This is a genomic window from Paraburkholderia sp. WC7.3g (genome assembly GCF_050436345.1).
Taxonomy (GTDB): domain Bacteria; phylum Pseudomonadota; class Gammaproteobacteria; order Burkholderiales; family Burkholderiaceae; genus Paraburkholderia; species Paraburkholderia podalyriae.
Map to the genome: position 1 here is coordinate 1 of NZ_JBNDMA010000002.1, position 453,510 is coordinate 453,510.

Below are 453,510 nucleotides of genomic sequence, written 5' to 3' on the forward strand. Positions count from 1 at the left end.
GGATTGGAAAGTGATGAAACGCGCGATATCGGCCGCGTAAACGCAAAAACCCCACCGCGAGGGGTGGGGTTTCTGACGGGGTAAGGAGCCTGACGATTACCTACTTTCACACGGGCAATCCGCACTATCATTGGCGTGGAGTCGTTTCACGGTCCTGTTCGGGATGGGAAGGGGTGGGACCGACTCGCTATGGTCATCAGGCATGACGGGTTGTTGCGTCGCGGGGTGCGCGCCACAGCCAATCTGGAAGAAGTAGTTTCTGGTGATGCTCACCAGGGTAAGGCAGGTTGTGTTGTTTCTGGCACAACACTGATCTCAACCGTGTGTGGTCTGCATAAGACCCTGCGCTTTGCGCAGGGTGGGGCATCCATAAGCGCTGAAGCGCTAACGGCTGCCGACACACACCGGTTATAGGATCAAGCCTTACGGGCAATTAGTATCAGTTAGCTCAGTACATTACTGTACGTGCACACCTGACCTATCAACGTCCTGGTCTTGAACGACCCTTCAAGGGGCTCGAAGCCCCGGGGATATCTCATCTTAAGGCGAGTTTCCCGCTTAGATGCTTTCAGCGGTTATCTCTTCCGAACATAGCTACCCGGCGATGCCACTGGCGTGACAACCGGTACACCAGAGGTTCGTCCACTCCGGTCCTCTCGTACTAGGAGCAGCCCCCTTCAAATATCCAGCGCCCACGGCAGATAGGGACCAAACTGTCTCACGACGTTTTAAACCCAGCTCACGTACCTCTTTAAATGGCGAACAGCCATACCCTTGGGACCGGCTACAGCCCCAGGATGAGATGAGCCGACATCGAGGTGCCAAACACCGCCGTCGATATGAACTCTTGGGCGGTATCAGCCTGTTATCCCCAGAGTACCTTTTATCCGTTGAGCGATGGCCCTTCCATACAGAACCACCGGATCACTATGACCTGCTTTCGCACCTGTTCGACTTGTCAGTCTCACAGTCAAGCACGCTTATGCCATTGCACTATCAGCACGATTTCCGACCGTACCTAGCGTACCTTCGTACTCCTCCGTTACACTTTGGGAGGAGACCGCCCCAGTCAAACTGCCTACCATGCACTGTCCCCGATCCGGATCACGGACCAGGGTTAGAACCTCAAACAGATCAGGGTGGTATTTCAAGGTCGGCTCCACGCAAACTGGCGTTCACGCTTCACAGCCTCCCACCTATCCTACACAGACCGGTTCAAAGTCCAATGCAAAGCTACAGTAAAGGTTCATGGGGTCTTTCCGTCTAGCCGCGGGGAGATTGCATCATCACAAACACTTCAACTTCGCTGAGTCTCGGGAGGAGACAGTGTGGCCATCGTTACGCCATTCGTGCAGGTCGGAACTTACCCGACAAGGAATTTCGCTACCTTAGGACCGTTATAGTTACGGCCGCCGTTTACCGGGACTTCAATCAGGAGCTTGCACCCCATCATTTAATCTTCCGGCACCGGGCAGGCGTCACACCCTATACGTCCACTTTCGTGTTTGCAGAGTGCTGTGTTTTTATTAAACAGTCGCAGCCACCAGTTTATTGCAACCCTTTCACCCTTCTGGCGCAGGCCAGTCAGGCTATGAGGGCGTACCTTATCCCGAAGTTACGGTACCAATTTGCCGAGTTCCTTCTCCCGAGTTCTCTCAAGCGCCTTAGAATACTCATCTCGCCCACCTGTGTCGGTTTGCGGTACGGTCACTGTGAAACTGAAGCTTAGAGGCTTTTCCTGGAACCCCTTCCAGTTGCTTCGTCGCCTAAGCGACTCGCCTCGCACCCTTGAATCCCGCGCCCGGATTTGCCAAAGCGCCTTCTCCAATGCAAGGACCGGGACTTCCAACACCCGGACAACCTTCCGCGATCCGTCCCCCCATCGCATTTCACAATGGTGCAGAAATATTAATCTGCTTCCCATCAGCTACGCATTTCTGCCTCGCCTTAGGGGCCGACTCACCCTACGCCGATGAACGTTGCGTAGGAAACCTTGGGCTTACGGCGAGGGGGCCTTTCACCCCCTTTATCGCTACTCATGTCAGCATTCGCACTTCCGATACCTCCAGCACACTTTCCAGTGCACCTTCGCAGGCTTACGGAACGCTCTCCTACCATGCACATTACTGTGCATCCGCAGCTTCGGTATATGGCTTAGCCCCGTTACATCTTCCGCGCAGGACGACTCGATCAGTGAGCTATTACGCTTTCTTTAAAGGGTGGCTGCTTCTAAGCCAACCTCCTGACTGTTTTAGCCTTCCCACTTCGTTTCCCACTTAGCCATATTTGGGGACCTTAGCTGGCGGTCTGGGTTGTTTCCCTCTTGACACCGGACGTTAGCACCCGATGTCTGTCTCCCGTGATTGCACTCTTCGGTATTCGGAGTTTGCTATGGCGTAGTAATCCGCAATGGACCCCACAACCATGACAGTGCTCTACCCCCGAAGGTGATACACGAGGCACTACCTAAATAGTTTTCGGAGAGAACCAGCTATTTCCAGGTTTGTTTAGCCTTTCACCCCTATCCACAGCTCATCCCCTAACTTTTCAACGTTAGTGGGTTCGGTCCTCCAGCACGTGTTACCGTGCCTTCAACCTGGCCATGGATAGATCACCTGGTTTCGGGTCTACACCCAGCGACTGGACGCCCTGTTCGGACTCGCTTTCGCTACGCCTGCCCTAATCGGTTAAGCTCGCCACTGAATGTAAGTCGCTGACCCATTATACAAAAGGTACGCCGTCACCCCTTCGCAGAGGCTCCGACTGTTTGTATGCATGCGGTTTCAGGATCTGTTTCACTCCCCTCCCGGGGTTCTTTTCGCCTTTCCCTCACGGTACTGGTTCACTATCGGTCGATCACGAGTATTTAGCCTTGGAGGATGGTCCCCCCATCTTCAGACAGGATTTCACGTGTCCCGCCCTACTTCTCGTACACCCAGTCCTTCCATGCTGTTTTCGTCTACAGGGCTATCACCTGCTATGGCCGCACTTTCCAGAGCGTTCGACTAACAATACAGATAACGTGTACAGGCTGCTCCCATTTCGCTCGCCACTACTCTGGGAATCTCGGTTGATTTCTTTTCCTGCGGTTACTTAGATGTTTCAGTTCACCGCGTTCGCTTCGCGTAGCCTATGGATTCAGCTACGGATACCTCAGAAGAGGTGGGTTTCCCCATTCGGACATCTCCGGATCAAGGCTCGTTTGCCAGCTCCCCGGAGCTTTTCGCAGGCTACCGCGTCCTTCATCGCCTGTGATCGCCAAGGCATCCACCACATGCACTTGTTCGCTTGACCCTATAACGGGTGTGTCTCTGTCGACCAGTGTTAGCGCTTTAGCGCTTACTCTGGTCCCATCCCCGGAGGGGACAGGTTCCCGAAGGAGTCGACCATTCACGTTCCGCTACAGGTTGAGTATTCGTGTTGCGCCGTATTCCAAAGCGATCTCTCGATCACCTTTAAAATACATCGATACAATCACAACCCTGATTCACCTACTCACACACCCATCTCCAGGCACGCTTTCGTGAATCTCCTTACTACTTCTTCCTGATTGTTAAAGAACGACAGCCGGTATCAGGCTTGTGCCTCATACCGCCCTGACTGGCTCAATCGCCAATGCGCAACGCTCTGCCTTCATGCAGAGCCCTGCGCATTGAGGATTGGTGGAGGATGACGGGATCGAACCGACGACCCCCTGCTTGCAAAGCAGGTGCTCTCCCAGCTGAGCTAATCCCCCAGTCCCACAGCTATTCCAGAGGCCCCAGCCCTTCAGCTCACCAGACAAGACACTGGTGGGTCTGGATGGATTCGAACCATCGACCCCCGCCTTATCAAGACGGTGCTCTAACCGGCTGAGCTACAGACCCCTGAGCCTGTCTGCGTTTTCTTTCATCACCACAGCCGATAAGCGTGAGCACTTGACGCGAGCAATGCATAGCTCTGGAAAGGAGGTGATCCAGCCGCACCTTCCGATACGGCTACCTTGTTACGACTTCACCCCAGTCATGAATCCTACCGTGGTGACCGTCCTCCTTGCGGTTAGACTAGCCACTTCTGGTAAAACCCACTCCCATGGTGTGACGGGCGGTGTGTACAAGACCCGGGAACGTATTCACCGCGGCATGCTGATCCGCGATTACTAGCGATTCCAGCTTCACGCACTCGAGTTGCAGAGTGCGATCCGGACTACGATCGGTTTTCCGGGATTGGCTCCACCTCGCGGCTTGGCAACCCTCTGTTCCGACCATTGTATGACGTGTGAAGCCCTACCCATAAGGGCCATGAGGACTTGACGTCATCCCCACCTTCCTCCGGTTTGTCACCGGCAGTCTCCCTGGAGTGCTCTTGCGTAGCAACTAGGGACAAGGGTTGCGCTCGTTGCGGGACTTAACCCAACATCTCACGACACGAGCTGACGACAGCCATGCAGCACCTGTGTTATGGCTCCCTTTCGGGCACCCCCGGCTCTCGCCAGGATTCCATACATGTCAAGGGTAGGTAAGGTTTTTCGCGTTGCATCGAATTAATCCACATCATCCACCGCTTGTGCGGGTCCCCGTCAATTCCTTTGAGTTTTAATCTTGCGACCGTACTCCCCAGGCGGTCAACTTCACGCGTTAGCTTCGTTACCAAGCCAATGAAGGCCCGACAACCAGTTGACATCGTTTAGGGCGTGGACTACCAGGGTATCTAATCCTGTTTGCTCCCCACGCTTTCGTGCATGAGCGTCAGTATTGGCCCAGGGGGCTGCCTTCGCCATCGGTGTTCCTCCACATCTCTACGCATTTCACTGCTACACGTGGAATTCCACCCCCCTCTGCCATACTCCAGCGCTGCAGTCACCAATGCAGTTCCCAGGTTAAGCCCGGGGATTTCACATCGGTCTTACAGCACCGCCTGCGCACGCTTTACGCCCAGTAATTCCGATTAACGCTCGCACCCTACGTATTACCGCGGCTGCTGGCACGTAGTTAGCCGGTGCTTATTCTTCCGGTACCGTCATCCCCCAGGGGTATTAGCCCCGGAGCTTTCTTTCCGGACAAAAGTGCTTTACAACCCGAAGGCCTTCTTCACACACGCGGCATTGCTGGATCAGGGTTGCCCCCATTGTCCAAAATTCCCCACTGCTGCCTCCCGTAGGAGTCTGGGCCGTGTCTCAGTCCCAGTGTGGCTGGTCGTCCTCTCAGACCAGCTACAGATCGTCGGCTTGGTAGGCCTTTACCCCACCAACTACCTAATCTGCCATCGGCCGCCCCTTGAGCGCGAGGTCCCGAAAGATCCCCCGCTTTCCTCCTCAGAGCGTATGCGGTATTAATCCGGCTTTCGCCGGGCTATCCCCCACTCCAGGACACGTTCCGATGTATTACTCACCCGTTCGCCACTCGCCACCAGACCGAAGTCCGTGCTGCCGTCCGACTTGCATGTGTAAGGCATGCCGCCAGCGTTCAATCTGAGCCAGGATCAAACTCTTCAGTTCAAACCTGTTACTGTTTTCGGTCCATCTCTGAACCGGTCGCTCACTCAACGTACTGACGATGATCAATCCGTCTTCCGACAGATCAACCTTCCTCTGATACTGTGTGAGGCTTCCTGATACTGTTGCCTGACAGCAGGTTCCGCAGAACCCGCCGCCGCACCGCGCATCAAGCGCCCACACTTATCGGCTGTTAGTTTTTAAAGATCGTTCCGCCCAACCCGCAGCACCTGCACCACAACCACCGGCACCGCTTCGTTTGCGTCGCTGCATCTGCAGCAGAGAAGCGAGATTATGGAGAACTTCCTTCGGATCGTCAACAGGTTTTTATCACTCGCCTGACCTGCCCACGCCGCTGAAACCCCCGCCATCCAAGGCTTCCCGCTTCTCCGTGCCCCGGCGTCCGGAGCACGAAAGAGCGGAATTCTAGTCGCCGCCATCGGGACTTGCAAGCCATATTTTGACAAGCGTATTAACGGTGCTTGAAAACCGGTTTGCGCTTCTCCACGAACGCGGCCATGCCCTCTTTCTGGTCTTCGGTGGCGAAGAGCGAATGAAACAGGCGGCGCTCGAAATGCACGCCCTCCGCGAGCGTCGTTTCATAGGCACGGTTGACCGACTCCTTGATCATCATCACAGCCGGCAGCGGGAACTCCCCAATGGTGGCGGCCGCGCTGACTGCTTCGTCAAGCAGCGATGCCGCCGCGATCACCCGCGAAACCAGTCCGGCGCGCTCCGCTTCGGCGGCATCCATGAAGCGGGCGGTCAAACAGAGGTCCATTGCCTTCGCTTTCGACACCGCGCGCGGCAAGCGCTGCGTGCCGCCCGCGCCCGGCATGATGCCGAGCTTGATTTCCGGCTGACCGAACTTCGCCGTATCAGCGGCGAAAATGATGTCGCACATCATCGCCAATTCGCAGCCGCCGCCGAGCGCGAAGCCCGCCACCGCGGCAATGATCGGCTTACGGATCGAGCGAACCGTTTCCCAGTTGCGCGTGATGTAGTCGCCCTTGTAGACATCCATATAAGTGTAGGACGCCATCATGCCGATGTCCGCGCCGGCAGCGAACGCTTTCTCGCTGCCCGTCACGACGATCGCGCCAATCGCCTCGTCGCCGTCAAACTCCCGCAGCGCGGCGCCCAGTTCGTCCATCAGCGCGTCGTTGAGCGCATTCAAAGCCTTCGGACGATTGAGCGTAATCAATCCGACCCGCCCCCGTGTCTCAACCAAAATGTTTTCGTAAGCCATGCCGCCTCCGCAAGAGTTAATTGCACGCGAAAACGCTTCGCGCATCGTTCATAGTGATGCTACTATTCACCAACCAACCGGTCGGTCAATTATTCGACAGGTTCTTCCCAACGCACAGCCGAGTCCTCTTTGCCATGACACATCCGCTATTCACCAAGCACAAGGACACGCTGCACAAAGCGCTCGCCGCGCTCGAAGCGCGCGGCTACTGGAGCCCGTTCGTCGAGATGCCCAGTCCGAAAGTGTACGGGGAAGCAGCCAACGCGGACGGCGAAGCCGCGTTCAAGGACCTTCTCGACAAGACGTTCGACCTGGACCAACCGTCGACCGGCGAAACCGTCGGCACGGAAGTCTCGCCGTTCGGCTTTCCACTCGGCGTGCGTTACCCGAAAGCCGACCCCAGCGCGCTCATCACCGTGTCCGCCGCGGCGCAACGCGATTGGCGCGCGGCCGGCCCGCAGGCATGGATCGGCGTGAGCCTCGAAATCCTCGCGCACCTGAATCACGCCAGCTTCGAGCTCGGCTACAGCGTGATGCACACGACCGGTCAGGCGTTCATGATGGCCTTCCAGGCAGGGGGCCCGCACGCGCAGGATCGCGCGCTCGAAGCGGTCGCGTACGCCTGGGATCAGCTGCGCCGTATTCCCGCCGAAGCGCACTGGGAAAAACCGCAAGGCAAAAACCCGCCGCTCGCGATGCACAAGCGCTACACCGTCGTGCCGCGCGGCATCGGCCTCGTGCTCGGCTGCTGCACATTTCCGACGTGGAACGGCTATCCGGGTCTGTTCGCCGATCTGGCCACCGGCAACACGGTGATCGTCAAGCCGCATCCAGGCGCGATTCTGCCGCTCGCGCTGACCGCGCGCATCGCGCGTGACGTGTTGCGCGAAGCGGGCTTCGATCCGAACGTCGTCACGCTGCTGGCCACCGACCCGAACGACGGCGCCCTCGTCCAGCAACTGGCCCAGCGGCCCGAGATCAAACTGATCGATTTCACGGGCAGCACCCAGAACGGCACCTGGCTCGAGCGCAACGCGCATCAGGCGCAGGTCTACACCGAAAAAGCCGGCGTCAACCAGATCGTGATCGACTCGGTCGACGATATCAAAGCGGCCGCGCGCAATATCGCGTTCTCGCTGGCGCTGTACTCGGGCCAGATGTGCACCGCGCCGCAAAACATCTACGTGCCACGAGACGGCATTCGCACCGCGGACGGCACGCTCGGCTTTGACGATGTCGCCCAGACGCTTGCCGGCGCTGTGAAAAAGCTCGTCGCCGATCCGGCCCGCGCGGTTGAACTGCTCGGCGCGATTCAGAACGAAGGTGTCGTGCAGCGCATCGACGAAGCAGCCAGGCTCGGCCGCGTTCTCGTCGCGAGCCAGACGCTCGAGCATCCGTCCTTTCCGGGCGCTCGCGTGCGCACACCGCTCGTATTGCAACTCGACGCCGCGACCGACCGCACCCAGTTCGCGAGAGAATGGTTCGGGCCGATCTCGTTCGTCATCGCGACGGACTCGACCGCGCAGTCGCTCGATCTCGCGGGCAACATCGCCGCCGAGCACGGCGCGCTGACGCTATCGGTCTACAGCACGGACGACGCGGTGCTCGACGCCGCGCACGAAGCTTCGATTCGCGGCGGCGTCGCGCTGTCGATCAACCTGACCGGCGGCGTGTTCGTCAACCAGTCCGCGGCTTTTTCGGACTTTCACGGCACCGGTGCCAACCCGGCCGCCAATGCCGCGCTGGCCGATGCCGCTTTCGTCGCCAACCGCTTCCGTGTCGTGCAAAGCCGCGTTCATGTTGAACCGAAAACGCCTCCGGTGGTAGCCGGCTGAAAGGCATAGAAAGCAGCGTCCGCAGACAGCACGACTTCGTCCTATGCCTTTCGGCGGATGGACCGGGTCGTGCGATGTCACTAACATCAAAGCATCGGACCGGCATCACACGTCGACGCTAGCCGAGCCGCCGTGCCCGTCGGTCAACGAGACTTTGAGGAGACACCCCATGTCATATGAAGCGATCCGGCTGGACATCGACTCATCGAGCCACGTCGCCACCATCACACTGAACCGCCCGGACAAGCTCAACAGCTTCACGCGCGCGATGCATCAGGAACTCGGCGCGGCGCTCGAACAGGTCGAAACGTCCAGCGCCCGTGCGCTCGTGCTCACCGGCGCGGGCCGCGGCTTCTGCGCCGGTCAGGATCTCGCTGACCTCGATTTCACGCCCGGCGCCATGACCGACCTCGGCGCGGTGATCCATGAATACTTCAATCCGTTGATCCGCCGTCTGCAGGCGCTGCCGCTTCCAGTGATCGCGGCGGTCAATGGCACGGCCGCCGGCGCGGGCGCCAATCTCGCGTTGGCCTGCGACCTGGTGCTCGCGGCGCGCTCAGCGAGCTTCATCCAGGCGTTCGTGAAGATTGGGCTCGTGCCGGATTCGGGCGGCACGTGGTTTCTGCCGCAGCGTGTGGGCATGGCACGCGCGCTCGGGCTCGCGATCACCGGCGACAAGCTCAGCGCCGACAAAGCCGAAAGCTGGGGTTTGATCTGGCAAGTGCTCGACGACGGCGAAGTCGCTCCGGCCGCAGCGAAACTTGCGGCGCGGCTCGCGCAGCAACCAACCCGCGCGATCGCCGCGATCAAGCAGGCGATGCGTGCCAGCGCGACGCAAACGCTCGCCCAGCAACTCGATCTCGAGCGTGATCTGCAGCGCGAACTCGGCACCTCGCACGATTACGCGGAAGGCGTTCAGGCATTTATCGAAAAGCGCGCACCTCGCTTCGAGGGGCGTTGAGATGTCGACGCAAACCACCCGTCCCGACCAGATGACACCCGACGAACTCGCCCGCGCAACGGCCGCCGCGATGTACGAAAACGATGCCTGCAGCCGCGCGCTCGGGCTCGAAATTCTCGAAGTGCGTCCCGGCTATGCGCGGCTGCGCATGGCGGTGCGCGACGACTTCCTTAACGGCCATCAGATCTGCCACGGTGGCTTGATCTTCACGCTCGCCGATTCGACCTTCGCGTTCGCCTGCAATACCTACAACATCAATACGGTCGCGGCCGGCTGCTCGATCGAGTATCTCCGGCCGGTCTACGGCGCCGACGTGCTGAGCGCCGAGGCGGTCGAACAGACATTGAGCGGGCGCACAGGCATCTACGATATCCGCGTGACGAATCGGGCCGGCGAGACTGTCGCGATGTTTCGCGGCAAGTCGGCGCAAACCAAGGGCAACCTGATTCCCCCCGGCGACTAACAGCTAGCGGCGGCAAACCAGTGCCGCCCACGCGGACAACCGGCCGCGTGGTTTTCTGGCATCAACGCGTCACATATCAGACTCAGATACTGAGGCAGCAAGGAGACATTCGATGAGCACCGTCCTTCCGCTCGATCCGATCGAGACCGCCAGCCGCGACGAGCTCGCCACGCTCCAACTTGAACGGCTCAAATGGTCGCTGAACCATGCGTATGAAAATTCGCCGGTGTATCGGCGCAAGTTCGACGAAGCCGGCGTTCATCCGGGCGATGTCAAGTCGCTCGCGGACCTCGCGCGATTTCCGTTCACGACGAAGAAGGATTTGCGCGACAACTATCCGTTCGGGATGTTCGCCGTACCGCAGGAGCAGATTTCGCGAATCCACGCGTCGTCCGGGACGACCGGCAAGCCGACCGTCGTCGGCTATACGGCGCGCGACATCGACACGTGGGCGAATCTCGTCGCGCGTTCGGTGCGCGCCGCCGGCGCGAAGCGCGGCGACAAGGTGCACGTGAGCTACGGCTACGGCCTCTTCACGGGCGGCCTAGGCGCGCACTACGGCGCCGAGCGCGCGGGACTCACCGTCATTCCGTTCGGCGGTGGCCAGACCGAGAAGCAGGTGCAACTGATCCAGGACTTCCGGCCGGATATCATCATGGTGACGCCGAGCTATATGCTGTCGATCGCCGACGAACTCGAACGCCAGGGTATCGACCCGGCGAGCTGCTCATTGCGCATCGGCATCTTCGGCGCTGAGCCGTGGACCAACGACATGCGCGAGGCAATCGAAAAACGCATGGGCATCGATGCGGTCGACATCTACGGTCTCTCTGAAGTGATGGGCCCGGGCGTCGCCTCGGAGTTCGTCGAGACCAAAGACGGCCCGACGATCTGGGAAGACCATTTCTATCCCGAGATCATCGACCCTGAAACGGGCGAGGTGCTGCCCGATGGCGAACTCGGCGAACTCGTGTTCACGTCTCTGACGAAAGAAGCGCTACCGATCATCCGCTACCGCACGCGCGATCTCACGCGCCTGCTGCCGGGCAGCGCCCGCACGATGCGGCGGATGGAAAAAATCACCGGCCGCTCGGACGACATGATGATCGTACGCGGCGTCAACGTGTTCCCGACGCAGATCGAAGAACTGCTGCTCAAGCAGCACGCGCTCGCGCCGCACTATCAGATCGTGCTGACGAAGGAAGGGCCGCTCGACGTGTTGACGCTGAACGTCGAACCGTGCCCCGAAAGCGCGCCGGATACTTCCGCGCTAACCACCGCGAAAAACGCGTTGGCTTACGACATCAAGGCGCTGATTGGCGTGAGCGCGGTGGTGAACGTGCTGGCGGTGAATGGAATCGAGCGCTCGGTGGGCAAGGCGCGGCGCGTGGTGGACAAGCGCGGGTCGGGGCTCTGACCCGGGCGACGGCCAACCCGCAACGCTCAGCGTAAGCGCGGCAGAGTCAAACGCGTCTCGCGAAAGTCGCTGTACTCGAAACGGCTGTCACGCTCCCGTCTGCGCCCCACCGCCTCAGGAATTCGGCAGCAGCAACCACATCCGGCCGCCCTGCTTCATCTTGCCAGCCAGGTCGCCGGCATCGTCGCCGAGACCCCAGAAGTAGTCGGCGCGCACACCGCCCTTGATGGCGGTGCCTGTGTCCTGTGCGAACACGAGGCGGTTCATCGGCGAGTTCGTCAGCGGCCGTGTAGTCTGCAGGAATACCGGCGTCCCGAGCGGAATCGCGCTCGGGTCGACCGCAATCGAGCGCTCTGGCGTCAGCGGCACGCCGAGCGCGCCGATCGGACCGTCCGCACCGCCGCTCGGCATACTTTCGGCCGACGGCATCTCGCGGAAAAACACGAAGCGAGGATTGGTGTCGAGCAGACCATCGACGCGCGTCGGATTCGCGCGTGCCCATGCCTTGATACCCTGCATCGTCGCCTGCGCGGGTGTGATCTCGCCATGATCGAGCAGCCAGCGCCCGATCGACTTGTACGGCTGATTGTTGGTGCCGCCAAAGCCGACCCGCATCACGCTGCCGTCTTCCATCACGATGCGCCCGGAACCCTGCACCTGCAGGAAGAACGCTTCGATCGGATCGTCGACCCAGACGAGTTCGTTGCCGCTGAGCGCGCCCGAGCGTTCGAGCTGGCCGCGCGCCGGCATCGGCGCCCCCGCGCGATAGCCGGCGGGCCAACGGTACAGCGCGGTCTGATACACCCCATGCCGCGTGCGCGAACCCCGCAGCAGGGGCTCGTAGTAACCGGTGACCAGACCGTCGAGTGTGCCATCGCTATTCGCGAGCTGGAACGGCGTGAAGTAGGCTTCGAAGAAGGCCCGCGCGCTGGTGACGTCGAGATCGTCGATTTGCGCGGCCGCCGCGCATGCACGCGACCAGTTTGGCTGACGCGCGAGCCTCGCGCAGTTTTGCCGCAACGCGGCCGTCGCGCCGATCAGGGAGTCGTCCTGCCAGCCCGGCACCTGCTGCCACGCCACCGCGGTCAAGCGCGTCGAGGCGATCTGGCCGGGGATGATCGCCGCGCCGCTCGGCGGTGAAGGCCAGATCGCGCCGCCGCCACCGCAGGACGCAAGCAACACCGCAACCGACAATGCACCGAGCCAGGCGCCGGCCCGGCCGACAAAACGCATACAATGTTCTTTATTGATGGAAACCGCCATGTCCGATCTGTTCGACGAATACCCGATGCTCATCTTCGCGCTGGAATCGCTGCTCGCGCTGTTCCTGCTCGTCTTTATCGTTGTGTGGACGTCGTCTGGCAAGAAAAAAGCCTCGCGTGCCAAGTCGGCGGAACGCTCCCAACAGCAAAAGCCGCAGTGACCCTGGTCTGCGAGCAGTCCACAACCGCACCCTTCACCGCGTCAAGCGCTCGCCCGAGCGCCCATCCCTCCACTCAACTGCCCGCTGCGCCGCGCGCCCATGCGAACTCATTAAAGACCGCGTAGCACCGCGCCGGTTCAATGCAACGTTCGCGGCATGCGCAACACGAACTCCGGCACCGGCGCCTCGAAGCGCTCGCCGTCCTCCGCCACGCAGAAGTAATCGCCGCGCATCGTGCCGACTGGCGTCGCGATCACTGCCCAACTCGTGTATTCGAAATGCTCGCCCGGTTTGAGCAGCGGCTGATGACCGACCACGCCGAGGCCTTTGACTTCCTGCACCGTGTTTTCGCTGTCGGCGATGATCCAGTGACGCGCGATCAACTGTGCAGGCACCTGGCCGGTGTTACGGATGGTCAGCGTGTAGGCAAACGCGTACTGGCGGCGCTCCGGGTCCGATTCTTCGGGCAAGTATTGCACCTGCGCCGAGACGCTGAATTCGTACTGGCTCATCCTGATTCCGGTCTGATCAAACTGGCTGTGAATAATCGTGGAAGGCCCGAACGCCAATGATCTGCTGGTGCAGCGGCGATGCGGCGCTCATGAAATGGCATTCTGCTTGATGCGCGGCATGGCCGCAACCGGACACGCCTTTCGGCCAGGAACGCCTAAGAAGTTCGGACACGACTGCGTTGCCGCGCCGTTTCTCTCAGCTGTTTTTGCGCGGGCACTTTGCGACTTTCATCGCGCGATTCGGCCACGCCAACCGCGGCCCGAACCCCGGTCAGCACGCGCAAAAACGGTAAAATGGCGCTTTCCCGCTTGCATTTTCCCCGCCATGACGCAATTTCGCATCGCCCCCAGCATTCTTTCCGCCGATTTCGCCCGTCTGGGCGAAGAGGTCCGCAACGTCGTCGCCGCCGGCGCCGACTGGATCCATTTCGACGTGATGGACAACCACTACGTGCCGAACCTGACCATCGGCCCACTCGTTTGCGAAGCGATCCGCCCGCACGTGGATGTCCCGATCGACGTGCACCTGATGGTGCGCCCCGTCGACCGCATCGTGCCGGACTTCGCGAAAGCCGGCGCGAACCTGATCAGCTTTCACCCGGAGGCGTCGGATCACATCGACCGCACGCTGTCGCTGATCCGCGACCACGGCTGCAAGGCCGGCCTCGTGTTCAATCCGGCGACGTCGCTGAACTATCTCGATCACGTGATGGACAAGGTCGACCTCGTGCTGATCATGTCGGTGAACCCGGGCTTCGGCGGCCAGTCGTTCATCCCCGAGGCGCTCAACAAGCTGCGCGAAGCGCGCAAGCGCATCGATGCGTACAACGAGCGCACCGGCCGCGACATCCACCTCGAAGTGGACGGCGGCGTGAAGGTCGACAACATTGCGGAAATCGCGGCAGCCGGCGCGGACACGTTCGTGGCCGGCTCGGCGATTTTCGGCCAGCCCGATCACAAGGTCGTGATCGACAAGATGCGCGCCGCCCTCGCCACCGTCCAGCGCTAATCCTACGATGACGGCTCCATACCCTGCCCCGAACTTCACCGGCCCGCGCGTCGAAGCCGCGATCATCGACCTCGACGGCACGATGATCGACACCGCCGACGACTTCACCGCCGGCCTGAACGGCATGCTCGCTCAGCTCGACGCGGAAGAAACGACGCGCGAGGAAGTGGTCGGCTACGTCGGCAAGGGTTCGGAGCATCTGATCCGCAGCGTGCTCGCGCCGCGCTTCGAAGCCGAGCACGCGCAACAGCGCTTCGACGAAGCGCTCGCGATCTATCAGGCCGAGTACGCGAAGATCAACGGCGTGCACACGCGGCTTTATCCGGACGTCGAAGCCGGTCTGCGCGCGCTGCGCGACGCGGGCCTGAAGCTCGCCTGCGTGACCAACAAGCCGCACCGCTTCGCGCTCGAATTGCTGCAGCAGTACCGGCTTGCCCCGTATTTCAGTGTCGTGCTCGGCGGCGACAGTCTCGCGAAGAAGAAGCCGGACCCGCTGCCGATGCTGACCGCCGCCGCGCAACTCAGTGTCGAGCCGCGTGCCACGGTCGCGATCGGCGACTCGGAAAACGACGCGTTGGCGGGCCGCGCGGCCGGCATGGCGACGCTTACTGTGCCCTACGGATACAACCATGGCCAAGCTATACAAACAATAAAATCCGATGGTATAGTTGCCTCGCTGCTCGACGCCGCCAAGGCGATTGCGGCGCACCAATCCACGATTTAACAGTCCTTCATCCTCATGTTTCTGAATAAAAAACGGAGTCTGATTAGCATCGACCGGGGAGCCTGGCCCTGGCGTCGCTGGTCGCGCTAACCTCGCCTGAGGTACGCTGGAGCTCGTCTTCGGCAACCGTTTTTTACTTCGCTGCGCTTACGCGCTTTTTCCATCGTTCTGTTTTTGCGCTGCTGCATCGGCTGGTTGGACCTGCGCGTACCCGCAAAGGTACCGTTGCTCTCCCGCACCGCTTGCACGCGCCGATGGGAGACCCGCGCCGGTCGGTATCATCGTGTCGAGAACGTCGACCCACGCCCTGACTGGAGGCGCTTAGCCCGCTTTGCCCGACGCTTGCCGCCGCCGGGCCACCGTACAGGATCGGAACATGACCGAACTCGAATTCCAGTCCCTCGCCAACGAGGGTTTCAACCGCATCCCGTTGATCGCCGAAGCGCTCGCCGACCTCGAGACGCCGCTGTCGCTATACCTGAAGCTCGCGCAGACCGAGCGCAACGGCGCGAACTCGTTCCTGCTGGAGTCGGTGGTGGGCGGCGAACGCTTCGGGCGTTATTCGTTCATCGGCTTGCCGGCGCGGACTCTGATGCGCACGCGCAACGGCGTGTCGGAAGTGGTGCGCGACGGCAAGGTCGTCGAGACGCACGACGGCGATCCACTCGCGTTCATCCAGCAATTCCAGGCGCGCTTCAAGGTCGCGCAACGCCCGGGGCTGCCGCGCTTCACGGGCGGTCTCGCCGGCTACTTTGGCTATGACGCGGTGCGCTACATCGAGAAGAAGCTCGCGCACAGCGCGCCGAAAGACGACCTCAATCTGCCCGACATCCAGCTGCTGCTGACCGAGGAAGTCGCCGTCATCGACAACCTCGCCGGCAAGCTCTATCTGGTGGTCTACGCCGACCCGACCCAGGCTGAGGCCTACACGAAAGCGAAGCACCGTCTGCGCGAACTGCGCCAGCGGCTGCGCGTCACCGTCGAGCCGCCCGTCGTGTCGGCCAGCGTGCGCACCGAGATCTACCGCGAATTCGCGAAAGACGATTACCTGGCCGCCGTGCGCAAGGCGAAGGAATACATCGCCGCCGGCGAACTGATGCAGGTGCAAGTCGGCCAGCGCCTGATCAAGCCGTACCGCGACAATCCGCTGTCGCTGTATCGCGCGCTGCGCTCGCTGAATCCGTCGCCGTACATGTACTACTACAACTTCGGCGACTTCCACGTGGTCGGCGCGTCGCCGGAGATTCTGGTACGCCAGGAAAAGCGCGGCGAGGACCGTATCGTCACAATCCGCCCGCTCGCCGGCACCCGTCCGCGCGGCAACACGCCCGAGCGCGATACCGCGCTCGCGACCGAACTGCTGAACGATCCGAAGGAAATCGCCGAGCATGTGATGCTGATCGACCTCGCGCGCAACGACGTCGGCCGCATCGCGCAGATCGGCTCGGTGGTCGTCACCGACAAGATGGTGATCGAGAAGTACTCGCACGTGCAGCACATCGTCAGTTCGGTCGAAGGCAAGCTCAAAAACGACATGACCAATTTCGACGTGCTGCGCGCCACCTTTCCGGCCGGCACGCTGTCGGGTGCGCCGAAGGTCCGCGCGATGGAGCTGATCGACGAGCTCGAACCCGTCAAGCGCGGCCTGTACGGCGGGGCGGTCGGCTACCTGTCGTTCACCGGCGAGATGGATCTGGCCATCACGATCCGCACCGGCGTGATCGCCAACGGCAATCTGTATGTGCAGGCGGCTGCGGGCGTGGTCGCCGATTCGGTGCCCGAATCCGAATGGCAGGAGACCGAGAACAAGGCACGCGCCGTAATGCGCGCCGCCGAGCAGGTCCAGGACGGCCTCGATAGCGACTTCTGACCGGAGACACACCATGCTGCTCATGATCGACAACTACGACTCGTTCACCTACAACCTGGTGCAGTACTTCGGCGAACTCGGCGAAGACGTGCGCACCTACCGCAACGACGAAATCACGCTCGATGAAATCGCGAAGCTGAACCCCGAGCGCATCTGCCTGTCGCCGGGCCCGAGCAATCCGCAGCACGCGGGCATCACGCTCGACGTGCTGCGCGAATTCGCCGGCAAGACGCCGATTCTCGGCGTCTGCCTCGGCCATCAGGCGATCGGCGAGGCGTTCGGCGGCCGCGTCGTGCGCGCGCAGACCATCATGCACGGCAAGGTCAGCACGATCGAAACCGACTGCAAAGGCGTATTCGCGGACCTGCCGAAGCATTTCACCGTAACGCGCTACCACTCGCTCGCGATCGAACGCGAATCGCTGCCCGACTGCCTCGAAGTATCGGCATGGACCGATGACGGCGAAATCATGGGCGTGCGCCACAAGGAACTCGCGGTCGAAGGCGTGCAGTTCCATCCGGAATCGATCCTGTCCGAACACGGCCACGCGCTGCTCGAAAACTTCGTCAAGCAGTCGAAGCTCGCCGTCGCCGGCAAGGCCTCGCATCACGCGGCGTCCCGCAATGTCTGACACAAAGAGAGACGAGATCATGTCGATTACGCCCCAGGAAGCCTTGCAGCGGACCATCGAGCACCGCGAGATTTTCCACGACGAAATGCTGCACCTGATGCGCCTCATCATGCGCGGCGAGCTTTCGCCCGTGATGTCGGCGGCGATCATCACCGGCCTGCGCGTCAAAAAAGAGACCATCGGCGAAATCACCGCGGCCGCCACGGTGATGCGTGAATTTGCCCGGCACGTCGAGGTGCAGGACAACTCGAACTTCGTCGACATCGTCGGCACCGGCGGCGACGGCGCGCACACGTTCAACATTTCCACCGCGACGATGTTCGTGTCGGCCGCGGCGGGCGCGAAGGTCGCGAAGCACGGCAATCGCGGCGTGTCGAGCAAGTCGGGCAGCGCGGACGTGCTCGAAGCGCTCGGCGTCAACATCGATCTGCAACCAGAGCAGGTCGCGGCATCGATTGCGGAAACGGGCATGGGCTTCATGTTCGCACCGAACCATCATCCGGCGATGAAAAACGTCGCGCCGGTACGCCGGGAACTCGGCATCCGCACGATCTTCAATATCCTCGGCCCGCTCACCAATCCGGCCGGCGCGCCGAATCAGCTGATGGGCGTGTTCCACCCCGACCTCGTCGGCATTCAGGTACGCGTGATGCAGCGCCTCGGCGCCAGGCACGTGCTCGTCGTGTACGGCATGGACGGCATGGACGAAGTGTCGCTCGGCGGTGCCACGCTCGTCGGCGAGTTGCGCGACGGCGAGATCCGCGAGTACGAGATCCATCCGGAAGACTTCGGCATGCAGATGGTGTCGAACCGTACGCTCAAAGTCGCCGACGCGGGCGAGTCGAAGGTCATGCTGCTCGACGCGCTCAGCAACAAGCCCGGCGTCGCGCGCGAAATCGTCACGCTGAACGCCGGCACGGCACTCTATTCGGCGAACGTCGCGGCCACGATCGCGGACGGCATCGAGCTCGCGCGCGAAGCGATCGCGAGCGGCAAGGCGCGCGCGAAGGTCGACGAACTGGTGCGCTTCACCCAGCAATTCAAGCAGTAATCACGTAGCGAGACATTTATGAGCGACATCCTCGACCGCATCATCGCGGTCAAACGCGAAGAAGTCCGGGCGGCCGAACAAAGCGTGCCGCTCGAAGAACTGCGGCTCGAAGCGTCGTCGCGCGATATCCGCGACTTCGTCGGCGCGTTGCGCGCCAAGCATACTGCGGGTCTCGCCGCGGTGATCTCCGAAGTGAAGAAGGCGAGCCCGTCGAAGGGCGTGCTGCGCGAGCACTTCGTGCCGGCCGACATCGCGCGTTCGTACGAAAAGCACGGCGCGGCGTGTCTGTCCGTGCTGACCGACGTGCAGTTCTTCCAGGGCAGTGTCGCGTATCTGCAGCAAGCACGCGCCGCGTGCCAGCTGCCGGTGCTGCGCAAGGACTTCATCGTCGATCCGTATCAGGTCGTCGAAGCACGCGCGATGGGCGCCGACGCAATCCTGCTGATTGCCGCCGCGCTCGCAACCGCCGAGATGCAGGACCTCGAAGCGCTCGCGCATTCGCTGGGTCTCGCGGTGCTCGTCGAAGTGCACGACAGCGATGAACTCAAGGAAGCGCTGACGCTGAAGACGCCGCTGATCGGCATCAACAACCGCAATCTGCGCACGTTCGAAACCTCGCTCGACACGACGCTCGGCATGCTCGACGCGATTCCCGATGATCGCATCGTCGTGACCGAGTCCGGCATCCTGTCGCGCGACGACGTCGAGCGCATGCGCGCGCGCGACGTGCATACGTTCCTCGTCGGCGAGGCCTTCATGCGCGCGGACGAGCCGGGCGTGGAACTCGCGCGGATGTTTTTCTGAGCGCCGTATCGAAGCAACGACGCAACGACGCACCGGCGCAGACAAACACTCGCAACAAGGAATCACGTCATGGGCATGGAACGCGAAATCAAGCTCGCGCTGCCGGCTTCGCAGGTGCAGGCGGCGACGCGGTGGTTCGTCGCACGCGCCGGCAACGACGGGCATGCGATCAAGCTCGTGAACATTTACTTCGACACGCCGCAGTTGACGCTGGCGTCATCGAGGAGCGCGCTGCGTCTGCGGCAGACGCCGGACGGCTGGCTGCAGACCTTCAAGACGGTTGGTCACGCGACGAACGGTTTGCATAGCCGGCACGAATGGGAATTACCGGTCGCGGACGCGAAGCTCGACATCGACGGGTTGCTGAGCGCTTGCGACGAACCCGCCGCCGCGGACGCTTTGAAACAGGCCGCGCCGGCGCTGATCGCGCTGTTCCGCACGAATTTCACGCGCACGCTATGGCTGCTCGACCTCGACGGCGCGCAGATCGAAGCGGCGATCGACCAGGGCGACGTGCTTGCGGAAGTCGACGGTGAAGCGCGCCGCGCGCCGGTCTCGGAGATCGAACTCGAGCTGAAGTCGGGCGACGAAGCGGCGCTTCACACGCTCGCCGCCGAACTCGGCAAACGGATTGCCGGCCTCGCGCCGGACGACATCAGCAAGGCGCAGCGCGGGTATCGGTTGCGCGCGGGTTGAGTGCCGGTTGGGCGCGGATTGCGCGAAACCCTCGGCGCCTCATGCGCTCGCTCCGCGCAACTTGAGCTAGCCGGCGTTTGCTGCGACACTTCCCCGCCATGACCTCCGCTTCCCGTACCCGCTCCAGTTCGCCGCAGGCATCGTTGTTCGACGATGCCGCGCCAGTCTCCGCCGAAGCCTCGGCCGACACGACCGCCGCCGCCCCCACGCTCGAAGCCCAATTCGCCGGGCTGTCGGCGGCCTGGCGCGCGCACCTGAAACCCTTCATCGAAAGTGACACCTACGCACCGCTGTGCCGCTTCGTCGACGGCGAGCGCGCCGCCGGCAAGTCCATCTACCCGGCCGACGTGTTCCGCGCGTTGCGCCTGACGAGCCCCGACGAAGTGAAAGTCGTGATCCTCGGCCAGGACCCGTACCACGGCGAAGACCGCGGCACGCCGCAGGCGCACGGTCTCGCGTTTTCGGTCGCGCCACACGTGCGGCCGCCGCCTTCGCTGCGCAACATCTTCAAGGAAATCACCGCGAGTCTCGGTCACGAAACGCCGCAGCACGGCTGTCTGGACAGCTGGGCCAAACAGGGCGTGCTGCTGCTGAACACGGTGCTGACCGTCGAGCGCGGCAGCGCCGCGAGCCACGCAAAACGCGGCTGGGAGAAATGCACGGACACGCTGATCCACGAACTCGCGACGCGGCATCGGAACCTGGTGTTCATGCTGTGGGGCGCGCATGCGCAGGCAAAGCGCGCGCTGCTCGACGGCAAGTCGCACTATGTGCTGGAGGCGCCGCATCCGTCGCCGCTGTCCGCGCATCGCGGCTTTCTCGGTTGCGGGCATTTCGCGAAGGCGAACGAATATCTGTTGCAGCACGGCCGGGAACCGATCGACTGGCGTCTACCGGACGACGCGCAAATGCTTGCGTGAGAGCGTCGTCGTCAGAAGATTGCGATACACAACGAAAACGCCACGGAGGGTGAATCCGTGGCGTTTTTCTTTCACCGCTTGGGCCGCATCGAAGCGGCGCAATGCGGCACAACGAACCCGCTTAAACCGCGGCGATCGCTTCGCGCGCCGAGCTCAGCGCGGCGTTCGCGGCGTCCGGGCCCAGGTTCAGGCCTTCGGCGTAGATGAAGTTCACGTCGGTCATGCCGAGGAAGCCGAGGAAGCTCTTCAGATACGGCGTCTGGCTATCGTTCGGCGTGCCGAGATACTTGCCGCCGCGCGCCGACACGACGTGGACCTTTTTGCCGGTCACGAGGCCTTCGGGACCGTTCGCGGTGTAACGGAACGTGATGCCCGCACGCGCGATGAAGTCGAAGTACGTCTTCAGTTGCGACGAAATGCCGAAGTTATACATCGGCGCGCCGATGACGACGACGTCGGCGGCTTGCAGTTCGGCGATCAGCGCTTCGCTGCGCGCGGCGATCGCGGCCTGTTCCGGCGTGCGCTGGTCGGCCGGCGTGAAGAACGCGCCGAGCACGGCGTCGTCGAGGTGCGGCAGCGGCTCGGCTTGCAGGTTGCGGACGACGACTTGCGCGCCCGGATTCGATTGTTGCAGCTTTGCGGTCAGCTCGTTGACGAGAAGCGTCGAGTTCGCGCCTTGCGAACGGGCTGCCGAGTTGATTTGCAGGATCGTGGTCATCGTTGACTCCAGTAGGGGCGCGCAGTGTTGCGCGAGTGGAGTCATTGTGTTTTTTTACCGGCCGGCGAAAAAGCCATCCAGCGGCGACGGATTGTTGCAGGGGTAGAACAATCCACCGACCTCCTTCGCCGATTGATGATGCGACGGGCGACGATCACTTCGCCAGCCAGCGCTCGCGGGCTTTGCGAGCGGCGGGACGGCGATCGCTGACCGCGAGCTTGTAGCGCGCCACTTCGGGACCGTCGAGCTTCACCTGCGTGACGCGCAGCTCGTCGCGGCGGAACGCGTGCACCTCGACTTTCGCGCCCGGCTGATAGCGCGACAGCAGAGCATCGATATTCCCGCCGGTCACGCGCAGGCCATCGAGCGCGATCAGCACGTCGCCGGCGGAAAGGGCCGCCTTCTGCGCGGCGCTGCCCTCGTGCACCGTCGCGAGCGTGCAATCCGCGCCGCCGCGAAGCCGCACGCCGAGCGACGGCTTGCCGTTCTTGTCGAGGTCCGGGGCGAGAGAGACGCCGAACGGCGCGAGCAGCGCGTCGAGCGGCAGATCGTGCGTACCGCGTACGCCCTCGGCGAACAGTTCGGCCAGTTGCGCGCCGCTCGCTTCCGCGAAAATCGCCTCGATCTCGCTTTCGTCGACGCCGACCGGCTGGCCTCGATAAAAGTCACGGCCAAAGCGCTGCCACAGCAGACGCATCACGTCGTCGAGCGATTTCTGGTTGCCGGTCTGCGCGCGGATCGTCAGATCGAAGGCGAGCGCGAGCAGCGAGCCCTTCGTGTAATAGCTGACGATCGCGTTCGGCGCGTTCTCGTCCTGCCGGTAGTACTTGACCCATGCATCGAACGAACTCTCGGCGACGCTCTGCTTCAGACGCCCGCTGCCGCGCTGCACGCCGCCGATCACTTTGCCGAGCAGGCCGAAATAGTCGTCGGACGAGATCACGCCGCTGCGCACGAGGATCAGGTCGTCGTAATACGACGTGAAGCCCTCGAACAGCCACAGCATCGACGTGTAGTTTTCGACGCCGAGGTCATACGGCGCGAACACGGCCGGCTTGATCCGTTTCACATTCCACGTGTGGAAATACTCGTGGCTGCACAGACCGAGATAGGTCCGGTAGCCCTCGCTCATCGCCTCGCGGCCCTGCACCGGCAGATCGGTGCGATTGCAGATCAGCGCGGTCGACGCGCGATGCTCGAGCCCGCCGTAACCGTCGGTGACCGCCTGCGTCATGAACACGTAGCGCTCGGCCGGCGCCTTCTTCGACTTTGGTTCGAACAACGCGATCTGCGCTTCGCAGATGCGCTTCAGGTCCTTGCAAAGACGCTCGATGTCGAGCCCGATCACGCGACCGCCGATCACGACGTCGTGCGGCACGCCGTGCGCCTTGAACGTCGCGAGCGCGAATTCCCCGAGCGTCACAGGATGGTCGATCAATTCGTCGTAGTTCTGCGCGCGGTATTCGCCGAAGCCGTAGCGCTTGGTGCCGCGCGCTTCCGGCAGCGCGGTCGCGACGCGCCAGCCGCGATACGCGGCGCCCTGCGGCTTCTGGATATCGACCACGCACTGCGCGTCCTCATGGCCGAGCGGCGACAGGAACACGCTGGTGCCGTTGAAAAAACCGATCGTGTCGTCCAGATGCGCGGCGCGCACCGACAGGTCCCATGCGTACACCTCGTAGCGCAGCGTCAAGGCTCCCTTGACCGGCGCGGCCTGCCACGTGTGCTTGTCGATTTTCTCGACGCGCACCTTGCGGCCCGCGTCGTTCACCGCGCGCAATGTGACGATGTTGCGCGCAAACTCGCGCACCATGTAGCTGCCCGGAATCCACACCGGCAGCTTGAAACGCTGGCCGGCCGGATCGGGATCGGCGACGGTCACGGTGACTTCGAACAGGTGGGCGGCGGGGTTACCCGGAACGATGGTGTAGCGGATCGGCTTCATCGGCGGCGCTTGGGAGTGTCAGGAGAGTGAGGCGGGGAAGTTCGGGCTCGATGCGAAAGGAGGCGCCGCGTGCGCCTCCTTTCTTTTGAACGTTGCATCGGTTGCGCCCGCGGCGGGCGTGGCGCTGCTTGCGGCGCGCTGTTCAGTGCACCGCCGACAATTCCGTGTCGAGCCGATCGGCCGGCACCGCGCCGGGCAGGCGGCGACCGTCGGCGAGGAACACCGTCGGCGTGCCTTCGACGTTCATCGAACGGCCGAGCGCGAGGTTTTTGTCGATCGCGGCGGTGTCGCAGGTGGCGGCGGCGGTCGGCGCCTGACGGTCCTGCATCCACGATTCCCACGCTTTCGCGCGATCGGCCGAGCACCAGATCGACTTCGACTTGGCCGTCGAATCCGGCGACAGCACCGGGTATAGGAACGTGTAGACCGTCACGTTGTCGATCGACAGCAGCGTCTTTTCGAGCTGCTTGCAGTACGGGCAGTTCGGGTCGGAGAACACGGCGATCTTGCGCGCGCCGTTGCCGCGCACGACCTTCACCGCGTTGCCCAAAGGCAGGCTCGCGAAGTCGATGCGGTTGGTTTCCGACAGGCGTGCTTCGGTCAGGTTCTTGCGTGTCTTCGAGTCCACCAGATCGCCGAGCACCAGGTAGTCGCCGCTCGCATCGCTGTAGACGATCTGCGTGCCGAGATTCACTTCATACAGGCCCGCGATCGGCGTCTTCGACACGCTCTTGATCGTCACGTCGGAAAGACGTGTTTGCAGCGTGGCTTTGAGTTTGTCGGTGGCCTGATCGGCCTGCGCCGAGCAGCCGAGTGTAGCGGCAGCGATCGCGAGCGCGGCGGCGGCGATGCGGAAGGTCTTTTTCATGCTGGAGTCCTGGGTTCAGTCGCGCACTGTGCGCGTTTTTTACGTTCAGGCCGCGCGTTTCGGCCGCCGATCGGTTGAATCAGGTTCGATCAGGTTCGATCAGGTTCGATCAGGTTCGATCGGGATCGGATAGGGGCCGGATCGCAGCGCGTCGATGCGGTCATGATACCTGTCCCGGGCGCCCGTGACCGGCCACCGGCTATCCGCGCGACGCCTCGTTGCGGTTCACCCCAGCGCGGCCGACACCAGCCAGCGCTTGATGAATGGCTGCGCGCCGACGAACGCCATGCCGGTATTGCGCACGGCGCGTGCGAGCGGACCGGGCACCGAGAACAGTTTCTGCAGCCCGTCGGTGGCGATCATCAGCGCTCGGATGTCTTCGCGGCGCGCGCGTTCATAGCGACGCAGCAGCACCATGTCGCCGAGATCGCGGAATGACTCCTTGCCGCCGATCGTGCTCGCGAGCGCGGCGACGTCGCGCAGGCCGAGGTTCATGCCCTGCCCTGCCAGCGGATGGATCAGATGGGCGGCATCGCCCACCAGCGCGACACGCGGCGCGACGAGCCGGTCCACGGTCTGCAGCGCGAGCGGAAAGCCCTGTGCGGGCGTCACGCAGTCGAGCGCGCCGAATTGCTCACCGCTCACATGCTCGACTTCGGCGGCGAGCCGCTCGGGATCGAGCGCGAGCAACTGCTCGGCGTGTTCGGTGCGGGCCGACCAGACCAGCGACACGTGGCCGTCCGACATCGGCAGCAACGCGATGATCTCGCCGTCGCGGAACCACTGATACGCGGATTCACCGTGCGGCTTCGCGGCCTTGAAATTGGCGACCACGCCAACCTGCCTGTAGTCGCGGCGCACCATCTTCGAGCCGATCTGCGCGCGCACCCACGAGTACGCGCCGTCCGCGCCGACTACCAGGTCCGCTTCGAGCACGCTGCCGTTCGCGAGGCCAACGCTCGCGCTGTCGACGGAGAAGTCGAGCGCCTGCGCGCGCGTGTCGATCCACGTGAGATTCGGCTGGAAGCGCAGCGCGGCATCGAGCGCGCGCTCGATCACCGACGACTCGACGATCCATGCAAGCTGCGGCACCGATGCCTGAAACGCGGAGAAATGCAGCTCGGCATGCGCGTCGCCGTAGACGCGCATGTCGTAGACGGGACCGAGCCGCGTCTGATCCAGCGCCTGCCAGACCCGCAGCCGTTCGAGCAAGGCCTGCGAACTCGACGACAACGCATAGACGCGCGAGTCGAAGACAGCACCGGCGGCCAGCGCCGCGCAAGGCTGCGCGAGCAGTGCGACACGCAGTCCCGCTTGCGTGAGCGCGAGCGCCGCGGTCTTGCCGACGAGCCCGCCGCCGATCACGGCGGCATCAAAGGTCTGGTGGTGTGCGTTCATGCGCGCATTATAGCCGCGGGGGGTGCGGGGGACGGATCGATCGGCGGGGCATTTGGGCTCGGTGCACGGGGCCTCGCGGGCTCGTGCCGGACGCGGTGTGATGGGGTCGCGGCCCGGGGTTGTCTGCGGGCGAAGCGCGTTGCCGCGCGTCCTCGATGCGTGCTGCTAATGCGTCGCGGCGCTTGCCGCGAGCGCCGCATTCGCCTCGCGCGTGCGCATGAAATCGGGATCGGACGAGAGGATGCGCCACGCGGCTGCCTCGAGCTCCGCCTTGCGATCGCGCTGATCGCCGCGCACCGCGCAGTCGGGGAATACGCGGTCGTACGCGTGCCACAGCGAGTCGTAGTCGTTCTTGTCAGCGAACTGCGCGATATTGGCACGGTCTTCGCGCGCGAGGTGGGCCGTCAGGCAATCGATCGTCTGACGGTCCGTGGTGGCCTGCGCCTCGTCGAAATTCGGCGCGACCCACGTCGCGACTACGCTCACCACGATCGCGCCAACGATGCCGATCCCGACCCATCTGATGATTCGCACGCTGCTCCCCCGGATATTGAGCTCTGCCGGCTCTGAACTGACGATTCTACAGTGGCTTCGCGCAAATGCGCCGGCCGGTCCGCTCGGGCGAACGGGTTACAATTGCGCTTTCCGTGAAAACTCGCACTCAATCGTCGAGCCAACGCCCCGATTCGGTGACTTGTCCGCTCCGCTGAGCCTGCCCCGCCCTATGCGAAGGCTTGCCGAATCCGCGCACAGCGTCGAGCGCATCACACAACCTACTGATTGACTGAAGGATTTCCATGAGCCTCAAATGCGGCATCGTCGGCCTGCCCAACGTCGGCAAGTCCACCCTGTTCAACGCGCTGACCAAGGCGGGCATCGCGGCGGAAAACTATCCGTTCTGCACGATCGAGCCGAACGTCGGCATCGTCGAGGTGCCGGACGCGCGTCTGAAGGCGCTCGCCGAAATCGTCAAGCCGGAGCGCATCCTGCCGGCCGTGGTCGAGTTCGTCGACATCGCTGGTCTGGTGGCCGGTGCGAGCAAGGGCGAAGGCCTCGGCAACCAGTTCCTCGCGAATATCCGCGAAACCGACGCGATCACGCACGTCGTGCGCTGCTTCGAAGACGACAACGTGATTCACGTCGCGAACAAGATCGATCCGCTGTCGGACATCGAGGTGATCAACACCGAGCTCGCGCTTGCCGATCTCGCCACCGTCGAGAAGGCGCTCGCGCGCTATTCCAAGGCGGCCAAGTCGGGCAACGACAAGGAAGCCGCGAAGAACGCGGCGGTGCTGGAGAAGGTCCGCGCGCAGCTCGACCAGGCGAAGCCGGTCCGCGCGCTCGACCTGACCGATGAAGAAAAGGCCACGCTCAAGCCGTTCTGCCTGATCACCGCCAAGCCGACGATGTACGTCGCCAACGTGAAGGAACACGGCTTCGAGAACAACCCGCACCTCGACGCGATCACGAAGTTCGCGGCCGCTGAAGGCGCGCCGGTGGTGGCCGTGTGCGCGGCCGTCGAAGCGGACATCGCCGACCTCGACGAAGCCGACATGGAAGTCTTCCTCGCCGACATGGGCATGCATGAGCCGGGCTTGAACCGCGTGATCCGCGCGGGCTTCAAGCTGCTCGGCCTGCAGACCTACTTCACGGCCGGCGTGAAGGAAGTGCGCGCATGGACGATCCACGTCGGCGATACGGCGCCGAAGGCAGCCGGCGCGATCCACACCGACTTCGAGCGCGGCTTCATCCGGGCGCAGACGATCAGCTTCGACGACTACATCACCTACAAGGGCGAGCAAGGCGCGAAAGAAGCCGGCAAGATGCGCGCCGAAGGCAAGGAGTACGTCGTGCACGATGGCGACGTGATGAACTTCCTGTTCAACGTGTAAGCATGAACTGTTGTTCTCGGGTGTTCGCCGACATTCTCGAATTCAGTTGCGTGGCAAAGAAAACCGCTACGCCATTGGCAGCTACCCGCAAACTGAAAAAGCGCCGCGAGCCCGTGACTCCATTGGCAACACACGCCGAGACCTCGGAAAGCTGCACCGATCGCCAACGAAGGCGTCGACTACCTGCAGGCCTATAAATAAGTGGGAATCTTTGCTTTACAGGCTTCTAATATCTCCGTACCCGGATCTGTTATGCCGAAGCGATACTTGCAATAGTCGGCAAAGCGTGATCGGTCCAACGGTGGCAGACGGTCGACGGGCGCGTCATCGCCTTCATTGGCGTACGGGTCGTAGAATTGAAGTTGCAAAGTCGGATATCGCTTTAAAAAGAACGTCGTTTGGACCTCGTGATCGAGGTAAGAATGGACGTATCCCGTATAGGCGATTGCCAACATGACGCAGGCTGCGCAGGCAACTGCTGCCAAGCATTTGCCCGCTTTCATGGTGCGCCTAGCCCCATCGATTTCCTCAATTCCCTGACGATCTCAAGTCCAAAGTTGCCGGGACAAATCTTCCCCTCACCAAGTTGCCCGGGAAACTCGCGGTGTCCGCCGAGAGTGTCAACGTGAAAAAATTCTCGGAGGATTCCGACGAATGCCGTCAACGATTGAACCTGGCGTTCGTCGACCTTTGGTGGACGGGCGAAGCCCACCGCGCCCAAGAATTTTTGAAGCTTGGCGACGCCGTCGTGCCCCTCACCAGGCTCGGTCAAGTTTTCCAGCAATACGATGCCAATAACACCCGTATTGTAGTTGTGCACGTTTTCACCCTTGAAGCGGATATCTCGCCCTTCGAAGACGTTTCCGAAGCAGTCAAGCGCGTAGTGATAGCCAATGTCATCGCTGGGTGCAATGCTCTTGTCCATCTGCATTTCTTGAATGTCTTGCAACTGAAGCGCGGCAGGGCCGCACGAAAAGCTACGTCCTGCATGATGAATGGCGATCCTTTTGTAGTTCCAATCGTCATGCATACGCTCTGAGCGATTCTTGTGTGCAGCCCAATCCGACCGCTCGACAAAGTTCATGCCGCCTTGGCGCACCCGATTGATGATCGCCTGCCGCGTCGCGGCTCGGTCATTGACGGAAACCGATATGACGTCGCCAGCATTCCCATCCGCGGTGGTATGGCTGGACGTCCAGTGTTGATTTTTATAGTCAGCCATGCTCACGACCCTTAACTGTATGTGAGGTTCCGCTTCGGGGACGCAAAAATCACGTGGATGCGAAACGACCTGGATCCATCGGTCTCGATCGTCGCATACCCATTGTCGTCAGTGCGACCGGACTGCTCGCGCCCTTCTACGTCAGCTATGAATGGTCGATTCGTCAGCGGCTCACCTGTCGAGCTGTCGGACACATAAATGCGTTTCAGGTGCCGCCGTGCCGTTTGGGCGTTCTTGCTCCTCTGTGCGCCTTGACGCATATGTCCCGTGCCGGCCAGCTCGCGAGACTCGAACGACATCGACGCATTGTTCTGAGACGCAATCAGGCGTGGCGGTGGGTCGCACTTGCAGATGCAGATATCGTTCTCCAGCGCGATCTGCTTTCCGTGGAGCGTCATCGGTCGATACGGAGGCACGTTACAAATATGACCGGTCGACTTGCACGCATGACAATATATCTGCGCACCGTGATAGGCCAAGGGCTTACCGTGATTTGTGAACCTTTCTTCCGCCTGAATCACGACACCACCGGCCGTTGTCTTGTCGCCGAGTACTATGAAATACCGCCTCATGCATACTCCTTCAGTCACAATTCACAAACAGCCGATCGCCCGACTCCGGGTCGTACACCGCGCCTTGATCGCCGATTCCTTTGCCAGCCGGTCAACAGGTGTCCTCGACGGCATCCACATAAGCGCCAGCTCGCGCGTTTCAGCATGTGCGCTCTCGACCAATGGTCCATCGCTTCGAGGTATGTCCACGTCATTGTTGACACCTTCGTATCAAGTCGAGAGACTGAGCTTACGGCATTAGCACATGGGCGAATGTCAAAAGTGGTGAAGGTCCGACGAGCGCATCCACGCGGCACCGCACCACGACCTGCATCGCCCGAGCCCACCCGAGTCCCCTCCCGTTTATTTCCTTTCCCCGACAGCCAATGCTAAATTTCGGCTTCCGGCGCGCCGCCGCCGGAATGTCATCGAACACAAATAGAATCGCGCGATTCGCGTCCGCGCCCTTCCGAACAGGAGACAAATCGATGAATTACAAGCCGCTGTTCCGTTCACTTTCCCTCGCCGCCGTATTAAGCATCGGCGTCGGCCAGGCGGCTCACGCCGCGACAGAAATCCAGTTCTGGCATGCAATGGAAGCCGCACTGGGCGAACGTCTGAACGACATCGCGAACGACTTCAACAAATCGCAGAGCGACTATGAGATCGTGCCCGTGTTCAAGGGCACCTACGACCAGACCCTCGCCGCCGGCATCGCCGCCTATCGCAGCGGCAACGCGCCGGCCATCCTGCAGGTCTACGAAGTCGGCACCGCGACGATGATGCAGGCGAAGAAAGCCATCGTCCCGGTGACGCAGGTGTTCAAGAACGCGGGCGTGCCGCTCGATCAGAAAGCCTTCGTGCCGACCATCGCGAGCTATTACAGCGACTCGAAAACCGGCGAGCTGATCTCGATGCCGTTCAACAGCTCGACGCCGGTGCTGTACTACAACAAGGATGCGTTCAAGAAGGCCGGACTCGATCCGAACCAGCCGCCGAAGACCTGGGCCGAGCTGCGCGCCGACGCGCAAAAGCTGAAGGCGTCGGGCATGTCCTGCGGCTACTCGTCGGGCTGGCAGAGCTGGATTCAGCTCGAGAACTACAGCGCGTGGCATGCGGCGCCGTTTGCGTCGCGTAACAACGGCTTCGATGGCATGGACGCGCAGCTCGAATTCAACAAGCCGCTGCAGGTCGCGCACATCCAGTTCCTGCAGAACATGGCGAAGGACGGCACGTTCACCTATGTCGGCCGCAAGGACGAACCGGTGTCGAAGTTCTATAGCGGCGACTGCGGCATCATCACGAACTCGTCGGGCTCGCTCGCGACGATCAAGAAATACGCGAAGTTCAGCTTCGGCACCGGCATGATGCCGTACGACGACAGCGTGAAGGGCGCGCCGCAGAACGCGATCATCGGCGGGGCAAGTCTGTGGGTGCTGTCGGGCAAGGACCCGGCCGTCTACAAGGGCGTCGCGAAGTTCCTCGCGTACCTGGCCACGGCACCGGTCGCCGCGAAGTGGCATCAGGACACGGGCTATCTGCCGGTCACGACCGCCGCGTACGATCTGACGCGCCAGCAGGGCTTCTACGACAAGAACCCCGGCAGCGACACCGCGATCCGCCAGATGCTGAACAAGCCGCCGCTGCCGTTCACGAAGGGCCTGCGTCTAGGCAACATGCCGCAGATCCGCACCGTGATCGACGAAGAACTCGAGCAGGTGTGGGCGGACAAGAAGACGCCGCAGCAGGCGCTCGACTCCTCCGTCGCGCGCGGCGACGACCTGCTGCGCCGCTTCGAAAAGGCCGGTAACTAAGCATCGTCTGCTGGCAGGGTTCCGGCGCTCCCGCGCGGGAACCCGTCGTTACAGCACACTCTGGAAATCCCGATGGAAAAGCGCCCCTACTTCGGCACCAGCGTGCTGCCCTACCTGCTCGTCGCGCCGCAGTTGCTCATCACGCTGGTGTTCTTCGTGTGGCCGGCAGGCGTGGCGCTCTGGCAATCGACGCAGACTCAGGACGCGTTCGGTACGTCGAGCGAGTTCGTCGGACTCGCGAACTTCAAACAGTTGTTCGCCGACCCGCTGTATCTGGCGTCGTTCAACACGACGATCGTGTTCTGCACGCTCGTCACCGTGTCGGGCCTCGTGATCTCGCTGCTGCTCGCGGTCTGCGCCGATCGCGTGACGCGCGGCGCGAAGGCCTATCAAACGCTGCTGATCTGGCCATACGCGGTCGCGCCCGCGATCGTCGCGGTGCTGTGGTCGTTCCTGTTCAACCCGAGCATCGGCCTCGTCACCTATGCGCTCGCAAGATACGGCATCGTGTGGAATCACGCGCTGAACCCCGCTCAGGCGATGTTCCTCGTCGTGCTCGCGTCGGTCTGGCAGCAGGTCAGCTATAACTTCCTGTTCTTCTATGCGGGCCTGCAGGCAATTCCGCGCTCGCTGATCGAAGCGGCCGCGATCGACGGCGCGGGTCCGGTGCGCCGCTTCTTCGGCATCGCGTTGCCGCTGCTGTCGCCGACCACGTTCTTTCTGCTGGTGATCAACATCACCTACGCGTTCTTCGACACCTTCCCCGTGATCGACGCGGCGACCGGCGGCGGTCCCGGCCAGGCCACCCGCACGCTGATCTACAAGATCTTCGCCGAAGGCTTCCAGGGGCTCGACATCGGCAGCTCGGGCGCGCAGTCGGTCGTGCTGATGATCATCGTCGTGGCGCTGACCGTCGTGCAATTCCGCTTCATCGAACGCAGGGTTCAATACTCATGATCGAGAACCGACGCGGTTTTGACCTGTTCTGTCACGCGGTGCTGATCGCGGGCGTCGCGCTGGTGGTGTTTCCCGTGTACGTCGCGTTCTGCGCGGCGACGATGAGCGAGCACGAAGTGTTCACGGTGCCGCTGTCGCTCGTGCCGAGCACGCATCTGTTGGAGAACATCGCCACGATCTGGACGCACGGCACCGGCAATGCGGCGGCGCCGTTCAATCGCATGCTGTTCAACAGCCTCGTGATGGCGCTCGTGATCGCGATCGGCAAGATCGCCGTGTCGATGATCTCCGCGTACGCGATCGTCTACTTCCGCTTTCCGTTTCGCACGCTCGCGTTCTGGCTGATTTTCATCACGCTGATGCTGCCGGTCGAAGTGCGGATTTTCCCGACCGTGCAGGTGGTGTCGTCGATGCATCTGAGCAATACGTACACCGGTCTGACGTTGCCGCTGATCGCGTCGGCGACCGCGACGTTCCTGTTCCGTCAGTTCTTCAAGACGCTGCCGGACGAGCTGATGGAAGCCGCGCGCATCGACGGTGCGGGCGCGCTGCGCTTCTTCTGGGACGTCGTGTTGCCGCTGTCACGGACCACGATGGCGGCGCTCTTCGTGATCACGTTCATCTACGGCTGGAATCAGTATCTGTGGCCGATCCTGATCACGAGCCAGCAGTCGCTGAGCACCGCGGTGATCGGCATCAAGGGGATGATCGCGTCGGGCGATACCGCGACCGAATGGCATCTGGTGATGACGGCCACGCTGCTCGCGATGCTGCCGCCGCTCGTCGTCGTGCTGACGATGCAGCGCTGGTTCGTGCGCGGCCTCGTGGATTCGGAAAAATGATCCGCTGTGGCGGACGGCGACAAGCACTCAAAAGACAAGGCTAGAACGGCATGGCTACACTGACCCTGCAAAGCGTTAAGAAAACCTACGACAGCAAACAGTTCGTGTTGCACGGCATCGACGTGGACGTCGCCGACGGCGAATTCGTCGTGATGGTCGGGCCGTCCGGCTGCGGCAAATCGACGTTGCTGCGGATGGTCGCCGGGCTCGAGCGCATCTCCGACGGCAGCATCTCGATCGCCGGCAAAGTCGTCAACGAGTTGGAGCCGAAGGACCGCAACATCGCGATGGTGTTCCAGAACTACGCGCTGTATCCGCATATGAGCGTGGCCGAAAACATGGGCTACGCGTTGAAGATCGCGGGCGTCGATCGCGCGCAGATCGCGAAGCGCGTCGAAGCCGCCGCGCAGATTCTCGAACTCGGCGCACTGTTGCAGCGCAAGCCGCGCGAGCTGTCGGGCGGGCAGCGGCAGCGCGTCGCGATGGGACGCGCGATCGTGCGCGAGCCGGCGGTGTTTCTGTTCGACGAACCACTGTCGAATCTCGATGCGCGTCTGCGTGTGCAAATGCGCCTCGAAATCCAGCGCCTGCATGCGCGACTCAAGACCACGAGTCTGTACGTCACGCACGATCAGATCGAAGCGATGACGCTGGCGCAGCGCGTGATCGTGATGCACAAGGGCAACGCCGAACAGATCGGCGCGCCGACCGAAGTCTATGAGCGGCCGGCCACGGTGTTCGTCGCGAGCTTCATCGGCTCGCCGGGGATGAACCTGCTCGAAGGCCGTGTTTCGGACGACGGCTCGACGTTCGACGTCGCCGGCAACGGCCCGAAGCTGCCGCTCGCGGGCGTGCCGTCGATCGGCCGCGACGTCGCGACAGGCCGCGAATGGACGCTCGGCATCCGCCCCGAGCACTTGAGCCCGGGCACGGCCAACGCACCGCACGCGACGCTGAGCGTCGACTCGTGCGAACTGCTCGGCGCGGACAATCTCGCGCACGGCCGCTGGGGCAAGCACGACGTGACCGTGCGGCTGCCGCATGCGCATCGTCCGGCGGCGGGCGAAGCGCTGCAGGTCGCGCTGCCCGCGCAGCATCTGCACTTCTTCGATCCGGCGACGGGACAGCGCGCGAACTGAGACGCCCCCCGGAGTGCCGCGACGGCGGCCCGCCGCCGGAACTCCCCTGCCGCCCGGCCTCCGCCCCGAAGTACAATGCCACCTGAACCATATGCCGGGCGCGGCAGCGTCGTCGAATCCGACGCCGCGCCAGCCGGCGCCGGGTGTTCCGTCCGGCCCTCACACCGATTACCCATTCACCCCCGACTGCCCGCCCGCACGCGGCCGGCGTCGTCAACGTCTACTGCAAGCAAATGGCCCAATACGTTTTCACCATGAACCGGGTCGGCAAGATCGTGCCGCCCAAGCGCCAGATCCTGAAAGACATTTCGCTATCGTTCTTCCCCGGCGCGAAGATCGGCCTGCTCGGCCTGAACGGCTCGGGCAAATCGACACTGATCCGCATCATGGCCGGTGTGGACACCGAGATCGAAGGCGAGGCGACGCCGATGCCGAACCTGAACATCGGCTATCTGCCGCAGGAGCCGCAACTCGATCCGCAGAAAACCGTGCGTGAAGCGGTCGAGGAAGGCCTCGGCGACGTGTTCAACGCGCAGAAGAAGCTCGACGAAATCTACGCGGCCTACGCCGAGCCGGACGCCGACTTCGACGCACTGGCCGCCGAGCAGGCGAAGTACGAAGCGATTCTCGCAACGACCGACGGCAGCGCCGAGCAGCAGATCGAAATCGCCGCCGACGCGCTGCGCCTGCCGGCGTGGGACGCGAAGATCGAGCATCTGTCGGGGGGCGAAAAGCGCCGCGTGGCGCTGTGCAAACTGCTGCTGCAAAAGCCGGACATGCTGCTGCTCGACGAGCCGACCAACCACCTCGACGCGGAATCGGTCGAATGGCTCGAGCAGTTCCTGACACGCTTCCCGGGTACCGTGGTCGCCGTCACGCACGATCGCTACTTCCTCGATAACGCCGCCGAGTGGATTCTCGAACTCGACCGCGGCCACGGCATCCCGTGGAAGGGCAACTACAGCAGCTGGCTCGATCAGAAGGAAGAGCGCCTGAAGCAGGAAGAAGCGTCGGAGTCGGCGCGCCAGAAGGCGATCAAGAAGGAGCTGGAGTGGGTGCGCCAGAATCCGAAGGGACGCCAGGCGAAGTCGAAGGCGCGTATTGCCCGCTTCGAGGAACTGAACAGCCAGGACTACCAGAAGCGCAACGAAACGCAGGAAATCTTCATTCCGGTCGGCGACCGCCTCGGCAACGAAGTGATCGAGTTCAAGAACGTCAGCAAGTCGTACGGCGATCGTCTGCTGCTCGATAACGTCAGCTTCAAGATTCCGGCCGGTGCGATCGTCGGCATCATCGGTCCGAACGGCGCCGGCAAGTCGACGCTGTTCCGGATGCTGACCGGTCGCGAACAACCCGATTCGGGCGAAATCGTGCAGGGCCCGACCGTCAAACTCGCTTACGTGGACCAGAGCCGTGAGGCGCTCGCAGGCACCAAGACCGTGTTCGAGGAAATCTCGGGCGGCGCGGACGTGCTGACGGTCGGCAGGTACGAAACGCCGTCGCGCACGTATATCGGCCGCTTCAACTTCAAGGGCGGCGACCAGCAGAAGATCGTCGGTAATCTGTCCGGCGGCGAGCGCGGTCGTCTGCATCTGGCGAAGACCCTGATCGCGGGCGGCAACGTGCTGCTGCTCGACGAACCGTCGAACGACCTCGACGTCGAAACGCTGCGCGCGCTCGAAGACGCGCTGCTCGAATTCGCGGGTTCCGTGCTCGTGATCTCGCATGATCGCTGGTTCCTCGATCGCATCGCCACGCATATCCTCGCGTTCGAGGGCGACTCGCAAGTCACGTTCTTCGACGGCAACTACCAGGAATACGAAGCGGACAAGCGCGCGCGTCTCGGCGAGGAAGGCGCGCGGCCGAAGCGCCTGCGCTACAAGCCGATCTCGCGCTGACAGGCAGCGGACGACGGCCCGTCTGTCGCAATGCCGGACGGGTCGCGGGGCATGCGCGTTGCTATCCGCCGCATGGTGGAGGCGCATGAAAGTCTCGCGCACGCGACAGACGGTCAACACCACGCCGCGCGATGCGGTGACGGCCTTGCATGGGACCCGAGTAAGCGCTGAAGCGCTAACTCGGGTCGACAGGAGACAGACATGGCGATGTCGAGGGGCAAGCGCTGGATCGTCGTCGTGGGTGCAACGTTATTGGCGTTGATTCTGATCGCGATCGGCGCGATGCAATTCGCGCAACAGGAAGTCAAGAATCGCGTCAGCGCGGCGCTCGGGCCGCTCGGCAGCGCCGAGCGCATCGATGTCGGTCTCACCTCGGTTCACCTCACCCACGTTCTGCTGAATGCGCCGCCCGGCTGGCCGGCGGGCGAACCGCTACGCGCCGACGAAATCACGATCACCCCCGATGTGCCCGATCTGATCGCGCGGCGTATGCATATCCGTGAGGTCGTCGTGCGTGGCTTCGACATGGCCGTGCTACGCACGAAGGACGGCGCGCTCAATTTGCTGCCGAACCTGCGCGAATCGCTGAACCGCGGCGATCAGCCGGGCGGCACCGGCACCGCTCCGCCGATCTCGCGCGAAAAGCGGGTCGACCATATCCGCTTCGAGCAGGGTAACTTCCATTTCTACGACATGACTGTCGGGCCGCCGCCGTTCAAGGTCACGGTCAGCAACGCGAACGCGACCGTCGACAATCTGCGTCTGCCGTCGCTCGCCGAGCCGACCAACGTCAGCGTTCGCGGCTCGCTGAAGGGTCCGGCGCATACGGGCACCGTGACGTTCGACGGCTGGATCAAGGTTGCCACCCGCGATTCGCAGACGACGAGCACGCTGCGCGGCGTCGACATCGCGATGCTCGATCCGTATCTTCTGAAGAAGGCCGGCACGCGCGCACAGGTGACGGGCGGCACGGTCGATCTGACAATCGAATCGACGGTGCGCAACTATCACCTGCGCGCGCCTGGCACGGTGACCGTCCACAATCTGCAGCTCGCTGAAACCGACAATCCGCTGGAGACGTTCATGTCGATTCCGACCCGCGCCGCCGTTGCGGCGCTGCGTACGCACAACGGCGACATCACGCTGCATTTCGTGCTCGACGGCGATCTGCGCGATCCGAAGTTCTCGGTGCGCGAAGGACTCTTCAAGCGCATCGGCGCCGGGTTTGCGCAGGCGCTGGGGGTCAGTGTCGAAGGCGTCGCGAAGGGCGCGGGCGAGACCGTCAAGGGTCTCGGCAATGCGTTGAAGAATCTGTTGGGACAGTAGCGGTCAGCTCAAACCGGCAAGCCCAGCCCGCGCAGCTTTGCTTCCGTTTGCGCGGCGCTCGTGTGATGCACACCGTGCCAGCCGAGCGCCGTCGCGGCTTCGGCGTTCTTCGCGTTGTCGTCGATGAAGACGAGTTCGGCCGACTCGATGCCGGGCATCTGCAACTCGATACGCCGATGCATTTCCGCGAAGATCGCCGGGTCGGGCTTCACGAGCTTCACGCGCCCCGACACGACGATGTCCCGAAACCGCTGCAGCACCGGATAGTGCTGCCACGCATACGGGAAAGTCTCGTCCGACCAGTTGGTGAGTCCGAAAAGCGGCACCTCGGCCGCTTCGAGCTTTTCCATCAGCGCGATGCCGTCGTCGAGCACGCCCGCCACCATCTCGTGCCAACGCTCATAGAACGCGCGGATCAGCGGCTCGTGGCCGGGAAACTGTGCGATTAACTCGTCGGTGGCTTCGACAATCGGCTGGCCGCCGTCCTGGCGAATCACCCAGTCCATCGAGCAGACGTGCGTGAGGAACCAGCGGCGCTCGAACTCGTCGGGAATCAGCTCGCGGTACAGGTACTCGGGACTCCAATCGATCAGCACGCCGCCGAAATCGAACACCACTGCCTTGATCGCCATGTACCACGCTCCGTTTCGCAGGTCGTCGCTATGCTCAGATGGGTTGCGTGCGCAGTTCGAGCCATGCCTTCGCGTCGCCAGACACATGCGGCGCGAGGCGCGCGCGCACCGTTTCGTGATAGGCGTTGAGCCATGCGCGCTCGTCGTCGCGCAGCAGCGACAACTCGATGCAGCGCGTGTCGATCGGGCACAGCGTCAGCGTTTCGAACTTCAGGAAATCGCCGAATTCGGTTTTTTCGGCGGCCACGTTCAGCACGAGGTTTTCGATGCGCACGCCCCACTTGCCCGGCCGATACAGACCCGGCTCGTTCGACGTGATCATGCCCTCCTCCATCGCGGTCCACGGTTCGGCCGGCGCGTAGTGCGAGATCACCTGCGGGCCCTCGTGCACGTTCAGGAAGTAGCCGACCCCGTGACCGGTGCCGTGGCCATAGTCGGCGCCGGCCTGCCAGATCGGCGCGCGCGCGATCGCGTCGAGCATCGGCGAGCGGATGCCGCGCGGAAATTGCGCGCATGACAGCGCGATCATGCCCTTCAGCACGACGGTGAAATCGCGGCGCTGTTCGTTGCTCGGCGTGCCGACCGGCACGACGCGCGTGATGTCGGTCGTGCCGCTCAGGTACTGGCCGCCCGAATCGATCAGCAGCAGGCCGTTGCCTTCGATCACCGCATGCGACTCGTCGGTCGCGCGATAGTGCGGCATTGCGCCGTTCGCGTTGAAGCCCGCAATCGTCGCGAAGCTCAGCGACACGAAGCCGGGACGGCGCGCGCGGGCGGCCGTCAAACGTTCGTCGATCGTCAGCTCGGTGATGCGCTCGCGGCCCAGCGCGCTTTCGAACCACGCGAAGAATTCGGCGAGCGCCGCGCCGTCCTGCTCCATCGTCCCGCGCACGTGCGCGACGTCGGCGGCGGTCTTGCACGACTTGAGGAAGGTGGACGGATTGACCGCCTCGACCACCTTGACCGCCGACGGCACCGCCTCCAGCAAGCCGTACGTGATGCGACGCGGATCGATCAGCAACGTGCTGCCGGCCGGCAGCGCGGCGAGCGCCTCGGCGGCTTTCGCGTACGGCTCGACGCTGATGCCGTCGCGTGCGAGCACTTCGGCGAGCGCCGCCGACACCTTGCCGTCCGCGATAAAGAGCGACACGCTCTCCACGCCGATCAGCGCGTGCGCGACGAACACCGGGTTGTAGCTGACGTCGGCGCCGCGCAGGTTCAGCAGCCAGGCGAGGTCGTCGAGCGTCGAGATGAAGTGCCATTGCGCGCCTTTGTCGGCCATCGCGCGACGCACCTGCGCGAGCTTGTCCGCGCGCGCGACGCCCGCTTGCGGCGCGATGTGCTCGAAGACGGGGTCGGCGGGGAGCGCGGGACGCTGCGCCCAGATCGCGTCGAACAGGTCGACGTCGGTACGCAGCTGCACGCCGCGCGCGTTCAGTGCGGCGCTCAACACGCGCGCGGCCGCAACGCCTAGCACCGCGCCGTCCACACCGACGATGCCGCCGCTCGCGACGTGCTGCGCGAGCCATTCGAAATGCGGTGTGGTCTGCTGGCCGCCCATCATCTTCATCAGCTGGACACCGCTGCCGGTGAGCTGCGCGCTCGCCTGCTCCCAGTAGCGGCTGTCGGTCCAGACGCCGGCGAAATCGGCGGTCACGATCAGCGTGCCGGCCGAGCCGGTGAAGCCTGACAGCCACTGGCGGCCTTGCCAGCGCCCGGGCAGATACTCGGACAGATGCGGATCCGCCGACGGCACGAGGTAAGCGGCGATGCCTTCGCGCGCCATCGCGGCGCGCAGGCTCGCGAGGCGCTCGGGAATGGAGGAGGTTTCGGGAAGTCGGGCGTTCATGGGATTACCTGCGAGGATTCATCGACGGATCGACCGGCGCGTTGATTGACGCGAAAAGAGGCCGACCGTCACGGCGACGGCGATGAGCGCGACGGCGGTGCATACCGGCCATTCGAGCATGTCACCGTCATGGAAAAGACCTGTCACATTGCCGGCCATCCGCGCGACGCTCGCGCCGAACACGCCGGCCAACAGCGCCGCCCACCAGCGGGCGCAGCTCGCCCGCCGCTGCGGATGCAGCCACCAGCCCGCGAGGCCGATCACCGCGCCGAGTACGAGAATGCCTGGCCAACCCATCAGGCGTGGACTCCAGACTGGGCGCTCAAACACGGCAAAATCAATTTCGGATTCGTCTCATAGGCGAAAGGAGCCGCCAACGCTAGCATTTTTGCCTCCTCAACTATACAAGTTCAGCACGGCGCTTTCCGCATAGCGGTTGAGTTTAGGGGTCGGGGTGTGCTTAGGCAAGTTGCAAGTCTGACGAAAACGCCTCACGCTCCGCCCGTTGCCAGGCTGACGCCGCGCCCATGCGCATCGCCCTTATCGAACCCGACGTGCACCACGCCAAACTGGTTGACCGGCTGATTTTCGCCGGCGGCCACGTGTGCCAGCACTTCACCACCAGCGCCACCTTCCTGCAGCGCGCCACCGACGAATTCTTCGACCTGCTGATCACCGAAAGCTGGGCCGGCGACCATTGCGCCGAAGACGTGATCCCACGCGCGCGCTCCATTTTGCCGGGCCTGCCTGTCATGATGCTGATTGCGGCGCCGCGTGAATGCCAGATCGTCGCCGCGCTGCACGCCGGCGCCGACGACTGCCTGAGCAAGCCAGTGCGCGGCCCCGAAATGCTCGCACGCGTCGAGGCGCTGCAGCGCCGCGCGGGCCTGCGGCGGCCGCCTAACCGGCGGCGCGACGTGATCGGCGGCTATACGTTCGATGCGGCGCATTTCGCCGTAACCTTCCGCGACCTGACCGTGATCCTGACGCCGAAGGAATTCCGCCTCGCGCTGGTGCTGTTCAACAATCTCGCGCGGCCGGTGTCGCGCGCGCATATTCTCGAAACCGTGTGGGCGTGCCGTCGCGACGTAAAGTCGCGCACCATCGACACCCACGCGTCGCGCGTGCGCAGCAAGCTGCAACTGCGCCCGGAGCTTGGCTACACGCTGACGCCGGTCTATGGTTACGGTTACCAGCTCGACGCGATTCCGCCGGAGACCCTGACAGGCGCGATCTGACGCATGCGGGATATATGGCGGGCAGGATGTGATAATCGTGGAAACGCTATAATATAGAACTGAACGATAGCCCCCCAAATGCAGCTTCTAACGATCGGAATCAACCATCACACTGCGCCTGTCGCCCTGCGCGAACGCGTGGCGTTTCCGCTCGAACAAATCAAGCCCGCGCTGGGATACGTTCAAAGGCATCTGGCTGGGCCGTGTGGCCCCCAATGCACCGGAAGCGGCAATTCTGTCCACCTGCAACCGCACTGAACTCTACTGCGCGACCGACGACCTCGCCGCACGAGAAGCTTCGGTCCAGTGGCTGTCGAAGTACCATAATCTGCCCATCGACGAACTCGCACCGCATGTCTACGCGCTGCCGCAGTCCGAAGCGGTGCGGCATGCGTTCCGCGTCGCGTCGGGGCTCGATTCGATGGTGCTCGGCGAAACGCAGATCGTCGGACAAATGAAGGACGCGGTGCGCACTGCTTCCGAAGCCGGCGCCCTCGGCACCTATCTGAACCAGCTATTCCAGCGCACCTTCGCCGTCGCGAAAGAAGTGCGCAGCACGACCGAAATCGGCGCGCAGTCGGTGTCGATGGCCGCTGCTGCGGTACGCCTCGCCCAACGCATTTTCGACAAGATCGCGAATCAGCGGGTGCTGTTCATCGGTGCTGGCGAAATGATCGAGCTTTGCGCGACGCATTTCGCCGCGCAGTTCCCGCGTGAACTCATCGTCGCGAACCGCACCGCCGAACGCGGCACGCGGCTCGCCGAGCGCTTCAACGGCCGCGCCATTCCGCTCTCCGAGCTACCCGCTCGAATGCACGAATTCGACATCATCGTGTCGTGCACGGCGTCCACATTGCCGATCATCGGTCTTGGCGCGGTCGAGCGCGCGGTCAAGGCGCGCCGTCACCGGCCGATTTTCATGGTCGACCTCGCGGTGCCGCGCGACATCGAGCCCGAAGCCGGCCAGCTCGAAGACGTATTCCTGTACACCGTCGACGACCTCGGCGCAATCGTCCGCGAAGGCAATGCGTCGCGCCAGGCCGCGGTCGCGCAGGCCGAAGCAATCATCGAAACGCGGGTGCAGAACTTCATGCAGTGGCTCGACGCGCGCAGCATCGTGCCGGTGATCCGCCACATGCACACGCAGGCTGATACGCTGCGCCGCGCAGAGGTCGAACGTGCGCAGAAAATGCTCGCGCGCGGCGACGATCCGGCCGCGGTGCTCGAAGCACTGTCGCAATCGCTCACCAACAAGCTGATCCATGGTCCCACGCACGCGTTGAATCGCGCGAGCAGCGACAACCGCGACAAGCTGATCGAGCTGATGAGCGGCTTCTACAAACACCCCGGCTCCTCCGAGCGTTAGCGGCGTTGTGCTCGCCGCACCCCGCGCGCCACCACCGTGGCTCGCGACGTTCTTCCGCCCCGGGCATTCGCCCGTTCCCCTGGCCGCATCCTTCCGGAGTCCGCTCCGCTACCCGCCCGATGAAAACGAGCATGCAACGCAAGCTCGACCAGTTGACCACCCGGCTGGCCGAACTGAACGACCTGTTGAGCCGCGAGGACATCACCGCCAACCTCGACCAGTACCGCAAGCTCACGCGCGAACACGCGGAGCTCGGCCCCGTCGTCGAGCAGTACGGGCTTTGGCGCCAGGCGCGGAACGACGCGGCCACCGCGCAGGAACTGCTCGCCGACGCGTCGATGCGTGATTTCGCCGAAGAGGAGATCCGCGCGGCGCGGGATCGCATGGAGACGCTCGGCGTCGATCTGCAGAAAATGCTGCTGCCGAAAGACCCGAACGACGACCGCAACATCTTCCTCGAAATCCGCGCGGGCACCGGCGGCGACGAATCCGCGCTGTTCGCGGGCGATCTGCTGCGCATGTATCTGCGCTATGCCGAACGCAATCGCTGGCAGGTCGAGATGATGTCGGCGAGCGAATCGGATCTTGGCGGCTATCGCGAAGTCATCGTGCGGATCGCCGGCGACGCGGCGTATTCGAAGCTGAAATTCGAGTCGGGCGGCCATCGCGTGCAGCGCGTGCCGGCCACCGAAACGCAGGGCCGCATCCATACATCGGCGTGCACGGTCGCGGTGATGCCGGAAGCGGACGACATCGGCGAAGTCGAGATCAATCCGGCCGATCTGCGTATCGACACGTTCCGCGCGTCGGGCGCGGGCGGTCAGCACATCAACAAGACCGACTCGGCGGTGCGCGTCACACACTTGTCGACGGGCATCGTCGTCGAATGTCAGGACGACCGCTCGCAGCACAAGAACAAGGATCGCGCACTGAAGGTGCTCGCCGCGCGCATCAAGGACAAGCAGGCGCACGAGCAGCAGGCGAAGGAAGCGGCGACGCGCAAGAATCTGATCGGCTCGGGCGATCGCTCCGAGCGCATCCGCACCTACAACTTCCCGCAGGGGCGGCTCACCGATCACCGCATCAACCTGACGCTGTATCGCCTCGACGCGATCATGGACGGCGATCTCGAAGAACTGATCGCGGCGCTCGTCAGCGAGCATCAGGCCGAGTTGCTGGCCTCCCTCGGCGACGCGGACTGACGCCCGACAATGATCGACACCTCCCCGGCTCCGCTCGATCCCACCGCTTTGCCCGCCACGGCCGACGCGCTGTTGCGCGCATCGCCGCTGCCGCCGCTCGAAGTGCGGATTCTGCTCACGCATGTGCTCGGCTGGCGGCGCACGCAGCTGATCACGCGCGGCGAGGAGCCGCTCGAGCGGGCGAGCGTCGAGCGTTATCGCGCGCTCGAGGCGCGGCGCGTGGTCGGGGAGCCGGTCGCGCAGCTCGTCGGTGCGCGCGAATTTTTCGGGCTCGAGTTCGAGGTCACGCCGCAGGTGCTGATCCCGCGCCCCGAAACGGAGTTGCTGGTGGAGACCGTGCTCGCGGCGATCGAACACCGGCCGCGTCCGCGTGTGCTCGATCTCGGCACCGGAACCGGCGCAATCGCGGTGGCGATTGCGTCGATGCGGCCCGACGCGCAAGTCTGGGCGCTCGACCGATCGACGGACGCGCTTGCGGTCGCCGCGCGCAACGGCGCGCGCCTTCTCAGCGCGAAGCGCCCGGGCGGCGCCGTCGCTTTCCTGCATAGCGACTGGTACGGCTCACTCGACGCCGCGCTGCGCTTCGATGCGATCGTCAGCAATCCGCCCTATATTGCGAGCGGCGACCCGCATCTGGGCGAAGGCGATCTGCGCTTCGAGCCGCGCGGCGCGCTCACCGACGAAGCCGACGGCCTCAGCGCGATCCGCGCGATCGTTGCCGGTGCGCCCGAGCGTCTCGCCGACGACGGCGCGCTATGGATCGAACATGGCTACGACCAGGCTGAAGCCGTGCGCGTGTTGCTGGGCGCGCGCGGTTTTGCCGGGGTCCGCTCCGAGCGCGATCTCGCCGGCATCGTGCGGATCAGCGGTGGCGTGCTGCGCGGCGCCGGGGCCTGAGCGCGGTCGTCGCGGCTAAAACCCCAGGCGCGACGCGGCTGCGGCCGCCCGTAGCGAAATCCGCTATCATTTCAGCCTATTCCCTTCCTTTATCGGAACCGCAAGGTCAGTCATGGATACGCAACAACGCATCAAGCAAATCGTCGACGGCAACCACGTCGTTCTCTTCATGAAGGGCACGGCTCAGTTCCCGATGTGCGGTTTTTCCGGCCGCGCCATCCAGATTCTGAAGGCGTGCGGCGTCGGTGAAATCAAGACCGTCAACGTGCTCGAAGACGACGAAATCCGTCAGGGCATCAAGGAGTTCTCGAACTGGCCGACCATTCCGCAACTGTACGTGAAGGGCGAATTCGTCGGCGGCTCGGACATCATGATGGAGATGTACGAATCGGGCGAGTTGCAGCAGCTGTTCGCCGCGGCCTGAGCGTTCTCCGCTCCGTTCGCTTCATCAGGCGCCGCAAGCCATGCAGCAAGCACGCACCGCGGCGCCCCGCCGGCTGATCATCGCGATCACCGGCGCCACCGGCGCCATCTACGGCATCCGGCTACTCGAGACGCTGCGCCGGCTGGGCGGCGTCGAGAGTCACCTGCTGATCTCGAGCGCGGGTTGGCTCAACATCCAGCACGAACTCCAGTTGGGCAAGGAAGACGTGCATCCGCTTGCGGATGTCGTCCATTCACTGCGCGACGTCGGCGCGAGCATCGCGTCGGGCTCGTTCGCGACCGACGGCATGATCGTCGCGCCCTGCTCGATGAAAACGCTCGCGAGCATCGCGCACGGTTTCGCCGACAACCTGATCACCCGGGCCGCCGACGTCACACTGAAGGAGCGCCGCCGCCTCGTGCTGCTGGTGCGCGAAACGCCGTTCAACCTCGCGCATCTGCGCAATATGACGGCCGTCACGGAAATGGGCGGTGTGATTTTCCCGCCACTGCCCGCGTTCTACAACCAGCCTGCTTCGATCGACGAGATGGTCGATCACACGGTCGCGCGCGTTCTCGATCTTTTTGCGCTGGGGCCGGCCCTGTCGCCCGCGTGGCAAGGATTACGAGGCGCGCAGGAGTGAACCCGATCGCGCGTATTAACAACATCCGCGACACAATCAATTCCGCTCCAACCCATTTATCAAGCGAGCGTGCGGACCTATATTGGTAGCAACCCAATTTTTCGTGCCGTGTCTCCACGGCCGCGTCGCCGTCATGAACCGCCTACCTTCGCTTTTTCTGTCCCACGGCGCACCTACGCTGCCGATCGATCCATCGATGCCGTCCGCCGAGTTCGGCGCGCTCGGCAAGCAATTTCCGCGTCCCGAAGCCATCCTGATGTTGTCGGCGCACTGGGGCACCGCGCGGCCGCTCGCGAGCATCGCGACGGCGCCTGAAACCATCCACGATTTTTACGGTTTTCCGCGCCAGCTGTATGAAATCCAATACCCTGCGCCGGGCGCGCCCGACGTCGCGCGCCGCGCCGCCGCGCTGCTCGGCGCGAGCGGCATCGCCGCGGACGTGCAGCCGCACGGACTCGACCACGGCGCATGGGTGCCGATGCTGCTGATGTTCCCGCAAGCGGACGTGCCGATCGCGCAACTGTCGATCCAGCCGCACCAGGACGCCGCGCATCATTTCCGCCTCGGCCGGGCACTGCGCGCGTTGAAAGACGAAGGCGTGATGGTGATCGGCTCCGGCCAGATCACGCACAATCTGCGCGTCGCCGATTTCTCCGCGCGCCCGGAAGACGCCGATCCGCGCGTGAGCGAATTCACCGACTGGTTCGAGGACAAGCTCGTCGCGCGCGATATCGACGCGCTGCTCGACTATCGCCGGCAGGCGCCGCATGCGGTGCTGATGCACCCGACCGACGAGCATCTGTTGCCGGTGTTCGCCGCACTCGGCGCCGCCGACGACGACTATTCGCTCGCGATCCAGTCGCTGGGCACCTACCAGCGTTCGCTCGCGATGACGAACTACGTGTTCGGCACGGCCTGATCCGGCGCAGGGTCGCGCACAAAGGCCAACAAAAAGCCCCCCTGATCATCGATCAGGCGGGCTTTTGTCTAACGCGAAAGACCCGCGTCGAGCGGATCCGTCGGTTTCGGCGCTCAGTGCGCGCCGATGCCTTCGAGCACTTCGTCGTGCACGATCCGCTCATCCAGATACTCCGATCGATAGCCGCTGTTCACGCCCCAGAAGTAGAACACCAGCGAGAAGGCGATTACGACGAGCATGTCCCAGCCGTACGGCAGGATGCCGACGCCGCCGAATTCCTTGCTGCCGATCAGCGAAAGGAGCGCCATGATCGGCAGATACGCGACCAGCCACCACGCGGCCTTCAGGTCACGGCCCCAACCCTCGAAGCCCGACTTCGCCTGGAAGTAGAAGTACACCGGCAGCGCGACGATCATCAGCAGAATGATTTCGCCGGTCAGCGGCCACTTCGCCCAGTACAGGATCAGCGACGCGCAGACGAACGCGAACGGCGCGATCACCTTCATACCAGCAATGTGCAGCGGGCGCTCGAGATCGGTTGCCGCGCGGCGCAGTGCCATCAGGCTGATAGGACCGGTCAGGTACGAAATCACGGTTGCGACCGAGATCACCGCCGCGAGCGAACTCCAGCCGCGGAAGAAGAACAGGAAGATGAACGACACGATCAGGTTGAACCACATTGCCGGACGCGGCACGCCGTAGAACGGATGCACCTGGCCGAAAATCTTCGGCATCGTGTTGTTGCGCTCCATCGCGTAAATCATCCGCGTCGTGGTCGCCATATAGGTCGTACTGGTGCCGCTCGGGCTCACGAACGCATCCACGTACAGTAGGATCGCCAGCCAGTTCAGGTTCAGCGCGATCGCCAGTTCCGCGAACGGCGAAGCGAAGCTGAAGTGGCCCCAGCCCTGCATCACTTCGGCCGGGTTCACGGCGCCGATATATGCGATCTGCAGCAGCACATAGATCACGAGCGCGAGCAGGATCGAGCCGATCACCGCGAACGGCACGCTCTTGGCCGGATTGCGCGCTTCACCAGCAAGGTTGATCGGGCTCTGGAAGCCGTTGAACGCGAACACGATGCCGCTCGTCGCCACCGCCGTGAGCACCGACGACCAGCCATAGGGCGCGAACGTATTCACCTGGCCGAAGTTTTCCTTGTGAAAGCCCGTCAGCATCAGACCGAGAATTGTTGCGCCGGGAATCAGGAACTTGAAGATCGTGATCGCCGAGTTGGCGCGCGCGAACAACTTCACTCCCCAATAGTTGAGCAGGAAGTAGATGATTACGAGCCCTGCGGACAACAGCAGGCCGTTCGTGGTCAATGAGCCGCCGACAAAGAGCGCATGCGCCCAGGGATAGGGCCACGTACTCATGTATTGAATCGATGCTTCGGCCTCGATCGGGATCACCGACACGATCGCGATCTAGTTGGCCCATGCGCTGATGAAGCCGACCAGCGCGCCGTGCGAGTAGCGCGCATAGCGCACCATCCCGCCAGATTCCGGAAACATCGCGCCGAGCTCCGCGTAGGTCAGCGCGATCGCGAGAATCACGACCGCCCCGATGATCCATGCACAAATCGCGGCGGGACCGGCAATTTTTGCAGCCTTCCACGCGCCGAACAGCCAACCCGATCCGATAATCGAACCCAGACCGGTCAGCATCAGCGCGAATGGCCCGATGTCCCGTTGTATAGAACTTTTCACGTCTTCTCCTAAATCAGAACCATGTCGGCACCGCGTGACATCGCTCGTGGCGGTGGGGACGGTGACGTGCATGTGAGCGCGTCCAGATGCGCAATAGGTGCAACCGACGCGCGGCGCGTAGTTTAACGGTTGCACCACGTTGCTGCAGCGGAACTGCGGCCCGACTAAGGGTTCTCCCTAGCAAAAGGTTAGACTGGTGCGCAAGCTTTGTAAGGAATCTTTGCATCCGTCTGGCAAAGTTTCGGCAGACAGTTGACCTTTGTCTCAATTCGCCGTATAACGTTCGGGCAGGATTTCAAGCGGCGAGTGAAGTGGTTCTTTCGTAGTTCGCCCATCAACGGTACTCCGGTTGGTCCCATTACCCCCTTCCTTGATTTTCATGCACCCCCGGGCTTCGGCCTTATTCACCATCTTTAGGAAAAAGTAATATGGAAACCGGTACCGTCAAGTGGTTCAACGACGCTAAGGGCTTTGGCTTCATCACTCCTGACGGCGGCGGTGAAGATCTGTTCGCGCATTTCTCGGAAATTCGCACGGAAGGCTTCAAGACGCTGCAAGAAAACCAGAAGGTCACGTTTGAAGTGAAGACGGGCCCGAAGGGCAAGCAAGCGGCTAACATCAAGCCGGTGTAAGCTCCGCGCTTCCTTCTGGACGCAAAAAAAACCCCGCCTCGGCGGGGTTTTTTATTTCCGGCGTCCAATTCAAATCGGCCGATTAAAATCGCGTGTTCGCAATTCGCGGCGGATTATCTGCTGAATATTCGCGATTATCGGAACACGCGCCGCGCATGAATACCCAGGCCGGTCGCCACGCTCGCGAGACGATCGCCGAATACCGCTTTCGCGTCCGGAAACGCCGCGGCCAGCGCGCCCGACAGAAACGCGAGGCCGGTCGAGCCGCCGGTGAAATAGATGGCGTCGACGTCGCGCGGCGCGACACCCGCCGCCTGCACCGTGTCGCGCGCAGCCTGCACGATACGTCGCGTTTCTTCCTCGCCGGCCTTGACGAGTTGCGCTTCGTCGAACGCGAGACGCAGATCCTCTTCCACCTCCTCGAGATCGATCACGGTCTCGCCGCCCGCCGCCACCCCGATCTTCGCCTCTTCCGCATGCGCGGCGAGCGCGTGCCCGAAACGCTGCTCCACTACGCGCATCAGCCGGTCGTGGTGCTTCGTTTCCGTGAAAAGGTGCCGCATTAGCGCGAGTTCGCTGACGCGCTTCGGCGTGTAGACGGTGTTGATCAGGTGCCAGGTTGCGAGATCGAAATAGATCCGGTTCGGGATTTCGCGCCCTTGCGGATCGAGCGACTGGTAGCCGAGCTCGCGCAGAATCGTCACGAGTTCGACGCGGCGGTCGAAGTCCGTGCCCGCGACGTGCACACCGTGGTGCGCGAGCACGTCGTCCTTGCGCTCGACGCGCTTCGTCCGGTCGGGCCCCACACGTACGAGCGAAAAGTCCGACGTACCGCCGCCAATGTCCGCGACGAGCACCAGCCCCTCGGCGCTCAGATGTGATTCGTAGTCGAACGCTGCCGCGATCGGCTCATACTGAAAGTGGATGTCGCGCAAGCCGACCGTGCGCGCAGCGGCTTCGAGCTGATGCTGCGCCATCTGGTCGGCGCGCGGGTCGTCGTCGACGAAGAAGACCGGTCGGCCGAGCACCGCGCGGTCGATCGCGCCACCGACGCTCGCCTCGGCCGCGCGCTTCAGGTGAGCCAGGAAAGTCGCGATCACATCGGTGTACTTGATCGCACTGCCGTCGCCGAGATCGGTTGTATTCTCGGCGAGCGGCGAGCCGAGAATGCTTTTCATCGAGCGCATCAGCCGGCCGTCGAAGCCGTCGATGTAGGCGGCGAGCGCCGCGCGGCCGAATTCGCTGGTGTTTTCGTCGGTATTGAAGAAGACCGCGGTGGGCAGCGTCGTGTACGCGCCCTCGACCGGCGCCAGCTTCAGCTGCGGGCCGGTCGGAACAGCGACGGCCGAATTGGAAGTACCGAAGTCAATCGCGCAATAGTTCATGGCAGGAATGGCCGCTCACGGCTGGCGCGCACAGAAGGGGAGCGGCTTTGTATCACGAAAACTCCGACAGCATCAACTGAAGCTGGCGGAATGGCCGTCAGATCGTTTGAAATGATGCCGCGGAATGGATCTTGCTGCGTCCGACCGAATATGCCGCCCCATTTCGCCATCGAGGAGAGTTCGCGCCATGAGCGTGCCGCCCACTGCCGCCGTCGATGACCGCCACGCCACGCTGATCGAAACCGATCTGCCGTCGCGATTAGACCGCCTGCCGTGGGGCCGCTTTCATACGCTGATCGTCGTCGCGCTCGGCGTGACGTGGCTGCTCGACGGGCTCGAAGTGACGCTCGCGGGCGCGGTCGCGAGCGCGCTCAAAACGAGCCCGGCGCTGCGCTTTTCAAATGCCGACGTCGGCCTCGCGGGCAGCGCATACATTGCCGGCGCGGTGCTCGGAGCGCTCGGTTTCGGTTGGTTGACCGATCGGCTTGGCCGCCGCAAGCTGTTTTTCATCACGCTGACGCTCTATCTGGCCGCGACCGCAGCGACCGCGTTGTCGTGGAATCTGATGAGCTTCATGCTGTTTCGCTTTCTGACCGGCGCGGGTATCGGCGGCGAATACACGGCGATCAACTCGACGATCCAGGAATTTACGCCGGCGCGCGTGCGCGGCTGGACCGACCTCGGCATCAACGGCACCTTCTGGGTCGGCGCGGGGATCGGCGCGGCGGGCTCTCTGGTGCTGCTCGATCCGCATCTGCTGCCGGCCGACTGGGGCTGGCGCGCGTGCTTTTTCATCGGCGCCGTGCTCGCGCTAGCAATTCTGCCGATGCGCATCTGGTTACCCGAAAGCCCGCGCTGGCTGCTCACGCATGGCGACGAGCGCGACGCGCGCACGATCGTCGAGGGGATCGAGACGCGTTTTCGCGACGCCGGCCACGCGCTCGCCGACCACGCCCTCACACGGCTGCGCCTGCGGGCACGCAACCATACGCCGTTGCGCGAGGTATTCCACGCGCTATTCAACCTGCACCGACGCCGCGCGCTGGTCGGTCTGACGTTGATGACCGCGCAGGCATTCTTTTACAACGCGATCTTTTTCACCTACGCGCTCGTCCTCACGGACTTTTATCACGTGCCCGGTGGTGACATCGGATGGTATCTGCTGCCCTTCGCGCTCGGCAATTTCCTGGGACCGCTGGTGCTCGGGCGGCTATTCGATGTGATCGGCCGACGCAAGATGATCGCCGCGACGTACGCGATGTCGGCGATCCTGCTGACGCTGTCCGGCTATCTGTTCGAGCAGCAATTGCTCACCGTCGTCACGCAGACGGTCGCCTGGATGGTGATTTTCTTCTTCGCGTCGGCGGCCGCGAGTTCCGCCTATCTGACCGTGAGCGAATCGTTTCCGCTCGAAATCCGCGCGCTCGCGATCGCGGTTTTCTATGCGTTCGGCACCGCGCTCGGCGGCATCATCGGGCCGGCGTTTTTCGGTCGGCTGATCGATACGCATCAGCGCAGCGCGGTGTTTTCGGGCTATCTGGTCGGGTCGGCGTTGATGCTCGCGGCGGCGCTCGTCGCGGCGATCTGGGGTGTCGACGCGGAGCGCAGGCCGCTCGAACACGTGGCGGCGCCGCTGTCGAGCGTGGCGGACGATGAGAACGGCGCAGACCGCGCCGAATGAAAAACGCGCGGACCATGCCGCGTGCTTGACTGCTTCGTCGCTCGTCGAGTGCTTTTTCGCTGCGCGGAACTCAGGCGGCGAGCGACGCGAAGCCGTCGTTCAGAACGCTTTCTTCCAGCCGCCGCCGTACGCGATATCCGCGAACGCCGCGCGTTGACGCGGCGCCTTCTCGCGTTCGCGCAGAACCGGGTCCAGTTTGTCGACGTCGCCGTAATGGCCGAGCGAGATCATCGCGATCGGTTCGACGTCCTTCGGCAACTCGAACGTGGTGCGGAACGCGTTGACGTCGAAGCCACTCATCTGATGCGCGGCGAGACCCAGCGCGTGCGCCTGCAGCACCAGTGACATCGCCGCCGCGCCCGCGTCGTAGAACGCGCAGCGGTTCACGTCGCCCTTGTTGGTCAGCGTGTGCGCGGTCACCGCGATCAGCACCGGCGCGGGCGCGTTCCAGCCCTGGTTGAACGGCACCAGCGTGGCAAAAGCCTTCTTGAACGCGATTTCGTCGACGCTGCGATCGAAGACGACAAAACGCCAGGGCTGCGCGTTATACGAAGACGGTGCCCAGCGCGCCGCTTCGAGCACGACGCGCAACTGATCGCGGCTCACCGGCTCGCTCGAATACGCACGTGGGCTCCAGCGACCTGCAATCAGCTCGTGAATGGCAACTTCGGTTGAGGCGGGTTTGTTGGCCATGCGCTTCTCTCGGTAGAAATTCATCATCGCTGGGCGGCTGCCCAAGGCCACATAGGATAACGGGCTTTCGGTGCGCGCTCCAAGTTGCCGCGCGACGCTATGCGCGCTGGCAGCAAAACGCGCACGGTCCGCTTCGGGGCCGTGCGTCGTCGCTTCGGGGACGGTGAATCCGCGCGGCTCGCGAAGGCCCGTCAGATTGCCTGTGGCGTCGGCACTTTGGCCGGGCGGTTGATGCGCAGCACGATCACCGCGGCGAGGAGACACAAGCCGCCGGAAATCATCGACGCAACCGTGTAAGTGCCAAGGCTTGCGCGCAGCATGCCCGCGCCGAGCGCCGCGAATGCCGCGCCGAGCTGGTGTCCCGCCACCACCCAGCCGAACACGATCGGGGCCGACTCCTTGCCGTAGACGTCGGTGGCGAGACGCACGGTCGGCGGCACGGTGGCGATCCAGTCGAGGCCGTAGAACACCGCGAATAGCGGCAGCCCGAAAAAGTCGATGCCGAACGCATGCGGCAGATACATCAACGACAGGCCGCGCAGCCCGTAGTACCAGAACAGCAGCACGCGGCTATTGAAGCGGTCCGACAGCCAGCCCGACATCGTCGTGCCGAACAGGTCGAATACGCCCATCGCCGCGAGCAGCGACGCGCCCTGCACTTCCGTCATCCCGTAGTCGCCGCACATCGCGATCAGATGGGTGCCGACATAGCCATTGGTGCTCGCGCCGCAGATGAAGAAGCTGAAGAACAGCAGCCAGAAGTCGCGCGTTTTGCTCGCCGACGCGAGCGTGCCGAACGCGATTGCAAGCGGGTTCTGCTTCGTGACGGTCGTGGTGATGGGCGCGTCGTGGGGTTCACCGTACGGGCGCAGTTGCATGCTGGCCGGATGCTCGGGCAGCAGGAACGCGACGAGCGGAATCACGACGCCCGCCGCGAGCGCCACGACCCACACAACCTGGCGCCAGCCGTAATGCTCGGCGATGGCCGCGAGCAGCGGCAGGAACACCAGTTGGCCGGTCGCCGAGCTGGCAGTCAGGATACCCATTACGAGACCCCGGCGGGTGGTGAACCAGCGCGTCACGACGGTCGCCGACAGCGACAGCGCCGCCACCCCGGTCGAGCCGCCGACCATCACGCCCCAGATCGTCACCATCTGCCACGGATGCGTCATCAGCGATGACAGCGCGACGCCCGCGGCCATCGTGCCGAGCGCGGCGAGCAGCGTCGGACGCACGCCGAAGCGCTGCATCGCGGCGGCCGCGAACGGCCCCATCAACCCGTACAGTGCGATGTTCACGGAGATCGCGAGCGAGATCGTCGCGCGGCTCCAGCCGAATTGGTGCTCGAGCGGCACCATCATCACGCTCGGTGTCGCGCGCGTACCCGCCGCCGCGAGCAAAACCAGGAACACCACGGCGACGGTCAACCAGCCGTAGTGGAATCGTCCGCCTATCAGTCGCGCAGCCCAGTTCATCGGTTCTCCCATCGACGCGCCCGGATGGCGGCGTCGTTCGTGTGATTACGGCGTCGGTGAATGACTTGTGACAGATCGGTCACAATGGTGTTGCGATGTTAGTTACTGGTCGGTAACATGTCAAGGTAGCAATCAAGGTAGCAATTTCATTCGGGTGACTTGCCATGTCCGACAGCGAAACTCTCAAGCCCGCGCCTACTCGCGCCCGGCGCGCGCGCGGCGCGCAGACCGCCGGGCCGCAGGCGCAGCAGCATCTGCTGCGCGCGGCCAGCGAGTTGTTCTATCGCGAGGGCGTGCGTACGGTCGGCGTCGATGCGGTGGTCGAACGCGCGGGCGTGAACAAAATGAGCCTGTACCGGCAGTTTTCGTCGAAGGACGAGCTCGTGATGGCGTATCTGGAGCAGAAGGACGAGCAGTTCTTCCGCTACGTCGAGAAGAGTTTCGCGAAGCATCCGGGCGAGCCGGCGAAGCAGCTTCAGCAGTACTTCGACGATCTCGCGGTGCGTGCCTCGGTCGACGATTACCGCGGTTGCCCGTTCGTGAACGTGTCGGTGGAGTTTTCCGATACCGCGCATCCGGCGCGGCAATTCGTGTTCCGCAACAAGCAGCGCTTGATGGCGCGCCTGCTCGAACTGTCGACGGCGGCCGGCGCCGGTGATCCGCAAGCGCTCGCCGATGCGCTCGGGCTGCTGATCGAGGGCGTGTACGCGGCGAGCCAGACTTATGGGCCGGGCTGCGGGCCGATCCTCGCCGCGCCGAAAGTCGCCGCGCAGTTGATCGCGGCCGCTTGCGGGCAGACGCGGGCACGCTGAGCCAATCCGTCAGCCGGGTCCATTAAAATTGCCCTTTTCCCCGCCGCGTCCGTCCGCCATGCCGTTACCCGCCGAATCCCATGATGCCGTGATCGCCGCGACCCGTCATTGGCTGACCGAGGCCGTAATCGGCCTGAACCTGTGTCCGTTCGCGAAGGCCGTGCATGTGAAGGGGCAGATCCGCTACGCGGTCACCGAAGCTGACACACTCGAAGCGGTGCTGACCGATCTGGAAGGCGAACTGCAGACGCTCGCCGCTGCCGACCCCGCCGCCATCGACACGACGCTGCTGATCCTGCCGCGCGCGTTCGGCGAATTTCTCGACTTCAACGATTGCCTGTTCTTTGCCGACCGGCTGATCCAGCAGCTGCGGCTCGAAGGCGTCATCCAGATCGCGAGCTTTCATCCGCATTACCAGTTCGAAGACAGCGAGCCCGACGATATCGAAAACTACACGAATCGGGCGCCCTATCCGATCCTGCATCTGCTGCGCGAGGACAGCATCGCGCGGGCGGTGCAGGCCTTTCCCGACGCGCAGCAGATTTACGAGCGCAATCAGGAAACGCTGCGGCGCATTGGCGTCGCCGGCTGGGATGCGTTGATGAAGCGCTGAGTCGCGCCTCAGCCCAGCACGAAGAACCGCTCCTTCAGCGCATCGAGTCCGAGGGTGTCCAGCACTTCGCCGAGCCGCTCGGCCGGCCGGCGCCGCGGCAAATCCTTGTACTGCGCGATGATCAGCTCGTTTTTCATCGAGTGTTCCCAGCCGACCAGTTCGGTCACACTGACCTGATAGCCATGCGCTTCGAGCTGCAGGCAGCGCAGCACGTTCGTGATCTGGCTGCCGAATTCGCGCGTGTGCAGCGGGTGACGCCAGATTTCCGTCAGCGCGCTCTTCAGCGCCCGGCCTTTGTTCTGGCGCAGCACGCCGGCCACCTCGGCCTGGCAGCAAGGCACGACGACGATGTACTTCGCGTGCTTTTCGAGCGCGAAGCGAATCGCGTCGTCGGTGGCGGTATTGCACGCGTGCAGCGCGGTCACGATGTCGATTTCGGCGGGCAGGCGCGTCGACGTGATCGACTCCGCCACCGACAGATTCAGAAACGACATCCCGCTGAAGCCGAGCCGCGCCGCCAGCTCTTCGGACTTCGTCACCAGCTCTTCGCGCGTTTCAATGCCGTAAATGTGCGAAGGCCCACCTGCGGTGTCCTGAAACTCCTTGAAAAACAGGTCGTACAGGATAAAACCGAGGTATGACTTGCCCGCGCCGTGATCGACGAGCGTCAGCGACCCCTGCTGTGCCTTCAGGTCCTCGAGCAGCGGCTCGATGAACTGGAACAGATGGTAGACCTGCTTCAGCTTGCGACGGCTGTCCTGATTCATCTTGCCGTCGCGCGTGAGGATGTGGAGCTCTTTGAGCAGTTCGACGGACTGGTTGGGACGGATTTCGTGGGTTTTGCCGGACATCGTGTGGGCCGCCATCAATTGCCGTGCGAACGTGCGACAGATGACGGAAAAAGAGAAGAGTTGCTGCCAGTTTACCCAAAGTGCCGCACTCCCAGCGAGCACGCCGCGCGGAACACGCGGGACGGGCAGTCCGCTGGGAACATTTCCTGCTCGAAAGGCGGTGCGCGAAAGTGTCTCGATAATGGCTGAAAAGAGCTTACGCGCCGGCTGAGCCTGCAGATGCAAGCCGTGTTGCCGAAAACAGGACGCTGTCCGGCCGTGCGATTCGGACACGCGGGCCGGAGGATGTGGGGAGAGCGGTCCCGGGAGCGGGCCGAACGTTACGGAACCAGCAGCGAGCCGGCGTAGCCACCGCTCGCGCGCTCGGATGATCACAGAAGAGGCGGCAATGGATACGGTACCCAACGGAAATGTCGAGCAGAAGTTTCAGGAAATGCTGGCGAAGCTCACCGCCGCGTCGGCATGGTCGGAGAAGCAGCAACTCGAACTCGAGATGGCACGCGATATCTCCACGGAAATGCTGCGGCTCGCCGAAGTCATGCGCGACGGCAACGTCGATCTCGAAACCTGCCTGACGATGCTCAAATACGCCAAGGTGCTCGACTTCGTGATGACGACACTCGCGTCGCGACGCGACATCAAGCCGCAGACGCTACGGGTGATCTTCAAGCTCGCCGGGCTGAAGGTCGACGAAGCCTATCCGGGTTAGCGCGCGACGCGGGCTTCCGCACTCCCCCTCCACGCTCGTCTCAAGCGCGCGGCGCCTCGACGGGCGGTGTTCCTTCGTGAAATAGCGTCTTGAGCTGCGCGCGCAGCTCCGGCGAATCCGCGTGCTGGTGAACGCTGACGGCATGCTGGACCGCGGCTTCGAGCAGTTCGCTGTCGCTGTCGGCGGACAGCGCGACAGTGCAGTTCGTTTCGCTCGGAAACTCGCGACAGTCGATATATTTGCGGGTCATGGCAACCTCCTTGAACCAGACAAGATGGACCCTTCCACCGATTCAACACGCGAGGTGCGTCGGCTGTCGGCGCGCGGCAGTGAAGCGCGCCGCAGCGGCTGCGTCGGAAATGACGTGATCGGGGATTGACGCGAGCAACGACGCGAACGGCGCCCGATGGAAGGGGTTTGAAAAGTATAGGTCGCGTGCCGCGCGAGCCAAGCGGTGAACGCGATGCGCAACGGCCGGGGGAAAGACTGAATCCAGTGTTTCCGGCCCGGGGCGGCCGAGCGTCGCTGCCTGGCTGAATAGCCGCCTGCTTGCCTGCACCGGGCAGTGTTCTGCAATGTTCGGTAGCCTGCGACGGCGTTTGCCGCGCACCGCGCGCGGTGTGACAATAGCGCCCTTCGCGTCGCCCGTCCGCTCGCTGGCCGCGGCGCACCGCCAATTTCCCCCCCTGATCCGCTGAACCGCATGCCATCCTCGCTCGATTCCGCTCGCGTCGCCGTGATCGGCGGCGGCCCCGCCGGCCTGATGGCCGCCGAAACGCTTGCCCGGCGCGGCGTGCGGGTCCACGTGTATGACGCGATGCCGTCGGTTGGTCGCAAATTCCTGATGGCGGGCAAAGGCGGCATGAACATCACGCATTCGGAACCCCTCGAGCCGTTTCTCGCACGCTACGGCGCGCGCCGCGCGCACATCGCGCCATGGCTCGACGCGTTCGGTCCCGACGCACTGCGCGCATGGCTGCATGAGTTGGGCGTCGAGACATTCGTTGGCAGTTCGGGGCGCGTGTTCCCGTCCGACATGAAGGCCGCGCCGATGCTGCGTGCGTGGCTGCATCGGCTGCGCGAAACGGGCGTGCAATTCCATATGCGTCACAAGTGGAGCGGCTGGGCGTCAATGCCCGGAGACGACGCCGCGCAGGTGCTGCGCTTCGACACGCCCGCCGGTGAACAAACGGTGAGCTGCGACGCGGTCGTGTTCGCACTCGGCGGCGCCAGCTGGCCGCGTCTCGGCTCCGACGCCGCGTGGGTGTCGCTGATGATGTCGCGCGACGTCCCGGTGGTGCCGCTGCGTCCCGCGAACTGCGGCTTCGACGCGGACTGGAGCCCATATCTGCGCGAGCGTTTCGCCGGTCAGCCGATCAAGCCCGTCGCGATTTCGCTGACCGGTGTAGACGAAAAAGTCCACGATCGACAAGGTGAAATACTTTTGACCGAAACGGGCCTCGAAGGGAGCCTGATTTACGCGTTGTCGGCGCTTATCCGCGAGCGCATTCTCGCCGAGGGCGAGGTCACGATCGCGCTGGATCTCGCGCCGGGCTTGACGCTCGAGCGGGTCGTCGAGGAAGTGACGCGGCCGCGCGGCTCGCGCTCGATCGCGAGTCATCTGCATGGGCGAATCGGGATCGGCGGGGTCAAGCTTGCGCTATTGCACGAGATTCTGTCGAAGGAAGCATTCGCTGATGCGCGCGGCCTCGCTCACGCGATCAAAGCGCTGCCGGTGCGGCTCCTGCGCACGCGACCGATCGACGAAGCGATCAGCACGGCGGGCGGGATCCCGTTCGAGGCACTGGACGCGCATCTGATGATCGACCGGATGCCGGGCGTATTCTGCGCGGGCGAAATGCTGGACTGGGAAGCGCCGACCGGCGGTTATCTGCTGACTGCCTGTTTTGCCAGCGGGCTGGTGGCTGGCCAGGGCGCATGCACGTATCTGGAAGCGCGCGGCGCGTCGGCGTGACGCGCGCAATCGCCGTCATCGAACCTTGAGCCGCCACAACGACGTGACCTCGGCCGCTCGCGCAACGTACAGCGGATCGTTCTGATCGCTGGCCTTCGGATGCCGTGGGCGAATGTCCTCACGTCCCACGACACTCAGCCCCGCGTGCTCGATCGCCGCCAGCAGCCACTCGCGCGTGCGCAGGCCGAGGTGCTCGGCGAAATCCGAAATGATCAGCCAGCCCTCGCCGCCCGGCGTCAGATGAGCCGCAAGCCCGTTCAGGAAGCCGAGCAGCATACGGCTGTCCGGATCGTAGACCGCGTATTCGAGCGGCGACGCAGGCCGCGCCGGCACCCACGGCGGATTGCAGACGACGAGCGGCGCGCGTCCGTCCGGAAACAGATCGGCTTGCACGATCTCGACCTGCTCGCCGTAGCCGAGGCGCACCAGATTTTCACGAGCACATGCAAGCGCGCGCGAATCCTGATCCGTCGCGACGATCTTGCGCACGCCACGTTTGGCCAGCAGAGCGGCCAGCACGCCGGTGCCGGTGCCGATATCGAACGCGAGGTCGAGCGACGGCAGCGCCGTGCGCGCGACGAGATCGACATACTCACCGCGTACCGGTGAGAACACGCCATAGTGCGGATGGACGCGCTCGCCGAGCGCGGCAATCTCAACACCTTTCTTGCGCCATTCGTGCGCGCCGATCAAGCCCAGCAATTCGCGCAACGACACGACCGACGCCTCACCGGTCGCCGGGCCATACGCTTCGATACAGGCCTGCCGCACGTCGGGCGCGCGGCGCAGCGGAATGCCGTAGTCGGCATCGAGCGGAATCAGGATCATGCCGAGCGTGCGCGCGCGCTGCGACTGCGCCTGCCGATGCAGGTTGAACGCGTCGAGCGGTGTCGCGCCCTGCTTGCGGGGCTTGCGTTCGAGCCGGCGCGTGACCGCCTGCAGCAGTTGGCGCGCATTCTGGAAATCGCCGTGCCACAGCAGCGCGATGCCCTCGCAGGCGAGGCGGTAGGCCGAATCGGCGGTGGTGCGGTCGTCGGCGACGACGACGCGCTTAGGCGGCGGCACGGCCGCTTCGGAACGCCAGCGTGCGGTGCGCGGGCCGTCGGCTTCGGGCCAGGTGAGAGTTGTGGGGCTGGTCATGGCGCAATGGAGTCGATGTGACGTCGCCGGCGACGAGGACCGCGGCAGCGGACCAGCATACTCGGTGGCTGCCGGTCATTCCGGGCGACGCCCGAATAGTACCGTACCGCCATCGTGCGGATTCGCGGCGCGGTATGCGTCGGTGAAGGTGATCAAGGGAGTTTAGACGCACCGAATGTAGACAAACAAGTCCACGATCGACAAGGTGAAAGAGATATCGTGATTTTTGAGCCATCGAGCGGCTCACCTCACGCTGCCTTCGCACGCTTTGACGTGCGTGAAATCCGCGCAATAAGCCTGACCGAGGCTTCCGTCATCGGCTTCCGCAACGATTCGGGCGTCTTCCACCGGAAAAGAAAAACCCCGCCGAAGCGTGCGCTTCGACGGGGTTTTCCAATCTGGTGCCGGCTGCAGGACTCGAACCCGCCACCTCATGATTACAAGTCAAGCGCTCTACCTGATGAGCTAAGCCGGCATGAGGCGGTGATTCTACTTCATTTCACGATCTTAAGGCGAGCCCTGCCGCCGCCTTTCGAGCCATCGTCGTCGGGCTGCGGTTTGTCGCTGGCTTCCGTCGCTGCGGCCGGGTCGGCCGGTGCGGTTTCGACCGCGTGCGGAGTCGTCGGCGTATCGGCTTCGTCCGCGGCATCCGCGCCCGAATCCTGAGCCTCGCCGCCCGCCGATTCGACCGGGAACGCCATGCCCTGGCCGTTTTCGCGCGCGTAGATCGCGAGAATATTGGCGACCGGCACCTCGATTTTGTGCGACTTGCCGGAAAAGCGCGCGTTGAACTCGATCCACTCGTTGCCCATCTGCAGCTGGCTGGTCGCCTCGAAGCTGATGTTCAACACGATTTCGTTGTCACGCACGAACTGACGCGGCACACGCGTCTGATTGTCGACCCGGACCGCGATGTGCGGCGTGTAGCCGTTATCCGTGCACCACTCGTAAAGCGCGCGCAGCAGATAAGGCTTGGTGGAAATCTCTTGCATCAACAGTCCTCTTGCGGGCGCGGGCGCGCCTCAAAGCGATGCTGCGCCCGCGCTCCAAAGCCAAACTCAACGACGCATCACCTTCTCCGACGGCGTCAGCGCTTCGATATAGGCCGGGCGGCTGAAAATGCGCTCAGCGTACTTCATCAGCGGCGCGGCGTTCTTCGACAGCTCGATACCGTAATGGTCGAGGCGCCACAAGAGCGGCGCAATCGCGACGTCGAGCATCGAGAACTCTTCGCCGAGCATGTACTTGTTCTTCAGGAAGATCGGCGCGAGCTGCGTGAGGCGATCGCGGATCGCGAGGCGCGCTTTCTCGTGATTCTTCTCCGCAGCCTTGCCCTTCTCGTTTTCGAGCGTGCCGACGTGGACGAACAGCTCTTTCTCGAAGTTGAGCAGGAACAGGCGGGCGCGCGCACGCTGCACCGGATCGGCCGGCATCAGCTGCGGGTGCGGGAAGCGCTCGTCGATGTACTCGTTGATGATGTTCGATTCGTACAGAATCAGGTCCCGTTCGACGAGAATCGGTACCTGACCGTACGGATTCATCACGGCGATGTCTTCCGGCTTGTTGAACAGGTCGACGTCGCGGATTTCGAAGTCCATGCCCTTTTCGAACAACACCAGCCGGCAACGCTGGGAGAACGGGCAAGTAGTGCCGGAATACAGAACCATCATGTTTACGTTTCCTCAAAAAGCTGAAGGGCCAGCGCGCGGAAAAACCGTTCAGCAGTCTTTCCTGGCGCCGGCCCCACGCCGTGTAACGACGTGATTATTTGATATGTTTCCAGTACGCGGCGTTCAGTCGCCAGGCGAAAAAGCTCAGGATACCGAGGAACAACAGCACCCACACGCCAAGTTGCCTGCGAGTTTGCTGAGTCGGTTCGGACATCCATGACAGGTACGACACGAGGTCGGCCACAGCAGAATCATAATCTACCGGCGACATCGTCCCCGGAGTCAGTTGCTGGAAGCCGAGGAATTTGTGTACCGTTTCGCCGGTTCTTTCGTCGGTTTCGTCGCCGAATTTCGCCGCGCGCTGCCCCTGAAGCTGCCACAGCACGTGAGGCATGCTCACGTTTTGGTACGCCAGATTGTTCCAGCCAGTCGGGCGCGTATCGTCGCGGTAAAAACTGCGCAGATACGTGTACAGCCAGTCCGTGCCGCGCGCCCGCGCCTCCACCGACAGATCCGGCGGCGTCGCTCCGAACCACGCTTTCGCATCCTCCGGGCGCATCGCCACGGTCATCGTGTTGCCGACCTTGTCGGTGGTGAACAGCAGGTTCGCCTGGATTTCGTTCGGCGTAATGCCGAGATCGGTCAGGCGGTTGTAGCGCATCAGGTTCGCGCTGTGGCAATTCAGGCAGTAGTTTACAAACAATTGCGCGCCGCGCTGCAAGGAAGCGAAATTGTTCGTGTTGTCCGGCGCGCGGTCGAGCGGGAAATTCTCGTCCGCGTGGACCGGAGCGGCCAACAGGGCGAGCACGGTCACGCCGAGCAGCGCGCACAACGAAAGCAGTTTTTTCATCTTCGTGTTCTCCTGGCTCGCGATTAGTGAGGCTTGAACCGCACCCGTTCCGGCGGCTGCTTGAACTTGCCAAGCCGCGTCCAGAAAGGCATGCCGAGGAAAAACGCGAAGTAGATCAGCGCGCAAATCTGCGCGATCAGCGTCGCCGCCGGCGATGGCGGCCGCGTGCCGAGGAAGCCGAGCGTCAGAAACGCGATCACGAAGATCCCGAAGAAAACCTTGTGGAAGAACGGCCGGTAGCGGATCGACTTGACCGGCGACCGGTCCAGCCACGGCAGGAAGAACAGCGAAATCACCGCGCTGCCCATCACCACGACGCCCCAGAACTTCGATTCGGTGAACACCATCGCGACGATCACCAGCACGGCGAGCACCGGCAGACCGATCCGCCACTTGCCGCGCGCTCGCACGAGCGCGAGCAGCCCGAGCAGCGCGATGACGATCATCAGCACGATCTTGAATGGATCGGTGGTGGCGCGCAGCATCGCGTAGAACGCGGTGAAGTACCACACCGGCGCAATTTCCGACGGCGTCTGCAGCGGATTCGCGGGAATGAAGTTGTTCGCTTCGAGAAAGTACCCGCCCATTTCCGGCCCGAAGAAGATGATCGCCGCGAAGATCAGCAGGAAGATGCACACGCCCATGAAGTCGTGCACGGAGTAATACGGGTGGAACGGAATGCCGTCGAGCGGCACGCCATCCGGCCCCTTCCTCGCCTTGATCTCGATGCCGTCCGGGTTGTTCGAGCCGACTTCGTGCAGCGCGACCACGTGCGCGATCACGAGGCCGACCAGCACGAGCGGAATCGCGATCACGTGGAATGCGAAGAAGCGGTTCAGCGTGACGTCGGACACGACGTAGTCACCGCGAATCCACAGCGACAGATCCGGCCCGATGAACGGAATCGCCGAGAACAGGTTCACGATCACCTGCGCGCCCCAGAACGACATCTGGCCCCACGGCAGCAGGTAGCCGAAGAACGCCTCGGCCATCAGGCTCAGGAAGATCAGGCAGCCGAAAATCCACACGAGCTCGCGTGGCTTGCGGTACGAGCCGTACATGAGCCCGCGGAACATGTGGAGATACACGACCACGAAAAACATCGACGCGCCCGTGGAGTGCATGTAGCGGATCAGCCAGCCCCACGGCACCTCGCGCATGATGTACTCGACCGACGAAAACGCGAGCGTCGCATCGGGCTTGTAGTTCATCGTCAGGAAAATGCCGGTGACGATCTGATTGACCAGCATCAGCAACGCAAGCGAACCGAAGAAGTACCAGAAGTTGAAGTTCTTCGGCGCGTAGTACTCGGAAACGTGCTTCTTCCACGTGGCAGTCATTGGGAAGCGCTGGTCGATCCAACCCGCCAGCCCGGTCGTCTCTACTTCGTGTTCGCTCGCCATTACGCTTCTCCTTTTTCGTCCTTCCCGATCACGAGGGCCGTCGCCGACGTGAACATGAAGCGCGGGATGTCGAGGTTCTGCGGAGCGGGCTTGTTCTTGAAGACGCGGCCGGCCATGTCGTAGGTCGAGCCGTGGCAAGGACACAGGAAACCGCCGGGCCAGTCGTCTGGCAGGTTGGGCTGCGGGCCTTCCTGGAAGCGCGGCGTCGGCGTGCAGCCCAGATGCGTGCAAACGGCGACAGCGACGAGCAGACGCTTATTCTCGGCGCGTGAACGGAATTCGTTGTTGCAGTACTCCGGCAGCGGCATCGAGAATGGATTCAGCGAGTGGGGGTCCGCTACCTGGCTGTCGGCTTTTTGAACATCGGCGAGCATGCGGTCCGTGCGGTTGATGATCCACACCGGCTTGCCACGCCAGGCGACCGTCATCATGTCGCCGGGCTTCAGACTGCTGATATCGACTTCGACCGGCGCACCTGCGGCCTTGGCCTTTTCGGATGGTGCAAACGAACTAACAAAGGGTACGACAACGGCAACACCTCCTATGCCGCCTGCTACGGTCGTCGCTACCAGCCAGTTACGGCGGCTGCCATCGACGCGTTCCTCTTCTTTGTCTCGCATTACACGCCCCACTTCTGAGTTGGATTTTTCCTTCACGTCGCTTCTACCGCTGCTAGTTTGCTCGAATGGAGTCGTCATTTACAAGGGCCGATTGCCAAAAACCGTGCGAAGTCCTTGATAACTCAGGGTTTGTCCGTACCGATCGCAAACTTTTTCGTGCCCCCTTTTAAGTGCCTTCTACGGTATTCCTACCTTTTTCTTCGTTAATGCAATTCGCAATTCAAACGGGATTGGGGATGTCGATAAACAGGTGTTCGATATCGAACGATTCGGACAGATGCTTGCCCACTGCCTGCACGCCGAAGCGTTCGGTCGCGTGGTGGCCGGCGGCCAGAAACGCGACGCCGCTTTCCGCCGCCGTATGCATGACCGACTCCGAAACCTCGCCGGTCACGTAGACGTCGACGCCCGCGTTGATCGCCGCGTCGAACATGCCTTGCGCGGCGCCCGTGCACCAGCCGACGCGGCGCAGTTCAAGATCCGGATCACCGAACACGAGCGGCGTGCGGCCCAGCGTCTGCGCGATTTCCGCGGTCAGGTGCGACAACGTGATCCGCATCGGCAAGGTGGCGAGCCAGCCAAGATCGTTGTCGCCAAAACGCGCGTCGCTGATCCAGCCCATCTTCTCGCCGATCTGCGCGTTGTTGCCGAATTCGGGGTGATCGTCGAGTGGCAGATGATAGGCGAACAGGTTCAGGTCGTTGGCGAGCAGCAGCTTCAAACGAGCATGTTTGCGGCCGGTGATCTGCGGTGCCTCGTTGCGCCAGAAGTAGCCGTGATGGACCAGAACGGCGTCCGCGCCCCAGTCCAGCGCGGCCTCCAGAAAGGCCACCGACGCGGTCACGCCGGTCGCGAGTTTGTTGATCCGGCGGCGCCCCTCGACCTGCAATCCGTTCGGGCAATAGTCCTTGAAGCGCGCGGTTTCAAGGAGATTGTTCAAGTACAATTCAAGTTCGATCCGATCCATATAGACCCCTAGTCTTCAGATGCTTAGACGCTTCTGGCTGTTATTTGCCCAAGCGGTGACGGTGCTGTTGGCGCTGATGTTCATCATTGCGACCCTCAAACCGCAGTGGCTGCAGCGTCAAGGACAGTTCGGCAGACAACTCGTCGAACCGATCGTCGCGCTGCGGGAAGTGGCGCCGGGCATCGGCACTGGCCACGCCGAAACGTCCTATGCCGAAGCGGCGCAAAAGGCCATGCCCGCGGTCGTCAACGTGTTCTCCAGTAAGGATGGCTCACTGCCTCCCGACCCGCGCGCCAAAGATCCGCTGTTCCGCTACTTCTTCGGCGACAGGAACAATCGCAAGCAGCAGGAGCAGCCTGCCTCGAATCTCGGCTCAGGCGTGATAGTGAGTTCGGAAGGTTACATTCTAACGAACCAGCACGTCGTCGACGGCGCCGATCAGATCGAAGTCGCGCTCGCCGACGGCCGCACCGCCAGCGCGAAGGTCATCGGTATCGACCCCGAAACCGATCTGGCCGTGCTCAAGGTCAACATGACCAATCTGCCCACCATCACGCTCGGCCGGATGGACCAGACCCGCGTCGGCGACGTCGTGCTCGCGATCGGCAATCCGTTCGGCGTCGGACAGACCGTGACGATGGGCATCGTCAGCGCGCTGGGCCGCAACCACCTCGGCATCAACACGTTCGAAAACTTCATCCAGACCGACGCACCGATCAACCCCGGCAACTCGGGCGGTGCGCTCGTCGACGTGAACGGCAACCTGCTCGGCATCAACACAGCCATCTACTCGCGCTCTGGCGGCTCGCTCGGTATCGGCTTCGCGATTCCGGTGTCGACCGCGCGCAGCGTGCTCGAAAGCATCATCACGACCGGCACGGTCACGCGCGGTTGGATCGGCGTCGAACCGCAGGATGTGACGCCGGAAATCGCAGAGTCGTTCGGACTCGACCAGAAGTCGGGCGCGATCGTCGCGGGCGTGCTGAAGAGCGGTCCGGCCGACCGCGCGGGCATCAAGCCCGGCGACATCCTGACCAGCGTGAACGGCCAGCAGATCACCGATACCACGCGTCTATTGAACGTGATCGCGCAGATCAAGCCGGGCACGGCGGCCAAGGTGCACCTGGTGCGCAAGGGTCATCAGATCGATCTCGATGTGATGATCGGCAAACGCCCACCGCCGCCGAAACAGGCGGAAGACGAAAACGGCGGCGATCACCCGGACGACGAGGGCGGCTGAGGTTAAGGCTTACGGCTTCCGCGCAACGAAAAAGGGCAGTCCGCGATGAACTGCCCTTTTTATTTGACGCACGACACCGGCTCGCGATACCTCAACTCGACGGCGGACTCGCATCCTCCACGATCACCGGCTGCTTGCCGACGATCAGCCGCGCCGCGATGATGCCCGCTTCGTACAGCACGATCAGCGGAACCGCGAGGATCAACTGCGAAAACACGTCCGGCGGCGTGACGACGGCCGATACCACGAACGCGCCGACGATCACGTACGGCCGGATTTCCTTCAGCTTCTTCAGCGTCACCACGTTCATCCGCACCAGCAGCACGACGACGATCGGCACCTCGAACGTGACGCCGAACGCGATGAACATCGTCAGCACGAAGCTCAGGTAATTGTTGATATCGGTTGTCATCTCCGCGCCTAGCGGCGCGTTGTAGTGCGCCATCACGCGGAAAATGGTCGGAAACACGACGAAGTACGCGAACGCCATGCCGCACAGGAACAGCGTGTAACTGCTCGCAACCAGCGGCGCGACCAGCTTCTTCTCGTGCTGATAGAGCCCAGGCGCGACGAACGCCCAGATCTGGTACAGCACGACCGGCAGCGCGAGCACGAAGGCGACCAGCATCGTCACCTTCATCGGCACGAAGAACGAGCCGGTGACGTCGGTGACGATCATCTTGCCGTCCTTCGGCAGATTCATCATCAGCGGACGCGCGAGCAGTTTGAAGATGTCCGGCGCCCAGTACACGAGCCCGATGAACACGACGATGACGGCAAGCCCCGCACGGATGATGCGGTCACGCAGTTCGACGAGGTGGGAAATGAAGGTCTCTTCAGTGCCTTCGTTCTGGGATTGCTGGGGGTCGCTCACACCGGCCCTCGGTTAGGGATTGTCGATCTGAACATCAGAAAAACCGCGTCGGACGACGCAGGTTGGCAGGTGTGTGCCGCGCAACGCGCGCGGCGCCCGACTGCACGCGCGTGCGGCGCAGACTCGCACGTTTATACCAGGTGGGCATGGCGCTCTGCTGGACGCGCCAGTTCTTGCGTTTGGGCGCGGCGGCCGGCGTACTGACTGGCCACGAGGTGGCACCACCGGTGCTGCCGCTGCCCCCGCTGCCAGCGTCTTCGAGCGCGCCGCCGGCGATGCTCGGCGACACCGACGTACCGCTATTCCATGCTTCGTTCAGTTCATTCTCATGCTTGCGCAGATTGTCCTGAACCGCCGTTTCGACATTGCTCGCGGCCTTCTCGAACTCGGTCTTCATGCGCCGCAATTCGTCGAGCTCGATTTCGCGCGTGACCTCGGCCTTCACGTCATTGATGTACCGCTGTGCGCGGCCGAACAGCGCGCCGGCCGTGCGAGCCACACGTGGAAGGCGCTCAGGCCCGAGGACGACCAGCGCGACGACGCCGATCAGCGCCATCTTGGTTAGACCGAGGTCCAGCATGAAATGGGGTGTCCGTCAGAAACGCGGGAACGGCGCGAACGCCGCGGCTTAGCGGTAGTCGCTCGATTGCTGCGTCTTTTCCTTCGCGTCCACGTCCACCGCGCCGTTGCGCGGCAACTCGCGCTGCTGCTGTTGCGCGTCGGCGGACGGCGAATCGGCATCCTTCATGCCTTCCTTGAAGCCCTTTACCGCGCCGCCCAGATCGCCACCGATGTTGCGCAGCTTCTTCGTGCCGAACACGAGCGCGACGATCAACAGAACGATCAACCAATGCCAAATACTCAACGAACCCATGACTACTCTCCTTAACCCCGGCGCCGCATCTCGATGCGGCAAATTTGCATAACCTGAAGCGCGTGCGCTTCGTCTCCATCTCACTCTACGTTACCGCACGTCGCCACGCCTCGCTGGCGATACGCCCGTGGTCTCCACCGATGTCATTGTGGCGAGACGATCGCGTCGACGTTATTACAGCGGTAAAAACAACGGTGGCGCTATTGTCCTCGACCAAAACTCGCGCCGGTTTGCGCATTTCACGCAGCGCGCATGACACGCGAGCCGGCACTCAGCCCATGCGTTGCCAGGGGCGCGGTCCCGCGAGAATGTGCAGGTGCAGGTGATACACCTCCTGACCACCGCCCGGACCGGTATTGATGACCGTGCGAAAGCCCGTTTCTCCGCCGCTGTATGCGACCCCCAATTGCTCGGCCAGTCGCGCGGCCAGCACAAGCATTCTACCAAGCAGAGGCGCGTCGCTTTCGACGCAGTTCGACAGCGTCGCGATGTGCTGGCGAGGAATCACCAGCACATGCGTTTCGGCCGCCGGCCGGATGTCGCGGAAGGCGACGAACTCGTCGTCTGCGTGGACTCGGGTCGACGGGATTTCGCCAGCGGCGATCTTGCAGAAAAGACAGTTCGGATCGTGACTCATCGTATTCCTGACGCGGTATGACTTAGGCGAGCGAAGCCGCGCGCGACGAGGTTCGACCCGAAAGCCGGCCCACCCATGCGGACCGGCGAGCGTTCAGACCCAGCCGGCCGGATTCGCGAACGGCTTGTTATCGTACAGATACAGCCAGCCTTTGATAATACGGTACAACATCCATATGCTGACGGCCCACAGCAATGGAATGCCGATCACGACGAGCAACAGCAACGCACCGATCGCGTAACCGACGAGGCCCAGCCAGAACGTGCGGATTTGCCATTCGAAGTGCGCTTCGTACGGCGTGCCGGCCACGTCCGGCCGTTTGACGTAGTTGATGATGATCGCGATCAGAATGGTGAGCCCGCCGGTCAGCCAGTGAACCGCATACAGCGCATACAGCACGTGTGTCAGCGTTCGCAGGCTGCGCTCGCGTTCGGGCTCCATCGCGTGGCGGTAGACCGGCGGCGGATAGCTTTCTTGCGGCTGTTCCATGCTTGCGTCCTCCCGAAGGTGCGGTTACCGCTATATAGGTGCCGGCGCACGCGACTTCAAGCGGAAGCGCCAGATTTCCGCTCCGCTTGCTCAGTCGCCGTTCTCGTCGCGCTCGCGGCTCTTGCGCAGCGCCTTTTCCTCGATGCCCGACAGGCCTTCGCGTCGCTCGAGCTCGGCGACCACGTCAGCGGGACTTAGATCGAAATGCGACAGCATCACGAGGCAGTGGAACCACAGATCCGCGACCTCGCCGACCAGCGCCTTAGGCGCGCCGCCGTGGCGCGCGTCTTTCGCGGCCAGCACGACTTCCGTGGCCTCTTCGCCGATCTTCTTCAGCACCGCGTCGTCGCCCTTGTGGAACAGGCGCGATACGTACGAGATGTCCGGATCGCCGCCCTTGCGGCTGTCGATCACCGCCGCGAGGCGCAGCAGCGTGTCGAGCGTGGAAGCCGTGGCGGGCGACGGGTTTTGCGTGGATTGCGTCATTTGTAGATGTGTTCGGGGTCTTTCAGCACGGGATCGACGGCCTGCCAGTCGCCGTCGTCCACCGAGCCTTCGAATTTCTGGAAAAAGCACGAGTGGCGGCCGGTATGGCAGGCGATGCCCGATACCTGCTCGACTTTCAGCAGCACGACGTCTTCGTCGCAATCGAGTCGCACTTCATGCACATGCTGCACGTGGCCCGACTCCTCGCCCTTGAACCACAGGCGCTGGCGCGAGCGTGAGAAATACACCGCGCGGCCGGTCTCGACGGTCTTCGCGAGAGCCTCGCGGTTCATCCACGCGAACATCAACACGTCGTTCGTCGACGCTTCCTGCGCGATCACCGGCACGAGGCCGTTCGCGTCCCACTTGACCTTGTCGAGCCAGTTCACTGCCGAGGAATTCGTCACGTCACAACCTCACCGAAATGCCCTGGTCGGCCATGAAGCGCTTGGCCTCGCCGACCGTGTGTTCGCCATAGTGGAAGATGCTCGCGGCGAGCACCGCGTCCGCGTGACCGCTCGTGATGCCGTCGGCGAGATGCTGCAGATTGCCGACGCCGCCCGAAGCGATCACGGACACCGGCACTGCGTCCGACACCGCGCGCGTGAGGGCGAGGTCGAAGCCGCTCCTGGTGCCGTCGCGATCCATGCTGGTCAACAGGATTTCGCCGGCGCCGAGCTCGGCCATCTTGCGCGCCCATTGAACCGCGTCGAGGCCGGTGGCCTTGCGCCCGCCGTGCGTGAACACTTCCCAGCGCGGCGTTTCGCCGTCGGCCGAGACGCGCTTCGCATCGATCGCCACGACGATGCACTGCGAGCCGTATTTGTCGGTCGCGTCCTTCACGAGTTGCGGATTCGCAATCGCCGACGAGTTCATGCTGATCTTGTCGGCGCCCGCGTTCAGCAGGCGCCGCACGTCTTCGACCGCGCGCACGCCGCCGCCGACCGTCAGCGGAATGAACACCTGCGAGGCGACCGCCTCGATGATCGGCAGAATCAGATCGCGCTGATCCGAGGTCGCGGTGATGTCGAGGAACGTGAGTTCGTCGGCGCCCTGATCGTCGTAACGGCGAGCGATTTCGACCGGGTCGCCCGCGTCGCGCAGTTCGACGAAGTTGACGCCCTTGACCACGCGGCCCGCGGTGACGTCGAGACAGGGGATGATGCGTTTAGCTAGAGCCATGATCGTGCAATTTTGCCAATACCGCTGATGAGGCCGCTCGCTTGCGGGCAAGCGGCACGGTGCCGGCGCGAGCGGTTGCGTCGCGCCGCGAGTGAGGTGCCGGCCGCAAGCTGGCGAGATTCCGGGCGCGTGATCGTGCGACGCGCGTTACAGGCAAGCCATCGTTCGAACGAGCGCCGCAAGCCGACACGAGCGCAACGCCGGCGGCCCCGCGCAACCTGCCCAGCACGCGCAGCCGACGCCGTGCTTAAGCGTCGTCCGCTTCGCGCAGCTTGTCCGCGAGCGTCTGCGCGGCCGCGAAGTCGAGGTCGCCCGAATAGATCGCGCGGCCGCAGATTACGCCCTCGATGCCCTCGCCTTCGACTTCGCACAGCGATTCGATGTCCGCGAGGTTCGACAGACCGCCGCTCGCGATCACCGGAATCTTGACCGCGCGCGCAAGGCGCACCGTCGCTTCGATGTTGATGCCTTGCAGCATGCCGTCACGGCCGATGTCGGTATAGATGATCGACTCGCAGCCGTAGTCCTCGAACTTGCGCGCGAGGTCGGCCACTTCGTGACCGGTCAGCTTGCTCCAGCCGTCGGTGGCGACCTTGCCGTCTTTCGCGTCGAGACCGACGATGATGTGACCGCCGAACGCGGTGCACGCGTCCTGCAGAAAGCCGGGGTTCTTCACCGCCGCGGTGCCGATGATCACGTACGATAAACCGTCGTCCAGATAGCGCTCGATCGTGTTCAGGTCGCGGATGCCGCCGCCCAGCTGAACCGGAATCTGGCCGCCCACTTCATCGATGATCGCGCGGATTGCATCGCCGTTTTTCGGCTTGCCGGCAAACGCGCCGTTCAGGTCGACCAGATGCAGTCGACGCGCGCCGCGGTCGACCCAATGTCGGGCCATTGCCGCCGGTTCCTCGGAGAAAATCGTCGCCTGGTCCATATCGCCCTGTTTGAGGCGTACACACTGACCGTCTTTCAGGTCGATGGCGGGAATCAGCAGCATAGCAATCGGGTGTTATCTGGGAGTGGATTGAAGGTCGGCGGCAGCGGCTGGCGAGTCAGCCCGCCGCAATACCGTCTCGCTAGTTTAGTACAACTCGTTCGGCGCTCCAGTGGGGCGCCGGTCGGATGCGGGACCGGGACACCGCGCGACGCGCGCGCGGCAACGGGATGAAAAAAGGCGTTCACGGGTTCCAGTGCACGAAGTTGCGATACACGCGCAAACCCGCGTCGGCGCTCTTTTCAGGGTGGAATTGGGTGGCAAAGATGTTATCCCGCGCTACCGCCGAGGTAAAGGGCACGCCGTAGACCGTTTCGCCCGACGTATGCGCCGGGTCGTCCGGCACCACGTAGTAGCTGTGCACGAAGTAGAAGAACGCGTTGTCGGCGACGCCGTCCCAAAGCGGATGCGGCTGCGCCTGACGCACGCGGTTCCAGCCCATCTGCGGGACCTTGAAGCGCGAGCCGTCGTCCTGCACCTGGCCTTCTAGCTCGAAACGCACGACCTTGCCGGGCAACAGACCCAGACCCGGCGTGTCGCCCTCGGCGCTCCAGTCGAACAGCATCTGCTCGCCGACGCACACGCCCATCAGCGGCTTGCTGCGGGACGCCTCGACGACCGCTTGCTGCAAACCGGACGCACCGAGACTGCGCATGCAGTCAGGCATCGCGCCTTGGCCCGGCAGCACCACGCGGTCGGCCGCGCGGATCGCTTCCGGACGATCGACGATCGCCACGTCCGCTTCCGGCGCGGCTTTGCGCAGTGCCTGGGCAACCGAGCGCAGGTTGCCCATTCCGTAATCCACAATCGCTATCGAAGTTTTCATTTCAAGTTTGGCCGCTCTGCCCCCGATCCATCGATACCGCCGCGCCGCGTCGAACGACGTGCCGGCATGGACGGTCATGTCCGATGGGTCGCCTGAAGGCGGGTGGCTGAAGACGTTGGAGGCGTTGAAACCCGTGTTAAAGCCTGTTACGGCCGTTGCGTTAGAGGCTGCCCTTGGTCGACGGAATCTGCCCGGCTGCGCGCTCGTCGAGTTCGACGGCCATGCGGAGCGCGCGCCCGAACGCCTTGAATACCGTTTCCATCTGATGGTGAGCGTTGATGCCGCGCAGGTTGTCGATGTGCAGCGTCACGCCGGCATGGTTCACGAAGCCGCGGAAGAATTCGATCGACAGGTCGACGTCGAACGTGCCGATGCGCGCGCGCGTGAACGGCACGTGGAATTCGAGGCCCGGACGGCCGGAGAAATCGATCACGACGCGCGACAGCGCTTCGTCGAGCGGCACGTAGGAATGACCGTAGCGGCGGATGCCCTTGCGATCGCCGATCGCCTTCGCGACGGCCTGGCCGAGCGTGATGCCGGTGTCTTCGACCGTGTGGTGGTCGTCGATGTGCAGGTCGCCATGCGCTTCGATCTCGAGGTCGAACAACCCGTGGCGGGCGATCTGGTCGAGCATGTGGTCCAGGAAAGGCACACCGGTGGCCAGCTTCTGCTGGCCGGTGCCATCCAGGTTGATCTTCACACGGATCTGCGTTTCGCTAGTGTTGCGAACGACTTCCGCAAGGCGCATGGCAATTCCTCGAATCTGGCTTGAAAGCGCTAGTAATGTGGGGTGGAAAAATGGCGGGCTACACAGTGCAGCCGCTTTTATGCCGCCGCTCGGCGCGGCGGATTACCGCAACACGAGTTTCAGCCCGGCGAGCAAGTGGGCGTTTTCGTTCGGCGAACCGACGGTCAAACGCACGCAATTGACCAGCAATGGATGCATTTTACTCACGTTTTTGATCAGAATCCGCGCCGTTAGCAGAGTTTCGAACAGCACCGACGCATCGGGCACGCGCACGAGCAGGAAGTTACCCGCGCTCGGGAACACTTCGGCGCCCGGTAGCGCCGCCACCGCCCGCGCGAGCTTCGTGCGCTCGTCGCGCAATTGCGCGGCCTGCGCGTCGAGCACGCCGATGTGGTCGAGCAGGAAATCGGCGGCGGCCTGAGTCAGCACGTTGGTGTTGTACGGCGGGCGCACCTTGTCGAACTCGGTCAGCCACGCGGGCCTGCCGACCAGGTAACCGAGGCGGATGCCGGCGAGGCCCAGCTTCGACACCGTGCGCATCACGACGACGTTGTCGAACTGATCGGCGCGAGGCAGCCAGCTCTTCTGCGCGAACGGCTGATACGCCTCGTCGATGACGATCAGGCTCTTGCTCGCCGCGGCGATGATGCGCTCGATTTCGGCGTCATCGAACAGCGTGCCGGTCGGGTTGTTCGGATACGCGAGATAGACGATCGCCGGTTCGTGCTCGGCGATCGCCGCGAGCATCGCGTCGGTGTCGAGCGTGAAGTCGGGTTTCAACGGCACGCCGACGAATTCCAGATTCGCCAGCTTCGCCGACATCTGATACATGACGAAGCCCGGCACCGGCGCGAGCACCTTCGCGCCCGGCTTCGCGCACGCGACCGACATGATGCTGATGATTTCATCCGAGCCGTTGCCGAGCAACACGTCGCAACCCGCCGGCACGCCCATCACGTGACGGATGCGCTCGATCAGCTGCTCGGGACGCGGCGCCGGATAACGGTTCAGCGCGACGCCGGCCAGGCGCTCGCCGAGATGCGCGGCAAGTTCCGGCGGCAGCGGAAACGGGTTTTCCATCGCGTCGAGCTTGATGAAGCCGGTGGCGTCCGGAACCGGGTAGCTCGTCATTGCGAGCACGTCGCTGCGGATGATGTCTTGAGGTGTCGTCATAGCTTCGGGGGCCAGGCCGTGCGAAGAACGCCGGGACGGCGTCGTCGGCGCAGGGCCGCTCGGGGTTGGTCTCTGTCGTCGTTATTGAACGGGCGTTAGGCTCCGCCGCGCGCCAGCGTTATCGCGCGATCCGCCTCAGCCGCGTTCGTGGTTGTTCTGCCGCATCCGGTATTCGGCGCTGCGTGCGTGCGCTTGCAGACCTTCGCCGTATGCGAGTTCCGCGGCGATCTCGCCGAGCGTCTGCGCACCGTCCGCGCTAACCTCGATCAGGCTCGAACGCTTGAAGAAATCATAGACGCCGAGCGGTGACGAAAACCGTGCGGTACGCGACGTCGGCAGCACGTGGTTCGGGCCCGCGCAGTAGTCGCCGAGGCTCTCGCTCGTGTAACGGCCAAGGAAGATCGCGCCTGCGTGACGGATCTGCTGCGCCCACTGATGCGGCTCCAGCGCCGAGATTTCGACGTGCTCCGGCGCGATGTCGTTGGCGATCGCGCAGGCCTCGGCCATGTCGCGCACCTTGATCAGCGCGCCGCGGTTTTCGAGCGATGTGCGGATCACTTCGTGGCGCGGCATGGCGGGCAGCAGTTCGTCGATCGCTTCGCGCACGCGCGCGATGAACGCGTCGTCCGGGCACAGCAGGATCGACTGCGCGAGCTCGTCGTGCTCGGCTTGCGAGAACAGGTCCATCGCGACCCAGCGCGGATCGGTCGTGCCGTCGCACAGCACGAGGATTTCCGACGGCCCGGCGATCATGTCGATGCCGACCGTGCCGAACACGCGCCGCTTCGCCGACGCGACATACGCGTTGCCAGGGCCGCAGATCTTGTCGACCGCGGGGATGGTCTGCGTGCCGTACGCGAGCGCGCCCACCGCCTGCGCGCCGCCGATCGTGAATACACGATCGACGCCGCCCAGCAGAGCCGCCGCGAGCACGAGCGGATTCTTCACGCCGTCCGGCGTCGGCACCACCATCACGATTTCGCGCACGCCGGCCACGCGTGCCGGAATCGCGTTCATCAGCACCGACGATGGATACGCGGCCTTGCCACCCGGCACATAGATCCCCGCGCGATCGAGCGGCGTGACCTTCTGGCCGAGCACGGTGCCATCGGCCTCGGTGTACTGCCAGCTATGGCTGCCGCACTCGATCTTCTGCTTCTCGTGATAGCCGCGCACACGCGCCGCCGCCGCTTCGAGCGCCGCACGCCGCTTCGGCTCGAGACTTTCGAGCGCAGCCTCGAGCTCCGACATCGGCAGCTCGAGTTCGGCCACGCTTTTCGCATCGATGCGATCGAAGCGATTCGTGTACTCGAGCACGGCGTCGTCGCCGCGCGCCTTCACGTCGTTCAGAATCTGCGCGACCGCGCGCTCGATGGCTTCATCTTCGCTCGCCTCGAACGCGAGCACCGCGTGCAGCGACTTGTGGAAGTCGCGAGCGGTGGAATCGAGTTTGCGAATCTTGGTAGACATACGGGTATCCGTTTCGGTAAGGCGCGCTATCAGGGCGACGTCACGTTGCCATCGTCAGTCAGGCCGCCGGGGCGCCGGCATTCGACGACGCATTGGCAAACGCGTCGAGAATCGGCCGCAACGCGGCGCGTTTGAGCTTCAGCGCTGCCTGGTTCACCACGAGGCGCGACGAAATCTGCATGATCTCCTCCACCTCGACGAGATTGTTCGCGCGCAGCGTATTGCCCGAGCTGACCAGGTCGACGATCGCGTCGGCGAGGCCGACCAGCGGCGCGAGTTCCATCGAACCGTACAGCTTGATCAGATCGACGTGAACGCCCTTGGCGGCAAAATGCTCACGTGCGGTTTCAACGTACTTGGTCGCGACGCGCAGACGCGCGCCCTGGCGCACCGCGTTCGCATAATCGAAACCCGCCGCGACCGCGACCGACATCCGGCAACGGGCGATGTCGAGGTCGACCGGCTGATACAGGCCGCCGCCGCCATGCTCGAGCAGCACGTCTTTGCCGGCTACACCGAAGTCGGCCGCGCCGTACTCCACATAGGTCGGCACGTCGGTCGCGCGCACGATGATCACGCGCAGGTTCGGGTCGGTGGTCGGCAGGATCAGCTTGCGCGAGCTCTCCGGATCTTCCGCGACTTCGATGCCGGCCGCCGCGAGCAGCGGCAGCGTTTCCTCGAAGATACGCCCTTTCGACAACGCGAGCGTGAGCGGCGCGCTCACCGCCGGCGACGACGACGTTTGCGGCATCGAACTCATGCGTCGCTCCCGGAAACGCGACGCACCTTCGCGCCGATCGCGTTTAGCTTCGCTTCCATGCGATCGTAGCCACGATCGAGGTGATAGATGCGGTCGATCAGCGTCTCGCCCTCGGCGCGCAGCGCGGCAATCACGAGACTTGCGGACGCGCGCAGATCGGTGGCCATCACCTTCGCGCCGGACAGCTTTTCGACGCCGGTTACGAGCGCCGTGTTGCCGTCGATCGTGATGCTCGCGCCGAGACGGTTCAGCTCCTGGACGTGCATGAAACGGTTTTCGAAGATCGTCTCCACGACTTGCGACGTACCGTCCGCGATCGTGTTGAGCGCCATGAACTGCGCCTGCATGTCGGTCGGAAACGCCGGGTATTCGGAGGTGCGGAACGTGACCGCGCTCGGGCGCTTGTCCATGCGCACGCGCATCCAGTCGTCGCCTTCCTCGACCGTGACGCCCGCTTCGCGCAACTTTTCGGTGACGGCTTCGAGCAGCAGCGGACGCATCTTGCGCAGCGTGACGTCGCCACCGGCTGCCGCGACCGCGCACAGGAAAGTGCCCGCTTCGATGCGGTCCGGAATCACCGTGTGCTTCGCACCGTGCAGCTTGTCGACGCCATGGATCACCAGACGGTCGGTGCCGATGCCTTCGATCTTCGCGCCCATCGCGACGAGCAGATGCGCGAGGTCGACCACTTCGGGTTCGCGCGCGGCGTTCTCGATGACCGTTTCGCCATCGGCGAGCACCGCCGCCATCAGCAGGTTCTCGGTGCCGGTCACGGTGATCATGTCGGTGACGATGCGCGCGCCCTTCAGACGCTTCGCGCGCGCTTCGATGAAGCCGTGCTCGATCGTGATCTCGGCGCCCATCGCCTGCAGACCCTTGATGTGCTGATCGACCGGACGCGCGCCGATCGCGCAGCCGCCCGGCAGCGACACGCGCGCATGACCGAAGCGCGCGACGAGCGGACCGAGCACGAGGATCGACGCGCGCATCGTCTTCACCATTTCGTACGGCGCGACGAGGTTGTCGACCTTGGACGCGTCGAGCGCCACGCGCCCTTCGCCGGCTTCGATACGCACGCCCATCTGGCCGAGCAGCTTGAGCATCGTGCGCACGTCCTGCAGATCGGGCACGTTCTCCAGATGCACCGGATCGGCGCTCAGCAGACCCGCGCACAGGATCGGCAATGCCGCGTTTTTCGCACCCGAGACGACAACTTCACCGGAGAGCGGGTAGCCACCTTCAATGATGAGTTTATCCATGCCTGTCGGTTCCTGATCGGCCCGGTTCGCGTCCGGACCTGCCTTGTCTGTGTTCGGCGCGCCGCTAGCGGTGTCGCGCCCTTCCTGAGTAATTCGCACTAAATTTCCAGATTACGCGTTCTGCCATTCGGCGGGCGTCAGCGTCTTCATGCTGAGCGCGTGGATTTCTTCGCGCATGCGGTCGCCGAGCGCCGCATACACGAGTTGGTGACGCTGGATCAGGCGCTTGCCTTCGAAGTTCGGCGAGACGATCGTCGCAAAGAAATGCTGACCGTCGCCTTCGACTTCAAGATGCTCGCACGCGAGTCCAGCTGAAATGTACTGTTTGACCTGTTCGGGAGTCGGCAACATGTTAGAAGCTCCTCGTCAGTGGCGCAGCTTGTAGCCGGTAGCGAGCATGCGCATCGCCACGACGGCCAGCACCACGAAGAAACCGGCGACGATCGCGAGGCTCACCAGCGGGTCGATATCCGACACGCCGAAAAAGCCATAGCGAAAGCCGTCGATCATGTAGAAAAACGGATTGAGCCGCGATACTTCTCGCCACACCGGCGGCAGCGTATGCGTCGAGTAGAACACGCCCGACAGGAACGTGAGCGGCATGATCAGAAAGTTCTGGAACGCGGCTAGCTGGTCGAACTTCTCGGCCCAGATGCCGGCGATCAGACCCAGCGTGCCGAGGATCGCCGCGCCGAACATCGCGAAGACGATGATGTAGAGCGGCGCGGTGAACGCGAGCGGCACGAACCAGATGGTCACGATGAACACGCCGAAGCCGACACAAAGGCCGCGCGCCACGGCCGCGAGGACGTAGGCCGCGAACATCTCGTAGTGCGACAGCGGCGGCAGCAGCACGAACACGAGGTTGCCGGTGATCTTCGATTGAATCAGCGAAGAAGAACTATTCGCGAACGCGTTCTGCAGCACGCTCATCATCACGAGGCCCGGAATCAGGAAACTCGTGTATTCGACGCCCGGATAGACCTGCACGTGGCCGCGCAGCGCGTGGCCGAAAATGGTCAGGTAAAGCAGCGCGGTGATGACCGGCGCGAGTACGGTCTGGAACGACACCTTCCAGAAGCGCAGCAGTTCTTTATAGAACAGCGTGCCAAATCCACTGTAGCCGCTCATGCAAGCCCCTCGATCACTTCCGGACCGTTCATCACCTGAACGAATACGTCTTCGAGGTCGGCCTTGCGGACCTCGATTTCTTCGAATGTACAACCGGCCGCGCGGCATTGCGCGAGGATGCGCTCGACGTCGTCGTAGCTCGTCAGGCGCAGCAGATGCTGTCGGCCATTGCCGTTGCTCGCGCCGCTTTCCGCCTCGAGCGGACGCAGCTCGGCAGGTAGCACACCCTGCGCGAACCGCACGAACAGCTGCATGCCGGCGAAACGCTGCAGCAGCGTGCTGGTGCGATCGAGCGCAACGACCTCGCCACGGCGCAGCATCGCGATGCGGTCGCACAGCGATTCGGCCTCTTCCAGGTAGTGCGTCGTCAGCACGATCGTGTGGCCTTCGCGATTCAGGCGCGAGATGAACTTCCACAGCGTCTGGCGCAGTTCGACGTCGACACCGGCGGTCGGTTCGTCGAGCACGATCACCGGGGGACGGTGCACGAGCGCCTGCGCGACCAGCACGCGACGCTTCATGCCGCCCGACAGCGCTCGCATGTTGGCATCCGCTTTTTCGGTGAGATCGAGATTGGCCATGATCTCGTCGATCCACGCGTCGTTGTTGCGCAGCCCGTAGTAGCCCGACTGGATGCGCAAGGTTTCGCGCACAGTGAAGAACGGATCGAACACCAGCTCCTGCGGCACCACGCCGAGCGCGCGGCGCGCGTTGCGGAAATCGTCGACGACGTCATGACCGCGCACCGCGATGCTGCCTTCGTCGGCGCGCGCGAGACCCGCGAGAATGCTGATGAGCGTCGTCTTGCCCGCGCCGTTCGGACCAAGCAGTCCGAAGAACTCGCCTTCTTCGACCGTGAGGCTGACGCCCTTGAGCGCCTGCAAATCCTTGTAGCGCTTCTTGACGTTACGAATTTCTATGGCTGACATGATTATGGGCCGCGTGCGTCGCGGCGCCTCAAGTAGCCCCGATGGAGCCTGGGGACGAGCAAATGCTGGAAGAAACGGAACCGGGGCCGATTAGGGGGCCAGTTCAACGCCCCAAAAAAACGTTTGATTATAGGGCAAAAACTGGCACCCCCGGCTTGGCCGAAAGGAGGGAGACGACGCTAGAGGAGCGTCAATGTCGTGCTGACGCAACCATGCCGGAGGCGACTGCAGAGAGAAGTGTATCGACGCCGTAGGCCTGCGCGAGACTGGCGAGACCAGCCGGAAGATTGACGATTTCGAACTTGCCGCCACGCGCCGCCGCGGCCCGCACCCACGCGAGCAGTACGGCGAGCGCCGACGAATCGAATTGCGTGAGCGGCGCACAGTCGACGCCGCCCGCGCCCGCCGCGATGCGTTGCAGACCCGCCGCGAGCGTGGCCTTCGCGCTCTCGTGGGTCAGCGTCGCGCCGCTGTCGAAGCGGTTCGCGACCGCGTTCAGCACGTCGTTCACGACTGTTTGCCCGCGGCGAGCTGCTGATTGCGCTGCGTGAGGAACTGGATAAGTCCGTCCACGCCCTTCTGCTGGATCTGCTCGTTGAACTGCTGCTGATACGCCTGGATCAGCCACGCGCCGAGGACGTTGATGTCATACACGCGCCAGCCTTGCGGCGTCTTGTACAGGCGGTAGTCGAGTTCGATCGGCTGGCCGTTGTTCATCACGACCGAGCGCACCACCGTGTCGGTGTCGTCCGAGTTCATGCGGAACGGCTTGTACTGGATCTGCTGGTCGCGCACCTGCGCGAGCGCGCCCGAGTACGTGCGGATCAGCAGCATCTTGAACTGTTCGACCACCTGGTTCTGCTGCTCGGGCGTCGCGGTGCGCCAGTTGCGGCCCATCGCGAGCTGCGTGGTGCGGCGGAAATCGGTGTACGGCAGGATCTTTTCATTGACGAGCGCCGTGATGTGCGTGATGTCGCCCTGCTGGATCGACTTGTCGCCGCGAATCGCGTCGATTACCTGCTGGGTGACGGTCTTGATCAGCGCGTCGGGCGAGTTGGTGTCGACGGTTTGCGCCGAAGCACCGGCGCTGACGAACGAAAACAACGCGGCAAACAACGGAATCAGGAAGAATTTTTTCATATCGAGCTTTGCCTCAAAAATAGTGCAACGGTTTAAACCGACCTTATCACGCGAGTTCGACGGCGATCCATGCGCAAACTGCGAGAGTCGTATCGATCTGTTACGGCTGCACGTTCAATGCAATCTTAAGGACGGAAAGTTGAAGCGCGTGGGCGGCACAAACTGACCGGCCGGAATCTGGGTTTCGGGGCTGCCGTTCAGGTCGAGCGGCGGTGCTGCGGTGCCCGACGCGGCCTCGGGTGCCGACGCGCCCTGTGGCGTGGCCACGGCCGCGCCGGATGCAGGAACCGCCTTGGCCGCAGCACCCTGCGTACCCGCGGCGGCGCCTGCCGCGCCGGTTACGGCGCCGGCCGGCGCGCCTGCCGCCCCCGTAGCCGCGCCCGTCGCGGCACCCGTGTCGCCTTCCTCGTACTTCGGCAGCGGCGCTTCCTCGTCATAGCTCGGAAGTTCCTGCGGACGCCGGCGGTTATCCGACAACAGATACTGACGGCGCTGCAGATACGCATTCCGCACGAACGAGTATTTGTCGAGCGCCGCGGCTTCCAGCAGGTTGCTCGCGCCGAGCAGATTCGCGCGCGTGTTGACGATGTTCAGGCCATACAGCGCCCAGCTCAGGCCCGACGGACTGATGTAGCTGACCGGGTTCACGTAGTAATTGCCGATCGAGCCGACCGCGTCGCGCACCGTACTCGGCCCGAAAAGCGGCAGCACCAGGTAGGGTCCTGCCGGCACGCCGTAGTGACCGAGCGTCAGGCCGAGGTCGTTGTCGTGCTTCGGCAGCTTCGCGAGCGTCGCGACGTCGAACAGACCGCCGACGCCGAACAGCGTGTTGATCACGATCCGCATGACGTCGGACACGCCGTCCGCGATGCGCAGTTGCAGCAGGTTGTTCGCCGCGATGTAGACGTCGCCGATGTTCGAGAAGAAGTTCGTCACGCTGTCCCGAACCGGCTGCGGCGTGACCCGAACATAGCCCTGCGCAACCGGCTTCAGTGCGTACTGGTCGATCTTGTCGTTGACGGTGAAGATCGTGCGGTTCAGCCCTTCGAACGGGTCGCCCTTGGTAGGCGTCTGCACGGTCGTGCAACCGGCGAGCAGCGCAGCCGCCACGGCGACCTTGCCGAACTGTAGGACGCGCGCGCCGCTGCGCGGGGTCTGCAGTGTCGTCTGCATCTAGTTCTCCTTGTTGGCCTTACTGGGCGGCAGAGCCGGAAGCCGGCGCGCCCGGCGCCGGTGCGGGGGCCGAGGCAGCGGGCTTTGCCGCGCCGGAATCCGCGGCCTTGCTGTACAGGAACTGGCCGATCAGATTTTCCAGCACGATCGCCGATTGCGTCATCGAGATCGTATCGCCCGCCTTGAGCATTTCCGAGTCGCCGCCCGGCTCGAGTCCGACGTACTGCTCGCCGAGCAGACCCGAGGTCAGGATCTTCGCCGAGGTGTCTCTCGGAAACTGGTATTGCTTGTCGATGTCGATCGTGACGAGCGCCTGGTAGGCGTTGCTATCGAAGCCGATCGACGCGACCCGCCCGACCGTCACGCCGGCGCTCTTCACCGGCGCGCGGGGCTTCAGCCCGCCGATGTTGTCGAACTTCAGCTTGACCGGGTAGGTTGCCTGGAACGACAACGAGCTCATGTTGCCGGCCTTCAGCGCAAGAAACAGCAACGCCACGAAACCCAGCACCACGAACAGGCCGACCCAGAAGTCGAGAGCATTCTTTTTCATCGTCATCCCAAAGTGAATCCGCCGCGCCGTCGCCTCCAGCCGTGCGCGGCGCATCATGCGCCTCCGACAGCCGGCGCGCTGCGCGGTCTTAGCTGAACATCAGTGCGGTCAGCAGGAAATCGAGCCCGAGCACCGCGAGCGACGCGTACACGACCGTGCGGGTCGTCGCGCGCGACACGCCTTCCGGCGTCGGCTTCGCCTCGTAGCCCTGAAACAGCGCGATGAAGGTCACCGCGAGGCCGAACACCACGCTCTTGACGACCCCGGCGCCGACATCGCGCCACACGTCGACGCCGCTTTGCATCTGCGACCAGAACGCGCCGGCATCGACGCCGATCAGCAGCACGCCCACCACATAACCACCGAGGACACCGACCGCGCTGAAGATCGCCGCGAGGATCGGCATCGACACAATGCCCGCCCACAGGCGCGGCGCGATCACGACCTTGACCGGATCGACGGCCATCATTTCCATCGCGGTGAGCTGCTCGCCCGCCTTCATCAGGCCGATTTCGGCGGTGAGGGACGTGCCCGCGCGCCCGGCGAACAGCAGCGCGGTCACGACGGGCCCGAGCTCACGCACGAGCGACAGCGCGACCAGCAGCCCAAGCGCCTGCTCGGAGCCGTAGCGGTTCAGCGTGTAATAGCCCTGCAGCCCGAGCACGAAACCGACGAACAGCCCCGACACCGCGATGATCACCAGCGAATAATTACCGACGAAGTGGATCTGCTTGGTGACAAGACGCGGGCGGCGCAGCAGCGGAAAAAATTCGAGCACGAGGCGCAGGAAGAAGCGCGTCGCGTAGCCGGCGTTGCCGAGCCCGGTGATGACCGAGCGACCGATCGGACTGATCACGACTGGCCTCCGCCGATGCCAAAGTCCGCCGCGAGCGGCGTCTTGGCCGGATAGTGGAATCTGAACGGGCCGTCCGGCGCGCCGTCGATGAACTGCCGCACGGTCGGATCGGTCGACGCGCGCAGTTCGTCCGGCGTGCCCTCGGCGAGCACACCGCCGTTTGACAGGAAGTACACGTAGTCGGCGATTGCGAATGATTCCGGCACGTCGTGCGTGACGAGAATCGACGTGGCGCCGAGCGCCCGGTTCAGCGTGCGGATCAGGTTCGCGGTGATGCCGAGCGAGATCGGGTCGAGACCGGCGAACGGCTCGTCGTACATCATCAGTTCGGGGTCGAGCGCGATTGCGCGCGCAAGCGCCACGCGCCGCGCCATGCCGCCCGAAATTTCCGACGGCGGCAGGTCGCGCGCACCGCGCAGCCCGACCGCGTTGAGCTTCATCAGCACTAGGTCGCGTAGCAGTTCTTCGGGGAGATCGGTGTGCTCGCGCAGCGAGAAGGCGACGTTTTCGAACACCGACATGTCGGTGAACAGCGCGCCGAACTGGAACAGCATGCCCATCTTGCGGCGCAGCGCGTAAAGGCCTTCGCGCGTCTGCTCGCCGATGTCCTGGCCGTGGAACAGCACCTGGCCGCGCTGCGCACGCACGAGGCCGCCGATCAGCCGCAGCACCGTGGTCTTGCCGCAACCCGAGCCGCCCATGACCGCGACGACCTGACCGCGACGAAAGCGCAGATTCAGATTCGACAGGACGAGCCGGTCGCCGTAACCGAAGTCGACGTCGCGCAGCTCGAGTAAGGTCTCGGGATAGGAAGGCACCAAACTGACGATCCTTTTACAGGGAAGGCCGAATTATAGGGCCATCGTGCAAAAGCTGCCGTGAGGTGCCCCGTTCCTTGACTATGCCTGACGATTATTGCGTAAACATGTGTTGCAACGCGGAGACGGCGGCGGCCGGATCGGCCGCTTCGGTGACCGCGCGCACCACGGCCGCGCAGCCGACGCCCGTCGCGAGCACGTCCGGCAGCACCTGCAGATCGATCCCGCCGATCGCGACGAGCGGCACCACACCGTCGAGCAGCCGCACGTAGCGTGCGAGGCGCCGCAAGCCCTGCGGCGCGGTCGGCATCACTTTGGTGGTGGTCGGGAACACGGCGCCCAACGCAATATAGCTCGGACGGAAATGCAGCGCCTTCAGCATCTCGTAGAAGCCGTGAGTCGACAGACCGAGCCGGATGCCCGCCTCGGCCAGCGCGGACAGATCCGCCATATGCACGTCTTCCTGGCCGAGGTGTACGCCGTACGCGCCCGCCTCGAGCGCCGCCTGCCAGTGGTCGTTGATGAACACCTGCGCGTCGTGCGCGCGGCCGGCCGCCACGCAGCGGGCGATTTCGCGCTTCAGCGCGTCGGCGGGTTCGGCCGACTTGCGGCGCAACTGCACCGTCTTCACGCCGAAGCCGACCACCCGTTCGACCCAGTCCGCGGTCGGCAGCACCGGATACAGGCCGAGCTTTTCCGGGCAGCGCGGGAACACCTGGACGGGCGCCTCCGGCAGGCCGGTAACGCGTGGAAAGCGCGCGAGGTCGGCAGGGAACGCGTCGTCGGCGCGGGTTTCGTCGCCGTCGCGCCACGCGAGCGCGAGCACCAGCGCGTCGTGCGGATCGAAACCGCAGTCGAGGAACGCGGCCAGCGCAGGGATCCAGTCTTCCGCCAGATGCCCTTCGAGGCCGTATTTCTCGCCGCCCAGATGCAGCGTCGCGCGGTTTTCCGCGGCGACGATCACGCCCGCGCCACGCGTCAGCCAGCGCGCGATCTGCTCGCCGTGCTGCTGCGCGTCGGCGATGACGATCAGGTCGCCACCGTTCGGTTCATCGGGCGCGGTCAGGCAGATGCGCCACGGCGCGTGCATCGGCGGCCAGTCGCCGAGTCGCGCGCGGATGCGCTCGGCGGCCTCGATGAGTTCGTCGGCCGTCGGCCAAAATAGATCGCGATTCTTCAGCGTCAACGATTGAGTCATGCGGCACCTCCATCCTGATGCCAGAACGGCATGCCGACCACCGGCGTGCTCGCGTGCGCGCTCTCGCGCTCGGCCATCGGGCCCGCGAGGTACGCTTGCCGGCCCGCCTCGACCCCAAGCGCGAACGCCCGGGCCATTGCGTCGGGATGCGTTGCCTGCGATACGGCCGTGTTCAGCAGCACGCCGTCGAAGCCCCACTCCATCACCTGGGCCGCGTGCGACGGCACGCCGAGACCGGCGTCGACGATCAGCGGCACATCCGGCAGCCGCTCGCGCAGGACGCGCAGCCCGTACGGATTGATCACGCCCTTGCCAGTGCCGATCGGCGCGCCCCACGGCATCAGCGCCTCGCAGCCGGCATCGAGCAGACGGCGGCCGATCACCAGGTCTTCGGTGCAGTACGGCAGCACCTTGAAGCCATCCTTGACGAGCCGCGCGGCGGCCTCGATCAGGCCGACCGGGTCGGGCTGCAGCGTGTAGTCGTCGCCGATCAGTTCGAGCTTGATCCACTCGGTCTCGAAGATTTCACGCGCCATGTGCGCGGTCGTCACCGCTTCGCCGACGCTCAGGCAGCCCGCCGTGTTTGGCAGCAGCGGCACGCCGTGGCGCTTGAGCAGATCGAAGAAGCCGGCTTCGGCGTGGCCCTCGTTCATCTGACGGCGCAGTGCGACGGTCACCATGCCGGGACGCGCGGCGTCGATCGAATCGGACAGCGACTGCAGCGACGGGTAGCGCGACGTGCCGAGCAGCACGCGGCTCGCGAAAGTTTGACCGTATAGCGTCAGCGCGTCGGCGGTTTCGTGAGAAGTCATTTGCATCATCCTGGTTTGCCGCCGCGGCCTTGCGCCGACAGTGTTGCGGCAACGGGTTTTCGGCGACGGTTTTTTGGCGTCCGGTGGGCGACAGGCTGGCGCGAGCGCGCTCAGCCGCCCGCGACTGGCTGCACGACGTCGAGCCGGTCGCCCGTTTGCAACGCGCGCGCCGCATGCTGCGTACGCGCGACGAAATCACCGTTCAGCGCGACCGCGAACGGCGGACGCGCGCCAAAGGCGGCGAGCGCATCGGCGACAGTCGCGCCCTCGGGCAGCGACAACGGCTTCTGATTGATATGAATGTCCATGGTGTTCGAATACGGTTCAATCGATGGCGAAAGCGGCATCGTGTGCGGCACGAAGGCCGCCACGCTCAGGCCGGCTCCCGCGCGAATTCCTGCTGGAACAGCTCGCTCCAGCACGCGTCGCGCCGCCAGCCGGCGAATGCGTCGGCGTCACCGACGCGGCCGTCGAGCAGCGCGCTGGCGAAGCGCACGGCTTCGTCGGCGACTTCGGGCGCGATCATATAGCCATGACGGTACAGGCCGTTCACACGCAGCGTGCGCGCGCCGTCCCACAGCAGCGCGGGACGGTGATCGGGCAAAGTCGGCCGGCATTGCGAATTCAGCTCGAGGATGCGCGCCTCGCCGAAGCCCGGATGCACCGAAAACGCCGCGCTCAGCAACTCGAGCGCCGAGCGCACGCTGACGGGCGACATGTCCTCGCCCTCTATCTCCGTCGCGCCGATCACGTAAAGACCGTTCTGCTTCGGCGCGATATACAGCGGGTAGCGCGGATGCAGCAGCCGCACCGGGCGCGTCAGCTGCAGGTGAGGCGCATGCACGCGCGCAACTTCGCCGCGGATGCCGCGCAGCGTCGGCAGCACCGGCTTCGCGCCGAGCCCGCGGCAATCGATGGTGATGCCGGCCTCGGGCAGCGACGCGCCGTCGATCGGCGTGTTCCAGTGCGTGTCGACGCCGCGCTCGGCAAGCCCCGCCGCGAGCGCGGACAGCACCTGGCGGTTGTCGAGCTGGCCTTCGCGCGGCAGCAGCCACCCCTGGTTGAAGCGGCCGGCCAACGCGGGTTCGGCGGCGCCGAGCTGCGCACCCGCGAGCGCGATGAAGCCGCCGTCGAGCAACTCGGCCGGCGCGTTCGCGCGCACGCGGCGCTCAAACAGCGGCGCCTCGGTGCGGTCCGCGTGATGCCAGACGACCAGCGTGCCGTTGCGCTGGAAAAACACCGGCTCCGGCAGTTCGGCAAGCACACGCGGCCAGCTTTCGAGCGAACTCGCGCCGAGCCGCGTAATCAACGGTTCGGCGCTTGCAGCTTCGGCCAGCGGCGCGAGCATCGCCGCGGCGACCCACGCCGCAGCCTGCGAACCGGTGGCATCGCCGCGCTCGTAGAGCGCCACGCGATGCCCGTCGCCCGCGAGGCGCCACGCGACCAGCCGGCCGCACAGGCCGCCGCCGAGCACGGCGAAATCGGGTCGGGGGGAACGGTTCATCGCGTGCGCTCCATTCGATTACGGCGGGCAAGCCGGGAGCGGCACGGCACGCACGAGGCGGCGTGACGAAGAGAAGAATGCATGTCTGAAGAATAGGCGGTCATCGAGTCCTTTCCGTACGGCCAAAAAACGCACGTACCCAGGACGAAACCGGCGGGTGAAGCCGGCCGGTCACGGCGCGCGTATGTCAGATGCGCTCGCCGCCCGGCGGGGAATGGAAGACGGTTGCTTCCGGAAACTTCCCGCGCCGGTATTACCCGGATCGGGTGCAAAGGGTGTCTCTCAGCCTCGCCGCCCCGGCATGAAAGTCATGCCGCCTGTGGGCGAAGCACCCCTGTTTCGTCGCAGGTCATTAGACCATAAAAGGCGCGGCGCCCGCAAACCAGCGGTCCGCCGTCGCTGGCGCGATTTCGACCTGGCACCGTCCACCGTGATGCCGATGCGAAGCGGGCCGGCGCTCTGGCACAATGCCGTGATCGGTGCCGCGAAAACGCGGCGCGCGCGGCGCTGGTGGCCGCATGCGTGGCGGCGGCACCCGGGCGGGCACCGGCCCCGAAAATTAATTTTCGCTTAAGGGCGTCACGCCAGAATCGGGCGCCCGTCCGGACTCGCGTTCATCGAGCGCGATGGCGCGATGCCCGGCCAGGCATCGCAGACCCGCCGCAGCGGTGGCCCCGCAAAAGGGGCGGCTGTTCGCGGGATCGCCCGACATGGGTCAACCAGATCGGACCCGCACGCCGGATCGGCACTTCGGGTCAGCACTTCATCAGGACGCTCATGACACCACATACTTCCGCCAGCCCCGCGCTGCCGCCCGACGAAAGGGTCTCCGCCTGGAGCCTGATCAAGCCTTACTGGGTTTCCGAGGAACGAGGCATCGCGTGGGGGCTGCTCGTCACGATCATCGTGATGAACCTGCTCGTCGTCTGGATCAACGTGCGCCTGAATAGCTGGAGCAGGGACTTCTACAACGCGCTGCAGGCGAAGAACGTCCACGACTTCCCGCACCTGCTGATGATTTTTACCGGGCTCGCGTTCGGTTTCATCATCCTCGCGGTATATGGGCGCTATCTGCGCCAGATGCTCGGCTTTCGCTGGCGCCAGTGGCTGACCACCCGCTACCTGAACGAGTGGCTCGACGACAGCGCGTTCTACCGCATCGAGCGCGACCGTCTCGCCGACAACCCCGACCAGCGGATCAGCGACGACCTGCAGTCGTTCGCGACCACCACGCTGTCGCTGACGCTCGATCTGCTGTCGACCGTCGTCACGCTCGTGTCGTTCATCACGATCCTGTGGTCGCTCGCGGGCGCGTTGAGCATCTCGCTCGGCGGCATGCCGCTGCAAATCCCCGGCTACATGGTGTGGGCCGCCGCGCTGTACGCGGTGGTCGGCTCGCTCATCACGCAGAAGGTCGGCCATCCGCTCGTGTCGATCAACTATCAGGCGCAGAAAGTCGAGGCCGATTTCCGTTTCGGTCTGATCCGGCTGCGTGAGAACGCCGAGCAGATCGCGTTCTACGACGGCATGGAAACCGAGAAGACGAATGCGCGCACGCTGTTCGGCCGCATCCGCGATAACTGGTGGCAGGTGATGAAGTACACGAAGCGCCTGACCTTCGTGCTGAGCTTCTACGGCCAGATCGCGATCATTTTCCCGATCGTCGTCGCGTCGCCGCGCTACTTCGCGGGCGCGTTCACGTTCGGCGTGCTGATGCAGATCTCGAGCGCGTTCGGCACCGTCAGCGATTCGTTCTCGTGGTTCATCAACAGTTATACGAGCCTCGTCGAATGGCGCGCGACCGTGAACCGGTTGCGCGAATTCAAGCGCGTCGTGCATTCGCCGCGTCTGAAAGAGTCGGTGTCGCCGGCCACCGAGCATGGCGGCATCAACCTGCATTTCGTCGACAGCAATACGCTGACTACCGACAGCCTCAAGCTCGCGCTGCCGAATGGCAACCCGCTGTCGCGCATCCGCGATATCGCGATCCGGCCGGGCTCGCGCTGGCTCGTGCGCGGTCCGTCGGGCGCGGGTAAGAGCACGCTGATGCGCGCGCTGGCGGGCTTGTGGCCGTTCGGCGACGGCTCGATCGACGCGCCGGTCAACGCGCGCATGATGTTCATTCCGCAGGTCAGCTACATGCCGATCGGCACGCTGAAGGCGGCGCTCGCATATCCGTCGGCGGCGAAGGCCTATGGCGACGACGAATGCCGCGACGCACTGGTCACCTGCCATCTGTCGGAATACGCGGACCGTCTGCAGGAATCGGGGCACTGGACCCGCGTGCTGTCGCCGGGCGAGCAGCAGCGCTTCGCCGCCGCGCGCGTGCTGCTGCACAAGCCCGACTACCTGTTCCTCGACGAAGCGACCAGCGCGCTCGACGCGGAAAACGAGGCGCGGCTCTATCGGCTGTTCACGGAGCGACTGCCGAAGGCTGCGATCGTCAGCGTTGCGCATCGCGAATCGCTTGCGGCGTTCCATGACGAAACGCTCGACGTCGAGCGTTCGTCCGAAGCGGTAGCGGCGTGAGCGACGCGAGCGGCGCCCACGTCAGCGCGGCGCACGGCGCCGCTCCGCGCGCCGCGCTGATCACCGGCGAGGGTTCCGGCATCGGCGCGGCGCTCGCGCGGCCGCGTACGTCGAAGGCGCGCCACGTCACCGGCCAGGTGATTCACGTCGATGGCCGCTTGACGCCCGGTTAAGCATCGCCTTCGCGCCGGGGACCAGCCGGGGCAACATCCGGAAAGACATGAGAAGAGTTCGAAAGCATTTGCGAAGCGTGCAAGCTGTTCCGCGCTTTGAAAATGCCCGCGAGCGGCGACGATAGCCGTACGGGCCGCGCGATGCGCCGGCCTTCGTTGATGTCAGTCACGTCTTTCATCGCAACCGCTCTCCGGACTCCACGCCCATGCCACTCGCTCGCCGTGTTTCACCTTTGCTCCCGTCTTTGCTCCCGCGCATCGCGCTCGCCTGCGGCGCGGCGTTGCTGTTCACGAATGCCGTCGATGCCGCGCAAACGACCGAGCAGAGCCAGCCCGCCGACATCTGCGCCGCGCTCACGCACATCGTCGATGCGAGCGATTTCCGGCAACTGCCGCGCGAGAGCGCCGCGCAATTGCCGGGCGTCTCCAATACCGACGATTGCCGCGCCAGCCCGCACGCGTACGACTGCCACTGGCGCGCGCACTGGCAAGCCGACGGCGTGATCAACGATCCGCTCGAAGAACTCGGCGCCGACATCGCCGCCTGCTTTCCGCACGTCGTGCACGACGTCAACACACCGGTGCGCCAGCATTTCGTCGTGACCACCGACGCGCGCCGCGTGAACGTCACTGCGAGCGTGCAAAGGCAGAACGAACTGCGACTGCGCGTGACGCGCTAAGCGCGCGGCCGTCGCTGCCCTTGATGACCCATCGCTTTTTGTGACCGGGATCGGGCGCTGCCTCATGACCTCGTCGCCGACCGTGCGCGCGCCAGCGGCAACCAGGCGTTCGCGCCTGTGCCCGATTGCGGCGGCGATATGCCGGCGCCGTTGCGCGCGAGCCGCCGTCGCCGCCTTCGCCGCGACGCTGACGCTCGCGCTCGATGGCTGCGCCTGGACGCTGATCCAGGCCGCCGACGCCACCGGCTCCGTGATCCAGGCCGGCTACGCGATCGCGTCGAACTACTCGTCGCCGACCTTCGTCAACGGCCGGCCCGTGGATGTGCAGCACGTATGCATCGAAGTGAACCCGACGGTGTCGGTCGGCGATTTCGTGCCAGCGCTGCAGCTCGCGCTCGAGCGGCGCGGCATTCGTTCGGACGTCTACAATCCGGGCACCTCACCGGCTGGCTGCGAAGCGCGGCTCGTCTACAACGCAGCGATCGACTATGGCCGCCGCTCGTTCAGCGACGAATCGATCCAGTATCTGTCGATCATCGATCTGACACTGATCCAGAGTGGCCGCATTCTGGTCACCGCGCGCTATCAGACCGGCGGCCTGAACACCGACCGTTTTTCGTCGGCCTCGGTGAAGCTCGGCGGACTGATCGAGCGGATGGTCGTCGACCGTACCGTTTTTGCGCGGCCACAGCAGCAACAGCAGACGCTGCAAACCTCGCAGGCCTTCCCGCCAACCAACTGATACCCACGGCCTTGTTTTCGCTTGCACCGCCTTTCACCGGAAAGGATTGGAAAGCGGTATGCGCTTTGCGCGGCCCGCGCGCATCACTAAGATGACCTGAATGAACCAGACCATCCTGATCGTCGATGACGATCCCGTCGTACGCGAACTCGTCAGTGAATATCTGCACGGTCGCGGCTTCAAGGTCGCCACGCTCGAAAATGGCCTGGCGTTGCAGCGCAGATTGCAGCAGCAGCGTCCCGCGCTCGTCGTGCTCGACATCATGATGCCGGAACTCGACGGCATCAGCGCGCTGCGCGCCTTGCGTGTCGCCGGCGACGACATTCCCGTGATCCTGCTGACCGCGCGCGCCGATCCGATCGATCGCGTGATCGGCCTCGAACTCGGCGCCGATGACTATCTCGGCAAGCCTTTCGAACCGAGTGAACTCGTCGCGCGGATTCGCACCGTGCTGCGGCGTCGCGGCTCGATCGCGCCGGGCGCGCCAGAACAGCGCGCGCCCTACCATTTCGGCCGCTTCGAAGTGAACTTCCCCGCGCGCGAGCTGCGTCGCGACGGCGAACGCATCACGCTGCGTTCGAGCGAATTCGCGATGCTGAAGGTGTTCGTCACGCACGCGATGACCGTGCTCACGCGCGCGCAACTGCTCGAAAAACTGCACGGCAATAGCGAAGCGCATCGCAATCGCAGCCTCGACGTGTCGATCTGGCGTTTGCGCCGATTGATCGAAGTGGACCCGTCGGAACCGCGCTACGTGCAGACCGTGTGGGGACGCGGCTACGTGTTCGTGCCGGACGGCGAGATCGGCGCGGCCGAACGCGGGCTTGCGCCGCCGCTCGGTTAGCGGCGCCTGATGGTCGAAGCCGGTTGATGCGGCCCACGCGTCGCACGCGACCCGCGCGACCCGCGCGACCCGTGCGTCGCACGGAACGGGCAACGCGGCGCCGCGCGCACCGCACTGACGCGGCTGACGCTCAAAACGTCAGCGCGCTAAGAAACATCCTCTGCAGCCAGCCCATCGTCGTCGCATCGTTCACCATGCCGAGGCCCGCCTGTTCGATGCGCGCGTTCGCGACCTTGCTCGACGCGACGTAATTGCCTGCTTCGATATCCTTGGGATTGACGATGCCCGACAGCCGCAACCGGTCGCGGGTCCCGCTCATCGCGATCAGCTTCTCGCCCGATACGACGAGATTGCCGCCCGATACCGTGCCGATCACGGTCACGGCGAGCGTGCCCGTCATGCCGCTGATGTCGCTCAGGCTGCCCTGCCCTTTGTAGTCGGTGCTGGCCGAGCCGATGTTGAACAGTTTGGCGAGCCGCGCGGCGGCATTCGTCGACTGGTCCGCCGCGGTCGCGGTTATGCTGCTCGCGCGGTTCGCCGATGCGCTCGCGCTGTTGTTGCCGCTATACGATTCCGAGAGCCGAATCGTCAGTACGTCGCCGATGTGCTGCGCGCGCGGCGCCTCATACAACAGCAGCGGCGCGCCCGCCTGATAGATCGCGCCTTGCGTGTTGACGTTCAACGGCGCGGACGCCAACGGCGGCGCCATCGGCGTTTCGACGATCGACCTGGTCTGCGTGCTCGAACAGGCCGCGAGACAACTCGCGGCGCCGAGCACGAGGATGAGACGTAGCGCGGTCATGCGGGCTCCGTGGCGATAAGGATGAAATGGAATTGAAGCAAGGCGGCGCCAGCCGGACACCACCCGGTTTCGGCGTTGGAATCGCACCGATGATCAGACCTGCCAGGCAATCGTCAGCCCGCGCCAACCCGCGCCAACCCGCGTCAGCCCGCGTCGGCGCCGCTCGCCTGCCACTGCCGCACGACCGCCTTCATCCACGCATCCGAGCCCTTCAGCAGATACGTGAGCGTGCCGTTGCGGCTGCCCGGCAGGAAGCACAGCGTGATCGAACTCACCGCGTTCTCCCATTCGTACATCGGCATCGCGCCCGGCGCCGCCGCGTTGCGCGTCGCGAAACGCGGCGGCCCGTAACGGTCCTCGAGCGCGTCACGCAGATCCTCGGCGGTCGGCTCGTCGATCACGAACGACATCTCGTAGAGACGCAGCGCGCCCTGGCCGTCGATGCGCGTGAAGCGCATTACATGTTCGAGCGCCGGCGCGCCATCGACCACCGCCTGCGACACCGCCCAGCGCTCATCGTCGCGATGCGCCCAGCGGCACGCGACGCTCAGGCTATCGTGCGACTTCAGCCGCATGCCGAGCGCATCGGCCTGCACGTCCGTCTCGCAGATCGGCACGCTGCCGACCGGCGTCGCGCGCACGCGCGAGCCCGCGCGGAATTCGTCGATCGTGATGCCGAGCGCGACGCCGCGAAAGGAAAACGGTGCGTCCCGCGAGCGCCGGCGCGTGTCGGTGGCAACGCTATTCGATGCCGCGCTAGCCGCCTTCGCACTGCGCGCGACGGGCTGCGCGTGCGCGGCGCACGACAGCACACCGCTTAGCAGCACCAGTGCACAAACCATCCGGGTGAGCCTCATGATTCAATCGATCGCGGAAGCGCACATGTCGAAAGGCGTCGCCGCGGCATGGCCGACGACCGGCAGCACTTTCAGGGTCGCTGCTGTGACCCGGCACGGCAGCGCCGCGGCGCCGCAGCCACCGAGCGGCAATAGCAGCGCGCCGACAACGAGCCATGCCACGACACGCCACCGATGCTCAGGGGTTCTTGATAACGGCACGCGAACCTCGTCAGCTCACGCGGTCGTGTTGACCAGATGGCCGACCAGCCCCGTCCCCGCTGCGGGTTGCGCGGGTTGCGCAAGCGCGGCGTTCTTCTGCGATTTCGGCGCGGCGCCGGTGGAACTGGAGCCAGAGCTGGCGGGCTTCTCGGTGGCCGGCGTATTCGCCAACGTGGAGAAAGGCGTGGAACTGAGCGTATTGTGGATCGTCATGATGGGCCTCGCGAAGGCGCGCACTGCGCACCGGTGTCGGTTGAACGCCGCGCGCCGTCGCCCGAGGCTGCGGGCCTCGTTCGGCGTGCGGCGCGACGTGCTGCGGAACGCATCATCGCGCCGCGCAAGGGCCGACGATGGGCGAAGCAAAGCACGCTTTCGCGCGGTTGTTACGAACCATTCCGCGCGCTTGCGAGTGCTTTCGAGTGCTTGCCAACTGTTGTCATCGCGTGCCGGTCGATGCGGATCGCCGGATCAGGCAGTGCTAAAGTAGCCGCTAAACCTTTGTCGATCTGCCTCCGGCGCGAGCCCGCCAGCGCCATGCGGCACACAGTAAGCGTTGGTAAGGAAATCCGCGGTCGCGCGTCGGGCCCGCCAGTCTAGAATTTCGCCATGAATCCACAGGTCCTTATCGTCGACGACGATCCGGTCGTACGCGATCTGCTTTGCAAGTTCCTGCAGTCGAACGGCTTCGATGCGTCCGTGCTGCATGACGGCACTCATTTGCAGCGCCGTCTCGAGCGTGAGCGGCCGTCGGTCGTCGTACTCGACATCATGATGCCGAACACCGACGGCCTGCGCGCGCTCACCGCGTTGCGCGCCGCCGGCGACGACATCCCGGTGATCTTCGTGACCGCGCGCGGCACGGTGGCCGACCGCATCGTCGGTCTGTCGCTCGGCGCGGATGACTACCTGACCAAGCCGTTCGATCCGCGCGAGTTGCTCGTGCGCATCCAGACCGTGCTGCGCCGGCGCGGGCCGTCCACCACGAGCGCGCCCGAAGCACGCAAGCGCTATCGCTTCGGTCCGTTCGAACTGGACTTCGCCACGCGCTCGCTGAGCCGCGACGACGCCAAGCTGCCGCTGCGCGACAGCGAATTCGCGCTGCTGAAGATCTTCGTCAACAATCCGTACAAGGTGCTGTCGCGCGTGCTGATTCACGATCTCGTGCATCGCGACAACCTCGCGTTCCGCGACCGCAGCCTCGACGTGCCGATCTGGCGCCTGCGCCGCGTGATCGAGGACGACCCGTCGAACCCGTGCTACGTGCAAACGGTGCGCGGCAAGGGCTACGTGTTCGTGCCCGACGCCAACGGCACGCCCTTCGAGGACGAGGCCGCACCCAGCGCATGAAGAATCCGCTGAACACACTGTTCGGCAGAATGGCGTTGCTGTCGGCGGCGGTGCTGTTCGCGATTCAGGCGAGCTGGTTCGTGCTGGTGACGATGCAGCCGCCGCGTCATGAAATCGACGGCTTCGCGCGCGGCATTCTGCTCGTGCTGCAGGCGATCAACGGCGAACCGATGAAGGGTGCCGCGCTCGCGCCCGCGATGCGCGTGCATCTGGTGCCCACGTGGAACATGCCGACCAGCGTGCATCTGCGCGAGCCGCGCGAGCATATGCTGCTCGAGCTGAGCCGGCATCTGCGCCAGAACCTGCCGGCCGGCACGCAGATCGCCGTCGACGATCTGCGTCCGACGCAACTGTGGGTGCTGTTTCCGGGCAAATCGAATTGGGTCGTCGTGCCGGTCGACCTACCGCCGCCGCCGCGCTTTCTGGTCGAATCGGTATCGATGCTGATTGCGGGGCTGATCCTGTCGCTGTTCGCGGTGTGGCAGATGCAGCGGCCGCTGTCGCGCGTCGCCGATGCGTCGCGCGCGTTCGGCTCGGGCGGGCGGCCCGAACCGGTGCCGGTGCAGGGCCCGCGCGAGCTGCGCGATCTGATCGGCTCGTTCAACGACATGATGCGGCGACTGAACGAAGCCGGCGACGACCAGGCGGTGATGCTGGCCGGCGTCGCGCACGATCTGAAGGCGCCGCTCACGCGCCTGAAGCTGCGCGCGAGCGTGCTGATCGATGAAAACGAGCGCGCGGGCCTGATCCGCGACGTCGATTCGCTGACCAACATCGTCCAGCAGTTCCTCGAATTTGCTGGCCAATCGGCGGACGCCGGACCGCCTGTCGAAGTCGACGAGTTTCTACGCGAGCAGTTTTCCTCCGGCGATGACGCGCAGGCCGCTGAAACCACTGAAACCGCGGACCCCGCCGACACCCCGCTGTTCGCGCTCGACCTGCGCGCCGGACCTTCGTTCACGCTGCCGCGCACGCTGCTCGACCGGCTCGTGACGAACCTCGTCGACAATGCGCTCGAACACGGCATGCCGCCGGTGGAAATCTCAACCGCATGCAACGACCGTCATTGGACGATCAGCGTGCGCGACCACGGCCCCGGCATTCCCGACGATCGGATCGCCGCGGCGATGAAGCCGTTCGTGCGGCTCGACGCCGCGCGCGGCGGGGAGGGCCATTGCGGGCTCGGTTTGGCGATCGTCGCGCGGCTCGCGCACGATCGCGGCGGACGCTGCCTCGTGCGCAATCATGCGCGGGGCGGGCTCGAAGTACGCATCGAATTGCCGGTGGACCCGGCGCTGACGTGAGGATGCGTGCAGGCAACGGTGCGCGGACCGGGCCACTTACCCGCCCTTACCGCACCCTCTATCGCGCGGGCAGCGGCCTTATAGTCGCGCCTGGCATTTCTCGATGCCGCCCTTCTCGGTCCGCCAGCCCCTGGGGCGGACTTTTTTTTTGCTGTCGCAAGGCGAGCGAAGCGGCAGTGAAGCGCGGCAGTGAAGCGCGACAGCAAAGCGCGTCAATGCACGAGCCGATTGCGCAGCGCGTCGACCGTCGCGGTAGAAAGGCCGAGGCCTTGCGTCAGGTAGCTCGCCATCGTGCCGTAGCTCGCCTGCACCTGGTCGAAGCCCGCCTGCAGATAATTGTCGTCGACGTCGAACAACGGCGCTCTCGCCGTCGCGATGGCAGCGCCTTCCTGTGCGCGCAAGCTGGTGGTTTGCGCGGCAATCGATGGCGCGAGGTAGACGTTGCTCAGCAGATAGTCCTGCATGATCACGTCGAGCGGCACATTGGCGATGCTGAGCAAAAGCGCCGCGACCCAGCCCGCTCGATCCTTGCCCGCGCTCGAATGGAATAGCTGCGCGCCCGTGCCATTGGCGAGCGCGCCGAGCAAGCCGCCATACGCGGCTCGCTGCGGGCCGCCCGTCACATACGCGCGCGCCTCGGCCTGCATGAACGCGACGGCGTCGGCGGCCGCATCGAACGGGGGTGCGACGAAGTCGTTCGTGCCGAGCACGTTCAGCGTGGAGGATGTCGCGCCGCCCGGCAGCGCGTCGGCGGTGCGCGCGATTTCGGCGGGCGTGCGCAGGTCGTAGACCGACACGATGCCGAGCTTGTCGAGCGTCGCCGCGTCCGTGCCGCTCAGCGTCAGCGCGTTCGCGCGATAGAACACGCCGCGCCGCATCTGCTTGCCGTCGACGGTCAGATAGCCGGCGCCCGCGCCGCCGACATCGCGGAAATTGCTGACCGACACGAGGCGCGGCGTGTTCGGCTGATCGGCTTCGAGACTGCCGCCACACGCGGACAGCAGCGAGCTGCCGAAACCCGCGGCCAGCATTGCACCCGCCGAGTTCCTCAGAAAGCGTCGCCGCGCCGCCGACGGTTCGCCCGGCATGCCGCGTTCCACGGGCACGGTCGTGCTCGCAAGGGCGCGGAAAGGCGAACGGTTTTTCGCGGTAACGGACATCGGGGCGACGGGTGCATAGGAGGAATGGTTGGGCAGCCGGGCTGCAGACGCAGTTTAACGTTGACCGGATAAGTTTTGCATTACATCGTAGGGGTTAGTAAGAAAAAAGAGGGACGGTTTGCCCGCCAATGAATGCCGAATGGATCGGGCCGCGGCGCCGCGAGCACGCGCGGCACCCGATTCGTCGCGCCGCGCGCCTGCGTCACCGATTTCCATCCGGCGACGAGGCAAAAGAAAACCGGGCTCCCCTGACAGGCGAGCCCGGCTTCTCGTTTTACCGCATCGCTTTACCGCTACAGGCGCCCTTCATGGGGCGCCTTGTCGTCTCCACGTCTTCCTGCAAATCGTGGCCGGAGCGCGCGACCTGGAACACGCTGCGCACGCACCCGCTGAAGACGCTTAACGCGGCAGTTCCGAATGACCCATCAGGAACGCATCGACCGAACGCGCGCACTGACGGCCTTCGCGGATCGCCCACACCACCAGCGACTGGCCGCGGCGCATGTCGCCCGCCGTGAACACCTTGTCCACCGATGTGCAGTACGCCTTGTCGCCCTCGGTTGCGGCGCGCACGTTGCCGCGCGCATCCTTGTCGACGCCGAACGCTTCGAGCACCGGCGAAACCGGCTGCGTGAAGCCCATCGCGAGCAGCACGAGGTCGGCCTTCATTTCGAATTCGGAGTTCGGCACTTCGACCATCTTGCCGTCCTTCCATTCGACACGCGCGGCGATCAGCTTCTCGATCTTACCGTTCTTGCCTTCGAGGCGCTTGGTCGCAACCGCCCAATCGCGCTCGCAGCCTTCCTCATGCGACGATGACGTGCGCAGCTTGATCGGCCAGTACGGCCACACGAGCGGCTTGTTCTCTTCTTCCGGCGGCTGCGGCAGCAATTCGAACTGCGTGACGCTCTTCGCGCCGTGACGGTTCGACGTGCCCACGCAGTCCGAACCGGTATCGCCGCCGCCGATCACGACGACGTGCTTGCCCTTCGCGACCAGCTGGTTCGGCACCTTGTCGCCGGCGTTGACCTTGTTCTGCTGCGGCAGGAATTCCATCGCGTAGTACACGCCTTCGAGTTCGCGGCCGGGCACCGGCAGATCACGCGGCGTTTCCGAACCACCGGCGATCACGACCGCGTCGAACTGCTCGTTCAGCTCCACCGGCGTGATGGTTTCCTTCGCGGTGTTGCCGATGTGCGCCGGCAGAGAGTCCGGCTTGCCGATGAACACGTTGGTGCGGAACGCCACGCCTTCGGCCTCCATCTGCCGCATGCGGCGATCGATCTGCCACTTCTCCAGCTTGAAGTCGGGGATGCCATAACGCAGCAGGCCGCCGATGCGGTCGTTCTTTTCGAACACGGTCACGTCATGGCCGGCGCGCGCGAGCTGCTGCGCGGCCGCGAGACCCGCCGGGCCCGAGCCGACCACGGCGACCTTCTTGCCGGTCTTGTGCTTCGGCGTCTGCGGCGCGACCCAGCCTTCGGCCCAGGCTTTGTCGATGATCGCATGCTCGATCGACTTGATGCCGACCGGGTCGTCATTGATGCCGAGCGTGCATGCCGCTTCGCACGGTGCCGGGCAGATGCGGCCCGTGAACTCGGGGAAGTTGTTGGTCGAATGCAGCACTTCGATCGCGTTCTTCCAGTCCTGACGGAACACCAGGTCGTTGAAGTCGGGGATGATGTTGTTGACCGGGCAGCCGTTGTTGCAGAACGGAATGCCGCAGTCCATGCAACGCGCGCCTTGAATCTTCGCTTCGTCATCGGTCAGTGCCGCGACGAATTCCTTGTAGTGCTTCACACGCGTGAGCGGAGCCTCGTACGTCTCGTGGCGACGTTCGAACTCGAGAAAACCGGTTGCCTTGCCCATGTGGTTCTCTTCTCTATCTGTATCTAGGGGTAATCTGGACCCGCCGCGCGTCGATTGGTCGGAACGCGGCGGGTACGTCGTCTAAAGGTGACTTCCGTGAAAGCAGCTCAGGCGGCGAGCACTTCGCTGTTCGCCTTCTTCGCGGCGAGTTCGCCGAGCGCGCGCTTGTATTCGGTCGGGAACACCTTCACGAACTGACGGCGCGCCGCGTCCCAGTTTTCGAGCAGCGCCTTCGCACGCGTCGAGCCCGTGAACTGGAAGTGACGCTCGATGATCCCCTTGAGCAGCGCTTCGTCGGTCGTGCCGTGATGCCATACTCCCTGGTCGATCGTGCGCTCCTGTTCGGCCTGTTGCAGCACTGGTTCGAGCGCGACCATCGACTTGTTGCACTTGCTCGCGAACATGCCGTCCGGATCGAACACGTACGCGATGCCGCCTGACATACCGGCCGCGAAGTTACGGCCCGTCTCGCCGAGCACGACGACCGTGCCGCCCGTCATGTATTCGCAACCGTGGTCGCCCGTGCCTTCGACGACCGCCATCGCGCCAGAGTTACGCACGCAGAACCGCTCGCCGGCCACGCCGCGGAAGAAGGCTTCGCCTTCGATCGCGCCGTACATCACCGTGTTGCCGCAGATGATGTTCTCTTCCGACTTGCCGCGGAAATCGTTGGTCGGACGGATGATGATGCGACCGCCCGACAGGCCCTTGCCCACATAGTCGTTGCCGTCGCCGACCAGATCCAGCGTGATGCCCTTCGCGAGGAACGCGCCGAAGCTCTGACCCGCGGTGCCCTTCAGCTGGATGTGGATCGCGTCGTCCGCGAGACCTTCGTGGCCGTACTTCTTCGCGATCGTGCCCGACAGCATCGCGCCGACCGTGCGGTTCACGTTGCGCACCGGCTGGATGAACGACACGTGCTCGCCTTTCTCGATCGCGGCCTTCGCCTTCTCGATCAGCGTGTGGTCGAGCGCGCGGTCGAGGCCGTGATCCTGCACGTCGACGTGCTTGCGCGCGACTTCCGCCGGCACTTGCGGCTGGTAGAACACACGCGAGAAGTCGAGGCCCTTCGCCTTCCAGTGCTCGATGCCCTTCTTCGTGTCGAGCAGTTCCGCGCGGCCGATCAGGTCGTCGAACTTGCGGATACCGAGTTGCGCCATAATTTCGCGCGCCTCTTCGGCAACGAAGAAGAAGAAGTTCACGACGTGCTCGGGCTGGCCCTGGAACTTCGCGCGCAGCACCGGATCTTGCGTCGCGACGCCGACCGGGCACGTGTTCAGGTGGCACTTGCGCATCATGATGCAGCCTTCGACGACGAGCGGCGCCGTCGCAAAGCCGAACTCGTCCGCGCCGAGCAGCGCGCCGATCACGACGTCGCGGCCGGTCTTCATCTGACCGTCGGCCTGCACGCGGATACGGCCGCGCAGCTGGTTCAGCACCAGGGTCTGCTGCGTTTCGGCGAGACCCAGTTCCCACGGCGTGCCCGCATGCTTGATCGACGACAGCGGCGACGCACCGGTGCCGCCGTCATGACCGGCGATCACGACGTGATCGGCCTTCGCCTTCGCGACACCGGCGGCAACCGTACCGACGCCCGACTCCGACACGAGTTTCACCGAGATGCTCGACGACGCGTTCACGTTCTTCAGGTCGTGAATCAGCTGCGCCAGGTCTTCGATCGAGTAGATATCGTGGTGCGGCGGCGGCGAGATCAGGCCGACGCCCGGCACCGAGTAACGCAGCTTGCCGATGTAGTCCGACACCTTGTGGCCCGGCAGCTGACCGCCTTCGCCCGGCTTCGCGCCTTGCGCCATCTTGATCTGGATCTGATCGGCCGACGCGAGGTACTCCGCGGTCACGCCGAAGCGGCCCGACGCGACCTGCTTGATGCGCGAGCGCAGTGAATCGCCTTCCTTGAGCGGAATGTCGACGACCACTTCGTCGCCGATCACGGACTTCATCGTGTCGCCGTTCCTGATCGGAATGCCGCGCAGTTCGTTGCGGTAACGGTTCGCATCTTCGCCGCCTTCACCGGTGTTCGACTTGCCGCCGATCCGGTTCATCGCGACGGCGAGCGTGGCGTGCGCTTCGGTGCTGATCGAACCCATCGACATTGCGCCGGTCGCGAAACGCTTGACGATTTCCTTCGCCGGCTCGACTTCGTCGAGCGGGATCGCCTTGGTCGGATCGAACTTGAACTCGAACAGGCCGCGGAAGGTCATGTAACGCTTGGTCTGATCGTTGATCAGATGCGCGTATTCCTTGTACGTCTGGTACGAGTTGCTGCGCGCCGAGTGCTGCAGCTTGGCGATCGCATCCGGCGTCCACATATGTTCTTCGCCGCGCACGCGGTAGGCGTACTCGCCGCCCGCGTCGAGCATATTGGCGAGGACCGGGTTGTCGCCGAACGCATCGCGGTGCAGACGGATCGCTTCTTCCGCGACGTCGAACAGACCGATGCCACCGACCTTCGACGACGTGCCGTGGAAGTACTTCGACACGAGATCCGCGGCGAGACCGACCGCTTCGAAAATCTGCGCGCCGGTGTACGACATGTAGGTCGAAATGCCCATCTTCGACATGACCTTCTGCAGGCCCTTGCCGACTGCCTTCGTGAAGTTGTAGACCGCCTTCTCCGCCGACAGGTCGCCCTTCAGCCCTGCCGCGAGCTGGCTCAGCGTTTCCATCGCGAGGTACGGGTGCACGGCTTCCGCGCCATAGCCCGCGAGCAGCGCGAAGTGGTGCGTTTCACGCGCCGAACCGGTTTCGACGACGAGACCCGTGCTCGTGCGCAGACCCTGCTGCACGAGGTGCGTGTGGATCGCGGCGGTAGCGAGCAGCGCTGGAATCGCGACATTGTCGCGATCGGTCTTGCGGTCCGACACGATCAGCATGTTGTAGCCGGACTTGACCGCATCCACGGCTTCTGCGCACAGCGACGCGAGGCGTGCCTCGATGCCTTCCTTGCCCCAAGCGACCGGATAGCAGATGTTCAGCTCGTACGAACTGAACTTGCCGCCGGTGTACTGATCGATCGCGCGGATCTTCGCGATGTCCTTGAAGTCGAGCACCGGCTGCGACACTTCGAGACGCATCGGCGGGTTGATGTTGTTCGTGTCGAGCAGATTCGGCTTCGGGCCGATGAACGACACGAGCGACATCACCATGTTTTCACGGATCGGGTCGATCGGCGGGTTCGTGACCTGCGCGAACAGCTGCTTGAAGTAGTGATAGAGCGTCTTGTTCTTGTTGGACATGACCGCGAGCGGCGAGTCGTTGCCCATCGAACCGACGGCTTCCTCGCCTGCTTGCGCCATCGGCGCCATCAGGAACTTCAGGTCTTCCTGGGTGTAGCCGAACGCCTGCTGGCGATCCAGCAAAGCAGCCGCTTCGCGGCGTTCCGTCACGACGTCTTCGGCCTTCGCCTCGATCTCGTCCAGCTTGATGCGCACCGCGTCGATCCAGCTCTTGTACGGCTTGGCGTTCGCGAGGTTGTCCTTCAGTTCCTTGTCGTCGATGATGCGGCCGTGCTCCATGTCGATCAGGAACATCTTGCCCGGCTGCAAACGCCACTTCTTGACGATCTTCGATTCGGGGATCGCCAGTGTGCCGGCCTCCGACGCCATGATGACGAGGTCGTCGTCGGTGACGATGTAGCGCGCCGGACGCAGGCCGTTACGATCGAGCGTTGCGCCGATCTGGCGGCCGTCGGTGAACGCGATCGCGGCCGGGCCGTCCCACGGCTCCATCATGGCGGCGTGGTATTCATAGAATGCGCGGCGGTTATCGTCCATCAGCGTGTGCTGTTCCCAGGCTTCCGGGATCATCATCATCATTGCGTGGACGAGCGGGTAGCCGGCCATCACGAGCAGTTCGAGACAGTTGTCGAACGAGGCCGTATCCGACTGGCCCGGATAGATCAGCGGCCACAGCTTCGGCAGGTCGTCGCCGAGCACGTGCGAGGCGATCGCGCCGGTACGCGCGTTCAGCCAGTTGACGTTGCCCTTCACCGTGTTGATTTCGCCGTTGTGGGCGATCATACGGTACGGGTGAGCCAGTTCCCACGCCGGGAACGTGTTGGTCGAGAAGCGCTGGTGCACAAGCGCGAGCGCCGAGACAGTGCGGTCGTCCTGCAGGTCGCGGTAGTACACGCCGACCTGGCCCGCGAGCAGCAGACCCTTGTAGACGACGGTGCGCGCCGACATCGACGGCACGAAGTATTCCTTGCCGTGCTTGAGCTTCAGCGCCTGGATGCGATGGCTCGCGGTCTTGCGGATCACATACAGCTTCCGCTCGAGCGCGTCGGTCACCATGATGTCCTTGCCGCGGCCGATGAAGATCTGGCGGATCAGCGGCTCGCTCGCCTTCACGGTCGGCGAGATCGGCATGGCGTGGTCGACCGGCACATCGCGCCAGCCGAGCACGACCTGGCCCTCGGCCTTCACCGTTCGCTCGAGCTCCTGTTCGCAGGCGATGCGCGACGCGTGCTCCTTCGGCAGGAAAATCATGCCGACGCCGTATTCGCCAGCCGGCGGCAGCGTCACGCCCTGCCTGGCCATCTCTTCGCGATAGAAGCCGTCCGGAATCTGGATCAGGATGCCCGCGCCGTCGCCCATCAGCGGATCAGCGCCGACGGCGCCCCGGTGGTCGAGGTTCTCGAGAATCTTCAGGCCCTGCTGGATGATTTCATGACTCTTGTGTCCCTTGATATGGGCGACGAAGCCGACGCCGCAGGCGTCATGCTCGTTTTGCGGGTCGTACAGACCTTGGGCGGCGGGAACCGGGTGAATCGGTTGCTGGTGGTCGTTCATAGGGACACCGTCTGTGAGGAGGCCGGACAGGCCGTTAAACCATTGTTTTTTTGCCGCAGTGCGCTTCGCAACCACGACGACGCTCTTCTTGCAGCGCAGGGCGAAATGCGTCGGAAATCGGAATATACGCGACGAATCAATGAAATAGCAAATAAAACGTGATGATCTGACACCGATTATCAAATTGGTGCATTGCGGCTAATTTTTATTGGTGTCATATCGATTTTGGGGCAAAGAAAACGGCATTTCAGATGCCGTCTTCATACAGTCCCTTGATGTAAAACTCTTTCTTCCGATCTGAAGCAGCGCTAATGCGGGGCAGGTGTCACCTCGCGTCGCCTCACTGCGTATGCGGCGTCTCGCGCACCTTGCGAGGCCGGCCACGCGGCAGCGGCGACACACGCCGGTTCGCGGCTCGCGCCGCCCATTCGCGGTAGGTGTCGCTGCCCAGCACCCATCCTTTCAACGTAGCTTGCTGGAGCTGACTCGCCTCGCGCTCGTCGAGTGGCTGCTCGCACAGTTCGCGATAAGCGCGCTGTCGCTCGAACGGCGTGTTGCCGAGCGACCAATACAGAGGATGATCCGTGATCAAGCTGTCAAGAGTAAGGCCGATGTGATGACGATAGCTCGACCAGCGATAATCCTCGGCCGCATTCACCAGTTGCAAACGCACCGGACACATTTCGACGACCCGGCTCGCAAGCAGAAAGTAGCGCTCACCTTCGATCACCGTCGCCCGGTAACGGCCTTCCCACAAGGTGCCGCGACGCGCATAGCGCCGGTTGAAGTGCGCGACGTAGCGCCGCCCGACAGCCTGCATCGCCTTGGGCAGGCTCGACTCCTCGGTGGGCGTGACGAGCAGTTGCACGGCGCCCGGCATCAGGGCATAAGCGTGGATGGAGAGGTGATGGTCCCGGGAAGCCGCCTTCAGACAGTCGATGAAAAGCTCGTAGTCCTGGTCGTCGACGAAGGCGGGCTGCTGGTCGAGCCCGCGGAGGATGACGTGCTGCGGCTGGTCGGGGACATAAAGACGTGCAAGCCGTGCCATGCTGGAGTGTCCAATAGTCGCGTTGGTATATACCCGAAGGTCCGAAGAGCCGCATGGGCGCAAGGTTCGGCGCCATGCGGCCAAGCCAGAAACCACGCGGCGCTTAGGGAGAAAACTCTAACCGCCGCGTCTGGTTTGTTTCAAACGTTGTAGTCATAATGAGCGGGCCTTTTTTGGAGAGCACATATGAAATTAAAACAGGCCGTAACGGGGATGGCGGTGCTAGCCTGCATGAGTACGGCAGCGCACGCCCAATCGGCCGGCACCATTTACTTCACGACCGGCTGGTTCCATCTTGCGCCCCAATCGAGCAGCGACCCGCTGAGAGTGACCAGCATTGGCGGTAGCCCAACCAACATCACCGAACCCAACACCGGCGCCTCGCTGAGTTCGGCCGATACCATCGGTTTTACCGCCGGCTATTTTGTCACCGACCACATCGCAGCCGAGTTCGTCATTGGCGTCCCCCCTACTTTCGACCTGTACGGCACGGGCAGCTTCGAGCAGTTCGGCAAGCTCGGGCAGGCCAAACAGTGGAGCCCGACGCTGCTCTTCAAGTACTACTTCAACGCGCCGACCGCTTCGTTCCGCCCGTATCTCGGTGTCGGTGTGAGCCGCATCTGGTTCACCGACGAACACATTTCCAACAGCGCATTCGAAGCCAACGTTCTGCATGGTCCGACCAGTGTGTCGACGGATAGTTCGTGGGAACCCGTGTTTAATGCGGGCTTCACGTACGCCTTCAATCAACACTGGTTCGCCGGCGTGTCGATCTCATACCTGCCGCTCAGCACGACCGCAAAGCTCAGTTCGGCGTCGACGACGCCGGTCGGCACGCTGACCGTGCAATCGCAGACCAAGATCAAGCTGAACCCGATCGTCACTTACGTCAACGTCGGTTACCGTTTCTAACGCCTCGCGAGAGGGGTGGCTTGAATTAGGGTAGTCGAATTTCGCGCCTTGGGGAACGCCGTCATCGAGTCGATGACGGCGTTTTGATTTGGCGTCTCTGTTGCATCGGGATGGCCGCGCCATGCGACGTGAGCGTTTGTAAATTTGACGCGGATTCGGCTCGCCTGTGTGCAAAATCTGGCGACGATATGCGTCCACCCGTGCTGGCGCAAGCCGCGCGCGCGCAACGTTGCGGGCGATGCAGCGCTTGGCATCGAAGTTGCGTTTAGATGGCGTTTCCTGTGCTGCAGCGTAATACTGCGTCTGCGCATAGCGTGTCCGCGCGACGATGCGCGGGGCCTTTCAACTCATCGACGGAGCGACCATGACAGCACTTCCAAATACGCGAGACGCCCTCGGCGAATCCTGGACCAGCGCGAGTCGCCGCGCGCGGCGCATCGCTCGCCATAGCCGCCATGCGGCAGAAGATATCGCGGTCGAGTTGCGCACCCTGCTGTCGGAACTCGAATCGACGTTGACCGACGGCACGCAGGCCGATGCCGTGGCGCTGCGCGGCAAGCTGCGTAAACAGCTGGACGCCGCGCGCGAGCGGCTGAACGACACGCGTGACGCAATGCGCGACCGTGCGGGCGTCGCGATCTCGGACGCCGACCACTACGTGCATGAAAATCCTTGGCAGACGATTGCGATCGTCGGCGGACTTGCGCTGGTGGTGGGGGCGCTGCTGGCGTCCCGCTCGCGGTGACACGGGCCGGCGCGGCTTGACGGTGCTGGCAGGGGGGCTCGACGGCCGCATTCGATGCCGCGCGGCCGAACGTCACTCCTTGCCGCGCCTCGCACGCGGCTAACCGCTAGCGCCTAGTTTTCGTCGATTACGAACAGCCGCCGATACTCCTTCAGCGCGTAGCGATCGGTCATCCCCGCAATGTAATGCGCGATCAGACGCGGCTGGCGCGCCGCATCCGCGGACTGATAGTCCGGCGGCAGCAGCCTCGGGTCGTCGGTGAACGCGTCGAACAGGCCGACCACGACGCGGCGCGCCTTGTTGGCCATGCGCATCACGCGATAGTGCCGGTACATGTTCCTGAACAGAAAGCGCTTGAGCGCCGCGGCCTGCGCGGCGATCGCATCGCTGTGCGCGACGAGCGGGGGCGCCGCGCGCACATCGTCGAGTGACGCCGGCGCGTAGCGCGCGAGATTGGTCCGCGTCGTCTCGATCAGATCGACGATCAGCGTATTGATCACGCGCCGCACCGTCTCGTGAATCAGCCGACGCCCTTCGATCCGCGGATAGTCGCCACGCGCCGCCTCACAGTGCGTCTGCCAGAGTTCTACTTCGGCGAGTTGCTCGAGCGACAACAGGCCGGAGCGCAAACCGTCGTCGACGTCGTGATTGTTGTACGCGATTTCGTCGGCGACGTTGGCGATCTGCGCTTCGAGCGACGGCTGCCGTCCTTCGAGAAAACGCTCGCCCAACGCGCCGAGCCGGCGCGCGTTATCACGCGAGCAATGCTTGAGAATGCCCTCGCGCGTTTCGAAGCACAGGTTCAGGCCATTGAAAGCTCCGTAGTGCTCTTCCAGTTCGTCGACGACCGCAAGACTCTGCAGGTTGTGCTCAAAGCCGCCATGCTCGCGCATGCATTCGTTCAACGCATCCTGGCCGGCATGGCCGAACGGCGTATGGCCGAGATCGTGCGCGAGCGAAATCGCTTCGACGAGATCTTCGTTGACGCGCAGATTACGCGCGACCGAGCGCGCAATCTGCGCAACTTCGAGGCTATGAGTGAGGCGCGTGCGAAACAGGTCGCCCTCGTGATTGACGAATACCTGAGTCTTGTATTCGAGCCGCCGGAATGCGGTCGAGTGGACGATGCGGTCGCGGTCGCGCTGAAACTCGGTGCGCGCGCTCGGCGCGGATTCCGCATAGCGACGCCCGCGTGACTGGCTCGAATGCGCGGCGTACGGCGCGAGATGCACTTCGAGCGCCTGCTGGGTCGGCACGGCGACCGCGGGCGCGGCGACGGCGGGTGCGGCGGCAGCGGCATCCGGGGCGATGGCACCATTCCCGGCGGCTGCGCGCAAGCTCGGGTCATGCTGGATATCGTCGCTGCGCCTGTCAGTCACCGGGTTCTCCGAAACATGGGCGGCGCCGCGTGACGCAGGTGCGTGAAGCGTGGCTGCAGGGCCGTCGAGGATCTAGACGGCGGCGGCCAGCGTCGCATGCACGTCGGCGTCGGGCGCCCGGGTGATCAGTGTCTCACCGAAACGCTTCAGCAGAATGAACTTGATCGCGCCGGCTTCCGCTTTCTTGTCGATCTGCATCAGCTCGACGTAGCGGTCCGCGCCGAGCGCAGGTGCACGAGTTGGCAGACGCGCGGCAAGCACCACATCGACGAGCCGCTTGCGCGACGCTTCGTCGAGATGGCCGAGGCGCACGGACAGATCCGCGGCCATCACCATCCCACAGCCGACCGCCTCGCCGTGCAGCCACTCGCCGTAGCCGAGCCCAGCCTCGATCGCGTGGCCGAACGTGTGACCGAAGTTGAGGATCGCGCGCAGACCACCTTCGCGCTCGTCCTGCGCCACCACCGACGCCTTGATCTCGCATGAGCGCTTGACCGCCTCGGCCAACACCTTCGATTCACAGCGGTTCAAAGCCTCGATGTTGGCCTCGATCCAGGTGAAGAAACCGGCGTCGGCAATCGCGCCGGTCTTGATGACCTCGGCGTTGCCCGCCGCGAGTTCGCGTCCGGGCAACGTACGCAACGCGCCGATGTCAGCGATCACCGCCTGCGGCTGGTAGAACGCGCCGATCATGTTTTTGCCCAACGGATGATTGATGCCGGTCTTGCCGCCGACCGACGAATCCACCTGCGACAGCAACGTGGTCGGCACCTGGATGAACGGCACACCGCGCATGTAGCAGGCGGCGGCAAACCCGGTCATGTCGCCGATCACGCCTCCGCCGAGCGCGATCAGCGTAGTCTTGCGGTCGGCGCGCGAGCCGAGCAGCGCGTCGAAGATCAGGTTCAGCGTATGCAGATTCTTGTGCGCTTCGCCGTCCGGCAAAACGACCGTGGAGACCTGCTTGTTCAGCGGCGCGAGCGCCGCGCGCAGCTTGTCGCCGTAGAGGGGATCGACGGTGGTATTGGTGACGATCGTGACCGAGTTGCCGCCGATATGCGGCGCGAACAACTCGGTCTGGCCAATCAGGTCGGCACCGATATGGATGGGATAGGCGCGCTCGCCCAGTTCGACGTTGACGGTAATCATACGGTCCATTATGACGCAGGATGTTTGGCGACGCCGGCCATCTCGAGCTGCATGAGAACCATGTTGACGAGCCCGTTGACCGAGGGCCGGCCGGTTTCGATCACGAAGTGCGCGCATTCGCGGTACAGCGGGTCGCGCACTTCATAGAGCGCTTCGAGACGCGCCTTGGGGTCTTCCGTTTGCAGCAGCGGGCGATTCTTGTCCCGCCTCGTGCGCAGCCACAAGTCATGCGGGTTGGCGCGCAGATAGATCACGAGGCCGCGGCTTTTCAGCGCTTCGCGGTTTTCCGGCCGCAGCACGGCACCGCCGCCCGTCGCGAGCACGATATTGTCGCGCCCGGTCAGCTCGGAGATCACGCTCGCTTCGCGATCGCGAAAGCCCGCTTCGCCCTCCAGCTCGAAGATCACGGGAATGCGCGCGCCCGTGCGCGCCTCGATTTCATGATCGGAATCGAAGAACGGGCGCTCGAGACGGCGCGCAACCGCCCGACCCACAGTGGTTTTTCCTGCCCCCATGAGCCCTACGAAAAAAACATTGGCGTGTGCGTCCCGCGCTTGCAACGGTGTCCTCTGGCTAATCTGGTGTAGTTCGTGCCGCAGCTTACTGGCAAAGCGGCTGCCTTGTCGAGCCTGCGCGCCGCCGGGGAAGGGCGGCGCCATCTCGGCCCTATGCGCCCTAATTCTCTCGCACCACGCGCGGTGTGATGAAAACAGCCAGTTCGCTGCGCGTGTCGCGATGAGTCCGATGGCGGAACAACGCGCCCAGAACCGGTATTTTGCCGAGGATAGGCACGCGCTCGACGTCGTCCCGGTCGTCGGTCTCGTAAATTCCGCCGATCGACACCGTACCGCCATCCTCGACCTCGACGCGCGTTTGCACGTGCTTGGTGTTGATCGCGGGCCCGGCGTCGGTCTGCTCGCCGACGCTGTCCTTCGCGACGTCGAGGTCGAGCACCACGCGGCCATCTGGCATGATCTGCGGCTCGACCTCCAGTTTGAGCGTCGCGCGGCGAAACTGCACGCCCGATACGCCCTGCCCGACCTTCGCCTGATACGGCAGCTCGGTGCCCTGCTCGACGATCGCCTTCATCCGGTCCGCAGTGACGACTCGCGGGCTCGACACGATTTTCCCATGTCCCTCGGACTCGAGCGCCGACAGCTCGAGATTCAGCAGCCGCGTCGCGCGCGCCGCGAACAGCGTGAGGCCGGCGGTCGCGGCATCGAACCCGGAGATCGGACGGGCCGACAGATCGTACACGGAGCCGTCCACTCCTCCCGTCAGCCCCCTCGCCGTACCGTCCGCGCTCGTGCCAGCGAGCGACAGCCGTACGCCGAGATTGCGTGAAAAGCCCTGGTCGCCTTCGACGATCTGAGCCTCGATCAGCACCTGGCGGGTCGGACGATCGACGGAAGCGATCAGCGCCGCGATCTGCTCGAGCCGCCCCGCGAGATCGGTGACGAACAGCAGGTTGGTGCGCGGATCCGCAGTGACTGCGCCGCGTTTGGACAGCACGCGCTGGGTGCCGGAACCGGTCAGCAGACGCCGCACGTCCTCGGCGTGCGCGTAGTGCAGCTCGAACGTGCGACTCGCGAGCGGCTCGAGGTCCGCGGCGCGGGCGTGGGCTTCGAAGCGCTGACGTTCGCGCGCGGTGAGTTCGGCGGCAGGCGCAACCCAGATCACGTTGCCGTGGCGCTCCATCGCCAGATTGTTGACGTCGAGCAAGGTGTCGAACGCGGTGCGCCACGGCACCTTGTCGAGACGTATCGACACGGCGCCGCGCACTTTGTCGCTGGCGACGATGTTTAGGCCGGTGAACTCGGCGAAGGCTTTCAGGACCGCGCCGAGTTGCGCGCGCTGGAAGTTCAACGAGATCGGCTTGTTGCCCGCGGGAAGGCCCGAGTCGGCACTGGCCGACGCGTCGGCGAGGCGCCGCTGCGGCGGCAGCGGGACCGGCGGGCCTTCGAGACTGGGCGTGCCGGCGCTGTCGTCGCGAGCCGTGGCGCCGGGTTGCTTAGGCGACGGCGGCGGGATCGGGTCGCTCGCGACGTCGTCCGCGGAAGCGTCGGGCGCTGTCGCGGAATGCGGGGTCCCGGGCAGGGCGTCCGAATCCTGGGCCGCGTTTTGCGCAGAAACGTCGCCGAACGGATTCGCCGCTTGCCCGACGCTGCCGCCCGGCAGCGGCGCGATCTCGTGGGCGGGATTGGCCGAAGCGGGAAGGTCGTCGAGCGCCGCGTAAGTCGGCAACGGCGGCAGCAGCGGTGGCGTCGCTGCCTGCGCGAGCCCGGCGCCCAGCGTCGCAGCGACGTAGAGCCCGACACACAGCCCGAAGCCGACGCGGATCTCACGTCCGACACCCGACGTTGCCGTGCTCCATCGCTCGAGCGGGCGCATCATGACGCCTCCGTCAGCGTCAGCAGGCGCGTCGCGCCGCCATTCGCGAGCGTAATGCCGAGCGCGTCGAGCTGCGTAACCCGCTCGACGCCCAGTTGCTGCCCGGCCGCGACCGTCGTTGCGCCATCCGGCGTATCGATCAATGCGAGCCCGCGGGTGCGATCGCGCAGCAAGCCGACAAGCCGCAACTGCGACCCATCGCCCGGCTCGCCGCTCGTGGAGATTCGCGGTTTCGCAAACGGATCGAAGAATACGACATCTTCGTCGTCATCGTTGGCGGCCTCGTCGGCGTCAGGGCTCGCGTGGGCGCTCGTCAGCGCGATCTCGGGCGCCGGCCGCAGCGCGTCGTACACCTGCAGCGTCGCGGCCACCGCCAGCCCTTTGCCATCCTGCTTGACGGTCACGTCGCCGGGAACGATCAGCACCGGCAGTTGCGCGAGCCCATGGAAAAATGCCATCAGGTGAACGAAGTCCGTGCGCGCGGTGAGTTGCAGCGCGCGCATCCGCTCGACGCCCTCGCCGCTCGCCGTGCCCGGTTCCACCGCGAGCAACGCGACGCCGCTCTGCGTGGCCAGCTCGGAGACGATGCGTACGTCGTCGGCGGAATTCCACGGCACAGCGCTCGACGCCGTGGCCGGCATCGCCTCGGTTGCGCGGCGCAGCGACGGCAGCTGCGCGAGCGCGTGCCGCGCATCGGCGAGACGCTGCGTGCTCACGGCGAGCGCCGCGCGGCTCGCTACCAGTCCGGCGAGATCGGCCGCGGTCCAGCCGTACGCGCCGAGGCCGAACACGAGCACGGCAAGCGTCACCGCGACGAGCCAGCGACGGCGCCGGCTCCAGGCCTCGAACGGCGTACGCGCGCACTTGACCCAGCGCGAAAAACCGGCGGACACGTGCGCCGCGCCGCGCGGCTCGAAAAAAGTCGTGCTCATCGTGCTCCTCCCGGTCTTGCGGCCTTCAAGGCGCGCGTCGCTTGGGGCGGAGGATCGCCCCAGCGCAGGCGCGCATCGAATTCCACCGGTCCGCCAATCGCTGGTTCCGTCGACGGGCCGCCCTTCTGCTGCGGTCGATGCAGATCGCGCATCTCCGCGCCCTGCATCCCGTGAATCGCGCCGAGCCGCTTGAGCCATTCAGCCGACGCGAGATGGCCGCTCGAAGTCGCCAGCAGTTCGGTCTCGTACTCACGCTGGCGCAACTGCCGCAACACGACGCGATCGCCCGGCTCGAAGCTCAGCGCTTCGAGCAGATCGCGCAGATGCGCGAGCGGCGTCGCGAGGTCCGCTGCGCGCGCCGCGGCTTCGCGCTGCTCCTGCTCGGCCCGCGACAGCTTCGCGTGCTCCGCGAGCGGCGCGGCAAGCCGCGTCAGCGCCTGCCCGGCCGCCGCGCGCCGCGCATCGAGCCGCGCTGCGGCGAAGGTCTGCCAGCCCGCGACGAGCAACACCCCCGCGGCGCCGACGCAAGTCGCCACAGCCCAGTCGCGCATACAGCGGCGTCGCGCGAGTCGCGCATTGCGTTGCCGATACGGCAGCAGATTGAAGCCGCCGAGCCACCCCACAGTGGCTCGCAGATCACACCGATCCAGACTCGCGGCCGCGCCCGGGGAAAACGACAGACCGCGCATCATTCCAGCACCCCGCGTAACGCTAGCCCGAAAGCGACCGCGCCAGCCGGCTCGTGCAGCAACGCGTCGTCGAGCGGCCGCGCGTGGCTGCCCAGCAGCGTGCACTCGAACGGCAGCACCGAGCAGCCAAGCACGTCGCCCATATCGGCGAGCGAAAAGCCGACGCCGTCGAGCAGCCCGATTTCGCCGCCGATCAGCGCGCAGTCGAACTCCGGACCCCGCACGAGATCGCGCAACGCGTCGCCGAGATCGGCATGCTCGGGCGCCGGATAGCGCACCTCGCCGACGCTCGCGCCATCGACGACGCTCCAGCCGTACACGCCGTCCGTACCGACCCACACCGCCGCGTACGGCTCGTTCGGGTCGAGCTCGCGGCTGGCTGCGAAGCGCAGCGCGCGTAATGCCGCATGAGGCTCGCCATCGATCGCGGACAGCGAAATACCGGCGGTCGCCGCGCATTCGATCCGAGCTTCGAGATGCTGACGCGCGGTCGCGGCGATCTTCACCGAGCGCACCGGCGACGGTGTCTCGTCGACATACCAGTCGACCGCGAGCGCATGACGCTCGAGCCCGGCGATGCGCTCCGCCTCTCCCATCACCGCGGGTGCGAGTCCGGCGAGCGCGACGCCGCCGTCCTCTTCGTCGCAGTCGCTCTGCGCGGCGAGCCGCGCGAGCGGTACAGTGGTCGTCAGCGTGGCCGACGCGGGCACGGCCATCGCGCAGCGCAGCGCGTGCGTCGCGCATACCCGCGGCAAATCGGCGAACGCATCGCGCAACGCACGCCCGACGGCTTGCCGGTCGACGATCTCGGTGCCCGCCATTGCGCCGGCCGCGAGCGCCACCGTGCTCACATATTCGAGATGCAGCGCGCCCCGTGCGCGTTGACTCAGTACCACCAGACGCACGTTTTGCGAACCGACGTCGATGCCGGCGGCAAAACGCTGCCGGCCCTCCCGCACCGCCTGAAGCCATGAATTTTTATTGGCCATTACTCCCTCCCTCAGACTCACGCGACGAACCATTCGAACGCGAGTAACGAGGGATCATTGTCGGCAGACGCACGTCCTAGCGACATTCAGCCGAATGGCTAGCGCAGTTGCGAAGCCGCCCCGAGCGATATCAAAGCGACTACAGTTGGGACTACAGCGAAGTCGTTTCCGCGCCGCCCGGCGTGCGCTGATTGCACGTCATTCGTAAGCTTGTCGAAAGCAGGAAAACCCTGGCGGCTATAATCGCGGGACTGTTTTTCCGGTACTCCTATGCAAGCCACGTCTGCTACGTCCCCGCCGCCCGCGCCGAAAAAGCGCAAACGCCCGTTGTGGCTGAAGCTCATCCTCGGCTTTGTCGGGTTGATCGTCGCGGGCATCGTTTGCGTGGCGCTGCTGCTCGGCTATGCGCTCGTCGTCGCGACGCCGAACCTGCCGTCGCTCGACGCATTGACCGACTATCAGCCCAAGGTGCCGCTGCGAATCTACACGGCCGACCATGTGCTGATCGGCGAATTCGGCGAGGAGCGGCGCGACATCGTGCACATCCAGGACGTGCCCGACAGCCTGAAGAAAGCGATCCTCGCGATCGAGGACGCGCGCTTCTATGAGCACGGTGGCGTCGATCTCACCGGCATCGCGCGAGCCGGCTTCGTCGCGCTGACGAACGGGCATGCGACGCAAGGCGCGAGCACGATCACGATGCAGGTCGCGCGCAACTTCTTTCTGTCCAGCGAGAAGACCTACACGCGCAAGATCTACGAGATGCTGCTCGCGTACAAGATCGAATCGAAGCTGAGCAAAGATCAGATTCTCGAGGTGTACATGAATCAGATCTATCTCGGTCAGCGCGCGTACGGTTTCGCGAGCGCGGCGCGCGTGTACTTCGGCAAGGATCTGAAGGACCTGACGCTCGCCGAATCGGCGATGCTCGCCGGTCTGCCGAAGGCGCCATCCGCGTATAACCCGGTCGTCAATCCAAGGCGCGCGAAGGTGCGTCAGGAGTACATCCTGCAGCGCATGTACGAGTTGCACTACATCACCCAGGAGCAGTACGACGACGCGAGCCGGCAGCGACTCGTCGTGAAAGGCATGGGCAAGGAATACAGCGTGCACGCCGAATACGTCGCGGAAATGGTGCGGCAGATGATGTACGCACAGTATCGCGAAGAGGCGTACACGCGAGGACTGAACGTCGTGACCACCATCGATTCGGCCGATCAGGACGTCGCGTATCACGCGGTACGCAAAGGCCTGATGGACTACGAGCGCCGCCGCGGCTATCGCGGCCCGGAGGCGTTCATCGATCTGCCGGCCGACGCGGACGAGCGAGAACAGGCCATCGACGACGCGCTGCTCGAGCATCCCGATAACGGCGAAATCATCGCGGCCGTCGTCACGGCGGCGAGCCCGAAGCAGGTGCAAGCGGCGTTCATCGACGGCAATGTCGCGACGATCGACGGCGACGGCCTGCGCTATGCGCAGTTCGCGCTCGGCCCGCGCGCTCAGCCGAATCAGCGCATCCGGCCCGGCGCAATCGTCCGGCTCGTAAAGAACGACGACGGCGACTGGTCGATCACGCAATTGCCGCAGGTGGAAGGCGCATTCATCTCGGTGGTGCCGCAGGACGGCGCGATCCGCTCGCTGGTCGGCGGCTTCGACTTCAACAAGAACAAGTTCAATCATGTGACGCAGGCTTGGCGTCAGCCGGGCTCGAGCTTCAAGCCGTTCATCTATTCGGCGTCGCTCGAAAAGGGCCTCGGGCCCGCCACGATCATCAACGACGCGCCGCTCTTTTTCAGCGCGGCGGAAACCGGCGGCCAGGCATGGGAGCCGAAAAACTACGGCGGCGGTTTCGACGGTCCGATGACGATGCGCACCGCGCTGCAGAAATCGAAGAATCTCGTGTCGATCCGCATCCTGAACCAGATCGGCCCGAAGTACGCGCAGCAATACATCACGCGCTTCGGCTTCGACGCGGACCGCCACCCCGCCTATCTGCCGATGGCGCTCGGCGCGGGCCTCGTGACGCCGCTGCAAATGGCCGGCGCGTTCTCGGTGTTCGCCAACGGCGGCTACCGGATCAATCCGTATCTGATCGCCGAAGTCACCGATCAGCGCGGCATCGTCGTCGCGCACGCGCAGCCGCTCGTGGCCGGGCAAAGCGCGCCGTTCGCGATCCAACCGCGCAATGCCTACGTGATGAACAGCTTGCTTCAAAGCGTCGCGCAGCACGGCACCGGGGCGAAGAGCAACGTGCTCAAGCGCACCGATCTCGCGGGCAAGACCGGCACGACCAACGATTCCCGCGACGCGTGGTTCGCCGGCTATCAGCACACGCTCACCGCGATCGCGTGGATCGGCTACGACAACCCGCGCAGCCTCGGCGACAAGGAAACCGGCGGAGGCCTGGCGCTGCCGATATGGATCGAGTACATGGGACGCGCGCTGAAGGGTGTGCCCGAGTACAAGATGGCACGCCCCGACGACGTCAGCGAAATCGGCTCGGAGCTTTATTTCGACGACTTCACGCCGGGCCACGGTTTCATCGCGACGGTCGGCGTCAATCAGGCGACACTCGACGCCGAGGCGAGCGCCGCAGCCGCGGCGCCGGAGCAGGTCGGCGAGCAGGAAAAGCAGGACATCATGAATCTGTTCCGCGGGCACTGAGGCCGCGTCGACGTCCCGTAGAAAGAAAAAACCGCCGCGTTCGATACGCGGCGGTTCTGTTTTGACAGCGCTTCGCGCTTATTGCGCGGCGATCCGCACCGGCTCGCCCGCCTGCTCCGTCGCATACTGCGACAGCGCCGCGAAAAACTCTGAGCCGCTGCGCGTGTCGCGCCATTCTCCGTCGACGAAACGGAAGTGGAAGCCACCGGCTTTGGCGGCGATCCAGATCTCGCTCATCGGCGGCTGAAGGTTGACAATGATCTTCGTGCGGTTCTCGAATTCGAGCGTCAGAACGTTGCCGCTGCGCTCGAGTTCGATGTCGGCGTCGGTGTCGTCGAGCGCGCTCTCGATGGCGGCCAGCACGGCTTCCGCACGGGTCAGGTAATCACTATCGGACATGCTAAACTCCATCGATTATTCATTCAGGGACAGTCATGCGAGTCGTAACTCGGATGCGCGCGGCAGCGTCCGGCCGCGCGATTGTAGCGGTTTTAACCATTCTCGCAGGTTGCGCGCTCACCGGCTGCGGCCAACGCGGCTCGCTCTATCTGCCGACCGTACCGCCGATGCCTGCCCCGCCGGCTCATCGCACGCAAACGCCGTCGACCGATCAAACGCAACCGGCTAGCGGTAACGCGGCCGACATGGGTTCGATCCCCGACACCTCGGGCACGCCGCTGACGCTCGCTCCCGAAAGCCAGCTCACCACGCCGCCCGCTTCGGCGGCATCGGCTCCCGCAGTGCCGCTGCCCGCCTCCGCCGTCCCTTCTGATCAATAAGACTTTCGCATGACTCGATCCGCATTTGACTACGTCGACGGCGTATTGCACGCCGAAGGCGTGTCCGCCGTTTCCCTCGCCGAGCAGTTCGGCACGCCGCTCTACGTCTATTCGCGCGCCGCGCTGAGCGCTGCGTGGAACGCCTATGCGGGCGCCTGCGCCGGGCGTCGCGCGAGCGTGCACGTGGCCGTCAAGGCCAACAGCAATCTCGCGGTGCTGAACGTGTTCGCGCGCCTCGGCGCGGGCTTCGACATCGTGTCGGGCGGCGAGCTCGCGCGCGTGCTCGCGGCTGGCGGCAAAGCGGAAAACACCGTGTTCTCGGGCGTCGGCAAGCAGGCGAGCGAAATGCGCGACGCGCTCGCGGCCGGCGTCAAATGCTTCAACGTCGAATCGATTCCCGAGCTCGACCGGCTCAACGCGGTGGCGGGCGAGATGGGCAAGAAGGCGCCGGTGTCGCTTCGGGTGAATCCCGACGTCGACGCGAAAACGCATCCGTACATTTCCACCGGCCTGAAGACGAACAAGTTCGGCGTCGCGTTCGAAGATGCGCGCGCCACCTACCGGGCGGCCGCGGCGATGACGCATCTCGAGGTGGTTGGCATCGACTGCCATATCGGCTCGCAGATCACCGAAGTCGCGCCCTATCTCGACGCGATCGACAAGATGCTGGAACTCGTCGAGCAGATCGAGCGGGACGGGGTGACGATTCGCCATATCGATGTCGGCGGCGGTCTCGGCATCACCTACGACGACGAAACGCCGCCGGAAATCGGCGAGTTCGTGCGCACGGTGCTCGATCGCATCGAAGCGCGCGGCCACGGTCACCGCGAAGTCTATTTCGAGCCGGGCCGCTCGCTGGTCGGCAATGCGGGCGTGCTGCTCACACGTGTCGAGTTTCTGAAGCCCGGCGAGGACAAGAACTTCGCGATCGTCGACGCGGCGATGACCGAACTCGCGCGCCCCGCGATGTACGACGCGTATCACGCGATCGAGCCGGTCGTGAAGCGCGATGTACCCGCGCACGTGTATGACGTGGTCGGCCCAGTCTGCGAAAGCGGTGACTGGCTAGGCCGCGAACGGCTGCTCGCAGTCGAACCCGGTGATCTGCTCGCGATCCGCTCGGCCGGCGCGTACGGCTTCGTGATGAGCTCGAACTACAACACGCGTGCGCGCGCCGCCGAGGTGATGGTGGATGCTACACAGGCGCATGTGGTTCGCGCGCGCGAAGAGGTCAAGCAGCTGTTTGCGGGTGAGACGATTCTGCCGGCGTAAGCGTCGGAACCGGTGGCAGAACCAACGGTATAAAGCGCAGCAGCGAAAATGGCGATGCCAGGGTGGCATCGCCATTTTTCCTTGATGCGGCGTGCGCGACGCGAAAGCCTTTCGCCATCACCGTCCGCGCGTTCTGATACTTCGCTCAAGTATCCGCACCACCACGCGCCACCCCAGCAAAGCGATCATCACTGCACCGTAAATCTTCGGCAGCAGCAAATCGTGCTTGCCCGCCTTCATCCACCAGAAATGCAGGATCGCCAGCGCGCCGATCACATAGATCGCGCGATGCAGCGTCTGCCAGCGACGCCCGAGCCGACGCACCATCGCGCGCGGCGAAGTGACGGCAAGCGCGATCAGCAGCACGAACGCGGCGAAACCCACCGTGATGAACGGCCGCTTGCCGATATCCTTCAGAATCTCCGCGACATCGAACCACTTGTCGAACCACAGGTAGGTGGTGAAATGCAGCGTCGCATAGAAGAATGTGTAGAGCCCGAGCATGCGCCGGAAACGCATGAACGCGGCGACGCCGGTCAGACGGCGCAACGGCGTCACGGCTAATGTGAAGCACAGGAACACGAGCGTCCACAGGCCCGTCGAGCGTGTGATGAATTCGATCGGATTCGCGCCGAGCCGGTCGGTCACGCCGAACAGCACGAGGCGCGCGAGCGGATACAGCGCCGCGATGAACACCACGACTTTCGCCGGTACGACCCAGCGCGCGCCGGCCGCGGCACGTCGCTTCGCCGGCGACATCGGCGCCGTGGGCCGCGTCACAGGCTGGTTGCGGGTCACAGTTTGCGTATCGGATGCCATCGCGCCCGCCTCAGAAGTTCTTCTTCAGGTCCATGCCCTGATAGAGCGACGCGACCTGATCGCCGTAACCGTTGAACATCAGGGTCTTACGTTTCGGCGTGAAAAAACCGTCTTCGCCGATGCGCCGTTCAGTGGCCTGACTCCAGCGCGGATGATCGACATTCGGATTCACGTTGGAATAGAAGCCATATTCGTTCGAAGCGTACGTGTTCCAGCTCGTCGGCGGCTGCTTCTCGACGAAGCGGATTTTCACCAGCGACTTCGCGCTCTTGAAGCCGTACTTCCACGGCACCACGACGCGCACCGGCGCGCCGTTCTGATTCGGCAGCACCTGGCCGTAGAGACCCATCGTCAGCAGCGTCAGCGGATGCATCGCTTCGTCCATCCGCAGTCCTTCGGAGTAGGGCCACTCGAGTATCGGCGCCGACAGTCCCGGCATCTGCGACGGATCGGCGAGCGTGAGGAACTGCACGTACTTCGCATTGCCGGTCGGCTCGACGCGTTTGATCAGTTCCGACAGCGAGACGCCGATCCACGGAACCACGATCGACCAACCTTCGACGCAGCGATGCCGGTACACACGCTCCTCGAGCGGCGCGAGCTTCAGCAGATCGTCGATGTCGTAGACCTTCGGATTCTTGATCTCGCCCTCGACGCTCACCTTCCACGGATGCGGCCGCAACGTGCCCGCGTGCTGCGCGGGATCGGATTTGTCGGTGCCGAACTCGTAGAAATTGTTGTAAGTGGTGATGTCCTTGTACGGCGTGATCTTGTCGAGCGCGACGAACCTGGTGTTGGTTTTCGCCGCGAGCTTCTGCGCCTTCGGATCGGGCGACGAATATGTCGCGAGCGCCTCGCCGCTCACCCCGATCAGGCCGCCGAGCGCCATCGCGCCCGCTGCCTGCAGGATGCGTCGCCGGTTCTCGAACACGTGCCGTGGCGTGATCTCGCTACGCGCGATGTCATCGCCGGTCAGTTCAATTCTGTCGCTTCTCTTGATCCACATCATGCTGCTCCTTGCCGGCCCGCCGCGTCGCGCGCGTTGCGAAGCCATATTGATGATCGCCCGTTTGGGGGCGTCTGTCATCCATGGGTCCTTGCTCGGGTGCTTGACTAGCGAACACCGGAGCGCAACGAATATTCCGTCAGCCATAAAAAAACCGCCGGTGCGAAAGCACGCGGCGGTTCTTAGTCGGTTCAGCGCGGCGGATCTTACAGCTTGCCGTAGCTATGCAAGCCCGACAGGAACATGTTGACGCCGAGGAATGCAAAAGTCGTGACCAGCAGGCCGGTCAAGGCCCACCATGCGGCGAGTTCGCCGCGCAGGCCCTTCATCAGACGCATGTGCAGCCAGGCCGCGTAATTCAGCCACACGATCAGCGCCCACGTCTCCTTCGGATCCCAGCTCCAGTAGCCGCCCCACGCTTCGGCGGCCCACAGCGCGCCGAGAATTGTCGCGATCGTGAAGAACGCGAAGCCGACCGCGATCGACTTGTACATCACGTCGTCCAGCACCTCGAGCGCCGGCAGACGATCCGCGAGCACGCCGCGCTCCTTCGCCAGGTACGCGACGCCGACCATCGCGGACAGCGCGAAGCTGCCATAGCCGATGAAGTTCGCCGGCACGTGGATCTTCATCCACCAGCTTTGCAAAGCCGGCACGAGCGGCTGGATCTGCTGCGCGTCGCGCGCGACCGAGTACCACATCAGGAAGCCGACGGCCGCGCTGATCACGAGCAGCACGAAGGCGCCGAGCGCGCGCGTGTTGTAGTGCTGCTCGTAGTACAGATAGAACAGCGCGGTGATCAGGCTGAACAGCACGAACACTTCATACAGATTCGAAATCGGAATATGGCCGACATCGGCGCCGATCAGGTACGACTCGTACCAGCGCACCATCATGCCGACGAAGCCCAGCAGCACCGCCGCCCACGCCATCTTCGAGCCGATCGCGGCGCCGGTCGGCGAGCGCGACAGCAGCGCGATCCAGTAGAACACGGTCGCGAATACGAACAGCGCGCTCATCCACAGGATTGCAGACTGGCTCGACAGGAAATACTTGAGGAAAAACGCGTTGTCGGCGCGGCTCAGATCGCCGTGGTAGATCTGGATCGCAAGCAGCGACAGCGCGGCAATGCCCACCATCAGGGGACGCACCGGCTTCCAGCGCCAACCGAGCACCACGAAAACCGGCACCGAGCACACCAGCACCAGTTTGTCGTAGTAGTTCATGAACGGGTAATAGCGCGACAGCGCGAACCCTGCGCCCCCGACGAGCGCGAGCGCGAACAACCAGTCGGCGATACCCAGCCGTTTCAGGAACGGCCGTTCGTCGTAGTGCGGGAGTTCGGGCGTGCTGCTCGCAAACGCCTTGTCGGCGCGCGAAGCAGACGAAGAAGAGGAGGAGGAAACCTGAGTCAAGTCCATGATCTTACCGGGTCGAATCCTGTGAGCTTGCCGACGGTGCGGCGGCCTGAGCGGCCGGGCCCTGATCGGCTGCTTCGATGAGTTTCGCGCCCAGTGCGGCGCTCACGGCGTCGCGCGTCTGGACGAACTCCTTCTCGAAGTCTAGCGTCTTGCGTGCGCTCGACATCGCCATCACGACACGCGTGCCGTGGTCCGTATCCTTGAGCCAGAACCACAGACGCCGTTCGCGAACGTAGAACATCGAAAAGATGCCCAATACGAGAAGCAGGCTGCCAAGATACACGACTTTTTTGCCCGGCGCGCGCGTCAACTGAAATACCGAAGCTTGCACCTGCTTGAATGAGTCAAGCTGCAAATAGACCGGTGATCCATACAGAAAGCTGTCGGAAATCGCATTAAGCGAACTCTGGATGAAGCGGCTCGTGTTCGCGTCGGCCGGCGCGGCGGGCTCGCCTTGCTGCTGGCGCGACAGCTGCAACAAGTCCCACGTCACGCCTTCGAGCATACGCAGCAGCAGGCCCGCGGCCTTTTCCTGCTCACCCTTCGGCACCGACCGGTCGATAAAACCAGCGATCGCCTGGAAACCGCCGAGCCTTTCGCCGTTCTGCAGCTTCATGCCGCTGTCAGCGCCCGCAAAAAGGGTCAACACGCGCAACGCGCTTTCCTCCAGATGCTGCTGCAACTCCGCATTCGAGCCCGGCACCGAGCGCTGAGCGAACTGACGCGCGGCGATCGCGCGTTGGTTCGGGTCTTCGAGCGTGGCGCGCAGGTTCATCCATTCCTTGAGCGTGCCGGCGTTGTCGGCGGGAATGCGGAGGTAGCGGAACGGGTCGTCGGGATTCACGCGCATGCCGGCCAGGAACATCTTCTCGCCGTTCACGTCGACCGGCAGCATGTAGTTGTTGTACTCGCGCGCCTGGCCATCCTTGCCGCGAATCTTGTACTGCACCGACGGGCCGACGTTGTGCAGGTCGAGCGGCTTCGAGCTCTTCGCGCCGGAGCCGAGGCGCTCGTCGAACGCTTCCTTCAGCGAGTGTTGCGCGGTGACCCCGCGCGCATCGTTCTGGCCATTGCCGTTCGAGATGTTTTCGACGTTGATCGCGCGGAAGTCGGTGAATTCGACGCTCTGGCCATCGGCGAGCGGCGTGGCGGAGCTCAGCGGCGCGCCGCCGCCGATCGTACCGCCAAACGGTGCGGGCTTCGCGCTCGGGCCGGACATCGGGTAGGCGGTCATCTGCATTTGCGAGCCGCCGTCCTGGAAGCTCGATTGATAGATCGACACGCCGTCGTATTCGAACGGCTTGTTGACCTCGACGCGAGCCGGCACACGCGCGCCGGTCTTGTGATCGACCACGACGATGTCGCTCGCGAACAGCTTCGGCATACCGGTCGAGTAGTAATCGACGATGAACTTGTCGAGTTCGATCGAAAACGGCAGGTCCTGGATCAGCGAACCGCCGGGCTGATTCAGGATCGCGGTCGACACGTGCTGTCCTTCGGGCACCCACGCGTAGCCGCGGAAAGTCGGGTTCGATTTCGAAAACCGATGCTCGGGCGGAATTTCGTTGATCACTGTGTTCGAGTTGATCGGCGACTTGTCGAACAGCCACATTTGCAGCTTGATCGGCAGATTGCTGTCGAGCAGGCCGCCGAGGCAGATCACGACGATCGCGAGGTGCGCGGAGATGTAGCCGAGCTTCGTTAGCGCGCCACGCTTCGCGGCGATCAGCGTCGCGCCGTCCGAATCGCGCGTGACGAACTTGTAGCCGAACTTTGCCGATAATTTGGCGAGCACCGCCGCGGTCTGCGCGCGCGTGCCGTGCACCGCGAACTCGCCCTTGTGATGGAACGCGCGCAGGCTGCCTTCGCGGACCTTGTCTTTCCAGCTCTTCGCGTCGGCGACCATCTTCGGCGCGTTGCGGATCACGCACAGTGACACCGACACCATCAGAAAGCCGAGAATCAGTATGAACCACCACGAGCTGTACACCGTGTAGAGACTCAGCGCGCGGAAGATGTCCGCCCAGAACGGACCGAACTGGTTGACGTAGTTGGGATACGGATCGTCCTGCGTGAGGACGGTACCGATAATGCTGGCGATCGACAGAATCACGAGCAGCGCAATGGCAAAACGCATCGAGCTCATGAGCTCGATGGTGTTGCGCATGACGCGGTTGCCCGACTTCGACTGCAGACCCGACGTGGTAACGCTCATTCAAACTCCGACTGAACAGCAAAAAAGGGTGAAGGGCTGTCGTAGCTACGACACCCTCACCCTTTTCTTGTTTTTCACCGGCCTCGCTGGGCCGGTTGGATTCGCGCGTGCAAACCGCTTAACGCAGGCCCGCGATGTAGTCGGCAACCGCCTTGATCTCGTTGTCCGACAGACGCGATGCTATCGCATGCATCGCGTCGTTGTTATTGCGAGCGCCCGGACCCTGTGTAAACGCGGTCAACTGCGTCACCAGGTACTCGCCCCACTGCCCCGACAGCCGTGGATACTGAATCGGAATGCCCTGCCCCGTGGGCCCGTGGCAGGCCGCGCAGGCAGGCACCCCGCGGTCTACAATCCCACCGCGATAGATTTGCTGACCCAGCGCGACGGTGTTCTTGTTGTGCGCATAACCTGGCTTGGGCGTCTGCGTCGAGAAGTAAGCCGCGACGTTGATCATGTCCTGATCGGAAAGCGCGGCGGCCATGCCCGCCATGATCGCATTGTTGCGCGCGGCCTGTTTGGCGGCGGGCTGCGTCTTGAAATCTCTGAGCTGCTTGACGAGATACTCGGGATGCTGGCCCGCCAGCTTCGGGTATGCGCCGCCTGCGCTGTTGCCATCCGCGCCATGACATGACGCGCATACCTGTACAGCGATTGCCTGCCCCCGATTGATGTCCGGCTTTGCCGGATCTGCTGCTCGTGCCTGAATTGCCAAACCTGAAAGACCTGCCGTTACATGAAGCACCATCAGAGTCTTGCACAGTCGATTCATTCGCACACCCTGTCTCGTCTTGTGGGATTTTAGAGGTTCTGCAAAGTACGACGACGGCGACCGAGTGACCGCCAGGAGCCGCCAAGGCACGTGGGGCGGCCTCCTAAGGTTTTCAGTAAACCATCGTATTGTACAATAACTCGCTAATCGATTAGACGCCAGTCGGGCTTGACCCCGTTCCCGCCGCGGGCTCCGCGGCTTCTCCAATCTGGCTTCCACCATGCCCTTCCTGCTCCACGAATCCCGCTTCTATACCACCGTCAATCATCTGCGCGACCTGCCGGCCACCGCGCAGCCCGAGATCGCTTTCGCGGGACGCTCGAACGCAGGCAAGTCGACTGCGATCAACGTGCTCTGCAATCAGAAGCGACTTGCGTTCGCGAGCAAGACGCCTGGCCGCACGCAGCACATCAATTATTTTTCAGTCGGCAAGGCAGACGAGCCGGCCGCCTATCTGGTCGACCTGCCGGGCTACGGTTATGCGGAAGTGCCAGGAGCGGCGAAGGCGCACTGGGAAGCGCTGCTGTCCACGTATCTTCAATCGCGCTCGCAACTGCGCGGCATGATCTTGATGATGGATTCGCGCCGCCCGCTGACGGACCTCGATCGACGCATGATCGAGTGGTTCGCGCCGACCGGGAAGCCGATCCACACGCTGCTCACGAAATGCGACAAATTGACGCGTCAGGAAAGCACGAACGCGTTGCGCACCGCGCAGAAGGGACTAGCCGAATATCGGGCTGCGGGCTATCGCGGCGAGCTGACCGCGCAGCTGTTTTCGGCGCTCAAGCGAACGGGGCTCGATGAGGCGCACGAGTTGATCGAGAGCTGGCTGATCCCGGGCGAAGCCGGCGAAACACCGGCCGCCGGTTAAACGCTTACCGGTGCCGGAATCTGGCAGCGCGCGTGAAACGCCTGTAAAAACCGCATCAAGGCACGTTTCCGGCCGCCCATAAAAAAACCCGCCGCTTGAACGGCGGGTCAAACAGCCTAATCGAAAAACGACAGGCACCCGCTCAGGGAGGAGAAGCGGGGAGGTCAGCGCTAGGCGCCTTGCTCGATCGGTATGATATACCATTGTCTCGAAAAGTTTCCGGGAGCGGGGGCAGGCCCATGTGTCCACTCCACCTATCCACGATCTTCGATTCGATATGAGCTTCTACCCGCACTACCGTCCGCGCCGCATGCGCCGTGACGACTTCTCGCGTCGATTGATGCGAGAGAACATTCTCACCACTAGTGATCTGATTTACCCCGTCTTCATCGTCGAGGGGACCAACGAGCGGCAGGCCCTGCCGTCGATGCCGGGCGTTGAGCGCGTGTCGGTCGATCTGCTGATGGGCGTTGCCGAGCAGTGCGTCGAACTCGGTGTGCCGGTTTTGTCGCTGTTTCCCGCAATCGAGTCCTCGCTGAAAACGCCCGAAGGCCGAGAAGCGGCCAATCCGGCGGGCCTGATCCCGCGCGCGGTGCGTGAGCTGAAGAAGAATTTCCCAGAGCTCGGCGTGCTCACCGACGTCGCGCTCGATCCCTACACGAGCCACGGTCAGGACGGCGTGCTCGACGAAGCCGGCTACGTGATCAACGACGAAACCGTCGAGATACTCGTCGAGCAGGCGCGTGCGCAGGCGGAAGCCGGCGTCGACATCGTCGCGCCGTCGGACATGATGGACGGCCGCATCGGCGCGATCCGCGAAATGCTCGAGAGCGAGGATCACATCCACACGCGCATCATGGCGTACGCGGCAAAGTACGCTTCAGCGTTTTACGGCCCGTTCCGCGATGCCGTCGGTTCCGCGACGAACCTCGGCAAGAGCAACAAGATGACCTACCAGATGGACCCAGCCAATTCGAACGAGGCGCTGCGCGAAGTGCAGGCCGACATCAACGAAGGCGCGGACATGGTGATGGTCAAGCCGGGCATGCCGTATCTGGACATCGTGCGTCGCGTGAAGGACGAGTTCCAGTTCCCCACCTACGTTTACCAGGTAAGCGGCGAATACGCGATGCTGAAGGCCGCCGCGCAGAACGGCTGGCTGGATCACGATAAGGTCATGATGGAATCGCTGCTCGCGTTCAAGCGTGCCGGCGCGGACGGCGTGCTGACGTATTTCGCGCTGGATGCCGCGAAGATCCTGCGTTCGCAGAAGTGAGCCAGGCGCGGTTTGGCGCCCGGCTGTGAGATAAAAAAAACGGAGGCGAACCTCAGGGTTCCGCCTCCGTTTTTTATGCTGCTCCTTTGCACCGCGGCGGCCCTGCAAGGCCCTGCGGCGTTCGATTACACGCCGGACGCGCTCGCCCGATCCAAGGTACGCAGAAATTTATTCGCCGATTCGTAGCCGACAACTCGCAACACTTCCTTACCGCCCTGATCGAAGAAAATAATTCCAGGTGGCCCGAACAGGTTGAAGCGCTTGAGCAGCGCCTGGTCGTCGGTATTGTTCGCCGTGACGTCGGCGCGCAGCAGCTTCATCTGCTTCAGCTTCGCCCGAACGCGCGGGTCGCTGAACGTGAATTTTTCCATCTCCTTGCAGCTCACGCACCAGTCCGCGTAAAAATCGAGCATGGCAGGCTGGGTAGCCGTTTTGACGACCTGATCGAGTTGATCCGCTGAACGTACCGGCGCGAACGTCAAATCGCTTTGCGACGCCGTTGCGGCCGCGCTGGAGTCATTCTTCGCGATGCTCGCCTGGTTGCCGGCACGAGCCGCGAGCACCGCCAGCGGTCGCAGCGGATCTGACGATCCCGCCGCGAGGCCAACGAGAAGCGCGACCGCCCAGACCGCCATCACGACGCCGACCGCCCGCCCGAGCCGGTGCCATATCGAGCCGCCCGCAACCGACCTGGAAAACAGGCCGAGCGCAACCGCGGCGATGAGCAGCCAGAGGGCGCTCAACACCATCGACGCCGCCCCGCCGAGCACCGGCCAAACGATCCACAGCGCCGCAGCGAGCAGAACGACGCCAAAGAATACTTTTACGCTGTCCATCCACTTGCCCGCGCGCGGCAGCAGCGTACCTGCGCCGAGGCCAATGACCAACAGCGGCACCCCGAGCCCGATGCCCATCGAGAACAGCGCCGCGCCGCCGAGCACTGTATTGCCGGTATGCGCGATGAACGCGAGCACCGCAAACAGCGGCGCGGTCATGCAGGCGCCGACCACCAGCGCCGACAGCGCACCCATCGCGGCGACCGCGGTAAATTTGCCACCCGAGCGTCCCGCTGACGCGCTCGACATGCGATCGCGCCAGCGCGGCGGCAGTTCCATATCCACGCCAGCGATCAGGAGCAGCGCGAAAATCGTCAGAAGCCCGCCGAACGAACCGAGCACCCACGGGTTTTGCAGCCATGCGCCCAGACTCTGCCCGACGAGTGCGGCCACGACACCCAGCACCGTGTATACGAGCGCCATCCCGATTACATACGCGAGCGACAGCGCGAAACCCCGCCCACGCGTGACGCGCGCCCCCTCACCGATGATGATCGCCGACAGGATCGGAATCATCGGATACGAGCACGGCAGCAGACTCAGGATCGCGCCCGCTACGAAATAAAGCCCAACGATCGCAAAGAAGCCGCCGCGCTGCAGCAGCGACTGCGCATAGTCGGCGCTGGTCGCGCGTTCGTACCAGAGTTCGTATTCAGTGGGGGCGGACTGTTGCGCGGTTGGGGCAGTTGGGGCCGCTGCCGCGCTGCCAGCCGGCTGCAGCGCGTCGCCGCTCACGCGGTACACGCGCTCCATCGGGGGATAGCAGATGCCGGCGTCGGCGCAGCCCTGCGACGTCACCGCAAGATCGAACGGTCCGGCAGCCTGCTTGACCGGAATACGAATCGTCAGCTCGTTGCGATAGGTCTCGACATTCTTGTTGAATGTCTGATCGAACTTCACGTGACCGCCTGGCAGTTGAGGCTCGCCAAGTGTCGCCGTGCCGTTGCGGGCCGCGAACGCGAAGCGCTCGCGGTACATGTAGTAGCCTTCCGAAATCTTATAGGTGACGACGACTTCGCCGGGCCGCTCGGTCGCGCTGAACCGAAACGCGACGTCTGGGTCGAGGAAGTCGTCCGCGGCGCGCGCGAGCGTTGCGACTTGGGCGAGGACCACGCAGCCGAGCAGAAAGAACGCGGTGCGCAGCGCAGCGCGCGCGCGCTGGTCGAGACCGTTAAACATGAAGAGGGCGTTGGGTTTCCGCAGTGATCCGTTGGCCGTAGGCGGCGGAGGCCGTCGCTTGCCATGAGAGGATTTCCGGCGTGTCGTAGGGATGGTGAGCCTGAATGAATCGCTCCAGTTCGAGCGCGCGAGCGGCGCTGGTCTTGAACAGGAGCTGAATTTCCTGCGCGATTTCGATTGCGCCCCGCCAGTGGTAGCTCGACTGCACGTTGCCCAACTGCGTGACGCACGCGCAAAGGCGCGCGGCGAGCGCGTCAGCGGCGAGCTTTTGAGCGACGGCCGCATCCGGCACAGTCGTCAGCACCAAGGTCACAGTCACAGTCACACCAAGCTCCGGCGGCGCAGGGTTTCGATCCTGATATCGTATCACCTGGCCCTGCTGCCTAGCAGAGCGCCACGCGGTGCGACCGCGGCATTTGGCCACCGAGACGGCGCTTTCGACACCGACACAATCTGTCACCGAAAACACAAAAGCCAGGCGATGCGCCTGGCTCTTTGTCGAAGCTAAAAAAGCTTACTCAGCTTCTTGCACTTCCGTTTCTTCAACTTCCGGACGGTCGAGCAGTTCGACCAGTGCCATCGGCGCGTTGTCACCAACGCGGAAGCCGAACTTCAGCACGCGCAGGTAACCGCCCGGACGGTTTGCGTAGCGCGGGCCGAGCACGTCGAAGAGCTTCGTGACCGAGTCGCGATCGCGCAGGCGGTTGAACGCCAGACGACGGTTTGCGAGCGAGGGCTTCTTGCCAAGCGTGATCAGCGGCTCGACGACTTTACGGAGTTCCTTCGCCTTCGGCAACGTGGTCTTGATGACTTCGTGCTCGATCAGCGAGTTGGACATGTTACGGAGCATTGCCAGACGGTGGCTGCTCGTGCGGTTCAGTTTCCGCAGACCATGACGGTGACGCATGTTGATTCCTTCAGTTCAAAGTTTTTGCCCAGCTCTTCTATCGCACTCGCTTGCCGCATCGACAGCAGACAGTGAGCGCACGGGCCGGTAGTGAAAAAGACAAGACGCGGATTTTAAAGGAAAATCCGCGTCTTTGCCAGAGAGCACAGCAGCACAACTCGCAGGTTACTCCCAAACGACTTGTCGGCTTACTTGTCGAGACCAGCCGGCGGCCAGTTTTCGAGTTTCATGCCGAGCGTCAGACCACGCGACGCCAGAACTTCCTTGATTTCATTCAACGACTTGCGGCCCAAGTTCGGCGTCTTGAGCAGCTCGTTCTCGGTGCGTTGGATCAGGTCGCCGATGTAGTAGATGTTCTCGGCCTTCAGGCAGTTCGCGGAGCGAACGGTCAGTTCGAGATCGTCGACCGGGCGCAGCAGGATCGGATCGATCTGCGGTGCGCGCGACGGCGCTTCCGCCGCTGCTTCGGTACCTTCCAGCGCCGCGAACACCGACAGCTGATCGACCAGAATGCGCGCCGATTGACGGATCGCTTCTTCCGGCGAGATCACACCGTTGGTTTCGATGTTCATCACGAGCTTGTCAAGGTCGGTGCGCTGCTCAACGCGAGCGCTTTCGACCGCGTAGCTCACGCGACGAACCGGCGAAAACGACGCGTCCAGCACGATCCGGCCGATGATCTTGGCCGAGTCTTCACCGTAACGACGCACATTGCCCGGCACATAGCCGCGGCCCTTTTCGACCTTGATCTGCACGTCGAGCTTGCCGCCCTTCGACAGATGCGCAATCACGTGATCCGGGTTGATGACTTCGCAATCGTGTGCGAGTTCGATATCACCGGCGGTGACCACGCCTTCGCCTTCCTTGCGCAGCGTAACCGTCACTTCGTCACGGTTATGCAGCTTGAAGACGACGCCCTTCAGGTTCAACAACAGGTTGACCACATCCTCTTGCACACCGTCGAGCGTCGAATACTCATGCACGACGCCTGCGATCGTCACTTCGGTCGGCGCATAACCGACCATCGATGACAACAGCACGCGCCGAAGCGCGTTACCCAAGGTGTGGCCATAACCGCGTTCAAACGGTTCCATGACCACTTTCGCGTGGCTTTCGCCAAGCGATTCAACTGCGATGATCTTGGGCTTCAACAAACTGGTTTGCATAGGTTTTCCTTTTCAATACCCTCGGCTCGTTACACCGATAAGGCTGACCGGTCACAACCTGAAAATAAACAGCCGAGACGCCCCCTTGCGTAACGCAATCGGGGTGCCCCGGCCGTCAATCCGATTACCGCGAATACAATTCGACGATCAGGCTTTCGTTGATGTCGCCAGCGATGTCGCTGCGTTCCGGCTTCTGCTTGAAGGTACCTTCGAACTTCTTCGCGTCGACCGCAACCCAGCTCGGCATGCCGCCTTGTTCGGCGAGCGACAGGGCTTCGACGATACGAGCCTGCTTGCGCTTCTGTTCGCGCACGGCGACGACGTCGCCGGCCTTCACTTGCATTGACGGGATGTTCGTCACAACGCCGTTCACCGTGATCGCCTTGTGGCCCACAAGCTGACGTGCTTCCGCGCGCGTCGAGCCGAAGCCCATGCGATACACGACGTTGTCCAGACGTGACTCCAGCAGCTGCAGCAGGTTTTCGCCCGTGTTGCCCTTCAGACGGTCCGCTTCAGCGAAGTAGCGACGGAACTGGCGCTCGAGGACACCGTAGATACGCTTCACCTTTTGTTTCTCGCGCAGCTGCGTACCATAGTCGGACGTACGTGCACCCGAGATGCGGCCGTGCTGGCCCGGCTTGCTGTCAAGCTTGCACTTGTCAGCGAGCGAGCGGCGGGCGCTTTTCAGGAAGAGGTCAGTGCCTTCACGGCGGGACAGCTTGGCCTTGGGGCCGATATAACGTGCCACGTTGATTCCTTCTGTGATTTGTCACGCGAATGCTTCCACTCGCGCTAGTCCGAACCCTTTGGGTCGAACGGTGGGCTTAGTCAATTCAATAACGCGCGCAGCCCGCCGCCGCGCAAGGCGGCAACAGGCGCGCTCGCGAAACCAGCGTCTTAGATACGACGACGCTTCGGCGGACGGCAGCCGTTGTGCGGGACCGGCGTCACGTCAGAGATCGCGGTGATCTTGATACCCAGACCATGCAACGCGCGCACCGCCGATTCACGGCCAGGACCGGGGCCCTTGATCCGCACTTCGAGGTTCTTTACGCCGTATTCCATCGCCACGCGGCCAGCCGATTCGGCTGCAACCTGAGCTGCAAACGGGGTCGACTTACGCGAACCCTTGAAGCCCTGGCCACCCGACGTTGCCCAAGCAAGCGCGTTGCCTTGACGGTCGGTGATCGTGATGATGGTGTTGTTGAACGACGCGTGAACGTGAACCACGCCCTCGGCGACGTTCTTCTTGACCTTCTTGCGAACGCGTTGCGCCGCGGAGTTGTTCGAAGCCTTAGCCATTACGTTTTCCTGTAACTGTCAGTTCCGCTTACTTCTTCAGCGATTGCGCTGCACGACGCGGACCCTTGCGCGTACGGGCATTCGTACGCGTACGCTGGCCGCGCAGAGGGAGCCCCTTACGATGCCGCACGCCACGATAGCAGCCGAGATCCATCAGGCGCTTGATGTTCATCGTCGTTTCACGGCGCAGATCGCCTTCAACGATGAACTTGCCGACTTCTTCACGCAGCTTTTCGAGGTCTGCGTCAGTCAGGTCTTTGACCTTCTTCGAAAATGCCACACCAGCAGCGACGCAAATGTCGCGAGAGCGCGTGCGACCGACACCGTAAATAGCCGTCAAGCCGATTTCAGTGTGCTGGTGATTCGGGATGTTAACCCCTGCGATACGAGCCATTGTTTTTCCTCAAACAAAAAGCGCAAGCAAAAGCGCGGCGTTCAGCCTTGACGCTGTTTGTGGCGCGGATCAGAGCTGCAAATCACGCGCACAACGCCTTTGCGCTTGATGATCTTGCAATTGCGGCAAATGCGCTTAACCGATGCCATCACTTTCATGATATTACCCTTTTTTTCAAATCACTTCGCCCGGAAGACGATCCGCGCACGCGACAGATCGTAAGGCGTCAATTCAACCGTCACCTTGTCGCCCGGCAGAATCCGGATGTAGTGCATCCGCATCTTGCCGGATATGTGTCCCAACACGACATGGCCGTTTTCCAGCTTCACCCTGAAGGTAGCATTAGGCAGGTTCTCGATTACTTCACCCTGCATCTGGATAACATCGTCTTTGGCCATAAGTCCTTTCAACGCATCGGGACGCCGCCGCCTTTGAAATTAGCTTTCTTCAGCAGCGATTCATACTGTTGCGACATAACGTACGACTGCACCTGCGCCATGAAATCCATTGTGACGACAACAATGATCAGCAGCGACGTTCCACCAAAATAAAACGGCACGTTCCAGCGCAGCACCAGAAATTCGGGCAGCAGACAAACGAACACGATGTAGATCGCACCGGCGAGCGTCAGACGCGTGAGGATACGGTCGATATATCGCGCCGTCTGATCGCCCGGGCGGATGCCAGGGACGAAAGCGCCACTCTTTTTCAGGTTGTCGGCCGTTTCCCTGCTGTTGAACACCAGTGCGGTGTAGAAGAAGCAGAAGAAGACGATCGCCAATGCGTACAGCAACACGTACACGGGTTGACCGGGCTTCAGGGCTTCGGCCACGTTGTGCAACGCGTCTGCGAACCAGCTGGTACGCGAACCCGAACTGAACCAGTTCAGGATAGTTGCCGGGAAGAGAATGATCGACGATGCGAAGATCGGCGGAATCACACCCGACATGTTCAGCTTCAGCGGCAAATGCGAAGACTGGCCGCCGTAAATCTTGTTGCCAACCTGCCGTTTTGCGTAATTCACAAGAATCTTGCGCTGGCCGCGTTCGATGAACACCACCAGATACGTCACAGCAGCAATCAGCGCGACGACGATAATCGCCGAGATGATGCTCATCGAGCCGGTTCGCACCAGTTCAAAGAGACCACCAATTGCGTTCGGGAAACCCGCCGCAATACCGCCGAAAATGATAATCGAGATACCGTTGCCAAGCCCGCGTTCCGTGATCTGCTCACCCAGCCACATCAGGAACATCGTGCCGGTCACCAGCGTCACGACCGTCGTCAACCGGAACACCATCCCCGGATCAATCACGAGGCCCGGCTGATTTTCCAGCGCGACGGCAATACCGAACGCCTGGAAGGTCGCCAGCACAACCGTGAAGACGCGCGTGTACTGCGTAATCTTCCGCTGACCTGCCTGCCCTTCCTTTTTCAGCGCTTCGAGCTGCGGCGACACAATCGCCAGCAACTGCATGATGATCGAAGCCGAAATGTAGGGCATGATCCCTAGCGCGAAAATCGTGAACCGCGAAAGTGCGCCGCCCGAGAACATGTTGAACATGCCAAGGATGCCGCCCGACTGGCTTTGGAACAACTTCGCCAGTTGGTCCGGGTCGATACCCGGCACCGGAATATGCGCGCCGATACGGTAGACGACCAGCGCCAGCAGCAGAAACACTGCTCGCCGACGCAGATCGCCGAACTTCGCCGCGCTGCGACCGGGTTTTGCGAGACTCGGGCTGTTAGCCAAGTACGTTCTCCGATGCAAATGCTAGTGACGGCAAATAACTTGCGCGTTACTCGGCAAAAGAGCCACCGGTTGCTTCGATGGCAGCGCGTGCGTTCTTCGTCGCACCCAGACCCTTTACAACGACCTTGCGTTTCAGCTCGCCCGTCGCGATGATCTTGGCGCTACGGATCAGCTCGCCGACCAAGCCGGCTTGCTTGAGAGCCAGCAGATCGATTTCGTCGACCGGCAGCTTCTCGAGATCCGAGAGACGCACTTCACCGACGAATTCCTTCGTCAGCGAGGTGAAGCCGCGCTTCGGCAGGCGGCGTTGCAGTGGCATTTGACCGCCTTCGAAGCCAACCTTGTGAAAGCCGCCCGACCGCGACTTCTGACCCTTGTGACCACGGCCAGCAGTCTTGCCGAGGCCGGAGCCGATGCCGCGACCAACGCGACGCTTTGCGTGCTTCGCGCCTTCAGCCGGCTTCAGGTTATTCAATTCCATTATCAACTCCTTGAGTCCCGGTCAGCCGCTTAGCTGATGACCTTAACGAGGTACGAAACCTTGTTGATCATGCCGCGCACAGCCGGCGTGTCCTCCAACTCGCTAACCGAGTTGAGTCGGCGCAGACCCAGACCACGCACCGTTGCGCGGTGCGATTCACGGGTGCCGATCAGGCTCTTGACGAGCTGGACCTTGACAGTTTTATCAGACATGGTGTCCACCTTTAGCCCAGAATTTCTTCGACGGACTTGCCACGCTTCCCAGCGATATCGGCCGGCGTGGACTGCTTGCGCAGACCGTCGAGCGTCGCACGAACAAGGTTGTACGGGTTCGTCGAACCGTGGCTCTTGGCCACGACGTTCTGCACGCCCATCACGTCGAACACAGCGCGCATCGGGCCGCCAGCGATCACGCCGGTACCGTCCTTCGCCGGAGCAAGGAGAACCGTCGATGCGCCGTGCTTACCGTGCACTTCGTGTTGCAGGGTACCGTTCTTCAGCGGCACCTTGAACATGTTGCGGCGAGCCTGTTCCATCGCCTTTTGGACAGCGACAGGCACTTCCTTCGCCTTGCCCTTGCCCATACCGACGCGGCCATCACCGTCGCCAACCACGGTCAGTGCGGCGAAGCCGAGGATACGGCCACCCTTCACGACCTTGGTCACGCGGTTGACCGAGATCATCTTTTCACGAAGGCCGTCGTCGCGTTCGTCAGCCTGAACTTTAGCTTGCATCTTTGCCATGACGAATTCTCCCCTTAGAACTTGAGTCCGGCTTCGCGCGCCGCATCAGCCAGCGCTTTCACGCGGCCGTGGTAACGAAAACCCGAACGATCGAAGGCGACGGATTCGATGCCGGCTGCCTTTGCCTTTTCTGCAATGCGCTTGCCGATCAGAGTCGCAGCGGCAACATTGCCGCCCTTGCCTGACTGATCGGCCAGTTGCGCACGCACTTCGGCTTCGAGCGTCGACGCACTGGCAAGCACCTTGGTGCCGCACGGCGAGAACACTTGCGCATAGATGTGCGTGTTCGTGCGGTGCACGGCGAGACGCGCGACCTGCAGTTCAGAGATCTTGATACGCGTCTGACGAGCGCGGCGCAGGCGAGATTGAGTCTTATCCATGATTGCGCACCCTTACTTCTTCTTCGTTTCTTTGAGGATCACAACCTCATCGGCGTAACGCACGCCCTTGCCCTTATAGGGCTCCGGCGGACGGTAGCCGCGCACTTCTGCAGCGACTTGACCGACTTGTTGCTTGTTGATCCCCTTGATCACGATTTCGGTTTGCGACGGAGTTTCTGCCTTGACGCCAGCCGGCATCTGGTGCACCACCGGGTGCGAGAAACCCAGCGACAGGTTCAGCTTGTCGCCTTGCGCCTGTGCGCGATAACCGACGCCAACAAGCGTCAGCCTGCGCTCGAAACCCTTCGTCACGCCATGCACCATGTTCGCAACCAGTGCGCGCATCGTGCCCGACATCGCATTCGCCTCGCGGCTTTCATCGACCGGCTCGAACTTCAGCGTGCCGTTGTCGTTTACCACCTTCACGAGGCTGTTGGCAACCTGCGAAATCGTACCCAGCGGACCCTTGACAGTAATACTGTCGGCGCTCAGGGCCACTTCCGCGCCTTGCAGCGCGATCGGGCTCTTACCTACTCGAGACATGTTTCTCTCCTTTCGGCCTTAAGCGACGTAGCAGATGACTTCGCCGCCAACGCCCGTTGCACGTGCCTTGCGGTCCGTCATCACACCCTTCGGCGTCGACACGATCGCCACGCCCAAGCCATTCATGACCACGGGGATGTCGTTACGGCCGCGGTACACACGCAGGCCGGGTTTCGACACGCGTTCGATGCGCTCGATGACCGGGCGGCCAGCGTAATACTTCAACACGATATTCAATTCCGACTTCGCACCTTCGGACTTCACTGCGAAATCGTCGATATAGCCTTCGTCCTTCAGGACCTGCGCAATCGCAATCTTGACTTTTGACGAGGGCATAGTCACCGAAACCTTCTCGACCATCTGCGCATTGCGGATGCGAGTCAGCATATCGGCGATAGGATCACTCATGCTCATTTATGTTTCTCCTATTACCAGCTCGCCTTGGTCAGGCCAGGAATCTCGCCGCGGAACGCGATTTCACGAATCTTGTTACGCGCCAGACCGAATTTACGGAACGTGCCGCGCGGACGACCGGTAATTGCGCAACGATTGCGCTTACGGGTCGGGTTAGAGTTACGCGGCAGTTGCTGCAGTTCCAGACGTGCTGCGTAATGCTCTTCTTCCGACTTGCTCGTGTCGCCTATGATTGCCTTAAGTGCAGCACGCTTGGGAGCGTACTTGGCGGCGAGGCGAGCACGCTTCTTTTCACGTTCGATCAGTGCCAGTTTAGCCACGGTAACCTCAGTTTCTGAACGGGAACTTGAAGCCGGCGAGCAGAGCCTTTGCTTCGTCGTCAGTCTTCGCAGTCGTCGTGATGCTGATGTTCAGCCCACGCAGTGCGTCGATCTTGTCGTAGTCGATTTCGGGGAAAATGATCTGCTCTTTCACACCGATGTTGTAGTTGCCGCGACCGTCGAACGCCCTGCCCGACACGCCACGGAAGTCGCGTACACGAGGGAGCGCAACCGTCACGAAACGGTCGAGGAATTCGTACATTGCCTGACCACGCAGCGTGACCATTGCACCGATCGGATAGCCCTGACGGATCTTGAAGCCAGCGATTGCCTTGCGTGCCTTCGTGATCACCGGCTTTTGACCTGCAATCTTCGTCAGATCGCCAACGGCGTTTTCGATGATCTTCTTGTCGGCGACGGCTTCGCCAAGGCCCATGTTCAGGGTGATCTTGGTGATGCGCGGCACTTCCATAACGGACTTGTAACCGAACTTCTCGATGAGGCCGGGTACAACCTTCTCTTTGTAAAACTCTTGCAAACGAGCCATTTTTTACTCCGCAGCGTCAGGCGCTTAGCACGGCACCGGTCGTCTTCAGGAAACGGACCTTCTTGTCTCCTTCGACCTTGATGCCTACACGCGATGGCTTGCCATTCGCGTCGACCAATGCGACGTTCGAAATTTGCAACGGCATCGTCTTGGCTTCCACGCCGCCCGTCGTTCCCTTCATCGGGTTCGGCTTGACGTGTTTCTTGACGAGATTGATGCCCTCGACAGTCACGGTCTCGCCGTGAACAGCCAGCACAACGCCACGCTTGCCCTTATCTTTGCCGGTGATGACGATAACTTCGTCACCCTTGCGCATCTTGTTCATCGCGACTCCTTACAGCACTTCAGGCGCCAGCGAAACGATCTTCATAAATCGTTCGCTACGCAACTCGCGCGTGACAGGCCCAAAAATACGGGTACCGATCGGTTCGAGCTTGGTATTGAGCAACACCGCTGCGTTACCGTCGAACTTGATCAGCGAGCCGTCCTGACGGCGCACGCCCTTGGCGGTGCGAACCACCACGGCGTTGTAAATTTCGCCTTTCTTCACGCGCCCGCGCGGCGTTGCCTCTTTGACAGTCACCTTGATGATGTCGCCAATGCTGGCATAACGACGCTTCGAGCCGCCGAGCACCTTGATGCACATGACTTCACGTGCACCTGTGTTATCGGCCACTTCAAGCCGAGTTTCGGTCTGGATCATGGTTTATCTTTCCCAACTTAATCCGGTCACACCACCATGGTGCCTCCCGGTCAGTCTTGGTCCCGTCAGCCGATCGGCTGCTTGGGTTAGAACAGCAGCGACGGCAAACGAAACCCGCCATCGCAATCCGGTGAATCCTTCGGCACAGGCTGGTGCCCGAACCGCTTCCCCCACCAACTTCGCCCGCGACGGGGCTCCCATAAAGAGGGAAGACCGAGATTATATCAAATAATCCCGGCCTTGCAAGCGAAACTTACTGCGACTTCAACTACTTCTACAGCCTTGCGACATTAGATGACGCGAGCCGCCTCGACTAGGCGAGCCACAACCCAAGCCTTCGTCTTCGAAATTGGACGAGTTTCCTGGATTTCAACGAGGTCACCTTCGTTGTACGTGTTCGCGTCGTCATGCGCGTGATACTTCTTGGAACGCACGACGTACTTGCCGTAGATCGGGTGTTTCACGCGGTGCTCGACCAGCACGGTAACCGTCTTGTCCATCTTGTTGCTGACGACCTTGCCGACCAGCGTCCGCTTGAGCGAGGTTTTTACGCTATCGTTCATTTCTGGTTCGCCTTCTCAGTCAGGACGGTCCGCACACGTGCGATGTCGCGACGGACCTTCTTCAGCTGACTCGTGTTCGTGAGCTGCTGGGTCGCAAGTTGCATGCGCAGGCCGAATTGCGCCTTCAACAGGTCCGACAGCTCCTTGTTGAGCGCGGCCTGATCTTTCTGGTGAAGTTCGGAAGCCTTCATCATTTGCTCCTTAGGCGCCGAGCTGACGCACGATAAACGTCGTCTTCAGCGGCAGCTTCGCTGCAGCCAGACGGAACGCTTGGCGCGCCAGTTCTTCGGTTACGCCGTCCATTTCGTACAGCATCTTGCCCGGTTGAATCTCAGCGACGTAGTACTCCGGGTTACCCTTACCGTTACCCATACGCACTTCAGCTGGCTTGGTCGAGATCGGCTTGTCCGGGAAGATTCGGATCCAGATGCGGCCACCGCGCTTGATGTGACGCGTCATTGCACGACGCGCCGCCTCAATCTGGCGCGCGGTCAGACGACCGCGACCGACAGCCTTCAGGCCGAACTCACCAAACGACACCGCGTTGCCGCGGGTAGCAACGCCGGTGTTACGACCTTTCTGCTCTTTGCGATATTTTCTGCGTTTCGGTTGCAGCATCGTTATTCTCCAGTCTTCCCGTCGCCGCCGGCACGACGAGGAGCGCCACGGCGTGCACCTGCCGGGCCACCACCTTCACCATCACGACGCGGACGGCGATCGCCACCCGGACGTGCGTTGCGGCGCGGACGCTTTTCTTCGGCGACTTCTTCGACCACCGGTGCGTCATTACGGCCGAGCGTGTCGCCCTTGTAGACCCACACCTTTACGCCGATGATGCCGTACGTCGTCTTTGCTTCCGACGTTGCGTAGTCGATATCTGCACGCAGCGTATGAAGCGGCACGCGACCTTCGCGATACCATTCCGTACGGGCGATTTCGATACCGTTCAGACGGCCAGCGCTCATGATCTTGATGCCTTGAGCACCCAGACGCATCGCGTTCTGCATCGCGCGCTTCATCGCGCGACGGAACATGATCCGGCGCTCGAGCTGTTGCGTGATCGAATCAGCGATCAGTTGCGCGTCGGTTTCCGGCTTGCGGATTTCTTCAATGTTGACGTGAACCGGGACGCCCATGCGCTTTTGCAGCTCGGACTTCAGCAGTTCGATGTCTTCACCCTTCTTGCCGATCACGACACCCGGGCGCGAGCTGAAAATCGTGATTCGTGCGTTCTTTGCAGGACGCTCGATCACCACGCGGCCGACGGACGCGTTCTTCAGCTTCTTCTTCAGGTATTCACGAACACCGATGTCTTCCTGCAACATCGCCGCGAAATTGTTGTTGTTCGCGTACCAACGCGAAGCCCAATTGCGGCTGACGGCCAAACGGAAGCCAGTCGGATGAATTTTCTGTCCCATCGTATGACCCCTTAATTCCCGACCGTCACAGTGATGTGACAGGATTGCTTCTCGATGCGGTTACCGCGGCCTTTAGCGCGCGCGGTAAAACGCTTCAGCGACGCTGCCTTGTCGACGTAGATGCTCTTGATCTTGAGCTCGTCGATATCGGCGCCTTCGTTGTGCTCCGCATTCGCGATCGCCGACAGCACGACCTTTTTCACGATTCCCGCAGCCTTCTTCGGCGAAAACGTCAGAACGTTCAACGCCTTGTCGACCGGCAAACCGCGGATCTGGTCAGCCACAAGGCGCGTTTTCTGCGCCGAGATGCGGGCACCGCGATGAATTGCTTTCACTTCCATCTTGATTGCCCCTTATTTCCTGGCCTTCTTGTCGGCCGCGTGACCCTTGAACGTCCGGGTCAGTGCGAACTCGCCAAGCTTGTGGCCGACCATGTTTTCCGTGACATACACCGGAACGTGTTGACGGCCGTTGTGAACCGCGATTGTCAGACCGATGAAGTCCGGCAAGATCGTCGAGCGACGCGACCAGGTCTTGATCGGTTTCTTGTCACGCGATGCTGCAGCCGCCTCAACCTTCTTCAGCAAATGGGCGTCGCAGAACGGACCTTTCTTAATAGAACGTGCCATTGCCTACTCCTTAACGCTTGTGACGGCGCTGGACGATCATACTCGTCGTGCGCTTGTTGCTGCGGGTGCGATAGCCCTTCGTCGGCGTGCCCCACGGGCTCACCGGATCGCGGCCAGCCGCAGTCTTGCCTTCGCCACCACCGTGCGGGTGATCGACAGGGTTCATTGCAACGCCGCGCACCGTCGGGCGGATACCGCGCCAGCGGTTCGCGCCAGCCTTACCGATTTGACGGAGGCTGTGCTCTTCGTTGCCCACTTCACCGATCGTCGCACGACATTCAACGTGCACGCGGCGGATTTCGCCAGAACGCAGGCGAACCTGCGCGTAGACGCCCTCGCGAGCCAGCAGCATCGCAGACGTACCAGCCGAACGCGCCATTTGCGCGCCCTTGCCCGGCAGCATCTCGATGCAGTGAATCGTCGTACCGACCGGAATGTTGCGGATCGGCAGCGTGTTACCTGCGCGGATCGGCGCTTCGGAACCCGACATCAGTTGCTGACCGACTGCTACACCCTTCGGAGCGATGATGTAGCTGCGTTCGCCGTCTGCGTACAGAACCAGCGCGATGTTCGCGCTCCGGTTCGGGTCGTACTCGAGACGCTCGACCTTTGCCGGAATCCCATCCTTCGTGCGACGGAAGTCAACGACACGATAATGATGCTTGTGACCACCACCCTTGTGACGCGTGGTGATGTGACCGTTGTTGTTACGGCCGGCGGTCGACGATTGCGTGTCGAGCAGTGCCGCGAACGGCTTGCCCTTGTGCAGTTCTTTGTTGACCACCTTGACCATCGCGCGGCGACCCGGCGAAGTCGGCTTAACTTTCACGATTGCCATGATTACTTGGCCTCCGCTTCAAAGTTGATTTCTTGGCCGGGCTTCAGGCAGACGTACGCCTTCTTCACGTCCTTGCGCTTGCCCATGAAGCGGCCAAAGCGCTTGGCTTTGCCCTTCGCGACCAGCACGTTGACGGAATCGACTTCCACCTTGAACAGCAGCTCGACTGCAGCTTTCACTTCCTGCTTCGTGGCATCCGGCGCGACTTCGAACACGACCTGCTCGTTCTTGTCGGCAACCAGTGTCGCCTTTTCGGAGACCACCGGCGCGAGCAGGACCTGCATCAAACGATGATCGTTCTTGCGAATCTCGCTCATGACAGCAACTCCTCGATCTGGGCGACCGCAGCCTTCGTGATCAGGATCTTCTTGAAGTAGATCAGCGACAGCGGGTCGGCGTAACGCGGCTCGACAACCGCCACGTGGGCGAGGTTGCGCGACGCGAGGTACAGGTTTTCGTCAACCGTGTCGGTAATCACCAGCACGGAGTCGAGACCCATCGCCTTGAATTTTTCGGCCAGCAGCTTCGTCTTCGGCGCTTCGAGCGTCAGCTCGTCGACCACCGAGATGCGGCCTTCGCGGGCCAGCTGCGAGAAGATCGAGCAGAGACCTGCGCGATGCATCTTCTTATTGACCTTGTGCGAAAAGTTTTCTTCCGGCGAATTCGGGAAGATGCGGCCACCGCCGCGCCACAGCGGGCTCGATGACATACCGGCACGGGCGCGGCCCGTACCCTTCTGGCGCCACGGCTTCTTGGTCGTGTGCTTGACCTGCTCACGATCCTTCTGCGCTCGGTTGCCGCTACGGGCATTCGCCTGGTACGCAACCACGACCTGGTGAATCAGGGCTTCGTTGTAATCGCGGCCGAACACGACGTCCGACGCGCTAACGCCTGCACTTTCCTGACCATTGGCATTCAGGAGCTTAAGTTCCATTATTTCGCTCCTTTCACGGCACGCGTCTTCACGGCCGGCGTAACGAATACCTTGCCACCCTTCGCACCCGGAACAGCGCCCTTGACAAGCAGCAGCTTGCGGTCAGCGTCGATGCGAGCGATCTCGAGGTTTTGCACCGTTACCTTCTCGTCACCTAGGTGACCGGTCATGCGCTTGCCCGGGAAAACGCGACCCGGATCCTGCGCCATACCGATCGAGCCCGGCACATTGTGCGAGCGCGAGTTACCGTGCGATGCACGGCCAGACGAGAAGTTGTAACGTTTGATGGTACCGGCGTAGCCCTTACCGATCGACACGCCTTGCACGTCGACCTTCTGGCCCACTTCGAACAGCTCGGGACCAACCACCGTGCCGCTCGACAGCTCGGCAGCCTTAGCGGCATCGATCTGGAATTCTTTGAGGATTTCACCGGCTTGAACGCCGGCTTTGGCGAGATGACCTGCCAACGGCTTCGTCACGCGCGATGCGCGGCGCGTACCGAACGTAACCTGCACGGCCGTGTAGCCGTCGGTTTCAACAGTCTTGATCTGCGTCACACGGTTGTCGGACACGTCCAGCACGGTGACGGGAATCGAATCCCCTTCAGCCGTGAAGATACGGGTCATGCCAACCTTGCGACCTACGAGTCCAAGGCTCATCGTTTTCTCCATTCCCGACTGCGATTGGTCGGGGCTAATTTACAAAATGCCGGCGCCGCTTCGGGCACTAATCGATGTTGCAGCACGCCGGCTTTTTTGCGCAAATGCGCGAAAAGCTCAACATTATAGCGAGACTTTCCGTTTTCCGCAAGCAATCAAAGACTTAGCGTTGTCCGAGTTGCCGCATAAAGGCCGGAAGCCTTACTGCAGCTTGATTTCAACGTCAACGCCAGCCGGCAGATCCAACTTCATCAGCGCGTCCACGGTCTTGTCCGTCGGGTCAACGATGTCCATCAGCCGCTGGTGCGTGCGGATTTCAAGCTGATCGCGCGAGGTCTTGTTGACGTGCGGCGAACGCAGGATGTCAAAGCGTTGAATGCGGGTCGGCAGGGGCACCGGACCACGAACGATTGCGCCAGTCCGCTTGGCCGTATCGACGATTTCAGCTGCCGATTGGTCGATCAGGCGATAGTCAAAAGCCTTCAGGCGAATGCGGATTTTCTGATTCTGCATGACGAATTCCTTAAAAAGAGCAAGGCGATATTGCACCGCCGATTAGAAAAAGAACGTAGGCACGGGCGCTCGCGGAGAGCGGGTGCCCGTGCCCGGGCACTGCGTACTGCTACACCGATCTTCGATCTTACTCGATGATCTTGGCGACGACACCAGCGCCGACCGTACGGCCACCTTCGCGAATTGCAAAACGCAGGCCTTCTTCCATCGCGATCGGGTTGATCAGCTTCACCGTGATCGACACGTTGTCGCCCGGCATCACCATTTCCTTGTCCTTCGGCAGCTCGATGGAGCCGGTCACGTCCGTCGTACGGAAGTAGAACTGCGGACGGTAGTTGTTGAAGAACGGCGTATGACGGCCGCCTTCGTCCTTGCTCAGCACGTACACTTCAGCCGTGAAGTGCGTATGCGGGTTGATCGAACCCGGCTTGGCCAGAACCTGACCACGCTCCACGTCTTCACGCTTCGTGCCGCGCAGCAGGATACCAACGTTGTCGCCTGCCTGACCCTGATCGAGCAGCTTGCGGAACATTTCCACGCCCGTGCAGGTCGTCTTCACCGTCGGCTTGATACCGACGATTTCGATTTCTTCGCCGACCTTGACCACGCCACGCTCAACGCGGCCCGTCACCACCGTGCCACGACCCGAGATCGAAAACACGTCTTCCACCGGCATCAGGAACGAACCGTCAATCGCACGCTCCGGCGTCGGGATGTACGTGTCCAGTGCATCGGCCAGGTTCATGATCGCCACTTCGCCCAGCTCGCCCTTGTCGCCTTCCAGCGCCAGCTTGGCCGAACCCTTGATGATCGGCGTGTCGTCGCCCGGGAAGTCATACTTCGACAGAAGCTCGCGAACTTCCATCTCGACCAGCTCCAGCAGCTCAGCGTCGTCCACCATGTCGCACTTGTTCAGGAACACGATGATGTACGGAACGCCAACCTGGCGCGCCAGCAGGATGTGCTCACGCGTTTGCGGCATCGGGCCGTCAGCAGCCGAGCACACCAGAATTGCGCCGTCCATCTGTGCCGCGCCCGTGATCATGTTCTTCACATAATCAGCGTGGCCCGGGCAGTCGACGTGTGCGTAGTGGCGGTTAGCCGTCTCGTACTCGACGTGCGCGGTGTTGATGGTAATGCCGCGCGCCTTTTCTTCCGGCGCCGCGTCGATCTGGTCGTACGCCTTCGCTTCGCCGCCGAACTTCTGCGTCAGAACCGTCGTGATCGCCGCCGTCAGCGTGGTCTTGCCGTGGTCAACGTGACCGATCGTGCCCACGTTCACGTGCGGCTTGGTCCGTTCGAATTTACCTTTAGCCATGTTTCTCTTCTTTCAGAAAGTTAATCGTTGAATGACTTTGCCGCGCGATTACTTCGACTTGGCGTTGATGATCGCTTCCGACACGTTACGCGGAGCTTCAGCGTAGTGCTTGAACTCCATCGTGTACGTCGCACGACCCTGCGTCAGCGAACGCAGCGACGTCGAGTAGCCAAACATTTCCGACAGCGGCACTTCGGCGCGAACGATCTTGCCGCCGCCAACCATGTCTTCCATGCCCTGGACGATACCGCGACGGCCCGACAGGTCGCCCATCACGTTGCCCATGTAGTCTTCCGGCGTTTCGACTTCCACGGCCATCATCGGCTCGAGGATGACCGGGCTTGCCTTGCGCATTGCTTCCTTGAACGCCATCGAACCAGCCATGCGGAACGCGTTTTCGTTCGAGTCGACGTCGTGATACGAACCGAAGGTCAGGTGAACCTTCACGTCAACGACCGGGAAGCCCGCCAGAACGCCAGCCTTCAGCGTTTCCTGGATACCCTTGTCGACCGCCGGGATGTATTCACGCGGAATCACGCCGCCCTTGATTTCGTCGAGGAACTCGTAACCCTTGCCTTGTTGGTTCGGCTCGAGTGTGATGACTGCGTGACCATACTGACCGCGACCGCCCGACTGCTTGACGAATTTGCCGTCAACGTCAGCCGCCGTGCTGCGAATCGTTTCGCGGTAAGCAACTTGCGGCTTGCCGACAGTCGCTTCCACGCCGAATTCACGCTTCATCCGGTCGACCAGAATTTCGAGGTGCAGTTCGCCCATACCGGAAATGATCGTTTGACCCGATTCTTCGTCCGTCTGAACGCGGAACGACGGATCTTCCTGAGCCAGACGGTTCAGTGCCAGACCCATCTTTTCCTGGTCAGCCTTGGTCTTCGGCTCGACAGCCTGCGAAATCACCGGCTCCGGGAAAATCATGCGTTCGAGCACGATCGGGTTTTGCGGATCGCACAGCGTGTCGCCCGTGGTCGCTTCCTTCAGGCCGACCGCAGCAGCGATGTCACCTGCGCGCACTTCCTTGATTTCTTCGCGCTGGTTCGCGTGCATCTGCAAAATACGGCCCAGACGTTCCTTCTTGTCCTTGGTCGCGTTCAGCACCGTGTCGCCCGAATTGATGACGCCCGAGTACACACGGAAGAAGATCAACTGACCGACGAACGGGTCGGTCATGATCTTGAATGCCAGTGCCGAGAACTTTTCGTCGTCAGCAGCGCGGCGCTCAGCCTTTTGACCATTTTCCAGCTCGCCGGTGACCGGCGGGATGTCGATCGGCGACGGCAGGAAATCGAGCACGGCGTCCAGCATGCGCTGCACACCCTTGTTCTTGAACGCAGTGCCGCACAGCATCGGCTGGATTTCGCAAGCGATCGTACGGTCGCGCAGACCCTTGATGATTTCCTCTTCAGTCAGTTCGCCCGACTCGAGGTACTTGTTCATCATTTCTTCGTTCGCTTCAGCCGCGGCCTCGACCATCTTTTCACGCCATTCATTGCACGTGTCGACGAGTTCTGCCGGGATGTCTTCGTACGAGAACTTGGTGCCTTGAGACGCGTCGTCCCAAATGATCGCCTTCATCTTCATCAGATCGACGACGCCCGTGAAGTTCTCTTCCGCGCCAATAGGCACGACGACCGGAACCGGGTTCGCCTTCAGACGCAGCTTGAGCTGGTCGTAGACCTTGAAGAAGTTTGCGCCGGTACGGTCCATCTTGTTGATGAACGCGAGACGGGGAACCTTGTACTTGTTAGCCTGACGCCACACGGTTTCCGACTGGGGCTGCACGCCGCCCACAGCGCAGTACACCATGCACGCGCCGTCGAGCACGCGCATCGAGCGCTCAACTTCGATCGTGAAGTCGACGTGACCCGGGGTGTCGATGATGTTGATGCGGTGTTCGGCGCGGTCGCCCGCCATGCCCTTCCAGAATGCCGTGGTAGCAGCGGAAGTAATCGTGATGCCGCGCTCCTGTTCCTGCTCCATCCAGTCCATGGTAGCAGCGCCGTCGTGAACTTCACCTATTTTGTGGTTCACGCCCGTGTAGAACAGAATCCGCTCGGTCGTCGTCGTTTTGCCGGCGTCGATGTGAGCGCTAATACCGATGTTACGGTAGCGCTCGATAGGAGTCTTGCGAGCCACTTTGATCCTCTATTGGGATGACGCGATGCGAGAGATGCCCATCGCGCTGTAACACAAACGGGCGAGGCGCCTTGGAAGCGCACCCGCCCGGAATTTCTTTCCGCTTTTCCGCTAAACCCGGGGTCGGGAGCTTAGAAACGGAAGTGCGAGAACGCCTTGTTGGCTTCTGCCATCCGGTGAACTTCGTCGCGCTTCTTCATTGCGCCGCCACGGCCTTCGGCCGCTTCGGAGAGTTCACCTGCCAGACGCAGGGCCATCGACTTCTCGCTGCGCTTCTTCGCGGCTTCACGCAGCCAACGCATCGCCAATGCCATACGACGCGACGGGCGCACTTCGACCGGAACCTGATAGTTGGCACCACCAACGCGGCGGCTCTTCACCTCGACCACCGGCTTGACGTTGTTGAGCGCTACCGTGAACACTTCCAGCGGGTCTTTGCCACCCTTGGTCTGAATCTGTTCGAAAGCGCCGTACACGATACGCTCGGCAACCGACTTCTTGCCGGAGAGCATCAGCACGTTCATGAATTTTGCTACATCAACATTGCCGAACTTCGGATCCGGCAACACTTCCCGCTTGGGGACTTCGCGACGACGCGGCATGTTTCTTCCTTTACCTTTTCAGTTGGAGCTGTTTGCAGCCCCGCGGCCACCAACTAACCCGATTCATCCGAAAGACTAACCAGCCCGGTCGGGTGACCACTTACTCGATAGTACCGGCGATTCCGGCACCATCGCTATTACCGCCTTTGCAGGCGACCTGAAACTACCTGGCTAATTACTTGCCAGCCTTGGCACGCTTCGCACCGTACTTCGAGCGAGCCTGCTTACGATCCTTGACGCCTTGGGTATCCAGCGAGCCGCGAACCATGTGGTAACGCACACCCGGCAAGTCCTTCACACGGCCGCCGCGAATCAGCACGACCGAGTGTTCCTGCAGGTTGTGGCCTTCACCACCGATGTACGAAATGACTTCGAAGCCGTTCGTCAGACGAACCTTGGCGACCTTACGGAGTGCCGAGTTCGGCTTCTTCGGAGTCGTGGTGTACACACGGGTGCACACGCCGCGACGCTGGGGACAGTCCTGCAAAGCCGGGCTCTTGCTCTTCGTCGTTTCCGACGTGCGGCCTTTGCGAACCAGTTGATTGATGGTTGGCATTGTTTATTCCTGAAATTGAACAAAATCGACGCATCGGTTTCCGGGCAAAGCGGAAACGCCTGCGCATCGAACTTCCGGCTGGCCCGCTCACGCACGAACTGAAGCTGCGCGCAGGCATCCCAAGAACCGGAACCTAACATAATATTCCGAAATTACTAAGGGAGTCAACCGGTTGCGACGTGTCGCACCCCTGTCAATCCGGCGAAACAACCAGACGAGGTCAGTCTGCCGCTACGACCTGCAGCAATTCGTAGCCGAAACGGTCCAGTTTGCGCGCACCCATCCCCGGAATACCGCGCAGATCGTCGATCGAATCGGGACCGAGACGGGCGATTTCCGCGAGCGTCGCGTCATGAAAAATCACGTAAGCCGGCACCCCGTCGCTCTTCGCGGTTTCGGTGCGCCACATGCGTAGACGCTCCCAACGCGCGCGCTCGCGAGGGCCCATGCCGATCGTCGGATCGGCGCGCTCACTCGTGCGCCCCGACGATTGACGCGTGCGTGTCGGCTTTACGTAGCGACGCATCGTCACCTTCTGCTCACCCTTGAGCACCGGTTTGCTCGCCTCGGTCAGCACGAGCGACCCGAACCCTTCGTGGTCGACTGTCAGATAGCCAAACGCGACGAGCTGGCGGAACACCGCGCGCCATTCCGGTTCGCCGAGCGCCGCGCCGATCCCGAACGTAGTTAGCTTCTCGTGGCCGCGCTGCAGGATCTTCTCGCTGCGGTTGCCACGCAAAATATCGATCAGATGCCCGGCGCCGAAATGGAAGCCGCTCGCCCGCTGCGCGCGAAACACGCACGACAGCGCCATCCGAGCCTCGCGCGTCGCATCCCAGGTCGGCGGCGGCTCGAGACAGTTATCGCAGTTGCCGCACGGCTGGCTGGTCTCGCCGAAGTAGGCGAGCAGGCGCACGCGCCGGCAGGTCGCCGTTTCGCACAAACCGAGCAGCGCGTCGAGCTTGCCAGTCTGCACGCGCTTGTGCGCGTCGTCGGCTTCAGATTCGTCGATCATCTTGCGCTGTTGCACGACGTCGCCGAGCCCGTAGGCCATCCACGCGTTCGACGGTAATCCGTCGCGGCCCGCGCGGCCGGTCTCCTGGTAGTAGCCTTCGACGCTCTTTGGCAAATCCAGATGCGCGACGAACCGCACGTCGGGTTTGTCGATGCCCATGCCGAACGCAATAGTCGCGCACATCACGATCCCTTCCTCGCGCTGGAACATCTCCTGATGTTTCTGGCGCACCTCGAACTCCATGCCGGCGTGGTACGGCAGCGCGCGCATACCCTTTTCCTTCAGCCACACCGCGGTTTCCTCAACCTTTCGGCGCGACAGGCAATAGACGACGCCCGCGTCGGTTGCGCCGTCCGGTTTCGTATGCTCGGCGCGAATGAAGTCGAGCAGCTGCGTGCGCGCATTGTCCTTTTCGGCGATGCGATAGCGGATGTTCGGCCGATCGAAACTCGACACGAACACGCGCGCATCCTCGAGCGCGAGACGATGAATGATTTCGTCGCGCGTGATTGCGTCGGCGGTCGCCGTCAGCGCGATGCGCGGCACATTCGGAAAGCGCTCGTGCAGCACCGACAGCTGGATATATTCGGGCCGGAAATCATGTCCCCATTGCGACACGCAGTGCGCTTCGTCGATCGCGAAAAGACCGATGCGCGTGCGCTCGAGCAGTTCCTGGAAGCGCGGCGTCATCAACCGCTCCGGCGCAACGTAGAGCAGATCGATGTCGCCGTCGCGCAGCGCCCGCTCGGTGGCCATCGCCTCCGCGCTCGACAGCGTCGAGTTCAGGTACGCGGCCCGCACGCCGACTTCGGTCAGCGCGGCCACCTGATCCTGCATCAGTGCGATCAGCGGCGACACCACGATACCGCTGCCGAAGCCGCGTTCGCGCCGCACCAGCGACGGAATCTGATAACACAGCGATTTGCCGCCGCCCGTCGGCATCAGCACGAGGCAATCGCCGCCGTCGGCGACGTGCTCGACAATTTCGCCCTGCCGTCCTCTAAACGCGGGATAACCAAAGACTTCGTTGAGGATTTCGAGCGGACGGGACATGTATTTGAGAGAGACGGCGAAGGGGAACGGCACGCAGGCGGTGACACGAATTTTACCAACGCATTCGTGCCGCGGCCGCGCTTTACGACGACGTTATCCATCCGGCTTAGGACTGCGTCGGCGCATGGCATCGATGCACGTGCAAAAAAGCGCAAAAAAAAGCCGCTCAGTCGAAACTGAGCGGCTTTCGTGGCTCGTCAGGCAAGGCGGCTTGCGCCGCCCGTGCTTACTCGCCTGAGTGCTGCTGTTCGGCAGCCGGGGTTTCCGGCGCACCGAATTCGAACGACTCTTCCGCTGCGATCTGATCGAAACGCTCGCGGTCCGCCAGTTCCTTGCTCTTGCGCGCCTTGTGGAATGCGAGACCCGTACCGGCCGGAATCAGACGGCCCACGATCACGTTTTCCTTCAGGCCACGCAGATCGTCGCGCTTGCCCATGATCGCCGCTTCGGTCAGCACGCGGGTCGTTTCCTGGAACGACGCCGCGGAGATGAACGAATCGGTCGACAGCGACGCCTTCGTGATACCGAGCAGCACGTTTTCGTACGTTGCAGGACGCTTGTCTTCCGCGATCATCCGGTCGTTTTCGTCGAGCATGTCCGACCGCTCGACCTGTTCGCCCGGGATGAAACGGGTATCGCCGTTGTCCGAAATCTGCACACGGCGCAGCATCTGACGCACGATCACTTCAATGTGCTTGTCGTTGATCTTCACGCCTTGCAGACGGTACACGTCCTGCACCTCGTCCACGATGTAACGCGACAGCGCCTCGACGCCCTGCAGACGCAGGATGTCGTGCGGATCCGCCGGTCCGTCGACGATCATTTCGCCCTTGTTGACGACCTGACCATCGTGCACCAGAACCTGCTTTTCCTTCGCGATCAGGAACTCGTGCTGGTTGCCCTCGAGGTCCGTGATAACGAGACGCTGCTTGCCCTTCGTGTCCTTACCAAACGACGTCGTACCCGTGACTTCCGCCAGGATACCCGCGTCCTTCGGCGAACGTGCTTCGAACAGTTCCGCCACACGCGGCAGACCACCGGTAATGTCACGCGTCTTCTGCGATTCGGTCGGGATTCGTGCGAGCACTTCACCGACCTGCACCTGCTGACCGTCCTTCACGGTGATCAGCGCGCCGACCTGGAAGCCGATCTGCACCGAGTGCTCGGTGTTCGGGATCTTCACTTCCTCGCCATTCGCATCGAGCAGCTTGACCTGCGGACGCACCGTCTTCGCCGCCTGCGAACCACGACGCTTCACGTCGATCACGACGAGCGTGGACAGACCCGTCACGTCATCGATCTGCTTCGCGACGGTCACGCCTTCCTCGACGTTTTCGAACTTCACCGTACCACCGTACTCGGTGATGATCGGACGCGTCATCGGATCCCACGTGGCCAGTTGCGTACCGGCCTTGATCTGCGCACCGTCGAGCTGCAGCAGCGTGGCGCCGTACGGCACCTTGTGGCGCTCGCGCTCGCGGCCGTGATCGTCGGTGATCATCGCTTCGCCCGAACGCGAGATGACGATCTGCTCGCCCTTCGCATTCGTGACGTAACGCATCGTCGACGTGAAACGCACCGTACCGTTCGACTTCGCTTCCACCGACGAAGCGACCGCCGCGCGCGACGCCGCGCCACCGATGTGGAACGTACGCATCGTGAGCTGCGTGCCCGGTTCACCGATCGACTGCGCCGCGATCACGCCGACCGCTTCGCCGACGTTCACCATCGAACCGCGACCGAGGTCGCGACCGTAGCAGGCTGCGCACAGGCCGTAGCGAGTTTCGCAGGTGAGCGGCGTGCGCACGCGCACTTCGTCGATGCCGAGGCGTTCGATTTCTTCGACCGCGTCTTCATCGAGCAGCGTGCCCGCTTCGAACAGCGTTTCCTGCGATTCCGGATTGACGATGTCAGCCACGGCCACACGACCCAGAATACGGTCACGTAGCGCTTCGACCACTTCACCGCCTTCCACGAGCGCCTTCATCGCCACGCCGTTCGACGTGCCGCAATCTTCCTCGACGACGACCAGATCCTGCGTCACGTCGACGAGACGACGCGTCAGGTAACCCGAGTTCGCGGTCTTCAGTGCCGTATCAGCCAGACCCTTCCGTGCGCCGTGGGTCGAGATGAAGTACTGCAACACGTTCAAACCTTCGCGGAAGTTCGCCGTAATCGGCGTCTCGATGATCGAGCCGTCCGGCTTCGCCATCAGGCCGCGCATACCCGCCAGCTGACGAATCTGAACCGCGGAACCACGAGCGCCCGAGTCCGCCATCATGTAGATGGAGTTGAACGACTCCTGACGCGTCTGGTTGCCATCGCGGTCCGTGACCGGTTCCGTCGACAGCTGCTCCATCATCGCCTTGCCGACTGCTTCCGACGTCGCCGACCAGATGTCGACCACGTTGTTGTAACGCTCCTGCGCGGTGACGAGACCCGACATGTACTGACGGTCGTATTCCTTCACCTTCTTCGCGGCATCGCCAACGATGGTTTCTTTCTGCGGCGGCACGAGCATGTCGTCGACGCAGATCGAAATACCAGCGCGCGTTGCGAGACGAAAGCCCGACTGCATCAGTTGGTCGGCGAAAATCACCGTCTCACGCAGACCGCACTTACGGAACGCAGTGTTGATCAGACGCGAGATTTCCTTCTTCTTCAGCGGCTTGTTCAGCACCGAGAACGGCAGACCCGGCGGCAGGATTTCCGACAGGATCGAGCGTCCAACCGTGGTCGCATACAGCGTGATCTTCGGCACGAACGCCGGCGCGCCTTCCGACTTGTCTTCGTTGTGGACCATTTCAGTGATCCGCACGTTGACGCGCGAGGCCAGCTCGACTTCCTTGTTCTCGTACGCTCGCAGCACTTCCGACACGCCCGTGAACGTCAGGCCTTCGCCCTTGCCGTTCACCGCTTCACGAGTCGCGTAGTACAAACCCAGCACGATATCCTGCGACGGCACGATCGACGGATCGCCGTTAGCCGGGAACAGCACGTTGTTCGACGCGAGCATCAGCGTGCGCGCTTCCATCTGTGCTTCGAGCGAAAGCGGCACGTGAACGGCCATCTGGTCACCGTCGAAGTCGGCGTTGAACGCCGCGCAAACGAGCGGATGCAGCTGGATTGCCTTACCTTCGATCAGCACCGGCTCGAAAGCCTGGATGCCGAGACGGTGCAGCGTCGGCGCACGGTTCAGCATGACCGGATGTTCGCGGATCACCTCTTCAAGGATGTCCCACACGACCGGCGTCTGGTTCTCGACCTCTTTCTTCGCAGCCTTGATGGTGGTAGCGACACCCATCACTTCGAGCTTGTTGAAGATGAACGGCTTGAACAGTTCGAGCGCCATCAGCTTCGGCAGACCGCACTGATGCAGCTTCAGCGTCGGGCCGACCACGATCACCGAACGGCCCGAGTAGTCGACACGCTTACCGAGCAGGTTCTGACGGAAGCGACCGCCCTTACCCTTGATCATGTCGGCGAGCGACTTCAGCGGACGCTTGTTCGCGCCGGTCATCGCCTTGCCGCGACGGCCGTTGTCGAGCAGCGAGTCGACGGCTTCCTGCAGCATCCGCTTTTCGTTGCGGACGATGATTTCAGGCGCCTTCAGCTCGAGCAGACGCTTCAACCGGTTGTTACGGTTGATCACTCGGCGATACAGGTCGTTCAGGTCCGACGTCGCGAAACGGCCGCCGTCGAGCGGAACGAGCGGACGCAGTTCCGGCGGCAGCACCGGCAGCACTTCGAGGACCATCCAGTCCGGCTTGATGCCCGAACGCTGGAACGCCTCGAGCACCTTCAGGCGCTTCGCGTATTTCTTGATCTTCGCTTCCGAGCCGGTGTTCTTGAGCTCCGTGCGCAGCAACTCGACCTGTTCGTCGATGTTGATAGCGCGCAGCAGTTCGCGAATACCTTCCGCGCCCATTTCGGCGCGGAATTCGTCGCCGTATTCCTCGACCTTGTTGTAGTAATCCTCCTCGGTCATGATCTGCCGCGCTTTGAGCGGCGTCATGCCCGGATCGATCACCACGTATGCTTCGAAGTACAGCACGCGCTCGATGTCGCGCAGCGTCATATCGAGCACCATGCCCAGACGCGACGGCAGCGACTTCAGGAACCAGATGTGCGCGACCGGCGAGGCCAGCTCAATGTGGCCCATCCGCTCACGACGCACCTTGGCGAGCGTCACTTCGACGCCGCACTTCTCGCAGATCACGCCGCGGTGCTTCAGGCGCTTGTATTTGCCGCAAAGGCATTCGTAGTCCTTGATCGGACCGAAAATCTTCGCGCAGAACAGACCATCGCGCTCCGGCTTGAACGTGCGGTAGTTGATGGTTTCCGGCTTCTTGACTTCACCGAACGACCACGAACGGATCTTGTCCGGCGAGGCCAGACCGATCTTAATCGCGTCGAAAACTTCAGGTTGTTGGACTTGCTTGAATAGATCGAGCAAAGCTTTCATCGCTTCTCTCCAGTAGTCCGATTAGTTCCGGTCCAGGTCGATGTCGATACCCAGCGACCGGATTTCCTTCACCAACACGTTGAACGACTCAGGCATGCCGGCATCGATCACGTGATCGCCCTTGACCAGGTTCTCGTAAACCTTGGTCCGGCCCGTCACGTCGTCCGACTTCACCGTCAGCATTTCCTGCAGCACGTACGATGCGCCGTACGCTTCGAGCGCCCACACTTCCATTTCACCGAAACGCTGGCCACCGAACTGCGCCTTACCGCCCAACGGCTGCTGCGTCACGAGCGAGTACGGACCCGTGGAACGCGCGTGCATCTTGTCGTCGACCAGGTGGTGCAACTTCAGGTAGTGCATGTAGCCGACCGTCACCGTACGTTCGAACATCTCGCCCGTACGGCCGTCGAACAGACGCACCTGGTTCTTGGACGGCGTCATGCCGAGGTTTTCAGCGATGTCGTCCGGGAAAGCCAGATCCAGCGCGCGCGACATTTCTTCCTCCGTCGCCCCATCGAACACGGGCGTTGCGAACGGCACGCCTTCGCGCAGGTTCTTCGCCAGCTCGATGATTTCATCGTCGCTAAAGCTGTCCAGCTCTTCGGCGCGGCCCGATTCGTTGTAGATCTTGATCAGGAATTCGCGCAGTTCAGCGATCTTCGCCTGACGCTGCAGCATTTCGCCGATACGCCAGCCGAGACCCTTCGCGGCCCAACCCAGATGCACTTCGAGAACCTGACCCACGTTCATCCGCGACGGCACGCCGAGCGGGTTCAGAACGACGTCAGCCGGACGGCCATCGGCCATGTACGGCATGTCTTCGATCGGCACGATTTTCGACACGACACCCTTGTTACCGTGACGGCCAGCCATCTTGTCGCCAGGCTGCAGACGGCGCTTCACCGCCAGATACACCTTGACCATCTTCAGCACGCCCGGCGGCAGTTCGTCGCCCTGCGTCAGCTTCTTGCGCTTCTCTTCGAAGGCGAGGTCGAACTGGTGACGCTTCTCTTCGATCGAGTTCTTGATCGCTTCGAGCTGGGCCGCTGCTTCTTCATCCGCGAGGCGGATGTCGAACCAGTGATAGTGGTCCAGATCTTCGAGGTAAGCGCGGTCGATCTTGGTGCCCTTCGCGAGCTTCTTCGGACCGCCGTTCACCACCTTGCCTTCGAGCATACGTGCGAGACGCTGGAACGCATCGCCTTCCACGATACGCAGCTGGTCGTTCAGGTCGAGACGATAGCGCTTCAGTTCATCATCGATGATCTGTTGCGCGCGCTTGTCGCGCTGGATGCCTTCACGCGTGAATACCTGCACGTCGATCACGGTACCGCTCATGCCCGACGGGACGCGCAGCGACGTGTCCTTTACGTCAGATGCCTTCTCCCCGAAGATCGCGCGCAGCAGCTTTTCTTCCGGCGTCAGCTGGGTTTCGCCCTTCGGCGTGACCTTGCCGACCAGCACGTCGCCCGCTTCGACTTCCGCGCCGATGTACACGATGCCCGACTCGTCGAGGCGGCCAAGCTGCACTTCCGCGAGATTCGAGATGTCGCGCGTAATTTCTTCCGGTCCGAGCTTCGTGTCGCGTGCAACGACGTTCAGCTCTTCGATGTGGATCGACGTGTAACGGTCGTCCGCAACGACCTTCTCGGAGATCAGGATCGAGTCTTCGAAGTTGTAGCCGTTCCACGGCATGAACGCGATCAGCATGTTCTGGCCGAGCGCGAGCTCGCCCAGATCGGTCGATGCCCCGTCAGCCAACACGTCGCCGCGCGCAACCTTGTCGCCCATCTTCACGATCGGACGCTGATTGATGTTGGTGTTCTGGTTCGAACGCGTGTACTTGATCAGGTTGTAAATGTCGACACCGACTTCACCCGCGACCGCTTCGTCGTCGTTCACGCGAATCACGATACGGCCCGCGTCGACATAATCGACCACACCGCCACGCAGTGCCTGAACCGTCGTGCCCGAGTCGACCGCGACGGTACGCTCGATGCCCGTACCGACGACCGGCTTTTCCGGACGCAGACACGGCACAGCCTGACGCTGCATGTTCGAGCCCATCAATGCGCGGTTCGCGTCGTCGTGCTCGAGGAACGGGATTAGCGAAGCTGCGACCGACACGATTTGCGACGGAGCCACGTCCATGTACTGGATGCGGTCCGGCGTGACCATCAGCGTTTCGCCCGCTTCACGCGACGACACGAGTTCGTCGGTCAGCGTGCCGGCGTCGCCCACCGCCGCGTTCGCCTGAGCGATCACGTAACGGCCTTCTTCGATCGCCGACAGGTAGTCGATCTGGTCGGTCACCTTGCCGTCCGCGACCTTGCGATACGGCGTTTCGAGGAAGCCGTATTCGTTCAGGTGCGCGTACAGAGCGAGCGAGTTGATCAGACCGATGTTCGGACCTTCCGGCGTTTCGATTGGGCACACGCGGCCATAATGGGTCGGATGCACGTCGCGGACTTCGAAGCCTGCGCGTTCGCGCGTCAGACCACCCGGGCCCAGCGCAGAAACACGACGCTTGTGCGTGATTTCCGACAGCGGGTTGGTCTGGTCCATGAACTGCGATAGCTGCGACGAACCGAAGAACTCGCGAATCGCCGACGAAATCGGCTTCGAGTTGATTAGGTCGTGCGGCATCAGGTTTTCGCTTTCGGCCTGGCCGAGGCGTTCCTTGACAGCACGTTCGACACGCACGAGGCCCGCGCGGAACTGGTTCTCCGCGAGTTCGCCGACGCAACGCACGCGACGGTTGCCGAGGTGGTCGATGTCGTCCACTTCGCCCTTGCCGTTGCGCAACTCGACCAAGATCTTGATCGTCGCGAGGATGTCGTCGTCCTGCAGCGTCATCGGGCCGACGATTTCGTCACGTCCGACGCGGCGGTTGAACTTCATACGACCCACCTTCGACAGATCGTACGCTTCTTCGCTGTAGAACAGACGGTTGAACAGTGCCTCGACCGCTTCTTCGGTCGGCGGCTCGCCCGGACGCATCATGCGGTAGATCGCGATGCGCGCGGCCATCCTGTCGGCCGTTTCGTCGATACGCAGCGTCGACGAGATGTACGGACCCTGGTCCAGATCGTTCGTGTAGAGCGTCTGAATGTCCTTGATCTTCGCTTCGCGCAGCTTCTCGAGCACGGATTCAGTGATTTCGTCGTTCGCGTTCGCGATGACTTCGCCCGTATCGCCGTCGATTACGTTCTTCGCGAGCACGCGGCCGAGCAGATAGTCTTCCGGCACCGAGATGAACTTGGTCTTCGCGTTATCGAGGTCGCGAATGTGCTTGGCATTGATCCGCTTGTCCTTCTGGACGATCACGTTGCCGTCGCGGTCCGTGATATCGAAGCGCGCGACTTCACCGCGCAGACGCTCCGGCACGAATTCCATCTGCGCGCCTTCCGGCATCAGCGTGAAATTGTCGAACACAAAGAAGTTTGCGAGGATCTGTTCCGGCGTCAGGCCGATTGCCTTCAACAGGATGGTGACCGGCATCTTACGGCGACGGTCGACGCGGAAGTACAGCACGTCCTTCGGGTCGAATTCGAAGTCGAGCCAGGAGCCGCGGTAAGGAATGATACGTGCCGAAAACAACAGCTTGCCCGAACTGTGCGTCTTGCCCTTGTCGTGTTCGAAGAACACGCCCGGCGAACGGTGCAGCTGCGAAACGATCACACGTTCCGTGCCGTTGATGACGAACGAACCGGTCGGCGTCATGAGCGGAATTTCGCCCATGTACACTTCCTGTTCCTTCACTTCCTTAACGACCGGCTTGCTCGGCGATTCCTTGTCGAGCAAGACCAGACGCACCTTGGCGCGCAGCGCCGAGCAGTACGTCAGACCGCGCTGCTGGCATTCCTTGATGTTGAATGCCGGCGGCGACAGCATGTAGCTGACGAACTCCAGACGCGCGAAGCCGTTGTGTGAAACGATCGGGAAAACGGAAGTAAACGCTGCCTGCAGGCCTTCCGGCTTGCGTTGCGTAGACGACGTATCTGCTTGCAGAAACGTGCTGAATGATTCAAGCTGGGTAGCCAGCAGGAAAGGTACTTGGTGAACGATGGGGCGCTTCGCAAAACTCTTGCGAATGCGCTTCTTCTCGGTGAAGGAATATTGCATACGATCTCCGAATCACGGCGGGCATAGTTGTCGAGGCAGGATACCTTGATGAGACAACCCGAGTGTTCACCGACTGAGACCCGATGGCCGTCCGATGGCTTGAACGAGCCTAGAAGCTTGGTGGTTGGCCGCTACCAACCGCTGGCTGACGGCAGCGGATGCCTGTGTTGCCCGCTACCCGACCAAACTTGCCTTCTGCAGTCGCTTCAGAAGACAAAAAGAAACGCCGGTCATTTTTACCGAATGCGTTTTTCTTTGGCTTCTCGGAATCACATTTCTGCAGGCATAGACCCGCAAAAACGCGTCCTCCACAAAGCACAAAAAGGCCGGCGGTGAAAAACCGCCAGCCTTCGCACAGCGCGTTGAAGCTTACTTGATCTCAACCTTCGCGCCGGCTTCTTCCAGCTTCTTCTTGGCTTCTTCAGCAGCAGCCTTGGGCACCGCTTCCTTAACGGGCTTCGGGGCGCCGTCGACCAGATCCTTCGCTTCCTTCAGGCCGAGACCCGTCAGTTCGCGAACGGCCTTAATGACCGAAACCTTGTTTGCACCGGTTTCAGCCAGGATGACCGTGAATTCGGTCTGCTCTTCAGCAGCAGCCGCGCCGCCGGCTGCGCCTGCCGGGCCAGCCACTGCAACAGCAGCTGCCGACACGCCAAACTTTTCTTCGAACGCCTTGACCAGCTCGTTCAGTTCCAGGACCGACATCGAGCCTACGGCTTCGAGGATGTCTTCTTTTGCGATTGCCATTTGAAATACTCCTAAATTGAATTCGGATACAGCCAGCGATCAATCACGCTCGACTGAAGTGCATTACGCAGCGGTTTCTTCGCCCTGTTTCTTTTCTGCCAGCGCGGCCAGAGCGCGCGCGAAGCCCGAAACAGGTGCCTGCATAACGTACAACAGCTTGGAGAGCAGTTCTTCGCGGCTCGGGATGTTTGCCAGCGCTTGCACGCCAGCCTTATCCATCACCTTGCCTTCGTAGGAACCGGCCTTGATGACCAACTTGTCATTGCCCTTGCTAAAATCATTGACGACCTTAGCAGCAGCAATTGCATCTTCCGAGATGCCGTAGATCAGGGGGCCAGTCATCTGCTCTGCCAACGGAGCAAACGGGGTACCCTCGACGGCGCGACGCGCCAGCGTGTTCTTCAACACGCGAAGGTAAACCTGTTGCTCACGCGCTTTCGCGCGCAGCTTGGTCAGATCGCCAACCGCGATTCCACGATACTCAGCCAGAACCACGGTCTGAGCTTTCGCGACTTGCGCGGCAACCTCAGCGACGACGGCCTGCTTGCTTTCTTTGTTGAGTGGCACGGTTAACCTCCAGATTCGATACACGCAGCGTGCGCCTTGTGTACCGCATTCAATAACGGCGTCCGACCAGTCAGGAGTATTTCGACCGCCCAAAATCCGTATTGCTACGGACATCCAACGGCTTCATCACTACAAAACCTTTTCGGGTTCGCCATCTGCGTTGGCTTTACATTAAGGACCCGCTTACCTGCTGCGTGCCCACCAACGGTCTTTGACAACCGGTCGCGCGATGCAGACTGCCACCTCGCAACCGCCCAAAGCCCTTAAAAGCCGCCCCGACTCGCACCGGGGCGGCCAAACTCATTACTGTGCAGCGATCGACGTCTGATCGACACGAACGCCAACACCCATCGTGCTCGACAGAGCAACCTTGCGCAGATACACGCCCTTGCTCGTTGCCGGCTTCGCCTTCTGCAGCGCCTCGATGAGCGCGTTCAGATTGTTACGCAGAGCCGCCGGTTCGAACGAAGCACGGCCGATCGTTGCGTGGATGATACCTGCCTTGTCCACACGGAATTGCACCTGACCAGCCTTGGCATTCTTGACCGCAGTCGCGACGTCCGGCGTGACCGTTCCGACCTTCGGGTTCGGCATCAGGCCGCGCGGACCGAGGATCTGACCGAGTGTACCGACGATACGCATCGTGTCCGGCGAAGCGATCACGATGTCGAAGTTCAGGTTGCCAGCCTTGACCTGTTCAGCCAAGTCTTCCATACCAACGACGTCAGCACCAGCGGCACGAGCTTGGTCCGCCTTTTCGCCCTGTGCGAACACAGCAACGCGGACCGACTTGCCGGTACCAGCCGGCAGCACGACGGAGCCGCGAACCACCTGATCCGACTTCTTCGCGTCGATGCCGAGTTGCACGGCCACGTCGATCGATTCGTCGAACTTCGCGCTTGCGCATTCCTTCACGAGCGACAGAGCATCTTCGATCGGGTACAGCTTCTGACTGTCGACCTTGGCTGCAAATGCTTGCAGACGCTTCGAAAGCTTAGCCATTTACACGCCCTCCACGGTGATGCCCATCGAGCGGGCGCTACCAGCGATAGTACGAACCGCTGCGTCCAGATCAGCGGCCGTCAGATCGGGCATCTTGGTCTTAGCAATATCTTCAGCTTGAGCGCGGGTGATCTTGCCAACCTTGTCGGTATGAGGCTTGCTCGAACCCTTGTCCAGCTTCGCTGCCTTCTTGATGAGAACTGTAGCCGGCGGCGTCTTCAGAACGAATGTGAAGCTCTTGTCCGCGAATGCCGTGATCACGACAGGAATGGGAAGACCCGGTTCCATTGCCTGGGTCTGCGCGTTGAACGCCTTGCAGAACTCCATGATGTTCAGGCCGCGCTGGCCCAGTGCAGGACCAACCGGCGGCGACGGATTGGCTTTACCTGCAGGAATCTGCAGCTTGATAAAGCCGATTATTTTCTTTGCCATTTCGAGAACCTCTTTGGAACGCCGGCTTGCGTGCGGACGCTCAGTGAGTAGTAGCGCGTGCTCGCCGACAAAGCCGGCTAGTGACGCTCCTCAACGGTCGTTACGCGGACCGTAAGCGCGAAATACGGAACGCGCCTAGCGGTGCGTTCCGTAAAATCTGGATTACAACTTTTCGACCTGGCCGAATTCCAGTTCGACCGGCGTTGCGCGGCCGAAGATCGTAACGGAAACACGGACTCGCGATTTCTCGTAGTTCACTTCTTCTACGCTGCCGTTGAAATCTGTGAACGGGCCTTCCTTTACCCGCACCATCTCGCCTACTTCGAACAGGGTCTTCGGACGGGGCTTCTCCACGCCTTCCTGCATCTGCGACATGATTTTTTCAACTTCCCGAGGCGAAATCGGGCTCGGCCGATTGCGCGCCCCGCCGACAAAACCGGTCACCTTCGCCGTATTCTTCACGAGGTGCCACGTTTCGTCCGTCATTTCCATTTCAACTAACACGTAGCCGGGAAAGAAACGACGTTCCGTCACTGATTTGTGACCGCCCTTCACCTCAACAACTTCTTCTGTCGGAACGAGGATCTGGCCAAACTGATCCTGCATGCCAGCACGCTCGATGCGCTCCTGAAGCGCTCGCTGCACGCTCTTCTCCATCCCGGAATAGGCGTGCACTACGTACCAACGTTTGCCGCTCGGGGATGCCGGAGTATCACTCATATCATTTCCAACCCAGAATCGCCGAGAAAATCGCCCACTCGATGGATTTATCACAAACCCAGAGAAAGATTGCCATCACGACTACGAAGCCGAACACTACGAGTGTCGTTTGCGTCGCCTCTTTGCGAGTCGGCCACACAACCTTACGGACTTCTTTGTATGAGTCTTTGGCGAAAGCAATGAAACCCTTGCCAGGTGCTGAGAGAAGACCGACGGCGACACCCGCGATCGCACCAACAGTCAAGGCGGCTCCGCGGATGTACCATTCCCGGCCATTCAGCCAGAAGAACCCCACAAACCCGGCCAAGACCAGCAACACACCTGCGATCAATGCCAACTTGTCGCCGGATGTATTTACAGTTTCGACGGAAGGATTCGCCATAACACCTTAACGAAGCGCCACTACGACGCAATAGTTGGCAGGGGCAGAGGGAATCGAACCCCCAACCTTCGGTTTTGGAGACCGACGCTCTGCCAGTTGAGCTATACCCCTAAACCATTTGGGGTTGACAACACCGTCAACCCCGATACAACCAATTATCGAGAACTGTCTGGCATTACTCGATGATCTTGGCGACGACACCAGCGCCGACCGTACGGCCACCTTCGCGAATTGCAAAACGCAGGCCTTCTTCCATCGCGATCGGGTTGATCAGCTTCACCGTGATCGACACGTTGTCGCCCGGCATCACCATTTCCTTGTCCTTCGGCAGCTCGATGGAGCCGGTCACGTCCGTCGTACGGAAGTAGAACTGCGGACGGTAGTTGTTAAAGAACGGCGTATGACGGCCGCCTTCGTCCTTGCTCAGCACGTACACTTCAGCCGTGAAGTGCGTGTGCGGGTTGATCGAACCCGGCTTGGCCAGAACCTGACCACGCTCCACGTCTTCACGCTTCGTGCCGCGCAGCAGGATACCAACGTTGTCGCCTGCCTGACCCTGATCGAGCAGCTTGCGGAACATTTCCACGCCCGTGCAGGTCGTCTTCACCGTCGGCTTGATACCGACGATTTCGATTTCTTCGCCGACCTTGACCACGCCACGCTCAACGCGGCCCGTCACCACCGTGCCACGACCCGAGATCGAAAACACGTCTTCCACCGGCATCAGGAACGAACCGTCAATCGCACGCTCCGGCGTCGGGATGTACGTGTCCAGTGCATCGGCCAGGTTCATGATCGCCACTTCGCCCAGCTCGCCCTTGTCGCCTTCCAGCGCCAGCTTGGCCGAACCCTTGATGATCGGCGTGTCGTCGCCCGGGAAGTCATACTTCGACAGAAGCTCGCGAACTTCCATCTCGACCAGCTCCAGCAGCTCAGCGTCGTCCACCATGTCGCACTTGTTCAGGAACACGATGATGTACGGAACGCCAACCTGGCGCGCCAGCAGGATGTGCTCACGCGTTTGCGGCATCGGGCCGTCAGCAGCCGAGCACACCAGAATTGCGCCGTCCATCTGTGCCGCGCCCGTGATCATGTTCTTCACATAGTCAGCGTGGCCCGGGCAGTCGACGTGTGCGTAGTGGCGGTTAGCCGTCTCGTACTCGACGTGCGCGGTGTTGATGGTAATGCCGCGCGCCTTTTCTTCCGGCGCCGCGTCGATCTGGTCGTACGCCTTCGCTTCGCCGCCGAACTTCTGCGTCAGAACCGTCGTGATCGCCGCCGTCAGCGTGGTCTTGCCGTGGTCAACGTGACCGATCGTGCCCACGTTCACGTGCGGCTTGGTCCGCTCAAACTTACCCTTGGCCATTTTCGACTCCTAAGAGGATTTTCCGTACGTTGCGCCGGACGCAAACAATCACCGGGTACTTCTGGTGCCCATGGGCAGGATCGAACTGCCGACCTCTCCCTTACCAAGGGAGTGCTCTACCACTGAGCCACATGGGCGCTGCTTCTGTGTTGCTGGAGCGGGTGAAGGGAATCGAACCCTCGTCGTAAGCTTGGAAGGCTTCTGCTCTACCATTGAGCTACACCCGCAAAGGATCATGGATTCCCAACAACCGTTACAACCTGCATTCTGGTGGAGGAGGTTGGATTCGAACCAACGTAGGCGTAAGCCAACAGATTTACAGTCTGCCCCCTTTAGCCACTCGGGCACCCCTCCGCAGAGAACTGATGATTGTGGTGGAACGACATCCTTTTGTCAAGGCCAGTTTGGCCGCTCCAAACCGAACGTTCTCACTTATAAGCTCCAGCCATCGGTAAACGCAAAAACCCCACCGCGAGGGGTGGGGTTTCTGACGGGGTAAGGAGCCTGACGATTACCTACTTTCACACGGGCAATCCGCACTATCATTGGCGTGGAGTCGTTTCACGGTCCTGTTCGGGATGGGAAGGGGTGGGACCGACTCGCTATGGTCATCAGGCATGACGGGTTGCTGCGTCGCGGGGTGCGCGCCACAGCCAATCTGGAAGAAGTAGTTTCTGGTGATGCTCACCAGGGTAAGGCAGGTTGTGTTGTTTCTGGCACAACACTGATCTCAACCGTGTGTGGTCTGCATAAGACCCTGCGCTTTGCGCAGGGTGGGGCATCCATAAGCGCTGAAGCGCTAACGGCTGCCGACACACACCGGTTATAGGATCAAGCCTTACGGGCAATTAGTATCAGTTAGCTCAGTACATTACTGTACGTGCACACCTGACCTATCAACGTCCTGGTCTTGAACGACCCTTCAAGGGGCTCGAAGCCCCGGGGATATCTCATCTTAAGGCGAGTTTCCCGCTTAGATGCTTTCAGCGGTTATCTCTTCCGAACATAGCTACCCGGCGATGCCACTGGCGTGACAACCGGTACACCAGAGGTTCGTCCACTCCGGTCCTCTCGTACTAGGAGCAGCCCCCTTCAAATATCCAGCGCCCACGGCAGATAGGGACCAAACTGTCTCACGACGTTTTAAACCCAGCTCACGTACCTCTTTAAATGGCGAACAGCCATACCCTTGGGACCGGCTACAGCCCCAGGATGAGATGAGCCGACATCGAGGTGCCAAACACCGCCGTCGATATGAACTCTTGGGCGGTATCAGCCTGTTATCCCCAGAGTACCTTTTATCCGTTGAGCGATGGCCCTTCCATACAGAACCACCGGATCACTATGACCTGCTTTCGCACCTGTTCGACTTGTCAGTCTCACAGTCAAGCACGCTTATGCCATTGCACTATCAGCACGATTTCCGACCGTACCTAGCGTACCTTCGTACTCCTCCGTTACACTTTGGGAGGAGACCGCCCCAGTCAAACTGCCTACCATGCACTGTCCCCGATCCGGATCACGGACCAGGGTTAGAACCTCAAACAGATCAGGGTGGTATTTCAAGGTCGGCTCCACGCAAACTGGCGTTCACGCTTCACAGCCTCCCACCTATCCTACACAGACCGGTTCAAAGTCCAATGCAAAGCTACAGTAAAGGTTCATGGGGTCTTTCCGTCTAGCCGCGGGGAGATTGCATCATCACAAACACTTCAACTTCGCTGAGTCTCGGGAGGAGACAGTGTGGCCATCGTTACGCCATTCGTGCAGGTCGGAACTTACCCGACAAGGAATTTCGCTACCTTAGGACCGTTATAGTTACGGCCGCCGTTTACCGGGACTTCAATCAGGAGCTTGCACCCCATCATTTAATCTTCCGGCACCGGGCAGGCGTCACACCCTATACGTCCACTTTCGTGTTTGCAGAGTGCTGTGTTTTTATTAAACAGTCGCAGCCACCAGTTTATTGCAACCCTTTCACCCTTCTGGCGCAGGCCAGTCAGGCTATGAGGGCGTACCTTATCCCGAAGTTACGGTACCAATTTGCCGAGTTCCTTCTCCCGAGTTCTCTCAAGCGCCTTAGAATACTCATCTCGCCCACCTGTGTCGGTTTGCGGTACGGTCACTGTGAAACTGAAGCTTAGAGGCTTTTCCTGGAACCCCTTCCAGTTGCTTCGTCGCCTAAGCGACTCGCCTCGCACCCTTGAATCCCGCGCCCGGATTTGCCAAAGCGCCTTCTCCAATGCAAGGACCGGGACTTCCAACACCCGGACAACCTTCCGCGATCCGTCCCCCCATCGCATTTCACAATGGTGCAGAAATATTAATCTGCTTCCCATCAGCTACGCATTTCTGCCTCGCCTTAGGGGCCGACTCACCCTACGCCGATGAACGTTGCGTAGGAAACCTTGGGCTTACGGCGAGGGGGCCTTTCACCCCCTTTATCGCTACTCATGTCAGCATTCGCACTTCCGATACCTCCAGCACACTTTCCAGTGCACCTTCGCAGGCTTACGGAACGCTCTCCTACCATGCACATTACTGTGCATCCGCAGCTTCGGTATATGGCTTAGCCCCGTTACATCTTCCGCGCAGGACGACTCGATCAGTGAGCTATTACGCTTTCTTTAAAGGGTGGCTGCTTCTAAGCCAACCTCCTGACTGTTTTAGCCTTCCCACTTCGTTTCCCACTTAGCCATATTTGGGGACCTTAGCTGGCGGTCTGGGTTGTTTCCCTCTTGACACCGGACGTTAGCACCCGATGTCTGTCTCCCGTGATTGCACTCTTCGGTATTCGGAGTTTGCTATGGCGTAGTAATCCGCAATGGACCCCACAACCATGACAGTGCTCTACCCCCGAAGGTGATACACGAGGCACTACCTAAATAGTTTTCGGAGAGAACCAGCTATTTCCAGGTTTGTTTAGCCTTTCACCCCTATCCACAGCTCATCCCCTAACTTTTCAACGTTAGTGGGTTCGGTCCTCCAGCACGTGTTACCGTGCCTTCAACCTGGCCATGGATAGATCACCTGGTTTCGGGTCTACACCCAGCGACTGGACGCCCTGTTCGGACTCGCTTTCGCTACGCCTGCCCTAATCGGTTAAGCTCGCCACTGAATGTAAGTCGCTGACCCATTATACAAAAGGTACGCCGTCACCCCTTCGCAGAGGCTCCGACTGTTTGTATGCATGCGGTTTCAGGATCTGTTTCACTCCCCTCCCGGGGTTCTTTTCGCCTTTCCCTCACGGTACTGGTTCACTATCGGTCGATCACGAGTATTTAGCCTTGGAGGATGGTCCCCCCATCTTCAGACAGGATTTCACGTGTCCCGCCCTACTTCTCGTACACCCAGTCCTTCCATGCTGTTTTCGTCTACAGGGCTATCACCTGCTATGGCCGCACTTTCCAGAGCGTTCGACTAACAATACAGATAACGTGTACAGGCTGCTCCCATTTCGCTCGCCACTACTCTGGGAATCTCGGTTGATTTCTTTTCCTGCGGTTACTTAGATGTTTCAGTTCACCGCGTTCGCTTCGCGTAGCCTATGGATTCAGCTACGGATACCTCAGAAGAGGTGGGTTTCCCCATTCGGACATCTCCGGATCAAGGCTCGTTTGCCAGCTCCCCGGAGCTTTTCGCAGGCTACCGCGTCCTTCATCGCCTGTGATCGCCAAGGCATCCACCACATGCACTTGTTCGCTTGACCCTATAACGGGTGTGTCTCTGTCGACCAGTGTTAGCGCTTTAGCGCTTACTCTGGTCCCATCCCCGGAGGGGACAGGTTCCCGAAGGAGTCGACCATTCACGTTCCGCTACAGGTTGAGTATTCGTGTTGCGCCGTATTCCAAAGCGATCTCTCGATCACCTTTAAAATACATCGATACAATCACAACCCTGATTCACCTACTCACACACCCATCTCCAGGCACGCTTTCGTGAATCTCCTTACTACTTCTTCCTGATTGTTAAAGAACGACAGCCGATATAAAGCTCGTGCCTCATACCGCCCTGACTGGCTCAATCGCCAATGCGCAACGCTCTGCCTTCATGCAGAGCCCTGCGCATTGAGGATTGGTGGAGGATGACGGGATCGAACCGACGACCCCCTGCTTGCAAAGCAGGTGCTCTCCCAGCTGAGCTAATCCCCCAGTCCCACAGCTATTCCAGAGGCCCCAGCCCTTCAGCTCACCAGACAAGACACTGGTGGGTCTGGATGGATTCGAACCATCGACCCCCGCCTTATCAAGACGGTGCTCTAACCGGCTGAGCTACAGACCCCTGAGCCTGTCTGCGTTTCTTTCATCACCACAGCCGATAAGCGTGAGCACTTGACGCGAGCAATGCATAGCTCTGGAAAGGAGGTGATCCAGCCGCACCTTCCGATACGGCTACCTTGTTACGACTTCACCCCAGTCATGAATCCTACCGTGGTGACCGTCCTCCTTGCGGTTAGACTAGCCACTTCTGGTAAAACCCACTCCCATGGTGTGACGGGCGGTGTGTACAAGACCCGGGAACGTATTCACCGCGGCATGCTGATCCGCGATTACTAGCGATTCCAGCTTCACGCACTCGAGTTGCAGAGTGCGATCCGGACTACGATCGGTTTTCCGGGATTGGCTCCACCTCGCGGCTTGGCAACCCTCTGTTCCGACCATTGTATGACGTGTGAAGCCCTACCCATAAGGGCCATGAGGACTTGACGTCATCCCCACCTTCCTCCGGTTTGTCACCGGCAGTCTCCCTGGAGTGCTCTTGCGTAGCAACTAGGGACAAGGGTTGCGCTCGTTGCGGGACTTAACCCAACATCTCACGACACGAGCTGACGACAGCCATGCAGCACCTGTGTTATGGCTCCCTTTCGGGCACCCCCGGCTCTCGCCAGGATTCCATACATGTCAAGGGTAGGTAAGGTTTTTCGCGTTGCATCGAATTAATCCACATCATCCACCGCTTGTGCGGGTCCCCGTCAATTCCTTTGAGTTTTAATCTTGCGACCGTACTCCCCAGGCGGTCAACTTCACGCGTTAGCTTCGTTACCAAGCCAATGAAGGCCCGACAACCAGTTGACATCGTTTAGGGCGTGGACTACCAGGGTATCTAATCCTGTTTGCTCCCCACGCTTTCGTGCATGAGCGTCAGTATTGGCCCAGGGGGCTGCCTTCGCCATCGGTGTTCCTCCACATCTCTACGCATTTCACTGCTACACGTGGAATTCCACCCCCCTCTGCCATACTCCAGCGCTGCAGTCACCAATGCAGTTCCCAGGTTAAGCCCGGGGATTTCACATCGGTCTTACAGCACCGCCTGCGCACGCTTTACGCCCAGTAATTCCGATTAACGCTCGCACCCTACGTATTACCGCGGCTGCTGGCACGTAGTTAGCCGGTGCTTATTCTTCCGGTACCGTCATCCCCCAGGGGTATTAGCCCCGGAACTTTCTTTCCGGACAAAAGTGCTTTACAACCCGAAGGCCTTCTTCACACACGCGGCATTGCTGGATCAGGGTTGCCCCCATTGTCCAAAATTCCCCACTGCTGCCTCCCGTAGGAGTCTGGGCCGTGTCTCAGTCCCAGTGTGGCTGGTCGTCCTCTCAGACCAGCTACAGATCGTCGGCTTGGTAGGCCTTTACCCCACCAACTACCTAATCTGCCATCGGCCGCCCCTTGAGCGCGAGGTCCCGAAAGATCCCCCGCTTTCCTCCTCAGAGCGTATGCGGTATTAATCCGGCTTTCGCCGGGCTATCCCCCACTCCAGGACACGTTCCGATGTATTACTCACCCGTTCGCCACTCGCCACCAGACCGAAGTCCGTGCTGCCGTCCGACTTGCATGTGTAAGGCATGCCGCCAGCGTTCAATCTGAGCCAGGATCAAACTCTTCAGTTCAAACCTGTTACTGTTTTCGGTCCATCTCTGAACCGGTCGCTCACTCAACGTACTGACGATGATCAATCCGTCTTCCGACAGATCAACCTTCCTCTGTTACTGTGTGAGGCTTCCTGATACTGTTGCCTGACAGCAGGTTCCGCAGAACCCGCCGCCGCACCGCGCATCAAGCGCCCACACTTATCGGCTGTTAGTTTTTAAAGATCGTTCCGCCCAACCCGCAGCACCTGCACCACAACCACCGGCACCGCTTCGTTTGCGTCGCTGCATCTGCAGCAGAAAGATGAAATTATGGAGACTCTTTGACGCCCCGTCAATACCCGTTTTCGCTTTCGCTTAAAAAATTGTGCCTCACTTCAAGGCCGCACTCACCACGGCCTCAACAAGGACAGCGTCGGCCATAGCCGCGTAGCCCGCGTCGCTCGGATGGATGTGATCGCCGCTATCGAAAGCACGCTGCAGACGGTCCGGCTGCGCCCGGTCACGCAGCGCCGCGTCGAAGTCGACAACGCCATCGAAAGCATGACCGGTCCGAATCCACCGATTAACAGCGAGCCGGATGTTTTCCCGCTCTGGCGGCAGCGACGCCGGCGTCAGCGTCGCGCCGAAGACCTTGACGCCATTGCGCCGCGCGGCGGCGATCACTCGCTGGTAACCGGCGATCAGATCGGCGGCCGTGACCGACGTATGCGGAAAGTCGCAGTCGAGGCCGCCATGAGGCGGCATTGCCGCAAAGTTGATGTCGTTGATGCCAATCAGCAGAATCGCCGCCTTGACGCCTGGACGTCGCAAAACGTCATGGTCGAAGCGGCTCGCGAGCGCGTCGCCATAGCAAGGCGAGTCGCTCAAAAGCCGGTTGCCGCTGATGCCGAGATTCACGATCGCAGTCGACTGCGCGCCGCTTGCCGCCAGCCGCCGAGCCAGCAGATCCGGCCAGCGACGGTTCAGGTTCAGGCTGGAGCGCATGCCGTCGGTGATCGAGTCGCCGATCGCGGCCACGGCAGCCGACGGCACCGCCGCCTCCACCGACAACTCAGTGACCCATACATATTGCGTGAAGCGGCCGCGAAACGGTGCGGCGGACGCGTCGGCCGTGTGATTGCCGGGACCCGATACATAATTGACCTGATTCGACACGCGGTGCCACGCGACGATCCGCTGCTCGGGCCCCATAAACGCGCTGATCGCATAGGGCGAGCCTTCGACGACGTCAATCACGATCGGATCGCTGTCCAGCTCTCCGCCAGGCGGAATCCTGACCGCGCCCCTACCGCCAAACGTCACACGGCTACCGCCGCCCTCGACCGCCGCCGCGCCGCCGACCGAGCGCGCGATGCGCAGTTCATCGATGACGAGGGGCGTCTTGCCATATGCATTGCTCAGATGGATTCGCGCCGTTTTCCCCGATAAGGTCGGATAAACGATTTGCCGAACTGTGCGCCCGGCGACTTCTGGCGCGCGATATAGCGACGGCAACTCTGCGTGCTGCGGAATCGGCTGGAGCGCGGTCGCCCACACGGCGACCCAATGCTCGGGCGTTCCGGCAGCGAATGCGCTCGAGGAAACGACAAACGGAGCAAATTGGGCAAGCAGCGCCGCGCCGCATGCGGCAGCCAAGGTGCGAATGGTCATTCGGAGGATCGTTTCGAGGCGAAACGCGCATTGTGCCCGAACGCCGAGGCAATCGTCGGCAATCGCAGGCAGGCCCGCTTCATTCCGACGGTCGGCTGCTGCGCCCGCTGAACGTCACACCGTCTGCTGACACATGATCTTCAGCGCGACCGCTTCGGCGACCTCGATTCCGTCGATCGCCGCCGAGTAGATCCCGCCCGCGTACCCCGCGCCCTCACCCGCCGGATACAGCCCCTTGACGTTGATGCTCTGGTAGTCGTCGCCGCGACGCACGCGCACCGGCGACGACGTGCGCGTTTCAACGCCGGTCAGCACGGCGTCATGCATTGCGAAACCGGCGATTTTCTTCTCCATCTGAGGCAGCGCTTCGCGAATCGCCTCGATTGCGTAGTCGGGCAGCGCGGTGCTGAGATCGGTTGGGCGCACGCCGGGCTTGTACGACGGCACGACCGAACCGAGCGACGTGGACGGCCGCCCGGCGATGAAGTCGCCGACCAACTGCCCCGGCGCCATGTAGTTACCACCGCCGAGTTCGAACGCCCGCTCCTCCCACTTGCGCTGGAAAGCGATGCCGGCGAGAGGCCCGCCCGGGTAGTCGTCCGGCGTGATTCCGACCACGATGCCCGCGTTCGCGTTGCGCTCCGCGCGCGAGTACTGGCTCATGCCGTTCGTGACGACGCGTCCCGGCTCCGACGTGGCCGCGACCACGGTGCCGCCCGGACACATGCAGAAGCTATAGACCGCGCGCCCGTTGCTGCAGTGGTGCACCACCTTATAGTCGGCTGCGCCGAGCTCTTTGTGACCGGCAAATTTCCCAAAACGGCTGCGATCGATTACCCCCTGCGGATGTTCGATCCGGAAGCCGAGGGAAAACGGCTTCGCCTCGACGTGCACGCCGCGGTCGTACAGCATCTGGAAGGTATCGCGCGCGCTATGGCCGACCGCCAGCACCACGTGGTCGCAGAGCAGCGTCTCGCCGGTCGACAGCGTCAACCCGCGCACCTGGCCGTGGTCGATGTCGATGTCCTCGACACGCGTCTCGAAGCGCACCTCGCCGCCCAGTTCGTGGATCATTGCGCGCATCTTCTCGACCATGCTGACGAGGCGGAACGTGCCGATATGCGGCCGGCTCAGGTACAGGATGTCATCCGGCGCACCGGCCCGCACGAATTCGTCGAGCACCTTGCGGCCGTAATGCTTCGGGTCCTTGATCTGGCTGTACAGCTTGCCGTCCGAAAACGTGCCTGCGCCGCCCTCGCCGAACTGCACGTTCGACTCGGGATTCAGCACTGATTTGCGCCACAGGCCAAAGGTATCCTTGGTGCGCTCGCGCACGGCCTTGCCGCGCTCGAGGATGATCGGCCGGAAGCCCATCTGCGCGAGGATCAGGCCCGCAAACAGCCCGCACGGCCCCATGCCGATCACGACCGGACGCGGCGTGTTCAGCTGCGCGGGCGCTTTCGCGACGAACTTGTAGCTCATGTCGGGCGTCACGCCGCAATGCGGCACGTCGGCGAGCCGCTTCAGCGCGGCCGCTTCATCCTTGACCTCGACATCGACGAGGTAGGTGAGTTTGATGTCGGCGCGCTTACGCGCGTCGTGCGCACGGCGAAACACGGTGTATCGGATGAGCCCGTCCCCCGCCACGCCGAGTTCCGCGAGGCGCGCACGGATGGCGGCTTCGAGGACGCTCTCGGGGTGATCGAGCGGGAGTTTGATTTCGCTTAGACGTAACATGAGTACCGGAGATGCAAGTGGGCCGCAAACCGCGGCCAATTCGCGATTTTACCGGTAAGAGTCGGAGCGGGGTGACGGCCGCTCATGAACCGCCGACGCATCGAAATCACGACAAGCCAGCAAGCATGCTTCGACGCCGTAAATGACGCTATCGACTCCGACCTCTGCCGGCAAAAAATTTATTAACCGACCGGTCGGTTGGTTTATACTACGCCCACACAGACCACTCCCCCAGAGAGCGTCCCCCCATGTACACGCAATCCCTCGATATCCCCGGCCATGTCGCCCCGCTCGACGCGGACGCGAATTCGCCCGAACAGGCGCGCTTCGACACGGTCATGGCCGCCGACGGCAAGATCGAGCCGCAGGACTGGATGCCCGAGGCGTACCGCAAAACGCTGGTGCGACAGATCTCGCAGCATGCGCACTCGGAGATCGTCGGCATGCTGCCCGAGGGCAACTGGATCACGCGCGCGCCGAGCCTCAAGCGCAAGGCGATCCTGCTCGCCAAGGTGCAGGACGAAGCCGGCCACGGCCTCTATCTGTATAGCGCCGCCGAGACGCTCGGCGTCTCGCGCGACCAGCTGATCGACGCGCTGCATGCGGGCAAGGCCAAGTATTCGAGCATCTTCAACTATCCGACGCCCACCTGGGCCGACGTGGGCGTGATCGGCTGGCTCGTCGACGGCGCGGCGATCATGAACCAGATCCCGCTGTGCCGCTGCACGTACGGCCCGTACGCCCGCGCGATGATCCGCATCTGCAAGGAAGAGTCGTTCCATCAGCGCCAGGGCTTCGACGCGCTGCTCGCGATGATGGCCGGCACCGACGCGCAGCGCGCGCTGGTGCAGCAGGCGGTGACCCGCTGGTGGTGGCCGGTGCTGATGATGTTCGGCCCGAGCGACAAGGACTCGGTCCACAGCAACCAGTCGGCCAGATGGGGCATCAAGCGCATCACCAACGACGACCTGCGCCAGAAATTCGTCGACGCGACCGTCGAGCAGGCGAAGGTGCTCGGCGTCACGCTGCCCGATGCGGACTTGAAATGGAACGAGGCGCGCGGCCATTACGACTACGGCAACATCGACTGGGAAGAGTTCTGGCGCGTCGTGAACGGCGACGGCCCGTGCAACCGCGAGCGCCTCGCGACCCGCGTGAAGGCCCACGAAGACGGCGCCTGGGTGCGCGAAGCCGCGCTCGCCCATGCCGGCAAACAGCGCCAGCGCGCGCAACAGCACGCCGCCTGAGCGGCACAGCACATCAGAGGAATAGGAGATCAGCAATGAATAGGGAATGGCCGATTTGGGAAGTGTTCGTGCGCAGCAGGCAGGGACTCGACCATAAGCACTGCGGCAGTCTGCACGCCGCGGACGCGCCGATGGCGCTGCGCATGGCGCGCGACGTCTACACGCGCCGCCAGGAAGGCATCAGCATCTGGGTGGTGCCGTCCTCGGCGATCACGGCCTCCGCGCCGGACCAGAAGGCCGAGCTGTTCGAACCGGCGGGCGACAAGATCTATCGCCACCCGACGTTCTACACGCTCCCCGACGAAGTCAACCACATGTAAGCGAAGCCATGACCACTACGTCCACTACGCCCGAACATCTGAAGTACGTGCTGCGCCTCGCCGATACCGCGCTGATCCTCGGTCAGCGCAACGCCGAGTGGTGCGGTCACGGCCCGATCCTCGAAGAGGACATCGCGCTGTCGAACATGAGCCTCGACCTGATCGGCCAGGCGCGTCTGCTGTACACGCACGCGGCCGCGCTCGAAGCGCAGCTCACCGGCCGTCAGCGCAACGAAGACGACTACGCGTACTTTCGCGCCGAGCTCGAATTCGCCAACTACACGCTCGCCGAGCTGCCGCATTACGGGCCGCTGGCCGGCACCGCCCAGGCACAGAAGGACTACGCGGTCACGATCGTGCGCAACTTCCTGTACGCGACGCTGATGATGCATCTGTGGCGCGCGCTGACCGAGTCCGCCGACGCGCAGCTCGCCGCGATCGCCGCGAAATCGATCAAGGAAACGCAGTACCACGCGCATCACGCGAGCGAGTGGCTGATCCGTTTCGGCGACGGCACCGACGAATCGCACCGTCGCGCGCAGGCCGCGCTCGACTACCTGATGCCGTACACGTACGAGTTCTTCAGCGCGGACGCGGTGGAAGACGCGGTCGCTGCGGCCGGCATCGGCCCGCGCACCGCGGCGCTGGAGGCCGCGTGGCTCGACGACGTGCGCGCCACGCTCGGCGAAGCCACGCTGACGCTGCCCGCGGCGCTCAGGCACGTGACGACGGGCAAGCACGGCGAGCATTCCGAGCACATGGGTTTCGTGCTCGCCGAAATGCAGAGCCTCGCGCGCCAGCATCCGGGCGCGAGCTGGTGAGCCCGCGATGACGACGACCTCGAGCGCCCCGCAGCCCGCGAACCTGTCCGACGCCACGCTCGCACGCGCCTGGAGCGTGCTCGAAGCGGTCCCGGACCCGGAAATCCCGGTGGTATCGATCCGCGAGCTCGGCATCCTGCGCGACGTGCGACGCGCCGCGGACGGCGCGCTCGAAGTCCTGATCACGCCGACCTACTCGGGCTGCCCGGCGATGTCGCAGATTGCCGAAGACATCAGCCTCGCGCTGGAGGCCGCGCAGCTCACGCCCTACCGCATCGCCACCGTGCTGGCGCCGGCGTGGACCACCGACTGGATCACCGCCGGCGCCCGCGACAAACTGCGCGCGTACGGCATCGCGCCGCCGACGGGCAACTGCGGCTCGGCCGCCCACGCGCCCGCGGCGCCGCAGGAAAAAGTCCTGCGCTTCGTCCCGCGCGCGCTACCCGCGCCGGGCTGCCCGCGCTGCGGCTCCGCGCACACCGAGCGGCTCGCGCAATTCGGCTCGACCGCCTGCAAGGCCCTGTATCGCTGCCTCGACTGCCGCGAACCCTTCGACTACTTCAAACCGTACTGATATGGCCACCCCGCAATTCCATCCGCTGCGTATCCGCGAAGTGCGCCCCGAAACCGCCGATGCGGTCTCGGTCGCCTTCGAAGTCCCGCTCGAACTGCGCGACCAATATCGCTTCACGCAGGGCCAGTTCGTCACGCTGAAGACGCACATCGACGGTGAGGAAACGCGCCGCTCGTATTCGATCTGCGTGGGTGTCACCGACTACGATCGCGACGGCGAGTTGCGCATCGGCATCAAGCGCGTGCGCGGCGGGCGCTTCTCGAACTTCGCGTTCGACACACTGCAGCCGGGCCACACGATCGACGTGATGACCCCGGACGGCCGTTTCTTCACGCACCTGAACGCCGGACAGGGCAAGCAGTACCTCGCGTTCTCGGGCGGCTCGGGCATCACGCCGGTGCTCGCGATCATCAGGACCACACTCGAAGTCGAGCCGCGCAGCATGTTCACGCTGGTGTACGGCAACCGCAGCGTCGAGCAGATCATGTTCGCCGAAGAGCTCGAGGATCTGAAGAACCGCTTCATGAACCGCTTCGTGCTGTATCACGTGCTGTCGGACGATCTGCAGGACGTCGAGCTGTTCAACGGCGTGCTCGACCAGCCGAAATGCGCGGCGTTTATCGAACAGCTGCTGCCGGCCGACGCGATCGACGAAGCGTTCATCTGCGGCCCCGCGCCGATGATGGACGCCGCCGAGGCCGCGCTGAAAGCGGCCGGCGTGGAGCAGGCGAAGGTCCACGTCGAGCGCTTCGGCACGCCGCTGCCGCAGGCGGGCGTGCCGCCCGTCGAGATCACCGCGGACACGCCCGCGGCGGACCTCGAAATCGTGATCGACGGCAAGCGACGCAAGCTGCGGCTGCCCTATCAGGGCGTGAGCGTGCTCGACGTCGGACTGCGCGCGGGCCTCTCGCTGCCGTATGCGTGCAAGGGCGGCGTCTGCTGCACCTGTCGCGCGAAGGTGCTCGAGGGCGAAGTGAAGATGGAAAAGAACTACACGCTCGAAGAACACGAGGTCCGCGACGGGTTCGTGCTGACGTGTCAGTGTCATCCGGTTAGCGACAGGGTCGTCGTGAGCTACGACGAACGTTGAGTCGAGCACTTCTGCGGCCCGGGTGCGGACTGGCTTCGCGTGGCGGCCGCCGCCGCTTTCGGACGTTTCGCGATCCGCTTACACTAGGGGCCGCTCGTCGATCGGGACATCGGTTTCCCGCCGGCGAGCGGCCTCTTTTTGTTACAGCTGCTGGCGTCACAGCAAGCCCTTGCCCATGAGCACGATTCACCTCACCAACGGCGACGTCGCCGCCGAGTCGCTTCGTACCGCGCTGGCCCAAGCGGGCCGCGACGATCGCGTAGAGCCGTTGCGGGACGATCTGGCGGTCGGCCCGTTATGCGGCGTCGACGACGCTCCGCACGTGCGCGCCGACTTCTGGGCGCGCGTCAGCGCCGACAGGCAACGCGACTTCGTGCGCGAGTTCCGCGAACAGGCAGGGGTGCTCGACGGCCTGGCAGGCAGCACCGCGAATCTCGTGGTGTGGCACGGCGAAAGCGCGTCCGATCAGCTGATGCTGCGCCGCGTCTGCTATCTGATGCGCAACGATCCGCAGCGTTTGAACGAAGTGCGCCTGTCGATTGCAGACCTGACCGATCCGCAAGCGTGGGCGCATACCCGCTCGGATCGCGCGACATCGGTCGGCATGTTTGCGCCGGACGTGCTGCAGACTCATCTGCCGGACGCCGCGCCGATTTCCGTACTGCGCATCAGCCGGCTCGCGCTCGAATGGCAGGAGGTCAAGCAGGCGAACGGCGAGACGCGGCGCTGGCGCGACAACACCTTCACGAACAGCAGCTTTGCCGAACTCGACGCGCTGATCGTCGAATGCGCGACCGACGACTGGCAGCCCGCCGCGCGCGTCGCCGCCTATGTGATGGCCGCCGAGCAGTGGCTCCTCGTCAGCGACAGCATCGTGCTGTGGCGCATGCGCGAACTCGCGGCGCTGCGGCGCATCCTTTTGCGCGGCGACGCGACCGAATGGCGCTCGCTCGAACTGCGCGGGGCGCCCGCCCCCTGCTCACCCCAATAAGACAAGAACAGACGAATATGGCCCGCACCCGAGCCCCCGACCACGAAACCCAACGCGAGCAGATTCTCGAACTGGCCGCGGCGAAATTCGCGCAGACCAGCTATCCGAGCACGTCGATGTCTGATCTCGCCGCGGCGAGCGGCACCTCGAAGGCGCGCCTCTATCACTATTACGAGAGCAAGGAAGCGATCCTGTTCGACCTGCTCGATCGCTACACGAAGCGACTGATGCTGATCATCGCCGAGGTGGAAGGCTCGAGCCAGCGGCGCGAACTGAGTGAGCGCGAAACCTTCGCGGAGTTGATCCGCGCGTTTCTGTCCGAGTATGAGACGTCGCACAGTCGGCACGTCGCACTGCTGAACGACGTCAAGTATCTGGTCGATTCGCAGCGCGAGATCATCCTGAACCGCCAGCGCGACGTGGTCGCCGCGTTCGCGCGGCAACTTGCGCGCGCATACCCCGAACGCGCGACTCGCGACAACCAGACCGCGCTGACGATGATGGTGTTCGGCATGATCAACTGGACCTTCACGTGGCTCAAGCCGGACGGCCGCATGGGCTACCGCGAGTTCGCCGAGCAGGTGATCGGCATGGTCGAGCATGGCCTTGGGACGGCGCCGGTCGAGTGACGCGACGGTTCGAACCGATCGCCACCTGCGCCCGCAATGACGCAAAGCAACAACATGCGGACGTGATAAATCCGCGGACGGAATGCATGCGGCATCAGGTCACGAACGTGCGTTCACTTTTATTTCCTGTTTAAAATCAATCAATTATATTTATGGCCCCAGCATTCTAGGTATTCGCTTCAGTTTTAATACGGGTTTTCCCTAGTGAATGGCCCGGGTTTCCGCTAAAATCGGTTTTGCGGTGCACAACGCCGCCTGACTAAAAGGAGAACCCACCATGAACACGCTTAACCATCGCACCACCGAACCGATTGCACCGAGCGATCGTGCGTCGCTGCCTGCCGGACGCGCGCACGTTCTGGTCCGGGAACTCACCGCAGTCGATCGCGACCGCCTCCTCACGCACTTCCTCGCGCTCGACAAAAACGACCGTTTGCTGCGCTTCGGCCAGGTTGTGCCGAACCACGTGATCGAGAACTACGTGCGCGCGATCGACTTCACGCGCGACACCGTGTTCGGCGTGTTCAACAGCAAGCTGGAACTGAGCGGCGTCGGCCATCTCGCCTATCTGCCGGCCGAAGGCGACAAGCGCACCGCCGAATTCGGCGTCTCGGTGCTCGAAAGCGTGCGCGGCCAGGGCATCGGCTCGAAGCTGTTCGAGCGCGCCGCGATCCGTAGCCGCAACGCGCATGTGACGATGCTGTACATCCACTGCCTGTCGCACAATTCGACCATGATGCACATCGCCAAAAAGGCCGGCATGAAGATCGAGTACGCGTACGGCGAAGCCGACGCCTATCTGACGCTGTCGCCGGCCGATCATTCGAGCATCCTCGCGGAAATGCTGCAGGAGCAGGCCGCCGTGTTCGACTACGCGCTCAAGCGCCACGCGCGCCAGGCATCGCGACTGTTCGAGTCGTTCATGCCGGTGGCTGTCGCTGCCTGAATAATCGCTACGGGGAAATGAGAATGGGGCGGCCGCAAGGCCGCCCTTTTTCTGTCTGGAACCAAACGATCGCGACGCGCAGGACCATGCGCCCCGGGCCTACAAAATGGGCAACGCAGTCGTTTCCTTGATCTTTTCCAGCGAAAAGCTTGATTTCACGTCGATTACCGACGGATGCCGCAGCAACTGATCCTGCACAAAGCGCGAAAAGTGCGCCATGTCCTCCACCTGGACGCGCAGCAGGTAATCCATCTCACCAGTCATCGCGTGACACGCGACCACTTCGGGCCACGTCTGCACGGCCGCCCCGAACAGATCGGCGTGCGTGGCCTCGCCATGCGGACTGAACGCGCGACCGCCGCCTTTCTCCAGTCGCACGCTGACATACGCAAGCAGGTCGAGCCCGAGCCGTTGCGCGTCGAGCAGCGCGACGTAGCCGCGAATGACGCCGCTTTCCTCGAGCCGGCGAATCCGACGCAGGCACGGACTCGGCGACAGATTGATCCGCTCCGCTATCTCCTGATTCGAGAGCCGGCCGTTCTGCTGAAGGATCGCCAGAATGCGCCGATCGATTGCGTCTATTTCGCTGTTAGCCATGTTCTGCCGCGCATCCTCCAAACGGAGCTATAAACTGGCTCAAGCGTAGCGACGCGCGATTAACTTCGCAAGTTTTTGCCCCCGCCGCAGTTCTACACTTGCTCTATCCGGTCGCGTTCAGGCGATCGTCCCGCGCTCACCGCCAGCGCACCTCGGCAACCCGCTTGCATAGGATTGGAGACAGACAATGCAGGTTTCAACTTGGGAAAATCCGGTCGGCACCGACGGCTTCGAATTTATCGAATACACGGCGCCCGACCCGAAAGCGCTCGGCAAGCTGTTCGAGCGGATGGGCTTCACAGCCGTCGCGCGGCATCGTCACAAGGACGTGACGCTGTATCGTCAGGGCGACATCAACTTCATCGTCAACGCGGAAAAGCATTCGTTCGCGCAGCGCTTCGCGCGCTTGCATGGCCCGTCGATCTGCGCGATCGCGTTTCGCGTGCAGGACGCCGCGAAGGCCTACAGCCAGGCGCTCGAAAAAGGCGCATGGGGCTTCGACAACAAGACCGGCCCGATGGAGCTGAACATTCCGGCGATCAAGGGCATCGGCGATTCGCTGATCTACTTCGTCGACCGCTGGCGCGGCAAAAACGGCGCGACGCCGAACAGCATCGGCGACATCGACATTTACGACGTCGACTTCGAGCCGATTCCGGGCGCAAACCCCAATCCGGTTGGGCACGGCCTGACTTATATCGATCACCTGACGCACAACGTGCATCGCGGCCGTATGCAGGAATGGGCCGAGTTCTACGAGCGTCTGTTCAACTTCCGCGAGGTGCGCTACTTCGACATCGAGGGTAAGGTGACCGGCGTGAAGTCGAAGGCGATGACCTCGCCGTGCGGCAAGATCCGCATTCCGATCAACGAGGAAGGCTCGGACACCGCCGGCCAGATCCAGGAATATCTCGATGCCTACCACGGCGAAGGCATCCAGCACATCGCGCTCGGCACCAGCGACATTTACCGCACCGTCGACGGCGTGCGCGCGTCGAAGATTTCGCTGCTCGACACGATCGATACCTACTACGAACTCGTCGACCGGCGCGTGCCGAATCATGGCGAGCCGCTCGACGAGTTGCGCAAGCGCAAGATCCTGATCGACGGCGCACCGGACGATTTGCTGCTGCAGATCTTCACCGAAAACCAGATCGGCCCGATCTTCTTCGAGATCATCCAGCGCAAGGGCAACCAGGGCTTCGGCGAAGGCAACTTCAAGGCGCTGTTTGAATCGATCGAACTCGACCAGATTCGCCGCGGCGTTGTGCAAGACAAGACCTGATCACGGTGAGTCGCGAGTAACCGGCGTGCACAGAAAAAAGGGCGAGGATCGCAGATCCTCGCCCTTTTACCTTGCTACGCCGCCGCTCTCGTCGGAACGGAGGCCGGTCGAAATAAGACGCGCGCGATACGGCGCGTCACGAATTCTGCCTGTACTGGTCGCTGCCGACCGCACTGTCGATCCGCTTCATTTCCAGACGCGCTGGGGCTACCTGCGCCGTGCGGATGATCGCGTTCGACAGTGCTCCCATGCTGCCCGGATTCGAGCGGACCGGCGCGCTCATCGCGAAGAAAGCGGCGGAAACCATCAGGAAGGTCTGGATGTTTCTTGCGTTCATGCGTACTCCTTTTCTAGCTAGCTACCTGCTGCCCTGAGGCTGCGCAGAATGCGCAGCGTTCGGCATCGCTCGCAGGTCGGGGGTTAGACAGTGGTTTTCACTGCGGTTCCGCAAATTTGTAGGTTTTACAGCTTGTTACACGCGCAAGCGCAACTAAGCCGATTCCGCCAAAAATCCTAGCCAATTTCCGTCAACCTGCGGGTAACTAGACGCGAAACCGGTTGAAGTCAGATCGTGCGCTGGCAATTTTTGATCGGCTGCGGCGGGTTTCCACCAGTGCTACCATCACTTAAAACCCGTCAATATGACGACCCCGGCCCCAGCATTCACGAGATGCCGGGGGCCAGAAAAGTTTTGGTGATCCCAAGCTGAAGTGGAGGAGTACACATAATGAATGCCCCGCTAGACGCAGGCCAGCGAGCCTCGCTCGAAGCCGCGTTGTCTTCCGTCACGCTCGACGACAAATACACCCTCGATCGCGGCCGCGCGTACATGAGCGGCATCCAGGCGCTGGTGCGTCTGCCGATGCTGCAGCAGGAGCGCGACCGCGCCGCCGGCCTCAACACCGCCGGCTTCATCTCCGGCTACCGCGGATCGCCGCTCGGCGGACTCGACCAGTCGCTGTGGAAAGCACAAAAACATCTGTCCGCGCATCAGGTCGTGTTTCAACCCGGCGTCAACGAAGACCTCGCGGCCACCGCCGTATGGGGCTCGCAGCAGGTCAATCTGTACCCGAGCGCCAAATACGACGGCGTGTTCTCGATGTGGTACGGCAAGGGGCCCGGCGTCGACCGTTCCAGCGACGTCTTCAAGCACGGCAACTCGGCCGGCTCGTCGCGCCACGGCGGCGTCCTCGTGCTCGCCGGCGACGATCACGCGGCCAAATCCTCGACGCTCGCACACCAGTCCGAACACATCTTCAAGGCGTGCGGGCTGCCGGTGCTGTTTCCGTCGAACGTGCAGGAATATCTGGACTTCGGCCTGCACGGCTGGGCGATGAGCCGCTATTCGGGCCTGTGGGTCGCGATGAAGTGCGTGACCGACGTGGTCGAATCGTCCGCGTCGGTCGATATCGACCCACACCGCACCAGCATCATCCTGCCGGAAGACTTCTTGATGCCCGACGGCGGGCCGAACATCCGCTGGCCCGATCCACCACTGGTGCAGGAAGCGCGTCTGCTCGACTACAAGTGGTACGCGGGCCTCGCCTACGTGCGCGCGAACAAACTCGACCGCGTCGAAATCGATTCGCCGCATGCGCGCTTCGGCATCATGACCGGCGGCAAGGCCTATCTCGACGTGCGTCAGGCGCTGACCGACCTCGGTCTCGACGACGAAACCTGCTCGCGCATCGGCATCCGGCTGTACAAGGTCGGCTGCGTCTGGCCGCTCGAGGCGCAAGGCGCGCAGGCCTTCGCCCGCGGTCTCGACGAAATTCTCGTGGTCGAGGAAAAGCGTCAGATCCTCGAATACGCGATCAAGGAAGAGCTGTACAACTGGCCCGACGCGCAGCGTCCGCGCGTGTTCGGCAAGTTCGACGAAAAAGACGGCGCCGGCGGCGAATGGTCTGTGCCGATGGGCAACTGGCTTCTGCCGGCCCACTACGAGCTGTCGCCCGCGATCATCGCGAAGGCAATCGCCACGCGGCTCGACAAGTTCGATCTGCCATCGGACGTACGCGCGCGCATCGCCGCGCGCATCGCGGTGATCGAAGCGAAGGAAAAGGCGCTCGCGCGGCCGCGCGTCGAAGTCGAGCGCAAGCCGTGGTTCTGCTCGGGCTGTCCGCACAACACCTCGACCAACGTGCCGGAAGGCTCGCGCGCGATGGCCGGCATCGGCTGTCATTACATGACTGTGTGGATGGACCGCAGCACCAGCACGTTCAGCCAGATGGGCGGCGAAGGCGTCGCGTGGATCGGCCAGGCACCATTCACGAACGACAAGCACGTGTTCGCCAATCTCGGCGACGGTACCTACTTCCACTCGGGGCTGCTCGCGATTCGCGCGGCGATCGCGTCGAAGGCGAACATCACGTACAAGCTGCTGTACAACGACGCGGTCGCAATGACGGGCGGCCAGCCGGTCGACGGCGTGCTGACCGTGCCGCAGATCACGCACCAGCTCGCCGCCGAAGGCGCGGCGAAAATCATCATCGTCACCGATCAGCCGGAGAAATACGCGGCGAACGTCGGCCTCGCGCCCGGCGTCGACATTCATCACCGCGACCAGCTCGACGACGTGCAGCGCCAGTTGCGCGAGATTCCCGGCACGACGATCCTGATCTACGACCAGACCTGCGCGACCGAGAAGCGCCGTCGCAGGAAGCGCGGCGCGTATCCTGATCCGGCGCGGCGCGTCGTGATCAACGAAGCGGTGTGCGAAGGCTGCGGCGATTGCTCGGTGAAGTCGAACTGCCTGTCGGTCGAACCGCTCGACACCGAGTACGGCACCAAGCGCCAGATCAACCAGTCGACCTGCAACAAGGACTTCTCGTGCGTGAACGGTTTCTGCCCGAGTTTCGTCTCCGTTGAAGGCGGCCAGTTGCGCAAGCCGAAGGCCGCGTCGGGCGTCGGCGCCGACATGCCGCCGGTGCCGACGCCCGAGTTGCCGTCCACCGACCATCCGTACGGCGTGCTGGTGACGGGCGTCGGCGGCACCGGCGTCGTCACGATCGGCGCGCTGCTCGGTATGGCCGCTCATCTCGAGAACAAGGGCGTCACCGTGCTCGACGTCACCGGCCTCGCGCAGAAAGGCGGCGCCGTGATGAGCCATGTGCAGATCGCGAACCAGCCGGCCGACATTCACGCGACCCGCATCGCGATGGGCGAGGCGAGCCTCGTGATCGGCTGCGACGCGATCGTGACCGCCAGCGACGAATGCGTGTCGCGCATGCAAGCCGATCGCACGCGCGTCGTGCTGAACAGCGCGCATACGCCGACGGCCGAGTTGATCAAGAACCCGAACTGGCGCTTCCCCGGCAGCAGCACCGAAGCCGACGTGCGTGCCGCAGCCGGTGACGACAACGTCTCGACAATCGACGCGAATCACTTCGCGCTCGCGCTGCTCGGCGACGCGATCTACACGAACCCATTCGTGCTCGGCTACGCGTGGCAGCGCGGCTGGGTGCCGCTCACGCACGAGTCGCTGATTCGCGCGATCGAGCTGAACAATGTGCAGGTGGAGAAAAACCGCGCGGCGTTCGAATGGGGCCGGCGTGCCGCGCACGATCTGACCGCAGTGCGCAAGCTCGCGCAAACGCAGGGACGCGGCGTCCCGGCGGACAGCGCGAGCGGCAAGATCATCGCGCTGCATACGCCGAAGGCGCTCGACACGCTGATCGACAAGCGCGTCGACTATCTGACCGCGTGGCAGAACCGTGCGTATGCGGAGCGTTATCGCGCGCTGGTGTCGCAGGTGCGGGCCGCGGAAGAAGGGCTCGATTCCGCCGACGGTCAGATGCCGCTCACCGAAGCGGTCGCGAAGAACCTGCACAAGCTGATGGCGTACAAGGACGAATACGAAGTCGCGCGTCTGTACAGCGACCCTGCCTTCATCGAAAAACTGAACGCGACGTTCGAAGGTGACTGGAAGCTGCATCTGCATCTCGCGCCGCCGACGCTATCGAAGAAGGACGCGCACGGCCATCTGGTGAAGAAGAAGTACGGTCCGTGGATGTTCCGTGCGATGCACGTGCTAGCGAAGCTCAAGTTCCTGCGCGGCACCGCGTTCGACGTGTTCGGCAGCACCGACGAGCGTCGCACCGAGCGCGCGCTGATCGGCGAATACGAGGCATTGGTGCGCGAGCTGATCGGCGGCCTGACTACACAGAAGCGCGATCTCGCGGTGGAGCTCGCGAATCTGCCCGACGGCATTCGCGGTTATGGGCACGTGAAGGAAAACAACCTGAAAGGCGTGCGCATCAAGTGGAACGAGCTGCTCGCGCGTTGGCGCTCGACGGATGCGGGCAAGACGACGCAGCACGCGGCTTGATCGACTCTCGCGGCTGAACTGAAAGGGCGGCGGTCTTCACGGACCGCCGCTTTTTTTGGCACGAAAAAAACGCTACGGAGCCGGAGTTCCGTAGCGCTTTTGACGGCGTGGTCGCGAGCGCGTGACTGCCGCGCCCGCTTCGACCTCGAGCGAAATACGTTACTTCGCGTTCACCGACTTGCGCGCGTTCGCCGAAGCGACCGCCGTCATATTGATGATCCGGCGCACGGTCGCGGCCGGCGTCAGGATATGCACCGGCTTTTCCGCGCCGAGCAGGAACGGGCCGACCGTCACGCCCTCGCCGCCCACGACCTTCAGCAGGTTGTACGCGATGTTCGCCGCTTCGACGTTCGGCATGATCAGCAGGTTCGCTTCGCCGCCAAGCGTCGTGCCCGGGAACGCGGCCTTGCGGATCGTCTCCGACAGCGCCGCGTCGCCGTGCATTTCACCGTCGATTTCGAGCGACGGCGCGCGTTCCGTGATCAGCTTGCGTGCCGCGGTCATGCGCTGCGACGACGACGACGGCGCGCTGCCGAAGTTTGAGTTCGACAGCAGCGCGACCTTCGGCGTGATGCCGAACTTCTCGATTTCGCGCGCGGCGAGCATCGTCATGTCGGCGAGCTGCTCGGCGGTCGGCAGTTCGTTCACGTACGTGTCGCAGATGAAGAGGTTGCGGCCCGGCAGCATCAGCAGGTTCATCGCTGCGAAGTTCTCGACGTCGTCGGCCTTGCCGAGCACCTGCTCGATGAAGTTCAGGTGCGTGTGGTACTGGCCGATCATGCCGCAGATCATGCCGTCCGCTTCGCCGAGGCGCACGAGGATCGCGCCGATCAGTGTGTTGAACTTGCGCATCGCGGCCTTCGCGACGTCCGGCGTCACGCCTTCGCGCGCGCCGAGTTCGTGATACGCCTGCCAGCATTGGTGATAACGCGGATCGTCTTCCGGATCGACGATCTCGAAGTCTTCACCGCACCTTAGCTTCGAGCCCATTTTCTTCAGACGCATCTCGATCACCGACGGACGGCCGACCAGAATCGGCTTGGCGATCTTTTCGAGCAGCACGAACTGCGCGGCGCGCAGCACGCGCTCGTCTTCACCTTCCGCGAACACGATGCGCGCCGGTGACGACTTCGCCGCCGCGAACACCGGACGCATCACCATGCCTGAGCGGTAGACCGTCGCGCCGAGTTGTTCGCGGTATGCGTCCATGTCCTGGATCGGGCGGGTCGCGACGCCCGAATCCATCGCGGCCTGCGCGACGGCCGGCGCGATCTTGATGATCAGGCGCGGATCGAACGGCTTCGGAATCAGGTATTCAGGACCGAATTCGAGCGAGTGTCCTTCGTATGCCTTCGCGACTTCGTCGCCCTGGTCGGTTTCCTCGGCCAGCTCGGCGATCGCGCGCACGCACGCGAGCTTCATTTCTTCGGTGATCGTCGTGGCGCCGACGTCGAGCGCGCCGCGGAAGATGAACGGGAAGCACAGCACGTTGTTGACCTGGTTCGGATAGTCCGAACGGCCAGTCGCGATGATGCAGTCCGGGCGCACCTTGCGCGCTTCCTCCGGGCGGATTTCCGGCTCGGGGTTCGCGAGCGCGAGAATCAGCGGCTGCGAGCCCATTTCGGCGACCATTTCCGGCTTCAGCACGCCGGCGCTCGAGCAGCCGAGGAACACGTCGGCGCCGCGGATCGCATCGGCGAGCGAGCGCGCGTCGGTATTGACCGCGTAGCGTTCCTTCGACGCATCGAGGTTACCGCGCCCTTCGTAGATCACGCCCTTCGAGTCGGCGACGAGAATGTTCTTCTTCGACAGGCCGAGATTGACGAGCAGGTCCAGACACGCAATGGCCGCCGCGCCCGCGCCGGAACAGACCAGCTTCACTTCGCCGAGCTTCTTGCCGACCACTTTGAGGCCGTTCAGGATCGCCGCCGACGCGATGATCGCGGTGCCGTGCTGGTCGTCGTGAAAGACCGGAATCTTCATACGCTCGCGCAGCTTCTTCTCGATGTAGAAGCACTCGGGCGCCTTGATGTCTTCGAGGTTGATGCCGCCCAACGTCGGCTCTAGCATCGCGATCGCTTCGACGAGCTTGTCCGGGTCAGATTCGCTGAGCTCGATGTCGAACACGTCGATGTCCGCGAACTTCTTGAACAGACAGCCCTTGCCTTCCATCACCGGCTTGGCGGCGAGCGGGCCGATATTGCCGAGGCCGAGCACCGCGGTGCCGTTCGTGATCACGCCGACGAGGTTGCCGCGCGACGTGTACTTCTGCGCGTCGAGCGGTTCTTCGTGAATCGCCATACAGGCTGCGGCCACACCCGGCGAATACGCGAGCGACAGATCCAGCTGGTTCGACAGCGGCTTGGTGGGCGTCACCGAAATCTTGCCAGGTTTCGGATTCTGGTGATATGCGAGAGCGCTTTGCTTGAGTTGTTCGTCCATTTCTAGGCCTGCGAGACGTAAGTGATTGGGCCCGGCGACCCACACCGTTGCAGTGCTTTCATCTGTCGGACGGATAGCCGACCGAGGCGGTTTCCGCACGCGCCCGGTCAGGCGCGATGGCTCACCTCGACGAAGACCGGACGATGTGGAGTGCTTCGCGGGTCGATCAGTGTACACCCCGGACGTGTCGATGCACTGAGTGGTTAACAGGACTCGCCATTAGCGAAACAGTCGCCGCGGATGCTGCGGATTCGATGCGATTGAACGCGAACTCAGATGCAGGTCGGCAGCGATCACGGGCAGCATGAAGCCGAGGATCAGCAGATCGAAGCCGTCCATCGCGTAGCCTAGGCACCGAGGCGAGCAGCGCGTGGCCCGCATAGCCCTGTTTGACGGCGGGGCGGGTATCGATGGCGGAGTCGGAGACGGGTGGAGCGGCGTTCATTGAAAGCATTCCGTAGGTCTGAAGGCGGCCTCACCCGGTCACAAGACGATGCGCGCGCCGAGGCACCCGCCGGCCGCGCCGCCGCGCACGACGCTCCCTCGGTGGGACCCATTTCAGGTAAAATAGCGGCCCACGCGCGCAGCAAAAGCCGGTCTGTGCTCTTCTCCCGGCCGCGTATTCCGCCCAGCATGGCGCGGCATACCCCGCTTGCTGCGCCACCGGGCCCAGCGCCCGCTTCTCCCCCGCTCACTCCGAAGGATCCGCCCCATGACAGGCTTCGATCGCCAGACGATCTCCGACACCACCGCCAAGATGCTGCTCGAAGTACAAGCAGTGCATTTCAATGCGGAGAAACCGTATATTTTCACGTCCGGCTGGGCAAGCCCGGTGTATATCGATTGCCGCAAGCTGATCTCGTATCCGCGCGTGCGCCGCGGCCTGATGGAAATGGCCGAAGCGACGATCCTGCGCGATGTCGGCTATGAACAGATCGACGCGGTCGCCGGTGGCGAAACCGCGGGCATCCCGTTCGCGGCGTGGCTGTCCGACCGCCTGATGGTGCCGATGCAGTATGTGCGCAAGAAGCCGAAGGGTTTCGGCCGCAACGCGCAGATCGAAGGTCTACTGACCGAAGGCCAGCGCGTGCTGCTCGTCGAAGACCTGACGACCGACAGCCGCAGCAAGATCAACTTCATCAACGCGCTGCGCACCGCGGGCGCGACGGTGAACCACTGCTTCGTGCTGTTCCACTACAACATCTTCAAGGAAAGCGTGTCGGTGCTGAAAGACATCGACGTCGATCTGCACGCGCTCGCCACGTGGTGGGACGTACTGCGCGTCGCGAAGCAAAACAACTACTTCGACACGAAGACGATCGACGAAGTGGAGAAGTTCCTGCACGCGCCGGCCGAGTGGTCCGCTGCGCATGGCGGTGCAACGTCGACGCCGCAATAAAGCCATCGCGCTATAGCAGTGACAATAAAACGATCGCAATAGAACAATAAAACGCAGCCGCTTTGATGCGGAGCGAATGAAAAAGCCGCCTGTTGCGAAACTGGCGGCTTTTTTATCGCCGACTACCCGGCAAAGGAACCGCGCGCGATATCAGGACTCGTTGGCGATGTCTTTACGCGAGTCCGACGTCAGATTCAGCAATCCATTGCTCTGCGCATACTGGAATAGTTGGGAGTCGCGATCGATTCCGAGCTTGCGCATGGCCGCGTTTTTCTGCGTGCTGATCGTCTTGATGCTGCGATTCAAGCGCTGCGAGATTTCCTTGATCGTCATGCCCGACACGAACAGGCGCACGACTTCGAGTTCGCGCCGCGACAGCTTCGAGTCGTCGCGCCTGCCGGCCAGATTGACCCGCAACCCATCGAGCACCGCCTTCACCGACGGACTCATATACGTCATGCGACGGCCGACGTGCTGTACCGCAAGCGCAATATGGCTGAGATCGTCCGATTTGTTCACGACCGACGTCACGCCAAGCTCCCTGAGCCGTTTAAGCAATGCGGCGTTCTCAAGCATGGTGAGCACGACGATCGGCAGGTCCGGGAAATTGCGGCGCAAATAGTCGATGAGCTGCAAGCCATCGCCGTACTGACCGCCCGGCATGGCCAGGTCGGTGACGAGTACGTCGCACTCGGTGGATTGCAATATTTTGATGAGTTCAGTCGACTGCCTTGCACGCCCAACGACTTGCATACCGGGAAACTTGACCAGCGCATGTTCAGCGCCAAACAGAATGACCGGATGATCGTCTGCCACCACGACCCTGAGTGAAACTTGCATCGTCCTCCTCTGGACGGATAAACCGGTCTCCACAACTTCTAACACTTATTTCGACGCTCGCAATTTAGACGGGTCAAATACAGCCAGGGTCGCGCGATAAGGCCTTCCACTATAGCTGATTTCCTATCTGCGAATTCCGCGGGACGCGAACTTATTGCGTCGCAGAGCTAATCAGCGCTGATGTTAGACTTGATTCGACCTTGGGGCACAATTCAAGACAACGACCATCGCGAGGACCCGCGCCTCGCGCCCTGACAGGAGAACCGGCATATGCGCGAACGTTGCCTGGTTGTTTCGATGGCTTCCTGCTGGCGGCATCGATCGCTCGCCGTCGGCGCGATGCTCGCGCTATTCGCGGCACACGGCACCGGTGCGCGGGCCGACGAGCCGTTCACGCTGACGAGCGCGAACGTGCGCGCGGGCGGCGCCGTGCCCAATGCGCAGGTGTTCGATCAGAACGACTGCCAAGGCGGCAACCGTTCACCGCAACTGTCATGGCGCGACGCGCCGGCCGGCACCCGCGGCTTCGCGATCACGATGTTCGACGAGGACGCGCCCGGGCGCGGCTGGTGGCACTGGGCGGTCGCCGGCATCCCGGCCACGGTCGACAGCCTGCCGGAGAATGCGAGTTCATCCGGTTTCCTGCACAAGCTCGGCGCGGTCGAAGCGCGCAACGACTTCGATACCGACGGCTATGGCGGCCCCTGCCCGCCGCCCGGCAAACCGCATCGCTATATCATCACCGTGTACGCGCTGAGCACGGCCGATCTGCATCTCGCGCAAGGACGCCCCGCGTTGATGTTCGATCACCAGATCGGCACGGCCGCGATCGGCAGCGCGCGGCTGGTGGTCAATTTCGGGCGCTAGCGGCGACCATCGCGGTCGTCATCGCGAGCCCAGCGCCGCAGCGCGTTGCTTCTCCCGTTCACGTTGCGGATCGCCTTGCTGGAGCATTTCATGTCGAAGATCGTCATCGTTTATCACAGCGGCTACGGCCATACGAAGAAAGTCGCCGAAGCCGTGCTCGCGGGCGCGCTCGAAGCCGGTGCGCAGGCGAAGCTGATGCCGGTCGGCGACCTCGACGACGCGTCGTGGGACGAACTCGCCGCCGCCGATGCGCTGATCTTCGGCGCGCCGACCTACATGGGCGGTCCGTCGGCCGACTTCAAGAAGTTCGCCGACGCGAGTTCGAAGCCGTGGTTCGGCCAGGCGTGGAAGGACAAGATCGCGGCCGGTTTCACGAACTCGGCGACGATGAACGGCGACAAGTTCTCGACGATCCAGTACTTCGTCACGCTGGCGATGCAGCACAGCATGATCTGGGCGGGCACCGGCATGATGCCGTCGAACACCAAGGCCGCGACGCGCAACGACCTGAACTTCGTCGGTGGCTTTACCGGGCTGCTCACGCAATCGGCGGCCGATGCGTCGCCCGACGAAGCACCGCCCCCCGGCGATCTCGAAACCGCGCGCCTCTTCGGCGCACGCATTGCGGGCGTCACCGCGCGCTGGATCGCGCCGCGCGGGTAATGGCTGAACGGCGCCGCGATGGCGGCGCGGCTCATCCGCGGTTCATCCGCGGTTCATCCGCGGTTCATCCGCGGTTCATCCGCAGTTCATCTTCGGTCATCAGCACGCATTCGCCGTGCAACAGGTCACGCCGATGTCACGTTGCGCGCGCATCGTCGTTTTTTCGCGCTGCACCGCACATGCGCAGCGATGACGTCATAAAATGACGTTCCGGCGCGGCCTCGCGCCCCGTTTTCCAGCGAGTGAGATCGAGATGAGCACGAAAGTTTTTGTCGACGGACAGGAAGGCACGACCGGCCTGAAGATTTTTGAATATCTGTCGCAGCGCGCCGACGTCGAAATCCTGCGTATCGAAGAAGCGAAGCGCAAGGACCTGGACGAGCGCCGTCGTCTCATCAACGCGTCGGACGTCACGTTCCTGTGCCTGCCCGACGTCGCTTCGCGCGAATCCGCTTCGCTTGTCGATAACGACCGTACCGTGCTGATCGACGCGAGCACCGCGTTCCGCACCTCGCCCGACTGGGCCTATGGCCTGCCCGAGCTGGCCCGCTCGCAACGCGAGCGCCTGCGCACCGCCAAACGCATCGCCGTGCCGGGCTGCCACGCCTCGGCGTTCGTGCTGGCGATGCGCCCGCTCGTCGAAGGCGGCGTCGTCGCACCCGAGTTCGCCGCGCACGCCTACTCGATCACGGGCTACAGCGGCGGCGGCAAGAAGATGATTGCCGACTACGAAGCCGGCGGCAACGACAGGCTGAAGAGCCCGCGCCCGTACGCGCTCAGCCTTACGCACAAGCACCTGCCGGAAATGGCCGCGCATACCGGCCTGAAGTCGGCGCCGATCTTCACGCCGATCGTCGGCGACTTCTACAAGGGCCTCGCCGTCACCACGTACTTCTCGCCGGGCCAACTCGCGAAGAAGACGACGCCGCAGGACGTGCAGGCTCTGTTCGCCGAGTACTACGCGGGTGAAGCGTTCGTGCACGTCGCACCGTTCGACGCCGACGGGAATCTCGACAACGGCTTCTTCGACGTGCAGGCGAACAACGACACCAATCGCGTCGACCTGTTCGTGTTCGGCAACGAGGAGCACTTCGTGACCGTTGCGCGTCTGGACAATCTCGGCAAGGGCGCATCGGGTGCGGCGATCCAGTGCATGAATCTCGCCATCAGCACGGACGAAGAGACCGGTTTGAAACGCTAGGCGAGTCGAACCGCGAACGTCGACACCAGGTCAAGCGTCCGCAGTCCCACGGCGAATTCGGGGCAAAAAAAAGCCCGCCTAGGTTGGCGGGCTGAATCCATATCAGTGGAGACATGGAGGAGACAAGGCCTACTATAGCAAACCGCTTGGTGCATTGCAACATGCAAATTAGGGTTCACCCTCGATGTTGCAAACATACCACGGTCACATTCGTACGGCTCCATTTCCTCTTGTCTGCTGTGGAGCGCGGTGCTTAGTGCCGCGCCAGCGCCATCATCGCGCCGAAGCCGACGAACACACCGCCCGTCAGCCGGTTGAACATTCGCGCAACGCCGCGGCTTTTCAGCTTCGCGCCGATGCGCGTGCCGAAACCCGCGTACACCAGATACCAACTGACCTCGATCGACGCAAACGTGGCGAGCAGTACGCCGAATTGCGGCAACGTCGGCTGGGTGGCATCGATGAATTGCGGCAGCAGCGCGGCCGCGAACAGGATCGCCTTCGGATTGCTGCTCGCGACCAGAAAGCCGTTGCGAAATAGCGCGAAGCGCGAGCGCGCGGGCCTCGCCGTTAGTTCGTCGACGTTTCGCGCAGTCGCTTCGTCGGCCGGCGCGCGCCATGCCTTGATGCCCAGATACACGAGATAGGCCGCGCCGATCATGCGCAGTGCGTTGAACATGGTCGGCCATGCCGCCAGAAACACGCCGAGCCCCGCCGCCGATACCGCCAGCATCAGCACCAGCGCCGAAAGACAGCCGACCATCGTCGCGCTCGCACGGCGCAGGCCGTGCTGGGCGCCGTGCGTCATCACGAGCAGCATGTTGGGACCGGGAATCGCGGAAACGACGAAAACGGTCACGGCGAACGGCCACCAGGTATGCAGAGTCATCGAAGTCGGGAGAAGGGGGAATCGGACGGCTATTATGCCTTGCCGCCCGGCGTGACTCCATCCGGCCACGTTGCGTCGATCGCTCGCGCCCGGCGCTCGACAGCCACCGTCAACGACCGGCCCGCCGCGTCGCCACCTGACCCAGCACCGCGAAATCCTTGTCGCCATCGCCGTGCGCGATCGCCTCGATCAGGCTGTCGCGCACCACGCTCGCGACCGGCATCGGCGTCGTCACCGCATCGGCGGCGGCAAGCGCGAGGCGCACGTCCTTCAGCCCCAGACGCGCCTTGAACAGCGCCGGTTCGAAGCGCTGCTCGGCGATCAACTTGCCGTAGCCCGAGTACACCGGTCCCGGGAACAGGCCGTTGGTGATCACGTCGAGGAAGTCCTGCATCGCGAGGCCGTGCCCCGTCACGAGCGCGGCCGCTTCGCCGAGCGTCTCGATCGCGGCGCCGAGCATGAAGTTCGCAGCCAGCTTCATCACGTTCGCCTGCTGCGGCAGCGAGCCGATGCGCCAGGTCTTCTGGCCGAGCGCGTCGAAAATCGGCTGGACCCGGTCGATCGATTCCGCCGGGCCGCCCGCGACGATCGTCAGCTTGCCCGCGGCCGCGACGTCAGGCCGGCCGAGCACCGGTGCGGCCACATAGTGCACGCCGCGCGACGCGTGCGCGGTCGCCAGTTCCTCGGCCAGTGCAACGGAAATCGTCGCCATGTTCGCGTGGATCAGCCCGCGCGGCGCATGCTCGAGCAGCGACGCGGTGATGACTTCGCGCAACGCGGCATCGTCGGCGAGCATCGAGAACACCGCGTCGCCCGCAAACGCTTCTGCCGGCGTCGCGACGATCTGCGCGCCCAGCCCGGCCAGCGGCTGCGCCTTGTCCGGCGAGCGGTTCCACACGCGCACCGGGTGCCCGGCTTTCAGAATGTTTGCAACCATCGCGGCGCCCATCTCGCCGAGACCGATAAAACCGATGTCCATCTATCGCTCCGTCTTCTAAAGAACCCGAAGTAAAGCACACTCATGCGACACGCGCAGGACAACGCGCAACGCCAGCGGTGCGATACTGCCGAGATGGTCACCGCGACATTCCGCTTCTACGAGGAGCTGAACGACTTCATCGCCCGGCCGCTGCGTCGGCGCGCGTTCCCCTGCGTCTGTGCGCGCGGGGCGACGACCAAGCACATGATCGAGGTGCTCGGCGTGCCGCATACCGAAGTCGAACTGATATTGGTGAACGGCGACTCGGTCGGTTTCGATCATCCGCTCGCCGACGGAGACCGCGTCGCCGTGTATCCGAAATTCGAGGCGCTCGACATCCAGCCGTTGCTGCGCGTGCGCGAGCGACCTTTGCGAGTGATGCGCTTCATCGCCGATGCCCATTTAGGAGGCCTCGCGCCGCTTCTACGGCTCGCAGGCTTCGATACGCTGTACGACAACCACTTTCCCGACGCCGATATCGAGGCGCTCGCCGCCGCGCAGCAGCGTATCGTGCTGACGCGCGACCGCGAGTTGCTCAAACGCCGCAACATCACGCATGGCTGCTACGTGCGCGCGCTGCGGCCGCGTGAGCAGTTGCGCGAAGTGTTCGAACGGCTCGATCTCGCGCGCAGCGCGCAACCGTTCCGGCTGTGTCTGATATGCAATGCGCCGCTGCGGCGCATCGCGCGCGAGGAAGCCGGCCCGCGCGTGCCGCACGGCGTGCTGCAGCGGCACAGCCGCTTCGTGACCTGCGACGTGTGCGGACGCGTGTTCTGGGAAGGCACGCATTGGCAGAGGATGCGCGCGTTGATGGACAGCGTCTCCGCCGGCGCGCCGGAGCGCGTCGGCTGACGCGCCGCGCGCTTGCGTACAATGCGGGTTGATCTATTTGGCAGAGGCCTTTCCGATGGCGATGAAAAAAACCGACCTTGAAAAGAACAAGGCGTTGAAACTGGGCAACGCGATGAAGCGGGCGACCGCGAGCCTTGGCGGCAAGGGCGTGGCGACCGAACCGAAGGTCGACCGGCGTGAGCAGCGCAAGCTCGATCAGGCGCAAGGCCTTGTGCCGTTTGCGTGCAAGCTCAACAGCGGGCTGGTGGATGAACTGAAAACGCGCGCCGCCACGCATCCCGACGGCCTGAACGGGCTGCTGGACGAAGTGATCCGGCGCGGGCTCGCGGGCTGATCTTCCCGCGCGCAACATCCGCCGCAAAAGCAAAAAGGCCAGAGCGCGAGCTCTGGCCTTTTTGCTGGCAACGCATCTGCCTTCACCGGCTGCGTCGACGGGCAAGTGGCGCGGCGCAGCGGTACGGCGCGCCCGACGAGCGGGCGTTGGCTTAGTTCTGCGTGCCCTTGTCGTTCGTGCCTGCTGCCGAAGCTGCGGCGGATACGTGTGCTTTCTTGCCGTGGGTCTTCAGCTGCTTGACGTGGTGCTTCTTCGGTGCGCTTGCTGCTTCCATAGCAGCGGCATCCGACGCCTGTGCGAAAGCCTGAACGGAAACCAGCGCGATCGAGGCGGCTGCGAGCGAGACGATAACTTTTTTCATGTGTTGATCCCCAAACCAGACGACTGAGTCAATGTGAATGAATACAGCTGCGCGGTGGAGCGGGCTGGACTGCGAGGCGCCTTGTGCTCCCCGCGGGAGAGTATTACCCAAGCGTCGGCGGTTTGTCATGCGCAAAACTCGATCTGTATTTTCCGGGAGACAGCCTGCTTTCAGAGTGCTTTCATTTGTCCGGCAAGCGATACCGGGGACACTACAGGGCCGTATCAAGCTGCCAGCCGCGTGCTTCGTCGACTGTTTCGCCGCACTCAGACCAGATTCCGCAGCAGGCTCGCGGTCTCCTGCAGTGCCGGCAAAACGCGGTGCAACGCGGCGTTCGCCGACTCCTCGCCGATCGGCATGCTAACGCTGATCGCCGCGACCACCGTACCGTGCCGGTCGCGCAACGGCACTGCGACGCCGCGCACCCCGATCTCCAGCTGCTGGTCGGTGACCACGTAGCCATTGCGGCGGATTTCACCAAGCACTTCTCTGAGCCGGTCGACTGTTGAATAGGTGTACGGCGTGAAAATCTTGATCGGATACGATGCGAGCCAAGGATCTATGCTATCGGGCGGCTGGAACGCGAGCAGCACGAGCCCCGCCGACGACAACGGCGCCGGCGCCCGCGAGCCGGTCACGAAGCCGACCGCCATCGCCCGATTCACGCCATTGCGCGCAACGTAGACGACATCGTGTTCGTCGAGGATCGCGACCAGCGCGGTTTCCTGCACAGTCGCGGTGATCCGCTGCAGGAACGGCTGCACCGTGCGCGGCAGGCGCGCCGAATCGAGGTAAGACTGGCCGAGCCGCAGCACGCGCGGCGCGAGCCAGAAGAGCTTGCCGTCTGTGTCGACGTAGCCGAGTTCGCACAGCGTCAGCAGATAGCGGCGCGCGGCCGTGCGCGACAGGCCGGCGCGCGAGGCGACCATCGTTGGCGTCATGCGCGCGTGCTCTTCGTCGAATGCTTCGATGATCGCGAGCGCCTTCGCGGCGCCCGCAATCCAGTCCCTGTCGTCCATTTCGTTTGCTCGTGCAAGAGCCGGGGATCGCGGTCCGTTCGGCAATTTGCTTGACGACGGTGATCGACGTGAGCGGCGAACCCGCGGCGGTTGCGCGATTATCGCGCGTCTCGCGGGCTTTGCCAGTCGCGCAGCGCTACGCGGCACCCTCGCACGCGGCGGTGATTTTTAGCATGGAAGGCGTGTTCGCGGCGTTCGCGGGCTGGCTCGTGCTCGGCGAAACGCTGACGGCTCGCGCATTGTTCGGCTGCGCGCTGATGCTGTCGGGATTGATCGTGTGCCAGGTACTGCCAGGCTGGAAACGCGCGCGGCAGCGTGCGCCGCAGGCGTCGTAATCAGGTTTCGTTGCACGGCTGACGCGTCGAGTGAGTGCGGTGCGCACCACAGGCGTCTCACCCATTCGCTAACTATGCCGCGCGCGGATGAACAAACAGGCTCGGGGTATCGGCGGTCGGCGGAAACACGCACCAGCAGCCGTCGTCGTGACGAAAGAAGAACAGACCGCGCCCGCCCTCTTCCGACGACGTCTCGACCCGCACATAACGCCGCCCGCCCGTGCGCGTGCGGCTGAACTCCGTCACGTGAACCGGATCGGCGCGGCGATGGCGCAAGCCACTTCTCGACCAGAAACCGCAACGACTGTTCGCTCGCGGCTCTCATGATCTGCCCCGAAACAGCTTGTCCCGCTGTGCGTCGCGCGCGGACTCGGGGCTGTCGTCGTCGCGAGTCGGATCGACGTCCTCGGCAGCCTCGGCGGCTGCCAGCGCCATCACCCGATTGGTCGCGGCCGCGCGTAGTGAACTGCAATGAGCCGCATGTCGAAGGTCCGAGAGAATACGGACTAACTGTCGTGCTGATCTGCGTTTCATACGTCCCCCGCACTGCACCAGAAACCTCACAAAGCACTTTAACTCTATGCCGGATTGTTCGCTGGCCCAATGGTTTTTGCGAAATAGCAACAGTTGCGCTTGCAATAAGAAGACATGCAATCCCCGTACCGCGCTATCAATGTGCGCGTTCGATGGGCGGAAATCTGTGCGTTGGCGAGCGCTTCGCATCGCGCGAAGCGTTGTTGCGAGAGCAACGGGAAACGCCATCGGAAGCGGCGGTTATCCACAGCGGCCTCTGAATAACGTCGGGATAGCGCGACGAACAGCCTGTGCGCGAAATCTTGATAAAGGCGAGCGTCGGCTAACGGTGTTCGAACTTATCCCACTTATGTAGTTTTCTACCGACGTGTTCCGCGGGGTTATCGATTCCGCATGATATTGAAGCGGCGTGACATTTGCGACTTATCCACAGATTCGGTGAGCCCTTGTTAACTACTACTACGTATGTATACGTATTAAGTAAACACCATAAGGCAATACCACTTCGCGCCTGAATCACAGCCTGATCGGAACTTGCTCAGCCTCGATGCGAAAGCCGCCGCGACGCTATCACGGCATCAGCTTGGTGCCGCTCGCGGGTTCGATCGCTGCGGCCTGGCCGATCGGATCGGCGAGCTGGACGACCGGTGAGGGTGTCGCAAACGAAGCAGTCGCGGGCGAGGCCGACGTCGGTTGGACCGGCACGGTCGGCTGCGTTTGAATGGCGGCGGGCGACGTCGCGGGCACCGGTTCGGGCACCGGCTCAGGCGTGGTCACCCGGAGCGGCGCGGCGACCGGCAGCGTCCGCGTTTCGATCGGGCTGCTCGTCACCGGCTGCGTGCGAACGACGGTCTCCAAATAATGATCGACGAGGCTGAAAAAGCGGTCGTAGAACTTGCCCGACGGAATCGTCTCGCTCGAGATCTTCACCATCGCGTCAATATCGAGCGGATCGGCAGCGACAGCGAACCTAGCACGCTGAGTCCGACGCTCGCCGACGTATCGCTTTTCTTCAACGCGAAGCCGTTCTGCACCGCGTTCACATAAACGATGCTGGTATCGGCCGCCTCTTCGCCGGGCGTGCACACGACGTGAAATTCGACGACCACATGGGTATCGCCGGTCGGCTGAAAATTCTTGGTGCCGTCGACGGTATCGGGACGCGACATCGTCGTCAGATAGCCCTGGCTCAGCAGTGCTCGGCGCGCGGCCTCGCAGCTATCGCCCGTGCTCGAATTGAAATTGCGGGCGTAAGGGCTTGCGCCGGTTTCGAACAGTTCCTGGGTGAATTTGGGCTGCGGCGTGCTGCTGCATGCCGTGAGCGCGAGCAGCCCAAACAGGGCCGCGGCGGTGGTGCGGGAAAAGGGGATCTGCATGATCAGGTGCGAGAAGCGCCTCATGGGCGCGAATGGGAATGCATTGTAGAGCGCGCAGCGCTATGTGCGTAAAAAGTGTGCAACCCGAAACCTATTACGTCGCGTGATAGTAACGAGATGCACGCCAATGACCGTCGAAGCGCGTACGGACCGGAAGGAGACGGGGAACTGCGCGAGCGCGCCTATTTCGATGCCGTGCGCGTCGAGCCCGCTGTCGCCGCGGAAGTCGAGCCCGAGGCCGGGGCCGACGATGCCGCGGCCGCCCCGCTCGCCGCGGGTGTCGCGGGTATCGTAAGCGCCGCCGGCACGCTGAACGCGTTGGCCCACTGGTTTGCGCCGGCACAAAGATCGACTTCGCACGCGGCGGGCCGCCCGGCGGCCCCTGAAGCGCCATCTGCGGGTGTCGCGACCGCCGCGAAATCCTCGACGCGCAGATTCACCTTTTGCGCATAGGCCTTCGAGCCGCCATAGCTCTTGAGCGCGCTATCCAGATCGCCGTTCGCCGAGCGCATGTAGCCGTACAGGATCGCCGAGCCGGCTTCGATGTTCGCATTCGGCTCGGTCAGGTCCTTCACATTGCGCAGCAGCCCGCGGTGCGCTTGTGGCACGACCTGCATCAGCCCCGTCGCGCCGTTGGCGCCGCGGGCTTTTTCCTTGAAGCGGGATTCGATCGAGATGATGGCGAGCAGCAGGGCCGGAGGGAGGGAGTATTTGGAGGCGGCGGATTGCACCGCGTCGGAAATCTTTTGAGCTTTTTCTCTGCCGACACCGAACTTCCGCGTCAGATACGCCGAGATTCGGTCGCTGTTTTCGTCGGCCGCCGCGGTTTGCGCGAGGCCGAGCGAAAGCACGATCAGGCAAAGTAACCGGCTCATGGCGGACGATGGAGGTGAAAAAGATGCGCGCATTATAGCGCCGCCGTGCCGGGCGGCACCTTTCTTCGACGATTTTTGTCTTTTAAATCAAGGGCGACCGGAACTGTCGCTGCTTTTCGATCCGCTTACTTCGCCGCTTTTTCCTTTCAGCTCATAGCCGTCGGTCAGCGTCGCGAGGAACGCGGCGACATCGTCGATATCGCGTTCGGACCAGACCGGGCGCTCGCCCGCTTTGCGCGTCAGCGGCTCATCGGTCGTGTCGACGTTCACGCGCAGCGCGACCGGCAGGTCGTTGAATTTGTCGACTTTTCCTTGCGCATCCTTTGGATACCACTTGTCCGGGTTCGTATCGCGTTGCATGTAAAAGCGCAGCGCATCCTTCAGCGTGTGAAAACGGCCGTTGTGAAAAAACACGTGACGCGTCGCGGTATTGCGCAGCGACACCGATTTGAACAGCCCGCAATTGAGCTTGTCGCTCTGATCCTTTCGCAAAGGTCCGCACAGGCCCAGATCGAAATACTCCGGGTCGGCGTTGACCTTCAGCTCCGGGTTGCGCGGCACGCCGAGGGCCTGAAAGTTGAAGTCGGTAAAGAGCGGATGAGCGCCGTTCACGCCTGGCTGGTCGATGTGACAGGATGCGCAATTGCCGCCAGCGGGGTCGTCGAACAGCTTTTTGCCATGCAACTCCCGCGCAGTTAGTTTCACTTTTCCGTCGAGGTAGTAATCGAACTTGCTCGTGTACGGATGAAAACTCGAGTCTTCGAGCTCGAAGCGCTCGATCGAGTACATCGCCTGCGTGAACGCTTTCGACGGATCGGCAAAGATGTTCTGGCCGAACACGTCCTTGAAACGCGCCGCGTACGGCGCGCGCTGCATCTTCGCGAGCAACGCGGCCGGATCCTTGTTGGCCATCTCGTTCGGATTGAACAGCGGGAAGCTTGCCTGTTCGTGCAGATAGTTGAAGCGCCCGTCCCAGCCGAAGCCGCCGACCGGCGCGTTATCGGTTTCGCTGAGCCGCTCGGACCGGCTCGCCGCCTGCGCATGCGTCCAGATCGGCGTGCGATTCAGCACGTAGCGCAGGCTCGGCACCGCGCGCGTGCCCTGCCGATGCAGGTCCGCGCCGCCCAGTTGCGCGGCGAGGCCGTTGGGCGGCCCGTAAGCGTGCTCGGGACTGTGACAGCTCGCGCACGACATCTTGCCCGAGCCCGACAGCGCCGGATCGAAGAAGATGAGCTTGCCGAGCGCGGCGGCATCGCTATAGACGGGCCTCGCATCGGCTGATGCCGGTGTCGGCGTCGGCGCAGCAGCGCGCGCCGCCCCGGCTCCGGCCAGCAACGCGCCGCCCATCAGGGCGGCGAGCGCTAGCCGATGCGCGCTCGCGCGCTCCGTGAATCGCATGACAGAAGACAGCATCGAATCTTTTACAGGTTCGTGAAGATGTCGCTGCCGAACCCGACCAGACCGGCCTGTCCCGCGTAACCGAGGTGGTCGAGCTGAAAGATGTCCTCGATGCTCTTCAACATCGAATAGTGGTTGTACGGCACCGTGGACACCGTGCCCGGCTTGATGAACTTCGAGATCATCACCGCGCCGGTCTGGTCGCCGCCGAAGCTCGTCTTGGTCAGGTTGATCGTGATGCCCTTATACGCGAGCGACGAAGTCTGCGGAAACGACGGCAGGTTCGGGCCCGGTTGCTGGCTACAGCAGGTCGTGCCGGCAAACGTCAGATCCTGGCCCGACGCGGACTGCGTGACGGTCGCGTAGCTGCTTTCGTCGAAGTTGATGATCAGCAGACCATCCTTCTGGAACGCCGGCGACGCGGTGATAATCGGCACCCACTTCTGCAGGAACGCGTTCGCGCTCGTCAGGCCGCCCGGTTGGCCGTTCACGCAAGGCGCGTCGTGGCCGTCGTCGCACAGGTTCGGCGTGATCAGGTTGAAGTTCGCCGTGGTCGACACCGATTGCAGATCGTTCTGCAGGTTATTCAGATTGACGACGTGCGTGCCGCAGTCCGGCGAATCGATGATCGAGTGGAAGTACATGAACGGGTTGTGGCGCGTCGCGTACTGGTCGCCGAGCGGCACGGCCGCGCTCGGTGCTTCGGCCGACTGCGTCAGGTCCGTCGTGTTCAGTGTCGGGTGGCCGCAAGTGGCGGCTTCGCGCGACGGGTCGTTGCCCATGTCGCCTTCGTAGCCCTTCCACGTATAGCCCGCTGCCGTCAGCTGGTCCGGCAGCGTCTTCACGCTCGCCGGATACACGCAGCCCGAGCCGATCGCCTGGCCATCGGACGTCATGCCGGTGAGCTTGAAGTCCTGGTAGGTGATGCAGTCGTTCTCGGTCTCATTGGTCGGCGACTGGCCGCTGATCATCGCGATGTAGTTATCGAGACTCACGTGGCCCGTGCCGTAGTACTGCTGCACGAGCGCGCCTTGCGATGCCAGAGTTTGCGCGAGATACGGCGCTTTGGTGTTGGCGCCGAACGTGGTCGAGTAGTTTTCGTTTTCGAGCGTGATCACGAAGACGTGGCGAATCTGCTGCTGTCCGGTCAGTTGCAGCCCGCCGGACGAAGAAGACGAGCCGCAGGCGGCCACGATCAAAGCGATGAAAGCCGTGCACGCGGCCATGATGAATGCGCGTAACCCGATGCGGTGTGACATGTTGGTTGCCCTTTGTTGTTACCTCTTTGTTGCCCTGTCGGGAGTGCTGTCTGATTCGCGGGCAGACTTTAGGTAGCACCCGTGACATTGCGGTGAAAGTTGACGTTAGTTCACCAACAAGTCCATTGGCGAACCAGCGAACCTGTCGGCATCGCGCATCGGCTCATAGGGCGAAGGGTTACCCGCTCGCTTCGCGCTTCGCGCGGATTTGAGACAATGCATGTCGACCGCGCATATCGTTGCGCGTCGCTTCGATGAACAACCGATGTTTCCGCTATGAGCAAGACCGCGTTTATTCCCAGCGTCCCGGGCACCTCGGAGGACGACTTCGATATTTCGGCGAGCGCGAAGATGGCCGGCTACCGGCGCTTCCTCGGCGTATTGAAGGTGGTGCGCACGACCGACGGCCGCGTGCTGTTTCCATTCGATGGCGCGCCCGAACTGGGCCCGCATTCGAGCCGCCTCGAAGCGCTCGCGGCCGCGCAGGTGTATGGCGAACATATCGTTGCGAGCGATCTGGCGCGGCCGGAGTTATAGACGGTAGCTTCTTTCGACGGCCCGCGTCCCGACGAGCGCGACGTGTCCGTCAGCGAACACGCACCCGGCTTGCCGCACCGGCCCCCGAGCGCGCGGCGAGCACTCCGCCAAGCACACCGCCGATATGGCTCTGCCACGACACATCCGGATAGATCGGCAGCACACCGAACAGCAGGCTCAGACCGTAGCTGCTGACGACGATCAAGGCCACGAGGATCGACACGATATTGCGCGTGTAGTAACCGCGTGCAACGAGGTAACCGGCATAGCCGAACACCAGCCCGCTCGCGCCGATGTGCACCGAATACGGCGCGCCGAATAGCCACGCGCAAAGACCGGCGCCGAGCATCGCGCCGATGGTCGCGCGCCAGAAGCCGGCGATGTTGGGCCACGTACACAGCCAGCCGAGTACGACGAGCCCGCTCGTGTTGGCGGCGATGTGCCCGACGCTCGCATGCAGCCACGGCGCGAACAGGATGCCCTGCAAACCGCCGAGCGAACGCGGCACGACGCCGTGTTCGTTCAGACGCAGGAACGGCAACGCGACCGACAGAAAGAACACCGCCCACATCGAACCGACGAACAGCGCGATTAGCGCAACGCGTGACTTCAGCTTTTCGGTCAGCGTGTTGGGAGATGAGGTCTTCATGATGACGAGGCCACGTGGGATGTCGACAGAGGGTAGTCGATGTGGCGTCGTCACGTCGAGGCATCGTGGAAAGACAGATGCCGATTGGAGCGATGGATATTTCGTCAGCCGGACCGCATCGCGGTGCGGCTGATCGCGTGAGCTTGCGGCCCGGTTTGCCGCTGCGTCTTCGTCACTCCACCGTCACCGACTTCGCCAGGTTCCGGGGCTTGTCCACATCCGTGCCACGCGCACAGGCGGTGTGATACGCGAGCAACTGCAGCGGCACGACGTGCAGAATCGGCGACAGCAAGCCATAGTGCTCCGGCATCCGGATCACATGCAGCCCTTCGCCGTTGACGATCTTCGTATCCGCATCGGCGAACACATAAAGCTCGCCGCCGCGCGCGCGCACTTCCTGGATGTTCGACTTCAGCTTTTCGAGCAGCGCGTCGTTCGGCGCGACCGTCACTACCGGCATCGCCTCGGTCACGAGTGCCAACGGCCCATGCTTGAGTTCGCCAGCCGGATACGCCTCGGCGTGGATGTACGAAATCTCCTTGAGCTTCAGCGCGCCTTCGAGCGCGATCGGATAGTGCATGCCGCGTCCGAGGAACAACGCATGTTCCTTGCGCGAAAACTCTTCCGACCACGCGATGATCTGCGGCTCCAGCGCGAGCACGCTGTTGAGCGCGGCCGGCAGGTGGCGCAACTGCCTCAGATAACCGACTTCCTGCTCATCGCTCAGGCGCCCGCGCAGCTTCGCGAGCGTTGCCGCCAGCGTAAACAGCGCGACCAGCTGCGTCGTGAATGCTTTGGTCGACGCGACACCGATCTCGCGGCCCGCGTGCGTCAGGAACGACAACCCGGTCTGCCGCACCATCGCGCTTGTGCCGACGTTGCAGATCGCGAGCGTGTGCCGGTGGCCGAGTTCCTGCGCGTGCCTGAGCGCCGCGAGCGTGTCCGCGGTTTCGCCCGACTGCGAAATCACCACCACCAGCGACTTCGGATTCGGCACCGACTCGCGATAACGATACTCGCTCGCGATCTCGACCTGAGTCGGAATCTTCGCGAGCGACTCGAGCCAGTACTTCGCGGTGAGCCCCGAGTAATAGCTCGTGCCGCACGCGAGAATCAGCAGGCTGTCGATGTCGGCGAACACCTGGCGCGCGCCTTCGCCGAAGATCGACGCATCGAACGCGTCGGCTTGCGGAATCGTGTCGGTGATCGCGCGCGGCTGCTCGAAGATTTCCTTCTGCATGAAGTGGCGATATGGGCCGAGTTCGACCGCGCCGCCATAGGCGGCGACCTGGCGCACCTCGCGTTGCGCGGCCTCGCCCTGGCGATCGGCGATGCGCACGCCATCGAGCGACAGTTCGCACACGTCGCCTTCCTCGAGGAAGATAAAGCGCTCGGTGCTGCCCGCGAGCGCAAGCGCGTCGGACGCGAGGAAGTTCTCGCCATCGCCGAGTCCGACCACGAGCGGCGAGCCCTGGCGCGCGCCGACCACCGTATGCGGCTGGTCCTTGTGCAGCACCGCGATCGCGTACGCGCCATGCAGTTGCGCGATGGCTTCGCGCACCGCCGCGAACAGGTCCCCGCGATACAGGCTATGCACCAGATGCGCGATAACCTCGGTGTCGGTCTGCGAGACGAACTCGTAGCCCTTGCCCCGCAGCATTTCGCGCAACACCTCGTAGTTCTCGATGATGCCGTTGTGTACCAACGCGAGCGCATCGCACGAGAAAATCGGGTGAGCGTTGTCGGTGACCGGCGCGCCATGTGTGGCCCAGCGCGTATGCGCGATTCCCGTCACGCCTTCGAGGTGACTGTCGCGCACCTGGCCATCGAGGTCGGCGACGCGCGCGACGCTGCGCGCGCGGCTCGGCCCGCGAGCGCCGAGCACGGCGACGCCGCACGAATCGTAGCCGCGATATTCGAGGCGTCGCAGTCCTTCGATCAGGACGGGAACGATATTACGTTGCGCAACCGCGCCGACAATGCCGCACATGGTGTATTCCTTTTCAGTGCCGGATTCAGTGAGCGCGCCTCGTGGGCACGCCGTATCGATCAGCTTTTCTTTTTGACCGGGCGCACGTAGCCCGTTTTGCTCGTTTGGGTCTTGTCGTTCAGCACCAGCGCGTCGGCGGCGACGTCTTTCCAAACCGTGGTGCCGGCCGCGATCGTCGCGCCGCGCTGCACGCGCACCGGCGCGACCAGTTGCGTGTCCGAGCCGACGAACACGTCGTCCTCGATCACGGTGCGGAATTTGTTCGCGCCGTCGTAGTTGCAGGTGATCGTGCCCGCGCCGATATTCACGCGCGCGCCGACATCTGCATCGCCGAGGTAGGTGAGGTGGTTGGCTTTCGAGCCGTGACCAAGCACCGCATTCTTGATCTCGACGAAGTTCCCTACATGAGACTCGTCCTGCAGCGCGGCGCCTGTGCGCAAGCGCGCATACGGACCAACGACGGCCTTCGCGCCGACTTGCGCACCTTCGATGTGCGTGAACGCGTCGACGCGCGTGCCCGCGCCGATGCTCGCATTGCGGATCACGCAGTTCGGCCCGATGCTGACATTATCGGCCAGCGTGACGCGGCCTTCGAACACACAGTTCACGTCGATCGACACGTCGCGACCGCATTCGAGCGTGCCGCGCACGTCGACACGCGCCGGGTCGGCGAGCGTCACGCCGGCGACCAGCAGCGCGTCGGCGACATCGCGCTGGTGAATCCGCTCGAGTTCGGCGAGTTGCTGCTTGCTGTTGACGCCGAGCGTTTCCCACTCGTCGTCGGGCTGCGTGGTGACGACTTCGATGCCGGCTTCGATCGCCATCTCGACCGCGTCGGTCAGATAGAACTCGCCTTGCACGTTGTCGTTTTTGAGCGCCGCGAGCCAGCCGGCGAGGCGCGCGGTCGGGGCGACGATGATGCCGGTGTTGATCTCGGCGATCTTCAGTTGCTCGGGACTCGCGTCCTTCTGCTCGACGATGCGCCGCACCTTGCCCTGCGGATCGCGCACGATGCGGCCATAGCCGGTCGGGTCGTCGAGCGTGACGGTCAGCACGCCGTAGCCGTCCCGGCCCGCGCGTTCGGTCAGCGCGCGCAGCGTTTGCGCGCGCGTGAGCGGCACGTCGCCATAGAGCACCAGCGTGGGCAACGAAGGATCGAGCAGCGGCAGCGCCTGCTGCACCGCGTGGCCGGTGCCGAGCTGCTGCTCCTGCACCGCGAATTGAATATCGGGCGCCGCGACGGCTTCACGCACGGCTTCGGCACCGTGGCCGATCACGACGATCAGCCGCGCGGGCTTCAGCGCGCGGGCGGTGTCGATGACATGAGCGAGGAGCGGCCGGCCGGCCAGAGGATGGAGCACCTTGGGAAGCGCGGACCGCATGCGCTTGCCGGTGCCTGCCGCCAAAATAACGATGTTCATGGCGTCGGCAAATAGACGAGTTTGGAGCGCACGATTCTATCATGCTGCACCTGCAAAAAAGGCCGCTGACGCGGCCTCTGCAGCACTTGCATTCCAGCGGAAAACCGCCGGAATGCCGCCAAAACCGGCACGTTTCGCCAGTTACAGGTCGTCGAACTGGACCAACGGGATCGTCTTCCCGCTGAGCGGCGCACCGTCGTCGCCGGTCGAGCACGGTTCTTCGTCGAACGCGATATCGCCTTGCGGATCGGCCTCGCCGGTCGCGCGCAGCCCCGCGAACGGAAACAGCTGGTGATCCATCAAATGCGACGGCACCACGTTCGACAACGCGTTGAACATGTTCTCGATGCGGCCCGGGAAACGCTTTTCCCAGTCGCGGACCAGAGCCTTCATTTCCGCACGCTTCAGGTTCGGTTGGCTACCGCACAGATTGCACGGAATGATCGGGAATTTACGCAGCTCCGCGTACTTCTCCAGATCGGTTTCCTTCACGTAGGCGAGCGGCCGGATCACGATGTTCTTGCCGTCGTCCGATTGCAGCTTGGGCGGCATGCCTTTCAGTTTGCCGCCGTAGAACAGGTTCAGCAGCAGCGTCTGCAGGATGTCGTCGCGATGATGGCCGAGCGCGATCCTGGTCGCGCCGAGCTCGCCCGCGACGCGGTACAGGATGCCGCGCCGCAGCCGCGAGCACAGCGAGCAGGTGGTCTTGCCCTCCGGCACCAGCCGCTTGACGATGCTGTAGGTGTCCTGGTTCTCGATGTGAAACGGGATGTCGAGCTGCGTCAGATATTCGGGCAGCACGTGCTCGGGGAAGCCCGGCTGCTTCTGGTCGAGGTTCACCGCGACGAGGTCGAAATTGATCGGCGCGCGCTCGCGCAGCCGCATCAGAATGTCGAGCATCGCGTAACTGTCTTTGCCACCCGACAGGCACACCATCACCTTGTCGCCGTCCTCGATCATGTTGTAATCGCCGATTGCCTGGCCGACCTGGCGCGCGAGCCGCTTGAACAGCTTGTTGTTCTCGTACGCTTCCTTCTGCTCGCGGCGCGTGAGCGGCGATTTCGGGGCGCGGGCGGCGCTGGTCGCCGCGGTGGCCTCGGCGGCCTGGTTGCCTGCGTTCAGGATTTCCGGTGCGTTCATCGTTCAGTCCTCCTTGATGCGGAAGACTTCGACGCCGACCGCATCGCAGTCCGGATACACGTCCGGCTTTTCGGTCGACACGCGCGCGCCGCGCACCTGCGGATGTTCGAGCATCGCGCGCACGAGGTCGTCGCACAGCGTTTCCTGCAGATGGATATGGCCTTGCGAGACGCGCTTGGCGATCGTCGAGCGCATGAAGTCGTAGTCGACGACTTCGTTGAGCTTGTCTTGCACCGGCGTGGACATCGCGAGCGGCACGAACAGTTCGACGTTGATCACGACGCGCTGCTCGCCGCGCTTTTCGAAGTCGTGCACGCCGATATTGATGTGCACTTCGTAATTGCGCAGAAAAAGCCGGCGGCAATCGGCGAGCCGGGGGTGCGAAAGAGCGGCAAACATGTTCGTTCCAGTCAAAAAAGCGTGCGGGGCACGCAAGGGGGCGCTTCACCACACGCAACGGCCGCCTCGGCGAGGCAAGCCGCGCCCGCGTGTCAGGCGCCCGTCAAAAACATCACGTCGCGCGGCAGCGGCACCAGATGCTGCCCGCCGTCGACCACCAGCGTCGTTCCGGTGACGCCGGCTGCATCCGCGAGATACAGCGCGGCGGCGACGATATCCTCGGGCCGCGACGCACGGCCAAGAGGCGTCATACGGTGAGCGGCCTCGAACCCGTCGTGGGTCTGGTCGCCCGATTGCATGGTCAGGCCGGGCGCGAGCCCGACCACCCGGAGCTTCGGCGCGAGCGCCTGAGCGAGCGCGACCGTCGCGGTCTGCAGCGCCGCCTTCGACAGCGTGTACGACAGATAGTCCGGGTTCATGTTGTACAGCTTCTGGTCCAGCACATTGATGACGACACCGCGCTGGCTCTCGTCGCGCAACGCCGCATCGGGCGTCGCGTCGTAAAGCATGCGCGCGAGCACGAGCGGCGCGCCGAGGTTCATCGCGGTCAGCTTCAGCAGCAGCTCGTAGCCGATGTCGCGCGCCGTGTCTTCCTCGAAGCGCGACGCGTTATTGACGACGCAGGATGGGCGCCCTAGCGCGGCGGTACAGTCCGGCAGCAGCCGCACGACCTGCGCCTCGTCGCCGAGTTCGGCGTGCAGCGCGACCGCGCGGCGGCCCAGCGCGACGATCTGCGCGACCACTTCGTCGGCGTCCTCACGCGAGGCGCCGTAGTGCACGGCCACGTCCCAGCCGCGCGCGGCAAAGCCGAGCGCGAGCGCGCGCCCGATGCGGCGCGCGGCGCCGGTGATCAGCGCGACGCGGGGCGTTTGGGGCGGCACTTCGGCCGCGCGGGCAGCGTTGTCCGGAGAAACGGTCATTTACAATGCGGGGATGAATCCGAAAGCTCACCAGCCCGATAGTTTACCTGCTCCCGGCCCGAGCGCGCTCGCGCAGTCCGACGCGCTCGTCGCCGAGATCCGCAAGCAGCTCGACACCGCCGACGGCTGGCTGCCGTTCGACCGCTACATGGAGCGCGCGTTGTACGCGCCGGGGCTCGGCTACTACAGCGGCGGTGCGCGCAAATTTGGCCTGCGCGCTGACGACGGCAGCGACTTCGTCACCGCGCCGGAATTGTCGCCCCTGTTCGCCGCGACGCTCGCGCGCCCGGTCGCCGAAGCGTTGCAGGCGAGTGGCACGCGCAACGTGATGGAGTTCGGCGCCGGCACCGGCAAGCTCGCCGCAGGGCTGCTCAATGCGCTCGACACGCTCGGCGCCGAATTCGACAGCTATTCGATCGTCGATCTGTCGGGTGAGCTGCGCGAGCGGCAGCGCGAAACGATCGCGGCGGCCGCGCCCGCGCTGGTCGGGAAAGTACGTTGGCTCGACGCATTGCCGGAGCGCTTCGAAGGCGTGGTGATCGGCAACGAGGTGCTCGACGCAATGCCGGTGCGGCTCTTCGCGCAACGCGGCGGCGTCTGGCACGAGCGCGGCGTGGTGTGGCGCGACGGCGCATTGGCGTTCGACGACCGCCCTGCCGCGGCCGCCGCGGATCTCGCGCTGCTCACGGAAATCGATGCAACCCGCGACCACGCTGGCGACGACTACGTGACCGAAACGCACGAGGCCGCGCGCGCTTTCACGCGCACGATCTGCACGATGCTCGCGCGCGGCGCGATTCTGCTGATCGACTACGGCTTTCCGCGCCACGAGTACTATCACGGCCAGCGCGCGCAGGGCACGCTGATGTGCCACTACCGGCACCGCGCGCACGGCGACCCGTTCCTGTATCCCGGTTTGCAGGACATCACCGCGCACGTCGAATTCACCGGCATCGCCGAAGCGGGCGTCGAGACCGGCGCGGACCTGCTCGGCTTCACGTCGCAAGCGCGCTTCCTGCTGAACGCGGGCGTCACGGAGGCGCTCGGCGAAATCGATCCCGCCGACCCCGCGCGCTTTCTGCCCGCCGCCAACGCGGTACAGAAGCTGCTGTCCGAGGCGGAGATGGGCGAACTCTTCAAGGTGATCGCGTTTTCGCGCGGACTCGACGACACGCTGCGCGCCTTTTCGAGCGGCGACCGCTCGCACACGCTGTGATTCCGAATTCGCCCCGGTTCGAGGAGTCGCGATGATCCGCTGGCTTTTGACTACCTTCATTGCCGTCGCGGTGCTGTCGTCGTGCTGGCCGTGGCTGAGGAAGCTCGGCATCGGCCGGATGCCCGGCGACGTGACCTTGCGGCTGTTCGGCCGCGAGTATCCGTTTCCGTTCATGTCGACGCTCGTGCTGTCGATGCTGTTGTCGCTACTCGCGCGGGCGTTGTAGGCGCCGCGCGCCACATCAGGCCACCGCCACCTCAGGCAAGCGCCGCTTCCACCGCGCGAACCCGCTCCTGATGGACGGCGTCCTTGATGCCGGCCGGCGCATCGGCGAGCCGCTTCGCGACCGCCCCCGCGTCCACGCCTCGCGCGGCCACCAGCGCAACCCTCAGTCGCTCCGCCTGCGCGTACTCGCTCATCTCGAAGCCGAGCCGCCCGCGTGCATCGGACTCGCAGGCCTGCAATGCCTCGGCAAAGCGCGTCGGCTTCCTGATAGCGTCGCTACGCTCGAGCAGCCGCACCAGAGCCGCCGCCCCCATCTCCATCACGCGATGTATATTGCCGTGCTCGCGCGCGACCAGCACCGCGAGATCGCGGCACTCGTTCGGTACGCGCAGCCGCTCACACAGCGGCTTCAGCAGATCGACGCTGCGGCCCTCGTGGCCAACGTGCCGCGGCAGCAGGTTCTCCGGCGTGGTCGCCTTGCCGAGGTCGTGCGTCAGCGCCGCGAAGCGCACCGGCAGCGAGTAACCCTGCTGTGCGGCATGGTCGAGCACCATCATCACGTGAACGCCGGTATCCACCTCGGGATGATAGTCAGCGCGCTGCGGCACGCCGAACAGCGCGTCGATCTCCGGCAGAATCCGCGCGAGCGCGCCGCAGTCGCGCAGCACGTCGAACATCCGCGACGGCTGCTTCTCCATCAATCCGCGCGACACCTCCTGCCACACGCGCTCGGCCACCAGCGCATCGGCTTCGCCCTCGGCGATCATCTCGCGCATCAGCGCCAGCGTCTCCGGCGCGACCGTGAAATCGACGAAACGCGCCGCGAACCGCGCGATGCGCAGAATCCGCACCGGATCTTCGAGGAACGCGGCGCTGACGTGGCGAAAAAGCCGCGCCTGCAGATCGGCCTGGCCATTGAACGGATCGATGACCGGGCCGGTCAGCTCGCCGTCCGGGCGCACCTCGCGCGCCATCGCGTTGATCGTCAGATCGCGGCGCGCGAGATCCTCCTCGAGCGTCACCTCGGGCGCGTAGAAAAACTGGAAACCGTGATAGCCGGCCGCCGTCTTGCGCTCGGTGCGCGCGAGCGCGTACTCCTCATGCGTCTGCGGATGCAGAAATACCGGAAAGTCCTTGCCCACCGGCCGATAGCCCTGCGCGACCATCTGCTCGGGTGTCGCTCCCACCACCACGTAGTCGCGGTCCTGCACCGGCACGCCGAGCAGCTCGTCGCGGATCGCGCCGCCCACTGCGTAGATATTCATGGGCATTCGTCTTGATAGGCGATCGCGTGCGTTTCGCGGCGCGCGGCGTCGATCCATTCATTGACCGCGGGCAGCGCGGTGAGCCGCTCGACATAGGCGGCCGCGGTCTCCGACAACGCCGGCTTCCACGTGTTGAAGCGCATCGCGACCGGCGCGTACATCGCGTCGGCAATGCAGAATTCACCGAACAGGAACGGGCCGCCGTAGGTTTCGAGGCAGTCGCGCCAGATCGCCTCGATCCGCGCGATATCGGCAAGTGCGCCCGGCGTCGCGTTCCTGCCCGGGAACGACGCGCGGATGTTCATCCACATCTTCGAGCGCAATTCGCCGAAGCTCGCATGCATCTCGGCACTGATGCTGCGCGCGTGTGCGCGCGCAGCCGCGTCGCGCGGCCACAGCGCATGTTGCGGGTAGCGTTCGGCCAGCGTTTCGGCAATTGCGAGCGACTCCCACACGGCCCGCCCCGCGTCGTCGATCAGGCACGGCACCTTGCCCGGTCCGCGCGGTGCCTGAGCGCGGATCTTTACATTCGTGTCCGGCTCGTACAGCCAGATCAGCTGCTCGTCGAACGGAATGCCGAAGTGCTTGAGCAGCAGCCACGGACGCATCGACCACGACGAATAGTTCTTGTCACCAATCAGCAATTTCATGCTTTTTGTCAGGAAGTGAGGAATGGGTCTCAGCGCCCAGCGCTGGCGCGGAACGTGTCGAGTCGCGACCCTTTGGCCGCGCCGGTCAGATACGTCGGTACGATCGCTTCGATGCTGACCGGTTCGAGTCCGAGTTCGGGCGCGAGCGGGCCGCTCAGAATATTGGCGACCTTCATCGAATCGAGATTGTCGCGCGAAATCACCGGTTCGCCCGGCGCCATTTCGAAGCTCAGCGCCTGTAGGCGCGCGAGCGGCTCGGGCAGACGGATGATGCGCGCATGCTTGCCGATCACGTCGCCGCAGTACGAAACCAGGTCTTCGAGTGTATAGACGGTCGGGCCGCCGAGCTCATAAGTGCGCCCGCTCGCGCCATCGAAATCGAGCACGTTGACGATCGCCTTCGCGACGTCGCCGACATAGACCGGCTGGAACTGCGCGTCCGGCATCGCGAGCGGGATCGCCGGAAACACGCGCTGCAGGAACGCGAACTTGTTCAGAAACGCATCCTCGGGGCCGAACACGACGGACGGCCGGAAGATCGTCCACGCGACGCTCGCGGCATGCACGGCTTTCTCGCCGTCGCCTTTCGAGCGCGAGTACATGCTCGGGCCGCTCGGATTGGCGCCGAGCGCGCTCAGATGAATCAGCCGATGCACGCCCTTGCCTTCGCAGGCGGCGACGATGCGTGTCGGCAGCTCGACGTGCGCATGCGCGAATTCCCGCCCATAGGGCTTGCCGCGTTTGCCGTTCAGGATGCCGACGAGGTTGATCACGCAATCCGCGCCTTCGACGAAGCGCGCGAGCTGCACCGGGTCGAACACGTCGGTTTCGAGCACGTCGATCGGCAGCATGGTCAGATGGCGCGCGTTGTAGCGTCGCCGCGTGGCAACGCGCACGTCCTTGCCCATCTCGACGAGCGCGTTGACGACGTAGCTGCCGATAAACCCTGAGCCGCCGATGATCGCGATGGCTTGATGTCGCATTTTCGACTCCCTGATGGAAGCCGCGGCAACGGCTGGCGAGGCGCGCCGCAACCTCGAAGCGAGATTGCGGCGGCAAGGCGCTTACGGTGCGATGTAACCCAGGCGCGCCTTCAGCGATTGCGGACGGCCTTCGAACAATGCCGCGTAGTAGACCGTGTTGGACAGCACATTCTTTACGTAGTCGCGAGTTTCCTGGAACGGGATCGCCTCGGCGAAGATTGCGCCTTCGACCGGGCGCTGCAACGACTGCCGCCAGTTGCGCGGACGGCCCGGACCTGCGTTGTAGCCAGCGGTGGCCAGCACGGCGGACCCGTCGAACTGATTGTAGATCATCGCCAGGTAGTTCGTGCCGAGCAGGATGTTGGTGTTGATGTCGTTCATCTGCTCGCGCGACACCGGTCCCAGACCGATCTTCTTCGCGACCAGTTGCGCAGTGGCGGGCATCAGCTGCATCAGTCCGCCGGCGCCGACGTCAGAGCGCGCGTTGATGATGAAGCGCGACTCCTGGCGGATCAGCCCGTACGCCCACTCGACGTCGAGCCCGCTCGACTGCGCGTCCTGCTCGACGATGTTGCGGAACGGCGACAGATAGCGCAGCGAAAAATCGTGCTCGCTCTTCGTGCGGTCCGCGGTGTTGACGGTGCGATCGTACAGCTCGATGCGGCGCGCGTACTCGGCGGCCGCGAGCAGTTGCCGGTCGGACATGTTGCGCAACGGCCAGTTCCACTCGCGATTGCCTTCGAGCCGCAGGTTCAGCGCATAGAAGCGCTGCGCGAGATCGAAGCCCGGCGTGGTGCCGGCCTGCTGCACTTCAGCGTCGGTCACGGTGGTTTTCGGCGGCACGGTGATCTTCTGACCGAGCTCTTCGAGCGCGAGCTGGCCGTAGAAGTTGAAGTTCGACGCGATCGACTGGAATTCCTCGCTGGCCGTGGCCGTGTCGCCGGCCTGCTTCAGCGCGCGCGCGTGCCAGTACACCCACGACGATTGCTTGCGCAGCGACTCGGGCATCTGCTCGATCGACCAGCGCACCATGTTCCAGTCGCCGGCGAGCAGCGCGCTGCGCGTGCGCCATTCGTATGCGGGATTGGACAGCGGCGCGTTCGCCGACAGCCGGAACCAGTCGACCGCGCCAGGCGTCCCCTTGAGCGCGCCTTGATAGCCGATCGTGCCCCAGCCGATCGCGCGCTCCGGCGAATTCAGCGACGGCGCGACCGCCGCGAACGTGGCCGCGGCCATCGCCGGATCGTTGCGCGCCATGCGCGTGATGGCGAGCAGCGCCAGCTGATGCGACGGCGCATCCGGCCCGACGCCGCGCGCGAGCAACAGCGGCGGCGTACTGGTCGCCTGGCCGAACAGCACCGGGTCGGGCGGCTGGTCGCCGAGCGCGTCGACGAGCTTGCTGCCGGTGCTCGTGTAGTTCTGCTCGTACGCGAGACGGATCTGCTGCCAGATGTCGTCGGCGCTGAATTGGCGGTTCACGCCGAGCACCGTGATCAGATCGACGCAGCCGTCGCCGTACCATTTCGGATCGACGAGCAGCGCTCGCGCCGCCTCCGCAACGTTCTCACCGCGCGACGCGCGCGATTCGAGCGCATAGCACTTCACCTGAGTGTCGTCGTCGAGCACGAACTTCGCGTACTGCTGGTCGAAGTTGCGCCAGTCGTGGCGCGTGCCGAGCACGGTCAGGTAGTCGTTGCGCATGCGATCGGCGATCGCCTGGCCGTCGTACTTCTGCAGGAACGCGAGCACCGGCGCGTCCGGCGCGTCGATGCGCGCATGGCCGGTCGAATCGAACAGCTGCGGCTTGATCTGGAAATACTCCAGATACGAGGGCGCCGGATAATTCGGGATCATGCTCGCAAGCTGGGCTGCGCGCGGCGCGTCGTTATTGCGCGCGGCTTCGCGTAGCTGGACGAAAATCTGGTCGTCGTTCGTGGGTTGCGAGAGCGGAAGGGGCTTGACGGCCGAGGCAGTGCTGCAGGCCACGAGTGCCGCTGCGGCCAGCGCGATACCGGCCGCGCGATATACTCGAAAAAGGCGTTTTGACATCGTTGTTTCTGGAGCGCGAATTGGACCAAAGCATAGCATGCAACCCTGTCCCGGCAGCGAAAAAGGCGCTGCGCCGGATGTTGCTGGAAAGCCGTCTGCAAGCGGCTTCCGAGCCAGCGAAGAATGCCGCGCTCGGGCGTCGAATGCTCGACGCGCTGACGCACTACGCGGTATGCAGCGTGGGATTCTACTGGCCCCTCGTCGGCGAGTTCGACGCGCGCGGCGCGATCGGGATCTGGCTCGCGGCCAATCCGCATCACGAAGCCAGTCTGCCAATCATTAAAGAACGTGGCATGGCGCTCGAATTCCATGCGTGGACCCCCGTGACGCTGATGAAAATCGGCCATCACAAGATTGCCGAGCCCACCTCGGGGCGCGTCGTGCTGCCCGAACTGCTGTTCGTGCCCTGCGTGGGTTTCGACTCGGACGGCTACCGCCTCGGTTACGGCGGCGGCTATTACGACCGCACGCTAGCCGGCTGGCCGGCCGCGCACAAGCCGATCACGGTCGGCATCGCGTACGAAGCGTGCCGCACCGACACGCTGGGCCGCGAGGCGCATGACATTCCGCTCGATCTGATCGTGACCGAAGCGGGGTTTCATCCGGCGCTGCCGACCTGAACGCGCCATAGAACGCGCGCAATGCGCGACGCCTGGGCCGCTACAGCGAAGCCGCCGCGCGCGCGGCCGTATCGTACAAGCCCGACGCATTGCGCATCAGCTGCGCGGCCTCGCCGATCTGCTGGTTGGAGAGGCCACTTTCCTTGAGCGTCGAGATCAGGCAGTTTTCGCGCACCTCGCGATATTTCAGGCATAGTTCGCGGCCCGCGTCGGTGGCGGAAAAGAACACTTCCTTGCCGGTCTTTTCGCTTTTTACATACCCTCTAGCTACGAGCTTTTTCAACGCGTAAGTCGCCACGTGCGTGTCCTCGATGTTCAGCACGAAACAGATGTCCGCGAGCTTCTTGCGGCGTTCGCGATGGCTCACGTGGTGCAGCAGCGACACCTCGATCGCGGTCATGTCCTTGTCACCGGCCGCCGACATGCAGCGCACCATCCAGCGGTTGAACGCATTGCCCGCCATGATCAACGCGTATTCGAGCTCGGACAGTTCCGCGCTGCTGTCGGAGACGAGGTGTTCCGACGAAACGATCTTGGTGGGATGACGCGTCATACGAGGTTCCCGGGACGGAAATGGGCTGGAAAAGTGTCGCAAGTGTACGACGATGCCCCGTCGCCGACGAGTCTGGCAAAAACGCTTATTGGTAAATCGTCGATATTTTATTGATAATGTACGCTCCAAACGCCGCTGACTTCGTGCCGGGCATGCGCCAACGCGCCGCGCCGTCCGCCTCATTTTCCGACTCGACCCGGGCCGCCCAGTCATGAGCCAACCACGAATCATTCCCCTCGGCGACGCCGCGCTCGTCTGCGAAGCGCCGCCGCCCGCCACGCTCGAGTGCCAGCAGCGCGTCTGGGCCGCAGCCATGGCCGCACGCGACTGGCCGCAGGTGCTCGAAGTCGTGCCCGGCATGAACAATCTGACGCTCGTGTTCGACCCGCTCGAGACCGACGCCGACGCGCTCGGCAAGCAGTTGCTCACGGCCTGGAACGCGGTGGCCAAAGCCGCCGCGCCGGGGCGCAACGTCGAGATTCCGGTGCAGTACGGCGGCGCCTTCGGTCCCGATCTGCAGGCTGTCGCCGAACACACGGGCTTGCGCGCGCGCGAGGTCGTCGAGCGGCATGCGAGCGGCGCCTACGTGGTGTTCTTTCTCGGCTTTCAGCCCGGCTTCGCCTATATGGGTGGGCTCGACGCCGCGCTGCACACGCCGCGTCGCGCGTCGCCGCGGCTCGAGGTGCCGGCGGGCTCGGTCGGCATCGGCGGCGAGCAGACCGGGATTTATCCCGCGGAGTCGCCGGGCGGCTGGCAGCTGATCGGCCGCACCGAGGTGCCGCTGTTCGATCCGGCGAGCCGCCCGCCCACACTGCTGCAGCCCGGCGACCGGGTGCGCTTCACGATCGCGGGGATCCACGCATGATCGACGTGATCCGCGCGGGTCTGCAGACCACGATCCAGGACCTCGGCCGCCACGGCTACCGGCATCTCGGCGTCGCGATGGCTGGCGCGCTCGATCGTCTGTCGCTCGAAGTCGGCAACCGGCTGGTGGGCAACCGCCCCGACGCGGCCGGCCTCGAAATCACCTTCGGCCCGACTGTGCTGCGCTTCCTGCGCGCCACGCGCGTCGCGATCACCGGCGCTGAGTTCGGCGCAACGCTCGACGGCAAACCGGTCTATTCGTGGTGGAGCTTGCCCGTGCAGGCCGGCCAGGAGCTCGTGCTGAACGCGGCGAAGCGCGGCATGCGCGGCTATATATGCGTGGCGGGCGGCATCGACGTGCTGCCGATGCTCGGCTCGCGCAGCACCGACCTCGCCGGCCATTTCGGCGGACTCGGCGGCCGCGCGCTGAATGACGGAGACCGTCTGCCGGTCGGCGCGCCGCCGCAGCGCGGCCAGTTCGGCTTCACGCCCGAGGCGCCCGAGTTCGGCGTGAAGGCGCCCGCCTGGTGCAAGTTCGTGCTGGTCCACGAGCCGCTGCGGCGCGGCCGGCATCCGTCGGGCGTGCCGTGGGCGATACCGGTTCGCGTGCTGCGCGGCCCCGAATACGACAGCTTCACCCCGGACGCGCAGCAGTCATTCTGGTCCGACGAGTGGCTCGTCACGCCGAACAGCAATCGCATGGGCTACCGTCTCGCCGGCACCGGGCTGAAACGCACGCACAACACCGATCTGCTGTCGCACGCAGTGCTGCCCGGCACGATCCAGGTGCCGCCGAACGGCCAGCCGATCGTGCTGATGAGCGACGCACAGACCACTGGCGGCTATCCGAAGATCGGTGCGGTAATCCAGGCCGATTTGTGGAAGCTCGCGCAGGTGCGCCTGAACGCGGCGGTCCGTTTCATCCCGGCGACGCACTACGAGGCACGCCAGGCTTTGCTTGAAGAACGCGCGTACCTGCGGCAGATCGATGCCGCGATCGCGATGCATGAAGAGCGTTGCGCACGCCAGGCCGCGCTCGCGGCGCTGTAACAGTGACTAAAGGACTCCCCATGGAAATCGATCTGAACGCCGATCTCGGCGAGGGCTGCGGCTCCGACGAGGCGCTGCTCGACCTCGTGAGCTCGGCCAACATCGCGTGCGGCTGGCATGCGGGCGGCCCCAATGCGATGCGCGACTGCGTGCGTTGGGCCGTGCAGAAAGGCGTGTCGATCGGCGCGCATCCGAGCTTCAACGATCCCGAGAATTTCGGCCGCAAGGAAATGGATCTGCCGGCGGGCGAGATCTACGCGGGCGTGCTGTATCAGCTCGGCGCGCTGTCGGCGATCGCGCAGGCCGAGGGCGGGCGCATCGCGCACGTGAAGCCGCACGGCGCGCTGTACAACCAGGCCGCGCGCGACGCGAAGATCGCCGACGCGATCGTCTCCGCGGTACATGACTTCGATCCGTCGGTCGCGGTGTTCGCGCTCGCCAACAGCGGGCTCGTGAGCGCAGCGCGCAACGCGGGCCTGACCGCGATCGAGGAAGTGTTCGCCGACCGCGGCTATCGAGCCGACGGCTCGCTCGTGCCGCGAAACGAGCCGGGCGCGTTGCTCGCCGACGAGAACGAAGTGCTCGCGCGCACGCTCGCGATGATCCGCGAGCAACGCGTGAAAGCCGTCGACGGACAATGGGTGGCGCTGAACGCGCAGACCATCTGCCTGCATGGCGACGGCCCGCATGCGCTCGCCTTTGCGCGACGCATCCGCGGCGCGCTCAACGACGCCGGCATCGAAGTGCACGCAGCGGGCGCCGCGCGCGTTTGAGGGTTGGCATCTCCGTCGTTTGTACCGCGCGCGCGCCGCTGTCACGCGGGGCGTTAGCCAGCCGGAGCATCTATCGTGATGCCCGCTCTCAACGGCGGTGCGTACGACGCAAATGACTAACCATCGCTAAAGAAACAACGGCTAACATCAGCGAAACCAAAAAACTGACAACGAACAACGTTGCGACGATGATGTCCGTGTTGTTTTCTCCGCCGACCGAATCTAGCCCTTTGAAGAGCGGGGCAAAAAACTCATAGCCCGCACCGCTCGCAAACCAAGTATCAATACCCGGCATGCGGGCAATTCCCACTGCAATGGGAAGCGTCAGCGCCAGTGCGAGCGCAACACAAATCAGCACCTTTTTCATTTTACGTTGATGGTGCCGTAGTAGCGGGTCATCGTTCCGGGAATGAACGCGGAAGGCTGTGCTTTCAGGTATGACCGCAGCGCCTTGAACTGCTCGCGGGACGAAAGCGTAATGCAACCGTCGCTTTCTCCGGATCGTCCTACCGGGTGCAATCGAAAGTTACCGCGTCGCACACCGTCTACGAAGGTCCAATCATCAATATGTTGATCATTGTGGTACAAAGCAAACCATTCCGCGCGGTGCGTGTCCGCCCATAAGTCTTTGGCGGCATCCCAGAGCCAACCGAAATGCCCCCGCTTTCCCTATCGACGATGTAATACTCGCCTACGGGAATAGCGCCAGCGCTTACCACTTTTGTGGAATCCGGGTCATCGATATATCGCCCATTACCCGAAAATGCAGGAACACCACCAAAACCGGGACAAAGCAAAATCGACAGGGGGCGTCGATTCAATGTAAATGTGCAGGACACAGGCATTTGATTAACCCTGCCTGTTTGCCCGGATGTCTATGAGGGCGGTCACCGTGCCCCCACTTCCACCTTGATTGTTCTGCAATATGTACTCGTGCTTCATTCTTGCAAATGACAGACGCACCTGTTCGTGGCAGCAATGACCGCCTCCAATAGGTTCAACATAAGAGACGATCACGTCGTACATCGTGATTCTTGCGTACTCGTGAGGAACACCGCCGGCTCTTCGCACCGTGAGTTTCGCTTCGGAGATATGCTCTCCGGAGAAGTAGTATTTCGCCAGATTCGGACTGGCACGGTCCATCAGATGAGTAAATTCAAGGTCGGAAACCGTGGCTGTCGGAACATGTCGGCTTGAACCGGCGAGCATCCTCGCCGGCTGTGCATCTTGCCAGCGCCACCCGATTACATCGATCTCGTTGAGATGAGCCGCGTCCTGCGATTCGCCATCGATACCATCGATCTTGATAAAGATGTCCTGTGCCATCTTTGGATCTCCTTCCTGTTAGCCGTTTGCGGAAAATTTTGACGAAGCTAACAGGCGCAGGATGCGGCAGGACTCGGACTCCTCCGAGAAATGTGCGAGAGAGGTTCACGGCGCTGATCGCGATGGCCTGCTCAGCACGGCGATCGCGCTATACGGCGGCCTGCAGTTGCCTACTGATCGATCCCGCCGCTACGGCTGCAGCCTCGATCCGACTCACCCCGCCTCGACCACGAAGCCGTGCTGCCGCAACAGCTGCAGCACGCCCTTCGGTCCACCCAGATGCAGCGCGCCGATCGCGACGAACAGCGGCCTGTTCGGCGCGGCGAGTTGCAGAATCTTCGCGACGAAGCGGCGATTGCGCTCGTAGACGATCCGCTTGTCGATCGAATTGGAGATGCGCGGATCGCGCGCGAGCTTCTCCGATTTGGCAGCCTGCCACGCGGCGATCGCATCGGCATCGCCGACCCGCCATAGCCGATGCAGCGTGCGCACGTCCTCGACGTTCTGCGCGGGCGTCTGCACCAGATCCTGCGCGAGCATCTCGCGCTGCTGCGCGGCCGCCAGTCCGGTGAACGAGCGCATCTGCTGCGCGAGCGTTTCGAGTCCGACGATCTTGCCGCGCGTCTTCAGATACACGTTCTGCAATTGCGCTTCGGTTCCGTACTCGGTTTGCAGACCCGCGGACAGCGAGTCGTAGGTCTCGACCACGAGTGACGCGAGCCACGGCCGCATGTTCTTGATCGCATCGAGCGCGGCCGGGTTGCCGCGCAGCCGCAACGCGAGCTTGTGCCACAGCGGCTCGGGCAGCAGGCCCGGCAGGCAGTCGTGCTTGCACACGCCGTATTTCGAAACGTCGTCCTGCGACACCAGCAGCTCGTCGGGCGACAGTTCGAGCGCGAGCGTCGGCGACGCGGCTAGCGCCGCGAGGATCGGCGCGCGGAACGGCTGCCCCGCCGGATAGTCGGCGGGATCGCCGACGTGCAGCGTGCCGAGCACGTAGATCGTCGTATTGCCGCGGGTCGCGACGTAGAACGGCATGCGCGCCGGTTGCTGGCGCACCGGGCCGCTCGCCGTGGTGCCCGGTGCCGGTGGCGGCGCAATGGAAGGCGGTGGCGCGGCTGGCACCGTGACCGCCGGACGAGCCGCCGGGCCTGGCGCGTTGGCCGCCGCACCGGCGGCGTCAGCGATGCCGGGTTGCGCCACGCCAACCGACAGCGCGCAGGCGGCCACCCAGCCGCCCCGACACAAGCGGCGCGCAAGACGACGCGCCGCCACCGCATCAGGCATCCACGTCCCCCACCTCTTCGGCGCGGTGACACGAGACGAGGCGGCCATCCACTTCTCGCAGCTTCGGCACCTCGCCGCGGCAGCGGTCGATCACGTACGGGCAGCGCTGATGGAACGTGCAGCCCGACGGCGGATTCAGCGGCGACGGCATTTCGCCTTGCAGCTTGATCTTGATCGTGCGGTCCGCCTCGAAGATCGACGGCGTCGCCGACATCAGCGCCCGCGTGTAGGGGTGGCGCGGCTTCGAGAAGATGCGCTGCTTGTCGCCGAGTTCGGCGACGCCGCCGAAGTACATGACCATCACGTCGTCGGCGATATGCTCGACCACCGACAGGTTGTGCGAGATGAACACGTAGCTCGTCTTGAACTGATCCTGCAGATCCATGAACAGGTTCAGGATCTGCGCCTGGATCGACACGTCGAGCGCGGACACCGGTTCGTCGGCGACGACGATCTGCGGATCGAGGATCATCGCGCGAGCGATCGCGACACGCTGACGCTGGCCGCCGGAGAACATGTGCGGATAGCGCTTCGCGTGCTCGGGGCGCAGGCCGACCGTGCGCATCATCTGCGCGATGCGTTCGGCGCGCTCGGTCGCGCTCATCTGCGTGTTGATCGCAAGCGGTTCGCCGAGCGTCTGCTCGACCGTCTTGCGCGGATTGAGCGACGCAAACGGGTTCTGGAACACCATCTGCACGCGCCGCCTGAGCGCCGCGATCTTCTCGTGATTCGCGCCGGCCACGTCCTCGCCGTCGATCAGCAAGCGGCCCGCGCTCGGCGTTTCGATCATCGTCAACTGACGCGCGAGCGTCGACTTGCCGCAGCCGGACTCGCCGACTACCGCCAGCGTCTTACCGCGGTCGAGCGCGAACGACACGCCGTTCAGCGCCTTCACCGTGCCGTGCGCGAACATGCCGCGCTTGACCGTGTAGTAGCGCGCGAGCTGGTCGGCGACGAGCACGTGATCGCCAGTACGGTCCGACTGGCGACGGGTTTCGGGTACTGCGCTCATCGGGCGCCTCCTTGCGTGTAAACGTTGGCGTCCTTCTCGAGGTTCAGCGGCTTGATGCAGCGCACGCGCGTGAAGTCGGCGTGAGCGGGCAGCGGCGCGAGCGCGGGGCGGGCCTTCATGCAGTCGTCGATCACGTACTTGCAGCGCGGTGCGAACAGGCACCCCTTGGGCCGGTCGTCGCGGCCCGGCACCATGCCCGGCAACGCCGCGAGCCGCACCGCGCCCACGTTGTGCTCGGGAATCGCGGCCAGCAGCGCTTCCGTGTACGGATGATGAGGCGCGGCGAAGATGTCCGGCACCTTGTTTGTCTCGATCACCTCGCCCGCGTACATCACGGCAACGCGCTGCGCGACTTCGGAGACCACGGCCAGATCGTGCGAAATCAGCACGAGCGCCATGCCGCGTTCCTTCTGCAGGCGCATCAACAGTTCCATGATCTGCGCCTGGATCGTCACGTCGAGCGCGGTGGTCGGCTCGTCGGCGATCAGCAGCTTCGGGTTGCAGGCGATCGCCATCGCGATCATCACGCGCTGGTTCATGCCGCCCGACATCTGATGCGGAAATGAGCCAATGCGGCTTTTCGCATCGGGAATGCCGACCTGGTCGAGCAGTTCGAGCGCGCGTTTGTCCAGCGCGCCACCGCGCAAGCCTTCGTGCAGCTTCAGCACTTCCTTGATCTGATAGCCGACCGTGTAGCTCGGGTTCAGGCTCGTCAGCGCGTCCTGGAACACCATCGCGATGTCCTTGCCGATGATCTTGCGGCGTTGTCTGGCGGAGGCGTTCAGCAGGTTCTTGCCGTCGAACGTGATTTCGTCGGCGGTGACCTTGCCGGGCGCGTCGATCAGGCCCATCAGCGCCATCATCGTCACGCTCTTGCCCGAGCCCGATTCGCCAACCACGCCGACCACTTCACCGGGCGCGACGTCGAGATTGATGCGGTCGACCGCGGGCAGGCCGCCGAAGCTGACCGCGAGATTGCGGATGGTCAATAGATTGCTCATGGTCACGCCATCCGTTTCAGTTTGGGATCGAGCGCGTCGCGCAGCCCGTCGCCGAGCAGGTTGATCGAAAGCACCGAGATCAGGATGGACAAGCCAGGCATCGTAACGATCCACCACGCGCTGTCGATGTAATCGCGCGCCGACGCGAGCATCGCGCCCCACTCCGCCGACGGCGGCTGCACGCCGAGGCCGAGGAAGCCGAGCGCGGCGGCATCGAGAATCGCCGACGAAAAGCCGAGCGTTGCCTGCACGATCAGCGGCGCGGTGCAGTTAGGCAGCACCTGCGAGAACATCAGCCGCAATGTGCTCGCACCCGCGACGCGCGACGCCGTCACATACTCCTTCTGCAACTCGCCCTGCGCCGACGCGCGCGTCAGACGCACGTAGCCCGGCAGCGCGACGATCGCGATCGCGAGCATCGTGTTGACCAGACCCGGACCGATGATCGCGACCACGGCGACCGCGAGCAACAGCGACGGCAGCGCGAGCAGCACGTCCATGATGCGCATGATCGGCGTGTCGGCCCATTTCTCGAAGAACGCGGCGACGAGGCCGAGCACGACGCCCGGAATCAACGCGAGCACCACCGACACGAAGCCGATCCAGAACGACAGCCGCGCGCCATACATCAGACGCGACAGAATGTCGCGGCCCGCTTCGTCGGTACCGAGAATGAACTTCCAGTTGCCGCCGTCGAGCCACGCGGGCGGGATCTTCACGAAGTCGCGGTACTGCTCGATCGGGCTATGCGGCGCGATCAGCGGCGCGAAGATCGCGATGAAGATCAGCACCAGCACGATGATGCCCGCGCCGACCGCGCCGCGGTTGCGCGAGAAGTTGGCCCAGAATTCGCGAGCCGCGATGGCGCGGCCGCTCGGTGGTGTGACCGCTTGGGGGACGGTGTTTTGAATGTCAGCCACGGTGATTTACCTCGTATGGCGAATGCGCGGGTTGAGCACGCCGTACAACAGATCGACGACGAGGTTCACGACGATCACCAGCGTCGCGATCAGCAGGATACCGCCCTGCACGACTGGATAATCGCGCCGGCCGATCGCGTCGATCAGCCACTTGCCGATGCCCGGCCATGAAAACAGCGTTTCGGTCAGCACCGCGCCCGCAAGCAATGTGCCGACCTGCAGGCCGATCACGGTGACGACCGGAATCAGCGCATTGCGCAGCGCATGCACGACGATCACGCGTCCCGGCGACAAACCCTTCGCGCGCGCGGTGCGGATGTAATCTTCGCGCAGCACTTCGAGCATCGACGAGCGCGTCATACGCGCGACGACCGCGAGCGGGATCGTGCCGAGCACGATCGCGGGCAGGATCAGGTGACTGAGCGCGGACTTGAACGCGCCTTCGTCGGTGGACATCAGCGAGTCGATCAGCATGAAGCCGGTCACGTGCGGAATGTCGTATTCGACCGCGATGCGGCCCGACACCGGCGTCAAGCCGAACTTGACCGAGAACACCATGATGAGGATCAAGCCCCACCAGAAGATCGGCATCGAGTAGCCGGTCAGCGCGGTGCCCATCACGCCGTGATCGAGCACCGTGCCGCGCCTCAACGCCGCGAACACGCCCGCCGGCAGGCCGACGATCAGCGCGAACAGCATCGCGCAGAGCGACAGTTCGACGGTGGCGGGAAAGCGCGCGAGGAATTCGCCCATCACGCTCGTGTTGGTGATGATCGAAGTGCCGAGGTTGCCGTGCACGGCGCGGACGATGTAGTGGAAGTACTGCAGTGGCAAGGGCTCGTCGAGCCCCAGGCGGTGCATCGCGGCCGCATGCATGGCCGGATCGACGCCGCGCTCGCCCATCATCACTTCGATGGGGTCGCCCGGGATCAGGTGAATCAGCGCGAACGCGAGGATCGTGATGCCGATGAACGTCGGTATCACCATGCCGATGCGGCGCAAAACGAAGCGGAACATGGTTCGCTCCCATGGTACTGGTGATGAATAAACGCAACCGGCGACGAGGGCTCGTGACCCCGGTCGCCGGACCATTTCGACCAGTTTTCTAACCGTGCGAAAAGTGTACTGTGTTGCGGCGTACTGTATTGCGGCCTACTGTGCGAACTTTACGGATTACTTGACGCTGACACCGTCGAAGCGCGCGTAGCCGAGCGGTTCGATGCGCATGTCGATCACCTTCTTGCTGACCGGCTGATAGACGGTCGAGTGCGCGATCGGCGAGAACGGCAGTTGCTGCGCGAAAATATGCTGCGCGTCGCCGTAGATCTTCGTGCGCGTCGCCACGTCCGACGTCGTGCGGCCCTTCTGGATCAGATCGTCGAACGGCTTGTAGCACCACTTCGAGAAGTTGTTGCCGTTGATCGCCTCGCAGCCGAGGAGCGTGCCGAGCCAGTTGTCCGGATCGCCGTTGTCGCCGGTCCAGCCGATCAGCATCGAGTCGTCTTCGCCCGCGTGCGCGCGCTTGATGTACTCACCCCATTCGTACGTGACGATCTTCGCCTTCACGCCGATCTTCGCCCAGTCCGCCTGGATCATTTCCGCCATCAGACGCGCGTTCGGGTTGTACGCGCGCTGCACCGGCATCGCCCACAGCGTGATGTCGAAGCCGTTCGGGTAGCCGGCCTTCGCGAGCAGATCCTTCGCCTTGGCCGCGTCGTACGAGGCGGCCGGCAGGTTCTTGACGAACGACCATTGCGTCGGCGGCATCGGGTTCGTCGCGAGCTGGCCCGCGCCCTGGTAGACCGAGTCGATGATCGCCTTCTTGTTGATCGCCATGTCGAGCGCCTGGCGCACTTCGAGCTTGTCGACCGGTTTGTGCGTCACGTTGTACGCGAGGTAGCCGAGGTTGAAGCCCGGCTGCGACGGCATGTCGATGTTCGGCTCGGCCTTCAGCGGCGCGATGTCGGCCGGGCGCGGATAGCTCATCACCTGGCATTCGTCGCGCTTGATCTTCTGCACGCGCACGCCGGCGTCCGGCGTGATCGAGAAGATCAGCTTCGAGATCTTCACCGCGCCCGCCTTCCAGTAGTCCGGGTTGCCGTCAAAGCGGATCGTCGCGTCCTTCGTGTAGCTGCGGAAGATGAACGGGCCGGTGCCGACCGGGAACTGATTGATGTCGGCGGCCTTGCCGGCCTTCAGCAGCTGATCCGCATATTCAGCCGACAGGATCGATGCGTATTCCATCGCCAGATTCTGGATGAACGGCGCGTTGACTTCCTTCAGCGTGAACTTGACCGTGTACGGATCGACTTTCTCGACGCTCGTGATCAGCTTGTCGAGGCCCATGTCGGTGAAGTACGGAAACTGCACCGGATACGCCTTGCGGAACGGCTGGTTCGGGTCGAGCATGCGCTGGAACGAGAAGACCACGTCGTCCGCATTGAATTCGCGCGTCGGCTTGAAGAACGAAGTCGTCTGGAACTTCACGCCATGACGCAGATGGAACGTATAGGTCTTGCCATCGGGCGACACGTCCCACTTCTCCGCGAGGCCCGGCTCGACCTTGGTGCCGCCGCGCTCGAATTCGACGAGGCGGTTATAGACGGTGAACGTGTTGGCCGTGAAGTCGACGCCCGTCGTGTATTGGGCCGGATCGAAGCCCGCGGGACTGCCTTCCGAGCAGTAAACGAGGGTCTTGTTCGGGATCCCAGCGGCCTGCGCGCTCGTGACGCCAAGCAGGGATGCCGCTGCGGCAGCGACGAGCGTAGTCACACGCGCGGCGCGCAACAGATTGTTTTGCTTCATGTTTCCTCCAGGTTCAGGGCCGGCTTGCGCCGGCGTAGCGGGATATTACTTGAGCTTGGCCCGGCCACCAAGCGGAGCAAAATCCCTCTGGTGACGATAGGAAACACTTCGTGCAAACGTTTTGCCGCGGTTTTGGCGCGAGCTGGGCCGGCCCATTCGGGCCGCCCGGCGACGAAAGCGGCGCAAAAAACGCGCCGCGTCCGCTTACTTCAGTCCGACCTCCAGGAATTGAGTCGGCCCGAACGGATCGATCTTGAAGCCCGTCACGTTCTTGCTGATCGGCTGATAGACGGTCGAATGCGCGATCGGCGTGAACGGCACCTGGTCCTTGAAGATTTCCTGAGCCTGCGTATAGGCCTTGGTGCGATCGGCCATGTTGGTGGTGCTGCGGCCCTGCTTGATCAGATCGTCATAGGGCTTGTAGCACCACTTGGAGAAGTTACTGCCGTTGACCGCGTCGCAGCCGAGCAACACGCCGAGCCAGTTGTCGGGGTCGCCGTAGTCACCCGTCCAGCCGATCAGCATCGCCTGATGTTCGCCGGCGTGCCCGCGGCGAATGTACTCGCCCCATTCGTAGGTGACGATATTCACCTTGACGCCGATCTTCGCCCAGTCCGACTGCAGCATTTCGGCCATCAGGCGCGCGTTAGGGTTATACGGCCGCTGCACCGGCATCGCCCACAGCGTCAGCTCGAAGCCGTCGGGGTAGCCCGCCTGCTTCAGCAGCGCCTTCGCCTTGTCGACGTCGTACGGCGCGTCCTTCAGGTTCTTGTCGTAGCCCCATTGCGTCGGCGGCATCGGATTAGTCGCGGCCTGGCCCGCGCCCTGATAGACCGCGTCGATGATCGCCTTCTTGTTGACCGACATGTCGAGCGCGCGGCGCACTAGCGCGTTGTCGAGCGGCTTTTTGGTCGTGTTGTATGCGATATAGCCGAGGTTGAAGCCCACTTCGCTCGGCATCGCGAGCGACGCATCGGCCTTCACGGTGGGGATGTCGGCCGGGCGCGGATAGCTCATCACCTGGCATTCGCCGCGCTTCAACTTTTGCAGGCGCACGGCCGGATCGACGGTGATCGCGAAGATCAGCTTGCCAACTTTCGCGACGCCCGGCTTCCAGTAGTCGGGATTGCCGTCGAAGCGGATCGTGTCGTCCTTCGTGTAACTGCGGAAGATGAACGGGCCGGTGCCGACCGGGTACTGGTTGATGTCGGACGCCTTGCCCGCCTTGAGCAGCTGATCCGTGTATTCAGCCGACAGGATCGACGCGAACGGCATCGCAATCTGCTGCAGGAACGGCGCGTCGACTTCCTTCAGCGTGAAGCGCACCGTGTACGGATCGACCTTCTCGATTTTGGCGATGTTCTTCGCGAGACCGAGGTCGTTGAAGTACGGGAAATTGACCGGATACGCCTTGCGGAACGGGTTCTCGGCATCGAGCATGCGCTCGTAGGTGAACACCGCGTCGTCCGCGTTGAATTCGCGGGTCGGCTTGAAGTACGACGTGGTCTGGAATTTGACGCCGCGGCGCAGATGGAACGTGTAGGTGAGGCCGTCGGGCGACACGTCCCATTTTTCGGCGAGGCCCGGCTCGATGTCGGTGCTGCCATGCGCAAATTCGACGAGCCGGTTATAGACCGTGTACGAGCCGGCGCTGAATTCGACGCTGGTCGTGTATTGCGCGGTATCGAAGCCCGCCGGGCTGCCTTCGGAGCAGAAGATCAGCGTCTTGTCGGGCAGCGTGGCCGCCTGCGACGCGGTGGGCGCGAGGCCGCTCGTGGCGACCGCGAGCGCGGCGAGAGCCGGCAGGCAGAACTGGTGAAGCGCGAACCGTCGGTGTGCCGCAGTCATTCTTGTCACTGTCATATCGTCCTCCGCACAGCAGCCGGGGTAGCTGCATTTCGATGATAGACAGCCAAAAAATGAGCTTCAACAGGGACTTACCACGCTATTTGGGACAAATTTCGCACGCACGCGAGACTGGCGGAGACCGCGCGGCCGTTGCGGCCGCGCGGGGCATGGCAGTTACACGCCAAGCCGTTCGCAGATCGCCTTGGTCGATGCGGCAGCGTTCAGCGTATAGAAGTGCAGGCCGGGCACCTTCGCGTCGACGAGCCGTTGACACAGATCCGTCACCACGTCGAGGCCGAACGCGCGGATCGACTCGCGATCGTCGCCGAAGCTCTCGAGCCGGCGCGCGATCCAGCGCGGCACTTCGGCGCCGCACATTTCGGAGAAGCGCATCAGCTGCGAAAAGTTCGTGATCGGCATGATGCCGGGCACGATCGGCACGTCGACGCCGAGTTGGCGCGCATCGTCGACGAAACGGAAGTACGCGTCCGCGTTGAAAAAGTACTGCGTGATCGCCGAGTTCGCGCCGGCTTTCACCTTGCGCGCGAAGTTTTCGAGATCGTGACGCGGCGAGCGCGCCTGCGGATGGTATTCCGGGTAGCCCGCCACGTCGATCCAGAACCAGTCGCCGAACTCGGCACGGATGAAGCTGACCAGCTCCGACGCATAGCGCAGCTCGCCGAACGCGCCCATGCCCGAGGGCAGATCGCCGCGCAGCGCGACGATATGGCGGATGCCATGCGCGCGGTACTCGCCCAGGATCGCGCGCAGGCTTTCCCTCGACGAGCCGATGCACGACAGATGCGGCGCCGCCTCGAGCCCTTCCTTCGCCATGTCGATGACGGTATCGAGCGTGCCTTGCTGGGTCGAGCCGCCGGCGCCGAACGTGACGGACACGAACTTGGGCTTGAGCGACACGAGTTGCGCGCGCGTCGCGCGCAGTTTGTCGATGCCTTCCTGCGTTTTCGGCGGGAAGAATTCGAATGAGAGTTCGATCGGATTCATAGTCAAAGAGGTCAACCTAGACTGCGGTTGCCGAAAATGAGCGCGGACAGCAGCCACGACACGATGCTGTATAGGATCGAGCCGAAGAACGCCGACCAGAAGCCCGCCACCTCGAAGCCCTTCAGCAGCGACGCGCACAGCCAGAAGCACAGCGCATTGACGACCAGAATGAAGAGTCCGAGCGTGAGGATCGTGACGGGCAGCGTCAGCAGGATCAGCAGCGGCCGCAGAACCGCATTGATGAGACCGAGCACGATCGCGACGATCAGCGCGGTGCCGAAGCTACGGATATGGATCGACGGAACGATGTAGGTGATGATCAGCAGCGCGAGCGCGTTGATGAGCCAGGTCAGCAGCACGGTCATGTAGAACTCCTTGTAAGCACCTGTGCGGAGAAGATGTCCAGCAAACGGAAAGCGGCGCTGGCGAACAAAGCGGCGCATTGCGCGCCGCCCCGGGATCAGACCGTCAAGCTTGCAGCGCCGCCCGCGTGGCCCGGCACGCCGAAGCGCGCATCGAACCCGCGGGCGGGCGCGTGCTTAGTAGCGGTAGTGGTTCGGCTTGAACGGACCGTTCTTGTCGACGCCGATGTAGCCGGCCTGCGCGTCGGACAGCACGGTCAGGTTCGCGCCGATGCGCGCCAGATGCAGACGCGCGACCTTCTCGTCCAGATGCTTCGGCAGCACGTACACCTTGTTCTCGTACTTCGCGCCCTGCGTGAACAGTTCGATCTGCGCAAGCGTCTGGTTCGTGAACGAGTTCGACATCACGAACGACGGATGGCCCGTCGCGCAGCCCAGGTTCACGAGACGACCTTCGGCCAGCAGGATCACGCGCTTGCCGTCCGGGAAAATGATGTGGTCGACTTGCGGCTTGATGTTTTCCCACTGGTACTGACGGGTCGACGCGACGTCGATTTCGGAGTCGAAATGGCCGATGTTGCAGACGATCGCGTTATGACGCATCGCCTTCATGTGATCGTGGTTGATCACATGGTAGTTGCCGGTCGCGGTCACGAAGATGTCGGCCTTGTCGGCCGCGTATTCCATCGTCACGACGCGGTAGCCTTCCATGGCCGCCTGCAGCGCGCAGATCGGATCGATTTCGGTGACCCACACGGTCGCGCCCAGACCGCGCAGCGATTGCGCGCAGCCCTTGCCCACATCGCCGTAACCGGCCACGACCGCGATCTTGCCCGCGATCATCACGTCGGTCGCGCGCTTGATGCCGTCTACGAGCGACTCGCGGCAGCCATACAGGTTGTCGAACTTCGACTTCGTGACCGAGTCGTTGACGTTGATAGCCGGGAACGGCAGGCGGCCTTCCTTTTCCATCTGGTACAGACGGTGCACGCCCGTCGTGGTTTCTTCAGTGACGCCCTTGATTGCGGCGAGGCGCTTCGAGTACCACGTCGGGTCGATCTCGAGGTGCGCGGCGATTGACTTGTACAGCGCGACTTCTTCCTCGTTGGTCGGCTTGGCGATCACCGAGCGGTCTTTCTCGGCCTTCGAGCCGAGGATCAGCAGCAGCGTCGCGTCGCCGCCGTCGTCGAGAATCATGTTGGCGAACTCGCCGTTCGGCCATTCGAAGATGCGGTGCGAGAACTCCCAGTATTCGTCGAGCGATTCGCCCTTGAACGCGAACACCGGCGTGCCGGCCTGCGCGATCGCGGCGGCGGCATGGTCCTGGGTCGAGAAGATGTTGCACGAGGCCCAGCGCACGTCCGCGCCGAGCGCGGTCAGCGTCTCGATCAGCACGCCGGTCTGGATCGTCATGTGCAGCGAGCCGGCGACGCGCGCGCCCTTCAGCGGCTGCCGCGCCTGGTACTCTTCGCGCGTCTGCATGAGGCCGGGCATTTCGGTCTCGGCGATCGTGAGTTCCTTGCGGCCCCAGCCGGCGAGCGACATGTCGGCAACAACGTAATCCTGGTTCTGGGAATCGATGACTGCGGCGTTCATCACGCCCTCCTTTCTAAGAAAATGACTAGAAATGTGACGTGAGCGCGGTTTGAGGCAGCGTTCGGAATCGCGCGAGGCGTGTTCCATGCTGCCAATTGAAGCCTTCGAGCCTGGCGGGCGGCCGGCGAATGCGGATTCGCGGTACCCGTCGCAACGCTCCTCGAAGACGAACGGCGATTGTAGCAAATCGAGATGACTTCGGCGCGCGCCAGATGGCGCTGCGCGCGCGAGCCGCGTGCGCCGCGGCACGAACGCGAGCACGATTTCGCCGACCAGAATGCCCTCTATCGCGCCGACCGACAGCGAGATCCAGTGGCGCTTCGACAGTGCCTGGCTGACATCGGATGCGACGGAGTATCGGGTGCGCGGCCGCATAAACAGAATGACTTACAATCATCGAAGTCATTCCAAACTGGAATTCGAGGGGCGATCATGGAACTCCGTGCGCTGCGCTATTTCGTCGAAGTGGTCCGTCAACAGAGCTTCACCGTCGCCGCCGAGCAGATGTTCGTCACGCAGCCGACCATCAGCAAGATGGTCAAGTCGCTTGAGGACGAGATCGGCTCGCCGCTGCTGCTGCGCGACGGCCGCCAGATGGTGCTGACCGACGTCGGCCGGATCGTCTATCAGCGCGGCCAGGATGTGCTGGCCGCGCACGCGCAACTGCAGGCCGAGCTGAACGATCTCGACACGCTCGGGCGCGGCGAACTGGCAATCGGCATCCCGCCGATGGGCGGTGCGCTGTTCACGCCCGCAATCGCCGCATTCCGCCAGCGCTATCCGAAGATCGAGCTGAAGCTGTTCGAGCAGGGCTCGCGCGCGATCGAGGCAGCGCTGATCAACGGCGAACTGGAACTGGGCGGCGTGCTGCAGCCGGTCGACCCCGACAGCATCGACGTGCTGCCGATGTCGCGCCAGCTGCTGTGGCTCGTCGCGCGCACCGGCTCGCGTTGGGACGGATTGAACGAAGTGCCGCTCGCGCAACTCGCGAACGAGCCGTTCGTGTTTTACGGCGAGAGCCTCGCGTTAAACGACGTCGTGCTGAACGCGTGCCGCGCGGCGGGCTTTGCGCCCGCGATCGTCGGACGCAGCGGGCATTGGGACTTCATGGCGGCGCTGGTGCTGGCCGGCGTCGGCATCGCGCTGCTGCCGGCGCCCTATTGCCGGCGGCTCGATGCCGTGCAGTTCACCTGCCGCCCGGTCGTCGAACCGGAGATTCCGTGGGAAATGGCGATCGGCTGGCGTCGCAACGGCTATCTGTCGCACGCGGCGCGCGCATGGCTCGACGTCGCGCGCGAAACGCTGCCCACGCAAGTCAGCGACGATTTCATGCTCGGACCAGGGATCGGCTTCAACGGCATCGCGGTGCCGGATGGAACGCCGACGTCAGCAGACGAGTGACGCGCGGCGGGCGGCTGCATGGCGCAGCCCGCGTTTCCCGAACTTCACGCCAACGTCGATCAAGCCGCCCGCGCCGCCACGTCACCTGGGTGCCGGGGCGCCACCGTCGCCGACGTCCCCGCTTGCTGGCGGCGTCAAACATGGCGCGAACCGCGCCCTCTTCACCGCATGCGGCGTCACGCGCGGCGCTCAACCAGGCGCTTCGAAGCGCATCGTGGATCGCCGTCGGCAAAGCGGCGCACAATAGGCAAAGCACGGAGACAGCAGATGGAACGGCACGGCTTCGGCCAGACTCACGAGGTGACGAATCAGGCACCGCCACTCGCGAACTACAACCTGTTCGCGAGCGACGCCGCTTTGAGCGCGGCCGTCTATCGCGACGGCGCGAGCTGGCATCGCGAGGCGCTGCTGCGGCACGGCGCGGCGCTGACGACGCCCGACACGCTCGCGCTCGCCGAGCTCGCCAATCGCCACTCGCCAGAGCTGGTCACGCATAGTCCGCGCGGCGAGCGCATCGACGCGCTGGAGTTTCATCCCGCGTGGCACGAACTGCTCGCGCTGCTGCGCCGCGAAGGGCTGCACGCGTTGCCGTTTTCCGATCCGCGAAGCGGCGCGATGGCCGCGCGCTGCGCCGGCTACTTCATGCATGCGCAGATCGAATCGGGCTCGCTGTGTCCGCTGACGATGACTTTCGCGAGCATCCCGGTGTTGCAGCGCGAACCCGCGTTGTTCGACACGCTGCGCGAGCCGCTTTATACGCGCGAGCACGATCCGCGCGACGTGCCGCTCACGCAGAAGCGCTCGGCGATGATCGGCATGGGCATGACCGAGAAACAGGGCGGCTCGGACGTGCGCAGCAACCAGACCCGCGCGCATGCGCTCGATGGTGCCGGCGGACGCGGCGCCGCCTACTGGCTCATCGGTCATAAGTGGTTTTTCTCGGCGCCGCAGTGCGACGCGCATCTGGTGCTCGCGCGCACCGACACGCACGAGGGGCTGTCGTGCTTTTTCGTGCCGCGCTTCGCGCCCGACGGCAGCAAGAACGCGGTGCAAATCCAGCGGCTGAAGGACAAGCTCGGCAATCGCTCCAACGCAAGCAGCGAAGTCGAGTTTCTCGACGCATACGGCGTGATGATCGGCGACGAAGGACGCGGCGTGCCGACCATCATCGAAATGGCGAGCTACACGCGGCTCGATTGCGTGATCGGCAGCGCCGCGCTGATGCGCGCCGCGCTAGTACAGGCGATCCATCATGCGCGGCATCGCAGTGCGTTCGGCCGGCATCTCGCCGAACAGCCGCTGATGCGTAACGTGCTCGCCGATCTCTCGCTCGAATCCGAGGCGGCGACGGTGCTGTTCATGCGTCTCGCGCGCGCGTTCGAGGAATCCGCCGACGCGTTCCCGGCTTCATCGGCCGAACGCGCGTGGCGGCGCATCGTTACGCCGGCCGCGAAGTACTGGGTCTGCAAGCGCGCGCTCGAATTCACCGGCGAGGCGATGGAAGTCTGGGGTGGCAACGGCTACGTCGAAACCGGACCGATGGCGCGCTTCTATCGCGAGGCTCCCGTCAACTCGATCTGGGAAGGCTCGGGCAACGTGATGTGTCTCGACGTGCTGCGCGCGATGGAGCGCGAGCCGCAAGCCGCGCAGGCACTGTTCGCCGCGTGGCAGGACATCGCGCGCGCGCATCCGGCGTTGGGCGCGGCACTGACGCGTCTCGCCGCGACGCTGAACGGACCGGCCGCACAGCGCGAGGCGTCGGCACGACGTATCGCGCAGCAGATCGTGCTGATCGCGCAGGCGACGCTGCTCGCGCAACACGCGCCCGCCGATGTCGCCGACGCGTTCATCGCGACGCGTCTCGCCGACGGCTGCGGCGAAAGCGGTCGCGTGTACGGCACGTTGCCGGCCACGTTCGATCACGCCGCGATCGTCGAGCGCGCGTTTCCCGCCTAAGCGCGGCGACCCCGCAAACCCCGAACGCATCGCTCGCAATTCCGACGCAAGCTCGAACCAATAAGCGCGCTCGACGCGCATCGTCATCCATCAGGGAGTGGACTACATGAAGAACGATCTGCCGGAGGTCGCGGCGCTCGAAGCGCTGCTACGCGATCAACGTCACGCGTATCTGCGCGCGCCGTATCCGACGTGGGACACGCGCGCGACGCATCTGCGCACGCTGCGCAAGCTGATGCTCGACAATCGCGACGCGCTTGCCGACGCGATGCACGCGGACTTCGGCAATCGCGCGAAGGAAGAGGTGCTGCTCGCCGAATTCCTGCTCGTGAAGGAAGAGATCGACGCCGCGCTGCGTCACGGCAAGCGCTGGATGAAAGCGCAGCGCCGCAGCACCAACAAGTGGCTGCTGCCGGCGCGCGCGAAGGTCGTGCCGCAGCCGCTCGGCGTGGTCGGCATCATCGTGCCGTGGAATTATCCCGTGCTGCTCGCGGTTGGGCCGTTGATCAGCGCGCTGACGGCCGGCAACCGCGCGATCATCAAGATGTCCGAGCTGACGCCGCGCACCTCGGCGCTCTTCGAGCAGCTGGTCGGCCAGACGTTCGCACGCAATCACGTCGCGGTCGTCAACGGCGATGCGGCGCTGGCCGCCGCGTTCAGCGCGCAGCCGTTCGATCATCTGCTGTTTACCGGCTCGACCAGGGTCGGTCACGAAGTGATGCGCGCGGCGGCCGAGCATCTGACGCCGGTCACGCTCGAACTCGGCGGCAAGTCGCCGGCGCTGATCGGCGCGCATGCGCGTTTCGACAATGCGGTCGACAACGTGGTCGCCGGCAAGACGCTGAACGCGGGGCAGACCTGCGTCGCGCCGGACTACGTGCTGGTGCCGCGCGGCAAGGAGCAGGCGTTCATCGAACGGGCGCGCGCGCGGATGATGAAGATGTATCCGGACTTCGCGCAGAACCTGGACTACACGTCGATCATTTCGGCGCGGCACTTCGAGCGGCTTGAACGTCTCGCCGACGAAGCGCGCGGCGCCGGTGCACAGGTGCATGCGCTGACCGACGCGACGCCCGATGCCGCGAGCCGGCGCTTTCCGCTTGTCGCTGTGACCGGCGCGCCGGACCACTGCGCGCTGATGCAGGAGGAGATTTTTGGGCCGCTACTGCCGCTCGTGCCGTACGACACGCTCGACGATGCGATCGCGTGGATCAATGCGCGGCCGCGGCCGCTGGCGCTCTATCTGTATGCCGACGATGCGCGGACGGTCGAGCGTGTCACGCATGAAACTATTGCCGGCGGCATGGCGGTTAACGAGACGCTGATGCATCTTGCGTGTGAGAGTTTGCCGTTCGGCGGAGTTGGGGCGAGTGGGATGGGGGCGTACCACGGGTATGAGGGGTTCGTTACTTTTTCCAAGATGAAGCCGGTGCTCATGCAATCGCGCTTGAATGCGAGGGGGTTGATTTCGCCGCCGTATGGTTGGCGTGTGAATGCGGTGTTGAGATTGATGATGAGGGTTTGATTTTTGCTCTTTGGGCGTGCTTTTTTCGTTGTTCTGGACTTGTTGGCCTTTCCTTGATTTGTTATCGGTCTATTAGCGTTGCCCCTGTGCGGGGCGGCACCTACTTTCTTTGCTGCTGCAAAGAAAGTAGGCAAAGAAGACAGCTCAAACCGCCAGCTCATAAGCGGGTCCCCTGGCTTGGAGGGGGTAGTGGTGCATCTGGAATCCGTGCTCCCGCACATTCTGCGGTAGTGACAACGCAGTCATTCTTCCGGCGGCGCTGCGCGCGCCGAAACCCCGTTCCAAAACCATCGGTCGGTTCTCCTGGCAGACCCGTCCGCGACGCACGCAGTGCGGAGTGGGAGCGGATGACGGCTTTGTCACCGAGGTGGAACGTGCGGGGGCACCGACTCCAGATGCACCACTACCTCACGCAGACCGAGGGACCCGCTTATGAGCTGGCGGTTTGAGCTGTCTTCTTTGCCTACTTTCTTTGCAGCAGCAAAGAAAGTAGGTGCCGCCCCGCACAGGGGCAACGCTAATAGACCGATAACAAATCAAGGAAAGGCCAACAAGTCCAGAACAACGAAAAAAGCACCGCGCTAATCCCCTTCCTGCACGTCAGTGGCAACAACATCAACCACATCCCCCGCGCCAGCGCCATGCTCCGGCTCGGCGTCAGCGCCGCTCTCGAGCCGATGCAACCAAGCCAGCAACTCAGCGACAGCCTGATACAACTGCGGTGGAATCCGCGCATCGAGATCGACCTGCATCAGCAGCGACACCATCTCGGGCGCCTCGTGCACATACAACCCCGCTTCCCTGGCACGCTGCACGATCATCTCGGCGAGCAGCCCATATCCCTTCGCGACTACCCGCGGGGCCGGCTCGCCGCCTTGAGCGTCGTACATCAGCGCAGCCGCGCCGCGGCGATGGGTGCGGCTCATCAGATCTCCCAATCGAAGTCGTCGCGCGACGCGCTGCTCGACCCCGTCGACGCCGTCACAGCCGCGGCCGACGAACGCGCATACGCGGATGCCGCCTGCGCGCCCGCCGCCGATGTGCCCGTAGTCATACCCGGTGCGCCGCCGCCGATCTCGCGAATCGTCAATCCTTGTAGCTCGATCCCCGCCGCCGCGAGACGCTGACGAAAACCGTCACCCTGCTTCGCCAGCCGCGCGGCGCCCCGCGGGCTCGCCTGCACGCGCGCTGTAAGCCGCATGCCGGTCAGCGTCAATTCGGCGTCGACGGTGCCGAGCGTCGGCAGCGACAGCGTCAGGCGCGTGCGCCACGGCTGGTCGTCCTCGCTCGCGAGGCCGCCGCCGCTGCGGTCCCATTCGTCGCCGTCCTGCTCGATCGTCCAGTCGAAACGCGCGCCGGGCCACGCCTCGCCAGTCCAGCGAAACTGCCCGGTCGCGAGCAGATCGAGCTGCTGACGCACCAGCGGTACGGTCGCCGGATGCACCGCGGCCGCCATCGCCTGCGCGGTTTGCGATGAACCGGCATCCGCCGCGTGCGGCGCCGCGCTGTGCAACCCCGAATGCGTGGACTGCCCGTTCAGGTCGGAGACCGAGCTGGCCAGCAGTTCGCCGGCGACCAGACGCGCGGCCTGCGCGTTCAGGATCGATGGCATCGCGTGCGCGGCGGGGTTGTTGTCAGCGGCGTTCGGCGTGCCGGCCGGCGGGCCGCTCGGCGCGCCGCGTGGCGTGGCCTGCGCTGCTCCGTTCGCCGAAGCGGACCACGCGTTCTCGTCGCCATCGTCGGCGCGCCAGTCGGGGGGCAATTGCGACTGCGCGACAAGCTGGTTCTGCGCCTCGTTCGACAGCTCGGCCGGCGAGCGCTGGCCGATCAGCCACGCCGCGAGATGCGCCTCGTAGAAAAGGCCGCTGTCGGCGACCGTTTGTTCCAGCGCGGCCGCGAGCGCCGCGACGGGCACTTCGGTCGCCGCTACGCTCGCGGTGGCCGCTGCGCTTGCGTTGGTAGCAGGATCGGGATGGATATTGGAAGTAGCGGCGGAACTGGCGACAGCAGCGCCGCCCGCCGCATCGGTCAGCGGCAAGCCCTGGATGGCGACGTCGAGCGCCGGCGCGGCCGCCCAGATCGGCGCGCGACCGAGCACGGCGGGTGTCGCCTCGCCGCCCGAATGCGCGATCGCATTCAACGTCAGCGCGACTGCCGACAGCGCGGTTTGCACCGACGGCTGCGGCGCGGCCGTCGTGTTCACGGGCGCCGTGGTCGGTAACGTGTCGACGCCGGCCGCGCCAGTCTGCGAGGTGGTCGCGGTTCCAGGCGCGATGCTGAGCAGACTGTCGATCCGGCTCGACAGCACCGAAGCGAGGGCCGAATCGATTCCGTTCATGCCGGTTCCTTGGTCGCATCGGCGGCCATGCGCGCGATGCTCTGATTGCTTCGATCCTGCAGACGCGGGCGGCGCGCCGCCCGCTCACGCGCGCACCCGCCCACGCTCAGCGCGCCCCGTACAGCTCCTTCAGCACGCGCGTCGGGCGGCCGGCGAACAGCGCCGACAGATGCGCCATGCGCGGGTTCGCGAGGTCGCGGATCGCGGCGTCGTCGGCGAGGATCTGGCGGATCAGCGCGTACTTGCGCAGGCGCTCGTCCTCGTCGAGCTTGACGCCCACGTCGGCTTCGCGCAGCGCTTCGACCAGATGCCGGTACTCCTCCTGCAAGTGGACCAGGTCGTTCCACAGCGCACGGCGGGCGGCCACCAGCATGCGACAGGACAGCGCGGCAACCGCTTCATAGCGGGCAAAATATTCTGCGTTCGATGTCATCTCAGGCTTTCCGCGGCTGGCTGGGCTGCCATCCGCGCGACCTCCGGGGCTATCCCGATCCATGCTTCTTCGAGCGTCGCGAGCAGACCGTCCACTTCCACGAGCATCGCCTCGCTCTGATTGATATTGGCTTCCAGCAGCCGACGCGTCATATAGCTGTACAACGCATTCAGCCGTGCGGCGACCTGGCCGCCCACTTCGAGGTTGAGCGACTGTTGCAGCCCGCTTTCGATGATCCGCATCGCCTTGCTGATCGCCATGCCACGCTCGGCCACGTTGCCCTGCTGCAAATGCATGCGGCTTTGCGCGATCGCCTGCCGTGCGCCCTGGTACAACAACACAGTCAACCGATGCGGACTCGCGCCCATCACGGATGTCTCGATGCCGACGCGCGCATACGCGTTGGCTCCAGCGTGTCCCGGGGAAAACATCGGCGCTCCTCCTCTGATACTGACTGCGGTTAAGTCGTGGCGTGGCCGCGCGGCGGCGCGTCGCCGCGCCGCTCGCTGACATGTACTTTGGTTATCGGATGCGCGACGACAAAGCTTTAGGCCGGTGTAAGGGAGATCGAAGGCGCCGCTGGGCGCGGACAGCAAACGCGGCACGAAGCCGCCGGCGCATGCGTCGGCAGCGGCTTGCCGGATCGTCGGACGGGGCTCGTGCAGACCCGCGCAAGCCCGCTCAGATCGACATCTGCGCGATGTCGTTGTACGCGGAGACCAGCTTGTTGCGCACCTGCAGGCCGAACTGGAAGCCGATGTTGGCCTTCTGCATGTCGACCATCACGTCGTTCAGCGACACGTTCGACGCACCGAGTTCGAACGCCTTCGACTCGCCGATCGCCGTCTGCTGGTCGCTGCTGATCTTGTCGAGCGAGGCCTTCAGCGCCGTCGCGAAGCTGGTGGGCGTTGCCGCGCCGGACTGCTCCGCCGCCGGGGCCGCGTCGCCGGCCGCCTGCGCCGCCATCGCCTGCATCTGTTGCAGCGCCGACGATAGCGCGTTCACTGGCATGGTCATGTTTTCTCCGTTGGATGGATGATCGGACCGCCGGAAGGTGTACCGATCTGGACGAAAGCATAGCAGCGGCCCCTCGCGGAAAGTCCCGAAACTAGGGGGGAAACCCGGCTCTATTCAAGCAATCGGCTTGAGCGGCGCTGCGGATAATTTCAATCGTGAAAGTCTCTGTCCGTCCGCCGAGTCACGGCGCGGCAACACGGCAGAACGCCAAGGCATCCCCCGGAGAAACCCGACGCATGGATTCGTCAGCCAACTCTTTGATCAACCCCGACGCCCGCATGGGGCTCGCCGGCGCGCAGTCCGCGGCCGGTCAGGCCGCTAGCGGCCCGGCCGGCGGTGCGGCCGACCTCGGCGGCCTCGGCGGCCTCGGAGGTATCGGCGGCAATTTTGGCCAGCGTCTGTCAGGACTCGCGCAGATGCGCGGCAACCCGCGCGCGCCGCTCGTGTTCGCGGTCGCATTGCTGATCGCGGTCATCGCCGGCCTGTTTCTGTGGTCGCGCGCGCCCGACTACAAGGTGCTCTACAGCAATCTGTCCGACCGTGACGGCGGCTCGATCATCGCCGCTTTGCAGCAGGCCAATATTCCGTACAAGCTGTCCGAAAGCGGCAGCGCGATCCTCGTGCCGGCCGAGCAGGTCCACGAAATGCGCCTGCGCCTCGCGTCGCAGGGGTTGCCGAAGAGCGGCTCGGTCGGCTTCGAGTTGATGGACAACCAGAAATTCGGCATCAGCCAGTTCGACGAGCAGATCAACTATCAGCGCGCGCTCGAAGGCGAACTCGAACGCACGATCGAAGCGATCTCGAGCGTCAAATCCGCGCGCGTGCACCTCGCGATTCCGAAGCCGAGCGTGTTCGTGCGCGACAAGGAAGCGCCATCGGCGGCGGTGCTCGTGAACCTGTACCCGGGCCGCGTGCTCGACGAAGGCCAGGTCGTTGCGATCACGCACATGGTGGCGTCGGCGGTGCCGCAAATGCCGGTGCGCGGCGTGACGATCCTCGACCAGGACGGCAACCTGCTCACGCAGCAGACCAACGGCAGCGGCCTCGATGCGACCCAGCTGAAGTTCCGCCAGCAGATCGAGCGCAACACGCAGCAGCGCATCGACGCGATTCTCGCGCCGCTGTTCGGCGCCGGCAACGCGCGCTCGCAGGTCAGCGCCGACGTCGACTTCTCGCACAGCGAGCAGACCTCGGAGAACTACGGTCCGAACGGCAATCCGCAGCAGGCCGCGATCCGCAGCCAGCAGAGCAGCAGCGCGACGGAAATGTCGCAGGGCGGCGCATCGGGCGTGCCGGGCGCGCTGTCGAACCAGCCGCCGCAGCCGGCCTCCGCGCCGATCGTCGCCGGCAATGGCGCGAGCTCGGTCACCACGACGCCGGTCAGCGACCGCAAGGATTCGACCACCAACTATGAGCTCGACAAGACCGTGCGCCACGTGGACCAGCCGATGGGCGGCATCCGCCGGCTGTCGGTCGCGGTGGTCGTCAATTATCTGCGGGTCGTCGACCCGAAGGGCCATGTGACGATGCAGCCGGTCAGCGCCGACAAGCTCGCGCAGATCACGCAGCTCGTGAAGGACGCGATGGGCTTCGACGCGGCGCGCGGCGACTCGGTCAACGTGGTCAACAGCGCATTCACCACCGAGCTCGACCCGAACGCCGACCTGCCGTGGTGGCGCACGCCGGACATGCTCGCGCTCTACAAGCAGATCGCGACGTACCTCGGCATCGGCGCGGTCGCCCTGTTCCTGTACTTCGTGATGGTGAAGCCGGCGTTGCGCCGCGCCTTCCCGCCGCCGCCCGAGCCGGTTGCCGCGCTGATGGCGCCCGACGAACCGGTGCTGCTCGATGGCATCCCGGCCGAGGAGCGCGATGGCGCGATCGTCGAAATCGAAGCGGACAGCGAGAAGCTCGCGCTCGAAAACGCGAAGCACAAATACGAGCGGAACCTGGAGTTCGCGCGCAGCATCGCGCGTCAGGATCCGAAGATCGTAGCAACCGTCGTCAAGAACTGGGTGTCCGATGAGCGCTGAAGGCGTAGTGAAGAGCGCGCTGCTGCTGATGTCGATCGGCGAGGAAGAGGCGGCGCAGGTATTCAAGTTCCTGGGCCCCCGTGAGGTCCAGAAAATCGGCGTCGCGATGGCCGCGCTGAAGAACGTGACGCGCGAACAGGTCGACGAAGTGCTGCAGGAATTCGTGCGCGAGGCCGAGCAGCACACCGGCATGTCGCTCGATTCGAACGACTACATCCGCTCGGTGCTGACCAAGGCGCTCGGCGACGACAAGGCCGGCGTGATCATCGACCGGATCCTGCAGGGCAGCGACACGAGCGGCATCGAAGGCCTGAAGTGGATGGACTCGGCGGCGGTCGCGGAACTCATCAAGAACGAGCATCCGCAGATCATCGCGACGATCCTCGTGCATCTGGACCGCGATCAGGCTTCGGAGATCGTCGCGTGCTTCACGGACCGCCTGCGCAACGACGTGCTGCTGCGGATCGCGACGCTGGACGGCATCCAGCCGGCCGCGCTGCGCGAGCTCGACGACGTGCTGACCGGCTTGCTCTCCGGCAGCGACAATCTGAAGCGCAGCCCGATGGGCGGCATCCGCACGGCGGCCGAGATTCTCAACTTCATGTCGAGCAACCACGAGGAAGGCGTGCTCGAAAACGTGCGCCAGTACGACGCCGAACTCGCGCAGAAGATCGTCGACCAGATGTTCGTGTTCGAGAACCTGCTCGACCTCGAAGACCGCGCGATCCAGTTGCTGCTGAAGGAAGTGGAATCCGAGGCGCTGATCATCTCGCTGAAGGGCGCGCCGCCCGCGCTGCGTCAGAAGTTCCTGTCGAACATGTCGCAGCGCGCGGCCGAGTTGCTCGCGGAAGACCTCGACGCCCGCGGCCCGGTGCGTGTGTCCGAAGTCGAGACGCAGCAGCGCCGCATCCTGCAGATCGTGCGCAACCTGGCCGAGAGCGGGCAGATCGCGCTAGGCGGCAAGGCGGAAGATGCCTATGTCTGATCCGAACGCCACGGCAAAGGAAAGCCTCTCGGCCTACCAGCGCTGGGAGATGGCGTCGTTCGACCCGGCCCCGCCGGCGCCGCCGCCGGCCGAACCCGAATTCGACGAGCGCGCGTTCGAGGCCGATCTCGAGCGGCGCCGCGAAGCCGCGCACGCGCAGGGCGTCGCGTCCGGTCATGTGGCCGGCCAGGCGCTGGGCTATCAGGCCGGCTACGACCAGGGGCGCGCGCAGGGTTTCGCGCAGGGTCAAACCGAGGCGCGCGAGGAAGCGATGCGGCTCGCCGCGCTCGCCGAAACTTTCAAGACCGCGCTCGATGGCGCGCAGCACGCGATCTCCGAAACCCTGGTCGCACTCGCGCTCGACATCGCGCAGCAGGTCGTGCGCCAGCACGTGCAGCACGACCCGACCGCGCTGATCGCGGCCGCGCGCGAGGTGCTCGCGGCCGAGCCCGCGCTCGCCGGCGCGCCAGCGCTGATCGTCAGTCCCGCCGACCTGCCGGTCGTCGAGGCGTATCTGCTCGAAGAATTGCAAACGCGTGGCTGGACCGTGCGCACCGATGCGTCGGTCGAACGTGGCGGATGCCGCGCGCAGGCCGGCACCGGTGAGGTCGACGCGGGCATCGACACGCGCTGGCAGCGCGTCGCCGCCGCGCTCGGCCAGGTGAGCACGTGGTGAAGCCGACGCTCGAAGAGATCCGCGCGAGCGATCTGACGCCGCTCGAACGCGAGCTCGCGTTAGCGTCGTTCGGCGCCGAAGCACTGGCTGATGCCGAGTCGGCCAGTCCCGCCGAGTCCGCGGATTCCACACCGCAAGCTTCGGCGGCTGCGCATCCCTCGACAGGCGCGGCGGCAAGCCGCGAGTCCGCCGCGCCGGACCACGCCGCGCGCGCCGCTCACGCCGCTCACGCTCCGGGCGAGCCGTCCTACGATCCCGCGCTCGACCTCAATCCACACATGCAGGCGTGGCGCGGCCGGCTCGACGCGCTGCGCGCGCGCAACGCGATCGCAAAGCCGCTGCGCGCGTGCGGGCGTCTGACACGCGCGGCCGGTCTCGTGCTCGAAGCGGTCGGGCTGCGTCTGTCGGTCGGCGCCGAAGTGAAGATCGAACTGCCGCCCGGCAGTTCGCTGCCGATGGCCGAAGCCGAAGTGGTTGGCTTCTCCGGCGACAAGCTGTTCCTGATGCCGACCACCGAAGTGATCGGCCTGTTGCCCGGCGCGCGCGTCTTTCCGCTCGAAAGCGCGCCGATCGCCGACCCGCTCGCCGGCGCGAAGCGTCTGCCGGTCGGCTGGGAACTGCTCGGCCGCGTGCTCGACGCATCGGGCCGTCCGCTCGACGGACTCGGCCCGCTCGGCACGCAAACGGACGCGCCGCTGTCCGCGCCGGTCATCAATCCGCTCAATCGCGAGCCGATTCACAAGGTGCTCGATGTCGGCGTGCGCGCGATCAACTCGCTGCTGACCGTCGGCCGTGGTCAACGCATGGGGCTGTTCGCGGGTTCGGGCGTCGGTAAATCGGTGTTGCTCGGCACGATGGCGCGCTACACCAGCGCCGAGGTGATCGTGATCGGCCTGATCGGCGAACGCGGCCGCGAAGTGAAGGAGTTCATCGAACAGATTCTCGGCGAGGAAGGTCTGGCGCGCTCGGTCGTGATCGCCGCGCCGGCCGACGTGTCGCCGCTGCTGCGGATGCAGGCCGCCGCGTATTCGACGTCGCTCGCCGAATACTTCCGCGACCAGGGCAAGCACGTGCTGCTTCTGATGGACTCGCTGACCCGCTACGCGATGGCGCAGCGCGAAATCGCGCTGGCCGTGGGTGAGCCGCCCGCGACCAAGGGCTATCCGCCGTCGGTGTTCGCGAAGCTGCCGGCGCTCGTCGAGCGCACCGGCAACGGGCCGGCGGGCGGCGGCTCGATCACCGCGTTCTACACGGTGCTCACCGAAGGCGACGATCAGCAGGACCCGATCGCCGACTCGGCGCGCGCGATTCTCGACGGCCACATCGTGCTGTCGCGCTCGCTCGCCGAAGCCGGCCACTACCCGGCGATCGATATCGAAGCGTCGATTAGCCGGGCAATGACCGCGCTGATCGACGAAAATCACCTGAATAAAACGCGTATGTTCAAGCAGATGCTGTCGCGCTATCAGCGCAACCGCGATCTGATCAACGTCGGCGCGTATTCGAGCGGGCGCGACGCGGTGCTCGATCGCGCGATCGCGCTGTATCCGCGGATGGAAGCGTTCCTGCAGCAAGGATTTCGCGAGTGCGCGAACTTCCAGCCGAGCATCGACATGCTGAACGCGCTGTTTGCCTAGGGCCGAGGAGGCTGACGATGTCGAAACATTTTCCGATCAAGACGCTGATCGGTCTCGCGCAGGACGACGTGGACGCCGCCGCGCAGCGGCTCGGCCGCGCGCAGCGCGAGCGCCACGACGTGCAGGCGCAACTCGATTCGCTCGTGCAGTACCGCAATGAGTACTACGCGCGTTTCACCGAGAGCGCGCAGTCGGGCATGCCGGCCGGCAACATGCGCAACTTCCAGGCGTTCATCGACACGCTCGACACCGCGATCGAGCAGCAGCGCAACCTCTTCGCGGCGGCGAACGCGCGCGTCGAGGCGGCGAAGCCCGACTGGCAGCGCCACAAGCAGAAGCTCGGCTCGTACGAAGTGCTGCAGGCACGCGGCGAGGCGGCCGAGGCGAAGGTTGCCGCGCGGCGCGAGCAGCGCGACGCCGACGAACATGCGGCGCGGATTCTGCGCATGCGTGCCGAGGGCGCGTGAGGCGTTGCCTCGCGGCTAAAGCCTGACGGCACACCCGTTTGACGGATTCACAGGATTCCTTATGTCGCTCCTTTCACAGATCGGCTCACAACTGAGCTCGCTGCTCGACACGAGCGGCAATGCGTCGAGCAGCGCGGCCGCAAGCGCCGCGGTCAACTCGAGCCCGTTCGCGCAGACCTTGCGGCAAAGCATCGACCAGCAGAACAGCGCGAATCAACAGCAGACCAGTTCAGCGACGCCGTCGCAATCGTCGGCGTCGAGCGCGCCCAGTGCGCCGCCGCCCTCGCCCGCTCCGGCTCCCGCGCAGCACAGCGCGAGCAGCAGTCAGAGCGGCAGCGGTACGGCGAGCAACGGCGCGTCGTCCACGACGTCGACAACTTCGACGACACAAACGCAGCAGGCATCGAACAGCCAGTCGGGCACGACGCAAGTGAGGCAGAAGGACACCAGGGCGCAGACCGACGCTGGCGCGCTCGCCGCCGCGGCGGCTGCCGCCCAGGCTCAGGCGCAAGCGCAGGCACAGGGCGCCGCGAACAACAACGCCGACGCGAGCGCGAGCACCACGACCGATGCCGCAAGCTCCGTCGCCGATGCGGTCAGCGCGCTGGCCGGCACGGCCGCGAGCGCGCTCACCGGCACCGTCGCAAGCAGGAAAGGCGCGGTCGATCCGACGTCGCTGCAGGATGCGTTGCAGAGTGCGCTGTCCGCGCTATCGAGCGGCCAGGGCGCGGTGCCCGCGCAGGCGCTCGCAAGCGGCGCCGCCGCGAAGGCGGCGAGCGTGTCGAGCGCGGCGGGCGGTCTGGGCAACGCGAAGAGCGGTCTGAACGGCACAACGGGTGACAAGACACTCGCGAACGGCCTGTCCGGCGACGGCAAGAGCGCCTCGACGAGCCACACGACGGTGACGACGGCGACGGCCGCCGCAACCGCGCTGGCCGACCCATCGGCAGCGAAGTCGGCCGCCGATGCGTTGAGCGCCGCGGCCGCGACCGGCGGCCAGGCGGACAACCTCGCGTCGGCGCGCAGCGCGTCCGATGCGGCGAACGCCGCGCTGGCCGCGACGCAAGCTGCAGCCAACGCCGCGAGCACGACGTCGGCGGCGCAGAGCACTGGCAACGCGAGCGCGGCCGCCGCCGCGAACGCGCTGACGCCGCAGGTCGGCACGAGCGACTGGGAAGACGCGTTGAGCCAGAAGGTGGTGTTTTTGTCGAATGCGCATTCGCAGAGTGCCGAGCTGACGCTCAACCCGAAGGATCTCGGGCCGTTGCAGGTGGTGCTGCAAGTTGCGGATAGCCACGCGCATGCGCTGTTTGTTTCGCAGCATCAGTCGGTGCGGGAAGCGGTTGAAGCGGCGTTGCCGAAGCTTCGTGAGGCTATGGAGTCCAATGGGATTGGGCTTGGGAGTGCGAGTGTGAGTGATGGGTTTGCCCGGCAGAGTGGGCAGCAGCAGAAGAGCGCTGGCGCGGGTGGGTCAGGTGGGGGTGCCGGCCGTGGTGGCGGCTCGCTCGGCGGTGATGGTTCGGTGGACTCCGGCGAGGCCGTTTCTGGTGTTGCCGTGCGGCGGCAGGTTGGGTTGGTTGATACGTTTGCCTGAATAGGCTTGGCTTTTTTCGTTGTTCTGGAGTTGTTGGCCTTTCCTTGCTTTGTTGTCGGTCTATTAGCGTTGCCCCTGTGCGGGGCGGCACCTACTTTCTTTGCTGCTGCAAAGAAAGTAGGCAAAGAAGACAGCTTTAAACCGCCAGCTCATAAGCGGGTCCCCCGGTCCGCAGGCGGCAGTGGTGCATCTGGAATCCGTGCTCCCGCACATTCGGCGCTAGTGACAACGCAGTCATCCTTCCGGCGGCGCTGCGCGCGCCGAAACCCCGTTCCAAAACCATCGGTTGGTTCTCCTGGCAGACCCGTCCGCGACGCACGCAGTGCGGAGTGGGAGCGGATGACGGCTTTGTCACCGAGGTGGAATGTGCGGGGACACCGACTCCAGATGCACCACTGCCTCACGCAGACCGAGGGACCCGCTTATGAGCTGGCGGTTTGAGCTGTCTTCTTTGCCTACTTTCTTTGCAGCAGCAAAGAAAGTAGGTGCCGCCCCGCACAGGGGCAACGCTAATAGACCGATAACAAAGCAAGGAAAGTCCAACAAGGCCAGACCAACAACCAGAACAAAGATAAAAAAAACAGCCAAAAACCTGAGATAACCAGAAATAGCCCTTCTTTTCGACCCATAGCGCCGCAGGCAAATCAACAACAATCACCCTAACCCTTACTAGGCTGGCAAAAAGCCAGCAACCCAAATGGCAACCACGACCGCCCCGCAACAAGCCGCGCCCGCTTCGCCGGGCCCCCTGAAGCGCATCATCCTGATCGTCCTCATTGCGCTGATCGCCGCGGGCGCCGCCGGTGCGGGCATGTGGTTCTTCATGTCGAAGCGCGCACCCGTCGCCGTATCCGCCGAAGCCGCGCCGGCGCCGGCCGTCGTGCCGCTCTTCTTCCCGCTCGAATCGATGACCGTCAACCTGCAATCGGACGACGGCCAGCAGCACTTCCTGCGCATCGGCCTCACGCTGAAGCTCGGCGACGCCGCCACTCAGCAGGCGCTCACCGATCACATGCCGGAAGTGCGCAGCCGCATCCTGCTCGCGCTGTCGAACAAGCACCCCGACGAGCTCGCGCCGCTCGAAGGCAAGCGCGCGCTCGCCAACGAACTGAAGACGCTGATCACCGAGCCGATCGACAAGAGCGCCGCACCGATCCGCGTGCAGGACGTCCTGTTCACCGAGTTCGTCGTGCAGTGACGTGACGTTGTCTAGCGCTGCCATCATCAATCGCCAAGGGACTCACGAGGAATAAGCAATGGGCCACGAAGAGTTCATGTCCCAGGAGGAGGTCGATGCCCTCCTGAAGGGCGTCACCGGCGAATCCGACACGGAATCCGAGCAAAGCGACCGCACGGGCGTGCGCCCGTACAACATCGCGACGCAGGAGCGCATCGTCCGTGGCCGGATGCCGGGCCTCGAAATCATCAACGACCGCTTCGCGCGCCTGTTGCGCGTCGGCATTTTCAACTTCATGCGGCGCTCGGCGGAAATCTCCGTCGGCCCGGTGAAGGTGCAGAAGTACAGCGAATTCACGCGCAATCTGCCGATCCCGACCAACCTGAACCTGGTCCACGTGAAGCCGCTGCGCGGCACGTCGCTGTTCGTGTTCGACCCGAACCTCGTGTTCTTCGTGGTCGACAATCTGTTCGGCGGCGACGGCCGCTTCCATACGCGCGTCGAAGGACGCGATTTCACGCAGACCGAGCAGCGCATCATCACGAAGCTACTCAATCTGACGTTCGAGCATTACGCGGCGTCGTGGAAGAGCGTGCGCCCGCTGCAGTTCGAATACGTGCGCTCGGAAATGCACACGCAGTTCGCCAACGTCGCGACACCGAACGAGATCGTCATCGTCACGCAGTTCTCGATCGAGTTCGGCTCGACGGGCGGCACGCTGCACATCTGCATGCCGTACTCGATGATCGAGCCGATCCGCGACGTGCTGTCCTCGCCGATCCAGGGCGAGGCGATCGACGTCGATCGCCGCTGGGTGCGCGTGCTGTCGCAGCAGGTGCAGGCTGCCGAAGTGCAGTTGACCGCCGACCTCGCGCAGGTGCCGGTCACGTTCGAACAGATCCTGAACATGCGCAAAGGCGATGTTCTGCCGATCAACATCCCCGAGCACATCACCGCGAAAGTCGACGGCGTGCCGGTGATGGAATGCGGCTACGGAATTTTCAATGGTCAGTACGCGTTGCGGGTCCAGAAGATGATCAGCGCAGCCGACACGATGAAGGAAGGTGGATATGAGTGACCTGAACGCAAAGCCCGAGAGCGATCTCGCGGCAGCCGAGCAACTCGCCGCCGGCGCGCTGTCCGCCGCGGACGAAGACGCGGCGATGGCCGACTGGGCCAGCGCGCTCGCCGAACAGAACGGCAACGACGAAATCAACCCGGCTGCGGGCGCCGTGTTCCAGCCGCTGTCGAAGGTCGCGCCGACCTCGACGCACAACGACATCGACATGATCCTGGACATTCCCGTCCAGATGACGGTCGAGCTCGGCCGCACCAAGATCGCGATCCGTAATCTGCTGCAGCTCGCGCAGGGCTCGGTCGTCGAACTCGACGGTCTCGCCGGCGAGCCGATGGACGTGCTCGTCAACGGCTGCCTGATCGCCCAGGGCGAGGTGGTGGTCGTCAACGACAAGTTCGGTATCCGGCTGACCGACATCATCACGCCGTCCGAACGCATCCGGAAACTCAATCGATGATACGTTTGGCCGGTCGCGGCGTCCTGTTTGCGTTCAAGGCGCTCGCCGCGAGCGCCACGGTGCTCGGCGCGTCCACCGTCGCGCGCACGCCGCCGACATGAACGCGGTCAACAACGCCGCGAAGTTCGCCTCGGGCGTCGGCGCGGGGAGCGCGGTGCCGGCGCTCGGCGTCGGTGCGGTGCTGCAAACCTTTGTCGGGCTCGCGGTCGTCATCGGCCTCGTGTTCGGCTGCGCGTGGCTCGCGCGACGTTTCGGCCTGCAACCGGGGCAGCGCGGCGGCCTCGTGAAGACGGTCGGCGGCGCTTCGCTCGGCGGCAAGGAGCGCGTCGCGGTCGTCGAGATCGGCGATACATGGCTGGTGCTTGGCGCTGCGCCCGGCAACGTGCGGCTGCTGCATACGATGCCGGCGGGTTCCGTCGCGGCCGATACGGTTGCCGCTTCGCCCGCACCGCTTTCCGGCACCTTTGGCCAACGCTTTCGCGACGCCCTGAAAGGCGAAGTGGGCAAACGTTTCAACGCGCACGGCGGCGGGGATCGGTAATGCAGGTCAGTTTCAGGCAGTCAGGTGCTTTCCTCACGCTAGCGCGCCGTGTCGCGCGGGCGCTTCCCGCAGTGCTGCAACTCGCGCTGCCGGCATTGCTGTTCGCGCTGCCGACGCTATCGTTCGCGCAAACCGCCGGCCTGCCGGCCTTCACGACGAGCCCCGGCCCGAACGGCGGCACGACCTACTCGCTGAGCGTGCAGACGATGCTGCTGCTCACGATGCTGTCGTTCCTGCCCGCGATGGTGCTGATGATGACGAGCTTCACGCGCATCGTGATCGTGTTGTCGCTGCTGCGCCAGGCGCTCGGCACGACCACGACGCCGCCGAATCAGGTGCTCGTCGGTCTCGCGCTGTTCCTCACGCTGTTTGTGATGTCGCCGGTGCTCGACAAGGCCTATAACGAAGGCTATAAGCCGTTCTCCGAAGGCACGATCTCGATGGACCAGGCGGTGTCGCGCGGCGTCGCGCCGTTCAAGACCTTCATGCTTCGTCAGACTCGCGAAAGCGACCTTGCCCTGTTCGCGCGCATCTCGCATGCGGCGCCGATGCAGGGGCCCGAAGACGTGCCGCTGTCGCTGCTGGTGCCGTCGTTCGTGACGAGCGAGCTGAAGACCGGGTTCACGATCGGCTTCACGATTTTCATTCCGTTCCTGATCATCGACATGGTTGTCGCGAGCGTGCTGATGTCGATGGGGATGATGATGGTGTCGCCGGCGACGATTTCGCTGCCGTTCAAGCTGATGCTGTTCGTGCTCGTCGACGGCTGGCAGTTGCTGCTCGGCTCGCTCGCGCAGAGCTTCGTCTGATCGTTTTCCGACTTCTCGTTCGCAGGCACTCACGATGACACCCGAAGCAGTCATGACGCTGGCCCACGAGGCCATGTACATCGGCCTCATGCTGGCCTCCCCGCTGCTGCTCGTCGCGCTCGTCGTCGGTCTGCTCGTGAGCCTGTTCCAGGCCGCCACGCAGATCAATGAAACCACGCTGTCGTTCATTCCGAAGCTGCTCGCGATCGCGCTCACGCTGGTGATCGCCGGGCCGTGGATGCTGACCACGATGCTCGACTATCTGCGCCACACGATCACCAGCATTCCGACGCTCGTCAATTGAGCGCCGCTGGCACGTCGACGCACGCCCACCCTGCCCTGTTCGCCTCATGTTCACGGTCACCTACGCGCAACTGAACGTCTGGCTGACCGCGTTCCTGTGGCCGTTCGCGCGTATCGCCGCGCTGATCGCGACCGCGCCGGTGTTCGGCAATATGTCGCTGCCCTCGCGCGTGAAGATCGGCCTTGCCGCATTCACGACGATCATCGTCGCGCCGACGATCGGCGCGCTGCCGCAGGTCACTGTCTTTTCGGCGGCCGGCGTGTGGATTCTCGTCAATCAGTTCCTGATCGGCATCGCGCTCGGCGTGACGATGCAGATCGTGTTCCAGGCGATCGACGCGACCGGCTACTTCATCGGCCTCGGCATGGGGCTCGGCTTCGCGACCTTCTTCGATCAACAGGCGACTGGCTCGGGCGTCGTGATCTCGCGCTACATGACGACGATCGCGACGCTGGTGTTTCTCGCCATCGACGGTCATCTGCAGATGATCGCCGCGCTCGTGACGACTTTCCAGTCCGTGCCGGTGTCGGCGAACCTGCTCGCGCCGCATGGCTGGCAGACGCTCGCGAACTGGGGCGGCTCGATTTTTTCCGCGGGGCTGTTGCTCGCGTTGCCGGTCGTCGTCGCGCTGCTGATCGCGAACCTCGCGCTCGGCATTCTCAATCGCGCGGCGCCGCAGATCGGCGTGTTCCAGATCGGCTTTCCGCTGACGATGCTGGTCGGTCTGCTGCTCGTGCAGCTGATGCTGCCGAACATGATCCCGTTCTTCGTGCGGCTGTTCGATAGCGGCATCGATCAAATGGGGCGGGTCGCGGCGGCGCTGGGGTAACGCCGCGCAAATCCCGAACCGTGGACGAAAAAAAACCGGCTCGCGCCGGTTTTTTTACTGCTGCGCCGAAGCGGCATCAGTTGCCGATGTACTGGAACAGCGACATGCTCTGGATCTTCACGAACGCTTGCTGCGACGCCTGCAAGGCCGCCTGCTGCAGCGTGTACTTGCTGATTGTCTTGACCATGTCGGTCGAGGTGAGGTTCGCGAGATCGCTTGCCGTTTGAGTGGTGTTGGTCTGAGTGACCGTTTGCAGCGCCTCGACTTCCTGCTCGCGGCCGCCCACCGACGCCTGCACCGCGGTGATGTTGTTCAACGTGTTGGCAAGCTGCGACAGACCCGTGTTCATCGCGTTCTGCAGCGTCGCCGACGCCACGTCGTTGCCGCTCACCGGCTGCTGAAGCGCGGCGATCATCGCGTTCAGGTTCGCGAACACGTTGGTGCCTGCCTGGTTGGCCGGCTGCACGGTGAAGGTGTCGTTGGCGGCCGGCGTGCCGGTGATGTCGACGGTCTGGCCGCCGATCGTGATGTTCGAACCCGACGTGTAGGGCTGCGCCGTACCCGCGGTGTTGGTCGTCGTGTCGGTGACCGTGTAGGTCAACGAACTGCCGCTGCCGCTGAACTGGATCTGGTACGAGTCCGCGTTCGCCGCGTTGGTCGGATCGGTGATCGTCACCGGGCCGATCACGCCGGTGCCGGTGTTGGCCGAACTGCCCGAGGCGATCGGCTGCGCATTGGTCGCGCCGACGCTCATGAATACCGACAGGCCGTTGTCGCCGGTCGCGACCGCATTGCTATCGGTGACCTGCACGGTGCGCGAGCCGGTGTCGCCCGTATAGACGACGGTGCCGGCCGAATCGGTCGTGAAGGCCTTGGTCCCATTCTGGAAGCCGGCGAACAGCGCGTTGCCGGAGCCGTCGGTCGCGTTCGCATAGGTCAGCAGCTGGTCGCGCAGGCTCGTCAACTGCGCGGCGATCGCCTCGCGGTTGGTGTCGTTCAGCACGCCGCTGCCGACGCTCAGACCCAGCGTGTTCGCGCTTTGCAGCGTCGTGATGACGCTGGAGAGCGTCGAGTCCTCGGCCTGCAGCGACGACAGCGCGGTGTTCTGGTTCGTCGTGTACTGCGACAGCGCGGCCGCCGTCGAACTGAGCTGCACCGCCTGCGCGGCGCCGAGCGGATTGTCGGCGGCCGTGGTCAGGCTTTGGCCGCTCGAGATTTCCTGATAGATCTGCGACAACTGAGCCTGTTGGTCGCTCATCGTCGACACGTTCATGCTGAAGTACTGCTGGGTCGAAATTCGCATGGTTCAACGCCTTACGAGAAGATGCCAAGCAGAGTCTGGAACAACGTCTGCGCGGTCTGGATGACCTTGCTGTTGGCCTGATAGAGCTGCTGGTATTGAAGCAGGTTGGCCGCTTCTTCATTGATATTGACGCCCGACACCGACTGCTGCGCCGACGTGATCTGCGTGACGAGCGTGCTTTGCGCGGTCGCCGACGTCTGGATCTGCGTAGTCTGGTTGCCGATCGTGTTCACGTAGCTCGCATACGCGCCGGTCAGCGTCGAGGTGCCGCCGTTGAGCGCCTGCGCCGAAGTCAGGTTCGACAGCAGTTGCGCGTTGCGGCCGTCGTTGGTCGCGCCGGTGTTCGGACCGATCGTGAACGAGTCGCCATTGGCGGGCGTGCCGCTGAGCGTAACCGTCACGTTGTTCATCACGCCCGCGCTCGTCGCGTTGGTCGGGTTGGTGATCGTCAGCGTCGCGCCCGCGCTCGCCGTGTACGGCACCGCGGTCGTCGCCGCGCTGATCGTGTACGACGTGGACGGCGAACCGGCAACCGTCACCACCGAGCCGACCGGGAAGCCGGTGAGGCCGGTGCCGGCGGTGTAGGTGATCGTCGACTTGCTGGTCGGCGCGCTGTAGCCGGCCGATACCGTGCCCTGCGTGATCGTCGCGCTGCCCGTGTTCGACGTCGAGGCCGACGCGAGCACCGGCGCCGCCGCCGCGATCGCCGAAGCGGACGTGGTGGTCAGCGCGAAGCCGTCCAGCGCGCCCCGGGTCGGCTCGACCGAGAACGAGTCGCCGGCCTTCATCGTGCCGCTCGCGACCGAGAACTGCAGGCCGCCGATCGGGTTGTTCAGGTTCGCCGCCGACCCGACGATGCCGCCGGTCTCGTTGTCGGTCAGCGTGTAGGCGCTGCCGTTGTACGACAGCGTGTAATCGCTCGTAGTCGGCTGGGCCGCGTTGGCGAACGACGCGCCGAGCGTCGCATTGCCGGTGTTCTGCGGGTTCGCGTACACAGTCGGCGAGCCGACGGTGAACAACGCGCCGCCCGCGGTGCCGTTCAGCGTGAGGCCGAGCTCGTTCTGCGCGTTGACCTGCGCGGCGAAGCTGGTCGCGATGGCGCCGAGTTGCGCCTCGGCCGGATCGAGCGTTTGCGAGCGGAATTGCAGCAGGCCGCCGAGCGTGCCGCCAGACACGCTCGTGTCGGACAGCGTCTGCGGGGTCGGCGCGGGCTTCGCGCCGGCCTGGCCGAGATACTGGACCGACAGCTCGCTCGGATCGCTCGTCGACGTCGCCGTGCCGAGGTTGAAGCTGTTGCCGGCCAGCACGAGCGGCTGTCCGTTCGACATGAACAGGCTATAGCTGCCCTTGTCCTGCACGACCGACACGCCGACCAGTTGCGACAGGTTCGACACCGCCTGGTCGCGCTCGTCGAGCAGCTGGTTCGGCGGCTGGCCCTGGTTGCTAGCCTGCGTGATCTGCGTATTTAGCGACGCGATCTGCGCGGTGTAGGTGTTGATCTGCTTGACCGCGTCGCCCAGCTGCGTGTTGACGCTCGAGCGCAACTGGTCGTACTGCTGGCCCGCCGCGTTGATCTGGTTCGCGAGCGTCTGCGCGTCGCTGATCGCGGTCTGCCGCGTCGACACGCTCGATGCGCTGTTGGCGACGTTCTGCAGGCCCGTGAAGTAGCCGCTGATCGCGCTCGCAATCCCCGAGGTCGGACTGCCGACGAGGTTGTTGAGCTCGGTGATCATCGTGTTGTACGCGGTGAGCGAGCTGCTCGACGACTGCGCGTTGTTCAGCTCGGTCGTCAGGTACTGGCTATACGAGCGCTGCACGGTGTCGGTGGAGACACCCATCGGCAGGTAGCCGGAGCCGGTATACGTTCCGCTCGTCTCCGAATACACCGGAGTCTCCACCGTATAGCCGGGTGTCGACGCGTTGCTGATGTTCTCACCAGTGGTCGTCAAACCCCATTGGGCCGCGTTGAGTCCGCTAAGGCCGATAGTCAACAGATTGCTGGACATGCGTCATCCTGAAGGGCGGCATCGCAGACATGCCACCGCGTTAGTGGAACATCCTCTTTAACGGCCCGCCGCGCAAAAAATTGAGGGCCATTCCACTTCGTTTGCGGTCGCCGCGCGTTGCCTCGCCGCTCAGCGCGCCAGCGAGCGGCGCTTCATTTCGAGCTGCGTAATCAGCCGTTGCAGCGTGTTTTCCGCGCTGCCCGGCAGCGTCAGGAAACGAAAGCCGAGCTGATAGCGCTGCGTGCCATTCGGCAGCGCGAGCGAGCGATGCGACACGAGCTGCAGATCCAGCGACAAACGGCCTAGCGCGCCGAGTGTGAGCTCGCAGTCCCTCAGGCGTGCGCCCATCGGCAGTTCGCCGACGCGCTGGTCGGTCGTGCGCATGCCGACGCCGCCGAGCGACAGATCGTGCACCTCGAAGCGGAACGTGTCGCCCTCGGGCAGGCGGCCGGTACACAAGAACGGATCGAGAATCGGCGCGGCGACGCGGAAGTACTCGCGGCGCTGCACGTGGAACAGCACCTCGGGGAAGTCGGCCTCGAACGCCGGCAGTCCTTCGAAGCGGGTTTCGCGCGGCGTCGGGGTCGTGAACTCGACGCGCACGCCGTCGGGCGACGCGTGGAACTGGCAGCGCGGCGCGCCGAGCAGCTCCGCGTTCTGATCGGAGAGCGCGCCCCAATCGAAGGTGAAAGTGCGTTCGCGCACGTCGACGTCGAGCAGGCGCGTAACGAGCTGCCCACCCGCGTATTCGACGGTGAGGAAGTCGCCGCGATTGACGAGATTGCGCAGTTGCACGCCGATTTCCAGCGGATTGCGGCGGCCGAAATCGGGAACGCTCTCGTCTTCCGGGAGGTGCGGCTGACCGTTCGTGTCAGTCTGGCCGTTCGACTGGTTCATATCCATGGGCTTGCCGGTAAGCATGTTCTTGCGGGCATGTGCCACGGCCTGGCCGTCGACTCTGAGGGTCTTCATGCAAGCCGCACCACACGCGTTCGACCGGACCTTACAGCGCTATTCCGGTATCGGGTCTAACTCGTTAGCGGCAGCATCCAGCCAAAATTTAGGGGCTTCTATTAAATATTTGCCGGAAATCTCGCGCAAACGTTAAAACCGTATCCGCCCCATTTTCCGTGATTTTGTTCGTTTTATGCACGCGGCCTCGTCGCGTGCATTGTTTTTAATCAGCCCATTTTCTGCATGATCGACATCAGCTTTTTCGCGTAATGCGGATCGGTCGCATAACCGGCGCGCTGCATGCCGTTCGCAAAGCCGTTGACGTCGCGCGACGAATTGATCACCTGCGCGTAACGCGGGTTGTTTTTCAACATGCTCGCGTAATCGGTCATCGCTTCATCGTACGAGTCGTACGCGCGGAATTTCTCGACCGTGCGATGCGGCTTGCCGTTCACGTATTCGGTCGTGACTGTCGACACGGTCTTGCCGGTCCAGTCGTTGCCCGCCTTGATGCCGAACACGTTATGGCTGGTCGTGCCGTCGGCCTTCTTGATCTCGCTCTTGCCCCAGCCCGATTCGAGCGCGGCCTGACCGATGATGAAGCGCGCCGGAATGCCCGTCGCCGCGCTCGCGGCCTGCGCCGGCGCGGCGAGCTTGTCGACGAACGCGTCGACCTTCGGCGAACTGCCGTCGCCGCGCACCGGCGGCGTCAGCGCGCTATTGGCCGAGTAGGCGCGGCCGAGCGCGAGCTGGCCGTTTGTGTGGGCGTTGCCGTAGGCGCGCGCGAGCGCGTTCAGCGCCGCGCTCTGGCCTTGGTCGCCGCCGCTACCGCCACCGAGCGCGTTGGTCATGCCGGCGAGACCGCCCGCCGCGCCCGCGCCGTTCGCGCCATCCACCTGCATGCCCTGGTTGCGCATCAGCTGTTTGAGCATCGCGTCGGCGACGCCGATGCCCTTCTTCGACAGCTGCTGCGCCATCTGCTGATCCATCATCGACGTGAAGGTCGCGGTGTCGTGCGAATCGAACGGACCGTCATGCGGCGTCGCATCGCGCATGCTCTTGAGCATCATCTGCGTGAACACGGCGTCGAACTGCTGCGCGGCCATCTTCATGCCGGCTTGCGGCGACGCTTTTGCCTGCGCGCTCAGTGCGCCGAAGCCCTGCACGTCTAGCGCGAACCGGCTGGTCAGATCGTTGGCGGAGTTCACGCTATTGGTCGTATCGGAATTCATCTGGCGTGCTCCTTAGATGATTTCAAGGTCGGCGCGCAACGCGCCGGCTGCTTTCATGGCCTGCAGAATCGACATCAGATCCGCGGGCGTCGCACCGAGCGCGTTGAGCGCCTTCACCACGTCGGCGAGATTCGCACCGGCGTTCACGAGTTTGAGCGCGCCGTTGTCCTGCTTCATCTGGATCTGCGACTGCTGCGCGACCACCGTGCGGCCGTTCGAGAACGCGCCCGGCTGGCTCACCACCGGCTGTGTATTGATCACGACCGACAGATTGCCGTGCGCGACCGCGCAGTTCTGCAGGCTCACCATCTGGTTCATCACGATCGAGCCGGTGCGGGCGTTCAGGATGACCTTCGCGGCCGCCTGCGCGGGCCGCACTTCGAGGTTCTGCAATTGCGCCATGAACGAGACCTGCTGCTGCGGATCGGCCGGCGCGCGCAGCTGGATCGTGCGGCCGTCGAGCGCGGTCGCGGTACCGCCGCCGAACGCATTGTCGATCGCCGCGACGACGCGCTGCGTGGTGTCGTAGTCCATGTCGTTCAGGTCGAGCTGCATCGTGCCCGCCTGCGACACCGCGGTCGGCACTGAGCGCTCGACGATCGCGCCGCTGGTGATGCGCCCCGCGGCCAGCTGGTTGACCTGCACCTTGCTGCCGTTCGCGCTCGCGCCCGCGCCGCCGACTGCGACGTTGCCCTGGCCGAGTGCATACACCTGGCCGTCGGCGCCCTTTAGCGGCGTCAGCAGCAGCGTGCCGCCGCGCAGGCTCTTCGCATTGCCCAGCGACGATACCGTGATGTCGATCGCTTCGCCGGGCCGCGCGAACGGCGGCAACACCGCGGTCACCATCACGGCGGCGACGTTCTTCAGCTGGATATTCGACAGCGACGACTGCGAGTTGCTCGAGCCCGCCGCCTGGTTGTTGATCGAGATGCCGAGGTTCGCGAGCATGTTCGCGAGCGTCTGCGTGGTGAACGGCGTCTGCGTGGTCTGGTCGCCGGTGCCGTCGAGGCCGACCACGAGGCCGTAGCCGATCAGCGGGTTGTCGCGCACGCCCTGGATCTGCGCGAGGTCCTTCAGGCGCTCCGCGTACGCGGGCGTGGCGGCCTGCAGCGCCGCGCAGGCGAGCGCGACGAACATCAGTGCGCGGCCCGCGCGCGACAGCGTGTGGAAGACGATACCCATGATCACCACGGCGCCACGTTGAGGAAGAACCGCTGCAGCCAGCCCATGTTCTCCGCTTCGTTTATGTAACCCTTCGCGGAGTATTCGATTTTCGCGTCGGCGACCTGGGTCGAGTACACGGCGTTCAGACTCGAAATCGTGTTGGGATTCACGACACCGGAAAAGCGCACGAACTCGTTGCCCTGATTGATCAGCATCTGTTTCTCACCGCTGACGATCAGGTTGCCGTTCGCCTGCACGCCGGTCACGGTCACGGTGATCGTGCCGTTGAACGTATTCGACGCGTTCGCGCCGCCGGTGCCGGCAAAACCGTTGGCGCCGGTCGCGCTCAGGTTGGTCTTGGCGAACAGGCCGCCGAGAAAGCCCGCGGTCGGTACGTTGAAGCTCGTGCTGCCGTTGCGGTTCGCATTCGCGCCGGACGACTTCGTCGCGTTGATGTTCTCGGCGATCACGATCGTGATGATGTCGCCCACGTTGCGCGGCCGCTGGTCTTCGAACAACGGACGGCCCGCGTAGCCCGGGTTGTAGATCGAGCCCGGCGCCTGCGCCTGCGGCGGCAGCGGCGGCAGCGCGGTCATCGGTTGCTGCGTGATCGGTTGCTTCGGCACGAGTGCGCAGCCGCCGAGCGCGGCGAGCAGCGCGAGCTGCACGAGCGCCTCGGCCGTGCGCGAATGAACCGGAGTGCGAGTGGAATGCGACATCATCGTTAACCGCCTTAAATTTCCAGTCCTCAAACCTGCATCTGGCTCAAGGTCTGCAGCATCTGGTCGGAGGTCGTCACGGCCTTGCTGTTGATTTCGTACGCGCGCTGCGTCTGGATCATGTTCACCAGCTCCTGCACGACGTTCACGTTCGACGCTTCCACGTAACCCTGGTTGAGCGTGCCCGAGCCGTTCAGGCCCGGCTGCGCCACGTTCGGCGCACCCGACGACGCGGTCTCAGAGAACAGGTTCTCGCCCTTCGCGTCGAGGCCGGCCGGGTTGATGAAGGTCGCGACCTGCATCGAGCCGAGCTGCTGCGTGTTGCTCGATCCCGACACGGTGATCGACACCACACCATCGCTGCCGATCGTCAGCGAGGTCGCATTGGTCGGGATCGTGATTGCCGGAATCACCTGGTAGCCGCTCGACGTGACGAGCTGACCTTGCGCGTTGGTCTGGAACGAGCCGTCGCGCGTGTAGGCGGTCGTGCCGTCGGGCATTTGCACCTGGAAGAAGCCGGCGCCGTTGATCGCGACGTCCTTGGAGTTGCCGGTCTGCTGCAGGTTGCCCTGCGTGTACAGGCGCTCGGTCGCGACCTGCTGCACGCCGGTGCCGAGCTGGATGCCGGACGGCAGCTCGGTTTGCTGCGTCGAGTTCGCGCCCGGCTGGCGGATGGTCTGGTACAGCAGATCTTCGAACACCGCGCGCGAGCCCTTGAAGCCGTTGGTGCTGACGTTCGCGAGGTTGTTCGAGATCACGTCCATCTGCGCCTGTTGCGCATTCATGCCGGTAGCGGCGATGTAGAGTGAGCGGTTCACTTATGGTTCTCCAAAGTCCGGGGCGCGCCTCGTAGCGCACTCCGTGGCAAGCCGTTAGCTGAAGCTGAGCAGCTGGTTGGCGGACTGATCGTTCTTGTCGGCGTTTTCCAGCAACTGCGTCTGCATCTGGAACTGGCGCGCGTTGGTGATCATCGAGACCATCGCGCTGACCGGATTCACGTTGCTGCCTTCGAGCGACGCCGGCGCGAGCGTCACGGTCGGATCGGCGTCGGCGGGGTTGCCGTCGGCGGTACGAAACAGACCGTCATCGCCGCGCGTGAGCGACTGCGGATCGGGATTGACCAGCTTCAGTTGATCGACAGTGACGACAGCGGTGGGCGGATCGCCCGGCGTCAGCGCCGACACCGTGCCGTCCTTGCCGATCGTGATCTGCGCGCCCGGCGGCACCGATACCGGCCCGCCGTTGCCGAGCACGACCTGATTGGTCGCGTTCACGAGCTGGCCGTTTTCGTCGATGTGCAGATTGCCCGCGCGCGTGTAGGCCTCGTTGCCGTCGGCGGTCTGCACCGACAGCCAGCCCGGCCCCTGAATCGCGACGTCGAGCGGATTGCCGGTCTGCTGGATCGGCCCCGGCGTGTAGTCGGCGCCCGGTGTCGACGACAGCACGAAGGTGCGGGTCGTGTCGTCGTTGACCGTGCTGCCGTCACCGAACGACATCGGCACGGCGCGGAAAGTTTCGAGCTGCGCGCGAAAGCCCGTGGTCGACGCGTTCGCGAGGTTGTTCGCGACGATCGCCTGCTGTTCGAGCGCCTGCGCGCTGCCCGACATCGCGGTGTAGATCAGCCGATCCATGAAGAGGTCCCGTTGGCTTACAGGTTGATCAGGGTCTGGTCGACGGCCTGCTGGGTCTTGATCGTCTGCGCGTTCGCCTGGTAGTTGCGCTGCGCGGTGATCAGATTGACCAGCTCGCTCGTCAGATCGACGTTCGAGTTCTCGACCGCGCCGCCTTGCAGCACGCCGTGGTTGGTCGAGCCCGGCGTCGAAATCTGCGCGACGCCCGAGGCAGCCGTCTGACCGTACTCGTTGTTGCCGAGATCGACGAGGCCGTTCTCGTTCGAGAAGTTCGCCAGCACGATCTGGCCGAGCGCCGCGGTCTCGCCGTTCGAGTAGTTGCCGGTCAGCGTGCCGTCGGAGCCGACCGTGAAGCTCGTCAGCTGGCCCGCCGCGAAGCCGTCGGTCGACAGGCTGTTCACGCCGTCCTTGCCGCCATACTGCGTGGTGCCGGCCATGTTCAGCGTGACGTTCTGCGGCGTGCCCGAACCGTCGGTGGTCGGGATCGACATGGTGAACGCGCCGAGCGTCGCGGTCGCGAGGCCGGTCGTCGCGTCGGTCGTGCTGACCAGCGTGCCCGACGAATTGAAGTTCGCCGTGCCGATCAGCTTCGCGGTGCCGGTCGACGGGCCAGCGTATACGTTCCACGTGCCCGAGCCCGTCTTCGCGAAGTACATGTTGACCGTCTGCGAGCCGCCGAGCGTATCGTAGACGGTCGTGCTCGTCGAATAGTTGTAAGTCGACGAGCTGCTCTGGTTGAACGTGGTCGGGTTCTGCGTGATCGTGTAGGTGTCGGTGGCGGCCGGCGTGCCGCTGAACGTAATGCTTTCGCCGTTGCCGAGCGTGATCGCCGTGCCGGCCGTGTAGTTCTGCGACGCCGTGGTCGTGCCGAGCGTGTTGTCCGTGACCGTGTAGGTGGTCGGGCTCGTGAAGTTGATCGTGTACTTGTCGGTGTTGGTGCCGGCGGCCGCGTTGGTGATCGTCGCGCCGGTCGTGTTCAGCGTACCGGTGTTGCCGGCGCCGGCCGTGGCGGTCGGCGCGCCGAGCATGAGGTTGTCCTGCGCGTTCAGGTTCAGGCCCGCGGTGATCGAGGTGGTCGCCTTCGGCGCGATGTTCGCGGTCGGCACCGTCAGCGGCACGGTCTGCGCGGTGTTGATGATGCCCGAGCTATTGGCCGCGTAGCCCATCAGATCGAGGCCCTGCGCGTTCGTGATGAAGCCGTTCTTGTCGAGCTGGAACACGCCGTTGCGCGAATAGGTCAGCGTGCCGTTGTTCGACATCTGGAAGAAGCCATTGCCGTTGACCGCGACGTTCAGCGCCTGGTTCGTCGTGTTGATCGTGCCTTGCGAGAACTGCTGCTGCACTTCGGCGAGCTTCGTGCCGATACCGATCTGCTGGCTCACCGCGGTCGCGACCGAATTGGCGTACATGTCGGCGAATTCCGCGGTGCCGCTCTTGAAGCCAACCGTGTTGGCGTTGGCGATGTTGTTGCCGATCACGTCGAGATCGCTCGACGACGCCGACAGACCGCTCAAACCTGTTTGGTAACTCATGACGTACTCCGTATCTGCAAAGTCGTAACTGGATGGATGCGGCTTACAGGATCGCGGCGACGCTGGTCAGGCCGACCGTCGAGCCGTTCGACAGCACGAGGCCCGGCGTGCCGCCGCTCTGCTGCACGACGCTCTCGACCGTCGCGCCGGTGAGCGTGGTGGCCGTCGCCTGCTGGCCGTTGATCGTGCCGGTTGCGGTGATCGTGTAGGTGCCGTCGGCGAGCGTGTTGCCCGCCGAGTCGGTCGGCGTCCAGCCGACCGGAATCGTGCCGGCCGACTGCTTGCCGAGGTCGATCGTGTTGACGATCGTGCCGGCCGAGTTCTTCACGACGACCTGCAGGTCGCTGACGGAGTTCGCGAGCGTGACGCCGAACTCGTTCGCTTTGCCGCTCGACACGGTGATCGTGTTGCCCGACGCGAGCACGGTCGAGCCGATCAGCAGCGCGGCCTGCGACTGCTGGCCGGCCGACAGTTGCGTCGACAGCGACGACAGCGACGTATTGAGCTGGCTGATGCCCTGCACCGTGCTGATCTGGGCGAGCTGCGAGGTCATCTGCGAGCTGTCCATCGGATTGGTCGGGTCCTGGTTCTTCATCTGCGCGACGAGCAGCTGCAGGAAGGTGTTCTGCAGGTCCGTCGCCGAGGTGCCGGACGTGCTGCTCATCGAGCTGGTCGCACTCGAGCTGCTGCTCGTGCCGTTCATCGTGTCGAGCAGCGTCTGCGAAACGGTCGTGCCGCTGCCGCCGATCGTGGTGTTGGTGGTCAAGGCTCTCTCCTCAGGTTCCGATCGTGAGCGTTTTCAGCATCAGGGTTTTGGCGGTGTTCAGCGTTTCGACGTTGGCCTGGTACGAGCGCGAGGCCGAGATCATGTTGACCATCTCCTGCACCGGGTCGACGTTGGGCAGCGTCACGTAGCCGTTCGCGTCGGCGGCCGGATTGCCGGGTTCGTACGCGGTCTTCATCGGCGACGGATCGTCGACGACGCCGGTCACCTGCACGCCGCCGACCTGCTGGCCGGAGCCCGAGCGCGCGCCGCCGAGCGGGTTCACCGCGAACACGACCTGCTTGGCCTTGTACGGCTGACCGTCGGGGCCGGTCGTGCTGTCCGCGTTGGCGAGGTTCGACGCCGTCACGTTGAGCCGCTCCGATTGCGCCGACATCGCGGAGCCCGCGACACCAAAAATGTTCATCAGGGATGGCATGTTTCCTGACCTCTCCTGCCGGTTCGCACCGGCGTTACGTTAAGTCCCGTAGCGTTCGTTTTCCTGCGCGCTGGCTGGCTGGATTCAGCCGCCATGCGCTCTGCTTGTGTGCCGTGCGGCCTGTCCGGCTTACGAGCCCGACGTGATCGCCGACAACATCGTCTTGATCTGGTTCGACACGACCGTCATACCCGACTCGAAGTGCACCGTGTTGTCGGCGAACTGCACGCGCTCGGTGTCGACATCGACCGTGTTGCCGTCGAGCGCCGGCTGCTGCGGAATCCGGTATTGCAGGTTGCCGTAGTCGTCGGGGCTGCCGCCCGTCGCCGTCAGCGTGGCCTTGCCGCTCATGTGGCCGGCCTCGGTGGTGCTCATCGACATGCCGCTCGTCGCGCCCGCGGGTTGCGTCATCGCGAGCGTCGAGCCGTTCGATGCGCCTTGGCCCGCGGTGCTGCCGCCTGTCTTCTTCAGCGCGCCGGCGAGCGACGACGCGAAGTCGATATCGCGCGCCTTGTAGCCGGGCGTGTCGGCGTTCGCGATATTCGACGACAGCAGTTCCTGCCGGTATGCGCGTACATCCATCGCCTGCCGGCCGAACGCGAATTCGGCATCGAGTTTGTCGAGCATGGGAATCTCCCGAGAACGTTTCCAAGGTCGTCCCGTGTGCGCATCGTGCGAGACACGCGGCGGGTGCGAAGGCCTTTTTGCATGTGATGCATCTTATGGGCCGCGTGCAAGCGGCAATCGGACGAATAACCGGGAAAGGGGGCTTCTATTCAACGTTTGCGCGCAAGGGGTGCTCACTAGAATGCAAGGCGTACCGATGCATTCGATGGAGACCCGCGATGGACCAGCCCACTAACACCTTGCCGCAGCGTGCGAGCGGCACGAGCGTGGGCGCGCGGCCGGGGCGGCGCTCGTTCGCGCGTTGCCTGACGCATTGCCTGACGCGGCTGGTCGTGAACGTCGCGGTATGGGTCGCGGGCGGCATCGTGCTGTTGCCGGCCACGACCCGGGCGCAGGATGCGGGTGGCCCGATCGTGATTCCAGGACCCGCCGAGAAAAATCCCGCCGCGCTGAACGATCTCGCGCAACGGATTCAGACGCCGGCGCAGCGCCGCGCGTCGGCGGCATCGCTCGCCGCGGCGAGCGCGCAGTCGCTCGGCCGCGCGAGCGTCCCGCGCGACACCGATGCGTTCGGGCGCGCCGCGAACGCGAGCGGCGCGATCGTCATTGCGGGCGCGGGCGAGCCCGCCGCCGCCGCGCCGGCAATCATCCGCACCAACTTCAAACCGGACGCCAACGGCGTGGTGACGATTCCGCCGGCGGCCAGCACGGGCGCGTCGGGCGTCGCGCGCGTCAATGCCGAAGCGGGCTCGGCCGTCGGCCTCGCGAATCCGCGCGCGGTCGCGGCCAATCCGCCGCAAGGCGGCGGTTTCGACAGTCTCGCGTCGCGCGGCGAGCCGCCCCAGTTGGGCGCGAATGGCAAGCCGGTCGCGACCGTGCCCGGGCAGCCGGCCAATCCCGCGATCGCGGGAATGCCCGCCGCATCGTCGGGCACGCGCCAACCGGCGAGCGCCGCCACGATCGCACAGAGAACACCGCAGACCGGTACCGCCGCGCCGCCCGCGCAACCGGCGCCGCTGCCCGGCCAGCAGGACCCGGAAGCGATTCACGCGAGCGCGCTCGCGTTCCTGCAACAGCAGGCCGTCGGCTTGCCCGGCAAGGTGGACATTACAGTCGCGCCCGCGTTTCCGCGCGGCCTCGCCGCGTGCACGTCGCTCGAACCGTTCATGCCGACCGGCGCGCGCCTGTGGGGCCGGCTGACGGTCGGCGTGCGCTGCGCGGGCGAGCGGCCGTGGACCATTTATCTGCAGGCGCGCATCGCGCTGCATGCGACCTATTACCTGGCCGCCCGCGCGATGGCGCCGGGCGAAGTGCTGACGGCCGCCGACCTGGTCGCGCGTGACGGCGACCTGACCGGCCTGCCGCAGGCGATCGTCACCGACCCGTCGCAGGCGGTCGGCTCGGTCTCGCTCGTGCGGATCGCGGGCGGCATGCCGCTGCGCCGCGACATGCTGAAGAGCGCGTCGGCGGTGGCGATCGGCCAGACCGTGCGGGTCGTCGCGGCCGGCGACGGTTTCTCGATTTCGTCCGAGGGCAGCGCGATGAACAACGCGTCGCCCGGTCAGCAAGTGCGCGTGAAGACCGCGAACGGCCAGATCATCTCCGGCATCGTCAAGGACGGCGGGACGGTGGAGATCCAGATGTGAGCGGGCTGGCGGCAATGACCACGCTCGAAGCTGCTGCCGCGGTGGCGAGAGCAGCCAAACGGACATTGACGCGGGCATTGAAGCGGGCATTGAGAGGGGCAGATGGCCACCGGTTGGCGGGCCGGGTGTCGAGCGATTGCGCTAAAGTTTTGATCGGCGGTTGCCGTTATCAGGATCAAATCGTTAGGGAAGCCAATCGTGAAAGTCGATCCCACCACCTCTTCGAATCTGGCGTCGTTGAAAGACGCATTGTCCCGCTCACAGCAAAGCGGCGAAACCACGCCGGCAGCCAGCGCCGCGCAGGGCGCGACGAGCACGGCCGCGCCGGCCGCGAGCAGCGCGTCGGGCGACACCAGCGTGAGCCTGTCGGGGCTGTCGCAGCATTTGCGCAGCCTCGCGGCCTCCGGTTCGGCCGACATCGACACCGCGCACGTCGAGTCGATCAAGCAGGCGATCAAGGACGGCACGCTGCAGATCGACTCCGGCAAGATCGCCGACGGCGTGCTGCAGACGGCGCGCGACCTGTTGCAGAACAAAACCTCGTCGACCGGCAACTGATCGGCATCTCGCCGCGCGGTGAGCTGCCGGGCGGCGTCCGACCAACTCGGTTCGCGTGGTTCGCGGGCCGGTGTGCGTAGCGAGTTGTTGACATGAAAGACGCCCTGGTTGCCACCCTGATCGAAGAATATTCGACCGTCGAGGCATTCGCCTCGATCCTCGCTCTCGAAACCAAAGCGCTGACGGCGGTCTCGCCGCTGGAGCAATTGCCCCCGATCGTCGAGAAGAAAACCGAGCTGATCGGCGTACTCGCGAGGCTCGAAACCGCGCGCGACACGCATCTGGCCGAACTCGGCTTTCCGGCCGGCTGGTCCGGCATAGAGCTCGCGGCGAGCACCGACGAGCGCGTCGCGACGCAATGGAAGCTGCTGCAGAAAGCGGCCGAGCGCGCGCGGCGCGTCAACGCCAACAACGGCGAGCTGATCCGCGTGCGGATGGAGTACAACCAGCGCGCGCTGAAGGCGCTGCAGGTCAGCGTGCCGCGCAAGACGAACCTGTATGGGCCCGATGGGCGAGTTCCGGCTTATTCGGGACTTTGAGGGGCCGGCCGCCCGGCCTGCAATCGAGCAAAGATCCGATATGAAATGAGAAGGCCCGCCATCGGCGGGCCTTGTCGTTTTTCCGCTGCCGCTTTTTCACCCACGTTCCGCTCCATGTCACGCTGCGTTAGCTGTTTGGCTAGCTAGCGCTAGTCCACCCGTCACGCTGAAATGGTGACTTCCGTCGAGTTTTCGCCAGCGCCCGGCTTCGACTTGGCCGCGCATCAATAGGCGGAAGCTTGCCCGCTAGTCAGCGTGTGTAATCGTGTGTATGATGGAGGGTGTGATGTATGAACAGTGCCGAGGTCGTCAAATTGATTCAAGCGAATGGCTGGCAGCTCGTCCGCAAAGCGGGCAGTCACCATCATTTCAGGCACGCGGGAAAACGGGGGCTCGTGACGGTCCCGCACCCGAAAAAAGATTTGCCGGCCGGCACCCTGAACAGCATTCTGAAACAGGCGGGGCTCAAATGAAGCATCTGATCTTTCCGATCGCCATCGAACCCGGAGACAATACGCACGCGTTCGGCGTCGTGGTGCCCGATATTCCGGGCTGTTACTCCGCGGGCGACACGCTCGAAGAAGCGTATGCGAACGCAAAACAGGCGATCGAATCGCATCTCGAAACTCTGCTCGACGAAGGGCTGCCGCTGCCCGAGCCGCTCGCGCTCGGCGAGCATCGGCGCAATCCGGAATTCGCAGGGTTCACATGGGGTTTCGTGACGACGCGCAATATTCCGGCGCTGAAGAAGGCGGTCCGTATCAACATCTCGCTGCCCGAGGTGCTGGTGCAGGAGATCGACGCGTATGCGCAGGCGCGCGGTATGTCGCGCTCGGCATTTCTCGCGCTCGCAGCCGAACATGAGATGGCGGACGCATGAGCAACCAGGCGGCCCGGCGCGAATCGGCATCGGCGCGCCGCCGCATCCAGAGCCAGCGCTTGAAAAGCGGCGGGCTGTCCCGCGGCGGCATCAGTTCGTTTCGGCGTTCGCCCAGGCCATTTCGCGCAGCCGGGTGCGCAGGCGTGCCACGGCCTGGCTGTGCAGCTGGCACACGCGCGATTCGCTGACTTCCATTACCGCGCCGATCTCGCGCAGATTCATGCCGCGCTCGTAGTACAGCGACATTAGCAGCTTCTCGCGCTCCGGCAGGCGGTCGATTGCTTCGACGAGCGCGGAGCGCAGGCTGTCGTCGAGCAGCGCCGACAGCGGATCGGAATGATCGACGCAGTAGCGGTCAAGAAAAGGTTCGTCGTCGGCGGAGCGGTCGAAGTCTTCGTAGTAGATCAGCTGGCTGCCGTGCAGGTCCTGCAGCATCGACTGGTATTCGTCGAGCCGCATCTGCAGGTGCTCGGCGACCTCCGCCTCGCTCGCCGAGCGGCCGAGGTTCTGCTCCACCTTGTGCACCGCGCTTTCCACTTCGCGCGACGTGCGCCGCAGGCTGCGCGGCAGCCAGTCGTTGCTGCGCAGCTCGTCGAGCATCGCGCCGCGAATCCGCTGGCTGGCATAGGTCTCGAACTGCGCGCCCTGGTCTTCCTTGTAGCGGCCGGCGGCATCCAGCAAGCCGATCATGCCGGCCTGGATCAGGTCGTCGAGATCGACGCTCGCCGGCATTTTCGCGACAAGCTGCAAGCCGAGTCGACGCACGAGCGGTGCGTACTTCGCCAGAACTTCGGCCTGAGAAATCTTTCCCTGAGCGTTATACATCGACATCGTGCTCCCCTTGTCCTTCGTGCGGGCCTTTCAAGCGTGCTGCGCGGACGGTTGGTCGGCGTGGTGCGCCGCTGTAACTGTCGCAGGCGCCCGCCAGGGCGTTTGCGACGACATCGCTGGCCGCATCGGCCAGTACTGCAATTCGGCGGCGAGATGGCGGAAGTCGCGCGCGGCCGGTGTCGACGGAAACGCGTCGACCACACAGCGCGACAACTCGAGCGCCCGCGCGATGCGCACGTCGGCCGCAATGCAGCCGGCGTTTTCCAACGCGACGGTCAGGTAGCGGCCGGCCACGCCGGCGAGATTGCCGAACGCGGCTTGCGCGTCGTTGGCGCTTTGCACGTGATTCGCGAGCACGCGCAACTGCGCGATCGCGTGCGCGTAGTGCAAGCGCTTGATGCACGCATACGCGTCGGTGATCGCCTCGCCCAACATGCGCGCGACGATCATCACGTCGTGCGCCTGCTTGGCGAGGGGCGACAGATGCCCTTCGTCGTCGAGCTGCGCGTCGATCAGCACGATGTCGGCCGAGCCGCCGAGCAGCACGCTGAGTTCGGCCTCCGTATGGCCCTCGCGGTTGTTGCGCGAGGCGGACAGCACCGAAAAGCCGAGCGCGTGACGCGCCGCAGCGAAATCGACCGGGGTCTCGCCGCGCATCACCGCCGCGAAGTTGCCCGCGCCGCGCAAGCCGCCAAGCATCGCGCTCACCGATTTGTCACCGACGCATTCGTCGATCACGAGCACGTCCTTGCCCTGCTGCGCGAGCGCCGCGGCGAGGTTGACCGCCACGGTCGTACTGCCCACGCCCGTCGACGCACCGGCCAACGCGATCACGCGCGCACCGCCGCGCGCGAGCAGCCGCCGCAACCCTTCGGCCTGATCGGAAACGAATTTATCCAAAGCGAACCTCGTGCAACTCGGCCGTCGAACGCGCGGACAGCGAGGACAGCAAAGCGGGGATGTCGTCGTCGTGCGGTACGAACGGCGAGTTGTCGCGCGGAACGCAGAAGGTGCTCTTGATCAGGAATTTTTTCGTCGCGACGTACAGGTTCTCCGGCACCTTCTGTCCGGTCGATACGTAATGCACCGGCAGCTTGTAGCGGATCACCGTATCGAGCACCCCGCCCAGGTTCGTCGCTTCGTCGAGCTTGGTCAGAATGCAGCCGGCGAGCGGCTGCTGGTCCGGCGCGCGCTGATACGCCTGCACGACTTCGTTCAACGTGTCGCCGTGGCTCGTCGCGTTGAGCAGCAGCAGGCGTTGCACCGGCTGGCCGGCGCGGCACAGCATCGCGATCTGGTCGGACACGAGGCGGTCGCGCTGGCTCATGCCGATCGTGTCGATCAGCACGATGTGCTTGTTGCGCAGCTCGGAGAGCGCGAGTTGCAGATCGGCGCTGTCCTTCACCGCGTGCACCGAGACGCCGAGAATCTTGCCGAAGATGCGCAGCTGTTCATGACCGCCGATGCGGTAGCTGTCGGTCGTCAGCAGCGCCACCTTGCTCGCGCCGAAGCGCATCACGCAGCGCGCGGCGAGCTTCGCGGTGGTGGTCGTCTTGCCGACGCCGGTCGGACCCATCAGCGCGAACACGCCGCCGCGCTCCATCAGCGCGTCCTCGTCTTCCATCACCGGCAGGTTCGATTCGAGCACCGAGCGCACCCAGTCCATGCCGCCGTCCATCGTTTCGATGTCGTCGGGCAGGTTGTCGACCATCATCTGCACGAGCTGCGCGGAAAAGCCCGCGGCGAACAGATGCTTGGTGAGCGCGGCGCCTCCGGGGTTGCGGCGCTGTCGATCGCCCCACAGCAGACCCGCGAAGTGCTCTTCCATCATGTCGCGCATCGACGACAGTTCGTGCATCACGGTGTCCTTGACGACCTGCTCCATGCGCCCCTTGATCGCCTCGGCGACGGCGGCCGGCGAGCGGCTTTCGTCGGTGGCCGACGGCACAGGCGCGATCTTCTGCGCGGTGCGGCGCGCGGCGACTTCGGCGGCTTCGCGCGCCCAGTCGGGCGTATCGATCACCGGCGGCGCGGCTACCGCCCGCGCGTCGACCGCGCTGCCGAGACCCTTGGAGGTCGCGACGGCGGGCGTCATCGCGGCGGGACGGGCGCTGTATTCGCCGCTTTGTTGCTGCTGCTCAGCCGCGATACGACGCGCATGATCGATGAGCCACGGATTCGACTCGGCCATCGTGCGCGGCGCGGCGGCTGCGCTCGATGCGACAGCCGGCGATACCGGCACTCCCGCGGCTTTCAGCAGATCCGCGCGGATGTCGTTCGACAGGCGCGCGGCCGCGGCGCGGGCACTCGCGCCGGAAGGTGTGGCTGAAGCGGCGGGCGTGGCCGGTGCGTTGAACGAAGTGACTGCGTTGGGTGCTGGTTGACTCGCGGCGGGTGCGGCGCCTGTCGCGATGGCTGCGGACGCGGCCGTCGTGGCGCTCGTGCCGCCCGTCGACGGATAGGTATTTGCGGCGGCCAACGGCGCTTCATTCGCGGCCATGTTGAGCGCCGGGCTAGCCATAAAATCCGCAGCCGCGTTCGCAGGAAAATCCGCCGGAAAATTCGCCGGCGCGATCACCGACATCGCTTCAGCACCCGCTTCCGGGCTCGCGCCGAACACCGACGAAAACACATCCGGCATGGCGCTCGCGTACGGATTCATCGGCGCCGCGGGCAAGCCGCGCGGCGTGAGCATCGATGCGGCGCCTTCGCGCGCTTTCGGTGTGATCGCGGCGAGATCGCTATCGGCGAGCGCGACGATTTCGACGCTGCCGTCGTCCATCGTGCGATTCGACAGCACGACCGCATCGGAGCCAAGTGCTTCGCGAACGAGACGCAACGCATCGCGACTGGTAGCACCGACAAATTTACGAATGTTCAAGCTGGACCCCCGATGAGGTATACGGACTGGCGGACCGGCAATACACCGTGTCCCATTGCAATCAATTATTGCGAAAGGCGTCGGGCGACGATCGATGGATAAAGACCGTTAAAGGTCGGCAATTCGCTTGATGGACACACGTCAGAAGCATCGATTGACGAGGTCGGCAAAGGCGTTTCAGCGTTACAACGGCATGCGGAACCCGAAGCGGAAATGAAAACCGGCGCCCCCTGGAGCGCCGGTTTGTGTGGTGTCCTCAGCCGCAAGCGAGCGGCCTTCGTCAGCCTTGCGCGCCGATCAGATTCACCACCTTGACGTTGCGCGTATCGGGCACTTCCGCATACGACAGCACTTTCAGTTGCGGCAGGCTGCGGCGCAGGAAGCGCGCGAGCATCGGGCGCAGCGCGTGCTGCACGAGCAGCACCGGAGCGAGGCCAAGGTTCTGCTGACGCGTGATCGCCTTCTGCGTTTCGGCGAGCAGCGTGTTCGCGAGACCCGGCTCGAGGCCCGGGTTCGGTCCGGTCGATAGCGCCTGCGACAGCACCCGTTCGAGGTTCGCGTCGAGGCCCATCACCTGCATGTCGGCGATGCCGGGGAACCACTGCTGCGTGATCGCGCGACCCAGCGCGAGCCGCACCGCGGCGGTGAGGTCGTGCGGGTCGGTGATCTTGGTCGCGTGCTCGGCGAGCGCTTCGAGGATCGTGCGCAAGTCGCGGATCGGCACGCCTTCTTCGAGCAGGTTCTGCAGCACCTTTTGCAGCGTGGTGAGCGGCAGCACCTTCGGTACCAGGTCGTCGACGAGCGATGCCGTGTCCTTCTGCATCCGCTCGAGCAGCGCCTGCACCTCGCGGCGGCCGAGCAGCTCCGACGCGTGCGTGACGACGAGGTGATTCAGGTGCGTCGCGACCACCGTGCTCGAATCGACGACGGTGTAGCCGTACACCTGCGCCTGTTCGCGCAGGTTCGTATCGATCCAGATCGCGGGCAGGCCGAACGCCGGGTCCTGGGTTGGCGTGCCCGGCAGCGCGGCCGATACCTGGCCGGGATTGATCGCGAGCCACTGGCCCGGATAGGCCTCGCCCGCGCCGACCTCGACGCCCTTCAGCGCAATGCGATAGCCGTTCGGTCGCAATTCGAGGTTGTCGCGGATATGGATGACCGGCGGCAGGAAGCCGATTTCCTGCGCGAACTTCTTGCGGATGCTCTTGATCCGCTTCAGCAACTCGCCGTCCGAGTTCTTGTCGACGAGCGGAATCAGCCGGTAGCCGACTTCGAGGCCGAGCGTGTCGATCATCGTCACGTCGTCCCAGCTCGCTTCGGCGTTTTCGACCGGCGCCAGCGCGGCCGGCGCGACGTCGACGAGCGCCGGCGCGTTCTTGCGCTCCTCGGCGCGCTTCTTCATCGTGCGGCCGAGCTGGATCAGGCCGGCGCCGAGAATCAGGAACGCGAAGTGCGGCATGCCCGGGATCAGGCCCATCAGCACGAGGATGCAGCCGGTGATCATCAGCACGCGCGGGTTCGTGAACAGCTGCCCGGTCAGCTGCGTGCCGATGTCCTCGTTGGTTGCGACGCGCGACACGATCACGCCGGCCGCCGTCGAAATCACCAGCGACGGAATCTGCGCGACGAGGCCGTCGCCGATCGTCAGCAGCGTGTAGTTCTTGCCCGCCGCAGCAAAACTCATGTCGTGCTGGACCATGCCGACGATCAGCCCGCCGATGATGTTGATCACCATGATCAAGAGACCGGCGATCGCATCGCCGCGCACGAACTTGCTCGCGCCGTCCATCGAGCCGTAGAACTCGGCTTCCTGCGAGACTTCCGCGCGACGCTTGCGGGCCTGCTCTTCGTTGATGAGACCCGCGTTCAGATCGGCGTCGATCGCCATCTGCTTGCCGGGCATCGCGTCGAGCGTGAAGCGCGCGGACACCTCGGCGATCCGCCCCGCGCCCTTCGTGATCACCATGAAGTTGATCACCATCAGGATGATGAAGACGACGATACCGACCGCGAAATTGCCGCCCACGAGGAAGTGGCCGAACGACTCGATCACCTGACCGGCCGCATCGGGTCCGGTATGGCCTTCGAGCAGCACGACCCGCGTCGACGCGACGTTCAGCGAAAGCCGCAGCAGCGTCGAGAACAGCAGCACGCTCGGGAACGCGGCGAAGTCGAGCGGCTTCATCGTGTACATGCTGACGAGCAGCACCATCACCGACAGCGCGATGTTGAACGTGAACAGCAGATCCAGCAGGAACGGCGGCAGCGGCAGAATCATCATGCCGAGGATCATGCAGATCAGCACCGGCCCGGCGAGGGCGCGCAGGTTGGTGCTGTTCAGCGCTTCCGGCCGTCGGGCGAGGAAACCGGCGCGAACGTTCATGCGGAGGCTCCGTTATTGTCGTTGCCGGGGTCGTCATTGGCGCGGTCGTTGGCCTTGTCGTCAGCCGGGTTCAGCGTGTCGGCGGCTTCCTCGGCGGCGTCCTCGTCCGATACGCCGCCCTTGTCCAGTTCGGGCGGCACGTCGAATTCGGTCGGCGCGACCGGCACGTCGCCGCCTTCAGCCTTGAAGCGGCGCAGCTGATAGACCCACGCGAGCACTTCCGCGACCGCGCCATACAGCGGCCCCGGAATCTCGCGATCCAGATCGACGTTGTGATAGAGCGCCCGCGCGAGCGGCGGCGCTTCGAGCAGCGGCACGTTGTTTTCGGCGGCGATCTCGCGAATCCGCGCGGCCACCAGGTTCACGCCCTTCGCGACCACCTTCGGCGCGCGCATCTCGCCGTCCGAGTATTGCAGCGCGACCGCGAAGTGCGTCGGGTTCGTCACGACCACGTCGGCCTTCGGCACCAGGGCCATCATGCGGCGCCGCGCGATCGCGCGCTGCTGCTGACGAATCTTGCCCTTGATGTGCGGATCGCCTTCGCTCTCGCGATGCTCTCGCTTCACTTCTTCCTTCGTCATGCGCAGCTTCTTGTGGAACGTCCACAGCTGGTACGGCACGTCGAGCGCGGCCACCGCGAACATGCCGGCCACCGTCATGCCGCAGCACACCGCGATCAGATGCACGGAGTTGGCGAGCGCGAGGTGGAGCGGCTGCGTCGCGAGCGCGAGGAATTGCTCATGGCGATTCCAGATCGCCGTGCCGCCGATCAGTCCCACGACCAGCGTCTTCGCGAGCGACATGCCGAGCTGGATCGGCCCGTTGATCGAAAACATGCGGCCGAGACCCTCGATCGGGTTCAGCCGGCTGAACTTGGGCTCGAAGCCTTTCGCCGACAGCTGCCAGCCGCCCAGCGCCATCGGCGCGAGCAGCGCGGCAAGTCCGGTGAAGCCGAGGATCGGCACCAGCGTGTAGAATCCTTCGCGGCTCGCGGCGCCCGCGCCGATCAGCATGCGGCTGGTGTCGAACGCGCCGGCATGGTTGAACGTCAGCGACGCACGCAGCATGTTCTGCAAATGCTCGCCGATGCTGCCCGACATGCCCCACACGCCGTAGAACCCGGCCGCGAGCAGCGCGAAGGTCGACAGCTCCCGCGAACGCACGATCTGCCCTTCCTCGCGCGCCTTCTGCAGGCGCCGAGGGGTGGCTGATTCGGTTTTTTCGAGGTCGCTGTCCTCTGCCACAAAGCTCTCCAGTCGGCCGAGGCACGGCGCCTCTTTCCAGTGAGAGCGATTATTCCTGCTCGGCGCAAGCGCCGATCGGCGGATAAGGGCGGAGAAACGGGGGTATTTCGACGGATGAGCGGACGGCTCGCGCGTCTGTCACGCAAGCCGTCCGGCATTCGATCGACGTGGGCGTCAGAAGGCGACGGAAGGCGCGGGACCGCCGCTCGCGGTCTGATCGAGGTGGTAGTACACGTGGCGGCCGTAAAAGAACGGCAGACCGAGGTCGAAGCTCGCATTGCCGCCGATCTGGCCGGCGAGGGTGTTGAACGCGAAGTTGCTGCCGGTGGCGAACAGCGTCTGCGCACTCAGGACGCCGATGCTCGCGGCCGCCGACACCTTGTTCAACCCGACCAGCGTGACCGTGCGGGTCTGCGCCGACGACGGGCAATAGAAGCCCGCGAATTGGCTGGCGCACAGCGTGAGCGTGCTATCGCTGAAGAAGTACGCGTTCGAGCCGGAATCGAGGAAAGCCTGGACGGTCTTGCCGTTGAAGGTGCTGTTGTTCAGGTCGCCGAATCTGTCGGTCGTGAAGACCTGCGACGCGGCAAGCGGGTTGTTCCCCTGCGTGCCGATGCCGAACACCAGCGTGCCGGTCGCCGACGACTGCCCTGTGTCCGACACCGGTGCCATCTGCACGATCACGCCGTTGTTGTCGAGCGGGAAGTTCGCGACCGGATTGGCGATCTGTTGCGGAATCTGCACCGCGGTGCGCGCGCACGACGTGCCGTTCGGGCAGGCGAAGTAGTTGCTGTAAGTCGCCGCGGTCGTTGCGTTCGCGCACGTCTCGCCGCAATCGTTCAGCGCGGTGCCGATGCCGAGAATGCCGTTCGCGCCGAGATCGCTAGCCGTGTTCTGTGCCGAGCCGTTGCCGCAGCCGGTCGCGGGCATCGTGCTCACGTTGTCGCCGATGGTCTGGATGGGGATGCTGGTCGTCGTCGTTTCGCTGCCAATCGTCACGATCGCAGTGCGCACGCTGCCCCACGTGAAGCCGTCCGCGAAGGTTGCGCATTCGGCCAGTTTGGAGCCGCCGCTGCCGATGGTGCTGACCGGCAGTGCGCCGAGCAGTGTCGAATTGAGCACCGAGCTGACCACGCGCAGGCCAAACGAGCCTGTGTCGACCTGGATATTGTCGATCGTCTGGCAGTTGGTGGTCGAGCCCGGCGCGCAGATCCTCACGCTGACGGTCGGAATGTTGATGACACCCGAAACGCCGTGGCCGACCGTGATCGGCACGGTGTTCGACGCGTTCGCGGGGATCGGCTGCTGGGTCGGGCTGGCCGGCAGCGAACCGCCGTTCAGTCCGTTCGACGTGCTGCCGCCACTGCTGGAGCTTGAATTGTTGTCACTATTGCCGCCTCCGCCACAGGCGACGAGCGTCGCCGTGAGCAGCACGGCAAGCGCGGCCTGCATCCAGCTTTTGATATTCGCGGTCGTGAGCATGGTTCGCATCGTGGTCCTCGCCGTTACTGGATGTCGGAACCGCTGACGCCGGCCGGCAGCGCGGACGGCAGCCACGCGACGCCGCTGAACGCGCCCATGTGGCCGCCCGAACGCACCACCAGCTCGCTGTCGTCGACGGCGACCGGCCCCCGCGCATTGCCGCGCGCGGCCCGAACCGCCTTCACGCCGGCCACGTACTGCGGAAAATAACTGCCGAGCAGATCACTGAGATCGGGCATTTGCGGACCATGCCACGAAATGCCGAATACCGCGCCGCTCGTGCTCAGATATTCGCGGACCACGGTGCCGTTGCCGAACGTGGTCTCGCGTACCGTATAGGAAGCGGATGTGGTGGAAGTGTTGGATGTGGACGATGCCGCGCTCGATTCTGAACGCATGACACTTTGCGCCGCGCCGCTTGCGGGCTGCACCACGCGGGACGACACCGAGGCGTCGGATGGGGGGGTAAGCGGCGCGCTGCCCAGCGCCGCATGGGCGGACTGCGCGGCCGTCAGGGCCAACAACGAACACGGCAACACCAGCGCCGTGACTCTCCCGGCGCGACGAATACGACTCCACATGACGATGCTCCTCCCGAGCCGCGGCACGCTTCGCCGATTGGGCGAAGCGGCCGCTTATAGGCAGATGATACGGCACCGCCGCCGCAACGCTGAGGGGTCCGCCTCACCGCGCGACCGCCCGGCGTCGCGCTAGCCGGGTGCCGTACCGCTTTGACCTCGTAGTATGCCTGCGGATTCTTTCAGCCGGCGCAAGGTGCGCCCGCGCGCGCGACTTACCCGCCTATTACTAGCAGGAAACCGGACGGAAGATGGGTATTCGGCGCGCATTGAACGCGTGTTTGGCGCGAATCGCGGAGAAGCCAGCAGCCCGGCACGCCTGCCGGGCCGAATCGGTCGATCAGAAGCCGAGGCTCGCGAGCAGATCATCGACCTGCGATTGATCCTGCACCACATCCGTCTTGCCTTCCGGATTGATCTGCGGGCCGTTGAGCAGATGCTCCGGGCTGCCGGTCGACGACACCTCGGCCGCGAGCGCCGCTGCGTTCGCCGCGAACTGTTCGCGCCGTTCGAGCGCGATGTTCTCGACCAGCACGCCGAGCAATTGCTGCTCGATCAGATAGACGACGTCGGTGATCTTCTTGATCACCTGGCCGGTCAGATCCTGGAAGTCCTGCGCGAGCATGATCTCCATTAGCTGCGAGTTGGTCGCGCCGGTCGCCTCGGGCACGCCGCGCAGGAAGGTGCGCGTGTCGTTCATCAGCGCGCGCACTTCCTCGCGCTCGATCGGCGCCGCGTACCACTGCTCCCAGCGCGCGTCGAGCGCGCCCGCGTCTTTCTGCAACTGCTCCTGGATCGGCTTCGCGATGTCGATCGCCGACAGCACGCGCTCGGCGGCCTGCTCGGTCATGTTGGCGATGTACTTCAGACGATCGCGCGCATCGGGCACGGCTTCGGCCGCCCGCTCGACGTGCTTGTCGAGTCCGAGCTCGCGCATCGAATCGCGCAGCGTGCGCGTCAGTTGGCCGATGCGCGCGAGGATGCGGTCCGACGCGAAGTCGCCGCTGTCGTGGCCCGTTTCGGCGCCAGGCGTTTGGGTCGGCGGCGTCACGTCAGCTCCCGGCTTTCGCCATCTTCTCGAGAATCTTGTTGAGCTTCTCGTCGAGCGTCGCGGCCGTGAACGGCTTGACGACGTAACCGCTCGCGCCGGCCTGCGCCGCCGCGATGATGTTTTCCTTCTTCGACTCGGCCGTCACCATCAGCACCGGCAGGTGCGTCAGGTTTGCGTCGGCGCGGATTTCCTTCAGCATCGCGAGACCGTCGAGGTTCGGCATGTTCCAGTCCGAGATCACGAACTCGTAGCTGCCGCTGCGCAGACGCGCGAGACCGGCCGCGCCGTCTTCCGCTTCGTCGACGTTCGAGTAGCCCAGTTCCTTCAGCAGGTTGCGGACGATCCGGCGCATCGTCGGAAAATCGTCAACCACCAGAATCTTCATTCCCTTATCCATTTCTTTCCCTTTGCTTGATCCATGTAGCGGCGTTCGACCGCGTCACTCCATCCGGCACGCATCATACCCGCTGAACGCGGTCACCCATCGACGACAAACGTGCCATCACGCGCCGGCTCATGTCCGGCAGCGCGGCGATTTCGTCGGCCGCGCCGAGCGCGATCGCCTCGCGCGGCATGCCGAACACGATGCAACTCGCTTCGTCCTGCGCCAGCGTGTAGGCGCCGGCCTTTTTCATCTCCAGCAGACCGGCCGCGCCGTCGCGCCCCATGCCGGTCAGTATCACGCCGACCGCGTTCTTGCCCGCATGCTGCGCGGCCGAGCGGAACAGCACATCGACCGACGGACGATGCCGGTTCACCGGCGGGTCGTCGGACAAATGCGCAATATAGTTGGCGCCGCTTCTCGCGAGCAACAGATGCGCGTGGCCCGGCGCGATGTACGCGTGCCCCGGCAGCACGCGCTCGCCGTGCTCTGCTTCTTTAACGGTAATCCGGCACAAACCATTGAGGCGTTGCGCGAAAGATTTCGTAAAGCCGGGCGGCATGTGCTGCGCGATCAACACCGCGGGCGCATCGGGCGGCAGCGGCACCAGCACTTCGCGGATCGCTTCGGTGCCGCCCGTCGATGCGCCGACGATGACGAGCTTCTCGGTACTCAGCAGCGGGTTGTTGAAGAGCGGCGCCGAGCCGACCGGCGCCTGCGCGGCCTGCGCGGCCGCCTGCTGCGCGGGCCCGGCCTGGCGCACTCGCGCGCGGGCTGCCGCGCGAATCTTGTCGGCGAGCTTTTCCGCATAGTCGAGCATGCCGTCGCGAATGCCGACCTTCGGCTTGGTCACGAAATCGACCGCGCCGAGTTCGAGCGCGCGCAGCGTGATTTCGTTGCCGCGCTCGGTCAGCGACGACACCATCACGACCGGCATCGGCCGCAGGCGCATCAGCTTCTCGAGAAAGTCGAGGCCGTCCATGCGCGGCATTTCGACGTCGAGCGTCAACACGTCCGGGTTGTGCTGCTTGATGAGATCGCGCGCCACGAGCGGGTCGGGCGCCGTCGCCACCACCGTCATGTCCGGCTGCCCATTGATGATCTCGGTCATCAGGCTGCGGATCAGCGCCGAATCGTCGACGCACAATACGTTGATCTTTTGCACAGCGCTCACGCCTCCTCTGTGGTTCTGGCGTTGTTGGAATGAGTCGGGCGCGGGCTCGCGCCGAACAGTTCGATTCTCGGCCGCGCGGCGGCCGGCTTCGCGAACAGCTCGACCCGTTGGCGCGCCGCGGCGAGCCGCTCGGCGCGCGCTTCGGCGCTTTGCCGCACGAGCGCCTGTTCGCGCTCGGCGACGCCCGCTTCCTGTTGCAAGCGCAATTTCTTCACCATCACCTGACCGGTGCGCGGCATGAACGCGACCTTGCGCGGATGCGAGCCCTGCAGGTCCTCGGCGACGATGCGGATCTTTTCAGTGGCCAGATAGCGGCGCACGAACTCCGAATTGCGATCGCCGATGTTCATCGTGGTCATGCCCGCGAGCACCGCGCCGCCGCCGAACACCTTGGCCTCGAAGCGCTCGCGCCGCCCGCCCGCCTTGATCAGTTCGTTGATCAGCACTTCCATCGCATACGCGCCGTAGCGCATCGAGTCCGACGCGGCCTGCGCGACGTCTGCGCCGTCGTCGGGCAGCATGAAGTGATTCATGCCGCCGATGCCCGCGGTGCGGTCCTGGATGCAGGCCGCGACGCACGAGCCGAGCACGGTCACGAGCACCATGTCTTCGCTCGTCGTGTAGAACTCGTTGGGCAACAGCTTCACGCCAGGGCGCTCGAAGTGGTTGTCGTAATACAGGTTCGATGCAATCGGCAGCGTGCTGCTCATGCGGCCACCCCGCTCGATTGATGCGCGTCATGCGCGTTGGCGCGCGACGGCGCGCGAGTGCCGCCCGCGTCGCGTGTCAGTTCGTAGACGGTCTGCCCGCGCAGCCGGAACGCCTGCGTCACGTACGTGAAGTTTTCCGAATGGCCGGCGAACAGCAGACCGCCCGATTTCATCAGCGGCTCGAAGCGCGTGAGCACCTGCGCCTGCGTCGGTTTGTCGAAATAGATCATCACGTTGCGGCAGAAGATCGCGTCGAACTGCGCGCGCAACTGGTAATCGCGATCGGTCAGGTTCAGTTGCTCGAAGCGCACCAGCGCGCGCACTTCGGGACGCACCTTGACCATCCCCGCATGCGCGCCCGTGCCTTTCAGGAAGAAGCGCTTGAGCCGCTCGGGTGACAGATGCTTGACCTGGTCGAACTGGTACACGCCGGCCTCGGCCTTCGCGAGCACCTGGGTGTCGATATCGGTCGCGAGCACCGACGCCTGGCGCGCGCCGCCGTCGCCGAGCGCTTCGATCAGCGTCATCGCGATCGAGTACGGCTCCTCGCCCGTCGATGCCGCCGAGCACCACACGGACACCGGTTGCGGGCGTCGCGGCGCGAACTCGGCAAGGATCGGAAAGTGATGGGCTTCGCGGAAAAACGCGGTCAGGTTGGTGGTCAGTGCATTGGTGAACGCTTCCCACTCGGCCGGATCGTTTTCCGCTTCGAGCAGATCGAGATACTGGCGAAACGTATCGATGCCTCGCGCGCGCAAGCGGCGCGCGAGGCGGCTATACGCCATGTCGCGCTTGTGGTCCGACAGCGAAATGCCCGCCGCGCGATGAATCAGATCGCGGATGCGGCCGAAATCCGCCGCCGTGAATTCGAAATCGCGTCCCGTCTCGACGGACCTGGCCGGCTCAGTGCGGTCAGGTGCCGCCCGGACGGGGCGTTGTGGTGCGCGCGTTGCCATCATGAAAATTCCCATCTGCGATTTGAGCCGTCACGCTCGCCGCCCAACCGGACTGCCTGGGGGCCAGGAATTGCCTTCGCGAGGTCGCACCCTCCCGCGAGTGCCATCGACATACGGCCGGCTCGCGACACGCGTAATGCGCGTGCTTCGATGCTTCGCCTATCCGCGGGCGCGATACCGGTTGACCACATGTCACTCTGCCATTGCCTAAAACGTTTCCCAATCCGCGTCCGAGCTTGCCTTCGCCGCGCTCGCCGCAGCGGCGTGGGTGGGCGTGTCGGTCGTCGCGCGAGCCACGGCTGCGGCCGGTCTGGGCTTCAATGCCGGTTCGACGCGTGCGGCTGCGTCGTGCTGGGCCGGGGCCGTCGCGGCCGCCGCGGTTGCCTTCGTTCCATTACTCGCGGCGGACGCTTTCGGCGCGGGTTTGGCGAACTTCGTGGCGGGGGTCGGCGCACGCGTCGCCGGGGCGCTCTGACGCGCCGGTGTGCCGGCCACCTTCCAGCCGCCCAGCACCGCCTGCAATTGCCGCGTCTGATCTTCGAGCGACGCCGCCGCGGCGGCCGCCTGTTCGACCAGCGCCGCGTTCTGCTGCGTGACCGAATCCATTTGCACGACCGCGCGATTGACCTGCTCGATGCCGCCCGACTGCTCTTCCGACGCCGCGCTGATCTCGCCCATGATGTCGGTCACGCGACGCACCGCCTGCACGATTTCGTCCATCGTCGTGCCCGCGCGGCCGACCAGTTCGGAGCCGCTCTTCACCTTGTCGGCCGAATCGCCGATCAGCTCCTTGATCTCCTTCGCGGCACTCGCGCTGCGCTGCGCGAGGCTGCGCACTTCGCCCGCGACCACCGCGAAGCCGCGGCCCTGCTCGCCGGCGCGCGCGGCTTCGACCGCCGCGTTCAGCGCGAGAATGTTGGTCTGGAACGCGATGCCCTCGATCACGCCGATGATGTCGACGACTTTGTTCGAACTGGTCGCGATCTCCTGCATCGTCGTGACGACCTGGCTCACCACGTCGCCGCCGCGCGTCGCGATGTCCGACGCGTTGACGGCGAGCTGGCTCGCCTGGCGCGCGTTCTCGGTGTTCTGCCGCACCGTGCCGGTCAGCTGATCCATGCTCGACGCGGTTTCCTGCAGCGACGCGGCCTGCTGCTCGGTGCGCTGCGACAGATCGGTGTTGCCCATCGCGATTTCGCGCGCGCCGGTGTCGATCGATTCGGTGCCGCTATGGAGCGCGCGCACCATCGTCGCGAGACTTTCCTGCATCCGCTTGATGCCCGCGAACAGGCGGCCGATTTCGTTGCCGCTGAAAACCTCGACCGTGCCGGACAGATCGCCGGCGGCGATCCGCTCGAAGCACGCGGTCGCGTCGTTCAGCGGCTGCACGATCAGGCCGCGCAGCGCGAAACGGATGCCGATCACCACCAGCAGCGCGAGCGCCGTGATCACGCTGATCAGCGTGATCATCAGCGATGCGTTCGACTGCGCGCTCGTCTGCTGCTCGGTCACGCTCTGCTGCAGCGCCTTGACGACCGCGGCGGCAGCCGCGTCGTAGGCGATGAACATCGGGCTGATCTTCGTGTCCGCGACCGCGTGATACGCGTCCAGATTGTTCGCGTTCAACGCGGCGAATTCGACGTCGACGCCGTCGTGCATCACCGTCGTATGTTTCGCGAGCACATCGTCGAGCAAGGCCTGCTCGACGCCGTGCTTCGGGGTATCGAGATAGGTCTGCCAGCTCTGGTTGCCCTTGCCGAGCAACTCCTGCGCGCGATCGAGTACCTTTTTCGCTTCATCCGCGTTGCCGGCGGCCGTCAGCGTGTTGAAGCGATTGATCGCGATGCGCGAGCGCAACAGATACGCCGACGCATCGTCGAGCGCATGAATCGCGACCAGTTCGCCGCGCGCGATACGATCGAGCGAGCCGCTCGCGCGATTCAGCGCGTTCAACGCGAGCGCGCCGACCACCACGGTCAACGTCACCAGAAGAATCCCCATCACCGTCAGCGACGTGCGGATCGACCACCTGCTCAGCATTTTGATGCTCCTTGTGCTGTGTTCCGCTACTGCCTGCGCTCAGACGCCGAGCGCCTCGGTCAGCGCCATTTCGGAGCTGGTCATCAGCTTCTCGATGTCCATTAGGATCAACATACGGCCGTCGACCGTGCCGAGACCGGTCAGGTACTCGGTGGTCAATGTCGCGCCGAACTCCGGCGCCGGCATGATCTGGTCGACCGCGAGCGTCAGCACGTCCGACACGCCGTCGACGACCATGCCGACCACGCGATGCGCGACGTTGAGGATGATCACGACGGTCTGATGGTCGTACTCGACGCGGCCCAGATGGAACTTGATGCGCATGTCGACGATCGGCACGATGATGCCGCGCAGGTTGATCACGCCCTTGATGAACTCGGGCGCGTTGGCGATGCGCGTCACGTTGTCGTAGCCGCGGATTTCCTGCACCTTCAGGATGTCGATGCCGTACTCTTCCGCGCCCAGCGTGAAGACGAGGAATTCCTGACCGCCGGCGTCCGCCTGCGCGTCGCGGCGGCCATTCGTACCGCTCGCGTTTGCGACGCTCGAATTGATGGATTGGACTTCTGCCACGTTAGCCCCCAAACGGTTGGGATAAATTGAGTTGAAGTGGTGTTGCGATGTCTGTCATTGCCGCGATTGCTGCATGCGTTACGCGAGGCTCATCGCCTGATGCGCATGCCCTTGCGCATGACGCGTTTCGCGGTTCAGCGCCGCGACGTCCACGATCAGCGCGACGCTGCCGTCGCCCAGAATGGTCGCCGCGGAAATGCCATGCACCTTGCGGTAATTCGTTTCCAGATTCTTCACGACCACCTGCTGCTGGCCGACGAGTTCGTCGATCAGCATCGCGAAGCGCCGCCCCTCGGTTTGCATGATCGTGACGATGCCCTGAGTCGGCTCCTGCTTCGCGTCCTGCACGTTGAACACCCCGTGCAGCGCAACGAGCGGCAGGTATTCACCGCGCACGCGCACCACGCGCTCGCCGTTGGCGACCGTGTAGATGTCTTCGGCTCGCGGCTGCAGCGACTCCATCACGAAGTTCAGCGGCAGGATGAAGATCTCGCTGCCGACCTTGACCGACATGCCGTCGAGAATCGCGAGCGTGAGCGGCAGCACGATGCGCGTGGTGCTGCCCTTGCCCGCGTGCGACGTGATCTCGACGTGACCGCCCATCGACTGGATGTTGCGCTTCACCACGTCCATGCCGACGCCGCGGCCGGACACGTCGGTGACCTGCTCGGCGGTCGAGAAGCCCGGCAGGAAGATCAGGTTCCAGACTTCCTCGTCGCTCATCGTGTCGCTGACCTGCATGCCCTGCTTCGCCGCCTTCGCGAGAATCTTGTCGCGGCGCAAGCCCGCGCCGTCGTCGCTGACCTCGATGACGATGTTGCCGCCGTGGTGCGCCGCCGACAGCACCAGCTGACCGGTCGAGTCCTTGCCCGCCGCGCGCCGCGCCTCGACGGTTTCGATGCCGTGGTCGAGACTGTTGCGCACGAGGTGCGTCAACGGATCGATGATCCGTTCGATGAGGCTCTTGTCGAGTTCGGTCGCCTGACCGAAGGTGACGAGTTCGACCTCCTTGCCGAGTTTCGCCGCGAGATCGCGCACCAGACGCGGGAAGCGGCTGAACACGTAATCCATCGGCATCATGCGGATCGACATCACCGCTTCCTGCAGATCGCGCGCGTTGCGCTCGAGTTGCGCCATGCCGTTGAACAGCCGGTCATGCAGCGCCGGATCGAACGTGCTGGTGGTCTCCGCGAGCATCGCTTGCGTGATTACCAGTTCGCCGACCAGGTTGATCAGCTGATCGACCTTCTCGACGCCGACGCGAATCGAGCTGCCTTCCCCGCCGGCCGCCGCGGCGGCCGGACGGGCCGCCTTGCGGTCCTGGTCGGCAGCCGCGGCCGGAGCCGGTTTGGCTGCCGCCCGAGCCGCGGCGGGTGCCGCCGGCGGCGGCTCGACGCTGTCCGCGTGACTGGGCGCGCTTGCGGGGGCAGCGATGTAGGCCGCCGGGGCCGACGATGCCGCCTGCTCCGCGTGATTGACCGCATGCGCGTGCGCTGCCGGAGCAGCGGGCGCGACATGCACGGTTTGCGCCGGCGGCGCAGCGGCAGCGTCGGGCGTTCCAGGTTCGCCCTGCTGCGCGTCGTCCGCCGGCGCGGTGCCACGGCCGATCGTGATCTGACTTTCGTCGATCACGAAGCAGCACACGGCGATGATGTCGTCGGAGGGTACGTCGCTCGAAAGCCACAGCGTCAGATCGCTGCCGCTCTTGAGCTGCCCGACGATATTGCCCAGGTTGCCAAGCTCTTCGGCCAGCAGTTCCTGGTCTTTCTCTCCCACGCCCCGTAGCGTAATTTTCAGATGAGGGCCGGCGCTGTCGGCCGCGCCCGCGGCCTGCCCGGTCTGTGCCGGTTCGCCGTCCGTCCATTCGCCCGCCACCTGCACCGCCTGTTCGACGACGTGCTCGGGCGGGATACTGCCTGGCTCCTGTACTGCCGTTGTCTGGGTTGCCGCTGCCTGCGTGGCTGCGGGCGCCGATGCGCTCGCGGCCGGCGCGGTTTCAGCGATCGCCATTGCCGGGGCCTGCGCCGGCGCGCCGCCCATGCGGCTTTCCGCGTGCAGTTGTTCGAGCTTCGCGCAGATCGCGCGCGCCACCGCCGCATCGGGCTCGGCGCTCGCGCGATAGTCGGCGAGCTGGCCCGACAGCACGTCCTTGGTTTCGAGGAACGTGTCGATCATGTCCTTGCGCAGCACCAGCTCATTGTTGCGCGCGCGATCGAGCAGCGACTCGAGAATGTGCGTGGTCTCGGTGAGCGCGGTGAAGCCGAACGTCGCCGCGCCGCCCTTGATCGAATGCGCGGCGCGAAAGATCGCCGCGAGGTCTTCGGGGTCCGGGCGGGCCACGTCGAGATTGAGCAGCAACTGCTCCATTTGCGCGAGCAGTTCGTCCGCTTCGTCGAAGAACGTCTGATAGAACTGTGTGATGTCGAGTGTCATGCCTGGTTCACCGCGAGAGTGCCTGTCTGTCTGGCGCGAGCTGCCGTAGAGGCGCGTCGGAAGCTATCTGTACTGTGTCTAAAGGTGTTGATTACGCGTATCAGGCCGGGTCCGGTTCGGCGAGCGCCGCCACCAGCTCGGTCAGCATGTCCGGGTCGAGCGGCTTTTCGATCCAGCCGGTTGCGCCCGCCGCGCGCGCCGCCTCTTTGAAGGGTTCGCCCGATTCCGTCGTGAGGACGAGGATGGGCGTCGCCTGATAGGCCGGATTTCCGCGCAGCGCGGTGATCAGATCGAGACCGGTCTTGCCCGGCATGTGCTGGTCGGTCAACACGAGATCGAACGCCATCGCGAGCGCGTTTTCGAGCCCTTCGTTGCCATCCGCCGCGAGCGTGACTTCATAGCCGGCGCCCGTCAGCGTCGCGGCGAGGATCTGCCGCATCGATGCCGAATCGTCGATTGCCAGGATGTGCCTGATCATGAAAACCTCGCTGCGCTTAACACTGGGCCGCGGCCCGGCGGCCGCCGTCTGTTACGGTTACTGTTACTGGGCCGACGGCGCCGCCGCCGGCAACTTCGGTGCAACCGACATCGGCTGCGCAAGTTTTTGCAGCAGCGGCTTCGAGCCGGCTGCGTCGTCCGACAGGGTCGTCGTCGTGGAGTCGTCGTGATCGAGCGCCTCCTCCGACTTCCTGTTCAACACGATGATGCTGATACGGCGGTTCTCCGGATCGAGCGGGTCCGCCTTGTTCAGGTTCTGCGTCGACGCGAGACCGAGCACGCGCATCACCTTCGCTTCGTCCATGCCGCCCGCGACCAGCTCGCGACGCGACGCGTTCGCGCGATCGGCCGACAGCTCCCAGTTGCTATAGCCCTTCTCGCCGCCCGCGTACGGCACGGCGTCGGTGTGGCCCTGCACGATGATGCGGTTCGGCACGTCGTTCAGCGTATGGCCGATCTCGCGCAGAATGTCGCGCATGTACGGCTCGACGACGTCGCGCGCGGTCGCGAACATCGGCCGCTTCTGCGAGTCGACGATTTCGATGCGCAGGCCGGTCAGCGTCGAGTCGATGCGGATCTGCTGCTTGAACTGGCGCAGCACCGGGTTCGCCTCGATCGCGGCCATCAGCTTGACCTGCAGGTCGTGCAGACGCACCTGTTCCTGGCGTTCGAGCGCGCCTTGCAGCTGCTTCACCGAGTCGTCGTCGTTGTGCGACGCGGTGCGCTCGGCGCGGCTGCTGCTGCCGTCGGTCGAGCGGGTCACGCCCTGCGCGTCGGTCGAGATGTCGCGCCCGCCGCCCTTCAGGATGCTCGAGTCTTCGGCGCTGCGATCGCCGCCCCACAGCGTGATCTTCAGCGGCTGGTTGAAGTAGTCGGCGATGCCTTTCAGCTGCACGGTGGAGGCCGAACTCAGCAGCCACATCAGCAGGAAGAACGCCATCATCGCGGTCATGAAGTCCGCGTACGCGAGCTTCCACGCGCCGCCGTGATGACCGGACTTTTTCGGCGCACTGCGCTTGACGACGATTGCGCGGTCTTTGTCCTTGCTGCTCATCGGTTCGGTTCCCGTCGCCTGCTTATTTCGCCTTGACGCGGCGCACGTGCTCTTCGAGCTCGGCGAACGACGGGCGCTCGGTCGAGAAGAGCACCTTGCGGCCGAACTCGACCGCGATCGCCGGCGCGTAGCCGTTCAGGCTCGCGAGGATCGTCACCTTGATGCACTGGAACATCTTGGTCGACTCGGTCACGCGCTGCTCGGCGACGCTCGCGAGCGGCCCGATCAGCCCGTACGAAAGCAGAATGCCGAGGAAGGTGCCGACGAGCGCCTGCGCGATCATCTCGCCGAGCACCGCCGGCGGCTTGTCGGCCGAGGCCATCGTGTGCACGACGCCCATCACCGCGGCGACGATACCGAACGCCGGCATCGCGTCGCCGACCTTGGTCAGCGCGTGCGCGGGCGCCTCGCCTTCCTGGTGGTGCGTCTCGATCTCCTCGTCCATCAGGCTTTCGATCTCGAACGCGTTCATGTTGCCGCCGACCATCAGCCGCAGGTAGTCGGTCAGGAACTCGATGATGTGCTTGTCGGCGAGGATCTTCGGGTACTGCGTGAAGATCGGGCTCTTCGACGGATCGTCGATGTCGGCTTCGAGCGTCAGCGTGCCTTCCTTGCGCGCTTTCGCGAGCAGCACGTACAGGAGCCCCATCAGCTCCATGTAGACGTCCTTGTTGTACTTCGCGCCCTTGAACAGGGTCGGAATGACGCGCAGCGTCGCCCGGATCGTCTTCATCCCGTTACCGAGAATGAACGCGCCGAGTCCAGCGCCGACGATCATCAGCACTTCAACGGGTTGCAGCAGCGCGCCGAGATGGCCGCCTTCCAGCGCGTAACCGCCGAAAACGGACAACAGCGTCACGAGTGTTCCCACGAAAATCAGCACTGCCGAGCCCTCACAAAAAAGCGACGGTCACCGTCGTTAGTCAGGTTTACGGCACCGAGGCGGAAAACTTTGGGGAAAAAGGCGGCGCCCGAGTCCGGTGTTAACCAGAGGCTTGCGCGGCCTCAACGTATGCGGCTCAGACTGCGGCGGTGACGAGGTTGTCGAGCGTGGGGGCGCTGCAGCGGGCCTCGTGAGCCCGTGCGTCGGCCATTTGCGACGGCTGGGCCGGGATGCCGCCGGGGGCGACTTGCCGCTCGGCCCGCGTTTGCGCCGCCTTCTTCGTTTTTCCCGCGCGCGACGGCGGCTGGCACAGCCCGCAAACGAAGGCGTGCTGCGGATCGTGCGCGTGCGCGACGAAGCGGCCGCCGCAGCGGCGGCAGGCGCTCATCTGCAGCATGCGCGAGTCGAAGAAGCGCACCAGCGTCCACGCGCGCGTGAGACTAAGCACCGGCTCGTCATCGTGCAACTGCACGTGCTCCAGATACAGGCGGTAGCTCTTGACGATCGATTCGATCGCGCGGCAGCCGCCGTGACCAGCCATGAAACGGTAGATGTTGTAGAACAGCGACGAATGAAAGTTCGGCTGCCAGGTCATGAACCAGTCGGTGGAAAACGGCAGCATGCCCTTGGGCGGCGATACCCCTTTCAGTTCCTTGTACAGCTTGATGAGCCGGTCGCGCGACAGGCTGGTTTCCGCCTCCAGCAATTGCAGACGCGCGCCCAGTTCGATCAGCTCGATCGCGAGGGTGATTTCGCGGACTTCGAGTACGACGCTCTTACCGGCCATCAGCCGATTTGCTCGACCGGCTGGCTCGCCATCAGGATCGCGGAATGAGCCTGCGCGATCGCGCTGGCCTTGTCCTTGTCCGCGAGGGCGGACAGCACCGCGTGATCGTCGAAGCGGAAGCGGCACAGCATCTGGTTGGACGCCGCGAGCTTGACGGTCTGCGCCAACGACAGATTGGCGAGCACGTCGGCCAGCTGGTCCGAAATACCCATGCGGAACATGCCCATCGGCTTGTCTTCGCGCAACAGACGCTGGGCAAGCAGCAGATAGGACAGGTTGACTTCTCTGATCTCATTGAGCATATGGCTAGTCGTGCTCATGATTCCCCCGTACGTAGCCCGGCTGGTCAGGCCGATTTTTTTGCGGAAACGTTTGCTCGAACGCGCGCGCTAAACCCGTGCGAATCGGCTCGTCTCTGGTCTTGCAAGCATTGTCCCGGATGGGGGCACAGACGAAAATCGGAGAGACACCCCACCTGGATGCCGGATTAATCCGTCATTTGTGTAGGAATTTTTCCTACAACTCTGGATGCGGCCAGGCACGAATGGAAAAAACAGATGCGCGGGGGCGCGACTGACGATGCGCTGGGAGCTTCCACGGCTGCGGCGTGTACCGAATGGTGAGTTTTCAAGAAGTCCAGCGCCGCACCGTGATACGGTGAAAAACAAATTATAAGAGGTTTTCACTCGTCCGCAATCCGGTTCATCCGACCCTCGGGCCCGCCGCTTGCTGCGGTGCATTCCGCCTGTTGAGCGTTCGATTAAGTCATTGAATTGACTCTCCCCGATTATGGGGGCTCGCGATCTGACCTCGCGCGGCAGCTGTAGCGGTCCATGTTTCGTGCTGTAACAACATTAAGCGTTTGAAAAATAACTCGAATTACCGTGGTCGATCCCGATAATGGAGGCTAAGGGATTACCCGATACCTGTTTCGGAGCACCCTCGGGCGGAAGCCAACCGCGCCCAACCGTCCGTCAGGCATTCGTACATGGAGTCATCCAGCCGTCGTGCGAAGCCCCGGTGAAAGTATCCAAAATCTGCATGGGATCGGGGTCGGCGCAGAAGCGCTAATTCGGATCTACACAGGAGAAAACGCATGCGAATCGCACAAATCGCGCCGCTCTACGAAGCTGTCCCGCCGAAACTCTATGGCGGCACCGAACGTGTCGTGTCGTATCTGACCGAAGCGCTGGTCGACCTCGGCCATGACGTCACGCTGTTCGCGAGCGGCGACTCGGTCACGTCCGCCAATCTCGATGCGTGCTGGCCGCGCGCGCTGCGCCTCGATCCGACGATTCGCGATGCATTGGCGCCGCACATACTAATGATGGAGAAAGTCCGCAAGGTCGCGCACGAGTTCGACGTGCTGCACTTCCATCTCGACTACATGCCGTTCCCCCTGTTCACGGCGATGGACACGCCGTTCGTGACCACGCTTCACGGCCGTCTCGACCTGCCGGAATTGCAGCCGGTGTTCGACGCGTTCTCGCATGTGCCGGTCGTGTCGATTTCGGATTCGCAGCGTCTGCCGTTGCAGCAGGCCAACTGGCTCAGCACGATCTATCACGGTCTGCCGGACCAGCTACTGACGCCGCAGCCGCACAAGAAGCCCGAATACCTCGCGTTCCTCGGCCGCATCTGTCCGGAAAAGCGCGTCGATACAGCCATCAAGATCGCCGCGCAAAGCGGTCTGCCGCTGAAGATCGCCGCCAAGGTGGACAAGGTCGACATGGAGTATTTCAAGCGCGAGATCGAGCCGCTGCTGTCGATGGCGCATGTCGAGTTCGTCGGCGAGATCAACGAGGCGCAGAAGCCCGAGTTTCTGTCGGGCGCGAAGGCGCTGCTGTTCCCGATCGACTGGTCCGAGCCGTTCGGCCTCGTGATGATCGAGTCGATGGCTTGCGGCACGCCGGTGATTGCGTTCAACCGGGGCTCGGTGCCGGAGGTGATCGACCACGGCGTGACCGGCTACATCGTCGAGGACGTGCAGGGCGCGGTGGCGGCGTTGCAGCGTCTCGACGAGCTGTCGCGCACTGAAATCCGCGCCCAGTTCGAACGCCGCTTCAGTTCGAAAACGATGGCGCAGAACTATATCGACGGCTATTCGGCGTTGATTGAAACGTCGCGTCGCCCGGTATTGCGCCAGGTCGCGGTCGGCTAGACGCGGTCGGCTAGACGCGGTCGCTAGACGCGCTTTGAAACGGTCGGCGCTTTGACTGCCGGCCGTTTTCGTTCGCTTTTGAACCAGCGCTGTGAACCTTGGCTTATAGCGCCCAATAGCGGACGAATTCGGCGTCGGAATCGTTTGCACGAGCGGGAAACGAAGTCTTTGCGCTGCCGGACACGAAAAAGCCGCCCTGTAAGGACGGCTTTTTTAATACAGCGATGGTTGCGCTTCCACGTCGGATTAGCGCGGGGCGAATAAGCCAGACCGCAAAAAAACCTTCAGTCAGCTTGCACCCCGTCTCGCATCACTTCGTGCGGACATCAGGCCGAGCCAATCAGAAAGCGCTCGCGATTCTTGCCGACGATCCATTTTGGCGGCTTTCCGCGCCCGCTCCATGTATTGCCCGACTTTGGGTCCTGATATTTCGCCGGCAGCGGCGTCTTCTTGGGCGGCCGGCCCCGCTTGGCGGCGACAGCGAAGCCGAGATCCTGTGCGGTCAGACCGTATTCGGCAATCTTTTGACGGATATCGGCGACGACATTGTCGATTTCCGTGCGTCGCGCTTCTTCTGCCTGCGCCTGCAATTTGGCAATCTGCGCCTTGAGGTCTGCATATTGAGACATTCGGATCTCCCCTTTCTAAGAACTCATTCGACCGCAGACTAGCTGCAATTATAAAAATTCGCAATGGACACTAGTACGGGTTTAGCGAATTTTCCTCTGATAATTATTAAATCGGGTGAAATGTGAAAACCAGTGCTTTATCTCACAATAGTTTATAAATTTTGTCCGGGTTGACAATCCTTGACATTCGATTTGGCGCTACCTACCTAGAATTGCGCGCTCAAGGCACGTACTCGTCGTTTTTCGCTGCGTGCTTCTGAAGACCCATTCTTTTTAGGATCACCAAACATGGAGTTGTCAAAGCGCCTCGTTGCCGAACTGTTCGGCACTTTCTGGCTCGTGCTCGGGGGCTGCGGCAGCGCGGTCCTCGCCGCCAACTTCGCCGGGCCGGTTCACGGTCTGGGCATCGGCTTCGTCGGCGTGTCGCTGGCCTTCGGCCTGACCGTGCTGACGATGGCTTTTGCGATCGGCCACATTTCGGGCTGCCACCTGAATCCGGCGGTGAGCGTCGGCCTGACCGTCGCCGGCCGATTTCCGGTCCGCGATCTGCTGCCGTACATCGTCGCGCAGGTGATCGGCGCGGTGCTCGGCGCATTCGTGCTGGCGCTGATCGCGTCGGGCAAGCCAGGCTTCGATCTGGTCGCGAGCGGCTTCGCGACGAACGGTTACGGCGAGCAATCGCCGGGGCACTATTCGCTCGCCGCGGCCTTCATTTGCGAAGTGGTGATGACGGGCTTCTTCCTGTTCGTGATTCTCGGCGCCACCGACCGCCGCGCGCCGGCCGGTTTCGCGCCGATCGCGATCGGCCTGTGCCTGACGCTGATCCACCTGATTTCGATTCCCGTCACCAACACGTCGGTCAATCCGGCGCGCTCGACGGGCCCGGCGCTATTCGTCGGCGGCGCGGCGCTCGATCAATTGTGGCTGTTCTGGGCTGCCCCGATCATCGGCGCGGTGATCGCGGGGGTCGTCTATCCGCTGATCGCCGAGGATCGCATCGGCGAGCCGCGCGAGCGGGTACTCGACTGACGGCCGGTTTCGCGCGCCGGTCGGATCAACGTGATCCGGTCAGCATCAATGGGCGCCCGGCGCCCAATATTGATTGCGACCACCGACGCGATGCGAATGCCGCGCCGGCCGCGTGCAGATGTGCACCGCTGCTAGAATCGGGCGACTTCCCGGCCTCGTACAGGTGCTCTCGATGAACCGTTTCCGCGGATTCCTGCATGGCGTCGCACTGTCGCTCGGCGGCTTGTGCGCGAGCGCGCTGGCGTTGCCGGCCTTGTCCGCGGCGACGGACACGTCGGCTGTCGTTGCGACCGCGGCCCCCGCCGTAGCGACGACGGGCGGCAATATCGAAACCCTCGTATTCGTTCGACACGGCGAGAAACCCGCGCAAGGCTACGGCCAGCTCGACTGCCAGGGGCTGAACCGTGCGCTCGCGCTGCCGGCCGTGATCGCCGCCAAATTCGGCAAACCCGATGCGATCTACGCGCCAGACCCTGGCCAGCAAAAGGACGACAGCGGTCATCCGTACTATTACGTGCGCCCGCTCGCGACGATCGAGCCGACCGCGATTCAATTCCAGATGCCGGTGCAAACGCCGTACGGCTTTGCGCAGATCGACCAGCTCGGCAATGCGCTAGTCGATCCGTCCAATCGCGGCAAGCTGATCGTCATTGCGTGGGAGCACAAGCTGATCGAGAAGCTGTTGCGGCAGATGTTGAGTGCGCATGGCGGCCGTGCGGCCGACGTGCCGAAATGGCAAACCGACGACTTCGACAGCATTTACATCGTGCGACTCGACTGGCGGAACGGCACGCCGCGCGCGAGCTTCAAACACGATCGCGAAGGGCTCGACGGACGGGCCACCGATTGCCCCTGCGCGGCGTTGCCGGGCGTGTCGGCATCCTCCGCGGGGGCCGCCTCTTCCGCTACTTCGGACGCTTCGGCGCATGCGGCGGATTAATTGAGTCATACAGATGTAAGCCGTGATTACGCGCGCTGGCGAGTCAAGCGGCAAGCGTGCGCGATGAGCCGCCTGCGGGCTTGAGTTGACCGGCCGCAAAGCCCCGTGTGGCGCGACTGCAAGCGGGACAAGGTGGGCGCGCGCAACGTCCGCGCGGTCTTTCCTGTCGTCTTCGATGACTTCGACGATGCTTGCAGTCCGTAACATCTGGTCGCAGTTCACCCCGCCGCGAGCGCATACATTGGCCCTGTGCGACAAACCTACGTCGCTTCACAGGAGAGACCAACATGAAACGCATCGTCACTCACTTGCTGGTTGCTGCCGGACTCGCGGCGGGCGCATGCGGTGTCGCGCAGGCGCATACGGATCTGAGCGTCGGCCTATCGCTCGGCGCCCCGGTTTATGCCGCGCCGGTTTATGCCGCCCCGGCGCGCGTGTACGCGGCACCGGAGCCGGTGTATTACGGCGGCTGGGATCATCGCTACGAGCGCGGCGACTACTACCGCGACTATCACCGCGATGACCGCAGCTGGGGTCACGACAACCGCCGCTGGGGTCATGACGATCGCGGCGAGCATCGCGGCTGGCGGGATTGACGAACGCCGGCGGAGCGCATGCCCCGCGCTCCGCGAGCAACTTTTGCGGCCCGCATTCGCGCGAGCGGATTCGGGCCGCTTTCTATCGCAGTGGCTACGGCTCAGGACGCCAGTTCGTCGCTCAGCGCAAACAGTTTGCGCAGATGATGCGCAACGCCCGCTTCGAAATTGTTGCCGATGCGCGGCACATGCGGCAGACGCGTGATCAGATCGGGATTGGCGTTGTTCATCATGAAGGGATGGCCGGCCGTCTCGAGCAGATCGATATCGTTCATGTTGTCGCCGAACGCGACGCAATGCGACGCATCGACACCGAGGCGCTCGAGTACGATCTGCAGCGCGCGCCCTTTCGACACATTCGCGGTCATCACTTCCAGACAATCCGGCAACGAGTACGTCACGTACAGTCGCTCGCCGAATTCGCGTTCCAGATTGGCGGCCACCTGCGCGAGATCGGCGGGTTCGCCGATATACAGCGCCTTTGCAATGTCGACGCCGTCGTGCTTCGGCAGATCGGTCACTTCGTAAGTGAAGCCGGAATCCTGGTGGAACGCCAGCAGATGGGGCGCATCGCGGTCGATCAGCCACGCGTCGTCCGCAAACAGGTTGACGATCACTCGGCCATGCGCGCCGGCAATTTCGGGCTGCACGAGACGCTGCACGGTCGCTGGCGGCAGATCGTCCGCGTGGATCACCGTGTTATCAGGCGCGTGAATGCGCGCGCCGTTCGACGTAATCAGATACGGATTGATGCCGAGCAGATCGCGGATGCCCGCGACGTCACAGTAATGCCGCCCCGTGGCGATCACGAACCGCAGCCCATCGCTTTCGAGCTTGCGCACCGTGGCGATCGTGAACGGGTCGACCTGGTGGTCGGCGTTGAGCAGTGTGCCGTCGAGATCCGTGGCGATGACTTTATACATGGTGAGTCCGGCGGCTGAGCCGTCGAGGCAGCGTCAAAGCGGATATTTTACAGGTCTCGTCCGGCCAGCCGCCGCGCTTCGCGCCGCGCCAGTTGCAAGCCGCCATGCGCCGAATCTGCCCGCGGCTCGCACAGACGCGCCTGATACGCGTGCGGCACATACTCGCGTAACGGCGCACCGAGGCCTCCGCACAACGCGACCGGCAGCGTGCCCGTGGCGTCCAGCGCCGCTATCATCTTGCCGACTTCGCTGCCGGCCTCGCCGAGCAACCGCGCCGCGAACGGATGTGCGCGGTGCTCGATAGCAATCGGCGCGAGCCGCGCATAAGCGGTCTGATTGGCCGCGCACAGCCAGACGACGAGAGTGTCGCGATCCCGCGCGCCGGTATGCGCGAGCAGCGCACGCGCGAGTTCGTCGACGGGCGCGCGGCCGTCGAGCGCATGTTGCGCGTGCACGATCAGCCGGAGACCGAGCCACGCGCCGCTCGCTTCGTCGGCTGATGGAAAGCCGTAGCCGCCGGCCATGCGGAATTCGCCGTCGCTCGCGAGCGATGCCGCGACGCTGCCGGTGCCGAGTGCGACGATCACACCGGGCGCGCCATCGTGCGCACCGAGCAACGTCGTGTAGGCGTCGGTCTCGACGGCCAGTCCGGCTAGCCGCGGCGCCTGGTCGTGAAACTCGGCGAGCCAGTCGCGATTGTTGACGCCCGCGAGTCCGCAACCGAGCACGCAGCGCGACCAGTCAAGCGCGACTCCGGCTCGCTCGAACGCTTCGCCGCAGGCGGCCTGAATGGACTGCCATGCGCGCGGGATGCCGAGCCCAAGACCCGACGGGCCGCTTGTCGCCTGAGCCAGTTCGCGGCCCTGCGCGTCGTCGAGCACGACGCGCGTGCCGGTGCCGCCGCCGTCGACGCCAATCAGAAAGAAGTCGTGGTTCATCGAATCGAATCAGTTCCGTGGGTGAATGACTCGTAGCGTGGCAGGTCAATTGGAATCACGCAATTAGCCGAATGGCCAGCTTGCGGCGCACACCGCTTCCGCTATGCTGGCGAACCACATGGCCACGCGGGAGCGCGACAGTGACACAACGATGCAACTGGGTATCGAGCGAAGCGCTCGCACAGTACCACGACACCGAGTGGGGTGTGCCGTCGCGCGACGATCAGCACCTGTTCGAGATGCTGGTGCTTGAAGGTGCGCAGGCCGGTTTGTCATGGTCGACGATACTCAACAAGCGCGCCGGCTATCGGCGCGCGTTCGCCGACTTCGACATCGACAAGGTCGCAGCCTTCACGTCGAAGCACGTGGATGCGCTCGTCGCGGATCAAAGCATCGTGCGACATCGCGGCAAGATCGAGGCGGCCATCCGGAATGCGCGCGCCGTGCAGCAGATCCAGGCCGAACATGGCTCGCTCGCGAACTTCCTGTGGTCATTCGTCGACGACACGCCGATTCAGAACGAATGGGCTTCGTATAAGCACGCGCCTGCATCGACGGAAGTATCGGACGCGCTAAGTAAGGGTCTCAAGCGCTACGGCTGCAAATTTGTCGGTTCGACGATCTGCTATGCATTCATGCAGGCGGTCGGCATGGTCAACGATCATGAGACGAACTGCATGTGCCGCGAGCGATGCGCGTCCCTGGGAAAGAAAGGGCGTCGCCCTAAGGCGGGGTGAGCGACAGCGTTTGGGGGACGCGCAAAAGCGCGAATTGGAGCCGTTTCATGCTCATAGTCGGCCCTTCGTCGGACGACCCGGGGCGGATACTCGTTGCCATGCCCTCAAGCGATGCGCGCTCAACAAATAACCACCGCCTCGGACGCGGGAGACCAACCATGAAATCACTTAGCTTCCTGACCCATCAGGACATTTACGATCAGTCCGTCACGCATCTGTTCGACCAGAAACGCGCCGCCTTGCTGCCGAGGGGCGGCGGCGCCTACCGCGGCTATTGCGGCGGCTGCCCGGTCGGCAACCTGATCAGGCCGCGAGACTATATGACGGCGATGGAAGGCGTGCCCGTGCGCTTCATCGGCAAACCACCGGCCGAGGTGCCCGCTTACATGGGTGTCGGCGTGGCCGCGCTGAAAAAAGCGCTGCAGCGGGCCCGCATCAATGTGTATGACCCGGTGACCATCGCTTTGCTCAGTTGCCTGCAAAATGTGCACGACGCATTCGGCACATGGGAGTGGCAAGAGCGGCTGGGCTCGATCGCGCGCGAATTCGGGCTGTCGGCCGAGCTGCTGAGGAGCGCGGCGTAACAGCTGGACGCACGGAGTGAAATCGCGCGCCCCAAAGCAAAACGGCGATGTGGCTTCTTTCGAAGCTCACACCGCCGTTCGGCGTGCGTATAAAAAGCGTGCTTAGTGCAGCTTTTTCGGCAGCATCTGGCTGCGCAGACGCTTGTGCAAGCGCTTAACAGCTGCTGCCTTCTTGCGCTTGCGAGCCGTGGTCGGCTTTTCGTACGACTGGCGTTCACGCAGTTCAGCGATCAGGCCATTCTTTTCGATTGCGCGACGAAAGCGGCGAATTGCCACTTCGAACGGCTCGTTTTCTTTCAGAAGAATCGTCGTCATGTAATTCCTAACTCAATCACTAGATTTAATTGCGTGGTGGTAACCACTCAGGTCACCAATCACGCGCCGGCTCTCCGGTCGCTCCGATTCATGGCCAGTAACAGGCAAACGCGAGGCTGATAGACAGCTCCGGCCAAACCACGAATGAAGCGAGAGGCAAAGCGGCCACGGAGGCCGGAAAAGAGAGGTGGGGAGTTCACCGCGGAACGCGGACAGACATAATACAAAAGCCGCGTCTGTTGCCGTTTCGCCAACCTTTCATCAATGCAGAACACTGACGAAACAGGCAAAGATCTCAATTCACTCTCGATAATATCAGGAAACTACCCATCCTACCAGGGGTTTACCGATTGCGCCAGGCTTTCCCCCGGCGCGGACCGCCCGCGTCGGCGGCCGAGGTGTGCGTCCGGTCAGGTGCTCGCTTCGTCCAGCTCGCGGATATCGTCGGCTGTGAGAAATAGCCGGACGGCCGCGGCCAGGCTTTTCAGCTGCTCGACCGAGGTCGCGCTCGCAATGGGGGCCGTAACGCTCGGCCGCGCGATCAGCCATGCGAGCGCGATCGCAGCCGGCGTGCTGCCATGCCGTTGCGCAACACGGTCGAGCGCGCCGAGAATCCGCAAGCCGCGCCCGTTCAGGTATTTCTCGACCCCGCTCCCGCGCGCCTTGCCGGCCAGATCGGCCTCGCTGCGATATTTGCCCGACAGGAACCCGCTCGCGAGACTGTAATAGACCACCACGCCGAGATGATTCGCGAGCGCCATCGGCTCGCTGTCGCGCTCGTATTGCGCGCGGTCGTACAGATTGTATTCGGGCTGCAGCAACTGATACTCGGGCAGCCCGTGCTGGCGCGACACCGCAAGCGCCTCCTCGACGCGCGCGCCGCTGTAGTTCGACGCGCCGATCACACGCACCTTGCCCGCCTCGATCAGCGTCTGATACGCGCCGAGCGTTTCCGCGAGCGGCGTCGCGGTGTCGTCGTCGTGGGAGAAATAGACGTCGATGTAATCGGTTTGCAGGCGACGCAGCGAGTCTTCGACCGCAGCCCGGATGTTCGCGGCCGACAGCCCTTTGCGCTGCGGATGCTTCGACACCTTGGTCGCGAGCACGATCTGCTCGCGCTTGCCGCTGTGACGGAACCACTTGCCGACGATCGTCTCCGACTCGCCGCCCTGGTTGCCGGGCACCCAGGCCGAGTAGACATCGGCGGTGTCGATGAAGTTAAGACCGGCGTCGACGAACGCGTCGAGGATCGAAAACGATGTCGCCTCGTCGGCGGTCCAGCCAAATACATTGCCACCGAACATCAGCGGCACGACCTGCAATTCGGAACGGCCAATCCTGCGCTTTTGCATGATTTTCTCCGGGATCGATAACGGACGAGCGAACGACAATACGCCCACTTTCGATCACCTGCAGCGCATCGCGCCGGTCAGACAGGATGGGGCTCGCGCCCGCGAACCCCGCCGGGCGCGGCAAACAATTAGGTCGCCATTACAGAAAGTTGCTCAAGTTTTTTGGAGGCGGGCCGTCAACCTTCACTGAGGCGGCCAGCAATGAACACGTGCTTCCGCCGATGCCACCACTGGCAGGTTTAGGGCTCATGCCTCTACAGGAGAATTTTCATGCTTAGCATCAACAGTAATATCAATTCGCTGACGGCTCAGGAAAACCTGACTGGTTCCGGCAGCGCACTCTCGCAGGCCATTACCCGCCTGTCGTCGGGCAAGCGCATCAACAGCGCGGCGGACGATGCGGCCGGCCTCGCGATCTCCACGACCCTGCAAACCGCAATCAACGGCCTGAACCAGGGCGTTTCGAACGCGAACGACGGCGTGTCGATGGTGCAAACGGCAAGCACCGGCTTGAGCCAGATCACGCAAAGCCTGCAAACGATCCGTTCGCTCGCGAACGAGGCAGCAGGCGGCTCGCTGTCGGCAAGCAACCAGGCAGCACTGCAACAGGAAGTTGCACAGCAGATCTCTGAAGTGAACCGTCTCGCCTCGCAGACGACGTACAACGGCATCAACCTGCTGAACGGCACGGCTGGCACCATCAATGTCCAGGTCGGCTCGAACGTCGGTCAGACGATCAGCCTGAACCTGAGCCAGGGCGTTTCGGCCGCTTCGCTGGGCTCGGGCACGGTGCAGGCAGGCAACACGCTCGGCACGATCACCGGTCTCGACCTGAACGCGAACGGCACGGCCAACTCCGCTGGCGGCACGGGCGCGATCACTCAGATCAACATCCTGTCGAACGGCACGGGCGGCTTCACCTTCACCGACCAGAACAACCAGACGCTGTCGTCGACGGCGTCCAACAACCTGTTCTCGGTTGCAGGTTCGGCAAGCGGCATCTCGACGATCTCTCTGGCTACCGGCGCGAGTAACGGCCTGCTGCAAACCAACGAACTGACGTCGGTCAACGCTGCGTTCTCGACCGGCGGCGGCTCGGCTGCGGCAGCGGGTACGGTCCTCGGCACCCTCTCGGGCCTCAACCTGAACGCGACGAACGGCTCGGCAGCAACCGCAGGCACGTCGAACACCATCACGTCGATCACCGTCGAATCGAACGGCACGGGCGGCTTCGAGTACGTCGACCAGAACGGCAGCCAGCTTTCGAGCACGGCTGCAACGAACCTGTTCACGAGTTCGAGCGCAGGCATCAGCGCCTTCAACGGCGCCCAAACGACGATCGGCTCGACGTCGGCAGCGCAGACGGCCGGCTCGGCACTGGCATCGGTCAACACGGACAACGTGCCGACCTCAGTTGCGAACATCAACGTCAGCACGACCGCCGGCGCGAACCTCGCGATGGAATCGATCGACAACGCTCTCGCGACGATCAACAACATCCAGGCAACGCTGGGCGCGGCACAGAACCGTTTCACCGGTATCGCGACTTCGCAGCAAGCCGAATCGACCGACCTGTCGAGCGCACACGCGCAGATCACCGACGCTAACTTCGCGGAAGAAACGGCGAACCTGAGCAAGGCGCAAGTGCTGCAACAAGCCGGTATCTCGGTGCTGGCACAGGCCAACTCGGAGCCGCAGCAAGTTCTGAAGCTGCTGCAGTAATACTGGCGCAGGTAGAGTGACGCAGACGGGGTGGTGAGCGGCAACACGCCCCGTCGCGTCACGACGATTCAAACGGGAGGCTCGTCCTCCCGCTGTGCATTGTGCAGGACGGCGCGTGACGCGCTGAATATCTGGCCGCAGGCAAGTTCCCCCGTCGCGTGGCCGCGACCACGCATGGAGCATTCTCATGTCAACGATTTCCGGCTCGTCGTCATCAACATCAGCCTCCGCGGCCGCGGGCCGCGGCTCAAGCCGCGGCGGCCGCGGCCCTGCAGCAAGCTGGGCAATCCCTCATTGCCGGGTCGACAGGCAACTCGACGCTCGACGTCCAGTCGCTCACGACGGCGCTGGTCAACGCCAAGGTGGCCGGACAGGCCGCGACGCTCACCGCCCAGGCCACGACCGACAACACGCAGATTTCAGCCATCGGCCAGCTTTCGTCCGCGCTATCGAGCCTCCAGATTAGCCTCGCACCGCTTGCAACCGGCGCTTTCCAGTCCGACTTCACGGCGACCGCCAGCGGTAGCGGTCTGACCGCCCACGCCGGTTCGGGCGCCGTGTCCGGCTCCTACTCGATCGACGTCACGCAGATCGCCCAGGCACAAAGCATTTCGTCGGGCGCCTTCACGTCGACGCAAGCGGCAGGACTCGGCACCGGCACGCTGACGATTGCCGTCGGCGACAAGTCGATGTCGCTCAATGTGACGTCATCGAATAACAGCCTGAGCTCAATCGCCGCGGCAATCAACGGCTCGAGCCAGAATCCCGGTATCACGGCGACCATCGTGACCGGCTCGGACGGCTCGCACCTGGTGCTCGGCTCGTCGACGACGGGCGCGTCGAACATGATCAACGTGACCGTCAGCAATCTGGCCAACGACAACGGACTGTCGAGCCTCGGCGTCACCTCGGCCGCGGGCACGGGCGCGAGCGGCGCCTCGACGATCACGTCGGCCGGGACGATCGCGTGGAACCAGACTACCGCTGCACAGGACGCGCAGTTCACGATTAACGGCACGAAGGCGACCAGCTCGAGCAACTCGGTGACCAGCGTGCTCGCCGGCGTATCGATGAATCTGGGCTCGGCCTCCGTCGGCACGACGCAGACCCTGACCGTCGCATCGGACGCCACCAGCCAGATCAGCGACGTCCAATCCTTCGTGAGTTCCTATAACTCGCTCGTCAGCGCGATGAGCTCGCTGTCGTCGTTCAACTCGAGCGCGTCGGCAGGTTCGCAAGGCGGCCCGCTGCTGGGCGATTCGATGCTCCAGACGATTCGGTCCACCTTGGGCAACCTGCTGGGCACGAGCGTCTCCGGCTCGGGGGTGACCGCCTCACTGTCGTCTATCGGCATCTCGATGAATTCGGACGGCACGTTGTCGGTGGATACATCGACGCTCACGAGCGCAGTGCAGAACAACCCGACGCAAGTCGGGACGCTGTTCAATTCGACCAACGGCATCGCGAAGCAGATGAACACCGACATCGCGACGTTCACCAAGACCGGTGGCGTGATCGACATTCGCACCAGCGCACTGACCGCCGACCTGAAGAGCGTGACCACGCAATCGAATTCGCTCACCGCGTACGAAGCGCTACTCACGTCGCAATACTCGGCCCAGTTCACCGCGCTGAATTCGCTGATGGCGACCACCAACAGCAACTCGCAGTATCTGACGCAGCTGTTCGGCGGCACGAATAGCGAGGGCGCGCTCGCCAAGAACGCGTCGTAACCATCCGGGAGAGGGTCATGACTCAGGAGCGGCATGCCGCACAGCAAACCGAGCTCGTCGAACAGGTGCTCGGACTGACACAGCAGATCGCGTTCGCCGCGAGCCTTTACGACTGGCAGAAGGCTGCCGGTCTGGCGCAACAGCGCTCACCGCTCCTGATGTCGATCCAGGCCGAACAAACGCCGGCGACCCTCCACGTGATCCGGCGCATTCAGGCACTCGACGCGGCGCTGCTCGAAAGCGCACAGGAATCGCGCGACGAACTCGAGGCGGAATACCGGACTGCGACCAGTTCCAGCAAGGCGGTCCGCCAGTATCACCAGATCGCGCAACTGTAGTCCAAGACGGCGAGCGCGTGGACGCCGTATGGCATCCACGCGAAATCCCGCCGCATCGACGGCATGGCCGTTGACTCCAGCCCGCCCCGTGCGGGCTTTTTTTTCGCGCGCAAAAACGGCAGCGGCTGTTCGCGACGAACAGCAAGGAAATCCAGCCTTTACTCGGCCAATCGGTTGCCTCGCGTCTGGATAGACTGATCCGACATGCCAGTTTGGGCGAGGCGCGCCTACGCCCCATCCGCGACGATTCCCAGAAGCCAGACCACGAAGGGCTTCGTCGTGCGATGCCTGCAATCGACGTACACAAGGGCACACATGACTACCGAAGCCGACCTGCAACAGGCCCTGAGCCATCATCAGGCACAGCGGCTCTCCGAAGCGGAGCAGCTTTACCGCTCGATCCTGCTGGCCGATCCGGCTCATCCCGATGCCAATCACAATCTCGGCATTCTGGCGCTGCAGTTGCAGCAGCCCGCGGCCAGCCTGCCTTATCTGAAAGCCGCTGTGACGGCCGCACCGCGTTCGCCGCAGTACTGGCACGTCTATGCCAACGCGCTGACGATGGCCGACCAGCCCGCCGAGGCCGAACGGGTCCGGGAAGAGGGCCGCCGGCACGGCATCAAGTTCGACAGCGGCGCACCGACGCCGGACGGGAACGTGCCCGCGGCCGATGAACTGGCCAATCTCGCCGCGGAGTTCGTCGCCACCATACAGACGCTTCACGACAAAGGCATGCACGACAGCGTCGAAGCATTGGCGCGCCAGATGATCGCGGCTCTCCCCGCCCATGGATACGGCTGGAAAACGCTCGCCTACGCGCACCTGCGGCGCGGCGACCTGCACGGCGCGCTCGCGCCGCTCGAACGGGCTGCCGCGCTGCTGCCGCTCGACGGTGAAGTACGCCAGCATCTGGACGCCGCGTGCGCGATGCGCAACGCGCTCGCGCTCGACGGCCGCGGCGATTACGAACAGGCGGGAAAGCTTTACCAGCGTGTGCTGGCGGCCTATCCCGAGCACCCCGACGCCAATCACCGGTATGGCGTGATCCTGATTCGCCTGTTGCAGCCCGAGGCGTCGCTCCCCTACCACGAGCGCGCGATCGGGGTCGCCCCGAACCAGCTTCAGTACTGGGCCAACTACATTGACGGCCTGTTGCAAGCCGACCAGTTGAAGGCCGCCTGGATCGCGCTCGAAATGGCCCAGCAACGCGGTCTGGCGGGCCCCGCCATCGACAAGCTGATCGGCATCATGACGGTGGTGAGCACGCAGCCGGTCGCCAAGGTCGCGCCGGCGAAGCCGGCCGCGCCGCAACCACAGGTTCCCGAGCCGAAGGCTGCCCCTGACAGCGTCGTCGAGACCAGGCCGCGCCAGACCAGCACAGCTGCGCCGACGGAACGCGAAGTCCACGCGTTAGCCGAACTGTTCAATACCGGGCGGGTCGAGGAGACGGCGCGAAGCGCCCGCAAAATGGCGCAGCGCTTCCCCGATCACGGGTTCGGCTGGAAGGTGCTGGCCGTCGCCCTGCACCGACTCACCCAATACGACGAAGCGTTGAAGTACGCGCGGATTGCGCACGGCCTGTGGCCGAACGACGAGGACACGCTTCAGGTGCTCGCTAGCATCCTCGCATCGAAGGGATCGCACGCCGAGGCGGAAACGTTCTGCCGGCGCCTGATCGAACGCAACCCGAGCCGCGCGGAAGGGCACCGCGTGCTGAGCATCATCTTCCAGGAAACGGGCCGCCTCGACGAGGCAGAGCAGTTCGCGCGACGCTCGATGGAACTCGACCCAACCTCGAGCTTCACGCCCAACTCGCTCGGTGTCACGCTGATGCAGCAAGGGCGCCTGTCCGACGCCATCGACGAGTTCCGGCGTGCGCTCACCATCGATCCGAACTTCGAGCTGGCCTACAATAACCTGCTGTTCTGCATGACGCATAACGAGGCCATCGCGCCGGACGAGTTGTTCGCCGAACATCGTCGCTTCGCCGCGCACTTCGAAGCGCCGCTGAAGCCGAAGTGGCCACGTCACGAGAACACACGTGATCCCGAACGCGCGCTGCGCGTCGGTTTCATCTCGGGCGACTTTTGCCGCCACGCCGTCGCGAGCTTTCTGGAGCCGGTCGCGGCGCACCTGTCGCGCGATCCGAAGCTGTCGCTGTATGCGTATTCGAACACCTATCTCGACGATGGCACGACCGCTTCACTGCGCAAGATCTTCGGCCATTGGCGCCATGTCGTCGGCATGAACGACGACGCGATCGCCGACATGGTCCGCGCCGACGGCATCGACATCCTGATCGATCTCGCCGGGCACACTGCGCACAACCGGCTGCTGACGCTCGCGCGCAAACCCGCGCCCGTCCAGGCCTGCTGGATCGGCTACCCCGGCACCACCGGGCTCGATGCCGTCGACTATTTCATCGCCGACCGGCTCTGGGTACCGTCCGACAAGTTCCGCAGCCAGTTCTCCGAGAAGATCGCCTATCTGCCGGCGGTGGCGCCGTTCGTCGCCGATGCGGTGTGTCCGCCGGTCAATGCGCTGCCCGCTCTGCACAAGGGCTATGTGACCTTCGGCAGCTTCAACCGGATGGACAAGCTGCGCCGCGACGTCGTGGCGCTGTGGTCGCGGCTGATGCACGCGGTGCCGAATTCGCGCATGGTGCTCGGCGCCATGCCGCGTGACGGCAGCCTCGGCAAGCTGCCCGAGTGGTTTGCCGAAGAAGGCATTGCGCGGGACCGCCTCGACTTCATGGCACGTGCGAGCGTACCCGTCTATCTGCAGCAACATCACCGCGTCGACTTCTGCGTCGATAGCTTCCCGTTCTCCGGTTTGACCACCGCGCTGCATTCGCTATGGATGGGTGTTCCCACCTTGACGCTGCCCGGCGACACGGTGCCCGGCCGTAGCGGCCTCACCGCGATGACCCACGTGGGCCTCACCGATTTCGTCGCGCGCGACAAGGACGATTTCGTGCGCAAGGGCGTGGCGCTGGCGTCGGATCTCGACGCTCTGGCGGCACTGCGCGCCGGCATGCGCGAACGTTGTGCGCAGTCGCCGGTGTTCCGTCCGGAGCTGGTGGCCGCGACCGTCACGCAGGCGCTGCGCGTCATGTGGCGGCGCTGGTGTGACGGCCTGCCGGCGGAATCGTTCGACGTCTCGGAGTCGACCAATCCGCTCGCCGCGCAACCGTCGTCGACACGCCCCATCGTCGCGCCCGTCGATCTGCGGCTGGTCCGTGGCTAGACGCGATGCCTGAGCTCCCCCGAACAATCGAGTTTGAACCATGAAGCCCATCCGATTCGTCTGCGGGACGCGCCGCAACCCGCAACAGTTCTCGAACGAGACGGCGCTCGGCCGCTCGCTGAAGCTGTACAACCATCTACAGCACGCGCAGCTGCATCTGTTCGACAACAACGCGCGCGGTCTGTCCACGATCTACAACGAAGCGATCGACTACGCCGCGCACCATCCAGCGATTCTGGTGTTCGTTCACGACGACGTCTGGCTGCACGATTTCTTCTGGAGCGAGCGGATCGTCGAGGGGCTCGCGCGCTTCGACGTCGTCGGGCTCGCCGGCAACACCCGCCGGGTGCCGGGTCAGCCGTCATGGGCGTTCGTATCGCCCGAGTTCAAATGGGACGAGCCGCGCTATCTGAGCGGAACGGTCGGTCACGGCAAGGGCTTCCCTTGCGACATCGTGTCCACGTTTGGTCCGTCCGGTGTCGAGGTCAAGCTGCTGGACGGGCTCATGCTGATCGCCGATAGCGCGAAGCTGATCGAAGCCGGCCTGCGCTTCGACGATCAGTTCGCGTTCCACTTCTACGATATGGACTTCTGCCGCCAGGCTGAACTCAAGGGCCTGCGCATGGGCACATGGCGGCTTTCGGTCGTGCACGAAAGTGGTGGAGCTTTTGGGTCGGGGGGGTGGCGCGACGGGTATGAGCGCTATTTGCGCAAGTACGGCGAGTAACAGTGGCGGCCTGCGCGGCCTCCACTGATTCCAGCAAGGTCGCCCCCCCTGCCGGGGCTCCCCGCTCGAACGGCGTCGCACCGTCGACGGGGTTTCGCGCTCAGGCTTTTTCGAGCAGAAGATAGAACTGGATCGTGCACAGCTCGAGCAGTTCGTCGCGAGTCACGTCCTTGAGCGTCATCCGGTCGAGCTCGATGTTGATGGGTGCCGTCATGTTCTGGTGCTGCTGCCAGAACTTCAGGAGTCCGCCGTCGAGCGAATTGCGCGTCTGAATCACGCGATAACCGGTCTCTTCACAGAACTTGATCATCTCCTTGCGCGTGAAAAACCGAATGTGCGTCACGTCGAGCAGGCCGGCCTCCGCGTAGGTCCAGTTACCCTTGCTGAGGCCGTCCATCAAGCCGAGATGGCGAGTGTTGGGGATGCTGAGAACAAGCTGCCCGCCCGGCGACATGTACTCACGCAGTTTGACCATCACACCCCACGGGTTGTACATGTGCTCGAGCACGTCCGCGAGCAGGACCGCGTCCAGCGTGCCGGGCGCTAGACCCTCATGCTCCAGGTCGAAATCCTCGAAGCGGCCAACCAGCACGTTATCGAGCTTCTTGCGGGCGAGTTCCGCGGCGTAGCGGTTCATCTCGATACCCCATGCGCGACTGCCGGGAAACCGGTCCTTCACGAGCGCGGCGTTGTTGCCGGCCGCGCAGCCAATGTCCAGGATCAACGAAGGCGTGTTCGTGAACATCTGGGCGAGATCGCTCCGGCCGTTCGCGTGGTAGGTCCCGTTCAACGGTGCGGACTCGGCATCCAGATATTGCTGCCAGACATACCGCTTCACTCGCCGCGGCAAGCTTACCGCCATCGTCGCCATGAGTTCGGCAACCCGCGCCGCGGCCGAACCATCCTCGGCAGCGTTGTAGTGAGCGGCACGGTTCCCCATGATCTCGATCACCTCACGCCGGGCCGTCTGGTCGGTCAACATCCGGTGCATGATGCCGGCCAGATCCGCAGCCTCGACCTCCAGAATGCCCGACTCTGCTTCGAACGACGGGCCCATTACGATGCCCGTTGCGTTCAGCAGGTTGATGACCGGCGTGCGCGCAAGCATGCCTTCGATCAGATAGTTCGAATCGACGGCAACAAGCAGATCCGCACCCGCGGCGAATATCTGCGTATCGTCGGCACAGTAGAAGTAATCGCCTGCGGCCACACCCAGTTCGCTGAGAACTTGCGCGCAACGACGCTCACCGTCAGTGCGGTTCGCCGGCCTGTCCTTGATGACTCCATTGAACTGAAGCCCGCTCGCGCGCAATGCCTCGCAGCTCGCGACGAACACCATCAACGAATCGGCGTAGATGTCCTCGTTGCAGTGCGCACTGAAGTTGGCCGACCATGTCGTGCCAAACACAAGCAGCGGCAGGCCCGGTTTGAAGCCGTATTTCTCGTCGAGAGCGCGACGGCAGTCAGCCTTCCTGCTGCGGAACTGGGCGTAGCTGTCCCAGCCCGGGTTGCCCGTGATCACGAAGCGATCTTCCGGGTAGCCCAGATCGAGGTAGCCTTCCATACCTCGCCGGCCGAACACGGCAAGCTTGTCTGCGACGATATCGTTGTGCACCGTGTAAGGGTCCGCGAGGGCGAGGCCGTGCGCCACGTGCAGCGTGGGGATATCGCGTGATTTGGCCCACGTCGTTGCGACCTTGCCGTCCCCGGTCGCGTCCTCGCTCGTGACGAACAAGGTGATGTCAAAACGGTTCGCGGCCTCGTTCAGGCGCGTCAGCAACGCGGCCGTCTCGTGCAGGTCAGCAGCGAGCGTCCCGGCGATGACCGTCGACGTCTGAGCCAACGCGCCAACGGGTTCGCGCGCTTCGTTGGGACGGGTATTCAGATACTGGACGAACTGCGCCTGCATCAGTGCGGTCTCGACCGCGAATCTCGCATCGCCCGACGGATCGAACATATCCTCGAGATAGACGACCGTGCTACCCGTAGCTTCGATCCCGGTGCGCATCAGCGGTTCGGTCAGGTCGGCCGAGAGCAGCACGACCATCGGTTCGTGCATCTCCAGGAATCGACGCAGCGCGTCGAACTGCGTGCCCCACAACAGGCTAATGACGGCCTTTTGCTTCATTGCCGACCTCCAGTGAACATACCGAAATGCTTTTCCAGCAACGCCTTGACCAGGTTGTATTCAACGCCGACCGTGACGTCGACGCCGTCCTTGAAGCGGAACGGCGCGTCGGCCGCCCAGCCGCGCGCGATCTCGCTCGCGCGCTGATCGATGCGCTCCTGTTCGATCCACGCCAGAAATTGCTCGAACGCGTCCGGGGGGATCACGCCACCAAAGTTGAAGTCGGGTTGGCGCGCCGTCAGCGTCTTGAACAGCAGGAAGAAGAAATGCCGGCTGCGCAGCGGCTGCAGTAGCCGTTCAAGCCCAGTCGCATACTCGTTCGGCGTAAGTGGCAACCAGGGCAGCAGCGCCGCGAAGTCACGCTTGTCGAGCGCAGCGTCGCGCGCGGCGACGTCGGCGGCGAACCGCGCGTTCGCCTCGGGATCGGGGCAGTTGTCGAACACGACGAACATGCGGCCCGTCACGCGCGGCGTCAGGTGCGCGATCAGCGATTCTTCGAGGAAGAGGCCCAGGTCGAACAACTTCTTGTCCCGCGCGAACCACGACAGCGCGCGCTTGAAGCGCTGCGTCGCATCGAGTTCGGCATACGAGAGCCAGTTGATGTTGCCGCCGCCCAGAAACGCGCCGTACGGCACTGCGGCGACAAGACGCAATCCCGCACTGTTTGCGAAGTCGACGAGCTCGTCGACGCTCGCACGCGACATGTAGTACGCAAAGTCACCGTTGTTTTCGGTGAGCTTCAGCGGCTCGGGCCACTTCGCATGATCGGCGCCGTAGGCGGCAGTCGTGTGATCGCGCGAATGGATGTCGAAGATCAGCCGTCCTTCCGGACGCACGACACGCTTCCATTCGAGAAGCGATTCGCGCCAGTTGGGAAAGTGAACGAGCACGTTGAGCGCCACTGCACAGTCGAATTCGTTGTCGCCGCACGGCAGCGACGCGACGTCGCCCACCTTCAGCGTGATGGGCGCCCCGGCCGCCAGCCGGCGCGTCTCGTCGAGCATCGCCTGCGAGCTGTCGATCCCCGTCAGGCGGTAGCCGTCCGCGACCAGCGGCAGTGCCGCCCGGCCCGTGCCGACGCCGATATCGACGATCTCCGGCCCGCGCACGAAGCGCTTGATCGTGCCGACCTCGACGGCGTTCTTCAGGGAGTTGGTCGATTCACTCTGAACCATGCGGCCCGAGTACCAGTTGACCATGCCGGGGTCCTGCCAGGCCCCGGTTTTCCAGCGAATGAGATCCGACAGTTCGGGTTCGGTAGTGGGCGTTGCCAGCCGATTGTTCATTTCAGAATGTCCCAGGAAAGGGGGGTGCCGCGCTTGAGCGGTTGTCTGACTCTCGTCCCAAGAATGACGTCGAGGTATTTCGGCGAAAGACCCATGCCTGGCCGGATCGCGCGGACGTTTTCAACCGTCAGCGCTTCGCCAGCAGCGATGTCGCGCACGATGTAAAGAGAGCGCCTGAATATCGACGACGCGAGTTCCTGCTGCGTCGGTCCGTACGCAACGTGGCCGAGCGCCAGCCACGCACGCTCAGACTCGACAACGAGTGCCTTCATTTCCTCCGGTTCGAGCGAGAACGCCGAATCGACGCCACCATCGGCACGGCGCAGCGTGAAGTGCTTCTCGATCACGCTCGCACCCAGCGCGACGGCGGCCATGGCGGCACCGGTTCCCATCGTGTGATCCGACAGGCCCACTTCGCAGCCGAACAGTTCGCGCAGGTGCGTGATCGTACGCACGTTGCTGCTCTCGGGCGACGCCGGGTAGGAGCTCGTGCACTTGAGCAACACGAGCTGCCCGCAGCCGGCCATGCGCGCCGTGCGCACGGCCTCGTCGATTTCGGCCACCGTCGCCATGCCCGTCGAGATGATGAGCGGCTTGCCGGTCGCGGCGACCCGGCGAATCAACGGCAGGTCCGTGTTTTCGAAGCTCGCGATCTTGTAGGCGGGCACGTCGAGCGTCTCGAGGAAATCGACCGCTGTTTCGTCGAACGGCGTTGAGAACGCGAGCATGCCAAGTTCGCGCGCCCGCTCGAAAATCGGCCGATGCCAGTCCCAGGGCGTATGCGCTTCCTCGTAGAGGCGGTAGAGCGAGGTGCCCGTCCAGAGGCTCTTCGGGTCGTCGATGCGAAACTCGCCGGCGTCGAGATCGAGCGTCATCGTATCCGGCGTGTAAGTCTGGAGCTTAAGCGCGTGCGCGCCGCTCGCGGCCGCCGCCTCGACGATCTCCAGCGCCCGCTCGAGCGACTGGTTGTGATTGCCCGACATCTCGGCAATCACGAAAGGCGGGCAGTTCAGGCCGATCTGCCGATTCGCAATCTTGAATGCGCTCATTGCGCGTCTCCTTACCAGTGATACGCCGGCCGAACCGGGTGGCCGATCAGGGCGGTCATGGCGTCAGCTCGCCTGCGGCCGTTAGCGCCGCGTACATCCATTCGGCGCGCTGCCAATCCTCGGGGGTGTCGATGTCCTGGACCAGATGCCGGGGTAGCGCGACCGGCAACGCGGCGGGGGAAAACAGCGTATCGCCGCGCAACCAAGCGCCGACACGCCCCCAATAGAACTGCCCGGCGTCGTGCCACGCCTCGTGGAGATCCTGGGACCGCACGAGGCGGTATTCGGGGTAGATCGCGTCTAGCCCGCCATCGGCGGTGACATGCAACGCGCGCTGGACGGGAAAGCCGAATGTTGTCACCGAGAACGCGTACGACCTGTCGGTGTGCGATTCGAGCGATTGCAGGCCTTCACGCAGAAAGGCCGGTTGCAGGAAGGGCGCCGTCGCGTAGATGCAGCAGGCGAGCGTCGGCGCGTCGCCTAGCCGCATCAGTTCGTCGATTGCATGCTGGACGACTTCCATGGTGCCCGTGTGATCGTCGGACAGTGCCTGCGGCCGCATGAACGGCGTCTCGGCACTGTACTCACGAGCAACACGCGCGATTTCTTCGTCGTCGGTCGAGACGACGATGCGATCGAACAGGCCGCTCATGCGGGCCGCGCGGATCGAGTAGGCAAGGATCGGCAGACCGTGGAACAGGCGGATGTTCTTGCGCGGAATGCGCTTGCTGCCGCCGCGCGCCGGAATGATGGCGACGACGCTCATGCAACCACCGCTTTCAATGCCCTGGCGACGATGTCCTGATCTTCGTCGGAAAGGCCTGCGTACATGGGCAGGCTTATCGCTTCCCGGTAGTACTGTTCAGCCTCCGGATACCGGCCAGGCGCAAAGCCCAGGCGCCGGTAGTACGGCTGCAGGTGCACCGGAATGTAGTGCAAATTGACGCCGATTCCGGCTTGCCGCAAGGCTTCGAACGTCTCGCGATGCGTGAGGCGGGTCACGCCGGGCTTTAGACGCACGACGTACAGATGCCACGCCGAATCATTGAGTGCATCGTATCGAGGGAGGGTTAGGGGCAGGCCCTCGAGCAACGTCGCGTAACGTGCCGCCAGCGCCCGGCGGCGCGCGAGGAATGTGTCGAGCCGCTCGAGTTGCGAAAGTCCGAGCGCGGCCTGCAAGTCGGTCATCCGGTAGTTGAAGCCGAGCTCCTGCATCTCGTAGAACCACGGCCCTTCGCTATCGCTTTCCATTCTGGACGCATCGCGCGTGATGCCGTGACTGCGCAGACTCAACAGACGCTCATAGTATTGGGGGTCGTTCGTGAGCACGGCCCCGCCTTCGCCGGTCGTGACGATCTTCACCGGATGAAAGCTGAAGACGGTCATGTGCGCGTAGTCACCGCAGCCAACCGGCCGACCCGCGTACGTCGCGCCAACGGCATGCGAGGCGTCTTCGATCACGACGAATCCAAAGCGGTCCGCGAGACGCCAGATTGCGCGCATGTCGGCGCTGCGGCCCGCGAACGCGACAGGAATGACGACCTTAGGCAGCGTGTTGGCGTCCCGAGCTTGGACGAGCTTTCGTTCGAGCGCGGCCGCATCGAGACAGAAGGTATTGGGATCAATGTCGACGAAGTCGACATCGGCACTGCAATAGCGCGCGCAATTCGCCGAAGCCACAAACGTGTTGGGCGTCGTCCACAGCGTATCGCCCGGGCCTAGTCCTGCAGCGAGACAGGCAATGTGCAGGGCCGACGTGGCGTTGCAGACGGCCACTGCGTGGGCTGCCTGTGCACGCGCGGCGAGCGCGATTTCGAAGGCGGGGACGGCGGGCCCTTGCGTCAGCCAGTCCGAGTTCAGTACGCGAACGACGGCGGCAATGTCGGACTCGTCGATCGACTGACGCCCGTACGGGATCGTTGCGCTCATACGTCTCGTTTGTCGAGTGCTCTCAACTCTGAGACGCTCAGGAAATGGCGGTTGTTGTCCGACGTGTACGTGAACCCTTCTTCGGCCGGCACGCCACGCTCGCCAAGGCCGTTCTTCATGTAGTCGTCCTGCACGACGAACTTGATCGACGGCGTGATCACGTAGTGATCGTCGAACGTGATCGCGTTCATGCTGTCGTCGCGCGTGATCATCATTTCGTGCAGCTTCTCGCCCGGCCGGATACCGATTATGTGCTGCGGCAACTCCGGCGCCATTGCCCGGGCAAGGTCGACAATCCGGACCGACGGAATCTTCGGCACGAACAGCTCGCCGCCATGCATGCGCTCGAACGCCTTCATGACGAAGTCGACGCCGTGGTCGAGCGTGATCCAGAAACGCGTCATCCGCTCGTCGGTGATCGGCAGACTCCCCTCACCTTCGGCAATGAGCTTGCGAAAGTACGGCACGACCGAGCCGCGCGAGCCCACCACGTTTCCGTAACGTACGACGGCAAAGCGCGTCCGTTGCTTGCCGACGAGGTTGTTGGCCGCAACGAACAGCTTGTCCGACAACAGCTTCGTGGCCCCGTAAAGATTGATCGGGCTCGCCGCCTTGTCCGTCGACAGCGCGACCACTTTTTCGACGCCGTTCTCGATTGCCGCATTAATGACGTTCTCGGCGCCGTCGACGTTCGTTCGAATGCACTCCGTCGGGTTGTATTCAGCGGCGGGAACCTGCTTGAGCGCGGCGGCATGCACGACATAGTCGATGCCCCGCATCGCCTGCCTGAGACGCTCACCATCGCGCACATCGCCAATGAAGTAACGCATGCAGCCAGCAGTGTATTTCTGCTGCATTTCGTATTGTTTGAGCTCGTCGCGCGAGAATACAACCACGCGCGCAGGTCGCCACTTTGCCAGCAGCGTCTTGACGAACATCTGGCCGAACGAACCCGTTCCGCCCGTGATAAGTAGCGATTTGTTGTCGAACATTCCCCGATCCTTCAAACCCGTCACATGCCGCCGATGCGCTCGCACCCGGCACCCGCCGATCTACGGCAGCGGATCGGTCAATCGATGCGCGCCATGCGGGTGACAGATACAGCGAGCGCGAAGCTTGCCATCCAGTGACGTATGCTATTCGAGAGGGAGGGCTGTCTTAGGCTGGATTTGGAGGCGTTTTACCCTTCTAATCGGCAAACTGGCAGCCCCGTCAGACGGCGCCCACAGGTTGGCCGGAAACGGGCGACTACAAGACAGGGGAAACACGTCACGAAGACGCGATGAGCCGCCGATGGCGTTCGCGCAGCGTGAGCAGCGGAACATCCCATCCCTCCGTACCTAGAAGCTGCTCCCTGAAACGGGCGAAATCGGCCGACGCATGGAACGTCCCCGCCTCTCGCTGCGGCTGGCTGATGATGCTTCGGGTGCGCAGATCTTCCCAGTGGTTCCTGAATAGCGTTTGAATCGCCTCGTGAAGCCGCCGGTAGGAACTCGCCAGCGTCTCGCTGGCTTCATCTATCGCAACGTGCTGCTGCAAGAGAATGGCGCCCGTATCGATTCCTTCGTCGATCTCGTGAATCGTCACGCCTGGCGGGGTCCCGTCGAGGTACGACCACGCATTCGGATCAGCGCCACGATTGAACGGCAACAACGAAATATGCAGGTTGACGAAGCGGCCGGGCAACGTATCGAGCACGGCCCGCTTTAGAATATGGCGGTACGAGTAGCTAACGATCAGGTCCGGCCCATGCCTCACGACATCGTCTGGCGTCAGCTTGTGATCGACGACCGTCATGTCTTCGCGCTGGCTGAGCCACGTGATTAAAGGCTCGCTGATCGCATTATTTGTCAGAAACAGGATTCTCATCTCTCATGCTCGATGCCAACGAAGGCGACTACGACGCCGCCATCGTACTTGCCAATTTGATGGACGCGCAAGGACGACTCAACGACGAAACGCGCGCGCGCCTCGCTCGTGCCGTCGCGCTCTTGCAAGCGGGGCGAGTCCCGCTCATCGTGACCAGCGGCTGGGCGTATCGCGCTGATTCCGACATCGCTATCGCCGACGCCATGCGCCGTCACGCGATCGACGCTCATGGCCTCGATGACGACACGGTCGTCGCCGAAACCTCGGCACGCGACACGGTCGGCGATGCGGTCTTTACCAAATTGCGGCTCGCGCGACCGCGCGGCTGGAAGCGTGTAATTGTCGTGACCAGCGCTTATCACGGCGCGCGTTCGCTCGATATTTTTTCGTTCGTATATGGTCCCCGATTCGACGTTGCGCTGAGCACGGCCGCCTCGCCGGATACGGCCGCGCTGCGCGAGGCCGAAGCGAAGTCGCGAGCAGCGTTCGAGAGGACGTTTGAAGGCGTTGCGGCAGGGGACGACGGGGCGATCGTCGCTCGGCTGAGCACGCGGCATCCGTTTTATAACGGCGACGTATATGCCGCGCTGACGGACCGGGTTCTGACGAACATGGAAGAGGGTTGAGCTCAAGCGCTTTCTCTCGCCGTCAAGTTGAACGGTTGAAAATATCGGGCGCGAAATCCGCCGTCCATGTTCTCGAGCACGAGGCGCCCACCAGTTCGTCGCGCAATTTCGGACACGATAGAGAGACCCAATCCGCTTCCTGACGCTGATGAGTGGTTCAACCGATAGAACGATTCCAGCACGCGCTCAAGTTCGTTAGCTGGTATGCCGGGTCCCGTGTCACACATCCTGCTCGCAGGGCAGACGATTGCAACGGTTCCGGAGGGCAACCGCCACCTGGACGTCTTCGTTCAACTGGCGGACCCCACGCAACTGTCCATTGAGCAGCTGAAACAGATCCCCATCTTGGCCAATGGCTGGGCCGCCTTGCGGGACGTGGCCGAGAGATACTGGCCACACCGACCGGGCCGCTCGGGCAGGTCATCTCCGCCTCGAAGAAAGCGCTCGAAACGCTTCGCATGCCGGTGGGATAGGAAGTGAAGTTCGGGTGCCGGGACTGCTTATATTGCACATGCCGCTGGCAAAGGCGCTGCCCCGGAACAAGGGCTCGCCATCGTTACACTGGGCGGGCTGGTCTGGAGCGGTTTGCTCAGTACGAACCTGCTGCCGGCGCTCTATGTGTACCGGCGCGAGCGGCAACGCCGGAATACGTCTTAAATGATGTCGACGCCGGAGGGCCCCGCAGGCAGGCATCGAGATTGATCGCACCGTTGCCCGTCGATGTGACAATACCCGGATTGACGCAGACCACTACTGAACCGAGGACACGTGCAGACGGATTCAACCCAGCGTGCCAGTGCGCTCAGCCAAATTCCCCGTGGCATCTGGATGCTCGGCTTCGTGAGCATGTTCATGGACATCTCGTCCGAAGTCATCCACAGCCTGCTGCCGATGTTCCTCGTGACAAGTCTCGGTGCAAGCGCCACGATGGTCGGCCTGATTGAAGGCGTGGCAGAGGCGGCTTCACCCATCGTCAAGGTGTTTTCGGGAGCACTGAGCGACTACCTCGGTAACCGGAAGTGGCTCGCGGTCATCGGATATGGGATGGGAGCGTTAAGCAAGCCACTGTTTGCGCTGGCGCCCACGGCGGGCATCGTATTGACGGCACGGGTGGCCGACAGAATAGGAAAAGGCATTCGGGGTGCACCGCGCGACGCACTCGTGGCTGACATCACCCCAGCGCATCTGCGCGGCGCGGCCTATGGCCTGCGGCAATCACTCGACACAATCGGCGCCTTTCTTGGGCCCTTGCTCGCGGTCGCCCTGATGCTGCTGTGGGCGGACAACTTCCGTTGGGTATTCTGGGTCGCGGTGGTGCCGGGACTTATTGCCGTAGCGTTACTCGCTTTCGGTATCACGGAACCCGCGCGGCAGCCGGGAGCAAAGCGCGTCAACCCGATTAAGCTCGAAAGCCTGAAGAAACTCAGTGTGCCTTACTGGTGGGTTGTCGGTGTCGGTGCATTCTTCACGCTCGCACGCTTCAGTGAAGCCTTCCTCGTGTTGCGCGCAATGCAGGGCGGTGTGCCGATAGCCCTCGTGCCTCTCGTCATGGTGGCGATGAACATCGTGTACGCGCTGTCGGCGTACCCGTTCGGAAAACTGGCTGACTCGATGAGTCACACCAGGCTGTTGGCCGCCGGCATTCTGGTGCTCGTCGCATCCGACATCGTGCTGGCTCATGGCAACTCATGGCCGGTCGTGATATTCGGAGTAGCCCTGTGGGGGCTGCATATGGGATTGACGCAAGGTCTGCTGGCGACCATGGTCGCGCAATCAGCACCGACCGGGCTGAAAGGCACTGCATTCGGTTTCTTCAACCTGGTGAGCGGACTGGCGATGCTTGTCGCCAGTGTCGTGGCCGGTCAACTCTGGGACCGCTTCGGAGCGAGTACGACGTTTTATGCCGGAGCGGGATTCTGTATCGCCACGCTGTTCGCGCTGGTGATCCGGCCAATGACACGCGACAGCAGGACATGACCTGGCGGCTACTCTACGAGCCAGCAATGACGAATCAATCGTCGTCTTCGTGACGATGATGCTCCCATCCACGGTGCCGGCCGTGGTCATGCCATCGGCGCTCGTCGCCGTAGTCGCCTTCATAGCGGTATCCGTAGCCATAGGCCGGGGCCGGCGCGTAGACCATTGGGGGCGGCGCCTCGTACACGACTGGAGGTGGCGCAACATACACGGGACCAGGAACGCCCAGAAAAACGCCGATGTCCGCGTGAGCGAAAGCCGCGCTGGAAGCACAGGCGGCGGCCATTCCCACTGCGAGAAAAAGGGTAGCGCGCTTCATGGAGTTCTCCTGTCCTGCCGGTTCTGACGGATGCCAGACTACGACGAACGATGCAGATTGTAGGGGGCGCAAGTTGCAGCAGGTACAGCCGGATTGTCAATTCTGTAACCGGCAGTAACCGTGAAGGTCCCGCCGGTTCTGGAGGCTGGTTACGACGCGCTCAGTGAGTCCCCCGACACATGAACGCGCTCACCGATCTGGACCGGCGGTTGCGTCGAATAGTTGAAGTTCCGGTAGCTACCATCCTGCATCCTGACCTGCACCTGGTAGCTGGTCTCCTTGCGCACGGCATGCTCAATGCCATTGCCCGCAAAGCCACCGCCGACGGCGCCGGCAATCGTTGCCAGAACGCGACCGCGTCCTCCGCCGACCTGATTTCCCAACAGCCCGCCAGCCACTGCGCCGCCGACGGCCCCGAGCCCCGTTGTCGGCTCGGGTTGCTGAACCGCGTTGACGGCGACTACTTCGCCGTCATTCGGGTCAACGGCGACTGGCCGCTGCGCGGCAATTGCCGGGGATTGATATGCATCGTTGTTAGCATATCTTTGGGCCTGCTCAACGGGTACACCATGGCGATGATGGACGCGCGGCTGGGCTGGTGCTTCCTCCCGGGTCACGCGTTGCTCCGCGTTCGGTTGCGGCGAAGCAACCGGAGCGCTGGCGATTGGTGCCGCAACCGGTAGAGCTTGCGTCGGAGGCGCCGTGACAGCCCGGGACGTCGGAAGAATTCCCGTCATCGCCGCGATACCCGTGGCGCTGGCCAGGATGACGGCCACGGCTGCGCCTGCAACCAAAGGGTGAATGCGGCCGCGCTGCGGTGAACTGGACGTCAGGTTGGTGCTCATGTCGCTCTCCGTTGATGTGTATCAGGAAGAACGCCGCAACCGACAGAGCGGTGCACCGGGCCACTGCGACATTTGTAAGCAGTTGTAGTGCGCTACGCATCCGCTGTTCTGGCCACGTCCGAAGGTAAATCGGCGTCGTTGCTACGATAGGTCAGATGTGGTTGCATATGCGGCTGACCGATGCGCACAGGAAACTTGAACTGCGATGAATACACGACAAAACGAAAGCCGTATTCACGTGACGGAAATCCCCTGGCTGCTCGGGACCATCATCGGCACGAGCCTGTTACGCACCGCCATCCGCATTTTTTCAGACATACACCACCGGCACAGTCACTGAGCCGACGCGCTTCCCGTCGTTGCCGGTCACAAAGCTGTCGTGAAGGCAATCAGCCACGGTGGACTTGCAGAGAGAATTGCAGCTTCGAGTGCCTTGTCCAGGCCGGTTAGGGCAAGCACGCCGAATGCGACGAAGAATGCTCCGAAGATTGCCTTCCCGAGCTTCGCCGCAGAACCAAGTCCACCGCGCCACCTTGTCACCGACGCTCGCGAAAGCGCACCCAGGATGACCAGCGGAAGGCCGGCGCCCACACCAAACACCATCATCAACAACGCGACATCGCCAAGGTTTCGTCCCTGGGACGCGAGCGTCGTGGCCGCTCCCAATGTCGGACCAACGCACGGTGTCCAGACGATCCCTATGAGCAGTCCAATAGCGAACTGACCGGGCAGGGTGTCGCCTCTTACCTTGCTCAGCCACCTTTGGCCCGCGCTGCCGAAGCGCGCGGTCGCACGACTGAACGCGGCCTGCAAGCCGGCAGAGAGCATCACCAGTCCAAACAGAATCATCAACAGCGCGGCAACATTGCGAAAGACGCTATCTTCGAAACCGAGCGATGCGCCCAGCGTCGCCAGAAAAATGCCGATGACTGAAAAGGAAGCACCCAATCCGAGCGCAAGTGCGAAGACTGCCATCCGGTGCGCCGACAACGCCGACGCGACGAGAACCGGCACTAGCGGCAGCACACAGGGGGACAACGTCGACAGCGCGCCCGCCGCGAAGCTCAGACCGAATGTCCCCAGTCCGAAGTCCATCACAAGGCCTTTGCGAACGTATCCCTGATATCCCGCTCGCGCGTTTGCCCGGTCGACCGGCCAACTTCGTGGCCACCTTTGAACACGACGAAGGTCGACTGCTGCGTGACCTTCATGGCGTGCTTCAGGGCGGCTTCCTTGTCGTAGTCGGCCACGAAGATCGTCACCTGCTTCATGTCCGGTTGCGCTGCAAGGCGGTCGACAATCGGTTGCTGAACCTTGCAGGTCGGGCACCAGGTCGCATGGAAGTAGACAACGACCGGCTTGCCGGCGGCGTTCAACTGGTCAAACTGCGCCTGGTTGAACGGCTGTTCGCCGCCGAGCGCCCCGACTGCAGCAAAGGCAAGCGTTGCAACAAGAAAAATGCGCGCTATTGTTTTCCACATGCTCATTCTCCGAATACCGGCGTGCACACAGGTTATTCATTTGACAGGAAAGACCATTGCGCGTTTCGTCTGCAAATCAGTGGGCGCGACACGGACTCGCCTGTTGCACCGCGGGGCACGCCGTCGTGCCATATGAGCAGTAAACGCAGCAATCCCCGGCCTTCGGCTTGAGAACCGTTTTGCAGCGCTCGCACTCATAAAACCAAACGCAGGCATCGATGGGCATCATTTCTCGTTTGGCGTACCCGCACATCGGACAGGTGATGGTCGATTCACGTATGACTGTCTTCATCACTTCGTCTCTCTTGAACTGGACGGACTATCTGTTTCTTCCCGTTATAACCGTCGAACCAGAAGCGTCACCCAATGAAAAAAGACCCGGGCTCAGTCTGCCGGACGACTTGACCCATTGCTGGAGACGGTACTAAAGCGTCTATATAACAGATGGTCCACGGACCAGTTGCCCGCGCCCCGGCACAACAGAACCAGCAGCATGGCAGCCCACTGGATGTGCGTGGGCCATGCAAGCGGATACACAAACACCTCGATGACTGTCGTCATGCCGAGCAACACAAATGCGACGGGGCGCGTGGCCAGGCCCAAAACCAGTAGAACCGGCGTGGTCAGTTCGATTGACACCGCGACGTAGGCGGCGACCTCCGGTGCCAGCAACGGCAATCGATAGTCTTCCTTGAACAGTTCGAGCGCTGCATTCCAGTCGGCAAGTTTGGTCGTCGCCGAGTTCCAGAAGACCGTTGCCACTGCGAATCGCAATGGGAGCGCAAGCACCGCGTACGGCACGCGCTCCAGCCATCCAATGACACGTAGTATGCGGTCGTTCAGCGTCGGCCCGCGAAGGGCGGATTGAGATTTTCGTGTCATGCGAGCGGGCTCCCAGTTGTAGGTCCGCATGCCGGATCTGCTGCGCAGACATCGACAAAGCAACCCGATGCCAGGAGCGATGCGAGCCACACGTGCGCATCGCTGTCCGGCGCTTCGGCAAGCGCCTCATGCAATGCGTGCCCAGCAACCAATGCCGTTGTAAACCGCCATTGCCACTCGGCTATCTGCCTGACCTGCACACCGGCCGCGCTCCGGTAAACATGAAGCCAGACCGGGGCGGCGTCCAGTCTGATATTCGTCAATGTGCTGTCATCGTGGGTCAATACCGCGCGCCAGATTGCATCTACCGGAAAATCTGATTTAAGCAGGCGGGCAGCAAAGCTTGATACGAAACGTACCGACTGCAACCCGTCTTCGTTCAGTCGCTGAAGGCGTCGCAAGTCGAGCGGCTTTGCGTCTGGCGCATGCAGCACCTCATTCACGGCCCATTCAAGTCGCGCAGTGTCCGGCAGATAGTCGAGCGACGCAGCCTCTGGCATCCGTGCGAGGAAATCCGGGAACGCCGCGCCGTAGCTGTCGAGCTGCGCATGCAACGGTGGGCATTGCTCGATAAACAATCGAGCCGCACCTTCGAAGAATTCCTTTCCTACCAGGGCCTGTATGGCCGGATAGGAAAGCTGCAACGCTTTGAGCAGCGCACTGTTCACCGTATTTCGATAAATGGCGAGCCGTGCCTGCGGGGACACCCCTTCGGCCACTACGTATTGAGCTGCGACGCCGTCAGCAAGACCGAGCAGATCATTGCGGACCGCGCGTTGTAAATCAAGCAGCGTCGGCGCGCACGTCGTCATTCCGTTGCCCCTCCAAATATGCCTGCGCAATCGCCGCCTCCTCCATCAGGACTTCGAGCGCCGGCACATCCGTGTCCCACTCGATGAGGGTGGGAACGGCGCCGAAGCGCTGGAGTGCCTGTTGAAACAGGCTCCATACCGGCGGAGCGACGCGCGAGCCGTGGTCGTCGATACGAATGACCTGCCCTTGGTCGAGCGGCCGCACACTGTGACCGGCCAGATGAATCTCGGTGACGGCCGACCGAGGCAGAGCATCCAGATAGGTCCATGCATTCCACCCGTGATTGCTGGCGCTGACATAGATATTGTTGACGTCGCACAGGATGCCGCATCCTGTGCGACCCGCGACCTCGGCCAGGAACTCCCATTCCGGAATGGTCGAGTGGCGGAACCGCAGATAGGTTGATGGGTTTTCTATTGAAATGCGCGACTGCAGACAGGTTTGGACCTGGTCGACATGACGGCACACAACAGCGAGCGCCTCTTCGGTCATCGGCAACGGCAACAGATCGGCAAGGTAGATGCCACCGCTGACACTCCAGGACAGGTGTTCCGAAATCAGACCTGGCTCGACACGCTCGACTACGCCGCGCACGCTCTCCAGATGCACAGCGTCCAATCCTTCGGCGCTGCCCAGAGAGAGCCCGACCCCGTGAAGAGAGACTGGGTAATCGCAGCGTATCGCATCCAGATAGCCCGGCGTGCTTCCTCCGCCCATATAGTTCTCGATGTGCACCTCAAACCACGCGATCGGTGGCTGTCTTTCGACAACCTCCAGATGGTGTTGGAAACGCAGCCCAATCCCGGCCCGCGCCGGAATCAGGCCGGACGCACATTGCGATGCAGCAGGAGCGGCGGACATCGATTGCTCCGTGGCTCATGCGGGCTTCAGCTTGCCGCCCTGGATTTTGCTGCAATCTCCAGCGGGGAGCAGAACGAATGATTTGGGGTCGCGTGCCTGGGTGGCCTGGCCGGCGCACGAGTGAGCCCCCTCCGCGCAGTCGTTCTTTGACACCGCGTTGATGCCAAAACACTTCTCCAGTTTGTTCTGCTCCATGCGAGCCATGTTGTCTTTGACGACCTGGGGCATCTTGCTCATGTCCTTCATTTCCTGAGCCTGAGCCGGCAGCGCCTGTAGCGCAAGCGCCAGGCCGATTGCCGACGACAGGGTCGAAGCGGCCATAACATGTTTGTTCATCGCGCATCCTCCTGCGGGTTGCGGCCTCGCACGCGGGCCGTGTTGGAAAGTTCGGCCGCTCAGCGCAAAAGGTTACGTCCCAGGCAAACTTTTTCTACGTGACAAACGGCCGTCCGCGCAGCAATAATTTCGGATGCTCCAGCGTCCGCACACCACCAATCCAGTTTCAGGTTCCGGGGGAAACGGCCCGGAGACGACTGCATCTGGCCAACAGACGGAGCCGCTTGCCAGCCGAGCCGACGGCACGCTGGACTGGTCCAGCGCGATGGCGAGAGCACAGGCGGGTGACAGGGAGGCCTATCGCCGGCTGCTCCAGGACATCGCCCCCTATCTTCGCGCGCTCGCGGCGCGCCACTTCCGCAGCGATGAAGATAGAGAGGACGCGGTTCAAGACGTGCTGCTCACCGTGCACTCGGTCCGCCATACCTACGACCCGGCCCGCCCGTTCGGACCTTGGCTGGTGGCCATTGCCAACCGGCGCATCGTCGATGGACTGCGTCGGCGCGGACGCATCGGGTCACATGAAACCCTGGTGGAAATGGACCCGGAAACCTTTCCCGCGACCGAAACGAACCTACAGGAAGAGGCGGCAGATGCCCGCCTGGTCAGGGAAGCCATCGACCAACTGCCAGTCGGACAGCGCGACGCCATGCGAATGCTCAAGCTCGAGGAAATGTCTCTTCAGGAGGCTGCGGCTGCGAGCGGAACGTCGGTCGCTGCGTTGAAAGTCGCAACTCACCGGGCGATGAAACGGCTGCGTGCACTATTCCTGCCTGGAGGTGGCAAATCATGACCCGGACCTCCGACCTGATTGACGTGCTGGTCGCGGATGCAACGCCGGTCCGGCGCCTGCGTCATCCCGCGGCGAGAGCTGCATGCTGGCTGTTGTTCGCGGGCCTCGTGATGCTCGTGGTCGGTATCGCGCATGGGGTGCGTGCGGACCTGGCGCTCAAACTCCAGGAGTCTCTCTTTGTCACAGGCGTAGCCGCAGCCATGACGACCGGCGCGCTCGCAGCGGTGGCGGCTTTTATCGCCAGCGTGCCGGGTATGTCGCGTCGCTGGCTTCTATTGCCAATACCCGCCTCGCTCATCTGGATGGCGACCATTGGCTATGGCTGCCTGACCAATTGGGTTTCCATTGGGCCGGACGGTATGTCCTTGGGAGAAACTGCCCGATGCTTCGCAACGTTGGTGCTGGTCAGCGTGCCGCTATGTCTGGCGATGCTCGTCATGCTGCGCTACATAGGCCGCCTGTCGCCAACTCCGGTCACCATGACTGGAACCCTTGCGGTCGCGGCGCTAACATCGATAGCGTTGTCGATCCTGCATCCGCTCGACGCCACCATGATGATACTGGTGTGGAATTTCGGGGTTACCGCGCTGTTCCTGTGGTTGAACGGCCGGTATGGGCAGCGGCTCCTCGCGTGGGTTGCTACGGCAGGCAAACCGGCGTAGCTGCGCGGCGTAGCTGCGTCACCGCTTACGGAAGCAGCAGTAAAGAAACTGCTGTCTGGCGTGAGTGGGCGTCTCGTGGTCTTCGAGCGTGCTCGAGAGCAACTCGAATCCGGCGCCGATTTCATCGGACAGGCTTGCCACGTCGTATCTCCTCACGTCCAGCCCGCTGCACCTGACAGGTCCTTCCGGGCCGAACGTCGCAATGACCGCATATGCCCCGGGCTTCAGTGAAGTCGTGAGCAAGCTGACATATGCGTCTCGTTGCGACGCTTGGGTCAGGAAGTGAAAGGCAGCGCGGTCGTGCCAAACGTCATAGCGAGCCTCCGGCAAATGCGCCAGCGTGATATCGGATTCGACCCACGTTACGTATTCGCCAAGCGCTCCCAACCGTCGTCTGGTTGCCTCAAGAGCAACGGGTGACACATCCAGAACGGTCAAATCCCGGTAGCCGCGCGCGAGTAAATCATCCACCAGTGTCGATTCGCCGCCACCCACATCGATGATGCTTGCATCCAGGTTAAATGCAACTTCGCCAATCAGCCTCAGCGAGGTGTCAAGGTGCGGCCGATACCAGCTAACCGCGCTCGGGCTCTTCGCCCGATAGACATGGTCCCAGTGTTCCTTGCTTTGCATGCGGATTCCTCGACGACCGAAACGCTTGCAGTCACCTCGAAAGTCTAGAGCATAGCCGGCTAAATCGCCGGAAGCACTGAACGACCCGGCGCAAACCGTCGTGCGCCGAGGCACACCGGCGCTTCCCGCTCATACGGCGATTGCACGAGTCGCTTGACGAAGACGCGCCGCGACAACAGTCGCCGTGAGGGTTCGGCCAGCTTATTCGACTTCGCCGTCGTCGCTGTCTGCGGCGTCTGCATCGTGCTCATGGGTCATTGCCGCGTGCGCGTGCGCTGCCGCAACTACCGGCGCCTTTTCCTTGCGCTCGCTGTAGCGGTCCGTCAGGTAGTCGGACCGGTCGCGCACGAGCAGCGTGAACTTGTAGAGTTCCTCGATGACGTCTACGACACGGTCGTAATAGGACGACGGCTTCATGCGCCCGTCAGCGTCAAACTCCTGATATGCCTTCGCGACCGACGACTGATTCGGGATGGTCACCATCCGCATCCATCGACCAAGCACGCGTAGCGCATTGACGGCGTTGAATGATTGAGAGCCACCGCATACCTGCATCACGGCAAGCGTGCGGCCCTGGGTCGGACGGACGCCACCCATCTCAAGCGGCAGCCAGTCAATCTGGTTCTTGAAGACTGCCGTCAACGTCCCGTGACGCTCGGGACTGCACCACACCTGGCCCTCGGACCACTCCGACAGCTTCCGGAGCTCGACCACCTTCGGATGGTCTGCCGGGACACTATCCGCGATGGGTAGGTCATGCGGGTCGAAGACTTTCGTCTCGGCACCGAAGTGCCGCAAAATTCGCTCAGCCTCCAGCGTCAGCAGGCGGCTATAAGAAGTCGGGCGCAGTGAGCCATAGAGCAGCAGAATTCGAGGCGCATGAGTTGAGACTGCACGCGCCTCCAGCTTCTGGGTGTCGGGCGTGTCCAGCAATGGCAGCGTGACGTTACGAAGATCCGACGACATCAGCAAACCCCGGCCGTCGGCGTTGACTACCCGTTCGCCGTCTTCCTTCGTGAACTCGCCCCGTTGCGGATTCGGCAGAATCTCGAGAACCACTTCCGATGGCCGGCACAACCGAACGCCGAGCGGCGTGACCACAAACGGGCGGTTGATGAGAATCGGATGCGCAAGCATCGCATCCAGCAACTGCTCATCTGTCAGTGACCCGTCTGCCAGACCGAGTTCCGCGTAGGGCATACCCTTTTCGCGAATAGCTCCGCGGACCGTCAATGCGGCAGACGAAATCATGCGCTTGAGCTGCTCGCGGGTTGGGGGATGTTCGAGATACTCGATGACTTCCGGCTCTATCCCGGCGTTGCGAATCATCGCGAGCGTATTGCGCGACGTGCCGCACTCGGGGTTGTGGTAGATCGTGACGCTCATGTTGTCCTCCCTCAGTTTGCGCGCGCTTCATACCAATGCTGCGAGCGGTTGGCTACGCCGACGACCAGCAGCATCACGGGTACCTCGATGAGGACACCAACAACCGTCGCCAGCGCAGCGCCGGACTGGAAACCGAACAGGCTGATAGCCGTTGCAACAGCGAGCTCGAAGAAGTTGCTCGCGCCAATCAGACTCGATGGACCAGCCACACAGTGAGCGACGCCGAGCCGGCGATTCAGCACATATGCCAAGCCAGAATTTAAAAATACCCGGATAAGGATGGGCACCGCCAGCATTGCGATGACCAGCGGCTCCTTGACGATGGCCTGGCCCTGAAATGCAAAGAGCAGCACCAGCGTGCCAGGCAATGCGCAATTCGAATACGGACCGAGCGCCGATACGACCCGCTGAAAGTGAGTCTTACCTCGGGTAAGCAAGATTCGACGCATCAACTGCGCGATGATGACCGGAATGACGACATAGAGACCAACCGACATAATCAGCGTGTCCCACGGAACAGCGATGGCCGACAGACCCAGCAAAAGCGCGACGATAGGTGCGAACGCCACAATCATGATGACATCGTTCAGCGCGACCTGGGACAGCGTGAAGTATATGGGTCGCCCTTGCAAAGCTGCGACCAGACGAACACCATCGCGGTGCACGGCGCGGCTGCCAGCAGAATCAGGCCGGTAACGTAGCTGTCGAGTTGCGCCGCCGGCAGGTACGGTGCAACACGTGGCGCACGAAAATCCAGCCGAGCAGCGCCATTGAGAATGGCTTTACGAGCCAGTTCACGAACAGCGTCACTCCGATGCCGCGCCCGTGTCCTTTCACTTGCGCCATTGCGCCGAAGTCGATTTTGATGAGCATCGGAATAACCATCACCCAGATGAGGAGGACGACGGGGATGTTGACGTGCGCGACTTCCATGCGACCGATGGTTTTAAACGCCGCCGGAAACCACCGGCCACGCAATATGCCGCTGACAATGCCCAGCGCCACTCACGCAGTGAGGTAGCGTTGAAAGAAGCCGATGGCTGCGGGGCCGCTATTCCGTCCGGCACTCGAATGCGAGCCCGAATGTAGCGACGAGGCGTCGGATCAGTCATCGGCTGGGACAAGCAAGGGAAGCGATGCGTATCGCCGGCAGTTTGAAACCGGTTGCACCGGCGGCCAGTCATGGCAACGGCACGGAATTCCCGGGAGCGAGAGTCCATACAATTTCCGTACCAGGTTGAGATTAGAGGCGCACCGAACTTACCTCTAGTTTGATCATCGCTTTTTGGCGCGCCCGGCTGGGATCGAACCAGCAACCCCTGCCTTCGGAGGGCAGTACTCTATCCATTGAGCTACGGGCGCATCACCACGAACTGCGGAGAATTTACGCGTAAGCGCGGCAACCAGAACGGACGCAACGCCAACGCGAGAGACCGCAAGGATACCCGGTTTCGGCCGAACCGTCCACCGGACGGCCTCCAGCGCCCGCTCCGGCATCTTCCCCAAGCCCTGACACCGTCCGTGCCGCTTCGGGTAAACGCCTGCTGAACACGTTCCGGGCCCCCTCGCCGCGGCCGAAATCTTAAGTCTATAATCGTCCGTGGCTGATAAAGAACAAGAAGTTGCCGTCGCGCTGTACCGCTCACATACCCACGGAGATGAGACAAGCATGAGCGAAGCACCACACGGAGCCCCGATCAAAACCCCAGCACAGCTCATCGCCGCGGTCATTGCCGGGTTTGCTGTGCCGATCATCATCATCGTTCTGCTCGCCGTCTACGTCGACAATTCGACGCGCACCGGCGCCGGCACCGACTCCCTCTCCGAAGCCGAAGTTACCTCTCGCATCCATCCGATCGCCCAGGTCGAGATCCGCGACGCCAACGCGCCGCGCGTCTATAAGAGCGGCGAGGAAGTCTACAAGGCGGTCTGCTCGGCGTGTCATGCGTCGGGTGCGGCTGGCGCGCCGAAATTCACCAACACCGCCGACTGGGCGCCGCGCATCGCGCAGGGCTTCGACACACTGTGGCACACCGCGTTGTCCGGCAAGGGCGCCATGCCGCCGCGCGGCGGCACGAGCCCCGACGATTACAGCGACTTCGAGATCGCGCGCGCGATCGTCTATATGGCGAACAATTCGGGCGCGAGCTTCCCCGAGCCGGCACAACCGGCGGCGGGCGCGGCCGCGGCATCAGGTGCTGCGGCGGCATCCGGTGCAGCAGGCGCGGCAAGCGCATCGGATGCGGGCGCAAGCGCGGCACAGCAGGCCGCCGCAGCCATGGCGGCGATGGCCAGCGTGCCGCAGACTCCCGCGCCGGCAGCAGGCGGGGCGCAAAGCGCGGACGCCTCGCAGGCCGGCAAGGCGCTGTATCAGTCGGTATGTCAGGCTTGTCACGCGGCCGGCGTGCTGAACGCGCCGAAGTTGGGTGACAAGCAAGCATGGGCGCCGCGTCTGAAGGATCCGATGGACACGATCTACAACTACGCGCTGCACGGCAAGGGCGCGATGCCACCGAAGGGCGGCTCGAACGCATCGGATGCGGACGTGAAGGCCGCGGTCGACTATATGGTCAGCGCGGCGAAGTGAAGCGGGCGGCATCGGCCGCTGAACGAAACATCCCTGCATGCGCCAACGCGATGCAGGGATTTTTTATGCACAGTGGCAAGCAACCGCACCTGCCGGGCACTCAAAGCCTCGCCCGGTCATGCCTTCTGCAACAACGCCTTCAGACTCGCGAGCCGGTCCTTCGGCGACATTGGCGCCTCTTCCGGTGTCGGCGGCGGCGCATCGTCGAGCAGCATTTCGTTGATGAAACGCGACGGCTCGCAGACGATCGTCTCCCGCGCCCGCTTGCGCTTTTTGCACCAGTTCAGATGCAGGCTGCGCTGCGCGCGCGTGATCGCGACGTACATCAGGCGGCGCTCTTCCTCGATGCGCGCGTCGTCGATCGGCTCGTCGTCCGCGCCGCCGCGATGCGGCATGATGCCTTCCTCGACACCGACCAGGAACACGTGCGGATACTCGAGCCCCTTCGACGCATGCACGGTCGACAACCGCACCGCATCGGGATCTTCCTCGCGGCCTTCGAGCATCGACATCAGCGCGACCGTCTGGATCAGGCCAAGCAGATTCTTGCCGGTGTCGCCGAAACCGTCGGCGGTGTCGTAGCCGGTCGCCTCGCTGCCGCTGCCATGCTCCGGCTCCTTCTTCGTGCCCTTGCGCTTCAACCACTCGATGAACTCGAGCACGTTCTGCCACTTCGCCTGCGCCTGGCGCTCGTCGAACGCGTCGTACAAATACGCTTCGTAGTGGATCGCCTCCATCAGCTCGTCGAGCAGCGTGCCCGCCGCGTCCTTTTCCGCGCGGTCGGTCAGGCGCTGCATGAAGTCGCAGAACGCGCGCATCGGCTCGATCTGGCGCGGCGACAGGCGCGCCTCGATGCCGCCCATGTAGACCGCCTCGAACAGCGACACTTTCGCCTGACCCGCGAACGCGCCGAGCGCCTCCAGTGTCGTATTACCGACGCCGCGCCGCGGCGTCGTGATCGCGCGGATGAACGCGGGGTCGTCGTTCGCGTTGGCGATCAGGCGCAGGTACGCGCAGATGTCCTTGATCTCAGCTTTATCGAAGAACGACTGGCCGCCCGACAGCACGTACGGAATCCGTTCCCGGCGCAGCACCTGCTCGAAGATGCGCGCCTGGAAGTTGCCGCGATAGAGGATCGCGTAGTCGCGGAAATTCGCGCGCCGCTCGAACTTGTGCGCGGACAGCCGAAACACGACAGACTCGGCCTCGTGCTCCTCGTCGTTACAGCCCGTCACCGTGATCGTGTCGCCCATGCCGTGCTCGGACCACAGCTTCTTCTCGAACAGCTTCGGGTTATTCGCGATCACGTTGTTCGCGGCGGTCAGGATGCGCACCGTCGAACGGTAATTCTGTTCGAGCTTGATCAGATGCAGGTGCGGGAAATCCTTGCCGAGCTGGCCGAGGTTTTCGAGGGTCGCGCCGCGCCAGCCGTAAATCGCCTGATCGTCGTCGCCAACCGCCGTGAACGCCGCGCGCTTGCCGGCCAGCAGCTTCACCAGTTCGTACTGGCACGCGTTGGTGTCCTGATACTCGTCGATCAGCAGATAGCGCAGCTTGTTCTGCCAGCGGTCGCGCACCTGTTCGTTGCTCGCGAACAGCTCGGCGGTCAGGCGGATCAGATCGTCGAAATCGACCGCCTGATACGCATGCAGCGTCGCCACGTAATTGCGATAGACGATCGCCGCCTGATGCTCGTCCTCGGTCGACGCGGTCGCGATCGCCTGCTCGGGCATGATCAGGCCGTTCTTCCACAGCGAGATGATCGACTGGATCTTGCGGATGAAGCCCTTGTCCGTCGAGCCGACCTGCTCCTGGATCATGCCGAAGCAGTCGTCGGAGTCCATGATGGAGAACTGCGGCTTCAGGCCGACGTGCTCCGCCTCCTGCCGCAGAATCTGCACGCCGAGCGAGTGGAAGGTACACACCGTCAGCTGGTTCACGGGCACCTTGCGGCCTTCCTTGCCTGGCGCGGTCAACGTCTTGCCTTCGAGCAGCTTGCCGACGCGTTCGCGCATCTCCGCCGCGGCTTTGTTCGTGAACGTGACGGCGGCGATGTGGCGCGGCTCGAAGCCCTTCGCTTCGATCAGGTGCGCGATTTTCTGCGTGATCACGCGCGTCTTGCCGCTGCCGGCGCCGGCGAGCACGAGACAGGGACCGTCGAGATAACGGACCGCTTCACTTTGAGCGGGATTCAGGCCTGCGGACATCGTTTGTGGACGGGTGTTACGGTTGAGGGCCGCTGAGGTCGGACTGGCGGGAGGCGCCGGCCGAAGGCCCGGGACATGCTGCGCGGCGCAATGCGCGCGAGAGGTGCGATGTTAACATGGACACCCCCGATGAACACCCTCGATGAACCGGGCGCCCCGACAGACTGCGCGCGAGGCCGGCCCCAATGCTGAGCCCCGAGCCCAGCCCACCAATGCCACAATAATGAGATTGCGCGCCGCCGCCGCGGTGGCAAAGCGGCGCGCCGCTCCTCCAGGAAGACTCGCATGTCCGCATCGCTGAAAATTGGATTGATGGGCTACGGCTTCGCCGGCGCGACGTTTCACGCACCGGTGATCGAACATTGCGGACGCGCGAAGGTCGCCGCGATCGCGACCGGGCAGTCCGAGCGCGCGCGCGCCGACTATCCGCACGCGAAAATCGTCGCCGATCTCGACGCGCTGCTCGCGCACGACGACATCGACTGCATCGTGATCGCGACACCCAACGACACGCACTTCGACCTCGCGCGCCGCACGCTCGAAGCGGGCAAGCACGTGGTCGTCGACAAGCCGGTCACGCTGAACGCCGCCGACGCCCACACGCTTGCCAATATCGCGCTCGCGCGCGGCAAGCTGTCCGCGCCCTTTCACAATCGCCGTTGGGACGGCGATTTTCTGACCGTGCGGGATCTGCTCGCGCGCGTGGAACTGGGTCGCGTCACGCATTTCGAATCGCATTTCGACCGCTTCCGGCCCGGCGTGCGTCAGCGCTGGCGCGAAGACGTGACGCGCGGTGGCGGCCTGCTGTTCGATCTCGGCCCGCATCTGATCGACCAGGCGCTCGCCCTGTTCGGCGCACCGCAGACTGTGTCGGCGACGGTGCGCTCGCATCGCGACGACGCGAGCGCGCCCGACTACGTGCACATCCAGCTCGGCTACGACGAGTTTGAGGTCGTGCTGCACGCAAGCGCGCTGACGGCATTGCCCGGGCCGCGCTTTGCGATCCACGGCACGCGCGGCAGCTATGTGAAGTACGGGCTCGACACCCAGGAAGATCAGCTGAAAGCCGGTCTGCGCCCCGGCGACGAAGGCTTCGGCGCCAACAATGCCGCTGGCGTTCGGCGCGTGCTCGAAGGCGACCAGGAAGTCGAGCGCGAATTGCCGACCCGCAACGGCGAGTACGCCGGCTTCTATATCGCGTTGGCCGACGCGATCCAGAACGGCATCACGTTTCCGATCAGCGCGCGCGACGCGGTCGACGTCATGACGATCATCGAACTGGCCGCGCGCAGCTCCGAGCAGGGCGTGCGGCTGCCGTTCGAGCGGATTCGCTGAGCCGAGCCCGCGCTGGGCGCCTACCCCGCACCACGCTGTTTTGTGTACCAAAACGGGGCGATCTTTGGGGCCGCGAAGGCCGTCGGCGCGGACTTTCCTGACGTTCCGGAAAGGAACATAACGTTACAACTTCGCCCGCTGCCGAGTCAGCGGGCGTTCCTCCTCATCCGTTGCTAGCGGTAGCAACCCAACACGACAACGACTCCGGGAGAATCCATGTCTCGAATCATCCGTGCCCTTGCCGCATGTGCGCTGCTCGGCTCCGTCGCCGCCTGCGTGGTGACGCCCCCGCCAGCGCCGCATGCGGGCCCCACTCCGCAGCAGATCGGGGATCAGCGCCTGCATCAGGTCGACGGCCGCATCGACAATCTGGCGCACCGTATCGATAACCGCGTGAATCAGGGCTATTACCCGCCGCCGCAAGGCGCAGCGTTGCATCACCGTCTCGAGACGATCCGCCAGGAAGCGCATGACATGGCCGGCCAGCATGGCGGCGGTTTGTCCGCGGAAGAACAGCGCGTGTTGAACCAGGAGCTCGATAACGCTGCTCATGCGATCGGCGAGTGAGCCGGCGGGTGAGCCGGCGAATCAGCCGGCGAATCAGTCGGCAATCCGGGGCGGCAAACCAACTGCCAGGTGAGCAACCACTACCTCTGATCGCGCGGTGACGGATAGCACCGGGAGCGGCAACACCAAAGCGCGGGCCCCACGGTCCGCGCGTTTCTTTTGGACCTCCCGAACCGCCGCGCCCACCCTCACACCGCTGTCGGGCCTTTATTTGACAAGCCCCGGCCCGTCGCGTAAATTCGCCGCACGCGTCGGGAGAGCGCGCTGGCAGGCGAAAAATCGCAGGCCGCGCCGCCGAAGGGGCACACCCGCAAACTCTCAGGCAAAAGGACCGACCGCGTCGAAAGAACCCGCCTTGCGGCGGTTTTTTCGCACTCTGGAGAGCGGCAGTAGCCATCCGCGTCGCACATCGTGCACCGCAGGCAGGCTGCCCACCGAAGGGGCGCGCGTTTCACCGTGACGGATCGAGCTCATCGAGCAAATCGCGGCAGCGCAATCTCTCAGGTATCGAGGACAGAGGGGCCATGCAGGACCACGCTCGCAGGCATCGCGCCGCGAGGCGTTGCCCCGCATGGCCTTTTTTGTTTCGCGAGACGCCCGAGGCCCCATGACCGAACTCAAACACACCCCGCTCCACGCCGCTCACCGCGCGCTCCATGCCCGCATGGTCGACTTCGGCGGCTGGGACATGCCCGTCAACTACGGCTCGCAGATCGACGAACATCGCGCGGTGCGCACCGACGCGGGCATGTTCGACGTGTCCCACATGTGCGTGGTCGACTTCGTCGGCGATCGAGTACGCGCGTTCTTCGAATACGCGCTCGCCAACAACGTCGCGAAACTGCAAACGCCGGGCCGCGCGCTCTACTCCTGCATGCTGAATCCAAACGGCGGCGTGATCGACGACCTGATCGTCTATTACTTCGGCGAAGACGACTTCCGCGTGGCCGTCAACGCCGGCACTGCCGACAAAGACATCGCCTGGTTCGGCCAGCTCAATGCCGAGGGCGGCTTCGGCCTCACCATCACGCCGCGCCGCGATCTGGCGATCGTCGCCGTGCAAGGCCCGAACGCGCGCGAAAAAACCTGGCAAACCGTGCCAGCGGCGCGCGCCGCGACCGAAGCGATGAAGCCGTTCAACGCCGCGCGCGTCGACGGCACGCCGTTCGGCGAGCTGACCGTCGCGCGCACCGGCTATACCGGCGAAGACGGCTTCGAGATCATTGTGCCGGCAAGCCACGTCGAAGCGCTGTGGAACGCACTCGCCGGCCAAGGCGTGCGCCCGGCCGGTCTCGGCGCCCGCGACACGCTTCGCCTCGAAGCCGGCATGAACCTGTACGGCCAGGACATGGACGACAATGTCTCGCCGCTCGACGCCGGCCTCGCATGGACCGTCGACCTCACCTCACCGCGCGACTTCGTCGGCAAGAGCAGCCTCGAAGCCGACGGCTCGCGCGCCGCGTTCGTCGGCCTGATCCTGCTGAAGGAAAACGGCAAGGCCGCGGGCGTGCTGCGCGCGCATCAGAAAGTCGTCACGCCGCACGGCGACGGCGAAATCACTAGCGGCACGTTCTCGCCGACCATGCAGGAATCGATCGCCTTCGCGCGCGTGCCGAAAGGCGTGCAGCCGGGCGACACCGTGCACGTCCAGATTCGCGGCAAAGCCTGCCCCGCAAGCGTGGTAAAACTGCCGTTCGTGCGCAACGGCAAGGTGCTGGCGGTCTAAGCGGCCGACGCACGCCCCCTAATTCAAACCACTACCGAACATACCGTTCAGGAGCATCCGATGAGCATCCCGGCCGATCTGAAATACACCGAATCGCACGAATGGGTCCGCACCGAAGCGGACGGCACGCTGACGGTCGGCATCACCGACCACGCGCAGGAAGCGCTCGGCGACATCGTCTTCTTCGAAGTTCAGGAACTGGGCAAGTCCGTGACCGCGGGCGACACCGTCGCCGTGATCGAATCGGTGAAGGCAGCTTCGGACATCTACGCGCCGGTTTCGGGCGAAGTCATCGAAGCGAACACGGCCATCGCCGACTCGCCGGACACGGTCAACAGCACGCCGTACGACAGCTGGCTGTTCAAGATCAAGCCGACCGCTGACGCGTCGCTCGAGCGTCTGATCGACGCCGACGCGTACGCGAAGTCGATCGGCGCGTGAGTCCCGACCTGACTCGCTGCCTGATTCACCTTCCGTTTTAACCGTCAGGCGCGGCGCTCGCACAACGGCGCGCGCCGCGCCGCCAGGAACACCCATGAAGCTCGAACACCCGGACCGTCTGATGAACCGCACTCCTCTCTCGCTCGCCGCGCTCGAAGTGCATGACGCCTTCGCGGAACGGCACATCGGCCCGGATACGGCCGACCAGCATGCGATGCTCGAAGCGCTCGGCTTCGCGTCGCGCGCGGCATTGATCGACGCAGTCATCCCGAAGGCGATCCGCCGCACCGAAACGCTGCCGCTCGGCCCCTTCGCGCAGCCAAAGAGCGAAGCCGAGGCGCTCGCCGCGCTGCGCGAGCTCGCGGACCAGAACCAGGTGTTCCGCTCCTACATCGGCCAGGGTTATTACAACGCCCACACGCCGACGGTGATCCTGCGCAACGTGCTGGAAAATCCCGCGTGGTACACCGCCTACACGCCGTATCAGCCGGAGATCTCCCAAGGCCGTCTGGAAGCGCTGCTGAACTTCCAGCAGATGGTCACCGACCTGACCGGACTCTCGATCTCCAACGCGTCGCTGCTCGACGAGGCGACCGCCGCCGCCGAAGCGATGACGCTGCTGCAACGCGTCGGCAAACCGAAGTCGAATGTGTTCTTCGTTGCCGACGACGTGCTGCCGCAAACCATCGAAGTCGTGAAGACGCGCGCGACGCCGGTCGGCATCGAAGTGAAAGTCGGCCCGGCCGATCAAGCAGCCAACGCCAACGCTTTCGGCGTGCTGCTCCAATACCCGGGCGTGAACGGCGACGTGCGCGACTACCGCGCGCTCACCGAGGCGATCCACGCGGCGGGCGGCCATGTGGTCGCGGCCGCCGACCTGCTCGCGCTGACGCTGCTCACGCCTCCGGGCGAATGGGGCGCGGACGTGGCCGTCGGCAATACGCAGCGTTTCGGCGTGCCGGTCGGCTTCGGCGGACCGCATGCCGCCTACCTCGCGGTGCGCGACGAATTCAAGCGGCAGATGCCGGGGCGCCTGGTCGGCGTGACCGTCGACGCGCAGGGCAACTCCGCGCTGCGCCTCGCGCTGCAAACGCGCGAGCAGCACATCCGCCGCGAGAAGGCGACCTCGAACGTGTGTACCGCGCAGGCGCTGCTCGCAATCATGGCGAGCATGTACGCGGTCTATCACGGACCGCGCGGTCTGAAGACGATCGCGCTGCGCGTGAACCGCGTCGCCACGCTGCTCGCCGAAGGCGCGAAGCAACTCGGCTACACGCTCGCGAACGAGACCTTCTTCGACACGCTCACGTTTAGCAGCGGCGCGCGCACGCAAGCGCTGCACGACGCAGCGAAGGCGAAGCGCATCAACCTGCGCCGTGTCAGCGCCACGCAAGTCGGCGTGTCGGTCGACGAAACCACCACGCGCGGCGATCTCGCCGATCTGCTCGCGGTATTCGCGCAGGCGGCGGGCGTCAGCGACGTGCCGCAAGTCGACGCGCTCGACTCGGCACTGAGCGCATCGAACACCGCGTCGGTGCCGGCCGCGCTCGAACGCACGAGCGCGTACCTCACGCATCACGTGTTCAATCGACACCATTCGGAAACGGAAATGCTGCGCTATCTGCGCAGCCTGTCGGACAAGGACCTCGCGCTCGACCGCTCGATGATCCCGCTCGGCTCCTGCACGATGAAGCTGAACGCGACCTCGGAAATGCTGCCGGTCACGTGGCCCGAGTTCGGTCAGATCCATCCGTTCGCGCCGGCCGGGCAAACCGTCGGCTATCGCAAGATGATCGATCAGCTCGAACAGATGCTGGTCACCGCGACCGGCTATGCGGCCGTATCGCTGCAGCCGAACGCGGGCTCGCAGGGCGAGTACGCGGGTCTGCTGATCATTCATGCGTATCACGCGTCGCGCGGCGAAGCGCATCGCAACGTCTGTCTGATTCCCGCTTCGGCGCACGGCACGAACCCGGCGTCGGCGCAGATGGCCGGCATGCAGGTCGTGGTCGTGGCATGCGACGCGCAGGGCAACGTCGATATCGAAGATCTGAAGAAGAAGGCCGCGCAGCATGCCGACACGCTCGCGGCGATCATGATCACGTATCCGTCGACGCACGGCGTGTTCGAACAGAACGTCCGCGAAATCTGCGAGATCGTGCATGCGCACGGCGGCCAGGTGTACGTGGATGGCGCGAACATGAACGCGATGGTCGGCCTGTGCGCGCCGGGCCAGTTCGGCGGCGACGTCTCGCACCTGAACCTGCACAAGACCTTCTGCATTCCGCACGGCGGCGGCGGACCGGGCGTCGGTCCGGTCGCGGTCGGCGCGCATCTCGCGCAGTTCCTGCCGAACCAGACTTCGTCGGGCTACGAGCGCGCGCCGCAAGGCATCGGCGCGGTATCGGCCGCGCCGTACGGCTCGGCGTCGATTCTGCCGATCTCGTGGATGTACATCGCGATGATGGGCGCGAAGAACCTGGCCGCCGCGACCGAAACCGCGATCCTCAACGCGAACTACGTCGCGAACAAACTCGCACCGCACTATCCGGTGTTGTATTCGGGCCCTGGCGGCCTCGTCGCGCACGAGTGCATTCTCGATCTGCGTCCGATCAAGGACACGAGCGGCATCACCGTCGACGACGTCGCCAAGCGCCTCGCCGACTACGGCTTCCACGCACCGACGATGAGCTTCCCAGTGCCGGGCACGCTGATGGTCGAGCCGACCGAATCGGAGTCGAAGGAAGAGCTCGACCGCTTCATCGAGGCGATGATCGCGATCCGCGAGGAAATCCTCGCGGTCGAGGAAGGCCGCTCGGACCGCGAGGACAATCCGCTGAAGCACGCGCCGCACACGGCGGCGGTCGTGATCGCCGACGACTGGAAGCATGCGTATGCGCGCGAGACCGCCGCCTATCCGCTGAAGACGCTGATCGCGAACAAGTACTGGCCGCCGGTCGGCCGCGCGGACAACGTGTACGGCGATCGCAACCTGTTCTGCTCGTGCGTGCCGATCGCGGACTACGAGTAAGCAGCGCCCGCCGCCGGCCACCAAAGCAGCCCAGGTGAGCAGGCGGCGCGGCGTGGTGAAGGTCCGTCGGCGTCCGCGCGCGGTCCTGTCGTTGCAAGCCGCAACCGGCTAACATCACACACCGAATCAGCCTAATGAGGAGTTTCGCATGGCGCGAAAGGTGCGATTGATGCACAGCCGGGCAGAGGCCGCAGGCGCCCGTCCGTGGCGACCCGCTTACGCGATGCTGCTGGCCGGCGCGGCCGCGTTGCTGCCGCTGCGCGAGGCTCAAGCCGCGATGAATTTCTGCGCGGCTCCGGCGCTGCAAACGAGTGAGCGCACCAATGCCGATCCGGGCGTCAAGGCGCTCGTCGCCAATGTGCAGGCGCATCTGAACGAGCAGCCGCATGCGCTCGCCAGATTGCACACCGAGGGCACGCTGCCGCACGAGGGCATCTACGACCAGAGCGTCGAAGCGGAGAAGGATCTCGACCTGCTGCGCGACGCCGCGCTCGCGTGGCGCGCGACCAGCGACGACCGCTTCCTGAAGCTCGCCGATCGTCTGTTGTATGCGTGGGTCACGACGTATCAGCCGAGCTTCGATCCGATCGACGAAACGCGTTTCGAAGGGCTGATTCTCGCGTACGACATGACCGCGAGCGCCTTACCCGTGAAGACGCGCAACGCGGCGATGGCGTTTCTGACGAAGCTCGCGAACGGCTATATCGCGCAGATCGACGCGCAGCCGCGGCCGCTCACGGGCACGTTTCGCAACAATTGGCAAAGCCACCGCATCAAGCTGATCGCGATGGCCGCGTTCACGCTCGACAATCGCAAGATGATCGATGCCGCGCAGCGGCTGTTCGTCGAGCATATCGGCGACAACATTGCGCCGAACGGCGCGACGATCGATTTCGGCGAACGCGACGCGCTGCACTACGTAACCTACGATCTGCAACCGCTCGTGACGGCCGCGCTCGCCGCGCGCCGCCACAACCGCAACTGGCTGCAGGAGAAGGGCACGAACGGCGCGACGCTGCTCGCGGCGCTAAACTGGCTCGTGCCGTTTGCTACCGGCGGCCAGACACATCAGGAATTCGTGCATTCGAACGTCGCGTTCGATGCCAAGCGTCGCGAGGCCGGTTTGCCCGGCTATTCGGGTCAGTGGGATCCGAAGAACGCGACCGAACTGTTTCACCTGGCGGCGCGTCTCGACGGACGCTTTACGCCAGTCGCGCTGCAGCTCGCACCGACGCCGCCCGCGTGGCTCGCCGTGTGTTTGCCGCTGCCGGCGCGCTAAACTCTTTATCTACGGCAGGAGTGGTACATGGCAGTCAGCGTCTTCGATCTCTTCAAAATCGGCATTGGTCCGTCGAGTTCGCATACGGTCGGGCCGATGCGCGCGGCGCTGATGTTCGTCCAGGGACTCGAGCGCGACGGGCTGCTCGATACCACCGCATCGGTGAAAGCGGAGCTGTACGGCTCGCTCGGCGCGACCGGCAAAGGGCACGGCACCGATCGCGGCGTGATGCTCGGCCTGATGGGCGATGCGCCCGACACCGTCGACCCCGGCACCATCGCCCAGCGGCTCGATGCGGTGCGCGTGTCGCGCACGCTTGCGCTGCTCGGCACGCACGACGTGCCGTTCGTGCAGAAAGAGCACATCGCGTTTTATCGCCAGGCGCTGCCCGAGCATCCGAACGGCCTGAAGCTTTTCGCCTTCGATGCGCAAGGCGCGACGCTGCGCGAGTCGACCTACCTGTCGGTCGGTGGCGGCTTCGTCGTGACGGCCGGCGCGCCGAACACGAAAGTGCTGAGCGCCGTCGATCAACTTCCGCATCCGTTTCGCACCGGCAATGAATTGCTCGCGCTGTGCGCGTCGAGCGGCAAGAGCATCGCGCAGCTGATGTGGGAAAACGAGCGCGTCTGGCACAGCGAGGAAGAAACGCGCGCCGGCCTGCTGAAAATCTGGGACGTGATGCAATCGTGCGTCGCGCGCGGGTGCGGCATCAACAATCCCGATGCCGATGGTCACTTGCCCGGCCCGTTTCAGGTCAAGCGGCGCGCGCCGCAACTGTATCGCGCGTTGACGGGCAATCCGGAGCGCGCGTTGCAGGATCCGCTGTCGATGGTCGACTGGATCAATCTGTACGCCATCGCCGTCAACGAAGAGAACGCCGCGGGCGGACGCGTCGTCACCGCGCCGACCAATGGCGCGGCCGGCATCATTCCGGCGGTGCTGCATTACTACACGCGCTTCATGCCGGGCGCGAACGAGCAGGGCGTGATCGACTTCCTGATGACGGCCGCCGCGATCGGCATCCTGTACAAGCTGAACGCGTCGATCTCCGGCGCGGAAGTGGGTTGCCAGGGCGAAGTCGGCGTCGCGTGTTCGATGGCCGCTGGCGCGCTGGCCGCCGTGATGGGCGGCACGCCGAAGCAGGTCGAGAACGCCGCGGAAATCGGCATGGAGCATAACCTCGGTCTCACCTGCGATCCGGTCGGCGGCATGGTGCAGATTCCCTGCATCGAGCGCAATGCGATGGCATCGGTGAAGGCGGTCAACGCCGCGCGCATGGCGTTGCGCGGCGACGGCAGCCACTACGTGTCGCTCGATTCGGTGATCAAGACGATGCGCGAAACCGGCGCGGACATGAAGACCAAGTACAAGGAAACGTCGCGCGGCGGACTCGCGGTGAATATCGTCGAGTGTTGAGTGGTTGAGCGCCGCATTGAATTGCATGCAATCGCATCGGAAAAGCGCGGGCCTTGGGGCCCGCGTTTTCATTTGAGCGATCGCGTCGCGCATCCATCGATCAAACAGTTGCGCTGCGCCATGACAGCGCCCACGTGCCCGGCGTAAGCTGTCGAAGCGCCCATCGGCCGCTGCTGCCTGTTCCGTCGATGCGGCTCCATGCCAACGCACTCACGCCCTGCCAGGAGGCTTCTTCGCAATGTCGCTGCCGAATGCTCCCGCTTCCCATGCCATTTCCGCTTCCGATACCGCACGCACCACCGGCGCGCGCCTCGTCGTCGATGCGCTGCTCACGCACGGCGTCGACCGGGTGTTCTGCGTTCCCGGCGAAAGCTTTCTCGCCGTGCTCGATTCGCTACACGATGAAACCGCGCGTATCCAGACGGTCGTCTGCCGTCACGAAGCCGCGGCGGCGAACATGGCCGAAGCGGTCGGCAAGCTGACCGGCCGCCCGGGTGTCGCGCTCGTCACGCGCGGACCGGGCGCGACGCATGCGTCGATCGGCGTGCACACCGCGTTTCAGGACTCGACGCCGATGATCCTGCTGATTGGCCAATGCGCGCGCGAGCATCTCGATCGCGAGGCGTTCCAGGAGATCGACTATCGACGCATGTTCGGTCAGTTGGCGAAGTGGGTCGCGCAGATCGACGATCCGACGCGGATTCCCGAATATCTGAGCCATGCGTTTCACACGGCTACGTCGGGCCGTCCGGGGCCGGTCGTGCTGGCGCTGCCCGAAGACGTACTGAGCGATGCCTGCGACGCCGTGCCTGGCGCGCCCGCTTATCAGCGCGTGGCGGCGTCGCCGTCGGCCGCACAGATCGCGAAGCTGCGCGAACTGCTCGAAGGCGCGCAACGGCCGATGGTGATCGCTGGCGGCAGCGGCTGGACACCGGCCGCCTGCGCGGACCTGCGGCGCTTTATCGAAAATTGGCAGTTGCCGATCGGCCTCGCGTTCCGCTTCCAGGACACCTTCGATAACGACCATCCGAACTACGCGGGCGACGTCGGTCTCGGCATCAATCCGGCGCTCGCGCAGCGCATTCGCGACGCGGACCTGCTGCTCACGCTCGGTCCGCGGCTCGGCGAAGCGACGACCAACGGCTACACGCTGCTCGACATTCCGAAGACCAGGCAGACGCTCGTGCACGTGCATCAGGGCGCGGACGAACTTGGGCGTGTGTATGCGGCCGATCTGCCGATCGTCTCCGGCATGCCTGAGCTTGCGGCGATGCTTGCGGAGCTGAAGTGGTCGTCGTCCGGCAAGCTCGTCTGGGCCGGCGCCGCTGAGCAAGCGCATCGCGCGTATCTGGAATGGCGCAAGCCGCGCCCGATTCCCGGCGACGTGCAGATGGGCGAAGTGATCCAGCAATTGCGCGCGCACTTGCCCGACGACGCGATCGTCACGAACGGTGCGGGCAATTACGCGACGTGGCTGCATCGACATTTCTCGTATCGACACTTCCGCTCACAGCTCGCGCCGACCAGCGGCGCGATGGGCTACGGCGTGCCGGCGGCGCTCGCGGCGAAGTCGCTCTATCCGCAACGCGCGGTGGTCGCGCTCGCTGGCGACGGCTGCTTCATGATGGCCGCGCAGGAGCTTGCGACAGCGATGCAGTACGACCTGCGCGTGCTGTTCATCGTCGTCAACAACAGTCACTTCGGCACGATCCGCATGCATCAGGAGCGGCACTATCCGCTTCGCGTGCACGGCACGGCTCTCACGAATCCGGACTTCGCGGCATTCGCGCGATCGTTCGGCGCACATGGCGAAACCGTTGAACGCACCGGGGATTTTCTGCCGGCGTTGCAACGCGCGATCGAATCGCAGTTGCCGGCCGTGATCGAGATTCGCATGCCGCAGGAAGCGAGCACGCCCGCGGCGACGCTCGAGATGATTCGTGAGCAGGGGAGGAAGATGCGCGGTGAGTGAAGATGGTCCGCGTGGCCTGCCTGGGCGTCAACCGCGCAGCCGATAAAAAACCCCGCCGAAGCGGGGTTTTTTATCATTCAAACGCGGTCGGCAAAAGACTTACTTGCCGCCCACGCTTTGCAGCGTCGTCCACTTGCCATCGACGACCTTGTACAGCGTGATACCGCCGTTCTTCAGATCGCCGTGCTGGTCGTACGCGAGGTCAGCCGACGTCACGGCCGGCTTCGACGTCTTCGCGAGCACCGGCAGGTACTTGGCCGGATCGGTCGAGTTCGCGGTCTTCATCGCGGTGAACATCGCCATCGCGCCATCGTAGGCGTACGGCGAATACGTCTGCACGTCTTCGTTGAAGCGCGCCTTGTACTTCTCGACGTACGCCTTGCCACCCGGCATTTCATCGAGCGGCAGACCGGCGAGCGAGGCCACTGTGCCGTTCGCCGCGTCGCCGGCGAGCTTGATGAAGGTCGGCGTGTGGACCATTTCGCCGCCCATCAGCGGGGCCTTCACACCGAGCTGCTTCATCTGCTTGACCATCGGTGCCGCTTGCGAATCCGCGCCGCCGTAGTAGATCAGATCCGGGTTTGTCGACTTCAGCTTGGTCAGGATCGACTTGAAGTCGACGGCCTTGTCGTTCGTGTATTCACGATCGACGATCGTCGCGCCCGCCGCCTTCGCAGCCTTCTCGAACTGATCGGCAAGACCCTGGCCGTAAGCGGTGCGATCGTCGACGATCGCGATCTTCTTCATGCCGAGGTTCTTCACCGCGAACGTGCCGGCCACCGAGCCTTGCTGCGTGTCGGACGTCATCATGCGGAAGGTGGTCTTGAAACCCTGCTGCGTGTATTCCGGCGCGGTCGCCATCGCGACCTGCGGAATGCCCGCGTTCGCGTAGATGCGCGAGGCCGGAATCGTCGTGCCCGAGTTGAAGTGGCCGAGCATGCCCTTGATGCCGTCATCCACGAGCTTTTGCGCGACCGTCGTGCCGGTGCGCGGGTCTGCCTGGTCGTCGGCCGAATCGAGCACGATGTGAACCTGCTTGCCGCCGATCACCGGCTTGGTCGCGTTGAAATCTTCGACCGCGAGCGTGATGCCGTTCTGGAAGTCCTTGCCGTAGTGCGCCTGTGCGCCCGTCATCGGACCGGCGAAACCGATTTTCACGTCTTCCGTCGATTGCGCGTTGGCCGTCCCCGCCAGCGACATGGCGGCAACCAGAGCTGCGCCTGCCAGCTGTTTCATTTTGTGTTGCATAGCTTCTCCTTGATACCAGGTGTGGATGAAGCGGATTCGGGGTCGCCGTGCCGCTTCCGTTCTATTGAATGGACCGCCGAGGTTGGCTCAGCCGATCGTCATCAAATTCGCATTGCCGCCTGCCGCCGCGGTGTTCACGCTGACCGAGCGCTCGGTGAGCAGACGCTCGAGCGCGTAGTCCTCGTCGCCGCTCGCCAGCGCACGAGCCGCGACGCCCTGCACCGACACGATCGGCCCCGCGCGCTTCGCGACCTCCTTCACGAGCGCGAGCAGCTCATCGCTGTCGCCTTCGAACAGCACGGCGTCGAACGGCGCATCGGCGTTCTTCTTGACGCTCGCGTGCGCCTTCAGCGACGCGGGCAGTTGCGAGACCAATTGTTCACCGGCCGCGCCTTCGAACAACGCACGATTTCCCGTCGCCAGCGCCGCCGCGAATTGCACGCGCGCGCCGCTCGCCGTCGACGCGATACACAGCACCGTGCCACGCGGACCGAGCGTATACGTGTTGCGCTCGCCGGTCGGCCCCGACAGCACCGCGGTCGCGCCCGCCGGCACATGCGTCAGATAGCCATCGCAACGCGCGGCGAGCTGCGGCTCGCGCTCGGCGATCAGCCAGTCGCGCAACGCGCTCAGCGCGGCCGCCGGATTGTCGCGCTTTTCCGTCGTCTGCGGTACTTCGGCCACCAGCGCCTGCGCGAGCGACTTCGGCAAACCAGCCGGCCGCGTCGCGAGCAGACGCTGCAGATACAGCGCGCCACCGGCCTTCGGTCCCGTGCCCGACAGCCCTTCGCCGCCGAACGGCTGCACGCCGACCACCGCGCCGATCACGTTGCGGTTCACGTAGATGTTGCCCACGTGTGCGCGGCTGATCACGTGCGCGATCGTTTCGTCGATGCGCGTGTGGATGCCGAGCGTCAAACCGTAACCCGTCGCGCGAATCTGTTCGAGCAGCTTGTCGAGCTGACTGCGGCGATAGCGCACCACATGCAGCACCGGGCCGAATACTTCGCGCTTCAGCTCGTCGATGCTGTCGAGCTCGATCAGCGTCGGCGGCACGAAGGTGCCTTGCGTCGCGCCGTCCGGCAGCGTCAGTTGCTCTACCTTGCGGCCCTTGTCGCGCATCGCCGCGATGTGGGCGTCGATGCCGCGCTTCGCGTCGAGGTCGATCACCGGGCCGACGTCGGTCGACAGCCGGTCCGGGTTGCCGAGCGCGAGTTCGCGCATCGCGCCTGTCAGCATTTCGAGCGTGCGGTCCGCGACATCGTCCTGCAAACAAAGAACGCGCAACGCCGAACACCGTTGACCGGCAGAGTCGAAAGACGATTGCAGCACGTCGGCGACGACCTGCTCGGCAAGTGCCGACGAGTCGACGATCATCGCGTTCTGGCCGCCGGTTTCGGCGATCAGCGGAATCGGCTTGCCATCCGGATCGAGTCGGCCGGACAGCGTCTTGTTGATCAGACGCGCGACTTCGGTCGAACCGGTGAACATCACCGCACGCGTGCGCGGATCGGCGACCAGCGCGGCGCCAACCGTCTCGCCATTGCCAGGCAGCAGCTGCACCGCGCCCGCCGGCACGCCCGCTTCGCGCAGAATCCGCACCGCCTGTGCCGCGATCAGCGGCGTCTGCTCGGCCGGTTTCGCGAGCACCGTGTTGCCAGCCGCGAGCGCGGCGGCCACCTGCCCCATGAAAATCGCCAGCGGGAAATTCCACGGACTGATACAGACCACCGGACCGAGCGGCCGATGCGTGTCGTTCGAAAACTCGTCACGGATCTGCGTCGAGTAGTAGCGCAGGAAGTCGATCGCCTCGCGGATTTCCGCGACCGCGTTGGCGAGCGATTTACCCGCTTCGCGCACCACGAGGCCCATCAGCGTGTGCATCTGCGCTTCGAGCACATCGGCGGCACGCGCGAGGCAATCGGCGCGCGCCTCGACTGGCGTCGCTTGCCAGATCGGCGCGGCGGCCACGGCATGGCCAAGCGCGGCGCTCACGTGCTCCGCCGTCGCTTCGACGACCGTGCCGACGAGATCACGCTGGTCGGCCGGGTTGCGCACGTCACGCCCAGCGCCGACCGCGATCTGGTTGTCTTCGAGCATCGGCGCGGCGCGCCACGGATGATGCGCGCTCGCGAGCAGCGCCGACGACAGCGACGCGAGTCGATGTTCGTTCGACAGATCAAGGCCCATCGAATTGAGCCGCTCGGCGCCGTACAGATTGCGCGGCAGCGGGATACGTGCGTGTGGCGCGCCGAGCGGCACGATCCTCGACGCCTCCTCGACCGGATCGGCGACCAGGTCGTTGATCGCGACGGATTCGTCGGCGATGCGATTCACGAACGACGTATTCGCGCCGTTCTCGAGCAACCGGCGCACGAGGTACGCGAGCAGCGTCTCATGCGTGCCGACCGGTGCGTACACGCGGCACGGGCGGTTCAGCTTTCCAGCGGACAGCGGGCCGGTGACTTCTTCGTACAGCGGCTCGCCCATGCCGTGCAGGCACTGGAACTCGTACTGGCCGGGGTAGTAGTTGTTGCCCGCGAGGTGATAGATCGCCGACAGCGTATGCGCGTTGTGCGTCGCGAACTGCGGGTAGACGGCATCGGGCGCGCCGAGCAGTTTTTTCGCGCAGGCGAGATACGACACGTCGGTGTAGATCTTGCGCGTGTAGACCGGATAGCCTTCGAGGCCGTCGACCTGCGCGCGTTTGATTTCCGAATCCCAGTACGCGCCCTTGACGAGCCGCACCATGACGCGGTGACGGCTGCGGCGCGCAAGATCGATCAGATAGTCGATCACGAACGGGCAGCGCTTCTGATACGCCTGCACGACGAAGCCTATACCGTTCCAGCCTTGCAGCTCCGGATCGAAGCACAGCGCTTCGAGCAGATCGAGCGACAGTTCCAGGCGGTCGGCTTCCTCGGCGTCGATATTGAGGCCGATGTCGTAGCGGCGCGCGAGGATCGCGAGCGAGCGCACGCGCGGCAGCAGCTCGCTCATCGTGCGTTCCTGCTGCGCGCGCGAGTAGCGCGGATGCAGCGCCGACAGCTTGATCGAGATGCCCGGGCCTTCGTAGATGCCGCGGCCGCCCGCAGCCTTGCCGATCGCGTGGATCGCCTGCTCGTACGACGCGTAGTAGCGCTGCGCGTCGGCCTCGGTGGTGGCTGCTTCGCCGAGCATGTCGTACGAATAGCGGAAACCGCGTGCCTCGTACTTGCGGCTGTTCGCGAGTGCTTCGGAGATGTTCTCTCCGGTCACGAACTGCTCGCCCATCAGGCGCATCGCCATGTCGACGCCCTTGCGGATCAGCGGCTCGCCGCCCTTGCCAATCAGGCGCGTGAGCGCCGACGACAGGTTCGCCTCGCTATTGGTCGTCACCAGCTTGCCGGTGATCATCAGCCCCCAGGTCGCCGCATTGACGAATAACGACGGCGCCTGGCCGACGTGCGATTTCCAGTCGCCTTTGCTGATCTTGTCGCGGATCAGTGCGTCGCGGGTCGCGCGGTCGGGGATGCGCAGCAGCGCCTCGGCGAGGCACATCAGCGCAACGCCTTCCTGGCTCGACAGCGAAAATTCGTGGATCAGCCCTTCGACGCCGCCGCCCTTGCTCTTCGAGCGCAGCGTTTCGACGAGCTTGCCGGCCAGCGCCTGTACGTCGCCCGCGAGGTTGGCGGGCAAACGCGCCTGGCCGAGCAGGAACGGCACGCACTCGGGTTCGGGGCGGCGATACGCGGCGGTGATCGCCGCGCGCAGCACCGACTGCGGTTGCACGTTCTGCGCGAAATCGAGAAACGGATGCGACGCGCCGTCTTCCTCGCTCTCGACCGCCGCGCCGTCGGCGAGGTCGGCCGTCCCGGCCGCACCCGATAGCTCGGGCGGCAACTGGCCGTGCTCGATCTTTTCGAGGTACGCGAAGATCGCCTGCTTGATCAACCAGTGCGGGGTGCGCTCCAGGCGGGTGGCGGCATCTTTGAGCCGGGAACGCAGGAGGTCGTCGACCTTGACGCCAAGAGTGGTGCTAGCCATGTTTCCTTCTTTGATACCGGGCGCGAGCCTGGCGAAAGACTAAAAGTTGGGCGAATCGTACGCCTCCAAATAAAAAGGTGCAACCAAACCCGGTCAATGGTTGCACCCCGCCAGAAGCCTTGGTGGGCGCGGGTTTCCGGAAGATGGCCGGCACTCGGGCCAGTGAGTATGCGATCGGTATTTTCCCTGGCGTGATTCTTTTTGAAATAAGCCTTATCAAACGACTTCGCGCGCCGATATACAGAAGCACGGCGACGAGCGGCCCGAAACGTCGGTTTCAGGGCACGCAGAAAAGATAAACGGGGTTCCCGAGGGTTGGTGTGATGGAAAAGTGGCTGGTAATACTGGGCATCTGGGCGATGTGTGCGGCCTGTGCGGTATTTTTCATTCGAGGCGCGACCGGCGGCTCGAATCGGCGCGAAGAGGAGCGCAAGCCTGGCAGCGCGGCCTCGCGTGGATCGGCGGGTAATACGCGCGACGCGCTGAACGACTGAGATCAGAAAAGCGCGCGCGACGGCTCATCAAGCCGGATGCGCGCGCGGATCGGTGGACTTGCGACAGGATTGGCGCGGGCAGACTGGCGCGCCGGGATTGCGCCTGATGGTCGCTGTTGGGTCAGCGCCGCCCGAGTGGCGGCGCAATCGACTCGAATCGCGCACAGACGTCGCGGGGCGACACGAGCTGATCGTGCAGACGACACAACCGGCTATCGGCGACGCTCGCGCCGAAACCCGAACTGAATGCGACGAGCCCGGGGATACGCTGCTCGAGCGCATCCCGTTCGTTCACGCGATGCCGGCATCCGCCGCAGCACGGCGCGCTGCTTCGCTCTACTGCGCCAACGTACGCCGCGGCGTCGGCGTCACGATCCGTCGAAATCTTCACGGGCGTTATCCGAGGCTGTTCCAGTACGACGCGAACACGCGCGCGGATAGCGCATAGCCGATCGCGATATTGACCGCAACACCCGCCGTGAAAGCAAGGAACGGCTTCAGACCGGTCGCGGCAAGCGAGCGGAAGCGCGTCGTCAAACCGATGCTCAGGAAGCAGAAGGTGAACGCCCACGTGCGCAGCACCGTGATCGGCGCGACGAACTCCGGCGTGACGACCTTGCGGTAGTCGGCGAGCGAATAATGGCTGGCGATCCACGTGACCAACGCCGACGCGATCACAAAACCGATCACGAACTTCGGGAAACGCGCCCAGATCTCACCGGCATTCGCGCGCGCGGTGATGCCGCTATCCTGCGTTTCCCAGCGTGTCGTCGCGACGATCGCGAGCACGAACGCCCAGATGCCGATCCAGATGTCGCGGCCTACCACCTTCATCAGCGTGAAGGCCTGCAACGACGCTTCCGGCGCGCCGGCGATCGCACCGCCCGCGTGCCGCGCGAAATCGCCGTAGGCCTGGGCGGCGGCGATGCCCGCGGCGTCGGCGAACTCGGAGGTGCCGATCCAGGCGCCGGCGACGGCTGTCGGCAGTCCGAGCGAGCGCGACGCGAACGGCAGCACGAAGATCATCACGATCGCCCACAGCACGACCAGCGTGATCGCCACCGACGCCTGCTCGCGCTTCGCCCGTACCGCGCCGGCAATCGCGATCGCCGCCGACACGCCGCACACCGCGCCGCCGACACCGAGCACGGCGGCAAAGCGTCGATCGAGCCCAAACGCCCGTGCGACGAGAAAGATCACGAAGAACGTCACCAACGACACGATGCTCGCCTGTACGACCGCGACTGGGCCGGCCCATACGAGCAGTGTGAACGGCAGCGTCGCGCCGAGCAGCACGATGCCGACCTTGATGTAGAACTCGACGCGCAGCCCCGCCGCGAGCCACTCCGGCAGCGTGAACAGGTTCGACACGATCAGTCCGAGCGCGAGCGCGACGAGCGGCGGCTCGAGGTTGTACTTCGATGCGTCGACCCACGCGCCGAGCGTCAGGATCAGCGCGGACGCGACGAACACGACGACGAAGGCGGTCAGAAACGCGCCGACGCGCTGCCTGAGCAGCGCGACGCTGGCGCCGAACAGCACGGCGAACGTCGCAAATAGCGCGACGTAGTTGGGTAGATGCTTGCCGATGTCCTGCGCGGCCTGCGCGACGCTCGACCATTTCGTCGGCGCGACCGCGAGCCACTTGATGCTGCTGCCCGACGCGAACAGCGCCCACGCAATCACGATCACGAGCAGGCCGACGCCAGCGGCAAGCCAGTCTTCCGTCAGCGAAAAGCCGCTGCCCCGCTCGGTTTGCGCGTTTTGTGTTCCTTGCCGCTGACCCGGCGCGGCGCCCGCCGGCACGGTGTGATGAGTGTTGCTCATTGCAGATGCCCCGAGAAAGTTGACTGGCATCGGCGTGCAATTGTTGTCGTTTAGCCCCGAAAACGCGCCGATTTCGCGACTATAGGCGAGCACCAGCGCAAAACGAAACGATCATTCGCTCTATGGATATGACGCAAAGAAGTATGGCGGGCGTAATCTGCCCGGTGGCGTCAGATGTCGAGCGGGTCGACTTCGAGGTTCCAGCGCAGCACGCCCTTGAGCGAGCGCAACAGTGGCTGCCACGCGCGCAGCGTGGCCTGCAGCGCGGCGCGCGATGCGCTTTCGATCAGCAACTGCGCGCGATGCACATGCATCACCTTGACGATCGTGAGCGGCACCGCGTCGTAGACCGTGACGCGCTCGGCGGCTGGAATCTGCGCGAGCTCGGCGGCGGCCTGCTGCAGAAACGCGAGCGCCGCTTCGAGCGTGCGGCCTTCGGCGCGCAGCAGCGCCTGGTAGACGAACGGCGGCAGGTGCGCGTCGCGTCGCTCGGCGAGCGTCGCATTGGCGAAGCCGACGTAGTCGTGACGGCCCAGCGCGTGATAAAGCGCGTGACGCGGGTAGCGCGTCTGCACCAGCACTTCGCCCGGCAGACCGCCGCGCCCCGCGCGGCCGCTCACTTGCATCAGTTGCGCGAACAGGCGCTCGCTCGCACGGAAATCATGCGAAAAGAGCGCTGTATCGGCGTTGAGCACTCCAACCAGCGATACGCGCTGGAAATCGTGGCCCTTCGCGATCATCTGCGTGCCGACCAGGATATCGACCTCGCCCGCGTGCACGTCCGAGAACAGCGCCTGCGCGCTGCCCTTGCGGCGCGTGCTGTCGGCGTCGATACGCAGCACGCGGGCACCTGGCACCGCGCTCGCAAGCGTCTCCTCGACGCGCTGCGTGCCGCGCCCGAGCGGGGCGATGTCGACGTTGCCGCACTCCGGGCACGAGCGCGGGATGCGAGACTCCCAGCCGCAGTGATGGCAGCGCAACGCGCGCTCGGGCTTGTGCAGCACGACGTAGGCGCTGCAGCGCGGACAACCCGCCACCCAGCCGCACGCGTCGCAGGCGAGTTGCGGCGCGTAGCCGCGACGGTTCAGGAACACGAGGCTCTGCTCGCCGCGTTCGAGCCGCGCCTTCACCGCCGCGATCAACGGACCCGACAGGCCTTCGATCGACGCCCGCCCGCGCCGGCGCTCGTCCTCGAGGTCGATGAGCCGCACGGTCGGCAACACAGCGTCGGCGACAGCCCGGCGCGACAACGTGAGCCGCTTGTAACGCCCCTGGTCGGCCTGCCACCAGCTTTCGAGCGACGGCGTCGCCGAGCCCAGCACGACGGGCACGCCGAGCTGCTTCGCCCGATAAATCGCGAGGTCGCGCGCCGAATAGCGCAAGCCTTCCTGCTGCTTGTAGGCCGGATCGTGCTCTTCGTCGACGACGATGATTGCCAGCTGTGGCAGCGACGCAAGCACCGCGAGCCGCGTGCCGAGCACGATGCGCGCGCGGCCGGTGTGCGCGGCGAACCAGTTGCGGGCGCGCTCGCCTTCGGCGAGGCCGCTATGGAGCGTGACAATCGCGCTGGCGTCGAGCGCGGCGAAGCGGGCGCGGAACGCCGCCTCGAACTGCGGCGTCAGGTTGATCTCCGGCACTAGCACGAGCCCTTGCGCGTCGGGCTTGGCGGCCAGAACCGCCGCGAGCGCGCGTAGGTACACTTCGGTCTTGCCGCTGCCGGTCACGCCGTGCAGCAGGAACGGCGCGAAGCCGTCGGCGTCGCGGATCGCTTCGACGGCGCTGACCTGTTCGTCGGTGAGGGTCGGCAGAGCCGGGGTGGGCGCGTCCGGCAGTGACGCGGCGGCGGGCACCGCGGCGGCGTCGATCAGCTCGAGCGTCACAAAACCTGCGCTCCGCCATGTGTCGAGCGTTGCCAGCGCCTTCGGGTGCAGCGCGCGGGCGTCGGCGGCAAACAGGAAGTCGGCTTCGGCGAGGGCCTGAGCGAGCTTTCTGAGCGCAGTCGCGCGGGCCGGCAATGCGTCGGGCAACGCCGCGCGGCCCTCTGCCGTCAGCCGATAGCGCACTTCCGGCGCGAATAGCCGCGACCAGCGCGACGCGTCGCGCAGCGCCTGCGGCAGCGCGGGCAGCGCCACTTCGCCCCGACCGCGTTGATAGTAGTCAGCGGCGAATGAGGCGAGCGCGAGCCAATGTTCCGACACCGGCGGACACGCCGTGCAGACCTTATCCACATCTCGGAGACGCTCGGCCGGCACGTCGCTGTGAGCGGCCACTTCGCAGACGAGCCCCACCACGTGGCGTTTGCCGAATGGGACGCTGACGAGCGTGCCAACCACAGCCGCATCGGACGCGCCGCAGCGGTAGTCGAACAGCGTCGGCAGCGGATGGTCCAGCGCGACTCGGACGAACACTTCGCTCATCCGGCGTAGCGCACAAGGTGAGCCGGCACGACGCCCAAGCGCGGCGCGGATTGCGTCGCGCGGCACGCGAAGGCGCGGAAGTTAAAGTAAAACCTTAATTTCACCGCTAAGTTTTGGATTCGACTGAACAATTGCGGCTCGACTCGCGGTCCTGTGGATAACTTTGTTGAGAACTTCGCTTCGACGGGCCGCAAACGGCGTCGTGACGGCCTTGTGTGGGCTTCCGCACATTTGCCCGCGCTCCCCGCAAACCCATGCCGGACAAGGCTTAGATCAAATGCGCCGAGTATGTGCAAGGGTCGGGGCACGATTAAAGCCTCTACCGCGCCGCAGCGTGCGAAGTGTGCATAAGTCGACTCTTGACTTTCACAAGACCGCCATTTGGCGGCCACTTCGCGGATCTCATGTCCCTTAGGCCGAGAGCCCAATTCGCTGCAGCGCAACAAAAAACGGTAACTATGACAGCGTCACGCCGGCGTGTGTGCACCGCTACGAATAGCGCGACTGTGTCGATGCACCTCATCGACCAGTTCGGCCACATGCTCGGGCGGCGTGAACTGCGAAATGCCGTGGCCCAGATTGAAAACGTGACCGGGATGATTGCCGAAGCTGTCGAGCACCGCGCGCGCTTCCATGCGGATCGCGGCAGGCGGCGCAAATAGCACCGACGGATCGATGTTGCCCTGAAGCGCCACCTTGCCGCCGACACGCTCGCGCGCCTTGCCAAGGTTCACGGTCCAGTCGAGGCCGACCGCGTCGACGCCGCTCGCGGCGATGTCGTCGAGCCACAGGCCGCCGCCCTTCGTAAAGGCGATCACGGGCACTTTTTCGCCGTCGTGCTCGCGCTTGAGCTGACTGACCACCTGCTCGATGTAGCGCAGCGAAAAACGCTGATAGATGCCATCGGCGAGCGCTCCTCCCCATGTGTCGAAAATCATCACCGCTTGCGCGCCCGCTTCGATCTGCGCGTTCAGGTATGCCGCGACCGAACCCGCGTTGACCTCGAGAATCCGCCGCAGCAGATCGGGACGCGCGTACAGCATAGATTTGATCGTGCGAAAGTCCGCCGAGCTGCCGCCTTCGACCATGTAGCACGCGAGCGTCCACGGACTGCCTGAGAAGCCGATCAGGGGTACGCGCTGGCGGCCTTGCGCATCCTTCAGCGCCGAGCGGATCTCTCGTACGGCGTCGGTCACGTAGCGCAGTGTCGCGTCGATGTCCGGCACCGCGAGGCGCGCGACGTCGTCTTCGGTGCGAACCGGACGGGCAAATTTCGGCCCCTCGCCATTGACGAACTCGAGGTCGAGGCCCATCGCGTCGGGCACAGTCAGGATGTCGGAGAACAGGATCGCTGCGTCGAGCGGATAGCGATCGAGCGGCTGCAACGTGACTTCCGTCGCGAAAGCCGGGTTCTTCGCGAGACCGAGGAAACTGCCCGCGCGGCCGCGCGTGGCGTTGTATTCCGGCAGATAACGGCCAGCCTGCCGCATCAGCCAGATCGGCGTGTAATCGGTCGGCTGGCGCAGCAGCGCGCGCAGGAAAGTGTCGTTCAGGAGTTGATGGGTCACGTTGCGTGCGGCTGAAGAGCTGAGGGCAATAGAGCATTTTACCGGACGCGGCTCCGGACATCGCGCGTGACGAGGTAATCATTGTGGCGGCGGCGCGTCTCGGGAAGCGGCTGTGAAACAGCCCGGGCGCACGTCGATGAGCGACGGGCCGCGACCACGCGCACGGGCCGGGGCTCGTTGTCTCCCGCTGCCCGCGTCGCCCTGGCTGAACGGCCGATGTTCAAGCCCGCGCTACCACGCTAGTATCCGACAGCCTTAACGACCAATTGCAGACTATCAGGAGACTCGATGAAGAAGGCAGCACTCGCAATGCTCGGCGCGCTCGCCGGCCTTCTGATGCATGTCGGCGTGGCCAGCGCGCAAAACGCCGCGGCCGCGCCGTCCAGGCTCGACGACATCATCAGCCGCGGCACGCTACGCGCCTGCACGATCGGCGACTACAAGCCGTACTCGTTCTATCGGGGCGATGGCCAGTTCGAGGGCATCGATATCGACATGGCGGAGTCGCTCGCGAAGTCGCTCGGCGTGAAGGTCGAGTTCGTCAAGACGTCGTGGTCGAATTTGATGAACGACTTCGTCGCGAAGTGCGACATTGGCATTGGTGGCGTGTCGCCGACGCTCGAGCGCCAGAAGCGCGCGTTCTTCACGCAGGCTTATATGGTCGACGGCAAAACGCCGATCGTCCGCTGCGACGATGTGAACAAATATCAGACAGTCGCGCAGATCGACCAACCGTCCACGCGAGTGATCGTCAATCCGGGCGGCACCAACGAGAAGTTCGCGAAGCAATACTTCCCGCACGCGGACGTGACCGTTTATCCGGACAACGTGACGATTTTCAAGCAAATCCTCGCAGGCAAGGCGGACGTGATGGTGACGGATGCGTCGGAAACGCTGTTGCAGCAGAAACTCAATCCCGGCCTGTGCTCGGTGCATCCGGACAAGCCGTTCCAGTACGGCGAGAAGGCATGGCTGCTGCCGCGCGGCGACGCTGCGTTCCAGCAATACGTCGATCAGTGGCTGCATCTGGCGCGAGCGACCGGCGAGTATCAGGCCATTTCGGATAAGTGGTTGAAGTAAGGTCGCCGTCGCAATGGGAGGCCGTCAGCTGCATACCTGTCGCGACAAGGTGCGGGCGGCCTGCCAAGCCTGCGAGTGCAACGATTTCATGCAAAACGCGGCGCTCAATTTCTACTGCCAATATGCGTCACGGATAGCATTAATCATGCGCGTCACGGTGCACGGCAGTCGCCGGTAATTACTACTTTTCGCAGGTTTTATTTTGGCAATAAATCCCGCAGCGCCTTATCGGGCGGGCGTTACAACCTGAAACACTTTGTTACCGCCTTTATAGGGTAATTCGCCCACAATGCCCTCAACGGTTTCAACACGGATGTGGCTGTGTGCGTGGTGTGAGCGGATACGATGCACTTGCCGGTCGGCGCTTTGCCGGAGCCCTGTGAAGGGGCATCCCTGTTGGGGCCGTAATCGACGTAGGGTCGTCGTAACAACCGTCCCATCTTTGGTCTCCTCGCGCTAACCCCGTAGCGTGTGGTTTTTAGCGGGCTCCAGGCCCGCTTTTTTTTCGTCTGCTCAAACGTTTGCGCGCGACAAACGGTCCGCGCACAGTTCTGGTTTACACCCGCATCTTGCTCATATCGCTCGCCCAGCGTGCTGCAGCATTGTCATGCCGTCTTGTTCTCTTTGAGCTTCAACTCGTCGATCATTCGTTCGCGCATCACGAATTTTTGGACCTTGCCGGTCACGGTCATCGGTAGTTCGTCGACGAAGCGGATATAACGCGGCACCTTGTAGTGCGCAATCTGTCCCTGACAGAACTGCTGGATCTCTTCGGCCGTCGCCTGTTCGCCCGTGCGCAGCACGATCCACGCGCAGACTTCTTCGCCGTATCTGGTATCGGGCACGCCGAACACCTGCACGCTCTGGATCTTCGGGTGACGAAACAGAAACTCCTCGATCTCGCGCGGATAGATGTTTTCGCCGCCGCGAATCAGCATGTCCTTCAGGCGGCCGACGATGTTGCAATAGCCTTGCGCGTCCAGTGTCGCCAGATCGCCAGTGTGCATCCAGCCATCGACGACGCTCTCGTGCGTTTTTGCCTCATCGCCCCAATAACCGAGCATCACAGAGTAGCCGCGTGTGCATAGTTCGCCCGTTTCGCCGACGGGCACGATGTTGCCGAGCGGATCGACGATTTTCACTTCGAGATGCGGCTGGATGCGCCCTACGGTCGTCGTGCGCTTGTCGAGCGGATCGGTCGTCGAGCTCTGGAAAGACACCGGGCTGGTCTCCGTCATGCCGTAGGCGATCGTGATCTCGCTCAGGTGCATCTTCGAGACGACCTTCTTCATCGTTTCGATGGGGCATGGCGAGCCCGCCATGATGCCGGTGCGCAGCCGCGAGAAGTCGTACGAGGCGAAGGCCGCATGGTCGAGCTCGGCGATGAACATCGTCGGTACGCCGTGCAGCGCGGTGCATTTTTCCTCCGCGGTCGCCGCCAGCGTCGCGGCTGGATCGAAGCCCTCGCCTGGAAACACCATGCTCGCCCCGACCGACACGCACGCGAGCACCGCCAGCACCATCCCGAAGCAGTGGTACAGCGGCACCGGAATGCACAGGCTATCCTGCTCGCTGAGCCGCATCGCCATCGCGATATAGCGCGCGTTGTTCACGACGTTGCGATGAGTCAGCGTTGCACCCTTCGGATTGCCCGTCGTGCCGCTCGTGAACTGGATGTTGATCGGCTCGCGGCACGACAGCGTCGCGCCGATCGCATCGAGCCGGGCGGCGTCGAACGACGCCCGCCCGCGCTCGATTACGTCGGAAAAGCTCAGCATGCCCGGCGTCTCGGTGTCGCACATACGGATCACGTAGCGCAGCTCCGGCAGCCGGGCGGCACGAAGCTCGCCCGGCGGCTGCGTCGCCAGTTCGGGCGCGAGCTCCTGCAGCATCTCGAGGTACATTGACGTCTTGAAGCGCTCGGCACTGATGATCGCCTTGCAACCGACCTTGTTCAGCGCATAGTCGAGCTCAGCGAGCCGGTAGGCCGGATTGATGTTGACCAGGATCGCGCCGATCCGCGCGGTCGCGAACTGCGTCAATAGCCACTCGACGCGGTTGGGCGACCAGATGCCGACACGGTCGCCTTTGATGATGCCGAGCGCGAGCAGCCCAGACGCGAGCACATCCACTTCATGCGCGAATTCGCGCCACGTCCAGCGGATGAGTTGTTCGCGAAACACCACGGCCGGCCGATCAGGAAAGCGCGCGGCGGTGTCGCGCAAAAACTCGCCGACGGTCGCTTCGCTCAACGGATTTTCGGTCGACCCGCGCACGTACGACAGTCCATCCGCCGGTTCTATCAGCGCACCTTCACGCGAGCTATGCGTTGCCATGGTGTTGTCTCCGTTAGCGCAAGCGCGCTCGATTGAAATGAATTTGAAATCGATTGTGCACCGGCGCGTATCCGTCCGGCATCAAGTCTTACCCGCACCGCACGGCGCGAGCGCGGCGAACCACCGCTCGTTTCTTCGACCCTGTGGATTTTGCCGACCTTTACGTAAACGTCAAATAGGTATCAAAAAAAAGCAGCCGCGCGGGCTGCTTTCTTCTACTACGTGCTGCTTTAGTGCTGGCCGCGCAGCTTGCGCAGACGCTGGATTGCCGCGAGTTGCGCCGTCGCGTACGCGAGTTCCGCCTGTGCGGTCGCGTACTCTAGGTTCGAGCCCGTGTTCTGCAGCGCCTCTTCCGCACGCTTGCGTGCGTCTTCGGCCTTGGCTTCGTCGAGATCCTTGCCGCGGATCGCGGTGTCGGCGAGAACCGTCACTGCGCCCGGCTGGACTTCGAGGATACCGCCGGCGACGAACACAAACTCTTCTTCGCCGTTTTCAACTTCGATGCGCACCGCACCCGGACGGATCCGCGTGATGAGCGGCGTGTGGCCCGGCAGAATGCCGAGTTCACCCGCTTCGCCTGGCAGCGCGACGAACTTCGCCTGGCCCGAGAAGATTTCCTCTTCCGCGCTGACGACGTCTACTTTAATGGTTGCCATATGTGTCGACTCCTGTCGACGAGAGTTAGCGCTTTAGTGCAGACTCCCGTCCCATGCAAGGCGGGTTGAGCGTAATCAGAGACGCTGGCTTTGCGCAACACTACCGTTCTGACAGCCGTGATGCGCGAGGCCGGCGCTCGCTTCGTTACACCCGACCTTTACTGGATCTTCTTGGCCTTTTCGAAGGCTTCGTCGATCGTGCCGACCATGTAGAACGCTTGCTCCGGCAGGTGGTCGCACTCGCCTTCGACGATCATCTTGAAGCCACGGATCGTTTCCTTCAGCGGCACGTACTTGCCCGGCGACCCCGTGAACACTTCGGCGACGTGGAACGGCTGCGACAGGAAACGCTGAATCTTACGAGCGCGCGCGACGGCGAGCTTGTCTTCCGGCGCGAGTTCGTCCATGCCCAGAATCGCGATAATGTCGCGCAGTTCCTTGTAGCGCTGCAGCGTTTGCTGCACGCCGCGCGTGATCGAGTAATGCTCTTCGCCAATCACGTGCGGGTCGATCTGACGCGAGGTCGAATCGAGCGGATCCACCGCGGGGTAGATACCGAGCGAGGCGATGTCACGCGACAGCACGACGGTTGCGTCCAGGTGGCCGAAGGTCGTAGCCGGCGACGGGTCGGTCAAGTCGTCCGCAGGGACGTACACGGCCTGCACCGACGTGATCGAGCCAGTCTTGGTCGACGTAATACGCTCCTGGAGCTTACCCATTTCTTCGGCCAGCGTCGGCTGATAGCCCACTGCCGACGGCATACGGCCGAGCAGTGCCGACACTTCGGTACCGGCCAGCGTGAAACGGTAGATGTTGTCGACGAAGAACAGCACGTCGAGACCTTCGTCACGGAAGTGCTCGGCCATCGTCAGGCCGGTCAGCGCGACGCGCAGACGGTTGCCCGGCGGCTCGTTCATCTGGCCGTACACCAGCGCGACCTTGTCGAGAACGTTCGAGTCCTTCATTTCATGATAGAAGTCGTTCCCTTCGCGGGTACGCTCGCCCACACCGGCGAACACGGAGTAACCGCCGTGTTCCTTCGCGATGTTGTTGATCAGTTCCATCATGTTCACGGTCTTGCCCACGCCGGCGCCACCGAACAGACCCACCTTACCGCCCTTTGCGAACGGGCAGATCAGGTCGATAACCTTGATGCCGGTTTCGAGCAGCTCGGTCGACGGCGACAGTTGGTCGAACGCCGGAGCCTTCTGGTGGATCGCACGCGTGGTTTCGCTCGAGATCGGGCCGGCTTCGTCGATCGGACGGCCAAGCACGTCCATGATACGGCCGAGAGTCGGCTTGCCGACCGGCACGCTGATCGGGTTGCCCGTGTTCTTCACGATCGTGCCGCGGCGCAGACCGTCCGAAGCACCCAGACAGATGGTACGGACCACGCCGTCGCCCAGCTGTTGCTGGACTTCGAGCGTCAGCTCCGTACCTTCTAGAATGAGCGCGTCGTAGATCTTCGGCATGGTTTCACGCGGAAATTCCACGTCGATCACCGCGCCGATGCACTGTACGATCTTGCCTTCTACCAAAGCAGTAGTACTCATCGCTTTTCCTTTAGATACTCAATTCTTCACTCGCGCAATGGCGCAGTTTCTCCGATGGGTGTGCCGCTCGGGCGCACACGAACGACCTGCCTGACCGGGGTCAGACGGCCGCCGCTCCACCGACGATTTCCGACAGTTCTTTCGTGATCGCGGCCTGACGGCTCTTGTTGTACACGAGCTGCAGATCGTTGATGACCGTCTTCGCGTTGTCCGAAGCAGCCTTCATCGCGACCATGCGGGCCGACTGCTCCGATCCCATGTTTTCCGCGACGGCCTGATAGACCAGCGCCTCGACATAACGCACCAGCAGTTCGTCCACCACTGCCTGCGCATCCGGCTCGTAGATGTAGTCCCACTGCGTGCTCGGCGTCGTACCGTCTTCTTCCGTGCGCTCGAACTGATCCGCCGACAGCGGCAACAGCTGCTCGATCACCGGCTCCTGCTTCATTGTGTTGACGAAGCGCGTGTACGCGAGGTACACAGCCGAAATCTTGCCTTCCGAGAACAGGTCGAGTTGCACCTTCACGGCACCGATCAGTTTTTCCAGATGCGGTGTATCGCCTAGTTGCACGACGTTCGACACGACCTTCGCGTGCAGCCGGTTCAGGAAGCCCAGACCCTTGCTGCCGATCGCGGTTGCCTCGATCGTCTTGCCCTGGCCTTCCAGTTCCTTGAACTTCTGCAGCGACGCGCGCAGCACGTTGGTGTTCATCCCGCCGCACAGACCTTTATCAGTCGTGACGAGGATGACGCCGGCCGCCTTCGCGCCTTCGTTCGACACCATGAACGGGTGACGATACTCCGGGTTCGCACGGCTCATGTGCGCAGCGATATCGCGGACCTTGTCGGCATACGGGCGAGCAGCGCGCATGCGCTCCTGAGCGCGGCGCATCTTCGATGCGGCCACCATCTCCATCGCTTTCGTGATCTTGCGCGTGTTTTGCACGCTCTTGATCTTGCCGCGAATTTCCTTCATTCCAGCCATTGCTTGCTCCTTTGTCGGCCCGAGTCAGCGCTTCAGCGCTTACCCGGGTCCCATGCAAAGCGGCTGAAGCAGCTCGGGAGCATTCGCATGCGGCCCGCGCCGCTTCAAGGTCCGTTTATGCCTTGCGGATCATTCGCGGATCAATATGCGCCGGACTTCTTGAAGTCTTTGACGGCCGTGTGCAGCAGGCCTTCGTCGTCCTTCGAGAGTTCCTTGGTATCTTCGATACGCTTGACCAGATCAGCATGGCTCGACTTCAGGTGGTCGCGCAGGCCCTTCTCGAACGGCAGGACTTGAGCAACTTCGAGGTCGTCGAGATAGCCGTTGTTTGCCGCGAACAGCGACACAGCAAGCTCCCACACTTGCAGCGGCTGATACTGCGGCTGCTTCAGCAGTTCCGTCACGCGGCGGCCGCGCTCGAGCTGCTTGCGGGTCGCTTCGTCGAGGTCCGATGCGAACTGCGCGAACGCAGCGAGTTCACGGTACTGCGCGAGGTCGGTACGGATACCACCCGACAGTTTCTTCACGACCTTCGTCTGAGCGGCGCCACCCACACGCGACACCGACACGCCAGCGTTAATTGCCGGGCGGATACCTGCGTTGAAGAGGTCGGTTTCAAGGAAGATCTGGCCGTCGGTAATCGAGATCACGTTCGTCGGAACGAATGCGGTCACGTCGCCTGCCTGCGTTTCGATGACCGGCAGTGCCGTCAGCGAACCGCTCTTGCCCTTCACCTCACCATTGGTGAACTTCTCGACGTACTCTTCCGACACGCGAGCCGCACGCTCGAGCAGACGCGAGTGCAGATAGAACACGTCGCCCGGGTAAGCTTCACGGCCCGGCGGGCGGCGCAGCAGCAGCGAGATCTGACGATATGCCCAAGCCTGCTTGGTCAAGTCGTCGTAAACGATCAGCGCGTCCTGGCCGCGATCGCGGAAGTATTCGCCCATCGTGCAGCCGGCGTACGGCGCGAGGTATTGCATCGCGGCCGATTCCGAAGCCGAAGCGGACACGACGATCGTGTATTCCAGCGCGCCGGTTTCTTCCAGCTTGCGCACCACGTTCATGATCGACGAAGCCTTCTGGCCGATCGCGACGTAGATACAGAAGAGGTTCTTGCCCTTCTGGTTGATGATCGCGTCGACTGCGACTGCGGTCTTGCCGCACTGGCGGTCGCCGATGATCAGCTCGCGCTGGCCACGGCCGATCGGCACCATCGCGTCGATCGACTTCAGACCGGTCTGGACCGGTTCCGAAACCGACTTACGCCAGATCACGCCCGGAGCAATCTTTTCGATTGCATCGGTCTTCTTCGCGTTGATCGGGCCTTTGCCGTCGATCGGGTTGCCGAGTGTGTCGACCACGCGGCCGAGCAGTTCCGGACCCACCGGCACTTCCAGAATGCGGCCCGTCGTCTTGACGATGTCGCCTTCCGAAATGTGTTCGTATTCACCCAGAATCACGGCGCCGACCGAGTCGCGCTCGAGGTTCAGCGCGAGACCGAAGGTGTTGCCCGGGAATTCGAGCATTTCGCCCTGCATCACTTCCGACAGGCCGTGGATGCGCACGATACCGTCGGTCACGGAGATCACGGTGCCTTGGTTGCGAACGTCTGCGCTCGCTTCAAGGCCCTGGATCCGGCTCTTGATCAGCTCGCTGATCTCAGAGGGATTGAGTTGCATTATTCGCTCCTGATAGTCAATTCTGTTGCGTGCCAGCCGCTAAAGCGCGAAGCGCTTCAGGCCGTCAGGGCCGTCTGCATGCTGGCGAGCCGCGCGCGGACCGAGGTATCGAGCACTTCGTCGCCGACCGTCACGCGCACGCCGCCGATCAACGACTGGTCGACTTCGACCGTCGGCTTCAGCTTGCGCTTGAACTTGCGTTCGAGGCTTGCGACGAGTTCGTTCAACTGCGCACCTTCGAGCGGGAATGCGCTGACGATCAGCACATCTGCTGCCCCTTCGCGGGCGTTCTTCAACTCTTCGAACTGCGAGGCGATTTCCGGCAGCAGCTGCAGGCGATGGTTGTCCACCAGCATCTGCACCAGATTCTTCGCTTGCGCGTTGTCCTTGAGCGGCGACTTGACCGCGGCCAGCAGCAGATCGCTTACCTGGGCACGGCTCACTTTCGGGCTCGAGGCGATCGACAGCACTTCGGGCAGACGCGCAACCTGTGCCAGCTCCTGCACGAGCGTGGACCAGGCGGCGATGTCACCAGCTTCGGCCACGCCAAACAGCGCTTCCGCGTACGGACGGGCGATGGTTGCAAGTTCGGCCATGATCAGAGCTCGGCTTTCAGTTGATTCAGCAGGTCAGCATGAGCTGCCTGGTCGACTTCGCGCTGCAGGATCTGTTCAGCGCCCTTCACAGCGAGTGCAGCGACTTCGCCACGCAGCGCTTCGCGCGCCTTCATGACTTGCTGATCCGCGTCGGCCTTCGCCTGCGCGATGATGCGGGCGGCTTCCGCCTGCGCCTGAGCCTTGATTTCGTCGGCGACTGCGACAGCGCGCTTTTCGGCGTCGGCGATTCGTTGCTGGCCGTCGTTGCGAGCCTGGGCCAGTTCCTGGTCGACGCGCTTGTGAGCGGCTTGGAGTTCCTGCTTGCCCTTTTCAGCGGCTGACAAACCGTCGGCGATCTTCTTCGCGCGCTCGTCGATGGCGTTGATCAGCGGCGGCCACACGAATTTCATCGTGAACCACGCGAGGATCAGAAACACGACCATTTGCGCAAACAGGGTTGCGTTGAGATTCACGGTGTTTCCTTAAACGTTGCTAGTTCGGAAAGTGAAACGGCAAGGCGCTCATCGATTCTGCTCGATCAGCGCCCCAGTACCCGTTCCGCCCTGCGCCTTTACCTGTTATAGCTCAGGCGCAAACCTCCGAGGAACCTCAGCCTGCCAGCTTCGAGAGCAGCGGGTTCGCGAACGCAAACAGCATTGCCACACCAACGCCAATCAGGAACGCCGCATCGATCAGACCAGCCAGCAGGAACATCTTGGTTTGCAGCGGGTTCATCAGTTCAGGTTGACGGGCGCATGCTTCGATGTACTTGCCACCCATCAGACCGATACCGATACAGGCGCCGATAGCACCCAGGCCGATGATGATGCCGATACCGATGGCGGTCAGACCCTGGATGTTGGCGATGAAAGCTTGCATGATCACTCCTTTGTGAAAAGTCTTTTAGAACTGGTTGGAACTGGGAATTAAAAAACTACGATTCTTTGCCGACAACGCAGGTTAATGCGTGTCGTGTGCCTGGCCGATGTACACCAGCGTCAGCATCATGAAAATGAACGCCTGCAGCAGAACGATCAGGATGTGGAAGATTGACCACACTGTGCCGGCGACCACGTGGCCGATGAAGCCAAGCACCGTCGTGTCCGCGCCGAAGCTCCAGAGGCTGCCGAGCAGGGCAATCAGCAGGAACAACAGTTCACCCGCGTACATGTTGCCGAACAGCCGCATGCCGAGCGAGACCGTCTTCGCGACGAACTCGATGATGTTCAGTGCCAGGTTGGGGATCCACAGCAGCGGATGCGCGCCGAACGGAGCGGACAGCAGTTCATGCACGAAGCCGCCGGCGCCCTTGATCTTGAAGTTGTAGTAAATCATCAGCACGAATACGCCGAGCGCGATGCCGATCGTGCCGTTCAGGTCGGCCGTCGGCACGATGCGGTGGTGCGGGATGGCTTCGGAGAGACCCAGCCAGCCGATCACACGGCCCGGCAGGTCGACGGGAATGAAGTCGAGCGAGTTCATCAGCGTGACCCAGACGAACACGGTCAGCGCGAGCGGCGCGATGAAGGTGCGCGAGCCGTGGATCATGGCCTTCGATTGATCCTCGACCATTTCGACCAGCATTTCGATCGCGCACTGGAAGCGACCCGGCACGCCGGACGTTGCCTTGCGGGCTGCCAGATGCAGCAAGAAGATCGTGACGAGGCCACACACGATCGACCAGAAAAGGGTGTCGAGATTCCACACATGGATGTCGAAAATCGACGTCTGGTGTGTGGTGGAAAAGTTCTGCAAGTGGTGCGCGATGTACTCGGACGGATCCATTGCGCGCGTGCCTTCGCTAGCTGCCATATCGTTAAAGCCACCCAAATTGTCGAAAATCGTTCGAGGCCGCTCCCGCCGAAAATACTGTATTGCGGGAACGCGCCGGATGCGGGCCCTGTCTCATCCGCACACCCGTACCGGCACTACGCGCCGGCCTTAAATTCTTTTTGCTGCTGTTTTTTGTGCTGCTACCTTAGCGCCACGCCAAGGCGATCCAGTAAGTCTTCAGCGCGATGAGGTAGGTCACGAGCAGCGGAATCCAGCGTACGTCGTGATACCAGAAGGCGATTGCGACAAACATCGCAATCGTTGTCCCCATCTTGAGCGCTTCACCGATCATCCAACTCATCACGGTCTCGGCGCTCTTCTTTTTCAGCCGTGCCGCGAACAACGCGCCCGGCACCCAGCAGATCGCTCCCCCCAGGAAGGCGGACAGCGCAGCACCGCCCGGCGGCTTGTAGAACAGCCACCACAACAACGTCGCAACCAGGGACAAAACCATTTGCGCCGCGACGACCCTGAACGGCGTCACGCGCGATGGACGACCCACGCCGGGACCAAACAGCTTTTCCGCTTCGGCCCGCGTGAGCGGAACGATATTGCTATCTTCCTGCGCGTCATCCCACGCTTCGGCCGGATCGAACTGCCGGCTGGCGGACGCATCGGGTGCGGAGCGTTCAGCGCGGTGTCTGTCGTCACCATTCTCCGGCGACAGATTCGACGTTTTAACCGCCATCGCAGTGTTCCGAAAGTCTCGTTCAGCCCGCGAGTTTACGCAGCGCTTACGGGGTTGCCGTGCAATTAAATCCGGGCGATTGTAAGCGATAGTTGCAGGCAATTCAAGACATTAGGCCAGCCTATAACGGCGTGAAACGTGCCTTCACGATGCGGCAAACTATGCGAACCACGTTTAGTCACGTCAAATATAAGGCGGGCGGGCGGCGGCAAAACCCATGTGGCGAATCGCATGGATCAAAGCTCGTTGACTGGTCGTTTCGACGCTGCGGCGGACGTGTCGAAAATGCAACAAAGCGCCTTTTTTTAAGGGTTGAATGGGACAGTTCATTTATTGACCTGAATCATCCCTGCCCGCAAAAATTCGATGAGGTCGAGCCGCCTTGTGATAGCCGCTCGTAACGATGATTGCGGCTGGGATGTCGAGCGCCCGAAACTAGGATTCCTGATTATTTTGCATCAGTTATTTAGGGATCCACGACAGTCACTCGCACTGCGTTAAACCGGCTCGCGGCGCTAATCCTGCGAATGCCGCCAGCCGTTCGCCACCCGTCCCTGTCGAGCGCCATCTCCGTTCAAACGTTCGCGTTCCCGCGCAGGCGAACCAGAATGCCCTCCAACGCATCCAGATCTCCGAAGTCCACCAGCACCTGGCCGCGACCACGTCGGCCAAGCTTGATTTTCACCGTCGCGGAAAGCAGGTCCGACAGTTCCTCTTCCAGCCGTCGCGTGTCACGGCCGCCATCCGGATTCGCGCGCGCCTTGAGCGCCGGCGTCACCTTCGCGGTCATCGTGACCAGCTTTTCGGTCTCGCGCACGGACAGGCGCTTGTTGACGACCTGGTTGGCCAGCGTGATCTGCGTCGCGGCATCGACGGCGAGCAGCGCGCGAGCGTGCCCCATGTCCAGATCGCCGGCGAGCAGCATCGTCTGTACCGGCGTCGCGAGGTTCAGCAGTCGCAGCAGATTGGACACCGCGCTTCGCGAACGGCCCACCGACTCCGCCGCCTGCTCGTGCGTAAAATTAAATTCGTCGAGCAGGCGCTGGATGCCCTGAGCCTCTTCGAGCGGATTCAGATCCTCGCGCTGAATATTTTCGATCAGCGCCATCGCCGCGGCGGCTTGGTCGGGCACGTCTTTCACGAGCACCGGCACCTCGTCGAGCCCCGCGATGCGCGCCGCGCGAAAACGCCGCTCCCCTGCGATGATCTCGTAGCGGTCCGCCGCGATCGGACGCACGAGAATCGGCTGCATCAAACCTTGCGCACGGATGCTCGCCGCGAGCTCCTGCAGCGCGCCCTCGTCCATACGCGTGCGCGGCTGGTATTTGCCCGCCTGCATCTTGCCGAGCGGCAGCACGCTCGGCGCGCCGTCGATCACCACCGCCTCGGTGATATCCGAGGTGCCACCAAGCAACGCCTCCAGACCACGGCCTAGTCCCTTCTTTCTTGCTACTGCGTTCATTGTGCTTCCTCGATCCGCTTAGGATGCCTGGGGCGCGTCATTCAGCGCGCGCACCCGCTCAATCATTTCGGCGCCGAACTGCACGTACGCCTGCGCGCCACGCGACGCCCTGTCGAACACCACGCCGGGCAGCCCGTAGCTGGGCGCCTCGGCCAATCGCACGTTGCGTGGAATCACCACGTCGAAGACCTTGTCGCCGAAATGCTCTTTCAATTGATCCGAGACTTGCTGTTGCAACGTGATGCGCGGATCGAACATCACGCGCAGCAGACCGATCACCTTGAGGTCACGATTCAGATTCGCATGAACCTGCTTGATCGTGTTGACAAGGTCGGACAACCCTTCGAGCGCGAAGTATTCGCACTGCATCGGAATTACGACACCGTGCGCGGCGCACAGTCCGTTGAGTGTCAGCAGCGACAAGGCCGGCGGGCAATCGATCAGCACAAAATCGTATTCGCCCTCGACCGCCGCGAGCGCCGTCTTCATCTGACGCTCGCGATTCTGCATGCTAACGAGTTCGACCTCGGCCCCCGCGAGCTCCCGGTTCGCGGGCAGTACATCGTAGCCGACTGCTTCGGGCCGCACGCGCGCATCGGCTACCGATACGTTATCCACGAGGACCTCGTAGACCGTGTTCGTACATTCGGCTTTGTCGATCCCGCTGCCCATCGTGGCGTTGCCTTGCGGGTCCAGATCGATGAGAAGGACTCGCTGTCCCTGCGCTGCCAGGCTCGCGGCCAGATTGACTGCGGTGGTCGTCTTGCCGACACCGCCCTTCTGGTTCGCAACGCAGAAGATTTTTGCCATCGTTGGTGTGTCCCTTTTGATGCTTGGATGAAGTGAAAATCGTTGACAGTGCTTCCGGCCGCGGCGGCGGTCAGCTTTCGGCGTCCATCCGCACCTTGATCAGATGTCGCTCGGCGTCGAGAGACGGAACGTCTAGCCGGATAATCTGTTCCACGTGAGCACCCGCCGGCAGACGCCCGATTTCGGCATCCGGTCGCACGCCCTTCATCGCCCAGATAGCGCCCTGTTCCGCAACCAGATGACGGGCCAGTGTAACGAAATCCGCGAGTTCTGCGAATGCGCGTGAGACGATTACGTCGAACTTTGCCGGTACTTCGGCGCCAGGCCGCAGCGTCTCCACCCGGCCGGTCACAACCGACAGGTTCGCGAGGCCCAGTTCGGCCCTTGCCTGCGCCTGAAAAGCCGTCTTTTTATGGACGATGTCGTTCGTCGTGATGTCCCAATCGGGGAGCACGATCGCGAGTACGATGCCCGGCAAACCACCGCCCGAACCGACGTCCAGCACCGACGACGGCCCGCGCGGCGCCAGATGCGGCACGATCGACAGCGAATCGAGAATATGCTGGACCAGCATCTGCCGCGGATCGCGGATCGCCGTCAGGTTGTAGACGCTGTTCCACTTTGCGAGCAGGACGACGTAATCGAGCAGCTTGCGCCGCTGTTCGTCGTTCAGCTCCAGGCCAAGCTCGCGGACACCATCCGACAGCAACAGTGCCAGAGCCTGCTGGTCAACTCCCCTCTGCGCTGCGGTCATTGCACCACCGGCGTGCTGTCGGCGCCGAGTTCGGCGGGTTTCGACGGGCGACGTCCGAGGCCGCGCTTTAAGTGGACCATCAGCAGTGAGATGGCGGCAGGTGTGATGCCCGAAATACGCGACGCCTGTCCGATGGTTTCTGGCCGGAACTGCGTCAGCTTCTGACGAGCCTCGAACGACAGCCCACGCACCTCATCGTAGTCCAGCCCTTCCGGCAGACGCGTGTTCTCGTGCGCCTCGTTGCGTTCGATCTCATCGGCCTGTCGATCGATGTACCCCTGATATTTGACGCCGATTTCAATCTGTTCCTTGATCTGCGCGAGCAACGCCGGGTCCTCCGCGAGTGCCTCGGGCGCGCTACAGGTGCCGCCACGCAGGCCGCATACACCGTCGTAGCTGACGCCCGGACGACGCAGCAGGTCCGCGAGGCTGTATTCATGGTCGATCGGCTTGCCGAGCAAGGAGGTCGCTTCATCGGCGGATAAGGTCTTAGGATTGACCCATGTCGAACGCAGCCGCTGTGTTTCACGTGAAACAGCGTCGCGTTTGCGACTGAAGGCGTCCCAGCGGGCGTCGTCGACAACACCCAACTCGCGGCCGGTCTCGGTCAGCCGCATATCGCCGTTGTCTTCGCGCAAGCTCAGACGATATTCAGCGCGGCTCGTGAACATCCGGTACGGCTCTGACACACCGCGCGTGACCAGGTCGTCGACGAGCACGCCGAGGTAAGCCTGATCGCGGCGCGGGCACCACGCTTCCTTACCTTGCACGAACAGACCGGCGTTGATACCGGCTAGAACGCCCTGCGCCGCTGCCTCTTCATAGCCAGTCGTACCGTTGATCTGCCCAGCGAAGAACAGCCCGCCGATCACCTTCGTCTCCAGCGATGCCTTCAACCCTCGCGGATCAAAATAGTCGTACTCGATCGCATAGCCGGGCCGCAGGATGTGCGCCTGTTCGAGGCCGCGCATCGAGCGCACCAGTTCGAGCTGTACGTCGAACGGCAGGCTCGTCGAGATCCCGTTCGGATAGAACTCGTTGGTCGTCAGCCCTTCCGGCTCGAGATAAATCTGATGCGATTCCTTCGATGCGAATCGATGAATCTTGTCCTCGATCGACGGGCAATAGCGCGGTCCCACTCCTTCGATCACGCCCGTGTACATCGGCGATCGATCGAGACCGCCGCGAATGATGTCGTGCGTCCGCTGATTCGTATGCGTGACCCAGCACGGCACCTGGCGCGGGTGCTGCTCGACGCGTCCGAGGAACGAGAACACTGGCACCGGATCCAGATCGCCCGGCTGCTCTGCGAGCTGCGAATAGTCGATCGTGCGGCCATCGATTCGCGGCGGCGTACCGGTCTTGAGCCGTCCTTGCGGCAGCTTCAGCTCTTTCAACCGTGCCGACAGCGAAACGGCGGCCGGATCGCCCGCGCGGCCACCGGTGTAGTTGTTCAAGCCAACGTGGATCTTGCCGTCGAGGAACGTACCGGCCGTCAGCACCACGGCGCGCGCGCGGAAACGAATGCCCACCTGCGTGACGGCGCCGACGACGCGATCACCCTCGACCATTAGGTCGTCGACCGCCTGCTGAAACAGCCAGAGGTCCGGCTGATTCTCCAGACGATGGCGGATCGCCGCCTTGTACAGCACGCGGTCGGCCTGAGCGCGAGTCGCGCGAACTGCCGGTCCTTTCGACGAATTGAGGATACGAAACTGGATGCCGCTTTCGTCGGTGGCGGCCGCCATGGCGCCGCCGAGCGCGTCGACTTCCTTGACCAGATGGCCTTTGCCAATGCCGCCGATCGACGGATTGCAGCTCATCTGCCCGAGAGTCTCGATGTTATGGGTCAAAAGCAGCGTTTTATTGCCCATGCGCGCCGAGGCCAACGCGGCTTCGGTGCCAGCATGACCGCCGCCGACGACGATTACGTCAAATTCTGTGGGAAAGAGCATCGCGGGATCTCACGCCAGATCATCGCGTGAGCCTTAAAAGGAAAATGTATCGGCGAATTATAACGGGTTCGGTTTCGGCCCGAATTTCACCCGAGCGGTGAAACAATAAAAAAGCGGCGTGTTTCACGTGAAACACGCCGCTTCCACAGACACCGATTAGCAAAAAAGTGCGGATTTACGCGGCTCTTTTGGCGAGGCCAAGATAAGTTTCAATCACCCGAGGATTCTGCGCAAGATCGGTCGCGGGCCCTTCCAGCGCGAGCTCGCCGGTTTCCAGCACATAGCCATAGTCCGAGATCTGCAATGCGGCGCGCGCATTCTGCTCGATCAGCAGCGTTGCGACGCCGGTCTGCCGTAATGCGCTGATGATGTGGAAGATTTCCTTCACGATCAGCGGCGCGAGACCGAGGCTCGGCTCGTCAAGCATCAGCAGATCGGGTTTGCCCATCAACGCCCGGCCGACCGCGAGCATTTGTCGCTCGCCGCCGGAAAGCGTGCCGGCCGCCTGCTTGCGACGCTCCTTCAGCCGCGGAAACAGCTCGAACACCGGCTCGAGTTGATCGAGATAGTCGCGCTCGCCTGCCCGTTTGCGTCGGTAAGCACCAAGCAGCAGATTGTCTTCGACCGTCATCGATGCGAACAGCTCGCGCTTCTCAGGCACCAAACACATGCCGAGCGCGACGCGCTTCTCGACCGGCACCGCGCTGACGTCGTCGCCTTGATAAGTAATCGCGCCTTTCGCATGGCCGGAAGTCGGGAGCGCGCCCATGATCGCATTGAGCAGCGTCGACTTGCCCGCGCCGTTTGGGCCGATCACGGAGACGATCTGCCCCGCCCGGACTTTCATCGCTGCATTGTGCAGCGCCTCGACCTTGCCATAGCGGACCGACAACTGGTCCACTTCGAGAATCGGCCCCGCCGCCGCGACGCCGGTCGTCATCGTGTTCTCCATCATTCCACCCCGCCCAGATACGCTTCAAGTACCGCCGGATCCTGCTGCACTTCCTGCGGCAGACCTTCGGCGATCCGCATGCCGAACTCCATCACCACGAGCCGGTCCGTCAGATTCATCACGAAATCCATATCGTGCTCGACGAGCAGCACGCTCATCCCCTCGGCCTTGAGACGGCGCAGCAGATCGGCGAGTTGCAGCTTTTCTTGATAGCGCAGTCCAGCGGCGGGTTCGTCAAGCAATAGCAGAGTCGGATCGCAGCACAACGCGCGTGCGATTTCGAGAATCCGCTGCTGACCGAGCGCGAGGCTGCCCGCTTCGTCATACATATGCTGTTCGAGGCCGACACGGCGAATCTGCCGTGCGGCTTCGGCCATCAGTCGCCCCTCTTCTGCGTTGTTAAGCCGCACGACGCTGCGCCACACGCCCGCATGGCCGCGCAGATGCGCGCCGATCGCGACGTTCTCGAGCACAGTCATGCCCGGCAGCAGCTTCACATGCTGGAACGTCCGGCCGATGCCCCGCTTGACGATTTCGCGTGAACTCAGCGCATCGATGCGCTCGCCGCGGAAAGTAATCTCGCCGCTCGTCGCCTGCAGCACGCCGGTCACCAGATTGAACGTCGTCGACTTACCTGCGCCGTTCGGCCCGATCAGCCCGATGATCTGCCCCGCTTTGACCTCGAAGCTCACGTCGTTCATCGCGACCAGACCGCCGAAGTGCTTGCGCGCCTTGTTCACCGTCAGCAGGTCCTCGCCCGTCTGTGGCTTGTTGCGCTGCGGCAGAGGCTCCGCGTGATCTGCGAGATGCGCACGCGGGCCACGCGGGAAAAAGCGCGCGACGAACGGCCACACGCCCTGCCGCGCGTACTGCAGCAGCAGCACCATGATGATGCCAAACACGATTACTTCGAAGTTGCCGTTCTCGCCGAGCAGTTTCGGCAGCAGCGTCTGCAGATAGTCCTGCAGCACGGTCAGGATCGCGGCGCCGAGCACCGCGCCCCAGACGTGCGAGACGCCGCCCACCACCGCCATGAACAGAAACTCGATGCCGTGATTCAGGCCGAATGGCGTCGGATTCACGGCGCGCTGCAAGTGCGCATACAGAAAGCCCGACACCGACGCGAGCACCGCCGCATAAACGAAGATCACGACGCGCATCCAGCCGGTGTTGACGCCCATCGCCTCAGCCATCTGACCACCGCCGCGCAGCGCGCGAATCGCTCGACCCGGTCGACTATTAAGCAAATTCTGAACAGAGACGACCGCACCGAGCACGACCACCCAGATCAGGTAATAGATATGGCGGCCGGACTCCAGATTGATCCCAAAGACATTCAGCACCGGGATGCCGTTGATGCCGTCGTACTTGCCGAGCATGTCGAGATTGCCGAACAGGTAGAACAGCGCGAGCCCCCAAGCAATCGTGCCGAGCGGCAGGAAGTGGCCGGACAGACGCATCGTGACGAGACCGAGCATCAGCGCGACGAGCGCAGTCACTATCACGCCCGCGATCAGTGCGAGCCACGGCGACACGCCAAAGTTCGTCGTCAGATACGCGGTTGCATAGGCGCCAATGCCGACGAACGCGGCCTGCCCGAAGCTCGTCATTCCGCCGATACCCGTCAACAGCACGAGGCCGATCGCGACGATCGAATACAGGCCGATGTAGTTCAGCAGCGTGATCCAGTACTCGGGCACGTGAATCGGATGTGGCAACACCGGCAACGCAACCAGCACCACGAGGAACAACCAGAAGAACTTCTCTTGCATGATCCGTTTCATCGCGTCACTCCTGTTCTTCTTCGGCGTGCGGGCTCGCAAGACTGCGCCACAGCAGCACCGGGATGATTAGCGTGAACACGATCACTTCCTTATAAGCACTGGCCCAAAACGACGAATACGACTCCAGCAGGCCGACGAGAATCGAGCCGGCCGCCGCGAGCGGATAGCTGACCAGGCCGCCGATGATCGCGCCCACGAAGCCCTTCAAACCGATCAGGAAGCCCGAGTCGTAGTAGATCGTCGTGAGCGGCGCGACGAGGATGCCGCACAGCACGCCGAGTCCTGCCGCAAGCGTGAATGCGAGGCGTCCCGCCTGCGTCGTGCCGATGCCGACGAGCCGCGCGCCGAGCCGGTTCACCGACGTCGCGCGCAACGCCTTGCCCGAGATCGAGCGATCGAAGTACAGATACAACGCGCCAATCAGCACGACCGCGGTGCCGATCACCCACAGGCTCTGCCCGGAGATCGACAACGTGCCGATGCTGAACGTCGCATCGGAGAACGCGTTGGTGCGCGAACCTTCTGCGCCGAACATCACGAGGCCGAGACCGACCATCGCGAAATGCACGGCCACCGCGACGATCAACAGCAGCAGCGTGGTCGCCTCCGCGATCGGCTCATACGCGAGCCGATAAACTAACGGGCCCATCGGAATCACGATCAGCAGCGTCAGCGCGATCTGCACGACCATCGGCAGCGGCTGCAGGAAGATGCCGCGCGTGAGCGCGTAGACCGCAATCGGAAACAGCAGGTACTTCCCTGCCAGCACAGGCAGCGTGCGCGCCGCGTGACGGCGCCGCTCGGCGTGCCGCACCACGGTCGCCGTCTCGACGACGAAGCAGGCGGCGCCCATCGCCATCAGTAGCCAGCAGGTGGCTGGAAACTTCTGCGTTTGCAGTGCGGCGAGCGTCAACGCGCCGTACGACACGAACTCCCCTTGCGGGATGAAGATCACCCGCGTGACCGAGAACACCAGCACCAGCGCAAGCGCGAGCAGCGCGTAGATCGCGCCGGTCGTGATGCCGTCCTGCGCGAGGATCGCGGCAATTGATAGATCCATACTTCCTCGTCCTGAAGCGTCGAATCGGAAAACCGGGAAAGAGTCATGACGGCGCGGCTCATAGCCGGCCATCGACCTGCAATGTCTGAAAAGACAACCGCCGCGCCGGGACACGGCGCGGCGGTCGATGCCATTGTCGTCGGACACAATGGCAATGCGGCGTCATGCACCGCAGATTGCGCGAGAGGCGCGTACCGCTAGTTGTCTTTGTAAATGCTCTTAATCGTTCTGCAGCTTCCACTTGCCGTCGACGATCTGCACGATCACGCGCGCGCGCTGGTCGAGGCCGTTGTGGTCGGTCGCCGTGGTGTTCATGATGCCGTGCGACACCGGCAGCTCCTTGATGTTTTCGAGCGCGTTGCGCAGCGCCGCGCGGAACTCGGGCGTGCCCGGCTGCGCGGTCTTCAGCGCGACCGGAATCGCGGCCTGCAGCATCTGGCCGGCATCCCATGCGTGACCGCCGAAGGTCGCGACCGAACCCGCGCCATACGCCTTCTCATACGCGTTCTTATAGGCCTCCGACGATTTCTTCACCGGGTTCGAATCCGGCAATTGATCGACGACGAGAATCGGACCGGCCGGCAGCAACTCGCCTTCACAATCCTTGCCGCACACACGCAGGAAATCATTGTTCGCGACACCGTGCGTCTGATAGATCTTGCCCTTGTAGCCACGCTCCTTCAGCGTCTTGGCCGGCAGCGCCGACGGCGTGCCCGAGCCCGCGATCAGCACCGCGTCGGGATTCGCGCCCATCGTCTTCAGCGCCTGGCCCGTCACCGACGCATCCGTCCGGTTGAAGCGCTCGTTCGACACGATCTTCAGGTTGTGCGCTTTCGCTGCGGCGTCGAACGTCGTGTTCCAACTGTCGCCGTATGCGTCCGAAAAGCCGATGAAGCCGACCGTCTTCACGCCGTGGCGCTGCATGTAATCGGCGATCGCATCGGCCATCAGGCTGTCGTTCTGAGGCGGTTTGAACGCCCACGCGCGCTTCGCATCCATCGGCTGGATGATCGCGGCCGATGCCGCGAGCGAGATCACCGGCGTCTTGCCTTCAGCGGCCGGATCGAGCATCGCGAGCGAATTCGGCGTGACGGTCGAGCCGATGATCGCGTCGACGCGGTCTTCGTCGATCAACTTATGCGTGTTCTGCACGGCCTTGCCGGTGTCCGACCCGTCGTCGAGAATGATGTACTGCACGCTCTTGCCGCCGATCTCCTTCGGCAGCAACGCGATCGTGTTCTTCTCAGGAATCCCGAGCGATGCGGCCGGCCCCGTCGTCGACAGCGTCACGCCGATCTTCACCTGCGCGAATGCCGCCCCCGTGCCGCACATCAGCGCCATCGCGATGCCCGTGCGTACCCAATGTCTTGTCATTTTCATTGCGAGTCTCCAAACGCCTTGAAAAACGCCTATCTGTAAGCCGGCTAGCTGGGCCGAGTGTCTGAATCTAGTGAGCGGATTCAGGTGTGCCAAGCATGGTTTTCCCTGTTCGGCGCACATACCTTCCGCGCTATGTTGATTACCGCTCATCTTGCGTCGCACGAGTCGCGCATCCGCGTCATACGCCGCGGTTCTATTTCGCGGTTCTGTTCCGATCAAGCATTGATAAACCACTAATATGTTAGTAGCCTGCGTCCCGCATTATCGACGGTCAACAGCGCTGCGCTCGCGCGATGCAGACGGCTCGCCCAGGTAACAAAAAAGACGCGTCAACTGCACGCGTCTTTTTCGATGAGGTCCCGTGGCGCAGAGCCTTTCGCTCAGTCGCCGGCGAGCTTCCACTTGCCGTCGACGATCTGCACCATCACGCGCGCCCGCTGATCGAGACCGGCGTGGTCGTTCGCGCTCATGTTGAAGATGCCGTGCGACGCGGGCAGATCTTTCGTGCCTTCGAGCGCGGCGCGCAGCGCCTCGCGGAAGGCCGGCGTGCCGGGCTGGCCCTTCTTCAACGCGAGCGGGATCGCATGCTGCAGCAACAGGCCCGCGTCCCATGCGTGACCGCCAAACGTCGACACCGAACCTGCGCCATACGCGATTTCATACGCGCGCTTGTAAGCGAGCGCACTCTTCTTCACCGGATTCGAATCGGGCAGTTGCCCGGCGACCAGCAGCGGGCCGGCGGGCAGCCACGTGGCTTCGCAATCCTTGCCGCACACGCGCAGGAAGTCGTTGTTCGCGACCCCGTGCGTCTGGTAGTACTTGCCCTTGTAGCCGCGTTCCTTCAGCGCTTTCTGCGGCAGCGCGGCCGGCGTGCCCGCACCGGCGATCAGCACCGCGTCCGGATTCTGCGACATCATCTTCAGTACCTGGCCTGTGACCGATGCGTCGTTGCGCGCGAAGCGCTCGTTCGCGACGATCCTGATCTTCGCCAGGTCAGCGGCTTTGCTGAATTCCTTGAACCAGCTCTCGCCGTACGCGTCGGAAAAGCCGATGAACGCGACTGTTTTCACGCCGTGATTGGCCATCTGCTGCGCGATCGCGGTAGCCATCAGGATGTCGTTCTGCGGCGTCTTGAACACCCACGCGCGCTTCGCATCCATCGGCTCGACGATGCCCGCGGCCGCGGCGAGCGAGATCATCGGCGTGGAGGTTTCGGCGGCGACGTCGGTCATGGCGAGCGAGTTCGGCACGACGGTCGAGCCGATCAGTGCATCGACGTGGTCTTCGCTAGTGAGCTTGCGGGCGTTCTTGACCGCCTGGGTCGAATCGGTTGCGTCGTCGAGGACGATGTAGTCGATTTTCTGGCCCGCTACTTCTTTGGGCAGCAGCGCAATCGTGTTCTTTTCCGGAATGCCGAGCGAGGCGGCCGGCCCTGTTGCCGACACAGTGACGCCGATTTTCACGTCCGCGAATGCATGGCCACTCCATGCAGCCGAAACTCCGGTGGCGACCAATGCCGCGCTGATCCAACGCAATGCCGACTTCATCCTGCTCATCCATTAACCCCGTTATTCAATTGCAATTAAATCCATGGATTTAATTGCCAACCCAGTGGTCGGTGAATAGCGAGTTTAGCGGACGCAAGTGCCGTGCTGCAAGCGTTTCGCAGGCTTGTGACGCTGACATGCAGCGATTTGCGAAGATTATCAAATGGCTCGCGAAATAGCCGAAATATTGGCCCGAAGAAGGCCCAAAAATACAAAACAAAAAAGCGCTGTTGGATATCAATCCAACAGCGCTTTCTCGTGGGCACTGAGTGCCTCAATTGTCTCCTCGTTCTCCACCTGCAAATTCGTGGTGCATCAGAACTGGATGAAGATTAAACGACCCCCTTAGTAGTAACAACTAGCAATTACCCTAGTGGTGCAGTGCCGCACCGAATCGGGGCGCGTTCGACCAATTTTGTCACACGGCTTGCCACAGCTTCGCTGAACCGCTGATTCGGCGCACCCTCGGCACGAGAGGCAAGTCAATCGGATGCCGAAGCAATTGCGTATCGCACTGCATCAAGCGCGGCACCTTGCGGGCGGGATCAAGCAGACGCACTCAAGCCCGCAACGGCCGCACTCGCGCGACGATTTCACCGACGATGCCGCGCCGGAACGCCAGCACGCACGCGATAAAAATCAGCCCCGTGACGATCGTCACCGACTCGCCAAGTGAGCGGAACCAGTCGATCCCGGTCATCGACGCGAGCGCCGAGCCGATATCGCCGAGCCGGTCTTCGAGCGACACGATCAGCGCGGCCCCGACCAATGGGCCGAACAGCGTGCCCATGCCGCCCACCAGCGTCATCAGGATCACGAGGCCGGACATCGTCCAATAGGCATCGCTCAGCGTTTCGAAGCCCTGCACCAACACTTTCAGCGAACCGGCGAGACCCGCGATGCCGGCCGACAGAATGAATGCGAGCAGCTTGAAACGGTCGGTGTCATAGCCGAGCGATACCGCGCGCGGCTCGTTTTCCTTGATCGCGACGAGTACCTGCCCGAACGGCGAATGCACGATCCGCACGATCAGCAGGAACGCCGCGACGATCACCGCGAGCACGACGAAATACAGCGCGACGTCCGAAGAGAGATCGAGCACGCCGAACAGCTTGCCGCGCGGCACCCCTTGCAGGCCGTCTTCCCCGTGCGTGAACGGCGTCTGCAGGAACACGAAGTAGACCATCTGCGCGAGCGCGAGCGTCACCATCGCGAAGTAGATACCCTGACGGCGAATCGCGAAGAAGCCGACGACGAGCCCAAGCAGCGTCGCCGCCGCGGTGCCGCTCAGCACGCCGAGCTCCGGCGAAAAGCCGAGCGTCTGTATCGCATAGCCGGTCACGTAACCGGCCGACGCGAGAAACATCGCATGACCGAAGGACAGCAAGCCCGTATAGCCGATCAGCAGATTGAAGGCGCCCGCGAACAGCGCGAAGCACAGCACCTTCATCACGAAGAGCGGGTAGATGCCGAGCAGCGGCACCGCGAGCAGCGCGAGCAGCAGCAGACCGTAGAGCACTTTTCTCTGCATCATTTTTCCCTGCCGAAAAGACCCGCCGGACGCACGAGCAACACGAGCGCCATGATCACGAAGACGACGGTCGCCGACGCTTCGGGGTAGTACACCCGCGTCAGTCCTTCGACCACGCCGAGCATCAGGCCGGTCAGAATCGAGCCCATGATCGAGCCCATGCCACCGATCACGACCACCGCGAACACGGTGATGATCATCGACTGGCCCATCAGCGGCGAAACCTGAATCACCGGCGCGGCGAGCACGCCGGCAAACGCCGCGAGCGCGACGCCGAAGCCGTAGGTCAGCGTAATCATCAGCGGCACGTTGATGCCGAACGCCTCGACGAGCTTCGGGTTTTCGGTGCCCGCGCGCAGATACGCGCCAAGCCGCGTCTTCTCGATCACGAACCAGGTCGCAAAGCACACCACAAGCGACGCGACGACCACCCACGCGCGATAGTTCGGCAGATACATGAAGCCGAGATTGGTCGCGCCCGACAGCACCGACGGCACGTCGTACGGCTGGCCCGACGAGCCGTAGATCGAATGGAACACGCCCTCGATCACGAGCGTGAGGCCAAACGTCAGCAACAGGCCATACAGATGATCGAGCTTGTAAAGCCAGCGCAGCATCGAGCGCTCGATCCCGACGCCGACGAGCCCAACGATCACCGGCGCGAGCACGAGCATCACCCAGTACGGCAGATTGAAATACGACAGCCCCATCCACGCGAGCATCGCCCCGAGCATGAACAGCGCGCCATGCGCGAAGTTGATCACGTTGAGCAGGCCGAAAATAACCGCCAGCCCAAGGCTCAGAATCGCGTAGAACGAGCCGTTCACGAGCCCGAGCAGAAGCTGGCTCAGCATCGCGGGTAGCGGAACGCCAAAGATGTCCATTGAAGCCCTTAGCCCTTCAAGCCATCGTCAAGGTGAGATCGGTGACGCACGATCGGGCCGGCACGCGACAAGCGGCGACGCTGCCCATCGCGTGCGGCATCTGAAACGGTCATCCGCCAGCGCGTGCCCCTGCAGCGCCGGCGGTTCTCTCAGGTCTGCGCGGTCCTCGACCGCTCACTGCGCCCGCGCTTACTTCCACAGCGCGCAGCGGGTCTGCGCCTTGGTCGTGAAGACCTGATCGCCCGGAATCGTCGCAGTGATCTTGTAGTAATCCCACGGCTCCTTCGATTCGGCCGGCGTCTTCACCTGCATCAGGTACATGTCGTGGATCATGCTGCCGTCCTGACGGATGTAGCCCTTCGCGTAGAAGTCGTCGATCTTCGTCTTGTGCAACTGCGCCATCACCTTGTCCGGATCGGTCGAGCCCACCGCCTGCACCGCCTTCAGATAGTTCATCGCCGCCGAGTAGTCGGCAGCCTGCAGGCTCGACGGCATCTTCTTCATCTTGTCGAAGTAGCGCTGCGACCACTTACGCGTGTCGGCGTCCTTGTTCCAGTACCAGCTGTCGGTCAACACGAGACCTTGCGTCGTTTCGAGACCGAGGCTGTGCACGTCGTTGATGAACATCAGCAGCGCGGCGAGCTTCATCGTCTTGGTGATGCCGAATTCCTTCGCGGCCTTGATCGCGTTGATCGTGTCGCCGCCCGCGTTCGCGAGGCCGAGGATCTGTGCCTTCGACGCCTGCGCCTGCAGCAGGAACGACGAGAAGTCCGACGCCGACAGCGGATGACGCACCGCGCCCAGCACCTGGCCGCCGTTCGCCTTCACGACATCCGAGGTCGCTTTTTCGAGCGCCTTGCCGAATGCGTAGTCTGCCGTCAGGAAGTACCAAGTCTTGCCGCCCTGCTTCGTCACGGCCGAGCCCGTGCCGTTCGCGAGCGCGGTCGTGTCGTATGCGTAGTGGATCGTGTACGGCGTGCATTGCTCGTTAGTCAACGTATCGGCGCCGGCGCCGACGCTGATATAGACCTTGTGCTTCTCGCCCGCGACGGTGTTAGTCGACAGCGCGGTCGCCGAGTTCGTGCCGCCGATCACCATGTCCACGCCGTCTCGGTCGAACCACTCGCGAGCGCGCGATGCCGCGATGTCCGCCTTGTTCTGGTGATCCGCGTACAGCACCGTGATCGGTTTGCCGTTGACCTTGCCACCGAAGTCGGCGACCGCCATCCGGATCGCTTCAAGACCGCCCTGCCCGTCGATATCCGCGTACAGCCCCGACATATCCGTAATGAAGCCGATCTTCACGGCATCGTCGGCCGCTTGCGCGCTACCCAGCGTCAGTGCGGTGCCAGCGGCGACCGCGAAACAGAGTGAGGCAAGCCGCGCGAGTGGGTTCTTTTTCATGCGTGTCTCCTGGTTCTTCGCTTGTGGTTATCAGAGGCAGTCGGGCGCGAGTATGTCCGTGTCTATACGCCCAGTAAATCGTGCAGCACCGGCATCTTGCCTTCGAGCTCGCTGGCCCCGAAATGCTCGACGATCATGCCGTGCTCCATCACATAGAAACGATCCGCGAGCGGCGCGGCGAAGCGGAAGTTCTGCTCGACCATCACGATCGTGTAGCCGCGCGCCCTCAGCGTGACGATCATGCGCGCAAGCGCCTGCACAATCACGGGCGCGAGCCCTTCCGAGATTTCATCGAGCAGCAGCAGATTCGCGCCGGTACGCAGAATCCGCGCGACCGCGAGCATTTGCTGTTCGCCGCCTGAGAGCCGCGTGCCCTGACTCATGCGCCGCTCCTGCAGATTCGGGAACATCGCGTAGATTTCCTCGAGCGACATCATGTGCGCCTTGTCGCCGACGGGCGGCGGCAGCAACAGATTTTCCTCGCACGACAGGCTCGAAAAAATGCCGCGCTCTTCCGGGCAATAGCCGATGCCGCAATGCGCGATGCGATGCGTGGCCAGGCCGATCGTTTCGCGTCCGTCGATACGGATCGAGCCGGTACGGCGACCCGTGAGGCCCATGATCGCGCGCAGCGTCGTGGTCCGGCCCGCGCCATTGCGGCCGAGCAGCGTCACGACTTCGCCGCGGCCGACCGACAGATCGACGCCGTGCAGAATGTGGGATTCCCCGTACCAGGCTTGCAGTCCCGCGATTTCCAGCGCGGGTGCGCCGCTTTTCGTTTGGTCCGCTTCGAGGCCTTCGCGCTCGACCGTCGTATTCATGCGTGGGCTCCGGCGAGCGCCGCGTCGGCGCTGCCCATGTAGGCTTGCATCACGAGCGGATTCTTCGACACTTCCGCGTAGCTGCCCTCGGCGAGCACTTCACCCCGTTGCAGTACGGTGATCGTGTCAGAGATACCGGCGATCACGTTCATGTTGTGCTCGACCATCAGAATCGTGCGGCCCGCCGATACCTTTTTGATCAGCGCGGTCACGCGATCGACGTCCTCATGACCCATGCCTTGCGTCGGCTCGTCGAGCAACATCAGTTCGGGTTCCATCGCGAGCGTGGTCGCGATTTCGAGCGCGCGCTTGCGGCCGTATGCAAGCTCGACGGTCAATACATCCGCGAAATCGGTCAGGCCGACCTGGGTCAGCAGATCCATCGCGCGATCGTTCAGACGCCGCAACGTACGCTCGCTCTTCCAGAAGTGAAATGCGGTGCCGAGTGAGCGCTGCAACCCGATGCGCACGTTCTGCAATGCCGTCAGATGCGGAAATACCGCGGAAATCTGGAACGAACGGATGATGCCGCGCCGCGCGATCTGCGCGGGACGTTCGCCGGTGATATCGACACCGTTGAAAACGATCTGGCCCGCGGTGGGCTCGAGAAATTTGGTGAGCAGGTTGAAGCAGGTGGTCTTGCCCGCTCCATTGGGGCCGATCAGCGCATGGATCGAGCCACGGCGCACGCGCAGGTTCACGCCGTTCACGGCGACAAAGCCTTTGAACTCACGGGTGAGGCCCCGCGTTTCGAGAATCGTATCGCCGAGAATCATGTTCCCTTCCATACGGAGTAAGGCGAAGCATTACGACCTTTCCGCGCGAAACTCTGCGCGACTTGTTATTTTTGCGGCACCCCTTGCCGCTCCTTGGCGTGCTGCACCAATCCGTACGGTTATCCATGGCGTGGCACGCAGCATGGCTGCCATTGTCGCGCCAATGATGCAGCGCAATCATTGGGATTTGCACTTAGGGAACGAGGCCCGCGCCGTGCGTATATGACGCGCGGTTCACACGTTTCACGTACGCGGCGGAAAACCTGACCGATGCGCTCACCCAGTGATGTCACACAGCTGACATCGACGCGTCGACACCGGTATGCGCGGCCATGCTGCCGCTCACGCGCGCGCGACGATCCTCGCGGATCATGTCGCTCGCGCGCTCGGCGATCATCAACGTCGGCGAATTGGTATTGCCCGAGGTGATGTTGGGCATCACCGAAGCATCGACGACACGTAAGCCCTCGACTCCGAGAACCCGTAGCCGGTTGTCGACGACCGCGGCGGAATCGTCGTTCGTACCCATGCGACAGGTGCCGACCGGATGGAAGATCGTCGTGCCGACCGCGCCCGCGGCCTGCTGCAATTCTTCTTCACTCTGATATTGGAGACCTGGCAGAATCTCGCGCGGCTGATAGCGCGCGAGCGCGGGCGCCGCGACGATGCGACGCGTGACACGTAGCGCGTTCGCGGCTACGTGGCGGTCGTACCCGGTCGACAGATAATTCGGCGCGATCAACGGTGGTGCACAAGCGTCGGCCGACGCTATATGAATGCTGCCGCGCGACGTGGGGCGCAAATGACACACAGAAGCCGTGAACGCATTGAAGCGATGCAGCGGTTCGCCGAAGCGATCGAGCGACAAAGGCTGCACGTGATACTCGAGGTCGGGTCGCGACAGCGAGTGATCGTCGGCGTCGGACTTCGCGAACGCGCCGAGTTGCGACGGCGCCATCGACATCGGTCCGCTCTGAAACAACGCGTACTGCATGCCGATCATCAGCTTGCCCCACCAGTGCGCGGACATCGTGTTCAGCGTGCGCACGCCTTGCACCTGATACGCCATGCGCAATTGCAGATGGTCCTGCAGGTTTTCGCCGACGCCGCGCAGATCCCGAACGACCTCGATGCCGAGATTCCGCAGACGCGCACCATCGCCGAGCCCGGACAATTCGAGCAGTTGCGGCGAGTTGACCGCGCCCGCGGAAAGGATCACTTCGCATCGCGCTTTGGCGAGATAGTCGACGTCGCCGCCCCGATATTCGACACCCATGCAGCGACGGCCATCGAATACGATGCGCTGCGTGTGGGCACCGGTGATGACCGTGAGATTCGCGCGCTTCAACGCGGGCCGCAAAAAAGCCTTCGACGCGTTCCAGCGAATGCCGTGCTTCTGATTGACGTCGAAGTAGCCGACGCCGGTGTTGTCGCCGCGATTGAAATCGTCGGTGGCGGGAATGCCGGTTTGCTGCGCGGCTTGCGCGAACTCTTCGAGAATCTTCCATTTGAGGCGCTGCTTTTCGACCCGCCATGGTCCGCCCGCGCCGTGCGCTTCGTTGGCGCCGCCGTGATGATCTTCGCTGCGCTTGAAGACCGGCAGCACCGCGTTCCATGACCACGTGCTGTCGTTCGTCACGCGCGCCCATTCGTCGTAGTCTTCGCGCTGGCCGCGCATATAGATCATGCCGTTGATCGACGAACTGCCGCCGAGCACGCGCCCACGCGGATACGACAGCGCGCGGCCGTTCAAACCCGGCTCGGCCTGGGTCTGGTACAGCCAGTCCGTGCGCGGGTTGCCAATGCAGTAGAGGTAGCCGACCGGCACGTGAATCCAGTGATAGTCGTCCTTGCCGCCGGCTTCGAGCAGCAGCACCTGGATGTCGGGATCTTCGGTGAGCCGGTTCGCCAGCACGCAGCCCGCGGTGCCCGCGCCGACAATGATGTAGTCGAACTCGCCTTCGAGCCGCCGTGCGGCGCGGGACGTACTGTCGCTATGACTCATCGTTCAGTCTCCTGATCATTTTGCGGCGCGCTTTTGTTTTTTTGCTGGCGCGCGTACCGACTTGAAGTCGCGCAAAGCCCCCCGCTATTTGGCGACCGGCATCGTAAATTCGGCACCCTTCGCGATGCTGTCGGGCCAACGCTGCATGATGCTCTTATAGCGCGTGTAGAACCGCACGCCTTCCTCGCCGTACGCATGATGATCGCCGAACAGCGACTTCTTCCAGCCGCCGAACGAATGCCAGGCCATCGGCACCGGAATCGGCACGTTGATGCCGACCATGCCGATCTCGATCTGCCGCGAAAACGCGCGCGCGATGCCGCCGTCGGACGTGAACAACGACACGCCGTTCGCCAACTGATTCGCGTTGATCAGCTCGACCGCAGTTGCAAAATCGGGCACGCGCACGACGCACAGCACCGGCCCGAAAATCTCCTCGCGGTAGATCTTCATGTCGGGTGACACGTCGTCGAACAGCGTACCGCCGAGGAAAAAGCCGTTCTCGTGCCCTGCGACCTGATGACCGCGCCCATCGACGACGAGCTTCGCGCCCGCGGCGACGCCAGCGTCGATATAGCCGAGCACCTTGTCGCGATGCGCGCCTGTGACGAGCGGCCCCATCTCGGCGGCCGCTTCCATGCCGTTGAGGATCTTCAGGCTCTTCACGCGCGGCGCCAGACGCTCGATCAGCTCATCGGCGATATGTCCCACCGCGACCGCCACCGAAATCGCCATGCAGCGCTCGCCGGCCGAGCCGTAGGCGGCGCCGATCAGTGCGTCGACGGCCTGGTCGAGATCGGCGTCGGGCATCACGACGAGGTGATTCTTGGCACCGCCCAATGCCTGCACGCGCTTGCCGTGCCTCGTGCCTTCGGTGTAGATGTATTCGGCGATCGGCGTCGAGCCGACGAACGACAGCGCGCTCACCTCCGGATGCACGAGCAGCGCATCGACCGCGACCTTGTCGCCGTGCACGACGTTGAACACGCCGTCCGGCAGGCCCGCCTCCTTCAGCAATTCGGCGAGCCGGTTCGACGCGGACGGGTCACGTTCGGACGGCTTCAGCACGAAGGTGTTACCGCACGCGAGCGCGACGGGGAACATCCAGCTCGGCACCATCATCGGAAAATTGAACGGCGTGATGCCCGCGACCACGCCGAGCGGCTGCCGCAGATTCCAGTTGTCGATGCCGCCGCCGATCTGATCGGTGAAATCGGTCTTCAGCAGATTCGGGATGCCGCACGCGAATTCGACGACCTCGATGCCGCGCATCACCTCGCCCTTCGCGTCGGAGAACACTTTGCCGTGCTCGCGCGTGATCAGTTCCGCGAGTTCGTCGTGGTGACGGTCGAGCAATTCCTTGAACTTGAACAGCACGCGCGCGCGTTTGATCGGCGCGGTTTCGCTCCATGCTGGAAACGCGGCTTTGGCGGCGGCGACCGCGGCGTCCACCTCGGCGACGCTCGCAAACGGCACGCGCGTGCTGACACTGCCGAGCGCCGGATTGAAGACGTCGCCGAAACGCCCACTCGTGCCTTCGACGGTCTTGCCGTTGATGAAATGGCTCAGTGCGCGTGCGCTCGCCGCGCTGCGTGCTGCGTCGCCCCGCGCGGTTGCGTCGTGATATGTCTCGCTCATCTCGTTCCCCTTTGCTGTGAAATCTTCCGGCCTTGCGCTTCGATGCCGCGCACCCAAGCGTGCTGAACGCCAAGCGTACGGCGCCCCGAGGCGACAAATCCAATGAGAAATGCTCAACTGCCATATAAGCCGCGCTAATATCAGGCTATGGATCTGACTCTGCTTAGGGCATTCGTCACCGTCGCACGCGAGGGCAACCTCACGCGCGCCGCGGCGCAGCTGCATCTGACCCAACCTGCCGTCAGCTTGCAAATCAAGCACTTGCAGGAGACGCTCGGCGTGACGTTGTTCACCCGCGGTTCGCACGGGCTCGCGCTCACGCGCGACGGCCAGGCGCTGCTGCCGCACGCCGAACGCGCGCTCGGCGCGGCTGCCGACGTACAACGCGCGGCGCAATCGCTGTGCCAGGAAATGCGCGGGCGTCTGCGCATCGGCACGATTCTCGACCCGGCGTTTTTGCGCCTCGGCGGTTTCCTGAAGCAGCTCGTCGAAACCTGGCCGCAAATCGAAACCGCACTGCGTCACGGCATGTCGGGATGGGTGCGCGAACAGATTCGCGCGGGCGAACTCGACGTCGGCTATTACATTGGCCTGCCGTCCGATGACGACACGCGCGACGGCGTCACCTTTCACGCGGTCACGCTGACGCATTTCCAGTACCGCGTGCTTGCACCGGCGGGCTGGAAAGATCGCGTGAAGAATGCGCGCGACTGGCGCTCGCTCGCGGCGCTGCCGTGGATCTGGACGCCGCCGGCGTCCGCGCACAACCGCCTGCTGTCGCGCTGTTTTGGCGAGGCGGGTGTGAAGCCCGTCAAGGTAGCCGAGGTGGATCAGGAGCCGTCGATGCTCGATCTCGTCAAGTCGGGCGTCGGTCTTACGCTCGCGCGCGACGCGACTGCGATCGCCGAGGCGCACGCGCACGCGCTGACGATCGTCGACGGCATTACGGTGCCGACGCAGCTGAGCTTCATCACGCTCGACGAGCGTAAGGACGAGCCGGTGATCGCGGCCGCATTGAAGCTGATCGAACAGCAGTGGGCGATCTGAGCGAGGAGGATCCGCCTCGGTTGCGATATGAGCCGCGCTAATGCCCACCCTTCACTTGCCAGTGCTAAAACCGGGCTGTCACGAAGATTTTGCTAGATTGTCGGTTTGCGCCCACACAGCGGCCTCGCGGCGCTTTCCGTTCACTTAGCCCATCACAGGAGCCTGATATGGCACGCAACATCGAAATCAAAGCCCGCGCCCAGCATTTCGAGCAACTGCGCGAACGCGCCGCGCAGCTCGCGACGGACGCGCCGCTGATCTTCCGCCAGCAGGACTTTTTCTACGACGTGCCGCGCGGCCGCCTGAAGCTGCGCCAATTCGACGACGGCACGCCGGCCGAACTGATCTTCTACCAGCGCGACGACCGCGACGGCCCGAAGGCGTCGTACTACACGCGCAGTCCGGTCACGAATCCCGAAGCGATGCATGCGCTGCTCGCGACCGCGCTGACCACGCGCGGCATCGTCTCGAAGGAGCGGCACGTGTATCTGAGCGGGCGCACGCGGATTCATCTGGATCGCGTCGACGGTCTCGGCGATTTCGTCGAACTCGAAGTGGTACTCGCGCAGGACGACGACGAAGAAGGCGGCCACGCCGAAGCACATGCGATGTTCAAAAGCCTCGGCGTCCCGGAGGCGGATCTGGTGCCAGTCGCCTATGTCGATCTGCTGAATGCCGAAGACGAGCCGAAGCAGGCGGCGTAAAGATCGCGTCACCACAGGCGCCGCGGCACGACATGCGCGGCTTCCGTTTCCCGCCAGTCGGCATCGCCGGCAATCGCCTCAAACCCTCAACCCGCCACCGCGCCCGGCGCCAGATGCCCCAGTGGCAACGGCCCATTTCGCTTGAACGTGGTCAGCACGATGTTCGAGCGCACGCTATCGACGCCCGGCACGCGCATCAGCTTCTTCATCACGAAGCTCGACAGGTAGTTCAGATCCGGCGCGACGATGCGCAGCAGATAGTCGGCATCGCCGACGACCGCATGGCATTCGAGCACTTCGGGCAGCATGTCGATTTGCTGCTGAAACTGCTCGATGATCGAATCGCCGTGATGTTTCAGCTTCAGGCTTGTGAAAGCAGTGACGCCGAGCCCGAGCTTTTCGGGCCGAAGCACGACGCGATAGCCATCGACCACCCCGACCTGTTCGAGCCGCTGCAAGCGCCGCCCGATCTGCGACGGCGACAGCGGCACCTGCTCGGCCAACTGCTGATGCGTGGGGCGGCCAAAGCGCTGCAGCACGTCGAGCAGCGCGAGATCGAAGTGATCGAGTTCAAGCATCGTTTATTTCCCGCATAGATTGGCCAAACAATGCACGATTATTGCACGATTATGCATATTCGAGCGGTGTTTGCGCCCTTCCCGCCCGTCCTCCGCGCGATCTGTTCGGCCATGTGCCACTGCTGATTCAGCCGGTGTTCGTCGACTACATGCACGCGTACGGCCGCGCCGCGCTCGCCGCCGATGGCGCGGGCGCCCTGCCGCTGCTCGCGCGGGCTCTATGGGTACATCGCGGGAAGGCCGCCGCAAGCCGACCCGGCCCAACGGGCGGCGAGGATTGCGCAACCGTGAAAAAATAACGGATGCGTCCGCCTGCCGGCGAACGCGTTCGACCAGCGAGGTAACAACATGATTCAGAAACTGACTGCCGACGAACGGCCCCAGCAACTGGCGAAACTGAATCGCTGGGAAAGCGTGGCGGAGCGTGACGCGATTCGCCGCACCTTCGAATTCGCCGACTTCAACGAGGCGTTCGGCTTTATGACGCGCGTCGCCATCAAGGCGCAGGAGATGGATCACCATCCAGAGTGGTTCAACGTGTACAACAAGGTCGACATCACGCTGTCGACCCATGAGGCGAACGGCGTGACCGAACGCGATATCGCGCTTGCCACATTCATCGACAGTATTACTGTGTAGTACAAGAATTACCGGTTTTATGCGTGTTTCTACACAACTTGCCGCGTAATTGGGCCGCAATGAAAGGGCAATGCAGGCAATTTCCTGGGCAAACCTTCAGTTCTACAGGCTATTATTAAGTTGAACGTAAGCTTCCCAGGCCTGCTTTGCAATCGGGTCCAAACGATCGAGTGGTAGCGACTGCTGACGCTGTACAATCAGCAGCGCATACGGCTTGGAGAGCGCGCTTGCCTCCTTGCACAGAACGAGTTCGTCGCCGCTCGAAGGTGAGCGGGCGCGCCAGAAGTTGATCGCGGCTTCCAGTTCGTGAATGCTGATCTCGGACATGACTTCGTGATGGCTAGCAGGGCGCTTCGAGGCGGCTCGACAGCGGCTTCGTGGCGCGTTTGCCGCCGCTTCGCACGCCGTCTGTGCAGCAGGCGCCCCGGCGAACCGCTTGCCCAAACGCCTAAACCCATTGTACTTGAGCGAAATCCATGCGACTCCTTCTGATCGAAGATGACCGCCCCATCGCACGCGGCATCCAAAGCAGTCTCGAACAAGCCGGCTTCACCGTCGACATGGTCCATGACGGCATCTTTGCCGAGCAGGCCCTCACGCAAAACCGCCACGAACTCGTGATCCTCGATCTGGGTCTGCCGGGCATCGACGGCATGACGCTGCTGTCGCGTTTCCGTCAGAGCAACCGCCATACGCCGGTGATCATCCTGACCGCGCGCGACGAACTGAACGACCGCGTGCAAGGCCTGAACTCGGGCGCCGACGACTACATGCTGAAGCCGTTCGAACCGGCCGAGCTCGAAGCGCGCATTCGCGCCGTGATGCGCCGCAGTGGCCCCCACGGCGACATGCCGCGCCCGGAAGTGTCGCTGGGTGGCGTGCGGCTGTCCGGCGTTGACCGCCGCATCTTCAACGACGACAAACCGCTCGAACTGTCGCCGCGTGAATTCGCGGTGCTCGAAATGCTGCTGCTGCGTCACGGCCGCGTCGTCAGCAAGGCGCAACTGCAGGATCACCTGACGCACTTCGGCGGCGATCTCGGCGATACCGCGATCGAAGTCTACGTGCACCGCGTGCGCAAGAAGCTCGAGAACTGCCGTGTCGAAATCGTCACCGTGCGTGGCTTTGGCTACCTGTTGCAGGAAATCCGCCAGGCCGCATGATCGTCGTGAAGGCCGCGGGTTACGTTGCGGCCTGACGACGCCGGACCGGCACCGCGCATCGGCTGCGCCCGCCGCGCGTTGTGCCGGCATCCGGACTATCTCAACGCGCTTCGCGCCGTTGCCACCGCAGTTGCCACCGCAGTTGCCATTTTCCCGCGCGTACGATCATGCACCAGCCGGCCGCCAATAGTCTGCGCCGCACGCTGCTGCGGCGCCTCGCTGCTCCCCTGTCGCTGCTCGCGCTGATGAGCGGCCTGATCGCTTACTGGCTCGCCTGGCAGTACACGCAGCACGTGGTCGACCGTTCGCTCGCGGACCTCGCGACCGCGATCTCCAAACAGATCCAGATCGCCGGCCCGGAAGCGCCGATCACGGTGCCGCCGCTCGCGCAGGCGATGTTCTCCGATCCGGTCGAACATCTGGTCTACCGGATCAGCACCGGCGATACCGAAATCGCCGGCGACAACAATCTGCCGCTGCAAGGCACCAACGTGCGCCGCATGCATTATGCGTACGTGTTCGAGACGCAGCACGAGGGCGTGACCGTGCGGGTCGCGCAGGTGCGGGTCGAACAGCCGAGCGGCAATCCGATCGTCGTCGAAGTCGGCCAGCCCGTGCATCACCGCTTCCGCATCGCCGCCGAGTTCCTCGTCGCGATCATGATGCCGCTATTGCTGTTGCTGCTGGCCGGCTGGGTGATCGTGTGGCGCGTCGTCAATCAGCAGCTCAATCCGCTGACCGCGCTCGCCGATTCGCTGAACCGGCAGACGCACACGTCGCTCGAACCCGTCGACGAAACCTATGTGCCGGTCGAAATCCGTCCGCTGACGGGCGCGCTCAACGCGCTGCTCGGTCGCCTGAAGGCCGCCCTCGATGCGCAACGTAAATTCATCGCCGATGCCGCGCATCAGCTGCGCACGCCGCTCACCGCCGTGAAGCTGCATGCGGAGCAGGCGGTCGTCGCGCGCGATCCGCAGCAGACGCTCGCCGCCGTGCGCGAACTGCGCGCCGCGGCCGATCGTGCCGTGCGGCTGTCGAATCAATTGCTGTCGCTCGCGCGCGCCGAGCCGGGCGAACAGGCGGCCCGCTTCGTCAATGTCGACATGGCCGCGCTCGCGTTCGACACCGGCGCCGAATGGGTGCCGCGCGCGCTTCGCGTACACGTCGATCTCGGCTTCCAGCGGCTCGACGATCCGTCGAACGATGACCCGCTGATGGCGCGCGGCAACCCGGTGCTGCTGCATGAAGTGATCGCCAATCTGCTCGATAACGCGCTGAAGTATGTGCCGCCCTCGCGCGCCGACGGCGGCCGTATCACGGTGACGGTCTCCCAGACCCTGATCGACGACCTGCGCATGGCCGAGATCGTCGTAGAAGACAACGGGCCGGGCGTGCCGGGTTCGCAGCAGGCGGATCTGTTCAAGCGATTCTTCCGCGGCGACGGGCAGGCCGAGGCGGGCGTCGACAGCGGCGCGGGTCTGGGCCTCGCGATCGTCCACGACATCATGGTGCTGCATCACGGCAGCGTGCATTACGAGGATGCGCCGGAGGGCGGCGCACGCTTTATCGTGCGGATTCCGTTGCTGCCGCCCGGCGCGTCCGCGGGCGTTGCCAGCGATGCCAACGCGCGGCGCGCCACGAAAAAACCGGCGCACTCGGCGCCGGTCGATTTGTAGGGATGTGAACGCTTGCCGGCTGCCGCGGCCGCGCTCGACAGGGCGCTTCGATCAGCGCAGACAGCTAACGCGGCGCGCCGGGCCGCGCCTCATTTCTAATTCTTCTTCGATTTCTTCGCCGACTTGCTCGACTTTTCCGCCTTGCCGGCGCCTTTGCCCGACTTGCCGCCGCCCTTGCCCTTCTGCGGCGGCGCCAGCATCGTGCCGCGGCACTTGCGCGCGCCGCAGCGGCATTCGTATTCCTTTTTCAGCTTCTTCGTCTGACGCGCGTCGATCACGAGCCCGTAGTCGTAAAAGACTTCCTCGCCCTCCGCGATATCGCGCAGCGCGTGCACGTAAACATGCCCGTCGATTTCCTCGGCTTCGCAGTTCGGCGCGCATGAATGGTTGATCCAGCGCGCGCTATTGCCGTTCACCTTGCCGTCGATGACCTTGCCGTTATCCAGCGCGAAATAAAACGTGTGATTCGGTTCAGCCGGATTATGCGGATGACGGCGCAATGCTTCTTTCCAGGTAATCCGCTCGCCCTTGTATTCGATCAGCCGTTCGCCCGCCGCGATCGGTTCGAGAGCAAACACGCCTTTGCCGTGCACACCCGAACGGCGCACGGCGATCCTGCGTGAATTCATTGAATGAATCCTTGTGAAGAACTGGGGAATGAAGTCTGGCAATCGTCTGGCGCGTCTTGCGCGCGGCTTTTTCTAACGCGAATAGCAAACGCGGCGCCCTGCGAGCGCCGCGTCGACTTGCGACGCGTATCGCGCCACAACCGGCATCCTACACGGTGTGGACGGCTTCCTTCAACCGTCGGCCGATGCGTTTGTTCAACGTGCGACGGGCGTCACCGTTGACCGAACGTAATGTCGCCGAACAGCGCTTTCTGCTCGCGCGGTTGCGAACGCCAGTACTGCGCCGGCGCTTCGACGGTTGCCCCGAGTTGAGCGGCGGCATGCCACGGCCAGCGCGGGTTATAGAGCAGCGCGCGAGCCAGCGCGATCAGATCGGCATCGCCCGCCTCGATCAACTGCTCCGCGTGCAGCGGATCGGTGATGAGCCCGACGCCGATCGTCGTCAGCCCGGTTGCGTGCTTGACCGCTTTCGCAAACGGAATCTGGTAGCCCGGCTCGAGCGGGATTTTCTGCAACGGCGATACACCGCCCGACGACACGTCGATCCAGTCGCAGCCGCGCTTTTCCAGCTCGTGCGCAAATGCGATCGTGTCTTCGAGCGTCCAGCCGCCTTCGACCCAGTCCGTCGCCGACACGCGCACGCCGACCGGTTTATCAGCGGGGAATGCGGCCCGCACGATGTCGAAGATTTCGAGTGGGAAACGCATGCGGTTTTCGCGTGAGCCGCCGTAGTCGTCGGGCCGCTGATTCGCGATCGGCGACAGGAACTGATGCAGCAGATAGCCATGCGCGGCATGCACTTCAAGTGCATTGATGCCGAGACGCGCGGCGCGACGCGCGGATGCGGCGAACGCCTCGCGAATCCGGTTCAGGCCGGCGACATCGAGTGCGAGCGGCGGCTCCTCCCCCGGCTTGTGCGGCAGCGCCGACGGCGCGTGCGGCAACCACCCGCGTTGCGACACCGGAATCAGCTGGCCGCCTTCCCACGGTACCTGGCTCGATGCCTTGCGGCCCGCGTGTGCCAGTTGCATCGTCACGTTGACATGCGAATGCTTGCGGATTGCGGCCAGCACCGGCACGAGCGCCTCTTCGGTCGCGTCGTCCCACAAGCCGAGATCGCCAGGCGTGATACGCCCGTCCGGCTCGACGGCGGTCGCCTCGATGCATAGCATGCCCGCGCCGGACAGTGCGAGACTGCCAAGGTGAATCATGTGCCATGCGGTCGCTTCGCCGCGTTCGGCGGAGTACTGGCACATCGGGGACACGACGATACGATTGGGAAGCGTCACGCTACGCAGCGTGAGCGGAGAGAACAGCGCGCTCATGGATTACGCCCAGTGAAAGCCCGAGAGCGATCGAGCATAGCACTGCACGCGGTTTGCTGCATGAACGTGGCACCCGGTTGGCCGCTTACGCCGCCATTGGGCTAGCCATTCAGGCTCTCGGCTGAACCTGATCGAGCCATTCGCCGAACATGCGGCACGCGGCGGCTTCGAGCGCGGGACCGAATCGAGCGGTGTCCGCGCGCAACCGACGCGCGTCGATGCCGTGGCCGGCCAGTTCGTTCGCATTCCCGATCAGCCAGGGCTCGAACCGATCGGTGCGGATCTCGGGATGACACTGCAACCCTAGCACGTGATCGCCCCATGCGAAGGCCTGATTCTGGCAAGCCGGGGTTGACGCAAGACGGGTCGCGTTGGCGGGCAAATCGAAGGTATCACCGTGCCAATGCAGCATCGACGTATGAGCGACATCGAGATGACGCAGCGGCGAGGCGCGGCCGGCATCGGTCAGCGTGAGCGGCGTCCAGCCGAGTTCGGCCTGAGCCGCGGAATAGACGCGCGCACCGAGCGCTCGCGCGATCAGCTGTGCGCCAAGGCAGATGCCGAGCGTCGGCAAGCCGGCCGCGATGCGTTTTTCGATCAACGACAGCAGCGGCGTGAGCGTGGGGTACAGCGCGTCGTCGGTGGCGCTGATGGGGCCGCCGAGCACGACCATCAGCGACGCGCCAACCGGATCAGGTGCCTCGATACGGGCGATGCCCACATCGAGATAACGGACCGGACGCCCGCGCTCGCCGAGCACGAGCTCGAGACTGCCCAGATCCTCGAAGTGCACATGGCGGATGGCGAGTACTTCCCGATTCATCGGCCTGCCCTATCTTCAGGTTAACTAACGACGCGCCGCCAACGACTCTACCCGCTGCACGGCACCCGCCGGCAAGCAGGCGGCACATACCGCCCGCCTAAGCCGGCCAGGCCATGTTAGCGGATTGCCCCGGAAGACGCCGCGTTACTGGACGAAGATCTTCCAGGTCTTCTTCTGGGTGGCGACATCCGCGGTTTCGTGCACGGAGCAATCGAGACGCAGATCGGTGTCCGCCATGTTCAGGTCAAGCAGCGCGCAGTGATGCGGCGTCTTCTTCGGATTTTTGCTCGGCTGGAAATGCGTGCAGCTCAGGCACATGCGATGCGACGGGATCGTGTTTTGCGCTTCGAGCTGGTAAATGGTCTTGAGCAGCGTGCGATAGAACACTGCCTGTTCGTCGTCGCGAAGGGTGCCGACCGCCTTCGACAGGAAGTCCGGCCATTGCACGGCGCGTTTGGCAGCGGTGCGGCCACGCGCGGTCAGGCGTACCGCGAGCGCACGACCGTCGTCGAGTGCGCGACGCTTTTCGACGAGGCCCTTGGTCTCGAGCGTGCTGACCGCATCGCTGGTGGTCGCGGCGGTCAGCGCCGTTTCACGCGCGATTTCGCCGAGCCGCATCGGCCCCTTGCGTTGCATCAACAGCACGAGGATTTCACCCTGGGTCGGCGTAAGGCCCGCGCCTTCCGCCCATTCCCAAGCCTGGCTTCGCATCGCCGTGCTCAATCGCAAGAGGCTGTGAGTCACTCGCCCGGTTGCCTGTTCTCCGTATACGCCTTCGCTCATAATCTTCGATTCGTTCATTTACTGCTTTGGTGCGATGCCGGCGGCTGACTGCCGGGATACGCCCGTTGCGTGTGTGGGGTAGCTTCGTCTAACCGCGGATGAAGCCGTTTGTACTATCTCAAAAATATACCGCTGTGGTGGCTGAAGGCGGCGAAAACGACATTCTATGCGAGAGCGGCAAATCGTACAGCTAACCGATCCGACGCGAGCTGTGGATAAGCAGGGGAAAACGTTTGCACAGCCTGTGTACCGTTTTGCAACAAGCACTTGCAGCGTGTTGAACGTTTCCTCGGTTGTGCTTGCCGCGCATGGCCGGGGCCTGTTTGCGAGCCAGTTATCATTTCCCCAGCGCATTGACTTTGCAAGAAATTATTCAGTTGTCCACAGCCATTAGCAATGCCAGCTTACGACTACTACGCTGGTATACGTAAACTTTCGAGAAACCTGAAGGGTTGCGCGCGCGAAAAATCATAAAAATTTTCTTACGAAAAAATACCCGCACGCGGCGGGTTTCGTCGGAAGGTCGCGTGCGCAGCGCACGCGAACGGGTTTTATGGTGCCTTTGCGACTAGGCACGCCACTGCAGACACTGCTGGCGTACCGCTTCATGCAAGGACTTTTCCTGCGCAAACACGCTGCGCAGCCACGTCGCGTCATTGACCTGGCCGCGCGCGATCGCGCCGACTTCGGCCAGCGCGTTGACCGAACCGAGTGCTTTCGCATGCGGTCCGATCTGTTCGAGCGTTTCGAGAATATCTTCGGAAATCGTCTTGCGCTCACCGGTTTGCGGATTGATGCAGGTGCCGCCGAGCCCGAAGCGGCAGGCTTCGAAACGGTTGAACGTGTAGACCAGATAGTCGTCTTCCTTCGGCATGATCGGCTTGTCGAGCAGCAGATGACGCGCCAGCGTCTGGATGTAGCAGGCGATCGCCGCGGCGCGATCCACCGAAAACGGCGTATCCATCACACGGACCTCGATCGTGCCGAACCCCGGCTTCGGGCGGATATCCCAGTAGAAATCCTTCATGCTGTTGACCACGCCCGTGTGGACCATCTTCGAGAAGTACTCCTCGAAGCTGTCCCACGTCAGCACGAACGGCGCGCGGCCCGACAGCGGAAACGCGAACACGGAATTCAGTCGTGCCGAATGGAATCCGGTATCGACGCCCTGTACGAAAGGCGACGACGCGGACAGCGCAATGAAATGCGGAATGAAGCGCGACATCGAATGCAGCAGATAGAGCGCGCTGTTCGGATTCGGGCAACCAATGTGCACGTGCTGGCCGAACACGGTGAACTGCTTCGCGAGATAGCCGTACAGCTCGGAAAGATACTGAAAGCGCGGCGTATCGACGATCTGCCGCTCGCTCCATTGCTGGAAAGCATGGGTGCCGCCGCCGCACAGACCGACGTTCAGGTGATCGGCTGCGGACACCAGCGTGTCACGAATCTTGCGCAGATCGGCGACCGCCTGTTCGTGCGACGTGCAGATGCCGGTCGACAGCTCGATCATGCTTTCGGTGATTTCCGGCGTGATGTTCCCAGGGATCTTTTCGTCCTTGATGAGGCGCAGCAGATCCGTGCCGGCTTTGGTCAGATCATAGTCGTGCGTATTGACGATCTGCATTTCGAGCTCGATACCGAACGTGAACGGTTTCGAATCGATGAAGGGTTCGAGTGACATGGCGTCCCCTGAGTCAGGTCGTTTGAGGCGAAGGTATTGGAAAGACGGTTCGCAAAACGCGCGTCGCAGCCAACGCGCGTTTCGCGCTTACGCCTCGCGCCGCTCGGCGACGAGCGCGAGGCTGCGATAAACGAGCCACGGCCCGAGAATCTGCAGCGCGAAAATCGAACACATGACGATCGCGCGCAGTTGCGGATCGAAATTCGGATACAGGTTGTACGTGTCGTCGACGAGCAGGTACGCGAGCGCGGACATCGGCGACAACGACAGGCCGAGCGCGACGCCCTGCTTCCAGTTCAGACCGCTCGGCTTCGCGAATGCAAGCACGCCGACCAGCTTCGCGACGAGGCGAGCAACGATCAGACCCAGCGCCGCGACTCCGCCCAACGCGATGTGCTTCCACTCGAACGACGTCAGCGTCAGCACGAACAGGATCACCGTCAGCAGCCAGCCCGCGGTGCCGAAATGCTGCGGCCACAGCTGCGGACGCGCTTCGTGATTCTTCACGATGATGCCCGCGGCGAGTAGCGCGAGAATCGTCGACAGCTTAAACAGATGCGCGATCGCGATCGCAAGCAGCACCAGACCGAACAGTGCCACGAACGAGTGCTCGTCGTGCATGTTCAGGCGCCGATAGAAGAATGTGCAGGTGCGCGCGAGCAGATACGCGAGCACGAGCGAGCCGACCAGCAGGTACAACGGCTGCACGATCGTCGCGAACACGTTGCCGTAAAACTCCTGATGTAGCCAGCTCGACACGAGCTTTTCGATCACGACCGCGTACATGCTGTTCAGTGCGGTCAAGGTCAGAAGACGCTGCGTGACCTGGCCTTCGGCGCGCAGTTCGGTTTTGAGCTGGATCACCATCGCGGGCGATGTCGCCATCGCAATCGCGGCGAGTACGGTCGCGACCATCAGCGGCACGTGCAAAAACAACAACACGGGCAGCACCAGCACGAAAGTCAGCGTGGCTTCGGCGACGCTCGACAGGATTAGCCACGGATTACGTCGGATCCAGCGCAGATCGAGCCGGCTGCCGAGTTCGAACAGCAACAGGCCGAGCGCGACGTCGAGCAGCGGCCGGGCGGCGCTCGCGGAATCGGCATCGATCACGCCAAAGCCTGCCGCGCCGGCCACGAGTCCGATCACCGCATAGCCGGAAATGCGCGGCAAACGCCACGCGCGATAGCAAAGCTCGCCGCACAGACCGGCGGCAAGCAATGCAAGACCCGCCCAGAAAATGGCGTCGGGTGAAAGCGGCCACGCTGGCAGAAACGAAAACGCCGAATTCATCGTAATGGGTTCTCCTTGGCAGCAACGGCAGACGACACGAACCGGCGCACACGCACGCCGTGGCACGAGCGAACCGGGAGCGCTCGTTGTCGCAAGCGCTTCGCGAAGTCAGCGTTGCGAGGTTTCAATGATCGGATGATCGGAATGCGCCGCGGCAGCAAAAAACCGCACGGAGTCCGGCACATTCACGGGATGCGGCTGTAGCAACAGGCACGGTGAAGGAACGCTGTCGACTTCGAATCAGATTCCGATTGACCGGCACCGTTCCATTGCTGCGCGTGCCGCTAGATGCGGTGGCACGACGCGGAAAAGAACGGGGATTGTGCCATAGCTTGTTCCGCGTTGACGGAAAAGACGTTAACTCGCAGGCAAAACGGTAAAAAAGTACGTTATTTCTAGGGCGAACGGAAAAAGCGACCTTTTTTGGGGTCATCACTTCAGTTTCGACGACGTCGCGAACGGTGAATCCGACCGCTAGGGCGACCGCCTGTGTGTGATTTCGATGTGCGGTTTCGTCTGCTTTCCGGCGTTCTTCCCGTTAGCGCCGGCGTATCGAGAGATCCGTTTACGCGAACTCGAACTCAATTTACTTAACGCGATAGGCGGGGCGTTAGCCCTCGGCTTTGCTGTTTACTGGTTTACTGTATGTATACGTAGTAACAGTTAACAAGGTGCCTCGGTTTCTGTGGATAACCGACGTATACCGAAACAAATCATCCATTTGCGGACCGCATAACCGGACGCACAGCGTGTGCGGTAGCGGCCGGTATACGCGAGCAACTTTTCGCACTTTTTCGAGACATTCCAGTTACCCCGTTTACGTCCACAACGGTTCCACACGACTTGCGCCGGTTAACTGGGCGGTTATCCACAAGTTACGGTGGATAAACCGGCGCGGCGGTTAACATGGTTTACCGGGCGGACGGCGCTCACGTGCCGGGCGCAGCGGCTAACTTCGAAATAGTCGAAGCCGGTTAACCGATCGTCCCCTGCCGCAGCGAACGCAGCAGAAAACGCGCGGGGTCGATGTCTTCGGCGAGATCGCGTTCGAGCGGCCACGGCTCGCCTTCGATCTGCGAGGCGATCAACTCAGCGCCGAGCGCGGCCCACACCAGCCCGCGAGAACCATAGGCGAATGCGCCGTACAGACCGTCGACGCGCGGCAGGTCGAGCGGCCATGCGCCACGCAGGCGTGCGGCATGGCGCGTGGCCTCGGCTTCGTCGGCGAGCTGGCCGATCATCGGCATGCGGTCCGTGGTCACGCAGCGAAACGCGACGCGGCCGGGGAGCGAGCTCAGCGGCGTGACATCGCGCGCGCTTGCGAATGACGGCAGCATCCGCGCGACGCGCTCGATATTCTCGCGATGTCCGTCCGCACGCAGCGACGTGTCGAGGTCGTCGAGTTCATAGGTCGCGCCCGTCAGCGTGACGCCGTTCCCGAGCGGCACAGCGTAGCCCTCGCCGATCACCGGCAACGCGAGCGGTGCGACGGCACCTGCCGGCAGCAAGCTCAACTGACCGCGAATGCTGCGTGTCGGCGCATGATGCAAGCCAGCGATGCGCGCCGCTTCATGCGCGCCCGCGACGATCACGACTGGCGCCCGCGCGACTACCTTGCCCGTGATATCGAACACGGTCCACTGATCGCCGGAACGTTCGAGCCGCGCGACGTCGACGCCGAAGCGTCGTTCGAGCAAGCCGCCTGCCGAGGCGAATTGCGCCGCGCATAGCGAGGCCGGATCGATCCAGCCGCCGCTCGGAAAGAACCAGCCGCCCCGCGCGAGCGGCATGCCGGCGAGTTGCGCGGCATCGGACGCGCAGACCGGCGTCACATAGTCGGACGGATAGCGGAACGTGGCGATAGCCTCGCCGATTGCGCTTGCCTCGTCGTCGTCCGCGGCGATCTGGAGCAGGCCGCGATCGCCGCGCGTGAGTCGGTGCCCTGTCCGTTCGAGCGCGACCCAACGATTCAGCGCGTATAGGAAGCCCGCCCGCGTGACGCGCGACGCGACGCTGTCGTCGCGCGAAATCATCGGGTGGAATACGCCCGCTGGATTGCCGGACGCATCCCGTGCAACCGACGCATGCCGCTCGAGCGAAGTCACGCGCCAGCCGCGCGCCGCAAGCCGCTCGATCACCGCGCAGCCGGCCAGTCCCGCGCCGACCACGACCGCGTGCCGCTCGTCGTGCGCGAACGGCGCGGGCGGCTCATAACGGCGCACACGCCAGCGCGGCGCGAAGCGGCCGACCAGCATCGCGCGTTTCCAGCCGAAGCCGTCGACCTTGCGATACTCGAAGCCGCATTGCGTCAACGCGCGTTTGACATCGCCCGCGCTGCTATAGGTGGAGAAGGTCGCGCCATCGCCGGCGACGCGCGCGAGCGCCTTGAAGATCGCCGGGCTCCACAGCTCGGGATTTTTGGCGGGCGCAAAGCCATCCAGATAGAACGCGTCGGCACGCAGCCGCAACGCGGGCAGGCTGTCGAGCGCATCGGCGAAGACCAGCGTCAGCACGACGCGGCCGTCTTCGAATTCGAGCCGGTGCGTACCGGGCACGAGCATCGGCCATGCGTTCGCGAGCGTTTGCGCGAGCTCGGCGATCAGCGGATCGGAGATCGTTGCCGTGTGGACGCGGCGCAGATCGGCGGCGCTAAACGGATGCTTCTCGGTCGACACGAAATGCAGCCGCTCGCAGCGTGCTGGATCCGCGCGCCACGCAGCCCACGTAACGAGAAAGTTGATGCCGATGCCAAAACCGGTTTCGAGCACGGTGAACGTGCGACGGCTCTGCCATCGTTCGGGCAATTCGTTGCCGCGCAGAAAGACGTAGTGAGCCTGCTCGAGCGCGCCGACGGCGCTGTGATAGATGTCGTCGTAGAGCGGCGAAAAGGGGCTGCCGTTGTCGCGGAAAGCGAGGACGGCGGGGATTAGCGGATCGGTCATGCGCGACGGAAAAACACGCTCAAAAGGTCGCTCGAAAGAGCGGGTTCGATGGTCCGAGTCGGCGCGCGCAGCGCGCGAGTCGCGGTAAAAAACCTTTCAGGACGCTTTTAGACGCTTTGCTGCGTTGGCAAAAACCAACGCTAATCCCCGCCAGGACTGGGTTTCAGCCCTCGTTTAGGGGGTGCTGAGGGGCAAAATTCGATTTCCTTGCAAGAACGGCCCGAAAACCGTGCAATTCCTCGAAACCCTTATCCTGATTGGGTTTGCGCTGCGCTATCATAGCAAGCGCCGCGAAGGGAGCGGCAGCACGGCCGCCGAACGGTGTTTTGTCCGGCGCGAGAGATCTTCAGGATCGGGGCCGCAGCTGCTCGACGGCGCGGTGCGCGCACATATAATCGGCGCGGTCGCGCTGTTCGTATCAACCTAAACTCAGAAAGGAACCTTAATGAACAAACAGGAACTGATCGACGCTGTCGCAGGACAGACGGGCGCCAGCAAGGCTCAAACCGGTGAAACGCTGGACACGTTGCTTGAAGTCATCAAGAAGTCTGTGTCGAAGGGTGAGGCGGTCCAGTTGATCGGCTTCGGCAGTTTTGGTTCGGGCAAGCGCGCAGCGCGTACGGGTCGCAATCCGAAGACCGGCGAATCTATCAAGATTCCGGCTGCCAAGACCGTCAAGTTCACGGCAGGCAAGGCGTTCAAGGACTCGGTCAACAAGCGCTAAGCAGATTACTGCCGGGCAGTTGACACCCGCGAGAAACCCGCCTACGGCGGGTTTTTTTTCGTCCGGGCACGTGGTTTAAACCCGGAGCGTGCTTCGTTCAGTCGTGACGATGCGCGTTCTCATCGTGATCGTGTTCATCGAACTCCCACGCCGGGAACGGATCAGGGAACTGCTGCCAGCCTTGCGGCCCGAGCGCGTATTCGTCGTCGGTGAGCAGGCAGGCGTCGAACTTCGCGCGCCAGATGGCGGGGTCGAGGTCGAAACCGATCAGCACGAACTCCTGACGACGATCGCCGATGCTCATATCGTCCGGCGCGCCGTACCAGTCGGCGGCGATTTCGGCTGCCAGTTCGTCGTCGCCTTCGGGCCATTCGCTGCGATCCTGCGCGGCCCACCACATACCCGCCGGACCGTGCCGGCAAGCGCCGCCGGCCTGCGATAGCGAGCCGCCGACATGGTTGCGCGTCGCGAGCCAGAAGAATCCCTTGCTGCGCAGTACGCCCTTCCACTCCTGATGCAGCAGCTCCCACAGCCGCTGCGGATGAAACGGCCGGCGTGCGCGATAGACGAAATGTCCGACCCCGTATTCGTCGGTTTCGGTGTGATGCATGTGGCCGTGATGACTGCCGTGCTGGTCCTGATGCGTGTGTTCGAGCGCCGCGAGCCAGCCCGGCGCGTTCGACGTTTCGTCGAAATCGAAGCGTCCGCTGTTCAGCACCTGGTCGAGCGGGACGTCGGCGAAGCGGCTCACGAGCTGCACCGCGCGCGGGTTCAGGCGCGCGAGGACGCGCTGCAAACGCGCGAGCGCGTCGGCGCTGACCAGATCCATCTTGTTCACGACGAGCAGGTCACAAAACTCGATCTGCTCGATCAGCAATTCGACGATCGTGCGGTCATCGTCTTCGTCGAGCGCGATGCCGCGTTCGGCGAGCGCGTCGGCCGACGCGTAGTCGCGCAGAAAGTTGCACGCATCGACGATCGTGACCATCGTATCGAGCCGCGCGACGTCCGCGAGCGATGCGCCTTCGTTGTCGTCGACAAACGTGAGGGTCTCGGCAATGGACATCGGCTCGGCAACGCCGGTCGATTCGATCACGAGCGCGTCGAAGCGCTTTTCGCCGCCGAGACGACGGATTTCATTCAGCAGGTCGTCCTGCTGAGTGCAGCAGATGCAGCCGTTCGTGAGTTCGACGACCTGATCATCGACATGCGACGGCTCGGCCACCTTGCGCACGAGCGTCGGGTCGATATTGACGGCGGCGAGATCGTTGACGATCACCGCGACGCGCAAACCGGTGCGATTCGCGAGGATGTGATTCAGGAGTGTGGTCTTGCCGGCGCCCAGAAAACCGGAGAGCACGGTGATGGGCAATAGCGGCTGGTTCATCGCGGTACGGAATACGGGAAGATTGGAAGACGTGCCGGGCGCGGGGCCATAGGGTCGGCGGCGGTGCGACGGCGCATAGACGGCGCGGCGGCAGCATGAAGCCGCATTGTGCATCAAAACGGGCGCGGCCCGCGCGAGCGACAGCGCTGCAAATAGCCACTGCGGCCTACTGCGCAGGCATCAACTTCCAGCTGCGTAGAATCGCCGCGATCTGTTGCGCGTATTTGTCCCGCAACGCCGGCGTCTCCGAGTGGTATGCGCCGACCGCCTGCCAGGTATTGCCGTACTTGTTCATCTGGCGGCGCAGATGCCAGGCCGCGATATAAACGTTCTTGCACGGCTCCATCAGCGTGCCTTGTGAGATTCCGTACTGCGCGAGCACTGGCAAATGCACCGAATTGATCTGCATCACGCCGTAGTCGATCGAGCCGTTCGCGTTCTTGTGCTGCGCACCCGGCCGGTTGTGCGACTCCTGCCAGGCGATCGCCCGTAAAATCAGCGGATTGACCTTCTGGTACTTCGCCGCCTCGTCGAAGCAGTCGGCGCGCGCGGAGCCGGCTGCGGCGAGCAGCGCGAGCGTGGCGGCGACGGTGACGAGCGGACGTTTCATCGGTCAAGACGACTGAATAAACCCGAAGTAAGAATCGGTAAGGGGGTTTGACAACTGCGTTTCGGCCGCAACGGCAAGCTGGCCGGGCGTTTGTCGAGTATCGGGGAAAACCCGCGTCAGCAAACACATTTCTGTGAGTCGAACGGCTCGTATCATACCGGCAGTCCGACCTTCGTCAAGTTGGCTAACCGACATAAGACCGCACCAAAGCCGGGTAATGGCGTGCGCGTATGGTGCTGGTTAGCTTTCAATTGGATGACAACTCAGCGATTCCTTAAGGGATTCGGATGGGGCCCCTTGTTTTGTTTCAAATCCGACATGAAAAGCTGTTACTGTTCGTTTTTTTCGGACGTCGGGACGCAGCAGCTCGAAGCGACAATCGCTTTTCGGGCCGGCATGCAGACCGACCGGGCGGTGGCTTGCTGCCAGGTCCGCATCGCATGACCGTCGGTGGCAGCGGCTGCCGGCATCGATATCACATTCCATGAGAAGAAATTGTATGGGTTTGCGTCGCGTGGCAACGGCGCTGCTGGTGGCTGGACTGATCACCGCGCAGACAGCACGGGCAGAGGTGACACTCAACTTCGTCAACGCTGACATCGACCAGGTCGCCAAGGCGATCGGCGCTGCCACCGGCAAGACGATCATCGTCGATCCGCGGGTGAAGGGGCAACTGAACCTCGTGTCGGAAAACGCGGTGCCCGAGGATCAGGCACTCAAAACCTTACAGTCAGCGCTGCGCATGCAGGGCTTCGCGCTCGTGCAGGATCATGGCGTGCTGAAAGTGGTGCCCGAGGCCGACGCCAAGCTGCAAGGCGTGCCGACCTACGTCGGCAACGCGCCGACGGCGCGCGGCGACCAGATTGTCACGCAGGTCTTCACGCTGAGGAACGAATCGGCCAACAACCTGCTGCCGGTACTGCGTCCGCTGATCTCGCCGAACAACACCGTCGCCGCGTACCCCGCCAACAATACGATCGTCGTCACCGATTACGCCGACAACGTGCGGCGCATTGCCCAGATCATCGCGGGCGTCGATAGCGCGGCGGGCCAGTCGGTCGCAGTCGTGCCGCTGAAGAACGCGAACGCGATCGACATCGCGCAGCAGATGAACAAGATGCTCGACCCGGGCTCGATCGGCAGCACCGACGCGACGCTGAAGGTGTCGATCTCGTCGGATCCGCGCACCAACTCGCTGCTGATGCGCGCGTCGAACACCGCACGTCTCGCGGCGGCAAAGGAGCTCGCGAAGCAGCTCGACGTGCCGACCACGATGCCCGGCAACATTCACGTCGTGCCGCTGCGCAACGCTGACGCGACGAAGCTCGCGCGCACGCTGCGCAGCATGCTCGGCAAGGGCGGCGGCGAAGGCTCGTCGGGCGGCGCGAACGAGGCGAACTCGTTCAACCAGAACACCAGTGGTGGTGGTGGTGGTGGTGGTGGCGGCGGTCTGTCGAACACCAGTAATGCGACGGGCACGTCGGGCACGCCGCCGTTGCCGTCGGGCGGCCTCGGCGGCAGCTCGATGAACTCACCGATGGGCGGTGGCGCCTCGGGCTCGTACGGTAGTAGTGGCGGCTTTCTCGGCAGCGACAAGGAAAAGAGCGAGGACCAGGGCGGCGGCATGATCACGGCCGATCCCGCCACCAACTCGCTGATCATCACGGCGCCTGAAGCGGTGTACCGCAACTTGCGCGCGGTGATCGACCAGCTCGATGCGCGTCGCGCGCAGGTGTATATCGAGGCACTGATCGTCGAGCTGAACTCGAATACGAGCGGCAACCTCGGCATTCAGTGGCAGGTCGCGAACAACTCGGTGTTTGCGGGCACGAACCTCCAGACGGGCTCGAGCAACAGTATCATCAACCTGACCGCGGCAGCCGCGGCGGCTGGCTCGACCGGCGGCCTCGCGACGGCATTGGCCAGCTCGGGCCTGCAACAGGGCCTCAACGTCGGCTGGATTCACAACATTTTCGGCGTGCAAGGTCTCGGCGCGCTGCTGCAGGCGCTGTCGCAGACCGCCGACGCGAACGTGCTGTCCACGCCGAACCTGATCACGCTCGACAACGAAGAAGCGAAGATCATCGTCGGTACCAACGTGCCGATCCAGACCGGTTCGTACTCGAACCTGACGAGCGGCACGACGAGCGCGGCGTTCAATACGTTCGACCGTGTCGACGTCGGTCTGACGCTGCACGTGAAGCCGCAGATTACCGACGGCGGCATCCTGAAGCTGCAGCTCTACACGGAAGATTCGGCGATCGTGAACGGTACGAACAACGCGGCGACGAACCCGGCGGGCCCGGAATTCACGAAGCGTTCGATCCAGTCGAGCGTGCTGTGCGATAACGGCGAGATCATCGTGCTCGGCGGCCTGATGCAGGACAACTATCAGGTCAACAACAGCAAGGTGCCGCTGCTCGGCGACATTCCGTGGCTGGGCCAGCTGTTCCGCTCCGAGCAGAAGACCCGCAACAAGACTAACCTGATGGTATTTTTGCGCCCGGTCATCCTGAGCGACCACGGCACCACGCAGGCCGTCACCGCGAACCGCTACGACTACATCCAGGGTGTGCAGGGTGCGTACCGTTCGGACAACAACATCATGAAGGATCGCGACGATCCGGTCGTGCCGCCGATGCCGCTCGGCCCGAGCCAGGGCGGGGTGCCGGCGCTGAACCTGTTCGACCTGAACCAGATGCGCCGCCAGCAGATGATGCCGCAGCAGGCGCCCCAACAGGTTCCTCAGCAGGTACCGCCGCAGGCCGTGCCGCAAGCCTCCGTGCAGCCCACGACGCAACCGGTGCCGCAGACGATGCCGCAAACCGCGCCGCAACCGGCGCTCGCAAATCCGGCAAGCGGCGCGATGCCGAGCACGGTGTCGCCGGGAGCGCGTCCGTGACGCAGACGCCCGCGCAAGCCGCGCCATCGCAACGTCTGCTGAACGGTGAGGCCGCCGCCGGAGAGCGCGCGGCGCCCTCGCCGCTCGCCGCCCGGCTCGTGCCATACGGCTTCGCGCGCAGCGGCCAGATTCTGGTCGCGCATCAGCATGCCGATAGCCTTGAAGTCTGGATCAGCGAGCGCACGAGCGAAGCTGCGCTTGCCGAAGTCGCGCGCAATTACGGCACGGTATCGGTGGTGCGGGTGCCCGCCGACGAACTCGCGCAGGCGATCAACCACGCGTATGCGCGCCAGGACGGCAGCGCCGCGCAGGTGGTCGGCGAAGTGGAAGGTGAAGTCGATCTGTCGCGTCTGATGCAGGACATCCCCGAGGTCGAGGATCTGCTCGAATCGGAAGACGACGCGCCGATTATCCGCATGATCAACGCGCTGCTCACGCAAGCGGCTCGCGAGCAGGCATCGGATATTCACATCGAGCCGTTCGAGAATGCGTCTGTGGTGCGCTTTCGCGTCGACGGCACGCTGCGCGACGTCGTGCGGCCGAAAAAAGCGCTGCACGGCGCGCTGATCTCGCGGATCAAGATCATGGCGCAGCTCGACATCGCGGAGAAACGTTTGCCGCAGGACGGCCGCATCACGCTGCGCGTCGGCGGTCGTCCGGTCGACGTGCGCGTGTCGACGCTGCCCACCGGCCACGGCGAGCGCGCGGTGCTACGGCTGCTTGAAAAAGACGCGGCGCGACTGAATCTCGAAGCGCTGGGCATGGCATCCGACACGCTCGGCAAGTTCGACAAGCTGATCGGCAAGCCGCATGGCATCGTGCTCGTGACGGGCCCGACCGGCTCCGGCAAGACCACGACGCTGTATGCGTCGATGTCGCGACTGGAGACGGCGACCACCAACATCATGACGGTGGAAGACCCGATCGAATACGACCTGTCCGGCATCGGCCAGACCCAGGTCAACGAGCGGATCGGCATGAGCTTCGCGCGCGCGTTGCGCTCGATTCTGCGTCAGGACCCGGACGTCATCATGATCGGTGAAATCCGCGACCTCGAAACCGCGCAGATCGCGGTGCAGGCGTCGCTGACCGGCCACCTGGTGCTCGCGACGCTGCACACGAACGACGCGGCATCCGCCGTTACGCGTCTGACCGACATGGGCGTCGAGCCGTATCTGCTCGCTTCGTCGCTGCTTGGCGTGCTCGCGCAGCGGCTCGTGCGGCGCCTGTGCCCGGTGTGCCGCGAAGAGCGCACCGAAGAGGACGGCAGCAAGCGCTGGCATCCGGTCGGCTGCGACCGTTGTGGCCAATCCGGTTACGCGGGACGGCGCGGCGTCTACGAGCTGCTGCTGATCGATGACACGATCCGTGCGCTGATCCACCGCAACGCGGCGGACGCCGAAATTCTCCAGGCGGGCCGCGCGCAGGGCATGCGCACGCTGCGCGACGATTCGGAGCGCTGGCTCGCATCGGGACTGACGTCGCTCGAAGAAGTGATTCGCGTGACGGGCGGAGCATAAGCGCATGCCGGCATTCCGTTTCGAAGCGATCGACGCGGCGGGCAAGGCACAAAAAGGCGTGCTCGACGCCGACAGTGCGCGCGGCGCGCGCACCAACCTGCGCTCGCAGGGACTCACCCCGCTCGTCGTCGAACCGGCGGCGTCGCGTACGCGCGGCGAGCGCAATCAGCGGCTCGCGCTCGGGCGTCGTCTGTCACAGCGCGAGCAGGCCATTCTGACGCGGCAGCTCGCGAGTCTGCTGATCGCGGGCCTGCCGCTCGACGAAGCGCTCGCGGTGCTCACCGAGCAGTCGGAGCGCGACTACATCCGCGAGCTGATGGCGGCGATTCGCGCCGAGGTGCTCGGCGGTCATTCGCTCGCGAATGCGCTGCAGCAGCATCCGAAGGATTTCCCCGAGATCTACCGCGCGCTGGTCGCGGCCGGCGAACACACGGGCAAGCTCGGACTGGTGCTGTCGCGGCTCGCGGACTACATCGAGCAGCGCAATGCGCTGAAGCAAAAGATCGTGCTCGCGTTCACGTATCCGACGATCGTCACGATCATCGCGTTGGGCATCGTCACGTTCCTGCTCAGCTATGTGGTGCCGCAGGTCGTCAACGTGTTCGCGAGCACGAAGCAGCAACTGCCGTTTCTGACGATCGTGATGATGGCGCTGTCCGGCTTCGTCCGGCATTGGTGGTGGGCGGTGCTGATCGGCGTGATCGTGGTCGCCTATCTGGTGCGTGCGACGCTCAGGCAACCGGCGCCGCGTCTCGCCTTCGACCGCTGGCTGCTTACCGCGCCGCTGATGGGCAAGCTCGTGCGCGGCTATAACACCGTGCGCTTTGCGAGCACGCTCGGCATTCTGACCGCGGCGGGCGTGCCGATTCTGCGCGCGTTGCAAGCCGCGGCCGAAACGCTCAGCAACAACGCGATGCGTGAAAACATCGACGACGCGATCGTGCGGGTGCGCGAAGGGACGTCGCTGTCGCGCGCGCTCGGTAACACGAAGACGTTTCCGCCGGTGCTCGTGCACCTGATCCGCTCGGGCGAAGCGACCGGCGACGTGACGACGATGCTCGACCGCGCGGCCGACGGCGAAGCGCGCGAACTGGAGCGTCGCACGATGTTCCTGACGAGCCTGCTCGAGCCGCTGCTGATTCTGGCGATGGGGGGCGTAGTGCTGGTGATCGTGCTCGCGGTGATGCTGCCGATCATCGAGCTGAACAACCTCGTGCAGTAGGCGTAGACGTAGCGCGAGGCGGGAACAGAAAGGATTACGCGGCGTGCGGTATCAGCCGCGCAACCGCTTCGGGTTTCAGCGCACGTAAATGGTGGGGCCGCTGGAGTTGGCGGGTAGGAAGATTTCCGAGTGGGCGCCGTTGCGGTCGATGATGATCGAGCGGGCGCGAACTTCGGAGAGCTTCGTGCCTTGCATCAGCGTGCCGCCGAGCGACACCGCATGCGGCGGCTCGCCGCCGACGCTGACGATCGCCGCGGCGCCTTCGCTCAACGCGAGGATGCCAAAGAGATGGATGTCCTGATTGACGTTGCGTGTGAGTTGCCCGCCGAACAGCGTCGCGGCCTGATCGGTCGAGACCTGCGCATGCGCGGCGGCAGCCGGCAACGGCGCGCCGGACATCGTACTCAGCGTGATGATCCAGTAGGTCAGCGTCGCGCAGAAAGCGGCGAACAGCGCGAGCGACAGGAGGCGGATTTGGATGGCGTTCATGCGCACATTGTACGGACTATTGTGAAAATTGCGGTGGGTTGAAACCCTTCAACTGCATGACATTAAAATGATCGGCCCGGCGTGTTCAATCTGACGGCCCGGACCGAAAAATTCACCTGAAAAGAGGTAGTAATCTATGCAACTGTCGACCATTCGCCGCGCTAACAACGCGGGTTCGCGAAGCCGTCGTCAACGCGGTTTCACGCTGATCGAAATCATGGTCGTGATCGCGATTCTCGGCATTCTCGCCGCGCTGATCGTGCCGAAGATCATGAGCCGTCCGGACGAAGCGCGGCGCGTCGCCGCGAAGCAGGATATCGGCACCGTGATGCAGGCGTTGAAGCTGTATCGCCTCGACAACGGCCGCTATCCGACTCAGGAGCAAGGCCTGCACGCGCTGATCGAAAAGCCGACCACCGACCCGGTGCCGGCCAACTGGAAGGACGGCGGCTATCTCGAGCGCCTGCCGAACGATCCGTGGGGCAATTCGTATCAGTACCTGAATCCGGGCGTGCACGGCGAGATCGATGTGTTCAGCTACGGCGCCGATGGCAAACCGGGCGGCGAAGGCAACGACTCCGACGTCGGGTCCTGGCAATAAACGCGTCGAAACCAGCAACGCGCCAGGCTCGATGATGTTCATGCACGCACCCTCTTTGCCGCCGGTTTGGCCGCGGGTGTCGCCGAACGGCCTGCCCGCCGCGTCGCAAGTTTCGCGGCACGGCGAAGCGTGCGTGCTTCACCGCTGCATTGAAGTTTGAATTTCCGTTGATCGTCGATGGCCGGCACTATGCGCACGTCCGTTTGCAAGTCCCGTGTGGACACTCCGTGTACGGCTTCGCGGCCGCACTCCCGGCAACGCCGCGGCCGCGCGGCCGGCTTCACGCTGCTCGAAATGATGGTCGTGCTCGTGATCGCCGGCCTGCTCGTGTCGCTGACCGCGCTCACGATGAACCGCAATCCGCGCACCGATCTGAACGAGGAAGCGCAGCGTCTCGCGCTGCTGTTCGAATCGGCTGGCGACGAAGCGCAAGTGCGCGCGCGGCCGATCGCGTGGCAGCCATTCGAGGGCGGCTTCCGTTTCGATCAGCGCACCCAGGACGGCTGGCGTCCGCTGCGCGACGATCTGCTCGGACCGCGTCAGTGGGAAGGCGGCGTGACCGGTGTCGCGATCAGTTACCCGGGCTCGGATTCGCACGCCGAGCGCATCGTGTTCGGTACAGAGGCGATCGACGTGCCGGTGCAGGTCACGCTGTTTTCGGCGGCCGGCCAGGCGACCATCGTCGGTACCGGCAATGGCCGCTATGAGGTGCGCTGAGATGCGGATGCGTCGTTATGGCAGGCCCGCCCATGCTCCTTGCCTCTTCAGGAGGCGCGATGTCGGGTGCCGCAAGGCGCGCGGTTTCACGATGATCGAAGTGCTGGTGGCGCTCGCCATCATCGCGGTAGCGCTGGCCGCGTCGCTGCGTGCGGTCGGCGCGCTGGCGAGCGGCGAAGCCGATCTGCACCGGCGTCTGCTCGCCGGCTGGAGCGCGGACAACGCGCTCGCGCAACTGCATCTGAAGCACGCATGGCCGAACATCGGCTCGACGAGCTTCGATTGCTCGCAAGGCAATTTGCAGCTGCGGTGTACTCAGCGTGTGACGGCGACGCCGAATCCGGTGTTTCGCCGCGTCGAGGTGATGGTGACGATGCCAGGGCAGTCCGGCAATCTCGCCCAGATGGTCACGGTGGTCGCGAATGAAAACAACCGCTCGCTGTAAGCGCCGCCGCCGCGACGGCGCGCGCGGCTTTACGCTGATCGAACTGCTTGTCGCGATCGCGATCCTCGCGGTGATCGCGGTGCTGTCGTGGCGCGGGCTCGATCAGATTATCCGCGGTCGCACGACGATCACCAACGCGATGGAAGACGAGCGCGTGTTCGCGCAGCTGTTCGACCAGATGCGCATCGACGCGCGGCAGGCCGCCAGCGACGACGAATCTGGCCAGGCCGCGGTCTCGGTCACCGGCAACAGGCTGCAGATCGTGCGGCATATGGTGCTGCCGGGCACCGCGCCGCGTCTGCAAGTGGTGCGCTATCAGATCTCGAACGGTCGCGTGGTGCGCTACGCGTCGCCGCCGCTTGGCAACGTCGGCGAGTTGCGGCGCGCGTTGCACGACAGCGACGAAGGCTGGAGCGCGGTGCCGCTGATGGGCGGCGTCGGCTCGATCTCGGCGCGGATGTACGTGCCGAAGCTCGGCTGGACCATACAGATGAACGAGGTACAGACCGCGATTACCGAGGCCGACAACAATCTGAAGGTGCCGCAGCTCGGTAACGCGCCAATGCCGCGCTCGGTGACGGGGCTCGAGGTCAGCATCGGTGCGACGTCGCTCGCGCGGCCGGTCACGCGTGTATTTCTGGTCGGAGAATGACATGACGTTCTCGTCGTCGTTGCCGAAAAAGTCCGCATCGGGTTCGCGCGCACGCGGACGCGAGCGCGAACGCGGCGCGGCCATCATCAGCGCGCTGCTCGTCGTCGCGCTGTCGGCGATCCTCGTGTCCGGCATGTTGTGGCGCCAGCAGGTCCAGATCCGGCGCATCGAGAATCAGCGGTTGCTGTCGCAGGCGCAATGGGTCGCGCGTGGGGCGCTCGACTGGACGCGGCTGATCCTGCGCTCCGAAGGCGATACGTCGGCGGGCATCACGTATCTGGGCGGCTTGTGGGGCGTGCCGATCGCGAAAACGCGGCTGTCGGATTTTCTCGGCCAGATCGGCGAAGTGCGCGCTGAGCAAGGCGCGGCGACGTACCTGTCGGGTTCGATCGAGGACGCGCAGTCCAGATTCAATCTGCGCAATCTGGTCGCGAGTCCGGCGCCCGGCGTGACGCAAATAAGCGCCGAGCAGATGGCCGCGTACCAGCGCCTGCTGGTGTCGCTCGGCCTGAGCGGGCAGCTCGCCAAAGTGACCGCGCTGCACATGCGCGCGGGGCTGTCGCAATCGGCGACGCGCTTTCAGACCGGCACGTCGATCAGCAGCACGCCGCAGGTGGGTGGCGGCGGCGGTATGACGGGCGGTAATTTCACGAACCGGCCCGGCATCGAGGACGGCGACGACAACGTGGCGGTCGCGCCGCTGCTGATGACGAGCGTCGATTCGTTGCTCGACATTCCGGGCTACACGCCGGAGATGGTCGCCAAGCTGCGGCCGTTCGTCACCGTGCTGCCTACGACCACCGCGATCAACATGAACACCGCGTCGGCCGAAGTGATCGCGGCGGTGGTGCCGGGCATGACCGTGTCGCAAGCGCAGGCGTTGGTCGCGCGGCGGCAGACCGTGTTTTTCCGCAACGTCGGCGACGTGCAACTCGCGCTGACCGCGGCCGGTGTGCAATCGGTGTCGATCGATCCGAACCAGTTCGACGTCAACTCGAGCTACTTTTTAGTCCACGGCAGCGTGCAGCACGAGCGCGCCGAAGTGGATCGCACGACGCTCGTTTATCGCGATCCGCTGACTCACACCACGCGTATCGTGCGGGTACAAGACCAACTGTGAACAACGCAATCCATAGAGAGAGTGGCCTTTGAGCACGCTGATCGTCCTATTGCCGCCGCGTGATCCGGCGGTGCCCTCGCAGGAATGGCAACTGCCCGAGCTGCCGTTCGTGCTGCTCGACAAGACGGGGCGCACGCAGCGCGCCGGCCGCTCGGCGCTCGCGCTGCTGCCGCGCGCCGGCACGACGGTGCTGATGCTCGCCGCGCGCGACCTGCTGCTGATGCCCGCGACGCTGCCGCCGCTGCGTGGCCCAAAGCTGCGCCAGGCGCTGCCCAATATCGTCGAGGATCAACTGATCCAGGATCCGCAGACATGCCATATCGCGGTCGATCCGCAGGGGCTTGGCGAAGGCCGGCACTTGCTCGCGATCGTCGATCGCGGCTGGTTCCGTTTCATCTACGAGGCGTTCACGGCGGCGGGTCATCGCAGCCTGTGCGCAGTGCCGGTCACGCGTTGCCTGCCGCAGACGCCGGTGGCGGACGTTGCCGCGAGCGTCGATCAAACAGCCGAAGTGCGCGAGCCGGTGATGGCCGGCTCCGCGAGCGTCGCGACGTCGCTGCCGGGCGTGGCGCCGGTGATCGCCGCCGAAGCGCCGACTATCGTGCCGATGGTGGCCGCCGTGCTCGGTGCCGTCGTGCAGACCGCGCCCGCACTGCTCGTCGAAGGCGCGATCGACAGCGGCGTGCCGCGCGTGGAACTGGCCATTGCGCGCGGCGCGCAGGGCGAAGGCTTCGCGGCGCCGGCCAATGCGGTGAACGCGACGCTCGCCGCGCTAGCGGGTGCGGCGCCGGTGTCGCTGTACATGCTGACCGAGGTGCCGGGCAACGAGCCTGGCCACGCCACAACGAACCCCGCGCGGCTCGCCGCGCATATCCACGGCGCGAGTCCGCTGCCGTTCGAGCAGCTCGCGCGGCGCGCGCTCGAATGCCGCTTCGACCTGTGCCAGTTCGAATTCGCGTCGCAGCCGTGGCGCCTCGATCGCGCGACGCTGCGGCGTCTGCGCCTGCCGATCGTGCTCGCGCTCGCCGCGCTCGTCGTCGCGATCATCGGCGCGAACGTGCAGTGGCTGATGCTCGCGCGTCAGCGCGACGCGATCAATACGCAGATGACAGAACTCTTTCTCAATACCTTCCCGAAGACCACCGTCGTGCTCGACGCGCCCGATCAGATGGCGCGTCAGGTGCAACAGCTGCGGGTCGCGGCGGGCGAGCTGTCGCCGGAGGATTTTCTGTCGCTCGCCGACGGCCTGGCGCGCTCGCTGTCGCCGCTGCCGGTCAACGGGATCGCCGCACTCGACTATCACGACCACCGCCTCGACGTGACCTTCAAACCCGCGATCAAGGTCGACCCCGACTTCGCGAAGCGCCTCGCGCGCAACGGCCTTACCGGCGCGATCGACAGTAGTACCGGCAAGTGGACCATCAGGAACGGACAATGAAAGCTGAACTCGCTCAAACATGGGCTGGCTTCTGGGACCAGCGCACGGATCGCGAAAAGGCGCTGCTGACGTGGGGCGGCGCCGCGCTCGCCGTGGTGATTGCGTGGTCGGTGCTGTGGGCGCCCGCGCAGGAAGGCCGCGCGCATCTGCGGGAATCGCTGCCCAGCCTGCAGCGGCAATTCGCGCAGATGACCGCGCAGGCGAATGAGGCGCACTCGCTGTCGGCGGCCGCGCAAGGCGTCGCGCCGACCGGCGCGGCGCTGAAGGACGCGCTGAGCGCATCGCTGGGCGAACATGGCCTGGCCGCGACGCAGGTGCAGTTCGTCGGCAACGCGGTGCAGGTGCAGATGAAAAACGTGGCGTTTCCGGCCTGGACCGTGTGGGTCGATGATGTGCGCAAGCAGTTCAAGGTGCAGGTCTCCGAGGCACACATCACCGCGCTGAAAGCCGACGGCCAGGTAGACCTGACGGTCGCGCTGCAACCGTCGAGCGCGAAATAACGACGCGCCGCTCGCTACAGGATCTCGCATGAATTACTGGATGTGGCGCCTGCGTGGGGCGCTGCCGTGGCTGGTGGTCGCCATTTTGTCGGTCGCGGCCGTGACGCTCGCGTTGCTGCCGGCCGCCTGGGTTACGCCGCAGTTCGCTCGGCAAACGCATGGGCACGTCAATCTCGTCGACGCGGAAGGCTCGCTGTGGCACGGCTCGGCGACGCTGATGCTGGCAGCCGGCTCCGATATGAGCGCGGCGACGCTGCTCCCTGGGCGGATCGAATGGCGCACGGCGTTCTGGCCGCTTTTCACTGGACGCGTGCGGATGCTCATGCGCCAAAGCGAGGCGATGCCGGACCCGATTACGATCGATGCGACGCCGCGCGGCGTCACCGTCACGCCGGGCGTGCTCGCGGTGCCGGCGTCGCTGCTCGCGGGGCTTGGCGCGCCATTCAACACGCTCGATCTGCAGGGCAACGTGCAGCTGTCGTGGTCCGACTGGCGCAGCTTCAACGGTGAGGCGTTCGGACAACTGACCATGATGCTCGACGACGTCAGCTCGCGTGTGTCGCTCGTGAAGCCGCTCGGGTCGTATCGGGTCAGGCTTCAGGCGCAGGGGACCTCGTCGGCGCTCGATCTGAGCACGGTCAAGGGACCGTTGACGCTGAGCGGCAGCGGCACGGTGTCGGCCGCATCGACGTCGTTTCGTGGCACGGCGAGCGCCGCGTCAGAGCAGCACGATAACCTCGCCGGCCTGCTGAATCTGCTTGGCCGGCCGAGCGGCCCGGATACGGTGGCGCTGACGTTCGTGCACTGAGGCGCGCTTCGCGCCTCGCGGCGAGCACGGCGGCCGTTATTTGCTCTGCACCCGCGCCGGCGGTGCTTCCGCGCCTCGCGCAGTGCTTTGTGCGATGGACGTTGCGCCGAGCGAGGCAGCCGCCGCAGCCGATGCCGGCAATGGCGGGGGCGCCGCGACATCGCCGGTCTCCCGATTCATCTGCGTCACGTCCCAGCCGCCGCCGAGCGCCTTCACGAGACCCACCGACGACACCATCCGCTGCCCGCCGATACTCTCGAGCTTCTGCTCGGCCGTGAAGGCGGTGGTCTGCGCGGTCAGCACATTGACGAAGCCGACCGTACCCGCCTTGTACTCGTTCGTCACGATGGCGAGCGCCTGGCGCGCCGAGTCGACCGCCTGGCGCTGCACGACGATTTCCTGCTCGAGGATGCGAAGCGACGCGAGGTTGTCCTCGACGTCCTGGAACGCGGCGAGCACCGTCTGCCGATAGGTCGCGACATCGGCGTCATACGTGGCGCGCGCGGCGTCGGTTTGCGCCTTGCGCAGGCCGGCGTCGAAGATCGTCCCGGCCAGTTGCGGGCCGAGCGTCCAGAAGCGCGACGGCAAGGTCAACAGCTGCGAGAACACCGAGTTCTCGAAGCCCCCGGTCGCCGACAGCGTCAGCGACGGGAAGAACGCGGCGATCGCCACGCCGATCTGCTCGTTCGCTGCGGCGGCCTTGCGTTCCGCTGACGCGATATCCGGCCTGCGTTCGAGCAGCGCGGACGGCATCTGCGCGGGCACGGCGGGCGGCGTCGCGGTGAGCGGCATCGGCGGCAGAGAGAACATCGACGCGGGCACGCCGACCAGCACCGCGATCGCGTGCTCGTCCTGCGCGCGCTGGATGCCGTTGTCGATCGCGGCGGCCTGGGCCGATTGCAGCTGCGTTTGCGCCTGGATCACGTCCGAGCGCGCGGCGACACCGGCCGCATACTGATTCTGAGTGAGCTGCAGTGAGCGCTGATAGGCGATGACGGTGTCGTCGAGCAGCTTCTGCGTAGAGTCCAGCGCACGCAGCAGGAAGTACGTCTGCGCGAGCGTGGCCTGGGCGGACAGGCGCGCGTTCGCGAGCTCGGCGGCCGCGCCCTGCTGGCCGGCTTTCTGCGCGTTGACCGAGCGCGTGACCGAGCCCCACAAGTCCGGCTCCCAGCTCGCCTGCATCTGGACGTTGAAGCTGTTGCTGATGCCTTCGCGGCTCGTCGCCGTCGTCGCATTGCCGCTGGATTGATTGCCGTTACCCGAGCGCGTCGCGCCCGCCGACGCGCCGATCGTCGGAAAGTACGCGGCCCGCGCTTCGCCGACGAGCGCACGCGCCTGCCGGTAGCTCGCGGCGAATTGCGCGATGGTCTGGTTCGCGGCGTTGAGCTTATCTTCGAGTTCGTTGAGCTTGGGGTCTTCGTAGATCGCCCACCAGTCGCCGCGGTCATGTTGATCGGCGGGTTCGGCGACCTTCCAGCCGGGCGCGGCTTCCTTGAAGGAGGCGGGGATCTCGGTGGCCGGCCGCTGATAGTTCGGGCCGACCGCGCAGGCGGCGACGAGTGTCGCGCAGGCCGCGCTGACGGCGAGGGTCAGGGCGCGCGGCGCAAGCGCCCGCGCGCGCGCGATTCGATCAGACTGCATGCAATGAATTCCTTCTGGACGCCGCGGTGCGGGCGGCAGCGGCGGCACCGGCCGGGCGAGATCGTAGTCTGCCGGAATGTTAGCGTATGAGCCCGCGCGAGCGCGGGAAACTGAAAGCTGAAAGGTTAATGCGAGGCGGTGCGCAGGTGTGTTACTTGCCGTGACGCGATGGTTACGCGTTGTTACCGGCAGGCGCGACGGGCTACGGGTTGGCGGCGATCCGGGTGGCGAGAGGAAACGAAACGGGTGCCTCGAACGCGCGTGGCGAACTGGTGTGCCGTCAAAGCCGCGGTTCCGTGGGTTGGGTCTGCTGGCGTTGATGCTGACGTTTGCACGCGGGTTTGCCAGCCGAGGCTCGGCACGACGCACCGCCGGTCGAAAGACAAGCGGTGCCGCTGTTGGCCGCAACGGCGACCACGTTTCCCGCCTCTATCGCGAAGCTTTCCTTTGGCAGCACACTCTGACTGGCATCCGCGTGCGCGGCGCTGCCCTTCATCGCTCGCTTCGTCCCCCGTCGATGCTCGGCCCACGCGAGCAGTGCGACGCCCAGCGATCCACCCGGCAGCACGAAGAGTCCCGCGAACAGCGCGAGCTTCCACCAGCGGTGCCGGCCCTGGAAGTTATGCAGTGCGGAATCGGTCAGTGAGCGGCTGAGGCCGCCAAGCGTGTCTTTGAGGTACTGCATCGGGGAAATCCTTTGGCGCGCGTCGCGAGCAGGCGATGTGCGGTCGACAGGTCAGAACATGGTCTCGAATGGCGCAGAATGCGCGAAACTGATTGCTTATCATAATATTGACTATGCAATCAAATTTCAAGATACTGTGCGGCGCAAATCGCTCGACTGTTGTTTTATTGATGGCTGATTGCGCACCGCAAAATGTGATTTGACTTGTCTGCTTAGGCAGCTAAACTTCGTCTTGCTTGCGGATGTTGCGGATACCCCATGACTGATGGCCCCTACAAAGCGGACGAGGTCGAGCTGACAAGCAGTCTCGGCTACTACCTGACGAAGGCGCGCAACGTGTTGGTCGAGCGCACGGACCGAGCGGTCAAGCCGCTTGGGCTCACGGCGCAGCAAATCGGCGTGATTCTGATGCTGTCGTCGCGGCGCGCTAGCACGCCATTCGAGCTGTCGCGCGCGATGTCGTACGACAGCGGCTCGATGACGCGTCTGCTCGATCGACTGGAAAAGAAGGGCTTCGTCGTGCGCACGCGCAGCAGCGACGACCGGCGCATGGTGAAGCTGGAGTTGACACCGCAGGGCCAGGAGGCCGCGCGCCAATTGCCGAACCTCGGCGCGACGGTGCTGAACGACCAGTTGCGCGGCTTTACCGCCGAGGAACACGCGACGCTGATTCACCTGCTCGCGCGCTTCATCGCGAACGGTCCCGAGGGTGAAACCGACGTGAATTGCGGACCGGCGCCACCGCCGGACGAGCCGCGGGGATGAGTCGAAGCATCGGCCGAAGCGCGGTCGTCGTCGGATGGCGGCGGCGCTTTATCACGAAGTACTAGCAGGACAATCACGAGGCGCTTTTCCAAGGCGCCATTGTCATAAGATATCTGTCTGGGCAGAGGGTGATCCGGCATGCAAGCATCGTGTCCCAAACGCCCGATAAAGCTGTCGCGACAAGCTTTTGCCGCCTAAGGAGAACACTATGGATGCCACGGCCTCCACCGCTGCGCTGCCCGCAGCCGAACTCGCCCCGCTCAGGGGCGGCACGCTCGCACTGCTGACCGTCGGCCTTGCGCTCGGCACCTTTATGGAGGTGCTCGACACCTCGATTGCGAACGTCGCGGTTCCGACCATTTCGGGCAGCCTCGGCGTCGCGGCAAGCCAAGGCACCTGGGTGATCTCGTCGTACTCCGTCGCCTCGGCGATCGCCGTGCCGCTGACTGGCTGGCTCGCGCGACGCGTCGGCGAGGTGCGACTCTTCACGCTGTCGGTGCTGCTGTTCACGATTGCGTCGGCGGCCTGTGGTTTCGCGCACAACTTCGAATCGCTGATCGGCTTCCGGCTCGCGCAGGGGCTTGTGTCCGGGCCGATGGTGCCGCTGTCGCAGACAATCCTGATGCGCTCCTACCCGCCCGCGAAACGTGGTCTCGCGCTCGGCTTATGGGCGATGACCGTGATCTGCGCGCCGATCTTCGGGCCGGTGATGGGCGGCTATATCACCGATAACTTCACGTGGCCGTGGATCTTCTACATTAACGTGCCGATCGGCCTGTTCTCGGCTTTCTGCGCGTATCTGCTGCTGCGCGGCCGGGAGACGCAGACGACGCGCCAGCGTATCGACGCGGTGGGCCTCGTGCTGCTCGTGACCGGCGTGTCGTGTCTGCAGATGATGCTCGACCTCGGTAAGGACCGCGACTGGTTCAACTCGACGTTCATTGTGACGCTCGCGGTGATCGCGCTAGTGTCGATCGCGTTCCTGCTCGTGTGGGAGTTGACCGAGAAGGAGCCGATCGTCGACCTGTCGCTGTTCAAGGATCGCAACTTCGCGCTCGGCGTCGTGATCGTCTCGTTCGGCTTCATGGCGTTCTTCGGCTCTGTGGTGATCTTCCCGCTGTGGCTGCAAACGGTGATGGGCTACACGGCCGGCCTCGCGGGTCTCGCCACGGCGCCGGTCGGGCTGCTCGCGCTGTTTCTGTCGCCGATGATCGGCACGAACATGCATCGGCTGAATCTGCGCATGGTCGCGAGTTTCGCGTTCATCGTGTTCGCGATCGTATCGTTCTGGAACTCGACGTTCACGCTCGACGTGCCGTTCGGCCACGTGATCCTGCCGCGGCTCGTGCAGGGCATCGGCGTCGCGTGCTTCTTCGTGCCGATGACGACGATCACGCTGTCCAGCGTGTCCGACGAGCGTCTTGCGAGCGCGTCGGGTCTGTCGAACTTTTTCCGCACGTTGTCGGGCGCGATCGGCACCGCGATCAGCACGACGTTCTGGGAAAACGACACGATCTATCACCACGCGATGCTCGCCGATACGGTCAACACGTATTCGGCGAACACTAATGCCTATACGAATGCGCTCGCGGGCGCCGGGCTGTCCGGCGACAGCCTGACCGCGCAGCTGAACCAGGTGGTGACGAGCCAGGCGTACATGATGGCCACCAACGACTTCTTCCGCATCTCGTGCGCGGCGTTTGTCGTGCTGGCCATGCTGGTCTGGATCACGAAGCCGCGCAAGGGTACCGGACCGTCGTTAGGACACTGAAGCACGTGCGCAGCAGCGGCAAGGGCAGCGCCGCTGCCGCCACTGCTTCAGCTATTTCGACATCGCCTCGCCGTTCGGCAGCGTAGTCGTCTTTCCGGGCATCGTCTCCGGATGCGTCGCATCGGGCGCGTTCTGCGACGGCGTCGCGCTGTCTTGCGGCGCTCCGGCGGCTGCGCCGGTGGTGCCTCTCACATACTGCTTGAAATCCGCACCCGCTTGCCACGGATTCGGCTTGCAGCCAAGCGCACTGTCGCAATGCGCGGAAAAGCCGATCGTAACGGTGCGATCGGGACCCGCGGCACGCGTGATCTGAAACGCGAGGGCGCGCTTGCCGCCGTCGGGGCCGGCGGTCTGGATCAGCGAGTCGTTAGCCGTTTCGATGTTGTACTTCGAATGACTGGCGACCCACGTTTGCGCCCGTTGCCACCAGAGGTCGCATTCCGCCTTGCTCGAACACGTCAACGGTGTGGTCGCAATTTGCATGACGTCCGGATCGACCTGACCTTGGGTCGAGCATGCCGCCGTCGCCGCGAGACACAGCGCGGCCACCAGAGCCTTGTTCTTCACGTCGATACCTCCCGTGTGGAGCGTGTCATAACTTTTTGGACCAGCCCACCGGGGCGGTGTTTCATCCAGATCGGAGAATCGCGACAACGCGCGGATAATTTGCCGATTCCGCACGCGCCTGAAGCGCGCAATCCGTAGAGCTTACTTGCGCGTACGCGTGGCCAAGAAAAAGGCGGCACGCGGGCCGCCTGGTTGCTTCTCGAGATGCTGTGACCCAAACGCTCACACGCTGTAGCGATTAAGGGTATAGGCCCGATACGCAGCGACGAACGCGTCGAACGAACCAACTTCTTCACGTTCGAGCTTCGTCTGTTCGTCGAGCGATTGCATCGCGAGGTCCGCAAACGCCTTGGACTGCGCGGCATCGAGCGGACGCGCACGGAAGTACGCTGCGTGCGCTTCGCTTTGCGCGAGGCCAAACGCGAGAAAGCTCTGCTGCTGGTCGCGCATCGTTTGCAGCACGCGCGCCGACGGCGTCAGCGACACATCCGCGAGCTTCGCGCGTTGCGCGGTGACCGCGCGCGCGTGTTCGTCGCCGCCCTTCAGGTTGTCGAGCATGGCGGCCGCGGCGTCGATTTTCACGAGTAATTCGTTGGCCCAGTCGATCATTGCGACCGGTTTGCCGTCGCGAACCAGTTCGAGGCCTGGCTTGCGGCCTTCCATCGTCACGCGGCCGAAGTTCTGGTTCGCTTCGGTGTACGCGAGCGGGGGCAACGGCGCGCTGTCGTCGAGCGCGCACACGAGCAGGTACGCGTCGAGAAAGCGCGATGTTTCGAGCGAAATGCCCGTCGGCTCGAACGGATCGATGTCCATGCAACGCACTTCGACGTATTGCACGCCGCGCGCGGCGAGCGCATGCAGCGGCCGCTCGCCCGGATAGGTGACGCGCTTCGGACGAATCGTCGAATAGAACTCGTTTTCGATCTGCAGCACGTTGGTGTTGATCTGTACCCACTCGCCGTCGCGTTGCGTGCCGATCTGCTCGTAGGCCGGATACGGCTGGCTCACGGCTTTCGTGAGCGCGTCGAGATAGCCGGGCAGCGTGTCGTAGTCGGCGTGCAGCCCGGCTTGCGCGGTCGTGTTCGAATAGCCGAGGTCACTCATGCGCAGGCTCGTCGCGTACGGGCGATACAGCGTGTCGGCGTCGAACGTATCGAGCGAGTGCTTGCGATCGCGGAGGAATCGACGATCGAGCGCCGGCGACGCGCCGAACAGATACATCAGCAGCCAGTTGGTGCGGCGGAAATTGCGGATCAGCGCGAGGTAGCGGGCGGACTGGAAGTCGACGGCGTTCGCGGTGGATTGCTGATCAGCGTGCAGCAGTCGCCACACTTCTTCGCTCAGCGAATAGTTGTAGTGGACGCCCGCGATGCACTGCATCGTGCGGCCGTAGCGCAGCGCGAGGCCGATCCGGTACACGTACTTCAGCTTGCCGATGTTCGACGTGCCGTAGTGCGCGATCGGAATGCCCTCGTCGGTGGCAGGCAACAGGCCCGGCATCGAGTTGTTCCACAGGATCTCGTCACCGAGTTGAGCGTAGACGAAGCGATGCAGCACGTCGAGCTGCGCGAGGGTTTCGGCGGCGTCCTGCTCGGCCGGCGTAATCAGTTCGAGCAGCGCCTCGGAGTAGTCGGTCGTCAGCGACGGATGCGTGAGCGCCGAGCCGAGCGCGCGCGGATGCGGCGTCGTCGCGAGCTGGCCGTCGCGCGTCACGCGCAGGCTTTCCTTTTCGATGCCGCGCAGGCCGCGTATCAGTGCGTCGCGCTGCGGGCTCGAGTCGAGCACGGACAGGCGGTGCGAAAACGCGTCGGTCGTGCAGGAGGGTGTCGTGTTTGGCATTGATGCAAGTCGCGCGTTGCCGGTCGCCGTGTATCGCCAGATGATTCGCAGACGCTACAGCGGCCGACAACGTTCGGCGGAATTTTCGGTAGCGGGCACTTTAACACCTCGCCAGAACGGCTGCTTGCGGCCGCTTCGGGAGGGTTTGGCGCCCAGCTACGGGCGTCGCGCCGAACTACGCGATTCCCTATCGCTACGTCACGACGACGCTTAGCCCCCGCGCGCCGCGCCCGCCCGATCCGCCACCTCGTTCCACAGATGCATCGCGGCATACGCGCGATACGGCCGCCACGCGTCCGTGCGGCTGCGCTGCTGCGCGGGCCGTACGAGCGAAGGATCGCGCGCGCAGATCGATTGCATCAGCACGAGGTCCGACGCGGGCCATGCATCGGCATCGCGCCATGCGCGCATCGCGACGTATTCGACGGTCCATGGGCCGATGCCCGCGAGCGCGAGCAACTCGGCGCGCAGGCTCGCGGCGTCGACGGTATCGCTGCTGTCGAGCGGCACGTCGCCGCTCGCGACCGCGCGCGCGAAGCCCTGCAACGCGGCGACGCGTTTGCCCGGCATGCCGATCCGCGCGAGATCGACCTCGGCGAGCGCGGCCGGCGTCGGAAAACGCCATGCGGTGTTTTCATGCGGATGCCCGTCGATGCGTTCGCCCGCGCGTTGCACGAGCCGTCCGATGATCGTCGTCGCGGCCTTCACGCTGACCTGTTGGCCGACGATCGCGCGCACCACCAGCTCGAAACCGGACCATGCGCCCGGCACGCGCAGACCGGGCACCGCGGCGACGAGCGGCGCGAGCCAGGGGTCCGCGGCGAGCCCGGCGGCGATCTTCTTTGGATCGGCCCGCAGATCGAACATCCTCGCGACTGGCGCGGCGAGCGCATCGGCGTGACGGCTCGCGGGCCCTTCGATGCTCGCGACGATGCAGCGCTTGCGCGGATGCAACCGCACGCTGAGCGTGCCGCTGTCGCCGTTCCAGTCGATCGCGCGACGATACGCGCCGTCCTCGACGGCCTCGACGCCAGGCGTCGCGCGGCCGCTGAAAAAGCGCAGCAGCCGCGGCCAGTCGAACGGTGCCTTGAACGGTAATTCGAGCGTTGCGACGTCGTTAAGCGTGCTCAAGCGGCGTGATCCAGTTGGGAGTCGTGGGAGTCGGCATCGGTGCGGCTTGCGTTGCGGCGCGGCGCGTCGCCGTCTGAAGCGCCGTCTGCGTGCTGTGCCTCATTGTCGAGCAACGCGGCCTTGCGCGGCAGCCCCCAGCGATAGCCGGCGAGCGCCCCGCCTTTCTGCACGACGCGATGACATGGGATCGCGAGCGCGACCGGGTTGGTCGCGCACGCGCTCGCGACGGCCCTGACCGCGCGCGGCGAGCCGACCGCCTCGGCGATCTGGGAATAGCTGCGCGTCTCGCCGTACGGAATGCGTCGCAGCGCATCCCACACGCGCTGCTTGAACGCGGTCGACGCGATGTCGAGCGGTAGGTCGAAGCGTTGGCGTGTGCCGTTCAGATACGCGTCGATCTGCGCGATGAAGGGCTCAAGCCGTCCGGCGTCTTCGCGCAGTTCGGCATTCGCGAACTCGCCGCGTAACTCGTCGATCAGCAGCGCGGTGTCATCGCCGAAACCGATCTTGCAGATGCCCTTGTCGGTTGCGGCGACCAGCACGAAGCCGAGCGAGGTCGGCGCACTCGCATAGCGCACCGTGAGCCCGGCACCCTTGCGACGATAGGCGGACGGCGCCATGCCGAGCTCGGCCGGCGCGCTGTCGTACATTCGCGACGGCGAGCCGAAACCGGCGTCGAGCGTCGCGCGCGTGACGTCGGCGCCGCCCTGCAGCGCGTCACGCAACGCGGCGCCGCGCTGCGCGGCCTGGTACTGACGCGGCGACACGCCGACCACGCGCTTGAACAGACGTTGCAAATGGAACGGGCTCACGTGCACGGCATCGCTTAGTTGCGCGAGCGTGAGACGCTGCTGCGGATCGGCGTCGAGCGCGGCGCACGCCCTGGCGACGATGTCGAGCTCGCGCGGCAGGCCGCCGGGCTGGCAGCGCTTGCAATCGCGATAGCCCGCGGCGCGGGCAGCGGCGGCATCGGTGAAAAAAGCGACGTTTTCGCGGCGCGGCTGACGCGACGCGCACGACGGCCGGCAGAACACGCCGGTCGTCCTGACCGCGTAGAAGAATGCGCCGTCGGCGTCGCGGTCGCGGTGGGTGACGGCGTCCCAGCGTTCGTCGTCGGTGCGCCACCGGGAGGTGTCGATGTCGGCGGCGGCACGCACGGTGGCGGAGTGGTGAGTGATGGCGTTCATGATGTCCTCGGGCCCGATGGGCAGGCAAATGTCGATGCTCATCAATCTAGGCCCGATCGCTATACAGTACGCGCCGGTTCTTGCTCTGTCATTCGGCCGCGCTTGGGTCTTGCCCCAAGTGGGGTCATAAACCGGTGAATCACGGTCTGAAGCGGCTCCCGAACGCGCTGCGGACGGGCGTTTCGCGTCAAAGACGCGACAATTTCGCCCGATATCGGGTTTTCCCCTAAAAAGTTATTGCGTCGCACCAACTCGATGTGTATATTAGTACCTGTCTCCTCCATGTCTCCTCCTGATATGGATTCAGCCCGCTCCACTTGAGCGGGCTTTTTTTTGTCCGCGTTTTTTGTCCGCACTTGTCCGCGTCGCCGGCGACTTCCCGCCGATCCGCCCGCCGCCCTTTCTCCTACACTTCGCTAATCGGTTCTCTGATAGCCAAAGGGCGTTCCACATGAAAATCCACATTCGCGAGATCGACCACGTCGTGATTCGGGCCAGGCACGTCGAAACCCTCGCGCGCTTTTACTGCGACGTGCTCGGTTGCAGCGTTGAAAAGGAGCAGCGCGAACTCGGCCTCACGCAACTGCGCGCGGGCCGATCGCTGATCGATCTGCTGCAGGTCGGCGCGAAGCTCGATCGCGCGGAAAACGGCGCGGCGGGCACGGGACGCAACATGGATCACCTGTGTCTACGCGTCGAGTCGTTCGACGTCGACGCGCTGAAGGCGCATTTGAGCGCGCATGGCGCGCGGCTCGGCGAACAGGGATTGCGTTATGGCGCGGACGGTTTCGGGCCGTCGCTGTATCTGTTCGACCCGGAGGGCAACATGGTCGAACTGAAGGGGCCGCCGGAAGCGGCGCGGGTCACGTCGCTCTGAAGTCGACGACGAAGCAACGCAGCCCGGTTCGGAATTGAGCGATCACGCGTCGGCGGGCGCTTTCAGTACGGTCCAGTCGATCTTCACCGCATCGGCTTCGGCGCTGCCGAGCCATGCTTCGCCGTCCTGCACCGTGCATTGCAGCCGCATCGTGCGTTCGGCGAGCGAGCCGAGCGATGCCGCGACGTCTTCGCCGAGCGTCCACACCGTCACGTTGCGCAGGCGTTCGACCTTGTTTCGCACGCCCTGCCACCAGATCTCCGAGGTACGCCCGCCATACGCGATCACGATCACGCGATTCGCGCGTCCGCTCGCCTTCGCGATGCGTCGCTCGTCCGGCTGTCCGACCTCGATCCACGTATCGATCGCGCCGGTCAGGTCCTTGGCCCACAGGTCCGGTTCGTCGACATCCGACAAACCTTTGCAAAACTCCAGCCGTTCATGCGCGAACAGCGCGAATGCGGCGACGCGGACCATCATGCGTTCGTCGGTTTCGGAGGGGTGACGGGCGATCGTCAGCGAATGGTCGGCGTAATAGTGCCGGTCCATGTCCGCGATCTGCAGTTCCGCCTTGTATATCGTCGATTTGAGAGCCATGCCGTTGCTGAACCAGGCGCTCGCTCCACCGGAGCGCAGCGAAAATGAATCGTCGACGGCGCGTTGCCGTTTCTTGTGTTTGCTATACATCGCATCTTCCTCCCGCGCCGTCAGCCGGTGCCTACGACAGGAAGGAAGCATTTACCGGGCCACGGCGGGTTCCGTAGCCGTGCTGTACACGTCGCGAGCCGCGTCCCGCAACGCCTCGAGCACGACGGCGGCGGCCGGGGATAACAGATGTGACTGGCGCGTGATGATACCGAATGTATCCATCCTGCACGGTAAATCGATGGGTACGCGTTTCAGCACGCCGTACTGTTGGTACTGACGCGCCACTTCGTCCGGCAACACCGCCAACATGTCGCTTTGCAGCAGCAGGCTCGAAATCGCGAGGAAGTTGTTCGTATTGACGACGTTCTGCGGCGGGTTCAGGCCGATCTGGGAAAACATCAGATCGAAGCGATGGCGCAGCACGCTGCCCGGCGGATGCAGCACCCAGCTTGCGTTGACGATGCCGCGCAGCGTCAAACCCGTTTCGTTTTCGAGCGGATGACCGGGACGCGCGACCACGCACAGCGGTTCGTCGGCCAGCGGTTCGTAGCGCACGTCGGTTTTGAACTGGTTCTGCCGTTCGAGCACGCGGCCGATCATGATGTCGAGGTCGCCTTCGGCGAGCCGCGGCAACATCACGTCGGAGGTCTCGACCTCGGCCCAGATCTGCAGCTGTGGACAGCGCTCCTTCACGCTCGCGATCGCACGCGGCACCATCGTCGCGGCCGCCGCGGCGATCACGCCGATACGCACCTGACCCGCGAGCCCCGAGCGCAGCGCCGAGATTTCGTCGTGCGCCTGACTGAGGTTCGACAGCACCATGCGCGCATGGCGGATCATCACCTCGCCGTACAGCGTCGCGTGCATGCCGTGCGGCGTGCGGTCGAACAGGCTCACGCCGAGCATGTCTTCGAGTTCCTTCAGCAGGCGCGACGCGGCCGGCTGCGTCATGCCGAGCACGTCGGCCGCGCGGCGCACGTTGCCCTCCTCCTCCATCGCCGCAAGCAGCAGCAACTGGCGCGTCTTCAGCCGCGCGCGCACGAACCAGTTTGAATAGCTACGCGTCATCGTTTGGTCTCCAGGTCTTGGCGAGCGATGTTTTTACATTCTTCCGCCGAAGTTCCCATGATGCCATATCGAAACTGATATCGGAGAAGCCTAAAAAGGGATTGGAAAGTTATTGGGCCGGCTCATACCATTCGTGGACTTTTCTGAACTTCCGGTGCGCCTTTTTTCCGCCGATGAACCGCGACCAGCTCGTCCCCCTCGTTGCCAGCCCGTTTCGCCATTACATCAATGGCGGATGGGAGACTGGCGCGACCACGGGCGTGTCGCTCAATCCGTCGGATCTCGACGAGCCGGTCGGCGAATACGTGCGCGCCGACGTGCGGCAGACCGACAGCGCGATCGAGGCCGCGCACGCGGCGTTTCGCGACTGGTCGCTCGCCTCCGCGCAGCGCCGCGCCGACGCGCTCGATGCGATCGGCAGCGAAGTGCTCGCGCGCCGCGAGGAACTGGCCCGGCTGCTCGCGCGTGAAGTCGGCAAGGTGCTGCCCGAGGCGCTCGCCGAAGCGACGCGCGCAGGGCAACTGTTCAAGCTGTTCGCGGCCGAGGCGCTGCGCGCGTTCGTCGAGCCGCTCGCGTCGGCGCGTGCCGGCGTCGAAATCGACGTGACGCGCGAGCCGCTCGGGGTGGTCGGCATCATCGCGCCGTGGAGCGCGCCGCTCGCGATCGCCGCAGCGAAGATCGGCGCCGCGCTCGCGCACGGCAACTGCGTCGTCTACAAGCCGGCTGAATCGGCACCGGCGTGCGCGGCGGCGCTCGCGTCGATCATCAGTCGCGCGGGCTTGCCGGCCGGCGTGTTCAACCTCGTGATGGGCAGCGGGCGCAAGGTCGGCGCGCGCATCGTCGCGCATCCGCTCGTCGCCGCGATCAGCTTCACCGGTTCGTCCGACACCGGCACGCGCGTGCTGCAGGCCGCCGCCACGCGCCAGGCGCGCGTGCAGCTCGAGATGGGTGGCAAGAATCCGTTCATCGTGCTGGCCGACGCCGATCTCGACGGCGCGGTCGACGCGGCGCTCACCGGTGCCTTCAGCGCGACCGGTCAGCGCAGCACGGCTGCCGCGCGGCTGATCGTCGAACGCGCGGTGTTCGCGCCGTTCATCGACGCGTTGCAGGCGAAGCTCGCGAAACTCACCGTCGATCACGCGTTGAAGCACGGCACCGATATCGGCCCGGTGGCGAACGCCGCGCAGCTCGAACGCAACCTCGACTACGTGCGCGTCGGCGAGCAGCAAGGCGCGCAGTTGCTGCGCGGCGGGAGGCAACTGGAGCGTGCGACGCGCGGCTATTTTTTCGAGCCGGCGCTGTTTATCGGCGAATCGGAGCATCGCATCGCGCGTGAAGAGATTTTCGGGCCGCTCGCGGTCGTGCTGCGCGCGGACGATTACGAACACGCGCTACATCTCGCGAACGACACCGCCTATGGACTATGCGCCGGTATCTGCACGCGCTCGCTCGAACGCGCGCGGCATTTTCGCCGCCACGTGCAGAGCGGGCTCGTCACGATCAATCTGCCGACCACGGCCGTCGAGCATCATGGACCCGGCGGCGGGCGCAAGGCATCGGCCTATGGCGCGAGCGATGCCGCGTTCTGGACCGCCGCGAAAACGGCGTACCTGGCGAGCTACAAGCAATGAGCCGCGCCGCCGTTTTCACCGCGACTTTCGCGAACCGCCCGGCGTGCCGCGCGCAGATCCGCCCCGATTCGCGCGACGGCTGACGCCGCCCGCGTTACCCCGCTGCAACTACATGACATCAATGCAGCTTTTCACCCTCAGGAGACAGTAGATGACCAGCAAGCTTCGCCGTTTGACCCTGACCGCGATGGCCGCCGCCGCCCTCGCCGCCCCGTTCGCCGCGCAACTGTCCGCCCGCGCAGATCAGCCGCTCAAAGTCGGCTTCCTCGTGAAGATGCCGGAACAGGCGTGGTTCATCAACGAACAGAAAGCCGCGACCGCGCTCGGTCAGAAGGACGGCTTCTCGGTCGTCAACATCGGCACGCCCGACGGCGAAAAGGTGCTGGCCGCGATCGACAACCTCGGCGCGCAAGGCGCGAAAGGCTTCGTGATCTGCGCGCCCGACGTGCGTCTCGGACCGGCGATTCAGGCGCGCGCGAAGCGCTACAACATGAAGTTCGTGACCGTCGACGACCAACTGGTTGATTCGACCGGCAAGCCGCTGGCGAACGTGCCGCACCTCGGCATGTCGGCGTTCAAGATCGGCAATCAGGTGGGCCAGGCGATCACCGAAGAAATGAAGCGCCGCGGCTGGAAGCCGGAGGAAGTCGGCGCGCTGCGGATCACGGACTATGAGCTGCCGACCGCGAAACTGCGCACCGACGGCGCGACGCAGTCGCTGCTCGCCGGCGGCTTCAAGAAGGAAAACGTCTTCGACGCGCCGCAGAAAACCACCGACGACGAAGGCGGCTTCAACGCGGTGTCGCCGGTGCTCGCGCAGCATCCGAACATCAAGAAGTGGGTGATCTTCGCGCTTAACGAGGAAAGCGTGCTCGGCGGCGTGCGCGCGACCGAACAACTGCATATTCCGGCCGCGGACGTGATCGGCGTCGGCATCAACGGCGCGGGCGAGGCGTTCGCCGAGTTCCAGAAGAAGGAACCGACGGGCTTCTACGGCACGATCGCGGTCAGCTCGACGAACCACGGCAAGGAAAGCACTGAAAACCTTATCGGGTGGATCAAGGACGGCAAGCAGCCGCCCGCCGACACGCAGACCACCGGCAAGCTGATGGTGCGCGGCAACTGGCAGGACGTGCGCAAGGAACTGGGCATTTAAGCGAGCTTCTCGCAGCAGACGGCGGGCCGCCCCGTGCCTCGCGTTTAGCGCGAGCGCGGCCCGCTCAGGTTTCATCCGTTCGAGGTTTTTCGATGACGTCCTTAATCACCGGGTCTGATGCCAGCGGCGCGGCGCTCGCGCCCTCGCCTGCATCGACGCCCGCATCCGACGCCCCCTATCTCCGGCTCGCCGGCATCACCGTGCGCTTTCCGGGCGTGCTCGCGCTCGACCAGGTCTCGCTCGAAGTGCGCCGCGGCGAGGTGCACGGCCTGATGGGCGAAAACGGCGCTGGCAAGTCCACGCTGCTGAAGGTGCTGTCCGGGGTCAATCATCCTGTGTCGGGCACGCTGTCGCTCGACGGCGTCGAGCAGCAGTTCGCGACGACCAAGGCGGCGATCGCCGCGGGCATCGCGATCATCTATCAGGAACTGCATCTGGTGCCGGAGCTGACCGTCGCCGAGAACCTGATGCTCGGCACGCTGCCGAATCGCTTCGGGGTACTGGACGAAAAGGCCCTGGTCGCGCGTGCAATGCGCGAGCTCGAACGGCTCGGTGAGAAGCTCGATCCGTCACAGCAGGTCAAGCAACTGTCGATCGGTCAGCGGCAGATGATCGAAATCGGCAAGGCGCTGATGCGCGACGCGCGCGTGATCGCATTCGACGAACCGACCAGCTCGCTGTCGTCGCGTGAAACGACGCAACTGTTCCGCATCATCCGTGCGCTGAAGGCCGAAGGCCGCGCGATCATCTACGTCACGCACCGGATGGATGAAGTCTACGAACTGTGCGATCGCGTCACCGTGTTTCGCGACGGCCGCCGCATCGACACCTTCGAGGCCGGCGCGGGACTCGATCGCGATCGGCTGATCAGCTGCATGGTCGGCCGCTCTATCACCGACGTGTACGGCTATCGCGCGCGCGAGCTCGGCGGCGTGCAGCTTCAGGTCAATGGCGTGATGGGACCGGGCCTGCGCGAACCGGCCACCTTTTCGGCACGCAAGGGCGAGATCGTCGGCTTTTTCGGGCTCGTCGGCGCGGGCCGCTCCGAGCTGATGAAACTGATCTACGGCGCGGTCAAACCGAGCGCCGGCGAGGTCGCGCTAAGGGGCAAGCGCGTGCAGTTCGCGACGCCGCGCGACGCGGTGCGCGCCGGTGTTGCGCTGTGTCCCGAGGATCGCAAGCAGGAAGGCATCGTGTCGATCGCGTCGGTGTCGGACAACCTGAACATCAGCTGCCGCCGCCACTTCAGCCGCTTCAACGTGCTCAACGGCCGCAAGGAAGCGCAGACCACGCGCGAGTTCATCGGCAAGCTCGCGATCAAGACACGCAATGGCGACACGCCGATCGGCACGCTGTCCGGCGGCAATCAGCAAAAGGTGATCCTGTCGCGCTGGCTCGCCGAAGAGATCGACGTGTTCCTGATGGACGAGCCGACGCGCGGCATCGACGTCGGTGCGCGCAGCGAGATCTACGGGCTGCTGTATGGGCTCGCCGAGGCGGGCCGCACGGTCATCGTCGTCTCGAGCGATCTCGCCGAGGTGATCGGCGTAACCGATCGCGTGATCGTGATGAAGGAAGGCCATATCGTCGGCGATCTGCCGAAGGCGCAGGCCACGCCGGATGCGCTGATCAAGCTGGCATTGCCGCGCTGATCGCGCAACGGATCGCGCCACCAGACCTCTTACCGAATACCGCAACGAAAATGGCATTGAATGGAACAGACATCATGAACACACCTTCGACCGATTCCTCGACCCCCGCCGTCGCCTCCGCGGGCTTGACTGCGCGCGCCGCGCGCACCTGGGACCTGATCAACAAATCCGGCATCGTGATGGTGTTCGTCATCCTGTTCGCGGTGCTGTCGTTCACGGTCCCTGACTTTCTGAGCACGCGCAATATCCAGGGCCTGCTGCTGTCGGTCACGCTGATCGGCTCGATCTCCGTCACGATGATGTTCGTGCTCGCGCTCGGCGAGGTGGACCTGTCGGTGGCGTCGATCGTTGCGTTTTCGGGCGTGGTGGCTTCCGTGCTGATCACCGCGACGCATAGTGTGTTAGTCGGCGTCGCGGCCGGCGTGCTCGCGGGCGGCGCGGTCGGGCTCGTCAACGGCACACTGGTGGGCGCGCTACAAGATCAACTCGCTGATCGTCACGCTCGCGATGATGGAGGTCGTGCGCGGCCTCGCGTACATCACGTCGAACGGCGACGCGGTGATGATCTCCGAGGAGCGCTTTTTCGATCTCGGCGGCGGCTCGTTCCTCGGCATTTCGTATCCGATCTGGAGCAACATCGTCGGCTTCGTGCTGTTCGGCTTTCTGCTGAAAAAGACCGTGTTCGGCAAGAACGTGCTGGCGGTCGGCGGCAATAGCGAAGCGGCTGTGCTCGCTGGACTGCCCGTCACGCGCATCAAGATCACCGTGTTCGTGCTGCAAGGCCTCGTCACCGGCTTTGCGGGCGTGATGCTCGCGTCGCGCATGAGCCTCGGCGATCCGAAAACGTCGGTTGGACTGGAACTCGGCGTGATTTCCGCGTGCGTGCTCGGCGGCGTGTCGCTGACGGGCGGTGTCGCGACGATCTCCGGCGTGCTGGTCGGCGTGCTGATCATGGGCTCGGTGCAGGACGCCATGAGCCTGCTGAACGTGCCCACGTTCTATCAATACCTGATTCGCGGCGGCATCCTGCTGCTCGCGGTGCTGTTCGACCAGTTCCGCCGCAGCAAGCGCGTGCACTGACGCGCGATTGCTTATGGCCGGATTTCCTGCGCTTTGCGAGAAGGCGTGCTGCCGATGCGGGTCGATAAAGTCCGCATCGGCTTTTTTTATTGCACGCGAAGCGTGGCCGGCATGGAAAGCAATAAAAAAACGGCCTGGCATTTGAATGCCCAAGCCGTCTTCTAACTCACGTGTTCGTGCCTGCGGCTTTAAAGCCGCAGCGGATACGCGTGCGACCGCATTCCGGCTTTTGCCGGAATACCGGTGTTGTGCTTATTGCTTGATAAATCGGTCGTTCGCCCAGAGCCCCTCGGTGTCGCTATTGCCTGAATTCACGAACTCGACGTCGTGGCCGACCACGCGCACCACGCGGAAACTTGAATCGGTCGGTGTCGACACGCATTGATATCCGGAGAAGAATTCCTGCATCTGCTGCTGTTCACCGGCCTGCGCGTGGTGATCGGCGGCATCGAGCTTGTCCTTTGATACGCAGCCATACGCATTGGCCTTGAACTGGATCGTTTGCTGCGGCTTGATCATGACGTCTTGCGCATGAACGCTAGCGGCAGCCAAACCCGCAATGGCGAAAACAGCGGCAATACGAGTTCTCATTTTCTTCCTCCGGTGCGGACCGAAAAATACTTGGGTTAGCTATGTATTTAACTTTAACGGTGGACGCGCAATTCGCACTCTAGAAGAACCAAGGAGAACGACAAGCACATCTTGTGTGCAGTCGCAACAGTGGCGAATTGTCGCAGCAAGTGCCGTAGCTGATTAAAGCTTGAGCAGACGCTTGGTCGACCCGCAATGAAATGGATAACTAAAAAGCCCGTCGTACGCACGCCTCTAACTGGTAAAGCTTTGCACGAGAATTCGCGTAAACGCGTAGCGGCAATTAAGCAATCTAATACAATTTAATCAATGACTTTGTGCACCGCACACCAAGTCATGCACCAGGCAAAGGCGGTTATGCGCAATAACGAGGCAGGTGCAGAAAATAAACAGTGCCAGCTGTGTGTCACGGGCTTTCTCGAAAGGTGGGGATCGCCGTCGCGCAAGCATGCGGGTACAGGCGGTGCTCTACAATAAAAACAAATCTCCTGCGCCTGGAGGCTATCGTGAACGAGCACGTGATACTCGGGATTTTTCTGGTCGTTCCGCTGCTGATCGTCATGTTTCTTTTTTCTGACGAATTGTGGCAGGAGCATCGAGACCTGCATGACGGACGGCCGTTGCCACCGCGTCCGCGACGCATCGACTGGCGACATCCGCTGCGCCGTTCGCGCGAGCGGCTATAAACCGAGAAGCGGATCGCCAAAGAAAAAAGCCTGCCACAGGGGCAGGCTGAAAAAAGAGATCCACACTCAATGCCTTGAATACAAGGCAACAGCAGTCTAGTCGCGCGGCGCCCATCGGTGGTTTCAACGGCTTTTACAGTTGTTACCGAGCGTGACCGTGACGTGCAGTGGGTTGCATTGGCGTGCGATGCGTCGCGCTTTCAATGGGCGCGCCAGTGCGCGCGAATCCGTTTGGCCAGCGCTTCGAGTGTGTCCGCATCGGCGGGCTCGCGCGCATGCAGCTTCAGCGGTTGACCTTCCCAGCGCGGAATCACGTGGAAATGCACGTGCGGCACCGTCTGTCCGGCCGCCGCACCGTTGAACTGGCCGATGAACACGCCGTCCGGGCGCAGTGCTGCACGCACCGCAATCGCCAGCTTTTGCGCCATGCGCGTCGACTCGACGAGCGCCGCATCGGACAGATCGAAAATTTCCGCGACCGCCTCCTTCGGCACGACGAGCAAATGGCCGTCAGCTTGCGGCATCAAGTCCATGAAAGCCAGCGCCTGGTCATTTTCGGCCACCTTGATGCAGGGTAATTCGCCGCGCAAAATTTTTGCGAACGGGTTGCTGTCGTTGTATTCCATCGCGTTTCCTTTCATTTGGGCTGGGTTCATTCACGGCTCGTGCGGAACAGGGCTTTTTCGCGCAGCTTCGCACCGCGGTTTCCTATTCTCTACCGAACGCTTACGGCACGCGTGCGGCGCGCCGGATTGCTTGCGGCGGCTGGCCGAACGCGCGCAGAAACGCGCGCCGCATCCGCTCGGGGTCGATGAAGCCAGTGTCGGCCGCGACCGTTTCGATCGAGTGACGGCCGGTTTCAAGCATCGTGCGTGCCACTTCGACACGCAGCGCCTCGATCGCGCGAGCCGGCGACTGGCGCGTCTCGTCGCGAAACGCGCGGCTGAACTGGCGTGGACTCAGACGCGCGACGTCGGCGAGCTGTTCGACGGTCAGCGGCTCGCGCAGATGGTTTTTCGCATACGACAGCGCGTTCTGGATTCGATCGGATTTCGGTTCGAGATCGAGCATCGCGGAGTACTGCGATTGCCCGCCGGTGCGCCGGTGATAGACGACGAGCTTCTTCGCGATCGCGCGCGACACCGCGACGCCGAGGTCGTTTTCGACGAGCGCGAGGCACAGATCGATGCACGCGGTCATGCCGGCCGACGTCCACACCGAGCCGTCGACGATGAAGATGCGGTCCTCGTCGACCCGCGCGCGCGGAAAGCGCCGCTGCAGATCGCGCGCATGCGCCCAGTGCGTGGTCGCGTGGCGGCCGTCGAGAATGCCCGCTTCGGCGAGCACGAACGCACCGGTACAGATGCTCGCGGTGCGGCGCGAGGCGGCGAGCGCGTCGTTCAGAAACGCGAGCAGCCCCGGCGACGACGGTGCAATCTGCATCGCGCCGGTGACGATCACCGTGTCATAGGCCGGATCGCCGAACGGCCGCGTCGCGAGCTCGACGCCCGCCGAGCTGCGCACCATGCCGCCGTGCTCGGAGATCACCGCGACGTCGTACGCCGGCTCGCCGCTGTCCTGATTGGCGAGTTCGAAAATCGATACCGCGACCATGTCGAGGATCTGGAAGCCTGGAAACACCACCACGCCGATGCGTTTCATTGCGATGTCCTGAAACGAGGGAAATATGACATTTGAGACGGAACGGTACGCGCCTAGACTCAACTCGTCAACACCGTCGCATCAGCGCGAATGCCGCGCGGCGGCGAGTTCACGGATGTTCCCATTTACCGGATACGGCGGATGCGTCACGCGCAGCCCGCAAGGAGAGCTTCAATGACAACCCAGGCAGACAACGTCGTACAAGGCAACTCGAACGAAGGCAAGGGCACGGCGGTGGTCACGGGCGCCTCGTCGGGTATCGGCGCGGTGTACGCCGACCGACTCGCGCGGCGCGGCTACGACCTGCTGCTGATCGCGCGCGACGGTGCGCGCCTCACCAGTCTCGCCGACCGGCTGACGAAGGAGACCGGTCGCCGCGTGCGCACGGTGAGCGCCGATCTGACCGACAAGGCCGACGTGCGCCGCATCGAGAACCAGCTGCGCGCCGAACGCGGCATCACGATGCTGGTCAACAACGCGGGTGTCGGCGCGACCGCGACGCTGATCGACTCGGACATCGATCAGCTCGAGCAGATGATCGACCTGAACGTGACCTCGCTGACGCGCCTGACGGCGGCGGTGTTGCCGGGGTTCGTCGCGCGTGGCGCGGGCACGGTGATCAATATCTCGTCGATCGTCGCGTTGGCGCCGGAATTGTTGAACGGCACTTACAGCGGCACCAAGGCGTACGTGTTGAACCTCACGCAGTCGCTGCATCACGAGGTGGGCGGCAAGGGCGTGCGGCTGCAGGCGGTGCTGCCGGGCGCGACGAGCACCGCGTTCTGGGATCGCGCGGGTCTCGCGGTCGAAAACCTGCCTTCGCAGATCGTGATGAGCGCCGAGCACATGGTCGACGCGGCGCTTGCCGGTCTCGATCAGGGTGAGCTGGTGACGATCCCGTCGTTACCCGATGCCGCCGACTGGGAGCGTCTGAACAGCGCGCGTCTGCATCTGCAGCCGAATCTGTCGCGCAGCGCGCCGGCCGAGCGCTATACGCGCGCCGTGGTGTGAAACAGAACGCGGGGAAGGGCGGCTCCCGACTCAGCCGCTGACCGCCACCTGATTCTTCCCATTGGGTGTCGCGCGATACAGGCCGACGTGGGCGGCCTCGATCAGCGTCGTGACGGGCGACACATGCGCCGTTATGCACCTGTTACAGAGTTAATGTCCGGTTACCAACTGCAGCATCTATTTCCGCGCGCGTCGGCGACAATGCGTCCATGCCTGAACGGCGGGAGCTTAATATGAAAAAGATCGCAGTGGCGTTGGTTATGGCTGGGAGTCTGACGGTGGCGAGCCAGGCGTCCGCGCACGGAAACGGCGGTGACGTGGTGGGCGCGCTGATCGGTGGCGCGGTGCTGGGCGCAGTGGTCAGCTCGGTGTTGACACCAGCGCCGGTGGTCGCGTATCCGCAGCCGGTCTATGCGCAACCCGCATATCAGCCCGCGCCGGCCTATGCGACACCTCCGCCCGCCTATTGCTACGACCAGTATCAGCGCGCCTACGTCGCGTGCGGCGCACCGCCGCCTGGACAGTACGGGTATGCACAGCCGCAATCCGAGCCCCAGTGGTGACTGCGTGAAGGTTGTGATGCGCGGACGATTCGGACTAACAGCGCGCAGACAAAAAGGCCGTCGCCCAATGCGACGGCCTTTTGCATGTGAGGCACGGCTTAATGCTTGTGATGAAGCCACTCCGCGTAATGCGTGTCGAGCCAGCGCTCGAGCCTGGGCGGCCTGGATGCGTCGCGGTGACGCGACATCATCCAGATGGCAATGCCGACCACCAGCATGACGGCGGGCCCCATCAGGTAGGCGAGCATCGATTCAGACATCGGAACCTCCGTTTCGGCTTGCATCCATCTGTCAGTGTAGGCGATGGAAGCGGGGAAAGAACGACGAAGTGAAACGGTCAATTGAAGCGGAAAAAGGCGCATTTGCGCCGGGAATGGAAACCTGATTTCTTAATGACATTACCTTTATTTGCCTAGGTTTGTGGCAAGGCCGCATCGGCCTGTGTACCAACCCATTGCCGGCATGACGGCAAACGTCGGATGGCGCCAAAACCCATGACAATGCCGTCAGGCGATCCCGTTCGCCGTCTGCCGTGCGACTTCCATCTGGCTATCGACAAAGTCCGCCCAACTCTGAAGCATGCGACGTCCCCGCGCTGCTTCGCCAGTTGCTTCGCGCTTCGTGATGTCGCCCCCCGCGCCTGATTGGCGCTCCATGTCGCGCAGATGCGTCGACGCAGTCCGCCGAAAGTCATGCAGCACGAAATGCTCCACGTCGAGCCCCAATGCCTTGACCGCCTGGTTCAGCGTGCTCTTCGCGATCGGCCTATCGTCGCCCCTGATGCTCGGGAATACGAACCTCTCGCTGGTGCGCGCGCGCTGCAGCTCGCGCAGCAGCGCAACCGCCTGACGCGGCAGGCAGACGATGCGATCCTCGCGCGCGTTCAGGCGCGCGGCGGGAATCGTCCATAGCGCGTTGTCGAGATCGAACTCGGCCCATGTCGATTCGACGAGGTCCGATTTGCGCGCCATCGTCAGCACCAGCAGATGCAGCGCGAGTTTCAGCGGGCGGCGGATATTCGACGTGTCGATCGTGTGCAACATGACGCCGATCTCGGCGCCGGACAGCACGCGGGTGCGACTGTCGAAGGTCGCGATCGAGCGCGCCGGCACGACTTCCGCGGGGTTGCCGACCGCGAGCTGCCGCGCGATCAGGTAGGCGTACAGGCGCTTCACGACGTTGCGTGTGTGCAGCGCCATTTTCGGCGAGCCGCGGCCTTTGATTCGCTCGCAAATCGCGACGATGTCGTCGGCGCTCACCGCGCCGATCGGCTTGTTGCCGATCGCGGGCAGCACGTCCTTGTCGAGCGCGCGCCGCGTGGTGCGGCGATATTCGTCCGACTTGCCGGCCAGTGCGGTCGCGAGATAAAGGTCGGCCGCTTCACGCAGCACGTCGGCCTTGCTCTCGGCGCCGCGATCGCGCCGCGCGGTCGCGACCGGCGAGATGCCCTGCGCGACGAGCGCTGCGTACTTCTGCGCTTTCGCGCGCGCGACGCGCAGTGAAATCATCCGGTAATCGCCGATGGTCGCGAGCGGCTGACGCTTGCCGTTCAACGTATAGCGGAAGCGCCAGACCTTGGTGCCGGTCGTCATGACCTCGATCACGAGGCCGTTGCCGTCGGCGACACAGTAGCGGGTCGCGCGCGGTTCGAGCGCGCGGATCTCGGATTCGGTGAGCGGGGTGGCGAGGCGGGGCATGCTTTCAGGACACTGTACGTGGTGGCTCAGACAGCGGCGATTTTAAACCTTTGCGTTAGCTGTGTACCAATAATTCAGTGGATTTTGGGTCGACGGAGTGTCATTTGCACCTGCGCCGCAGCGGTGCCTATTTGACCTTGATGGTTGGTATGACGGCCGTGTTGCACGGATCCGCCAGTCCGGCGTTACTTGCCGATGCAGAATCGGCTGAAAATCACTCCGAGCAGATCGTCCGAACTGAACTCACCGGTGATCGAGTTCAACTGACCCTGCGCGAGCCGCAATTCCTCGGCGAACAGATCGAGCGCCTGCGCGTTCTGCTCCGCATGCGCGGCGGCGCTCGCCAGATGCTCGTCGGCCGCGCGCAATGCAATCAGATGCCGCTCGCGCGCGAGATAGACGCTTTCCGCGCCCGCCTGCCAACCGGCGATGCGTAGCAGTTCGCCGCGGAGCAATGCGACGCCTTCGCCTTTCTTCGCCGACAGCCACACCTCGCTGAGCTCGAGATCGGCGTCGAGTGCCTGCGTCGCCGGCGCGAGCCCGGTCAAGTCCGTTTTGTTCAGCACGCGCACGATCGGCACGCCGCGCGGAAAGCGTCCGGCGATCGTCTCGTCGTCGGCCGTCATGCCGGTGCGCGCGTCGAGCAAATGCAGCACCACGTCCGCCCGCTCGATCTCGCCCCACGTGCGCTCGATGCCGATCTTCTCGACCTCGTCCTCGGTCTCGCGCAAGCCGGCGGTGTCGATCACGTGCAGCGGGATGCCTTCGATCTGGATCGTCTGCGCGACCTTGTCGCGCGTCGTGCCGGCGATCGGCGTGACGATCGCGAGTTCGGCACCGGCGAGCGCGTTCAGCAGCGAAGACTTGCCGACGTTCGGCTGCCCCGCCAGCACGACTGACAAACCCTCGCGCAGCAGCGCACCTTGGCGCGCCTCGCTCAGCACGTGCGCGAGACGCTCGCGTATGCGCGCGAGCTTGCCGCCCGCGTCGGCGGCTTCGAGAAAGTCGATTTCCTCTTCGGGGAAGTCGAGCGTCGCTTCGACCAGCATCCGCAGCGTAATCACTTCTTCGACTAGTGCGTGGATGTCGCGCGAGAACGCGCCGTCGAGCGAGCGGCCGGCCGAACGCGCGGCGGCCTCGGTGCTCGCCTCGATCAGATCGGCGACGGCTTCGGCCTGCGCAAGATCGAGCTTGTCGTTCAGAAACGCGCGACGTGTGAATTCGCCGGGCTCGGCGAGCCGCAGACCGAACGCGCGGCCGGCGTCGACGCAGCGCTGCAGGACCAACTGCAACACGACCGGCCCGCCGTGGCCTTGCAGTTCCAGCACGTGCTCGCCGGTGTACGAATGCGGCGCCGGAAAGTACAGCGCGATGCCGCGGTCGAGCGGATTGCCGCTCGCGTCGAGAAACGGCACGTAGCTCGCGTGGCGCGCGGCGAGCGTCTGGCCGGTGAGCGCGTGCATCAACGGCTGGGCGGCCGCCGCGCCAGCGCGGCCGAACGAAATCCGCACGACGCCGATGCCTCCGCGGCCGGGCGCGGTAGCAATGGCAACGATGGGATCGGAGTCGGTCGTGAGCATGGGAAGTCGGGCGAAAACACGAGGGGAGGGCGGGCCGCGTCGTTCGAGTCGGCGCGAGGCATTGTAACGCGCGCGCCTCGGACGGAAGGGCTCGCGGCAAAGGCGCGAAGAAGGCGCGCTTTCGTTCTATTGGCTGCGTAGTTCAGATTTATCTTAAGTAAGCTAGGATCATTACTGCGTTACTTAAGAATAATTAAGATTCGGCTGGTCCTGCAATTCCGGCAAAGGCAAGCCAGGTAATAGAAAGATGAAAAAAATCGATTTCGTGCAACGCATTACGGGGCGTGCGCTGCAAGCTAAAACTATCTCAAATAGGGGAAAACTAAACTTGGTCGGTTGTCAACTGGTTGAACGCTGAATTGCACAATCTGGCCCATGCCGACCGACAAAGAAAAAGCCGCCTTCGCGAAGAGACTGAAGGATCTGCTCGAGCCGCTGAAAATTCGCGGCGGGACCAAACTCGCCGAGCAGTTCAATCTTCGCTATCACGGCGAGCGTTCCGTGACACCGCAGACCGCGCACAAATGGCTGACGGGTACGACGATTCCAAAGCCGGATAAGTTGCGCACGCTCGCCGAATGGCTGAACGTCAACGAGCATTGGCTCCATTACGGACCGCCGCCCGGCACTAGCGCGAGACCGATGGCTCGCGGGGAAAAATATCCGCCGACTCCCGAAACGATCGAGCTCGCCTCCAAGATCGCATCGTTGACGCCGAAGGACCGAAATCTGGTCGAGGAAATGATCGTGCGCTTCTACGGCGAAGATTCCGACGACGAGTGAGCGACGAATAATGAGCATGCGGCCGCCTGCCGCATTTTGTTCAACTGCCATAAAAAAACCGCCCGGTTCGCACCGGGCGGCTTTTCGTTTTTCGGCTTGCGTCGCGGCGGCCATGCGGGCCGCCGCTGAGCAGAACATCAGGCCGGCTTCGCCTTCGAGCTGCCCATCATCCGCGTGATGTAGTACTGCTGTGCGATCGACAGCACGTTGTTCACGACGTAGTACAGCACGAGACCCGCCGGGAAGAAGAAGAACATGACCGAGAACGCGATCGGCATGAACATCATCATCTTTGCCTGAACCGGATCTGGCGGCGTCGGGTTCAAGCGGGTCTGCAGGAACATCGACACGGCCATCAGGACCGGCAGGATGAAATACGGGTCCTGCTGCGACAGATCCTGAATCCACAGAATCCACGGCGCACCGCGCATTTCCACCGATGACAGCAGCACCCAGTACAGCGAGATGAACACCGGAATCTGGATCACGACCGGCAGACAGCCGCCGAACGGATTGACCTTCTCGGTCTTGTACAGCTCCATCAGCGCCGCATTCATCTTCTGCGGATCGCCCTTGAAGCGCTCGCGTAACGCCTGCATGCGCGGCGTGATCGCCTTCATGCGCGCCATCGATTTGTAGCTCGCGGCCGACAGCGGGAAGAACACCGCCTTGATCAGCACCGTGAGCAGCACGATCGACCAGCCCCAGTTGCCGACATAACTGTGGATCTTCGACAGCAGCCAGAACAGCGGCTTCGCGATGATCGTGACCCAGCCGTAGTCCTTCACCAGATCGAGGCCCGGCGCGATGCCTGCGAGCATCTTCTCTTCTTCCGGACCGGCGAACAGACGCGCGTTCACGCTGATGGTCTGACCCGGCTGGATGGTCGGCATCGCCTGCTTGATGCCGACGCGATACAGCGACGGATCGATCTTCTCGGCGTAGAAGTCACGCTTTGCGCCCTCCTGCGGAATCCAGGCCGACGCGAAGTAGTGCTGGACCATCGCGACCCAGCCGTTGTCGGCCGACGTTGCGAAGTTCTCCTTGTTCTTGTCGAGATCGCCGAACGTCATCTTCTGGAAGTGATGCTCGTTCGTGTAGACAGCCGGTCCGATGAACGTGTGCGAGAAGCGCGGCGTTTCGACTGGCTGGTCGTCGCGCACGAGCTCCATATAGACCTGCGGCGTCACCGGCGTGGTGCCGACGTTCTGGACCTTCGTCTCGACGCCGATCACGTAGCTGCCGCGCGTGAACGTATAAGTCTTGATGACCCTGAGGCCGCCTTTTTCCGGCGACTCGAAGCTCATCTGGAACGAGTTCTGACCATTAGCCAGTTCGGTCGGCTGATTCGGCATCAGCGTGAATACGTCGTTGTGATTCGGGAAATCGCCACCTAGCAGGCCGGTGCGCGCCAGATACGTGTGATTTTTCGTTTTGTCGAACAGAGTGATAACGAGATCCGGCTGCTTGCCGTCGCCCTGCTTGACGAGCGATAGGCGCGACAAGGTGCCGCCGCGGGTGTCGATTTCGCCGCTATAGACGTCGGTGCCGAACTTCACGAGTTGCGATTGCTCGGCCGCCGGCGCGTTGCCGGGCGCGGTGGCGTTGGTGGCCGGCAGATCGGCCGGCTGGGTGCCCGGCGTCGTGGTGCCCGGCGCGGCGCTGCCGGCGGTCTGGGTCGGCGTCGTGCTCGGGAAGAACATCGACGGGCGTCCGTGGTCGCGTTGCCAGTTGTCGAACAGCATGACAGCTGACATGAAAAAGATGACCCATAGGACGGTGCGTTTGATATCCATGCGTTGTCTCAGTGTCGATGGAGCGGCGCGT

Annotated in this window: 423 protein-coding genes, 10 tRNA genes, 6 rRNA genes, 11 pseudogenes and 4 riboswitches (1 of these 454 only partly in view); of the genes and pseudogenes, 149 read left to right on the forward strand and 301 right to left on the reverse strand. The window is 63.6% G+C overall.

From position 1 onward, the window contains the following. Positions 1-87: 87 nt before the first annotated feature. The 6 genes from rrf (OKW43_RS11320) to OKW43_RS11345 form a co-directional block, all read right to left on the reverse strand. Positions 88-201 (reverse strand): 5S ribosomal RNA (rrf, locus tag OKW43_RS11320). A 211-nt stretch (positions 202-412) separates the two neighbouring features. Further along, a 23S ribosomal RNA gene (locus OKW43_RS11325) occupies positions 413-3,294 on the reverse strand. 366 nt (positions 3,295-3,660) lie between these two features. Then, a tRNA-Ala gene (locus OKW43_RS11330) sits at positions 3,661-3,736 on the reverse strand. Positions 3,737-3,789: 53 nt separating this feature from the next. Continuing rightward, positions 3,790-3,866: transfer RNA gene (locus tag OKW43_RS11335), tRNA-Ile, on the reverse strand. A gap of 77 nt (positions 3,867-3,943) precedes the next feature. After that, positions 3,944-5,476: ribosomal RNA gene (locus OKW43_RS11340) — 16S ribosomal RNA — on the reverse strand. The 16S, 23S and 5S rRNA genes sit together here with 2 tRNA genes alongside, the layout of an rRNA operon. Positions 5,477-5,945: 469 nt before the next feature. Beyond that, positions 5,946-6,722 carry an enoyl-CoA hydratase gene (locus OKW43_RS11345; protein ID WP_429447426.1) on the reverse strand — a complete coding sequence of 259 codons (777 nt, stop codon included), beginning with the start codon at positions 6,720-6,722 and terminating at the stop codon, positions 5,946-5,948. A 134-nt stretch (positions 6,723-6,856) separates the two neighbouring features. Here OKW43_RS11345 and paaN point away from each other — a divergent pair, with 134 nt between their 5' ends. From paaN to paaK, 4 genes are all read left to right on the forward strand, one after another. Further along, entirely contained in the window at positions 6,857-8,557 is a 1,701-nt protein-coding gene (gene paaN, locus OKW43_RS11350; RefSeq protein WP_429447428.1) for a phenylacetic acid degradation protein PaaN, read from the forward strand. A gap of 169 nt (positions 8,558-8,726) precedes the next feature. Next, on the forward strand, positions 8,727-9,518 hold the full coding sequence (gene paaG / locus OKW43_RS11355; protein ID WP_187636000.1) for a 2-(1,2-epoxy-1,2-dihydrophenyl)acetyl-CoA isomerase PaaG: 792 nt from the start codon (positions 8,727-8,729) through the stop codon (positions 9,516-9,518). 1 nt (position 9,519) lies between these two features. Further along, a complete protein-coding gene (paaI, locus tag OKW43_RS11360) occupies positions 9,520-9,981 on the forward strand; it encodes a hydroxyphenylacetyl-CoA thioesterase PaaI (protein ID WP_187636001.1) in 462 nt (153 codons plus the stop codon). Between the two features lie 112 nt (positions 9,982-10,093). After that, positions 10,094-11,398, forward strand: coding sequence for a phenylacetate--CoA ligase PaaK (gene paaK, locus OKW43_RS11365; RefSeq protein ID WP_429447431.1), 1,305 nt, complete (start codon positions 10,094-10,096; stop codon positions 11,396-11,398). Between the two features lie 114 nt (positions 11,399-11,512). On the opposite strand, the gene mltA is transcribed toward paaK, so the two are convergent. After that, a complete protein-coding gene (gene mltA / locus OKW43_RS11370) occupies positions 11,513-12,631 on the reverse strand; it encodes a murein transglycosylase A (protein ID WP_429447433.1) in 1,119 nt (372 codons plus the stop codon). Between the two features lie 28 nt (positions 12,632-12,659). On the opposite strand from mltA, the gene OKW43_RS11375 reads away from it, so the two are divergent. After that, complete coding sequence (locus OKW43_RS11375; protein ID WP_429447435.1) at positions 12,660-12,821, forward strand: hypothetical protein; 162 nt, start codon at positions 12,660-12,662, stop codon at positions 12,819-12,821. 137 nt (positions 12,822-12,958) lie between these two features. Here OKW43_RS11375 and apaG read toward each other — a convergent pair whose 3' ends face one another. Continuing rightward, positions 12,959-13,333, reverse strand: a complete 375-nt coding sequence (apaG, locus tag OKW43_RS11380) for a Co2+/Mg2+ efflux protein ApaG (RefSeq protein WP_187636004.1) — start codon at positions 13,331-13,333, stop codon at positions 12,959-12,961. 325 nt (positions 13,334-13,658) lie between these two features. On the opposite strand from apaG, the gene rpe reads away from it, so the two are divergent. The 8 genes from rpe (at position 13,659) to OKW43_RS11420 (ending at position 21,038) form a co-directional block, all read left to right on the forward strand. Then, a complete protein-coding gene (gene rpe / locus OKW43_RS11385) occupies positions 13,659-14,342 on the forward strand; it encodes a ribulose-phosphate 3-epimerase (protein WP_035494955.1) in 684 nt (227 codons plus the stop codon). Positions 14,343-14,349: 7 nt separating this feature from the next. Beyond that, complete coding sequence (locus OKW43_RS11390; protein WP_429447437.1) at positions 14,350-15,066, forward strand: phosphoglycolate phosphatase; 717 nt, start codon at positions 14,350-14,352, stop codon at positions 15,064-15,066. Between the two features lie 376 nt (positions 15,067-15,442). Continuing rightward, entirely contained in the window at positions 15,443-16,936 is a 1,494-nt protein-coding gene (gene trpE / locus OKW43_RS11395) for an anthranilate synthase component I (protein WP_429447439.1), read from the forward strand. 13 nt (positions 16,937-16,949) lie between these two features. Next, a complete protein-coding gene (locus OKW43_RS11400; RefSeq protein WP_429447441.1) occupies positions 16,950-17,567 on the forward strand; it encodes an aminodeoxychorismate/anthranilate synthase component II in 618 nt (205 codons plus the stop codon). A gap of 19 nt (positions 17,568-17,586) precedes the next feature. Beyond that, a complete protein-coding gene (gene trpD, locus OKW43_RS11405; RefSeq protein WP_429447446.1) occupies positions 17,587-18,618 on the forward strand; it encodes an anthranilate phosphoribosyltransferase in 1,032 nt (343 codons plus the stop codon). Between the two features lie 18 nt (positions 18,619-18,636). After that, entirely contained in the window at positions 18,637-19,422 is a 786-nt protein-coding gene (gene trpC / locus OKW43_RS11410; RefSeq protein ID WP_187636009.1) for an indole-3-glycerol phosphate synthase TrpC, read from the forward strand. 69 nt (positions 19,423-19,491) lie between these two features. Continuing rightward, the gene (locus OKW43_RS11415; protein ID WP_429447448.1) at positions 19,492-20,118 is read left to right on the forward strand and encodes a CYTH domain-containing protein; all 627 of its coding nucleotides are present in this window, start codon (positions 19,492-19,494) and stop codon (positions 20,116-20,118) included. Positions 20,119-20,216: 98 nt separating this feature from the next. Beyond that, complete coding sequence (locus OKW43_RS11420) at positions 20,217-21,038, forward strand: uracil-DNA glycosylase (protein WP_429447450.1); 822 nt, start codon at positions 20,217-20,219, stop codon at positions 21,036-21,038. Between the two features lie 121 nt (positions 21,039-21,159). Here OKW43_RS11420 and OKW43_RS11425 read toward each other — a convergent pair whose 3' ends face one another. The 5 genes from OKW43_RS11425 to OKW43_RS11445 form a co-directional block, all read right to left on the reverse strand. Further along, positions 21,160-21,756 carry an FMN-dependent NADH-azoreductase gene (locus OKW43_RS11425; protein WP_187636012.1) on the reverse strand — a complete coding sequence of 199 codons (597 nt, stop codon included), beginning with the start codon at positions 21,754-21,756 and terminating at the stop codon, positions 21,160-21,162. A 154-nt stretch (positions 21,757-21,910) separates the two neighbouring features. Continuing rightward, positions 21,911-23,701: a M61 family metallopeptidase gene (locus OKW43_RS11430; protein ID WP_429447453.1), complete on the reverse strand. Its 1,791-nt coding sequence runs from the start codon at positions 23,699-23,701 to the stop codon at positions 21,911-21,913. 142 nt (positions 23,702-23,843) lie between these two features. Next, complete coding sequence (locus tag OKW43_RS11435) at positions 23,844-24,569, reverse strand: DsbC family protein (RefSeq protein WP_187636014.1); 726 nt, start codon at positions 24,567-24,569, stop codon at positions 23,844-23,846. A 225-nt stretch (positions 24,570-24,794) separates the two neighbouring features. Beyond that, entirely contained in the window at positions 24,795-25,967 is a 1,173-nt protein-coding gene (locus OKW43_RS11440) for a UbiH/UbiF family hydroxylase (protein WP_187636015.1), read from the reverse strand. 165 nt (positions 25,968-26,132) lie between these two features. Next, the gene (locus tag OKW43_RS11445) at positions 26,133-26,501 is read right to left on the reverse strand and encodes a hypothetical protein (protein ID WP_246530163.1); all 369 of its coding nucleotides are present in this window, start codon (positions 26,499-26,501) and stop codon (positions 26,133-26,135) included. A gap of 263 nt (positions 26,502-26,764) precedes the next feature. On the opposite strand from OKW43_RS11445, the gene ychF reads away from it, so the two are divergent. Further along, positions 26,765-27,859 carry a redox-regulated ATPase YchF gene (gene ychF / locus OKW43_RS11450; protein ID WP_187636016.1) on the forward strand — a complete coding sequence of 365 codons (1,095 nt, stop codon included), beginning with the start codon at positions 26,765-26,767 and terminating at the stop codon, positions 27,857-27,859. Between the two features lie 191 nt (positions 27,860-28,050). Here ychF and OKW43_RS11455 read toward each other — a convergent pair whose 3' ends face one another. Genes OKW43_RS11455 through OKW43_RS11465 form a run of 3 tightly spaced genes read right to left on the reverse strand, consistent with a single transcriptional unit; the run spans position 28,051 to position 29,653 of the window. Continuing rightward, positions 28,051-28,362 (reverse strand): hypothetical protein, encoded by a 312-nt coding sequence (locus OKW43_RS11455; protein WP_429447456.1) that lies wholly within the window; start codon positions 28,360-28,362, stop codon positions 28,051-28,053. Beyond that, positions 28,359-29,081: a peptidoglycan recognition protein family protein gene (locus tag OKW43_RS11460; RefSeq protein ID WP_246530164.1), complete on the reverse strand. Its 723-nt coding sequence runs from the start codon at positions 29,079-29,081 to the stop codon at positions 28,359-28,361. Before OKW43_RS11460 ends, OKW43_RS11455 begins: the two co-directional genes overlap by 4 nt. Before the next feature lie 11 nt (positions 29,082-29,092). Next, on the reverse strand, positions 29,093-29,653 hold the full coding sequence (locus OKW43_RS11465) for a PAAR domain-containing protein (RefSeq protein ID WP_187636018.1): 561 nt from the start codon (positions 29,651-29,653) through the stop codon (positions 29,093-29,095). Between the two features lie 467 nt (positions 29,654-30,120). Between OKW43_RS11465 and ugpB the strand changes: the two genes are divergently transcribed. The 6 genes from ugpB to OKW43_RS11495 all read left to right on the forward strand — a co-directional run bounded on the left by ugpB (position 30,121) and on the right by OKW43_RS11495 (position 37,608). After that, on the forward strand, positions 30,121-31,446 hold the full coding sequence (ugpB, locus tag OKW43_RS11470; RefSeq protein ID WP_429447459.1) for a sn-glycerol-3-phosphate ABC transporter substrate-binding protein UgpB: 1,326 nt from the start codon (positions 30,121-30,123) through the stop codon (positions 31,444-31,446). Between the two features lie 72 nt (positions 31,447-31,518). Beyond that, a complete protein-coding gene (ugpA, locus tag OKW43_RS11475) occupies positions 31,519-32,403 on the forward strand; it encodes a sn-glycerol-3-phosphate ABC transporter permease UgpA (RefSeq protein WP_429447461.1) in 885 nt (294 codons plus the stop codon). Beyond that, positions 32,400-33,245: a sn-glycerol-3-phosphate ABC transporter permease UgpE gene (ugpE, locus tag OKW43_RS11480; protein WP_429447463.1), complete on the forward strand. Its 846-nt coding sequence runs from the start codon at positions 32,400-32,402 to the stop codon at positions 33,243-33,245. The genes ugpA and ugpE overlap by 4 nt, the downstream gene beginning before the upstream one ends. A gap of 50 nt (positions 33,246-33,295) precedes the next feature. Beyond that, complete coding sequence (locus OKW43_RS11485) at positions 33,296-34,384, forward strand: sn-glycerol-3-phosphate import ATP-binding protein UgpC (protein WP_429447465.1); 1,089 nt, start codon at positions 33,296-33,298, stop codon at positions 34,382-34,384. A gap of 233 nt (positions 34,385-34,617) precedes the next feature. Then, a complete protein-coding gene (gene ettA / locus OKW43_RS11490; RefSeq protein WP_429447467.1) occupies positions 34,618-36,282 on the forward strand; it encodes an energy-dependent translational throttle protein EttA in 1,665 nt (554 codons plus the stop codon). Positions 36,283-36,483: 201 nt separating this feature from the next. Further along, the gene (locus tag OKW43_RS11495) at positions 36,484-37,608 is read left to right on the forward strand and encodes a DUF748 domain-containing protein (RefSeq protein WP_429447469.1); all 1,125 of its coding nucleotides are present in this window, start codon (positions 36,484-36,486) and stop codon (positions 37,606-37,608) included. An 8-nt stretch (positions 37,609-37,616) separates the two neighbouring features. Here the strand turns inward: OKW43_RS11495 and OKW43_RS11500 are convergent, their stop codons facing one another. Genes OKW43_RS11500 through OKW43_RS11510 form a run of 3 tightly spaced genes read right to left on the reverse strand, consistent with a single transcriptional unit; the run spans position 37,617 to position 40,386 of the window. Beyond that, positions 37,617-38,240: an HAD family hydrolase gene (locus OKW43_RS11500; protein WP_187636025.1), complete on the reverse strand. Its 624-nt coding sequence runs from the start codon at positions 38,238-38,240 to the stop codon at positions 37,617-37,619. Between the two features lie 34 nt (positions 38,241-38,274). Then, positions 38,275-40,089, reverse strand: coding sequence for an aminopeptidase P family protein (locus tag OKW43_RS11505; RefSeq protein WP_429447471.1), 1,815 nt, complete (start codon positions 40,087-40,089; stop codon positions 38,275-38,277). An 18-nt stretch (positions 40,090-40,107) separates the two neighbouring features. Continuing rightward, on the reverse strand, positions 40,108-40,386 hold the full coding sequence (locus tag OKW43_RS11510) for a hypothetical protein (protein WP_429447473.1): 279 nt from the start codon (positions 40,384-40,386) through the stop codon (positions 40,108-40,110). A 230-nt stretch (positions 40,387-40,616) separates the two neighbouring features. On the opposite strand from OKW43_RS11510, the gene OKW43_RS11515 reads away from it, so the two are divergent. The 7 genes and pseudogenes from OKW43_RS11515 (at position 40,617) to OKW43_RS11545 (ending at position 46,778) form a co-directional block, all read left to right on the forward strand. Next, positions 40,617-41,327 carry a response regulator transcription factor gene (locus tag OKW43_RS11515; protein WP_187636028.1) on the forward strand — a complete coding sequence of 237 codons (711 nt, stop codon included), beginning with the start codon at positions 40,617-40,619 and terminating at the stop codon, positions 41,325-41,327. Positions 41,328-41,405: 78 nt separating this feature from the next. Then, positions 41,406-42,693 (forward strand): annotated as a pseudogene (gene hemA, locus OKW43_RS11520) (glutamyl-tRNA reductase). A gap of 119 nt (positions 42,694-42,812) precedes the next feature. Continuing rightward, on the forward strand, positions 42,813-43,895 hold the full coding sequence (gene prfA, locus OKW43_RS11525) for a peptide chain release factor 1 (protein WP_187636030.1): 1,083 nt from the start codon (positions 42,813-42,815) through the stop codon (positions 43,893-43,895). A gap of 9 nt (positions 43,896-43,904) precedes the next feature. Next, positions 43,905-44,792 (forward strand): peptide chain release factor N(5)-glutamine methyltransferase, encoded by an 888-nt coding sequence (prmC, locus tag OKW43_RS11530; protein WP_429447475.1) that lies wholly within the window; start codon positions 43,905-43,907, stop codon positions 44,790-44,792. Between the two features lie 112 nt (positions 44,793-44,904). After that, positions 44,905-45,216: a Grx4 family monothiol glutaredoxin gene (gene grxD / locus OKW43_RS11535; protein ID WP_187636032.1), complete on the forward strand. Its 312-nt coding sequence runs from the start codon at positions 44,905-44,907 to the stop codon at positions 45,214-45,216. A 40-nt stretch (positions 45,217-45,256) separates the two neighbouring features. Beyond that, on the forward strand, positions 45,257-45,859 hold the full coding sequence (locus OKW43_RS11540) for a UbiX family flavin prenyltransferase (protein ID WP_187636033.1): 603 nt from the start codon (positions 45,257-45,259) through the stop codon (positions 45,857-45,859). Between the two features lie 133 nt (positions 45,860-45,992). Continuing rightward, positions 45,993-46,778 carry a DODA-type extradiol aromatic ring-opening family dioxygenase gene (locus OKW43_RS11545; RefSeq protein WP_429447478.1) on the forward strand — a complete coding sequence of 262 codons (786 nt, stop codon included), beginning with the start codon at positions 45,993-45,995 and terminating at the stop codon, positions 46,776-46,778. A gap of 113 nt (positions 46,779-46,891) precedes the next feature. On the opposite strand, the pseudogene OKW43_RS11550 reads toward OKW43_RS11545, so the two are convergent. After that, positions 46,892-48,487 (reverse strand): annotated as a pseudogene (locus tag OKW43_RS11550) (APC family permease). A gap of 428 nt (positions 48,488-48,915) precedes the next feature. Here OKW43_RS11550 and OKW43_RS11555 point away from each other — a divergent pair. After that, positions 48,916-49,119: a cold-shock protein gene (locus OKW43_RS11555; RefSeq protein ID WP_007180251.1), complete on the forward strand. Its 204-nt coding sequence runs from the start codon at positions 48,916-48,918 to the stop codon at positions 49,117-49,119. A 134-nt stretch (positions 49,120-49,253) separates the two neighbouring features. On the opposite strand, the gene OKW43_RS11560 is transcribed toward OKW43_RS11555, so the two are convergent. Further along, on the reverse strand, positions 49,254-50,504 hold the full coding sequence (locus OKW43_RS11560) for an Hsp70 family protein (RefSeq protein WP_187636035.1): 1,251 nt from the start codon (positions 50,502-50,504) through the stop codon (positions 49,254-49,256). 187 nt (positions 50,505-50,691) lie between these two features. Between OKW43_RS11560 and OKW43_RS11565 the strand changes: the two genes are divergently transcribed. After that, entirely contained in the window at positions 50,692-52,185 is a 1,494-nt protein-coding gene (locus OKW43_RS11565; protein ID WP_187636036.1) for an MFS transporter, read from the forward strand. A gap of 99 nt (positions 52,186-52,284) precedes the next feature. Here OKW43_RS11565 and OKW43_RS11570 read toward each other — a convergent pair whose 3' ends face one another. Beyond that, on the reverse strand, positions 52,285-52,878 hold the full coding sequence (locus tag OKW43_RS11570) for a nitroreductase family protein (RefSeq protein ID WP_187636037.1): 594 nt from the start codon (positions 52,876-52,878) through the stop codon (positions 52,285-52,287). A gap of 191 nt (positions 52,879-53,069) precedes the next feature. Continuing rightward, positions 53,070-54,353 (reverse strand): MFS transporter, encoded by a 1,284-nt coding sequence (locus tag OKW43_RS11575; protein ID WP_429447481.1) that lies wholly within the window; start codon positions 54,351-54,353, stop codon positions 53,070-53,072. Positions 54,354-54,517: 164 nt separating this feature from the next. On the opposite strand from OKW43_RS11575, the gene OKW43_RS11580 reads away from it, so the two are divergent. Both OKW43_RS11580 and OKW43_RS11585 read left to right on the forward strand, forming a co-directional pair. Further along, positions 54,518-55,165 (forward strand): TetR/AcrR family transcriptional regulator, encoded by a 648-nt coding sequence (locus OKW43_RS11580; protein WP_187636038.1) that lies wholly within the window; start codon positions 54,518-54,520, stop codon positions 55,163-55,165. 58 nt (positions 55,166-55,223) lie between these two features. Further along, the gene (locus OKW43_RS11585) at positions 55,224-55,778 is read left to right on the forward strand and encodes a DUF1415 domain-containing protein (protein WP_429447483.1); all 555 of its coding nucleotides are present in this window, start codon (positions 55,224-55,226) and stop codon (positions 55,776-55,778) included. 8 nt (positions 55,779-55,786) lie between these two features. Here the strand turns inward: OKW43_RS11585 and OKW43_RS11590 are convergent, their stop codons facing one another. Next, positions 55,787-56,629, reverse strand: coding sequence for a class I SAM-dependent methyltransferase (locus OKW43_RS11590; RefSeq protein WP_429447485.1), 843 nt, complete (start codon positions 56,627-56,629; stop codon positions 55,787-55,789). Between the two features lie 388 nt (positions 56,630-57,017). Here OKW43_RS11590 and OKW43_RS11595 point away from each other — a divergent pair, with 388 nt between their 5' ends. Continuing rightward, a complete protein-coding gene (locus OKW43_RS11595) occupies positions 57,018-57,338 on the forward strand; it encodes a DNA-binding protein (RefSeq protein ID WP_429447487.1) in 321 nt (106 codons plus the stop codon). Positions 57,339-57,378: 40 nt separating this feature from the next. On the opposite strand, the gene OKW43_RS11600 is transcribed toward OKW43_RS11595, so the two are convergent. Continuing rightward, positions 57,379-57,588: a DUF1059 domain-containing protein gene (locus OKW43_RS11600; protein WP_187636041.1), complete on the reverse strand. Its 210-nt coding sequence runs from the start codon at positions 57,586-57,588 to the stop codon at positions 57,379-57,381. Between the two features lie 453 nt (positions 57,589-58,041). Between OKW43_RS11600 and OKW43_RS11605 the strand changes: the two genes are divergently transcribed. Next, entirely contained in the window at positions 58,042-59,313 is a 1,272-nt protein-coding gene (locus tag OKW43_RS11605; protein WP_429447489.1) for an NAD(P)/FAD-dependent oxidoreductase, read from the forward strand. Positions 59,314-59,328: 15 nt separating this feature from the next. Here the strand turns inward: OKW43_RS11605 and OKW43_RS11610 are convergent, their stop codons facing one another. The 8 genes from OKW43_RS11610 to OKW43_RS11645 all read right to left on the reverse strand — a co-directional run bounded on the left by OKW43_RS11610 (position 59,329) and on the right by OKW43_RS11645 (position 65,963). Further along, positions 59,329-60,453, reverse strand: a complete 1,125-nt coding sequence (locus OKW43_RS11610) for a methyltransferase (protein ID WP_429447491.1) — start codon at positions 60,451-60,453, stop codon at positions 59,329-59,331. Positions 60,454-60,852: 399 nt separating this feature from the next. After that, positions 60,853-60,928: transfer RNA gene (locus OKW43_RS11615), tRNA-Thr, on the reverse strand. Between the two features lie 19 nt (positions 60,929-60,947). After that, positions 60,948-61,445, reverse strand: a complete 498-nt coding sequence (locus tag OKW43_RS11620; RefSeq protein WP_187636044.1) for a ClpXP protease specificity-enhancing factor — start codon at positions 61,443-61,445, stop codon at positions 60,948-60,950. Positions 61,446-61,511: 66 nt separating this feature from the next. Continuing rightward, positions 61,512-62,123, reverse strand: coding sequence for a glutathione S-transferase N-terminal domain-containing protein (locus tag OKW43_RS11625; protein ID WP_006052302.1), 612 nt, complete (start codon positions 62,121-62,123; stop codon positions 61,512-61,514). A gap of 94 nt (positions 62,124-62,217) precedes the next feature. After that, on the reverse strand, positions 62,218-62,973 hold the full coding sequence (locus OKW43_RS11630) for a cytochrome c1 (protein WP_187636045.1): 756 nt from the start codon (positions 62,971-62,973) through the stop codon (positions 62,218-62,220). Positions 62,974-62,996: 23 nt separating this feature from the next. Then, positions 62,997-64,376: a cytochrome b gene (locus OKW43_RS11635; RefSeq protein ID WP_187636046.1), complete on the reverse strand. Its 1,380-nt coding sequence runs from the start codon at positions 64,374-64,376 to the stop codon at positions 62,997-62,999. Then, complete coding sequence (gene petA, locus OKW43_RS11640; RefSeq protein ID WP_187636047.1) at positions 64,376-64,996, reverse strand: ubiquinol-cytochrome c reductase iron-sulfur subunit; 621 nt, start codon at positions 64,994-64,996, stop codon at positions 64,376-64,378. Before petA ends, OKW43_RS11635 begins: the two co-directional genes overlap by 1 nt. A 220-nt stretch (positions 64,997-65,216) precedes the next feature. Then, the gene (locus OKW43_RS11645; RefSeq protein WP_429447494.1) at positions 65,217-65,963 is read right to left on the reverse strand and encodes a Nif3-like dinuclear metal center hexameric protein; all 747 of its coding nucleotides are present in this window, start codon (positions 65,961-65,963) and stop codon (positions 65,217-65,219) included. 19 nt (positions 65,964-65,982) lie between these two features. Here OKW43_RS11645 and OKW43_RS11650 point away from each other — a divergent pair, with 19 nt between their 5' ends. Then, positions 65,983-67,203: a Do family serine endopeptidase gene (locus tag OKW43_RS11650; RefSeq protein WP_429447496.1), complete on the forward strand. Its 1,221-nt coding sequence runs from the start codon at positions 65,983-65,985 to the stop codon at positions 67,201-67,203. A 91-nt stretch (positions 67,204-67,294) separates the two neighbouring features. On the opposite strand, the gene tatC is transcribed toward OKW43_RS11650, so the two are convergent. The 28 genes from tatC to OKW43_RS11790 all read right to left on the reverse strand — a co-directional run bounded on the left by tatC (position 67,295) and on the right by OKW43_RS11790 (position 89,089). Continuing rightward, the gene (tatC, locus tag OKW43_RS11655) at positions 67,295-68,077 is read right to left on the reverse strand and encodes a twin-arginine translocase subunit TatC (protein ID WP_429447498.1); all 783 of its coding nucleotides are present in this window, start codon (positions 68,075-68,077) and stop codon (positions 67,295-67,297) included. Between the two features lie 34 nt (positions 68,078-68,111). Then, positions 68,112-68,657: a Sec-independent protein translocase protein TatB gene (gene tatB, locus OKW43_RS11660; RefSeq protein WP_187636051.1), complete on the reverse strand. Its 546-nt coding sequence runs from the start codon at positions 68,655-68,657 to the stop codon at positions 68,112-68,114. 48 nt (positions 68,658-68,705) lie between these two features. Beyond that, positions 68,706-68,951 carry a Sec-independent protein translocase subunit TatA gene (tatA, locus tag OKW43_RS11665; RefSeq protein WP_187636052.1) on the reverse strand — a complete coding sequence of 82 codons (246 nt, stop codon included), beginning with the start codon at positions 68,949-68,951 and terminating at the stop codon, positions 68,706-68,708. 271 nt (positions 68,952-69,222) lie between these two features. Next, positions 69,223-69,588 (reverse strand): histidine triad nucleotide-binding protein, encoded by a 366-nt coding sequence (locus tag OKW43_RS11670; RefSeq protein WP_187636053.1) that lies wholly within the window; start codon positions 69,586-69,588, stop codon positions 69,223-69,225. Positions 69,589-69,681: 93 nt separating this feature from the next. Further along, on the reverse strand, positions 69,682-70,077 hold the full coding sequence (locus OKW43_RS11675) for a DUF4870 family protein (protein ID WP_187636054.1): 396 nt from the start codon (positions 70,075-70,077) through the stop codon (positions 69,682-69,684). Between the two features lie 90 nt (positions 70,078-70,167). After that, on the reverse strand, positions 70,168-70,563 hold the full coding sequence (locus OKW43_RS11680; protein WP_187636055.1) for a phosphoribosyl-ATP diphosphatase: 396 nt from the start codon (positions 70,561-70,563) through the stop codon (positions 70,168-70,170). Next, positions 70,560-70,970 (reverse strand): phosphoribosyl-AMP cyclohydrolase, encoded by a 411-nt coding sequence (gene hisI / locus OKW43_RS11685; protein WP_187636056.1) that lies wholly within the window; start codon positions 70,968-70,970, stop codon positions 70,560-70,562. The genes OKW43_RS11680 and hisI overlap by 4 nt, the downstream gene beginning before the upstream one ends. A gap of 1 nt (position 70,971) precedes the next feature. After that, complete coding sequence (gene hisF, locus OKW43_RS11690; protein ID WP_429447502.1) at positions 70,972-71,745, reverse strand: imidazole glycerol phosphate synthase subunit HisF; 774 nt, start codon at positions 71,743-71,745, stop codon at positions 70,972-70,974. A gap of 247 nt (positions 71,746-71,992) precedes the next feature. Next, complete coding sequence (hisA, locus tag OKW43_RS11695) at positions 71,993-72,745, reverse strand: 1-(5-phosphoribosyl)-5-[(5-phosphoribosylamino)methylideneamino]imidazole-4-carboxamide isomerase (protein ID WP_233851518.1); 753 nt, start codon at positions 72,743-72,745, stop codon at positions 71,993-71,995. Between the two features lie 181 nt (positions 72,746-72,926). Continuing rightward, on the reverse strand, positions 72,927-73,568 hold the full coding sequence (hisH, locus tag OKW43_RS11700) for an imidazole glycerol phosphate synthase subunit HisH (RefSeq protein ID WP_429447505.1): 642 nt from the start codon (positions 73,566-73,568) through the stop codon (positions 72,927-72,929). A 160-nt stretch (positions 73,569-73,728) separates the two neighbouring features. Further along, the gene (hisB, locus tag OKW43_RS11705; protein WP_429447507.1) at positions 73,729-74,316 is read right to left on the reverse strand and encodes an imidazoleglycerol-phosphate dehydratase HisB; all 588 of its coding nucleotides are present in this window, start codon (positions 74,314-74,316) and stop codon (positions 73,729-73,731) included. Positions 74,317-74,418: 102 nt separating this feature from the next. Then, a complete protein-coding gene (hisC, locus tag OKW43_RS11710; protein WP_429447509.1) occupies positions 74,419-75,489 on the reverse strand; it encodes a histidinol-phosphate transaminase in 1,071 nt (356 codons plus the stop codon). Between the two features lie 135 nt (positions 75,490-75,624). Continuing rightward, a complete protein-coding gene (hisD, locus tag OKW43_RS11715) occupies positions 75,625-76,959 on the reverse strand; it encodes a histidinol dehydrogenase (protein ID WP_187636061.1) in 1,335 nt (444 codons plus the stop codon). 58 nt (positions 76,960-77,017) lie between these two features. Then, a complete protein-coding gene (gene hisG, locus OKW43_RS11720) occupies positions 77,018-77,719 on the reverse strand; it encodes an ATP phosphoribosyltransferase (RefSeq protein ID WP_429447512.1) in 702 nt (233 codons plus the stop codon). Then, the gene (gene murA, locus OKW43_RS11725) at positions 77,716-78,978 is read right to left on the reverse strand and encodes a UDP-N-acetylglucosamine 1-carboxyvinyltransferase (RefSeq protein ID WP_429447514.1); all 1,263 of its coding nucleotides are present in this window, start codon (positions 78,976-78,978) and stop codon (positions 77,716-77,718) included. The genes hisG and murA overlap by 4 nt, the downstream gene beginning before the upstream one ends. Positions 78,979-79,089: 111 nt before the next feature. Further along, complete coding sequence (locus OKW43_RS11730) at positions 79,090-79,329, reverse strand: BolA family protein (protein ID WP_187636064.1); 240 nt, start codon at positions 79,327-79,329, stop codon at positions 79,090-79,092. Between the two features lie 15 nt (positions 79,330-79,344). Next, a complete protein-coding gene (locus tag OKW43_RS11735) occupies positions 79,345-80,109 on the reverse strand; it encodes an ABC transporter permease (protein ID WP_429447516.1) in 765 nt (254 codons plus the stop codon). Then, on the reverse strand, positions 80,106-81,038 hold the full coding sequence (locus OKW43_RS11740; RefSeq protein WP_187636066.1) for an ABC transporter ATP-binding protein: 933 nt from the start codon (positions 81,036-81,038) through the stop codon (positions 80,106-80,108). Before OKW43_RS11740 ends, OKW43_RS11735 begins: the two co-directional genes overlap by 4 nt. A 190-nt stretch (positions 81,039-81,228) precedes the next feature. Further along, a complete protein-coding gene (locus OKW43_RS11745; protein WP_187636067.1) occupies positions 81,229-81,549 on the reverse strand; it encodes an STAS domain-containing protein in 321 nt (106 codons plus the stop codon). Next, positions 81,546-82,178: an MlaC/ttg2D family ABC transporter substrate-binding protein gene (locus tag OKW43_RS11750; RefSeq protein WP_429447519.1), complete on the reverse strand. Its 633-nt coding sequence runs from the start codon at positions 82,176-82,178 to the stop codon at positions 81,546-81,548. Before OKW43_RS11750 ends, OKW43_RS11745 begins: the two co-directional genes overlap by 4 nt. Before the next feature lie 114 nt (positions 82,179-82,292). Further along, positions 82,293-83,351, reverse strand: a complete 1,059-nt coding sequence (locus OKW43_RS11755) for an MlaA family lipoprotein (RefSeq protein ID WP_187636069.1) — start codon at positions 83,349-83,351, stop codon at positions 82,293-82,295. 19 nt (positions 83,352-83,370) lie between these two features. Further along, positions 83,371-83,901, reverse strand: a complete 531-nt coding sequence (gene mlaD, locus OKW43_RS11760) for an outer membrane lipid asymmetry maintenance protein MlaD (protein ID WP_187636070.1) — start codon at positions 83,899-83,901, stop codon at positions 83,371-83,373. An 88-nt stretch (positions 83,902-83,989) separates the two neighbouring features. Continuing rightward, complete coding sequence (gene mlaE / locus OKW43_RS11765) at positions 83,990-84,757, reverse strand: lipid asymmetry maintenance ABC transporter permease subunit MlaE (RefSeq protein WP_429447521.1); 768 nt, start codon at positions 84,755-84,757, stop codon at positions 83,990-83,992. Further along, positions 84,754-85,578, reverse strand: a complete 825-nt coding sequence (locus tag OKW43_RS11770; protein ID WP_222945662.1) for an ABC transporter ATP-binding protein — start codon at positions 85,576-85,578, stop codon at positions 84,754-84,756. The genes mlaE and OKW43_RS11770 overlap by 4 nt, the downstream gene beginning before the upstream one ends. 91 nt (positions 85,579-85,669) lie before the next feature. Further along, the gene (gene thiE, locus OKW43_RS11775) at positions 85,670-86,773 is read right to left on the reverse strand and encodes a thiamine phosphate synthase (protein ID WP_429447523.1); all 1,104 of its coding nucleotides are present in this window, start codon (positions 86,771-86,773) and stop codon (positions 85,670-85,672) included. Beyond that, entirely contained in the window at positions 86,770-87,585 is an 816-nt protein-coding gene (locus OKW43_RS11780) for a thiazole synthase (protein ID WP_090805494.1), read from the reverse strand. Before OKW43_RS11780 ends, thiE begins: the two co-directional genes overlap by 4 nt. 110 nt (positions 87,586-87,695) lie before the next feature. Next, a complete protein-coding gene (gene thiS, locus OKW43_RS11785; RefSeq protein ID WP_187636075.1) occupies positions 87,696-87,893 on the reverse strand; it encodes a sulfur carrier protein ThiS in 198 nt (65 codons plus the stop codon). Positions 87,894-87,958: 65 nt separating this feature from the next. Beyond that, complete coding sequence (locus OKW43_RS11790; RefSeq protein WP_429447525.1) at positions 87,959-89,089, reverse strand: FAD-dependent oxidoreductase; 1,131 nt, start codon at positions 89,087-89,089, stop codon at positions 87,959-87,961. 222 nt (positions 89,090-89,311) lie between these two features. Continuing rightward, positions 89,312-89,435: riboswitch (TPP riboswitch) on the reverse strand. Positions 89,436-89,866: 431 nt separating this feature from the next. On the opposite strand from OKW43_RS11790, the gene OKW43_RS11795 reads away from it, so the two are divergent. The 5 genes from OKW43_RS11795 to OKW43_RS11815 all read left to right on the forward strand — a co-directional run bounded on the left by OKW43_RS11795 (position 89,867) and on the right by OKW43_RS11815 (position 94,057). Next, positions 89,867-91,618: an ABC transporter ATP-binding protein/permease gene (locus OKW43_RS11795; protein WP_187636077.1), complete on the forward strand. Its 1,752-nt coding sequence runs from the start codon at positions 89,867-89,869 to the stop codon at positions 91,616-91,618. Then, positions 91,615-91,791, forward strand: a complete 177-nt coding sequence (locus OKW43_RS11800; protein ID WP_429447527.1) for a hypothetical protein — start codon at positions 91,615-91,617, stop codon at positions 91,789-91,791. The genes OKW43_RS11795 and OKW43_RS11800 overlap by 4 nt, the downstream gene beginning before the upstream one ends. 206 nt (positions 91,792-91,997) lie before the next feature. After that, complete coding sequence (locus OKW43_RS11805; RefSeq protein WP_429447529.1) at positions 91,998-92,471, forward strand: hypothetical protein; 474 nt, start codon at positions 91,998-92,000, stop codon at positions 92,469-92,471. A gap of 64 nt (positions 92,472-92,535) precedes the next feature. After that, positions 92,536-93,213, forward strand: coding sequence for a hypothetical protein (locus tag OKW43_RS11810; protein ID WP_187636079.1), 678 nt, complete (start codon positions 92,536-92,538; stop codon positions 93,211-93,213). Positions 93,214-93,313: 100 nt separating this feature from the next. Next, positions 93,314-94,057 (forward strand): response regulator, encoded by a 744-nt coding sequence (locus OKW43_RS11815; RefSeq protein WP_187636080.1) that lies wholly within the window; start codon positions 93,314-93,316, stop codon positions 94,055-94,057. Positions 94,058-94,187: 130 nt separating this feature from the next. On the opposite strand, the gene OKW43_RS11820 is transcribed toward OKW43_RS11815, so the two are convergent. The 4 genes from OKW43_RS11820 to OKW43_RS11835 form a co-directional block, all read right to left on the reverse strand. Next, positions 94,188-94,859, reverse strand: a complete 672-nt coding sequence (locus OKW43_RS11820; RefSeq protein WP_187636081.1) for a flagellar basal body L-ring protein FlgH — start codon at positions 94,857-94,859, stop codon at positions 94,188-94,190. 143 nt (positions 94,860-95,002) lie between these two features. After that, a complete protein-coding gene (locus OKW43_RS11825; RefSeq protein ID WP_429447532.1) occupies positions 95,003-95,716 on the reverse strand; it encodes a hypothetical protein in 714 nt (237 codons plus the stop codon). A gap of 3 nt (positions 95,717-95,719) precedes the next feature. Beyond that, positions 95,720-95,878: a DUF6726 family protein gene (locus OKW43_RS11830; protein WP_429447534.1), complete on the reverse strand. Its 159-nt coding sequence runs from the start codon at positions 95,876-95,878 to the stop codon at positions 95,720-95,722. Between the two features lie 54 nt (positions 95,879-95,932). Further along, a complete protein-coding gene (locus OKW43_RS11835) occupies positions 95,933-96,130 on the reverse strand; it encodes a hypothetical protein (RefSeq protein ID WP_187636084.1) in 198 nt (65 codons plus the stop codon). 393 nt (positions 96,131-96,523) lie between these two features. Between OKW43_RS11835 and OKW43_RS11840 the strand changes: the two genes are divergently transcribed. Both OKW43_RS11840 and OKW43_RS11845 read left to right on the forward strand, forming a co-directional pair. Continuing rightward, a complete protein-coding gene (locus OKW43_RS11840; RefSeq protein ID WP_429447536.1) occupies positions 96,524-97,264 on the forward strand; it encodes a response regulator in 741 nt (246 codons plus the stop codon). Further along, the gene (locus OKW43_RS11845; protein WP_429447538.1) at positions 97,261-98,568 is read left to right on the forward strand and encodes an ATP-binding protein; all 1,308 of its coding nucleotides are present in this window, start codon (positions 97,261-97,263) and stop codon (positions 98,566-98,568) included. The genes OKW43_RS11840 and OKW43_RS11845 overlap by 4 nt, the downstream gene beginning before the upstream one ends. A gap of 212 nt (positions 98,569-98,780) precedes the next feature. On the opposite strand, the gene OKW43_RS11850 is transcribed toward OKW43_RS11845, so the two are convergent. The 4 genes from OKW43_RS11850 to OKW43_RS11865 form a co-directional block, all read right to left on the reverse strand. Beyond that, positions 98,781-99,656: a tyrosine-protein phosphatase gene (locus tag OKW43_RS11850; protein ID WP_429447540.1), complete on the reverse strand. Its 876-nt coding sequence runs from the start codon at positions 99,654-99,656 to the stop codon at positions 98,781-98,783. Between the two features lie 471 nt (positions 99,657-100,127). Continuing rightward, a complete protein-coding gene (locus OKW43_RS11855) occupies positions 100,128-101,597 on the reverse strand; it encodes a glutamate synthase subunit beta (RefSeq protein ID WP_429447542.1) in 1,470 nt (489 codons plus the stop codon). Between the two features lie 107 nt (positions 101,598-101,704). Then, positions 101,705-106,408, reverse strand: coding sequence for a glutamate synthase-related protein (locus tag OKW43_RS11860; protein ID WP_429447544.1), 4,704 nt, complete (start codon positions 106,406-106,408; stop codon positions 101,705-101,707). A 340-nt stretch (positions 106,409-106,748) separates the two neighbouring features. Beyond that, complete coding sequence (locus OKW43_RS11865; protein WP_013090727.1) at positions 106,749-107,456, reverse strand: transposase; 708 nt, start codon at positions 107,454-107,456, stop codon at positions 106,749-106,751. Positions 107,457-107,642: 186 nt separating this feature from the next. Between OKW43_RS11865 and OKW43_RS11870 the strand changes: the two genes are divergently transcribed. Together OKW43_RS11870 and OKW43_RS11875 are read left to right on the forward strand one after the other, a co-directional pair. After that, positions 107,643-108,368: an OmpW/AlkL family protein gene (locus tag OKW43_RS11870; RefSeq protein WP_187636089.1), complete on the forward strand. Its 726-nt coding sequence runs from the start codon at positions 107,643-107,645 to the stop codon at positions 108,366-108,368. Positions 108,369-108,732: 364 nt separating this feature from the next. After that, positions 108,733-109,113 (forward strand): DUF883 family protein, encoded by a 381-nt coding sequence (locus tag OKW43_RS11875; protein WP_187636128.1) that lies wholly within the window; start codon positions 108,733-108,735, stop codon positions 109,111-109,113. Positions 109,114-109,226: 113 nt separating this feature from the next. Here OKW43_RS11875 and OKW43_RS11880 read toward each other — a convergent pair whose 3' ends face one another. The 7 genes from OKW43_RS11880 to pilM all read right to left on the reverse strand — a co-directional run bounded on the left by OKW43_RS11880 (position 109,227) and on the right by pilM (position 116,642). Further along, entirely contained in the window at positions 109,227-110,450 is a 1,224-nt protein-coding gene (locus tag OKW43_RS11880; protein ID WP_187636129.1) for a deoxyguanosinetriphosphate triphosphohydrolase, read from the reverse strand. Between the two features lie 114 nt (positions 110,451-110,564). After that, positions 110,565-111,650 carry a 3-dehydroquinate synthase gene (gene aroB, locus OKW43_RS11885; protein WP_429447546.1) on the reverse strand — a complete coding sequence of 362 codons (1,086 nt, stop codon included), beginning with the start codon at positions 111,648-111,650 and terminating at the stop codon, positions 110,565-110,567. Further along, positions 111,650-112,201: a shikimate kinase gene (locus OKW43_RS11890; protein WP_090802131.1), complete on the reverse strand. Its 552-nt coding sequence runs from the start codon at positions 112,199-112,201 to the stop codon at positions 111,650-111,652. Before OKW43_RS11890 ends, aroB begins: the two co-directional genes overlap by 1 nt. Before the next feature lie 115 nt (positions 112,202-112,316). Continuing rightward, positions 112,317-114,035, reverse strand: a complete 1,719-nt coding sequence (locus tag OKW43_RS11895; protein ID WP_429447548.1) for a type IV pilus secretin PilQ — start codon at positions 114,033-114,035, stop codon at positions 112,317-112,319. Continuing rightward, positions 114,032-114,964: a hypothetical protein gene (locus tag OKW43_RS11900; RefSeq protein ID WP_187636092.1), complete on the reverse strand. Its 933-nt coding sequence runs from the start codon at positions 114,962-114,964 to the stop codon at positions 114,032-114,034. The genes OKW43_RS11895 and OKW43_RS11900 overlap by 4 nt, the downstream gene beginning before the upstream one ends. Beyond that, positions 114,961-115,656: a fimbrial assembly protein gene (locus tag OKW43_RS11905; RefSeq protein WP_187636093.1), complete on the reverse strand. Its 696-nt coding sequence runs from the start codon at positions 115,654-115,656 to the stop codon at positions 114,961-114,963. The genes OKW43_RS11900 and OKW43_RS11905 overlap by 4 nt, the downstream gene beginning before the upstream one ends. Then, positions 115,653-116,642, reverse strand: coding sequence for a pilus assembly protein PilM (gene pilM / locus OKW43_RS11910; protein ID WP_429447551.1), 990 nt, complete (start codon positions 116,640-116,642; stop codon positions 115,653-115,655). The genes OKW43_RS11905 and pilM overlap by 4 nt, the downstream gene beginning before the upstream one ends. Before the next feature lie 270 nt (positions 116,643-116,912). Between pilM and OKW43_RS11915 the strand changes: the two genes are divergently transcribed. Further along, positions 116,913-119,309, forward strand: coding sequence for a penicillin-binding protein 1A (locus OKW43_RS11915; RefSeq protein ID WP_429447553.1), 2,397 nt, complete (start codon positions 116,913-116,915; stop codon positions 119,307-119,309). A 78-nt stretch (positions 119,310-119,387) separates the two neighbouring features. Here OKW43_RS11915 and cyaY read toward each other — a convergent pair whose 3' ends face one another. Then, on the reverse strand, positions 119,388-119,708 hold the full coding sequence (gene cyaY / locus OKW43_RS11920) for an iron donor protein CyaY (RefSeq protein ID WP_187636096.1): 321 nt from the start codon (positions 119,706-119,708) through the stop codon (positions 119,388-119,390). A 35-nt stretch (positions 119,709-119,743) separates the two neighbouring features. Between cyaY and lptM the strand changes: the two genes are divergently transcribed. Both lptM and lysA read left to right on the forward strand, forming a co-directional pair. Further along, on the forward strand, positions 119,744-120,088 hold the full coding sequence (lptM, locus tag OKW43_RS11925) for an LPS translocon maturation chaperone LptM (protein WP_187636097.1): 345 nt from the start codon (positions 119,744-119,746) through the stop codon (positions 120,086-120,088). A 9-nt stretch (positions 120,089-120,097) separates the two neighbouring features. Further along, positions 120,098-121,360, forward strand: coding sequence for a diaminopimelate decarboxylase (gene lysA / locus OKW43_RS11930; RefSeq protein ID WP_429447556.1), 1,263 nt, complete (start codon positions 120,098-120,100; stop codon positions 121,358-121,360). Positions 121,361-121,477: 117 nt separating this feature from the next. Here lysA and msrQ read toward each other — a convergent pair whose 3' ends face one another. The 5 genes from msrQ to OKW43_RS11955 all read right to left on the reverse strand — a co-directional run bounded on the left by msrQ (position 121,478) and on the right by OKW43_RS11955 (position 127,593). Continuing rightward, complete coding sequence (msrQ, locus tag OKW43_RS11935; protein WP_429447558.1) at positions 121,478-122,179, reverse strand: protein-methionine-sulfoxide reductase heme-binding subunit MsrQ; 702 nt, start codon at positions 122,177-122,179, stop codon at positions 121,478-121,480. Between the two features lie 10 nt (positions 122,180-122,189). Beyond that, positions 122,190-123,185, reverse strand: a complete 996-nt coding sequence (gene msrP / locus OKW43_RS11940) for a protein-methionine-sulfoxide reductase catalytic subunit MsrP (protein ID WP_187636130.1) — start codon at positions 123,183-123,185, stop codon at positions 122,190-122,192. A gap of 206 nt (positions 123,186-123,391) precedes the next feature. Continuing rightward, entirely contained in the window at positions 123,392-124,606 is a 1,215-nt protein-coding gene (gene ccsB / locus OKW43_RS11945; RefSeq protein WP_187636100.1) for a c-type cytochrome biogenesis protein CcsB, read from the reverse strand. 4 nt (positions 124,607-124,610) lie between these two features. After that, positions 124,611-126,821 (reverse strand): cytochrome c biogenesis protein ResB, encoded by a 2,211-nt coding sequence (locus tag OKW43_RS11950; RefSeq protein WP_429447561.1) that lies wholly within the window; start codon positions 126,819-126,821, stop codon positions 124,611-124,613. A 118-nt stretch (positions 126,822-126,939) separates the two neighbouring features. Beyond that, on the reverse strand, positions 126,940-127,593 hold the full coding sequence (locus OKW43_RS11955; protein ID WP_187636102.1) for a c-type cytochrome: 654 nt from the start codon (positions 127,591-127,593) through the stop codon (positions 126,940-126,942). A 220-nt stretch (positions 127,594-127,813) separates the two neighbouring features. Here OKW43_RS11955 and yihA point away from each other — a divergent pair, with 220 nt between their 5' ends. Then, positions 127,814-128,467, forward strand: coding sequence for a ribosome biogenesis GTP-binding protein YihA/YsxC (yihA, locus tag OKW43_RS11960; RefSeq protein WP_187636103.1), 654 nt, complete (start codon positions 127,814-127,816; stop codon positions 128,465-128,467). A gap of 277 nt (positions 128,468-128,744) precedes the next feature. After that, complete coding sequence (gene hemB / locus OKW43_RS11965; protein WP_429447563.1) at positions 128,745-129,743, forward strand: porphobilinogen synthase; 999 nt, start codon at positions 128,745-128,747, stop codon at positions 129,741-129,743. 125 nt (positions 129,744-129,868) lie between these two features. Here hemB and dsbD read toward each other — a convergent pair whose 3' ends face one another. The 56 genes from dsbD to OKW43_RS12245 all read right to left on the reverse strand — a co-directional run bounded on the left by dsbD (position 129,869) and on the right by OKW43_RS12245 (position 176,727). Then, positions 129,869-131,758, reverse strand: a complete 1,890-nt coding sequence (gene dsbD / locus OKW43_RS11970; RefSeq protein ID WP_429447565.1) for a protein-disulfide reductase DsbD — start codon at positions 131,756-131,758, stop codon at positions 129,869-129,871. Next, positions 131,751-132,083, reverse strand: a complete 333-nt coding sequence (cutA, locus tag OKW43_RS11975) for a divalent-cation tolerance protein CutA (protein ID WP_429447567.1) — start codon at positions 132,081-132,083, stop codon at positions 131,751-131,753. Before cutA ends, dsbD begins: the two co-directional genes overlap by 8 nt. Before the next feature lie 189 nt (positions 132,084-132,272). After that, positions 132,273-132,665 carry a 50S ribosomal protein L17 gene (rplQ, locus tag OKW43_RS11980; protein WP_013090750.1) on the reverse strand — a complete coding sequence of 131 codons (393 nt, stop codon included), beginning with the start codon at positions 132,663-132,665 and terminating at the stop codon, positions 132,273-132,275. 188 nt (positions 132,666-132,853) lie between these two features. Further along, positions 132,854-133,831: a DNA-directed RNA polymerase subunit alpha gene (locus OKW43_RS11985; protein ID WP_035933032.1), complete on the reverse strand. Its 978-nt coding sequence runs from the start codon at positions 133,829-133,831 to the stop codon at positions 132,854-132,856. Between the two features lie 124 nt (positions 133,832-133,955). After that, the gene (gene rpsD, locus OKW43_RS11990) at positions 133,956-134,579 is read right to left on the reverse strand and encodes a 30S ribosomal protein S4 (RefSeq protein WP_187636106.1); all 624 of its coding nucleotides are present in this window, start codon (positions 134,577-134,579) and stop codon (positions 133,956-133,958) included. Between the two features lie 149 nt (positions 134,580-134,728). Beyond that, the gene (rpsK, locus tag OKW43_RS11995; RefSeq protein WP_006052224.1) at positions 134,729-135,133 is read right to left on the reverse strand and encodes a 30S ribosomal protein S11; all 405 of its coding nucleotides are present in this window, start codon (positions 135,131-135,133) and stop codon (positions 134,729-134,731) included. 28 nt (positions 135,134-135,161) lie between these two features. Beyond that, on the reverse strand, positions 135,162-135,527 hold the full coding sequence (gene rpsM, locus OKW43_RS12000; RefSeq protein WP_013589830.1) for a 30S ribosomal protein S13: 366 nt from the start codon (positions 135,525-135,527) through the stop codon (positions 135,162-135,164). Between the two features lie 41 nt (positions 135,528-135,568). Continuing rightward, positions 135,569-135,685: a 50S ribosomal protein L36 gene (gene rpmJ, locus OKW43_RS12005; protein ID WP_004199844.1), complete on the reverse strand. Its 117-nt coding sequence runs from the start codon at positions 135,683-135,685 to the stop codon at positions 135,569-135,571. Positions 135,686-135,706: 21 nt separating this feature from the next. After that, positions 135,707-135,925, reverse strand: a complete 219-nt coding sequence (gene infA / locus OKW43_RS12010) for a translation initiation factor IF-1 (protein ID WP_004521905.1) — start codon at positions 135,923-135,925, stop codon at positions 135,707-135,709. Between the two features lie 8 nt (positions 135,926-135,933). Then, on the reverse strand, positions 135,934-137,280 hold the full coding sequence (gene secY, locus OKW43_RS12015) for a preprotein translocase subunit SecY (protein ID WP_187636107.1): 1,347 nt from the start codon (positions 137,278-137,280) through the stop codon (positions 135,934-135,936). Positions 137,281-137,326: 46 nt separating this feature from the next. Next, positions 137,327-137,761 (reverse strand): 50S ribosomal protein L15, encoded by a 435-nt coding sequence (gene rplO, locus OKW43_RS12020; protein ID WP_187636108.1) that lies wholly within the window; start codon positions 137,759-137,761, stop codon positions 137,327-137,329. Between the two features lie 29 nt (positions 137,762-137,790). Beyond that, positions 137,791-137,973 (reverse strand): 50S ribosomal protein L30, encoded by a 183-nt coding sequence (gene rpmD, locus OKW43_RS12025; protein ID WP_187636109.1) that lies wholly within the window; start codon positions 137,971-137,973, stop codon positions 137,791-137,793. An 11-nt stretch (positions 137,974-137,984) separates the two neighbouring features. Then, complete coding sequence (gene rpsE / locus OKW43_RS12030; protein ID WP_187636110.1) at positions 137,985-138,503, reverse strand: 30S ribosomal protein S5; 519 nt, start codon at positions 138,501-138,503, stop codon at positions 137,985-137,987. 14 nt (positions 138,504-138,517) lie between these two features. Further along, positions 138,518-138,883, reverse strand: coding sequence for a 50S ribosomal protein L18 (gene rplR / locus OKW43_RS12035; protein WP_187636111.1), 366 nt, complete (start codon positions 138,881-138,883; stop codon positions 138,518-138,520). 12 nt (positions 138,884-138,895) lie between these two features. After that, positions 138,896-139,426 (reverse strand): 50S ribosomal protein L6, encoded by a 531-nt coding sequence (rplF, locus tag OKW43_RS12040; RefSeq protein ID WP_187636112.1) that lies wholly within the window; start codon positions 139,424-139,426, stop codon positions 138,896-138,898. 18 nt (positions 139,427-139,444) lie between these two features. Next, complete coding sequence (gene rpsH / locus OKW43_RS12045; RefSeq protein WP_027199076.1) at positions 139,445-139,840, reverse strand: 30S ribosomal protein S8; 396 nt, start codon at positions 139,838-139,840, stop codon at positions 139,445-139,447. Between the two features lie 14 nt (positions 139,841-139,854). After that, positions 139,855-140,160, reverse strand: coding sequence for a 30S ribosomal protein S14 (gene rpsN / locus OKW43_RS12050; RefSeq protein ID WP_090802162.1), 306 nt, complete (start codon positions 140,158-140,160; stop codon positions 139,855-139,857). Between the two features lie 7 nt (positions 140,161-140,167). Beyond that, positions 140,168-140,707 (reverse strand): 50S ribosomal protein L5, encoded by a 540-nt coding sequence (rplE, locus tag OKW43_RS12055; protein WP_063497537.1) that lies wholly within the window; start codon positions 140,705-140,707, stop codon positions 140,168-140,170. Between the two features lie 16 nt (positions 140,708-140,723). Further along, a complete protein-coding gene (rplX, locus tag OKW43_RS12060) occupies positions 140,724-141,032 on the reverse strand; it encodes a 50S ribosomal protein L24 (RefSeq protein ID WP_187636113.1) in 309 nt (102 codons plus the stop codon). Between the two features lie 9 nt (positions 141,033-141,041). Next, complete coding sequence (gene rplN / locus OKW43_RS12065; protein WP_006998478.1) at positions 141,042-141,410, reverse strand: 50S ribosomal protein L14; 369 nt, start codon at positions 141,408-141,410, stop codon at positions 141,042-141,044. Between the two features lie 290 nt (positions 141,411-141,700). After that, positions 141,701-141,973, reverse strand: coding sequence for a 30S ribosomal protein S17 (rpsQ, locus tag OKW43_RS12070; protein WP_007180129.1), 273 nt, complete (start codon positions 141,971-141,973; stop codon positions 141,701-141,703). Continuing rightward, positions 141,970-142,164, reverse strand: coding sequence for a 50S ribosomal protein L29 (rpmC, locus tag OKW43_RS12075; protein ID WP_007180130.1), 195 nt, complete (start codon positions 142,162-142,164; stop codon positions 141,970-141,972). Before rpmC ends, rpsQ begins: the two co-directional genes overlap by 4 nt. A gap of 10 nt (positions 142,165-142,174) precedes the next feature. After that, entirely contained in the window at positions 142,175-142,591 is a 417-nt protein-coding gene (rplP, locus tag OKW43_RS12080; protein WP_187636114.1) for a 50S ribosomal protein L16, read from the reverse strand. Between the two features lie 2 nt (positions 142,592-142,593). After that, on the reverse strand, positions 142,594-143,391 hold the full coding sequence (gene rpsC / locus OKW43_RS12085; RefSeq protein WP_074766158.1) for a 30S ribosomal protein S3: 798 nt from the start codon (positions 143,389-143,391) through the stop codon (positions 142,594-142,596). Positions 143,392-143,402: 11 nt separating this feature from the next. Next, on the reverse strand, positions 143,403-143,732 hold the full coding sequence (gene rplV / locus OKW43_RS12090) for a 50S ribosomal protein L22 (RefSeq protein ID WP_004199272.1): 330 nt from the start codon (positions 143,730-143,732) through the stop codon (positions 143,403-143,405). 12 nt (positions 143,733-143,744) lie between these two features. After that, positions 143,745-144,020 carry a 30S ribosomal protein S19 gene (rpsS, locus tag OKW43_RS12095; RefSeq protein WP_027199083.1) on the reverse strand — a complete coding sequence of 92 codons (276 nt, stop codon included), beginning with the start codon at positions 144,018-144,020 and terminating at the stop codon, positions 143,745-143,747. A gap of 10 nt (positions 144,021-144,030) precedes the next feature. Continuing rightward, positions 144,031-144,858 carry a 50S ribosomal protein L2 gene (gene rplB / locus OKW43_RS12100; protein ID WP_187636115.1) on the reverse strand — a complete coding sequence of 276 codons (828 nt, stop codon included), beginning with the start codon at positions 144,856-144,858 and terminating at the stop codon, positions 144,031-144,033. Between the two features lie 2 nt (positions 144,859-144,860). Then, positions 144,861-145,175 carry a 50S ribosomal protein L23 gene (gene rplW / locus OKW43_RS12105; protein ID WP_008923345.1) on the reverse strand — a complete coding sequence of 105 codons (315 nt, stop codon included), beginning with the start codon at positions 145,173-145,175 and terminating at the stop codon, positions 144,861-144,863. Then, positions 145,172-145,792: a 50S ribosomal protein L4 gene (gene rplD, locus OKW43_RS12110; protein WP_090802165.1), complete on the reverse strand. Its 621-nt coding sequence runs from the start codon at positions 145,790-145,792 to the stop codon at positions 145,172-145,174. Before rplD ends, rplW begins: the two co-directional genes overlap by 4 nt. Continuing rightward, positions 145,792-146,451, reverse strand: coding sequence for a 50S ribosomal protein L3 (gene rplC, locus OKW43_RS12115; RefSeq protein WP_187636116.1), 660 nt, complete (start codon positions 146,449-146,451; stop codon positions 145,792-145,794). Before rplC ends, rplD begins: the two co-directional genes overlap by 1 nt. 201 nt (positions 146,452-146,652) lie before the next feature. Beyond that, positions 146,653-146,964, reverse strand: coding sequence for a 30S ribosomal protein S10 (gene rpsJ / locus OKW43_RS12120; RefSeq protein WP_006998489.1), 312 nt, complete (start codon positions 146,962-146,964; stop codon positions 146,653-146,655). Between the two features lie 127 nt (positions 146,965-147,091). After that, positions 147,092-148,282 (reverse strand): elongation factor Tu, encoded by a 1,191-nt coding sequence (tuf, locus tag OKW43_RS12125; RefSeq protein ID WP_187636117.1) that lies wholly within the window; start codon positions 148,280-148,282, stop codon positions 147,092-147,094. A 48-nt stretch (positions 148,283-148,330) separates the two neighbouring features. Further along, complete coding sequence (gene fusA / locus OKW43_RS12130; RefSeq protein WP_187636118.1) at positions 148,331-150,433, reverse strand: elongation factor G; 2,103 nt, start codon at positions 150,431-150,433, stop codon at positions 148,331-148,333. Positions 150,434-150,564: 131 nt separating this feature from the next. Continuing rightward, positions 150,565-151,035 carry a 30S ribosomal protein S7 gene (gene rpsG / locus OKW43_RS12135; protein ID WP_006053291.1) on the reverse strand — a complete coding sequence of 157 codons (471 nt, stop codon included), beginning with the start codon at positions 151,033-151,035 and terminating at the stop codon, positions 150,565-150,567. 175 nt (positions 151,036-151,210) lie between these two features. Further along, positions 151,211-151,591 carry a 30S ribosomal protein S12 gene (gene rpsL, locus OKW43_RS12140; RefSeq protein WP_006053290.1) on the reverse strand — a complete coding sequence of 127 codons (381 nt, stop codon included), beginning with the start codon at positions 151,589-151,591 and terminating at the stop codon, positions 151,211-151,213. A 220-nt stretch (positions 151,592-151,811) separates the two neighbouring features. Continuing rightward, positions 151,812-153,659, reverse strand: coding sequence for a DNA helicase RecQ (gene recQ / locus OKW43_RS12145; RefSeq protein ID WP_429447575.1), 1,848 nt, complete (start codon positions 153,657-153,659; stop codon positions 151,812-151,814). A gap of 226 nt (positions 153,660-153,885) precedes the next feature. Next, positions 153,886-158,124, reverse strand: coding sequence for a DNA-directed RNA polymerase subunit beta' (rpoC, locus tag OKW43_RS12150; protein WP_187636120.1), 4,239 nt, complete (start codon positions 158,122-158,124; stop codon positions 153,886-153,888). Positions 158,125-158,145: 21 nt separating this feature from the next. After that, on the reverse strand, positions 158,146-162,252 hold the full coding sequence (gene rpoB / locus OKW43_RS12155) for a DNA-directed RNA polymerase subunit beta (protein WP_187636121.1): 4,107 nt from the start codon (positions 162,250-162,252) through the stop codon (positions 158,146-158,148). A 369-nt stretch (positions 162,253-162,621) separates the two neighbouring features. Continuing rightward, the gene (gene rplL, locus OKW43_RS12160; protein ID WP_018420143.1) at positions 162,622-162,999 is read right to left on the reverse strand and encodes a 50S ribosomal protein L7/L12; all 378 of its coding nucleotides are present in this window, start codon (positions 162,997-162,999) and stop codon (positions 162,622-162,624) included. Between the two features lie 63 nt (positions 163,000-163,062). Further along, the gene (rplJ, locus tag OKW43_RS12165; protein WP_042329779.1) at positions 163,063-163,566 is read right to left on the reverse strand and encodes a 50S ribosomal protein L10; all 504 of its coding nucleotides are present in this window, start codon (positions 163,564-163,566) and stop codon (positions 163,063-163,065) included. 303 nt (positions 163,567-163,869) lie between these two features. Beyond that, the gene (gene rplA, locus OKW43_RS12170) at positions 163,870-164,568 is read right to left on the reverse strand and encodes a 50S ribosomal protein L1 (protein WP_187636122.1); all 699 of its coding nucleotides are present in this window, start codon (positions 164,566-164,568) and stop codon (positions 163,870-163,872) included. Next, on the reverse strand, positions 164,569-165,000 hold the full coding sequence (gene rplK / locus OKW43_RS12175) for a 50S ribosomal protein L11 (RefSeq protein WP_008922976.1): 432 nt from the start codon (positions 164,998-165,000) through the stop codon (positions 164,569-164,571). Positions 165,001-165,162: 162 nt separating this feature from the next. Beyond that, complete coding sequence (nusG, locus tag OKW43_RS12180) at positions 165,163-165,720, reverse strand: transcription termination/antitermination protein NusG (RefSeq protein WP_075303275.1); 558 nt, start codon at positions 165,718-165,720, stop codon at positions 165,163-165,165. A 1-nt stretch (position 165,721) separates the two neighbouring features. Further along, on the reverse strand, positions 165,722-166,102 hold the full coding sequence (secE, locus tag OKW43_RS12185) for a preprotein translocase subunit SecE (RefSeq protein WP_187636123.1): 381 nt from the start codon (positions 166,100-166,102) through the stop codon (positions 165,722-165,724). A 35-nt stretch (positions 166,103-166,137) separates the two neighbouring features. After that, positions 166,138-166,213: transfer RNA gene (locus tag OKW43_RS12190), tRNA-Trp, on the reverse strand. A gap of 64 nt (positions 166,214-166,277) precedes the next feature. After that, the gene (gene tuf / locus OKW43_RS12195) at positions 166,278-167,468 is read right to left on the reverse strand and encodes an elongation factor Tu (protein ID WP_187636117.1); all 1,191 of its coding nucleotides are present in this window, start codon (positions 167,466-167,468) and stop codon (positions 166,278-166,280) included. A gap of 62 nt (positions 167,469-167,530) precedes the next feature. Continuing rightward, positions 167,531-167,605: transfer RNA gene (locus tag OKW43_RS12200), tRNA-Thr, on the reverse strand. A gap of 16 nt (positions 167,606-167,621) precedes the next feature. Next, a tRNA-Gly gene (locus OKW43_RS12205) sits at positions 167,622-167,695 on the reverse strand. Between the two features lie 41 nt (positions 167,696-167,736). Then, positions 167,737-167,822, reverse strand: a tRNA-Tyr gene (locus tag OKW43_RS12210). A 148-nt stretch (positions 167,823-167,970) separates the two neighbouring features. Continuing rightward, positions 167,971-168,084: ribosomal RNA gene (gene rrf / locus OKW43_RS12215) — 5S ribosomal RNA — on the reverse strand. Between the two features lie 211 nt (positions 168,085-168,295). Next, positions 168,296-171,177: ribosomal RNA gene (locus OKW43_RS12220) — 23S ribosomal RNA — on the reverse strand. 366 nt (positions 171,178-171,543) lie between these two features. Beyond that, positions 171,544-171,619: transfer RNA gene (locus tag OKW43_RS12225), tRNA-Ala, on the reverse strand. 53 nt (positions 171,620-171,672) lie between these two features. Beyond that, positions 171,673-171,749, reverse strand: a tRNA-Ile gene (locus OKW43_RS12230). 76 nt (positions 171,750-171,825) lie between these two features. Beyond that, a 16S ribosomal RNA gene (locus tag OKW43_RS12235) occupies positions 171,826-173,358 on the reverse strand. Positions 173,359-173,709: 351 nt separating this feature from the next. Then, positions 173,710-174,990, reverse strand: a complete 1,281-nt coding sequence (locus OKW43_RS12240) for an SGNH/GDSL hydrolase family protein (protein WP_187632636.1) — start codon at positions 174,988-174,990, stop codon at positions 173,710-173,712. 114 nt (positions 174,991-175,104) lie between these two features. Further along, the gene (locus OKW43_RS12245) at positions 175,105-176,727 is read right to left on the reverse strand and encodes an NAD(P)/FAD-dependent oxidoreductase (RefSeq protein ID WP_187632635.1); all 1,623 of its coding nucleotides are present in this window, start codon (positions 176,725-176,727) and stop codon (positions 175,105-175,107) included. Positions 176,728-176,975: 248 nt separating this feature from the next. Here OKW43_RS12245 and paaA point away from each other — a divergent pair, with 248 nt between their 5' ends. The 8 genes from paaA to OKW43_RS12285 all read left to right on the forward strand — a co-directional run bounded on the left by paaA (position 176,976) and on the right by OKW43_RS12285 (position 183,345). Continuing rightward, complete coding sequence (paaA, locus tag OKW43_RS12250) at positions 176,976-177,974, forward strand: 1,2-phenylacetyl-CoA epoxidase subunit PaaA (RefSeq protein ID WP_187632634.1); 999 nt, start codon at positions 176,976-176,978, stop codon at positions 177,972-177,974. Between the two features lie 35 nt (positions 177,975-178,009). Further along, entirely contained in the window at positions 178,010-178,294 is a 285-nt protein-coding gene (gene paaB, locus OKW43_RS12255; protein WP_187632633.1) for a 1,2-phenylacetyl-CoA epoxidase subunit PaaB, read from the forward strand. A gap of 8 nt (positions 178,295-178,302) precedes the next feature. Then, a complete protein-coding gene (paaC, locus tag OKW43_RS12260; RefSeq protein WP_429447579.1) occupies positions 178,303-179,115 on the forward strand; it encodes a 1,2-phenylacetyl-CoA epoxidase subunit PaaC in 813 nt (270 codons plus the stop codon). Between the two features lie 7 nt (positions 179,116-179,122). Beyond that, complete coding sequence (gene paaD, locus OKW43_RS12265; protein WP_429447581.1) at positions 179,123-179,689, forward strand: 1,2-phenylacetyl-CoA epoxidase subunit PaaD; 567 nt, start codon at positions 179,123-179,125, stop codon at positions 179,687-179,689. A 1-nt stretch (position 179,690) separates the two neighbouring features. Next, the gene (paaE, locus tag OKW43_RS12270) at positions 179,691-180,779 is read left to right on the forward strand and encodes a 1,2-phenylacetyl-CoA epoxidase subunit PaaE (protein WP_187632630.1); all 1,089 of its coding nucleotides are present in this window, start codon (positions 179,691-179,693) and stop codon (positions 180,777-180,779) included. A gap of 175 nt (positions 180,780-180,954) precedes the next feature. Beyond that, a complete protein-coding gene (locus OKW43_RS12275; protein ID WP_187632629.1) occupies positions 180,955-181,770 on the forward strand; it encodes a DUF1835 domain-containing protein in 816 nt (271 codons plus the stop codon). A gap of 17 nt (positions 181,771-181,787) precedes the next feature. Further along, positions 181,788-182,399 (forward strand): TetR/AcrR family transcriptional regulator, encoded by a 612-nt coding sequence (locus OKW43_RS12280; RefSeq protein ID WP_187632628.1) that lies wholly within the window; start codon positions 181,788-181,790, stop codon positions 182,397-182,399. A 277-nt stretch (positions 182,400-182,676) separates the two neighbouring features. Continuing rightward, positions 182,677-183,345 (forward strand): GNAT family N-acetyltransferase, encoded by a 669-nt coding sequence (locus tag OKW43_RS12285; RefSeq protein ID WP_187632627.1) that lies wholly within the window; start codon positions 182,677-182,679, stop codon positions 183,343-183,345. A gap of 99 nt (positions 183,346-183,444) precedes the next feature. Here OKW43_RS12285 and OKW43_RS12290 read toward each other — a convergent pair whose 3' ends face one another. After that, entirely contained in the window at positions 183,445-183,942 is a 498-nt protein-coding gene (locus OKW43_RS12290; protein ID WP_167047585.1) for an Lrp/AsnC family transcriptional regulator, read from the reverse strand. Positions 183,943-184,129: 187 nt separating this feature from the next. Between OKW43_RS12290 and hppD the strand changes: the two genes are divergently transcribed. Beyond that, on the forward strand, positions 184,130-185,227 hold the full coding sequence (gene hppD / locus OKW43_RS12295; RefSeq protein ID WP_187632626.1) for a 4-hydroxyphenylpyruvate dioxygenase: 1,098 nt from the start codon (positions 184,130-184,132) through the stop codon (positions 185,225-185,227). A 136-nt stretch (positions 185,228-185,363) separates the two neighbouring features. On the opposite strand, the gene OKW43_RS12300 is transcribed toward hppD, so the two are convergent. Then, a complete protein-coding gene (locus OKW43_RS12300; RefSeq protein ID WP_429447585.1) occupies positions 185,364-185,564 on the reverse strand; it encodes a hypothetical protein in 201 nt (66 codons plus the stop codon). A 390-nt stretch (positions 185,565-185,954) separates the two neighbouring features. Here OKW43_RS12300 and OKW43_RS12305 point away from each other — a divergent pair, with 390 nt between their 5' ends. Continuing rightward, entirely contained in the window at positions 185,955-189,554 is a 3,600-nt protein-coding gene (locus OKW43_RS12305) for an indolepyruvate ferredoxin oxidoreductase family protein (RefSeq protein ID WP_429447587.1), read from the forward strand. Positions 189,555-189,713: 159 nt separating this feature from the next. Here the strand turns inward: OKW43_RS12305 and OKW43_RS12310 are convergent, their stop codons facing one another. After that, positions 189,714-191,996 (reverse strand): NADP-dependent malic enzyme, encoded by a 2,283-nt coding sequence (locus OKW43_RS12310; RefSeq protein WP_429447589.1) that lies wholly within the window; start codon positions 191,994-191,996, stop codon positions 189,714-189,716. Positions 191,997-192,260: 264 nt separating this feature from the next. Continuing rightward, positions 192,261-192,441 (reverse strand): annotated as a pseudogene (locus OKW43_RS12315) (MFS transporter); the annotation flags it as partial. Positions 192,442-192,708: 267 nt separating this feature from the next. On the opposite strand from OKW43_RS12315, the gene OKW43_RS12320 reads away from it, so the two are divergent. Beyond that, positions 192,709-193,395, forward strand: coding sequence for an orotate phosphoribosyltransferase (locus OKW43_RS12320; protein WP_018418686.1), 687 nt, complete (start codon positions 192,709-192,711; stop codon positions 193,393-193,395). Between the two features lie 150 nt (positions 193,396-193,545). Here the strand turns inward: OKW43_RS12320 and OKW43_RS12325 are convergent, their stop codons facing one another. Continuing rightward, positions 193,546-194,235: a response regulator gene (locus OKW43_RS12325; protein ID WP_187632622.1), complete on the reverse strand. Its 690-nt coding sequence runs from the start codon at positions 194,233-194,235 to the stop codon at positions 193,546-193,548. Between the two features lie 270 nt (positions 194,236-194,505). Between OKW43_RS12325 and OKW43_RS12330 the strand changes: the two genes are divergently transcribed. The 3 genes from OKW43_RS12330 to argC all read left to right on the forward strand — a co-directional run bounded on the left by OKW43_RS12330 (position 194,506) and on the right by argC (position 196,966). Beyond that, on the forward strand, positions 194,506-195,102 hold the full coding sequence (locus OKW43_RS12330; RefSeq protein ID WP_429447591.1) for a YbhB/YbcL family Raf kinase inhibitor-like protein: 597 nt from the start codon (positions 194,506-194,508) through the stop codon (positions 195,100-195,102). 90 nt (positions 195,103-195,192) lie between these two features. Then, on the forward strand, positions 195,193-195,765 hold the full coding sequence (locus OKW43_RS12335) for a flavodoxin family protein (RefSeq protein ID WP_187632620.1): 573 nt from the start codon (positions 195,193-195,195) through the stop codon (positions 195,763-195,765). Positions 195,766-196,018: 253 nt separating this feature from the next. Continuing rightward, positions 196,019-196,966, forward strand: coding sequence for an N-acetyl-gamma-glutamyl-phosphate reductase (gene argC, locus OKW43_RS12340; RefSeq protein WP_187632619.1), 948 nt, complete (start codon positions 196,019-196,021; stop codon positions 196,964-196,966). Positions 196,967-197,219: 253 nt separating this feature from the next. Here the strand turns inward: argC and OKW43_RS12345 are convergent, their stop codons facing one another. Then, entirely contained in the window at positions 197,220-197,855 is a 636-nt protein-coding gene (locus OKW43_RS12345) for a LysE family translocator (protein ID WP_429447594.1), read from the reverse strand. A gap of 109 nt (positions 197,856-197,964) precedes the next feature. Beyond that, positions 197,965-198,834: an NAD(P)-dependent oxidoreductase gene (locus OKW43_RS12350; RefSeq protein ID WP_187632617.1), complete on the reverse strand. Its 870-nt coding sequence runs from the start codon at positions 198,832-198,834 to the stop codon at positions 197,965-197,967. 93 nt (positions 198,835-198,927) lie between these two features. On the opposite strand from OKW43_RS12350, the gene OKW43_RS12355 reads away from it, so the two are divergent. Continuing rightward, positions 198,928-199,686 (forward strand): Mut7-C RNAse domain-containing protein, encoded by a 759-nt coding sequence (locus OKW43_RS12355; RefSeq protein WP_429451643.1) that lies wholly within the window; start codon positions 198,928-198,930, stop codon positions 199,684-199,686. A 55-nt stretch (positions 199,687-199,741) separates the two neighbouring features. Further along, positions 199,742-200,020 (forward strand): hypothetical protein, encoded by a 279-nt coding sequence (locus OKW43_RS12360; protein ID WP_187632616.1) that lies wholly within the window; start codon positions 199,742-199,744, stop codon positions 200,018-200,020. A gap of 151 nt (positions 200,021-200,171) precedes the next feature. Here the strand turns inward: OKW43_RS12360 and OKW43_RS12365 are convergent, their stop codons facing one another. Both OKW43_RS12365 and OKW43_RS12370 read right to left on the reverse strand, forming a co-directional pair. Next, a complete protein-coding gene (locus OKW43_RS12365) occupies positions 200,172-200,381 on the reverse strand; it encodes a hypothetical protein (RefSeq protein ID WP_187632615.1) in 210 nt (69 codons plus the stop codon). Between the two features lie 266 nt (positions 200,382-200,647). Further along, the gene (locus OKW43_RS12370) at positions 200,648-201,400 is read right to left on the reverse strand and encodes an IclR family transcriptional regulator domain-containing protein (RefSeq protein WP_429447597.1); all 753 of its coding nucleotides are present in this window, start codon (positions 201,398-201,400) and stop codon (positions 200,648-200,650) included. A gap of 32 nt (positions 201,401-201,432) precedes the next feature. Between OKW43_RS12370 and OKW43_RS12375 the strand changes: the two are divergent. Further along, a pseudogene (locus tag OKW43_RS12375) lies at positions 201,433-201,735 on the forward strand (EamA family transporter); the annotation flags it as partial. 72 nt (positions 201,736-201,807) lie between these two features. Here the strand turns inward: OKW43_RS12375 and OKW43_RS12380 are convergent. The 5 genes and pseudogenes from OKW43_RS12380 to OKW43_RS12400 form a co-directional block, all read right to left on the reverse strand. Further along, positions 201,808-202,060 (reverse strand): annotated as a pseudogene (locus OKW43_RS12380) (hypothetical protein). A gap of 779 nt (positions 202,061-202,839) precedes the next feature. Continuing rightward, positions 202,840-203,645 (reverse strand): annotated as a pseudogene (locus tag OKW43_RS12385) (DUF2242 domain-containing protein). Between the two features lie 182 nt (positions 203,646-203,827). Next, positions 203,828-204,520 carry a lytic transglycosylase domain-containing protein gene (locus OKW43_RS12390; RefSeq protein WP_187632611.1) on the reverse strand — a complete coding sequence of 231 codons (693 nt, stop codon included), beginning with the start codon at positions 204,518-204,520 and terminating at the stop codon, positions 203,828-203,830. An 87-nt stretch (positions 204,521-204,607) separates the two neighbouring features. Next, on the reverse strand, positions 204,608-205,918 hold the full coding sequence (locus OKW43_RS12395; protein ID WP_429451645.1) for a cytochrome-c peroxidase: 1,311 nt from the start codon (positions 205,916-205,918) through the stop codon (positions 204,608-204,610). Between the two features lie 23 nt (positions 205,919-205,941). Beyond that, positions 205,942-207,177 (reverse strand): alkaline phosphatase family protein, encoded by a 1,236-nt coding sequence (locus tag OKW43_RS12400; RefSeq protein ID WP_429447600.1) that lies wholly within the window; start codon positions 207,175-207,177, stop codon positions 205,942-205,944. Positions 207,178-207,453: 276 nt separating this feature from the next. On the opposite strand from OKW43_RS12400, the gene OKW43_RS12405 reads away from it, so the two are divergent. Further along, a complete protein-coding gene (locus OKW43_RS12405; RefSeq protein ID WP_429447602.1) occupies positions 207,454-207,714 on the forward strand; it encodes a DUF6723 family protein in 261 nt (86 codons plus the stop codon). Between the two features lie 49 nt (positions 207,715-207,763). Here the strand turns inward: OKW43_RS12405 and OKW43_RS12410 are convergent, their stop codons facing one another. From OKW43_RS12410 to OKW43_RS12435, 6 genes are all read right to left on the reverse strand, one after another. After that, positions 207,764-208,363, reverse strand: a complete 600-nt coding sequence (locus OKW43_RS12410) for a rhomboid family intramembrane serine protease (protein WP_187632606.1) — start codon at positions 208,361-208,363, stop codon at positions 207,764-207,766. A gap of 172 nt (positions 208,364-208,535) precedes the next feature. Continuing rightward, entirely contained in the window at positions 208,536-210,353 is a 1,818-nt protein-coding gene (gene glmS / locus OKW43_RS12415; RefSeq protein ID WP_429447604.1) for a glutamine--fructose-6-phosphate transaminase (isomerizing), read from the reverse strand. A 59-nt stretch (positions 210,354-210,412) separates the two neighbouring features. Then, positions 210,413-211,774, reverse strand: a complete 1,362-nt coding sequence (glmU, locus tag OKW43_RS12420; RefSeq protein WP_187632604.1) for a bifunctional UDP-N-acetylglucosamine diphosphorylase/glucosamine-1-phosphate N-acetyltransferase GlmU — start codon at positions 211,772-211,774, stop codon at positions 210,413-210,415. Between the two features lie 141 nt (positions 211,775-211,915). Next, positions 211,916-212,914 carry a tRNA 2-thiocytidine(32) synthetase TtcA gene (ttcA, locus tag OKW43_RS12425; RefSeq protein WP_187632603.1) on the reverse strand — a complete coding sequence of 333 codons (999 nt, stop codon included), beginning with the start codon at positions 212,912-212,914 and terminating at the stop codon, positions 211,916-211,918. Positions 212,915-212,917: 3 nt separating this feature from the next. Further along, positions 212,918-213,313 carry a dihydroneopterin aldolase gene (locus tag OKW43_RS12430; protein WP_187632602.1) on the reverse strand — a complete coding sequence of 132 codons (396 nt, stop codon included), beginning with the start codon at positions 213,311-213,313 and terminating at the stop codon, positions 212,918-212,920. A gap of 92 nt (positions 213,314-213,405) precedes the next feature. Further along, on the reverse strand, positions 213,406-214,233 hold the full coding sequence (locus OKW43_RS12435; protein ID WP_187632601.1) for an SDR family oxidoreductase: 828 nt from the start codon (positions 214,231-214,233) through the stop codon (positions 213,406-213,408). A gap of 13 nt (positions 214,234-214,246) precedes the next feature. Between OKW43_RS12435 and OKW43_RS12440 the strand changes: the two genes are divergently transcribed. Then, on the forward strand, positions 214,247-215,449 hold the full coding sequence (locus tag OKW43_RS12440) for a class I SAM-dependent methyltransferase (protein ID WP_429447607.1): 1,203 nt from the start codon (positions 214,247-214,249) through the stop codon (positions 215,447-215,449). 31 nt (positions 215,450-215,480) lie between these two features. Continuing rightward, a complete protein-coding gene (locus OKW43_RS12445; protein WP_167047497.1) occupies positions 215,481-215,675 on the forward strand; it encodes a DUF2905 domain-containing protein in 195 nt (64 codons plus the stop codon). Positions 215,676-215,706: 31 nt separating this feature from the next. Here the strand turns inward: OKW43_RS12445 and OKW43_RS12450 are convergent, their stop codons facing one another. The 4 genes from OKW43_RS12450 to OKW43_RS12465 all read right to left on the reverse strand — a co-directional run bounded on the left by OKW43_RS12450 (position 215,707) and on the right by OKW43_RS12465 (position 220,621). After that, on the reverse strand, positions 215,707-216,939 hold the full coding sequence (locus tag OKW43_RS12450) for a multifunctional CCA addition/repair protein (RefSeq protein WP_429447609.1): 1,233 nt from the start codon (positions 216,937-216,939) through the stop codon (positions 215,707-215,709). Further along, complete coding sequence (locus tag OKW43_RS12455; protein WP_429447611.1) at positions 216,936-217,589, reverse strand: glutathione S-transferase family protein; 654 nt, start codon at positions 217,587-217,589, stop codon at positions 216,936-216,938. The genes OKW43_RS12450 and OKW43_RS12455 overlap by 4 nt, the downstream gene beginning before the upstream one ends. Positions 217,590-217,618: 29 nt before the next feature. After that, a complete protein-coding gene (locus tag OKW43_RS12460; RefSeq protein ID WP_429447613.1) occupies positions 217,619-218,572 on the reverse strand; it encodes a complex I NDUFA9 subunit family protein in 954 nt (317 codons plus the stop codon). 81 nt (positions 218,573-218,653) lie between these two features. After that, a complete protein-coding gene (locus OKW43_RS12465) occupies positions 218,654-220,621 on the reverse strand; it encodes a transglycosylase SLT domain-containing protein (RefSeq protein ID WP_429447615.1) in 1,968 nt (655 codons plus the stop codon). Between the two features lie 77 nt (positions 220,622-220,698). Here OKW43_RS12465 and OKW43_RS12470 point away from each other — a divergent pair, with 77 nt between their 5' ends. Further along, complete coding sequence (locus OKW43_RS12470) at positions 220,699-221,241, forward strand: 5-formyltetrahydrofolate cyclo-ligase (protein WP_429451647.1); 543 nt, start codon at positions 220,699-220,701, stop codon at positions 221,239-221,241. 40 nt (positions 221,242-221,281) lie between these two features. Here OKW43_RS12470 and OKW43_RS12475 read toward each other — a convergent pair whose 3' ends face one another. After that, positions 221,282-221,794 carry a winged helix DNA-binding protein gene (locus OKW43_RS12475; RefSeq protein ID WP_187632595.1) on the reverse strand — a complete coding sequence of 171 codons (513 nt, stop codon included), beginning with the start codon at positions 221,792-221,794 and terminating at the stop codon, positions 221,282-221,284. A gap of 211 nt (positions 221,795-222,005) precedes the next feature. Here OKW43_RS12475 and pxpB point away from each other — a divergent pair, with 211 nt between their 5' ends. Genes pxpB through pxpA form a run of 3 tightly spaced genes read left to right on the forward strand, consistent with a single transcriptional unit; the run spans position 222,006 to position 224,481 of the window. Next, complete coding sequence (gene pxpB / locus OKW43_RS12480; RefSeq protein WP_429447618.1) at positions 222,006-222,659, forward strand: 5-oxoprolinase subunit PxpB; 654 nt, start codon at positions 222,006-222,008, stop codon at positions 222,657-222,659. Then, positions 222,656-223,708, forward strand: a complete 1,053-nt coding sequence (locus OKW43_RS12485) for a biotin-dependent carboxyltransferase family protein (protein WP_187632593.1) — start codon at positions 222,656-222,658, stop codon at positions 223,706-223,708. Before pxpB ends, OKW43_RS12485 begins: the two co-directional genes overlap by 4 nt. Positions 223,709-223,728: 20 nt before the next feature. Continuing rightward, positions 223,729-224,481 carry a 5-oxoprolinase subunit PxpA gene (pxpA, locus tag OKW43_RS12490; RefSeq protein ID WP_429447620.1) on the forward strand — a complete coding sequence of 251 codons (753 nt, stop codon included), beginning with the start codon at positions 223,729-223,731 and terminating at the stop codon, positions 224,479-224,481. Positions 224,482-224,569: 88 nt separating this feature from the next. Here pxpA and OKW43_RS12495 read toward each other — a convergent pair whose 3' ends face one another. From OKW43_RS12495 to ahcY, 13 genes and pseudogenes are all read right to left on the reverse strand, one after another. Continuing rightward, complete coding sequence (locus tag OKW43_RS12495; RefSeq protein WP_429447622.1) at positions 224,570-224,848, reverse strand: hypothetical protein; 279 nt, start codon at positions 224,846-224,848, stop codon at positions 224,570-224,572. After that, positions 224,845-225,326: pseudogene (locus OKW43_RS12500) on the reverse strand (DUF2778 domain-containing protein). Before OKW43_RS12500 ends, OKW43_RS12495 begins: the two are co-directional and overlap by 4 nt. Before the next feature lie 4 nt (positions 225,327-225,330). Next, positions 225,331-225,807 (reverse strand): Hcp family type VI secretion system effector, encoded by a 477-nt coding sequence (locus tag OKW43_RS12505; RefSeq protein WP_429447624.1) that lies wholly within the window; start codon positions 225,805-225,807, stop codon positions 225,331-225,333. 213 nt (positions 225,808-226,020) lie between these two features. Then, positions 226,021-227,094, reverse strand: a complete 1,074-nt coding sequence (locus OKW43_RS12510) for a TraB/GumN family protein (protein WP_429447626.1) — start codon at positions 227,092-227,094, stop codon at positions 226,021-226,023. Next, positions 227,087-228,106, reverse strand: a complete 1,020-nt coding sequence (locus tag OKW43_RS12515) for a peptide ABC transporter ATP-binding protein (RefSeq protein ID WP_187632590.1) — start codon at positions 228,104-228,106, stop codon at positions 227,087-227,089. The genes OKW43_RS12510 and OKW43_RS12515 overlap by 8 nt, the downstream gene beginning before the upstream one ends. Next, entirely contained in the window at positions 228,103-229,107 is a 1,005-nt protein-coding gene (locus OKW43_RS12520) for an ABC transporter ATP-binding protein (RefSeq protein ID WP_187632589.1), read from the reverse strand. Before OKW43_RS12520 ends, OKW43_RS12515 begins: the two co-directional genes overlap by 4 nt. Before the next feature lie 2 nt (positions 229,108-229,109). Continuing rightward, complete coding sequence (locus OKW43_RS12525) at positions 229,110-230,027, reverse strand: ABC transporter permease subunit (protein ID WP_429447629.1); 918 nt, start codon at positions 230,025-230,027, stop codon at positions 229,110-229,112. A gap of 6 nt (positions 230,028-230,033) precedes the next feature. After that, entirely contained in the window at positions 230,034-231,044 is a 1,011-nt protein-coding gene (locus OKW43_RS12530; RefSeq protein ID WP_429447631.1) for an ABC transporter permease subunit, read from the reverse strand. Between the two features lie 156 nt (positions 231,045-231,200). Then, entirely contained in the window at positions 231,201-232,832 is a 1,632-nt protein-coding gene (locus OKW43_RS12535) for an ABC transporter substrate-binding protein (protein WP_429447633.1), read from the reverse strand. A gap of 204 nt (positions 232,833-233,036) precedes the next feature. Next, entirely contained in the window at positions 233,037-234,695 is a 1,659-nt protein-coding gene (locus OKW43_RS12540) for an ABC transporter substrate-binding protein (protein WP_429447635.1), read from the reverse strand. A 159-nt stretch (positions 234,696-234,854) separates the two neighbouring features. Then, positions 234,855-235,685, reverse strand: coding sequence for a methylenetetrahydrofolate reductase [NAD(P)H] (gene metF, locus OKW43_RS12545; protein ID WP_187632665.1), 831 nt, complete (start codon positions 235,683-235,685; stop codon positions 234,855-234,857). Positions 235,686-235,696: 11 nt separating this feature from the next. After that, positions 235,697-236,050, reverse strand: coding sequence for a phage holin family protein (locus tag OKW43_RS12550; protein ID WP_187632584.1), 354 nt, complete (start codon positions 236,048-236,050; stop codon positions 235,697-235,699). Between the two features lie 174 nt (positions 236,051-236,224). Then, entirely contained in the window at positions 236,225-237,643 is a 1,419-nt protein-coding gene (gene ahcY / locus OKW43_RS12555; RefSeq protein WP_187632583.1) for an adenosylhomocysteinase, read from the reverse strand. 33 nt (positions 237,644-237,676) lie between these two features. Beyond that, a riboswitch (S-adenosyl-L-homocysteine riboswitch) is annotated at positions 237,677-237,811 on the reverse strand. 264 nt (positions 237,812-238,075) lie between these two features. On the opposite strand from ahcY, the gene OKW43_RS12560 reads away from it, so the two are divergent. From OKW43_RS12560 to OKW43_RS12570, 3 genes are all read left to right on the forward strand, one after another. After that, entirely contained in the window at positions 238,076-239,044 is a 969-nt protein-coding gene (locus tag OKW43_RS12560; protein ID WP_187632582.1) for a LysR family transcriptional regulator, read from the forward strand. 267 nt (positions 239,045-239,311) lie between these two features. Then, complete coding sequence (locus OKW43_RS12565; RefSeq protein ID WP_187632581.1) at positions 239,312-241,000, forward strand: isovaleryl-CoA dehydrogenase; 1,689 nt, start codon at positions 239,312-239,314, stop codon at positions 240,998-241,000. Positions 241,001-241,106: 106 nt separating this feature from the next. Further along, complete coding sequence (locus OKW43_RS12570) at positions 241,107-242,525, forward strand: coniferyl aldehyde dehydrogenase (RefSeq protein WP_429447638.1); 1,419 nt, start codon at positions 241,107-241,109, stop codon at positions 242,523-242,525. Between the two features lie 581 nt (positions 242,526-243,106). On the opposite strand, the gene OKW43_RS12575 is transcribed toward OKW43_RS12570, so the two are convergent. From OKW43_RS12575 to fliE, 5 genes are all read right to left on the reverse strand, one after another. Then, positions 243,107-243,451 (reverse strand): EscU/YscU/HrcU family type III secretion system export apparatus switch protein, encoded by a 345-nt coding sequence (locus OKW43_RS12575; RefSeq protein WP_187632579.1) that lies wholly within the window; start codon positions 243,449-243,451, stop codon positions 243,107-243,109. Then, a complete protein-coding gene (locus OKW43_RS12580) occupies positions 243,451-244,863 on the reverse strand; it encodes a flagellar hook-length control protein FliK (RefSeq protein ID WP_429447640.1) in 1,413 nt (470 codons plus the stop codon). Before OKW43_RS12580 ends, OKW43_RS12575 begins: the two co-directional genes overlap by 1 nt. A 106-nt stretch (positions 244,864-244,969) precedes the next feature. After that, positions 244,970-245,296 carry a flagellar protein FliT gene (locus tag OKW43_RS12585; RefSeq protein WP_187632577.1) on the reverse strand — a complete coding sequence of 109 codons (327 nt, stop codon included), beginning with the start codon at positions 245,294-245,296 and terminating at the stop codon, positions 244,970-244,972. Next, positions 245,293-245,727 carry a flagellar export chaperone FliS gene (gene fliS / locus OKW43_RS12590; RefSeq protein ID WP_129959878.1) on the reverse strand — a complete coding sequence of 145 codons (435 nt, stop codon included), beginning with the start codon at positions 245,725-245,727 and terminating at the stop codon, positions 245,293-245,295. The genes OKW43_RS12585 and fliS overlap by 4 nt, the downstream gene beginning before the upstream one ends. Positions 245,728-245,977: 250 nt before the next feature. Further along, complete coding sequence (fliE, locus tag OKW43_RS12595) at positions 245,978-246,313, reverse strand: flagellar hook-basal body complex protein FliE (RefSeq protein WP_187632576.1); 336 nt, start codon at positions 246,311-246,313, stop codon at positions 245,978-245,980. A 236-nt stretch (positions 246,314-246,549) separates the two neighbouring features. On the opposite strand from fliE, the gene fliF reads away from it, so the two are divergent. From fliF to fliR, 13 genes are all read left to right on the forward strand, one after another. Next, positions 246,550-248,346 carry a flagellar basal-body MS-ring/collar protein FliF gene (fliF, locus tag OKW43_RS12600; RefSeq protein WP_187632575.1) on the forward strand — a complete coding sequence of 599 codons (1,797 nt, stop codon included), beginning with the start codon at positions 246,550-246,552 and terminating at the stop codon, positions 248,344-248,346. Next, on the forward strand, positions 248,336-249,331 hold the full coding sequence (gene fliG, locus OKW43_RS12605; RefSeq protein WP_187632574.1) for a flagellar motor switch protein FliG: 996 nt from the start codon (positions 248,336-248,338) through the stop codon (positions 249,329-249,331). The genes fliF and fliG overlap by 11 nt, the downstream gene beginning before the upstream one ends. Further along, a complete protein-coding gene (fliH, locus tag OKW43_RS12610; protein WP_187632573.1) occupies positions 249,318-250,007 on the forward strand; it encodes a flagellar assembly protein FliH in 690 nt (229 codons plus the stop codon). The genes fliG and fliH overlap by 14 nt, the downstream gene beginning before the upstream one ends. Then, positions 250,001-251,644 carry a flagellar protein export ATPase FliI gene (gene fliI, locus OKW43_RS12615; RefSeq protein ID WP_429447644.1) on the forward strand — a complete coding sequence of 548 codons (1,644 nt, stop codon included), beginning with the start codon at positions 250,001-250,003 and terminating at the stop codon, positions 251,642-251,644. The genes fliH and fliI overlap by 7 nt, the downstream gene beginning before the upstream one ends. Before the next feature lie 17 nt (positions 251,645-251,661). After that, positions 251,662-252,111 carry a flagellar export protein FliJ gene (gene fliJ / locus OKW43_RS12620; RefSeq protein WP_187632571.1) on the forward strand — a complete coding sequence of 150 codons (450 nt, stop codon included), beginning with the start codon at positions 251,662-251,664 and terminating at the stop codon, positions 252,109-252,111. 61 nt (positions 252,112-252,172) lie between these two features. Next, positions 252,173-253,705 carry a flagellar hook-length control protein FliK gene (locus tag OKW43_RS12625; RefSeq protein WP_429447646.1) on the forward strand — a complete coding sequence of 511 codons (1,533 nt, stop codon included), beginning with the start codon at positions 252,173-252,175 and terminating at the stop codon, positions 253,703-253,705. A 697-nt stretch (positions 253,706-254,402) separates the two neighbouring features. Continuing rightward, positions 254,403-254,903: a flagellar basal body-associated protein FliL gene (fliL, locus tag OKW43_RS12630; RefSeq protein ID WP_429447648.1), complete on the forward strand. Its 501-nt coding sequence runs from the start codon at positions 254,403-254,405 to the stop codon at positions 254,901-254,903. Between the two features lie 58 nt (positions 254,904-254,961). After that, a complete protein-coding gene (gene fliM, locus OKW43_RS12635; RefSeq protein ID WP_187632568.1) occupies positions 254,962-255,960 on the forward strand; it encodes a flagellar motor switch protein FliM in 999 nt (332 codons plus the stop codon). Beyond that, a complete protein-coding gene (gene fliN, locus OKW43_RS12640; RefSeq protein ID WP_187632567.1) occupies positions 255,953-256,417 on the forward strand; it encodes a flagellar motor switch protein FliN in 465 nt (154 codons plus the stop codon). Before fliM ends, fliN begins: the two co-directional genes overlap by 8 nt. Next, complete coding sequence (gene fliO, locus OKW43_RS12645) at positions 256,410-256,958, forward strand: flagellar biosynthetic protein FliO (protein ID WP_429451649.1); 549 nt, start codon at positions 256,410-256,412, stop codon at positions 256,956-256,958. Before fliN ends, fliO begins: the two co-directional genes overlap by 8 nt. Further along, a complete protein-coding gene (gene fliP / locus OKW43_RS12650) occupies positions 256,958-257,767 on the forward strand; it encodes a flagellar type III secretion system pore protein FliP (protein WP_187632565.1) in 810 nt (269 codons plus the stop codon). Before fliO ends, fliP begins: the two co-directional genes overlap by 1 nt. A gap of 34 nt (positions 257,768-257,801) precedes the next feature. Further along, positions 257,802-258,071, forward strand: a complete 270-nt coding sequence (gene fliQ / locus OKW43_RS12655) for a flagellar biosynthesis protein FliQ (protein WP_187632564.1) — start codon at positions 257,802-257,804, stop codon at positions 258,069-258,071. 46 nt (positions 258,072-258,117) lie between these two features. Then, positions 258,118-258,900: a flagellar biosynthetic protein FliR gene (fliR, locus tag OKW43_RS12660; protein WP_187632563.1), complete on the forward strand. Its 783-nt coding sequence runs from the start codon at positions 258,118-258,120 to the stop codon at positions 258,898-258,900. Between the two features lie 76 nt (positions 258,901-258,976). Here the strand turns inward: fliR and flgL are convergent, their stop codons facing one another. From flgL to OKW43_RS12720, 12 genes are all read right to left on the reverse strand, one after another. Next, positions 258,977-260,203, reverse strand: coding sequence for a flagellar hook-associated protein FlgL (gene flgL, locus OKW43_RS12665; protein WP_429447652.1), 1,227 nt, complete (start codon positions 260,201-260,203; stop codon positions 258,977-258,979). Positions 260,204-260,214: 11 nt separating this feature from the next. After that, positions 260,215-262,209: a flagellar hook-associated protein FlgK gene (flgK, locus tag OKW43_RS12670; RefSeq protein ID WP_187632561.1), complete on the reverse strand. Its 1,995-nt coding sequence runs from the start codon at positions 262,207-262,209 to the stop codon at positions 260,215-260,217. 129 nt (positions 262,210-262,338) lie between these two features. Continuing rightward, a complete protein-coding gene (locus tag OKW43_RS12675; RefSeq protein ID WP_187632664.1) occupies positions 262,339-263,112 on the reverse strand; it encodes a flagellar brake protein in 774 nt (257 codons plus the stop codon). A gap of 278 nt (positions 263,113-263,390) precedes the next feature. Beyond that, complete coding sequence (flgJ, locus tag OKW43_RS12680) at positions 263,391-264,395, reverse strand: flagellar assembly peptidoglycan hydrolase FlgJ (protein WP_187632560.1); 1,005 nt, start codon at positions 264,393-264,395, stop codon at positions 263,391-263,393. A gap of 12 nt (positions 264,396-264,407) precedes the next feature. Further along, positions 264,408-265,577, reverse strand: coding sequence for a flagellar basal body P-ring protein FlgI (locus OKW43_RS12685; protein ID WP_429447654.1), 1,170 nt, complete (start codon positions 265,575-265,577; stop codon positions 264,408-264,410). A 2-nt stretch (positions 265,578-265,579) separates the two neighbouring features. Further along, complete coding sequence (gene flgH / locus OKW43_RS12690; RefSeq protein ID WP_187632663.1) at positions 265,580-266,278, reverse strand: flagellar basal body L-ring protein FlgH; 699 nt, start codon at positions 266,276-266,278, stop codon at positions 265,580-265,582. Between the two features lie 29 nt (positions 266,279-266,307). Beyond that, a complete protein-coding gene (gene flgG, locus OKW43_RS12695) occupies positions 266,308-267,096 on the reverse strand; it encodes a flagellar basal-body rod protein FlgG (protein WP_187632559.1) in 789 nt (262 codons plus the stop codon). Positions 267,097-267,150: 54 nt separating this feature from the next. Beyond that, complete coding sequence (gene flgF, locus OKW43_RS12700; RefSeq protein ID WP_429447656.1) at positions 267,151-267,909, reverse strand: flagellar basal-body rod protein FlgF; 759 nt, start codon at positions 267,907-267,909, stop codon at positions 267,151-267,153. 17 nt (positions 267,910-267,926) lie between these two features. Beyond that, positions 267,927-269,441 carry a flagellar hook protein FlgE gene (locus tag OKW43_RS12705; RefSeq protein ID WP_187632557.1) on the reverse strand — a complete coding sequence of 505 codons (1,515 nt, stop codon included), beginning with the start codon at positions 269,439-269,441 and terminating at the stop codon, positions 267,927-267,929. A gap of 43 nt (positions 269,442-269,484) precedes the next feature. Beyond that, positions 269,485-270,207 carry a flagellar hook assembly protein FlgD gene (locus OKW43_RS12710; RefSeq protein ID WP_429447658.1) on the reverse strand — a complete coding sequence of 241 codons (723 nt, stop codon included), beginning with the start codon at positions 270,205-270,207 and terminating at the stop codon, positions 269,485-269,487. A 10-nt stretch (positions 270,208-270,217) separates the two neighbouring features. Continuing rightward, positions 270,218-270,643, reverse strand: coding sequence for a flagellar basal body rod protein FlgC (gene flgC, locus OKW43_RS12715; protein WP_027199188.1), 426 nt, complete (start codon positions 270,641-270,643; stop codon positions 270,218-270,220). Between the two features lie 129 nt (positions 270,644-270,772). Continuing rightward, positions 270,773-271,270, reverse strand: a complete 498-nt coding sequence (locus OKW43_RS12720) for a flagellar basal body rod protein FlgB (RefSeq protein ID WP_187632555.1) — start codon at positions 271,268-271,270, stop codon at positions 270,773-270,775. A gap of 218 nt (positions 271,271-271,488) precedes the next feature. Here OKW43_RS12720 and flgA point away from each other — a divergent pair, with 218 nt between their 5' ends. From flgA to OKW43_RS12745, 5 genes are all read left to right on the forward strand, one after another. After that, complete coding sequence (flgA, locus tag OKW43_RS12725; RefSeq protein WP_429447661.1) at positions 271,489-272,916, forward strand: flagellar basal body P-ring formation chaperone FlgA; 1,428 nt, start codon at positions 271,489-271,491, stop codon at positions 272,914-272,916. Positions 272,917-273,114: 198 nt separating this feature from the next. Then, the gene (flgM, locus tag OKW43_RS12730) at positions 273,115-273,474 is read left to right on the forward strand and encodes a flagellar biosynthesis anti-sigma factor FlgM (RefSeq protein ID WP_187632553.1); all 360 of its coding nucleotides are present in this window, start codon (positions 273,115-273,117) and stop codon (positions 273,472-273,474) included. A gap of 92 nt (positions 273,475-273,566) precedes the next feature. After that, positions 273,567-274,013, forward strand: a complete 447-nt coding sequence (locus tag OKW43_RS12735; protein ID WP_429447663.1) for a flagella synthesis protein FlgN — start codon at positions 273,567-273,569, stop codon at positions 274,011-274,013. A gap of 290 nt (positions 274,014-274,303) precedes the next feature. Then, a complete protein-coding gene (locus OKW43_RS12740; RefSeq protein WP_187632551.1) occupies positions 274,304-274,486 on the forward strand; it encodes a type II toxin-antitoxin system HicA family toxin in 183 nt (60 codons plus the stop codon). After that, a complete protein-coding gene (locus OKW43_RS12745) occupies positions 274,483-274,893 on the forward strand; it encodes a type II toxin-antitoxin system HicB family antitoxin (protein ID WP_187632550.1) in 411 nt (136 codons plus the stop codon). Before OKW43_RS12740 ends, OKW43_RS12745 begins: the two co-directional genes overlap by 4 nt. Positions 274,894-274,983: 90 nt before the next feature. Here the strand turns inward: OKW43_RS12745 and OKW43_RS12750 are convergent, their stop codons facing one another. The 20 genes from OKW43_RS12750 to flhD all read right to left on the reverse strand — a co-directional run bounded on the left by OKW43_RS12750 (position 274,984) and on the right by flhD (position 297,153). Further along, positions 274,984-275,718, reverse strand: a complete 735-nt coding sequence (locus OKW43_RS12750) for an RNA polymerase sigma factor FliA (protein WP_429451652.1) — start codon at positions 275,716-275,718, stop codon at positions 274,984-274,986. Between the two features lie 36 nt (positions 275,719-275,754). Further along, positions 275,755-276,624: a MinD/ParA family ATP-binding protein gene (locus OKW43_RS12755; RefSeq protein ID WP_187632549.1), complete on the reverse strand. Its 870-nt coding sequence runs from the start codon at positions 276,622-276,624 to the stop codon at positions 275,755-275,757. Further along, entirely contained in the window at positions 276,617-278,605 is a 1,989-nt protein-coding gene (flhF, locus tag OKW43_RS12760) for a flagellar biosynthesis protein FlhF (RefSeq protein ID WP_429447666.1), read from the reverse strand. The genes OKW43_RS12755 and flhF overlap by 8 nt, the downstream gene beginning before the upstream one ends. A 280-nt stretch (positions 278,606-278,885) precedes the next feature. Continuing rightward, positions 278,886-280,988: a flagellar biosynthesis protein FlhA gene (gene flhA / locus OKW43_RS12765; RefSeq protein WP_429447668.1), complete on the reverse strand. Its 2,103-nt coding sequence runs from the start codon at positions 280,986-280,988 to the stop codon at positions 278,886-278,888. Then, positions 280,985-282,232, reverse strand: coding sequence for a flagellar biosynthesis protein FlhB (flhB, locus tag OKW43_RS12770; protein ID WP_429447670.1), 1,248 nt, complete (start codon positions 282,230-282,232; stop codon positions 280,985-280,987). Before flhB ends, flhA begins: the two co-directional genes overlap by 4 nt. Before the next feature lie 174 nt (positions 282,233-282,406). Continuing rightward, positions 282,407-283,723 carry a DUF3443 domain-containing protein gene (locus OKW43_RS12775; protein WP_187632545.1) on the reverse strand — a complete coding sequence of 439 codons (1,317 nt, stop codon included), beginning with the start codon at positions 283,721-283,723 and terminating at the stop codon, positions 282,407-282,409. Between the two features lie 14 nt (positions 283,724-283,737). Then, positions 283,738-284,295, reverse strand: a complete 558-nt coding sequence (locus OKW43_RS12780; RefSeq protein WP_429447672.1) for a DUF2844 domain-containing protein — start codon at positions 284,293-284,295, stop codon at positions 283,738-283,740. A 337-nt stretch (positions 284,296-284,632) separates the two neighbouring features. Then, the gene (cheZ, locus tag OKW43_RS12785; protein WP_429447674.1) at positions 284,633-285,343 is read right to left on the reverse strand and encodes a protein phosphatase CheZ; all 711 of its coding nucleotides are present in this window, start codon (positions 285,341-285,343) and stop codon (positions 284,633-284,635) included. A 1-nt stretch (position 285,344) separates the two neighbouring features. Beyond that, positions 285,345-285,740, reverse strand: a complete 396-nt coding sequence (gene cheY, locus OKW43_RS12790) for a chemotaxis response regulator CheY (protein WP_129959964.1) — start codon at positions 285,738-285,740, stop codon at positions 285,345-285,347. Positions 285,741-285,801: 61 nt separating this feature from the next. After that, a complete protein-coding gene (locus OKW43_RS12795; RefSeq protein WP_429447676.1) occupies positions 285,802-286,890 on the reverse strand; it encodes a protein-glutamate methylesterase/protein-glutamine glutaminase in 1,089 nt (362 codons plus the stop codon). Positions 286,891-286,895: 5 nt separating this feature from the next. Next, positions 286,896-287,609 carry a chemoreceptor glutamine deamidase CheD gene (gene cheD / locus OKW43_RS12800; protein WP_187632542.1) on the reverse strand — a complete coding sequence of 238 codons (714 nt, stop codon included), beginning with the start codon at positions 287,607-287,609 and terminating at the stop codon, positions 286,896-286,898. Further along, entirely contained in the window at positions 287,606-288,568 is a 963-nt protein-coding gene (locus tag OKW43_RS12805; RefSeq protein ID WP_429447678.1) for a CheR family methyltransferase, read from the reverse strand. Before OKW43_RS12805 ends, cheD begins: the two co-directional genes overlap by 4 nt. Before the next feature lie 204 nt (positions 288,569-288,772). Then, entirely contained in the window at positions 288,773-290,605 is a 1,833-nt protein-coding gene (locus tag OKW43_RS12810) for a methyl-accepting chemotaxis protein (RefSeq protein WP_187632540.1), read from the reverse strand. Positions 290,606-290,644: 39 nt separating this feature from the next. After that, positions 290,645-291,178, reverse strand: a complete 534-nt coding sequence (locus OKW43_RS12815) for a chemotaxis protein CheW (protein WP_187632539.1) — start codon at positions 291,176-291,178, stop codon at positions 290,645-290,647. 78 nt (positions 291,179-291,256) lie between these two features. Continuing rightward, positions 291,257-293,611: a chemotaxis protein CheA gene (gene cheA / locus OKW43_RS12820; RefSeq protein ID WP_429447681.1), complete on the reverse strand. Its 2,355-nt coding sequence runs from the start codon at positions 293,609-293,611 to the stop codon at positions 291,257-291,259. A gap of 100 nt (positions 293,612-293,711) precedes the next feature. After that, positions 293,712-294,089 carry a response regulator gene (locus OKW43_RS12825; protein WP_018418789.1) on the reverse strand — a complete coding sequence of 126 codons (378 nt, stop codon included), beginning with the start codon at positions 294,087-294,089 and terminating at the stop codon, positions 293,712-293,714. Positions 294,090-294,152: 63 nt separating this feature from the next. Beyond that, positions 294,153-295,163 (reverse strand): flagellar motor protein MotB, encoded by a 1,011-nt coding sequence (gene motB / locus OKW43_RS12830; RefSeq protein ID WP_187632537.1) that lies wholly within the window; start codon positions 295,161-295,163, stop codon positions 294,153-294,155. 22 nt (positions 295,164-295,185) lie between these two features. Then, entirely contained in the window at positions 295,186-296,046 is an 861-nt protein-coding gene (gene motA, locus OKW43_RS12835; protein WP_018418791.1) for a flagellar motor stator protein MotA, read from the reverse strand. 136 nt (positions 296,047-296,182) lie between these two features. Further along, positions 296,183-296,833: a flagellar transcriptional regulator FlhC gene (gene flhC / locus OKW43_RS12840; protein ID WP_429447684.1), complete on the reverse strand. Its 651-nt coding sequence runs from the start codon at positions 296,831-296,833 to the stop codon at positions 296,183-296,185. Further along, entirely contained in the window at positions 296,833-297,153 is a 321-nt protein-coding gene (gene flhD / locus OKW43_RS12845) for a flagellar transcriptional regulator FlhD (RefSeq protein WP_281393892.1), read from the reverse strand. Before flhD ends, flhC begins: the two co-directional genes overlap by 1 nt. Positions 297,154-297,929: 776 nt before the next feature. Between flhD and OKW43_RS12850 the strand changes: the two genes are divergently transcribed. Then, positions 297,930-298,994 (forward strand): glycosyltransferase family 4 protein, encoded by a 1,065-nt coding sequence (locus OKW43_RS12850; RefSeq protein WP_187632535.1) that lies wholly within the window; start codon positions 297,930-297,932, stop codon positions 298,992-298,994. 326 nt (positions 298,995-299,320) lie between these two features. Here OKW43_RS12850 and OKW43_RS12855 read toward each other — a convergent pair whose 3' ends face one another. Beyond that, the gene (locus OKW43_RS12855; protein ID WP_013090908.1) at positions 299,321-299,623 is read right to left on the reverse strand and encodes an H-NS family nucleoid-associated regulatory protein; all 303 of its coding nucleotides are present in this window, start codon (positions 299,621-299,623) and stop codon (positions 299,321-299,323) included. A 288-nt stretch (positions 299,624-299,911) separates the two neighbouring features. On the opposite strand from OKW43_RS12855, the gene aqpZ reads away from it, so the two are divergent. The 3 genes from aqpZ (at position 299,912) to OKW43_RS12870 (ending at position 302,188) form a co-directional block, all read left to right on the forward strand. Further along, positions 299,912-300,652, forward strand: a complete 741-nt coding sequence (gene aqpZ / locus OKW43_RS12860) for an aquaporin Z (RefSeq protein ID WP_429447687.1) — start codon at positions 299,912-299,914, stop codon at positions 300,650-300,652. 172 nt (positions 300,653-300,824) lie between these two features. Further along, complete coding sequence (locus OKW43_RS12865; protein ID WP_429447689.1) at positions 300,825-301,592, forward strand: histidine phosphatase family protein; 768 nt, start codon at positions 300,825-300,827, stop codon at positions 301,590-301,592. Between the two features lie 287 nt (positions 301,593-301,879). After that, on the forward strand, positions 301,880-302,188 hold the full coding sequence (locus OKW43_RS12870) for a hypothetical protein (protein ID WP_429447691.1): 309 nt from the start codon (positions 301,880-301,882) through the stop codon (positions 302,186-302,188). A 101-nt stretch (positions 302,189-302,289) separates the two neighbouring features. Here the strand turns inward: OKW43_RS12870 and OKW43_RS12875 are convergent, their stop codons facing one another. Both OKW43_RS12875 and OKW43_RS12880 read right to left on the reverse strand, forming a co-directional pair. Further along, positions 302,290-303,111 (reverse strand): Cof-type HAD-IIB family hydrolase, encoded by an 822-nt coding sequence (locus OKW43_RS12875; protein ID WP_429447693.1) that lies wholly within the window; start codon positions 303,109-303,111, stop codon positions 302,290-302,292. Between the two features lie 47 nt (positions 303,112-303,158). Then, positions 303,159-304,049 carry a BadF/BadG/BcrA/BcrD ATPase family protein gene (locus OKW43_RS12880; RefSeq protein ID WP_187632530.1) on the reverse strand — a complete coding sequence of 297 codons (891 nt, stop codon included), beginning with the start codon at positions 304,047-304,049 and terminating at the stop codon, positions 303,159-303,161. A 140-nt stretch (positions 304,050-304,189) separates the two neighbouring features. Here OKW43_RS12880 and OKW43_RS12885 point away from each other — a divergent pair, with 140 nt between their 5' ends. Continuing rightward, complete coding sequence (locus OKW43_RS12885; RefSeq protein WP_187632529.1) at positions 304,190-304,786, forward strand: DNA-3-methyladenine glycosylase I; 597 nt, start codon at positions 304,190-304,192, stop codon at positions 304,784-304,786. Positions 304,787-304,944: 158 nt separating this feature from the next. Next, entirely contained in the window at positions 304,945-305,370 is a 426-nt protein-coding gene (locus OKW43_RS12890; RefSeq protein ID WP_429451654.1) for a hypothetical protein, read from the forward strand. Positions 305,371-305,472: 102 nt separating this feature from the next. Here the strand turns inward: OKW43_RS12890 and rpsU are convergent, their stop codons facing one another. Further along, positions 305,473-305,685 (reverse strand): 30S ribosomal protein S21, encoded by a 213-nt coding sequence (gene rpsU, locus OKW43_RS12895; RefSeq protein ID WP_006050883.1) that lies wholly within the window; start codon positions 305,683-305,685, stop codon positions 305,473-305,475. A gap of 410 nt (positions 305,686-306,095) precedes the next feature. Continuing rightward, entirely contained in the window at positions 306,096-307,037 is a 942-nt protein-coding gene (locus tag OKW43_RS12900; RefSeq protein WP_429447695.1) for an aldo/keto reductase, read from the reverse strand. A gap of 270 nt (positions 307,038-307,307) precedes the next feature. Between OKW43_RS12900 and OKW43_RS12905 the strand changes: the two genes are divergently transcribed. From OKW43_RS12905 to OKW43_RS12925, 5 genes are all read left to right on the forward strand, one after another. Further along, the gene (locus OKW43_RS12905; RefSeq protein ID WP_429447697.1) at positions 307,308-308,759 is read left to right on the forward strand and encodes a flagellin; all 1,452 of its coding nucleotides are present in this window, start codon (positions 307,308-307,310) and stop codon (positions 308,757-308,759) included. 269 nt (positions 308,760-309,028) lie between these two features. Next, a complete protein-coding gene (gene fliD / locus OKW43_RS12910) occupies positions 309,029-310,492 on the forward strand; it encodes a flagellar filament capping protein FliD (protein ID WP_429451656.1) in 1,464 nt (487 codons plus the stop codon). A 17-nt stretch (positions 310,493-310,509) separates the two neighbouring features. After that, positions 310,510-310,830 (forward strand): flagellar protein FliT, encoded by a 321-nt coding sequence (gene fliT / locus OKW43_RS12915; protein ID WP_187632525.1) that lies wholly within the window; start codon positions 310,510-310,512, stop codon positions 310,828-310,830. Positions 310,831-311,145: 315 nt separating this feature from the next. After that, positions 311,146-314,076: a tetratricopeptide repeat protein gene (locus tag OKW43_RS12920; protein WP_429447700.1), complete on the forward strand. Its 2,931-nt coding sequence runs from the start codon at positions 311,146-311,148 to the stop codon at positions 314,074-314,076. 40 nt (positions 314,077-314,116) lie between these two features. After that, positions 314,117-314,803: a glycosyltransferase gene (locus tag OKW43_RS12925; protein ID WP_187632523.1), complete on the forward strand. Its 687-nt coding sequence runs from the start codon at positions 314,117-314,119 to the stop codon at positions 314,801-314,803. A gap of 100 nt (positions 314,804-314,903) precedes the next feature. On the opposite strand, the gene OKW43_RS12930 is transcribed toward OKW43_RS12925, so the two are convergent. The 7 genes from OKW43_RS12930 to OKW43_RS12960 form a co-directional block, all read right to left on the reverse strand. Further along, positions 314,904-316,931: a class I SAM-dependent methyltransferase gene (locus tag OKW43_RS12930; RefSeq protein WP_429447702.1), complete on the reverse strand. Its 2,028-nt coding sequence runs from the start codon at positions 316,929-316,931 to the stop codon at positions 314,904-314,906. Then, a complete protein-coding gene (locus OKW43_RS12935; protein WP_429447704.1) occupies positions 316,928-318,217 on the reverse strand; it encodes a class I SAM-dependent methyltransferase in 1,290 nt (429 codons plus the stop codon). The genes OKW43_RS12930 and OKW43_RS12935 overlap by 4 nt, the downstream gene beginning before the upstream one ends. Further along, on the reverse strand, positions 318,214-319,266 hold the full coding sequence (gene pseI, locus OKW43_RS12940) for a pseudaminic acid synthase (RefSeq protein ID WP_429447706.1): 1,053 nt from the start codon (positions 319,264-319,266) through the stop codon (positions 318,214-318,216). The genes OKW43_RS12935 and pseI overlap by 4 nt, the downstream gene beginning before the upstream one ends. 55 nt (positions 319,267-319,321) lie before the next feature. Next, on the reverse strand, positions 319,322-320,032 hold the full coding sequence (pseF, locus tag OKW43_RS12945; protein ID WP_187632519.1) for a pseudaminic acid cytidylyltransferase: 711 nt from the start codon (positions 320,030-320,032) through the stop codon (positions 319,322-319,324). Then, a complete protein-coding gene (gene pseC / locus OKW43_RS12950; protein WP_429447708.1) occupies positions 320,029-321,195 on the reverse strand; it encodes a UDP-4-amino-4,6-dideoxy-N-acetyl-beta-L-altrosamine transaminase in 1,167 nt (388 codons plus the stop codon). Before pseC ends, pseF begins: the two co-directional genes overlap by 4 nt. Then, positions 321,192-322,187 carry a UDP-N-acetylglucosamine 4,6-dehydratase (inverting) gene (gene pseB / locus OKW43_RS12955; RefSeq protein WP_187632517.1) on the reverse strand — a complete coding sequence of 332 codons (996 nt, stop codon included), beginning with the start codon at positions 322,185-322,187 and terminating at the stop codon, positions 321,192-321,194. Before pseB ends, pseC begins: the two co-directional genes overlap by 4 nt. A gap of 277 nt (positions 322,188-322,464) precedes the next feature. Then, on the reverse strand, positions 322,465-323,064 hold the full coding sequence (locus OKW43_RS12960; RefSeq protein ID WP_429447711.1) for a formyltransferase family protein: 600 nt from the start codon (positions 323,062-323,064) through the stop codon (positions 322,465-322,467). Between the two features lie 5 nt (positions 323,065-323,069). On the opposite strand from OKW43_RS12960, the gene OKW43_RS12965 reads away from it, so the two are divergent. Next, complete coding sequence (locus OKW43_RS12965) at positions 323,070-323,690, forward strand: YdcF family protein (RefSeq protein WP_429447713.1); 621 nt, start codon at positions 323,070-323,072, stop codon at positions 323,688-323,690. 2 nt (positions 323,691-323,692) lie between these two features. Here OKW43_RS12965 and OKW43_RS12970 read toward each other — a convergent pair whose 3' ends face one another. Beyond that, positions 323,693-323,917: an ATP-binding protein gene (locus OKW43_RS12970; protein WP_429447715.1), complete on the reverse strand. Its 225-nt coding sequence runs from the start codon at positions 323,915-323,917 to the stop codon at positions 323,693-323,695. 541 nt (positions 323,918-324,458) lie between these two features. Here OKW43_RS12970 and OKW43_RS12975 point away from each other — a divergent pair. Continuing rightward, positions 324,459-325,667, forward strand: a complete 1,209-nt coding sequence (locus tag OKW43_RS12975; RefSeq protein WP_429447717.1) for an MFS transporter — start codon at positions 324,459-324,461, stop codon at positions 325,665-325,667. A 34-nt stretch (positions 325,668-325,701) separates the two neighbouring features. On the opposite strand, the gene OKW43_RS12980 is transcribed toward OKW43_RS12975, so the two are convergent. The 9 genes from OKW43_RS12980 to OKW43_RS13020 form a co-directional block, all read right to left on the reverse strand. Further along, entirely contained in the window at positions 325,702-325,986 is a 285-nt protein-coding gene (locus tag OKW43_RS12980; RefSeq protein WP_187632514.1) for a hypothetical protein, read from the reverse strand. A 149-nt stretch (positions 325,987-326,135) separates the two neighbouring features. Then, positions 326,136-326,831, reverse strand: a complete 696-nt coding sequence (locus OKW43_RS12985; RefSeq protein WP_187632513.1) for a glycine zipper 2TM domain-containing protein — start codon at positions 326,829-326,831, stop codon at positions 326,136-326,138. A gap of 366 nt (positions 326,832-327,197) precedes the next feature. Further along, positions 327,198-327,926, reverse strand: coding sequence for a cytochrome c biogenesis CcdA family protein (locus OKW43_RS12990; RefSeq protein ID WP_429447720.1), 729 nt, complete (start codon positions 327,924-327,926; stop codon positions 327,198-327,200). After that, complete coding sequence (locus tag OKW43_RS12995) at positions 327,926-328,339, reverse strand: thioredoxin family protein (protein WP_429447722.1); 414 nt, start codon at positions 328,337-328,339, stop codon at positions 327,926-327,928. The genes OKW43_RS12990 and OKW43_RS12995 overlap by 1 nt, the downstream gene beginning before the upstream one ends. 49 nt (positions 328,340-328,388) lie before the next feature. Continuing rightward, positions 328,389-328,604, reverse strand: coding sequence for a GDCCVxC domain-containing (seleno)protein (locus OKW43_RS13000; protein ID WP_246529918.1), 216 nt, complete (start codon positions 328,602-328,604; stop codon positions 328,389-328,391). A gap of 92 nt (positions 328,605-328,696) precedes the next feature. After that, on the reverse strand, positions 328,697-329,194 hold the full coding sequence (locus OKW43_RS13005) for a DoxX family protein (protein ID WP_429451658.1): 498 nt from the start codon (positions 329,192-329,194) through the stop codon (positions 328,697-328,699). Beyond that, positions 329,191-330,006: an HvfC/BufC family peptide modification chaperone gene (locus tag OKW43_RS13010; protein WP_429447724.1), complete on the reverse strand. Its 816-nt coding sequence runs from the start codon at positions 330,004-330,006 to the stop codon at positions 329,191-329,193. Before OKW43_RS13010 ends, OKW43_RS13005 begins: the two co-directional genes overlap by 4 nt. After that, positions 329,978-330,868, reverse strand: a complete 891-nt coding sequence (bufB, locus tag OKW43_RS13015) for an MNIO family bufferin maturase (RefSeq protein WP_429447726.1) — start codon at positions 330,866-330,868, stop codon at positions 329,978-329,980. The genes OKW43_RS13010 and bufB overlap by 29 nt, the downstream gene beginning before the upstream one ends. A gap of 15 nt (positions 330,869-330,883) precedes the next feature. Continuing rightward, a complete protein-coding gene (locus OKW43_RS13020; protein WP_187632508.1) occupies positions 330,884-331,204 on the reverse strand; it encodes a BufA1 family periplasmic bufferin-type metallophore in 321 nt (106 codons plus the stop codon). Between the two features lie 133 nt (positions 331,205-331,337). On the opposite strand from OKW43_RS13020, the gene OKW43_RS13025 reads away from it, so the two are divergent. Both OKW43_RS13025 and OKW43_RS13030 read left to right on the forward strand, forming a co-directional pair. Next, entirely contained in the window at positions 331,338-331,997 is a 660-nt protein-coding gene (locus OKW43_RS13025; RefSeq protein WP_246529908.1) for a sigma-70 family RNA polymerase sigma factor, read from the forward strand. Beyond that, a complete protein-coding gene (locus OKW43_RS13030; RefSeq protein WP_187632507.1) occupies positions 331,994-332,659 on the forward strand; it encodes an NrsF family protein in 666 nt (221 codons plus the stop codon). The genes OKW43_RS13025 and OKW43_RS13030 overlap by 4 nt, the downstream gene beginning before the upstream one ends. Before the next feature lie 18 nt (positions 332,660-332,677). Here OKW43_RS13030 and OKW43_RS13035 read toward each other — a convergent pair whose 3' ends face one another. From OKW43_RS13035 to OKW43_RS13055, 5 genes and pseudogenes are all read right to left on the reverse strand, one after another. Continuing rightward, positions 332,678-333,292, reverse strand: a complete 615-nt coding sequence (locus OKW43_RS13035) for a class I SAM-dependent methyltransferase (RefSeq protein ID WP_187632506.1) — start codon at positions 333,290-333,292, stop codon at positions 332,678-332,680. Between the two features lie 201 nt (positions 333,293-333,493). Continuing rightward, entirely contained in the window at positions 333,494-334,258 is a 765-nt protein-coding gene (gene arsH / locus OKW43_RS13040; RefSeq protein ID WP_246529917.1) for an arsenical resistance protein ArsH, read from the reverse strand. Positions 334,259-334,345: 87 nt separating this feature from the next. Further along, positions 334,346-334,678, reverse strand: a pseudogene (arsC, locus tag OKW43_RS13045) (arsenate reductase (glutaredoxin)); the annotation flags it as partial. 11 nt (positions 334,679-334,689) lie between these two features. Beyond that, positions 334,690-335,716, reverse strand: a pseudogene (arsB, locus tag OKW43_RS13050) (ACR3 family arsenite efflux transporter). Between the two features lie 248 nt (positions 335,717-335,964). Further along, positions 335,965-336,040: transfer RNA gene (locus OKW43_RS13055), tRNA-Arg, on the reverse strand. 307 nt (positions 336,041-336,347) lie between these two features. On the opposite strand from OKW43_RS13055, the gene OKW43_RS13060 reads away from it, so the two are divergent. Continuing rightward, complete coding sequence (locus OKW43_RS13060; RefSeq protein ID WP_187632481.1) at positions 336,348-337,265, forward strand: c-type cytochrome; 918 nt, start codon at positions 336,348-336,350, stop codon at positions 337,263-337,265. Between the two features lie 116 nt (positions 337,266-337,381). Here OKW43_RS13060 and OKW43_RS13065 read toward each other — a convergent pair whose 3' ends face one another. Beyond that, on the reverse strand, positions 337,382-339,472 hold the full coding sequence (locus OKW43_RS13065) for a UvrD-helicase domain-containing protein (RefSeq protein WP_187632480.1): 2,091 nt from the start codon (positions 339,470-339,472) through the stop codon (positions 337,382-337,384). Between the two features lie 285 nt (positions 339,473-339,757). Here OKW43_RS13065 and OKW43_RS13070 point away from each other — a divergent pair, with 285 nt between their 5' ends. From OKW43_RS13070 to OKW43_RS13105, 8 genes are all read left to right on the forward strand, one after another. Next, positions 339,758-340,807 (forward strand): oxidoreductase, encoded by a 1,050-nt coding sequence (locus OKW43_RS13070; protein ID WP_429447729.1) that lies wholly within the window; start codon positions 339,758-339,760, stop codon positions 340,805-340,807. Between the two features lie 216 nt (positions 340,808-341,023). Beyond that, positions 341,024-341,374, forward strand: coding sequence for a hypothetical protein (locus tag OKW43_RS13075; RefSeq protein WP_187632478.1), 351 nt, complete (start codon positions 341,024-341,026; stop codon positions 341,372-341,374). A gap of 242 nt (positions 341,375-341,616) precedes the next feature. Then, a riboswitch (glycine riboswitch) is annotated at positions 341,617-341,719 on the forward strand. A gap of 21 nt (positions 341,720-341,740) precedes the next feature. Further along, a riboswitch (glycine riboswitch) is annotated at positions 341,741-341,901 on the forward strand. 80 nt (positions 341,902-341,981) lie between these two features. Beyond that, the gene (gene gcvT / locus OKW43_RS13080) at positions 341,982-343,100 is read left to right on the forward strand and encodes a glycine cleavage system aminomethyltransferase GcvT (protein ID WP_429447731.1); all 1,119 of its coding nucleotides are present in this window, start codon (positions 341,982-341,984) and stop codon (positions 343,098-343,100) included. 60 nt (positions 343,101-343,160) lie between these two features. Continuing rightward, entirely contained in the window at positions 343,161-343,541 is a 381-nt protein-coding gene (gene gcvH, locus OKW43_RS13085; protein WP_187632476.1) for a glycine cleavage system protein GcvH, read from the forward strand. A gap of 94 nt (positions 343,542-343,635) precedes the next feature. Beyond that, positions 343,636-346,572 (forward strand): aminomethyl-transferring glycine dehydrogenase, encoded by a 2,937-nt coding sequence (gcvP, locus tag OKW43_RS13090; RefSeq protein WP_429447733.1) that lies wholly within the window; start codon positions 343,636-343,638, stop codon positions 346,570-346,572. A 148-nt stretch (positions 346,573-346,720) separates the two neighbouring features. Then, the gene (locus OKW43_RS13095) at positions 346,721-347,851 is read left to right on the forward strand and encodes an alginate lyase family protein (protein WP_429447735.1); all 1,131 of its coding nucleotides are present in this window, start codon (positions 346,721-346,723) and stop codon (positions 347,849-347,851) included. Between the two features lie 27 nt (positions 347,852-347,878). Further along, positions 347,879-349,267 (forward strand): L-serine ammonia-lyase, encoded by a 1,389-nt coding sequence (locus tag OKW43_RS13100; protein ID WP_187632473.1) that lies wholly within the window; start codon positions 347,879-347,881, stop codon positions 349,265-349,267. Positions 349,268-349,505: 238 nt separating this feature from the next. Then, the gene (locus OKW43_RS13105; RefSeq protein ID WP_429447737.1) at positions 349,506-351,239 is read left to right on the forward strand and encodes a thiamine pyrophosphate-binding protein; all 1,734 of its coding nucleotides are present in this window, start codon (positions 349,506-349,508) and stop codon (positions 351,237-351,239) included. 99 nt (positions 351,240-351,338) lie between these two features. Here OKW43_RS13105 and OKW43_RS13110 read toward each other — a convergent pair whose 3' ends face one another. Next, positions 351,339-352,487 carry a branched-chain amino acid ABC transporter substrate-binding protein gene (locus tag OKW43_RS13110; protein WP_187632471.1) on the reverse strand — a complete coding sequence of 383 codons (1,149 nt, stop codon included), beginning with the start codon at positions 352,485-352,487 and terminating at the stop codon, positions 351,339-351,341. Positions 352,488-352,574: 87 nt separating this feature from the next. After that, positions 352,575-356,513, reverse strand: coding sequence for a trifunctional transcriptional regulator/proline dehydrogenase/L-glutamate gamma-semialdehyde dehydrogenase (gene putA / locus OKW43_RS13115; protein WP_187632470.1), 3,939 nt, complete (start codon positions 356,511-356,513; stop codon positions 352,575-352,577). A 323-nt stretch (positions 356,514-356,836) separates the two neighbouring features. Between putA and OKW43_RS13120 the strand changes: the two genes are divergently transcribed. Next, positions 356,837-357,007: a hypothetical protein gene (locus tag OKW43_RS13120; RefSeq protein WP_187632469.1), complete on the forward strand. Its 171-nt coding sequence runs from the start codon at positions 356,837-356,839 to the stop codon at positions 357,005-357,007. A 121-nt stretch (positions 357,008-357,128) separates the two neighbouring features. On the opposite strand, the gene OKW43_RS13125 is transcribed toward OKW43_RS13120, so the two are convergent. The 4 genes from OKW43_RS13125 to hemE all read right to left on the reverse strand — a co-directional run bounded on the left by OKW43_RS13125 (position 357,129) and on the right by hemE (position 362,819). Continuing rightward, complete coding sequence (locus OKW43_RS13125) at positions 357,129-357,398, reverse strand: hypothetical protein (protein WP_187632468.1); 270 nt, start codon at positions 357,396-357,398, stop codon at positions 357,129-357,131. A 5-nt stretch (positions 357,399-357,403) separates the two neighbouring features. After that, on the reverse strand, positions 357,404-358,834 hold the full coding sequence (locus OKW43_RS13130; RefSeq protein WP_187632467.1) for a YeiH family protein: 1,431 nt from the start codon (positions 358,832-358,834) through the stop codon (positions 357,404-357,406). Between the two features lie 170 nt (positions 358,835-359,004). Further along, positions 359,005-361,251, reverse strand: coding sequence for a primosomal protein N' (locus OKW43_RS13135; RefSeq protein ID WP_187632466.1), 2,247 nt, complete (start codon positions 361,249-361,251; stop codon positions 359,005-359,007). A 467-nt stretch (positions 361,252-361,718) separates the two neighbouring features. Then, positions 361,719-362,819, reverse strand: coding sequence for a uroporphyrinogen decarboxylase (gene hemE / locus OKW43_RS13140; protein WP_187632465.1), 1,101 nt, complete (start codon positions 362,817-362,819; stop codon positions 361,719-361,721). Between the two features lie 288 nt (positions 362,820-363,107). Here hemE and OKW43_RS13145 point away from each other — a divergent pair, with 288 nt between their 5' ends. Next, positions 363,108-363,899: a transporter substrate-binding domain-containing protein gene (locus OKW43_RS13145; protein WP_429447741.1), complete on the forward strand. Its 792-nt coding sequence runs from the start codon at positions 363,108-363,110 to the stop codon at positions 363,897-363,899. A gap of 605 nt (positions 363,900-364,504) precedes the next feature. On the opposite strand, the gene OKW43_RS13150 is transcribed toward OKW43_RS13145, so the two are convergent. The 26 genes from OKW43_RS13150 to OKW43_RS13275 all read right to left on the reverse strand — a co-directional run bounded on the left by OKW43_RS13150 (position 364,505) and on the right by OKW43_RS13275 (position 394,991). After that, the gene (locus OKW43_RS13150; protein WP_187632463.1) at positions 364,505-366,235 is read right to left on the reverse strand and encodes an AMP-binding protein; all 1,731 of its coding nucleotides are present in this window, start codon (positions 366,233-366,235) and stop codon (positions 364,505-364,507) included. A 230-nt stretch (positions 366,236-366,465) separates the two neighbouring features. Continuing rightward, positions 366,466-366,891 (reverse strand): F0F1 ATP synthase subunit epsilon, encoded by a 426-nt coding sequence (locus OKW43_RS13155; RefSeq protein ID WP_008917918.1) that lies wholly within the window; start codon positions 366,889-366,891, stop codon positions 366,466-366,468. 158 nt (positions 366,892-367,049) lie between these two features. After that, positions 367,050-368,444 (reverse strand): F0F1 ATP synthase subunit beta, encoded by a 1,395-nt coding sequence (gene atpD / locus OKW43_RS13160; RefSeq protein WP_187632462.1) that lies wholly within the window; start codon positions 368,442-368,444, stop codon positions 367,050-367,052. 100 nt (positions 368,445-368,544) lie between these two features. Continuing rightward, positions 368,545-369,429: a F0F1 ATP synthase subunit gamma gene (atpG, locus tag OKW43_RS13165; RefSeq protein ID WP_187632461.1), complete on the reverse strand. Its 885-nt coding sequence runs from the start codon at positions 369,427-369,429 to the stop codon at positions 368,545-368,547. A gap of 140 nt (positions 369,430-369,569) precedes the next feature. Continuing rightward, positions 369,570-371,111, reverse strand: a complete 1,542-nt coding sequence (atpA, locus tag OKW43_RS13170) for a F0F1 ATP synthase subunit alpha (protein ID WP_187632460.1) — start codon at positions 371,109-371,111, stop codon at positions 369,570-369,572. 56 nt (positions 371,112-371,167) lie between these two features. Further along, positions 371,168-371,707, reverse strand: a complete 540-nt coding sequence (locus OKW43_RS13175; RefSeq protein WP_187632459.1) for a F0F1 ATP synthase subunit delta — start codon at positions 371,705-371,707, stop codon at positions 371,168-371,170. Between the two features lie 2 nt (positions 371,708-371,709). Continuing rightward, positions 371,710-372,180 (reverse strand): F0F1 ATP synthase subunit B, encoded by a 471-nt coding sequence (locus OKW43_RS13180; RefSeq protein ID WP_429447744.1) that lies wholly within the window; start codon positions 372,178-372,180, stop codon positions 371,710-371,712. 136 nt (positions 372,181-372,316) lie between these two features. Further along, positions 372,317-372,586 (reverse strand): F0F1 ATP synthase subunit C, encoded by a 270-nt coding sequence (gene atpE, locus OKW43_RS13185; protein ID WP_007180033.1) that lies wholly within the window; start codon positions 372,584-372,586, stop codon positions 372,317-372,319. A gap of 81 nt (positions 372,587-372,667) precedes the next feature. Next, positions 372,668-373,519 carry a F0F1 ATP synthase subunit A gene (gene atpB, locus OKW43_RS13190; RefSeq protein WP_187632457.1) on the reverse strand — a complete coding sequence of 284 codons (852 nt, stop codon included), beginning with the start codon at positions 373,517-373,519 and terminating at the stop codon, positions 372,668-372,670. 166 nt (positions 373,520-373,685) lie between these two features. Beyond that, on the reverse strand, positions 373,686-374,228 hold the full coding sequence (locus tag OKW43_RS13195; protein ID WP_187632655.1) for an ATP synthase subunit I: 543 nt from the start codon (positions 374,226-374,228) through the stop codon (positions 373,686-373,688). A 574-nt stretch (positions 374,229-374,802) separates the two neighbouring features. After that, positions 374,803-375,690 (reverse strand): ParB/RepB/Spo0J family partition protein, encoded by an 888-nt coding sequence (locus OKW43_RS13200; RefSeq protein WP_187632456.1) that lies wholly within the window; start codon positions 375,688-375,690, stop codon positions 374,803-374,805. 18 nt (positions 375,691-375,708) lie between these two features. Then, positions 375,709-376,500 carry a ParA family protein gene (locus OKW43_RS13205; RefSeq protein ID WP_187632455.1) on the reverse strand — a complete coding sequence of 264 codons (792 nt, stop codon included), beginning with the start codon at positions 376,498-376,500 and terminating at the stop codon, positions 375,709-375,711. A 70-nt stretch (positions 376,501-376,570) separates the two neighbouring features. Beyond that, positions 376,571-377,254 (reverse strand): 16S rRNA (guanine(527)-N(7))-methyltransferase RsmG, encoded by a 684-nt coding sequence (rsmG, locus tag OKW43_RS13210; protein ID WP_187632454.1) that lies wholly within the window; start codon positions 377,252-377,254, stop codon positions 376,571-376,573. Continuing rightward, complete coding sequence (gene mnmG, locus OKW43_RS13215) at positions 377,251-379,209, reverse strand: tRNA uridine-5-carboxymethylaminomethyl(34) synthesis enzyme MnmG (RefSeq protein ID WP_187632453.1); 1,959 nt, start codon at positions 379,207-379,209, stop codon at positions 377,251-377,253. The genes rsmG and mnmG overlap by 4 nt, the downstream gene beginning before the upstream one ends. Before the next feature lie 175 nt (positions 379,210-379,384). Then, positions 379,385-380,161, reverse strand: coding sequence for an ABC transporter ATP-binding protein (locus OKW43_RS13220; protein ID WP_187632654.1), 777 nt, complete (start codon positions 380,159-380,161; stop codon positions 379,385-379,387). After that, on the reverse strand, positions 380,161-381,945 hold the full coding sequence (locus OKW43_RS13225) for an ABC transporter permease subunit (protein ID WP_429447747.1): 1,785 nt from the start codon (positions 381,943-381,945) through the stop codon (positions 380,161-380,163). Before OKW43_RS13225 ends, OKW43_RS13220 begins: the two co-directional genes overlap by 1 nt. Positions 381,946-381,949: 4 nt before the next feature. Then, positions 381,950-383,005: a branched-chain amino acid ABC transporter permease gene (locus OKW43_RS13230; protein ID WP_429447749.1), complete on the reverse strand. Its 1,056-nt coding sequence runs from the start codon at positions 383,003-383,005 to the stop codon at positions 381,950-381,952. A gap of 219 nt (positions 383,006-383,224) precedes the next feature. Next, a complete protein-coding gene (locus OKW43_RS13235; RefSeq protein ID WP_429447751.1) occupies positions 383,225-384,385 on the reverse strand; it encodes an ABC transporter substrate-binding protein in 1,161 nt (386 codons plus the stop codon). Between the two features lie 380 nt (positions 384,386-384,765). Continuing rightward, positions 384,766-385,932: an ABC transporter substrate-binding protein gene (locus tag OKW43_RS13240; RefSeq protein WP_187632653.1), complete on the reverse strand. Its 1,167-nt coding sequence runs from the start codon at positions 385,930-385,932 to the stop codon at positions 384,766-384,768. A gap of 559 nt (positions 385,933-386,491) precedes the next feature. After that, on the reverse strand, positions 386,492-387,463 hold the full coding sequence (locus tag OKW43_RS13245; protein WP_187632652.1) for a branched-chain amino acid ABC transporter permease: 972 nt from the start codon (positions 387,461-387,463) through the stop codon (positions 386,492-386,494). Then, a complete protein-coding gene (locus OKW43_RS13250) occupies positions 387,463-388,347 on the reverse strand; it encodes a branched-chain amino acid ABC transporter permease (protein WP_187632449.1) in 885 nt (294 codons plus the stop codon). The genes OKW43_RS13245 and OKW43_RS13250 overlap by 1 nt, the downstream gene beginning before the upstream one ends. 189 nt (positions 388,348-388,536) lie before the next feature. Further along, complete coding sequence (locus OKW43_RS13255) at positions 388,537-389,751, reverse strand: ABC transporter substrate-binding protein (RefSeq protein ID WP_429447754.1); 1,215 nt, start codon at positions 389,749-389,751, stop codon at positions 388,537-388,539. Positions 389,752-389,813: 62 nt separating this feature from the next. Further along, positions 389,814-390,572: an ABC transporter ATP-binding protein gene (locus OKW43_RS13260; protein WP_429447756.1), complete on the reverse strand. Its 759-nt coding sequence runs from the start codon at positions 390,570-390,572 to the stop codon at positions 389,814-389,816. After that, on the reverse strand, positions 390,569-391,348 hold the full coding sequence (locus OKW43_RS13265) for an ABC transporter ATP-binding protein (protein WP_018418872.1): 780 nt from the start codon (positions 391,346-391,348) through the stop codon (positions 390,569-390,571). Before OKW43_RS13265 ends, OKW43_RS13260 begins: the two co-directional genes overlap by 4 nt. A gap of 289 nt (positions 391,349-391,637) precedes the next feature. Then, positions 391,638-393,353 (reverse strand): GMC family oxidoreductase, encoded by a 1,716-nt coding sequence (locus tag OKW43_RS13270; protein ID WP_429447758.1) that lies wholly within the window; start codon positions 393,351-393,353, stop codon positions 391,638-391,640. 84 nt (positions 393,354-393,437) lie between these two features. Then, positions 393,438-394,991: a CoA-acylating methylmalonate-semialdehyde dehydrogenase gene (locus tag OKW43_RS13275; protein WP_429447760.1), complete on the reverse strand. Its 1,554-nt coding sequence runs from the start codon at positions 394,989-394,991 to the stop codon at positions 393,438-393,440. Between the two features lie 147 nt (positions 394,992-395,138). Between OKW43_RS13275 and OKW43_RS13280 the strand changes: the two genes are divergently transcribed. Together OKW43_RS13280 and OKW43_RS13285 are read left to right on the forward strand one after the other, a co-directional pair. Next, positions 395,139-396,038 carry a LysR family transcriptional regulator gene (locus tag OKW43_RS13280; protein ID WP_429447762.1) on the forward strand — a complete coding sequence of 300 codons (900 nt, stop codon included), beginning with the start codon at positions 395,139-395,141 and terminating at the stop codon, positions 396,036-396,038. Between the two features lie 167 nt (positions 396,039-396,205). Continuing rightward, on the forward strand, positions 396,206-396,742 hold the full coding sequence (locus tag OKW43_RS13285) for a class IV adenylate cyclase (RefSeq protein WP_429447764.1): 537 nt from the start codon (positions 396,206-396,208) through the stop codon (positions 396,740-396,742). Positions 396,743-396,828: 86 nt separating this feature from the next. On the opposite strand, the gene OKW43_RS13290 is transcribed toward OKW43_RS13285, so the two are convergent. Next, positions 396,829-397,320 (reverse strand): Lrp/AsnC family transcriptional regulator, encoded by a 492-nt coding sequence (locus tag OKW43_RS13290; RefSeq protein WP_429447766.1) that lies wholly within the window; start codon positions 397,318-397,320, stop codon positions 396,829-396,831. 98 nt (positions 397,321-397,418) lie between these two features. Here OKW43_RS13290 and OKW43_RS13295 point away from each other — a divergent pair. Together OKW43_RS13295 and OKW43_RS13300 are read left to right on the forward strand one after the other, a co-directional pair. Then, a pseudogene (locus tag OKW43_RS13295) lies at positions 397,419-397,544 on the forward strand (phenylalanine 4-monooxygenase); the annotation flags it as partial. An 88-nt stretch (positions 397,545-397,632) separates the two neighbouring features. Further along, a complete protein-coding gene (locus OKW43_RS13300; protein ID WP_429451662.1) occupies positions 397,633-397,959 on the forward strand; it encodes a 4a-hydroxytetrahydrobiopterin dehydratase in 327 nt (108 codons plus the stop codon). 102 nt (positions 397,960-398,061) lie between these two features. Here the strand turns inward: OKW43_RS13300 and OKW43_RS13305 are convergent, their stop codons facing one another. Continuing rightward, positions 398,062-398,286: a DUF3717 domain-containing protein gene (locus OKW43_RS13305; RefSeq protein WP_187632442.1), complete on the reverse strand. Its 225-nt coding sequence runs from the start codon at positions 398,284-398,286 to the stop codon at positions 398,062-398,064. Between the two features lie 149 nt (positions 398,287-398,435). Between OKW43_RS13305 and OKW43_RS13310 the strand changes: the two genes are divergently transcribed. Continuing rightward, on the forward strand, positions 398,436-399,122 hold the full coding sequence (locus OKW43_RS13310; protein WP_013090980.1) for a response regulator: 687 nt from the start codon (positions 398,436-398,438) through the stop codon (positions 399,120-399,122). A 167-nt stretch (positions 399,123-399,289) separates the two neighbouring features. Beyond that, positions 399,290-400,798: a sensor histidine kinase gene (locus OKW43_RS13315; RefSeq protein ID WP_187632441.1), complete on the forward strand. Its 1,509-nt coding sequence runs from the start codon at positions 399,290-399,292 to the stop codon at positions 400,796-400,798. A gap of 95 nt (positions 400,799-400,893) precedes the next feature. On the opposite strand, the gene OKW43_RS13320 is transcribed toward OKW43_RS13315, so the two are convergent. The 7 genes from OKW43_RS13320 to mnmC form a co-directional block, all read right to left on the reverse strand. Beyond that, a complete protein-coding gene (locus tag OKW43_RS13320) occupies positions 400,894-401,427 on the reverse strand; it encodes an SET domain-containing protein (RefSeq protein WP_187632440.1) in 534 nt (177 codons plus the stop codon). A gap of 212 nt (positions 401,428-401,639) precedes the next feature. Continuing rightward, the gene (locus tag OKW43_RS13325; RefSeq protein ID WP_187632439.1) at positions 401,640-402,752 is read right to left on the reverse strand and encodes an NADH:flavin oxidoreductase/NADH oxidase; all 1,113 of its coding nucleotides are present in this window, start codon (positions 402,750-402,752) and stop codon (positions 401,640-401,642) included. 109 nt (positions 402,753-402,861) lie between these two features. Further along, positions 402,862-403,575: a glutamine amidotransferase gene (locus OKW43_RS13330; protein WP_187632438.1), complete on the reverse strand. Its 714-nt coding sequence runs from the start codon at positions 403,573-403,575 to the stop codon at positions 402,862-402,864. A gap of 144 nt (positions 403,576-403,719) precedes the next feature. Further along, entirely contained in the window at positions 403,720-404,358 is a 639-nt protein-coding gene (locus OKW43_RS13335) for a MarR family winged helix-turn-helix transcriptional regulator (RefSeq protein ID WP_429451664.1), read from the reverse strand. Between the two features lie 568 nt (positions 404,359-404,926). Further along, positions 404,927-406,042 (reverse strand): YbdK family carboxylate-amine ligase, encoded by a 1,116-nt coding sequence (locus OKW43_RS13340; RefSeq protein ID WP_187632436.1) that lies wholly within the window; start codon positions 406,040-406,042, stop codon positions 404,927-404,929. Between the two features lie 87 nt (positions 406,043-406,129). Next, positions 406,130-407,335, reverse strand: coding sequence for a cation:proton antiporter (locus OKW43_RS13345; RefSeq protein ID WP_187632435.1), 1,206 nt, complete (start codon positions 407,333-407,335; stop codon positions 406,130-406,132). A 974-nt stretch (positions 407,336-408,309) separates the two neighbouring features. Beyond that, positions 408,310-410,277, reverse strand: coding sequence for a bifunctional tRNA (5-methylaminomethyl-2-thiouridine)(34)-methyltransferase MnmD/FAD-dependent 5-carboxymethylaminomethyl-2-thiouridine(34) oxidoreductase MnmC (gene mnmC / locus OKW43_RS13350; RefSeq protein WP_429447770.1), 1,968 nt, complete (start codon positions 410,275-410,277; stop codon positions 408,310-408,312). 229 nt (positions 410,278-410,506) lie between these two features. Here mnmC and OKW43_RS13355 point away from each other — a divergent pair, with 229 nt between their 5' ends. After that, on the forward strand, positions 410,507-410,704 hold the full coding sequence (locus OKW43_RS13355; protein ID WP_187632433.1) for a hypothetical protein: 198 nt from the start codon (positions 410,507-410,509) through the stop codon (positions 410,702-410,704). An 18-nt stretch (positions 410,705-410,722) separates the two neighbouring features. Next, positions 410,723-411,001: an HU family DNA-binding protein gene (locus OKW43_RS13360; RefSeq protein WP_187632432.1), complete on the forward strand. Its 279-nt coding sequence runs from the start codon at positions 410,723-410,725 to the stop codon at positions 410,999-411,001. 97 nt (positions 411,002-411,098) lie between these two features. Here the strand turns inward: OKW43_RS13360 and OKW43_RS13365 are convergent, their stop codons facing one another. Together OKW43_RS13365 and OKW43_RS13370 are read right to left on the reverse strand one after the other, a co-directional pair. Beyond that, entirely contained in the window at positions 411,099-412,388 is a 1,290-nt protein-coding gene (locus tag OKW43_RS13365) for a GTP-binding protein (RefSeq protein WP_429447772.1), read from the reverse strand. 166 nt (positions 412,389-412,554) lie between these two features. Further along, positions 412,555-412,998 carry a lytic transglycosylase domain-containing protein gene (locus OKW43_RS13370; protein ID WP_187632430.1) on the reverse strand — a complete coding sequence of 148 codons (444 nt, stop codon included), beginning with the start codon at positions 412,996-412,998 and terminating at the stop codon, positions 412,555-412,557. Positions 412,999-413,497: 499 nt separating this feature from the next. Between OKW43_RS13370 and gspD the strand changes: the two genes are divergently transcribed. Genes gspD through gspF form a run of 3 tightly spaced genes read left to right on the forward strand, consistent with a single transcriptional unit; the run spans position 413,498 to position 418,642 of the window. Continuing rightward, a complete protein-coding gene (gene gspD / locus OKW43_RS13375) occupies positions 413,498-415,900 on the forward strand; it encodes a type II secretion system secretin GspD (RefSeq protein WP_429447774.1) in 2,403 nt (800 codons plus the stop codon). 35 nt (positions 415,901-415,935) lie between these two features. Further along, positions 415,936-417,420 (forward strand): type II secretion system ATPase GspE, encoded by a 1,485-nt coding sequence (gene gspE / locus OKW43_RS13380; protein WP_281393904.1) that lies wholly within the window; start codon positions 415,936-415,938, stop codon positions 417,418-417,420. Between the two features lie 4 nt (positions 417,421-417,424). After that, a complete protein-coding gene (gene gspF / locus OKW43_RS13385; RefSeq protein ID WP_187632428.1) occupies positions 417,425-418,642 on the forward strand; it encodes a type II secretion system inner membrane protein GspF in 1,218 nt (405 codons plus the stop codon). A 75-nt stretch (positions 418,643-418,717) separates the two neighbouring features. On the opposite strand, the gene OKW43_RS13390 is transcribed toward gspF, so the two are convergent. After that, positions 418,718-419,131, reverse strand: a complete 414-nt coding sequence (locus tag OKW43_RS13390) for a general secretion pathway protein GspC (RefSeq protein ID WP_187632427.1) — start codon at positions 419,129-419,131, stop codon at positions 418,718-418,720. A 136-nt stretch (positions 419,132-419,267) separates the two neighbouring features. Here OKW43_RS13390 and gspG point away from each other — a divergent pair, with 136 nt between their 5' ends. The 8 genes from gspG to OKW43_RS13430 all read left to right on the forward strand — a co-directional run bounded on the left by gspG (position 419,268) and on the right by OKW43_RS13430 (position 425,412). Beyond that, entirely contained in the window at positions 419,268-419,732 is a 465-nt protein-coding gene (gspG, locus tag OKW43_RS13395; protein ID WP_187632426.1) for a type II secretion system major pseudopilin GspG, read from the forward strand. A 177-nt stretch (positions 419,733-419,909) separates the two neighbouring features. Continuing rightward, positions 419,910-420,449, forward strand: coding sequence for a GspH/FimT family pseudopilin (locus tag OKW43_RS13400; RefSeq protein ID WP_429447778.1), 540 nt, complete (start codon positions 419,910-419,912; stop codon positions 420,447-420,449). 1 nt (position 420,450) lies between these two features. Next, positions 420,451-420,894 (forward strand): type II secretion system minor pseudopilin GspI, encoded by a 444-nt coding sequence (gene gspI / locus OKW43_RS13405; protein WP_429447781.1) that lies wholly within the window; start codon positions 420,451-420,453, stop codon positions 420,892-420,894. Beyond that, entirely contained in the window at positions 420,872-421,546 is a 675-nt protein-coding gene (locus tag OKW43_RS13410) for a PulJ/GspJ family protein (protein WP_187632423.1), read from the forward strand. The genes gspI and OKW43_RS13410 overlap by 23 nt, the downstream gene beginning before the upstream one ends. A 1-nt stretch (position 421,547) precedes the next feature. After that, positions 421,548-422,666 (forward strand): type II secretion system minor pseudopilin GspK, encoded by a 1,119-nt coding sequence (gene gspK / locus OKW43_RS13415; protein WP_187632422.1) that lies wholly within the window; start codon positions 421,548-421,550, stop codon positions 422,664-422,666. 28 nt (positions 422,667-422,694) lie between these two features. Further along, a complete protein-coding gene (gene gspL / locus OKW43_RS13420; protein WP_429447784.1) occupies positions 422,695-424,104 on the forward strand; it encodes a type II secretion system protein GspL in 1,410 nt (469 codons plus the stop codon). Then, on the forward strand, positions 424,101-424,604 hold the full coding sequence (locus tag OKW43_RS13425; RefSeq protein WP_187632420.1) for a type II secretion system protein M: 504 nt from the start codon (positions 424,101-424,103) through the stop codon (positions 424,602-424,604). The genes gspL and OKW43_RS13425 overlap by 4 nt, the downstream gene beginning before the upstream one ends. A 28-nt stretch (positions 424,605-424,632) precedes the next feature. Next, a complete protein-coding gene (locus tag OKW43_RS13430) occupies positions 424,633-425,412 on the forward strand; it encodes a type II secretion system protein N (RefSeq protein ID WP_187632419.1) in 780 nt (259 codons plus the stop codon). A gap of 36 nt (positions 425,413-425,448) precedes the next feature. On the opposite strand, the gene OKW43_RS13435 is transcribed toward OKW43_RS13430, so the two are convergent. Then, complete coding sequence (locus tag OKW43_RS13435; protein ID WP_429447788.1) at positions 425,449-427,053, reverse strand: efflux transporter outer membrane subunit; 1,605 nt, start codon at positions 427,051-427,053, stop codon at positions 425,449-425,451. A gap of 280 nt (positions 427,054-427,333) precedes the next feature. Then, the gene (locus OKW43_RS13440; protein WP_187632417.1) at positions 427,334-427,738 is read right to left on the reverse strand and encodes a hypothetical protein; all 405 of its coding nucleotides are present in this window, start codon (positions 427,736-427,738) and stop codon (positions 427,334-427,336) included. A 258-nt stretch (positions 427,739-427,996) separates the two neighbouring features. Between OKW43_RS13440 and OKW43_RS13445 the strand changes: the two genes are divergently transcribed. Next, positions 427,997-428,503: a MarR family winged helix-turn-helix transcriptional regulator gene (locus tag OKW43_RS13445; RefSeq protein WP_187632416.1), complete on the forward strand. Its 507-nt coding sequence runs from the start codon at positions 427,997-427,999 to the stop codon at positions 428,501-428,503. A 208-nt stretch (positions 428,504-428,711) separates the two neighbouring features. Next, positions 428,712-430,274 carry a DHA2 family efflux MFS transporter permease subunit gene (locus OKW43_RS13450; RefSeq protein WP_429447791.1) on the forward strand — a complete coding sequence of 521 codons (1,563 nt, stop codon included), beginning with the start codon at positions 428,712-428,714 and terminating at the stop codon, positions 430,272-430,274. Positions 430,275-430,325: 51 nt separating this feature from the next. On the opposite strand, the gene OKW43_RS13455 is transcribed toward OKW43_RS13450, so the two are convergent. The 4 genes from OKW43_RS13455 to ada all read right to left on the reverse strand — a co-directional run bounded on the left by OKW43_RS13455 (position 430,326) and on the right by ada (position 434,998). Then, positions 430,326-430,841, reverse strand: coding sequence for a hypothetical protein (locus tag OKW43_RS13455; RefSeq protein WP_187632414.1), 516 nt, complete (start codon positions 430,839-430,841; stop codon positions 430,326-430,328). A 222-nt stretch (positions 430,842-431,063) separates the two neighbouring features. Next, complete coding sequence (gshA, locus tag OKW43_RS13460; RefSeq protein ID WP_187632413.1) at positions 431,064-432,680, reverse strand: glutamate--cysteine ligase; 1,617 nt, start codon at positions 432,678-432,680, stop codon at positions 431,064-431,066. A gap of 210 nt (positions 432,681-432,890) precedes the next feature. Beyond that, a complete protein-coding gene (locus tag OKW43_RS13465) occupies positions 432,891-433,811 on the reverse strand; it encodes a DNA-3-methyladenine glycosylase family protein (protein ID WP_187632412.1) in 921 nt (306 codons plus the stop codon). Further along, entirely contained in the window at positions 433,808-434,998 is a 1,191-nt protein-coding gene (ada, locus tag OKW43_RS13470; RefSeq protein ID WP_187632411.1) for a bifunctional DNA-binding transcriptional regulator/O6-methylguanine-DNA methyltransferase Ada, read from the reverse strand. The genes OKW43_RS13465 and ada overlap by 4 nt, the downstream gene beginning before the upstream one ends. A gap of 451 nt (positions 434,999-435,449) precedes the next feature. Between ada and OKW43_RS13475 the strand changes: the two genes are divergently transcribed. Beyond that, complete coding sequence (locus tag OKW43_RS13475) at positions 435,450-435,875, forward strand: VOC family protein (protein WP_187632410.1); 426 nt, start codon at positions 435,450-435,452, stop codon at positions 435,873-435,875. A gap of 42 nt (positions 435,876-435,917) precedes the next feature. On the opposite strand, the gene OKW43_RS13480 is transcribed toward OKW43_RS13475, so the two are convergent. Both OKW43_RS13480 and OKW43_RS13485 read right to left on the reverse strand, forming a co-directional pair. After that, positions 435,918-436,472 carry a YaeQ family protein gene (locus tag OKW43_RS13480; protein WP_187632648.1) on the reverse strand — a complete coding sequence of 185 codons (555 nt, stop codon included), beginning with the start codon at positions 436,470-436,472 and terminating at the stop codon, positions 435,918-435,920. Between the two features lie 141 nt (positions 436,473-436,613). Beyond that, positions 436,614-437,591, reverse strand: coding sequence for a LysR family transcriptional regulator (locus OKW43_RS13485; RefSeq protein ID WP_187632409.1), 978 nt, complete (start codon positions 437,589-437,591; stop codon positions 436,614-436,616). Positions 437,592-437,764: 173 nt separating this feature from the next. Between OKW43_RS13485 and OKW43_RS13490 the strand changes: the two genes are divergently transcribed. From OKW43_RS13490 to araH, 4 genes and pseudogenes are all read left to right on the forward strand, one after another. Then, a complete protein-coding gene (locus OKW43_RS13490) occupies positions 437,765-439,222 on the forward strand; it encodes an aldehyde dehydrogenase family protein (RefSeq protein WP_429447795.1) in 1,458 nt (485 codons plus the stop codon). A 151-nt stretch (positions 439,223-439,373) separates the two neighbouring features. Next, complete coding sequence (locus tag OKW43_RS13495; RefSeq protein ID WP_429447797.1) at positions 439,374-440,378, forward strand: arabinose ABC transporter substrate-binding protein; 1,005 nt, start codon at positions 439,374-439,376, stop codon at positions 440,376-440,378. A gap of 92 nt (positions 440,379-440,470) precedes the next feature. Then, entirely contained in the window at positions 440,471-442,030 is a 1,560-nt protein-coding gene (gene araG, locus OKW43_RS13500; RefSeq protein WP_187632406.1) for an L-arabinose ABC transporter ATP-binding protein AraG, read from the forward strand. A 74-nt stretch (positions 442,031-442,104) separates the two neighbouring features. Next, positions 442,105-443,110, forward strand: a pseudogene (araH, locus tag OKW43_RS13505) (L-arabinose ABC transporter permease AraH). 252 nt (positions 443,111-443,362) lie between these two features. Here the strand turns inward: araH and sap1 are convergent. Beyond that, complete coding sequence (sap1, locus tag OKW43_RS13510) at positions 443,363-443,701, reverse strand: surface attachment protein Sap1 (protein ID WP_187632404.1); 339 nt, start codon at positions 443,699-443,701, stop codon at positions 443,363-443,365. Positions 443,702-444,207: 506 nt separating this feature from the next. On the opposite strand from sap1, the gene OKW43_RS13515 reads away from it, so the two are divergent. Further along, positions 444,208-444,387: a hypothetical protein gene (locus OKW43_RS13515; RefSeq protein WP_187632403.1), complete on the forward strand. Its 180-nt coding sequence runs from the start codon at positions 444,208-444,210 to the stop codon at positions 444,385-444,387. Positions 444,388-444,587: 200 nt separating this feature from the next. Here OKW43_RS13515 and OKW43_RS13520 read toward each other — a convergent pair whose 3' ends face one another. Together OKW43_RS13520 and OKW43_RS13525 are read right to left on the reverse strand one after the other, a co-directional pair. Beyond that, positions 444,588-445,013 (reverse strand): HIT family protein, encoded by a 426-nt coding sequence (locus OKW43_RS13520; protein WP_187632647.1) that lies wholly within the window; start codon positions 445,011-445,013, stop codon positions 444,588-444,590. Between the two features lie 100 nt (positions 445,014-445,113). Beyond that, positions 445,114-446,049, reverse strand: coding sequence for a GlxA family transcriptional regulator (locus OKW43_RS13525; protein ID WP_429447800.1), 936 nt, complete (start codon positions 446,047-446,049; stop codon positions 445,114-445,116). 174 nt (positions 446,050-446,223) lie between these two features. Between OKW43_RS13525 and OKW43_RS13530 the strand changes: the two genes are divergently transcribed. Both OKW43_RS13530 and OKW43_RS13535 read left to right on the forward strand, forming a co-directional pair. Further along, on the forward strand, positions 446,224-447,060 hold the full coding sequence (locus OKW43_RS13530; RefSeq protein ID WP_187632401.1) for an SDR family NAD(P)-dependent oxidoreductase: 837 nt from the start codon (positions 446,224-446,226) through the stop codon (positions 447,058-447,060). Between the two features lie 233 nt (positions 447,061-447,293). After that, complete coding sequence (locus OKW43_RS13535; protein WP_187632400.1) at positions 447,294-447,623, forward strand: ecotin precursor; 330 nt, start codon at positions 447,294-447,296, stop codon at positions 447,621-447,623. Between the two features lie 98 nt (positions 447,624-447,721). Here the strand turns inward: OKW43_RS13535 and OKW43_RS13540 are convergent, their stop codons facing one another. From OKW43_RS13540 to mnmE, 3 genes are all read right to left on the reverse strand, one after another. Beyond that, positions 447,722-447,883 carry a hypothetical protein gene (locus OKW43_RS13540; protein ID WP_187632399.1) on the reverse strand — a complete coding sequence of 54 codons (162 nt, stop codon included), beginning with the start codon at positions 447,881-447,883 and terminating at the stop codon, positions 447,722-447,724. 246 nt (positions 447,884-448,129) lie between these two features. After that, positions 448,130-449,320 carry a tyrosine-type recombinase/integrase gene (locus OKW43_RS13545; protein WP_187632398.1) on the reverse strand — a complete coding sequence of 397 codons (1,191 nt, stop codon included), beginning with the start codon at positions 449,318-449,320 and terminating at the stop codon, positions 448,130-448,132. A 185-nt stretch (positions 449,321-449,505) separates the two neighbouring features. Continuing rightward, the gene (mnmE, locus tag OKW43_RS13550; RefSeq protein ID WP_187632397.1) at positions 449,506-450,900 is read right to left on the reverse strand and encodes a tRNA uridine-5-carboxymethylaminomethyl(34) synthesis GTPase MnmE; all 1,395 of its coding nucleotides are present in this window, start codon (positions 450,898-450,900) and stop codon (positions 449,506-449,508) included. Positions 450,901-451,275: 375 nt separating this feature from the next. Here mnmE and OKW43_RS13555 point away from each other — a divergent pair, with 375 nt between their 5' ends. Beyond that, complete coding sequence (locus tag OKW43_RS13555) at positions 451,276-451,683, forward strand: XRE family transcriptional regulator (RefSeq protein ID WP_187632396.1); 408 nt, start codon at positions 451,276-451,278, stop codon at positions 451,681-451,683. Positions 451,684-451,820: 137 nt separating this feature from the next. Here the strand turns inward: OKW43_RS13555 and yidC are convergent, their stop codons facing one another. Together yidC and yidD are read right to left on the reverse strand one after the other, a co-directional pair. Beyond that, positions 451,821-453,479 carry a membrane protein insertase YidC gene (gene yidC, locus OKW43_RS13560; protein WP_187632395.1) on the reverse strand — a complete coding sequence of 553 codons (1,659 nt, stop codon included), beginning with the start codon at positions 453,477-453,479 and terminating at the stop codon, positions 451,821-451,823. Positions 453,480-453,509: 30 nt separating this feature from the next. Then, position 453,510, reverse strand: partial view of a membrane protein insertion efficiency factor YidD gene (gene yidD, locus OKW43_RS13565; RefSeq protein ID WP_187632646.1) — a 1-nt sliver only. Its footprint extends 230 nt past the window's final position; a 1-nt sliver of its 231-nt coding sequence is all that appears in the window; its start codon lies beyond the right edge, outside the window — the gene reads right to left on this strand; the stop codon is cut by the window's right edge — 1 of its three bases falls inside, at position 453,510.

What these genes read in the sequence shown, in the direction of transcription:
- OKW43_RS12365 (WP_187632615.1), bottom strand. Translation starts at nt 200,381, where the DNA reads ATGAAAAAAGTTATCGTCTCGCTCGCAGCCGCCTCGATCGCGCTGGTT.
- OKW43_RS11730 (WP_187636064.1), bottom strand. Translation starts at nt 79,329, where the DNA reads ATGTTGCCGACTCCCGAACAGGTCAAACAGTACATTTCAGCTGGACTC.
- rpsH (WP_027199076.1), bottom strand. Translation starts at nt 139,840, where the DNA reads ATGAGCATGAGTGATCCTATCGCCGATATGCTGACTCGCATCCGCAAT.
- OKW43_RS12405 (WP_429447602.1), top strand. Translation starts at nt 207,454, where the DNA reads ATGAGCAAGACCGCGTTTATTCCCAGCGTCCCGGGCACCTCGGAGGAC.
- fliJ (WP_187632571.1), top strand. Translation starts at nt 251,662, where the DNA reads ATGTCGAAACATTTTCCGATCAAGACGCTGATCGGTCTCGCGCAGGAC.
- OKW43_RS13075 (WP_187632478.1), top strand. Translation starts at nt 341,024, where the DNA reads ATGTCTCGAATCATCCGTGCCCTTGCCGCATGTGCGCTGCTCGGCTCC.
- flgK (WP_187632561.1), bottom strand. Translation starts at nt 262,209, where the DNA reads ATGTCCAGCAATCTGTTGACTATCGGCCTTAGCGGACTCAACGCGGCC.
- secE (WP_187636123.1), bottom strand. Translation starts at nt 166,102, where the DNA reads ATGGCGAATCCTTCCGTCGAAACTGTAAATACATCCGGCGACAAGTTG.
- hppD (WP_187632626.1), top strand. Translation starts at nt 184,130, where the DNA reads ATGCAGGTTTCAACTTGGGAAAATCCGGTCGGCACCGACGGCTTCGAA.
- rpoB (WP_187636121.1), bottom strand. Translation starts at nt 162,252, where the DNA reads ATGCAATATTCCTTCACCGAGAAGAAGCGCATTCGCAAGAGTTTTGCG.
- hisD (WP_187636061.1), bottom strand. Translation starts at nt 76,959, where the DNA reads ATGTCTACCAAGATTCGCAAACTCGATTCCACCGCTCGCGACTTCCAC.
- ccsB (WP_187636100.1), bottom strand. Translation starts at nt 124,606, where the DNA reads ATGGACTTGACTCAGGTTTCCTCCTCCTCTTCTTCGTCTGCTTCGCGC.
- OKW43_RS12520 (WP_187632589.1), bottom strand. Translation starts at nt 229,107, where the DNA reads ATGAGCAATCTATTGACCATCCGCAATCTCGCGGTCAGCTTCGGCGGC.
- OKW43_RS13310 (WP_013090980.1), top strand. Translation starts at nt 398,436, where the DNA reads ATGCGACTCCTTCTGATCGAAGATGACCGCCCCATCGCACGCGGCATC.
- mnmC (WP_429447770.1), bottom strand. Translation starts at nt 410,277, where the DNA reads ATGACCGATCCGCTAATCCCCGCCGTCCTCGCTTTCCGCGACAACGGC.
- OKW43_RS11815 (WP_187636080.1), top strand. Translation starts at nt 93,314, where the DNA reads ATGAACCAGACCATCCTGATCGTCGATGACGATCCCGTCGTACGCGAA.
- rplX (WP_187636113.1), bottom strand. Translation starts at nt 141,032, where the DNA reads ATGAACAAGATGCGCAAGGGTGACGAAGTTATCGTCATCACCGGCAAA.
- gcvP (WP_429447733.1), top strand. Translation starts at nt 343,636, where the DNA reads ATGAAGCTCGAACACCCGGACCGTCTGATGAACCGCACTCCTCTCTCG.
- OKW43_RS13285 (WP_429447764.1), top strand. Translation starts at nt 396,206, where the DNA reads ATGGCACGCAACATCGAAATCAAAGCCCGCGCCCAGCATTTCGAGCAA.
- fliR (WP_187632563.1), top strand. Translation starts at nt 258,118, where the DNA reads ATGTTCACGGTCACCTACGCGCAACTGAACGTCTGGCTGACCGCGTTC.
- OKW43_RS11425 (WP_187636012.1), bottom strand. Translation starts at nt 21,756, where the DNA reads ATGACCACGATCCTGCAAATCAACTCGGCAGCCCGTTCGCAAGGCGCG.
- OKW43_RS12810 (WP_187632540.1), bottom strand. Translation starts at nt 290,605, where the DNA reads ATGCTGAGCAGGTGGTCGATCCGCACGTCGCTGACGGTGATGGGGATT.
- fliQ (WP_187632564.1), top strand. Translation starts at nt 257,802, where the DNA reads ATGACACCCGAAGCAGTCATGACGCTGGCCCACGAGGCCATGTACATC.
- OKW43_RS12850 (WP_187632535.1), top strand. Translation starts at nt 297,930, where the DNA reads ATGCGAATCGCACAAATCGCGCCGCTCTACGAAGCTGTCCCGCCGAAA.
- msrQ (WP_429447558.1), bottom strand. Translation starts at nt 122,179, where the DNA reads ATGGCATCCGATACGCAAACTGTGACCCGCAACCAGCCTGTGACGCGG.
- rsmG (WP_187632454.1), bottom strand. Translation starts at nt 377,254, where the DNA reads ATGACCGCAGCGCAGAGGGGAGTTGACCAGCAGGCTCTGGCACTGTTG.
- OKW43_RS11460 (WP_246530164.1), bottom strand. Translation starts at nt 29,081, where the DNA reads ATGGCTGACTATAAAAATCAACACTGGACGTCCAGCCATACCACCGCG.
- mnmE (WP_187632397.1), bottom strand. Translation starts at nt 450,900, where the DNA reads ATGCTCACGACCGACTCCGATCCCATCGTTGCCATTGCTACCGCGCCC.
- rplE (WP_063497537.1), bottom strand. Translation starts at nt 140,707, where the DNA reads ATGGCTCGTTTGCAAGAGTTTTACAAAGAGAAGGTTGTACCCGGCCTC.
- OKW43_RS12900 (WP_429447695.1), bottom strand. Translation starts at nt 307,037, where the DNA reads ATGCAAAAGCGCAGGATTGGCCGTTCCGAATTGCAGGTCGTGCCGCTG.
- OKW43_RS13390 (WP_187632427.1), bottom strand. Translation starts at nt 419,131, where the DNA reads ATGAACGCCATCCAAATCCGCCTCCTGTCGCTCGCGCTGTTCGCCGCT.
- OKW43_RS13250 (WP_187632449.1), bottom strand. Translation starts at nt 388,347, where the DNA reads ATGGACATCTTTGGCGTTCCGCTACCCGCGATGCTGAGCCAGCTTCTG.
- rplB (WP_187636115.1), bottom strand. Translation starts at nt 144,858, where the DNA reads ATGGCAATCGTGAAAGTTAAGCCGACTTCGCCGGGTCGCCGCGCGATG.
- OKW43_RS12905 (WP_429447697.1), top strand. Translation starts at nt 307,308, where the DNA reads ATGCTTAGCATCAACAGTAATATCAATTCGCTGACGGCTCAGGAAAAC.
- OKW43_RS11740 (WP_187636066.1), bottom strand. Translation starts at nt 81,038, where the DNA reads ATGTCAGCCATAGAAATTCGTAACGTCAAGAAGCGCTACAAGGATTTG.
- OKW43_RS13130 (WP_187632467.1), bottom strand. Translation starts at nt 358,834, where the DNA reads ATGAGCAACACTCATCACACCGTGCCGGCGGGCGCCGCGCCGGGTCAG.
- OKW43_RS11600 (WP_187636041.1), bottom strand. Translation starts at nt 57,588, where the DNA reads ATGACCCGCAAATATATCGACTGTCGCGAGTTTCCGAGCGAAACGAAC.
- OKW43_RS12300 (WP_429447585.1), bottom strand. Translation starts at nt 185,564, where the DNA reads ATGAACGCAAGAAACATCCAGACCTTCCTGATGGTTTCCGCCGCTTTC.
- rplF (WP_187636112.1), bottom strand. Translation starts at nt 139,426, where the DNA reads ATGTCTCGAGTAGGTAAGAGCCCGATCGCGCTGCAAGGCGCGGAAGTG.
- OKW43_RS12705 (WP_187632557.1), bottom strand. Translation starts at nt 269,441, where the DNA reads ATGAGTTACCAAACAGGTTTGAGCGGTCTGTCGGCGTCGTCGAGCGAT.
- OKW43_RS12550 (WP_187632584.1), bottom strand. Translation starts at nt 236,050, where the DNA reads ATGACCGTGCTGCTGACCTGGCTCATCAACGCGCTCGCGCTGCTGATC.
- paaA (WP_187632634.1), top strand. Translation starts at nt 176,976, where the DNA reads ATGTACACGCAATCCCTCGATATCCCCGGCCATGTCGCCCCGCTCGAC.
- rplN (WP_006998478.1), bottom strand. Translation starts at nt 141,410, where the DNA reads ATGATCCAGACCGAAACTCGGCTTGAAGTGGCCGATAACACAGGTGCA.
- pseB (WP_187632517.1), bottom strand. Translation starts at nt 322,187, where the DNA reads ATGTTCGACAACAAATCGCTACTTATCACGGGCGGAACGGGTTCGTTC.
- pseF (WP_187632519.1), bottom strand. Translation starts at nt 320,032, where the DNA reads ATGAGCGTCGTCGCCATCATTCCGGCGCGCGGCGGCAGCAAGCGCATT.
- OKW43_RS13205 (WP_187632455.1), bottom strand. Translation starts at nt 376,500, where the DNA reads ATGGCAAAAATCTTCTGCGTTGCGAACCAGAAGGGCGGTGTCGGCAAG.
- OKW43_RS11865 (WP_013090727.1), bottom strand. Translation starts at nt 107,456, where the DNA reads ATGGCACGGCTTGCACGTCTTTATGTCCCCGACCAGCCGCAGCACGTC.
- OKW43_RS11805 (WP_429447529.1), top strand. Translation starts at nt 91,998, where the DNA reads ATGCCACTCGCTCGCCGTGTTTCACCTTTGCTCCCGTCTTTGCTCCCG.
- atpG (WP_187632461.1), bottom strand. Translation starts at nt 369,429, where the DNA reads ATGGCTGGAATGAAGGAAATTCGCGGCAAGATCAAGAGCGTGCAAAAC.
- OKW43_RS11630 (WP_187636045.1), bottom strand. Translation starts at nt 62,973, where the DNA reads ATGAAAAAACTGCTTTCGTTGTGCGCGCTGCTCGGCGTGACCGTGCTC.
- OKW43_RS13175 (WP_187632459.1), bottom strand. Translation starts at nt 371,707, where the DNA reads ATGGCCGAACTTGCAACCATCGCCCGTCCGTACGCGGAAGCGCTGTTT.
- sap1 (WP_187632404.1), bottom strand. Translation starts at nt 443,701, where the DNA reads ATGAGAACTCGTATTGCCGCTGTTTTCGCCATTGCGGGTTTGGCTGCC.
- OKW43_RS11900 (WP_187636092.1), bottom strand. Translation starts at nt 114,964, where the DNA reads ATGAGCACGACTTTTTTCGAGCCGCGCGGCGCGGCGCACGTGTCCGCC.
- cheY (WP_129959964.1), bottom strand. Translation starts at nt 285,740, where the DNA reads ATGGATAAGGGAATGAAGATTCTGGTGGTTGACGATTTTCCGACGATG.
- hisF (WP_429447502.1), bottom strand. Translation starts at nt 71,745, where the DNA reads ATGGCTCTAGCTAAACGCATCATCCCCTGTCTCGACGTCACCGCGGGC.
- OKW43_RS12510 (WP_429447626.1), bottom strand. Translation starts at nt 227,094, where the DNA reads ATGCCTGATGCGGTGGCGGCGCGTCGTCTTGCGCGCCGCTTGTGTCGG.
- OKW43_RS12435 (WP_187632601.1), bottom strand. Translation starts at nt 214,233, where the DNA reads ATGACCGTTTCTCCGGACAACGCTGCCCGCGCGGCCGAAGTGCCGCCC.
- OKW43_RS12775 (WP_187632545.1), bottom strand. Translation starts at nt 283,723, where the DNA reads ATGCGAACCATGCTCACGACCGCGAATATCAAAAGCTGGATGCAGGCC.
- fliE (WP_187632576.1), bottom strand. Translation starts at nt 246,313, where the DNA reads ATGACCATGCCAGTGAACGCGCTATCGTCGGCGCTGCAACAGATGCAG.
- rpe (WP_035494955.1), top strand. Translation starts at nt 13,659, where the DNA reads ATGACGCAATTTCGCATCGCCCCCAGCATTCTTTCCGCCGATTTCGCC.
- ada (WP_187632411.1), bottom strand. Translation starts at nt 434,998, where the DNA reads ATGAACGCCATCACTCACCACTCCGCCACCGTGCGTGCCGCCGCCGAC.
- bufB (WP_429447726.1), bottom strand. Translation starts at nt 330,868, where the DNA reads ATGTCCGCCGCTCCTGCTGCATCGCAATGTGCGTCCGGCCTGATTCCG.
- OKW43_RS12720 (WP_187632555.1), bottom strand. Translation starts at nt 271,270, where the DNA reads ATGCTCGACAAACTCGATGCCGAATTCGCGTTCGGCCGGCAGGCGATG.
- OKW43_RS13070 (WP_429447729.1), top strand. Translation starts at nt 339,758, where the DNA reads ATGTCCGCATCGCTGAAAATTGGATTGATGGGCTACGGCTTCGCCGGC.
- tatB (WP_187636051.1), bottom strand. Translation starts at nt 68,657, where the DNA reads ATGCTGGACCTCGGTCTAACCAAGATGGCGCTGATCGGCGTCGTCGCG.
- aroB (WP_429447546.1), bottom strand. Translation starts at nt 111,650, where the DNA reads ATGGACCGTATGATTACCGTCAACGTCGAACTGGGCGAGCGCGCCTAT.
- prfA (WP_187636030.1), top strand. Translation starts at nt 42,813, where the DNA reads ATGAAAACGAGCATGCAACGCAAGCTCGACCAGTTGACCACCCGGCTG.
- OKW43_RS11905 (WP_187636093.1), bottom strand. Translation starts at nt 115,656, where the DNA reads ATGATGCGCGGTCTGTCGTTTTCCCCGGGCGCGGCCGCGAGTCTGGAT.
- OKW43_RS13025 (WP_246529908.1), top strand. Translation starts at nt 331,338, where the DNA reads ATGCTCCAGCGTCCGCACACCACCAATCCAGTTTCAGGTTCCGGGGGA.
- OKW43_RS12310 (WP_429447589.1), bottom strand. Translation starts at nt 191,996, where the DNA reads ATGGACGAACAACTCAAGCAAAGCGCTCTCGCATATCACCAGAATCCG.
- OKW43_RS12335 (WP_187632620.1), top strand. Translation starts at nt 195,193, where the DNA reads ATGTCGAAGATCGTCATCGTTTATCACAGCGGCTACGGCCATACGAAG.
- rpsS (WP_027199083.1), bottom strand. Translation starts at nt 144,020, where the DNA reads ATGGCACGTTCTATTAAGAAAGGTCCGTTCTGCGACGCCCATTTGCTG.
- arsH (WP_246529917.1), bottom strand. Translation starts at nt 334,258, where the DNA reads ATGTCGTCGGATCTTCGTAACGTCACGCTGCCATTGCTGGACACGCCC.
- ychF (WP_187636016.1), top strand. Translation starts at nt 26,765, where the DNA reads ATGAGCCTCAAATGCGGCATCGTCGGCCTGCCCAACGTCGGCAAGTCC.
- OKW43_RS12450 (WP_429447609.1), bottom strand. Translation starts at nt 216,939, where the DNA reads ATGAATATCTACGCAGTGGGCGGCGCGATCCGCGACGAGCTGCTCGGC.
- OKW43_RS13095 (WP_429447735.1), top strand. Translation starts at nt 346,721, where the DNA reads ATGGCGCGAAAGGTGCGATTGATGCACAGCCGGGCAGAGGCCGCAGGC.
- OKW43_RS11510 (WP_429447473.1), bottom strand. Translation starts at nt 40,386, where the DNA reads ATGGGTTGGCCAGGCATTCTCGTACTCGGCGCGGTGATCGGCCTCGCG.
- OKW43_RS12280 (WP_187632628.1), top strand. Translation starts at nt 181,788, where the DNA reads ATGGCCCGCACCCGAGCCCCCGACCACGAAACCCAACGCGAGCAGATT.
- OKW43_RS13325 (WP_187632439.1), bottom strand. Translation starts at nt 402,752, where the DNA reads ATGAGCGCGCTGTTCTCTCCGCTCACGCTGCGTAGCGTGACGCTTCCC.
- OKW43_RS12240 (WP_187632636.1), bottom strand. Translation starts at nt 174,990, where the DNA reads ATGACCATTCGCACCTTGGCTGCCGCATGCGGCGCGGCGCTGCTTGCC.
- OKW43_RS12370 (WP_429447597.1), bottom strand. Translation starts at nt 201,400, where the DNA reads ATGGACGACAGGGACTGGATTGCGGGCGCCGCGAAGGCGCTCGCGATC.
- OKW43_RS11625 (WP_006052302.1), bottom strand. Translation starts at nt 62,123, where the DNA reads ATGATGGTTCTGTATTCCGGCACTACTTGCCCGTTCTCCCAGCGTTGC.
- OKW43_RS11790 (WP_429447525.1), bottom strand. Translation starts at nt 89,089, where the DNA reads ATGAACCGTTCCCCCCGACCCGATTTCGCCGTGCTCGGCGGCGGCCTG.
- OKW43_RS13155 (WP_008917918.1), bottom strand. Translation starts at nt 366,891, where the DNA reads ATGGCAACCATTAAAGTAGACGTCGTCAGCGCGGAAGAGGAAATCTTC.
- OKW43_RS11675 (WP_187636054.1), bottom strand. Translation starts at nt 70,077, where the DNA reads ATGGAACAGCCGCAAGAAAGCTATCCGCCGCCGGTCTACCGCCACGCG.
- OKW43_RS11855 (WP_429447542.1), bottom strand. Translation starts at nt 101,597, where the DNA reads ATGGGCAAGGCAACCGGTTTTCTCGAGTTCGAACGTCGCCACGAGACG.
- OKW43_RS13275 (WP_429447760.1), bottom strand. Translation starts at nt 394,991, where the DNA reads ATGAGCGAGACATATCACGACGCAACCGCGCGGGGCGACGCAGCACGC.
- OKW43_RS12745 (WP_187632550.1), top strand. Translation starts at nt 274,483, where the DNA reads ATGAAGCATCTGATCTTTCCGATCGCCATCGAACCCGGAGACAATACG.
- OKW43_RS11735 (WP_429447516.1), bottom strand. Translation starts at nt 80,109, where the DNA reads ATGAGCGGCTACAGTGGATTTGGCACGCTGTTCTATAAAGAACTGCTG.
- OKW43_RS13475 (WP_187632410.1), top strand. Translation starts at nt 435,450, where the DNA reads ATGAAAATCCACATTCGCGAGATCGACCACGTCGTGATTCGGGCCAGG.
- OKW43_RS13030 (WP_187632507.1), top strand. Translation starts at nt 331,994, where the DNA reads ATGACCCGGACCTCCGACCTGATTGACGTGCTGGTCGCGGATGCAACG.
- atpD (WP_187632462.1), bottom strand. Translation starts at nt 368,444, where the DNA reads ATGAGTACTACTGCTTTGGTAGAAGGCAAGATCGTACAGTGCATCGGC.
- pxpB (WP_429447618.1), top strand. Translation starts at nt 222,006, where the DNA reads ATGAGCCAACCACGAATCATTCCCCTCGGCGACGCCGCGCTCGTCTGC.
- OKW43_RS11555 (WP_007180251.1), top strand. Translation starts at nt 48,916, where the DNA reads ATGGAAACCGGTACCGTCAAGTGGTTCAACGACGCTAAGGGCTTTGGC.
- OKW43_RS13400 (WP_429447778.1), top strand. Translation starts at nt 419,910, where the DNA reads ATGGCCGGCACTATGCGCACGTCCGTTTGCAAGTCCCGTGTGGACACT.
- OKW43_RS11845 (WP_429447538.1), top strand. Translation starts at nt 97,261, where the DNA reads ATGAAGAATCCGCTGAACACACTGTTCGGCAGAATGGCGTTGCTGTCG.
- OKW43_RS11780 (WP_090805494.1), bottom strand. Translation starts at nt 87,585, where the DNA reads ATGACTTCTCACGAAACCGCCGACGCGCTGACGCTATACGGTCAAACT.
- OKW43_RS13280 (WP_429447762.1), top strand. Translation starts at nt 395,139, where the DNA reads ATGGATCTGACTCTGCTTAGGGCATTCGTCACCGTCGCACGCGAGGGC.
- fliL (WP_429447648.1), top strand. Translation starts at nt 254,403, where the DNA reads ATGGCAACCACGACCGCCCCGCAACAAGCCGCGCCCGCTTCGCCGGGC.
- rpsG (WP_006053291.1), bottom strand. Translation starts at nt 151,035, where the DNA reads ATGCCGCGTCGTCGCGAAGTCCCCAAGCGGGAAGTGTTGCCGGATCCG.
- OKW43_RS13345 (WP_187632435.1), bottom strand. Translation starts at nt 407,335, where the DNA reads ATGAATTCGGCGTTTTCGTTTCTGCCAGCGTGGCCGCTTTCACCCGAC.
- OKW43_RS11590 (WP_429447485.1), bottom strand. Translation starts at nt 56,629, where the DNA reads ATGTCCGGCAAAACCCACGAAATCCGTCCCAACCAGTCCGTCGAACTG.
- OKW43_RS12470 (WP_429451647.1), top strand. Translation starts at nt 220,699, where the DNA reads ATGTTGCTGGAAAGCCGTCTGCAAGCGGCTTCCGAGCCAGCGAAGAAT.
- OKW43_RS11825 (WP_429447532.1), bottom strand. Translation starts at nt 95,716, where the DNA reads ATGAGGCTCACCCGGATGGTTTGTGCACTGGTGCTGCTAAGCGGTGTG.
- metF (WP_187632665.1), bottom strand. Translation starts at nt 235,685, where the DNA reads ATGAATCCGATCGAACTCTCATTCGAATTCTTCCCGCCGAAAACGCAG.
- OKW43_RS11870 (WP_187636089.1), top strand. Translation starts at nt 107,643, where the DNA reads ATGAAATTAAAACAGGCCGTAACGGGGATGGCGGTGCTAGCCTGCATG.
- OKW43_RS12245 (WP_187632635.1), bottom strand. Translation starts at nt 176,727, where the DNA reads ATGTTACGTCTAAGCGAAATCAAACTCCCGCTCGATCACCCCGAGAGC.
- gspK (WP_187632422.1), top strand. Translation starts at nt 421,548, where the DNA reads ATGACGTTCTCGTCGTCGTTGCCGAAAAAGTCCGCATCGGGTTCGCGC.
- OKW43_RS11570 (WP_187636037.1), bottom strand. Translation starts at nt 52,878, where the DNA reads ATGGCCAACAAACCCGCCTCAACCGAAGTTGCCATTCACGAGCTGATT.
- OKW43_RS11840 (WP_429447536.1), top strand. Translation starts at nt 96,524, where the DNA reads ATGAATCCACAGGTCCTTATCGTCGACGACGATCCGGTCGTACGCGAT.
- OKW43_RS12865 (WP_429447689.1), top strand. Translation starts at nt 300,825, where the DNA reads ATGAACCGTTTCCGCGGATTCCTGCATGGCGTCGCACTGTCGCTCGGC.
- OKW43_RS12880 (WP_187632530.1), bottom strand. Translation starts at nt 304,049, where the DNA reads ATGAACCACGACTTCTTTCTGATTGGCGTCGACGGCGGCGGCACCGGC.
- OKW43_RS13245 (WP_187632652.1), bottom strand. Translation starts at nt 387,463, where the DNA reads ATGCAGAGAAAAGTGCTCTACGGTCTGCTGCTGCTCGCGCTGCTCGCG.
- OKW43_RS12325 (WP_187632622.1), bottom strand. Translation starts at nt 194,235, where the DNA reads ATGCAAGTTTCACTCAGGGTCGTGGTGGCAGACGATCATCCGGTCATT.
- OKW43_RS12920 (WP_429447700.1), top strand. Translation starts at nt 311,146, where the DNA reads ATGACTACCGAAGCCGACCTGCAACAGGCCCTGAGCCATCATCAGGCA.
- OKW43_RS12980 (WP_187632514.1), bottom strand. Translation starts at nt 325,986, where the DNA reads ATGAAGCGCGCTACCCTTTTTCTCGCAGTGGGAATGGCCGCCGCCTGT.
- OKW43_RS12290 (WP_167047585.1), bottom strand. Translation starts at nt 183,942, where the DNA reads ATGGCTAACAGCGAAATAGACGCAATCGATCGGCGCATTCTGGCGATC.
- petA (WP_187636047.1), bottom strand. Translation starts at nt 64,996, where the DNA reads ATGCGAGACAAAGAAGAGGAACGCGTCGATGGCAGCCGCCGTAACTGG.
- OKW43_RS11390 (WP_429447437.1), top strand. Translation starts at nt 14,350, where the DNA reads ATGACGGCTCCATACCCTGCCCCGAACTTCACCGGCCCGCGCGTCGAA.
- OKW43_RS12495 (WP_429447622.1), bottom strand. Translation starts at nt 224,848, where the DNA reads ATGAAAAAGGTGCTGATTTGTGTTGCGCTCGCACTGGCGCTGACGCTT.
- OKW43_RS13145 (WP_429447741.1), top strand. Translation starts at nt 363,108, where the DNA reads ATGAAGAAGGCAGCACTCGCAATGCTCGGCGCGCTCGCCGGCCTTCTG.
- OKW43_RS12360 (WP_187632616.1), top strand. Translation starts at nt 199,742, where the DNA reads ATGGCGATGAAAAAAACCGACCTTGAAAAGAACAAGGCGTTGAAACTG.
- rpmD (WP_187636109.1), bottom strand. Translation starts at nt 137,973, where the DNA reads ATGTCTGATAAAACTGTCAAGGTCCAGCTCGTCAAGAGCCTGATCGGC.
- OKW43_RS13545 (WP_187632398.1), bottom strand. Translation starts at nt 449,320, where the DNA reads ATGCCCCGCCTCGCCACCCCGCTCACCGAATCCGAGATCCGCGCGCTC.
- OKW43_RS11645 (WP_429447494.1), bottom strand. Translation starts at nt 65,963, where the DNA reads ATGGATCGGATCGAACTTGAATTGTACTTGAACAATCTCCTTGAAACC.
- OKW43_RS11415 (WP_429447448.1), top strand. Translation starts at nt 19,492, where the DNA reads ATGGGCATGGAACGCGAAATCAAGCTCGCGCTGCCGGCTTCGCAGGTG.
- OKW43_RS12960 (WP_429447711.1), bottom strand. Translation starts at nt 323,064, where the DNA reads ATGAGAATCCTGTTTCTGACAAATAATGCGATCAGCGAGCCTTTAATC.
- OKW43_RS11465 (WP_187636018.1), bottom strand. Translation starts at nt 29,653, where the DNA reads ATGAGGCGGTATTTCATAGTACTCGGCGACAAGACAACGGCCGGTGGT.
- rpsM (WP_013589830.1), bottom strand. Translation starts at nt 135,527, where the DNA reads ATGGCTCGTATCGCAGGGGTTAACATCCCGAATCACCAGCACACTGAA.
- atpA (WP_187632460.1), bottom strand. Translation starts at nt 371,111, where the DNA reads ATGCAACTCAATCCCTCTGAGATCAGCGAGCTGATCAAGAGCCGGATC.
- mlaD (WP_187636070.1), bottom strand. Translation starts at nt 83,901, where the DNA reads ATGAAAAAGAATGCTCTCGACTTCTGGGTCGGCCTGTTCGTGGTGCTG.
- OKW43_RS12750 (WP_429451652.1), bottom strand. Translation starts at nt 275,718, where the DNA reads ATGTATAACGCTCAGGGAAAGATTTCTCAGGCCGAAGTTCTGGCGAAG.
- OKW43_RS11400 (WP_429447441.1), top strand. Translation starts at nt 16,950, where the DNA reads ATGCTGCTCATGATCGACAACTACGACTCGTTCACCTACAACCTGGTG.
- OKW43_RS11375 (WP_429447435.1), top strand. Translation starts at nt 12,660, where the DNA reads ATGTCCGATCTGTTCGACGAATACCCGATGCTCATCTTCGCGCTGGAA.
- paaI (WP_187636001.1), top strand. Translation starts at nt 9,520, where the DNA reads ATGTCGACGCAAACCACCCGTCCCGACCAGATGACACCCGACGAACTC.
- hisB (WP_429447507.1), bottom strand. Translation starts at nt 74,316, where the DNA reads ATGCGCCTTGCGGAAGTCGTTCGCAACACTAGCGAAACGCAGATCCGT.
- OKW43_RS13425 (WP_187632420.1), top strand. Translation starts at nt 424,101, where the DNA reads ATGAAAGCTGAACTCGCTCAAACATGGGCTGGCTTCTGGGACCAGCGC.
- OKW43_RS13320 (WP_187632440.1), bottom strand. Translation starts at nt 401,427, where the DNA reads ATGAATTCACGCAGGATCGCCGTGCGCCGTTCGGGTGTGCACGGCAAA.
- thiE (WP_429447523.1), bottom strand. Translation starts at nt 86,773, where the DNA reads ATGACTCAATCGTTGACGCTGAAGAATCGCGATCTATTTTGGCCGACG.
- OKW43_RS11635 (WP_187636046.1), bottom strand. Translation starts at nt 64,376, where the DNA reads ATGGCGAGCGAACACGAAGTAGAGACGACCGGGCTGGCGGGTTGGATC.
- OKW43_RS12570 (WP_429447638.1), top strand. Translation starts at nt 241,107, where the DNA reads ATGAAGAACGATCTGCCGGAGGTCGCGGCGCTCGAAGCGCTGCTACGC.
- OKW43_RS13060 (WP_187632481.1), top strand. Translation starts at nt 336,348, where the DNA reads ATGAGCGAAGCACCACACGGAGCCCCGATCAAAACCCCAGCACAGCTC.
- OKW43_RS13230 (WP_429447749.1), bottom strand. Translation starts at nt 383,005, where the DNA reads ATGGATCTATCAATTGCCGCGATCCTCGCGCAGGACGGCATCACGACC.
- OKW43_RS11955 (WP_187636102.1), bottom strand. Translation starts at nt 127,593, where the DNA reads ATGAATCGACTGTGCAAGACTCTGATGGTGCTTCATGTAACGGCAGGT.
- OKW43_RS12285 (WP_187632627.1), top strand. Translation starts at nt 182,677, where the DNA reads ATGAACACGCTTAACCATCGCACCACCGAACCGATTGCACCGAGCGAT.
- msrP (WP_187636130.1), bottom strand. Translation starts at nt 123,185, where the DNA reads ATGTGGATCAAGAGAAGCGACAGAATTGAACTGACCGGCGATGACATC.
- OKW43_RS11650 (WP_429447496.1), top strand. Translation starts at nt 65,983, where the DNA reads ATGCTTAGACGCTTCTGGCTGTTATTTGCCCAAGCGGTGACGGTGCTG.
- OKW43_RS12930 (WP_429447702.1), bottom strand. Translation starts at nt 316,931, where the DNA reads ATGAAGCAAAAGGCCGTCATTAGCCTGTTGTGGGGCACGCAGTTCGAC.
- paaN (WP_429447428.1), top strand. Translation starts at nt 6,857, where the DNA reads ATGACACATCCGCTATTCACCAAGCACAAGGACACGCTGCACAAAGCG.
- yidC (WP_187632395.1), bottom strand. Translation starts at nt 453,479, where the DNA reads ATGGATATCAAACGCACCGTCCTATGGGTCATCTTTTTCATGTCAGCT.
- flgF (WP_429447656.1), bottom strand. Translation starts at nt 267,909, where the DNA reads ATGGATCGGCTGATCTACACCGCGATGTCGGGCAGCGCGCAGGCGCTC.
- OKW43_RS13255 (WP_429447754.1), bottom strand. Translation starts at nt 389,751, where the DNA reads ATGAAAAAGAACCCACTCGCGCGGCTTGCCTCACTCTGTTTCGCGGTC.
- OKW43_RS12320 (WP_018418686.1), top strand. Translation starts at nt 192,709, where the DNA reads ATGACAGGCTTCGATCGCCAGACGATCTCCGACACCACCGCCAAGATG.
- OKW43_RS12430 (WP_187632602.1), bottom strand. Translation starts at nt 213,313, where the DNA reads ATGTTTGCCGCTCTTTCGCACCCCCGGCTCGCCGATTGCCGCCGGCTT.
- gcvT (WP_429447731.1), top strand. Translation starts at nt 341,982, where the DNA reads ATGACCGAACTCAAACACACCCCGCTCCACGCCGCTCACCGCGCGCTC.
- putA (WP_187632470.1), bottom strand. Translation starts at nt 356,513, where the DNA reads ATGGCTAGCACCACTCTTGGCGTCAAGGTCGACGACCTCCTGCGTTCC.
- motB (WP_187632537.1), bottom strand. Translation starts at nt 295,163, where the DNA reads ATGAGCAGCAAGGACAAAGACCGCGCAATCGTCGTCAAGCGCAGTGCG.
- trpE (WP_429447439.1), top strand. Translation starts at nt 15,443, where the DNA reads ATGACCGAACTCGAATTCCAGTCCCTCGCCAACGAGGGTTTCAACCGC.
- OKW43_RS12355 (WP_429451643.1), top strand. Translation starts at nt 198,928, where the DNA reads ATGGTCACCGCGACATTCCGCTTCTACGAGGAGCTGAACGACTTCATC.
- glmU (WP_187632604.1), bottom strand. Translation starts at nt 211,774, where the DNA reads ATGAACATCGTTATTTTGGCGGCAGGCACCGGCAAGCGCATGCGGTCC.
- OKW43_RS12345 (WP_429447594.1), bottom strand. Translation starts at nt 197,855, where the DNA reads ATGACTCTGCATACCTGGTGGCCGTTCGCCGTGACCGTTTTCGTCGTT.
- OKW43_RS12330 (WP_429447591.1), top strand. Translation starts at nt 194,506, where the DNA reads ATGCGCGAACGTTGCCTGGTTGTTTCGATGGCTTCCTGCTGGCGGCAT.
- cheA (WP_429447681.1), bottom strand. Translation starts at nt 293,611, where the DNA reads ATGACACTCGACATCACACAGTTCTATCAGACGTTCTTCGACGAAGCG.
- glmS (WP_429447604.1), bottom strand. Translation starts at nt 210,353, where the DNA reads ATGTGCGGCATTGTCGGCGCGGTTGCGCAACGTAATATCGTTCCCGTC.
- OKW43_RS11440 (WP_187636015.1), bottom strand. Translation starts at nt 25,967, where the DNA reads ATGAACGCACACCACCAGACCTTTGATGCCGCCGTGATCGGCGGCGGG.
- OKW43_RS12780 (WP_429447672.1), bottom strand. Translation starts at nt 284,295, where the DNA reads ATGTGGAGTCGTATTCGTCGCGCCGGGAGAGTCACGGCGCTGGTGTTG.
- murA (WP_429447514.1), bottom strand. Translation starts at nt 78,978, where the DNA reads ATGGATAAACTCATCATTGAAGGTGGCTACCCGCTCTCCGGTGAAGTT.
- OKW43_RS13450 (WP_429447791.1), top strand. Translation starts at nt 428,712, where the DNA reads ATGGATGCCACGGCCTCCACCGCTGCGCTGCCCGCAGCCGAACTCGCC.
- OKW43_RS12575 (WP_187632579.1), bottom strand. Translation starts at nt 243,451, where the DNA reads ATGAGCCGCACCCATCGCCGCGGCGCGGCTGCGCTGATGTACGACGCT.
- trpC (WP_187636009.1), top strand. Translation starts at nt 18,637, where the DNA reads ATGAGCGACATCCTCGACCGCATCATCGCGGTCAAACGCGAAGAAGTC.
- paaK (WP_429447431.1), top strand. Translation starts at nt 10,094, where the DNA reads ATGAGCACCGTCCTTCCGCTCGATCCGATCGAGACCGCCAGCCGCGAC.
- OKW43_RS13240 (WP_187632653.1), bottom strand. Translation starts at nt 385,932, where the DNA reads ATGAAGTCGGCATTGCGTTGGATCAGCGCGGCATTGGTCGCCACCGGA.
- OKW43_RS11835 (WP_187636084.1), bottom strand. Translation starts at nt 96,130, where the DNA reads ATGACGATCCACAATACGCTCAGTTCCACGCCTTTCTCCACGTTGGCG.
- rplQ (WP_013090750.1), bottom strand. Translation starts at nt 132,665, where the DNA reads ATGCGTCACCGTCATGGTCTGCGGAAACTGAACCGCACGAGCAGCCAC.
- OKW43_RS12735 (WP_429447663.1), top strand. Translation starts at nt 273,567, where the DNA reads ATGAAAGACGCCCTGGTTGCCACCCTGATCGAAGAATATTCGACCGTC.
- OKW43_RS11495 (WP_429447469.1), top strand. Translation starts at nt 36,484, where the DNA reads ATGGCGATGTCGAGGGGCAAGCGCTGGATCGTCGTCGTGGGTGCAACG.
- argC (WP_187632619.1), top strand. Translation starts at nt 196,019, where the DNA reads ATGAGCACGAAAGTTTTTGTCGACGGACAGGAAGGCACGACCGGCCTG.
- flhD (WP_281393892.1), bottom strand. Translation starts at nt 297,153, where the DNA reads ATGAGCACGACTAGCCATATGCTCAATGAGATCAGAGAAGTCAACCTG.
- OKW43_RS11750 (WP_429447519.1), bottom strand. Translation starts at nt 82,178, where the DNA reads ATGAAAAAATTCTTCCTGATTCCGTTGTTTGCCGCGTTGTTTTCGTTC.
- OKW43_RS11895 (WP_429447548.1), bottom strand. Translation starts at nt 114,035, where the DNA reads ATGATGCGCCCGCTCGAGCGATGGAGCACGGCAACGTCGGGTGTCGGA.
- gcvH (WP_187632476.1), top strand. Translation starts at nt 343,161, where the DNA reads ATGAGCATCCCGGCCGATCTGAAATACACCGAATCGCACGAATGGGTC.
- OKW43_RS12400 (WP_429447600.1), bottom strand. Translation starts at nt 207,177, where the DNA reads ATGTCACACCGCATCGGGTTACGCGCATTCATCATGGCCGCGTGCACG.
- flgH (WP_187632663.1), bottom strand. Translation starts at nt 266,278, where the DNA reads ATGTCGCATTCCACTCGCACTCCGGTTCATTCGCGCACGGCCGAGGCG.
- atpB (WP_187632457.1), bottom strand. Translation starts at nt 373,519, where the DNA reads ATGGCAGCTAGCGAAGGCACGCGCGCAATGGATCCGTCCGAGTACATC.
- rplP (WP_187636114.1), bottom strand. Translation starts at nt 142,591, where the DNA reads ATGCTGCAACCGAAACGCAGAAAATATCGCAAAGAGCAGAAAGGTCGT.
- gspD (WP_429447774.1), top strand. Translation starts at nt 413,498, where the DNA reads ATGGGTTTGCGTCGCGTGGCAACGGCGCTGCTGGTGGCTGGACTGATC.
- OKW43_RS13035 (WP_187632506.1), bottom strand. Translation starts at nt 333,292, where the DNA reads ATGCAAAGCAAGGAACACTGGGACCATGTCTATCGGGCGAAGAGCCCG.
- OKW43_RS11875 (WP_187636128.1), top strand. Translation starts at nt 108,733, where the DNA reads ATGACAGCACTTCCAAATACGCGAGACGCCCTCGGCGAATCCTGGACC.
- OKW43_RS13290 (WP_429447766.1), bottom strand. Translation starts at nt 397,320, where the DNA reads ATGCTTGAACTCGATCACTTCGATCTCGCGCTGCTCGACGTGCTGCAG.
- OKW43_RS11860 (WP_429447544.1), bottom strand. Translation starts at nt 106,408, where the DNA reads ATGAACGACCACCAGCAACCGATTCACCCGGTTCCCGCCGCCCAAGGT.
- rplO (WP_187636108.1), bottom strand. Translation starts at nt 137,761, where the DNA reads ATGGAATTGAATAACCTGAAGCCGGCTGAAGGCGCGAAGCACGCAAAG.
- OKW43_RS11430 (WP_429447453.1), bottom strand. Translation starts at nt 23,701, where the DNA reads ATGAAGCCGATCCGCTACACCATCGTTCCGGGTAACCCCGCCGCCCAC.
- OKW43_RS11670 (WP_187636053.1), bottom strand. Translation starts at nt 69,588, where the DNA reads ATGAGTCACGATCCGAACTGTCTTTTCTGCAAGATCGCCGCTGGCGAA.
- OKW43_RS12515 (WP_187632590.1), bottom strand. Translation starts at nt 228,106, where the DNA reads ATGAGCGCAGTACCCGAAACCCGTCGCCAGTCGGACCGTACTGGCGAT.
- OKW43_RS11820 (WP_187636081.1), bottom strand. Translation starts at nt 94,859, where the DNA reads ATGACCGCGCTACGTCTCATCCTCGTGCTCGGCGCCGCGAGTTGTCTC.
- OKW43_RS12935 (WP_429447704.1), bottom strand. Translation starts at nt 318,217, where the DNA reads ATGAACAATCGGCTGGCAACGCCCACTACCGAACCCGAACTGTCGGAT.
- gspG (WP_187632426.1), top strand. Translation starts at nt 419,268, where the DNA reads ATGCAACTGTCGACCATTCGCCGCGCTAACAACGCGGGTTCGCGAAGC.
- lysA (WP_429447556.1), top strand. Translation starts at nt 120,098, where the DNA reads ATGACTCGATCCGCATTTGACTACGTCGACGGCGTATTGCACGCCGAA.
- thiS (WP_187636075.1), bottom strand. Translation starts at nt 87,893, where the DNA reads ATGGACATTCATATCAATCAGAAGCCGTTGTCGCTGCCCGAGGGCGCG.
- OKW43_RS11345 (WP_429447426.1), bottom strand. Translation starts at nt 6,722, where the DNA reads ATGGCTTACGAAAACATTTTGGTTGAGACACGGGGGCGGGTCGGATTG.
- OKW43_RS13330 (WP_187632438.1), bottom strand. Translation starts at nt 403,575, where the DNA reads ATGAATCGGGAAGTACTCGCCATCCGCCATGTGCACTTCGAGGATCTG.
- OKW43_RS11575 (WP_429447481.1), bottom strand. Translation starts at nt 54,353, where the DNA reads ATGAACTGGGCTGCGCGACTGATAGGCGGACGATTCCACTACGGCTGG.
- OKW43_RS12585 (WP_187632577.1), bottom strand. Translation starts at nt 245,296, where the DNA reads ATGACATCGAACGCAGAATATTTTGCCCGCTATGAAGCGGTTGCCGCG.
- OKW43_RS13010 (WP_429447724.1), bottom strand. Translation starts at nt 330,006, where the DNA reads ATGACGACGTGCGCGCCGACGCTGCTTGATTTACAACGCGCGGTCCGC.
- dsbD (WP_429447565.1), bottom strand. Translation starts at nt 131,758, where the DNA reads ATGTTTAACGGTCTCGACCAGCGCGCGCGCGCTGCGCTGCGCACCGCG.
- araG (WP_187632406.1), top strand. Translation starts at nt 440,471, where the DNA reads ATGACGTCCTTAATCACCGGGTCTGATGCCAGCGGCGCGGCGCTCGCG.
- OKW43_RS11420 (WP_429447450.1), top strand. Translation starts at nt 20,217, where the DNA reads ATGACCTCCGCTTCCCGTACCCGCTCCAGTTCGCCGCAGGCATCGTTG.
- OKW43_RS11795 (WP_187636077.1), top strand. Translation starts at nt 89,867, where the DNA reads ATGACACCACATACTTCCGCCAGCCCCGCGCTGCCGCCCGACGAAAGG.
- rplD (WP_090802165.1), bottom strand. Translation starts at nt 145,792, where the DNA reads ATGGAACTTAAGCTCCTGAATGCCAATGGTCAGGAAAGTGCAGGCGTT.
- OKW43_RS11950 (WP_429447561.1), bottom strand. Translation starts at nt 126,821, where the DNA reads ATGAGCGTTACCACGTCGGGTCTGCAGTCGAAGTCGGGCAACCGCGTC.
- OKW43_RS13270 (WP_429447758.1), bottom strand. Translation starts at nt 393,353, where the DNA reads ATGAGTCATAGCGACAGTACGTCCCGCGCCGCACGGCGGCTCGAAGGC.
- OKW43_RS13495 (WP_429447797.1), top strand. Translation starts at nt 439,374, where the DNA reads ATGACCAGCAAGCTTCGCCGTTTGACCCTGACCGCGATGGCCGCCGCC.
- OKW43_RS12925 (WP_187632523.1), top strand. Translation starts at nt 314,117, where the DNA reads ATGAAGCCCATCCGATTCGTCTGCGGGACGCGCCGCAACCCGCAACAG.
- rpmJ (WP_004199844.1), bottom strand. Translation starts at nt 135,685, where the DNA reads ATGAAAGTGATGGCATCGGTTAAGCGCATTTGCCGCAATTGCAAGATC.
- OKW43_RS12305 (WP_429447587.1), top strand. Translation starts at nt 185,955, where the DNA reads ATGAATGCCCCGCTAGACGCAGGCCAGCGAGCCTCGCTCGAAGCCGCG.
- hemB (WP_429447563.1), top strand. Translation starts at nt 128,745, where the DNA reads ATGAGCTTCTACCCGCACTACCGTCCGCGCCGCATGCGCCGTGACGAC.
- OKW43_RS13305 (WP_187632442.1), bottom strand. Translation starts at nt 398,286, where the DNA reads ATGTCCGAGATCAGCATTCACGAACTGGAAGCCGCGATCAACTTCTGG.
- OKW43_RS11620 (WP_187636044.1), bottom strand. Translation starts at nt 61,445, where the DNA reads ATGCAAGAGATTTCCACCAAGCCTTATCTGCTGCGCGCGCTTTACGAG.
- pilM (WP_429447551.1), bottom strand. Translation starts at nt 116,642, where the DNA reads ATGGCCAATAAAAATTCATGGCTTCAGGCGGTGCGGGAGGGCCGGCAG.
- OKW43_RS13435 (WP_429447788.1), bottom strand. Translation starts at nt 427,053, where the DNA reads ATGCAGTCTGATCGAATCGCGCGCGCGCGGGCGCTTGCGCCGCGCGCC.
- fliS (WP_129959878.1), bottom strand. Translation starts at nt 245,727, where the DNA reads ATGTTTTCCCCGGGACACGCTGGAGCCAACGCGTATGCGCGCGTCGGC.
- OKW43_RS12970 (WP_429447715.1), bottom strand. Translation starts at nt 323,917, where the DNA reads ATGTGTGACACGGGACCCGGCATACCAGCTAACGAACTTGAGCGCGTG.
- ettA (WP_429447467.1), top strand. Translation starts at nt 34,618, where the DNA reads ATGGCCCAATACGTTTTCACCATGAACCGGGTCGGCAAGATCGTGCCG.
- OKW43_RS11755 (WP_187636069.1), bottom strand. Translation starts at nt 83,351, where the DNA reads ATGCAGACGACACTGCAGACCCCGCGCAGCGGCGCGCGCGTCCTACAG.
- OKW43_RS13520 (WP_187632647.1), bottom strand. Translation starts at nt 445,013, where the DNA reads ATGGAATACAACGACAGCAACCCGTTCGCAAAAATTTTGCGCGGCGAA.
- OKW43_RS12530 (WP_429447631.1), bottom strand. Translation starts at nt 231,044, where the DNA reads ATGTTCCGCTTCGTTTTGCGCCGCATCGGCATGGTGATACCGACGTTC.
- mnmG (WP_187632453.1), bottom strand. Translation starts at nt 379,209, where the DNA reads ATGCTCTTTCCCACAGAATTTGACGTAATCGTCGTCGGCGGCGGTCAT.
- OKW43_RS13370 (WP_187632430.1), bottom strand. Translation starts at nt 412,998, where the DNA reads ATGAAACGTCCGCTCGTCACCGTCGCCGCCACGCTCGCGCTGCTCGCC.
- fliP (WP_187632565.1), top strand. Translation starts at nt 256,958, where the DNA reads ATGCAGGTCAGTTTCAGGCAGTCAGGTGCTTTCCTCACGCTAGCGCGC.
- OKW43_RS11680 (WP_187636055.1), bottom strand. Translation starts at nt 70,563, where the DNA reads ATGACGCAATCCACGCAAAACCCGTCGCCCGCCACGGCTTCCACGCTC.
- OKW43_RS12460 (WP_429447613.1), bottom strand. Translation starts at nt 218,572, where the DNA reads ATGCGACATCAAGCCATCGCGATCATCGGCGGCTCAGGGTTTATCGGC.
- OKW43_RS13315 (WP_187632441.1), top strand. Translation starts at nt 399,290, where the DNA reads ATGCACCAGCCGGCCGCCAATAGTCTGCGCCGCACGCTGCTGCGGCGC.
- OKW43_RS12965 (WP_429447713.1), top strand. Translation starts at nt 323,070, where the DNA reads ATGCTCGATGCCAACGAAGGCGACTACGACGCCGCCATCGTACTTGCC.
- ugpB (WP_429447459.1), top strand. Translation starts at nt 30,121, where the DNA reads ATGAATTACAAGCCGCTGTTCCGTTCACTTTCCCTCGCCGCCGTATTA.
- OKW43_RS13195 (WP_187632655.1), bottom strand. Translation starts at nt 374,228, where the DNA reads ATGGCGGTTAAAACGTCGAATCTGTCGCCGGAGAATGGTGACGACAGA.
- ahcY (WP_187632583.1), bottom strand. Translation starts at nt 237,643, where the DNA reads ATGAACGCCGCAGTCATCGATTCCCAGAACCAGGATTACGTTGTTGCC.
- OKW43_RS13410 (WP_187632423.1), top strand. Translation starts at nt 420,872, where the DNA reads ATGAAAACAACCGCTCGCTGTAAGCGCCGCCGCCGCGACGGCGCGCGC.
- OKW43_RS12410 (WP_187632606.1), bottom strand. Translation starts at nt 208,363, where the DNA reads ATGAAGACCTCATCTCCCAACACGCTGACCGAAAAGCTGAAGTCACGC.
- OKW43_RS11505 (WP_429447471.1), bottom strand. Translation starts at nt 40,089, where the DNA reads ATGAACGCCCGACTTCCCGAAACCTCCTCCATTCCCGAGCGCCTCGCG.
- OKW43_RS12825 (WP_018418789.1), bottom strand. Translation starts at nt 294,089, where the DNA reads ATGATCAGGCACATCCTGGCAATCGACGATTCGGCATCGATGCGGCAG.
- OKW43_RS11580 (WP_187636038.1), top strand. Translation starts at nt 54,518, where the DNA reads ATGTCCGACAGCGAAACTCTCAAGCCCGCGCCTACTCGCGCCCGGCGC.
- OKW43_RS11560 (WP_187636035.1), bottom strand. Translation starts at nt 50,504, where the DNA reads ATGAACTATTGCGCGATTGACTTCGGTACTTCCAATTCGGCCGTCGCT.
- hisG (WP_429447512.1), bottom strand. Translation starts at nt 77,719, where the DNA reads ATGAGTTCGATGCCGCAAACGTCGTCGTCGCCGGCGGTGAGCGCGCCG.
- OKW43_RS13260 (WP_429447756.1), bottom strand. Translation starts at nt 390,572, where the DNA reads ATGAATACGACGGTCGAGCGCGAAGGCCTCGAAGCGGACCAAACGAAA.
- OKW43_RS11595 (WP_429447487.1), top strand. Translation starts at nt 57,018, where the DNA reads ATGGATACGGTACCCAACGGAAATGTCGAGCAGAAGTTTCAGGAAATG.
- OKW43_RS12395 (WP_429451645.1), bottom strand. Translation starts at nt 205,918, where the DNA reads ATGCGATTCACGGAGCGCGCGAGCGCGCATCGGCTAGCGCTCGCCGCC.
- rplA (WP_187636122.1), bottom strand. Translation starts at nt 164,568, where the DNA reads ATGGCTAAGCTTTCGAAGCGTCTGCAAGCATTTGCAGCCAAGGTCGAC.
- gshA (WP_187632413.1), bottom strand. Translation starts at nt 432,680, where the DNA reads ATGCCAAACACGACACCCTCCTGCACGACCGACGCGTTTTCGCACCGC.
- OKW43_RS12560 (WP_187632582.1), top strand. Translation starts at nt 238,076, where the DNA reads ATGGAACTCCGTGCGCTGCGCTATTTCGTCGAAGTGGTCCGTCAACAG.
- OKW43_RS12465 (WP_429447615.1), bottom strand. Translation starts at nt 220,621, where the DNA reads ATGTCAAAACGCCTTTTTCGAGTATATCGCGCGGCCGGTATCGCGCTG.
- OKW43_RS12350 (WP_187632617.1), bottom strand. Translation starts at nt 198,834, where the DNA reads ATGGACATCGGTTTTATCGGTCTCGGCGAGATGGGCGCCGCGATGGTT.
- OKW43_RS12855 (WP_013090908.1), bottom strand. Translation starts at nt 299,623, where the DNA reads ATGTCTCAATATGCAGACCTCAAGGCGCAGATTGCCAAATTGCAGGCG.
- rpsE (WP_187636110.1), bottom strand. Translation starts at nt 138,503, where the DNA reads ATGGCAAAGATGCAAGCTAAAGTTCAGGCTGACGAACGCGACGACGGC.
- OKW43_RS13135 (WP_187632466.1), bottom strand. Translation starts at nt 361,251, where the DNA reads ATGAGCGAAGTGTTCGTCCGAGTCGCGCTGGACCATCCGCTGCCGACG.
- OKW43_RS13005 (WP_429451658.1), bottom strand. Translation starts at nt 329,194, where the DNA reads ATGACACGAAAATCTCAATCCGCCCTTCGCGGGCCGACGCTGAACGAC.
- OKW43_RS12445 (WP_167047497.1), top strand. Translation starts at nt 215,481, where the DNA reads ATGATCCGCTGGCTTTTGACTACCTTCATTGCCGTCGCGGTGCTGTCG.
- ugpA (WP_429447461.1), top strand. Translation starts at nt 31,519, where the DNA reads ATGGAAAAGCGCCCCTACTTCGGCACCAGCGTGCTGCCCTACCTGCTC.
- flgA (WP_429447661.1), top strand. Translation starts at nt 271,489, where the DNA reads ATGGACCAGCCCACTAACACCTTGCCGCAGCGTGCGAGCGGCACGAGC.
- OKW43_RS12875 (WP_429447693.1), bottom strand. Translation starts at nt 303,111, where the DNA reads ATGTATAAAGTCATCGCCACGGATCTCGACGGCACACTGCTCAACGCC.
- OKW43_RS12870 (WP_429447691.1), top strand. Translation starts at nt 301,880, where the DNA reads ATGAAACGCATCGTCACTCACTTGCTGGTTGCTGCCGGACTCGCGGCG.
- rpsK (WP_006052224.1), bottom strand. Translation starts at nt 135,133, where the DNA reads ATGGCTAAGGCTTCGAACAACTCCGCGGCGCAACGCGTTCGCAAGAAG.
- OKW43_RS12455 (WP_429447611.1), bottom strand. Translation starts at nt 217,589, where the DNA reads ATGAAATTGCTGATTGGTGACAAGAACTATTCGTCGTGGTCGATGCGT.
- OKW43_RS11850 (WP_429447540.1), bottom strand. Translation starts at nt 99,656, where the DNA reads ATGCCGGGCGAACCGTCGGCGGCGCGGCGACGCTTTCTGAGGAACTCG.
- apaG (WP_187636004.1), bottom strand. Translation starts at nt 13,333, where the DNA reads ATGAGCCAGTACGAATTCAGCGTCTCGGCGCAGGTGCAATACTTGCCC.
- OKW43_RS13265 (WP_018418872.1), bottom strand. Translation starts at nt 391,348, where the DNA reads ATGATTCTCGGCGATACGATTCTCGAAACGCGGGGCCTCACCCGTGAG.
- flgJ (WP_187632560.1), bottom strand. Translation starts at nt 264,395, where the DNA reads ATGAATTCCGATACGACCAATAGCGTGAACTCCGCCAACGATCTGACC.
- OKW43_RS11610 (WP_429447491.1), bottom strand. Translation starts at nt 60,453, where the DNA reads ATGACCAGCCCCACAACTCTCACCTGGCCCGAAGCCGACGGCCCGCGC.
- OKW43_RS11915 (WP_429447553.1), top strand. Translation starts at nt 116,913, where the DNA reads ATGCAAGCCACGTCTGCTACGTCCCCGCCGCCCGCGCCGAAAAAGCGC.
- OKW43_RS11540 (WP_187636033.1), top strand. Translation starts at nt 45,257, where the DNA reads ATGCAGCAAGCACGCACCGCGGCGCCCCGCCGGCTGATCATCGCGATC.
- OKW43_RS13110 (WP_187632471.1), bottom strand. Translation starts at nt 352,487, where the DNA reads ATGCAACACAAAATGAAACAGCTGGCAGGCGCAGCTCTGGTTGCCGCC.
- rpsJ (WP_006998489.1), bottom strand. Translation starts at nt 146,964, where the DNA reads ATGCAGAATCAGAAAATCCGCATTCGCCTGAAGGCTTTTGACTATCGC.
- lptM (WP_187636097.1), top strand. Translation starts at nt 119,744, where the DNA reads ATGCGAGTCGTAACTCGGATGCGCGCGGCAGCGTCCGGCCGCGCGATT.
- hisH (WP_429447505.1), bottom strand. Translation starts at nt 73,568, where the DNA reads ATGAAAACTTCGATAGCGATTGTGGATTACGGAATGGGCAACCTGCGC.
- rpsC (WP_074766158.1), bottom strand. Translation starts at nt 143,391, where the DNA reads ATGGGACAGAAAATTCATCCGACTGGCTTCCGTTTGGCCGTCAGCCGC.
- fliN (WP_187632567.1), top strand. Translation starts at nt 255,953, where the DNA reads ATGAGTGACCTGAACGCAAAGCCCGAGAGCGATCTCGCGGCAGCCGAG.
- grxD (WP_187636032.1), top strand. Translation starts at nt 44,905, where the DNA reads ATGGATACGCAACAACGCATCAAGCAAATCGTCGACGGCAACCACGTC.
- flgL (WP_429447652.1), bottom strand. Translation starts at nt 260,203, where the DNA reads ATGCGAATTTCGACCCAGCAGTACTTCAGCATGAACGTGTCGACGATG.
- OKW43_RS13150 (WP_187632463.1), bottom strand. Translation starts at nt 366,235, where the DNA reads ATGGCAACGCATAGCTCGCGTGAAGGTGCGCTGATAGAACCGGCGGAT.
- OKW43_RS12805 (WP_429447678.1), bottom strand. Translation starts at nt 288,568, where the DNA reads ATGATGGCAACGCGCGCACCACAACGCCCCGTCCGGGCGGCACCTGAC.
- pseC (WP_429447708.1), bottom strand. Translation starts at nt 321,195, where the DNA reads ATGAGCGCAACGATCCCGTACGGGCGTCAGTCGATCGACGAGTCCGAC.
- hisC (WP_429447509.1), bottom strand. Translation starts at nt 75,489, where the DNA reads ATGACGACACCTCAAGACATCATCCGCAGCGACGTGCTCGCAATGACG.
- OKW43_RS13220 (WP_187632654.1), bottom strand. Translation starts at nt 380,161, where the DNA reads ATGGAGAACACGATGACGACCGGCGTCGCGGCGGCGGGGCCGATTCTC.
- paaD (WP_429447581.1), top strand. Translation starts at nt 179,123, where the DNA reads ATGACGACGACCTCGAGCGCCCCGCAGCCCGCGAACCTGTCCGACGCC.
- OKW43_RS13100 (WP_187632473.1), top strand. Translation starts at nt 347,879, where the DNA reads ATGGCAGTCAGCGTCTTCGATCTCTTCAAAATCGGCATTGGTCCGTCG.
- rplW (WP_008923345.1), bottom strand. Translation starts at nt 145,175, where the DNA reads ATGAGCGAGATTCGCAAGAACGATCATCGTTTGATGCAGGTCCTGCTC.
- OKW43_RS12535 (WP_429447633.1), bottom strand. Translation starts at nt 232,832, where the DNA reads ATGAAGCAAAACAATCTGTTGCGCGCCGCGCGTGTGACTACGCTCGTC.
- OKW43_RS13360 (WP_187632432.1), top strand. Translation starts at nt 410,723, where the DNA reads ATGAACAAACAGGAACTGATCGACGCTGTCGCAGGACAGACGGGCGCC.
- OKW43_RS12580 (WP_429447640.1), bottom strand. Translation starts at nt 244,863, where the DNA reads ATGAACGGAATCGATTCGGCCCTCGCTTCGGTGCTGTCGAGCCGGATC.
- aqpZ (WP_429447687.1), top strand. Translation starts at nt 299,912, where the DNA reads ATGGAGTTGTCAAAGCGCCTCGTTGCCGAACTGTTCGGCACTTTCTGG.
- fliF (WP_187632575.1), top strand. Translation starts at nt 246,550, where the DNA reads ATGGATTCGTCAGCCAACTCTTTGATCAACCCCGACGCCCGCATGGGG.
- OKW43_RS12540 (WP_429447635.1), bottom strand. Translation starts at nt 234,695, where the DNA reads ATGACAGTGACAAGAATGACTGCGGCACACCGACGGTTCGCGCTTCAC.
- recQ (WP_429447575.1), bottom strand. Translation starts at nt 153,659, where the DNA reads ATGTCCCGTCCGCTCGAAATCCTCAACGAAGTCTTTGGTTATCCCGCG.
- infA (WP_004521905.1), bottom strand. Translation starts at nt 135,925, where the DNA reads ATGGCCAAAGACGATGTTATCCAGATGCAGGGTGAAGTAATCGAGAAC.
- OKW43_RS13020 (WP_187632508.1), bottom strand. Translation starts at nt 331,204, where the DNA reads ATGAACAAACATGTTATGGCCGCTTCGACCCTGTCGTCGGCAATCGGC.
- pxpA (WP_429447620.1), top strand. Translation starts at nt 223,729, where the DNA reads ATGGAAATCGATCTGAACGCCGATCTCGGCGAGGGCTGCGGCTCCGAC.
- OKW43_RS11605 (WP_429447489.1), top strand. Translation starts at nt 58,042, where the DNA reads ATGCCATCCTCGCTCGATTCCGCTCGCGTCGCCGTGATCGGCGGCGGC.
- OKW43_RS12440 (WP_429447607.1), top strand. Translation starts at nt 214,247, where the DNA reads ATGAATCCGAAAGCTCACCAGCCCGATAGTTTACCTGCTCCCGGCCCG.
- OKW43_RS13485 (WP_187632409.1), bottom strand. Translation starts at nt 437,591, where the DNA reads ATGACGCGTAGCTATTCAAACTGGTTCGTGCGCGCGCGGCTGAAGACG.
- OKW43_RS11485 (WP_429447465.1), top strand. Translation starts at nt 33,296, where the DNA reads ATGGCTACACTGACCCTGCAAAGCGTTAAGAAAACCTACGACAGCAAA.
- yihA (WP_187636103.1), top strand. Translation starts at nt 127,814, where the DNA reads ATGCCCTTCCTGCTCCACGAATCCCGCTTCTATACCACCGTCAATCAT.
- gspI (WP_429447781.1), top strand. Translation starts at nt 420,451, where the DNA reads ATGCGGATGCGTCGTTATGGCAGGCCCGCCCATGCTCCTTGCCTCTTC.
- flgC (WP_027199188.1), bottom strand. Translation starts at nt 270,643, where the DNA reads ATGCCATCCCTGATGAACATTTTTGGTGTCGCGGGCTCCGCGATGTCG.
- nusG (WP_075303275.1), bottom strand. Translation starts at nt 165,720, where the DNA reads ATGAGTGATACTCCGGCATCCCCGAGCGGCAAACGTTGGTACGTAGTG.
- OKW43_RS11500 (WP_187636025.1), bottom strand. Translation starts at nt 38,240, where the DNA reads ATGGCGATCAAGGCAGTGGTGTTCGATTTCGGCGGCGTGCTGATCGAT.
- OKW43_RS11810 (WP_187636079.1), top strand. Translation starts at nt 92,536, where the DNA reads ATGACCTCGTCGCCGACCGTGCGCGCGCCAGCGGCAACCAGGCGTTCG.
- rpsQ (WP_007180129.1), bottom strand. Translation starts at nt 141,973, where the DNA reads ATGAACGATAGCGTAAAAACCTCGCTCAAGCGGACGCTGGTCGGCAAG.
- OKW43_RS12625 (WP_429447646.1), top strand. Translation starts at nt 252,173, where the DNA reads ATGTCGCTCCTTTCACAGATCGGCTCACAACTGAGCTCGCTGCTCGAC.
- OKW43_RS13335 (WP_429451664.1), bottom strand. Translation starts at nt 404,358, where the DNA reads ATGAGCGAAGGCGTATACGGAGAACAGGCAACCGGGCGAGTGACTCAC.
- OKW43_RS12675 (WP_187632664.1), bottom strand. Translation starts at nt 263,112, where the DNA reads ATGGATATGAACCAGTCGAACGGCCAGACTGACACGAACGGTCAGCCG.
- OKW43_RS13000 (WP_246529918.1), bottom strand. Translation starts at nt 328,604, where the DNA reads ATGAAGACAGTCATACGTGAATCGACCATCACCTGTCCGATGTGCGGG.
- ttcA (WP_187632603.1), bottom strand. Translation starts at nt 212,914, where the DNA reads ATGAACGCACCGGAAATCCTGAACGCAGGCAACCAGGCCGCCGAGGCC.
- rplC (WP_187636116.1), bottom strand. Translation starts at nt 146,451, where the DNA reads ATGAGCCTTGGACTCGTAGGTCGCAAGGTTGGCATGACCCGTATCTTC.
- rpmC (WP_007180130.1), bottom strand. Translation starts at nt 142,164, where the DNA reads ATGAAGGCTTCCGAACTTCACCAGAAAGATCAGGCCGCGCTCAACAAG.
- OKW43_RS13555 (WP_187632396.1), top strand. Translation starts at nt 451,276, where the DNA reads ATGCCGACCGACAAAGAAAAAGCCGCCTTCGCGAAGAGACTGAAGGAT.
- paaC (WP_429447579.1), top strand. Translation starts at nt 178,303, where the DNA reads ATGACCACTACGTCCACTACGCCCGAACATCTGAAGTACGTGCTGCGC.
- prmC (WP_429447475.1), top strand. Translation starts at nt 43,905, where the DNA reads ATGATCGACACCTCCCCGGCTCCGCTCGATCCCACCGCTTTGCCCGCC.
- OKW43_RS13235 (WP_429447751.1), bottom strand. Translation starts at nt 384,385, where the DNA reads ATGAAAATGACAAGACATTGGGTACGCACGGGCATCGCGATGGCGCTG.
- OKW43_RS11565 (WP_187636036.1), top strand. Translation starts at nt 50,692, where the DNA reads ATGAGCGTGCCGCCCACTGCCGCCGTCGATGACCGCCACGCCACGCTG.
- trpD (WP_429447446.1), top strand. Translation starts at nt 17,587, where the DNA reads ATGTCGATTACGCCCCAGGAAGCCTTGCAGCGGACCATCGAGCACCGC.
- flhA (WP_429447668.1), bottom strand. Translation starts at nt 280,988, where the DNA reads ATGAACGTTCGCGCCGGTTTCCTCGCCCGACGGCCGGAAGCGCTGAAC.
- paaB (WP_187632633.1), top strand. Translation starts at nt 178,010, where the DNA reads ATGAATAGGGAATGGCCGATTTGGGAAGTGTTCGTGCGCAGCAGGCAG.
- OKW43_RS12275 (WP_187632629.1), top strand. Translation starts at nt 180,955, where the DNA reads ATGAGCACGATTCACCTCACCAACGGCGACGTCGCCGCCGAGTCGCTT.
- OKW43_RS13445 (WP_187632416.1), top strand. Translation starts at nt 427,997, where the DNA reads ATGACTGATGGCCCCTACAAAGCGGACGAGGTCGAGCTGACAAGCAGT.
- hisA (WP_233851518.1), bottom strand. Translation starts at nt 72,745, where the DNA reads ATGCTGCTGATTCCCGCCATCGACCTGAAAGACGGTCAGTGTGTACGC.
- OKW43_RS13430 (WP_187632419.1), top strand. Translation starts at nt 424,633, where the DNA reads ATGAATTACTGGATGTGGCGCCTGCGTGGGGCGCTGCCGTGGCTGGTG.
- OKW43_RS13525 (WP_429447800.1), bottom strand. Translation starts at nt 446,049, where the DNA reads ATGAAACGCATCGGCGTGGTGGTGTTTCCAGGCTTCCAGATCCTCGAC.
- OKW43_RS12685 (WP_429447654.1), bottom strand. Translation starts at nt 265,577, where the DNA reads ATGGGTATCGTCTTCCACACGCTGTCGCGCGCGGGCCGCGCACTGATG.
- rplK (WP_008922976.1), bottom strand. Translation starts at nt 165,000, where the DNA reads ATGGCAAAGAAAATAATCGGCTTTATCAAGCTGCAGATTCCTGCAGGT.
- fliH (WP_187632573.1), top strand. Translation starts at nt 249,318, where the DNA reads ATGCCTATGTCTGATCCGAACGCCACGGCAAAGGAAAGCCTCTCGGCC.
- OKW43_RS11545 (WP_429447478.1), top strand. Translation starts at nt 45,993, where the DNA reads ATGAACCGCCTACCTTCGCTTTTTCTGTCCCACGGCGCACCTACGCTG.
- rplV (WP_004199272.1), bottom strand. Translation starts at nt 143,732, where the DNA reads ATGGAAGTGAAAGCAATTCATCGCGGTGCCCGCATCTCGGCGCAGAAA.
- cheD (WP_187632542.1), bottom strand. Translation starts at nt 287,609, where the DNA reads ATGAGCAGCACGCTGCCGATTGCATCGAACCTGTATTACGACAACCAC.
- mltA (WP_429447433.1), bottom strand. Translation starts at nt 12,631, where the DNA reads ATGCGTTTTGTCGGCCGGGCCGGCGCCTGGCTCGGTGCATTGTCGGTT.
- OKW43_RS12475 (WP_187632595.1), bottom strand. Translation starts at nt 221,794, where the DNA reads ATGACGCGTCATCCCACCAAGATCGTTTCGTCGGAACACCTCGTCTCC.
- OKW43_RS12985 (WP_187632513.1), bottom strand. Translation starts at nt 326,831, where the DNA reads ATGAGCACCAACCTGACGTCCAGTTCACCGCAGCGCGGCCGCATTCAC.
- gspF (WP_187632428.1), top strand. Translation starts at nt 417,425, where the DNA reads ATGCCGGCATTCCGTTTCGAAGCGATCGACGCGGCGGGCAAGGCACAA.
- cyaY (WP_187636096.1), bottom strand. Translation starts at nt 119,708, where the DNA reads ATGTCCGATAGTGATTACCTGACCCGTGCGGAAGCCGTGCTGGCCGCC.
- OKW43_RS12990 (WP_429447720.1), bottom strand. Translation starts at nt 327,926, where the DNA reads ATGGACTTCGGACTGGGGACATTCGGTCTGAGCTTCGCGGCGGGCGCG.
- flhC (WP_429447684.1), bottom strand. Translation starts at nt 296,833, where the DNA reads ATGGCCGGTAAGAGCGTCGTACTCGAAGTCCGCGAAATCACCCTCGCG.
- OKW43_RS12505 (WP_429447624.1), bottom strand. Translation starts at nt 225,807, where the DNA reads ATGGCACAGGACATCTTTATCAAGATCGATGGTATCGATGGCGAATCG.
- tuf (WP_187636117.1), bottom strand. Translation starts at nt 148,282, where the DNA reads ATGGCTAAAGGTAAATTCGAACGGACCAAGCCGCACGTGAACGTGGGC.
- rplR (WP_187636111.1), bottom strand. Translation starts at nt 138,883, where the DNA reads ATGGATAAGACTCAATCTCGCCTGCGCCGCGCTCGTCAGACGCGTATC.
- OKW43_RS12485 (WP_187632593.1), top strand. Translation starts at nt 222,656, where the DNA reads ATGATCGACGTGATCCGCGCGGGTCTGCAGACCACGATCCAGGACCTC.
- OKW43_RS11435 (WP_187636014.1), bottom strand. Translation starts at nt 24,569, where the DNA reads ATGAAAAAGACCTTCCGCATCGCCGCCGCCGCGCTCGCGATCGCTGCC.
- OKW43_RS11515 (WP_187636028.1), top strand. Translation starts at nt 40,617, where the DNA reads ATGCGCATCGCCCTTATCGAACCCGACGTGCACCACGCCAAACTGGTT.
- rpoC (WP_187636120.1), bottom strand. Translation starts at nt 158,124, where the DNA reads ATGAAAGCTTTGCTCGATCTATTCAAGCAAGTCCAACAACCTGAAGTT.
- OKW43_RS12740 (WP_187632551.1), top strand. Translation starts at nt 274,304, where the DNA reads ATGAACAGTGCCGAGGTCGTCAAATTGATTCAAGCGAATGGCTGGCAG.
- rplL (WP_018420143.1), bottom strand. Translation starts at nt 162,999, where the DNA reads ATGGCAATCGCAAAAGAAGACATCCTCGAAGCCGTAGGCTCGATGTCG.
- atpE (WP_007180033.1), bottom strand. Translation starts at nt 372,586, where the DNA reads ATGCAAGCTTTCATCGCCAACATCCAGGGTCTGACCGCCATCGGTATC.
- pseI (WP_429447706.1), bottom strand. Translation starts at nt 319,266, where the DNA reads ATGAGCGCATTCAAGATTGCGAATCGGCAGATCGGCCTGAACTGCCCG.
- fliG (WP_187632574.1), top strand. Translation starts at nt 248,336, where the DNA reads ATGAGCGCTGAAGGCGTAGTGAAGAGCGCGCTGCTGCTGATGTCGATC.
- paaG (WP_187636000.1), top strand. Translation starts at nt 8,727, where the DNA reads ATGTCATATGAAGCGATCCGGCTGGACATCGACTCATCGAGCCACGTC.
- OKW43_RS13365 (WP_429447772.1), bottom strand. Translation starts at nt 412,388, where the DNA reads ATGAACCAGCCGCTATTGCCCATCACCGTGCTCTCCGGTTTTCTGGGC.
- OKW43_RS11585 (WP_429447483.1), top strand. Translation starts at nt 55,224, where the DNA reads ATGCCGTTACCCGCCGAATCCCATGATGCCGTGATCGCCGCGACCCGT.
- OKW43_RS13225 (WP_429447747.1), bottom strand. Translation starts at nt 381,945, where the DNA reads ATGAAACGGATCATGCAAGAGAAGTTCTTCTGGTTGTTCCTCGTGGTG.
- rpsL (WP_006053290.1), bottom strand. Translation starts at nt 151,591, where the DNA reads ATGCCAACCATCAATCAACTGGTTCGCAAAGGCCGCACGTCGGAAACG.
- OKW43_RS13540 (WP_187632399.1), bottom strand. Translation starts at nt 447,883, where the DNA reads ATGTCTGAATCGATGCTCGCCTACCTGATGGGGCCCGCCGTCATGCTG.
- tuf (WP_187636117.1), bottom strand. Translation starts at nt 167,468, where the DNA reads ATGGCCAAGGGTAAGTTTGAGCGGACCAAGCCGCACGTGAACGTGGGC.
- OKW43_RS13530 (WP_187632401.1), top strand. Translation starts at nt 446,224, where the DNA reads ATGACAACCCAGGCAGACAACGTCGTACAAGGCAACTCGAACGAAGGC.
- OKW43_RS13340 (WP_187632436.1), bottom strand. Translation starts at nt 406,042, where the DNA reads ATGTCACTCGAACCCTTCATCGATTCGAAACCGTTCACGTTCGGTATC.
- OKW43_RS13440 (WP_187632417.1), bottom strand. Translation starts at nt 427,738, where the DNA reads ATGCAGTACCTCAAAGACACGCTTGGCGGCCTCAGCCGCTCACTGACC.
- OKW43_RS13480 (WP_187632648.1), bottom strand. Translation starts at nt 436,472, where the DNA reads ATGGCTCTCAAATCGACGATATACAAGGCGGAACTGCAGATCGCGGAC.
- rpsU (WP_006050883.1), bottom strand. Translation starts at nt 305,685, where the DNA reads ATGACGACGATTCTTCTGAAAGAAAACGAGCCGTTCGAAGTGGCAATT.
- OKW43_RS12890 (WP_429451654.1), top strand. Translation starts at nt 304,945, where the DNA reads ATGAAATCACTTAGCTTCCTGACCCATCAGGACATTTACGATCAGTCC.
- paaE (WP_187632630.1), top strand. Translation starts at nt 179,691, where the DNA reads ATGGCCACCCCGCAATTCCATCCGCTGCGTATCCGCGAAGTGCGCCCC.
- OKW43_RS13490 (WP_429447795.1), top strand. Translation starts at nt 437,765, where the DNA reads ATGAACCGCGACCAGCTCGTCCCCCTCGTTGCCAGCCCGTTTCGCCAT.
- OKW43_RS11985 (WP_035933032.1), bottom strand. Translation starts at nt 133,831, where the DNA reads ATGCAAACCAGTTTGTTGAAGCCCAAGATCATCGCAGTTGAATCGCTT.
- OKW43_RS13200 (WP_187632456.1), bottom strand. Translation starts at nt 375,690, where the DNA reads ATGAACGCAGTAGCAAGAAAGAAGGGACTAGGCCGTGGTCTGGAGGCG.
- OKW43_RS11455 (WP_429447456.1), bottom strand. Translation starts at nt 28,362, where the DNA reads ATGAAAGCGGGCAAATGCTTGGCAGCAGTTGCCTGCGCAGCCTGCGTC.
- OKW43_RS12390 (WP_187632611.1), bottom strand. Translation starts at nt 204,520, where the DNA reads ATGAGCCGGTTACTTTGCCTGATCGTGCTTTCGCTCGGCCTCGCGCAA.
- OKW43_RS13120 (WP_187632469.1), top strand. Translation starts at nt 356,837, where the DNA reads ATGGAAAAGTGGCTGGTAATACTGGGCATCTGGGCGATGTGTGCGGCC.
- tatA (WP_187636052.1), bottom strand. Translation starts at nt 68,951, where the DNA reads ATGGGTTCGTTGAGTATTTGGCATTGGTTGATCGTTCTGTTGATCGTC.
- OKW43_RS13105 (WP_429447737.1), top strand. Translation starts at nt 349,506, where the DNA reads ATGTCGCTGCCGAATGCTCCCGCTTCCCATGCCATTTCCGCTTCCGAT.
- fliT (WP_187632525.1), top strand. Translation starts at nt 310,510, where the DNA reads ATGACTCAGGAGCGGCATGCCGCACAGCAAACCGAGCTCGTCGAACAG.
- OKW43_RS13535 (WP_187632400.1), top strand. Translation starts at nt 447,294, where the DNA reads ATGAAAAAGATCGCAGTGGCGTTGGTTATGGCTGGGAGTCTGACGGTG.
- OKW43_RS12565 (WP_187632581.1), top strand. Translation starts at nt 239,312, where the DNA reads ATGGAACGGCACGGCTTCGGCCAGACTCACGAGGTGACGAATCAGGCA.
- OKW43_RS13065 (WP_187632480.1), bottom strand. Translation starts at nt 339,472, where the DNA reads ATGTCCGCAGGCCTGAATCCCGCTCAAAGTGAAGCGGTCCGTTATCTC.
- ugpE (WP_429447463.1), top strand. Translation starts at nt 32,400, where the DNA reads ATGATCGAGAACCGACGCGGTTTTGACCTGTTCTGTCACGCGGTGCTG.
- fliM (WP_187632568.1), top strand. Translation starts at nt 254,962, where the DNA reads ATGGGCCACGAAGAGTTCATGTCCCAGGAGGAGGTCGATGCCCTCCTG.